The organism is Methylobacterium sp. 88A, assembly GCF_000376345.1.
GTDB classification, from domain to species: domain Bacteria; phylum Pseudomonadota; class Alphaproteobacteria; order Rhizobiales; family Beijerinckiaceae; genus Methylobacterium; species Methylobacterium bullatum.
The window spans coordinates 4218921-4673197 of record NZ_AQVT01000001.1 but is presented as its reverse complement, the minus strand read 5'-3'; the positions used below and the strand labels follow the sequence as shown (position 1 = coordinate 4673197).

Below are 454277 nucleotides of genomic sequence, written 5' to 3'. Positions count from 1 at the left end.
CTCCCCCCACGCGCAGTACCTGCGCGGCGGCCAGAAGATGGGCGACGTGAAGCTCGTCGACACCATGATCAAGGACGGCCTGTGGGACGCCTTCAACGGCTACCACATGGGCACGACCGCCGAGAACGTGGCCCAAGCCTTCCAGCTCACCCGCGAGCAGCAGGACGAGTTCGCGACGAAGTCGCAGAACAAGGCCGAGGCCGCCCGCAAGGAAGGCCGCTTCAAGGACGAGATCGTCCCCGTCACCGTTCCGGGCCGCAAGGGCGACACCATCGTCGACACCGACGAGTACATCCGTGACGGCGCCACCATCGAGGCGATGGCCAAGCTCAAGCCCGCCTTCTCGAAGGACGGCACCGTGACGGCCGCCAACGCGTCCGGCCTCAACGACGGCGCTGCCGCCATCGTGCTCATGTCGGCCTCGGAAGCCGAGCGCCGGGGCATCACGCCGCTGGCCCGGATCGTGTCCTGGGCCACCGCCGGCGTCGATCCGAAGGTGATGGGCACGGGCCCGATCCCGGCCTCGCGCAAGGCGCTGGACAAGGCTGGCTGGAAGCCCTCCGACCTCGACCTGATCGAGGCCAACGAGGCCTTCGCCGCCCAGGCGCTGGCCGTGAACAAGGACATGGGTTGGGACACCGACAAGGTGAACGTCAATGGCGGCGCCATCGCCATCGGCCACCCGATCGGCGCGTCCGGCGCCCGCGTCCTCGTCACGCTGCTGCACGAGCTCAAGCGTCGTGACGCCAAGAAGGGCCTCGCCACCCTCTGCATCGGCGGCGGCATGGGCGTCGCCATGTGCATCGAGCGCGTCTGAAGCCCCATCGGGCTCGATTGAATACAGTATAATTTCTGCGCTCGTGACAGATCTTCAAGGATGCCCGCAAACATTGGGGACATCGTCTTGGAGAATTCTTGAGGACGCAGCAAATTTAAATGGCATGGGCGGGCGGAGCCGATTGAGCTAAGCCCGCCCGCGCCGAGAATCTGCAAGAAATTGCATGACGCACGCCATCGAACATCAAAGAAAATTGGAGGAAGCCATGGCTCAGGAACGCATTGCCCTCGTCACGGGTGGAACGCGCGGCATCGGTGCCGCGATCTCGACGGGTCTCAAGGCCAAGGGCTACAAGGTCGCCGCCAATTACGGCGGTAACGACGAGGCGGCCAACGCCTTCAAGGCCGAGACCGGCATCCCGGTCTTCAAGTTCGACGTCGGCGACGCCGCCGCCTGCGAGGCCGGCATCAAGGCCGTCGAGGCCGAACTCGGCCCGATCGACATCCTGGTGAACAATGCCGGCATCACCCGCGACGGCGCGTTCCACAAGATGACCTTCGAGAAGTGGCAGGCGGTCATCAAGACCAACCTCGACTCGATGTTCACGGTCACCCGCCCGGTGATCGAGGGAATGCGCGCCCGCAACTTCGGCCGCATCATCCTGATCTCGTCGATCAACGGCCAGAAGGGCCAGGCCGGCCAGACCAACTACTCGGCCGCCAAGGCCGGCGTGATCGGCTTCGCCAAGGCGCTGGCCCAGGAGAGCGCCTCGAAGGGCATCACCGTCAACGTGATCGCGCCGGGCTACATCGCCACCGACATGGTGATGGCGGTGCCGGAGGACATCCGCAACAAGATCATCTCGACGATTCCCGTGGGACGCCTCGGCGAGGCCGCCGAAATCGCCCGCGCGGTGGAATACCTCGCGGCGGAAGATTCGGGCTTCATCACCGGTTCGACCCTGACGATCAACGGCGCCCAGTACATCGCCTGACGCCGCCTCGCGTCATCGACAAGAAGAAGGCCTGCCCCGGCGACGGGGCAGGCCTTCTTCGTTTTCGCAGAGCGTCCTGACTCAGGGAGCCGAACGTCAAGGAGCCTTGGGCGCCGCGGCGGGCGTGGCCGCATCGGTGCGCTCGATCTTGGCGCTTTCACGCAGCTTCAGGATGAGGTCCTGCTGCGACTTGCGGGTGAGGTACTGGTCCACCTGCTCCTTCATCTCGGCGAAGGTCGGCACCGGCTTGGTGCGCCGCTCCTCGACCTTGATCACGTGCCAGCCGAACTGCGTCTTGATCGGGTCGGAGACCTGGCCGACCGGCAGCTTGAAGGCGGCCTCCGCGAAGGGGGCGACCATCCGCTCCTTGGTGAACCAGCCGAGATCGCCGCCCTCGGTCTTCGAGCCGGGATCCTTCGAGACCTCCGCCGCGATCTTGGAGAAGTCCTCGCCGCCCTTGATCCGGGCCGAGATTTTCTTGGCCTCCTCCTCGTTGTCGACAAGGATGTGGCGGGCATGCGCCTCTTCCTCGGGCTTCATCGTGGTGAGGGTCTGGTCGTAGAGCGCCTTGGCGGCCTCCGGCGTCACCGCCTTCTTGGCCTCACGCTCCAGGTATTCGTCGAGGAGGAGCTTGCTCTTGAAGTAAGCGAGCTTGCGCTGGAACTCGGGCGAGTCGCCGACCTTGGCCGCCTCGGCCGCCTGCGCGCCGACCTTGAGGTCGACCATGTAATCGATGAGCAGGTTCTTCTTCTGGGCCTCGTCGACACCGGGCAGCGAGAGCGCCGGGTCCTCGGCGGCGATGGCGAGGTCGCCCGCGGTGACCGGCGAGCCGTTCACTTTGGCCACAACCGTCTCGGGCGGCAGCGCCGGGGCGGCAGCCGGGGCAGGCGTCTGCGCCAGTGCCCGCAGCGGCAAGGCCACGGAGGCGAAGGGCAGCGCAACGGCCAGCGCCAGGGCGCCCGAGCGCCGGAGAAGGAGAGGCGACGTCATCAATGGGGATTCCTCGAACAGGTGGATGCCGCGTCCACGAAGCTCTGTCCGGCCAGGTTGGAGACGTGGCAACAGCGAGCGGCGGGACGCCGTAGGCATCTGTGGGCGAGAAGTGGCGCGGGCAAGGGCGGAAGACAAGCGCATATGGGGTTTCGGGCGAATCCGTCCGATCACGATAAAGCGGTCTTAAGCCAGCATGCGCCATCCTTTCCGGGTTTCGTGGGAGAGCGGCATGCGGACCAGCGCCATCATCACCGCCGCTTGCCTCATTCTGTCCGCCTCGATCACGACGGCGCAGGCCCGCTTCAAGGGCGGACGCTCCATCTTCGTCTCCCGCCCGGCTCCCTCCGTCACTCCCGCCCGATCGGCCGCCCTGGGTGCCGGAATCGGCGCGTCGCGGCCCGTCCGCGCCATTGCGGTTGCGCCAGAGAATGATGCCACAGCGGGACACTCCGTGACCTTGCGCCCGGTCCTCCCGGTCCCCGCGCCGGCGGCGAAGGAGATCCGCACGGCCGCGTCATGGTGCGCCGACAAGCGCGTCGTCGGCACCGGCGCCGGTTTCTGCGAGATCAACTGACGCCTGTATGTCCAGCGGCCGGCAGGAAGCTTGACAGGCCCGCGACCGAAGATTTCTTGAGATCGCGCAGCAGGGCGTCGGGCCGCGTCAGCCTTCGCCAGTCATGGGGATACCGGTCCTTGTCTCTGCTCTCCAATCTTTTGGCGGCGCGGCCGGATCGCCGTCGGCCGCTTCGTATCGCCCTGGTGGGCTGGGGAGCCATCGCACGCCGCGTGACACACCTACTCGACGCTCGGGGCAGCGACGTCGTCCTGGCCGGCGTCGGGACGCGGGTGAGGCCCGATGAGGCGGACCTTCCCGCCTGGATCCCCTGGCTACCCGAACCGGCTGCCCTGGCCGGGGCCGAGCCCGACATGGTGATCGAAGCGGCCGGACGGGCGGCGGTCGAGCCCTGGGGCCTCATGGCGCTCCGGCACGCCGAGAGCTTCGCCGTCTCGTCGACCAGCGCCTTCTGCGAGGCCGGTCTTCTCGACAGGCTCGTCGCCGCCGCGGAGGCGCAGGGAAGCCAGATCCTCGTGCCGACCGGCGCACTCGCCGCCGTCGACGCCCTCGCGGCGGCCTCGATCCTGCCGTTGGACTCGGTGACGCATCGCATCGTCAAGCCGCCCGTGGCCTGGATCGGTACCCCGGCGGAAGAATGGATCGATCTCGATGGCCTGACGGAGGCCACGACCTTCTTCGAAGGGACGGCACGGGAGGCAGCCCGGCTGTTCCCGGCCAACGCCAATGTCGCGGTCATCACGGCGCTCGCCGGCATCGGCCTCGACAGGACGCGGATCGCCCTGGTGGCGGATCCCCGCGCCACCGGCAATGGACATCGCCTCCAGGCGACGGGCGCTTTCGGGACCCTCGACATGAGCATCGAGAATCAGGCCCTGCCGGCCAATCCGAAATCCTCGGAGCTCACGGCCCTGGCTCTGGTCCGCATCATCGAGAACCAAAGAGCCGCTTTGGCGCTTTAGCATTTCGACTGCCGTCCAAAGGCGACGACGGCGGACGCGGCCCCCTTGGCTTTCGGAGTTGAAGGCAGTCCGCCCTTTCGGATGCGTCCTACAATATTTACCTCTATAAGCCCGGCCAACTCACGCCTTCTGATATTTCGATCGACCGCAGGTTCACGATGCTCGGCGCCCTCGCTAAGAAGATATTCGGCTCGTCCAACGATCGCCGCGTCAAGGGCTATCGCCCCCGCGTCGCCGAGATCAATGCCCTGGAGCCGGAGATCTCCGCCCTGTCGGACGAGGCCCTGCGTGCCCGGACGGACATGCTGAAGGCTGAGCTCGCTGCCGGGAAGACCCTCGACGATATCCTCGTTCCCGCCTTCGCCACGGTGCGCGAGGGGGCCAAGCGCGCCCTCGGCCAGCGCCATTTCGACGTGCAGCTCATCGGCGGCATGGTCCTTCACGAGAGCGGCATCGCCGAGATGCGCACCGGCGAAGGCAAGACCCTGGTGGCGACGCTGCCGGTCTACCTGAACGCCCTGTCGGGCCTCGGCGTGCACGTGGTCACGGTGAACGACTACCTCGCCTCCCGCGATGCGGAGTGGATGGGCCGGGTCTATCGCTTCCTCGGCCTCACCGTCGGCACCATCGTCCACGGGCTCGACGATGAGCAGCGTCGGGACGCCTATGCCTGCGACATCACCTATGGCACCAACAACGAGTTCGGCTTCGACTACCTGCGCGACAACATGAAGTACGAGCTCTCGCAGCTGTCGCAGCGCGGGCACAATTTCGCGATCGTCGACGAGGTCGATTCGATCCTGATCGACGAGGCGCGCACGCCGCTCATCATCTCCGGTCCCGTGGACGACCGCTCGGAGCTCTACGTCTCCGTCGACGCGCTGATGCCCCATCTCGAGAAGGAGCATTACGACCTCGACGAGAAGCAGCGCTCGGTCTCGCTCACCGAGAGCGGCAACGAGTTCATCGAGGATCTGCTCCGCGGCGCCGACCTGCTGAAGGAGGGCGACCTCTACGACGCCCACAATGTCAGCCTCGTCCACCACGTGAACCAGGCGCTTCGCGCCCACACCCTGTTCACCCTGGACAAGGACTACATCGTCAAGAACGACGAGGTGGTGATCATCGACGAGTTCACCGGCCGCATGATGCAGGGCCGGCGCTACTCGGAGGGCCTGCATCAGGCGCTCGAAGCCAAGGAGCGGGTGACGATCCAGCCCGAGAACCAAACGCTCGCCTCGATCACCTTCCAGAACTACTTCCGGCTCTATTCCAAGCTCGCCGGCATGACCGGCACCGCCTCCACCGAGGCCGATGAATTCGCCGAGATCTACAAGCTCGAAGTCGTCGACATCCCGACCAACAAGGAGGTCGAGCGCGTCGACGAGGACGACGAGGTCTATCGGACGGTGGGCGAGAAGTACGACGGCATCATCGCCGAGATCGAGAAGGCGCATGCGCGCCATCAGCCGATCCTGGTCGGCACCGGCTCCATCGAGAAGTCGCAGCACCTGGCCGAGATGCTGACCAAGGCCGGCTTCCGCCAGCTCGACTATTCCGACCTCAATGCGCTCACCGACGTCTATGCCGCCGCCCGCGAGGGACGCGTGACGAAGACCTTCGCGGTGCTGAACGCCCGCTTCCACGAGCAGGAGGCCTATATCGTCGCCGAAGCCGGCGTGCCGGGCGCCATCACCATCGCCACCAACATGGCCGGGCGCGGCACCGACATCAAACTCGGCGGCAACCTCGAGATGCGCCTGGAGAAGGAGCTCGCCGGCCTGCCCGAAGGCGCCGAGCGGGACGCGAAGGCGGCGGCGATCAAGGCCGAGATCGAAGAGAACCGCGCCAAGGTGCTGGCCTCGGGCGAGCCGGCCGACCCGGAGGCCGGGCGCAAGAAGGCCCTGCCCGGCGGCCTCTACATCATCGGCACCGAGCGTCACGAATCGCGGCGCATCGATAACCAGCTGCGCGGCCGCTCCGGCCGACAGGGCGATCCCGGCCGCTCGAAATTCTACCTGTCGCTTCAGGACGACCTGATGCGGATCTTCGGCTCCGACCGCATGGACGGGATGCTCACCCGCCTCGGCCTGGAGAAGGGCGAGGCGATCATCCACCCCTGGATCAACAAGGCGATCGAGAAGGCGCAGCAGAAGGTCGAGGCGCGCAACTTCGACATGCGCAAGAACGTGCTCAAGTACGACAACGTCATGAACGACCAGCGCAAGGTCGTGTTCGAGCAGCGCCGCGACTTCATGGGCCAGGACAGCGTGCGCGACACCGTGGACGAGATGCGCCACGGCGTCGTCGACGATCTCGTCGCCGTCCACGTGCCCGAGAACGCCTATGCCGAACAATGGGACATCGAAGGCCTGCGCCTGCGCGTCACCGAGGTGTTGAACCTCGACGTGCCGGTGGAAGACTGGGCCAGGGAAGAGGGCATCGCCGACGAGGAGATGCGAGACCGCCTGCGCACCGCCTCCGACGAGGCCTATGCCGCCCGCACCGAGAAGAACACGCCGGAGGTGATGACCTATGTCGAAAAGCAGGTCCTGCTGCAGACCCTCGACCATCTCTGGCGCGAGCATCTCGTCACCCTCGACCACCTGCGCCAGGTGATCGGCTGGCGCGGCTTCGCCCAGCGCGACCCGCTCAACGAGTACAAGTCGGAGGCGTTCGAGCTCTTCAACGGCCTCGTCGGCGCCTTGCGCGAGCAGGTGACCCAGCAGCTCGCCCGCATCGAGATCACGTACCAGGAGCAGGATCCGCAAGGCGCGAACCCGTTCGCGAGCCCGGAACTGCCGTCCATGTTCGCCCAGCACCTCGATCCCGTCACCGGCGAGAACGAGATGGACTTCTCCGATCGCGGCACGGGCAGCGCCGGGGGCGGCGGACCGGCCTACGGCTACGCCGCGCAGGCGATGTCCACGGATGCGGCGGTCATCGAACGCGACCCGAACGACGCCACCACCTGGGGCCGCGTCGGGCGCAACGAGCCTTGCCCCTGCGGCTCGGGCAAGAAGTACAAGCACTGCCACGGCACCCTGACGACCTGAAACGCAGCCATCCGGCCGGACCTGCATCCGGCCATGGGCCATTCGAGGGGAGATCCGAATGCGGCAGACGACCCTCGGGCCGACTGGGCGGCCCGTCTCCGTCATCGGCCAGGGCACGTGGTATCTGGACGAGGCACACCGCCCGGACGCCGTCGCCGCCCTGCAGCGGGGCCTCGATCGCGGGATGAGCCATATCGACACCGCCGAGATGTATGGCGAGGCCGAACTCGTGGTGGCGGAGGCGATCGCTGGGCGGCGCGACGAGGTGTTCCTCGTTTCGAAGGTGCTGCCGAACCATGCCTCGGCACGCTCCGTCGTCACCGCCTGCGAACGTTCGCTGGCGCGCCTGAAGACGGACCGGCTCGACAGCTATCTCCTGCACTGGCGGGGCGCGACCCCGCTGGAAGAGACCATCAGCGCCTTCGAGGGCCTGGTCCGGCAGGGCAAGCTCCTCTCCTGGGGCGTCAGTAATTTCGACGTCCCCGATCTCGAAGACGCTCTCGCCGTAGCCGGCGAGGGCCGCATCGCCTGCAATCAGGTGCTGTATCATCTCGGGGAAAGGGCGATCGAACACGCCGTCCTTCCCTGGTGCGCGGCGCATGGCGTCGCATTGGTCGCCTACAGCCCCTTCGGCCATGACGACTTCCCCAAGCCGGACTCGGCCGGCGGACGCGTGCTCGGAGAGATCGCCGCCGAGACGGGAGCGACGCAGCGGCAGGTCGCCCTCGCGGCGCTGACGCGGTCGCCCTCCGTCCTCGCGATCCCGAAGGCCGCGCGAATCGCGCATGTGGAGGAGAACGCCGCCGCTGGCGAGCTGACGCTGACCGATGGTCAATGGCAGCGCCTCGACGATGCCTTTCCGCGCGGGGCCAAACCCGCGCGCCTGCCGATGCTCTGAGGCACGGATCGGGTTCGCCCTGGCCGGAGAGAGAAAAGCCGGGCGTGACCCTCAAGCCACAGCATCGGGAAGATGAGCGAACCTCCCGGACCGTATCCGAAAAGAAACCACATTTCCCGCCGAGCTAGACCGTCCAGGAAACGGACGGGAGCGAGACGGCATGGGGTATCCCCGATCGGCGACGACGGGACTCTACGGGGTCCTGCTGATGACGACGATGGGCCTCGGTGCCTGTAATTCCCCCACCACGACCGGCTCCCTCGGCGGCCCGGGCCTTGCGGCCAAACCCATGGCGGTGAGCGACCAAGAGCGCGACTGTCTCGGCCGCGCCATGTATTTCGAATCGAACCGCAGCGATTCCGAAGGCCTGCTCGCCGTCGGCACGGTGGTGATGAACCGCCTCGAAGCCGCCGCCTTCCCGAATGGCGGCATCTGCGCCGTCGTCGGCCAGCCCCGCCAGTTCGCCACCGGCGTGCTCACCAAGCCCATGGCGGAGAAGGACCTGACCAAGGTCGCGGACGCGGCCGACGCGGTCCTAGCCGGCCAGCGCCACCCGAAGGTCGGCCGCGCCATGTACTTCCACACGGCGGGCCGCACGTTCCACTACAACAACATGCATTATGTGGCGGTGGCCGGCGGCAACGCCTTCTACGAGAAGCGCAAGCCCGGCGCCGTGGAGCAGGCCCGGCCGCCGGCCGCCCTGGCCTATGCGGCGGCGGCCTCGGAGGCAGCTCCGGCCGCACCGGTCCAGGCCGTCGCGAATCCTGCTCCCGCCGGTGTTCCGGCGACACCTGTGGCCTCCGCCTTACCGGAGGTGACGGGCACGCAGCCCGCCTCGACGGCTCAGGCGGAACCGGATCGCGCGGTCACCGCCTCCCACTCCGCCGTAGGCCAGGGCGCGCACCTCAAAGCCTCATCGAAGCCGGTGGCGAGAACGCGTGTCGCCGCCCATGCCAAGAGCCCGGCGACGCTGGCGGCCCTTGCCCCCGAGGCGCCACTGCCGCCGCCCGTCATCAACCTGCCGAGGCCGTGACCCGGCCGGTTCAGACGGTGACCTGAGTCCCCACTTCCACGACACGGCCGGTGGGGATCTGGAAGAAGTCGGTGGCGTCGTTGGCGTTCTTGGCGAGCGTGATGAAGATCCGGTCCTGCCAGAGCGGCATACCGGAATGCGCGGCGGGGCGGATCGAACGGCGCGACAGGAAGAACGACGTCGCCATGATGTCGAACTTGAAGCCCTGCTTCTTCAGGAGCGTCAGCGTCCGCGGGATGTTGGGCTGCTCCATGTAGCCGAACTTCATCACGATCTTCGAGAAGTGCGGGCCGATCGGCTCCATGCGGATACGGTCCGCCTCGCTTGCACGGGGGGTGTCCACGGTCTCGACCGTGAGAATTACGTTCTTCTCGTGCAGCACCTTGTTGTGCTTGAGGTTGTGCAGCAGGGCCGCCGGGGCGATGGACGGGTCGCTGGTGAGGAACACCGCCGTGCCGCGCACGTGATGGGGTGGGCTCTTCTCCAGCATGCCCACGAGTTCGAGCAGCGGCACGTCGGTCTTGCGGGTCTTGTTGAACAGGATGTTCACGCCCCGCACCCAGGTCCACATCACGATGATGAGCATCCCGGCCAGCACGAGGGGCACGTAGCCGCCCTCGAACACCTTGAGCAGGTTCGAGAGCAAGAACAGGAACTCGATGACGATGAACGGCATGATCGCGGCGGCGGCGGCGATCGGCGACCATTTCCACGACTTCCAGAGCACGATGAAGCCCATGCTCGCGGTCAGCAGCATCGTGCCCGTCACGGCAATGCCGTAGGCGGAGGCCAGGGCCGAGGACGACCGGAACAGGATCGCCAGGACCACGACCCCGATCAGTAACAGGATGTTCACCTGCGGCAGGAAGATCTGGCCGGAATGCGATTCCGAGGTGTGGCGGATCTCGAGGCGCGGAAGCAGGCCGAGCTGGATAGCCTGGCGCGACAGGGAGAACGCCCCGGTGATGACGGCCTGGCTCGCGGTGACGGTGGCGATGGTCGCCAGGATCACCATGGGCAGAAGGCCCCATTCGGGCACGAGCTGGTAGAACGGATCCGTCGTGTCGGGCACGTTGAGGACCAGCGCCGTCTGGCCGAGATAGTTCAGGGTCAGGCACGGCGCCACGAGGCCGAGCCAGGCCACCTGGATCGGCCGGCGTCCGAAATGCCCGAGATCGGCGAACAGCGCCTCGGCGCCGGTCACCGCGAGGAAGACCGCGCCCAGCGCCACCAGGGCCCCGGTGCCGTGACCGAGAAGGTAGTGCACCGCGTACCAGGGATTGAACGCCTGGAAGACCTCCGGCCGCGAGACGATGTGCGGCAGGGCCGCGAGCCCCAGCGCCAGGAACCAGACCACCATGATCGGGCCGAAGAAGGCCGCCACCTTGCTGGTACCCCGGCTCTGGACCATGAACAGGGCGAAGATGATCGCCACCGTGATCGGCAGCACGTAATGCTCGAAGGCCGGGGTGACGAGCTTCAGGCCCTCCACGGCCGAGAGCACGGAGATGGCCGGCGTGATGACGGCGTCGCCGTAGAACAGAGAGGCGCCGAGCAGCCCGAGCATGAACACGATGCGCGACCCGCCCAGCGCCTTGCGGGCCAGGGCCATCAGCGAGAGGATTCCGCCCTCGCCGTTATTGTCCATGCGCAGCAGGATGACGACGTATTTGATTGTGACGATCAGCAGGAGTGCCCAGAGGATCAGCGACGTCGTGCCGAGGACTTCCTCGGTCAGCAGGATGCCGTCCGCCCGCGCCGGGCCGAGCGCCTCACGGAAGGCGTAGAGCGGGCTGGTGCCGATGTCTCCGTAGACGACGCCGACAGAGCCGACGACCAGCGTCCAGAAGTTCGTCTTCCCATGCCCGTGATTGCCCGACCCATGCTCGCCCGACCCCGTCTCGGGATGGGACGCGGGGCCTGGCTGAGCGCCGGGGACGCTCGGGATGGAGGTTTGCGTCATGCGCTGCGATCAGGCTTCTGCGACGGGGAAAGGAATCGAATGGGGAGGCTCGGATTTTTTGGAGCGTGACGTAGCGACGGAGACGGGCGAGCCGTGAGCGCTCCTCTGTCCCGCCTCACACGGACACGTCGCGGCCGAACCGGCGGCCGGCCGCTGAGGTACCGGTGCACGACGGCTCCCAGCGCGAAGCATGCCAAAGTCGTATCATGCGGGTGTGGCGCCGAGAACGACGATCCCGTGATGTCCGGGAAGGCTTCCCCGGGAAGGCGAGCGAAGTCGCCCCGCGTGCCGGAGCAGCGCGGGGCGACGGGCGTCACGACGGACGGGCTCACTCGGCGGCGGTGCGGGCGCCCTGGCCGAAACGGCGCTCGATATAGTCGATCACCACCGTCTCGAAATCCTTGGCCAGCGTGGCGCCGCGCAGGGTCATCGCCTTCTTGCCGTCGATGAAGACCGGTGCGGTGGGGGTCTCGCCGGTGCCGGGCAGCGAGATGCCGATATCGGCATGCTTCGATTCGCCGGGTCCGTTGACGATGCAGCCCATCACCGCAACGTTCAGGCCCTCGACTCCCGGATAGGTCTTCTTCCATTCCGGCATCGAGGTGACGATCCAGTTCTGGATGTCACGGGCGAGTTCCTGGAACGTGGTCGAGGTGGTGCGGCCGCAGCCGGGGCAGGCGGCGACCATCGGCACGAAGGTGCGGAAGCCCATGGTCTGCAGGAGTTCCTGCGAGGCCTTGACCTCCACGGTGCGGTCGCCGCCGGGCATCGGGGTCAACGAATAGCGGATCGTGTCGCCGATGCCTTCCTGGAGCAGCACGCCGATGGCTGCCGAGGCCGCGACCAGACCCTTCGAGCCCATGCCGGCCTCGGTGAGGCCGAGGTGGATCGCGTAGTCCGAGCGCCTGGCGACCTCGCGGTAGACCGCGATCAGATCTTGCACCGCCGAGACCTTGGCCGAGAGGATGATACGGTTCTTGGGAAGGCCGAGTTCCTCGGCGCGCTGAGCCGAGGACAGGGCCGAGCGCACCATGGCCTCGCGCATCACGGCGCGGGCATCGATGGGACGCGCGGACCGGGCGTTCTCGTCCATCAGGTGGGTGAGCAGGGCCTCGTCCAGCGAGCCCCAATTGGCGCCGATGCGGATGGTCTTGCCGTAGCGGATCGCCTGCTCGACGATGGTCGAGAACTGCGTGTCCTTCTTCTCCTTGAAACCGACATTGCCCGGATTGATCCGGTACTTGGCCAGGGCCTCGGCGCAGGCCGGGTGATCGGAGAGGAGCTTGTGGCCGATATAGTGGAAGTCGCCTACCAGGGGCACATGGACGCCGATGCGGGCCAGACGGTCGCGGATCTTCGGGACCGCGGCGGCCGCCTCGTCGCGGTCGACGGTGATGCGCACGAGTTCGGAGCCGGCCCGCGACAGGGCGGCGACCTGCGCCACGGTGGCATCGATGTCGGCCGTGTCGGTGTTGGTCATCGACTGGACGACGACCGGGGCGCCTCCGCCGACGGTGACGGCCCCCTCGCCCTCACCCACCGTGACCCCCACCGTGCGGTGACGCGGCGTCGGACCGGCGATCTCCGGGCCGGTAATCGAAATGCCGGGGCCGAACGGATCGGCGGAAGTGGCTTCCATCATGGCGTCCATCACTGACCTTGCTTATGGCCTGGCCTGCCCTGAAGCGAGCGCCCGGCCATGGTCGTCTGGTATCGAATCCTGCCGATCCTTTGCGAAGATCGGGTGAAGGGTCCGGTTATCGAGACCCCTGCCGGTTAGCTGAGATGGCGCGCCGCATGCGTCAAGCCCGCTTACCGCATGGTGAAACCAGGGGGCAGGACGGACCACGCGCAACACGTTGGCTCAGCGTCGGCTGACATGTCTTATCCCATGGGCGATGTCGAGGGAATTGGCGCAGTGCGACATGTCCGCCACAGGAACGGCCCAAGCGGAACCGATCCATGCAGCCACCGTTTTGCTGCCCTGCGACCTTTGATGCTGCAATGCAGCATGCCCATGCGCACTTTATCGATGCGTCTGTGCAATTCTGCCACGTGGAGCTGACGATGCTCGATTCCCAACAGCCTGCCCCGGTCGATTCGCCCTCTACCGATAGGGAAGTGGCGCCGCCGCGCCCCGCCTCGCGCCCGCCCGTCAGCCTGGCCGGTCCGAATGCCGAGAAGACCGTCGCGCTGGCCCTGCAGGGCGGCGGCGCCCACGGCGCCTTCACCTGGGGCGTGCTCGATGCCCTGATCGAGGATGGCCGCCTCGCCTTCGAGGCCGTCACCGGTGCCAGTGCCGGGGCGATGAACGCGGTCGTGATGGTCGATGGCTGGATCGCCGGAGGGCCTGAGGGCGCCCGCACCGCCCTCGACCGGTTCTGGCGCGAGGCGAGCCTCGACGGCGACCTGTGGCCGGCTCAGCGCGGCGTGTTCGACCGGCTCTTCGATTTCTGGAACGAGAACCCGGTTCTGGACTTCTGGACGCGGGCGCTCAGGACCAGCCCCTACGTCTCCAACCCGCTCAACGTGAACCCACTGCGCAAGGCCCTGGCCAAGCACGTGGATTTCGAACGCCTCCGGACGGCGGAGACCGCCGGGATCTATGTCTCGGCCACCAATGTCTGGACCGGCAAGCTCGCCGTCTTCGAGCGGGATTCCCTCAGCATCGACCATCTGATGGCCTCGGCCTGCCTGCCGACGGTGTTCCAGGCGGTGGAGATCGACGGCGTGCCCTATTGGGACGGTGGCTATCTCGGCAACCCGCCGATCTACCCGCTCTTCCACGGTGCCCGGACCCGTGACGTGGTGCTGGTTCAGATCAATCCGGTGGAACGCCGCGAGACCCCTCGCTCGCGCGAGGAGATCCAAGACCGGCTCAACGAGATCACCTTCAACGCCAACCTGATGCGGGAACTGCGCGCCATCGATTTCGTCGACGGACTGATCGAGGACGGCGTGCTCGGCCGCAACGACTACCACCGTATGCTGGTCCATCGCATCGATGGGACTGGGGCCCTCGACGATTACAAGGCCTCCTCGCGGATGGATGCCCGGATGCGCGTGTTCGAAGGGCTGCGCGACAAGGGCCGCGCGGCGGCGCAGGCTTGGCTCGCCGAGCATTACGAGGGCATCGGACGAACCTGCACGCTCAATCTCAAGGCGACCTATCAATAGGGTTCCGGCCGGCCGGATTAGCCGGCCGGGCTCGCGCGTTAACTGAGCATGACGGCCGAACCCACCCAGACCGCCTCCGCTTCCTCCATCGTCGACCTGCTGGTCCCGCTGCGACGCTATGCGCGTTCGCTGACGCGCGACGCACTGAAGGCCGACGACCTCGTCCACGACACCCTCGTCCGCGCGCTGGAATCCGGTCTCTCCGTGAGGCCGAACACCAACCTGCGGACCTGGATGATGACGGTGCTGCACAACGTCTTCATCGACGACCAGCGCCGCAAGCGGGTGGAAGCCCGCCATGCCGAAGCCCTCGTCCAGATGGGCGACGAGAGCGTGCCGCCCGCCCAGGAGGGACAGGTGCGTCTCGCCCAGATCCGTCAGGCCTTCCTGACCCTGCCGGAGGAGCAGCGCGCCGCGCTCCACCTCGTGACCCTCGAAGGCATGGCCTATGCGGATGCCGCGGCCGTGCTCGGAATTCCCATCGGCACGCTGATGTCCCGCCTCGGTCGCGGTCGCGCCGCCCTGCGCGCCTTCGAGGAAGGCCAGACCGGCCGCGGCCGCTCCGAATCCTCGCCGGGTTCGGGGACGGCCAGACCCGAGCGACCGCACCTGCGCCTCGTCAGCGACTGGAACGGCCAGGATTCCCGGCAGGACGTCCGGCTCACGTCGAAAGCCATTGGCGGCTCTTAACCGCACAGAATTCGAGGGTACTCGGCTCCTCCGAGTACCAGGACTGTATGGAAGCATCGCCGTTTCCGATCGTTGAACTGGATACGACCGTCATGATCGACCCGATCACCGACAGTGACCTCGCCGCCTTCGTCGACGGCCAACTCGACGTCATGCGCCGGCTCGAGGTGGAAGCTCATCTCGCCCGCACGCCGGAGGCGGCGGCGCGGGTGATGGCCGAGATGCATGACAGGGACGCCCTGCGCCAAGCCTTCGCGCAACTGCCGGGACCGGGACCGGAGCGCAACCGCGCGGCGGCCCGCCGCCTCGACCGATCCATGGCCTGGCGGCGCGTGGGCGAGCGGCTCAAGCGGGCGGCGGTGATCGTGCTTCTCGTGGGTGCCGGCTGGATCGCGCATTCGGACACCGGCGTGTTCGGCGTGCCCGACACCTTCGCCGCCCCGGTGGATCCGGCCCTGGTCGCCGATGCGCGCCAGGCGAGAGAGGTGGCCCAGATCCGCGCCCGCCTCGGCTCGCCCGCCTCGCCGAGCTACGACAAGGCCGGCATCTCCGGTGCCACCGGCATCGTCCTGCCGGACCTGCCGGGGGATTGGTCCGTGCGCGACGTCCAGATCGTGCCCGCGCGTCACGGGGCCGGGGTCGAGGTCATGATCGACGCACCCGATCTCGGCGAGATCTCCCTGTTCGCGGCACGGGGCACCAACGAGGCGGCCTTCACCGGAGAGGTGACGAGCCCGGGCGACGGCGAGACCGTCTATTGGACGGCGGGTCGCTCGGTCTATGCGCTCAGCGGCAACGGCCACCAGGACGCGCTGCAAGAGGCGGCGCGGCGCCTCGCCTCGATCGATCCCGCCAAGCGCTGATCCGCCGGATAGCGCGGCCCGGCCGTCGCGCGTCGGATCTCAGCCGATCATCGACGGAACTCGGTCGTTCGCGATGAGCGTGCGCGCCTCGGCCGCATCCACATCCATCCTGGCGATCAACGCCTCGGCGCCGGAGAAACGTTCCTCGCCGCGGATGTAGCCGAGGAACTCCACGGCGATGGTCCGGCCGTAGAGATCGCCCGAGAAACCGAACAGGTTCACCTCGAGCAAGGGAGCGCCGTCGTCGAAGGTCGGACGACGGCCATAGCTCGCCACGCCGTCCCGCACCGTTCCATCGGGCAACCCGGCGCGGACGGCATAGATGCCGTGAGAGAGGGCACAATCGGGCAAAGCCACGTTCGCCGTGGGATAGCCCAGCGTCCGACCGCGCTTGTCGCCGTGCCGGACTTCTCCGCAGACGAACCAGCGGTAGCCGAGAAGCCGGTTCGCGCGAACGACGTCGCCCTGTCGCAGGGCTTCCCGGATCGCGCTCGACGAGACGGGAGCCTCGCCCTCCCCGATCGAGACCGGCGGGATGATCCGGCATGCCAGGGAGGCTTCGGCGCAGAGCCGGGCCAGCACCTCCGGCGTTCCCTCGCGTCCCCGCCCGAAATGGAAGTCGTGGCCGATCACGACCCCGGTGAGGCCGAGATCGCGCACGAGCAGGCCGTGGACGAACTCGGCGGCAGTGGTCCCCGCCATGAGAGCGTCGAAACGGCGCACGATCAGGCCGTCGAGGCCGAGGCGGGCGAAGACGATTTCCTTGGCGGCCGGTCCCGTCAACCGGAACATCGGCAGGTCGGGGGCGAAATAGGCGCGCGGATGCGGTTCGAAGGTCAGCATCACCGCCGGCACGCCGCGCCGGTCGGCCTCCTCGCGGACGGCTTCCACGAGAGCGCCGTGGCCCCGGTGAACGCCATCGAAATTGCCGATCGCCGCGATGGCCCCGGCTAGGGCCGCCGGCACCGCTTCGTCCTCGCGGCAGATCGTGAAGGGCCGCCCCGACGGGGAGGCGGCTCCGGGGCGCACGGAAGGATCGTCGGCTGGCGCCATCGGGTTCAAATGGTCTCGAAGAAGCTGCGGCCGAAGCGGCGACCGTGGGGGATTCCGCGCGGGAACCTGTCGAAAAGCCGGAGGGGGGTCAAGGGAAGCGGCCGCCCGATCGACGGGGGATGCGCGATCCCTTGCGCAGTTAACCGCTTCGCAATGCTGGGCGAGGTACTTTCACGAACGAGAGGCGGCGCGAGGCGGCGCTTCCCCCAATTTTTTGCCCTTTCCCGGTTCGCGGCATGCCGCACCGGCCCTGCACCGACGGAGCACCCCGACCCATGGCCCTCGATCTCGGCATGCCGATCCTCGTCGTGGACGATTATCAGACGATGGTCCGCATCATCCGCAATCTGCTCAAGCAGCTCGGCTTCGAAGAGGTCGACGATGCCTCTGACGGAACCGCCGCCCTCGCCCGGCTGAAGAACCGCAAATACGGCCTCGTGATTTCCGATTGGAACATGGAGCCCATGACCGGTTACGAGTTGCTGCGCCACGTGCGTGCCGACGAGGCCCTGCGCACCACGCCGTTCATCATGGTCACCGCCGAATCGAAGACCGAGAACGTGATCGCGGCCAAGAAGGCCGGCGTGAACAACTATATCGTCAAGCCCTTCAATGCGGCGACGCTGAAGAGCAAGATCGAGGCTGTCTGCGGCGCTTGAGCCGCAGACCCGATCTCTTTCTTCGGCGACTCACAGCATCGTGGAGCAACAAGCGATGGCCATGGCGGAAAAGTCACGGAAGGCCAGCCCTGACCCGGCATCGACGCGACCGTCGCTGATCCGGGAGCTGGTCGAGATCGCCGACTACATCGCGCATGTCCGCAGGGAGATCGCGGCCCTGCGGGCGAACGAGCTCACCCGTGACCGTCTGCCGATGGCGCATGAGGAGCTCGGCAGCGTCGTCGAGGCGACGGCGGGGGCGACGAACTCCATCATGAATGCGGCCGAGGAAATCCTCAGCCTGCCCAACGACAAGAACTACCGCGCCGCCGTCGAGGCACGGATGAACGACATCTTCGAGGCGTGCACGTTCCAGGACATCACGGGCCAGCGGATCGCCAAGGTGAGCGAATCCCTGCGCCAGCTCGAAAGCCGCCTCACGCGTTTTGCCGCCGCGGTGAAGGCGAAGGATGAGGGCGGCGTCGACCCGGCCGAGGTGGAGCGCCGGGTGCGAGCCGAGCTCCTCCTCCTCAACGGACCACAGATCAAAGGGCCCGCCACCGCCCAGGACGAGATCGACGCCCTGTTCTCCTGATCGGCGGGTCTCGCCGCTTGGGGCCGATGAGATCCGGGGCCGATGAGATCCGGGAACGCTACCAGATCAGCCGCTCGATGACGGCATCCGGGCGAACCTCCTGCCGGGCGAGCCATTCGGACACCTCGCCGAGCGTGTCGTGCTCGGCGAGAACGCCGAGTTCCTCTGCGTGGATGCCTCGCGCCACCAGAAGGTTCGGGATGCCGTAGGCCGCCGCCCCTGCGATGTCGGTGCGCAGGGCGTCGCCGACGGCGAGGACGCGGGCGACGTCCGGCGCGGAGCCACCGTCGAGCTCCGCCGCCATGGCGAGCGCCGCCTCGTAGACGGGGCGGTACGGCTTGCCGGCATAGGTCACCGCGCCGCCGATCTCCGCATAGGCCTGCGCGATCAGACCGGCGCAGGGGATGAGCTTCTTCTCGCGCTCGACCACCAGATCGGGATTGGCGCAGATCATCGGCACGTCCCGTGCCCGGAACCCGGCCAGCGTCTCGCGGTAATCGTCCGCCGTTTCGGTCGTGTCGTCGAACAGGCCGGTGCAGACCACGCGATCCGCCTCCCCAGCCGCCACGAGGCGGATGTCGAGGCCATCGAAGATCGTGGCATCGCGTTCCGGCCCGAGATGGTGGATGCGCTCGCCCGGATGCTCGGCGATCAGCCGCCGGGTCAGGTCGCCGGAGGTGAGGATGGCGTCGTAAGCCTCCCGCGGCACGCCGTAGCCGTCGAGGATGGTCCGAACGCCGGCCCAGGGGCGGGGCGCGTTGGAGACGAGGATGACGCGCCGCCGGCGACCGTCCTCGGGCAGGGTGCGGAATCGGATCAGCGCCTCGCCCGCCCCCGCATGGGCCCGCGTCCCGTCATGCAGGACACCCCAGACGTCGCACAGGATGAGATCGTAGCGCTCGGCGACGGCGGAAAGCCCGCCCAGAATCGGCACCGGCGCCGAGGATGCGGCGCGCGCGATCGTTTCGCTCATGAATCTGGCCTGACTGGCAAGGTATCGGGGGCATCGAGAATGGCTGACCGGTTAGGCCGCCCACGCCCTGAAATCAACGCAGCGCTATCGACGCGGCGGGGTCCGGGCGAGTCTGCCTCAGCCGGCGCGGCGCAGGAAATCGCGGAACGGCCGACGCTGCGGCGGCGGTTCCGGATCGTCGCCGCCGGGTTCTCGGGACGGAGGCGGCGCCGGGGATGGCGCGGCCTGTGGCGGAGCGGCGGCGAGAACTTCGGCCCGCACGGCCCGCGCCGGAGCGAAGACGGTGCCTTGCGCCAGCGGCACGTCGAGATCGATGAGATCGGGCACGTCACTCTCGCGTTCCACCGACTCCGCGACGAGCCGGATGCCGGCCCGGGACAGGGAGGCGACGAGATCGTCGAGGGCGATATCGGGCATGGCCTGGCGGGAATCGGGACGCAGCAGGAGATCGGCGGGGACCTTGACCTGGCTGACGCCCCGGTCGGCCAGGGCCAGTGGATCGAGGCGCAGGTCAACGGGACGGTCCAGGGCGAAGCCGACACGGCCGCGCAGTTCCGCCAACGCGCCCGCCTGCTCGGCGTCGAGGCTGCGCCAGCTCGACTGGGGCAGCGCGATCACGAGGCGGCCCGACAGACCGGGCTCGCCGACGAGCAGCCGAGGCAGCGTGCGCAGGAAGCCGGGCTCGAACAGGGAATGCGGCGACAGGGCATAGGTCACGGCGGCCTGACTGCCGCGCCCGCTGAGATGGCGTGCCACGGTGGCGACCAGGGGAAGCATGCGTCGATCGAGTTCGGTCGTCCGCCCATGGCGTTCGAGGACCGGCAGGAACAGTTCCGGCTTGAGGATGTCGGCGCCGAGGCGCAGGCGCGCCAGTGCCTCGTAGGACACGACCTTGCGCTGGGGCAGGGAGACGATGGGCTGGAGATGGACCTCGAGCCCGTCGCCGTCGAAGGCCGCGACCATGACCGCATCGCGGCTCCGGTCCGGTCGCGCCCGGTCCGTGACGGGCTCGGACCGCTCGAGCGGCGGCCAGGCTCGGGGCACCCAGGGGGTCCCGCCCGTCTCGTTGCGGAATGCCGGGGAAGGCGGCGGGACGACGTGGGCATCAAGGACGGCCTGACGAGAGGCCGGGCGCACGACCGGGGTCGGGGCGGGAGCCGCTGGCGGTGTCGCCTTGAGGCGGGCGATCTCACCATCCTGCGTGGCGACCACGGCGGCGAGTTCGCGGACGATGCCGCTGAGCAGGCCGATTTCCGCCGTGACTTCCTCGACGGCGGCCTCCACCGCGGCATTCCCGGCCTGCTTGCCCTGTGCCGGTGCCGGTTCGGCCTCGTCGGCGCGGGCGCGCTCGATCCGCATCTGCTGGTCAGCGATGAGGCGGGCCACGGTCTCCAGGCGCACGAGGCGTTGCGAGAGAATGTCGAATTCCCCCGAGAGCTTCTCGCAGCGCTGGTCGAGCTGACGCGCCCGGCGCGCGGCCAGGATGGCGACGAAGCCGCCCATGGCCGCCAATCCGAAGGCGCCGCCGATAGGGGAGATCACTGCGAGCGGCGCCAGGACCACGAACCCGATGAGACTCAGGAGCCACGGGACCGTGCGTCGGCCGACGATCCGGGCCATCGGAATACTCTTACCCTCACGACGATCGAGCGGAGATGCAGGGTCCCGGTCACGGATTCCGCAAGTCGGGACAGGCTCCGGTTGTCGCCGAGACGATGAGGTCCCACAAGATGGGCACAGGCTGAGTGAACCGGTTTTTTGCCATGTGTTGCATGAGCTTCCAAGCTTGGCTTCAGCCAGTCTGGCATCGGCGCGGAGGCCGCCGGGGCCATTGCCCCTCGCGGCGGTAGGAGATTTGGCTCTACATGGGTGCGGGACATGACCCAGCGACGGGAGCGGGTGGATGGACGCGAGACGGGTGGACCTGCTGATGCAGGTGGACGGCATGACCTGCGACGGGTGCGCCGAGGCCGTGCGCAAGGCGATCCTCCGGATCGATCCGGAGGCGCATATCGCCGTCGACCGCGATCACGGGCGCGTGGCGATCACCACCGATGCCCAGTCCCTGACGATCGCCGAGGCTCTGGACCAGGCCGGCTACACGGCGACGGCGATGTCGGGCTGACGTCGGCCCCATCCACCGTTGCGGGCGATCCATGCGGGATTCCGTGCTTTCAAATGAAATTTTGCAGACGCGTTGAAAAATTCCGACGCGCTTTTGCTTGCTCCATCGCTCACAGTGATGACAACGGTGAAGCATGGTGCCCGCGGCGCCGATGCCCGACGCCCCGAACACACGACGTTCCACAATAAACGCCCGCGCGACACGCCATCGCGACGACAGACCGGGAGAGACTTATGCCCTCAGACATCGAGATCGCCCGCGCGGCAACCCTGAAGCCGATCACGCAGGTGGCCGAGACGATCGGCATTCCGGACGAGGCGCTGCATCATTACGGCCGGCACATCGCCAAGATCGACCACGCCTTCATCAAGTCGCTGGAATCGAAGCCCGAGGGCAAGCTCGTCCTCGTCACCGCCATCAGCCCGACCCCGGCCGGCGAGGGCAAGACCACCACGACGGTGGGTCTCGGCGACGCGCTGAACCGCATCGGCAAGAAGACGGTGATGTGTCTGCGCGAGCCCTCGCTCGGCCCGTGCTTCGGGATGAAGGGGGGTGCCGCCGGCGGCGGCAAGGCCCAGGTCGTGCCGATGGAGCAGATCAACCTGCACTTCACCGGCGATTTCCACGCCATCACTTCGGCGCACAGCCTCGCCGCCGCCCTCATCGACAACCACGTCTACTGGGCCAACGAGCTCAACATCGACGTGCGCCGCATCCATTGGCGCCGGGTCGTCGACATGAACGACCGCGCCCTGCGGTCGATCACCCAGTCGCTGGGTGGCGTCGCCAACGGCTTCCCGCGCGAGGACGGGTTCGACATCACCGTGGCCTCGGAAGTCATGGCGGTGTTCTGCCTCGCCCGTGACCTCGACGACCTCGAGGCCCGCCTCGGCCGCATCGTCATCGCCGAGACCCGCGACCGCAAGCCGGTGACGCTCGCCGACGTGAAGGCCACGGGTGCGATGACCGTGCTCCTCAAGGACGCGCTGCAGCCGAACCTCGTCCAGACCCTGGAGGGCAACCCCGCCCTGATCCATGGCGGCCCCTTCGCCAATATCGCCCATGGCTGCAACTCGGTGATCGCCACCCGCGCCGGCCTCAAGCTCGGCGACTACGTGGTCACCGAAGCCGGCTTCGGAGCCGATCTCGGCGCCGAGAAGTTCATCGACATCAAGTGCCGGCAGGCGGGGCTGAAGCCCTCGGCGGTGGTCATCGTCGCCACGGTGCGCGCCCTCAAGATGCATGGCGGCGTCTCCAAGAAGGAACTCGGCTCCGAGAACCTCGACGCCCTGGAGAAGGGCTTCGCCAACCTCGCCCGCCACGTGGAGAACGTGCGCGGCTTCGGCCTGCCCGTGGTCATCGGCGTCAACCACTTCTATGCCGACACCGATGCCGAGCACGCCAAGCTGAAGGAGCTGTGCCGCGACAAGCTCCAGGTCGAGGCCATCACCTGCAAGCATTGGGCGGAAGGCGGAGCCGGCGCCGAGGAGCTGGCGCAGGCCGTGGTCAAGCTGGCCGAGGGCGAGCAGAAGCCGCTGACCTTCGCCTACGAGACCGAGACCAAGCTCACCGACAAGGTCAAGACCATCGCCACCAAGCTGTACGGCGCGGGCGACATCCAGGTGGAATCCAAGGCCGCCACCAAGCTCGCCCAGTTCGAGAAGGACGGCTACGGCAACCTGCCGGTCTGCATGGCCAAGACGCAGTACTCGTTCTCCACCGACCCGAACCTGATGGGCGCGCCCTCGGGCCACACCATCTCGGTGCGCGACGTGCGGCTCTCGGCCGGCGCCGGCTTCGTCGTGGTGATCTGCGGTGAGATCATGACCATGCCCGGCCTGCCCAAGGTCCCCGCCTCGGAGGGCATCCATCTCGATGCCGACGGGCAGATCGAAGGCCTGTTCTAGCCGGACGCCAGCGGCCCCTCCCCTGTCGGGGGAGGGGTGCCTGCCCGGCCTCGCGTGATCCCTCGCCCCGGTTGTGATAGCCGGGTCGGCATGCAGTCCCGCCGGCCCCGCTCATGATTCCCTGGCTCGTCCTCGACACCGCACCGATCCCCGGGGATGCGGGCCAGTTGCGGCTGCTTCAGCGCGGCACCGAATTCTCGATCCAGCTCGGACATAACGAGTTGATGAACAGCCGCCTCAGCGGCTCGGAGAAGGCGCTGGCGACCCTCGCGGCGGAGCGGGTCGGAGGCCGCGTGGGCGCGCGTTTCCTCATCGGCGGTCTCGGCATGGGCTTCACCCTGCGGGCGGCACTCGATGCCCTGCGGCCGGACGCCGCGATCGTCGTCGCCGAACTCGTGCCGAACGTGGCGGACTGGGTGCGCGGACCGTTGAGCGCCCTGTCGGCGAATGCCCTCGACGATACGCGGGTGGACCTGCGGATCGGCGATGTCGTCGGCGCGATCCGTTCGGCGACCGCCGCCTACGACGCCATCCTCCTCGACGTCGATAACGGCCCCGACGGGCTCACCCGGCCGGCCAATGACAGGCTTTACGACGGGGCGGGATTGGGCGCGGCCATGACGGCCCTGCGGCCCGGCGGCGTGCTCGCCGTATGGTCCGCGCATCCGGACCGGACCTTTACTCAGCGCCTTCGCCGGGGCGGGTTCGCCGTGGAGGAGGTTCCTGTCAGGGCCAATGTCACCAGCGGCGCCCGCCATACGATCTGGCTGGCGATGAAACCGGGGCGTGCGCCGCGCTGAACGCCGCCGGATTCACGCCGAATGCCGATGGCGCTCCAGGCGTCGGTTGAGCCGCGTGACGCCGTAGATTTCCGCCAGATGTCGGCGTGCCGCCTTCACCGGCGCATCCTCCCGCTCGATGCGGGCCGCCTCGATCACCCGCAGCGTATGGGCGACGCAATGCTCCAGGCGCGTCGTGGCATGTCCCTCCCGGGAGCGCCGATCCTGTGCCGAATTCTCGCCGATGGTCATGAGAAGCCCCCTCCCCGATCGTGATCGAAGAAGCCTCGTTAGCGCCGTGGTGCGGCGGCCATCGGGTGAGGACTTGGCTTCAACATGGCAGCTTGGCCGTGGCCTTCTGCCGCGACCGGACTCAGTCGCGCGTGCTGCCCTCGTTGAACTTGTCGCGGCAGACATATCCGACGAAGCATTTGGCCACGTCACGGGTGAGTTCGTAGGCGGGCTTGGGCGCTTCCGGCAGGGGGCAGAAGCCGCCGTCGCGGACGATCCTGTCGTAGGTGATCGGCCCCGTGGTCATCACGATGGCGCCGACGCGGTTCACCAGGGCGGCGGCGTCGGCGCAGAGCATGGCGGGGGTCGCGGGCCGCTCCTGTGCCGAAACAGTGAGCGGAGCCAGAACGATACAGGCGGCGAGCGCGGATCTCATGGCACAGGATCTCATGGCGGAGCGATCGTTTCGAGCGGGGTGCCGGGCGGATGCGCCGCCCGGTGGGAGCGGAGGATAGCGCCGGGCGGCACCGCCGCCAATCCGCCGGGTGACGCCCTCTCTCACGCCGCCCGTTTCAGCGGCTCGGCCGCGGCGGCCACCGCCAGGGTGAAGTCCAGCGCCTCGTCGAGACCCTCCCGCCAAAGGGAGATCGGCGTCGGACAGGCCAGGACGAGAGCCCCCTCCGCATCGCCATCGGCCAGGGTCACGACGGCGCCGAGCTTCGTGGCGAGTCCGCGCATGGGTCCGTTCCGGCTGAGACAACGGACATGCAGGTCGCGGACGCCGCGGTTGCGCGCCGCCGAGACGATCCGCCGGAAGAGGGCGTGGCCGAGGCCGTTGCGGCGGAAACCGCGCTCCACGGCGAAGGCCGCCTCCGCGTCGCGGCCGAGGCTCAGCCCCGGCACGGGGCCGGTGAGCGGGCGCAATTCGCCGAGCGCTCGCAGCGTCCCCTCGACGAAGCCGCCGAAGACCAGCCCCTCGACCGTGAGGGCGCGGGCCGCATACGCGACGGCCGCCGCATCGCTCAGGGCGGCCATGAAGCGGTTGGCTCTGGTATCGGGGTCGAGCCGCAGGAAATAGGCCTCGACCATGGCACGGTCGCTGGGCCAGAGGCGCCGGACATTCGGTCCGGTCGGAATCGTGTCGGGCATCGTGGTGCCGTACTCCGGAATGACAACGCGCAGGCTGCGCGGGCTCCGGGCGTAACCTCCCTCGAGGAGGCCACCAGATGGCATCGGCCTCGATTTTGTGCAATGCAACAAAACGTCATCCCGCCGACGCGCCGCGCTTGATCCCCCCGGCGACGCGCGGCAGACCGGTCTTCGGGCCTACGGTCTTCGGACCTGTCGCCGGACCTGTTCCATCGACGCGCGCGCGGCCATCGCGCCGTCTCGTATCCGAGGTCGCCATCGTCGTGAGTCCCCCCTCAGGTTCCGCCCCGTCCGCCGGTTCGCAGGGCGGCGATTCTCCTCCCGGTCCGGTCGCGGCACGCTACGACATGCTGGTCTCGTCCGGCGCCATCGAGCGCGACCCGGCCCAGATCCATCTGGTGCAGGCCCTCGACAGGCTGGTCCAGGATCTCGACCGGCGCAGACGGGCGAAGAAGGGCAGCGCGCTGGGCTGGCTGTTCGGGCGCAGCGGCGACGGCGAAGGCCCGCCCAAGGGTCTCTACATCTGGGGCTCAGTCGGGCGCGGCAAGACCATGCTGATGGACCTGTTCCACGAGGCGGCGCCGGGCAAGAAACGCCGCGTCCATTTCCACGGCTTCCTGTCGGATGCCCATGAGCGCATCCATGCCCACCGGCAGGCGCTCAAGGCGGGCACGGCCAAGGGTGACGACCCGATCCCGGTGGTGGCGGACGCCCTGGCCGACGAGGCGACGCTGCTCTGCTTCGACGAGTTCACGGTCACCGACATCGCCGATGCGATGATCCTCGGCCGGCTGTTCGGGGCGCTGTTCAAGCGCGGCGTCACCGTGGTGGCGACCTCCAACGTCGAGCCGGACCGGCTCTACGAGGGCGGACTGAACCGCGCCCTTTTCCTGCCCTTCGTCGCGGAGCTGAAGAACCGGGTCGAGATCCTGCGCCTCGATTCCCGCACGGATTTCCGCCTGGAGAAGCTCGGCGGTGCCTCGGTCTATCACGTGCCCGCCGACGAGGCGGCCGAGGCCGCCCTCACTCAGGCCTTCAAGGGCCTCACCGGCAAGGCGAGGGGCAAGCCGGCCACGATCCGGGTGAAGGGCCGCGAGGTGGCCGTGCCGGAGGAGGCCGCCGGCGTCGCCCGGTTCGGCTTCGCCGATCTCTGCGCCCAGCCGCTCGGCGCTTCCGACTACATGGCCATCGCCCAGTCGTTCCAGACGGTGATCGTCTCAAACATCCCGGTGATGGGCGAGGCGAACCGCAACGAGGCCAAGCGCTTCATCACCCTCGTCGATACGTTCTACGACGCCCATGTGAAACTCATCGCCTCGGCGGCGGCCGAGCCGACCGGTCTCTACACGGCGACCGAGGGCCGCGAGGCGTTCGAATTCGACCGCACGGTCTCGCGCCTCATCGAGATGCGCTCGTCGGAATACCTCGCCTTGCCCCATGGGCGGGGGGATTCCGAGGCGAGCGGGTCCAGTTCCGGTCTCGTGGAGACCTGAGCGGGCGTTCGCGGTGGTTCTGAAAGGCTTTGCCTCCTCCTGAGGGGCCGTGTAGCGGCTTTGAGGGAGAGCTCCTTAGGATCGCGCGACGACTGGAGGCCTCCTTCGAGGCCCGCTGACGCGGGCACCTCAGGGTGAGGTGGTCCGCCGGGATGATCGACCTTGGCATCCGCATCCGAGCGGACCGACCGATCGGGCGATGTGACCGCAGCGATATCGGCGTGATTCGAACGGTTTGAGCCACGGCCGGAGCGATGTCGGCAGAGCCGGCATAGACAACGAGCGATCGTCGAAAACGTCGCAGCGCCTCGATACGCGCCGTGCGCAACAGCACATCGAATCCGCAGCCGAGCTTCGCGAAAGCGGCGCCCGCGGCTGCCGGCCGTTGCACTGCAGCACCCCTACCGTTTAATTGGATTCATTATGAGGTACGGGGCGTGGGGGCTTCGTGCACTGCGACGGTTCCCTATGGAGGGGCGCCGGATCCGCTGCCGCACCTCAAATATGTTTCGATGCGGGACGGCGACCATGTCGCGCGCGCCCCGCGCCTGACTGACGACCTCCGAGGTATTCGCGAGCCCGACAGATTGGTGGCCAGCCGATCTCGACCGGTCCGTGGCCTGAGCGATGACAGGATACACCGATGATCAAACTCACCGTGAACGGGGCTGAACGCAGCTTCGACGGCGATCCCGATATGCCGCTGCTGTGGTTCCTGCGCGACGAAGTCGGCCTCACCGGCACCAAGTTCGGCTGCGGCCAGGCCCTCTGCGGCGCCTGCACCATCCATCTCGGCGGCACCGCCGTGCGCGGCTGCGTCACCCCCATCTCCGCAGCCGAAGGCCAGGAGGTGGTGACCATCGAGGGGCTTTCCCCCGACGGCAACCACCCGGTCCAGGCGGCGTGGCGCGACCTCAACGTCTCGCAATGCGGCTACTGCCAGTGCGGGCAGATGATGCAGGCGGCGTCCCTCCTGAAGGATACGCCGAAGCCCAACGACGCCCAGATCGACGAGGCCATGAGCGGCAACCTCTGCCGCTGTGGCACCTATCCCCGCATCCGCGCCGCGATCCATCAGGCCGCCGGAAACGCGCCGGCCGCCAACAAGGGAGAGCGCCTGTGATTCACGACGCACAGATCATGGCCGGCCTCGCCACCGAGACGACCGCCGCCCCCGAAGCGCCGAGCGCTCTCGCCAATGTCAGCCGCCGCGCCATGCTCGGCGGCCTGGGCGCCCTGGTCCTCGCCCTGTCCTGGAAGGATTCCGCCCGGGCGGAAGACAAGAAGGACGAGCCGAAGAAATTCGGCGCCGATGCCATGCCGCATGGCTGGCAGGACGACCCAAAGGTGTTCGTGGCCATCGCGCCGGACGGCACCGTCACCATCACCTGCCACCGCTCGGAGATGGGCCAGGGCGTGCGCACCTCCGTCGCCCTCGTGGTGGCCGACGAGCTCGATGCCGATTGGGCCAAGGTGAAGGTCGCCCAGGCCTGGGGTGACGAAGCCCGGTTCGGCAACCAGGATACCGACGGTTCGCGCAGCTTGCGCCACTTCTTCCCGCATCTGCGCCATGCGGGTGCCGCGGCGAAGGCCATGCTGGTCCAGGCCGCCGCCAAGCAATGGGGCGTGCCGGTAACGGAAGTGAAGGCCGAGAACTCCGTCCTCACCCACGCCAAGTCGAAGCGCGCGCTGGGCTATGGCGATGTCGCGGCGGCCGCCGCCGAACTCGCCGTCCCCGCCCGCGAGAGCGTGATCCTGAAGGACCCCAAGGCCTTCAAGTTCATCGGCAAGGGCAAGATCGGCCTCATCGACAACCGCGACATCACCACCGGCAAGGCGATCTACGGCCTCGATACCCGCCTCGACGGGATGCTCTACGCCCTCGTCGCCCGCCCGCCGGTCTTCGGCGGCAAGGTGGCGAGCTACGACGATGCCGAGACCATGAAGATCCCCGGCGTGGTCAAGGTGTTCAAGATCGACGCGCCCGAAATCCCGTCCGAGTTCCAGCCGATCGGCGGCGTCGCCGTCATCGCCAAGAACACCTGGGCGGCCATGAAGGGCCGTGAGGCCCTGAAGATCACCTGGGACGACGGCCCGAACGCGACCTACGATTCGGTCGCCTTCCGGGGCGAGTTGGAGAAGGCGGCGCGCGCGCCCGGCAAGGTCGTGCGCAACCAGGGCGACGTCGACGGCGCCATGGCCAAGGCCAAGCAGCGGATCGAGGCCGAGTATTTCGTGCCCCATCTCGTCCAGGCCCCGATGGAACCGCCGGCCGCCACCGTGCGGATCAAGGACGGGTTCTGCGAGGCCTGGGCCTGCACCCAGGCACCCCAGGCGACCCATGACCGCTTGGCCAAGAAGCTCAACCTGCCCGCCGACAAGGTGCGGGTGAACGTGACGCTGCTCGGCGGCGGCTTCGGCCGCAAGTCGAAGCCCGATTACGTGCTCGAGGCGGCCCTGTGCTCGCAGGCCGTGGACGGCGCGCCGGTGAAACTCACCTGGACCCGCGAGGACGACCTCCATCACGGCTACTACCACACGATCTCGGTGGAGCGCCTGGAGGCCGGCCTCGACGACAAGGGCATGCCGGTGGCCTGGCTCCACCGCTCGGCCGCCCCGACGATCGGTTCGATCTTCGCGGCCGGCGCCAAGAACGAGCTGCCTTTCGAGCTCGGGATGGGGCTGACCAACACGCCCTTCGACGTGCCCAACATCCGCCTGGAGAACCCGGCGGCGGATGCGCATGTACGGATCGGCTGGTTCCGCTCGGTCTCGAACATCCCGCACGCCTTCGCGATCCAGTCCTTTGTCGCCGAGTTGGCGCATGCGGCGGGCAAGGATCCGAAGGAGTACCTGCTGGCCCTGATCGGCCCCGACCGGGTGATCGACCCGACCAGCATCGGCGATGTCTGGAATTACGGCGAAGATCCCGCCCGCTACCCGATCGAGACCGCGCGCCTGCGCGGGGTCATCGAGGCGGCGGCCAAGGGCATCGGCTGGGGCCGGAAGCTGCCGAAGGGACGGGGCCTCGGCATTGCCGGACACTACAGCTTCGTCACCCACACGGCGGTGGCGGCCGAAGTGGAGGTGGGCGCCAAGGGTGAGGTCTCGGTCAAGCGCATCGACATCGCCGTCGATTGCGGACCGCACGTCAACCCGGAGCGTATCCGCTCGCAGATGGAAGGCGCCGTCGTCATGGGGATGGGCTTGGCCTTGTCGGCCGAGATCACCTTCAAGGACGGGCGCGCGCAGCAGAACAACTTCGACGGCTACGAGATCACCCGTCTCGACGCCGCCCCGAAGGAGCTGCACGTCCACCTGATCCAGAACAACGACTACAGCCGTCCGCTCGGCGGCGTCGGTGAGCCGGGCGTCCCCCCCGTGGCGCCGGCCATCGCCAACGCGGTCTTCGCCGCCACCGGCCGCCGCATCCGGCAGCTGCCGATCCGCGACCAGCTGAGCTCGTAAACACAAAGACCCTCCGGCCCGAAGACTTGGGCTGGAGGGTCACATCGTTCGACACGTGGTCCAGCCCTCCACCTCATCCTGAGGTGCCGCGAAGCGGCCTCGAAGGAGGGGTCCAGAGCCGACTGCGCGACCTAGAGGCCTCCTTCGAGGCCTTCGCTGCGCTCCGGCTCCTCAGGATGAGGGGCCGGGTTGGAAGTGCCGAAGGTAGAATCGCCTTTCGGACCTCACTCAGCTGCCACCGCCCGCGCCTCCCGGCCTCCCTCCCGATACTCGCCCCAGGCCTGTTTCAGGATCTGGACCGAGGAGGTGAGGAAGATGCCGGCCATGAGGGCGGCGACCGCGAGGTCAGGCCAGGCCGACGTGGTGCCCCAGACGGCAAGCGCCGCGCCCATCACCACGATGTTGCCGATGGCGTCGTTGCGCGAGCACAGCCAGACGGAGCGGACATTGGCGTCGCCGTCCTTGTAGCGCATCAGCAGCAGGACCGAGGCGACATTGGCGGCGAGCGCCAGCAGGCCGATGCCGCCCATCCATTCCGCGCTCGGCACGCCGAGGACGAGGGTCTGGTAGATCGTCGAGCCGAAGACCCAGACCGCCATCAGGCTGAGGCTCACCCCCTTGGCCAGGGCCGCCAACGAGCGGGTGCGCAGGCTCGCGCCGATGACCGCGAGGCTGAGGCCGTAGGTGACGGTGTCGGCCAGGAAATCGAGGGCGTCCGCCTTCAGCGCCTGCGATCCGGCCGCCTGGCCCGCCGCCATCTCGGTGACGAACATCGCGCCGTTGAGGGCGATGACGAACCACAGCACCCGCTTGTAGCGCGGATCGACCCCGTCGAAGACCGGAACGCCGCCGCCGCAGCCGCAGGATTCCTTGTGCGCCGAGGCTGTCGGAGCCTGCGCCGCGACGGCATGGTGATGCCCGTCGCCGGGTGCATGAGCATGTGCGTGCGTGTGGATGTCGGGCTGGTTCTGGCTCGTGCCGCAGCAGGATTCGGCCATGGCTCTCTCCTCGTTTCGTCGTTAGACAGGAGCCTACAAGCTCTAGCGACTAGAGGATCAAGCGGAAAATGACGTTCTCGATCGGAATCCTGTCGCGCCGCGCCGGGGTGAAGGTGCCGACGATCCGCTATTACGAGCAGGTCGGGCTGATGCCCTCGCCCCCGCGCACCGACGGACAGCAGCGCCGCTACGGTGACGCCGAGGTGGCGCGGCTCAACTTCATCCGGCACGCGCGCGAGCTCGGCTTCGAGGTCGATGCGATTCGCGAGCTTCTCGCCATGAGCGCGCAGCCGGAGGAATCCTGTGCCGAGGTGGACCGCCTGGCGCGACGCCACCTGGCGGAGGTGGAGCAGCGCATTGCCCGGCTGGTCTCCCTGCGCACGGAATTGCAGCGCATGGTGACGGAATGCGGCCACGGGCGGGTGGGCGAGTGCCGGGTCATCCAGGTTCTGGCCGACCACGGCGAATGCGACCACGACCATGGCGGTGCGCGGCCGGGATTCGCCGAGGCGTAAACTTCCCCGCTCCGGCGGAGCCGAAGGGGCGGGCGGCGGGTTGTCCCGTCACAGCCCCCCGTTGAGGATGCCCCATGTTTCAGAGACCCCGTTCCTTCGCCGCCGTGCTAGCCGCCGGATTCGCCGCCAGCCTCGTGGCCGGCCCGGTCCTCGCCTCCCCGTGTTCGGAGGAGATCGCGCGCCTCGAAGCGAAGGTGAAGGAGGAGGCGACCGGCGCCATCTCGGCCTCGACCTCGGGCAAGGCGGCGGCCGGCGCGCGGGAAGGCCAGGGAGAGACCGGACAGGGAGGCAACGCCTCGACCCCGGCCGCTCCGCCGGAGAAATCCGCCGAGGCCGGCAAGGGCTCCGATGCGGCGATGCAGGCCAAGGTCGCCTTGGACGAGGCCCGCACCGCCGACGGCAAGGGCGACGCCCAGGCCTGCAACGCCGCGCTGGAGCGCGCCAAGAGCCAGCTCGCCACGGCTCCGTGAGCGCGGGCGCACCGGCCGGGGGAGCCCGGCACGGTGCTGTCGCCCGCACGATGGCCCGTTGCGCGATGGCGCGGCGGGTCGTGGGGATGTCCCGGCAAAGCGTAAAAAGAGAAGTTTCTTCTTTTGAGGCCGTCTCGGACATCCGCCCCGACCGGCGTCGTATCGGCACGGACGCGGACTGCGTGCCGGCTCGCCGTCCCTTGTCTTTCAGGCGGCGCGGGAAGGCCGCCGCCGTCGATGGAGGATCCTTTCGGGGGTCCTAGGCGGCGGCGCTGAGGGCGTGTTTGTTGCCCTGAATGCCGGCGCATAGATCATCGATCTCCGCAAGATCTAGACTTTCACCTGAGTGGCTTGCAATTGCATCGATCAGGTGATCTTGCCGAGGATCGAAGGGATGGCCCTGAAGGCGATAGAATTGATAGTAACGCAATGCCGCCAATACGGTGTCGCGCTCTCGCACTGTGATGGTGATGGTCTGCATTCTTTGAAGATCTCCCCTTCGTGCAGTTTTTGCTCTCCGAACACTTGAATCCGACTCAGCGAGCGAGAGCGTTGTAACCCCGCTTCGGTGCAGCCGTCCACAGCCGGAAACCATTCGGTAACCCTGTCGGCGGGTCGGCCGAGGGGTCGGCCGGAGGCAACCCTTTGCAGGCGTGCCATTTCCTCCCGGAGGGACGGGCGGCGGATTTATTTCGCTCTGGAAATGTAAAATGTCATTGACAGGAAAGAGGAAAACTGGCGGCGCCCGGCAAAGCTCGGCCGCATGCGTCTTTCGCGGAATCGATAAAATTGTTCTTAACCAATCCGTGGGAGCCTTCTGGTCACGACCGACTCACTCACCCGTGAGAAAGTCGAGTATGAGCGGAGCCACCCCTCATGACCAAAATGCAGCCGGATGACGGGCAGGACGGTCGAGCACACCGGGCAAGACCGGTGGCGCTCTCCGCGAGCGTACGACGCCATCTCGGGCTGAACCTGCGCACCCATTATGCGGCTTCACTGGTCGAACCAGTGGGCGAGCGGATCGAAACGCTGCTGACGAAGCTCGGCCGCACGAAGGGCTGACTCGTCACGCCGGATGAGCGGGACGACACACGCCGTTCAGAATTGCGGTGCTATGGGTTCCGCCTACGCGCCGGACCTGCCCGGCCCGTCCGCAGCCAACCCGCGAAACCCGATCCCATGACCGTCCTCGTTCTCGTCGTCGCCGGAAACATCCTGCTCGCGACCCTGTTCTCCCTGGTCGCCCTCGCCTCCGACTGAACGGCCCTCGCGAGACGCTTCGGCGTTCCAGCCTGCCTCCACATCACGGCTCTCGACGTAGCGTGAGCCACCCAGCCCGGACGACCGGTCGCGGCATGCCGCAACCGGCGCTTCGTCGTGCCTCCATGGATCGGTCCGACGCCGTCCGGCCCCGCTCTCCGTTTCGCCGATTCGCCGGCCCAGCGGCCCTCGCAATCGGCCGGAACATGGCATGCGGATCGGCGCGTGATCCGGGGCGGAACGTCCTTTCTAAAGAACCAGCCTCCCTGAGCATCTTGTTCCAAATCGCCGGCAACGGAGAGATTTTCGTTCCCCATGCCGCCCAGAGTTCTTCAAGACCTCGTTTTTTGAAGGAGAATTACCTATCTAAGCTCAGTAACGCCAATCCGGCCAAGCTTGACATTGTTCTTTAAAAAGAACGAAACGTAGCATCACCGGGGCATCGGGACGGCAACGTTCCCGCGCCGCGACGTAGCCGGAGACAACCCTGTGAGCTCGACCATGTCCTCGACGCCCAACGCCCGCCGTCTCTCCCAGAGAAGGCGTATCCTCGCCCTGTGCGCCGGTTCGGTCGGCCTGGTCTCGGCGGGGCTCGGCTCCGCACTGTTCGCCGCCGGCAGCGCCCAGGCGCAGACCGAACTCCTCAACGTCTCCTACGATCCGACGCGGGAGCTCTATAAGGAGATCAACGCGGCCTTCATCGAGGAGTGGAAGGCCAAGACCGGCGAGACGGTCACCATTCGCGCGGCCCATGGCGGCTCGGGCTCGCAGGCCCGCACCGTCATCGACGGCATCCCCGCCGATGTGGTGACCCTGGGCATCCCCTCCGACATCGACGCGATCAGCCGCATCTCGAAGAAGATTCCCGCCGATTGGCGCACCAAGCTGCCCAACGAAGGCCTGCCCTATACCTCCACCGTGGTGTTCCTGGTGCGCAAGGGCAACCCGAAGGGCGTGAAGGACTGGGGCGACCTGGTGAAGCCGGACGTGAAGGTGATCACCCCGAACCCGAAGACCTCCGCCGGCGGGCGCTGGAACTTCCTCGCGGCCTGGGGCTACGCCTACGAGAAGGAAGGCAAGAACGCCGACAAGGCCAACGCCTTCGTCGGCCAGCTCTACAAGCAGGTGCCGGTGCTCGATACGGGCGCGCGCGGCTCCACCGTGACCTTCGCCCAGCGCGGTCTCGGCGACGTGCTGCCGACCTGGGAGAACGAGGCCTATCTCGTGTTCGACGAGTTCGGCCGCGACAAGTTCGACGTGGTCGTGCCTCCGACCTCGATCTACGCCGAGCCGCCGGTGGCCCTGGTCGACGCCAATGTGGACAAGAAGGGCACCCGCAAGCAGGCCGAGGCCTACCTGCAGTTCCTCTACACGGACAAGGCACAGGCGATCTTCGCCAAGCACCATTACCGTCCGATCAAGCGCGAGGCCGCCAAGCCCGAGCATCTCGCCCAGCTGCCCGAGCTGAAGCTCTTCAAGATCGAGGATCTTCAGGGCAACTGGGACGATATCCAGAAGAAGAACTTCGACAATGGCGGCCTGTTCGACCAGCTGAGCAAGCCGCCGCAGTAACGCGGACCTCCCCCGTCGCGGCTACGGGATTCCTACATCTGCGGCTGCAGGCAGAGCGCGTCCCTCTCCCCCTTGTGGGGAGAGGTCAGGAGTGGGGGTGGCGCCGCTTGCCTCCACAGCTTGAGGGTTGCCCGACCACCCCCACCTCCAACTCCTCCCCACAAGGGGGAGGAGGGCCGCGAAGCCCGCGACTTGTGTGATTCTTAGCCATCACGGGGAGGATGCCACGGAGCGGAGGGCGACCTTGCGCCGGACACCGCACCCGCTTCCCGACCCGCCGATGCGTGAGCGAGGCGACCCACTTCAGGACCACCCCATGGCAGAGCCCCCTCTGCGTCCGAGACGACGCTTCCGTCAGCCCAGCGTGATTCCGGGCTTCGGCATCACCTTCGGCTACACCCTGACCTGCCTCGGCATCATCGTGCTGCTGCCGCTCGCCGCCCTCGTCGCCCGCGCCTCCGGCCTCGGCCTGTGGGGGATCTGGGAGGTGGCCACCGATCCGCGCGTCGCCAGCGCCCTGCGCGTGAGTTTCGGCGTGTCGCTCCTCGCCGCGCTCACCGCCTCGGTCTTCGGCTTCCTCATCGCCTGGGTGCTGACCCGCTACCGGTTCCCCGGCCGCAAGATCGTGGACGCGGTGGTGGACCTGCCCTTCGCCCTGCCCACCGCCGTCGCCGGCATCGCCCTGGCCTCCCTCTATGCGCCCAACGGTCTCGTCGGCGAGCAGCTCGCCAAGCTCGGGATCGAGGCCGCCTACACGCCGGTGGGCATCTACATCGCCATGGTCTTCATCGGCCTGCCCTTCGCCGTGCGGACGGTGCAGCCCCTCATCGAGGAAATCGACAAGGAGATCGAGGAGGCCTCGGCCACCCTCGGCGCCGATCGCTGGCACACCCTCATCAAGGTGGTGGTGCCGCCGCTGATCCCGGCGGTGCTCACGGGCTTCGCCCTCGCCTTCGCCCGCGGCGTCGGGGAATACGGCTCGATCATCTTCATCGCCGGCAACCTGCCCTACGTCTCCGAGATCGCGCCGCTCCTCATCGTCATCAAGCTCTCCGAGTTCGATTACGGGGGCGCCTGCGCCATCGCGACGATCATGCTCGGCATCTCGTTCGTGACGCTGCTGGCCATCAACCTGATCCAGGCCTGGAGCCGCAGGAGATTCGGATATGTCTAGCGCCCTCGCCACCACTCGGCCCCCCGCCCGCGCCGGGAGCGTGGTCACCGAAGGCTTCGCCGTCCGCGCGCTGCTGATCGGGATCGCGGTGGTCTTCCTCGCCCTGTTCCTGGTGCTGCCCCTGGTGACGGTGTTCATCCAGGCCTTCGCCAAGGGCTGGTCGGCCTATCTCGCCGCCTTCTCCGAAACGGATGCCCGCTCGGCGATCCGCCTCACCCTGCTGACCGCGGCCATCGCCGTGCCGTTCAACCTCGCCTTCGGCGTCATGGCCTCCTGGGCCATCGCCAAGTTCGAATTCCGCGGCAAGAACCTGCTCGTGACCCTCATCGACCTGCCGTTCTCGGTCTCGCCGGTGGTCTCGGGCCTGATCTACGTGCTCGTCTTCGGCGCTCAAGGGGTCCTCGGCCCGTGGCTGCTCGCGCACGACATCCAGATCATCTTCGCCGTTCCCGGCATCGTGCTCGCCACGATCTTCGTCACCTTCCCCTTCGTCGCCCGCCAGCTGATCCCGCTGATGCAGGAGCAGGGGACGGCGGAGGAGGAAGCCGCGCTGACCCTCGGCGCCTCCGGCTGGCACGCCTTCCGGACGGTGACGCTGCCCAACATCCGCTGGGGGCTGCTCTACAGCGTGCTCCTCTGCAACGCCCGGGCGATGGGTGAATTCGGCGCGGTGTCGGTGGTCTCGGGCCATATCCGCGGATTGACAAACACGCTGCCGCTCCACGTGGAGATCCTCTACAATGAGTACAACTTCGTTGCCTCTTTCGCCGTCGCTTCCCTCCTTGCCGGCCTCGCTCTTGTCACCCTCCTCGTCAAATCCCTTCTCGAATGGCGCTTCAGCGCCGAGATCGCAGCCGGCGCACGGGGCCACTGACCCGGTGGGATCGTCCACGGCGATCCGGGTCGAGGGGCTGTCGAAGACCTTCGACACCGCGGCGGTGCTGCACGACCTCTCCCTCGACGTGCGGGCGGGCGAGCTGCTGGCGCTGCTCGGCCCTTCGGGCTCGGGCAAGACCACGCTGCTGCGCATCATCGCCGGGCTCGATTTTCCCGATCGCGGGCGGATCATCTTCGGCGCCGACGATGCCACGCGGGTTCCGGTGCAGGAGCGCGCCGTCGGCTTCGTGTTCCAGCACTACGCCCTGTTCAAGCACATGAGTGTCGCCGAGAACATCGCCTACGGCCTCAACGCCCGCAAGCGCGCGGACCGGCCGGCCAAGGCCGAGATCAAGCGCCGGGTCGGCGATCTCCTCGACCTCATCAAGCTCTCGGGCTTCGCCGACCGCTACCCGTCGCAGCTCTCCGGCGGCCAGCGCCAGCGCATCGCGCTGGCGCGCGCTCTGGCCGTGGAGCCCCGCGTGCTGCTGCTGGACGAGCCCTTCGGCGCCCTCGACGCCCAGGTGAGGAAGGACCTGCGCCGCTGGCTGCGCGAGATCCACGACCGCACCGGCCAGACCACGATCTTCGTGACCCACGACCAGGACGAGGCGCTGGAACTCTCCGACCGCGTCGCCGTCCTGTCCAAGGGCCGCCTCGAACAGATCGGAACCCCGGACGAAGTCCAGGAAAACCCGGTCTCCTCCACCGTGCTGAAGTTCCTCGGCGACACGATCGAGGTGGAGGCCATCGCCCAGGGGAGCGAGGTCCGCGTCAACGGCCGCCTCACCCCGGTGAAGGCACCGCCCGGCCTCGTCGGCCCGGTCAAGCTCTATGCGCGGCCGTGGCAGCTGCAATTCGCCGAGCCCGACCAGGCCCATCTCGAAGGCCATGTCCGCTCCTCCTATCGCAGCCAGGGCCGCCAGCGGATCGAGGTGGACCGCTCCGAGGGCAAGACCGTGGTGGTGGAGGCCTCCGACACCCACCGCCTCGCCGCCGGCCGCAAGGTCGGCCTGACGATCAATGCCGGCTACGTCTTCAAGGATTGACGGGGCGGCACCGGCACCGCGGAGGAAACGGTTGCGCTTCCTCCGCGGATCGGCTGTGACTCCCGCCGTCGAAATCGAGAGGGAGCATCCGGCATGTCGGGTCATGGAGCCATCGAAGGCTCGAACAAGAAGGTCGCGCTGCTGATCTCGGTGCTGGCGCTGTTCCTGGCGCTGGCCGAGACCCTGGCCAAGGGTGCGCAGACGGAAGCGCTCAGCGCCAACGTCGAATCCTCCAACCAATGGGCCTATTACCAGGCCCGCACCATCCGCGGCACCATCCTCAAGACCGCCGACGAGACCCTCGCCCTGATCCCGCCGGAGACGGCCAACGCACCGGCCATCGCGGCCAAGCGCGCCGAATGGGCCAAGACCATGGCCCGCTGGGAATCCGACCCCGCCACCGGCGACGGGCGCAAGGAGCTGCAGGAGAAGGCGCGGGCCTCGCAGGAGCACCGCGACCTCGCGCTCCATCGCTACCACCATTACGAGTTCGGCTCGGCCGCCTTCCAGATCGGCATCGTGCTCGCCTCGGCTCAGGTCATCACCGGCATCGCAGCGCTGACGCTGGCGGGCGGGTTCCTGGGCCTCGCCGGCCTCGTGATGCTGGGCTTCGGCCTCTACGCGCCGCACGTTCTGCCGTTCTTCCACTGACGCACGAATCCCGGCACCGAGCCTGGACTCTCGCCTCCTTCGCGACAGTTGAAGGAAAGGGAGGCGAGACATGGCGCAAGACAGCGAGCAGGAAGGCCGGCTGACCCGGATCTCGGCCTTCGTCTTCCTTCACACCGAACACGCCGTCTATGCCGCCCTCGGCCTGCTCCTCGCCGGGACGGCGATCCTGGCGCTCATCGACGCGACGGGCCTGCTTTTCGGAGCGATTCGCCATCTCGGGGGTTCGGGCGAACTCCTCAAGATCGTCGACAGCCTGCTGTTCCTGCTGATGCTGGTGGAGATCCTGCACACGGTGCGGGTCTCGATGCGCTCGGGGCGGCTCACCTGCGAGCCTTTCCTCATCGTCGGGCTGATCGCCTCGATCCGGCGCGTCCTCGTCATCACCCTGCAATCCTCCGAGGTGATGCACGCGCCGATGACGGCCGAGCGCGAGGCGCTGTTCCGCGCCTCCATGATCGAACTCGCCGTGCTGTCCGGGCTCATCCTCACCATGGTGATCTCGATCTTCTTGCTGCACCGCGCCCGCGACGACAACGAGGTGGCCGGCAAGGAATGATCCCGCCGTCTTGGAACTGGCTTCGCACTTGCGAAGACGAGGCCCGATCTTCAGATCAGGCCGATGAGACGAGCGGTCGCGACGCCGCGCGCTGTTGCGGATGAGACGGACCGGGACCGATGATCAGCGCCTTCGACCTGTTCAAGATCGGGATCGGCCCGTCGAGTTCGCACACGGTGGGGCCGATGGTGGCGGCCTTCGATTTCCGCGAGCGGACGCGGCGGCGTCCCGGCCTCGCCCGCATCCGCGCCGAGATCTTCGGCTCCCTCGCCTGGACCGGGCGCGGGCACGGGACCGATGTCGCCATCCTCCTCGGCCTCCTCGGCCATAGCCCCTCCGCCATCGACCCCGACCGGGTGGACGAGTACGTGGCCGAGGCGAAGAGGACGGGCCGGCTCGGCCTCGGCGGCCCGGCCTTCGCCCTCGAGAGCGATCTCGTCTTCAACTTCACCGAGGTGCTGCCGGTGCACACCAACGGCATGCGCTTCCGCGCCCTCGACAGTCAGGGCACGGTCCTCGACACGGTCACCTGCTATTCCATCGGCGGCGGCTTCGTCGTCGGCGAGGAGGAGGTCCGCGCGGGCGAGGCGGTGGAGTTTCCGCTGCCCTATGCCAGCGCCGCCGATCTCCTGGCCACGTGCCTGCGCACCGGCTTCTCCATCGCCCAGGTCCAGCGCGCCAACGAGGGCGCGAGCCGCAGCCGCGAGGCCATCGACGAGGGGCTGGACGCCATCCGCGACGCGATGTTCGCCTGTATCGACCGGGGGCTTCGCCAGACCGGCGAACTGCCCGGCGGCCTCAAGGTGCGGCGGCGGGCCAAGAAGCTGTTCGAGGACCTGGAAGCCAACCGCCACCTCAACGCCCGGCCGGCCCACGAGATCATGGACTGGATCAGCCTGTTCGCCCTCGCGGTGAACGAGGAGAACGCTGCCGGTGGCCGGGTGGTGACCGCCCCCACCAACGGCGCCGCCGGGATCGTCCCGGCCGTGCTGCGCTACGCCCGCGACTTCTGCCCCGGCTGGTCGGACGAGCGCGGCCGCGAATTCCTGCTGGTGGCCGCTGCCATCGGGGGTCTCATCAAGAGCCGCGCCTCGATCTCCGGCGCCGAGGTCGGCTGCCAGGGGGAGGTCGGCTCGGCGGCGGCCATGGCGGCGGCGGGTCTGGCCGCGCTGCTCGGCGGCTCGACCCTGCAGATCGAGAACGCCGCCGAGATCGCCATGGAGCACCATCTGGGCATGACCTGCGACCCGATCGGCGGCCTCGTCCAGATCCCCTGCATCGAGCGCAACGCCTTCGGGGCCAACAAGGCGGTGGTGGCCGCCTCCCTGGCTTTGCGCGGCGACGGCATCCACCGGGTCAGCCTCGACGAGGTCATCGAGACCATGCGCCAGACCGGCCACGACATGCAGGCGAAATACAAGGAGACCTCGCTCGGCGGCCTCGCGGTGAACGTGGCGGCGTGTTGAGCCGCCGATCCCGTCTCAGCCGTCACGGCCGGTTCTGCAGATTATCCAGACGGTGACGAGCAAAACCCATGGCCGTCCGTGCACTCTGCGAACCCTCAGGTGCCGGGGCTAGCTGGCGAGACGCTGCGCCTGACGCTTAGCCGCATCGAAGGCCTGAAGATCGAGGGCGAGATTGATGACGTGAGCGCTCTTCAGGCGTGTCGGCTCGATCGCGCTTCCGATACCGTGCTGCAGGTAGACTTCTTCCACCTCCGGCGTTCGCATCGCGCCGCCCATGGTCCAGTTGGGGAAGGAGCGGCTCTGAACATTGCGCGCATCCATGATGGTTGCGGTGGCGTGGCGCGGGTCGCGTGCAATCCGAGTATAGGTGGCACTCACCTGGGCTTGCTCACCCTCCAGAATCTGGATGAACCACGTCTTGTCGAAAATGAGGAAGCCGGTGATTCCGTCTCTGCTATTATTGCGCTGAGAAGCGGAAACGATTTCCCGCAGATTCGTAAGCATTGCGCGGTCGTTACCCTGCACGACGTTACGGCTATAATAGACGAGTTGGTGAATCATCGTAGATTTTCACTTCTGTTAAAAAGCGGAGCGTAAGAAAATGATCGTCCCTTACACTCATGCAGCCCACCAACGCCGCACGAACGATATCGGCCTTGACCCGATTGTCTTGTTTGATCGCTAAGTTAATCAAATCCGAATACGCAACGATAAGCAGCTCTTGGAATCCTCTTCACCGCTCGGGCCAGCGACAGGCGGAGGTCTTTACGCGACGTGCCAGATGCCGGGAAACGGTCCCAGCGAAATATTTGGCATGAACGGCGCGATGACCGCTCACCGTCCAGCCGAGAGCCCGATCACGGGATTCAGAGCCTATGCCTGGGTTCGGATCGCGCCCGAGGTACCCGAAATCGTCTCCTGGGAGAGGAGACGCACGCCGCCGTCAGCGGCGTCCCCGGTCCTTGCCCTCCGCCGCCCGGCGCAGGGCCTCGGCGAACGCGCCGTCGGGGGCCGGGCCGCGTGGCGCCGGGGCCGGCGCGGGTCTCTGCTGGGGGCGTGAGGAGGAGCGCTCCTCCTGTCGCCCCGGTCGCGCCGCGCCCGCTTCCTCCGAGCGCATGCTGAGCGCGATGCGCTTGCGGTTGGCATCCACCTCGACGACGCGCACCTGGACCACGTCGCCGGGCTTCACCACCTCGCGCGGATCCTTCACGAACCGGTCGGCCAGGACCGAGATGTGGACGAGGCCGTCCTGGTGGACGCCGATATCCACGAAGGCGCCGAAGGCGGCGACGTTGGTCACGACACCTTCGAGGCGCATGCCGGGTCGGAGGTCCGAGATCTTCTCCACCCCGTCCTGGAAGGTCGCGGTCTTGAAGGCCGGGCGCGGGTCGCGGCCGGGCTTTTCCAATTCCGACAGAATGTCGGTGACCGTGGGCAGGCCGAAGGTCTCGTCGGTGAAGCGCTTCGGGTCGAGGCTCTTCAGGACGGGGCCGTTGCCGATGACGGCCTGGATGGGCTGCCCGGCGGCGGCGAGGATGCGGCGCACCACCGGATAGGCCTCCGGATGCACGCCCGACGCGTCGAGGGGATCGTCGCCGTCGCGGATGCGCAGGAAGCCGGCGGCGAGTTCATAGGCCTTGGGGCCGAGGCCGGCGACCTTCTTGAGGCTGGCGCGGGTGCGGAACGGCCCCTTCTCGTCCCGCGTCGTCACGATGTTGGCCGCCACCCGCTCGGAGAGGCCGGAGACGCGGGCGAGCAGGGGCGCGGAGGCGATGTTCACGTCGACGCCGACGCCGTTCACGCAATCCTCCACCACCGCATCGAGGGCCTTGGAGAGCTGACCCTCGCCGAGATCGTGCTGGTACTGCCCGACGCCGATGGCCTTCGGCTCGATCTTGACCAGTTCGGCGAGCGGGTCCTGCAGGCGCCGGGCGATGGAGACCGCCCCGCGCAGGGTCACGTCGAGGCCCGGCAATTCGGCGCTGGCATAGGCGGAGGCCGAATAGACCGAGGCGCCGGCCTCCGACACCATCACCTTTGTGAGCTTCAACTCCGGCTGCTTGGCGATGAGTTCGGCGGCGAGCTTGTCGGTCTCCCGCGAGGCGGTGCCATTGCCGATGGCGATGAGCTCGACCTTATGGGCGCGGCAGAGTTTGGCCAGGGCGACGAGGGCGCCGTTCCAGTCGCGGCGCGGCTCGTGCGGGTAAATCACGTCGGTCGCCGCGACCTTTCCGGTAGCATCGACCACCGCGACCTTCACCCCGGTCCGGAACCCCGGATCGAGGCCGAGGGTCGGCCGGGCACCGGCGGGGGCGGCGAGCAGCAGGTCGCGCAGGTTTCCGGCAAAGACGCCGACCGCGCCGGTCTCGGCCACCTGTTTCAGGCGTCCGCGCAGGTCGGTGTCGAGGGCGGGTTTCAGCTTGGTGCGCCAGGTCCGGCGCACGGTCTCCATCAGGAAGCGGTCCCCCGGCCGGCCGTGATCGCCGATGCGGAAGGCGCGGGCGATGCGCAGTTCCTGCCAGGAGGGCACGCCCTTCTCGGCCACGTCGCCGGGGGCATCGGTGATGTCGAGGTCGAGGATCTCCTCCTTCTCGCCCCGGTACAGGGCCAGGATGCGGTGCGAGGGCAGGCGCGTGAGCGGTTCGGAGAAGTCGAAATAGTCGGCGAACTTCTCGCCCGCCGCCTCCTTGCCCTTCTTGACGGTGGAGGTCATCCGGCCGCGCTGCCAGACCGTGTCGCGCAAGCTTCCCACCAGTTCCGGGTCTTCGCCGAACCGCTCGATCAGGATGGTGCGCGCGCCCTCCAGCGCGGCCTCGACATCGGCGACGCCCTTGCCCGCATCGACGAAGGCGGCGGCGGCCTGTTCCGGTGCGCGCTCGGGATGGGCGAGCAGCGCCTCGGCGAGGGGGCCGAGACCGGCCTCGCGGGCGGCCTGTGCCTTGGTGCGGCGCTTCACCTTGAACGGGAGGTAGAGGTCTTCGAGGCGCGCCTTGGTGTCGGCGGCGAGGATGCGGGCCTTCAAGGCGGGGTCGAGCTTGCCCTGGCCGTCGATGCTCTCGAGGATGGCGGCGCGGCGCGCCTCGAGGTCGCGCAGATAGGCGAGGCGCTCCTCCAGATCGCGAAGCTGGGAATCGTCGAGGCCGCCGGTGACCTCCTTGCGGTAGCGCGCGATGAACGGCACCGTCGACCCGCCATCGAGAAGCTCGACGGCCGCAGCGACCTGCCGCTCGGCGACCTTGAGCTCCGCCGCGATGGTTGCAGTGATGGCGGCCATGGATTCCTCGCGCGCGTGAAGGGGCCGCGGTGTCTACAGGCCGGGCCGGAGAGCGGTCAAACCGGAGGGGTGATCCGGTGGATTCTCGAAGGCCGATCCTCGTGACAAATGCCGCGTGTCGATACCGATCGGTCAGGTGCGGTTGATGGACAAAGGCCCCGGCCCGGCGGAGACTTACTTCAACAAAAAACGGGTTTGGGAGAGAAATGCCATGAGGCTCAGGCTTGGTCTGGCCGTGCTCGCCGTCGCCTTCGCAGGCGTGGCCGCAGCGGAGCCCCCGACCTTCCAGGTCGATCCCGCATGGCCGAAGCCGCTGCCGAACGACTGGATCATGGGCCAGGCCTCCGGCGTCGCGGTGGATGCCGAGGACCGGATCTGGGTGGTGCAGCGCCCGCGCTCCCTCACCGATGACGAGAAGGCCGCCAGCCTCACGCCGCCGCGCACCAAATGCTGCCACCCCGCTCCGCCCGTGCTCGTCTTCGATCAGGCGGGCACCCTCGTCCGGTCATGGGGCGGGCCGGGCGAAGGCTATGACTGGCCGCAGAACGAGCACGGCATCCATATCGACCACAAGGGCTTCGTCTGGCTCGCCGGCAACGGCGAGCAGGATGGCTTGATCCTGAAATTCACGCCGGAGGGCAAATTCCTCCTGCAGATCGGCAAGCAGGGTCCGCAGACCAACAGCCTCGACACCACCCGCCTCGGGCGCCCCGCCGCCATGCAGGTGGACCCGGAGACCAACGAGCTCTTCGTGGCCGACGGTTACTACAACCACCGGGTCATCGTGTTCGATGCCGAGACCGGAGCGTTCAAGCGGATGTGGGGCGCCTACGGCAAGCCGCCCACCGACGAGACCCTGCCGGCCTACGACCCGGCCGCCGCGCCGGCCCAGCAATTCCGCAACCCGGTCCATTGCGTCCAGATCGCCCGCGACGGGCTGGTCTATGTCTGCGACCGGGCCAATGACCGGGTCCAGGTGTTCCGCCGCGACGGCAGCTTCGTGAAGGAGTTCTTCGTGGAAAAGAACACCCGCGCCAACGGCTCGGTCTGGGAACTGGCGCTCTGGCCCGACCCCGACCAGACCTACCTCCTCAACGCGGACGGCGCCAACAACGAGGTCCGCACCCTCAAGCGCGACACCGGCGAAGTGCTCGGCGCCTTCGGCCGCAACGGCCGCATGGCCGGCGACTTCCACTGGGTCCACAACCTCGCCGTGGACAGCAAGGGCAACGTGTTCACCACGGAGGTGGACACGGGCAAGCGCGCGCAGAAGTTCTTGTTCCGGGGGGAGATGGTGGTGCGGAAGCGGGCCGTGGGGCCATGACGCCGAATCCGACATAAAGGCGGGGGCGAGCCCGCCTCTTCTGGGTGAGCCCCTAACAACCAGCATCCGGCACCTTTTGAGCCAGCCAGATCGTTGCTCCGCCGCAGGTCGGATCGTTTTCGACATGCTTGAGCACCTTAAAGCCGTTGGCTTGCAACAGATGGCGATACTCGGCCGCGTCGAGACTGGCATGATACAGCGGTCGCCCCTCGAAAAGGCCCATAACTTCACCTTGTGCGGGACCGGAGGTGAAAAGCAGGGTCGCGTCAGGATGGCCAAGGCGGCCGAAGGTTTCGAACATCGGCCGCTGGTCGTCGGCTTTCAGGTGGAAGAGGCTGTGCCAAGCGACGAGCCCATGGAATCGCGGCAGCGGCGGCAAGGCGCGCATGTCGGCCGTGAGCCATGTCTGATCAGGAAAGTGCTCGCTCGCGATGTCGATCAATGCCGTGGCACCGTCCACCCCGGTGAGACGACAGTCTTTCTCGATCAGATAGCCCGCAATCGGCTGGCCGGCACCACAGCCGATATCCAGAACGTCACGTCCGTTCCGCGGCATAGCCGTGAGGAACGCATCCAGCCATGATCGTTCGAGATGGTCGTTTCCGCGCCGTTTGATCCAGGCGGTAGCGTGCTCCTGATAGAGCTCCACCACCGAGTCGGCCGCGCTCCGAATCTCCGACGCCTCACCCATTGCACCCCATCATCGGTCTCATCCTCCCCCGGAACCGTTCCTCCACGGTCAGGCGCAAGGACATCGACAGCCGGAGCAGCGTTCTCACGACGGAGGTGGACATGGGAAGACGCGCAGATGTTCTTCTTATGGGAGAGTTGGTGGTACGCAAGCGGGCTGTAGGGCCGTAGAGGTCGGAGTGGGAAGAAGTGGGCTTTGATTCATAGTGTTTGCTCTCTCGGAAATAGGATAAGCCCGAAATTATCCGTCACCGCGAGACTAATTATGTCGCTGACTAACCTTCTGGTACCGACCTATAGGAACATGCTGCAGACGCTGGCCGGGCTGCTGGACAAGGCGGAGCATCAGAGGGTGGATCAGGCCGATGGTCTGCTTTCGGCGCGTCTGGCACCGGACATGTATCCGTTGGCGTCACAAGTATGCTTTGCCGCCTACCAAGCCCAGGAGGCGACGTTCCGCCTTCGTGGTGAGGACATTCCCCCATCGCTCGCCGCCGTGGCAGCCGAAGGGCGCAATGCCGGCGAGGTGCCCGGATCAATGGCGGATGCACGGGCTCGTATCGCCGACGCATTGGCGCATCTGGACGGCTTCCCGGACGATGCTCTCGATGCCGGAGCGACCCTGCAGATCGCAATTGAGCTTCCGGGCAACATCACGTTCGATATGAGCGGCGAACAATACGCTCGGGATTGGGCTCTGCCTCAGTTCTACTTCCACGTCATCACCGCCTACGCCATCTTGCGACATCACGGCATCGCGCTCGGCAAAGCCGACTATGTGCCTCACATGTTCGCGTATTTCCGGCCCGGATCGCTGCCATGAGCATGACCGGAGAGCGGCTTGGCTGCCCACAACCCGCTCCCATTCCTCAAAACCGCCCCGCCACCGTCAACCGCACGGCCATCGGCTCCACTGGATGCAGATGCGTGTCCGCCACCCCGCCCGCCGGCTCTCCCCGCAGCCGCGACTCATAAAAATAATCGATCTGGCTCGCCTTGACGTTGAGCAGGTTGAGGATGTCGAGCTGCACCGTGACGCCGTTGTCGAAATTGTAGCCGATGCGGCCATTCACCAGGGTGGTGGGCTTCGAGCGGACGGAATTGTCCTCGATGAGCGGGCGCGGCCCGAAATAGCGAAGCCGTAGCGTACCGAACCAGCCGAGCGACTCGCCCAGCGTGAAGCCGGCGGCCGCGATGGCGGTGGGGGCGGCGGGAATGCGGCTTCCCGCAGGGTCGCGGTCGGCAAAGCGCGCATGGGTGACGGTGAGGTCGGCATCGAGCGCGAGCCAGGGCGTCACCGCGTAGTGGTTGGTCCACTCGATGCCGGTGCGCCGGCTCGGGCGGCTCGGCTCGGTGGTGCCGGCATCACCCACGAACAGGTTCTCGGAGTCGAAATCGAGCTGGAACAGGGTCACCGTCGATTCGAGGCCGGCGATGGAACGGTTGCGGAGGCCCACTTCCGAGCCCACCGAGCGCACCAGCAGGGGCACCCGGTCGAGGGGGAACAGGGGATTGCCCGGATCGACCGTGATGGTCGCGCCCCGGGCGTCGTTGGAATGGAAGCCCTCGCCGTAATTCACGAACAGCTCGGTCCCGATCCAGGGGCCGAACACGACGCCGAGCTTGGGGCTGACGATGCCGTCCCGCGCATGGCCCGAATTCAACGGATTGTTCGATCTCACGGTGGCGTCGTAGGCGTCGGCGCGCAGGCCGACGCTGGTGCGCAGCCAGTCGGTCCAGCGCAGGCGGTTCTCAAAGTAGAGGGCGGCGCTGCCCTCCTGCACGCGGTCGTCGCGCACGGTGGAGAGGGAGGTGCGCGCCCGCGTGTTGAACAGGCCCACATGGATGTCGTCGAACCGCGCCTGCACGCCGATCTCGTTCTCCATGGCGAGACCGAACAGCTCACCCTTGAACACCCTGGCGATCTCGCCGCCGGCGACGGTGCGGCTGTCGAGCTGGCGGAACTGGTCGCCATTGACCGGATCGTTGAGGAAATAGGTGAAGTTGTTGAACAGGTTGAGGTTCGAGCGGAGGACGTAGGCGCTGGCGCGGGTGACGCCGCCGTCGTCCGACCGGCTCCAGCGGCCCGACAGGGAGAAGCGGCTCGCATCGCCCCCATCGCTGGGGTCGAGGGTGCCGAAGCGGCCGATCAGGCCTTCCGAGATGGCCCGCTGCGGAATCTGGTTCGTCGCCGTCCAGCGGTTGGAATAGGCCATGCCGGTGAGGGAGAACCCGTCGAGGGCGGTGCCCTGGCTGTAGCGCAGCACGCCGTTGAGCTTTCGGATGGCGTCCGGCACCACCCAGGGGCCGTCATAGACCTGAGCCTCGCCGGCGGCGAGGAGCGTCCCCTCCCCGAGGGGTGCGGAGGCGATGGTGAGCGCCCGCTTGTAGCCGAAGCTGCCGATGGAGGTGAGCGCGAGAGGGCGGGGCACCGCGTCGATCGTGTCGATCCGCACCGAGCCGGCGGAGGCGAAATCCCCGTCGCGGGCGAAATACGGGCCCTTGTGGAACTCCACCGCGCCGACGAGCTCGGGAATGAGGAAGTTGATGTCGGCATAGCCCTGGCCGTGGCCATGGGTGCGCATGTTGGCGGGCATGCCGTCGATGGTGATGGCGATGTCGCTGCCGTGGTCGAGGTTGAAGCCGCGCAGGAAGTACTGGTTGGCTTTTCCCTCGCCGGAATGCTGCGTGACGATGAGGCCGGGCACGGCTTCCAGCACCTCGCCGGGGCGGGTGACCGGCCGGTCGTTGAGGGCCTTGCCGGTGATGACGCCGGAACTCGATGTCAGCGCGGGAGCGGACAGGGCGCCGAACGCTTCGGCCCCGCCGGTTCCGCCCGTGGCCCCGCCGAGACCGGGACCGGCAGCGGGCGGCGGACGCATGTCGGCGGCCACGGAAAGTTCGTCGAGGGTCGCCTCGGCGGTGGTCGCCGCGCCGGACTGGGCGAGGACCGGTGACGCGGATGTCAGCATCGCGAGGACGAGGAGGGGATGGAGAGCGCGTGGAGGATGGGCGGACACGGGCGAAACCTCGGGCGACGGCAGTGGCACGTCACCGCGAACGAAGCCGATGCGTTCGCGACATGCGAACGCCCCGACACCCCACCAGGACACCCCGCCCGATGCGTTTCGCGTGTGACCACGACTGACGGCAGGTCTCCTGGCTCGCGGGTCACCGCCCTCTCATCGTCTTCCCAGAGGCCGGAGCCTCCAGTGACGTGTTGATGATGGGCTCGCCGCTTACAGTTGCGGGGGCAGCCGCGGCTTCGGATGCAAGATCCTCACCGCGTTCCCTTTTGATCCTCCGAAGAGGAACCGTCATCGTCAGGCTAGGTCGGCCGCGCCGGGAGGGTCAATGGCGAGATGTTCCCGCATCGACCATCGCCGCCGCCCTGTCGCATCACGGCAACGTCCGGCATCACTCCGGGAGTGAGTCGAGGTTCCTCGGCTCCTCGATGCGGCGGCCGTTTGTCTCGGCCCGGAAGCGCTTGCCCATCTCGTAGGCCGATTTGCGCATGCGCATGATGCCGCCCAGCGGCCGGTGCGCGGCCAGCCCGTGCCACGGGCTGAACGACAGGCCGTCATCGACGAAAGCCGCGCGGGCCTCGCTCCAGCTCGTCTGCGGCGCGGCGGTGAGGGTGGCGATGGTGCGGTAGGGGCTCGCTGCCTCCGACCAGACCACGGAGGCGTCCTCCACCGGCATGTCGTCGAGGTTCAGGCAAAGCTGCGCCCGCAACTCCCAGGTCCCGCCATGGCGGCGGACATGCTCCAGCACCGCCTCGCGGATCGCATTGGGGGCGCTGGTGTCGTCCAGCGGCTTGTCGGTGAGCGCCGTCAGGTCCGGCGAGACCGGGACGAGCGCAATCTTGGCGATGTGATCGCCGAAGCGCAGCGGAACCTGGCTGTAGAAGCTGTCGCCCAGGATATGCGTCTCGGGCTGTCCGCCCAGCGTCGCCAGGGCCGGGCTCGGCGAACCGGTGGCCGCCACGACCGCGCTCTGCACGCCGCGCAACGCCGCCGAGGCGACCTTCTTGAGCCCCTCCGCCCGATCCGTGGTTTTGGCGAGGAGCTTCAGGGTCGCCAGGAACTGCTTCGGTCCGGGTGCGGAGAAGGCCGGGCCGTTGACGAGCACGAAATCCTGCGTGGCATCCCCTTCCGAGCCTTCGAGACGCTCGCCCTCGACACCGATGATCTTGATCGCCACCCCGCGCGGGGTGGAGACGCTGTCGTCCAGGATGTCGCCCGGAATGGTCGAGAAGCGCATCACCACGGGGTAGCGCCCCGGCTTCGCGAACAGGCCCTGCGCCAGTTCGGGGGATAGGCCGGGCGCCACCTCCAACTCGGCCCTCAAGGCGCCATGCGCCTTGGCGTGGACGCTGCGGATGGCATGACCGCCATGGGCGAGGGTCGTCTCGCTGATGGAGCGCATGGTCTCGTTCAGGGACCGGCTGGTCTCGGCCTCGTCGGCGTCAGGGGTCTCGACGGCGGGCGTGTAGCGCAGGTAGGGGGACTCGATCGCCAAGGGTGCTGCTCCGGGGGATGGCGGATGCCGCGCCCCGAGGCGCTTCGATGGCCTTGAGGGAACCGGGCGGCTCCGCAACTTGGTGGTGTTCCAAGTTGAGAATCCCCGACCGGTGCTCCCGTTCCGATCCCTGCGGCAACTCGCCAAGTCGTGAAATCGGCGATCAGGCGGCGTTGTCCCAGGTCTCGCTGATTGGACGCCCGCCGCGCATGAGGCGCGCCCGCAGGATCACGTCGCCGGGCGGCAACGGCGTCGCCGGGCGCCATTCCACGTAGAGGCGCCAGCCCCCGGTCTGGGGCACCCGCTCCACCACCGGATCGACCATGGCGCCGGCGCTGGCCGAGACCTCGGCCGCGATGTCACCGTCCGGGCCGGTGGGCAGGCCCGGTCCTTCGAAATCGATGACGTAGAGGCGCCGCTCCGGACTCGGCGGCGTGGTCGGCCGCAGGCGCTCGGCCGAACCGACACGGGTGGAGACCACCCGGGCGAGCGCGCTCAGTACGGCGGTGTCCGGTTCGGCCCCGATGGTGGCGAGGGTGTAGGCGAGGTCGAGGGCGCTTCCCGCCGTGACGGGTGCGTCCGGCACGAAGGCGGCGACGATATTGTCCATATACTCTTCGCGGGACGGGATCTCGAAGAGCTGCACCGCCCCGGCGCCGAACCCCGCCTGGGGCGTGACCCAGAGGCCGGGCCGCGCCTCGTGTCGGGCCTGAACGTCGAGATAGGCGGCAAAGCTTCGCTCGCGCTGGAGAAGTCCGAACCCATCGAGGGAATCGACCCGGAACGCCGAGATCTGCGGATCGCGCCGTCCGTTACTCAAGGGACGCCATAGGCGGTCGTCCTTGGTCGCCACCACCAGCCCATCGGAATCGTGAACCTGGGGCCTAAAATCGTCGAAGGGCGCGGCTCCGCGCGCGCCCGGACCGTTCTCTCCGTGCAAGAACATGCTGGTGAGCGGCGCGAGGCCGAGACGCGGGATCGCGGCGCGGGGATGCAGCGAGGCGGTGACGACCATCCGCGAGGTCTCGCCGGGTTCGACCACGAAGCGGTAGGCGCCCGCGAGGCTCGGCGAATCGAGGAGCGCCAGGATCGTGACGGCGCGGGCCTCGGCCTTCGGCTCGCAGATCCAGAACGCCGTGAAGTCCGGAAACTCCTCCGCTCCGGGACCGCCGGTCTGGATCGCGGCACCACGCGCCGACAGGCCGTATTCCTGCGTCTTTCCGCGAAGCCGGAAATACGAGGCGCCGAGGAAGACCAGGAATTCCTCCTGGTGAGCCGGCTTTCTATCGTCGAAGGCGTGATGCAGCCGGAAGCCGGCAAAGCCGAGATCGCGGGAAAAGTCCTGCCCGGCAAGGTCGGAGCCGAGATCGAACAGGCCCGACTGGTACAGGATCGGCTGCGGCGGCCCGTCCGGCGGCTGGAGGAACAGGGCGACGCGCTTCTTCTGCAGGAAGCCGCGATGGAACAGTTGCAGCGAGAACGAACCACCGAGGCGAGGGGCCGCGTCAGGGCGGAAGGTGATCGCGCGGTAGCCGTCGTAGCTGAGGGCGGCGAGCGGGGCCGGGAGATCGTCCGGAGCGGGCCGGTAGGGTGAGGCCGCGAGGCGGCGGGCCTGGGCCACGACGCCCTCGAAGGTCATCGGCGCGTCGCGCGGTGGGTCGAGAGTGTCGGCGGCCATCGTTCTGGCGGTATTCAGGTCGACGGCACTAGGCATTATGATGCCTGCTGTCAGACCGAGCGCGGTTCGCAAGGTCTGCCGCCGCGAGAGGGGCTCGCGTCCCGAACGCTCGTCTCCACCGTCGTCCCGTGTCATCGATGCCCTTCGTGTCGTGACGGATGACGGCCCATCTCAGCCTTGATCGAGTGTCCATCGCCCCATGTCCATCACCCGGTTGTCGCACGACGCATCCCAAGCCGGAATCCCGGACCCGGTGATTCCCGCGAGCCGGCCGAGCGAGACGCCCTCGTTCGAGGCGCCGTCGCTCCTGTGGCGGCGGCTCCTGCTGGCGGTGCCGACCCTGGTCACCGCGGCGGCGATCGCGTGGCTTGCCGTGTCCGCCTATGGACGCCCCGACGGCGCCTTGGGCTGGGCTGTGCTGGTCCTGTTCGGCCTCGTGATGGCGTGGCAATCCTTCGTCGCCTGGCAATACGTCTACGGACTCGTGGCGGTCGCGTTCGGCGATGCGGCCAAATCCGCGATCGAGATCCGCTCGGCCACGGTGCCGGCCACCGCCTCGGGCCTGAGCCGCACGGCGGCCGTGGTGGCGATCCATGCCGAAGATGCGGTGGCGGTGTTTGCCGCCCTTCGCGTCATGGCCCGCTCGCTCCAGCGTGGGGGCGGCGACGGGTCCGATATCGACATCTTCGTCCTCTCCGATACGCGCGACGGCGCCATCGCGGCGGTGGAGGAGCATGAATTCGCGCGGATCGAGGCCTGGGCGCGCCTGAACGGCCCCGGCCTGCCGCGCTTCCGCTACCGGCGGCGCCAGGACAATGCGGGCCGCAAGGCCGGCAACATCGCGGAGTTCTGTCGAAGCTACGGCGACGAGTACGATTTCATGATCGTGCTCGATGCCGACAGCCTGATGACCGGCGCCGCCATGCGCCGCCTCGCCCGGCTGATGGAGGAAGCCCCCCGTGTCGGGCTGATCCAGACCGTCTCCTATGCCACCGGCCGGGACACGCTGTTCGCCCGTATCCAGCAATTCGCCGTGCGGCTCTACGCGCCGCTGTCGATCCGCTGCCTCGAGACCTGGCAGGGCGCGGATGGAAGCTATTGGGGCCACAACGCGATCCTGCGGGTCGCGGCCTTCGCCGACAATGCCGAACTGCCGGTGCTGCCCGGCAAGGCGCCGCTGGGCGGCGAGATCCTGTGCCACGACATCGTCGAAGGCGCGCTCCTGCGCCGGGCCGGATGGGAGGTCCGCCTCCTGCCGGAGATGGGCGGCACCTGGGAAGAGATGCCGACGAACCTCGTCGATCTCCTCGGGCGCGAGCGGCGCTGGTGCCAGGGCAACATGCAGCACCTGCGCGTCACCACCCTGCCGGGCCTGCGGGCGGCGAGCCGCTGGCACCTCATCGTCGGCATCCTGTCCTACCTCGCCTGCCCGCTCTGGGTGCTGTTCCTCGCCGCCGCCTCGATCCAGGCCGCCGTCACCGGCGATCTCGGCCTCCTGGCCTATGGGCTCACCGGGACGGGCCTCGCCGCCCATGCGCTGGCCGCCCTCGTCGTCGTCGTGATGGCCCTGCCGAAGCTTCTCAGCCTCGGCCATGTCCTGGCCTCGCCGACCCGCCGCGCGGCCTTCGGCGGCACCGCCTCGTTGCTGAAGAGCGCCGTGCTCGAACAAATCGTCTGGGTGCTGCTCTGGCCGGTCATGACGGTCTTTGCCGCGGGTGCCGTCGCCACCACCTTCATCGGCCGCGTGGTGCGCTGGGATTCGCAGGTGCGCGACGACCGTCGGGTGCCGTGGTCCGAGGCGATTCGCCTGCAGGTGGACGCCCTGGTGGCGGGCGCCCTGCTCGCCGGCCTGCTCGTTTATGCCGGCGATCCCTGGCTCGCCCTGTGGATGGGGCCGGTGGCCCTCGCGCTCCTCACGAGCCCGGCCTTCAGCGTCCTGACCAGCCGCGCCGATCTCGGCCGTGCCTCGCAGAAGAACGGCCTGTTCCTCTCCATCGACGACACGGACCGCGCCCCCGAACTCCTCGACCTGGCCTCGGTCCGCCGGGGCGAGGAGCGGGGCCTGCGCCTCCATCAGGAAGCCTGGGCGAACTGAGGAACCGGCCTCTCCGCGCCACGATGAGGCCGAAGGGGCGACGAAGGGGCGAGAGGCTGGAAGCCAGGTCCGAACCCGATCCGATCTTGCCGTGGATGCGGGCGCGCGGTGTCGCCCGGAGCGGTCATCCGCCCGCTTGCGACCCTTTTACGCTCCACGGACCCCCAACATCCATTTCGGTTGCCTCATCAAGGACTTCATGCCTAACGTCGTGGCTCGGACGGGTCGGGTGACGAAGGATTTGGCTCGTTGGGTGCAGACGACACGACGGCTGAACCGGGCCTGCCGTACTTCTGCCTGACGACGTCGGGCTTGCCTCCCGGAGAGGCTTTCGAGCGATGGCGCACACTCCTGGCGCCGATGTACGAGGTCAGTCCGACGACGCGATCCGCCGTCCTGCCTTTCGGCACCAACATCGCGTACCCGATCGACGACCTCGTCGCTCATCGCACCCTGCTCTCGACCCAGCGGCTCCAGCGCGATCGCCGACGTGTCGATGCCGGTTCCGACCAGTACATCGTCCAACTCTATCGGTCCGGCCGCTTTCAGGGCACCGTCGCCGGCAAAGCGGTCTCGGCCTCGGCCGGCACCGTGACCTTCATCGGCCGCCGTCATCTGCGCGATGGCATGCTCGACCGGGCCGATACGACCGGCATCGTGATCCCCTGCTCCCACCTCCACGGGCTACCGCTCGAGGACCATGACATGCTCTTCGATGCGGCCCGCAACCGGTTGCTCGCCGCACGCATTCTGGACCTCTACCGCCGCTTGCCGACCACGCGCCCCGACGACGCCCCGGCTCTCGCCGTCGAGTTCGTTGGCTTCCTGCGCCGCCTGCTCGATCCCTCGCGGGCCAAGGACGTGCTCGAAGGCCGCGAACTCGACGGCGGCCTGATGGCGCTGGCCAGGATGATCGTGCGGGAAAACCTGTCCCGGTCCGATCTGTCGCCCGCCTTCGTCGCCGGACAGATGCGGGTCTCGCGGGCCACGCTCTACCGGCTGTTCGAGCCGGAAGGAGGCGTGATGCACTTCGTGCAGGGCGAGCGCCTGAAGGCCATGCGCGACGCGCTGGCCGATCCGATGGAGACGCGCACCCTTGCCCGCTTGGCCGAGGTCTTCGGCTTCAGCAGTGCCTCGCAGCTCAGCCGCAGCTTCCGCAACCGCTTCGGCGCGCCACCCCAGGCTTGGCGGGTCGAGCGTCGGGTGGTTCAGCAGATCAGCGGTCAGGGGACGGTGCAGCACGTCTGGAAGTGGCTTCGCGAAACGCGATGACCTCGTCCGGATGGACCCGGTCGATCGACGCCGAGAGACGGCGGCCGCATGTCATGCCACGCCTCAGTGTTCCTGCCCCGTAGGTCAGGCCCACCGAGGTCCGGTGTGAGGCGCACTGATCCGGGCCTGAAGGCCACCACTTCGCTCTGCGACACTCTCAGGACATTCGCCTTGAACCGGAGGGATCTGCGTTCTCACACGGCCTCGGTGGACAGCCGACATGGCATCCCCTCACCCTATGCCGGGACGTATGGCAACGACCCCTGCCGTACGTGCTCGGACCTTTGGTGACGCAACACAGGTCACCACGGCCTCGTAGCCCTGTCCGCCTGGATACGGAACAACGCGAAGCGGCATGCTGTGGTTGGCCGGGCATAGGATGACGGTTTCAGTTGGCTCAAGCGCATCGAGATCGAGGATAGCCGATGAACGCGTCATCAGGATTAGTGCACGCTTGCTCGTACCTCGAAGACGAAGGTGCGCCATCAGGGCCGTCTGCGTCGCTGCGCTCAGTCCTTCCTCCACCATGTCGATCACAAGGATCGTGGACGTAGCAGCTTCCAGGGCAACGACGAGACGGATCAACCCATCCGAGCGCTCCGCCCCTTCCTCGATAAGCCACGTCAATCGGCGTTCCACCTGCTCCGCGAGGGTAGGATCGTCGGCGAGGCGCTGCGAGAGCGTAGGGTCCGACAGGCGGTCAAGGCCGAGGAATACGGCATCGGGCAACGCTGACGCGAGGCTTTGCGCGAAGCGTGTCTTCCCGCTGCCGAGCGGTCCCGTGATGAACGCAAGGCGCGGAACGTGGAGCAGGGCGAACCACTCCCCATCCCACGGCCAGGGTAAGGTAAAACCGACCGTCACCGGAAGGCTTTGAACGACTGCCCGAGCTATCGTCGTAGGCTCGGGAACGCGCCCCTCGGCGAGGTCCACGCGAAGCGTCCTGAGCCGTTCGAGGGCCTCGGCCGTCCGTTGGCGCTGCTCACTGAGACGTGCTTCGTGCGCAGCGAGGCTGGCATCAAGATCGTGCGGCTTCCCATCGAGAACGCGCGCAACCTGCGCGAGGCTCAGGCCAAGGCTACGCAGTGCTACGATCTCGGATGCCCGAGTCATCGCGGCAACGTCATAGACCCGCCACCCAGTTCGTGTGCGGTCAGGGACGAGCAGGCCGTGCTCCTCGTAGAGGCGGAGCGCTTTCGCGGAAACTCCGAGGGTAACGCTTGCTTGCGCGGGTGTGAGGCTGCGGAGCGTCGGGTTCATGACTCACCTTGAATAGTCGAACCCGACATCTATCGGACCGGCCGCAGGGGCCGGGTCAAGGGCTTCCTTCGGCAAGCCTCTCCATTGCCATCGAGCCACCAATCCCTGTCCCGAAGGTCTGAAAGGGAGAAGAAGCCGAACCACCCTTAATCAAAATGATCGTGTTCTGACCCTGGAAGCTAGGGTTTCTCCAGCACCTCGATCGGGTTGGTGCGCTGGCTCGGCCTGGGCTCGGCGGTGGCCGCACCGGCATTGCCGTCCGGCTTCTCGCGCCGGGCGCCGGAGCTGGTATCGGCGCCGGGTCCGGTGCCCTGGGTCGGCACCGTGCCGCTGGCCAGTTCGAGGCAGGTCACCATCTCCACGTAGGACGGGAAGCCGCCGGCCTGGAACTGCTTCTCGCACTGGGTCTTGGCGGCCGGCGAGTAATCGCCCCAGCGGCGCTGGGCTTCCTTGCGCGCCGCCTCCTCCGAACGCAGGCAGCCCTCGACGGTGGCGTTGTCGCTGACGCTGGCCTCCGCACGGACCGAGGATTTGCAGGTCGCCTGAACGTCGAGCTTGGGCGGCCCATCGGCGGCCGGGGCCACATTCGTGAGGGCGACGAGCGCGAGGGCGCCGGTCAGGAGGGGAACAGGGTATCGCATCGGGTCGTCCTCGCTCGCATCGCGGCGACCGCCCGGCGGCGGTCCGTCCCTCGCACAATGCGCGAAGGGCGGGATCGCACCAAGAACCGACGAGGAAATCAGCCCAGCGCCGCGTCGAGATCCGCGAACAGGTCGTCCACATGCTCGATTCCCACGGAGAGCCGCAGGAGATCGGGCGGACACGGCGTGCCCGGCCCCTCCACCGAGGCGCGATGTTCGATCAGGCTCTCGACGCCGCCGAGCGACGTGGCGCGCTTCCACAGGCGCACCCGCGCCGCCGTGGCGATGGCCGCCTCCTCGCCGGCCGCGACCCGGATCGACAGCATGAAGCCGAAGCCGCCCTCCATCTGCCGCGCCGCCACCGCGTGGCCGGGATCGCCCGGCAGGCCGGGATAGAGCACCGAGGCCACGCGCGGATGCGCCGAGAAGCGCCGGGCGAGGTCCGCGGCGGAAGCCGATTGCGCGGCGACGCGAAGCGGCAGGGTCCGCAGCGAGCGCATCAGCAGATAGGCCTCGAACGGCCCGAGGATCGCCCCGCCGCCGGCCCGGATCGCGCCGATGCGCTCCCAGAACGCATCGGCGCGGGCCGAGGCCAGGACACCGGCGACCACGTCGGAATGCCCATTCAGGATCTTGGTGGCCGAGTGCATGACGATGTCGGCCCCGAGCGTCAGGGGCCGCGTGTGGATCGGCGAAGCGGCGGTGGAATCGATGGCCAGGCGCGCCCCCGCCCCATGCGCGATCTCGGCCGCGGCGGCGATGTCGGTGATGGTCCAGAGCGGATTGCCGGGCGTCTCCACCCAGACGAGCTTCGTCGTGCCCGGCCTGATCGCGGCGCGCAGGGCGTCGAGGTCGTCCATGGCGACGAAGTCGAGGCCCCAGCCCCGGCGCGGCGCTTCCTGCTGGAGCCAGCGCTTGAGCGCCCAATACATCACCAAGGGTGCGACGATGTGGTCTCCGGGCTCCAGGGCCGAGAAGACGGCGGTCGCCGCCGCCATGCCGGAGCCGAACAGCATCGCGCCGGCCTCCGCCTCCTCCAGCATGGCGATGACGGCCTCGGCCTCGCGGGTCGTGGCGTTGTCCGGCCGGGCATAGGAGAAGCCCGAACTGTAGCCGTTGTCGGGATCGCGGAGGAACGTCGTCGAGACATGGAGCGGTGCCACCACCGCCCGCGTCACCGGATCGACATGGCCCATGGCCTGCGCGGCCAGGGTGCGCTTGGTGAAGGGGGGGGTGGGATGTGCGGAGGAGGGGCCGTCGGCGGATTCGGACATGGGTTTCGTTCCGGCAGATGGGCCGCTTGACCCTTGGGAGAGACGTGGCGAAACAATAGCGGAATGCTATGTTCGACCGCGATGAGTTTCGCTATCCGCTAACGTCATGATGCAGGTCGCCTACAGCAAGGATGCCGTGAGGGCACTGACCCGCATGCCGGCGAACGTAGCGAGACTCATTCGAACGAAGATCGACGAGTATGCCGGGCATCCGGCCTCTCAGGCCAACAACGTCAAGGCTCTGAAGGGCCAGCTCGGCTTCTACCGCCTGCGGGTCGGCGACTGGCGAATCCTGTTCACCCAGGACGGGCAGATCCTCGCCATCATCAGAATCGCGCCTCGCGGCAGCGCATACGATTGAATCAGGACGGTTCGCCATGGGTGCACAGACGATCGTGACGGCAGGAGGCGAGCGGCTCGTCGTGTTGCCGGAAGCAGAATACGAAGCTCTTCTCGAAGCCGCCGAGAATGCGGAGGATCGCCTCGCCGTCACCGAGTTCCAGCGCAAGCTGGCCCTTGGTGAAGAGGAACTCGTGCCCTCGGCGATCGTCGAACGACTGCTTTCGGGCGAGAATCGCATCCGTGTCTGGCGCGACCATCGTGGAATGACGGCGGCAATTCTCGCGGACAAAGCCGGCATCGCACAGGCCTACCTGTCGCAGATCGAGACGGGGAAACGGGAGGGGACGATCGAGACCCTGCGCAGGCTCGCCTCGGCCCTGGCCATCTCCCTCGACGATCTCGTCGGGTTCGGCCCCCACGTCACCGGAACGGAGGATCGCGATACGGGTAAGACATCGGCATGACCACGTCTCACATTCCGTATCGCTCGCCGCTCTCTCCGATAGCGAGACTCGCGGTCGCCATCCTGCCGGTGGTGGCGACGTCCGTCGTCGGCTCTCTCAGCACCACGCCCAACATCGAGGGCTGGTATGCCGGCCTGACGAAGCCCGGCTTCAACCCGCCCAACTGGCTGTTCCCGGTGGCCTGGACGATCCTCTACGCGATGATCGCGCTGTCGTTCTGGCGCTTGCTCGGGGCGTATCCGGCGACGGGGCCGACGCGGCGGGCCTGGAATCTGGCGGTCGGTGCCTTCGCCGCCCAACTGGCGCTCAACGCGGCGTGGTCGCCGGTCTTCTTCTCGGCCCATGCCCTCGGCTGGGCGGGGATCGTCGCCGCGGCGATGCTGGTGATGATCCTCTGGACCATCCGCCTGTCCTGGCGCTTCGACCGGTTGGCGGCGTGGCTGCTCGTGCCCTACGCCGCCTGGGTCACCTTCGCGACTCTGCTCACCGTCACGCTCTGGCGGCTGAACTGACCGCTTCCTACTCCGCCGCCTCGACGAACACCGTGCCGGCGCGGGGCAGGTCCAGGGTGTCCCAGGTCTCGGTGAGCGCCGCCGTCAGCCTGGCGATGCGGGCCGCGTCGTGGAACGGCGAGGGCGTGATCCGCAGGCGCTCGGTGCCGCGCGGCACGGTGGGGTAGTTGATCGGCTGGATGTAGATGCCGTGCTGCTCGAGGAGATGGTCGGCCGCCGCCTTGCACAGCTCGGCATCGCCCACCATCACCGGCACGATATGGGTCTCGGTGGGGAGCACCGGCAGGCCTGCCTCTTCCAACGCCACCTTGGTCAGGGCGGCCTGGCGCTGGTGCGCCGTCCGCTCCACCTGCGAGCGCTTGAGGTAGCGCACCGAGGCGCGGGCCGCGGCCGCGATGGCCGGCGGCAGAGCGGTGGTGAAGATGAAGCCCGGCGCATGGCTGCGCACGGCGTCGCACAGGACCGTCGAGGCGGTGATGTAGCCGCCGACACAGCCGAAGCCCTTGGCCAGCGTCCCCTCGATCACGTCGACCCGGTGCATCACCCCGTCGCGCTCGGCGATGCCGCCGCCGCGATCCCCGTAGAGGCCCACCGCATGGACCTCGTCGAGATAGGTCATGGCGCCGTATGTGTCGGCCAGATCGCAGATGGCGGCGATGTCGGAGACGTCGCCGTCCATGGAATAGACGCTCTCGAAGGCGATCAGCTTGGGGCGGTCCCCGGCGGCGATCAGCAGTTCCTCGAGATGGGCGAGATCGTTGTGGCGGAAGATGCGCTTCTCGCAGCCCGAATGGCGCACGCCTTCGATCATCGAATTGTGGTTGAACGCATCCGACAGGATCAGACAGTTCGGGATCAGCTTGGCGATGGTGGAGATGCCGGCCTGGTTCGAGACGTAGCCCGAGGTGAAGACGAGGCCTGCCTCCTTACCGTGCAGATCGGCGAGCTCGCGCTCCAGGTCCACCAGCGGCGAATTGTTGCCGGCGATGTTGCGGGTGCCTCCGGCGCCGACGCCGCAGCGGGCGGCGGTCTTGGTCATGGCCGAGACCACGTCCGGATGCTGGCCCATGCCGAGATAGTCGTTGGAACACCAGACGGTGATCTCTCGGGTGCTGCCGTCCGGACGGCGCCAGTTGGCCGTGGGGAAGCGCCCGGCGATCCGCTCGATATCGGCGAACACCCGGTAGCGGCGCTCGTCGTGCAGACGGTCCACGGCCTTGCGGAAGTAGCTCTCGTAATCGGTCCGGCCCTGCCCGAACGACGCGCGGGTGGACGATCCCTGGCTGGAGGAATCGCGGGGCGTCGTCGTATCGCTGATCATCGTCATCGCGGGCATCCGATTCACGGGCATCCGTCCTTCACGCTATGGCCGACCGCATGGCAGCGCCGCTCTCGGCGGCTCCGGCATCCGCTCGTCTGCATTCAGCAGCAGCATCGTTACAAAGGGCTTGTTCCGAAGCACCAAACTCTCCGCTGCGGGTCTCGACGACCATGATTCCCGCTGGCGCAACGATCTCGCTTCGCATGGCGCGGAAGGAATCAGACGGTGCTGATTTCGACGCCACGAGCCCGACGATACAGGCGAACTTGGAATTGGTTCAAGTCGACTCCTGCATTCCAGCTCTGCGCCTGTTGAGACCGGGTGGCAAAGCCGGTATTTCGCCCTGGCGACGAAGGGTCGCGCAGTGATCGCCATGAAGAACGACGCCACGCGCAACGAACGGCTGAAGGCGGCCCTGCGAGACAACCTGAAGCGCCGCAAGGCCCAGACGCGGGTCCGCGGGCAGGCCACGGCCGCGGCGGAAACCGGCGATGCCGGCAAGCGACCGAACGCGAAGCCGGATCGCGACGCAGACGGCTGACGATCCTTTTTCGGACAAAACTCACGTATAGGCGGCTCGATAAGGCCGTGCCGCGAGCGCACCGCCACTGTTTGCAGAACCAGGACGGCACCGCCCTCCCGTCACGGGAACGGGCAGGACGCCGCGCGAAGGACGACGATGGACCGGATCAACATCATCGGCGGAAAGCCGCTCCACGGCGTGATCCCGATCTCGGGCGCCAAGAACGCGGCCCTGCCCCTGATGATCGCGAGCCTGATGACGGGGGAATCCCTCGAACTCATGAACGTGCCGCGCCTCGCCGACATCCACGCCCTGCTGCGCATCCTCGGGAACCACGGCGTCGACCACATGGTGGTGGGCAAGCGCCCCGGTGATACGACGGAGACCGGCCAGACCATCCGGCTCACCGCCTCCAACGTCATCGACACCACCGCCCCCTACGAGCTCGTCTCCACCATGCGGGCGAGTTTCTGGGTCATCGCGCCGCTGCTCGCGCGGTTCGGCGAGGCCCGTGTCTCGATGCCCGGCGGCTGCGCCATCGGCACCCGCCCCATCGACCTCATGCTGATGGCCCTGGAGCGCCTCGGCGCCACCGTCGAGATCGATGGCGGCTACGTGGTGGCGAAGGCCAAGAGCGGCCTGCGCGGCGGCGAGATCCACTTCCCCAAGGTCACGGTGGGCGGCACCCATGTGGCGCTGATGGCGGCGGCGCTCGCCAACGGCTCGACCCTGATCGAGAATGCCGCCCGCGAGCCGGAAGTGGTCGATCTCGCGGATTGCCTCATCAAGATGGGCGCCAGGATTTCGGGAGCCGGCACCCCGCGCATCACCATCGAGGGCGTCTCGCGCCTCAACGGCGCCCGCCACACCGTCCTGCCGGACCGGATCGAGACCGGCACCTACGCCATGGCGGCCGCCATGGTGGGGGGCGACGTGACCCTGGAGAACACCCGGGCCGACCTGCTGCACAGCGCACTCGACGTGCTGACGACGACGGGTGCCGAGATCACCTCCACCGCCGACACGATCCGCATCCGGCGCAATGGCGGCGGCATCGCGGCGGTGGACGTGACCACCGACCCGTTCCCGGGCTTCCCCACCGACCTGCAGGCGCAGTTCATGGCGCTGATGACCCTGGCCAAGGGCCAGTCCCACATCCGCGAGACCATCTTCGAGAACCGTTTCATGCACGTGCAGGAACTGGCGCGTCTCGGCGCCAAGATCCGGCTCGAAGGCGATCTGGCCATCGTCGACGGCGTGGAGCGCCTCAAGGGCGCCCCGGTCATGGCGACCGACCTGCGTGCCTCGGTCTCCCTCGTCATCGCCGGCCTCGCCGCCGAGGGCGAGACCAGCATCAACCGGGTCTACCATCTCGACCGCGGCTTCGAGGCGCTGGAGGCCAAGCTCGGCCGCTGCGGCGCCGAGATCAGCCGGGTCCGCTCCTGACCACCCTGTCCGACCCGGGAGGCGGTTCGCGCCTCCCGGACGAAGGCCCTATTCCAGCACGTTGCCGCGCTTGGGGCCGAAGCCCGGGATGTCGCAGCGGCAGGGCGACTGGATCGGGCTCGGATAGGCGGGGCAATTGCCGCGCGAGGTGACGCAGACGCTGCCCATGCGCTGGCGTCCGTATCGCGGCGGCAGGGGACGGCGCTCGCCATCGTCGTACGGCCGGGCATAGCGATCGTAGCCGCGCGACCGGTCGTCGCCGTAGGGCGACCGGTCGTAGGTCGGCCGGTTGTAGCCGTCGTCGGGATAGTGCGGAACCTGGGCTTGGGCTGACCCCAGGCCGGCCGCCACCGTCAGGACGGTGACGGCAGCAAGGGCGATACGACGTACAGGTCCGGCAGTCATGGCTTTGGATATCCCAATTCGGAAGTCTGCGAAGGCATAGTTCCTTCCGCATGAACGTCGTCTGACGTCGCCGCCGCGAACGGCCCGTATCGCCGGCACGCTGCAATTGTTCCGGGCCGCGCGGTTGCCGCAGGGCGGCCGCCTCGCTACCTACGGCCGACCCACTTCCACACCCGGCGCCCGATCCGGCGGTGTCCGGCCAGATGCGAACCCGACATGGAGCTCCTCAAGCTCGCTGCCCTCGACGCGGAGGATCTCGCCATCCTCTCGGCTCATCTCCAGGATGCGGTCCTGCGCCCGCAGGACCTCGCCTATCTGGCGTCGTCGCACCGCTTCGTGCTGGTCGGGCGGCGTTTCGACTGGTCGACGCCGGATGCCGAGGCCCCGCGCCGGCGCCTCACCGGCCTGCATTTCGAGCGGGTCATGGCCGTGCGCGCACGCGGAATCACGCCCGGCTCCACCTCCAACGAGCCGCTCAGCCTGCTGGCCATCACCTTCGAGCCGAAGGAGGACCCCTCCGGCACCGTCACCCTGGTCTTTGCCGGCAAAGCGGCGATCCAGCTCGATGTGGAATGCATCGAGGCGCGGCTGAAGGATCTCGGTCCGGTCTGGGAGGTGGAAGGCCGCCCCGACCACGAGGCGGCGGAAGCCGGCCGTGCCGCGATCCGGGGACAAGCGGGCACGGTCCCCTCCGCCAAGGACAACGTCTTGAAAGATTCCGCCTGATGATGCGCCTCGACAGCCGCGACGCCGATTTCGCCGCCGCCTTCGCCGGTCTTCTCAGCGTCAAGCGCGAGATTTCCGAGGATGTGGACGAGACCGTGCGCGGGATCATCGCCGGCGTGGTCTCCGGGGGCGACGCGGCCCTGGTGGACTACACCCGCCGCTTCGACCGGCTCGGCGAGGATTTTTCCGCCACCTCTCTTCGGGTGACGCCCGATGAGGTGCGGGCGGCCATCGCCGCCTGTCCGGCCGACGCCCTCGACGCCCTGCGGCTCGCGGCGACCCGCATCGAGGCCTTCCATCGCGGCCAGGTACCCGGCGACCACATGGCCACCGACGCGATCGGCGTGACCTCGGGCTGGCGCTGGACGGCGCTCGAATCGGTCGGCCTCTACGTGCCCGGCGGAACCGCGAGCTACCCCTCCTCCGTCCTGATGAACGCCATTCCCGCCCGCGTCGCGGGGGTGCCGCGCGTCGTCATGGTGGTGCCGATGCCGGAGGGGCAGATGAACCCCCTCGTGCTCGCCGCCGCCGACCTCGCCGGTGTCAGCGAGATCTACCGCGTCGGCGGCGCTCAGGCCGTGGCGGCGCTGGCCTACGGCACCGAGACCATCGCCCCCGTGGCCAAGATCGTCGGACCTGGCAATGCCTGGGTGGCGGCGGCCAAGCGCCGGGTCTTCGGGCAGGTCGGAATCGACATGATTGCCGGCCCGTCCGAGGTGCTGATCCTCGCCGACGGCCACGCCAACCCCGATTGGGTCGCCGCCGACCTCCTCGCCCAGGCCGAGCACGATGTGGCCGCCCAGTCGATCCTCATCACCGATTCGTCCGAGCTCGCCGACGCCGTGGAGAGCGCCGTGGACCGGGCTCTCGCCACCCTGCCCCGGGCCGACATCGCCCGGGCGAGCTGGCGCGATTACGGGGCGATCGTCCGCGTCCGCGATTTCGACGAGGCCGTCCCCCTGGTGGACCGCCTCGCCCCGGAGCATCTAGAGATCGAGACCGCCGACCCGGAGGCCCTGGCCGCCAAGGTCCGCAATGCCGGCGCGATCTTCCTCGGCAGCCATACGCCGGAAGCCATCGGCGATTACGTCGGCGGCCCCAACCACGTGCTGCCCACCGCCCGTTCGGCCCGGTTCTCGTCGGGCCTCGGCGTGCTCGATTTCATGAAGCGGACGACGATCCTGCGCTGCGATCCCGCGGCGCTGAGGGCCTTGGGGCCGGCAGCCATCGCGCTGGGACGGTCGGAGGGCCTCGACGGCCACGCCCGCTCGGTGGCGATCCGCCTGAATTTGTGAGGGGACGATGGCCGGCTCAGGACAACCAGAAACGGGACAATCGGCAGAGAAGGCGTCGTCCATCCACCGCCTCGCGGCGGTGACCTTCGACGAGGATTCCATCGGCCGGGGCAACCCCGACCAGGAGCACGAGCGCGCCATCGCGATCTTTGACATCCTGGAGGAGAACCACTTCTCCATTCCCGGACGCGAGGGACCCTACGCCCTCACCCTCGGTCTCGTGGAGAACAAGCTCTCCTTCGCGATCCGCCGCGAGGACGGCGAGCCGGTGATGACGCACCTCCTGTCGCTGACTCCCTTCCGCCGGGTGATCCGCGACTACGAGATGATCTGCGAGAGCTACTACAACGCGATCAAGACCGCCTCGCCGACCCAGATCGAGGCGATCGACATGGGACGGCGCGGCCTGCACAACGAAGCCTCCGAACTCCTCCGGCAGCGCCTCGAGGGCAAGGTCGATCTCGACCACGACACCGCGCGACGCCTGTTCACCTTGGTCTTCGCCTTGCACTGGAAGGCGTGAGCGCCCTCCCCGTCGTTTGAAGCCCGAGGCAGTCACCGGATGGCGGAAGAGGCCGGCCCGAAGAAGACGCGCGTGCAGTCGGTGCTGTTCATGTGCAACTTCAACGCCGTGCGGTCCCTCGCGGCGGAGGCGGTGGCGCGCCACTATTTCGGCAAGTCCACCTATGTCCAGTCGGCGGGCGTCCGCTCCGGCGAGCCGGCCGACCCGTTCATGGTGGCGGCCCTCGACGAGATCGGCATCAACGCCTCCAAGCACCGGCCCCGGACCCTCCTCGAACTCGAGGAATGGGAGGGGCTGAACTTCGACCTCATCATCACCCTGTCGCCCGAGGCCCACCACGCGGCCCTGGAGGTCACCCGCACCAACGCCGTGGACGTGGAGTACTGGCCGACGCCGGACCCGACGCTGATGCAGGAAGCCTCGCGCGAGCAGCGCCTCGACGCCTACCGCGACGTCCGCGACGGGCTGATCACCCGCATCAAGACCCGGTTGAAGGCGTGATCCGCCGGATCGACGTCACGACGCCGTAGCTCTTCTCGGCGATGCGCTCCACCGCTCCCGCCAGGGGCTCGACCGCCACCGCCATGTGGTGGCCGTTGGCGTGGATGAGGCGGGTCTCGTCCAGCATCATCCCCACATGGCCGCGCCAGAAGACGAGGTCGCCCCGAGCCAAGCCGTCGAGACGCGTGGGCAGCGCCGTGCCGAGACCCGCCTCCTGCTGGTCCGCGTCGCGGGGAGACGGAATGCCCGCCAGGGCGAGGCAGAGCTGGACGAGGCCCGAGCAATCGAGCCCGAGGCTGGTGCGCCCGCCCCACAGATAGGGGGTGCCCACGAGACGCTCGGCGGTGGCGGCAGGATCGGGCTCCACGATGCCGACGGGCGTGCAATGATCGGCGAAGACGTAAGCACTGTCGGCAAAGGCACCATCGTGAAAGGCATGGGCACCGTCGGCGAGGCGCAGGAAATCGCCCTCCCGCCCGGCGATGCCGAGCCCGGCGCCGAGGCTCACATGGCCCAGGGGCGACAGCTTCATGTTGGCGGCCGGATAGAGAAATGTCCGCAGGGCCGTCACCCGGTGGGTCGGGGGCGGAACATCCAGGGCGATGGCGGCCTCCGGCAGGTAGCCGACATAGCCGTCGCTTTCGAGCTGCACGAAGGCGAAGCCCTCTCCCGTGTCGTAGAGGGTGACGGGATCGCCCATCACCGCCTCGGTCTCGATCCCCGCGTCCCCGCTCGGCCTGCGCCGCAACGGGGCCGAGGCGGCGATGAGGCGGGCGCTTTGCCCGGCGACGTAGTGGGCGGCATCCACACGGCCCCGCAGCCGGATATCGGCCAGATCGGGGCGGGCCGGGACCAGCCTGGCGTCGGAGAGATCGGTGATGGGAAACATGGTCCGGCCAGTATCGGCGGCGGCGTGGCCGCATGCAACGGCGCGAGGATCGGGTCGCTCATCGCTTTACGGATGCGACATATCGACACCATATGATGCCCGTTCCATGGGCAATTTGACGACCATGCGGATGCAGGCAGGGCAACTTTCGCCGGATCTGCGGGAAAATCCGGCGGTGATGGGGGGATGCATGGAACGCGTGGGTGCGTCGTCGAAATGGTGCAATGCACTCTCTCCGCCGTCGCGCTATCCTCGGTCGGTGTGGAGCGCGGGCCGAGTCGTGAAGAAGACGCCGAAATCCTTTCAGGATCTGCCGCCGATCCGTGTCCGGCGCGAACCGCCGACGATCCCCGAGGCGATCGCCGCCGCTCAGGATCTCGCCGACGATCTCGAACAGCAGGTCGAGATCGCCGCCGGCCTGATCGGTCTTCCCCTCGACGAGGTGCGCCCGCACGTGCTCGCCGCCGAGAAGCCGAAGCCCGAGCGGATCTCCGAGCGCATCCTCACCGCCGGCGGCCCGAGCCGGGCGCCGCGTACCGTCATCGTCGAGCGCCGCACCCGCCCGCCGGTGGTGGTGGAGCGGCGCGGCCGCCCCCTCGACGGACGGCGCTGAGCGCCTACCAGGCCAGGGTCGCGCCGGTATAGTCGAGATAGGCGATGCCGGTTTTGCCGAGCCGGGCCTCGATGACATCCGTGAGTCCGGTGACGCTCGTCGTCACGTCGATATCCGCCTCCTCTCCGCCCATCTCCGTGCGGACCCAGCCGGGATGGAGGAGGAGGACGCCGAACCCCTCGTCGCGGTGACGGATCTCGAAGCTGATCGCCAGCGTGTTCAACGCCGCCTTGCTCGCGCGGTAGGTCTCCCATCCGCCGCTCTCGTTGAGGGCGACACTGCCGAGGATGGAACTCATGAAGGCGACGAGGCCGTTGCCCGCCAGCCGGTCGCGGAACAGCTCGGCGAAGCGGATCGGGCTGATGGCGTTGGTCAGGTAGACCTGCGCGGCGACATCGCGCGGGACGTCATGGGCGGGGTCGTGCGCCTGGGTCGCCACGCCCGCCACCACGAAGATCAGGTCGTAGCGCTGGTTCGCAAGCCGGCCATGGAGGGCGGCCACCGCCCCGTCATCGTCGATATCGGCGGTCTCGATGGAGAGCGCATCGGAGGCGAGCGCCGCCAATCCGGCGGAGGGCGAGCGCTGCGTGGCGGTGACCGCCCAGCCGCGGGCGAGGAACGTTTCCACCAATCCGAGGCCGAGGCCGCGCGAGGCCCCGACGATCAATGCGTTCTTGCGTGCTTCGGTCATGGCAAGGGCTCTCCACCGCCGGGGCGGAGCCCGGCATCACGGGTCTAGGTTGGTCGTTTCCACGCGGCGGCAATGGCCGCGAGCGCGCTCAATCGGCGGTCTGGACCGACCAGGTCGCATGGCTGATCCGCTCGTCGCGCTCCAACCCGGCCACCACGGCATCGAGTTCGGCGGAGTCCACCGCCGTCGCCACCAGGGTCGCCACCACTTCCACCGTCTCCTCGCCGCGTTCCACCACTTCGGTTCCCCCGACCGGATAATGCGCCGCCTCCAGCCGTTCCACGAGAAGGTCGCGGGCGGGGCCGGCATGTTCGGCCTGCACCGTGACCTGGACCTCGTAGGTGGCCTCGGTCTGGCTCTCGTCGATGGGAACGCGGTTGATGGCGTTGACGAGGGGCCGCAGCAGGGTGTTGCCGGACAGGACCGCCGCCGTGACGAAACAGGCCTCCAGAGGGAAGTCGGCCCCGGCGAAAGCCCCCACCGCCGCCGAACACCAGAGCGTGGCGGCGGTGTTGAGGCCGCGGACGTTCATCCCCTCCTTCATGATGACGCCGGCCCCGAGGAAACCGACGCCCGAGATGACGTAGGCGACGGTGCTCACCGCGCCGCGCGTTCCTTCGAGGCGCATGCCGAGATCGACGAAGGCCGCGGCCCCCACCGCCACCAGCACGTTGGTGCGCAGGCCCGCCGTGCGCTGGCGATACTGCCGCTCGGCCCCGATCATCGTGCCGAGGACGAACGCGACGACGAGGCTGATGGCGGAATTGACGAATTCGGGGAGCGGCGAGGCGAAGAGCGCGGTCATGAGCGCTGCATGTCGTCCGCCGATGACGAAACGGTGACGCTTCGCGCGTCAGCCATCGAGAAAGGCCCGCAGGGCTTTGATGGTTTCGGGAGCGTTCTCCTCCGCCAGGAAATGGCCGGAGGTGATGTCCACGGCCTCGGCCTTCGGCGCGAAGGTGCGCTGCCAGGCCGCCAGGGGGGTCTCGTGCGAATGGTCGAGATAGCCGTCTCCGGTGAGGATCAGGGTCGGGCAGGAGAGGGTCTTGCCCGCCGCGAGGTCGTCGAGATCCGCCTCGCGGTCGCGGGTCGCGCCGGCCCGGTAATCCTCGCAGAAGGCGTGGATGCGCTCGGGAACGGTCCAGTTGTCGCGATAGAGGCGCAAGGCTTCCCGAGCAAAGGGGTCGAGGCTTCGGGCGTTGCTCCATTGCCGGAGGAGCCCCTCGAAATAGGCGACCGGATCGCGGCCGATCTCCTCCTCCGGACCGGGGGCCGGCCGGGCCAGGGATGCCCAATGCGACGACACGTCGGGATCGGCTTCGATCCGCTCCCACTGGACGAGGGTGGGCAGGATATCGAGGAGGGCGAGGCGCTCGATCCGGCCCGGCTCGTCGAGGGCGAGGCGGTAGCCCACCCGCGCGCCGCGATCGTGACCCACGAGTGCGAAGCGGACATGGCCGAGCCGCTCCATGACCGCCACCACGTCGCGTCCCATGCGGCGCTTGGAATAGACGTCGTGGCGGGCGTCACCCTTGGGCGCTTCCGACCAGCCGTAGCCTTTCAGATCCAGGCACACCACGCGATGGGTCTCGGCCAAAGCCGGCGCGATGCGGTGCCAGCAGGCATGGGTCTGCGGAAATCCATGGAGGAGGATCACGGGAGGCGCGTCCTCCCGGCCGCCGCTGCGGACGAAGAAACGCCCCTCCGGAATGTCGATCCAGTCCGCGCTGAAGCCGGGGAAGAGGTCTGTACTCATGGTCTGCTCCAGTCTGCCCGCTGGGTTGAGACGGAAACCGGGAAGCCGTCCCTCGGTTTCCACCGGCGTCGCGCGGGCTGCGACATAACGCCGAATTCCGGCTTGAATCCTACGGATCGGCAGAGAAATCCGCTCTGCATGCATTCGACTTCATGAAATCCCGGTGGTCGGGCATTCTGCCCGATCTCACCCTCGTGCTTCACGGGAAACGTCCCACGGGATTGACGCCGGTGCTCCGCTGCATGCACACCCGATCGACATAGGGATCTCTTAAGAATCCGCTCGAGGAGACGCGCATGGTGCTGTACGCCGGCCCTGCCACGATCATGACCCGCTCATGAGTGATGCGACATTGGCCACGCGTCCCGCCACCTCGACGGTGCCGGTCGCCGACGAGGCCCTGCGTGCCCGCATCCTCGCCCTTCGCGATGGGCTGAGCCATGGGCTCATCGGCGCGGAGACCCTGGTGGAACGCCTGCTCATCGGGCTTCTCACCGGTGGCCATCTCCTCATCGAGGGTGCGCCCGGCCTCGCCAAGACCCGCGCGGTCAAGCGCCTGTCGGACGGGCTCGACGGCAGCTTCGCCCGCATCCAGTGCACGCCCGACCTGATGCCGGCCGATCTCACCGGCACCACCGTCTGGCGCCAGGATGCCGGCGATTTCGAGTTCCTGCCCGGCCCGCTGTTCCATTCGCTGATCCTCGTGGACGAGGTGAACCGCGCGCCGCCCAAGGTCCAGTCGGCGCTACTGGAATCCATGGCCGAGGGTCAGATCACGGTCGCCGGGCACACCCATGTGCTGCCCGACCCGTTCATGGTGGTGGCGACCCAGAACCCCATCGAGCATGCGGGCACCTTCCCCCTGCCGGAAGCCCAGCTCGACCGCTTCCTCCTCCACGTGGTGGTGGAGATGCCCGACGAGGCCTCCGAGCGCCGCATCCTCGACCTCGTCGAGGGCGAACTGAACCACCATGCCGAGGCGATGTCGGTGAAGCTCACCGTGGCGGAGATCCGCGCCGCGCGCGCGGCGGCCCTCAACGTCCACGTCTCGTCGGCCCTCAAGGATTATCTGGTGCGGCTCGTGGCCGGCACCCGCACCGACAAGGCCGCGCCGGATCTCCGCGCCTCGATCGAGCACCCGGCCTCCCCGCGCGGGACGCTGGCGCTGATGCTCGCCGGAAAGGCGCGGGCCTATCTGCGCGGCCGCGACCACGTGATCCCGGAGGATATCTCCGATCTCGCCGCCGACGCCCTGGCGCACCGGATCGGTCTCACCTGGCGCGCCGCCGCCGAGGGACAGACCGCGCGGGGCATCATCACGGGCCTCGTCCAGCGGGTCCGGGCGCTCTGAGACGGAATGGTCGCGTAGACACAGCCATGGCGTCCAATCCCGGCCTCCCGACAGGTTCCGCGCACGGACCCGGCATCCATCTGTCGGGCGAGGCCCTGATGGGCCTGCGCCACCTTGCGCGGCGCGGGATCTCGCCGGCCACCCGCACCCTGGCGGGCCTTCCCGGCGGCATCGTCACGCGGCGGCGCGGACGCGGATCGGAGCCCGACGACGTGCGGCTCTGGTCCGAGGGCGACGACCGCCGCCATATCGACCGCAATGCCACCGCCCGCACCGGCATCCTCCACGTGCGGACCCACCATGACGAGCGCGACCGCGCGGTGGTGCTGCTGGCGGATTTCCGCCCCTCCATGCTGTTCGGCACGCGCCGCGCCCTGCGCTCGGTGGCGGCGGCCGAAGCCCTGGTGCTGCTGGGCTGGCGCATCGTCGGCGATGGCGGCCGGATCGGCCTCGTGGCCGCGTCCTCGGGGGAGCCGGTGGTGGTCCGTCCCGGCGGCGGCGAGCGGGCCATGACGGCGGTGACGGGTGCGCTGGCCATGGCCCACGCCCAGGCGCTCGCGGCCTCGGACAGGACGGACCCTCCCCTCGACCGAAGCCTCACCGTGGCGGCGAGCCTGCTTCCGTCCGGCGGACATCTCGTCATCGGCAGCGCGCTGGACGCGCCGGGACCCGAGTTCGACCACCTGCTCACCGTGCTGGCCGAGCGCCTGTCGATCCGCCTCGTCCTCGTCAGCGATGCGTTCGAGCGCAGGAAGCCGGCGGGGTTCTTTCCGTTCGCCACGCCGGATGGGCAGCGCGGCACGGTCCAGGTCGGGCGTTCCGCCGCCAATACGGACGGCGCACCCGACGACCGACTCATCGCCTATGCCCGACGCGGGATCGAGGGGTTGCGCCTCGACGCCGAGGCCGGCCCCGAGGCCTATGCTCCGCTGATGGAACGTCTCGATGCGGTGCTGTAGCGCGTGACCCCCCTCGCCTCCCCCACCGATCTCAACCAGCTGCGCGGCCTGCACCTGCCGGCCGATGCGGGCAGCGGCGCCCAGGGCGAGGTGGTGCTGGCCATCGCGCTGGGCTTCGTCGCGGCCCTTCTCGTCGGCCTCGTCAGGCTGATGCGGGCGCGCTCGAAAGCCTCGGTGCGGGCTTCGGCCCTGCGCGGCCTCGCCGAGACGCGGGCGCTTCCCCCGGAGGCACGCCTCATCGCGCAGGCCCGCCTGCTGCGGCGCCTCGCCCGGACGCTCGCCGGCGACGAGGCCGCCTCGACCCAGGGACGCGACTGGGCCGCCACCCTCGACCGCCTCTTCGCCACGGATGTCTTCAGCGAGGGCGTCGGCAGGGTCGTGACGGAGGGCCTGTACCGGCGCTCCTCCCCGGCCGACGTCGAGACCCTCGATTCCGAACTCGGCCGCCTCTTCGCGCGGATCAGGGCCTGAGCCGATGCCAGCCTGGTTCACCGCCTTCCTCTCGGCCTTCGATCTCGCCGCACCCCTGGCGCTGCTGCTCCTGCCGCTGCCCTTCCTCGCGGCCCGGCTGCTGCCGCCCGAGCGGATGGGATCGAGCGGCGCCTTGCGCGTTCCGGCCACCGTCGTGATGGGCTCCGCCCGGGGGGACGGCGTGGCGGCGCGCGGGCGCGGTCGCTCGCTCCTGATCTGGACCCTGTGGGCCGCCCTGGTGGCGGCGCTCGCCGGCCCCCGCCTCGTCCTGCCCGCCACCGCGCTTCCGGCCTCGGGCCGTGAGATCATGCTGGTGATGGACCTGTCCGGCAGCATGGAGAGGCGGGACTTCGCCATCGACGGCGAGACCGTGACGCGGCTCACCGCCGTGAAGCGGGTGGGCACCGACTTCATCCGCCGCCGGGCCGGGGACCGGATCGGCCTCGTGATCTTCGCCAACGAATCCTACGTGGCCGCGAGCCCGAGCTTCGACACCAATACCGTGGCGCGCGCCCTCGACGAGGCGACGATCGGATTGGTCGGCCGTTCCACCGGCATCGGCGACGGTCTCGGCCTCGCCCTCAAGCGGCTGGTGCCGGCGACCTCCGGCGAGGCGTCCGACATTCCGCAGGCCACATCGAAGGTGGTGGTGCTGATGACGGACGGGGCCAACAATGCCGGCCAGACCACGCCGCGCGACGTGGCGGCCCTGGCCAAGGAACTCGGCGTCAAGGTCCACACCATCGCGCTCGGCCCCCGCGACATGTCCAATGCCGACGGCGAGCAGGATGTCGTCGATGCCGAGACCCTGCGCGAGATCTCGGCTTCCACCGGCGGCACCTTCTTCCGCGTGAAGACCACCGACGACCTCATCGCCATGGCCGATTCCATCGACGCCATCGAGGGAGGCCGGGCCAAGGCCCCCCCGGTCCCCCTGCGCCAGGACCTCTGGCCCTGGCCGGCCGGCCTCGCTCTCTTGTGCGCGGCGGGCCTGCTGGCGGCGAGGCGCAAGGCATGAGCGCCCTTCTCTCCCTCGCCATCCTGCGGCCATGGTGGCTCCTGGCGATTCCCGTCATCCTCGTCCTCGCCCTGCGCGCGGCCTGGCGCTCGGCCCCGCTGGGGGATTGGGCGAAGGCCGTCGATCCCGGCCTCATGGCCTTCCTCGAGACGCGGGGAGCCGTCCTCGGCGGGCGGCGCCAAGCCAACCTCGCCGCCGCCATCGCGGCCGGGATCGTCGCCGTCGCTCTGACCGGACCGGCCATCGAGCGTCCCGATGCGGCCACCTTCCGCAACCTCGATGCGACGGTGGTCGTCATCGATCTCTCGCGCTCCGTGGCCGAGGGCGGTCATCTCAAGGAGGTCCGCCAGATCGCCGACAGCGTGGCCCAGGCGGCGGGCACCCGCAGCGTCGCCGTGGTGGTCTATGCCGGCGACGCCTATCTCGCCGCCCCGCCGACCACGGACCGCGACGCCCTCAGCCTCGTCCTCTTCGCCCTCGACGGCGACACCGTGCCCGATCGCGGCACCCATCCCGAGCGCGGCCTCGCCATTGCGCGTCGGACCCTGGAAGAAGCTGGGGTCATCGCCGGGGACGTGGTCCTCGTCACCGATGGCGACGGGATCGGCGATGCGGCCCTGCGCGAGGCCACTGCGATCCGGACCAAGGGCTGGCATCTCCATGCGGTGTTCGTGCCGGCCACCAAGGCCCTGCCGGACGGTTCGCCGAAACCCGACCGGACAGCTCTCGACCGCGTCACCGGCGCGGGCAATGGCGTGACCGTCGATCTCGACAGGCCCGCCGCCCTCCTCGACATCGTGGGTGCCAGCACGGCGCAGCATCTGGCGGCGGGCGGCTACACCGTGCTCGCCTTCGCCGATCTCGGACGCTGGCTGATCCTGCTCGCCCTGTTTCCCGCCCTCGTCCTGTTCCGCAGGAGCGCCTGATGAGCACGGCGCGTCTCTCCCTGTCCGATCGTCTTCCTCTCCCCCGGCATTGGACCGGCTGGGCGAGGATCGCCGGCGTCACCCTGGCCGGTGCCGGCATTCTCGGCCTCACCCTGGTCTCCGAGCCGCGCACGACGCTCGGTCGCAGCCTGATGAGCCTCGGCCTGCCCGGTGCCGCCGCCACCATCCTTGCCGATCCGGCCTGGCGCGGCCCCGCGCTCTACGAGGCGGGTCGCTACGAGGAGGCCATCGCCATCTTCCGGAACGGCGGCCGGCGCAACGCCTACAATCTCGCCAATGCGCTCGCGCGTTCCGGCGATTACCAGGGCGCCATCGACGCCTACGACGTCGCCCTGCAATACAACCCGCGCGATGCGGATGCGCAGGCCAACCGCTCCCTCGTCGCGCGTCTCGTCGCCGAGGGGCCGGGCGATCCGGGCAAGGGCGGCGGCCTCGCCAATGCCACGGCGACGGTGGGCTCGCGCTACAACAAGACCTCGAACCAAGACCCGAACGACGACATGAAGGCCTCCTCCGTCGGTGAGGGACTGGCCGGTAACAAGGAGGGGGGCACCTCCTCCTCGACGCCGGGCAACAGCAAGGTGGCGCGGCGCGGCAAGGCCGAGCAGCAATCGGTGGATTCCGGCAAAGGTGAAGCGAGGGGCTCGGCCAGCGACGCGGCTGGCCGCGGTCGGACGGGCGCCGGTTCCGCCATGGTCGCCGCCGCTCCGGAACGTGAGGTGCGGCGCGTGACGAAGAGTTTCGAGGCGCACGAAATCCGCCCCGACCGCCTCTGGCTCCAGACCCTGCCCGACGATCCGGGCCGGTATCTCAAGCTGCGCCTGAAAGCCGAGCAGGCGGTGCGTGTGGAAGCGGGCACGGCGGTCCCGGCGGGAAGCAACCCATGGTGAGCTTTAGCGGAGAGATGCCGGTGTACCCCCCCTCTCCCCGCTCGCGGGGAGAGGGCCGAAGGCACCTCGTCGTGCCTTCGGTAAGCGGAGGCGAAAGCCGGAGCGAGGGTGAGGGGGCTCGTCCGAAAGCGACTCCTTCGGACGAGCCCCCTGACCCTCGGCTGCCGCCTCGCCGCGACGACGACGGGGTCGTCGCGGCCCTCTCCCCGCGTGCGGGGAGAGGGGAACGTCTCACGCTGTCCGATCATGACCTTCCAGCCCACGAAGGGGGGAGGGATCACGCCCGGCGCGGCATCCTCATGCTCGGCGCGTTCCTGTTCCTCGCCGCTCCGGCCCATGCCGAAATCTCCCCCGGTGACCTCACCCTGACGGTGACGCCGGAGCTGAACGGAAACGCGGCGCCGTTCTCGCGAGAGATGGTGCTGCTCCACATTCGCGGCGTCTACCGCCAAGCGATCCTGCTGGAGGAGGTGCTCCAGCCGTCGCTGGCGAATTTCAGCTGGACCCAGCTCGGTCGCGACACCTGGTCGAAGACCCGCCTGCCGGACGGACAGGTGGCGGTGGCCTTCGACCGCACCATCGCGATCTTCCCGCACCATCCAGGCGATTTCACCATCGACCCGTTCATCCACCGCCTCACCATCAACGATGGCGGCACCCGCAAGGTGGTGGACGTTCCCTCAGTACCGGTCTCGCTGCCCGTTGCCACCTGGACGAAACCGGTGGGCGGTCCGGACGTGAAGGAGCCGTGGTGGCTGCCGGCGCGGGACGTGACCATCACCGATTCCTGGAGCCCCGATCCCGAAACGGTGAAGATCGGTGAGACCACGAGACGCATCGTCACCCTGGAGGCGCAGGGGCTGGTGGCCGAAGGGCTGCCACCGCGGCCAGTGATGCGCACACGCGGCATCCTCACCTTCGCCGGTCCCGTGACCCGCGAGACCATCATCACCCCGACGGGGCCGGTGGCGCGGGCGACCTATCAATGGGACGTGCGCCCCGCCGTCACCGAGATCGTCCCGCTCGATGCCATCACCATTTCCTGGTTCGACACCGTCTCGCGGACCCTGCGCGAAGCGGAAATCCCGGCCCGCCAGATCGGTGGCGGCCTGCCCGATCGGGACGAGGACGCCAAACCCGTGACTCCGGCCTCGCCGATGCTGGTCGCGGCTGCGGCCGTGGGCGCTTTCGGGTTCGGCCTCGCCCTCATCGGCTTTGGTGTTCCGAGACGCTCGCGGACCCTGCGCCTCGACCGTGCGACACGCCGCGAGCTCACACGCTACGCGGAGGCCGGCGACGGACCGGGTTTCCGCGCCGCCCTCGACCCGGTCTTCGAGCGCGAACCCGACCTCGCGCGCCTCTGGCGCTCCACTCCCGTCATCGCCGAGGCGCTCTCGGCCCTCGACGCGTCGCTCTATGGCCGAGCCGAGGAAGCGAAGCCGGACCTGGCTCGATTAGCCGGCAACCTGTCGAAGCCGTTCAAGATCGACAGGCCTTCCGACGAGCCGGTCACCCGGTTGTCGGATCTCGATGGTCGGGCTTTGCGGCGGTAACCTTTCGTTCACCCTGTTCTGAGAATTTCAACCCTCGTCCAGGGACGGTGAGTTGGGCGGTGAACGCCCATCGACAGGGCTTCCGGCGACGGGAGCACGCAGCGGGATGACATGAGCCGAGGGCGCGAGACAGCAGGAGGCCATGCCGCGAGGGTGGTGATCGCGGCGAGTTTCGTCGTGACAGGCCTCGTCGCGTCCGTCTTGTGCGGCCCGGCCCGGGCCGCCGACGCGCGGGAGCGCTGGTCCACCCCCTACGGCGTGGAGGCCAACCGCCCTGTCCCGGGAGCCGAGCCGCCGCCGCGTTACTTCCCACGCGCGGATGAGGACAGCACGCCGCGACGGGAGCGTGCGAGACCCCGACGGGTCGCCTGTATCCCGAGAAGCGTGCCCATCCCCACCGACGCGCCGGACGATCCGAGCTATGTCGGATCGACCTACGGGCTCGGGAAACCGAGCTATTACGGCTTCAAGCCGGCGCTGGGCGTGGACGATCCCTTCGGCCGATCCCTGCTGCCCTATTGCAACTGACCTCTGCCGCTCGCGGCATCTGGCTTTCCGGCGCCGAGTTGGGATAGTCGAAGGCCTATCGACGTCCCTCAGAGCCCTGCCGAAGAGCCCCGATGAGCAGCCAAGCCTCGCCCGTCACCCCGGTCCGGTTCGACGCGGTGGATCCCATGCGGGCCTGCATCCGCGCCTGGAAGGCGGCGGGCGACCGTGTCGTCCTCGTGCCCACCATGGGTGCCCTGCACCAGGGTCACCTCTCCCTCGTGAGCCGGGCGCGGGAACTGGGGGAGCGGGTCGTCGTCAGCATCTTCGTCAACCCGACGCAGTTCGGGCCGAGCGAGGATTTCTCGCGCTATCCGCGCGACACCGAGGCCGATCTCGCGCTCCTGTCTGAGGCGGGCGTCGATGCCGCCTACTGTCCCACCGTGGAGACGATGTACCCGGCGGATTTCTCCACCAGCCTCACGGTGGCGGGCATCAGCGAGGGCTTGTGCGGCGCTTTTCGGCCAGGCCATTTCTCCGGCGTCGCCACGGTGGTGACGAAGCTCGTCAATCAGGTCCAGCCCGATACCGCCCTGTTCGGCGAAAAGGACTTCCAGCAATTGCAGGTCATCCGCCGCGCGGTGCGCGACCTCGACATCCCCGTCGCCATCGGCGGCGTGCCGACGCTGCGGGAGGAGGACGGCCTCGCCCTCTCCTCGCGCAACCGCTACCTCGATGCGGACGAGCGGCGGATCGCACCCCTTCTCCACCGCGAGTTGGCGACCATCGCCGAAGGGTTGAGAGCGGGAAACGCGGCCTCGGCGCTCGTCTCGGCCTCGACCGAACGGCTGATCGAGGCCGGGTTCAGCACGGTCCAGTATCTCAGCGTGTGCGATGCGGACACGCTGGCCCCGGTGGAACACGCCACGGGACCGACCCGCATCCTGGTCGCCGCCTATCTCGGCTCGACGCGGCTCATCGACAACGTCGCCGTTTGACGGGACCGGATGGTCAGTGGCGCGGCCGGTCCAGACGGTGAGCCATGAAGAAGTCGACCATCGCCCGTGACGCATCCGGGCCGCGCGGATCGGTGTAGCTGCCCGCCGGGTCGCCGCCCGACCAGGAATGGCCGAGGCCGCGCACCACCCAGCTTTCCACCACGACCCGATCGGACGCGTCGGCATAGCGCGTGCGGATATAGGCCAGGCCGCCGGGGCCGGTTCCATCCGAGACGGACGGCTGCAGGGCCTCGACGCCGGCCTGGATGAGAACCTGATCGCCGTTGCGCGGATGGACGGTGCCGTCACTCTCGCCATGGACCATGATGGTCGGCACCCGCGCGGTCTCCGCCGGCGGGACCACTACGGACCCCGATGGCCCGAGACGCATGGTCGTCAGTGCCGAGGAGATGTCACCGGCGCAACCCGCGGCGAGACCCGAATGCACGCCGACGGCGGCATAGAGGTCGGGATAGGCCAGGGCGATGTTGGCGGCGGCGGCGCCACCGGCCGAGAGGCCTGCAATATACACCCTGCGCACATCGACCTTGTACTGGCTCATCACCGCGCGGGTGAGACCCGCGATGATCTCGGCCTCACCGGAACCGCGTTCCTGGTCCCCGGGCTGGTACCAGTTCCAGCACCGCTGGCCGTGCGCCCTCATGCTCTGGGCAGGATAGACGACGAGGAATCCCTCCGTCTCGGCCAGACGGTTCATGCCGGTGCCGGCCGCGAAATCGTCCGGCGACTGGGTACAGCCGTGGAGCATGACGAGGAGGGGAGGCTGGGCAACCGTCCTGCTCGGAACGTAAAGCTTGTAGTCGCGTGCGCCCGCATCGTTGGCGAACGCATGCTCGGTGAAAGTCCCCTCGCCGGCGGGAGGAGCCGGGACCTTGCCGTCCCGGAACAGGTTGGTGGGATCGAACCCGGAGAATCCCGACGGCGCCGACCCCGGCGCGGCCACGCCCTGACCCGCCTGCCCGGATGGCGACGACAGCCCGAACTTCCGCGCCACCTGATCCAATGCCTCGCGCAGATGGTCCTGCAGGCCCTCCGTCATCGAGCCGGCTTTCGGATGGCCGGGCTTTGCGGCCTCGCCGCCTCCGACCTGGACCATCTGTCCCGACGTCTCGGCATCGTGCCGGCCGAAGAGGCCGCGCTGGATGAGATCGGCCGCTTCCTGCAGGCGTCCTGCCCCCGTCAGTTTGGTCGCTTCGACGAGATCGTCCATACGCGTCCGGTTCGGGTGATCAGCCATCGCATGATCGCTTTCTTGGGTGTTGGGAGAGCGGACGACGGATCCGATCGATGCTGGATACACAGACATCCCGCATCGACGATGGGCTTGATTCGCCTCCGCGCCGACTCGATGTGCAAAGATGTAGGCTGGTTTTATTGCAATGCAATATGTCTTTTATTGCATTGCACCTAACGGGTCTCACTCACCGTCGTTCTCGCTGACGTAGTCGCGCCAGATCGGGCTGGAACCGAGGGTCGCGACGAAAGCCGCGTGCTGACTCACTTCCAAGGGGTCCAAACGGTTGCGCAATCGGCGCGGTTCCACGGCGATGGGTCCGTCGCCCGAGGCGATGGCCCGGGCTGGCTCCGTGGTCTCGACCATGGCGAGGCCGAGGCTCGTCTGCTTGCCGCCGAGGAGTTCGATATAGACCTCGGCCAGGATCTGGGCGTCGAGGAGCGCCCCGTGTTTGGTGCGCCGCGTCGTATCGATCCCGTAGCGGACGCAGAGCGCATCGAGGCTGTTGGAGGCTCCGGTATGCTTGCGCCGCGCCATCTGCAGCGTGTCGACCACCGCCCCCAGGTCGATCTGCGGCGGCCCGCTGTCGCCGAGCCGGGCGAACTCCATGTTGAGGAAGCCCACATCGAAGGGCGCGTTGTGGATCACGAGGGGGGAATCGCCGCAGAAGGCGACGAAATCGTCCACGATCGCCGAGAAGACGGGTTTGTCGGCCAGGAACGCGTCGGAGAGACCGTGGACGCCGAACGCGCCCTGGGAGACCGGCCGTGTCGGATTGACGTAGCGGTGGAAGGTCACCCCCGTCTGGATGTGGTTGATGAGCTCGACGCAGCCGATCTCGATCAGCCGGTCCCCGTTCTTGGCATCCGTCCCGGTGGTCTCGGTGTCGAGGACGATCTCACGGAGCATGGTGCGGTCCATTCGAGGGAATACGAAGCAAGCGGTCAGGCCGTACCTGCGCCGACGAGGCGTTGGATGAGAGCGTCGACCTGATTTTCGGCATCAGCAAGGCCAAGCCCGGTATCGATGAGGAAGTCGGCGCGGGCGCGCTTGTCGGCATCGGGCAACTGCTTGGCGAGGATCGCGGCAAACGCCGCCTCGGACATGCCGGGGCGAGCCAGCACACGCTGCCGCTGAACCTCGGGATCGGCCGTCACCACCAGAACCGCATCGCATCTGTCTTCCCCACCGGTCTCGAACAGGAGGGGGATGTCGAGGATCACCAGGGAGGCGTCGCCGTGCTCCTCGAGGAAGCGCTGTTCCTCCCCTCGGACGAGGGGATGGATCGCGGCTTCCAGCCGGGCGAGAGAGTCCGGCCGGCCGAGCACGTGGTCCCGCAGGCGCGCGCGGTCGACGGAGCCGTCCTCCGCGATGGCGTCGGGGAACAGGCCCGCGATGAGGCGGGCGCCGGCTCCTCCCGCCGCGTAGAGACGCCGCACCGCCGCATCCGCGTCATGGATCGGGACGCCGCACCGGGCGAATAGGGAGGCGGTGGTCGATTTCCCCATGCCGATGGAGCCGGTGAGGCCGAGGATGAACGGCCGGGTCATCGCTTCGCGACCAGATCGGCGACGATGAGGGCACGCAGTTCCGGTGTGACCACCGGACGGGTCCCGAACCAGCGCTCGAAACCCGGCACGGCCTGATGCAGCAGCATGCCGAGTCCGTCGACCACGCGACGCCCCCGCACCGCAGCTGCCGCCAGAAGCGGCGTCTCCAGGGGCGAATAGACGATGTCGGCCACGGCACAGTCAGCCGGCAAACGATCCAACTTGATGTCGAGGGGCGGCTTGCCGGTCATACCGAGGGAGGTGGTGTTGACGAGAAGCCGCGCGCCATGAAGGGCGTCGTCGAGCCCGTCCCAGTCGATGGCCTCGACGCGGGACGGGTCGAGCTCCACAATGGCCTCGGACCGCGAGCGCGTGCGGTTGGCAACCCGGATGCGGTTCGCCGGACCGTCGAGAAGGCCCGCGACGACGGCCCGTGCCGCCCCTCCCGCTCCGAGGATCACGACGTCTCCCGCATCGGCGCCGAGCCAGTCCGCCCCGAGGGTCTCGTCGAGATGAGCGGTGAAGCCGACGGCATCGGTGTTGTCGCCGATAAGACGCCCCTGCCCGTCGAAGGAGAGCGTGTTGACTGCGCCGATCCGCCTGGCCGCCTCCGTCAGCACCTCGGCCCCGGCGAAGGCGGCTTCCTTGTGCGGCAGGGTCACGTTTCCGCCCGCGAACCCGGCAGCCTTCAGGCCGCGCAGGAAGGCCCCGAAATCCTCCGGCGCCACGTCGATCCGCTCATAGGACCCGTCGAGCCCAAGGGTCGAGAGCCAGTGTCCGTGGATCATCGGCGACCGGGAATGGGCGATCGGATGACCGACGACGAAGGCTTTGATCATGAAGGGGTCTCGCGCGGCGTTCGGGATCAGAAAGCAAGGCAGCCATGGCTGCGCAACCGGTCGAGCAATCCGGTCAGCGGGAGGCCGAGGATCGTGGCATGGGCGCCCTCAATGTCCGCGAACAGATGGATGCCGAGGCCTTCCAGCTGGTATCCCCCCACCGTGCCGGTGACACGCTCATGCCCGGCGATCGCCAGATAGGTGTCGATGGCGGACGCACTCAGGTCCCGCATGGTCAGACGGGCCTCGTCGTGGAGGAGATCCGGCTCCCGTCCCGCTACGATGAGGGCGGCGGCGGAATGCAGGGAATGGGTCCTGTTGGATAGCCGGCTCAGCTGATGTTTCGCCGCGTCGAGGGAGGCGGATTTGTGAAACACCTCCCCCTCGCAGGCGAGAACCTGGTCGGCGGCCAGGACGATCCTGTCTTGTGCCTTTTCAGCGACCGCCCGTGCCTTGGCCAGGGCCAGTCGGCGGGCGAGATCGGCGGGAGCGAGGGGGCCTGAATCGGCCTCGATGCCGCGCTCGTCCACATTCGGGACCACGACCTCCACGTCGAGGCCGGCGGCTTCGAGGAGATGCCTGCGCGTCGGCGAGCCGGAGGCGAGGACGAGCGGCCGTTCGGGCAGCCAGAGACGGGTCATGACGGATCTCGCTTCGCGTTTCACGCCACGAGGAACTTGAGCCGGTGCTCGCGATGGAGATCGAGGATCGCGGCGGCGGTCTCCTCGATGGACCGCCTCGTGACGTCGATGGTCGGCCAGCGGTGCCGGTTGCAGAGTTTGCGGCAGGCGGCGATCTCGTCGGCGACGGCGTCGCGATCGACGTAGAGGGAGGTGTCGTCCGCCTTTAGGCTCAGCAGGCGGTTCTGACGAATCTGCACGATTCGCTCCGCAGACGCGAGGAGGCCGACCACGAGGGGCTTGCGTGCATTCTCGAGATTGGGAGGCACCGGCATGCCCGGCACCAGGGGGAAATTCGCGGTCTTCAGCCCGCGATTGGCCAGATAGATCGCCGTCGGGGTCTTCGAGGTGCGGCTGACGCCCACGAGGATCACGTCGGACTCGTCGATGTCGAAGGGCAGGTTGCCGTCGTCATGGGCGAGGGTGAAGTTCATCGCGTCGATGCGCTTGAAATACTCCGCGTTCAGCATGTGCTGCGCCCCCGGCCTGGCCGTCGTCTCCGCGCCGAGATAGGATTGCAGTAGGGCGTGGACCGGCTGGAGCACGGAGAGGCAGGGCGAGCCGGTCTCGCGGCAGGCCGCCTCCAGCCGCTCGGTCAGGTCGTGCCCGACGAGGGTGTAGAGGACGAGGCCCGGCGCCGCCTCGATCTCGGAGATCACCCGTTCGAGCTGGGCCGAGGATCGCACCAGCGGATAGACATGCTCGATGGCCGAGACGCCCTCGTACTGGGCGGCAGCGGCGCGACCCACATTGATGAGGGTCTCGCCGGTGGAATCCGACACGAGATGGAGGTGGAAGTAGCTGCGACTCATCGGAAATTCCCATCCCAGGCCGGCGGACGGGCGTGAGGGATCTCCGGGTTATCCACCACACCTGACGGCCGGAGTCGACAGGTGGGGATAAAGCACCCCTGTCCGGGCCGGGGGCGGAACCTTCCCCCGCGTTGTCGACTCTCGCGTCAACATGCAGACCGACGACCCTCGCCCCGATCCCGATTTGGGAGATTCAGGGAGGGTTCGGGCACGGTGGACCCGTCACGGCGCGCAAGTCGCTGATTAGACTTCCCGTTCTCGAAAGTTAGCGCGAACCCGTTAAAGCCCCGTTAACGGCAGTGGCGCGGGGATGGGGTGTGGACAAGTTCGCGTTCCCGTCATCCCCCGTCTAAAAGAAAAAACAGAGTCTTAGAATCTCTCTTTTCTTATTAGATAGACGGGACGGGGACAGGGATTTTCGGCCACCCCCAGAGGCTCTCGCAGGGAAGAGGGCTTTCGGAAGTGGGCATCGGAGAAGCGGGGACGTCCTGCGGTAAAACAACGTCCCTCGGCAAAACATCTTCCCGAGACGGGGCAGGGAGGTCATAGCTCTGTTCCAAGGGGAGGGTACCTTCCCATCAAGATGGACCGGGCGGATACGCGGATGACTCGACGTGACGGCACCGATCGTGCGCTGCTTCAGGTTCTCGACGGCAAACCGTGCCGGATCCCTCCCGCCTGGATGATGCGGCAGGCCGGGCGCTACCTTCCGGAATATCGCGAGGTCAGGGCCAGGGCCGGCTCCTTCCTCGACCTCTGCTACAATCCGGATTTCGCCACCGAGGTGACCCTGCAGCCGATCCGGCGGTTCGGCTTCGACGCGGCGATCCTCTTCTCCGACATCCTCGTCGTGCCGGACGCCCTCGGGCAGAATGTCCGCTTCGTCGAAGGGGAAGGCCCGCGTCTCGATCCGGTCCATGGCCGAGACGAGTTCGCCCGCCTGAAACAGGCTAACGATCCGAGCATCTTCCAGCACCTGGAGCCGGTCTTCGAGACCGTCCGGCGCCTGCGCTCCGAATTGCCGGCCGAGACGACCCTTCTCGGGTTCTGCGGCGGTCCCTGGACGGTGGCGAGCTACATGATCGGCGGACGCGGCACGCCCGATCTCGCTCCGGCCCGCGCGCTCGCCGATACCGAGACCGCCCTGGTGGAAGCACTCATCGACCGCCTGGTCTCGGTGCAGATCGAGTACCTGTCGCGCCAGCTCGAAGCCGGCGCCGATGCGGTCCAGATCTTCGAATCCCATGCGGGCTCGCTGCCGCGGGCGCCGGGTGCCACGGAGGATGCCCTCCAGCATTGGAGTTTTGCTCCCATCGCCCGCATCGTCGATGGGGTCAGGGCACGTGTGCCGGGCGCGAAGATCATCGTCTTCGCCCGGGGCTCGGGCCTCGAAGGCCATGCCCGCGTGATGGCGGAGACCGGCGCGGACGCCGTCGGGGTCGATTGGAGCGTTGACCTGAAGGCCCTGCGCGGTGCCGTGACGCCGCGCACCGTGACCCAGGGCAACATCCACCCCGAAACGCTGATCGAGGGCGGTGAGGCCCTCGACGCGGCCGTGGACGGGGTGCTCGAGGCGACGGAGGGGCTGCCGCACATCTTCAACCTCGGCCACGGCATCACCCCACAGACGCCGATCGCCCATGTGGAGCGGATGCTCGCCAGATTGCGGCGCTGACCTCGGACCATGGCCGACACGCTCTATCCCTGGATCAAGGCGATCCACGTCATCGCCGTCATCTCCTGGATGGCGGGGCTGCTCTACCTGCCGCGCCTCTTCGTCTACCACGCGTCCCTGCCCGAGGGGCCGGCCTCCTCGGCCCAGTCCGAGACGTTCAAGGTCATGGAACGCCGCCTGATGAAGGCGATCATGAATCCGGCCATGATCGTCACCTGGCTGCTCGGCCTGTTCCTCGTCTGGCAGAGCGGATTCTACGCATCGGGCTGGATGCAGGCGAAGTTCGCCCTGGTGCTCGCCATGAGCGGCTGCCACGGCTGGTTCTCGCGGATGGTCAAGGATTTCGCGGCCGACCGGAACGCGCGGAATCACCGTTTCTACCGAATGGTCAACGAGGTTCCGACGCTCCTCATGGTGGCCATCGTCATCCTCGTCATCGTCAAGCCGGGATTCGGGTCATGATCGCATCGCATCGCTTCCGGGTCTGGTGGGGTGCCGCCGCGATGATGCTGGCCGCATCCGGCGCCGAGGCCGCGAGCTTCCCGTGCGAAAAGGCGGAGACGCCCGACGAGAAGGCGATCTGCGGCCATCTCCCCCTCAACGACCTCGACGTGGAGATGGCGGTCCGGTTCGAGATCCTGCGCGGGCTCCTGCCCATGGGCGGCAACGCCAAGCTGCGCGACGACCAGGAAGCCTGGCTGCAGGAACGGCGCAGCTGCGCGGCGGACGTCACGTGCCTGACCAAGGCCTACGAGGTCCGCCTGAAGACCCTGCGCGGCGTCTTTTCGGAGTTCGCCAAGCAGGGTCCTCTGTAAGGAGGCAGGCCCCACGAGGGCTTCAGCTCAGCCGCGTGAGCAGGCGGTCGATTAGCGGGTTATCCGGGCCGAAGGCGTAGTCGATCCGTCTGACGCTGACCGCGCTCGCTCCCGATTTCACGAGATCGTCCACGAGGTCGAACGTGGCGTCCACCGGGCAGTGCAGCACGATCTCGGCGCTCCGGTTTTCCGGCACGCCGTAGGGCAACTGCGCATCGTGCAGGGCGCTGATCCCGGCGAGATCGAGATCGCCGTCGGCCGGCATCGCCGCACGGATCTCGCGGGTGAGGCGCGCGCGCTCCTCCGCCGCGATCCGACCGAGCACGGTGCGCAACGCCTTCTTCTGGCTTTGGCCCCAGGGCGCCGTCAGCGAGGCGACGAGATTGGCCTCCGAGCGCAGGATGATGCCGTCGTCGAGGATCTTGAGGGCGTTGGCCGCGAGCGTCGCCCCCGTGGTGGTGATGTCGACGATGATCTCCGCCGAGCCCGAGGCGGGCGCACCTTCCGTGGCGCCGAGGCTCTCCACGATGCGGTAATCGGCGACGCCGTGCTCGGCGAAGAACCGCCGGGTCAGGTTCACGTATTTCGTGGCGATGCGCAGGCGGCGCCCGTGGCGGATGCGGAGTTCGGCCGCGACCTCGTCGAGATCGGTCATGGCGCGGACGTCGATCCAGGCCTGCGGCACCGCGACGACGACGGTGGCCTGCCCGAAGCCGAGCGGCGTCAGCAACTCGACCTGGCCCCGCGCATCGGGAAGGCTCTCGCGGATCAGATCCTCGCCGGTGACGCCGAGATGGGCGCTGCCGCTGGCGAGCTGGTTGGCGATCTCGGAAGCCGAGAGGTAGCGCACCTCCACATCCGGCACGCCGACGAGCTTGCCGCGATAGTCGCGCGCGCCCGCCCCTTGGGCGAGTTTCAATCCCGCCCGCGCGAAGAAGGCAGAGGCGTTCTCCTGCAGGCGGCCTTTCGAGGGGACGGCGAGGACGAGAGGGCCGTCGACCGCGCCTTGCGAAGCCTGGGAAGTCGGAACGGTCTCAGCCACGGGACGATCCTTCCGACGTGAGGACACGGGACAGCCAGACGGCGCAGCCCACGGCCGGGATCGGCGTGGGGCTGCCCAGATGCTGGAGCAGGCCGTCGTAGCGGCCGCCGCCGACGAGGGGAGCTGTCCCCTGCCCCCGCGTCACCTCGAAGATGAAGCCGGTATAATAATCGAGGTTGCGGGCGAAGCTCCCTGAAAACCGGAACCGCTCCACGTCGAGACCGCGCGCGGCGATGAAGCCGGTCCGCTCCTCGAACAGGGAGAGGGCGGCGTCCAGCGGCGCGTAGGTGATGCCCGCCGAGGCGGCGAGCTCCCGCATGGAGTTGGCGGCCTGATCCGGATCGCCCGAAATGGCGCGGTAGCGCTCGACGACGGCGCGGTTCTCGGCGTTGAGCCCGGCGCCGCCATTGGTCCGTGCCGAGGCCTTGGCGAGGAAGCGTTCCGCGATCTCGCCGGCGCTGCGTCCGCCTACGCGGGAGATACCGGCGATGGACAACACGTCCTCGACGAAGGCGCGCACGCCCTTGGGATCCTGGCCCTGGATCGCCGCCAGCAACCCGGCATGCGGGTCTTCCACGCTCGCGACGGTGGTGACGTCGTCCAGCGAGCGGCCCGCCGCGAGTGCCCGCAACGTCCGCCGCTTGGCGGCGGGCGGTACGCCGAGCCCGTCGAGCAGGGCGTCGATGACGCCCATGTCGCCGAGCCTCACCGAGACCTCACCGGCTCCGAGCAGGTCGAGGCCTTCGAGGGCGAGGCCGAGCACTTCGGCGTCCGCCACCGGGATGTCGGTGCGGCCGAGGGATTCGATGCCGGCCTGGAGGAACTCCTCCGCCTCGCCGGAACCGAGCCGGAAGACCGGGCCGAGATAGCTGTAATCGGCGGTGGCGCCCACGCCCCGCGCCAGATGCTGGCGGCAGACCGGAATGGTGAATTCCGGCCGCAGGCAGAGTTCCGCGCCCGCCGCGTCCTGCGTCACGAAGATGCGCCGGCGAATGTCCTCGCCGGAGAGTTCGAGGAACGGCTCCACCGGCTGCAGCACGGCGGGCGTCACCGGGCCGTAGCCGCCTTGCGAGAAATGCGCGAGGAGCCGCGTTCCCTCATCCGCTCGCACGGTGTCGATCGGATCGACTGCCTCCGGTCTCGTCATGGTTCACCCGCCGCCTGATGCCGCGTCCTTTATCAACCGCGTCCGGTCTTGGCGACCATCAACCGCATCCGCTCTCGACGAACGGATCCTGCGGCTTTTCAGAGCCAGCCCTGAAGCTCGCGGCGGACCACGTTCTCGATCACCCTCATCCCGAGATCGCTGTCGTTGAGGCAGGGGATGTAGGCGAAGCGCTCGCCGCCATTGTCCTCGAAATAATGGCGGTTCTCGCCGTCGAGCTCCTCCAGGGTCTCGAGGCAGTCGGCGGTGAAGCCCGGTGCCACGATGGCCATGCGCTTCACGCCGGATTTGGCGAGGGTCTGCACGGTCTCGTCGGTATAGGGCTTGAGCCATTCCTCGTTGCCGAAGCGCGACTGGAAGGTCGTGCGCATCCGTTCCGTCGAGAAGCCCAGGGCCTCGCGGATGAGGCGGCCCGTCTTCACGCACTGACAATGGTAGGGATCGCCCTTGAGGAGGTAGCTCTTCGGCACCCCGTGGAACGAGGTGAGGATCACCTCCGGCTCGAAATCGAGCTTGGCGAGGCCCTCGCGGATCGAGGTGGCCATGGCCTCGATATAGACGGGGTCGTCGTGATACGGCGCCGAGACTCGGACGGTCGGCTGCCAGCGCATCTGCATCAGCGCCTTGAAGGCCTGGTCGCAGGCGGTGGCCGAGGTGGCGGCGGCATATTGCGGGTAGAGCGGCACCAGCAGGATGCGGTCGCAGCCCTGGTCGAGCAGCGCCTGGATGCGCAGGGACACTTCCGGCTTGCCGTAGCGCATGGCCCAGTCGACCACCACCGAATCACCCATCGCCGCCTGCAGTCGCTCGGACTGCCCGCGGGTGATGGTCTTGAGCGGACCCTCGTTGCGCTCGTTGTTCCACACGCTGGCATAATCCCGACCCTTCGGGCCGGGACGCTTCGTGAGGATGATGAGGTTGAGGATGGGCCACCAGATCAGACGCGGCACCTCGATGACGCGCCGGTCGGACAGGAACTCCTTGAGATAGCGGCGCATGGGCCAATAGCTCGTGCCCTCCGGCGTGCCGAGGTTCATCAGGAGCACGCCGACCCGGCCCCAGCGCACGGGCGGGTGGTCGGAGGGCAGGCTGGCGGTCGCGGAGGAGCTGGTCTGCAACGGCTTGATGTCCTTGAGGGACGTCGGTTCGACGCGTTCGTTCATCGGGTTCCCGAGCGCCCCGGCAGGGCGCGGTTTGTCAAAGCGGTCTTCGTGGCGCAGTTGTCTGGCGCAGCATATCTATCTAGAGCACGAGACCTGCCAGCGACCATCTCGTCAATGAAGGCGCGACATGCCGTCTCCCCGGTACTTCTTCAACCACTTCATGCCGTTCACCGGCTACCCCTATAAGGGGGGACCGACGGTCTGCAATCTGTGCGGATCGGCCGAGACGGTGACGGTGGCCGAGACCGACCGGCGGCTGAAGACGCTGAAATCCGTCGCCTGCGTGCAGTGCGGCCTGATTCGCACCGACCCGATGCCGACGCCGGACGAACTGGCGCATTATTACGCCCATGCCTACCGGGCCGATTACCAGCTCGCCTTCGCCGGCGGACCGCCGCGCCACCACCTCAACCGCTCGGCCCGCGAGGCGACCTTCCGCGCCGACCTGCTGGCGCCGAAGCTGAAGCCCGGCGCGCGGGTTCTCGATTTCGGCTCGGGCTCCGGCGAGTTCCTGGCCGCGGCCCGCGCCAAGGGCTGCGAGGCCATCGGCATCGAGCCCGGCCGCGACTATGCCGCCTATGCCCGCGAGCATCACAAGGTCGAGGTTCTGGACGACGCCGACGACGGACGCTTCCCCGCCGGACATTTCGACGTGATCTCGACCCATCACGTGTTCGAGCACCTGCGCGATCCGGCCGTGGTGATGGAGCGCCTGTCGCGCTGGCTGAAGCCCGACGGCGTCATCTACGCGGCGGTGCCCAACATGGCCGCCACCGGCAAGCCGCCCCACGAGCGTTTCCACTTCGCCCATGTCCACGGCTTCGTGCGCGAGACCTTCGACCTCAACGCCCGCCGGGCCGGCCTCGTCCCGCATCCCGAATATTGGCGCGAGGACACCACCGTGGTGTACCGCAAGACCGACGCCCCCGTGGGCGAACTCGCCAATCCGGGTCTCGCCGAGCGCCTCGTCGTCGAGCTCAAGGGCACGCCGGCCGCCGCCTATCTCGTCTCCGGCGCCTGGATCTGGCCGATGCTCCGTCGCAACGCCAAGGCGGTGCGCGACGGTTTCGCCTCGCGCTGAGGTCCGCGTTCGGGCCTGACGCCGGAACGCGAAGGCCGATGTTGCATCGGCTTCATCGATCGCGTCCACACTGGCTCTAGCCGGAATCTCGATCGCCCGGCCCTTCGGAGACCTGTCGCGATGCCTCGTCCTACCCGTCGTCAGACCCTGAGCCTCGGTCTCGGGGCGGGGCTCGCGGCAGGTTTGGCCGCGCCCGCCGGTGCCGGGGAGATCGAACCGACTTTCACGCTCCTCCTCGTCAACGACATCTACCTGATGTCCGAGGTCGACGGTCGCGGCGGCTTCGCCCGGCTCAACGCGGTGGTGAAGTCCGAGCGGGCGCGCGGCGTGCCGGTGCTCTACGCCCATGCCGGTGACACCCTCTCCCCCTCGCTGATGTCGGGGTTCGACCGCGGCGCGCATATCGTCGAGCTTCTCAACATCGCACCGCCCGACGTGTTCGTGCCGGGCAACCACGAATTCGATTTCGGCCCCACCATCTTCGCCCAGCGCATGGGCGAGGCGGCCTTCCCGGTCTTCGCCGCCAACCTGCGCGGTGCGGACGGCAAGCCCCTCGCGGGTCTCCGCGACAGGATGGTGGTGACGCTCGGCGGGATCCGGGTCGGCCTCGTCGGCATCACCCTCGCCAGCACGCCGGAAAAATCGCAATCCGGCGATCTCGCCTTCGGTCCCGAGATCGAGACGCTGCGCGCGGCGGCCCAGGCCCTTCGCGACGAGGGGGCCGAACTCATCGTCGGCATCTGCCATACGGCGCGCGTCACCGACGAGGCGATCGTGGCGGCGCGGATCGTCGACATCCTGCTCTCGGGCCACGACCACGACCTCATCGTGCAGTATGACGGCCGCAGCCTGCTGGCGGAATCGAGTTTCGACGCGCGCTACGTCACCGCCATCGACGTCGCCGTGACGGTGAAGGGAACGGGCAAGACCCGGACCCTGTCCTGGCACCCGACCTTCCGCATCCACGACACCGCCGACGTCACGCCCGATCCCGAGACCCTCGCCGTGACGCAGCGGCTCGAGGCTCGGCTGGCGAAGGAACTCGACGTGCCGGTGGGGACGATCAGCGCGCCCCTCGACAGCCGCATCTCGACCGTGCGCCTCCGCGAAGGCAGTTTCGGCAACCTCGTCGGCGATGCGCTGCGCGCGGCCACGGGGGCGGAGATCGCCATCACCAATGGCGGCGGCATTCGCGGCAACCGGCTCTATCCGGCCGGTACCGTGCTGACCCGGCGCGACATCCTCACCGAGCTTCCCTTCGGCAACACCACGGTTCTGGTCTCGCTGACGGGCGCCCAGGTGCGGACCCTGCTGGAATCGGCCCTTGCCGATCTCGGCCGCCCGGCGGGTCGTTTCCCGCAGGTCTCGGGTCTCGTCGTCACCGTCGATCCGGGGGCGAATGCGGGACACCGGATTCAGTCCATCCTCGTGGACGGACAGCCCCTCGACGAGACGCGGACCTATACGGTGGCCTCCAACAATTTCCTCTACGATGGTGGCAACGGCTACGGCCTCCTCGCCGACGGGCGCACCCTCATCGGCGCCACGGACGGCAAGCTCGTCGCCAACGAGGTCATGGCCTATATCGCCCGGCATGACCCGCTCTCCGTCCCCGATGGCGGCCGGATCGTGATCCGGTGACGGCGCGCGGCTCGCTGAGCCTGGCCCTCGACGAGTTCCGCGCCACGGGCTCGTCCTGGCTGACGCTGCCCTTCTTCTCCAATGGGGCGGCGGATGCCGTCTGTGCGCGCGTCGACGAGCGGATTGCGCAAGGGGCGAGCGTCCTGCCCTCCCCCGATGCGGTCTTCCGTGCCCTCACGCTGACGCCGCTGGAAGCGGTGAAGGCCGTCATCCTCGGGCAGGACCCCTACCCGACGACCGGCGATGCCAACGGCCTCGCCTTCTCCTATGTCGGCCCCCGCCGGCTTCCGGCCTCTCTCAAGGTGATCCTCGCCGAACTGCCGGGCACGATGGCGAGCGGCGATCTCACGCCCTGGGCGAGACGGGGCGTGCTGCTCCTGAACTCGGCCCTCACCGTGGAGGCCGGCAAGTCCGGCGCGCATCTGCGCTACGGCTGGTCCGCCCTCACCGACGACGCCGTGAAGGCCGTCTCGGCCCGTCCGACGCCCGCGATCTTCCTGCTCTGGGGGGCGCAGGCCCGCGCGCGGGCGGCCCTCATCGACCGAGAGCGATGCGGGGTGATCGAGACCGGGCATCCCTCTCCCCTCAACCGCCTGCGGGATTTTTCGGGCACGCGGCCCTTCGACGAGGCCAATGCCTGGCTGGCGGGCCGGGGCCTTTCCCCCATCGACTGGTCGCTCGGTTGACGCGGTGAAACGGTCGCTTTGACAGGACGGCCCGGCGGTCTATCTCGGATGGGCAGCATAAGCGGAACGTAAGAATCCGCGCCGCCCCAAGAACGCTTCCGAGGAAACGCCGTCCATGCGCCTGAAACCCGTTCTCAGCCTGTGCCTTGCGGCCGGCCTGCTCGCACCGACCCTTGCACAGGCTCAGATCCGCAACGCGCCTCCGCCCCGTGCCCTGGAATTCGCCGCCTACATCTTCGCCGCGGCCAATGTCTGCGGCTACCAGATCGGCGTCGAACAATTCGATGCCCTGCTCCAGAAGCAGAATGTCAGCGCCGCCGATGTCGGCCCGCGAGGTCCCTTCGGCGGCAAGGTCCAGACGATCTTCGCGCTGATGTCGAATCAGATGCAGCTGAACCGGGAGCAGGCTTGCCTAGCCGTCGCCGGCGAATACGGCCCCGAGGGCAATGTCGTGAAGAACGTGCTGCTTCCCATGGGTGCAGCCTCCCCACCCGCCGAAGCGAAACCTCCGGTCGAGCCCAAACCGGCGCAGTAGACCCCGCCATTCCGTGCACGCATCGGGACACATTCGCGTTCCGGTGCGGGATCGCCTATATCGGACCTATTCCAAGTCCGAAGGTTGAGTGATCCATGGCGACGGCGTCGGTCGACACCGCCGGCCGCGACGAAAGCGTCGTGGCCGCAATCGAAAAGCTTCCCGAGTTCCAGCCGGACGCCGTTCCGCCGGGCCGCTCGTCCCTCATCGGCCTCACCCGCGAGGAGTTGAAGGGGCGTCTGGCCGCCATCGGCGTGTCGGAGCGCGAGCAGCGCATGCGCTCGGGCCAGCTCTGGCACTGGCTCAACGCGCGCGGCGCCACCGACTTCGACCAGATGACCAATGTCGGCAAGGGACTCAAGGCCGATCTGGCGCGGGCCTACACCTTGGAGCGGCCCGAGGTCGTCACCGAGCAGGTTTCCCGCGACGGCACGCGCAAGTGGCTGCTGCGCATGGCGCCCACCGGCAAGCACGACCACAATCGCGGCGCCGAGATCGAGTGCGTCTACATTCCCGGCCGTGGGCGCGGCACCCTCTGCGTCTCGTCCCAGGTCGGCTGCACCCTCACCTGCAGCTTCTGCCACACGGGCACGCAGCGCCTCGTGCGCAACCTGACCGCCGCCGAGATCACCGCGCAGGTGGTGGTGGCCCGCGACCGGCTGAACGATTGGGTCGGCCAGAACCCGGTGGCCGCCGGCGAGGACGAGACCCGCCGCGCCGTCACCAACATCGTCTTCATGGGCATGGGCGAACCCCTCTACAACATCGACAACGTCATCGATTCGGTGGGCGTGATGTCCGACCAGGAGGGCCTCGGCCTCTCCCGTCGGCGCATCACCGTCTCGACCTCCGGCGTCGTCCCGCAGATGCAGCGGCTCGGTGAGGAGGCCCACGCCATGCTGGCGATCTCGCTCCACGCGGTGCGCGACGACCTGCGCGACACCCTGGTGCCGCTGAATCGCAAATATCCCCTGGCCGAACTGCTCGCGGCCTGCCGCCACTATCCCGGCCTCAACAATGCCCGCCGCATCACCTTCGAATATGTGATGCTGAAGGGCGTCAACGATTCCGATGCGGATGCACGCGAACTGGTGCGGCTGCTCAAGGGCATCCCGGCCAAGATCAACCTGATCCCGTTCAACCCCTGGCCCGGCAGCATCTACGAATGCTCCGACTGGGAGCGGATCGAGCAATTCTCCGAGATCGTCTATGAGGCCGGCTACGCCTCGCCGGTGCGGACGCCTCGCGGCCGCGACATCCTCGCCGCCTGCGGCCAGCTCAAGAGCGAGACCGAGAAGCTGCGCGCCCGCGCCCGGATGATGCTGGAAGACGGGATCGGCGCCGAGGGCGTCTATGCCGGGGCCGATGACGACGAAGGCTGAGCGCGTCCCATGCGGCTCATCGGCCGCCTGATCTGGGCGAGCCTCGCCCTGTGCCTCGCCATTCCCTGTGGGGCCCTGGTGCTCGTCCTTGCCATCCTGGTCGATCCGGTCTCCAGCGAGGCGCTGACCCGGCTCGGCCTGTTCGGGTTCCTGCAGGGGATGACCGACCTCGCCTCCGGGATCGGTCCCGACGCCCTGCTTCTCCTGGCCGCCGGCATCGCCCGCGCCGGGTTCGTCCTGCTGGTGCTGCCACCCCTCGCCATGGCGCTCATCGGCGAGGCGATGAACCTGCGCAGCGCTCCGGCCTATGCTGTCGGCACGGGGCTCGCCACCGCCCTCGTGCCGTGGCTGATGCGGGGCGCGCCCGCCTCCCTCGCCGCCCACAACCTCGCCGTCGAGGGACGGGTGACCGCCCTGCTTTTCCTTGCCGGAGCGGCCGCCGGGCTGGTCTATGGCTGGATCGCCATACGCGACCGGCCCGTGGGGGCCTGAACGGGCACCGCTGCCGCTGCGTTGGCTGCGACGGGCATCGGCGCAGGATGCCGTGGGAGAGCCTCGCATGATGGATTGGGCATGACCGGACATCGCTTCAGCCTCGCCCTGGCGCTTCTCACGATGCTGTCTGGACCGGCCCTCGCCCAGGCGGCCCCGGAACTGCCGCCGATCCCCTCCGACGACGCCCGCATCCTCCCCGTCCTCGGGACCCACGGCATGGTCTCATCGCAGGACGCCCTGGCGACCCGCGTCGGTGTCGCGATCCTGAAAGGCGGGGGCAATGCCGTCGATGCCGCCGTGGCGGTGGGCTTCGCCCTCGCGGTGACGCTGCCGCAGGCGGGCAATCTCGGCGGCGGCGGGTTCATGCTCGTTCGCCTCGCCGGCACCGGCGAGACCGTGGCCATCGATTTTCGCGAGACGGCACCCGCCGCGGCGACGGCGGACATGTTTCTCGCCCCCGACGGGCAGCCCGATCGCGGCGCATCCATCCGCACCGGCAAGGCCGTCGGCGTCCCAGGCTCCGTGCGCGGATTGGCCGAGGCTCACCGCCTCTACGGGTCGGGCCGCTTCACCCTCGCCGATCTCATTGCCCCGGCCAGGGCTTTGGCCAGGGATGGGATTCCCGTGGAGGGCGGGCTCGCCGATTCGCTGCCCCGCGCCGCCGACCGCCTCGGGCGCTGGCCTTCGAGCCGGGCCGTGTTCTTCCGCGACGGGCGTCCGCTCCAGCGGGGCGAGACCCTGGTCCAGCCCGATCTCGCCGTGACCCTCGCGGCCATCGCCGAGCATGGACCCGATGCGTTCCATACCGGCCCGATCGCGGAGCGGATCGCGGCGGCGGCGAGACGCGTGGGCGGAGTGCTGACGCCTGCCGATCTCGCCGCCTATCGCCCCGCGATCCGCCAGCCCATTCGCGGCACCTACCGCGGCTACGAGATCGTCTCGATGCCGCCGCCGAGTTCCGGCGGCGTCCATCTCATCGAGATCCTCAACATCCTCGAAGGGTTCGACCTGGCCGCGATGGGCGCGGGCAGCGCCCAGGCCCTCCACATCCTCGCCGAGGCGATGAAGCCGGCCTATGCCGACCGCGCCACCTGGCTCGGCGATCCGTCCCGCTCGGAGGTGCCGGTGCGGGGCCTCACCGCCAAGGCCTATGCCGAGACCCTGCGCGCCGCCATCGACCCCGCTCGCGCCCGCCCGGCCGAGGCGGTGAAGGCCGGCGACCCGCTGCCTTACGAATCCGACCAGACCACCCACTATTCCGTGGTGGACCGCGCCGGGAACGCCGTCTCCACCACCACGACCCTCAACTTCTCCTACGGGCTCGGCCTCGTGGCGGAGGGGACCGGCGTCCTCCTCAACAACGAGATGGACGATTTTTCCGCCAAGACCGGGAGCGTCAACGCCTATGGCCTCGTGGGCGGCCCAGCCAATGCGGTGGCGCCGGGCGCCCGGCCGCTCTCCTCGATGACCCCGGCCATCGTGCTCAAGGACGGGCGCCTCGTCCTCGTCACCGGAAGTCCGGGCGGCAGCCGCATCATCTCCACGGTGCTGCAGGTGATCGTCAACGTCATCGATTTCCGCATGAACCTCGCCGAGGCCGTCACCGCCCCGCGCATCCATCACCAATGGCGGCCCGACGTGCTGTTCGCCGAGGACGGGCTCTCGCCGGACACCCTCGCCCTGCTCCGGGCGAAGGGACACGCGGTGCGGGTGGGGTCGAGTTCGGGCTCGGCCAATTCGGTGATGACGGGTGACGGGCTCGTGGCCGGGGCCGCCGACACGCGCCAGCGCGGAACCCTGGCCGAGGGCGAATAGGGCGGTTCGGGTCGGGCGGATGGTGCGGCGGGACGGCGCGCGCTACAGGAAGGGCATCATTCCGGGTTTCCGATGCATATCCTTCGCTCCATCGCCTTCAACATCGTCTTCTACCTCGCCACCGCCCTCATCGCGATCGGCGGCTTGCCCGCCCTCGTCTCGGAGCGGGCCTGCATCCGTGTCGCCCGGTTCTGGGCCAAGGTGAGCCTGTGGCTGCTGCGCGTGGTCGGGGGCGTGCGCGTGGAGTTCAGGGGGTTGCACCACCGCCCCCCCGGCGCGCTGCTGGTGGCGTCCAAGCACCAATCCGCCCTCGAGACCCTGGCCCTCGTCACCGCCTTCCCGGATTTCGCCTATATCCTCAAGCGCGAGCTGCTCTGGATTCCGCTCTTCGGCTGGTTCCTGTCCCGTTCCGGCATGGTCGCCATCGACCGCTCCAAGGGCACCCGCGCCATGGCGGCGATGAACGAGGCGGCGGCCCGCGCCATCCGCGACGGACGCCAACTCATCATCTTCCCCGAGGGCACCCGCAAGGCGCCGGGTTCGCCCCCCGCCTACAAGCTCGGCATCACCCATCTGTACGCGGCGCTCGGCGTACCCTGCCTGCCCGTCGCCCTCAACAGCGGTCTCTACTGGCCGCGCCGCCAGCTGACCCGCCGCCCCGGCACCACGGTGATCGAGTTCCTCGCCCCCATCGCCCCCGGCCTCGACCGCACGGCGTTCCTGGAGGAGATGCAGACTCGGATCGAAGCCGCCTCCGATGCCCTCCTGGCATCCGGCCGGGCGGATCTGGCGGCACGCGGTCATGCCGTGCCCGGGACCGGTGCCGTCGCAGAACAATCCAGGACCGCGTGAGCGCTCAGTCTATCCACAGGCTGTGGATAAGCCGGTCTAAGGCACCCTGCGGGGAGCGAAAGCGCGACTCTTGACGGAAGGAAATTGTTAAGATTACTATGGAACAAAGGGCGAACGGAAAAGCCGCGTTTGTTCTGCACCGCAAGGCGCGGAACACGGCTTTCACCGAGGCCCATCCTCTGATCAGGAGATCCATCCATGCGCGAAGTACGTCTCAGGACGACGGCCAGCCTGCGTGGAACTCCTGCCCTGGTGCTGAGCGCTTGGCGCGGCCGGTCCGGCCGCCGTTACGTCGTCGGCATCCATGAACTGGCCGAGCTCGAACTCGACGACATGGGCGAGGCGGTGGTGATGGCCGTGCGGCGGGACTCCGCCGGGATCGGCGAACTCATCGCCGTGGCCGCGGCCGGATCGAGCCCGCGCGAGCGGCTCACCCGCAACTGGATCGCCCGTGCGCGCCATGGCGGCGCCACGGAGATGCATGTCCACCGCCTGGCCGAGGATGAGGCCGAGCGGTGCGAGATCGTCGCCGATCTCCATGTGGATCGGCCTATGGACCAGATCACGAGCGTCGCCGCCTGAATCGGCGGGCGGCCATGCTTTCGCCGCGTTGAGACCCGCCAAAGCTCAGTCACGAAGGATACCCCGTCGACGGCGACGGGGCTTCGAGATCGAGGCGAGTGGACGATGGCGCAGGCACCGGATTTGACGGCCAGGAAACGGCCATCGCGGACCGGCCTGTTCCTGCCCTACATTCTCCTCCTCGCCGTTGTCCTGATCTGGAGCGCGGGTTGGTTCTGGATTCGCGGCAAGGCCGGGTCCGAGATGGATGCCTGGATCGCCCGCGAGGCCTCGGCCGGGCGCAACTGGACCTGCGCCGACCGCACCATCACTGGCTATCCCTTCCGGATCGAACTGCGCTGCGCCTCCCTCGCCTTCTCGCGGGCGGACAGCCGCTTCACCCTCGGATCGTTGACCGCGGTGGTTCAGGTCTATCAGCCGCGCCAGGGCATCCTGCAGGCGAGCGGGCCGTTCCACGTGGAACAGGACGGCCTCGTCGCCGACGCCACCTGGACCTCACTGGAGGCGAGTTTCCACGGCACGTCCGACGGGTTCACGCGGGCCTCCCTGGCGGTGGATGGGCCGAAAGTCAGCGTGAAGAATGCCGCGCCGCAGCCCATCGACGTGGCGGCCAAGCACCTCGAATTTCACGCCCGGCCGACCCCCGCCCGTTTCGCCACGGAGGGTGCCGTCGATACCAGCCTGCGGCTGACGCAGGCGAACGTGCCGTCCCTCGATCCTCTCCTCGGCAACACCGCCCCCGTCGATATGGCGTTGGATGCCACGGTGAATCAGGCGGCCGTCATCCGGACGGGACAGGTGGCGCGCGAGCTCGAAGCCTGGCGCCGGGCCGGCGGCAGCCTCGACATCGCCCTGCTCTCCCTGGCCAAGGGCGACCGCCGCCTCCAGGCCCAGGGTAAGATCACCCTCGACGACGAGCACCGTCCCGCCGGACAGATCGATATCCGCGCCGCCGGGGTGGAGGCCCTGGTCGGGCAGGTCATGGGCCAGCGTTTCGGGGCCGAGAAGGGTGCCCTGATCGGAGGACTGGTCGGCAAGCTGCTCGGTGGCGGAAGTCGCCGCCAGGACGCCGAAGCGGCCGCCACGCCGGCGGCAGCGGGAGATCCGTCCCTCAAGGCGATGCCGCCCCTGCGCCTCACGGACGGCCGCCTGATGCTGGGTCCGTTCCCGATCCCCAACGTCCAGGTGCCACCACTGTACTGAGAGGCCGTTCGACCCAAGTACATGAGCCGTGATGGTTCAGCAGGAGACATTCATGCCTGCACGACCTCATCCTGAGGTGCCGGAGCGAAGCGGAGGCCTCGAAGGAGCCCTCCAGTTCGCGCAGTGGCTTCTGGAACCCTCCTTCGAGGCCGCTACGCGGCGCCTCAGGATGAGGTCGTCGGTGAGAGAACGGACGTCTTTGCTCGGGGGCGACGGCAAACCAGCCCACTAGTTCATCTTGCGAGACCCTACCGCCCCGAGACCGGTTCATCCTTCGCAGGCTCCGGCGGGGTGCGGCTGCGGCCGAAATCCGCTTCCGCCGTCTCCTGCCCGAGGGCGACGATGCCCCGGCGGATGGCACGGGTGCGGGTGAACAGTTCGAACAGCGCATCGCCGTCGCCCCAGCGAATGGCGCGGGCGAGGGCCGCCAGATCCTCGTTGAAACGGCCGAGCATCTCCAGCACCGCGTCCTTGTTGGTGAGGAACACGTCCCGCCACATGGTCGGGTCGGAGGCGGCGATGCGGGTGAAGTCGCGAAATCCGCCGGCCGAGAACTTGATGACCTCGGATTGCGTCACCGCTTCGAGATCGGCGGCCGTGCCGACGATGTTGTAGGCGATGAGATGCGGCACGTGGCTGGTGATGGCGAGCACGAGGTCGTGATGCTCCGGCGTCATGCTCTCGACGATGGCGCCGAGCCCCTCCCAGAAGGCCTGGACCTGTGCGGTGGCGGCCTCGTCGGTGCCCTCCGGCGGGGTGAGGATGCACCAGCGGCCCGAGAACAGGGTCGAGAAGCCGGCATCGGGTCCGGAATATTCGGTGCCCGCCACGGGATGAGCCGGCACGAAACGAACGCCCTCGGGTAGATGGGGCGAGACGGCGGCGACCACCGAGGCTTTCACCGAACCGACATCGGACAGGATGGCACCGGGTTTCAGATGCGGCGCCATCGCCTCGGCGACGGCCCCCACCGCCCCCACGGGCACGCACAGGATGACGAGGTCGGCGCCCGCGACGGCCTCGGCCTCGCCCGTCGCCTCGTCGGCGAGGCCGAGGGCCCGCACACGCTCGATCACGGCCGGGTCGCGATCGATGGCGACGATGCTCCGCGCCAGCCCGTATTGCCGCGCGCCCCGCGCGATGGAGGAGCCGATCAGCCCGAGGCCGACGATGGCGAGGCGCTCGCAGACGGGGTTCGCCTCAGGCACGGATGCCGTCCTTCACGAAGGCGGTGAGCGCCGTGACGAAGGCGCGGTTGGCCTCCTCGCCGCCGATGGTGACGCGCAGGGCGTCCGGCAGCCCGTAGGAGATCACCCGCCGCACGATGATTCCGCGCGCGGACAGATAAGCGTCGGCCTCGGCGGCGCTCCGATTCGGCTCGTCGGGAAAATGGACGAGGATGAAATTCGCGACGCTTGGGGTGACCACGAGGCCCAGCGAGGAGACGACCTCGGTCATCCAGGCGAGCCACGTCTCGTTATGGGCGACCGCAGCCGCTACATGGGCCTCGTCGGCGATGGCCGCCGCCCCGGCCGCGATGGCGCTGCCCGACAGGTTGAACGGGCCGCGGATGCGGTTCACCGCATCGATCACCCCCGCCGGGCCCACCATCCAGCCGATCCGCAAGGCCGCGAGGCCGTGGATCTTCGAGAAAGTGCGGGTCATCACCACGTTCTCGGCCTCGAGAACGAGTTCGAGGCCGGCGCTGTAATCGTTCGTCCGCACGTACTCGGCATAGGCTCCGTCGAGGACGAGGAGGACGTTCGGCGGCAGGCCCGCATGCAGGCGTCGGATCTCGGCGAAGGGCAGGTAGGTGCCGGTCGGGTTGTTGGGATTGGCGAGGTAGACGATCCTCGTGCGCGGCGTGACGGCGGCGAGGATCGCGTCGACATCGGCGTGCAGATCGCGCTCGGGCACCACCACGGGCGTGCCGCCAGCGGCCAGGATGGCGATGCGGTAGACCAGGAAGCCGTGCTCGGTGAAGATCCCCTCGTCGCCCTCGGAGAGATAGGCGTAGGCGAGGAAGGACAGGAGCTCGTCCGAGCCGGCGCCGCAGACGATGCGAGCGGGATCGAGCCCGTAGCGGAAGGCGATGGCCTCGCGCAGGCGGGTCGAATTGCCGTCCGGATAGAGGGCGAGGCGGAACGCCTCTTCGCGCATGGCCTCGATGGCCAGCGGGCTCGGGCCGAGGGGCGTCTCGTTGGAGGAGAGCTTATGGACCTTCACCGCGCCGGGGGCGCCGCTCTTGCCGGGCACATAGGCCTCGATGGCGAGGATTCCGGGGCGGGGGACGGGACGGGACACGGAGGGAGCGGAGGACATGAGCGCGGGCCGGCTGGAGTTCAGGCTGCCCGTCTAACGCAGCTTGCCCGCCTTGACGAGTGAACCGCCTCTCTCCCGCCTAAGCAGGTTCGCATTGGCAAGCCAACGCTTCACCTCGCTGAGGCCTCTGACGTGTCGCAGGTTTTGGAACGCAAAACCGATGACCACTTTTGCTAAACCTGCTTCGGCGTCACACCCGGAACCGGGCGGCGTGGCTGCCGATCTCGTCGAGGCTTTGCACCCTCGCGCCGGCCCGTTCCAGGGTCTCCCGCAACTGCCGGCCGCCGACCCCGCCCGGCACGGCGATGAGAAGGCGGTGACCGTCCGTTGCCGTGGCGCGCGCCACCACCTCGCCGTAGAGGTCCTGCAGGGCACGGGCGCTCTCGGGCGTCCAGTTCTCGAGCCGGGCCGCGTGGAGCACCCAGTCGCGCTGGGCGGCGGCCGGATCGTCGAGGGGGTTGGCCACCACGAAGACCGGCGTGCCGGCGGGATGGGTCGGCCGCTCGATGAAGGGCAGCCGCGCGATCACCTTGGGCCGCCCCTCGCCGACGAGACCCTCCCACCAGGGCGCCTCCGGGCTCGGCGGCGCGGAACCTTCGGGGTCGAGGCGGAAGATGCCGAGATCGCCGCGCGAGGCGGCCACGGCCTCGATCACCGCCGCGCAGGTGGGATGCGGCCGGTAGGGCACCGTGAATCCGAAATGGAAGCGCGCCGAGTCGCGCATCGGTGCGTCGCCGCCGGACACGTCCGCATGGACGCTGAACGGGGCCTGGACCCAGGTGAAGGTGGCGATGATGACCCGCCATATCCCCTCCACGGTGTCGAGGGGGAGCAGCCCGCGATGGCGCTCGGCCACGCGCCGCATCATCGAGGCCTCGCGGCCGGGCCGGAAGGCCGAGCCGCTGGCCGAGGTGCGCTTGACCGCGATGAGCCGGTCGATGATCGAGCCGCGCTGGATCAGCAGGGCATGCATCTCCGCGTCGATCCGGTCGATCTCGGCGCGCAGCTCGGCGAGATTGTCGAGGGGCGGTGCGGGTCTCGTGGTGAAGCGCATGCGGGCTGTCGCGTCCGGCGGCGGGTATGGATCGGGTATGGATCTCGCCGACCCCGCATGAGGGAGACGGCCGATCGTGTCTACGTTTCCCGAAGCCCGAGGACCAGAGCACCGGTTGTGACCTTCTCGCGCGCGGCCCCTTTCGTTGACGCCCGTGCATACGCACATTACGCCCACATGTCGTCCGGCTGGGCCGGGCACCGATGGGGATGGACCTTCGCGACGCGTCGATGGGGTGGCGACCGGCCGCCCCCCTCGCATCACCGCGAAAGCGAATCGGCGAACAACGCGCGAAGACGCCTGATGACCATGTCGCTCGACAGTCTCGCAAGGCCCGACGAGGGGAACATCCGCCAGGACGGCATCCCGACGGATGCGCCGCCCTCCCTCGATCCGCGAAGCCCGGTGGCCTCGTTCGCCCTCGACGAACCGCTCGCAATGGATGCCGGCGTCGATCTCGCGCCTTTCCGGATCGCCTACCAGACGGCCGGCACCCTCAACGCCGACCGGTCGAACGCGGTGCTGATCTGCCATGCGCTCACCGGGGACCAGCATTTCGCCCACACCCATCCGGTGACGGGCAAGCGCGGCTGGTGGGAGACCCTGGTGGGACCGGGCAAGCCCATCGATACCGACCGCTATTTTGTCATCTGCTCGAACGTGATCGGGTCCTGCATGGGCTCCACGGGTCCGGCCTCCACCGATCCCGCCACGGGCAAGCCCTACGGCCTCGACTTTCCGCTGGTGACGATCCGCGACATGGTGCGGGGTCAGGCGATGCTCCTCGACCGTCTCGGCATCCGCGACCTGTTCCTCTGCGTCGGCGGATCCATGGGCGGCATGCAGGTGCTGCAATGGGCGGCGCTCTATCCCGACCGGGTCTTCGCCGCGATGCCCATCGCCACCGGCGCCCGGCATTCGGCGCAGAACATCGCCTTCCACGAGGTCGGCCGTCAGGCGATCATGGCCGACCCGGCCTGGGCGGAAGGACGCTACCTGGAGGCCGGCACGCGCCCCGCCAAGGGCCTCGGCGTGGCGCGGATGGGCGCCCACATCACCTATCTCTCCGAGCCGGCCTTGCACCGCAAGTTCGGCCGCCGCTTCCAGGGCGGGTCCGCGCCGACCTTCTCGTTCAACGCCGATTTCCAGATCGAGAGCTACCTGCGCCACCAGGGCCTGAGCTTCGTCGAGCGGTTCGACGCCAACGCCTACCTCTACCTGACCCGCGCCATGGATTATTTCGACCTCGCGGCCGACCATGGCGGCGTGCTCGCCAACGCCTTCCGCAACACCCGGACGCGGTTCTGCGTGATGTCCTTCACCTCCGACTGGCTGTTTCCCACGGCGGATTCCCGCGCCATCGTGCATGCGCTGAACGCGGCCTCGGCCTCGGTCGCCTTCGTCGAGGTCGAGAGCGACAAGGGTCACGACGCCTTCCTCCTCGACGAGCCGGTGATGTTCAACGCCGCCAAGGGCTTCATCGACGCCGCGGCCCGGGCGAGGGGCTTGTGACGTCGGTGAGTCGCGTGGCCCTCGCCCCTTGGAGCACGACCGACACGCTGCCGCGCAGCGACGGCGCCCGCGTCGACCATCTCGTCGTGCTCGGTCTCGTGCCGCCGAGCGCCCGCGTCCTCGATATCGGCTGCGGCGACGGAACCCTGCTCGCGCTGCTGCGCGACCGGCGCGGCGTCGACGGGCGCGGCATCGAGCTCTCCCGCGAGGGCGTCAACGCCTGCCTGGCGCGCGGCCTGCCGGTGATCCAGGGCGACGCCGACACCGATCTCGCCAATTACCCCGACGACGCCTTCGACGTGGTGGTCTTGTCCCAGACCATCCAGGCGACGCGCAACCCGCGCATCGTGCTGGAGCACCTGCTCCGCATCGGCCGGCAGGTGGTGATCTCGTTCCCGAATTTCGGCCATTGGCGGGTCCGCTCGGAACTCGCCTTCCGGGGGCGGATGCCGGTGACCGAGCTGATGCCGGAGGAATGGTACGAGACCCAGAACATCCACCATTGCACCATCCGCGACTTCGTCGGCCTGTGCCGGACCGTGGGGGCCGAGATCGAGAAGGCCACGGCGCTCAACGCGCGCGGCCGGCCGATGCGGATCTCCATGCCGTGGTGGGTCTGGAACCTGTTCGGCGCGCAAGGCGTGTTCCTCCTGCGGCGCGGCGACGGAACGCCGTCCGACGCCAACTGAGGCGATCCGGGCGCATACCCCTCCCGAAAGCCGGTGCCCGGCATGCGGCAATCTCCACCGATGGCCTGCATGGGCCGCATCCGGCATGAGGGGCGGCCGATGGGGCAGGAGGAGACAGCCTATTGAGAACCGGGGATCGAGACCGGGCAAACGGGGAAGAACCGCGTTCGCCGACGATCACGCATCTGCAGCAGGCATCGAGCGGCCGGTCCTTCGCCCTGCAATTGCTCATCGTCCTGGTCCTGCTCGCCACCGCGCAGGCCTATGACGGATCGATCCACGGGCTGGGACACTGGATCGTCCTGTCGGTCTATGCCGGGGCCTCGATCCTCCTGGCGCTGCTCAGCCTGCGAACGGCACCCGGTACCGGCATCCCCGTGGGCCCGAGCCGAGCGTGGCTCGGCTGGGGCTCGACCCTCCTCAATGCCAGCGTCGCGATCTACGTCCTCGTCGAGCACATGTTTCTGGGCGCCGCCGACACGGAGGAGGCAGCCGCCGCGGTCAGCCGGATCCCGGCCTTCCTGATCCTGCTGCAGACCGCGCTCACCATGCGCGTCTGGCACACCTGCCTCTTCGCCGGTCTGGTGACGGCGGGGTGGGGCGGCGCCATCCTGTTCGTCTATCTCTCGCCCGAGAGCCAGCATCTGGGACCCCACGTCACCCTCGACGAGGAGGTGCCGGGGCTTCTCACCTTCATGGTCGCCAGCCTCGTGGTCCTCGACGGCGTGCGGCGGCTGACCTGGGCAGTGGCGGCGACGTTCCGGCTGGAGCGGGAGCGCCTGATCCTCACCCGCTTCGTGCCGGCCGCCGTCGCCGAGGATCTGGCGCAGGGCGGCGGTCCGGGCGAGGTCCAGGAGCGTCATGCCTGCCTGTTCGCCCTCGACATCCGCGGCTTCTCGGCGCTGACGCGGACACGGCCTCCCCAGCAGGTGGTGGAGGTCCTCATGGAGATGCGCGCCCTGACGCATCGGGCCGTGACGGAACGCGGCGGCATCGTCGACAAGTATATCGGCGACGGGGTGCTGGCCCAGTTCCTCGTCGGCCCTCCCCAGGCGCAGGCGCGCGCGGCCTTCACCTGTGCCGAGGCGGTCCAGCTGCGGCTGGCGGCCCTCAACCGGCGCCTCGCGGAGAAAGGCCTTCCCTCCTTGCGCGTCACCATCGCGCTGCATGCCGGCGACGTCCTCGTCGGCGTGTTCGACGACGGTCATCGCGCGGAATTCACCGTGCTCGGCCCGGCGATGAACACCCTCGCCCGCATCGAGGCACGGGCCAAGGCCGTGGACCTCCCGATCGCCATCTCGGAGGATTTTCGCGATCTCCTTGCCGGCTCCGGCGCGAGCGGTCTCAACTGGATCTCGGCCGGGACGGTGAGCGAGGCTTCCGGGCCCCGGCTCTACGCCGTCGCGCGCTGAATCGTATCCGGTCCGATGCCATCGGCAGGCTCGTCACTGAGCGTCTCTCACAAAACTCCCGCTGCACCGTCGTGCCGTGAGCGAGAACCGACGGTGACCGGGAGTTTTGTGAGGCACTCTTAATCCCGCATGGTTCGTGTGGCGTGGCACGTCATGGAGGAAAGAGACTTCCTATATCAGTTTCATACAGAGCGAAGCGGGCCAAACATCTGGTCCGCACTGTAAAGGAATTTGTAAAACGCTATGATGAACCGTATCGCCGCCGTCGCTACCGCTCTTGTGCTTGGCGCTGCTTCGATCTCTTCTGCAACGGCGTTCGAGCGCCCCTCGCGCTACACCGCTTTCTCGCCCTATGACGTCACCGAGACGGGCTCCCTCAGGGAGGTCAGCCGCCCGCCCGCCTATCTCGGCTGCCCGATGAGCTCGGCCGCCGAGGGCAATGCCAACCAGCAGAATTTCCCGGTCCAGCAATACGGTCAGACCTCGGGCGGAAACCGCTGCTGATCGCTTGAGACGAAAGGGACGGACATGGTTTTGAAGGGCTTTTCCTACGCCATGATCGGTGCCTTCGCGGGCGGCCTGATCTGGACGATCGTCGGCACCGCGAGCGTCTTCCTGGCCTCGTAGGTCGGACGTTCACCGAGACCGGAACGCAGTGCGGCGGGGCGAGAGCCCCGCCGTTTCCATTTCAGGGATCGCGTCGGATCTCCAGGGTGGCGACCTCGTACGTGATCGCCGCCCCTCCCCTCTCGAACTGCCTGATCACCGTCCGCAACGCGCCGGGCGACAGGGGACGGACGATGCCCGGCGTTCCCGCCCCGATGGTGCGAAGCGATCGGAGGAAGGCCCGGCCGTCGGCATGTGTCTCGACGACCGGCTCCAGGAACACGTTGCTCGTGCAGCCGGAGAATCGGAGCCGGGCCAGGGCCTCCGCCGTCGGATAGGACGGTGTGGCGGGGCGATGGCCGACGGCCTCATGCGCCTCGTGCCATTCGCGGAAGGTGCCCGAGGCCAAGGTCGTCACCGCGAGGAACCTGCCGGGCGCCAGCAGGCCGGCGAGGCGGCCGAGCGCGCTCTCCAGATCCTCGAACCATTGCGCCGCCAGGCTCGAACAGATCAGGTCGAAGCCCGGCGCCAGGCAGGGCCGCTCGCCGTCCATGACGAGAAAGGCCAAATCCGGCCGATGCTGCATGCGCTCGCGCGCCCGGCGGATCATGGCGGGGGACAGATCCGATGCCACCATCAGGCCGGGCGTCACATGAGCGAGGACGGCCCGCGTGAGGAAGGCGGTGCCGCAGCCGATCTCGAGAATGTGTGGCGACGGGGGAAGGGGCAGGGCGGCGATGCGCTGCGCCAGCCGCCCGGCGACCTCCGCCTGGATGATTCCGGCGGCATCGTAATCGTCCGCCCCGTCGAAGGCCCGGGCCACAGCCTGTTTCCAGGGACGCATCGGTGCCGTCGGCGGGATCATCGGTGAGGCTGCGATAGACCGGGCGCGGGGCGCGCTCAAGCGTCCCGGCGCGACTTGCGCTTCCGGCCGCGCAAGAGGGAAGCCTCGGTCGTCCACACTCATACACAGGTGAGCGATCACTCGGCATCGTTGACGAACGCTTTACGAAAAGCTGCCCATTGTTCCGACATGTGGCGTAGCGTACTCGCGTTTTCCGTTCTCGGACTTATCGGCGCAGGTCTCACCGGCTGTGGACGCAGCCCGTTCGAGAGCCGCGAGGCCTGGCGCGACCAGACCGAACAGGCCTGCAACGCCAAGCGGCTTGTGGAGACCACCGAGTTCGTGACACCGGTGAAGGAGATCGCCGGTCCCGGCGTCTGCGGCATGCTGCAGCCCTACCGGATCACCCGTCTCGGCAAGGGCTCGGTCGCCCTGAAACAGCGGATGACGCTGGCCTGCCCGGCCCTGGCCGAGGCCGAGGCATGGCTGGCGGATACGATCCAGCCCGCCGCCAACCTATATTTCGGCCAGCCCGTGGCCGAGATCAACGCCGGCTCCTATGCCTGCCGCGGCCGCAACAACCAGGCCGGCGCCAAGCTCTCGGAGCATTCGTTCGGCAATGCCGTCGACATCATGTCGTTCAAGCTCGCCGACGGCTACGTCATCACCGTGAAGGGCGGCTGGCGCGGCACCGAGGCCGAGCAGGGTTTTCTGCGCGAGGTGTTCATCGGCGCCTGCGCACGCTTCTCCACCGTGCTCGCTCCCGGCTCCAACGTGTTCCACTACGACCATATCCACGTGGATCTCGCCCGCCACGACCCGCGCGGCCTCAAGCGCATCTGCCAGCCGCTGCTGAAGTTCACGCCGCAGCTCGGCGCCGACGGCGTGCCCCGGCCGGTCTCGCGCCCGCGCCCGGTGGAGCGCCAGCCCGCCCCGCCCCAGGCCCCCCTCGATGTCGAGGAGGACGATCCCTACGGCGTGGCACCGATGTCCTCTAACCGGAGCCCTGCCAGGACGAGCCCGCAGGTCGCCCGTGCGCCCTCCCCCGGTCTTTCCGCTGCCGCCCCGTCAAATCGGGCGCCTTCCGCCTATGCCTCCACGCCAGCGGTCCGGCCGGTACCGCGCCCGCAGACCTCGCGTCTGGCCTCCGCGCCGACCTATGCCGAACCGGCGCCGGGCTTCTCGGACGAGCCGCTCTCCCTCGCCGCCCCGGGCCTGTCGGACCCGATCTACTAAGGGCCGGACTGTGTTCCGGTCGCCCCAGGCCGGAATGAAAGCGATGCCGCCCGGCCTCTTGCGCTTGACACCGCCCGGACAGACGCCATCGTCCCCGGATGAACGGACTCCAGCGAAAAGACGCCGGCATGCGCCCGAATTCCCTCGTCACCGCCCTGGCCCTCGGCCTCGTCCTCGCGGGTAGCCTCCAACCCGCCTTCGCCCGCTCGGGTCGCGAGGAGATCACCCCCGCCGAGGAACGTGAGTTTCCCTTCGACGGGCAGATTCCGGGCTGCCAGGATTCCTCGGTGCTGGAACAGATGTCGAGCCAGTTCGCCGAGAAGGAGGCGAAGTTCTGGAACTCGAGCCTCACCATCGTCGGCTATGACCGGATCGAGCGGACGGCCTGGCGCCCCTGGGGCCTCGACACCTATCCCCGCCGCTTCTGCAGCGCGGTGGCGACCACGTCGGACGGGATCAAGCGCAAGGTCGATTATTCCGTCCGCGAGGGCCTCGGCTTCATCGGCGTGACCTGGGGCGTGGAGTTCTGCGTCCACGGCCTGGACCGCAACCTCGCCTATGCCTACGCCACGGCCTGCCGCGAAGCCCGTCCGTGAGACGAGTCGCCGCGCTCGCCGGACTGGCGCTGACGGCTTTCGCCGGAACCGCGCAGGCGCAGGGCTATGGACGCGGCGGCACGCCCGGCGAGTTCGATTTCTATGTGCTGGCCCTGTCCTGGTCGCCGACCTATTGCGAGACGGCCGGACGGCGTGACGCCGACGGCCAGTGCCGGCCGGGTCGCGGCCTCGGCTTCGTCGTCCATGGGTTGTGGCCGCAATATACGCGGGGCTACCCGTCCGACTGCTCCTCCGTGGAACGCTCTCCCACCCGCCAGGCCATGGATGTTGCCGGCGAGGTCTATCCGAGCGAGGGGCTCGCCCGCCACGAGTGGCGCAAGCACGGCACCTGTTCGGGCCTCGATCCGATGTCGTATTTCAAGGCCGCCGCCCAGGCGCGGGAGGCGGTGACCATCCCGGCCGGCTTCGTGAAGCCCGATTCCGACACGCGCATCGCCCCCGTCGATATCGCCCGCCAGTTCGTGGCCGCCAATCGCGGCCTGCGCCCGGACATGATGTCGGTCACCTGCACCCGGGGAGAGTTGCAGGAGGTGCGGATCTGCTTCACCAAGGATCTGCGCGGCTTCGCGCCCTGCCCCGAAGTGGCGCGGCAGAATTGCCGTGCGGGCGAGATCGCCGTCGACGCGAGCCGGTGAGGCCAGGAACCTGCGCCCATGAACTACAGGCACGCCTTCCACGCCGGTAATTTCGCCGACGTGCTCAAGCACCTCGTGCTGACGCGCGTGCTCCATCATCTCCAGGCCAAGCCCACGGGCTTTCGTGCCATCGATACCCATGCGGGCCTCGGTTTCTACGACCTGACCGGTGACGAGGCGGGGCGGACGGGTGAGTGGCACGATGGCTGGGGCCGCCTCGATACGCCCTTCCCCGACGAGGTGGAGGCGCTGTTCACCCCCTATCGCGAGGCCGTCGCCGCCACCCAGGCGCGCCATGGGGCGACTATCTATCCCGGCTCGCCGGCGATCATCCGCGAATTTCTACGGCCCGGCGACCAGGGCGTCTTCGTCGAATTGCACCCGGCCGATGCCGAGATCCTGCGCGAGCGCTACAACCAGGATCCGCGCACCAAGGTGATGCATCTCGACGGGTGGACCGCCCTCCACGCGCTGATCCCGCCCCCCGAGCGGCGGGGCGTCGTGCTGATCGACCCGCCCTACGAGGAACTCGGCGAAGTCGACCGGCTCGGTGCGGCTCTGGCCAAGGCTGTGGCGAAATGGCCGACGGGCATCTATCTCGGCTGGTATCCGATCAAGGACGTCGCACTCATTGACCGCATGGTGGCGGAACTCGACTGCTCGCTCTCCCGGCCTGCCCTGCGCATCGACCTGATGATCTCGGAGCCCTATCCGAACCGTCTCAACGGCAACGGCCTCATCGTCATCAACCCGCCCTGGCGTCTTGCCGACGAGGCGGCCCTGTTCCTGCCCGCCCTGGCCGAACGGCTGGCGCGGGGAGATTACGGGGCGTTCCGCTGCGACGCGTTCGGCGTCGAGGCTTGAATCCTGTCGTGAAGGTCGTCCCATCGATGAATTCCGCGATTCCCATCGCCAGCGCGGCCATTCCGGGCAGCGTCGAGACGATGCGTCTCGTCCGCTATGACGACGCCTACTCGATCATGGTCGGCACCGCCGAACTGATGAACGACCGCCACCGCGATTCGGAGCGGGCCCTGGCCACGGTCGCCTGCGCGCGGCTGGAGGGAAAACCGGCGCCGAGGATCCTCATCGGCGGGCTCGGAATGGGGTTCACCCTGCGTGCCGCCCTCGACGCCCTCGGCCCGCAGGCGGAGGTCGTCGTGGCCGAATTGATGCCGGCGGTCATCGCCTGGGCGAGCGGACCACTTGCCCATCTCTTCACCGGGAGCCTCGACGATCCGCGCGTGAGCCTGGTCGAGGCCGACGTGAACCGCCTCATCCAGTCGGGACAGGCTCAGTACGATGCCATCCTCCTCGACGTCGACAATGGCCCCAAGGGCCTGACGCGCAGGGAAAACGACCGCCTCTACGATGGCTGGGGCCTCAAGCGGGCGCACTATGCCCTGCGACCGGGTGGCATTCTGGCCGTCTGGTCCGGGGGGCCGGACCGCCGGTTCAAGAAGCGGCTTCGGCGCTTCGGCTTCGATGTCGAGGAACACCGCTATCCCGCCCATCCCGGCGGGCGTCGGCACGTGCTCTGGATCGCCGTGAGGACGAACGTACAAGCCGAGGCGTCCCGCGGAACGGGTAGCTCCGTCGCCGGCCCGCCCCGGCCGGATCGATCTCAGTAATTGTAAGACCGACGCGGATAGGCCTGGTTCGGTGCGTAGCCGGCTCCACGCTGCTGCACCCGCGAGCCGTACTCGATCTCGCGCTGCTGCTTGGCGCGGCGATTGGCGAGATAGCGACCGCCGATGCAGCCCGCCACCGCGCCCACCACGCCGCGCTCGGCGAGGTAATGCCCGGCGAGGCCGCCGATGATCGCGCCCTTGATGCAGCCTTTGGCTTCGGCCGCTCCCGTGCTCGCCACGGTGAGCAGCGCCAGGGCCGAGAGCGTTGCAACGATGCGCATGATCATCCTCCACGATTGTGCTGGGAGGAAACACCGGCCCGGAGCTTAGCGTTCCGGGCACGGTTCGGCGGGATGGCGAGAAACCGCGTTGCGCGGCGCGCTGGCCTCAGGCGGCGACGCGTCCCTCCAGCGGGAACACCTTGGCGGGGTTCATGAGCCATTTCGGGTCGAACACGTTGCGGACCCGCATCTGCTGGTCGAGATCGACCTGCGCGTACTGGAAGCGCATGAGCTCGCGCTTCTCGATGCCGACACCATGCTCGCCGGTGAGGCAGCCGCCGACCTCGACGCAGAGCTTCAGAATCTCGTCGCCCGCGGCCTCCGCCTTCTGCAATTCGCCCGGCGTGTTGATGTCGAACAGGATGAGGGGATGGAGGTTGCCGTCGCCTGCATGGAACACGTTGGCGACGCGAAGGCCCTTGTCGGCGCAGATCGCGCCGATGCGCTCCAGCACCAGCGGCAATTGCCCGGTGGGGATCGTGCCGTCCATGCAGATGTAATCCGAGATGCGGCCCGTGGCGCCGAAGGCGGATTTGCGCCCCTTCCAGATCGCGGCGCTCTCGGCTTCGGATTTCGAGACGCGGATGCTGGTGGGCCGGTAGTCGCGGGCGATGGCCTCGATCCGGGCCAGCATCGCCTCGCACTCCTCGTCCGAGCCTTCGACCTCGATGATCAGCATCGCTTCGGCGTCGCGCGGATATCCGGCTTGGGCAAAATCCTCGGTGATGAGGATCGCCTCACGGTCCATGTACTCCATGGCCACGGGGATGATGCCGGCGGCGATGATGGCGGCGGTGCAGGCGCCCGCATCCTCCACCGAGGAGAAGCCCACCAGGGCCGGGCGCGCGCCCTCGGCGGCGCGCAGGATACGCACCGTCGCCTCGGTGACGATGCCGAGCTGACCCTCCGAGCCGCAGATCAGGCCGAGGAGGTCGTACCCGGCGCTGTCGAGATAGGCGCCGCCGATCTCGGCCACGGTGCCGTCGTTCATCACCAGGGTGACGCCCAGAAGGTTGTTCGTGGTCACCCCGTATTTCAGGCAATGCGCGCCGCCCGAATTCATCGCGATGTTGCCCGCGATGGTGCAGGCGAGCTGGCTCGACGGGTCCGGCGCGTAGAAGAACCCCTCGTGGCTGACGGCGCCCGAAATGGCGAGGTTGGTCAGGCCCGATTCGACCCGAGCGACGCGGTTCTCGAAATCCACGTCGAGGACACGGGTCATCTTGGCGACACCGAGGATGATCGCGTCTTCCTGGGCGATCGCCCCGCCGGCGAGGGATGTGCCGGCGCCGCGCGCCACCACCCGCACGCCGTTGGTGTGGCAATAGGCCATCACGGCGGAGACCTCGGCGGTGGTCGAGGGCAGGACCACGGCCAGCGGCATCTTGCGATAGGCGGTCAGGCCGTCGGTCTCAAAAGCGCGGCGCTCGTCCTCGGTGACGATCAACGCCTCGGCCGCGACGAGCGGCCGCAGGCCGGCGATGATCGTCTCGCGGCGGGCGAGAATGTCGGGGTCGGGCACGGGAAAGGCGATCGACATGGGCGGGCGCTCCTCGACGCATCGACCTGTCTTCAGCCACCGCTCAGCTTGGAAGGACTAAAAACGAGCCGTGAACCGTTCAGGACAATGGAATTGGACGATATCTAAACGATAACCGGTTTCGATGCATCAGGATCGGATGCGTCGACGTTTCCGGAGGGCGGAAAGGCCGGTTTCGGGCTTCGTTTCGCCGCACGGACCCTAGGCGAGTTTGGAACGTTCCCAGTCTCGATCTGTTCTAAAACCAAAAGCTCTGCCATAAGCTCGGCTGGCTCATGCCGCCCAACGGAGGAAAAAATACAATGCGTCACCTCATCCTCGGCGCCGCGCTCGCTCTGATGCTTCCGCTCTCCGCACAGGCCCAGGAAGCCGGCGACGCGGCAGCCGGCGAGAAAGTGTTCTCGGCCTGCAAGGCCTGCCACAACTTCGAGAAGAACGGCGTCGGTCCGAGCCTCAAGGGCGTCTACGGCGAGAAGGCCGGTGAGGGCCATGACGGCTACAGCTTCTCGGCTGCCCTGAAGAATTCCGGGATCACCTGGGATGATGCGAACCTGAAGGAATGGCTCAAGGATCCCAAGGCCAAGGTGCCCGGCACCAAGATGGTCTATCCGGGCCTGAAGGACGACAAGAAGATCGCAGACCTCATCGCCTATCTCAAGTCCAAGTCCTGATCTCAAGTCCACGTCCTGAGGGACCGAAGCCGTAGCCGATCACGGCGGTCGCGGCTTCGAGCCTTTGGAAACGGCAGCGTCCCATCGATGGAGGCCGTCCCTGTTCGCTCAGGGGCGGCCTTTTGCGTGATCAAAGCCGCCGGGTGACGGTTCCCTGGAAACGGTTACTTGGAGGTCGGAGATTCCTCGTTGGCGCCGGCTACGTTGTCGTGGAGCGCTCCCCGCAGCATCACCAGAGAGTCGAGGAGCGCTCGGCGTCCGTCTTCCGACATCCCGGTCAGGGCTCCCGCGAGACCGGGGACGCAATCCATCCGTCCCTCGAGCTCGCGCCCCTTTGGCGTCAGGAAGATGCTGACCTGGCGCTCGTCGGCCCGGTCGCGGGCCCGGCGGACATGGCCCGACGCCTCCAGCCGCTTCAGCAGAGGCGTGAGCGTTCCGGAATCCAGGAACAGCTGGGTTCCGATCTCTTTCACCGTCAGCCCTTCCTGTTCCCAGAGGACGAGAAGGACCAGGTATTGCGGATAGGTGAGGTCGTGGGCGGACAGGAGAGCACGGTAGGCCCGACCGAAGGCGTGGGCCGCCGAATAGACCGCAAAGCACAGCTGACCGTCGACGCCCCGACCCGGGGTCACGACGTCGTCGATGGCATCTGCTTGCGTGATACGTCGGCCTGCCATTCCTGGGGCCTCCCTCATGTTGGTCGCGTCCGGTGTCGGGTCCGGCCCAACCACCCTATCTAATTGATAATGCGGAATGGTCACCAGCGTTCACGGGATTCCCGCATCATGGTTGCGCGCAATCCGGTTTGATGCGATACGGAATATCAGTTGCGCACAATCCGGTTTCGGTCTTCGGCCGGATCTCGTGATGGCGGACGTTTCCCTCCGCTGGACGGGTTTCCCCGTTCTTCTGTGAGACCATCTTTCCTCGACGCGACCCCCTTCGATCTCAAGCAGGATGACCCACCATGAAGGCACTCTACACCGCTCACGCCCATGCCACCGGCGGCCGTGAAGGCTCCGCCTCCACCGACGACAAGGCCGTCGACGTCACCCTGGTGACGCCGAAGGAACTGGGCGGCGGTGGCGGCAACGGCACCAATCCCGAGCAGCTCTTCGCCACGGGTTATGCCGCCTGCTTCCTCGGCGCGATCAAGTTCGTGGCCGCCAAGGACAAGGTGAAGATCCCCGAGGACGCCAAGGTCGAGTCCTCCGTCGGCATCGGCCCGCGTGACGACGGCGAGGGCTTCGGTCTCGTCGTCACCCTGAAGGCCATCCTGCCGGGCATCGAGCGGGACAAGGCCGAGGATCTGGTGAAGCGCGCCGATGTGGTGTGCCCCTATTCCCACGCCACCCGCGGCAACATCCAGGTCGATATCAGCGTCGCCTGAACGCACTCGTCACGAAGCCGGAGGGGCCTCCGCCCCTCCGGTATCCTGCTTCCGTCAGGCCGTCGTCACGGTGAGCACGGTTCCGTCGATCCCGGTGACCCGGATGCGTGTACCGGCCGGTGCATCGGGACCGGAGACGCGCCACAGCGTGTCATTGACCCTGATCCGTCCGAGCCCGTTCGCGATCGCGGCGTCGAGGTGGAATTCCCGGCCGATCAGGCCCTGCGCGCCCCGGTTGAGGCTGTTGGGACGCCCGGTCATCCGCTTCTGCGCGAGCACGACGAGTCCCACCGACAGTACGGCGAACAGGACGATCTGCGCCTGCCACGGCATCGGCACCACGGCGACTTCGAGCCCCGTAACCATGGCCGCCGTGCCGAGCCAGACGAGGAACACGCCCGAGATCGCGAGTTCCGCTCCCATCAGGACCAGCCCGATCAGGATCCAGGTCCAGACCGGCCCCAGCGCCGTCACGCTATCGACGATCACGCGGCCCCTCCCCCGCTCGGGCCGACCTTCGGCGGTAGGCCGGAACTCTTTCTCTGCTGCGTCGCGCCCTCGCCGAACACACCGCGGGTGATCTCGGCGATGCCACCGAGGGTACCGGCGAGGGACGCCGCCTCGATCGGCACCACCACCACCCGCTGGTTGGGCGCGGTGGCCAGCGCCTTGATCGCGTCCACGTATTTCTCGGCCACCAGGAAGTTCGCCGCCGCGAGGTCGCCTTGTGAAATGGCCTCGCTGATGAGGCTCGTGGCGCGGGCCTCGGCCTCGGCGCTGCGCTCACGGCCCTCCGCATCGCGGAACGCGGCCTCGCGCCGCCCTTCGGCTTCGAGGATGGCGGATTGCTTGCGGCCTTCCGCGCGCAGGATATCGGCCTGACGATGGCCCTCGGCTTCGAGGACGGAGGCGCGCTTCTCGCGCTCGGCCTTCATCTGGCGCGCCATGGCGCCGGCGAGATCGGCGGGGGGCAGGATGTCCTTGATCTCGATCCGGGTCATCTTCACTCCCCAGGGCGAGGAGGCCGCGTCCATGACATGGAGCAGGCGTTCGTTGATCTCGTCGCGGTGGGACAGCAGCTGGTCGAGGTCCATCGAGCCGACGACGGTGCGGATGTTGGTCATCGTCAGCGTCATCATCGCGGTTTCGAGATTCGAGATCTCGTAGGAGGCCTTGGCCGCGTCGAGGACTTGGTAGAACACCACCGCGTCGATCTTCACCCCCGCATTGTCGCGGGTGAAGGCCTCCTGGCTCGGCACCTCGATGACCTGTTCCATGACGTTCACGCGCCGGCCGATCCGCTCGATATAGGGGGCGATGAGGCCGAGCCCGGATTCGAGGGTGCGGGAGTACCGGCCGAACCGCTCCACCGTGTAGACGTGGCCCTGCGGGATGATGTTGATGCCGATGGCGAGGGTGACGACCACGAGAACGACGAGCGCCACCGCCACCACGCTCAACCCGATCGAGAGATCCATGCCTGTCCCCACTGCCTTTTCGGAAGGGACATTGAGGCCGAGCGTCTGCCCCTATGCAAGGTGAATCGTCCTCGCGTCAGCGTGCCCAGACCCCCAGACGCTCCGTCCGCGCACGGTCCTCGGCGGCGACGAGATCGGGGGTGGCTTCCGATGAGGCGCGGCCTCCGCCGTTGAAGAGCACGACTTCCGACAGGTCGCGGCCTTCCACCGCGCAGAGAAAGGCGGCACTTCCGGCCACGGGCTGGCAGGTCACCGGGCGCCCCGCGAGGTAGCGCGTCAGTTCCTCCGGCTGTCCGCCGCGGACCCATTCGACCCCGAACAGGCGCACGAGCTTGCCGCCGACGCGCAGGGTCGCGGTGTCGATCACCTCCGTCTTGCCGGTGATGGCGTTGGACGGCTCCGCCGGCTTCGTCCGGCTCTCCTCCGCCGAGGGTGGGCTCGGCTCCTCGGCGGGAATGCCGGGGGGCGCCGTCGGGGACACCGTTTCGCGCGGATTGGCCATGGTGGAGGGCCGGTTCTGCGCCGGCTGGGACTGGGGCGGCGGTGTCGCCTGGGCCGGATCCTGCGCCTTCGCCTCCTGCCGGGGAGCCTCCGCATCGGGGGTAGAGGCCGGCCTGTCGTCCCCGCCGCCATGGGTGAGAAGCAGGACGAGGGCGAGGCCGCCGAGCAGGCCCACGCCTGCGACGAGCGTGCCCGGCCGGGTCAGGATCGTACCGTCATCCCGGCCAAGGCGGCGCAGCCGGTCGCCGGCGCGGGCGACGAGCCCGGGCCAGCGGGCCGGTTGCCCTCCCTGGACCGGCGTTGCCGAGGGAGAGGCCGCGCCATCCCCGGCGGCGAGGCCCGAGAGACGCTCACGGGCGATGGCGACCGTCTCGCGGGCCCTGTCGCCGAACGAGGCACCGATGCGCATGCCGCGTTCGCGCAAGCTCGGTTGCGGGCTCGAGCCTTGCCCGCCGGTGGGGCGATCCGCCAGGGAGTGACGGATGGTGCTCAGCGTGCCCGCCAGACTCGCCGAGACGGTGGCCGCGGCCGACCTTCCCCTGGCGACCGAGCGGGCCATCACCGAGCGGGCTCGTTCCGACTGCGATTCCACGAACCGCGCCGTCGCCGCCTTGATGTCGTCCGACGCCGTGGGCTCGGGCGGCGCCTCCACCACGGGTTTCGGCGGCACCGGCACGAAGAGAGCGCCATGGCGCTCCCGCAACTCGGCGAACAGGTCCTCCAGGGTCAGTGGGCCGGTCTCACCCTGTCGCGGTGCCCCGGTGCGATCGACGACCCTGTAGAAGGGCGGCTCGGCGGCGGGCTCGACCACGGCCTCGGCCAGGAGCTGCAGCGTCCGGCGAGCCACCGGAAACGCGTCCTGGCGGCGGATCTCCGCTTCGATCATCGACCGGACCGATTCCCTTGCCGCACGCGCGGCGACGATGGCCGGAGCTTCGGCCTCGTCGGACACCGTCGTCGGAGATGTCTTGTCGGAGGCGCGTGACGTGTTCGTCGCGCGTGTCTTGGCTGCGGTCGCGATCATCGGTTCGACTGTGTCTCAGGCACCGGGCCGTGTCGATGCGGCGGCGCTCAGTGGTCCCGGCGCGAAGCGGCGCAGGACACGGCTCGACTCGGATACGATCACCGGGCGCGGTCCGGCGAAGGAGATTTCCAAGGTCAGTTCCGCCACGCCCTGCGAGCGGGCACCGTTCCTCGGATTCGCCGCCCGGAAATCGAAGGTGGAGCGCACGATGCAACTGCTCGTGCCGACGCTGCAGGCCGTGCGCGGGGACCCGTCCTGCAGCACGTAGCGGCGGTCCGGCCAGCGTCGGACGAAGCGGCGCTTCTCCGCCATCACCGCGGCCAGCGACAGGGTGCGACCGTGGAAGCGCACGGACTCGGCATAGAAACGCGGTGCGGCGGCGACCATGCCGTCGCCGGGCTGGGAGATCGCGTCGAGATACTCCTCGTTCAGCCTCTGGGCCTTGCGCGCCCATTCGGGAAAGCGGTCCTCGGAGGCCATCGCCATGCTCGGGGACGGTGCGCCCGGGGAGACGGTGAGGGGGAGGGCGTTCGGCGGAACCTGCGAGAGGCGGCGGGGGGAATGCCTGATCCCGGACTCGGCGTGGCGGTTGCCGCGACGGGACCGCCGCGGTGCCTCCGCGCTCCTCTCCGCGACGGAGGCGGCACTCGGCGTGGTCTCGGGTTTCGCCGCCTGGGCCGGGCTCGCCTGGGGTGCCTCCTGCACGACCTGGGGGGAGGCGGGCTTCGCGTCGCCCTTCTGTTCGGGCTTCGTATCGGCCTTGGCAGGAGGATCGACCCAGGCCGGACGGCCCTGTGCCCCGGCGCTACCAGTGGACATCAGAGCCCCGAGGAGGGCCGCCGAGCAAGTGGAGAACAATCCGTAGCGCATGGCATCTCACCGCTGTCGCGAGCGACGTGGAGGGTGGGCACGACCGCATGACAGCGTCCGGCCGGAAGGAAACGTCAAGGTCGGGCGTTCGGTTGCCCGCGTCGAGGCGGGCCGTTCGCGACGGGGTCGCGTCGACGCACGAGACCTGTGCGGGTTCGCGTTGGAACACCAACGCTTCACCTCGCCTAGGCCTTTGGAGTGTTGCAGGTTCTGGGACGCAAAACCGGTGACCACTTTTGCTAGACCTGCTTAGCACACGGCATTGCCAGGCGGTTTCGATCGGGCATCGTTCCCCGCGCTATGCCCGCTGTTCCCAGCCATCTGCGATCGGCGTCCGCCGAGGTTGCGCGTGGCCATCTTACCGCAACCGGCCTACCTCCAGAATATTGCCTCTTGCCATCGGCGTGGAAGCGCCCACCTCTGGAGAGCTTGACGGGTCCGGGCCCCTCTGGCGGCCGAGGCGTCGGCCGCGATGTCGGACTCCTTCTCTGCCTTTGCGCTGACGCGGCGCGAACGCACCGGGGGGTTCTGAAACACGTGGTTGTTGCGATGATCTCATGCGGCATCTCGAGATGCCCCTTTCCGGAGGTCGCCTCGTGAGCGCCGCCTCCGCCCGCCGGGCTCTTCTTCTCGTCAACCCGAACGCCCGGAACGGCTCGTTCTCCCTCGACGCCGTGCGGGATGCCTTACGTGCCGCCGGCATTGAGCCGTTCGAGCCGCCGGGCGATCCCGATTGCACGGCGGTGATCAAGCGCCATGCGACGGAGTGCGATCTCGTCATCCTCGGCGGCGGCGACGGCACCATGAACTCGGCCGCGCCGGCCCTGGTGGAGACCGGCCTGCCGCTGGGCATCCTGCCGCTCGGCACCGCCAACGACCTCGCCCGCTCCCTCGGCCTTCCCACCGACCCGGTGGAGGCGGCCGAGCTCATCGGCACGGCGAAGCCCCAGGCGGTGGATCTCGGCTGGGTCAACGGCCGCTACTATTTCAACGTGGCGAGCATCGGATTTTCGGCCGACCTCGCTGGTGACCTCACCGCGGAATCGAAGAAGAAGTGGGGCACGCTCGGTTATGCCATCGCCGCCCTGCGCGTCCTGCGGCGGGTGCGTCCCTTCACGGTCTATCTCGAACATGACGGGCTGACCGAAACCATCACCACGATCCAGGTCTCGGTGGGCAACGGCCGCCATTACGGCGGCGGGATGACCGTAGAGGAGACCGCCACGGTCGATGACGGCAAGCTCGATTTCTACAGCCTGGAGGTCACGCATTGGTGGCGGCTCATAGCGCTGCTGCCGGCCCTCCGTCGGGGCACCCAGGGCAAGGCCGCCGACGTGCGCGCCTTCAACACCACCGAGATTGTGGTGAAGACGAAGAAGCCTCGGCCGGTGAACACCGACGGGGAGCTCTCCACCTACACGCCGGCCCATTTCAAGGTCGTGCCGAAGGCCATCCGGATCTATGCGCCGGAACCCGCCGACCGCCCCGGCATCATCCCCGCCGCGTCCTGATCTTCCGCCGCTTTCCGACCTGACGACGTTCGAGGTTCTCTCCCCGTGGATTCCCTTCTTCAACTCGCCGCAGACCCGACCGCCTGGGTGGCGCTCGCCACCCTCATCGTGATGGAGGTGGTGCTCGGCATCGACAATCTGATCTTCATCTCGATCCTCACCAACAAGCTGCCGGCCCATCAGCAGACCAAGGCCCGCCGCATCGGCATCGGCCTCGCGCTGGTCCTGCGTCTCGGCCTGCTCGGCACCGTCGCCTACATCGTCCACTTGACGCAGCCGGTCTTCGAGATCTTCGGCAAGGCCTTCTCCTGGCGGGACATGATCCTCATCGGCGGCGGCCTGTTCCTCTTGTGGAAGGCGACGAAGGAGATCCACGAGACCGTCGATCCCGATGACGGCCACGAGGATGCGTCCTCCCCGGTGGTGCTGAGCTTCGCCGCCGCCGTCGGGCAGATCCTGGTCCTCGACCTCGTCTTTTCCATCGACAGCATCATCACGGCGGTGGGCATGACCGATCACGTGCCGATCATGGTGATCGCCGTCATCACCGCCGTCACCGTCATGCTGCTGGCGGCCGACCCGCTGGCGCGCTTCATCGATGCCAACCCCACCGTGGTGATGCTGGCGCTCGGCTTCCTCATCATGATCGGCATGACGCTGATCGCGGAAGGTTTCGGCGCCCACGTGCCGAAGGGCTACATCTACACCGCCATGGCCTTCTCGGCCGGCGTCGAGGCACTCAATCTCCTCGCCCGACGCCGGAGACGGAACAAGACGACGGCGGGGTAAGGGCGTAAGCCCCTTCCCTTCCGTTTCACGGGAAAACGAAGAAAGGCCCGACCGGGATCAACGGTCGGGCCTTTCTTCGTTTTGGCAAGATCGAAGGGGCTTGGTGGGTGTGTCGGGGCGCGCCCGGCGTGACCCGCGCTCAGGGGCTCGGCCGCCGCCGCGCCCCCGTAGCCGGCTACAGGATTGGTTCGCGCAGGGCCGAGGTCTCGCGGGCACAGATCGCCGCGTCCGGCGGCGAGCCTTCCTGCGACAGGTTCTTGCCGATCTCCGCCCGTGCCTTTTCGAGATCCGCGCGGAAGCCCGGATCGCCCTGGAGCGCGCTGACGACGACGCTGGCCGTCGTGCGGCCGGCTTCCACGTCGCTGGCCCAATGCACGCCGCAGACGATGCGGTTCTCGCCGTAGGCCTTGCCGCGGACGAAGAACTGCGTCGCTTTCTCCGGCACCAGTGCGGCGAGGATGGACGCGTAGGCCCACCCTTGCGTCGCGTGGCTGGACGGGAAGCTGAAGGCGTCGCCGAGCTCGCGGGTGCGCGCCACGCAGATCTCGGCCTCGTTGCCGACGAAGGGCCGCAGGCGACGGTAATGTTCCTTGAGCGGGCGGGTGGCCCGGCCGATATCGAGGCGGGTGCGTTCGAGCAGGGTCATTAGTGCCGGGGAGCGGGACTGATCGATTTTGCGGCCGAGCACGCAGGCGAAATCATCGAGGATGGCCGAGGGGCCGTCCGCCACATCCGCCGTGGCGAGTTCCCAGCGCGCGCTGCCCTTCAGGGCGCGGGTCCCTGCGAAGATGGTCTTGTCCGCCGTCTCCGCCGCCGATTGTCCCCGCGGCGGCGGGGGCAGGATCGCGACCGTATCGGGCGCGGTGGCGTCGGACAGATAGGGCGCGCGTGCCGGCATCTCCGGCGTCAACGGCGTCGTGGCGACGGCCGGCGCCGAACGAGGCTTTCCGCTCGTGGCTTTGCTGTCGGCCGTGTTCGGCGCGGGTGCCTGCGCCGAGGCAGGAGCCGCCATCAGGGCGCAGGACGTGAAGGCGAGCGACGCGAGAGCGGGAAACAAAGAATACATGGCGGCGGCTCAGGGTGAAATGCGTCGGGAATGGCAAGCGATAGGGGAGCCATAGGGTTCCTGAACGACACTCGTATGGCACCCTGAGCGCATGACATTTCGCCGATCCGTAACAGGTTTGCCCGCAGGTCCGCGCACGAGACCCCTATCGGATGCCAGCGAGGATCGCGGCGGCGACCTCTCCCGGATATTCCTCATGCGGACTCAAGGCCCCCGGAACCGAAGCCTTGGCCACATGGCCGGCGGCGATGAGAGCGTCCATCTCGGCGCCGGACCGGCGGGGCGCACGCTCCGGACGCAAAACCAGGATCGGCGGAAGTCCGTCCGCCTCGATCAGGGCGAGAAAGTCCTTGCGGACCTTGAACGGATCGAGCCCTCCGGTGACGAAGGCCGCCGTGCCGAAACGGCCCCCCGGCTGGAGTGTCACGGCGTGTTTGTCGGCGATGATGCCGGGCGTGACGTGGTCCGGATCGGCATAGACATGCGCGCGCATCATCCGGCCGATGATCGGAGGACTGATGTTGATGCGGTAGAGCGCCTCGCCCAGCAGCGGAAGTTCGATGGCCTTGCGGATGCCCGAGAGCCAGCCGCGGCGCGAGTCGCCCAGAGCGGTGGGCAGCGGCCCACGCCAGGTGGGTGCAATGAGGACGAGCCGGTCGAACACACCCGGATGCCGCCGTGCGGCCGCCACGAGATAGGGTCCCGCATGACCCGCCGCGATGCCGATGGCGTAGGGGCCGGGCAATGCAGCGAGCAGGGAATCCATGAAGGCGTGGAAGGTCTCCGGCTCCATGGCGATGCGGGACCGCGGATGGTTGCCGAAGCCGGGCCAGTCGGGAATGAGGCAACGGTAGTCGTGGCCCAGAATCTTGGCGAGGGGCCGCATCTCCGCTCGTGCCGAGATCGACGACAGGGCCGGCAGGAGCAGGGCCGCCGGGCCGCTCCCGACGATGTCGCAGGGAGTCGGGACCTTGCGCTCCAGCACGTCGAGCTGAAAGCCACGGGTGGAGTGGGCAGGCTCGATCATCGCTGGCAACGCCTCATCCGGGACGGTCTGTATCGGACGGAAGATCTAACGCGCCGGTCGCTGCCGCACAGGTCGGCCCTGTGTCGCGCCAGGGCCGATGAGGAGCGCTCGCCCCTCCTCTTTCCGCGACGGGAAAGAGGAGAGTGCCGATCCGAATCGCATGCGAGCGCGTCTCAGGTCCGAAGCAGCTCGTTGATGGCGGTCTTGGAGCGGGTGCCGGCATCGACGCGCTTGACGATGACGGCGCAGTAGAGGCCGGGGCCGGGCGTACCGTCGGGCAGGTCCTTGCCGGGCGTCGTGCCCGAGACCACCACCGAATAGGGCGGCACGCGGCCGTACATGACCTCCCCCGTGGACCGGTCGATGATCTTCGTGGAGGCGCCGATATAGACGCCCATGGAGAGCACGCTGCCCTCACCGACGATCACGCCCTCGGCCACCTCGGCGCGGGCGCCGATGAAGCAATTGTCCTCGATGATGACCGGGTTGGCCTGGAGCGGCTCGAGCACTCCGGCGATGCCGGCACCGCCGGAGATGTGGCAGTTCTTCCCCACCTGCGCGCAGGAGCCGATCGTCACCCAGGTATCCACCATCGTGCCCTCACCCACATGGGCGCCGAGATTGATGAAGGAGGGCATCAGCACGGCGCCGGGCGCGATGTAGGAGCCGCGCCGCACGAAGCAGCCGGGCACGGCCCGGAAGCCGGCCTCGCGAAAATGCTTCTTCTTCCAGCCCTCGAACTTCGAGGGCACCTTGTCCCACCAATTGGCGCCATCGGGTCCGCCATGGATGATCTCCATGTCGTTGAGGCGGAAGGACAGCAGCACCGCCTTCTTGAGCCACTGGTTGACCTGCCATTCCTCGCCGACCTTCTCCGCCACGCGGGCCTTGCCGGAATCGAGGAGATCGAGGGCCTCGTCCACAGCGTCGCGCACGGCGCCCTTGGTCGAGACGTCGATGCCGGCACGCTCCTCCCAAGCGGTCTCGATGGTGGTGGAGAGATCGGCGTGGGACATGGTGGCGTTCCGGTCGGTGAGGGGGAAGGGCCGTGCTTACAAAAGGCGGCCCGGCCTGTCACCTCGGGGCTTCAGGCGAGGCGTGGGCTTACTCGCGGCAGCCGTTACGGCTTTCTTCCCGCACGATCTCGCCGACCTTCGCCCGGTCGCGGGCGGAGAGCGGGACGTCGCGGATGTCGGAGAAGCGGCAATTGACGTTGCCGAAGGCCGAGATCGCCCGCTGCGTCTTGAAGCAGTAGCCGGCCTCCGCATAGACCGCGTTGCGCTCGCCCCAGAGTTCCTCGCAGGGGGATGCCGCCAGGGCGGGGGCGGCGGGCAGGAGAGCGAGGCAGAGAACCACGGCGGCGCGCATGAGCACTTCCCGGAAGAGTGTTGAGGGACGGAAGACTTTTGGCCCGTCCCGGCGGGTTTTGCCAGATCGTGCGTCCGGCGAGAGGACGATACGATGTCAGATGGCGTCGATCCTGGCGCGCACGCCGTCGAGATCCTCGATCAACGTGCCGAGGTCGTCATGAAGGGCGGCATGGATCGCCTCGGCCGCATCAGGAAATTCCTCGAGCACCCGGCGCATCAGCGTGGGCGTGATGCGGACGACCTCCGCCTCCGTGACGGCATGGGCATCGGTGGGGCGCTCGCCGCGCAGGAACAGCGCCATCTGCCCGATCAGGGCGGAGCGGCCGACCCTGACGGGCTCGGCACCGGCGCCACGCGGCGCCAGTTCGACCGTTCCGGACATGACGACGTATCCGCCATCGCTGCGCTCGTTGCGGGCGAACAGCACGTCCCCCGGCGTCAGGCTGCGACGCTCCGCGGCAAAGGAGAGGAGCCTCAGGGCGTCCCGCGCCATGAAGCTGAACAGAGGGGCCGCCGCCAGGATCGCGATGTCGTCGTCGAGCCCCAATGCCGTCCGCTCCCTCAAGACGGAGGCGTCCCTCCGGAGGAGCTAGCCTTAGCCGAAGGCGGGCGAGGGGGGAAATCCGGTGCCGCGCCCGCGCAGGGACGGAGCGTCGATCAAACGGATGTCATGAAACCGGTGGATAGACGCGTCTCCCGAGGGCGACGAAGACGGAAATTCCGGTGTCCAATCACTTCTGCCTGGATCCGAACGATCCCTATGCGCAATCCGAGGTCCTCGTCTTCTTCGAGGGCCGATATCCGGATATCCGCCTGCTGTCGGTCATCGATGGGAACGACGACGAAATCTTGTCCGATCTCGTCATCGAGCAGCAACGCGACCTGATTCGGGAAATCGCCGCCTTCCACACATCCGGCGGTGATGCGCCGAATGCGGCCGCCTGATCCTCAGGGCAGCAACTTGTAGCCGCCGCCTTCCGTCACGAGGATGGCGGTGACGGCCGGGTTCGGCTCGATCTTCTGGCGCAGGCGGTAGATGTGGGTCTCCAGCGTATGCGTGGTGACCTGCGCGTTGTAGCCCCAGACCTCGGCCAGCAACGTGTCGCGGCCCACCACCTCGCGGCCGGCGCGGTAGAGGAAGCGCAGGATCGCCGTCTCCTTCTCGGTGAGCTTCAGCTTCGAGCCACGCTCACAGATGAGGAGCTTGGCGCCGGGGCGGAAGGTGTAGGGGCCAATCTGGAAGACGGCGTCCTCGCTGGCCTCGTGGCTGCGCAGATGCGCGCGGATGCGCGCGAGGAGCACCGCGAACTTGAACGGCTTGGCGACATAATCGTTGGCGCCCGCTTCCAGGCCCTCCACAGTGTCTTCTTCCGAATCCTGCGCGCTCAGCATGATGACCGGGCCGCGATAACCGTTGCGGCGCATGGTCCGCACCGCTTCGCGCCCGTCCATGTCCGGCAGGCCGACATCCATGATCGCGAGATCGATCCGGTCCTCGGCCACGCGGGCGAGGGCGGATTTCCCGTCCTCCGCGCTGACGGTGACGAACTCCTCGTACAGGTCGAGTTGTTCGATCAAGGTTTCGCGCAGGGACTCGTCGTCGTCGCAGACGAGAAGGCGATGGGTGGTCGACATCGGCCGGGGATACTTTCACACGCAACAGGGATGTGCCCGAACGGGCCGATCCCGAAAACTTGAGAGACGACCGCTTCGTCGGCCGCGAGCCTACACAGCAGAGTGATGGCGGGTTTATGTCAGAACCTTGAACGAGGTCGCGCCGGAGGCGGAGTATGCACGTCCGTGACGGCTCGACCCCCGAAAAAGTTTCGCATGGGTGCCGTCGTCGCGCATCGCCGCCTCAGGAATGGGCTGGCTCGGGCCGGTCTGTCCGGTCGATAAGGCCGACATGATCCGCTTGACCCTCTCTCGCATCCGCGTCCGCCGGCTGGTGAGTGATCCCACCCGCGGGCAGATTCTCGCCGCCAATGCGGTCATTCCCTGCGCGCTCGGCCGCTCCGGCATCGGTCAGGTCAAGCGCGAAGGAGACGGCCTGTCCCCGCGGGGCGTCTTCCGCCTGCGGGCCGGGGCCTATCGCCCGGACCATTTCGGGGCCCGCCCCCGCACCGCGCTGGCTCTGCGCCGGACGCGACAGAACGACGGCTGGTGCGACGACCCGCGCGACCGGCGCTACAACCGGCCGATCGTCCTGCCCGCCCCCGGTGTCAGCGCGGAACTGATGTGGCGGGAGGACGGTCTCTACGACCTCGTCGTCGATCTCGACTACAACCGCCAGCCGATCCGGCCGGGGCGCGGCTCGGCGATCTTCCTCCATGTGGCTCGGGCGGGATACCTGCCGACGGAGGGCTGCGTCGCGGTGAAGCGAGGCGACCTCGTCCGGCTACTGCGGCGCCTCGGGCCGCACACCCGGCTGCAGATTCTCTGACGCCCGCATCGGTTAACCTTCCGATTGGGCTACGCCCGCGCCGGCAGGGCGGCGGGCGATGCGTCCCGCCGGTCTCCCGGACGGGACAGGGTCAGGACCAGGATGGCGGCGAGGATGCACAGGGCGCCGGCGGCGAAGAAGGCCGGCAGGTAGCTCGACAGGGCGGTGCGCGACAGGCCGGCGCCGTAGGCGATGGTGGCGGCCCCGAGTTGGTGGCCCGCGAACACCCAGCCGAAGACGAGGTTCGCCTTTTCGCGCCCGAACCGGGCGGCGGTGAGCCGCACGGTGGGCGGCACCGTGGCGATCCAGTCGAGCCCATAGAAAGCGGCGAAGACAGACAGGCCGACGAAGGAGAAGTCGGAGAACGGCAGGAACATCAGCGAGAGGCCGCGCAGGCCGTAATACCAGAACAGGAGCCAGCGGTTGTCGTAGCGGTCGGAGAGCCAGCCCGACGCCACCGTGCCGATGAAGTCGAACACGCCCATCGCCGCCAGCACGCTCGCCCCCTGGACCGGGCCGATGCCGTAATCGGCGCAGAGGGGGATGAAGTGGGTCTGGATCAGCCCGTTGGTGCTGGCCCCGCAGATGAAGAACGTGGCGAAGAGCACCCAGAACACACCCGTGCGCGACGCCTCCGCCAGGGCTCCGAGGGCGGAGCCGCTCACGACCGGCGGCGGAGCGTTGCCGGTGACGGCGGTCTCGCCGTAGGGGGCCAGATCCATGTCCTCCGGCCGGTCCCGCAACAGCGCCGTGACGGCGAGCCCCGCCGTGAGCAGCAGCCCGCAGATCACCAGGAGTGCGGCGCGCCAGCCGAGATGTTCGGTGAGGGCGGCGAGGAGCGGCAGCACGATGAGCTGGCCGGTGGCCGAACTGGCGGTGAGGAGACCGACCACGAGGCCGCGCGAGCGCGAGAACCAGCGGGTCGCGATGGTGGCGCCGAGCACCAGGGCGGTGAGCCCCGTGCCGATGCCGACGACGACGCCCCAGAGCATGACCAGCTGCCAGACCTCGCTCATGAACAGGGAGGTGAGGAGCCCCCCGACGATGAGCAGAAGCGCCAGGAGCACGATGCGGCGCGGGCCGTAGCGGTTCATCAGCTGGGCCGCGAAAGGCCCCATCAATCCGAACAGGACGAAGCGCACGGCCAGCGCCGAGGAGATCGTCGCCGTGTCCCAGCCGAACTCCTTCTGCAACGGCAGGATCAGCACGCCCGGTGCGCCAACGGCGCCGGCCGTCACCAGCATGGTGAGGAAGGTGACGCCGGCGACGACCCAGCCGTAATGGACGTTGCGGCGGGCAAGCGGCGCGGCAACGGCGTTCGACAACGACCCGAAGGGAGCGGTGATGGTCATACGGCCTCTTCGGGTTCCGCATGGTGGTTCGGTGGAATCACCGGGCGGGCATGCCCGGCACCGCGACGCGGTCGACCCTTGCTTAGGCGCATATGCACGCTTTACACAAGCGCGTCGCCCGCAGACCCCGTGACCCATTTCTCGAGGACTTTTCGCGATGGACCGTCCGGCACCGGTGTCACCGTGCCACTGCCTCGCCCTTCGCCAGGCGTCGCGCCGGCTGACTCAGCATTACGACCAGCATCTCGCACCGACCGGCCTGCGCACCAGCCAGTACGGTCTGTTGTGCGGTCTCGGCCGTGTCGGGCCGATCTCCATCAACGGCTTTGCCGACATCATGGTGATGGACCGCACCACGATGGGCCGTGCCCTGCATCCGCTCACCCGGGACGGTCTCATCGCCGCCGGTCCGGGACGGGACGGCCGCACACGCTCCCTCACCCTCACGGAGGCCGGCCAAAAACGCATCGAGGAGGCGCGGCCTTATTGGGAGCGGGCGCAACGGACGTTCGAGGAACGCTACGGCGCAGTGTCGGCGGACGACCTGCGCCGGGCGGCCGAGCGGCTCGCCCTGTCGGTCTGATTGGGTTTCGCTGGGACCCCGTGGAGCGTCCGAATCCTACAGGAAATCCGTGGGGCGCCCTGCGGCCACCACCAGCATCTTGCCGTCGGCGAAGGTGCGGGCACCGGCGCGGCGGATGTCCGCCTGGGTCACGTTCGTCACCATCTCGTTACGGCGGGCGAAGTAGTCCATCCCCAGCCCCTCGAAGGAGATCTGCACGAGCTGGTGCGCGATCTTAGTCGAGGTGTCGAAGCCGAGCGCATAGGAGCCGGTGAGGTAATCCTTGGCTTTCTGAAGCTCCTCGTCGGACGGGCCGTCGCTGATGAGCCGGCCGATCTCGTCGCCGATCACCGACAGGGCTTCGCCGACACGCTCGTTCTTGGTGGCGGTGTAGCCCCAGGTCATGGCGCTGGCGCGGTGGCTGACGAGGGAGGTGCCGACCGAATAGGCCAGCCCCCGCTTCTCGCGTACTTCTTGGAACAGGCGCGAGGTGAAGGAGCCGCCGCCGAGGATGTGGTTGAGCACGTAGGCGGGGATGAAATCCGGGTCCTTCCACGGCACGCCGCCCATGCCGAAGCGCAGGACCGATTGCGGCACGTCGATATCGACGACGACGCGGCGCCCGAGCTGGCCGACCTGGGTCTGCGGCACGGCGTTCAGCGGTCCGGCCTCGTCGAGGACACCGAAGGCGCGGTTGAGGGCATCGGCCAGACGGTCGGCATCGATGGCGCCGACGGCCGCCACCTTCAGGCCGCCGCGGCCGATGATCTGCCGGTGCATCGCCACGAGGTCGTCGCGGGTGATGGCCGCGATGCTCTCCGGCGTGCCGGACGAGGGACGGGCATAGGGATGGCCGGCATAGGCTTCGGCGAAGAAGCGGCGTGAGGCCATCACGCCCGGATCGTTCTGCTGGTAGCGCAGGCCGGCCAGCGTCTGGGCGCGCACGCGCTCGATGGCGTCGGGATCGAAGCGCGGCTTGGCGAGCGCCAGGGCGAGGAGGTCGATGGCCTCGTCGGCGTGCTTGACCAGCATCTTGAGGGAGCCGCCCACCGCGTCGGCGCCGGCATGGAACGACAATTCGATGGCCCGCGCGGCCAGACGCTCCTGAAAGGCGTCGGAGGAGAGGTCGCCGGCGCCCTCGTCGAGGAGGCGCGCTAGCATCTGCGCCACGCCGCCCTTGCCTTCGGGATCCTGAGCCGCCCCCCCCTCGAAGGTGAAGGCGAGGGCGATCATCGGCACCACGGGCGATTCCACGTGCCAGGCCTCGATGCCGGCGGCGGCGGCCACCGGAAGCGCCAGCGTGGGAGCGTTCGCGCTGCGGGCGGTGGTATCGACCAGATTGGCTTCGACCGAGTTCATGAGAACCTCATTCTTCTTCTGGGCGCCCGGGCCGGGATCAGCGGGATCGTGCGTGAGGGTCGCCTCACGCAACGGCGGCGTCGGGATCGCGCGTCTTGGTCAGGTATCCGGTGACGGAGCGGGCGGGGATCAGGTAGCGCTCGGCCACGGCGGCGAGGCGATCCCGCGTCACGCCCTCGATGTCGGAGGGCCAGCGGCGGACCTCCTCGATGCTCTCGCCGATGGCGAGCGCCGAGCCGTAGATACGGGCCAGCGACGACTGGCTGTCGGAGGAATAGACCGTCTCGGCGACGAGCCGGGTCTTGGCCCGTTCGATGGCCTCCGGACCCAGGGCCTCGGAGGGGACGCGGCGCAGGACGCGGTCGACCTCGTCCTCCAGGCGCTCCAGGCTCACGCCCTCGGCGGGGATGGCGTAGACCGAGAAGCGCGTGTCGTCGATGGCCGAGCCCATGTACCAGGCGCCGGCATTCACGGCGACGCCGAGCTCCATCACCAGCTTTCGGTAGAGGAAGGACGTGGAGCCGCCGCCCATCACCTCGGCCAGCAGTTCCAGGGCGTGGCACTCGCCGTCGCGGGCGGTCATGCAGGAGGGGGTGAGATAGAGCCGCTGCAGGGTCGGCTGTTCCACCTTCGGATCGACGACGCTGAGCCGGCGGAGCGCGCGGGGCTCGGGCTCCTTGGCGCGCACCCGCACCGGCCGGGCGCCGCGCGGCGTCACGAGCCCGTAGGTGTCGTCGGCGAGCCGCCGGACCTCGTCGGGCGTCACGTCACCGGCCACGACCAGGATGGCGTTCTCAGGGGTGTAGAAGCGGTTGTAATAGTCGAGGGCGTGGGTGCGGTTGAGATCCTCGATTTCGTGCATCCAGCCGATGATCGGCGTGCCGTAGGGGTGATGCACGAACAGCGAGGCGGCCATGGCCTCGGAGAGCTGGGCCGACGGGTCGGTCTCCACCCGCATGCGGCGCTCTTCCAGCACCACGTCGCGCTCCGGCGCCACCACGGCATCCTCGAGGACGAGACCGGTCATGCGGTCGGCCTCGAACTCCATCATCGTCTTGAGATGGTCGCGGGCGACGCGCTGGAAATAGGCGGTGTAATCGTAGGAGGTGAAGGCGTTCTCCTGGCCGCCGAGGCCGGACACGGCCTGCGAGAAGGCGCCGACCGGATGCTTCTCCGTGCCCTTGAACATCAGGTGTTCGAGAAAATGCGCGATGCCGGACTGCCCGATCGGATCGTCGGCCGAACCGTTGCGGTACCACACCATGTGCGTCACCACCGGCGCGCGGTGATCGGGCACCACGACGACATCGAGGCCGTTATCGAGGGCGAAGGCGGAGACTTCGGGGCCACCGGCCTCGGACCGCCCGAACGGCGCGGCCTCGGCCCGGCCGGCATGGCCGTAGCGGCGGTTGAGCGAGAACCCGGGCGTATCCTTCCGCAACAGATGCATCGTCTTTTCCTTGATACGTCGGCCATGCGTGACCGCCCGTCATGAACGCAATGCCCCTGAGCGCACGCCTCGGATGCCACGAATCCGCCGGCCGAGGTCAGGGCAAATCCCGTACCGATACCCTTCGGGCGCCGGGGGTGGGTGCGGGATCCAGCGGGACGGGGCCATCTCCTCTACGAGCGATGGGACCGTCCGCGGGCTCCTCGCGGAACTCGGCTAGCGACCCCGGATGTAGGCACCCGGATCGGCTTCCTCACGCTCGCGCGAGGGATTGTTGATGGGGTCGCTGTTGTTGCGGGCGACCGCCTTCGGGGCCTTGCGGTACCCGTTCGGCGGGTCGGTGAGGGTATCGCGATCGGGCTCGGCGAGAATGGGCTGGGCCTTGTCCTCACGCTTGCCGAAGATGTCGAAGGGGCTCCAGATCGAAGACGAGGCGCCGTCGCTCTCGGGACGGCCCGGCTCGGTGCGCACGCTGGCATCGGCGCGTCGGCCGCCGCGCATCTCGTCGAGCGAAAGCGTCATGTTGTTGTCGTTCATCCGCCCCTGCGCTCCGCGGGAGATCGGCTTCTTCGCGTCGGCGAGTTCACGGTCGCGCTGGACGATCTCGGGATCCTTGGGCCATTGCGGCGTGGCAGTGGCGGCACGCGGCGGCGGCAACGCCTTGCCGTCGAGCTTGGGCGGCATCACCAGGGGCGCCCGCTCACGATAGGTGATGGCCGGCTTCTCGGGCTCGATCAGGCCGATGCTGCTCAGGGTGTCGCGCATGAACACGCCCTGCTGCGCCTGGGCGCCGCTCGCCGCGAGAAGTCCGGTAAAGCCGAGAATGAACCCGCGATGCCCGATCATGCTGCCCCCAAATTGCGCCGGCCCGCAGAGTGCGCCAGCTCGAATGCGTGCCTGCCCGGAACGTGCTGGCGCGTGTCGGTGTCGGTCGATGCCGGTCTTGCCCTCGTGGCCTGACGGCGGTTTCAGGCGAACGTATGGCGCCTTGACCGCAGCGCACCAGCCTCCCGGCCACAACGATCCGCAATGTGGTTTACGGATCACAGCCGCACGAATCTTCAGGGGCCGCCCGGAGGGGCTTCGTCCCGAGGGTGCCGGACCGGGATCAGACTGTCGATGAGGAGGCCGACGACACCGGCGACGATGGCCGCGTCGGCGATGTTGAACACGTACCAGGACCATGCGCCCGCATGGAGGTGGACGAAGTCGAACACCGCACCGTAGGCTGCCCGGTCGATGGCGTTGCCGATCGCCCCGCCCGCGATGAGCCCGAGGGCAGCCGCCAGGAGCGACGACGAGGCGCGACGCATCCAGGCGATCATCCCGATCGATGCCGCCACGGACACCGCCACCAGGATCCAGCGGCCTAGGCCGCCCTCCTGCTGGAACAGGCCGTAGGAGATGCCCCGATTCCAGACGACGACGACATCCGCGAAGCCGGTCAGGTGCCAGGGCTGCGTCAGCACCAGATCGGTGCCGAAATAGAGCCAGAGCTTGGAGGCCTGATCGAGGACGAGGGTGGCGAGGAGGATGACGAGGCCGAGGCGGAAGGGGGGCATGCCGGCGTCCTCCCCTCCCCCCGAGGGGGGGGAGGGGAGGCCCGTGTCGGATCGCGAAGCGTTCACGCCACGCCCGACGCGGCGTGCAGCGCGTCCCATTCCCGCAGCGCCTGGGCGTCGCGGGGTGTCACGTCCGGGTAATCGGGATCGGAGCCGACCGTCTCGGAGACGCGCCACGACCGGGCACATTTGCGGCCCTTGGCCGGTCCGGAGACCACCGCCACGCCGCGCACCTCATCGATGCGGAAGGCCTCGTCCGGCCCCTCCCCGTCGACGATCGTGATGCCGGAGGTGATGCAGACTTCCGAGAAATCGATCCCGTCGAGGGCGGAGAGCAGATCGGAATCGGAGACGAAGACGGTCGGTGCCGCCTCGAGGCTGGCGCCGATGCGCTTGGCCGCGCGCTCGATCTCCAGGGCGCCGGTGACCACGCGGCGCACCCGACGGATATTCTGCCAGCGCTCCGCGAGGGCGGCATTCCGCCAGGAGGCGGGAGTCTCGGGCAGCGTCTCGAGATGGACGGAGCCGACATCCGAGGGGTAACGGTCGAGCCAGGCCTCCTCCGCCGTGAAGGCGAGGACGGGGGCGAGCCAGATCGTCACCCGGCGGAAGGTCTCGTCGATGACCTGCAGCGCGGCGCGTCGCACCTGCGACGAGATCGGGTCGCAGTAGAGCGCGTCCTTCCTCACGTCGAAATAGAAAGCCGAGAGGTCGCCGGTCATGAAGCCGTTGAGGAGCGCCACCACCCGCTTGGTGTCGAAAGTGGCGTAGGCCTCGCGGATCTCGCCGTCGAGTTCGCAGAGGCGATGCAGGATCAGCCGCTCCAGCTCGGGCAAGTCGGCATGGGGCACGGGTTCGCCCGCCTCGAAATGCGCCAGCGAGCCGAGCATCCAGCGCAGCGAATTGCGCAGCTTGCGGTAGGTCTCGGCGAAGGTCTTGATGATCTCCGGGCCGATGCGCAGGTCGTCGGCGTAATCGGAGGCCGCCACCCAGAGGCGCAGGATGTCGGCGCCCGAATCCTTGATGACGCTCTGCGGCGCGACGACGTTGCCCTTCGATTTCGACATCTTCAGACCCTTGGGGTCGAGGACGAACCCGTGGGTGAGCACGATGTCGTAGGGCGCGCGTCCCCGTGTGCCGGCGGATTCCAGCAACGACGACTGGAACCAGCCGCGATGCTGGTCGGAGCCTTCGAGATACATCACCGTGTCCCGGCCGCCGTCGCGTTTGCGCACCACGCCGGAGAGGCCGGGGAACTGGTCCGGGTCGTCGAGAACGAAAGCGTGGGTCGAGCCCGAATCGAACCAGACGTCGAGGACGTCGGTCACCTTCTCGTATTCCGCCGGGTCGTGATCCGGCGCGAGGAAGCGGGCGCCGTCCCGATCGGTGAACCAGGCGTCGGCGCCTTCGGCCAGGAAGGCTTCGGCGATGCGGGCATTCACGGCCTCGTCGCGCAGGATCTCGCTGGTGCCCTTCTTCACGAAGACGGTGATCGGCACGCCCCAGGCGCGCTGGCGCGACACCACCCAGTCGGGCCGATTGGCGACCATGCCGTTGATCCGGTTCTTGCCCTGTGACGGTACCCACCGCGTCTCGTCGATGGATGTGAGCGCCACCTCGCGCAGCGTCCTCTCACCGAGGGACTCCACTGGTTTGTCCAGCGCGATGAACCATTGCGGCGTGTTGCGGAAGATCACCGGCTTCTTCGAGCGCCAGGAGTGCGGGTAGCTGTGCTTGAGCGTGCCGCGCGCCACCAGGGTGCCGGCCTCCGTCAGGGCGGCGATCACCGCCTTGTTGGCGTCGCCCTTGTCGCCCTTCGGCGTCAGGACGAGTTTTCCCGTGAAACCGGGGGCCTCCTCGGTGAGCGCCCCATCGGCATCGACGGTGTAGGGGATGCGGGTGTCGATGCCGCGCTGGGAGAGCGCGCGGCCATTGGCCATCCACACCTCGAAATCTTCGCGGCCATGGCCCGGCGCCGTATGGACGAAGCCGGTGCCGGCCTCGTCGGTGACGTGGTCGCCCTCGAGAAGCGGAACCTGGAAGTCGTAGCCGGCGGTGTGGCCAGCGAGCGGATGCGAGAGGGTCAGGCCGGCAAGCTCTGAGGCCGACACGTCACGGACACGCTCGAACGCCTCCACGCGGGCCGAGGCGAAGACCCCGGCGGCCAGGGTATCGGCGAGGAGGTAGGTGTCGCCGGTCTTGGCCCAATTGTCCTCGGCCGCCGCGGTGACGCGGTAGAGGCCGTAGGCCACCCGCTTCGAATAGGCCACGGCGCGGTTGCCCGGCATGGTCCAGGGCGTGGTCGTCCAGATCACGATGCGCGAAGCGGCTAGATCATCCGGTGCCCCAGCGGTGAGCCGGAACGCCGCGAAGATCGTGTCGCTGACATGATCCTCGTACTCGACCTCGGCTTCCGCCAAAGCGGTCTTCTCCACCACCGACCACATCACCGGCTTCGAGCCGCGATAGAGCTGGCCGGTCATGGAGAAGGTCATGAGTTCGCGCGCGATCGTGGCCTCCGCCGGGAAGGTCATGGTCGCGTAGGGGTGGTCCCAGTCGCCGGTGACGCCGAGGCGCTTGAACTCGGTCCGCTGCGTATCGAGCCACTGGCCGGCGAAGGCCCTGCACTCCTGGCGGAATTCGAGGACCGGTACGTCGTCCTTGTTGCGGCCCTTGGCGCGGTACTGCTCCTCGATCTTCCACTCGATCGGCAGGCCGTGGCAGTCCCAGCCCGGCACGTAATTGGCGTCGTAGCCGAGCGCGCCCTGGGAGCGGACGATGACGTCCTTCAGGATCTTGTTGAGCGCCGTGCCGATATGGATGTTGCCGTTGGCGTAGGGCGGACCATCGTGGAGCACGAATTTCGGGCGTCCGGCGGCCTTCACCCTGATACGGCCGTAGAGGTCGATGGCGGCCCAGCGCTCCAGGAGGAGGGGCTCGCGCACCGGCAGGCCGGCCCGCATGGGGAACTCGGTCTTGGGCAGGAACAGGGTCTGCGAATAGTCGCGGGTGGGCAGGCCGGCGTCGGGGGCTGTCGAATCGGTCATGGGGTCTTCTGCGAAACGGTGCGCTGATCTTCAGGACGGTCGGCGTCTGGCCGATGTCGGCGAACAGTGGCGGCGCGGCCGCCCTCCCGGCTCCCGCTCGGGCCGCCGCAGCGGCCGTCAGGCGGAGGCCGGGCTCGTAATTCGAAGGCGGCTCAGGCCGCGCGGGACGTCGAGAACGCGCATTTCCGGCTTCTAGCAGTGCCGCACGGCAGAAACCAGCAGCCGCGAGGCAATCATCCTCCCGCATCGTCCAGCCGGTCACGTGTCGGCCAGGGCCGATCGGGATTCGATGCCACCTTTTGGAAGCTCGGCCGTTATCAGCCTATGCGTGACGGCGCGCCATCCCGGTCGGGAGCGGTGCAGATCCGGACGCTGAAGGTCGATCCGGCCGCAAGACCGCGGCCGGGATTCGAAAAGACGAAGAGGAAATCCCGTCATGAAGAAGGCATTGCTTGCCGCCACCCTCGTCCTGTCCGCTTTCGCCCTGTCGGGCGCGGCAGAAGCCCAGGGCCTGCCCGGTGGCGTCCGCCGCGGCGCGGCCGAGGGTGACCGGGTCGGCGGACCGATCGGCGGCATCGTGGGCGGCGCCGTCGGCGGCGCGGTCGGGACGGTCAACGGCGCTCTCGGGATCGATCCGGGCCGTCGCGCTTACCGGACGCGCATGAACTCGCGTCGCCATTACCGTCACCGTCACCACCGCTGAGGCGCACCCTGACCGGCCCTCCCGCGACCGGGAGGGCCGGCGGTCCTGCTCGAAACGAATCTCATAAGTTTAAGTTTGTCTTTATGCGGGTGTGACAGCTTCGGTCCTGTGATACCGAAGGGCCGTCCGCGTCATGGCAAAATGGGTTCCCCTGACGGCCCTTTTCGGGCTCGTCTGTCTCATGGTGATCCCGACGCCGGGCGTGATCGGCATCCTGATCGGGAGTGCCTGCGCCCTCGCCATTATCGTCAGCGGCATCCTTATCTTGATCGACCGGCTGGCCGGGCGCCTCGCTCTCCGGCTGGAGCGCCGGAAGCAACGACGCGCGCCCAAACGCAAGCAGGGCGTCCATGCCCATTCGGGTATAGCCCGGAAGATCTGACAGCGGACCTTGCGTCGCGGCGGACATGTCCCCGATTCGCCTGCCGAGGGTAGGAGCCGCCGAGTCTCAGTCGAGGCGATCGCTCTGGATCGGCACGACCAGCGCATCGGGCTCGTCCTCGTCGTTCTCGATATCGGCGTCGCCATCGACTTCGTGGCCGGTCACACCCGAGACGTCGGCGAGGTTGCGGGCGGCCTTGCGCAGGAGCTTGCGCAGGCGGCGTCGCTCCTTGCCGTCGAACCCATCGAGCATCTCCGCTTCGACCTCGTCCCAGAGGCGCTCGATGGCTTCCGCCTTGGCGAGGCCCGCATCGGTGAGTCGCACGCGGACGATGCGGCCATCCCCGGCCTCTGCGCGCCGCTCGACGAAGCCGAGGGCCGCAAGGCGAGAGATCGTCTTCGAGGCCGTGGGCGGCCGGACCCGAAGGGTGGCGGCGAGATCGCCCATGGTCATCGTGCCGGCAACCGCCAAGGCCTGAACCACCTGTTCCTGCCCGGCGAACAGGTCGAGGGCGGCGAGACGATCCCCCACCCGAGAGCGGTGCAGCCGCGCCGCCTGGACCAGGGCCCAGCCGACGCTCTTCGAGCCGGGAGGGCGAATACGTTTGTCGGACTTGCCCATCGTCTGTTCGGTGTCCCTGCCGGCTTTGTCGGTCTTGCCCAACTCGGACTTGGCCAACTCGGACTTGCCCGATGATATGGCCTTGCCGGACGATACCGCCCCTCGCTCTTCAGCCGAAACCATCGCCGCCCGACTCCACACCCGCAGGAGGCCGCGTTCCCGAGCCGCCGTTTGAGATCCCGGCGAAGGAGGCGGACCATGTGCGTGCAGATGGCGTCCGGCTCGTGAAGCTGAGATGACAGTCGGCTCAAATTCGCGCGGAAGCCAACGGCCGGCGAAGAGATGTTCCTCCAGGCAAAGCGATCTTCGCCGGCCGAAACCAGGCCGACGACCGGTTCTGGACTGTCGCCCGGCGTCTCAGCAGGGGATCAGGCTCTGGATCTGCTGGAGGATATCTTCTCCGGTGCAGGGACGGGAAATGAAGCGGGCACCTGCGGGAATCCGCTCCGGGTCGGGGGCGGCACGGCCCGAGACGATGACGATCGGCAGGGTCGGCCGTGCCTCCGACACCGCGTTGGCGAGATCGAACCCGTTGACCTTGCCCGACAGTTCCACGTCCGTGATCAGCCCGCGGATATCCGTGCGGGTCTGGAGGATACCCAGCGCCCGCTCAGCGGATGCGCATTGCACCGTCTCGTAGCCGCCGTCCTCGAGGACATCCCCGAGGTCCATGATCGTCAGGGCTTCATCCTCGACGAGGAGGATCACCGGCCTGTCGTCGTCCGAGCGCGTCGTCTCATTCACCACGATGCCCACCCTTCACCGTTTGACCCAACTTGATCCAACGATAAACATCCGTTCAGGTTGCAGGGCGGGAGCGGACAGATTTCAGGGCCCTGCCTGCGTGTCGGCCGATGTCCGAACCACGTGGGCCACGGCTTCGCATAAACGGTCGAGATCGTCCGGCGCGATGGTCAGGGCCGGCGTCAGGTAGACGATGTCGCCGAAGGGGCGGACCCAGACTCCCTGCTCCACGAAGCGCGCCTTGAGCGCAGCGAGATCGGGTGCGCGCGCGAACTGCATGACTCCGATGGCGCCCAGAACGCGGATGTTGGCGATACCGGCGAGACCGCGCAGGCCGGAGAGTCCCTCTGCCAAGCGGATCTCGATGGCCCGTGCCTGTTCCAGACGCGGCTCGGTCTCGAACAGGTCGAGGCTGGCATTGGCGGCGGCGCAGGCGAGGGGATTGGCCATGAAAGTCGGGCCGTGCATCAGCGCCGCCGAGGGATCGTCGGATAGGAAGGCCTCGAAGACCGGACGCCGCGCGATCGTCGCGGCCAGCGCCATGGTGCCGCCGGTGAGTGCCTTCGACAGGCAGAGGATGTCGGGCACGATTCCGGCCTGCTCGCAGGCGAACAGGGTGCCGGTTCGGCCGAAACCGGTGAAGATCTCGTCGGCGATGAGGGGCAGGCCGTGCCGCTCGGCCGCCCGCGCCACCCGTGCCAGGGTCTCGGGGGCGTGCATCACCATGCCTCCCGCCCCCTGGACCAGGGGTTCGACGATGATCGCCGCGAGGGTAGCGCCATGCTCGGCCAAGGCACGGTCGAGGGCGTCGGCCGTGGCGTCGTCGCGCGGAAGATCGCAGAAGACTTGAGTCGGCAAGTAGGCGCCGAAGCGCCGATGCATGCCCTCCTCCGGGTCGCAGACCGACATCGCTCCCATCGTGTCGCCATGGTAGCCGCCGCGGAACGCGAGGAACCGGCTGCGCCCGGCGATGCCCCGGTTGAGCCACATCTGCGCGGCCATCTTGAGCGCCACTTCCACCGCCACCGATCCGGAATCGGTGAAGAACACGTGGTCGAGGTCGCCCGGCGCCAGGGCGGCGAGGCGGGACGCCAGGCGCTCGGCCGGCGCATGGGTGAGCCCCCCGAACATCACATGGGGCATGGCCTCGAGCTGAGCCGCCACCGCCGCACGGATATGCGGATGGTTGTAGCCATGGACCGCGGTCCACCACGAGGCGATGCCGTCGATGAGTTCGCGCCCGTCGGCGAGCAGGATCCGCGAGCCCGAGGTGCGCACGGCCTCGAGGGGCGGCGCCGCGGTCCGCATCTGCGTATAGGGCCGCCAGAGAGAGTTTTTCGCATCCGTAGGCATTCGTGCGGGATGAGCGTGCGCGGCCGAACGGTCAAGGGAGCGAACTGCAACCCGATCTTAAAGCCGTCGGAGGCATGGTCTGCGACCCTGCCCTCCAGGCCATCGACCGGCCCTCCGGAGGGATCTCGTTGTCCGGGACTGTCCTGTGCCTGCCGAGAGACCCGAACTCATCCCCGGCCGGCTTTGGGGCACGTCGCCGCCGACCGTGGCGCTGTTCGCTCTCCTGTTCGTCATCGCCTTGCTCCCGGTGCTGACGATGCCGATCCCGGCGATGGTGGATTATCCCAACCACCTCGCCCGCATGTACATCCTCGTGCGGGACGGAACCCCGCAGGCGCACCCCTTCTACCGGGTGACCTGGGCGCTCTATCCCAACCTCGCCATGGATCTCGTCGTCCCGCTCGTCGCGCGGATCACGAGCGTCGAACTCGCGACCCGGCTGTTCCTGCTGGCGAGCCAGATCCTCACGATCACAGGGGCCATCGCTATCGAGCTCGCCGTGAAGCGCCGCTTTCAGGTGAGCGGGTTCCTCGCGTTGCTGGTGCTCTACAGCGTTCCCTTCGCCTGGGGTTTCGTGAACTTCCAGTTCGCCCTCGGCATCGCGCTGTGGGGGATCGCCTGCTGGATCGTCCTGCAGGACCGGGCCTGGCCGCTCCGGCTCGCGCTTCACACCCTCTTCGTGGCCCTGCTGTTCGGCGCCCATCTGTTCGCGCTCGGCCTTTACGGTTTCACCCTCGGCATTCACGAGCTCTGGCGTGCCCGGACCCGAAAGCCCGCCCTGCCGACGACGATGGCGCGCTTCCTCACCCTCGCCCTGCCGGCACTCGTCGCCTTCGGGGTCATGAAGGCGACCGGAGGCGCCGTCGGCCAGGAGGGGACCGCCTGGAACGGTCAGACCAAGCTCTTGATGGTGTTCGCCACGCTGAACGGCTACGATCTTTTCCTCTCCACCGGCGGCATGGTGATCCTCGTCGGCCTCATCGGGTCCGCCGCGATGCGAGGCGCGGTCCGGCCGATTCAATCCGGGTGCTGGCTGGCGGCCGGCCTCGCGGCGCTCTTCGTCGTCCTGCCCACGCGCCTGTTCGACACGTCCTTCGTCGATCTCCGGGTGACGGTGGCAGCGCTTCTCATCGTTCCCGGCTTCATCGTGGTGTCGCCACCGAGCCGGGCCTGGGGACGACTTGCCGCTGTGGCCGTCCTGGGCGTGACCCTGGTGAACCTCGCCTCCGCCCTCACCGTCGCGGCGATCTACCGGGGCGAGTATGCGGCGCTCGTCGCGTCCTTCGGGCAGTTGAAGCCGGGTTCCCGCGTGCTCGTGGGCCATAGCGGAAGCGGAGAGGACGCCCCCCTCGGCGACCTCTCCGATTATCCGATCTACAACGCGGCGACGCTGGCCGTCGCCTATGCGGATGCGTTCGTGCCGACGCTGTTCACCTCCATCGGCAAGCAGCCGGTGACGGTGATCGATGGCTACCGCCATCTGGCCGTCCCCTATGGCGGCCCGACGGCGATGGTGATCCTGCGCGACATCGCCGAGGGCCGGTCCCGTCTGGACGCGCCGGACTATACCCGCGCCTGGACCAAGGATTTCGACTACCTCTACGTCGTCGGCCCCTCGGCTCCGAACCCGATGCCGGGCCTCCTCGTGCCGCTGGCCGCATCAGGGCGATTCACGCTCTACCGCATCGAGACGTACCGGCCACGCCAGCGACCATAAGCGCGTGCTTGACATCGCGATGGCGCGGGCTTCCTTCCCGCTCCCATGTCCGACCCCGACCGCACCACCAGCCTCGAAGCGTTCGCCCGAGACCATCTCGCCCGCCTCGACGAGACCTCCCTGCGCCGGCACCTCGTTCCCACCATGCGCGGCCCGCAGGCGGCGGCGACGCGACAGGGGCGCAGCCTCGTCTCGTTCTCCTGCAACGATTATCTCGGCCTGTCGCAGGATCCGCGCGTCATCGCGGCGGCTCAGGCCGCGACCGCCCTTTACGGGACGGGGGCCGGTGCCTCCCGTCTCGTCACCGGCAGCCACCCGCCCCTCGCCGCCCTGGAAGAGCGCCTCGCCACCCATAAGGGGACGGAAGCGGCCCTGGTTTTCGGCAGCGGCTATCTCGCCAATCTCGGCATCGTCTCCGGGCTCGCCGGCCCGCGCGACCTGATCCTCGTGGACGCGCTCGGCCATTCCTGTCTCTGGGCCGGGGCGCGGCTCTCCGGCGCGAAGGTGCTGCGGTTCGCCCATAACGACCTCGGCGATCTCGAAGCGCTCCTGACCAAGCACCGCTCCCGCCACCAGCATGCGCTGATCCTCACGGAACGCGTCTACAGCATGGACGGCGACCGGGGTCCGATCGCCGACATCCTGCATCTCGCCGACGCGCACGATGCCTGGACCCTGGTGGACGACGCCCACGGCCTCGGCGTCATCGGGAAGGACGCGCGGGCGCCCCTCGAAATGGGCACTCTGTCGAAAACGCTCGGCTCCTATGGCGGCTATCTCTGCGCCTCTCGCGCCGTGGTCGATCTGATGACGAGCCGCGCCCGCAGCTTCGTCTACACCACCGGGCTTCCCCCGGCCTCGGCCGCTGCCGCACTGGCCGCCCTCGACATCGTCGAGGCCGAGCCGGATTACGCCGCGCGTCCGCTCGCCCTCGCCCGGCGCTTCACCGCGCAACTCGGCCTACCCGGGGCGCAGAGCCCCATCGTCCCCATCCTCATCGGCGAAGCGGACGCCGCGCTCGGCCTTTCGGCCGCTCTGGAGGAGCAGGGCTATCTCGTGGTCGCCATCCGCCCGCCCACAGTCCCGGCCGGGACGGCGCGGCTGCGTGTGGCGTTCTCCGCCGCGCATACGGAGGCACAGGTGGAGGGGTTGGCCGAGGCGGTGCTGGGACAATGGCCACGAACCCTCCCCCCTTTGCGGGAGAGGGTTCGCGAGACCTACGCCGCAGCGGTGGACTCGCCGCCGGCCCGCTCGCGCGCCAGCTTGACCACGCCGACCTGATCCACCTTACCGGTGCCCAGCATCGGCAGCTTGTCCAGGACCACCACTTCGGCCGGGATGGCGATCTCGGTGGCGCCCTTGGTCTTGGCGAAGGCCTGATAAGCGGGGCGGGTGGCGTCCTTGCGCTCCGTGAACAGGATCAGCCGCTCGCCCTTGCGCGCATCCGGCACCGCCGCCACTGCACTCGGCGTATCCGGCCAGAGTTCGCCCGCGATGGCCTCAATGCCGGCCAGCGACACCATCTCGCCGGCGATCTTGGCGAAGCGCTTGGCGCGGCCCTTGATCGTAACGAACCCTTCCGCGTCGATGGCGACGATGTCGCCGGTATCGTGCCAGCCGTCGGGCGGTGCCTCGAGCACGCCGGGCTTCTCCGCCCTGAGATAGCCGAGCATCACGTTCGGCCCCTTCACCGAGAGACGGCCGCCCTCCTCGATGCCGGGCACCGGTTCGAGGCGGGATTCGATCCCGGGCAGGAGCCGGCCGACCGTACCGAAGCGGTTGAACATCGGCGTGTTGAGGGCGACGACCGGCCCGCATTCGGTAACGCCGTAGCCTTCGAGAATGCGCAGGCCGAACTTCTCGCTCCACGTCTTGCGGGTCGCCTGCTTCACCGCCTCGGCGCCGGCCACCACGTAGCGGAGCGAACGCAGGTCGTAGGAATGGGCCGTCTTGGCGTAGCCGGAGAGGAAGGTGTCGGTGCCGAACAGGACGGTGGCGTTCGAGCCGTAGATGAGTTCCGGCACGATCCGGTAATGCAGCGGCGACGGGTAGAGATAGACCGGCACGCCGGAGACCAGGGGCAGGATCAGGCCCGCCGTCAGTCCGAAGGCGTGGAACACCGGCAGCACGTTGAAGACCTTGTCGGTCGGCCCGAAATCGATGCGGGCCGCGACCTGGGCGGTGTTCGCGAGCATGCAGCGATGGGCGAGTACCACGCCCTTGGGCGTGCCTTCCGAGCCCGACGTGAATAGGATCGCCGCCGGATCGTCGCCGCGTCGCGCCACGAGGGGTTTGCGGGGGCTGAGGAAGCCGCGGATCTTGTCGCCGGTGGTGACGCTGGCGCGCACGTCCTCAAGGTAGACGAGCTTCACCTTGCCCTGGATGGCCTCGATCAGGCCGCCGAGGCGGCCCTTCTCGATGAAGGCGCGAGAGGTGAGGATGGTGCCGACCTCCGCCGCCGAGCAGGCCGAGAGGACGTTGGCGGGGCCGGCGGAGAAGTTGATCATCGCCGGCACGCGCCCTGCGCTCGCCAGGGCGAAGAACGTCACCGCCGCGCCGTTGGCATTGGGCAGCATCAGCCCGATGGCCTTGCCCTCGGCGGCGAGCGGCATCAGCTTCCGGCCCAGGATGTTGGCGCCCATGACGAGGCGCGAATAGCTGAGCGTGCCCGTGACCGGGTCCTCCAGCGCCGTGCGGCGCCAGCCATGGTCGGCCCCCGCCTGGATCAGGGCGCTCATCACGCTGCGGTCGATGAAGGCGGTGTCGAAGACGAGATCGGACATGATGTCGTACAGGGCCGCTCCTGCCGCGCGCCGCCGGTTCTTGCCCTTCAGCGCGGGGTCGACGGTAAGCGCCACCGGCGACATCACCGTGACGATGACCTTCGGCCACCAGCGACGGCGGACCTGATTGCGGGAGAGGCGCGAGAAGGCGGTCTTCTCCAGCCCCTCGATCTTCACCGGAACCACCTTGGCCCCGGATTTCTCGGCGATGAGGCCGGCGCCGTCATAGACCTTCATCAGGCTGCCCGTGACGGTGAGGCGGCCTTCGGGGAAGATGATCAGCGTTTCGCCGTTCTTCACGGCATTGATGAGCGTGCGGGTTGCCAGCGGCCGGGTCGGGTCCAGCGGCATCGCCTTGGTCACCCGCAGGAAGGGCTTCACCCACCAGCGCTGCGCGATGCCGTGGTCGACGGCGAAGACCGGCTCCTTGTCGAGGAGCGAGAGGGCCAGCGGTGCATCCAGAAACGAGACGTGGTTGAGGGCGATGATGGCGTTGGGGCCGGCCTTCTCGACATTCTCGAGACCCCGCACTTCGAGCCGGTAGAAGGCGCGGAACAGGATCGAGAGGAAGTCGCGGAAGGCGCTCGTGGGCATCACCTTCAGCACGATCACGCCGGCGGCGAGGTTGGCGACGCCGATGAGGGTGAGGAGCGAGGCCATCGACCAGCCCGCGCCCTGCAGAGCGGCGAGCCCCAGCGCCCCGGTGACCATGAAGGCGGCGGTGAGGACATTCACCGCGCCGATGACGCGGGCGCGCTTGTCCTTGTCGGTCCAGGCCTGCACGGCTGCGAAGGACGGCACGATGTAGAGGCCGCCCGCGATGGCGAGGCCGGCGAAGGACGCCGCCACGCGAAGGCCCGTCCCGGTGGAGAGGAAGGCGCCGGCCCCCATCACCTCGCCGGAGACCGGCGGCAGGTGCGAGACGGTCCAGGCGAGGTCGAGGGCGAACAAGCCCATGAACAGCGCGCCGATCGGCGTCGGCAGCAGGACGATGCGTCCGCTGGCGAGCCAGGAGGCCAGGGCCGAACCGACGGCGATGCCCACCGAGAAGATCGCGAGCAGCAGGGTGACCACCGTCTCCGAGCCGTTCAGGCTCTCGCGCACCAGCACCGGCAGTAGGGCGAGCACCACGGCACCCACCAGCCAGAACCAGCTGACGATGAGCGAGCCGCGCCACAGCCGCGTATCGGCGTAGAGGTCACGCAGCAGGGCCACGGTGGAGCGGGCGACGTTGGGATCGATTCTGAGCGTCGGCGCTGCCTCGCCGGTGGAGGGGATCTGTCGGGCCGAAAGCCAGCACAGGATCGCGAACACCATGATCAGGGCGCTGAAGGCCAGGGCATCGCCGCCGAGCGCGCTGGCGAAGCCGGCCACGATGGTCCCGAGCAGGATGGCGAGGAAGGTCGCCGCCTCGACCAGCGCGTTGCCCGCCGTCAGCTCGTTGCGCTTCAGGTGGTCGGGCAGGATGCCGTACTTGATCGGGCCGAACAGGGCCGCCACCGTGCCGAACAGGCCGAGCGCCACGAACAGGATCGGCACCGAGTGGAGGAAGAAGCCGATCGCGGCGGCGGCGGCGGCGAAGATCTCCGCGAATTTGAGGCGTTTGGCGATGAGTGCCTTGTCGTAGCGGTCGGCGAGTTCGCCCCCGAGACCCGACAGGATGAAGAACGGGCCGATGAAGACGGCGCCGGCCAGGGTCACCAGGATGCCCGGATGGGCGGCCTCTCCCCCGGCGCCCGCGACCTTGAACAGGATCAGGAAGACCAGGGCGTTCTTCAGGAAATTGTCGTTGAATGCCGAGAAGAATTGGCACCAGAACAGGGGCGCGAACCGGCGGGTCGTCATCAAGGTACGAAACATCAGGGTCTCCTCGGGGCGGACCATGACTGCCCACCCTGTAACGAACCGTCAAATCCGGCACGGCCGCGATTTTTGAACGTTGTGCAAAATAACTGCCGCTCGCAAAGGCGGCAACGTTGATTTTGTACGGCGTGCAATCTATGCGTCGGCGAGGTGCCGGGCGGCACGCGATGGCGGGGATGGCGTGACGAAGGCAACGAAACCGGCACGGCGGGGCACCGGCCCACGAGGCGAGCATAACCGCGAGGAATTCGAGTCTCTGGTGACCAAGGCGGCAGAGGGGTTGGTCCGCAGGGAGGGCCTGCGCGGCCTCGGCATGCGCCGGCTCGCCTCGGTGATCGGCTACGCTCCGAACTCGATCTACAATGGTGTCGGCGATCTCGATGCTGTGGTGATGCGGGTCAACGCCCGGACCCTGGAGCGCCTGCACGCGGCCCTCACCGGCGCGATCCGTCCCGACGCCGGTCCGCGCGACAACGCCCTTGCCCTCGCCGATACCTATCTCGCCTTCGTGGCCTCGGACCCTCAGGTCTGGAGCCTCGTCTTCGAACATTCCCTGGCACCGGACTCGACCTTTCCCGACTGGTACGCTGCCGCCCTCGCCCAGGCGACCGACCTCGTCGACGGGGTGCTCGAACCTCTGATCCCGGATGCGAGCGAGAGACGGCAGGCGGTGGCGACCCTCTGGGCCGGCCTTCACGGGCTCGCCTCCCTGTCCACTTCCAACAAGCTCGCCGTCCTGACCCCCGAGCCGCCGCGCGACCTGGCGCGGCTGCTGGTCGGGCGGTTCCTGCGGCCCTAGGAACCGCGTGTCGCAGCAAGGGAACCCGGCGTTTCCTATACTGAGGGGCGCTGGCAGCGTATATCTGTCTCTCGCGAAACTCCCGCGGAATCACCCTCTCTTCGGCTGCGGAGGCGGGCAGGGGGCTTTCCGGGGACGTGAAGCCCAGGATGAACTTCGATTGGGATCCGAGCAAGCAGGGCAAGGTTCTGGCGGAACGCGGCATCGATTTCGCGGACGCCGTCACGATCTTTGCGGGTCCCGTCCTCGTGAAGACGGACACGCGGCAGGATTACGGAGAAGTTCGTATGATCGCCATCGGACAGATGAACGAGGTTTTCGTCACGGTTGTCGACACTGATCGTGGCGATACGCGATGGATCATCACGGCTTGGCCAGCGAACCGCAAGGAGTGCGCGGAATGGCAAAGATCACACTTGAAGAAGCCTTGAAACGTACCGTCACGGTCGATCGCGCTAGATTGGACGCGACCACCGAAGAGGATATCCGCCGCTATGTGATCGAGGACGGGTTCGACCCGGACGATCCCTCCAACCTCGATGGCGCGGCCATCGTGCTGCCTCCTCGGATGATCCGCGAGCGCCTCGGCATGACGCAGGCGACCTTCGCCGAGGTGATCGGCGCACCTCTGGCGACCCTCAAGAACTGGGAACAGGGCCGCACCATGATCCCGCCCTACGTCCGCACTCTTCTCAACATCCTGGATCGCGAGCCCGAAGCAGCCCTGCGCGCGATCATGGCGGGACGTCCCGAGGCGGCGTAGCGCAGCGAGAAAGACATTCATGGCCAAGCAGTTTCCGGCCCTCGACGAGCGCCATCTCGATTTCATCGCGCGCCAGCACATCGTCTTCACCGCTTCGGCGGCGGAGGGCACGCGGATCAACCTGTCGCCGCGCGGCACCGATACGTTCCGGGTCATCGACCCAACCACCGTCGTCTATCTCGACCGTACCGGAAGCGGCAACGAGACCGCTGCGCATCTGCGCGCGGATGGACGGCTGACGGTGATGTTCTGCGCCTTCGAAGGCGCGCCGACGATCCTGCGGCTCTACGGGCACGGAGAGGTTTTGGCGCGCGGCAGCGAGGCCTATTCCGGCCTCCTCTCCGATGTGTTCGACGGCTGCGAGCCGCCCGGAGCGCGCCAGATGGTGCGCCTCACGATCGATCTCGTGCAGACCTCCTGCGGCTTCGGCGTGCCCGTGTTCGATTACCGCGAGGAGCGTCCCGCCCTCGACCGCTGGGCCGAGGCCAAGACGGAGGCCGAACTCGACGCCTATCGCCGCCAGAAGAACGCCCGCAGCATGGATGGGCTGCCCACGGGGCTGTTCGCCGACGAGGACGTGGCGGGCTGATATCGCGCGGCGTCGGGTAAGCGGCGCGCCGTCAATCCCGGCTCGCGCACCGTCTCCTCGCATTCCCTCCCCTCCCCCGGCCGGCTGGAGCGCCAGCGGAAGGCGAGACGGGGGCGGGCGCAGGAAGACGCAAAGCGTCCGTCGTCTCAGCGGGCGTTGGGCAGGTGGACCTTCACCGCGCCGCGTCCGTCGGCCTTGAGCGGCGCACCCCATTGCGTCGCCTCGATCCCCGCCTGCCCCCAGCCGGTGGCCAGGGAGATCGTGAGCGGCAACAGCATCGCGCCGCCCGGAACGGGGGCGAGCCGTACGCGGATGTCGTCGTTCTCGGCCATGCGGCGCACGCTGCTGCCATTGGGGCGGTGGCCCGAAATCGGCACCCAGCGCGCCCGGCAATCGAGGGCCGGGCCGCGATAGGGGCCTTCCTGGACCGTCACCAGCCCCCCGCGCGAGAGAACGATATCCGCCCGGGCCACCCCGTTGAAGACCGGGATGCGGCGCTCGCAGAGGGCGACGTCGAGGGGCGCCGCGCCGAGGGGGATCGCCAGCATGGTCAGGGGATCGACGACACCCACCTTGTCCTGCGGCGCCACCGGGATCCGGTCGGGCGTCGGAGTCGGAGGCGGCTCCACGCTCTCGTCATGCGCGCGTCCGCCCGACAGAACCATGGAGACCCGGACCGGCTTTCGTCCATAGAGACTCTCGGATCGGAACGTGCCGGTGAGCGCTCCGCTCCGCGACCGTTCCCCCGATGCCGACGCCGTCCCCGATCCCTCGAAGAAGACACCGACAAGGCCGCGCAGGCCCGCCTTCAGATCGTAGGCATAGCGCCCACCCGCCTGATCGACGGCGAGGGTGGCCTCGCCGACGGGAAGGTCGAGGAACGACAGGCGATAGGTGATGGAGAAGCGTTGAGGCTCGGGGGCGGCCGAAGCCGGGGGCGGCACGGCGAGGGCCAGAAGCGCTGCGCCGATCACCGCAATGGAGCGTGTCTCCCAAGCATCATTGGACGAGGCGACCATGCGCTGCCCTCCTGCATGCCGTCATCCCTTAAGAGATGCCGCCACGTGTGCTGGTGCGGACCGGCACCTGCCGGGTGATCGTCGCATTCGAGAACCGGACGGCAGGCGCGCTTTGCGCTTCCCTTCAGTTCTCACCCGTCTCCATCTGCCGATACACCCGCCCATGCTCGCAATAGCCGGCGACGATGCGGGTCATCATCGCGCGCTTGTCCGCGTCGAGGGGGCCGAGGATGCGGGCGGGGCGGCCGCCCCAGAGATGGCCGCTCTCGAGGAGCTGGCCCGGATCGGTGGTGGAGCCGCCGGCGAGCAACACGTCGTCGGCCACCACGGTGCCGGGGGCGAGCACGCAGCCGATGCCGATGAGGCTGCGCGCGCCGATCCGGCAATCGGCCATCCGCACGTTGTGCGCGATCGTGGTGTCGCGACCGATGACGACGCCCTCGGCCCGCGCTCGGATGACGGTGTTGTCCTGGATGTTGGTGTCGGCGCCGACGAGGATGGGGCCGACCTCCGCATGCAGGTCGCAGGAGAACAATACGCTCGACCCAGCGCCGAGGGCGATGCGGCCGCGCAGGCGCGCGGTGCTGGCGACGTAGACACTCGGATCGACGTCGATCTCGTCGCCGGCGACGGGCGACGGGGTATCCCCCGTGGCCTCGCGCACGCGCTCGGCCCGCTCGGCGATCTCGGCTGCGGTGACGGGACGCTGGGGTTTCGCCGGGCTGCCGGCATAGGCGAAGCCCGCGGCGAGGTGCGAGCGCGGGAAGACGGTGGCCCCGGCCTCGATGAGCACTCCGTCCTCCACGGTGGCGCCGTCGAGGACGATGACGTCGTCCTCTATCACCACGTCGGACCCGACCGTGCAGGCATGGACCACGGCGTTGCGGCCCACCGTCACCCGGTCACCGACGAGGGTGGGATGCGAATCGGTGGCGATGTGGAGCGTCGAGCGATGGCCGAGCCAGAAGCGCTCACCGACGGTCACCGCCTCGCCGTCGGCACGGATCACGCTGTCGTCGCCGAGCCAGGCCTGGGCACCGATCGTCGCGGCGCCGATGACCGTGCTTCCGCGCCCGCACCAGACCGGACGGGCCGAGAAGACCGGCAGGACGCCGTCATGGGGCAGGATCAACTCAGGCGTCACGCGAGGGGAATTCCTTCGAAGCCGATGGCGTGGACCGGCTATGGGACCGGCGGGGCATGGAACCCATGCCGGTCGAGTGGTAAGGCCGGACGCCGGAATGGTGTTGCCGGAACGACGCGCGACAGCGTGGAACCACCGCGCGGACTTTGCAATGTCGCGCATCCCTTAAGGGGGATCAAACCCGGTCGCGAGGGCTTTCGCGCCGATGCGTCAAGGAATCGACGGATGTCAGCAGGCGAGACGACGGCGAACGATCGGGGCGCAGCCGCGATCAGCATCCAGAGCGCGCCCTTCGACGTGGCTGCGGAGATGGCCGCGCTGAGCGGTACGCTTCAAGGCAGGACCGGGGCGATCGTCACCTTCACCGGCCTGTGCCGCGACGAGGGCGGGCGCCTGACCGGACTCGAACTCGAACACTATCCCGGCATGGCCGAGGCGGAGATCGGCCGGGTGGTGGAGGCGGCTCAGGACCGCTGGCCGCTCCAGGCGGTGCGGGTGATCCACCGGCACGGCCTCGTCGCGCCGGGCGACGGCATCGTCCTCGTGGTGACGGCGGCAAGTCACCGCGTGGCCGCTTTCGAGGCGGCGAGCTTCCTCATGGACTATCTCAAGACGAAGGCCCCGTTCTGGAAGCGCGAGCATCTGGCCGACGGCACCATGGGGGGCTGGGTCGAAGCCACGGGCGCCGACGACGAGGCCGCGTCACGCTGGGCGTGAGGGCGGACCGGCGGCGATTCGCCTCCGGTCCGTCCACAGAGGAGGGCGCGCCTCAGCCCGTTCGCCCCTTGCCTGTGACGGGTTTCGCGCGCCCGTTCGCATCGCGCTTCGGTAGACCGCGCGAGGGGACGGGCAGATGCAGCAGGGTACGCCGATCAAGGACGAGCTGGGTCCGCACCCCGCCAACTGGTCGCCGGCGGCCTCGGGAATCGCGGTGGTGGCGTTCATCGCCCTGCTGATCGTCGCCTGGACCGCCGCCTCGACCCTGCTCCTGATCTTCGCCGGAATCCTGCTCGGGGTCTTCCTCGATGGGCTGACGCGCCTGCTCGGCCAGGTGATCGGGCTCGGTCGCGGGCTCCGGCTCACCATCGTCAGCCTGGTCCTCGGCGGGCTCACCCTCGGCTTTCTCGCCTTCGGTGGCGCGACGGTGGTGCAGCAGGGCAGGGAGCTCGGCCAGACCGTCACGAAACAGGCCGGGTCTGTCCGTGACCGCCTGAAGGAATACGGGATCGATCTGCCGGCCTTCTCCGCACCGGAGCCGACGTCGGGCGATCAGGGCCCCGACAAAGCCAAGGACACCGAGACCGACAAGGAGAAGAAGGCCGGGGGCCTCGGCGGCCTCGCCTCGGGGGCGATCAAGAGCCCCGGTTCCCTCCTCTCGGATGCCGGCAGCATGCTCGGACCGGCGGCCGCCGTCGTCACCGGGCTGTTCAGCGCGCTGGGCAACGTCCTGGTGATCGTGTTCCTCGGCCTCGCCTGCGCGGCCGATCCCGCCAGCTACCGTGACGGCGCCGTCCGGTTCGTACCGCCCCGTTACCGTCCCCGCGCCACCGCTCTCCTCGACGGCATGGGCGAGACGCTGCGGCATTGGCTGTTCGGCCAGCTCATCACCATGGCGGTGATCTTCGTCTGCATCTGGGCGGGTTTGAGCTTCCTCGGTATCGGAGGTGCCCTCATCCTCGGCCTGCAGGCGGGACTCCTCGCCTTCATCCCCACGATCGGCCCGCTGATCGCCGGCGTCATCATCGTACTGGCGGGCCTCGCCTCCGGCACCAATGCGGCGCTCGGCGCCTTCGGTGTCTACCTCGTGGTGCAATGCCTGGAGAGCTACGGGCTGACGCCCTTCATCCAGAAGCGGGCTCTGGACATCCCGCCGGCCACCATCTTCGCCGGCCAGCTCGTGCTCGGTGTGCTGTTCGGCCTTTGGGGCATCGCCCTCGCGCTGCCGCTGATGGCGGTCATCAAGGTCTTGCTGGAACAGGTCTATATCGAGGACACGCTCGACGAGGAGGCGGATGTGTAAACGCGACGCTGTCCGAACGGCCTGACGACAACAGCCGAGACGTCGACGCGGGGCGGATGGAACAACAGTCCGCCATGGCATTCGCATTGCTGTCTTAAATGGCCATCGTCATTCAAAAGATCGCCCTCGTTCAATAATCGTAAAGCAGCGTCGGAGATCCGTGATCGAGATCGAGGCGTCTCCACCGGGAGGCTTGGAAACACCGATCAATAACACCGACGATCATCCTGCAATCTCACGTTGCGATGAGGATAGTTCTTCGAGAAATATTGCGATCATATCAAAAGTTAGGTATCTGTTGTTTCAGGTCGTCGTTCCCCTCGGCTGGGCCGTAGCTCCGACGATTGTCGTGAGCTCGCGGTTTAACAATGAATGGTGGGATACCGAGAAACCTTTGGTATGACGTTCCAAGCCAGATCAAACATTTTGGCAACGTCGGTCATTGGCACTGGGATTTCGTCGACAACACTCATTTCTGGTCGCCCGGACTCTATCCGATCCTAGGGCTTCCCAATGGCCTCATCAGGCCCGATTACACGCTTCTGTTCCGGCTCATTCATCCGGACGATTGCCCTCCGACCATGGAACCCGACCTGGTCAGGCAATCGGAAACGGTACCGCCCTCGATCTTCCGCATCGTCCGGCCGGATTCCGGAATCTGTACTGTCATGAGCCGCGTGGAGGTAACGACCACGCCCAATGGCCGGCCCTTGAGCGCGCATGGCATCCTCGCCGACATCAGCGATCCTGCCATGCTGGCCCGCGCCGAGGCAGCACAGCGGCAGCGAGACCAGGCGATCTTCCATTCCGTCCGGGCCTTCACGTCGACGGCGTACACATTTCCATTCATAAAATTCTCGCAGAAATGGCTCGACCTCGTCGGCCTTCCCGAGAGCGAGCTCCTGCAGGACCCCACACGACCGTTCGTAAAGGCCGAGGGCGTGCCATGGTCGGCGCGTATCGGGGGGATGTACGCGTCCAATCACGCCTCATACCTCCTGCCGGACCTCAGGTTGGCGAACGGCGACACCGTAAGATACCGCCTTCTCTTGGTTCCCGTGCTGAACGATGCGGGGCATATCGAAAGCTGGACTCAACTGATCGGTCCGATCCAGCTGCGGATCAGACCCTCCGGACGCCTTCGGCTCGGCCTCGAACAGCACCTCGAATCCGGTCATGTCCGTGCGGCGCGCGCATTGCTCGACTGGTCGATGGCGGATCTGAGCGGAGCTTCGGGAGTGTCGCTTTCGACGATCCGGCGGCTCGAAGGCTCCATTGCCTCCGTCTCGGTCGCCAACCGCAATCAGGTGATCGGCGCTCTGCGCAGCGCAGGTATCGTGTTCTCGCTCATGGATGGGGCGATGATCGCGGTCAGCAAGGGGAGGCAGATCGCCGAATGAAACATGGCCGGAACGGCGCGGTGGCCCGTTCAGGCGGGCGCTGTACCGGATTCGGCCGGGTCGTCCATGAGGGGGTGGAGATCGCGGACCATGCTCTTCAGGCGCTCGTCGAGGACATGCGTGTAGATCTGGGTCGTCGAGATGTCGGCATGGCCCAGGAGCTCCTGCACGATCCTGAGATCGGCCCCGTTCTGCAGGAGATGGCTGGCGAAGGCGTGGCGCAACACGTGCGGACTCACGCGGTCCTCGCGGATCCCGGCCGCCGCCGCCGCAATCTTGAGGTCGCGGGCGAAAGCCTGCCGGGTCAGGTGACCGCTCTCGCTGTCGGAGGGGAACAGGAAGGGACCGTCGCCGGTGAGATGGGTCAGGTGCTCGCGCATGGCGGCGCGCGCCAGATCGGTGAGCGGCACCAGCCGTTCGCGCCCGCCCTTGCCCTTCACCACGAGGTAGCGCTGCTTCGTGGTGGCGGCCGCGCGCGGCAGGGCGACGAGTTCCGAGACGCGCAGGCCGGTGGCGTAGAGAGTTTCCAGCAGACACAGCATCCGGACCGCGCGTCGCTGCTCGCCCGGCGTCTCCTCGGCCGGCGTCGCCACGGCCCGCTCGCGGGCGGTGCGCAAGAGGTCGTCGACCTCGGTCACCGACAGCACCTTGGGCAGGGTGCGCCCCCTGCGCGGGCCGCCCACCGGCGCGCTCGGATCGGTCTCGGCGAGGCCTTCGGCGTACAGGAACTTGTGGAAGCCGCGAATGCAGGACAGCCGGCGCGCGGCGGAGGAGGCCTTCAGTCCCTGGGTCTCGAGATCCGCCAGATAGGCGCGGACCTCGCCCGCATCGGTATCGAGCGGATCACGTCCCGAGGCGGACAGGGCCGCGAGGTAATGGTCGAGGTCGCGGCGATAGGCGGCAAGCGTGTTGACGGCAGCGCCACGCTCGGCTGACAGCATTTCGAGATAGGCGACGATGAGGTCCGGACCTTCGGCGCCCGCCACGTCACCAGTCACCTCGTCAGCCTTCTCCGACCCCGTCACCGGCCGGGCGGCTGCAGCTTCGCAGAGGGAATGCTGACGCTCATTTCCCGGGGCGTGGGCTGAACGAAGGTGGCGAGCGAGAACATGCCCGCGAAGACCAGTCCACCGAGGATGGCGAGCGTGGCGAGAAAACGAAACAGGGTCGGCACTCGGACGAACCTCGGTCGGAGGGAACTCTGCGAAAATGAACGGCGTCGGTCGGCCAGCAGATCATTGAGCAGCCAAGCCAAGGGTTTGCACCATGCCGGGCGCGCGATGGCAAGGACTTCGGAGCCACACGGAGCGCCGCAAGGGATTCATGGCCGCCGAGCGGCGATCGGCCTCACCGGTCCGGGAGGCTTCGCGGGAGGAGGAAACCTGCCCGAAAGAAACCCGACCCGGGAAGAATCGCGTCGCGCCTTACGGCCTCGCTTCGCCCGGCGGATGAAACGCGCTAGGATCGCGTGAAGACGTGTATCAAGATTTTAACAATGACCGAGACCGAGACCGAGCCATCGGGAGGCGACATCGCCGCCGATCCCATCGAAGTCAGGCTCCGCCGTGCCCTCGGCGCGCGCTCGATCGTGCTCGTCGGTCTCATGGGCGCCGGCAAGAGCACGGTGGGGCGGCGCCTGGCGACGCGCCTCGGGCTGATGTTCAAGGATGCCGACAACGAGATCGAAGCGGCGGCCCATCTCACGATCCCGGACATCTTCGCCATCTACGGCGAGCCGAGCTTTCGTGAAGGAGAGGAGCGCGTCATCGCCCGGCTCATCCGCGAAGGGCCGCTGGTGCTGGCCACCGGTGGAGGCGCCTTCATGCGCGAGGCGACCCGGGCGCGGATCGCGCAAGGCGGCGTCTCGGTCTGGCTGAAGGCGGAACTCGACGTGCTGATGCGCCGCGTCCGCAAGCGCGGCAATCGCCCCCTGCTCCAGACCGACGACCCGGAGGAGACGATGCGGCAATTGATGGAGATCCGGCATCCCGTCTATGGCAGTGCCGACGTGATGATCCCCTCGCGCGACGTCTCGCACGACCGCGTGGTGGAGGACGTGATGGAAGCTCTTGATGCCTATCTCAACGGCCCCTCGAACCAAGGCGTCGCCGCGCAGTGAGTGACGGACAGACGGTCCACATCCCCCTCGACCAAGGCCGGGACTACGACATCCATATCGGCCGCGGCCTGCTCGCCGAGGCCGGCGTCCGCGTGGCCGCCCTCGGCGCCAAAGCCGCCGCCATCGTCACCGACGAGACGGTGTCGGCGCTCTATGGCGAACGCCTGCGCGAGAGCCTGGAGGCGGCGGGCCTGCGCTCCGGCCTTGTCACCGTCGCGCCGGGCGAGGCCTCGAAGAGCTATGCGGTCTACGCCCAGGTCTGCGACGGGCTCCTCGCCCACCGGATCGAGCGCAACGACCTCGTGGTGGCCCTCGGCGGCGGCGTGGTCGGCGATCTCGCGGGCTTCGCGGCGGCGACGCTCCGGCGTGGCGTCCGCTTCGTCCAGGCGCCCACGACCCTGCTCTCGCAGGTCGATTCCTCGGTGGGCGGCAAGACCGGCATCAACTCGCCCCTCGGCAAGAACCTCATCGGCGCCTTCCATCAGCCGCGCCTGGTCCTGGCCGATACCGCCACCCTCGACACCCTGTCCGAGCGCGAGATGCGCGCCGGCTACGCCGAGGTGGCGAAATACGGCCTCATCGCCGATGCGGGCTTCTTCGACTGGTGCGAGGCCAACTGGGCCGGCATCTTCTCCGGCGGCCCGGAGCGTGACGAGGCGGTGGCGATCTGCTGCCGGGCCAAGGCCGGCGTCGTGGTGCGCGACGAGCGCGAGGATGGCGAGCGCGCCCTGCTCAACCTAGGCCACACCTTCGGCCATGCCCTGGAACGGCTCACCGGCTACGAATCCGCCCGCCTCGTCCATGGCGAGGGCGTCGCCATCGGCCTGGCGCTGGCCTTCCGCTTCTCGGCCCGCCTCGGCCTCTGCCCCGGTCAGGATGCCGGCCGCGTGGCCAACCATCTGGCGCTCTCCGGCCTGCCCACCCGGCTCCAGGCCGTCCCCGGCGGATGCGGGGGCGCCGACGCCATCCTCGACGCCATGGCCCAGGACAAGAAGGTCCGCGACGGCGCGCTGACCTTCATCCTCGCCCGCGGGATCGGGCAGAGCTTCATCGCACCGGGCATCGACCGCGCCGAGGTGAAGGCTTTTCTCCAAGACGAGTTGCGCGGGGCGTGACCGGATCGCCTCCCTTGCCCTGACGTCGCTTCGGGGACACCACCTGTCTCCGGGCGGCCGGGATCGGGAGCGGCCATGCCGACCTTTCGGCTCAGATCCGGCGCTGCAGCATCGCTTCGGTCGTGGGTTGGTATATGAGAGGGGCTCGCCAGGACCGGCACCGTGCCGGTGTGGCACGGCTTGATGCGACGACGGCCTGATGGACACGCATACCGACCTCTGGCTCGCCGCGAGCATCGTGGTGATGTCGCTGCTGCTCTCGGCCTTCTTCGCGGGGGCCGAGACCGCCTTCACCGCGGCGTCGCGGGCGCGGATGCTCGCCCTGGAAGATAGCGGCGACCTGCGGGCACGCGTCGTCAACCGCATCCTCGCCTCGCGCGAGCGGTTCATCGGCGCCATGCTGATCGGCTACAACATCGTCGCCATCGGCGCCTCCGCCTTCACCACCAGCGTGCTGACCACGATCTTCGGCAAGAGCGGGGTGCTCTACGCCACCGGTGTGATGTCGGTCCTCGTCATCGTCTTCGCCGAGGTGCTGCCGAAGACCCTCGCCATCAACAAGCCGGACCAGGCCGCCCTGGTGATGGCGCGGCCCGTCGCCTTCGCGGTGGCGCTCCTCGGCCCGGCCGCCATCGCCATCGAGAAAGTGGTGCGGCTGATGCTCCGCCCCTTCGGCGTCAGTATCGGGCAGCACCAGTCGATCCTCTCGCCCACCGAGGAAATTCGCGGACAGGTCGCCCTGCTCCACCGCGAGGGCGGCGTCGCCAAGGCCGAGCGCGACATGCTCGGCGGCCTGCTCGACCTTCACGAGTTGTCCGTCTCCGAGGTCATGGTGCACCGCACAAAGATGCGCACCATCAATGCCGATCTCCCCTCGGAGGAGATCGTGCGGGAGGTGCTGTCCTCGCCCTACACCCGCATGCCGCTCTGGCGCGGCACGTCCGAGAACATCATCGGCGTGCTCCACGCCAAGGACCTGTTGCGCGCGCTCGACGCCGCCGGAGGCGACGCCTCCGGTCTCAAGGTCGAGGCCCTGGCCCTCGAGACCTGGTTCGTGCCCGACACGACCAGCCTGCGCGACCAGCTCAAGGCCTTCCTCACCAAGAAGACCCATTTCGCCCTCGTCGTCGACGAGTACGGCGAGGTCATGGGGCTCGTGACCCTGGAGGACATCCTGGAGGAGATCGTCGGCGACATCGCCGACGAGCACGACGTCGCGGTCTCCGGGGTGCGTCCCCAGGGGGACGGCTCGGTGAATGCCGACGGCTCCGTCGCCATCCGCGATCTCAACCGCGCCATGGACTGGAACCTGCCCGACGAAGAGGCGACGACCATCGCCGGCCTCGTCATCCACGAGGCGCGGGCGATCCCCGATACCGGCACCGCCTTCAACTTCCACGGCTTCCGGTTTCAGGTCCTGCGCAAGGCGAAGAACCGCATCACCGCCCTGCGGATCACCCCGCTCGTGCCGATGATCGCGAAGAAGGACGAGATCGAGGGCTAGAGCGCTCTCCGCCGAAGTGGATGCCGGTTCGGCGAAAAAGAGCGTGGCACAACAAAGGCCTGGAGATGTGCCCCGACCCAACGTGGTCGGGCGCAGCTCTAGGCCCCCGGCAAGGCGAACGGAGAAACGCGCCTCCCTCAGCCGCGCGGCACCGGCCGCCAGCCCGGAGGCGCCATCTCGAACCCTTCGAACCGGAAGGCCGGGGAGACGGTGCAACTCACCAAGGTCCACGATCCGAGGCTCGTGGCGGTCTGCCAATGCCCCGCCGGCACCACGATCTGCGGCTGCTGGCCATGGGCTAGGTCGGGACCGAGATAGGTGGCGGTCGCATCGTGACCGTTCGGACTCGTGGTGATCACCATCGGTGCGCCGGCATGCCAGAACCAGATCTCGGAGGCATCGACCCGATGCCATTCCGAGGTCTCGCCGAGATCGAGCAGGTAGTAGATCGCGCTGCCCACCGAACGGCCATCGACCTCCGTCGGATCGCGAAACGTTTCGCGATAATGGCCGCCCTCCGGGTGGGGTTGAAGCCCCAGCTTGGCGATCACCTCGGCGGCCTTCATGTCGTCCTCCCTCGTCTCGCGATCGTTATTGGCCGGCCGGAATGGCGCCTTGAGGCATTTGAAGGCCGCGAGGAGCCGCGCCCTCCCCTCGCCCAGCTCCCTCGGCGGCGGAGGCCTTGGGCGGGCGCGGTGATTTGGCGACGGGCTTGGGCTTCGCCTTGGCGACGGGCGCCGCCTTCACTTCCGGGGCATCGCCGCAGCGGCGATGATCGAGGCGCGCCAGGACTTCGCCGGCCTCCGAGACGATGTTGAGGAAATCCGGTAGCACCGTGAGCTGCTCGTCCCAGCGGACCGGGCCGCCTATCGTCGCCTCCAGGGCTGCGGGGCTGCCGCCCCGGCGCAGGGCCAGGAGATCGGGGCCGAAGGCGGTGGCGGCCTTGTTGCCGAGGACGACCTGCAGCACGCGGGTAGCCTCCGGCGTCAGGGGGCGAAGCGGGTTGTCGACGGTGATCGTGCCGCTCCGCGTCACCCAGAGCGAGACGGCGCCTTGGCCCTCGTAGAACGCACCCTGGCCGTTGTCGCAGACCACGATGAGCTCGGGCAGTTTCACGGGAGCGAGATTGGCCGCCGGCGTCGGCAGGGGCGCGGCCTGAGGAGCATCGGACGCCTCGGCTGGCTTGGCGACGGGTTTCGGTTTGGGCTTGGGCTTTGGTTTCGGCTTAGGCTTGGGGGCCGGAGCCTCGGCCTCGCCCAATGGCGCGGCGTCCTCTTGTGTGAAGCCGGGGGAGACTCCCAGCATCACGCATAAAAGAGCAACGCAGGAGACCAGCGCCAAGCGACTCCCAGTCCGCATCCTCCAAGGCCGAAACGCGGAGTTCGGGTTGCCGGAAGGACGGGACGGGATCGAAGAGATCTGCATGGCTGAGAGGGTTACCCCAGCGAGGGCCGGCTTGCATCCACTTGTGGCGCGCCACAGGAGTGCTTTCGCACAGAGGCAGGCATTGCCGCCTGGGTCGCCCTGGCCGGAACGGTCCTTGCGTCTCGTTTCGGCCCCTTGCGCCGAGGGAACGCGGAGCCGAAACCATGCGGACGGATTGGCCTTGCACGGTGGTGGCGCCGGTTCGCAAAGCGATCCATCGGTGGATGACGGGTCGTCATGCACGCATTGTCGCCGGCGCGACGCCCAACCTGTTCTAAGGCGACTCGGCTTCGGGGCCGTCCTCTTTCTTCTGTCCAGACAAGGTCGATCGATGCGCATGCTTGACCGCAGCCCAGCCAATACGGTGCCCGATCCCGGCAAGCTGGAACAGGATCTCATCGCCCTCATCGAGGATTCTCGCGAACGGTCGAGCGAGGATCCGTTCCGTAATCCCGTCCTGGCGGTGACGCTCGCGATCACCCGCCGCTTCGACCGCGACGAGATCGACGAGGACGACCTCGACGGCCTGTTCACCCGGTTACGCACACAATCCCTGGTAGCCCGGGCCGAGCGCCTGCGCGGCTATGTCGGGCTGGACCGGGACGCGCAGGCATCGGCAGACAGCACGATGCCGGCGCGCCTCGTGGCGGCGATCCCGAAAGGCACAGGGGATTTCGAGACCTTCCGCGATCTCGTGGGCCGTACCGGATTCGCCGTGGTGTTCACCGCCCACCCGACCTTCGGCATGCCGAAGGCCGTGGCGGCCCTCATCGCCGAGGCCGCGTCCCAGGACAGCGAGGCGGCGCGCCGGCCCCTGATTGAGAAGGCCGCCGCCCTCTCGACCCGGCCGGATGCGAAGATCAGCCTGGACGACGAGTTCGAGCAGGCCTGCCTCGCGGCCAATCACGGCCGCGCGGCCCTGGACAGCTTCAACGCAGCCCTGCTCGATGCGGCCCGCGCGCGCTGGCCCGACCGCTGGACGGAGCTGGTGCTCAAGCCCTTCGCCCTCGCCTCCTGGGTCGGCTGCGACACGGACGGGCGCACCGATATCGGCTGGTGGGACACCCTGCGCTACCGCCTGGAATCGAAGCGCATGCAGCTCGACCGGGTGATGCGCCACCTGCCGAACGTGCCGGCCACCAATGTGGTGCGGGACCTGACACAGGGCGCGCTGGCGGCCGTGAACCGGCAACTCGCCGTCGCCCCGCGCCTCGGGACCAAGCCTACCCTGGAGGCGGTGCACCGCTTCGCCCTGGCGCTCATCATCGAGCGGGAGCGCGCCCAGACCGATTCCGGGCCGCTCCTGGCGGGCCTCGCCGGAGCCCTGGGCGGCGTCGAGAGCGACGAGGACAAGCGCGCCATCGCTCTCCTGCGCTCCGGCATCGCGACACACGGCCTGTCGAACGCCCTGCCGCATTTCCGGCTCAACGCCAGCCAGATCCACAACGCTGTGCGCCGGGTCATCGACCTCGAAGGGGAGCCGACGGACGCGGCGCAGCGGCGCTCGCATCTCGCCACCATCCATGCCCTTCTCAACGATGTGCAGCCGGTGGCCGTGGATTTCGGAGCGCTCGCCGCCGAGCGTGCCTCGGCCGCGCGCCTGATGATGACCATCGCGCAGATCCTGAAGCACGTGGACGGCACCCATCCGGTGCGCTTCCTCATCGCCGAGACGGAGACCGGCTACACCCTTCTCGCCGCCCTCTGGCTCGCCCGGCATTACGGGATCAGCGACAAGGTCGAGATCACGCCGCTGTTCGAGACGGCGAGTGCCCTGGAACAGGGCATCCGCGTCCTCGACGATGCCCTGCGCAACCCGCATTGGCGCGCCTATCTCAAGCGCATCGGTCGCCTGACGGTGCAGTTCGGCTACTCGGATTCGGGCCGCTATGTCGGCCAGCTCGCCGCGAGTTTCTGGATCGAGCGCCTGCGCCTGCGCATCACCGACCTGATGACGCAGAACGGCCTGTCCGGCATCGAACTCGCGATCTTCGATACCCACGGCGAATCGATCGGCCGCGGCGCCCATCCGACCTCCCTGCGGGACCGCCTCGCCTATCTCGCGCCGGAGGATTCGCGGCACAGGAACCGCAAGGCCGGCATCAAGGTGCGGCTGGAATCCAGCTTCCAAGGCTCGGACGGTTACCTGATGTTCGGCACGCAGGCGCTCGCCCGCGCCACGGTGGAGCGGATCGCCGAGCACCTCTTCGCCTTCGACATCGCCGACGACGATTCCTTCGCCGACTATGTCCTGTCCGACGCGCCGGGCGCCGACGAGACCGACGACCCGATCTATGGCGAGGCGGATTTCGCCGCCGAGTTCTTCACCGTCGCCCGCCAGGACATGGAAGCCCTGGTGGACGACCCTGGCTACGCCGCACTGCTGGGCACGTTCGGCCCTAGCCTCCTCGACCGCACCGGCTCGCGTCCGGTGGCCCGCCAGACCGATAGCGGCGGCCCCAGCATGATCACCCATCCCCGCCAGATGCGGGCGATCCCCAACAACGCGATCCTGCACCAACTGGGGTACCTCGCGAATTCGCTCCACGGCCTCGGCCGGGCGGCGAGCCGCGCGCCGGATCTGTTCCGCGACATGCGCCGCGATTCGGTCCGGTTCTCCCGCGCGTTCCGCCTAGCCCAGCATGCCTCGGCGGTGGGCGACCTCGATGTGCTGCGCGCCTATATCGATACGCTCGACCCGGCCATGTGGCTGGAACGGGCACGGCGCACGCAGCGCGACGACCGGCGCGACGAACTTCTCGTCATCGCCATCGCCCTCGACCGTCTGCGCCTCGCCCCCGACCTGCGCCGCCTGTTCGGTCGCCTCACCAGCGACTGGCTGAGTTTGCAATCCGCCGCCCCGGACCTCGGCAAGATGTCGGTGAGGCTGACGATGCTCCACGCCCTGCGCCTCGCCCTGATCCACCGGATCTGGTTCCTGGCCGTGCACATTCCCGGCTTCCGCCCGCAATCGGGCATCACTCGCGAGCAGCTGATCGAGCGCTTCCTGCGCCTCGACATCGACGGCTGCCTCGCCATGCTCGACGAGATCTTCCCGATCACGCCGGACCCGACCCTCGGCCTCAATTTCGGCGAGCCCGCCGGACCGCGCGATGTCGGCACCTACGAATCGGAGCACAAGACGATCTTCGGCCCGATCCGCCAGTCCTTCGCCCGTGTCCGCGAGCTGTCGGGCATGATCCAGCACGAGGTGGGAGCGTTCGGGTAGGGCACCGTGGATCCCGGGTTCCGCTGCGCGGCCCCGGGACAAGCGGTGTCGCTCAGGCCCCTGCGGCGCGGGGGCGCTCCCCGAAGATCGCTGTGCCGACGCGGATATGGGTGGCGCCCATCTGGATCGCCGCCGGGTAATCCGCGCTCATGCCCATGGAGAGGATGGGCAGGTTGTGGCGCTCGGCGATGCGGGCCAGGAGGGCGAAATGCGCCGATGGCGGGGCTTCGGCCGGCGGGATGCACATGAGCCCGTTGATCGCCAGACCATGGGTCTCACGACACTCGCTGAGGAGGACGTCCACCTGCGAGGGCGAGACCCCGGCCTTCTGCGGCTCGTCACCGGTATTGACCTGGACGAGCAGCTTCGGCGTGCGCCCCGTGCGCTCGATCTCCTTGGCCAGGGCCGCCGCCAGGGACAGCCGGTCGAGGCCATGGATCACATCGAACAATTCCACCGCCTCGCGGGCCTTGTTCGATTGGAGCGGCCCGACGAGATGAAGCTCCACGTCGGGAAAGCGCTCGCGCAAAGCCGGCCACTTCGCCTTCGATTCCTGAACGTAGTTCTCGCCGAAAACCCTATGCCCTGCCTCGAGAGCCGGGACGATGCCGTCCGCATCGATGAGCTTCGAGACCGCCACCAGCGAGATCGTGGCCGGGTCCCGCTCGGAATCCTGAGCCGCCTGGACGATCTTATCGCGCACGGCCTTAAGCCCGGCGACGACGGCGGCGGCGTCAGGATGGGCGTATCTCGGCGCGGTGGAGTCGGGCATGATGTCTCGCGGGCGAAGGAGGGGGGCGGGTTACGCCTGACCTATCATCCGCAACGCCGGCCGCAAGCGCCGGGCTCCACCGGTGACGGCTCTGTTGACCGGCAAACAAGCCGTGTTAGTCCGGCATCCAACCGTTCCGGCGCCGCGTGAGGCGCCTCGCCAGGCCGTCCTGGCCGTAGTCAGAGCCCGCACAATGACTTCCTCCCCCATGCCCGTTCCAGAGCGCTACAACGCCAAGGATGCCGAGCCGCGCTGGCAGGAGGCCTGGGCCGCCCAGGGTATCTACGCCACGAAGAACGACGACCCGCGCCCGAAATACTACGTGCTCGAGATGTTCCCCTACCCGTCGGGGCGCATTCATATGGGCCACGTCCGCAACTACGCCATGGGCGACGTGGTGGCCCGCTACAAGCGCGCCAAGGGCTTCGCGGTGCTGCACCCTATGGGCTGGGACGCCTTCGGCCTGCCGGCCGAGAACGCGGCCATGGAGCGCAAGGTCAACCCGCGCGAATGGACCTACGCCAACATCGCCACCATGCGCGGCCAGTTGCAGAGCATGGGCCTGTCCCTCGACTGGAGCCGGGAGATCGCCACCTGCGATCCCGACTACTACAAGCACCAGCAGCGTATGTTCCTCGACTTCCTCGACAAGGGACTCGTCACCCGCCGCACGGCCAAGGTGAACTGGGACCCGGTGGACCATACCGTGCTGGCCAACGAGCAGGTCATCGACGGGCGCGGCTGGCGCTCGGGCGCGCTGGTGGAGCAGCGCGAGCTGACCCAGTGGTTCTTCAAGATCACCGATTTCGCGCAGGATCTCTACGACGCACTCGACGGTCTGGAGCGTTGGCCGGAGAAGGTCAGGGTCATGCAGAAGAACTGGATCGGCCGCTCGGAAGGGCTTGAGGTCCGCTTCGCCTTCGATTCGCGTGACGGCGAGATCAAGGTCTACACGACCCGTCCCGACACCCTGTTCGGCGCGAAGTTCCTGGCCATTGCCGCCGACCACCCGGTCGCGGCGTCCGTGGCCGCCGCGCGTCCCGAACTCCAGACTTTCATCGAGGAATGCCGTCGCACCGGCACGGCGCAGGCCGCGATCGACACGGCGGAGAAGCTCGGCTTCGACACGGGGTTGCGGGTGCGCCACCCCCTCGACCCGTCCTGGCTGCTGCCCGTCTACGTGGCGAATTTCGTCCTGATGGATTACGGCACCGGCGCCGTGTTCGGCTGCCCCGCCCACGACCAGCGCGACCTCGACTTCTCGAACAAATACGGCCTCGGCAATACGCCCGTCGTCTGTCCGGAAGGGCAGGACGCGGCGAGCTTCGTCGTCACCGACACCGCCTATGACGGCGATGGCCGAATGATCAATTCGCGCTTCCTCGACGACATGACGACGGACGAGGCCTTCCACGCCGTGGCGAACCGGCTTGAGGCCGAGATCCTGGACGGGGAGGCGGTGGCGGCGCGCAAGGTCCAGTTCCGCCTGCGAGACTGGGGCGTCTCGCGCCAGCGCTACTGGGGTTGTCCGATCCCGATCATCCATTGCGATGCCTGCGGGCCGGTCTCCGTCCCGGTCGCCGACCTTCCGGTGAAGCTGCCCGACGAGGTCTCCTTCGATACCCCCGGCAATCCGCTGGAGCGTGATCATGCCTGGCGCAACGTGCCCTGCCCGCGTTGCGGCGCTGCGGCCCGGCGTGAGACCGACACGATGGACACCTTCGTCGATTCGTCCTGGTACTACGCCCGCTTCACCGCTCCCTGGCTGCAGGACGCGCCGACCGACCGTTCGGCGGTGGATCACTGGCTGGCCGTGGACCAGTATATCGGCGGTATCGAACACGCGATCCTGCACCTGCTCTATGCCCGCTTCTTCACGCGAGCGATGCAGGCGACGGGCTGGTCCGGGGTTTCCGAGCCTTTTGCCGGGCTCTTCACGCAGGGGATGGTGGTCCACGAGACCTACAAGGACGCAGCGGGCGCATGGGTTCAGCCCGCCGATATCCGCATCACCGCCGAGGGCGGCGGGCGGCAGGCGTTTCACGTGAAAACAGATGCACCGATCTCGATCGGCTCCATCGAAAAGATGTCGAAGTCCAAGAAGAACGTGGTGGACCCGGACGACATCATCGCGAGCTACGGCGCCGATACGGCTCGCTGGTTCATGCTGTCCGATTCGCCGCCCGAGCGTGACGTGATCTGGACGGAGGATGGCGTCCAGGGCGCGGCCCGCTTCGTTCAGCGGGTCTGGCGCCTGGTCTCTCTCGCTGTGGGCGTGCCGGCAGCGAGCGGAGCGTCGGACGCTGCGCTTCGCAAGGCCGCCCACAAGGCTCTCGCCGCGGTGGAAGAGGATGTGGAGCGCCTGCGATTCAACCGTTGCGTCGCCCATATCTACACGCTGTCGAACGCTCTCGATGAGGCGGTCCGCGCGGCTACGGTTTCGCGCGATGCGGCGACGGAAGCGGCGGGCATCCTCACGCAGCTCGTTGCGCCGATGATGCCGCATCTGGCCGAAGAATGCTGGTCGGCCCTCGGACGGCAGGGATTGGTCGCTCAAGCCGCGTGGCCGGTGGTCGATCGTGCCCTGCTGGTGGAGGACGAGATCACCCTGCCCGTTCAGCTCAACGGCAAGAAGCGTGCGGATGTCACGGTGCCGCGCACGGCCGATACCGCGACAGTGGAAGCTCTCGTCCTCGCCAATGAGGCGGTGCAGAAGGCACTCGAAGGCCGTCTCCCCCGCAAGGTCATCGTGGTGCCCGGGCGAATCGTCAATCTCGTGGTGTGAGAGCATCGAGCCTCTCTTGCCGGCCCGGCGCTTCATCCTCAGGAGGCCCAGCGGCCACCGCATTTCAGGATGCGGGGGAATGGTAGGAGGAGGAGCGACGACCATCGTCCCGCCGCAGAGGAATCGTAAAGCTTGCCGCTTATACAGGTGACGCAAGGGGCGGGATCGCCGTAAAGAGCGAGACCGGACGGAGAGCATTGCTGCGATGATGATGCATGGGCAGAGACAGGTGGTACGGTCCCGCGCGGTGAAGGTCGCGTTGGTCTCCCTCATGGCCGTCAACCTGTCGGCCTGCTTTCGTCCGCTCTATGGACCGACCGCGTCCGGCGAGCCCATGGCCGCCCTCCTTGCCTCGGTACAGGTGGACGACGTCTCCACGGCCGCGGGCCAGGAGCGGCTCGGCCATTACCTGCGCAGCGAACTCATCTTCGATCTCGACGGTTCGGGCCAGCCGTCTCCGAAACGCTACCGCCTGAAGATGCAGGGCAGCGAGTCGGTGAAGACCCCCATCGTGTCATCTCAGACCGGACGCGCCGAAGCAGGCACCCTTGTGGGGACCATCCGCTTCTCCCTCGAATCCCTGGACGGAGCGAAGATCATCACCGAGGGTGTGGCGGTGGCCACGACCACCTACGATCGCTCGATCCAGCGCTTCGCCTCCCTGCGTGCGGCCCGCGATGCTGAGATCCGTCTGGCCAAGACCCTGGCCGATCAGATCAAGACGCGGATCGCTTCCGTTCTGGTGACCAAGCCCTGACCGCCGTCAAGGCTGGCGATATCGAGGCGCTGCTGCGGCGCGGACCGGCGTCGCAGATCGCTGTCATCCTCGTCTACGGGCCGGATACCGGCCTCGTTTTCGAACGAGCCAAGCGTCTGGCCGAGAGTTTCGTCACCGATCCGTCCGACCCCTTCGCCCTGGTCAAGATCGACGGCGATGTCCTCGCGTCCGATGCGGGACGCCTCGTGGACGAAGCCGGCACGGTTGGCCTGTTCGGCGGCCAGCGCAGCATTTGGGTAAGGCCAGGAAGCCGCAACTACGCTCCGGCGGTGGATGCGGCGCTTAAGGCCGAGATCTCCGGTGCACGCATCGTGGTGGAGGCGGGAGACCTCGCCAAGAGCGCGCCCCTACGGACGCTCTGCGAAAAGTCGACTCGGGCGCTTGCCCTGCCCTGCTACGCCGATGACGAACGGGCCTTGGCCGAGCTCATCGACCGCACCCTCCAGGAGAATGGCCAGCGCATCGCCCGTGAGGCACGCGATATCCTGGCGATGAGTCTGGGCGGCGACCGGCGGGCGAGCCTGTCCGAGATCGAGAAACTGGCGCTCTATGCCAGGGGCCAGACCGAAATTACCCTGGACGATGTGGAGGCCGTAATCAGCGACGTCGCTGGCAGCGTCCTCAATACGCTGATCGATGCCGCCTTCGTCGGCCGCGGTGAAGAGGTCGAGCGGGATTATCGCCGCTTCCGCCACGAGGGTATGGACCCGTCGATGATGCTCGGCTCGGCCCTTCGCCATGCCCTCACGCTGCTCTCAACCCGGATCGCGGGGGAGGGGCAGAGTCCGAGCATGATGGTGGGGAATTGGCGCGGCCTGCACTTTCGCCGCAAGGCCATCGTCGAGGCTCAGCTCGGGCGCTGGTCCCCCGTCGCCCTCCGTCATGCGGTACAGCTGCTGCAGGAGGCCGTGCTTGCCTGCCGCCGCTCCCAGCCAGACCTCGCCCATGCTCATGCTTCGGCGACGCTTCTGCGCATCGCGACAGAGGCCGCCCGTCGGCGCGGCTGACAATCTGCCATCCTGCGCGCGCTTGCCCGCCCATGTCCCATCGCTCGTCAGAGGCGGATCCGAGTTTCGGGAGGTCCATCGCGAAAATCGGATGCGATGGAACGTCGATGGTCGTCGCTCTCCTCGTTGACGACTCGCTCCGGTCGCGCCTAATCACCCTATGTCCCAGACGAGCTCCTCTTTCGACGTGGTCGTGGTCGGCGGCGGCCATGCCGGCGTGGAAGCGGCCGCCGCCGCCGCCCGCACCGGAGCCCGCACCGCCCTGGTCACTCACTCGGCCTCTACGATCGGCGCGATGTCGTGCAACCCGGCCATCGGCGGTCTTGGTAAGGGACATCTCGTCCGTGAGGTCGACGCCCTCGACGGATTGATGGGCCGGGTCGCCGATGCGGCCGGTATCCAGTTTCGTCTGCTCAACCGGCGCAAGGGTCCCGCCGTGCGAGGCCCCCGCACACAGGCCGACCGTAAGCTCTACGCTCGGGCGATGCAGGAGGCGGTGGCCGAGACCGCCAATCTCGTGGTGGTGGAGGGGGAGGTCGCGGATATCCTCGTCGACGTCGCACGGGTGGCAGGCGTGATCCTGGCAGACGGCCGAACCCTGGCCTGCCCGGCGGTCGTATTGACCACCGGCACGTTCTTGCGCGGACTGATCCATATGGGCGAGGTGCAGATCCCCGCCGGGCGTGTAGGGGAGGGGCCGTCCGTCGGCCTCGCTCAAACCCTGGACCGGCTGGGCTTTGCCCTGGGGCGGCTCAAGACCGGTACCCCTGCCCGCCTCGATGGCCGCACCATCGACTGGTCCGGGCTCGAGATGCAGTCGGCGGATGACGATCCCGTGCCGTTCTCGACGCTGACGGATCGGATCACCACGCCCCAGATCCAATGCGGAATCACCCGCACCACCCGTGCTGTACACGATCTCATCCGCGCCAATCTCCACCGCTCCCCGATGTATTCGGGTGGGATCAGCAGCCGTGGTCCGCGCTATTGTCCATCCATCGAGGACAAAGTAGTGCGTTTCGGAGATCGTGAGGGGCACCAGATCTTCCTGGAGCCGGAGGGGCTCGACGACTCGACAGTATATCCCAACGGGATTTCGACCGCCTTGCCGGAGAGCGTGCAGCGCGATTTGATCGCCCTGATTCCCGGCCTCGAACATGCAGCGATCGTGCGTCCGGGCTACGCCATCGAGTACGATTACGTCGACCCGCGCGAACTCGACACCGGCCTTCAAGCCAAGCGCCTGCCCGGCCTTTTTCTCGCTGGGCAGATCAACGGCACCACCGGTTACGAAGAAGCGGCGGGGCAGGGGCTGGTGGCCGGCATCAATGCGGCTCGTCTCGCGGGCGGATCGCCCCTCGCCAGTTTCGACCGGGCAGAATCGTATCTCGGCGTGATGATCGACGATCTCGTGACCCATGGGGTCAGTGAGCCCTACCGCATGTTCACGTCGCGCTCGGAATATCGGTTGTCTCTCCGCGTGGACAATGCCGACGAGCGCCTGACCCCACGCGGCGCTGCCCTCGGCTGTGTCGGCTCGGTGAGGGCAGAGCATTTTGCCCACTCCCAGGGCGAACTCGAAGCAGCGAAAGCACGGCTCGACGGCCTCAGCCTGACACCAGCGTCGGCGGCACGGCACGGCATTGCCCTCAATCAGGACGGCATACGCCGCAGCGCCTACCAATTGCTGTCCTATCCCGAGATCGGCTGGGACCGTCTCGCCGAGGTGTGGCCCGAGTTACGGAGCGTGTCCTCCCGCGTGGCGGACCGCCTGCGGACGGATGCGACCTATGCGGTCTATCTCGACCGGCAGAGTGCTGATATCGCGGCTTTTCGGCGAGACGAGGCCGTGGCCCTACCGATCAAGCTCGACTATGCGGCGATCCCCGGGCTGTCCAATGAGATGCAAACCAAGCTCGAAGCCGTCCGACCAGGCACGCTGGGGCAGGCGGCGCGAATCGAGGGGGTGACCCCCGCCGCCCTTACCCTCCTCGCGGCTCATGCCCGCCGTGCCGACCGCTCCAGCCTGGCGACCGTTCATGGCCGCTAAGCAGGGCGACCGGGCTCGGGTGCTCGCCCAGGCAAATGTTTCACGTGAAACAGCCGCGGCTTTGGACATCTATGTCGAGCAATTGCGCCGGTGGCAGAACGTCAAGAATCTCGTCGGACCGGCTACCCTCGCGGAGGTCTGGACCCGCCATATCGCCGATGCACTGCAGCTCCTCGATCTGGCTCCGACCGCCACCACATGGCTCGATCTCGGTTCGGGTGCGGGCATTCCCGGCCTCATCCTCGCCATCGCGGGGCGCGAACGGCCTGGCTTTCAGGTCGATCTGATCGAGAGCAATGCGCGCAAATGTGCCTTCCTCACTGAGGCTGCGCGCCTCACGAAAGCCCCGGCGCGGGTGCGTAACCTTCGCATCGAAGACGCGGTTGCCGACCACGTCGGAATCGATGTCGTCTGCGCCCGCGCCCTGGCCCCGCTTCACCAGCTGCTCGACTGGACCGAACCGCTGTTGACAACCGGCACCACCGCCCTGTTTCCGAAGGGCCGTGATGCACAAGCGGAATTGACCGCTGCAGCGCAACGGTGGAGATTCGTTTACGATCTGGTGACGAGCCGTACTGAGTCGGAAGCGCGGATCGTCCGCGTCACCGCCCTCTCCCGCGTGGATTCATGACCATCGAACCCTCTTCCGCCTCCAGGGCAGTGCCCGAGCGGCCGCTACGCATCCTCGCCTTGGCCAACCAGAAGGGCGGCGTCGGCAAGACGACGACGGCCATCAACCTCGGTACCGCCCTCGCTGCCATTGGCGAGCGCGTGCTGGTGATCGACCTCGATCCGCAGGGCAACGCCTCCACGGGACTCGGCATCGATCGTCGCTCGCGCAAGGTTTCGACCTATCACGTGCTTGCCGGGGACTCGTCCCTGGCTCAGGCCGTGGTGCCCACCGCCGTGCCTCGCCTGCTGCTCGCCCCCTCCACGATGGATCTGCTCGGCCTCGAACTCGAGATGGCGAGCTCATCGGACCGCGCCCATCGCCTCCGCAACGCCATGAGCGATATCGGCAAGGCCGGTGCGACGGAGGGCGTGACCTATGTTCTGATCGATTGCCCGCCGTCGCTGAACTTGCTGACGATCAATGCCCTCGCGGCCGCCGATGCGGTGCTCGTGCCGATGCAGTGCGAGTTCTTCGCCCTCGAAGGATTGAGCCAGCTTCTGCGTACCGTGGAGCAGGTACGCACGGCGCTGAACCCCCGGCTGACGATCCAAGGTGTGGTGCTGACCATGGTGGATCCGCGCAACAACCTTTCGAACCAGGTCGCCGCCGACGTGCGGAGCTTTCTTGGCGATAAGGTCTACGAGACCACGATTCCCCGTAACGTGCGTGTGTCGGAGGCCCCGTCGCATGGCAAGCCGGTATTGCTCTACGACCTGAAATGTGCCGGCTCACAGGCCTATCTGCGCCTGGCTTCGGAGGTGATCCAGCGCGAAGGCCGGCTGCCGGTCGCGGCCTAGGTCTCTCGTTCTTTCCTGTAAATGCGTAGCGTATCGGAGTTGAAGCAGGTGGCGATGGCGGATGATGTGGCGCGGCCCCGGCTCGGGCGTGGGCTTGCGGCCCTGATCGGTGACTTCGGCGACGACAACGGCGATGCGGGCAAACCGCAGGCACAGCGTAAGGTCGCCGTCGAGTTTCTCCGTCCCAACCCACGCAATCCGCGCCGACGCTTCCATGACGCCGAACTGGACGAACTCGCCGCGTCCATCAAGCTGCGCGGCATTATCCAACCCATCGTCGTGCGGGCGCTTGCGGGCGTTCCGGATACTTTCGAGATCGTCGCCGGTGAGCGCCGCTGGCGCGCGGCGCAGCGCGCCGGTTTGCACGAAGCCCCCATCGTCGTCGTCGAAATCGACGACCGGACGTCCCTCGAATACGCCATTCTCGAGAACGTCCAGCGCAGCGACCTCAACGCCATCGAAGAGGCGGCCGGTTACGAGCGGCTGATGAGCGAATTCCGCTATAGCCAGACGGAGCTCGCCGAGATCATCGGCAAGAGCCGCAGCCATCTCGCCAACACCCTTCGGCTATTGCAATTATCCAGCGCGATCCAGGACCGGGTCGTCGCGGGCGAGATCACGGCCGGTCATGCCCGCGCCTTGCTCGCGGTGAGGGACCCGGAAGGGGTCGCCCGGCGCATCGTCACAGAGGGCCTGTCCGTGCGTGAGGTCGAGGCCCTCGCTTCGGCGGAAGTGCCGGAGGGCGACGCACCCCGCCCAGGACGCCCTCGCAAGCCCGAGCGCGATATTCAGGTGCGCAGCCTCGAACAGGCCATGGCTCGCGCGCTCGGCGTCTCGGTCTCCCTGAAGGCCAAGGGTCAGGCCAGTGGCGAGATACGCATCCGCTACGAGACGGCGGAGGAACTCGATGCCTTGTGCAAGCGGTTCGAGGTATCCGATGGAGCGTGAAGCTCATTCGGCACCGTCATCCACACCTTCGCGGAACGCTTGACGCATCGGCACAAGGCGATTTCGGACGGGAAAGGAATCCCGGCTCGGTCTGTCCGCATCCTTATTTGCCGATACAGAATCCTGAGAACAGACGGTCGAGCATGTCCTCGACGCCAACCCGGCCGGCAACCTCGCCCAGGGCGCGAACGGCGAGGCGTAGATCCTCGGCCAGGAGTTCCGGAAGGGCAGGGCCCGACAATACCCTGTCTAGGTGATCGCGGCAGCGGGTCAGCCCGTCGCGGTGGCGTTCGCGGGTGACGAGGGCATCGCCACCGCCGAGGGCGGCCTCCGCCCGTGCCTCGATGAGGTCGAGCAGGCGATCGATGCCCTGCCCGGTCAGCGCCGAGACTGCTATGTCGCCGCCCCCATCGCTTCCGAGATCCGCTTTCGTGCGCACGAGAATGCTGCGATCGGGTAGGGGGAGCGCTTCATCGGTCGAATTGTCGCCGGCGCGGAGAGCGAGGACGAGGTCGGCCTGCTCCATCCGCTTGCGGGTGCGGCGAATGCCTTCGGATTCCACGGGATCGGCGGTGTCACGCAGTCCCGCTGTATCGACGATGATGACTGGCAATCCGCCGAGATCGCAGCGGATCTCGATGAGGTCCCGCGTCGTGCCGGGAATCGCCGAGACGATGGCGGCATCGCGTCGGCTCAGGGCGTTGAGCAGGGTCGATTTGCCAGCATTCGGCGGGCCGGACAGCACCACCACGAAACCTTCCCTCAGGCGCTCTCCCCGCCGGGCATCGGCAAGAGCCACGTCGATCTCGTCGCGGATCGCGCGGGCCTTCACATGCAGCGCAGCGTCGAGCGCCGCTTCATCGACATCGCCCTCATCGGAGAAATCGAGAGCGGCCTCGGCTCCGGCCATGAGATCGATCAGTCGGTCCCGCCAATCGGTGACCTTGCGACCAAGGACGCCGTCGAGTTGGCGCAGGGCCTGGCGCCGTTGGGAATCGGTTTCCGCGTCGATCAGGTCTGCTGCGCCCTCGGCGGCGGTGAGATCCATCCGCCCGTTCTCCACTGCGCGGCGGCTGAAGGCCCCCGGTTCGGCGAGGCGGAATCCGGCCTGTGCGGCGAGGGAGGCCATGACGGCGGACCGAACGGCGAGGCCGCCATGGAGGTGGAGTTCGGCCATGTCCTCGCCGGTGAACGTGGCGGGTCCTGGCATCCAAACGATGAGGGCGGAGTCGAGTACGTCGCCGGTTGCAGGGTCGCGCAGCGTGCGGAGCGACAACCGTCGGGGCGGCGGCAGGCGCCCGGCCATCGCCCCAAGGAGAAACGAGGAAGCCGGACCGCTGATGCGGATCACGGCAACAGCGGCCCGGCCGAAGCCGCTTGCCGGCGCGAAGATCGTAGTGCCGTCGCTCATGGCCGACATGCTGCCAAGTCTCGATGAAGCCGGGCGAGTGCCCCACTCGACAACTACACTAGTCGGCAAATCGAGTGCTTTCCGGCGGAAAACATCATTCGCCGCCCGTGATGTTGTGTTCTCCGCGATCGACCTCTCTCCAAGGTCCCGGCAGGAGATGACACGAGGTCGAGAACAAGCATCCTCCCTCGCCCGGGAACACCCGTCGTCTATCGACGGGCGTCCGAGCTGGAGGGAGGACCGTTCTCAGGTGTTCATGGAATCGAAGAAGTCGTTGTTGCTCTTGGTCTGGCGCAGCTTGTCCATGAGGAACTCGATCGCGTCGGTGACGCCCATCGGGTTGAGGATGCGGCGCAGCACGTAGGTCTTCTTGAGCGAATCCGGCGGGACCAGGAGCTCTTCCTTGCGGGTGCCCGAGCGGGTGATGTCGATGGCCGGGAAGATCCGCTTGTCCGAGACCTTGCGGTCGAGAATGATCTCGGAGTTGCCGGTGCCCTTGAACTCCTCGAAGATCACCTCGTCCATGCGCGAGCCGGTGTCGATGAGGGCGGTGGCGATGATCGAGAGCGAGCCGCCTTCCTCGATGTTGCGCGCCGCGCCGAAGAAGCGCTTGGGGCGCTGGAGCGCGTTGGCGTCGACACCGCCGGTGAGCACCTTGCCGGAAGACGGCACCACGGTGTTGTAGGCGCGGCCGAGGCGGGTGATCGAATCGAGCAGGATGACCACGTCGCGGCCATGCTCCACGAGGCGCTTGGCCTTCTCGATCACCATTTCGGCGACCTGAACGTGGCGGGTGGCGGGCTCGTCGAAGGTAGAGGCGATGACCTCGCCCTTCACCGAGCGGATCATGTCGGTGACTTCCTCGGGGCGCTCGTCGATGAGCAGCACGATGAGGTAGCATTCCGGGTGGTTGATGGTGATGGACTGCGCGATGTTCTGCATCAGCACGGTCTTGCCGGTGCGCGGCGGCGCCACGATCAGGGCGCGCTGGCCCTTACCGATCGGCGCGACGATGTCGATGATGCGCGGGCTGAAATCCTTCTTCGGCGGCGCATCGAGTTCGAGCTTGAAGCGCTGGGTCGGAAACAGCGGCGTCAGATTGTCGAAATGGACCTTGTGCTTGATCTTCTCCGGGTTCTCGAAGTTGATCGTGTTCACCTTGAGCAGGGCGAAGTAGCGTTCACCGTCCTTGGGACCGCGGATCGGTCCCTCGACGGTATCGCCGGTCCGCAGGCCGAAACGGCGGATCTGAGTGGGTGAAATATAGATGTCGTCGGGGCCCGGCAGGTAGTTCGATTCCGAAGAGCGAAGGAAGCCGAACCCATCCTGCAGCACTTCCACCGTGCCGGCGCCGATGATCTCGACCTCCTTGGCAGCGAGCTGCTTCAGGATGGAGAACATCAGCTCCTGCTTGCGCATGGTGGAGGCGTTCTCGACCTCGACTTCCTCGGCGAAGGCGATCAGGTCGGTGGGGGTCTTCGACTTCAGATCCTGAAGCTTGACCTCACGGTGCTGACCGAGATCGGCGGCGACCAATCCGACCTCGGCCGGCGGATCAACGGGATTGAGGGAATCGTTCTGTGACGTCATGGGAGAATGAGAACCGACGATGGACGAGGGTTGATCGGGCGGGACAGTCGGAGAAGCGCCGGATGCCTTGTCGGCACCTATGTCGAAGCGTCGGTAAAGACCGGCTCCGCGCATCGTCTTGAGGGAGCCTGTGGCTCTCGGATGCAACACGGCGTAAAAGGAGGGACTTCCCGCATATCGCGTTTTCGCATCCGGCTCAAGTCCCACTCGCGCGAGCGAATGACGAGCCGACCGGGGCCTTGGCGGGACGCGGTGGGGACCGACGCCTCAGCGACGCCTCAGACGCACATAGAGCGCGCCCGCGCCGCCGTGGTGGCGTGCCGCCTCCTCGAAGCCGATGACGATGCTGCGTAGTTCCGGCGAGCGCAGCCAATGAGGAACCTGACGGCGCAGGACGCCGCGCTCCGAGGACGCCTCGTCATAGCCCGACCCACCCCCCTTGCCGGTGACGACGAGGACATGGGCGTGGCCCGCCGAGCGGCAGCGCATAAGGAAGCCGACCAGGGCGCCGTGAGCCTCGGCCTGATACATTCCGTGAAGGTCGATCCGCGCCTCGACCTTGAGCGATCCGCGCCGCAGGGCGAGGCGCGCCTTGCGTTCGAGACCGGGCAGAGGCGGCGCCGTGACGACGGTCGCCGGGGCCGCGACGGGGGAGGGCGCGGGGATCGGCTTCACGATGCATTTCACCGGGGCCTTCACGCCGCCGGGCAAGGCTGGCCTCTCCGTGACTGGCTTCGTCACGGGTTTGGCGGCGAGCCCCGGCGCTTCCGGCTTTTTTCTCGGAGGAGGGGGATTCCCGGTGGCCGGAGCCTTGGCAATCGGCGTCTTGGCGATCGGCACGGTACGGCCGCGCAGCGGGGTGATCAGCCGCGCGATCTCGCCCCAGAGGAACGCATCCTCGCCCGACAAGCCGCGGGGTCTGCGCGGGAACCTCATGGAACGGGCGCCATACGCGGCTTGGGCAGCAGGACCACGAAACCGACTGCATCGCGCAGGTTGCCGGCGGCGATCCCTGCCGCTTCGCCCGTGCCGAGATAGAGGTCTCCCCGCGCCGGACCGACGATGGCCGAGCCGGTATCGGCGGCGACCACGAGACGCCCCGGCGCATCCTCCCCCGCGATCCGACCTTCGAGCCAGAACGGCGTTCCATAGCGCCACAGGGCGGAATCGACCGCGAGGCTGCGGCCCGGCGTCAGAGGTGTGCCGGCCGCTCCGGGAGGACCGAGGCTGGGATCCTCCACCTCGGCGAGGCGGAAGAAGATGTAGGAAGCGTTGGACTGCATCAACGGCTTGGCGAGGGCCGGATGGGCGCGGAGCCAGCCGGTCCAGCGGGCCAGCGTTAGGCCTTCGAGAGGCAGGTGTCCCGCCTGGACGATGAGCTTGGCCACCGAGGTGTAGGGACGGCCGTTGCGACCGTCATAGAGCACGCGCACGGCTCGCCCATCGGGAAGGCGCACGCGTCCCGAACCCTGGACCTGGAGCACGAAGAGGTCGACCGGGTCGCGCAGGTAGAGGAGCGGCCGGGCCCGCTCCCCGATCCCGCCCGCCTCGATGGACGCACGGTCGGGATAGGGCTCGAACCCGGTCCCCGTCGCCCGTGCCGCCCGCAAGGCCGGGTCGAGGCCGGGCTTCGTCTCGCCGGGGGCGAGGCTCACAAGATCGTCCGGCCGGGCGAGAGCAGGGGTGGTGAAGCCTGGGCCGGCGACGAGGGCGCCGGTGAGTTCAGGCTCGAAATAGCCGGTGAGGAAGCCCGTCCGGCGCGGCGGACCACCCGCCTCGCCCGGCCTCACGATGCGATAGGCATCGAAATTCCGCGTGAAGAAGGCCCCGGCCTCCTGAGGCTCGACCGACGCGGCACGGCTGCAGGCGGCGGCGAGATCTTCCGCCGAGCCGGCGACGGTCGAGGCGATTTCCACCGGGGGGGCGGCGCAGGTCCGGCGGAACGCGTCGAGGGAGGCGACCGGGTCGGGGCCGGGAAATCCCGGCAGCGTCGCGAGGTCCACCGGCTCCAGGATCGCCCCTCCCACGCGAAGCGGCCCGGCCGCGACAGCGACCGGGCCGGGGTGACAGCCAGCGACGAGAGCCAGGGCGACGACGGACGCCCGATTGAAAAACCCACTCACGACAAACCCTGGATCCTCAGGCGCCGGCTTCCGTGGCCACCAGCTGCCAGTTCGGATCGCGGCTGCCCAGCGTACGGGCGAAGGTCCAGACATCCGGCACTTCGGCCACGGCCTCGGCATTGCCGTCGATGACCTGACCTTCGGCGTTGCGGGTGGCGGTGATGAGGTGTGAGAGGAACCGCACCGTCACCTGCGCCACCTTATTGCGGACGTCCACGGCGACGATCTCCGCCTTGTCGAGGGAGACGAAGGTGGTCTCGACCGTCTCACGGCGCGATTCCCGGGCGGTGATCTCGCGCTCGAACCCGTCGCAGACCTCCCGCGAGAGCAGGCTACGGAGGGTCTTGCGGTCGCCCTTGGCGAAGGCGATCACGATGGCTTCATAGGCGCCCTTGGCGCCCTCCACGAAGGCACGGGGGTCGAAGCTCGGCTCCGCCTGGACGATGGCTTCGAGCCCATGGGCGACGGCCGAGCCGGGCTCGGCGATGCCACGCCAGTCACGGACCTCGGCAATCGCGGCGGGGGCCGAATCGGTCTGCGGCTGGCCGCGGTCCGCGCCCGGCAGGCGCACCACGTTGTCGCCGTCCGACCGCACCGGCGGCGGATTGCGGCTCCGGTCCACCGGCTTGAACGGCGAGCGCTCGGTTCCGGTCTTCTGCCCGAGCACCGACCGGAGCCGCCAGATGACGAACACCGCGAGCGCCAAGAAGATCAGGGTCGTCAAATCGAAGGAATCCTGCATCACCGATCCGATCGTGGCCGTCGCACGATATGTGTGTTCGAGGGGGGCTCCCGAAAATCCCACCGCTACGCCCTTTATCGGAGCGCCGCGCAAGGATCGAGCCGGAGAATCCAAGGACCCCGCCCTGGATGAGGAGGACGCGACCCACGATCTCAGCCCGCATATGGGACTCGCCGCGCGCCGTATCCAGCCAAGGAGTGGCCATGCCGGAGGGTTCAGGGTCAAGTGCGGATCGCCGAGTTCGGAGACGGCTTCGTTTCACGGGCCGAACTCCCAGCACTCGCGCCTCGCCTGCTCCCGCCGCTCGTCTTGTCCGAGGTGGCCCATCGTGTTAGCGCGCTGTCGCTCGGACCCGGCCCTGCGACGATCAGACGATACGCCGCGCAGCGGATCGCCGAGGTGCCCCGAAAGACCCCGCGAAAGAGGACGAGAACGCCATGGCCGACACCCCGGCACCGAACGGCAACGGCGCGGCTCCCGCCGAAGACCAGTCGCCCGCCATCAACGCCCTGGCGCAATACGCCAAGGATCTCTCCTTCGAGAACCCGAACGCGCCGCGCTCGCTCCAGCCGCAGGAAAGCGGCCCGCAGATCAACATTCAGGTCAACGTCAATGCCAAGCAGTTGGCCGAGGCCGATTTCGAGGTCGAGCTGACCCTGGAAGGCGATGCCAAGATCAACAACGAAGTGCTGTTCGCCTTCGAGTTGAACTATGCGGGCATCTTCCGCATGCGCAACATCCCGCAGGATCAGCTGCATCCGGCCGTGATGATCGAGTGCCCGCGCTTGCTCTTCCCCTTCGCGCGCCAGATCATCGCCGAGGCCGTGCGCAACGGCGGCTTCCCGCCCCTGTATATCGACCCGATCGATTTCGTCGGCCTCTACCGCCAGAAGGCCTTCGAGGCCCAGAACCAGCAGGCCGGGCAGACCGGACCGCTGGCTTCCTGATTCGGCGAGACATCGTCGATCCCGGAAACGCCTCGGCCGCTCTGCGCGCCGGGGCGTTTTCCGTTTCGGGATGCAAGCTGCGTGTTGCACGTGAAAACAGCCGCGCTTGGACTCCGACGCCGATCGATGCGCACCGCATGCCGGAACCCCGCTCCGGTGGGAGGGTTGCCCGGCGAAGCACAGCGAGAAGCGGTGACGGAATGGGTCGGGACGACAAGCGTACGTTCACCGTGAGCGAACCCCGTGCCGTGCCGTGGCTCGGCATCGTCTTCGGTTACGGCCCGATGCTGCCCTTTACCATCGGCGCGGCACTGGCTTGGTGGCGGCGCGACGATCTCGGGGATGCGATCCTCTACCTCACCATCCTCTGGGGCTGCGCCATCCTGCTGTTCCTGTCGGGCGTGCGGCGCGGCGTCAGCTTCCGCACCGAGGGCGGCCCCACCTTCATCCAGATCGCCACCATGCTCGGACTGTTCGGCCTCGGCTTCGTCGCCCTGGTCTCCGCTTCCCTCGGCCTGACGGTGGTGGCCCTCGCCCTCCTGATTGCCGGCTTCACCACCGTGGCGATCCTCGATCCCATCGCCGCCCGCACCGGGGAGGCGCCGCTCTTCTTCGCACGCCTGCGCCCGACGCAGATCCCCATCGCCATCCTCAGCCTGTGCGCCCTGCTGGCCCTGAAGCTCTGACGACGACATCCCTTGCCACGCCCGACGCGCTTGCCGCTCGGGAGCGCGCGGGATAGAGCCCGGCTGACACCGACAGACCGAACGCAAAGCGAAGACACCATGGCCAAGGCCGATCCCAAGAAGGCCGATTCCACGAAGGCCGACACGCTGAAGGCGCGCCTGCCGCGCGGCTTCGTGGACCGCCGCGCCGACGAGATCGCCGCGCAGCACCGGATGCTGGAGACGATCCGCCAGAGCTTCGAGCTCTACGGGTTCGAGGCGCTGGAGACCCCCTTCGTCGAATACACCGAGTCCCTCGGCAAGTTCCTGCCCGATCTCGACCGCCCGAACGAGGGCGTGTTCTCGTTCCAGGACGACGACGAATCCTGGCTGTCCCTTCGCTACGATCTCACCGCGCCGCTCGCCCGCCACGTGGCCGAGCATTTCGACGCGATCCCCAAACCCTATCGCAGCTTCCGCGCCGGCTACGTCTTCCGCAACGAGAAGCCGGGCCCGGGCCGCTTCCGCCAGTTCATGCAATGCGATGCCGACATCGTCGGCGCGGGCTCCGTCGCGGCGGATGCCGAGATCTGCATGCTGATGGCCGACACGCTCGAAAAACTCGGCCTGTCGGGCCAGTACGTCATCAAGGTCAACAACCGGAAGGTGCTCGACGGCGTCATGGAGGCGATCGGCCTGTCGGGCGAGGACAAGGCCGGGCAGCGCCTCACCGTACTGCGCGCCATCGACAAGCTCGACCGCCTCGGCGTCGAGGGCGTGCGCCAACTCCTCGGCGAGGGCCGCAAGGACGAGAGCGGTGATTTCGCAAAGGGCGCGGGCCTCGCGTCCGACGCCATCGAGCGGATCCTCGCCTACGTCTCGTTCCAGGCCGCTCCCGACGCAGAGGGCGACCGGATGGCGTTCTGGGAGCAGTTCTTCGGCTCCTGGAGCGAGGTGGTCGGCTCGTCCGAGACCGGCCGCGAGGGCATCGCCGAACTGCACGCCATCATGCGGCTCTGTGCGGCGGCGGGCTATGGCCACGACCGCATCCGGGCCGACCCCTCGGTGGTGCGCGGCCTCGAATATTATACCGGCCCGGTCTACGAGGCCGAGCTGACCTTCCCGGTCACCAACGAAGATGGCCAGACCGTGCGCTTCGGGTCGGTGGCGGGCGGCGGCCGCTATGACGGCCTCGTCGGGCGCTTCCGCGCCGAGCCCGTGCCGGCCACCGGCTTCTCCATCGGCGTGTCGCGGCTGTTCTCGGCGCTGCAGCTCACCGGAAGCCCGCTTCTCGAAGGCACCGCGAAGCCCGGCCCGGTGGTGGTGCTGGTCCTCGACCGCGACAGCATCGCCGATTACCAGCGCCTCGTGGCGCGCCTGCGTGAGGCCGGCATCCGCGCCGAACTCTATCTCGGCGGCTCGGGCATGAAGGCGCAGATGAAATACGCCGACAGGCGCGGCAGCCCCTGCGCGATCATCCAGGGCTCCAACGAGCGCGAGGCGGGCGAAGTGCAGGTCAAGGATCTGATCGAGGGCGCCAAGGCGGCGGGTGCCATCGCCAGCAACGCCGAATGGAAGGCGGCGCGCCCGGCCCAGTTCTCGGTGAAGGAAGACGAGATGGTCGAGCGCGTCCGCGAGGTGCTGGCGCGGCATTTCTGAGGACGGCTTCGCCCGATCTTTGCGCTCGTTCCCGGCGACCTTCCGCTTCGCTGCAGGTGGCCGGGAAAGGGGCGGGGTTATCCGCCCCGTCGCTGCGATGGGACAGGGCGTGCCGAGCTCGCTATCCCTCTGTCTTTCCTGGCCGCTTGGACCAAAACGGGAAGCGAGCCGGAACCCACGGAAGAAGGGCCTTGCCATCGTCGGCACGACCGTTGCCAGAACCGGTCACGTCCGGCATTCAGGGCGGGTGACGGCCTCTAGGGCTTCGGGGAGAGCGGGAATGAGAAGCTGCGTTCGAATTCTGCCGGGTCTGGCGCTCGGTCTCATGGCCGGTCCTGCCCTCGCCCATACCGGGCAGGGCGATGCGTCGGGCCTCGCCCATGGGTTCCTGCATCCCCTGACCGGTCTCGACCACATGCTCGCCATGGTGGCGGTGGGCCTCGTCGCCGCGCAGGTCGGCGGCCGGGCGATGGTCCTCGTCCCGCTGTCGTTCATCGGCATGATGATGGTGGGCGGCGCTCTCGGCGCGGCCGGCGTGGCGCTCCCGCATGTGGAGACCGCCATCGCCCTGTCCGTGGCCGTGCTCGGTGCCGCCGTCGCCCTGCGGCTGACGATGCCGGTCGCGGCGGCCATGGCCCTCGTGGGTGTCTTTGCGGTGTTCCACGGCCATGCGCACGGCGCCGAGATGCCGGAGGCGGCCTCCGGTCTCGCCTATGGCGCCGGCTTCGTGGCCGCCACCGCCCTGCTTCACGCCGCGGGCCTCGGTCTCGGCCTCGGCATGGGGCGTCTCGGTGAGGGGAATGGGCGTCCGGCCCTGCGTGTCGCCGGCGCCGCTTTCGCCGCCGCCGGCCTCGGTCTCCTGGCCGGCGCTTTCTGAAGCCGGGGCCCTACAGCGTTCGCGCCAGGGCTCCGGCCTCGGCGCGGGCCTGCTCGCGGGATTGCCGGTCGAGATCGGCTCCCATCAGACCCTTCTCCACCGCGATCTGGTGGATATCGGTGATGCCGACCATGCGCAGCCAGGTCGCCATATAGGTCGATTGGTGATCGTAGATCTCGGCGGGGAAATCCTCGCCGATGGCGACGCCCCGCGCATTGACGACGACCGCCGTCGCCTCCAGCATTCCGTTCTGGCCGCGCTCGTCGAAGGTGAAGAGCAGATCCTTCTGGGAGACCAGATCGAACAGGTGCTTGAGCTTGTAGGGGATGGTGTAGTTCCACATCGGCACCGCGAACAGGATCAGGTCGGCGGCCTGGAACCTTGCCGCCAGGGCGCGGATGGCGACCCAGGCCTCCTCCTGCGCCGGGCTCAGGGTGTCACCCGCCAGCGCCGCGTATTTGCCGGCCAGCGCCTCCCCGTCGAAATCCGGAAGCGGTGTGTTCCAGACGTCGAGCACGTCCACCGTACCCTCCGGATGCGTCTCTCCCCAGGCGTCCAGGAAGGCGCGGGCGACTTCGATCGACGCCGAGCGCTCCTTGCGCGGTGACGCTTCGACGTAGAGCAGATGGGGCATGCGCAGGGCTCCAATGGCGGTGGGCAGAGGGATGTATCGCGCCTCCCGCTCCGGTCCAGCGTCGGGTTGCTTTCCCGGATGATCCGGGCGGCCATCGCATTCCGTGGACGGACGACCCATCTCAGCGGGACATCGTCATTCGCAGGACAGGCCGATGCACCTCACCGGACTTCACCACCTCACCGCCATCACCGCGCGCGCCGCCGACAACGCGGCCTTCTACACGCGGATTCTCGGGCTGAGGCTCGTGAAGAAGACGGTGAACCAGGACGACGTCTCGGCCTACCACCTGTTCTACGCCGACGGCATCGCCGCGTCCGGCACCGACGTGACGTTCTTCGACTGGCCGGCGCCCCCCGAGCGCCGCGGCACCGACAGTATCGTCCGGACGGCGTTCCGCGTCTCGGGAGAGGGCACGATCGCTTGGTGGCATGAGCATCTGGCCCGCGAGGGGGTGAGCCACGAGGAGCCTATCCTGCGCGACGGCCGCCTCACCTTGGATTTCGAGGATGCGGAGGGCCAGCGCCTGATGCTGGTGGATGACGGCGGCGCAGGCGACGCCCATCCATGGCCTGCCGGCCCGGTGCCGGTGGAGCGCCAGATCCGGGGCCTCGGACCGATCCGCCTCAGCCTCGCGCGGATCGGGGCGACGGAGGCCGTGCTCGCCGAGGTGCTCGGCATGAGTCACGCCCGGAGCTATGACATGCCGGAGGGCGAGGTTCGCGTCTGGCAGATGGGCGAGGGGGGCGCGGGGGCCGAGCTCCACCTCTTGGAAGAACCCGGCCTGCCGCCCGCGCGGCAGGGAGCGGGGGCGGTCCACCACGTCGCCTTCCGCATCCCCGATGCGGATTACGGCAGTTGGGCCGACCGGCTGAAGCAGCGCCGCATGCCTTCCAGCGGGCCGGTGGACCGCTATTACTTCCGCAGCCTCTATTTTCGCGAACCCAACGGCATCCTGTTCGAGATCGCAACCGACGGTCCCGGCTTCACCGCCGACGAGCCATTGGAGACTTTGGGCGAGCGCTTGTCCCTGCCGCCCTTCCTCGAAGGTCGTCGCGCCGAGATCGAAGCGGGTCTGAAGCCCCTGTGATCGCAAGGTCACCGGACCAGGCAGGTTTCACGAGATGACGAGCGCCGACCCGGATCGGCTGCGGCGGAGCGGCCGATGGAACGGGAGGCGGGCGCTCGGGCCGCCATCACCTGCCGCCATCACCTGCCTCGTCGGCGCGATGTCGCTCGAACGAAGCCGCGAACGGGCCATTCGACGCGCCCGCTGCATTCCAAAGGAAAGCATCGCCCCGATGGGCGATGATCCCCTCGTATGCATGCAGCCCCTGGCAGGTAGATCGGGCCGGCTCTGCCGGTGATCGTGCCCACCCCCAGACAACTGCACCATGCTAGCGATGCGATCTTACTCCCCTATAGCGGCTGATTCTGAAGATGGTGGAGCCGGGATTCGGACAGGAAGAGAATTGGACTAGAATATAGCTTAAGTCTTGCAGATTACACTATTGAATGTAGTTTTCACTCGAAATCGATTCCAATTAACGAATGTTTAGTTTGTATTCGTGATAATGGACAACGGAGGCGAAACCTCCCGTCGGCAAGAGCAGTAAATAGGCCCCCGACACCCTCCCGTCCTATCGAAATCCAGGCTGAACGATGTCGAAGTTATCGATCGCAAAGAAGTTGGGATTGTTCTCAGGTCTCGGAATTCTACTGGCGGTTGGATTGGTCGCCAACCAGTGGCTGGGCAACCAAAGGATCACTCAATCGATCGAAGCCGTCAGTCGGGAGCAGACGATCCTCGACGGCATCAAGAACGCGCAGCTCGCCTTGTCCCAGATCCAGGTCGCCGTCCGCGACGCGCGCCTCTCCGAAGCGGAGGAGACCTACAAGGAGGCCGTCGGCCGGATCCGGACGAGCTTCGATTCAGCCCATGAGGGACTCAAGGCACCGATCCGTATCGCCCTGAAGCCCGACGTCCTCAAGGACATCGATGCCGGGCTGGCGCAGTTCACGGAACTCGCCCTCAAGTCGGCGGCCACCATCACGTACGACCAGGGTCGCAAGAGGATCGACGAGGCGGCCCTGGCGGTGGCGGGGGAACAGCGGAATGGCGCCCGCAGGAAGGCGCTCCTCGCCATCGAACAATCGCTGTCCAATGCTCAGCGCTTCACGGACGAGGCGCGGCTGTCGTCGATGGGCGCCGTGGAAACCGCCAGCGTGCTGGGCCTCGTGATCGGAGCCGTGGCGATCCTCCTTCAGGGCGGGTCGGCCCTCTTCTCCATGCTGACGGTCGCCCGTCCGATCCGCGGAATGACGGACGCTATGAACCGGCTCGCCGCTGGCGATGTCGAAGTCTCGATCCCGGACCGGACACGCACGGACGAACTCGGTGCCATGGCGGGCGCGGTGCAGGTGTTCAAGGACGGCATGATCCGCAACCGCGCCCTCGAGATCGAAACCGAGCGCCTGCGCCTCGCCGCGGAGGCGGAACGCAAGGTCGGCATGCATACCCTGGCCGACGAGTTCGAGGCGGCGGTCGGTGGGATCGTGAGCATGGTGTCCGCGGCGGCCACCGAGATGCAGGCCACGGCCTCGCAGCTGACGGCCTCCGCCGAGGAGACGTCGGCGCAGTCCAGCGCGGTCCTGACGGCAGCGGAGGAAGCCTCGGCCAACGTCACCGCCGTGGCCGGTTCGGCCGAGGAGCTCGGTGCCTCTGTGGCGGAGATCGGCCGACAGGTCGCACGTTCGGCGGAGATGACGGCCGCCGCCGTCCGCGAGGCGGAGCAGACCGCACTTGCGGTCGCGGAGCTCCGTGAAGTCGCCGCCAGCATCGGCGACGTCGTGAACCTCATCTCCAACCTCGCCGGCCAGACAAACCTCCTCGCTCTCAATGCGACGATCGAGGCGGCGCGGGCCGGAGAGGCGGGCCGGGGCTTCGCGGTGGTCGCCTCGGAGGTGAAGGAACTCGCCAACCAGACCGCCAAGGCGACGACGGAAATCTCCGCGAAGATCGCGGCGATCCAATCCTCGACCCGCCAGGCGACCAGCGCCATCGACGGCATCTCCTCGACGATCCACGGGATCGACGAAACGGCCGCCGTCATCTCCGCATCGGTCTCGCAGCAGGGTGCCGCGACCCGGGAGATCGCGGGCTCGGTGGCGCAAGCCTCCATCGGCACCGGCGAGGTCAGCGCCAACATCACCGGCGTCGCCCGAGCGGCGCAGGAAACCGGCGCCAGCGCCGGCCAGGTGTTCTCCGCCTCGTCGGAACTGGCACGGCAGGCCGAACGCCTGAGCTTGGAGGTGCAGAAGTTCCTCCACACGGTCCGCGCCGCCTGAGCCGAAGCCCATCGCACCTGTCCCGTCCGGAGCCATGAGCGCCGCCCGCCTCGCGTTGAGGCGGGCGGCGTCACCCTGGCCGGCCCCCGACCGTTCCATCCCGGCGGACGCTCGCCGGAATGCGCGCCGAACCCCACATCCTGCGTTTCTTGCCGCATCGTCACGAGCCGGAATCGGCACGAGGTCGCATCCCCAGTGGCGGCGATGCCTCAAGTCAGAGCGATTCCAGACAGTTGGCGGTTTCGCTGCCTGCGCGCCTGCTATGCCTTGACGGGCGCGCCGCAGGTGCGAGAAGACCCGGCTGAAAGCCGAGATTCGCAAGCGAAGTTTGAGACGGACCCGTCAATGAGCAAGTTCAACGAGGAGCGTGTGTTGAGCGTCCACCATTGGACCGACACGCTGTTCTCCTTCCGCACGACCCGCGATCCCGCGTTCCGCTTCCGCAACGGCGAGTTCGTGATGATGGGCATCGAAGTCGAGGGCCGGCCCCTCCTTCGCGCCTACAGCGTGGTCTCGGCCAATTACGAGGAGGAACTCGAGTTCTTCTCGATCAAGGTCGAGAACGGCCCGCTCACCTCGCGGCTGCAGCACCTCAAGGTCGGCGATCCGATCATGGTCGGCAAGAAGCCTACCGGCACTCTGGTGCTCGACAACCTCCTGCCGGGCAAGAACCTCTACCTTCTCGGCACCGGCACGGGCCTGGCGCCGTTCATGTCGATCATCAAGGACCCGGAGACCTACGAGCGTTTCGAGAAGGTCGTCCTCGTCCATGGCTGCCGCCAGGTCTCCGAGCTCGCCTATGGCGAGACGATCACGCAGGACCTGCCGAATCACGAGTTCCTCGGCGAGGTCATCTCTGCCGGCCTGATCTATTACCCCACCGTCACCCGTGAGCCCTTCCGCAACCGAGGCCGGATCACCGACCTGATGACCTCCGGCAAGCTGTTCGAGGATATCGGTCTGCCGCCGATGTCCGTCGAGAACGACCGCTTCATGCTGTGCGGCTCGCCGGACATGATCCGCGACACCCGCCAGCTCCTCACCGATGGGGGCTACGAGGAGGGCAATCACGGCGAGGCCGGCCACTACGTCATCGAGAAGGCCTTCGTCGAGAAGTGAGCACGCGTGCCCGCGCCGTCTTCGTCGCCGGCGCCGGGACCGAGATCGGCAAGACCTACGTCACCGCTTCCCTGACGCGCGCCCTGCGCCGCCGGGGAAACGACGTTTCGACCCTGAAGCCGCTGGCGAGCGGTGTGCCGCCTTTCGGCGAACCGTCGTTTCGCGAGAGCGACACGGCGATCCTTCTGGAAGCCCAGGGATTGCCGGTGACGCCCGAGACGGTGGAGGCCTGCTCGCCCTGGCGCTTTCTCGCACCGCTCGGCCCCGATCTCGCCGCCGCGCGCGAAGGGCGGAGCCTGTACCTCTGCGACCTCGTCGGCTGGTGCGAGGACCGGATCCAGGATGCGGATCCGGAGACGATCCTCGTCTTCGAGGGCGTCGGCGGCCTGATGAGCCCGGTGACGGCGGCAGCGACCGGTCTCGACTGGCTCAGGGCCCTAGCCCTGCCGACGATCCTCGTCTCCGGCAGCTATCTCGGGGCGATCAGCCACGCGCTCACCGCGGCGGAGACCCTGCGCTGTCACGGGCAGACGCTGCTCGGTGTCGTGGTCTGCGAAAGCCTCGGCGCGCCGACGTCGCCAGAGACGGTCGCGGCCGCCATCGCCCGTCATGTGCCGGCTCCGGTCCACTGCATCGCCCGCGACGGCGAATGCCCGGAGGCCTTGGCGCGGCTGGTCTAGGCCTTACGACAGGACGCAGCGAGAGAAACCTCGATGACGAACCCGGCCATCGACGTCTCCTGAAAGTCCGTCATTTCCGCTGATCGTGACGATCGAACAAGGCGTTCATCGCCAAGACGTTGTACGGAGTTCGGTCTCACCTTTGCCGATCTCTGTTGCCGATATGGCAGGCGTCATATGTGCGAGGGGGGCATGGCTTCCTCACCTCTCCGTGACTCATGAAATGCCTCCCTGGACGGTGGAGCCGCCACCGCTAGGTTCGGTCAGGCGGTGACCCGAGCACATCCGGGCTGCCCGTGGAAGGAAACGCCCCTTTGGCCCAACACGTATCCGCCCATGGGGCTTCGGCGGAGCGCGCGGATCCTCCGCGCGCCGGCCTGCCTCTTCTCCTCGGGGCGCTCGGCATCGTCTATGGCGATATCGGCACCAGCCCGCTCTACGCCTTCAAGGAAGCCGTGCGGGCGGCCTCCGGCGGCGGCCCGCCCCAGGCCATCGCCGTGGTCGGTGCGGTGTCGCTGATCTTCTGGGCCCTGATCCTCATCGTCTCGCTGAAATACGCGGTGCTGATCCTGCGTGCCGACAACAGGGGCGAGGGCGGCATCGTCGCCATGCTGGCACTGCTCGGCGCCCGTCATGCCAGGCCCGGCACGCGTCAGGCCGCGCTCCTCGTGGTCGGCCTCGTCGGCGCGGCCCTGCTCTACGGCGACGGCGCGATCACCCCGGCGATCTCGGTCTTGAGCGCGGTGGAGGGGCTCAAGGTGGCGGCCCCCGGCCTCGACCATGCCGTCCTGCCCATCACGATCGCCATCCTGGTCGGGCTGTTTCTGGTGCAGAGCAAGGGGGTCGCCTTTATCGGCCGCATCTTCGGCCCGGTGATGGTGGCGTGGTTCGTCGTCCTGGCGCTCCTGGGCCTCGGTGGCATCTGGCACGCGCCTCAGATCCTGGGTGCCCTCAATCCCTGGCGCGCGGTGGATTTCCTGGTCCATGCCGGCTGGCACGTGAGCTTCGCCATGCTGGGCGCGGCCTTCCTCGCGGTCACCGGCGGCGAGGCTATGTATGCCGATCTCGGCCATTTCGGCGCCAGACCCATCCGCCTCGCTTGGTTCGGCCTCGTCCTGCCGGCCCTCGTCATCCACTATTTCGGCCAGGGCGGCCTGCTGCTGGTGGAGCCCGACGCGATCGAGAACCCGTTCTACCGCCTGAGCCCGGACTGGGCCTATTACCCGCTGATCGCTCTCGCGACGCTGGCCACCGTCATCGCCTCGCAGGCCATCGTGTCGGGCGTGTTCTCGCTCACCCAGCAATCGATCCAGCTCGGATTCCTGCCGCCCATGCGGGTGATCCACACGGCACGCGAGGAGCGCGGGCAGATCTACGTGCCGGTGATCAACTGGCTGATGGCGGCCGCGACTCTTACGGCCGTCCTCACCTTCGGCTCCTCCGACAAGCTGGCCGGCGCCTATGGCATCGCTGTGTCGTCGCTCATGGCGATCACTACCCTGCTCGCCGCCCTGGTGGCGTTGAAATGGGGCTACAACCCCGTCGCGGTCTTCGCGGTCAACGGCTTCTTCCTCGCCATCGATCTCGTCTTCCTCGGCGCCAACAGCGTGAAGCTGTTCGAGGGCGGCTGGTTTCCCCTGGTGCTGGCCGGCTTAGTCGCCTTCCTGATGCTCACCTGGCGCAAGGGCAACCTCCTGGTGGAGGAGGCCCGCGCGTCGTTGCGGCAGCCCGAGGCGGAGTTCATCGAGCAACTGCGCCGCGCGCCGCCGATCACCCTGCCGGGCAACGCCGCCTTCCTGTCCTCGGCGACGAGCGGCATTCCGCTCCACCTGTCGCGCTTCGTCGAGCGCAGCCGTGCCCTGCACAAGCGCATCCTGCTCGTCACCGCGCTCTACGAGGAGGCGCCGAGCGTGCCTCGGACCGAGCGCGCCGAGGTGACCGAGATCACCCCCGATATCTTCCGCCTCGTCCTGCATTACGGCTTCATGGAGGACGGCTCGATTCCCGACGGACTGCGATGCGCCGTCGAATGCGGGACCCTGCCGAAGGAGTTTCTCGACGACCTGACGATCTTCATCGGCCACGAGACCATCATCCCGAAGAGCGACGACCGGGGCATGGCGACATGGCGTGAGACCATCTTCGCCTTCCTCCTGCGCAACGCCGAGACCACCGGAGCGCAGTTCTGCATCCCCACTCGCCAGCTCGTGGAGGTCGGCACCGAGATCGAGATCTGACTATTCGGCGTCCGGGCTGCGCGGCATCCGCGCGGCCACGCATTCGCGCATCGCGTCCTCGATCCTGGCGGCCTTGGCGTTGCCGTAGGCGGCCACGTCATCGATGCATTTCAGGAAGTAGCCGGCGGTGAAGCTCTCACTGACGCCGTTGAACGACTTGCCGAGACGCGAGGCGATCTGCATGCGGTCCATGGCCGTGCCCTTGCTCCATTCCGTGAGCGGGTCGTTCATCGACAGGGCCTGTGCCGGGGCGGATGCCAGGAGCGTCGTCGCCACGAGGACGGCACGGGCAGCTCTCTCGTCGATCATCTCGTATCCTTACCCCGATCACGCCGGCTGATCCGCCGATCCTTCGCCTCCGGCTTGCCGGGGAATAGCGAAAGCTTCGCGATTATGCAATAATCTCAAGTCAATGACGCGTTTTGTAGTGTTTTTCATTATAAGTACTTATTATATAATCTATCGTCCGCCCCTGATATTCTCCTCCCGCGTGGGCTGTTGCTGGAGCGTCGCCGCCGATCCGGTCCGCCCCGCGCCGTCCTCAGGCACGTTGCGCTCGTCACCCTTGCATCCGGCCTCCCGGCACCGCACAGACGCAGACGGCGTCCTTCTCATCTATCCAGCCGGTCGCAGGACCATTTTCCATGACCGACGTCTCACCCGCCCTGGCCTTGCGTCTGCGTCAGCAGGCCCTGCTCTCGGATTTCGGCGTCGAGGCCCTGCGTGCCACCGAGCTGCTGCCCCTGCTGCATCGTGCCGTCGAGCTCTGCGCGGAAGGCATGAAGGCCCAGTTCTGCAAGGCGCTGGAATATTCCAGAGAGCAGGATTGCCTGCTGATCTGCGCCGGTGTGGGCTGGAAGGACGATGTCGTCGGCAAGGCCATCATAGGGGCCGATCTCGCGTCCCCGGCGGGCTTTGCCCTCAAGACCGGCCAGCCGGTGATCTCCAATCACCTTCAGGTGGAAACCCGGTTTCGCACGCCGCAGATCATGGCCGACCACGGCATCAAGCGGGCCATCAACGTGCTCATCGCCAACCGCGACGGGCATTACGGCGTGCTCGAAGTGGACGACACCCGCGAGGGCAAGTTCGAGGAGGCGGACATCGCCTTCATGCAGGGCTTCGCCAATCTCCTCGGCGGCGCCATCGAGCGTCAGCGCGGCGAGGCGCGGCTGAAGGCGGCGCTGGAACGGCAGGACCTCCTCTCCCGCGAGATGAGCCACCGGGTCAAGAACAGCCTCGCGGTGGTCGCCGGGTTCCTGGCCCTCCAGGCTCGCGGCTCTGACGACGAGAAGGTGAGGGAGGCCCTGGTCGATGCGCGCACCCGCGTCGAGGCCGTGGCTGCGGTCCACGATCAGCTCTGGCGCCAGCCGACCCTCGGTGCCATCGATATCTCGGGCTTCCTGGAAGCGCTCTGCGGCAAGCTTCAGGAGAGCGCCCGGCGCAACGTCATTCGCTGCGAGGCGGTCCGTCTCGACATTCCGGCCGATCTCGCGATTCCGCTCGGCCTCTTCGTCAACGAGCTCGTCACCAACGCGATCAAATACGCCTATCCCGACGGCGAGGGTGAAATCCGGGTCACCGCCCGTCCGCATGAGGAGGGGGGCCTCGTCATCGGCGTCGCCGACGATGGCGCAGGCCTGCCGGACGGGTTCGACCCGACCCAGGCCCGGAGTACGAGCCTCGGCATGCGCATCATCAACAATCTCGGCCGCCAGCTCGGCGGCCCGCTCACCGTGGCGCCCGACGTGAAGGGCGCGCATTTCTCGCTGAGGATGCTCCTGCCCTCATAGCGGAACGCGAACGACGCCCGTCCACTCGAAGCGCCGTTACGATCAATGGAAACGGGCCATGTGAGGCAAGGCCGTCCCCGGATCTCCTTTCCGAGGACGTCGTTCCCAGTGTGGGCGGGAATGCCCCCGCTGTCACGCCAGGCCGAGTTTCTGGGCGAGGCCGATGCGCTGGAGCTTGCCGGTGGCGCCCTTCGGGATCTCCTCGAGGAAGATGATCTTGGCCGGCACCTTAAAGGGTGCGAGGCGCTCCGAGGCGAAGCCGCGCAGCTCCTTCTCCGACAGGGCGTCGTGGCCCTCGCGCAGGACGATGGCCGCCACCACGTCCTCGCCGAGTTTGTCGTGCGGCATCGCGAAGGTGATGCACTGGGACACGGCCGGGTGATCCATCAGGATCTCGTCCACCTCGCGCGGGGAGATCTTCTCGCCGCCGCGGTTGATGATCTCCTTCAGGCGGCCGGTGATCGAAAGGTAGCCCTCCGGGGTCAGCGTGCCCTGGTCGCCGGTGCGGAACCAGCCCTGCTTGGTGAAGGCTTCGGCATTGGCCTTCTCGTTGTTCTCGTACCCGGTCATCACGTTGTCGCCGCGGATGACGATCTCACCGGTCTCGCCGGCGGGCAGGGGCTCGCCGTCATGGTCGACGATGGCGATCTCGGGGCCGGCGGCGAGGCCCACCGAGCCGGCATAATGTGGCCGGGGCGGCAGCGGGTTCGAGGCCATCTGGTGGGCGGCCTCGGTCATGCCGTAGGCTTCCAGCAGCGGCGCGCCGAACACCTCCTCGATCTCCTTCATCACCTGCGGCGGCATGGAGGAGGAAGAGGAGCGGATGAAGCGCAGCGGGTTGGCGGCGATGACCTCCTTGTTGCGGGCGGCGCGGCCCAGGATCGCCTGATGCATCGTCGGCACCGCCGTGTACCAGGTCGGGCGGACCTCACTCATCCAGCCGAAGAACTTCAGGGCGTTGAAGCCCGGCGTGCAGCAGACCTGCCCGCCCGCCGAGAGCGGCGCCAGGATGCCGGCGATCAGGCCGTGGATGTGGAACAGCGGCATGATGTTGAGGCCGCGATCCTCGGCCGTGAAGGCGAGGGTGGTGCGGATGTTGCGGGCCGAGGCGCAGACGTTCGACTGTTTCAGCGGGACGATCTTCGGACGCGACGTGGTGCCCGACGTGTGGAGAACGAGGCCGATATCGTCGGGATGAGCCGGGCCGCCCTGGCTTGCCGGCGTGGCGTCGGATGCGGAAAAGGCGAGGGTGAAGCTGCCCGCGCCCTGCTCGGGCGTCGGGGTCAGGCGCACCACCGGCACGCCGAGCTTCTCGGCCACCGCCACCGCCGGGCTCTGCGAGCCCTCTGCCGCCACCAGCAGCTTGGCGTTGAGATCGGTCAGGTAGAATTCGAACTCGTCTGCCTTGTAGGCGGGGTTCAGCGGCGCCGAGGTGGTGCCTGCCGCGATGGCGATGAAGGCGGCGGCCATTTCCGGGCCGTTGTCGAGCACGATGGCGACCCGGTCGCCACGGCCGATGCCCTGCGCGTTGAGGGAAGCGATGGTGCTCTCCGTGAGCGCCCGCAGGGCCCCGAAGGTCAGGGGAACGCCGCCAGGGCTCGACAGGGCGGTGGCCTCGTCGGCGCCCGCCTGGATCAGGGCGTGCAGGGTGGTTGCGGTCTCGGCCATGGTAGCTGTGTCCTCATCGTCAGTTGCCTTCGGGGAGGAGAAGGCGGTCCGCCGCATGGGGAGCGGCACATGTTCATGCGGACCGGCGGTCGCGGGCGACCGCCGGGGAAACGGTGGTCAGGCCGTCGCGATGGACAGGCGCCCCTGCGCCCGTTCGAGGCTCTGGGACAGCAGCCGCATCAGGGCATAGACGGTGCCGATATGCGGGGTCGGGGTGTCGGTGAGGCGACCGAGTTCGATGATCGAGCCGACGAGGGCTTCGAGTTCGATCGGCCGCCCGGCCTCCACGTCCTGCAGCATCGAGGTCTTGTGCGCGCCGACCTTCTCGGCCCCGGCGATGCGCCGCTCGATCCCGAGCTTGAAGGTGATGCCGAGCTTGTTCGCGATGGTCTCCGCCTCGCGCATCATGTCAGTGGCGAGCGCCCGCGTCTCCGGGAACTGGCAGATATCCACCAGGGTGGCGTGCGAGAGCGCCGAGATCGGGTTGAAGCTGAGGTTGCCCCAGAGCTTGAGCCAGATCTCCGCGCGGATGTCGCTGGTGACGGGCGCGCGGAAGCCCGCCTTGATCAGGAGCTGCGCCAGGACCTGGACCCGCGGGCTCATGGAGCCGTCGAGTTCGCCGAGACCGAAACGGTGGCCCTCGATCACCTGGACCACGCCGGGTTCGGTGAGGACGGCCGCCGGATAGACCACCGAGCCGATCACATGCTTCGGGTCCAGATACTCCGCGATGAGCCGGCCCGGATCGGCGGTTTCCAGGTGCGTCCCGGCGAGTTCGCCGCCATGGCCACCCGAAAAATACCACCACGGAATGCCGTTCTGCATGGTCACGACGATGGTGTCGGGGCCGATGAGGTGGTGCAGGTCGTCCGCGATCGGCCCGACCTGATGCGCCTTCACGGTGAGGAGCACCACGTCGTGGACGCCGGCCTCCTCCATGGACTTGGTGGCCGTGAGGTTCTTCACGTGGATCTCGGAGCCGTTCTCCTCGATCAGGCGCATGCCGTTGGCGCGGATGGCATCGAGATTGGCCCCGCGTGCGATGAAGGTGACGTCCTCGCCGATATTCGCGAGGCGAACCCCCAGAAATCCGCCGATGGCGCCTGCGCCGACGATCGCGATGCTCATGCTGGTATCCTCATTGTCCGGATGTCGGGTCGGTCTGGTCTGTACGGCTCAGGAGAAGCGGTTCGACAGGATTCCGATCCCCTCGATCTCCACCTCGACGGTGGCGCCTTTCGGGATCGGGCCGGAACCGTTGGAGGTGCCGCAGGCGATGACGTCGCCGGGCTCCAGCGTCATGCCCCGCGAGATCATGGCGACGATCTCGTGCGGGCGGAAGATCATGTCCGAGAGGGGATAGGTCTGGCGCTCGCGCCCGTTCACCCGCACCTTCACCGAGAGCGCCTCGGGGTCGAGATCGGTGGCGATGGCCGGGCCGAAGGGACCGAACCCGTCCAGTCCCTTGGAGCGCGTCCATTGGGCGAAGCTCGGATCGGCCTTCAGGATCTCCAGCGCGGTCACGTCGTTCACGCATGTATAACCGAAGATGTGGCCGGCCGCCTCGTCCGGTGTGAGGTCGCGCGCGCTCCGGCCCGCGACCTTGCCGATGACGATGCCGAGCTCGCCCTCGAACAGGATACGACCGGCGCAATCCGGCACCGCGATCTCGGCGCCGCTCGGGCGATAGGTGTTGGCCGGCTTCAAGAGGAACAGCGGGGCGACGGGCGGGGTCAGCCCCTGCTTCTCGGCCATGGCGGAGAAGTTGTTCCACAGGGCGATGACCTTGCTCGGCCGGCAGGGCAGGTCGAGGACCACCTCGGCGAGGGGCAGGATCTCTCCCGTGGCCCGGGGCGCGTCGAACAGGTCGCCCTCGTGGACAGTGACCTGCTCTCCGTCGAGGCGGCCGAAACCGGCGCGTCCGTCGTGGGTGTATCCGATCCAGCGGGCCATGGTTCAGATGCTCCGGGCAACGATACGGGCACGCCAGGGCTTCAGCAGCACGATGGCGAGGAGGGATGCGAGGATGTTGGCGCCTGCGGCGACGAGGAAGACGCCGTCCCAGCTGTTTGTGGCCTGCTGGAGGTAGTTGGCGACCGGGACCAGGAGCGCGGCGGTGCCCTTGGCGGTGTAGAGCAGGCCGGCATTGGTGGCGGCGAACTTGGTGCCGAACGTGTCCGTGCAGGTGGAGGGGAAGAGGGAGTAGATCTCGCCCCAGGCGAAGAACACGAACCCTGAGAGCAGGACGAACCACAGGGGATCGTGGCCCCAGAGGTAGAGCATGTAGATGCCGAAGCCTTCCATGGCGAAGGCGATGAACATGGTGTTCTCGCGGCCGATCTTGTCGGAGACCCATCCGAAGAAGGGGCGGGTGAGGCCGTTGAGGACGCGGTCGATGGTGGCCGCGAAGGTGATGGCCACCATGGTGATGCCCATGATGGTGACGGGCACCTTGTCGACGCCGATGTCGGAGGCGATGGGCTTGAGGTTGGCGGTGATCATCAGGCCGCCGGCGCCGACGATGACGAACATGAAGTACATGAGCCAGAAGATCGGCTGGCGGGCGACTTCGCCGGGGGTGTAGTTGCGCCGGGTCTGGATGATGTTGGCGTTGGCGACGACCTCCGGGACCTGGCCTTTCTTGGGCGAGGTGAAGAAGAAGGCGAGCGCGCAGACGACGAGGCCCTGGCCGATGCCGAAGTTGAAGAAGGCGGCCTGGAAGCCGTGGTCGGCGATCATCCACTGGATCGGGGCGACGGTCAGGGCGGAGCCGGCGCCGAAGCCGGCGGCGATGATGCCGGCGGCGAGCCCGCGCTTGTCGGGGAACCACTTCAGGGCCGAGCCGACGCAGGTGCCGTAGACGGCGCCGGCGCCGATGCCGGCCACGACCTGGCCGAGATAGAACATGTTGAGCGAGGCGGCGTAGGAGTTGATGACCCAGCCGATGCCGCACAGCGCGCCGCCGAACAGCACGACCACGCGCGGGCCGTACTTGTCCACGAACCAGCCCTCGATCGGGACCAGCCAGGTCTCGAACAGCACGAACAGGGTGAAGGCCCACTGGATCGCCGCCCGGTCGAAGCCGAACTTCTTCTGGATGTCGGGGACGAAGAACGTCCAGCCGTATTGCAGGTTGGCGATCATCACCATGCAGATCACGCCGATCACCAGCTGACCCCAGCGCCCGAAGGGCGGTGCGGACGCCGTGCCCAGGGTCGGTTGGGCGGTCCCGCCCGAACGTGGGGTGGCGGCGCGAACGGTCATGACCGTCTTCCTCGGTGTCTCGTCTGTTGTTTGCCGAGTTCTAGCCGGGAATATTTTGAATTCAAGAAACTTTGCTGGCAATGGCGCCGCAAGCCGAAACAAAAAATTTGGATCACGCGTATAAAAAATTCAAACTCTTGCTGCCGAGGCCTTTAACTTCACACCAGTGCTGCGATGCGGAGTTCCTCACCCGGATCGGTCGGGAATCGTACAATTCCACGGCCTCGGATCGGAACATTTCAGCAATTGTTATCGTTCGGCTTTCGACTTCGCGGTGCCCGGCGCATGCCGCGTCCCGGCCTCCCCACGCGATCATGAGGACCATTTCGATGAGCAGCACCACCGACAAGATCAAGGGTCTCGCCAACGAAGCCGTCGGCAACATCAAGCAGGGCGTCGGCTCGGTCACGGGCAACGAGAAACTGCAGGCCGAAGGCAAGGCGCAGGAGCTCAAGGGCGAGGCCCAGAAGACCGTGGGTGATGCCAAGGACGGGATCAAGGGCGCGGCTCAGAGCGCAGCCGACGCCGTCAAGAAGATCTGACGATCCGGCCCGAAGGCCAGTCCGGAGAGGGAAGTATCCGTCCACTCACCGTTGGACCGACGTCCAGGCGACGTCCGGCCAAGACAAGATCGAAGACCGAACAACGATTCCGGAGCCTAGACCATGGTTCAGGGCCGAGGCCCGGATCGGTGCGACGGCAGGATGGATCGGGCTTACGCCCTTCCATCGGATCGCGAAAGGAGATGTGTCCATGAACAGAGATCATTTCGACGGTAGCGTCCGCAACCTTCAGGGTCGCGGCAAGACGGCTCTCGGCGCGGTGACCGGCCGCGCGCGTCAGCAGGTCGAAGGCGCGTACGATCAGGCCGCCGGCGCAGCGCAATACGCGTATGGCGAAGCGCGCGACACGGTGAACGACCTGCGTCGCGATGGCGAGCGCTTCATCGACGAGGCGAGTGCGCGTGCCCATGCCCTGGCCGACGAGGCAGAGCAGCGTCGCCAAGCGATCGCCGACCGTGGGTATGCGCTCGCTGACGAAGCTCAGCGCCGCGGCCGTCATTACCGGGGTGAAGCCGTGCGGCACGGCCGGGCCGTGGCGGCTCGGGCGGACGAGAACAAGGCCGTCACGCTCGCCCTCGTGGCGGCGGCGGCCTTCGGGCTTGGATGGCTGCTGCGCCCCTCGCGCTGAGTCCGAGATCCGGACACCCTTCTTGTAGAGCCCCATTCGGCCTAGAAGACCACCCTGGCGGCGCGGGGCCGCGAGGGACACGACGACCATGGCGGTGCGGAACTGGTTCGATCTCACGACCGGCGAGATCGCGTCCGCCATGGACCGCTCGATCGCGGTTCTCCCCGTGGCAGCGGTGGAGCAGCATGGACCGCACCTGCCGCTGTCCACCGACGTCACCATCGCCGAGGGCTATCTCGCCCGGCTGGCCGAACTCGATGCGGGCGATCTCGACATCCTGGTCCTGCCGGTCCAGAGTATCGGCAAATCGGACGAGCACGATGCGTTTCCCGGCACGCTGACCCTCACGGCCGAGACGGCCCTGCGGGCGTGGGGCGAGATCGGCCGCAGCCTCCATCGCGCCGGATGCGGCAAGCTCGTCATCGTCACCTCCCATGGTGGCAATAGCGGGCTCATCGATCTCGTGGCGAGCGACCTGCGCAGTCTCGGCATGCTCGCCGTCACCACGGCCTGGAGCCGGTTCGGCTACCCGCCGGGCCTCTTTCCCGACGACGAAATCAGACATGGCATCCATGCCGGCGCCGTCGAGACGGCGCTGATGCTGGCGCTGAAGCCCGATGCGGTGCGCCGTCCGGCCGTCGCCGATTTCGAGCCCCGCACGGTGGCGATGGAGCGAGACTTCACCCATCTGCGCGCCAGCCGCCCGGCGGCCTTCGCCTGGAAGTCGCAGGACCTTCACCCTTCGGGCGCCATCGGCAACGCGACGCTCGGCACGCGCGAGGCCGGCCTCGCGGCCCTCGACCACGGTGCGAGAGCCTTCCTCGAACTTCTGCGCGACGTGGACCGCTTCCGCCTCGATCCGTGAGGCGCCTTCGCGGCGCCTAATCCTCGTCCTCGGTCTCCGGGGTGCGGCCGGGCCAGGTGACGATCTGGTCGAGGAGTTCGTCGGTGGTGAACTCCTCTTCGTTGCCCGAGATCCGGCCGCGCACCGAGATGCCGGCTTCGTGGACGCTGGCCTGGCGGCCTGAGACGAGGGGATGCCATGGATAGAGATCCTGCCCGTCGCGCACGAGGCGATAGGCGCAGGTCGGCGGCAGCCAGGGGATGGTGCGGACCGCCTCCGGCGTCAGGCGGACGCAATCGGGCACCCGTCTCTGGCGGTTGACGTAATCGCGGCAGTTGCAGGCGAGCCCGTCGAGGAGGGTGCAGCCGACATCGGTGTGGTAGACCTCGCCGGTATCGTCATCCTCGAGCTTGAGCAGGCAGCACCGGCCGCAGCCGTCGCACAGGCTCTCCCACTCGGACGACGACATCTCGTCGAGGGTCTTCTCCCGCCAGAACGGCTTCGATGGCTCGGGCGCCATCGCGTCCGGGGCAAGGAGGGGGGATGTGCGGTCCCTCATCGGGAGCACCTTCGGGGTTCGGAACGGGAGGGCGGAGCGCGCAGGCTCCTTGACGCATGTGGGCCTGATCGGCAAGCCGCGCCACCTCCGCGCCCCATTCCCGGATCAAGGTTGACGAAGGGTTATTCTCGCCGACGTCGCGACGTTTTCGCTTTCCGACGCATTATGATGGGACGCCGGCCGTGCCGCCCCCGCGGAAGGGCGGACGATGTGCTTTGCCGGGCCTCGCGAAGACGCGCGGAGCTTGGTAGTGCTTGACCTGCGGCATCGGTGAGCGGTGCCGGCCGTGCGTTGAGGGACAGAGATCACGTCGTGCGCCTGCCCAAAGCCACCTCGCTCCTGACGCGCCTGAAACGCGCCGCCCTCGGCTTCGACGCCTGGGTGAATGCGAGCCTGTACGACAGCGGCCGCTCCACCGCCGAGATCTACGAGCGTTTCCAGCAGCGTATGCAGGTCTTCTCGGTGCGCGGCTGGAAGCGCGTCGCCCTCGACCTCACCAGCGAGGGGGTGACGCTCGGCACCGGCGGCGCCGTGCTGATGCTGGCCCTCGCGCAGCCCGCCTTCAACCTCACCAGCGAGAATTGGCTGAAGCAGCAGGATCTCGCCGTCACCTTCCTCGACCGCTACGGCGTCGAGGTGGGGCGGCGCGGGATCAAGCACGACGACTCGCTGAAACTCGACGACTTTCCCGACAGCATGATCAAGGCGCTGGTCTCCACCGAGGACCGGCGCTTCTACGAGCATTGGGGCATCGACCCGATCGGCACGGCGCGCGCGCTCGTGTCGAACTCGCGCGGCGGCGGCAACACGCAGGGCGGCTCCTCCATCACCCAGCAGCTCGCCAAGAACCTGTTCCTCACCAACGAACGCTCCCTGGAGCGCAAGATCAACGAGGCGTTCCTGGCGCTGTGGCTCGAGAGCCATCTCAGCAAGAACGAGATTCTCAAGCTCTATCTCGACCGTGCCTATATGGGCGGCGGCACCTTCGGGGCGGTCGCGGCGGCCGATTACTATTTCGGCAAGCCGCTGAAGGACGTGAGCCTCGCCGAAGCCGCGATGCTGGCCGGCCTGTTCAAGGCACCGACGAAATACGCGCCGCATGTGAACCTGCCGGCGGCCCGCGCCCGCGCCGTGGACGTGCTGCACAACATGGTGGAAGCCGGCTTCGTCACCGAAGGCCAGATCCAGACGGCATTGCGCAACCCGGCGACGCCGGTGACCCGCACCCGCGACATCACCGCCGATTACTACCTCGACTGGGCCTTCGGCGAGATCAAGGGCATGGCGGATTCCGGCAAGCTGCGCGGCGACCGCGTGCTGATCGTGAAGACCCCCCTCGATATCGGTATCCAGAAACGTGCCGACCAGGCGGTGGAGAACATCCTGCGCCAGTACGGCGACCAGTACGACGTGGATGAGGCCGCCATGGTCATCCTCGATCCTGACGGGGCGCTGCGCGCCATGGTCGGCGGGGCCGATTACGGCGAGAGCCAGTTCAACCGGGCCACCGATTCCCTGCGCCAGCCGGGCTCCTCGTTCAAACCCTACGTGTATGCGGCGGGCCTCGCCGCCGGCCTTTACCGACCCGACACCCGGGTGGTGGACCGGCCGATCTGCCTCGGGAACTGGTGCCCGCAGAATTATGGCCGCTCGTTCTCCGGCGCCACCAACCTCACCGTGGCGGTGGCGAAATCCATCAATACGATCCCGATCCAGATCTCCATCGCGTTGGGCAAGGCCATTGGCATCAAGGGCGACTTCCCCGCCGCCAAGGCCGGGCGCGCCAAGATCATCGACATGGCCCATCGCATGGGCATCACCACCCCGCTCACCGATTCCGTTTCGCTTCCCATCGGCTCGGCGGAGGTGAACGTCATCGATCAGGCGGCGGCCTATGCGGTGTTCGCCAATGGCGGCCGCAAAGCCAAGCCCTATGCGGCCATGGAGGTGAAGAACTCCTCGGGCGAAGTGATCTACCGCCATGCCGACGAGAAGCCCGAGCAGATCCTCTCGCCCCAGGTCGTGGCCGACATGAACTTCATGTTGAACAAGGTGGTGGAGGAGGGGACCGGCCGTCGCGCGCAGCTCGACGGCATCAAGGTCGCGGGCAAATCCGGGACGACCAACGCCTACAAGGACGCCTGGTTCGTGGCCTATACCGGCAATTACGTGGGCGCCGTCTGGTTCGGAAACGACGATTCCACCTCCACCAACAAGATGACCGGCGGTTCGCTTCCCGCCATGGCCTGGCACGACGTGATGGAGACGGCCCACCAGGGCATCGAGTTGAAGGCGATGCCGGGCCTCAAGGAGAACACCCGTCCGATGGCGCAGGCGGGGTCGTCCTCGCCGCCCAACGCGGCCGCCAGCGCGGCCGGCAAGCTCTCGCGGCGCTCGTTCGAGGTCATCGGCAGCATGAACGGCCTGTTCCGCACCGTGGAGGCGGGGACGCCCGCCGGCGCCCGCGCCGCCGCTGGGGAGACCACGGGCGCCGTCGCCGATGGCGCCCGCCCGGTCGGCCGCATCGGCATTCCGTAGCGACGGTGTCCACACGGCCCCAGGATGTCAGCCGCCGCATGAGCACCACAGATCACCCTGCCCGGTCCGGCGCGATGCCCGGCATCGCGGGCGTCGCCGGCCGGGGAAGCCGGGTCTTTCGCGCCGTCCTGAGTCGGACCTCGCGCGTCGGGCTCGTCTTCTACACCCTCGCCCTCGGCGCGGGCTTGGGGTTGGCGACGGCGGATTACGCCACGCGGGGCGGCTATCCGTTCGGCGGAGTTTCGGTGGGGAGCTGGATCGCGTGGCCGCGCACGGGCTCCCTCGGCGCTGACCCCTATGCCCGCGCGGTGAATGCCCGGCGCGGTGAGATTCCCCTGGCGGTGGGAGAGGGGCTGCTTCTCACCGCCTCCCAGGACGACGAGGGCCGCGCCCTCAATGCGACCTGCACCTACCGGATCGCCGGCGCGACGCCTCCCGCCAGGGCCTGGACCATCACCGTCGCCGGGCGCGGCAAGCGTGACCCCGAGCGGACGGTGCTGCGCGAGGGCTTCACCTCCACGGAGGTTCTGCGCGACGTGGACGGGCGCTTCTCCATCGTGCTCGCTTCGGACGTCCAGCCCGGCAACTGGCTGCCCATGCCGCGCGCCGCCGGGCCGGTGCGGCTCGCGCTCCGTCTCTACGACACGCCGGTGGCGGCCAGCGCCGGCACGGTGGAGCGGTCTGCGGTTCCCACGATCTCCCGCACGGAATGCGCGGAATGAACCCGACCGGGCGTTTCCTCCTCGCGACCCTCGCCGGGCTCGTCCTGGCAGGGCTGGTCCACATCGCCGTGGTGCTGGCGATCCCGAGCCTGTCGGAATCCGACGCCCTGACGAAGGCGCGCACCAGCGAGGCCCTGGACCACGCGATGCCGGTCTATACGCTCTCCACCGGCATCAACCCGGCCCCCACCGAGGCGTGGCTGCCGATCCCCGATCCCTCGGTCGCGGTGGGTATATGCGCCTACAACCTCGCCGATGGCCCGATGCGGGTCTCCGCCCGGACCGGCGCGCTGATGCTGTCCCTGGCCGTCCATGGGCGGCGGGGAGCCTTCTACGCCGTTACCGACCAAGCGGCGGTGCGCGGCGCCCTGGACCTCGTGATCCTCACCCGCGCCCAATACGACGAGGCCCTGGCCAACGAGGACGAGAACGACGTGAGCCGCGACGTGCGCATCGTCGCCACAGAACGGGAGGGTTTCGTGGTGGTGCGCGTGGTCGCGGCCCTTCCGAGCCAGCGGCAGGCGGCGAACGAGGCGGTCCAGGCCGTCTCCTGCACCATCGACAGTCCCACCGAGGACGCCGCGAAATCCGGCGGCTGACGGCCGACCGACGCCCTGTCCGGGCGGGCGGACCGTCTCAGTATTTCGCGACGATGGGTCGGGCGGCCTGGGGGGCGGGTGCCTCCACCAATCCGCAGCGCGCTTCGGCCGCCGCCGGGAGCAGCGGGTCGAGCATCACCCGGCGCCCGTCGAGACCGGCGAGACTGCGCTCGACCGATACGGCCTCGACCGAGGGGACCTCCACGAGGAGATGCTGCAGGGCGTAGCGGTAACGCTCCGCGCGAACCCCCGTCTCCAGCCGGACCCAGGCCACGAGGCAGCGGTTCTCGGCTACCCGCATGGCGGCCTGCCGGATGCTCTCGTCGTCGAGGCTCTTCACGAAGGGCAGGCTGCGCAGGCGCAGGGTATCGGCATTCGCCACCCGCGCCGCCGTGGCCACGAAGAGCGGGATCAGGCGCGCATCCGCCGTGATGTCGTCCGCCAGTCGGCGATAGCGCGAGACGGGCGAGCGAAAGGGTTCCGCGACCAGGGCGGCATGATAGCTGGTGACGTCGTCCTCGCGCCAGCTCGGCGGCAGCACGCGGGTGCGCGTGAGGTTGGCCAGGGCGTCGGTGAAGGTCTCGCTCTCGGCCGCCGGCATCAGGAAGCGCCAGGCCCGGTCGCGCAGGGTGCGCTCGTCGTCGGTGAGGGAAAAATCCGAGGCCGGCTCGTTGCGGTATTGCGCGGCCAAGGTGCCGGTGGTCGCCACGAGGCTGTTCCAGGCGCTCGGGGCCGGGCGGCCGAAATCGCCTTTCTGGGCGCAGCCGCCCATCAGCAGCATCGCGGCAGCGGATGCGGTCTTGATCAAGCGCCCAGTGGGGGGGACGGGGTGGGACGCCGGCATCGCACTTCCTCGGGTTGACGGTGCCTGCTCGGGCCTCACGGTGACCGGAGGCGTGGGGTGTCAGGAGTGCCGGCGCTGCCGGGGAGCGGACATCGCCGGTTCGGGCATGCGCTCGTAGCGGACGCCGGTGAACAGCAGGATCTCGCCGCGCGTGGCTCTGTCGTTCTCGTCATCCCGGCGGAACCGGCGACCGGAGCCCTGGCGGAACGCCACGACGCTGGCCGTATGCAGCGGCAGCGAACGGTCTCCCAGACCGCCCGACGGCTCACCGGGGTGTGTTTTGGCACTCTGGGACTTGCGGTCAGGCGTCATCGCTGGCGATCCCATCGATCCTCGATACGCACCACCCGAACCCGTCGGAAACGTCCCCTCGAACTCTCCCGGGGCGGATCCCGTCGAATTCTCAATCGATCGTGATGCAGAGCGGAGAGCATCACGAGGTGGTTAATGAAAAGTTTCCGCTCTCCATCGAATCGCGGGAGAGAGCCGGGCGGTGGCGGCAGGGACCGAATCTCCGTGGCAATATCGCCGCAGCCGCGACAACCGTCGGAACTGAAGCCACGGAATCTGCTCTGGCTTGCAACTTGCTTTGAATTTTACTGCCCATGGCGGGCGTTTCCTCCCTTGCACTCGGCCCCGCTCCGAAATGAGCGGGGCCTTTTTGTCGAGGGATCTCGAAAAACTGTGACCGGGGCGCCACGCCCATGGTTCCGCTCATATCCAGCCGGAACCGGGACGGTGTCCCGCGCGCTTGCTAAGCCATGGCTGCGCCCGATATGCCGCCACACTCCGATCCGAGCGAAGGACAACGCAGAATGCGCGTGGCGACCACACGATCCTCCAGCCCCTCGAAGGGCCGGTCCCTGGCCCTGAAGGCTGCACCCTTCGCCCTTCTGCTTCTGGCCGCCGGCCCGGCCCAGGCCCAGCGCGAAGACCAGGGCCTGCAACTCGGCTGCGCCAACGATTATTTCCGCCTCTGTGCCGGCGTCGATCCCAACAGCAACGAGGCCGAGAAGTGCATGGAGCGCAACCGTCCCCGCCTGTCGGCCGAATGCCGCAACGCCATCGGCGATTACGACCGTCGCAGCGGTGGCAAGTCCCGGTAAGGGCAGGCCCGGTCCCGACATCTCCCGGCAAGAAGCCTGTCGACGGAAGCCAGGCCATCGAATAGGCCTGCGACTCCGGTGGAAGACCGGGGGGGCGGCCCCCCCGACCTTCGACCATGCTCGATCGTGAATGAGGCTCGTGCGCCATGGCCCTGACCGTCGCGGTTCAGATGGACCCGATCCAGGCGATCAGGATCGCCGGTGACACCACCTTCGCTCTGCTCTTGGAAGCGCAGGCGCGGGGACACGATCTCCTGTTCTATACGCCGGACCGGCTCTCCATGCAGGGTCAGGTGGTGACGGCGCGGGTCGAGCCCCTCCGGGTCCAGGACGTGGAGGGCGCCCACGCGACCCTCGGGGCCATGCAGCGTGTCGATCTCGCCGATGTGGATGTGGTCCTGATGCGCCAGGACCCGCCCTTCGACATGGCCTACATCACCGCGACCCACATGCTGGAGCGGATCCATCCGCGGACCCTGGTGGTGAACAACCCGGCTGAGGTGCGCAACGCGCCCGAGAAGCTGTTCGTCCTCGACTTCCCGCAGCTGATGCCGCCGACTCTGATCACCCGCGACAAGGCGGAGATCGAGGCGTTCCGCGCCGAGCACGGCGCCATCGTCATGAAGCCCCTGCACGGGCATGGCGGCGCGGCGGTGTTCCGGGTGTTGCCGGAGGACGCCAATTTCGGCTCGATGTTCGACCTGTTTTCGGTGACGTTCCGCGAGCCATGGGTGGTCCAGCGTTTCCTGCCGAAGATCACCGAGGGCGACAAGCGCATCATCCTGGTGGACGGCGAGCCCCTGGGCGCCATCAACCGCGTGCCGGCCCTCAACGACATCCGCTCCAACATGGTGCGCGGTGGCGCCGCCTCCGCCTCCGATCTCACCGAGCGCGAGCGGGACATCTGCGCCACGATCGGGCCGGAGCTTCGCCGGCGCGGTCTCATCCTCGTCGGCATCGACGTGATCGACGGCAACCTCACCGAGATTAACGTCACCTCTCCCACCGGCATCCGCGCGATCAAGCGGCTCGGTGGACCGGATCTCGCGGTCTCGGTCTGGGATGCGATCGAAGGGCGGCTCTCCGTCTCGGTTTGACCGGATTAAGCCGCCTTTAAGAGCGGCAGCCTAACGATTGGGGACGGTTTCAAGCCCTCCGGCCCGGTCGATGCACCCCATCACGCAAAGCCATTCTTCCGGCCGGTTCTCCGGTACCGGCCGGTGAGTGGCCGCGCCCTGCCCATACGGCTCGCCCGGATGTTCCTGGTCGGCGGCATCGCGACCCTGCTCTATGCCTGCCTGAGCATAGTGGGGACGACGGTGGTCGGGCTTCCGCTTCCCCTGGCCTCGCCCCTTTCCTACGGCCTCGCCTCGCTCTGGTCCTATGCCGGTCATCGCTGGCTGACCTTCGGCGACAAACGGCCGGCGCCTCGCGCGGCGTTGCGGTTTTTCCTTCTGACGATGGCCGGCTACGGCGCGGCCGCAGCAATCCCCGCCATCGTCGGCGGGATCTTCGAGGGGCCTTCCTGGCTCTCGATCCTCGCCGTCTGTACCGGGATTCCGGCAGCGAATTACATGATTCTGAGCCGGCACATCTTTTCCGAGATGCCACAGGATCCTCGACAGCCGGTAGGGCATACGGGATGAGATCCGATCCGGCCTCCATCCCGGTCTCGACGCAGTCCCCCGGCGCGGTGTCACGACCGTTCGTGCCGGGGGCGTGGGGAGCCTCGTCGATCCTCGTCTTTCTGGTCGTGGTCCTCCTGCTTTCCACGCGCGCCGGTCAGTTGCTCAACGATCCCGACAGCCAGTGGCACATGGCCATCGGCCGCTGGATCATCGCACATCGCACCGTGCCCTGGACGGACCTGTTCTCCCACACCTTTGCCGGATCGCCCTGGATCGCGAAGGAATGGGCCTCGCAGTCGCTGTTTTATGGGGCCTATGCGGTCGCTGGCTGGTGGGGCGTCTGCATGCTCACCATCCTGGTCGTTGCCGGCTCGCTGGCCGGCCTGCACCTGTGGCTGCAACGCCGTGTTTCCGCCACCGCGGCGCTGTTGGCGATCACGGCCGTGTTCGTGGTCCTCGCGCCGCACCTGCTCGCACGCCCGCACATCCTCACGGTGCCGGTCCTCCTCGTCTGGATGACGGGCCTCGTGGCGGCACTGGAGCGGGGGAGGGCGCCGTCGTTCTGGCTCATCCCGGTGATGGTGGCCTGGGCCAATCTACACGGAAGCTACCCGATCGGCCTCGTCATCGCCGGTATCCTCGCAGGCGAGGGCGTGCTCTCCGGCTCCCGCTCCGAATGGATCGGCAGGGCTTTGCGATGGGCACGCTTCCTCGCCCTCGCCACGGTCGCATCCTGCCTGACGCCCTATGGCTACGTGCCGTTTCTCGTGAATCTCGGCCTGTTCAACAGTGGCGAATCCCTGCCCTTCATCGACGAATGGCAACCCCTCGGACTGAACGGCGTGGGCATCGTCGCCGTCGCGATGTTCATCGGCAGTATCGTGGTGCTGCTGACAGCCCCCCGAAAAACCCTGTTCCGGCTCGGCGTGGTCACGCTCCTCGGGGTGATGATGATCCGCCACGCGCGCTTCGCGGACCTGTTCGTCCTGGCAGCGCCGATCCTCGTGGCGGGGCCTGCCATGGCGCGATTCCCTGCGCTGCGTGGCGCTCCGACCATCGCCGCCTCACGGGGGCTCGGCCTCATTATCCTGGCCTGTACCGTCGCGGCGATCACGGTGGCGGCCCTGGTCTCGCCGCGTCCCAGCGAAGCGATGACGCCACAGGCCGCACTCGACGCGGCGCGCGCACGGCGCCTCACCGGCCCGGTCTACAACGACTACGATTTCGGCGGTTTCCTGATCCGCTCCGGCGTGCCGACCTTCATCGACGGGCGCAGCGATCAGCTCTTCCTCGGCGGCTTCATGAACGGCCTCGACCGGGCGCTCGCCGCATCGGAGCCCGACCGCTTCGCCGCCCTGCTGGCGCGTTATCGCGTCACCTGGGCCCTCGTGCGGAGGGAAGGGCGAAGCGCCGATCAGCTGCGCCGCCTGGAGGGCTGGCGCCTCCTCCATGAGGACGAGACCGCTGCGGTGTATCATCAGGCCGGCGACGCGCCCGCCGCGCGGTAACAGCCCGTATGTCCCCGGCCGAAGCGGATGCCGGCCGGGATCCGCCTCGGACGCAGCGGCCTCGTCGCTTCAGCCCTTCGAGGCGTGGACCGCCAGTTCCGGCTTGTGGTTCAGGGTCTGGAACACGACGCAATAGCGCTCGGTCAGCTTCAAGAGCTGGTCGAGCTTCTCCTGCGGCGCATCGGTGTCGAGGGCGAAGTTCAGGCGGATCGCGCGAAAGCCCACCGGCGCTTCCTTGTCGACGCCCAGCGTGCCGCGGAAGTCGAGGTCGCCTTCGGCGCTGACAGTTCCGGCGCGCAGCTCGATCTCGAGGGCGGTCGCCACCGCTTTCATCGTGACCCCGGCGCAGGCGACCAGCGCCTCGAGCAGCATGTCGCCCGAGCAGAGTTCGAGCCCCGACCCGCCGGTGGCCGGGTGAAGTCCGGCGACGGCGAGCGCCCGGCCGGTCTCGACCTTGCAAGCGATGGAGCTGTCGTCCAGCGTGCCCTTGGCTTTCAGCGTGATGACGGCGGATTCCGGCGCGCTGCGGTACTGGTCTTTCAGCGGGGCCTGGAGCGAGCGCAGGGTGGTGGCGTCCATCGGGTGTATCCTCGATCGTCTTGGTGCGATTGTGATCTTTTTCTTTGCTTGGGCATCTAACCTGGGATGGAGGCAGACGCCAGAGAAGCCCTCACCACCATTGCGCCGCCTCGGTGGGCGCCGCCGCCTGGGCCGGCTTCAGCGAGCGGTCCAGGGCGGCGAGGATGCGCCGGGTGGCGGCCTCGCTATGCGGCGAGGCCGGATCGCGCGGGCGGGCCAGCGCCAGGGGGATGGCATCGTCCAGGCGGCCGGGCTTGGGGCGCATCACCACCGCCCGGTCGGCCAGCGCCACCGCCTCTCCCACATCGTGGGTGACGATGAGGATCGTCGGCTTCGTCTCCTGCCAGAGGGCGAGGAGATGGCCGTGCAGGTCCTTTCGGGTGAAGGCGTCCAGCGCCGAGAACGGTTCGTCGAGGAGGAGCACGCTCGGGTTCGCCACGAAGGCACGGGCGATGGACACGCGCTGCTGCTGCCCGCCCGAGAGTTCCCTCGGCCAGCGGCGGGCATGTTCGCCGAGCCCGACCATCTCCAGGGCATGGGCGACGCGAGCCCTGCGCTCGGCCTTGGGGAGATGGCTCAGTCCGAAGCCCACATTGTCGGCGACATCGAGCCAGGGCAGCAGGCGGGGCTCTTGGAAGACGAGGCCGACTCCTGGATGCGGCGCTGCGATCGTCTCCCCGTCGAGGGCGATGCTGCCCTCGCTCGCCCGGTCGAGCCCGGCGACGAGCCGTAGCAAGGTGGTCTTGCCACAGCCCGATCCGCCGATGAGCGCCACGATCTCGCCCTGTGGCACGGCGAGGTCGATGCGCTCCAGCGCCCGCGTGCCGTCGGAATAGGTCTTGGACAGGCTATCGAGGGTGAGCATCGCGGGGCGCCAGCCTTCTTCGAACCGGTGAGGGGACCTACAACGTCTCCCGCGCCGTGTCCTGCCAGCGCGTGAGAGGCCGGGTCACGGCGACGAGAACGGTATCGGCGAGCTTGCCGAGGATGGCGAAGGCGATGATCGCGGCAAGGATCTGGTCGGCCTTGCTGAATTGCTGCCCGTCGATGAGGAGGTAGCCGAGCCCTTCGGAGGCTCCCATCAGCTCGGCGGCGACCACGAACAGGAAGCCGAGGCCGAGGCCTGTGCGGAGCGCAGTGAGGGTCGCCGGAAGCACGGCGGGGAGCAGGATGCGCCGTGCGAGCTGCAGGGTCGAGAGCCGGAAGATGCGGCCCACCTCGATCAGCTTGCGGTCGACGGAGGCGATGGCCCCCGCTACCCCGATATAGACCGGGAAGAACACCCCCACCGCGATCAGCGCCACCTTCGGCGTCTCGAGGATGCCGAGCCAGAGGATGAACAGCGGAACCCAGGCCAGGGACGGCACGGCGCGCAACGCCTGGAGCGTCGGATCGAGGATATGGCGGGCGATGGGAAGCGCGCCGGTGAGGGCACCCGCAGCGATGCCGGCCACCGCGCCGAAGGCGAAGCCGAGGGCGACGCGCACCAGCGTCGCCTGAACGTGCATCCAGAGGTCGCCGGATGCGGCGAGATCGTAGAGGGTCACCGCGATCCGGCTCGGCGGGGGCATCAGCCGCCCCTGGGCGAGGCCGGTATGGACGGCGGTTTCCCAGCCGATCACCAGGGCGAGGGGCAGGATTAGGCCGAGGGCGACGCGGCCGCCCTGGTCCCATACCGTCTCTCGCCGAGGCTTCGGCGCCGCCTTCGCGTCGTCCGCTTCGGGGCCGGCCACGGCTCAGCGGGCGGCAGGTGCGAATTGCGGATCGATCAGCCCGTCCACCGCCGCCTTCACGTCGGTACCTGCAGGGATCACCCCCGCCTGCTGCAGGGCGATGCCGGCGGCGGCGATCGATTCGGCCTGGGCCTTGCCGATGGCGGGCTGGGTCAGGTCGGTGCGCTCGATCTGCCGGGCGATCACCGGTTCGGGCAGCTTCGTCACGGCCACGAGCGCGCTCTTCAGGGCGTCGGGATTCTTGATCGCATAGGTCCGGGCGGTCTCGTAGGCGGCGATCACGGTGCGGACGAGGTCCGGGTTGGCCTTGGCGAAATCCTCGCGCACGTCGAGGACGCCCCAGGTGTTGGCGGCGGCGTCCCGGTGGAACAGCACGTCGTCGTTCTCGATCTCGGAGGCCGCCATCATCGGGTCGAGGCCGGCCCAGGCATCGACGTCGCCCCGGTCGAGGGCGGTGCGCCCGTCGGCATGCTGGAGCAGGACGAGCTTGGCGTCCTTCTCGGTCAGCCCGGCGCCCTGGAGCGCGCGGATGAGGAAGATGTGCGGGTCGGTGCCACGGGTCACCGCGATGCGCTTGCCCTTGAGGTCGGCGGGCTTGGTGATGCCGCTGTCCTTGCGGGTGACCAGCGCCGTCCATTCCGGCCGCGAGAAGACGTAGACCGCCTTGATCGGGTTGCCGTTGATCCGGGCGAGCAGGGCCGCGGCCCCGGCCGAGGACCCGAAATCGATGGCGCCGCCATTGAGGAATTCCAGTGCCTTGTTGGAGCCGAGGGACTGGGTCCAGCGCACCTTAATGCCCTTGTCCTTCAGGGCCTCTTCCAGGAAGCCCTTCTCCTTCAGGATCAGGCTCACCGGGTTGTAGGTCGCCCAATCGAGGCGGATCTCCTTGACCTCCGCCGCCTCACCGGGGCGCGGCATCAGCAGAAGCGACGCGGCGCCGCAGATGACACTCAGGATGGCGCGACGGGACAGAGTCATCGGTCAATCGTCTCCATGGTCCCGGCAGTGACGCGGGGCATCCGAGGTAGCCAGGACCGTTCGTTTCGTCAAACGAATTTTCCGGCAGAGAGAACGATATCCTACGGATTGCCTATCACATCTACGCAGCTGCCTAGCGTTGTCTCTGGTGTCCCTCCGGGAACATGATAACGGGTTTGCGCATGTTCGACGCCGCCGACGCCCTCAAGACGGTCCTCACCACTCTCGACCGCGACGTGCGCGAGGCGACGCAGCTGCGCGCGCTTCTCGTTCCGGAGCTTCGGCGCATCATCGAGCTCGGCCATGCCGATGCCGAAGCCCGGTTGATGGAGGAGCGCGACGGCACCGCCTGCGCCCAGCGGATCAGCAACCTCACCGATGCGGTGATCCGCACGATCCACGATGCGGTGGTGTGGCGGCTCTACCCCAACGACAATCCCTCCACCGGCGAACAGCTCGCCGTGGTGGCCACCGGCGGCTACGGTCGCGGGACGATGGCGCCGGGGTCGGACATCGATCTCCTCTTCCTGCTGCCCTACAAGCAGACCGCCTGGTCCGAGAGCGTCGTCGAGGCGATGCTCTACGTGCTGTGGGACCTCAAGCTGAAGGTCGGCCACGCCACGCGCTCGGTGGAGGAGTGCCTGCGCGAGGGGCGGGCCGACATGACGATCCGCACCTCGCTCCTCGAGGCGCGCTACCTCTTCGGCGCGAGGGCGCTGTACGAGGAGCTGGTGACCCGGTTCGACACCGAACTCGTCATGTGGACGGCGCCGGAATTCGTCGAGGCCAAGCTACGCGAGCGTGACACCCGCGTCACGAAGGCGGGCGCCTCGCGCTACCTCGTCGAGCCCAACGTCAAGGACGGGAAGGGCGGCCTGCGCGACCTCAACACCCTGTTCTGGATCGCGAAATACACCTACCGCGTCCGTGACCAGAGCGAACTCGTCCCCGCCGGCCTGTTCACGCCGGAGGAGTACCGGGTGTTCGAGCGCTGCGAGGAGCTGCTCTGGCGCGTCCGCTGCCACATGCACTTCGTCACCGGCCGGTCCGAGGAGCGCCTGTCCTTCGGCCTGCAGCCGAGGATCGCCGAGCGGTTCGGCTACGAGCCGCGCGGCGGCCTGTCCGGCGTCGAGCGCTTCATGAAGGCGTATTTCCTGATCGCCAAGGAAGTGGGCGATCTCACCGCCATCGTCTGCGCCGCCCTCGAGGCCCGCCACGCCAAGCGCACCCCGGTCCTCGACCGCTGGATCGGCCGCTTCCGCGATCGCTTCCGCGCCACCGCCATCGAAGCGGAGGATTTCATCGACGATCACGGCCGGATCAACCTGCGCACGGCGGATGCGTTCTCGCGCGATCCCGTGAACCTGATCCGCCTGTTCTGGCTCNCCGACCGCCACAACCTGCCGATCCATCCGGATGCGACGCGGGCCGCCACCCGTTCGCTCCGGCTCATCGGGCATTCCCTGCGCTCGGACACGGAAGCCAATGGGCTCTTCCTCGACGTGCTGACGTCGAAGAACTCACCGGAGACGATCCTGCGGCTGATGAACGAGGTCGGCGTGCTCGGCCGGTTCATCCCCGATTTCGGCCGCATCGTCGCGCTGATGCAGTTCAACATGTACCACCACTATACGGTGGACGAGCATCTGCTGCGGTCCGTCGGCGTCCTGGCGGCCATCGATTCCGGCACGGTCTCCGAGGACCACCCCATCGCCACGCGGCTCATCGACACGATCAGCCACCGGCGCGCCCTCTACGTCGCGGTGCTCCTGCACGACATCGCCAAGGGGCGCCCGGAAGACCATTCCATCGCCGGCGCGGCCATCGCCGAGAAGATCGGCCCGCGCTTCGGCCTCACCCAGACCGAGACCGAGATCGTGGCTTGGCTGGTGGAGCACCACCTGTTGATGTCGATGACGGCCCAGAGCCGCGACCTCTCCGACCCGAAGACGATCCAGAAGTTCGCCTGCGTGGTGCAGACCATGGAGCGGCTGAAACTCCTGATGATCCTCACCGTCGCGGACATCAAGGCGGTGGGACCGGGCGTGTGGACGGCCTGGAAGGGGACGCTGCTGCGGACCCTCTACGACGAGACCGAGGTGCTCCTGTCGGGCGGTCATTCCGAGATCGCCCGGACCGATCGGGTCCGCCTCATCCAGATGGGGCTGCGCGAGCAGCTGGCGGATTGGGATCCGGCCTTCTTCGACGCCTATTCCGCCCGGCACAACCAGGCTTACTGGCTGAAGGTCGACGCCGTCCGCCAGTTCAAGAATGCGGGGTTCGTGCGCGGTGTCATGGAAGACGGGCGCACCGTCGCCACCGTCTACGAGACCGATCCGACCCGGGGCGTGACCGAGATCACGATCTACTCGCCCGACCACCCGCGCCTTCTCGCCATCGTCACCGGGGCCTGCGCGGCGCTCGGCGGCAACATCGTCGACGCGCAGATCTTCACCACCACCGACGGCTTCGCCCTCGACTCGATCTTCATCTCCCGTGCCTTCGAGCGGGACGACGACGAATTGCGCCGCGCCAAGCGCATCACCACGGCGATCGAGCGGGCGCTGAGGGGCGAGATCCGCATCGCCGATCTCGTGGCGGACCGGCACCCGCCGAGCAATCGCTCCAACACCTTCCTGATCCCTCCGGACATGGCGATCGACAACGCCCTGTCGAGCCGGGAGACCGTGGTGGAGATCACCGGCCTCGACCGGCCGGGCCTGCTCTACGAGTTGACCACCGCCCTCGGGCGCCTGAGCCTCAACATCACGTCGGCCCATGTGGCGACCTTCGGCGAGCGGGCGGTGGACGTCTTCTACGTCACCGACCTCACCGGGACCCGCGTCACCCAGCCCGACCGGCAGGCCGCGATCCGCAACGCGGTGATGGAGATCTTCGCCAGCGACGTTGCCGCTTTGAGGGCGGAGGGGCTGGAAGCTCTGGTGGAGTCCCCGCCTCCGCGGGAAGCCTGAGCCCCCTGCAGACCTGAATCTCGCGGGGGGCTGAGGCGGAGAAGGGGGGTGGGACGGCGCTCGGCTTGATTTCATCTCGCGCGCGTCTGATATCAGCTGCGATCCCGGAGCATGGTGCCGAACCCCGTCGAGCGGGTTCTCGGCGCCGTGGCCCGGCCCCATTCCGATCGACCGCGTGCCGACGGTCTCCGGCGAACGAGACCGGCGACTGGCGCGGGGCGAGCAACCTTGCGATCGACGAAGAGCGATGATGGCGAACGACATGGAGCATGACGGGCAGCGCGCCGAGACGGCGCCGGAGACCGACGTGAAGCCCGAGGCGCGCGCGGAGGACAACGCCGTCGCCTTGGCGAGCCTGATCACCGAGCGCGATGAGCTGAAGGATCGCGTCCTGCGCACCTTGGCCGAAATGGAGAACCTGCGCCGGCGCACCGAGCGCGAGGTCGCCGATGCGCGGACCTATGCGGTCACGAATTTCGCGCGCGACATGCTGAACGCGGCCGACAACATCCGTCGTGCGCTGGAGAGCGTGCCGGCGGAGGCCGCCTCCACCGCCGAGGGTGCGCTCAAGGCGCTGATCGACGGGATCGAGCTCACCGAGCGCGATCTCGCCAAGACCCTGGAGCGGCACGGGGTGAAGCTCATCGAGCCCCAGGGCCAGCGCTTCGATCCCAACCGGCATCAGGCGATGTTCGAAGTCCCCAATGCCGAGGTTCCGAACGGGACGGTGGTGCAGGTGATGCAGTCCGGCTACGTCATCGGCGACCGGGTCCTGCGCCCGGCCCTCGTGGGTGTCGCCAAGGGCGGACCCAAGGCGGCGGCCAATCCTGCGGATGCCGCCTGAGGCATCCGCCCGAACGAATGGCCTCGTCCCGGATGATGCGTCCGCGACGAGGCGACGAGGCCGTTACTTCACCTCGACGCTGTCGATGACCTCCCGGAACTTCGACAGCATGGCGCTGCGCTGGTCGGCCCGCACCACGCCGAGCGCGCGGAGGTAACCGTCCGGCGCGAACCGGATGGTCTGCGAGACCACCACCGGCGTGTTCGAAGGGCCGTCGACCGCGCGGGCGACGATCTCGTGCCAGTCGACGCCGTTCTGGCGGTAGGTCTGCGAACGCTCGACCGCGAAATCCTTCATCGTCTGGTTCGAATAGAGCGCGGCGCGGGCGAAGGCATCGCGCTGTTCCGGCTGCGGCGGCTGCTGGACGGCCTGGGCCAGGACCAGGATGGGCTGTTCGAGATTCAGCATCTGGTCCTTCGGGCCTTGCGTCATCAGGACCGAATTGCCCGCGAGCACCCGGACGGGCCGGAACCCGGCCGACTCGCGGATGCGGAACGGCAGGGCCGCGACCTGCTCGTCCAGGGTCAGTTCCGGCCGGATCTTCACGCTGGTCAGCATGTTCCGCATGGTTTCCGGCGTCTCGGCATCCGGCACGGTCTGGGCGATGATGATGCCCGTGACCGTGGTGTCGCCGACGAGCAGGAGCCATTTCTTGATGGCCGGGGTGGCCGCGCCCTCAGGCGCTGGCTGCTCTCCGGTGAAGAGCACGGCGTCCACGTCGCCCGCCACCTTGATGGCCTCGCGCGTCGCGACGACGAACCCCTGCGTGCGCAGGTTCTCGTCCGTGAAGCTCTTCTCCAAGTCGACGAAGGCCGTCGGCGGCAGCTCGACGATGGAGAGCGTCGCGCCGCCTTCCAGCCGCTCGAAGCCGGAGAACCGCTTGGACAGCGCCATGTCCGATGCGGGCGAAAAGCCGAAGCGCGAACTCGATGGGAAGACCGTATCGGCGGCCTGAGCCACGGAGATGGCGCCCGACGAGAGCCCGGCGATCAGGGCCAGTGCCACGACCGGACGGACGAGATTGCGCAGACGCATCGGATGGATTCTCCGGGGCGGAGCCGATGATCGCGACTCCGGGTCAGGTGTTCGGACGCGAGACGTCTCCGGTCAAGGCGAAGCGCTCGCGCGGCCTTCGTGAGGAAGGCTCGCTCGACGATGGGTCGGCCCACACCTCTCCACTGTCAAGCGTCCCGGGAGGGCGGCGGCGAGCCCGTGGCGCCGCACCGCCCGGCCGAGCCCGTCCGCCTTGCCGCCTTCAAGGACACAGGCTTTCGACCGGCGGAGGGGGGCGCCGCGATATGCCGTCAGGCGTCGTGGTCGATGTCCCGCTCGAGGACGGCCTTGCTCTCCACCGTGGTGTCGGCCTTGAGCTGGTAGACGAGCGGGATGCCGGTGGCGATCTCGAGGCTGGCGATGGTCTTCGTGGTCATTCCGTCGAGCACCATCACGAGCGCGCGCAGCGAATTGCCGTGGGCGGCCACCAGGACGCGCTCGCCGGCCATCACGCGCGGCAGGATCGTCTGGATGTAATAGGGCAGCACACGCGCCGCAGTGTCCTTCAGGCTTTCCCCGCCGGGGGGCGGAATGTCGTAGGACCGGCGCCACTGGTGGACCTGGGCGTCGCCCCAGCGCTCACGGGCATCGTCCTTGTTGAGGCCCGACAGATCCCCGTAATCCCGCTCGTTGAGCGCCTCTGACCGCACCGTCTCGATCCCGCCCTGGCCCATCTCCTCCAGGATCAGCGCGCAGGTATGCTGCGCCCGCTGCAGATTGGAGGTGAAGGCGACGTCGAACGCATATCCCTGCTGCTTCAGCCAGCGGCCGGCGGTCCGGGCCTCGGTGATGCCGAGCTCGGTGAGTTGCGGATCGCGCCAGCCGGTGAAAAGCTTCTTGAGGTTCCATTCGCTCTGGCCGTGGCGAGCGAGGACGAGCAGGCGCTCCATCGGACGTCCATCCTATTTCTCGGTGAATGGTGCGACGCAACAGAATCTGCGCCTGCGGGGCTGGTGTACCGGCCGACCTGAACAGTCAATGACCGGGCGCTCGTATCAGAGCCCGAGGACGTCGGCCATGCCATAGAGGCCCGGAGGTTTGTCATAGGCCCACAACGCCGCCCGCACGGCGCCACGGGCGAAGATCGCGCGATCCTCGGCATGGTGGCTGATGGTGATGCGCTCGCCGGGGCCGGCGAAGGTCACGCTGTGGTCGCCCACCACCGTGCCGCCGCGCAGGGTGGCAAAGCCGATATCGCCGGGACGCCGCGCGCCGGTATGGCCGTCACGGGTGGAGACGCGGGTCTCGGCGAGGCTGACGCCGCGCCCCTCCGCCGCCGCCTCCCCGAGGAGGAGCGCCGTGCCGGAGGGCGCGTCCACCTTCATGCGGTGATGCATCTCGACGATTTCGATGTCGAAATTCTCGCCCAAAGCCGCGGCGACCTTGCGGACCAGCCCGGCGAGCATGCTCACGCCCAACGACATGTTGCCCGAACGCACGATGCGGGCATGGTGCGCCGCCGCAATGAGCTTGGCGATGTCCGCTTCGGCGAGGCCGGTGGTGCCGACGACGTGGACGATGCGGGCCTGGGCGGCGAGTTCGGCAAAGAACGTCGTGGCCGCCGGCGTGGTGAAGTCGAGGACGCCGTCGGTGGCGGCAAAGACCGTGAGCGGATCGTCGGTGACGGTGACACCGAGGGGCGGCAGGCCGGCCAGCGCACCCGCATCCTGGCCGAGGGCCGGCGAACCCTCGCGCGCGACGACGCCGCTCAGGGTGCATCCCTCGGCTTCCGCCACCGCCCGGATCAGCATCCGCCCCATGCGCCCCCCGGCGCCGACCACTGCGAGCCGCATCCTGTCGCCCTTCCTCGAAACGTCGCGCCTGCGGTACAGCCTCGGCCGGCCTATGCCAAGGCGAGGGGGATGAGGGGTGAAAGCTCAGTGTCTCGTGGCGAGGATCGGTCCGAGCACGTCGCCGACGCCGTTCACGGTGATCTGAGTTCCGATGCAAAGCAGCAAGAAGGCGAAGAGCCGGCCGAGGACCCGCGCTCCCACCGGGCCGATGGCCGTCACCACCCTGTCGGCCGAGCCGTAGGTGAATCTCACCAGGATCGCGATGGCGAGGGCCGCCAGCGACATGCCGAGATAGAAGCCGATGCGGTCGGGGCCGGGAGCGGGCCGGTTCGACCCCAGGGCGATCGCTACCGCGATGGTGCCGGGGCCGGTGGTGAAGGGCAGGGTCAGGGGGAAGAACGCCACGTCGGCGACGCTGTCGGTGGTGTCATGGGTCGCCTCGGCATGTTTCCGGGCCTCGCGGACCTCGGGTGCGCTGAGCAGCGTCCAGGCGGAGGCCGCGACCACGAGGCCGCCGGCGATCCGCAGCGCACCCAGGGACACCCCGAAGAAGTTCAGGATCGGCGCCCCCGCCCATAGAGCCGCGAGCATGATCAAGGCGGAGTAGAAGCCGATGCGCTTGGCGATCTCCACCCGCTCCTGATGCGAGTTCTGGGCGGTGATCTGTGAGAAGATCAGCGCCGAGCCCACCGGGTTGACGATCGAGAACAGGCTGGAGAAGGCGAAGACGAAGCTGTGGAGCGCCGCCTCCGGGTCGATGAGGCTGAACATGGAAGCGAATGCCTTGAAGCGGGTGTTCGGGTTCAACCCGGAGAAGGGGTGGGAACGAGGACCCTCGCCGGAGCGAAGCGGGCGGCCCGTTGCACCTGACGGACCGCCACCGGACGGTAGAGTTGCTTCGTGGCGTCGATGACGTGGAGGCCTGCGAAGGGGAGGGAGAGGCCGGTGCCGACCTTCTCCCAGGCGCCGGCCGTCCTCAGCCAGAGCCGGCTGTTCACCGGAGGCATGTAGAGGGCCTCGGCCCATCCTTCCGGCGAGAACTGGGTGGTCCGCATCAGCCGTCCGAGCTGGGAGCGGCTGTAGGGCTGGCCGTGGCCGAACGGCGTCGTATCGCGGCGGGCCCAGACTCCGCGCCGATTGGGCACGACGAGGATCATCCGCCCGCCGGGCGTCAGCACCCGCCAGACGTCCTGCAGCAATTCGGTGGGGCTCTCCACCGATTCGAGGGCGTGGACCAGGATCACCCTGTCCACCGCCGCTTCCGGCAGGGGCATCATGGTCGGGTCGGCGAGGGCCGAGCAGGATCGTCCGCCGCCGGGCCAGTTCACGACGCCCTGGGTCGCCGGCATGAAGGCGAGGGTGCGCTCGGCGATCACGTGGACCGGCCCGAGATAGGGCGTCGCATAGCCGAGGCCTAGAACCCTCAGGCCGGAGACCGAGCCGAGGAACCCATGGATCGCCCGCCCGACGATGCGATGGGTCACACCGCCCAGCGGACTGGCATAGAAGGCGCGCAGATCGGTCACGTCGAGGCGCATGGGGCGGCTTGCTCCGGCGCGGCCGGACGTTGTCGAGGTTGCAGGGTTCTTTGACGCAGGGTCGGAATCGGATCAATGGGGACGAGACCGCTCGCCCACAAGCCGGCATGACGCGTCAGGGCGGAACTCCGCCCTGACGCGTCGGGTTTCTGCCTCAGGACAGCAGCGCCACAGACAGGAACGCCTCGTGACCGTCTCCCGCCCCGAGATCCGCACCTTCCTCTGCCGCAGCGACAATATCGGCGTTCTGATCCGCGACCCCGCGACGGGCGCCTGCGCCGCCATCGACGTGCCCGAGGCGGCTCCCGTGCTGAAGGCCCTCGACGAGACGGGCTGGACGCTCACGGACATCCTCGTGACCCACCGGCATCTCGACCATGTGGAGGGGATCCCGGAGGTGAAGCGGCGCACGGGCGCGAGGGTGACCGCCCCGCGCAAGGCAGGCCCGCACGTGCCGGAGGTGGACGTCTCCGTCGCCGAGGGGGATCTCGTCCGGGTGGGTGACCTCGAGGCCGAGGTCTGGGAGACGCCGGGCCACTGCCTCGACCACGTCACCTACTGGTTCGCCGAGGCGGGGGTCGTCTGCGCCGGCGATACCCTGTTCACCCTGGGCTGCGGACGGGTGGTGGAGGGCACGCCCGAATCGCTGTGGCGGTCGCTGCAGCGGTTTCTTCCCCTGCCGGACGACACCCTGGTCTTCAGCGGCCACGATTACGTACTCGCCAACGCCCGTTTCGCCCTGGCCGCCGATCCCGACAACCAGCCGTTGAAGGATCGCATGGCTCAGGCGGAGGAGGCCAAGGCCGCGGGCCGTTTCTTGATCCCGACGACCATGAAACACGAGCGCGCGACCAATCCATTCCTCCGTTCCACGGAGCCCGATTTGGCTAAAGCAGTGAATCTTGCTCCTAATTCACCATCGGAGGTAGTGTTCACTGCATTAAGGGCCTGGAAGAACAGCTTCTGACCGGCTATGGCCCTCTGGCTGTCTCGGACTCAGCGAGACAAGCGGGGACGACGCCGACTCCGGATACGGCCCGCCCTCCTTATCAGCGCCGGCTGGAGTATCGATGGAGACGGCAGGTACGTCCTTTGTGGTCGGCTATGATTCGGCCGGCAGCGATGATGCTTCACCCATGATGGGTCTTCGTCCGCCCGACAGGTCCAAGGCTCGAATTGGCCGGACCAGCCCCGCACCGCTCTCGGTGGATGCGCGCCTCCTCGCGATTGCGACGGAACATCTGGCGCGCCTGGGGCACAAACGGGTGACGGTCGTGGCCGTGGCCGCCGAAGCGGGCATGACCCATGCCAACGTCTACCGATATTTTCCTTCCAAGGACGCCCTGCTCGATGCCGTCGCGGGGCGCTGGCTCCGGGATGTGGAGGCGGAACTCGCCCGCATCGCCGATGCGCCCGATCCGGCCGACGACAAGATCGAACGCCTGCTGATGGCCCTGGCGAGCGCCCAGCGCGAGGTGCTGGCGCGGGAGCCTCACCTGTTCGCGGTCCATCTCGACGCGACGGTGGCGGCACGGCCCATCGCCCGGCGTCATCGGGTGCGCCTGCGCAGCCTGGTCGAACGGGTGGTGGAGGAGGGGATCGCGGCGGGCGCCTTCGTCGCCAGGGACCGCGAACGGGCGATCGCCTACATCTTCGACGCGAGCTACCGGTTCACCCATCCGCTGGCGATGCAGCACGATTCCGACCTGCCCGTCGACCTGATTCAGGCACGCTTCGGCGCCGTGATCCAGGCCATCCAGAAAGTGCTACGGATGGGCGCACTTTAGGCAAAGTGACAATTATCTCAGCCTGTCACCGAAGCTTTGCCGTCGAACCGGCGGGAGCTTCGGCCGCCTAAATCCTTCGACCGACAGGATTTTGTCTCGGCCGTCTTCTTTCGGACCGACCCGCCTCTGGCCCGAACTCTGCTTGGCGCCGACCACGTCGGGTTGAAGCATGGGGACTTTTCCGCCACACCGTCGCGGCGAAATCAACGTGCGATCGCGACCTCGACAATGAGCCCGTCCGTTCGGACGGAGCATCGCGGATCGGCACCGATACTGGAGGTTCGTTTTCCATGGCACGCAGCAAGATCGCGCTTATCGGCGCCGGGCAGATCGGCGGAACCCTCGCGCATCTGGCGGGCCTGAAGGAACTCGGCGACGTCGTCCTGTTCGACATCGTCGACGGCGTTCCCCAGGGCAAATCCCTCGACATCGCGGAATCCGCTCCGGTCGACGGGTTCGATGCCACCTATACGGGCGCCAGCGATTATTCGGCCATTGCCGGGGCCGACGTGGTGATCGTCACGGCCGGCGTGCCGCGCAAGCCCGGCATGAGCCGCGACGACCTGATCGGCATCAACCTCAAAGTGATGGAAGCCGTCGGTACCGGCATCAAGGAGCACGCTCCGGACGCGTTCGTGATCTGCATCACCAATCCGCTCGACGCCATGGTCTGGGCCCTGCAGAAGTTCTCCGGCCTGCCCACCAACAAGGTCGTCGGCATGGCCGGCGTGCTCGATTCGGCGCGGTTCCGCCACTTCCTGGCCGACGAGTTCAAGGTCTCGGTGGAGGATGTCACCGCCTTCGTGCTTGGCGGCCACGGCGACGACATGGTGCCGCTGGTTCGCTACTCCACCGTGGCCGGCGTGCCGCTGCCGGACCTCGTCAAGCTCGGCTGGACGACCCAGGAGAAGCTCGACGCCATGGTCGAGCGGACCCGCAAGGGCGGCGGCGAGATCGTGAACCTGCTCAAGACCGGTTCGGCGTTCTACGCCCCGGCCGCCTCCGCCATCGCCATGGCCGAGAGCTACCTGCGCGACAAGCGTCGGGTGCTTCCCTGCGCCGCCTATCTCAGCGGCGAGTACGGCATCGACGGCATGTATGTCGGCGTCCCGATCGTGATCGGTGCCGGCGGTGTCGAGCGCGTCCTCGAGGTGGAATTCAACGCCGACGAGAAGGCCATGTTCGACAAGTCGGTGGGCGCCGTGAAGACCCTGATCGAAGCCTGCAAGACCGTGAACCCGGCGCTGGCCTGAAATCTCACAAGAAGCGTCGCGCGCCGGCGGGTTTCCCGTCGGCGTGAACGAGGCCGGTGTGTCGTGTCTTCCAATCCCGCGCGTTGCCGCGGGACGAGGCGAGGAAATGTCCTAATGAACATCCATGAATATCAGGCGAAGGCGGTGCTCAAGGAGTTCGGCCTGCCCGTCTCCCGCGGCGTGCCGATCTTCAAGCCGGAAGAGGCCGAGGCAGCCGCCAAGGAGCTGGGCGGTCCGGTCTGGGTGGTGAAGTCGCAGATCCATGCGGGTGGACGTGGCAAGGGCACCTTCAAGGGCGCGCCCGCCGGTGCCAAGGGTGGCGTGCGCGTCACCAAGTCCATCGACGAGGTCAAGCAATTCGCCGGCGAAATGCTGGGCCAGACGCTGGTCACGATCCAGACCGGCGAGGCCGGCAAGCAGGTCAACCGCCTCTACATCGAGGAAGGCGCGCAGATCGCCGCCGAGTTCTACCTGTCGATGCTCGTCGACCGCGAGACCGGACGGGTCGCCTTCGTCGTCTCCACGGAAGGCGGCATGGATATCGAGACCGTGGCGCACGACACGCCCGAGAAGATCATCACCTTCTCGGTCGATCCTGCCACCGGGATCATGCCGCATCACGGCCGGGCCGTCGCCAAGGCTCTCGGCCTCACCGGCGCGCAGGCCAAGGAAGCCGGCGACCTCACCACCAAGCTCTACGCGGCGTTCACCGCCAAGGACATGAGCATGCTGGAGATCAACCCGCTGGTGCTCACCGGCGACGGCCATCTCAAATGCCTGGACGCCAAGATCTCGTTCGATTCGAACGCGCTGTACCGTCATCCGGACATCGTGGCGCTCCGCGACGAGACCGAGGAGGACGCCAAGGAGATCGAGGCGTCGAAATACGACCTCGCCTATATCGCGCTGGATGGCACCATCGGCTGCATGGTCAATGGCGCGGGTCTGGCCATGGCGACGCTGGACATCATCAAGCTCTACGGTGAGGAGCCGGCGAACTTCCTCGATGTCGGCGGCGGCGCGAGCGAGGAGAAGGTGACGGCGGCGTTCAAGATCATCACCGCCGATCCGCAGGTGAAGGGCATCCTCGTCAACATCTTCGGCGGGATCATGAAGTGCGACGTGATCGCCAACGGCGTGATCGCCGCGGTGAAGACGGTGGGCCTCGAAGTACCCCTGGTGGTGCGTCTGGAGGGCACCAACGTCGAGAAGGGCAAGGAGATCATCCGGAATTCCGGCCTCAACGTGATCCCCGCCGACGACCTCGACGATGCCGCGCAGAAGATCGTCGCCGCCGTGAAGAAGGGCTGAGAGTACCCATGTCCATCCTGATCGACGCGAACACCAAGGTCATCTGCCAGGGCTTCACCGGCAAGAACGGGACCTTCCACTCCGAGCAGGCCATCGCCTACGGCACCAAGATGGTCGGCGGCACCTCACCGGGTAAGGGCGGCGCGAGCCATCTCGGCCTCCCGGTCTTTGACACCGTGGCCGAAGCCCGCGAGGCGACCGGCGCGACGGCATCGGTCGTCTATGTACCCCCGCCCGGTGCCGCCGATGCCATCTGCGAGGCGATCCAGGCGGAAATCCCGCTCATCGTCTGCATCACGGAGGGGATTCCGGTCCTCGACATGGTGCGGGTGAAGCGGTCGCTGGAGGGCTCGAAGTCGCGCCTCATCGGGCCGAACTGCCCCGGCGTCGTCACCGCCGGCGAGTGCAAGATCGGCATCATGCCCGCCAACATCTTCAAGCCGGGCTCGGTGGGCATCGTCTCGCGCTCCGGCACGCTGACCTACGAGGCCGTGTTCCAGACCACGAATGCCGGTCTCGGCCAGACCACGGCGGTCGGCATCGGCGGCGATCCAGTGAAGGGCACCGAGTTCATCTCGATGCTCGAACTGTTCCTGGCCGACGACAAGACCGAATCGATCGTCATGATCGGCGAGATCGGCGGCTCGGCCGAGGAAGAGGCGGCGCAGTTCATCGCCGACGAGGCCAAGCGCGGCCGTCGCAAGCCGATGGTCGGCTTCATCGCCGGGCGCACGGCCCCTCCGGGCCGCCGCATGGGCCATGCCGGTGCCATCATCTCCGGCGGCAAGGGCGGCGCCGAGGACAAAATCGCGGCGATGGAAGCCGCCGGCATCCGAGTTTCGCCCTCGCCGGCACGCCTCGGCAGCACCCTCGTGGACGTCCTCAAGGGTTGAGGCTGAGGGGAATCTGTCACTTGTGTTGCGGTGCAAAATCTTCCCGCAGCCTGTATCTAGGAAGCGACGCGGCCTGATCGCCGCGTCGACTCGGACATCCCCATCGAAGCGCCCGTCGGCGCCACGGGGGGGAGCAGGGGCGGGCCGCAGGGGCGGCTTCCCCGACAAAAGCGGTAGGATGATCGACGATGGCCCGCCAGGACGCGCTTCTCGAAACCTCGTTCCTCACCGGTGGCAATGCCGCCTATCTCGAGGAATTGCAGGCGGCCTATGCCCGTGATCCGCATTCGGTCGATCAGCAGTGGCAGGATTTCTTCAAATCCCTCGGTGACGAGAGCGGCCTTGCCGAGAAGAACGCCGCGGGTGCCTCCTGGCAGAAGCCGAACTGGCCGGTTCATGCCAATGGCGAGATGGTCTCGGCCCTCGACGGTAATTGGGCCACGGTCGAGAAGGCGGTGGGCGAGAAGATCCGCGCGAAGTCTGACACCGCGAAGCTCGATGGCGCCAAGGCCGCCAACGGCGCGGCCGTCGTCGCCGCCAGCGGTGTCTCGGTCGAGCAGGCGACCAAGGATTCCGTCCGCGCGATCATGTTGATCCGCGCCTACCGCATGCGCGGCCATCTCCACGCCAAGCTCGATCCCCTCGGCCTCGCCCCGCGCGGCGACCACGAGGAGTTGCATCCCCAGCATTACGGGTTCGAGGAGAAGGATTGGGATCGTCCGATCTTTCTCGATAACGTGCTCGGCCTGCAATATTCGACCATCCGCGAGATCGTCGAGATCCTGGAGCGCACCTACTGCCAGACTCTCGGCGTCGAATTCATGCACATCTCCAACCCGGAGGAGAAGGCGTGGATTCAGGAGCGCATCGAGGGCAAGGGCAAGGAGATCTCCTTTACGCCCGAGGGCCGGCGCGCGATCCTGAACAAGCTGGTGGAAGCGGAGGGCTTCGAGAAGTTCCTCGACCTCAAATACACCGGCACCAAGCGCTTCGGTCTCGACGGCTCGGAATCGATGATCCCGGCGCTGGAGCAGATCATCAAGCGCGGCGGCGCGCTGGGCGCCAAGGAGATCGTTCTCGGCATGGCCCATCGCGGCCGGCTCAACGTGCTCTCGAACGTCATGTCGAAGCCGTTCCGCGCGATCTTCAACGAGTTCAAGGGCGGCTCGGCCTCGCCCGCCGAGGTCGAGGGCTCGGGCGACGTGAAGTACCATCTCGGTGCCTCGTCGGACCGCACGTTCGACGACAACAACGTCCACCTCTCGCTGACCGCCAACCCGTCCCATCTCGAGATCGTCGATCCGGTGGTGCTGGGTAAGGTCCGTGCCAAGCAGGACCAGCGGGCGAAGCCGAACGTGCAGCGCACCAGCGTCGTGCCGCTTCTCATCCATGGCGACGCGGCCTTCGCCGGCCAGGGCGTGGTGGCGGAGTGCCTCGGCCTGTCGGGCCTGAAAGGACACCGCACCGGCGGCTCGATCCACTTCATCATCAACAATCAGATCGGCTTCACCACCGATCCGCGCTTCTCGCGTTCGTCGCCCTATCCGTCGGACGTCGCCAAGATGGTGGAGGCGCCGATCTTCCACTGCAACGGCGACGACCCGGAGGCCGTGACCTTCGCGGCCAAGATCGCCATCGAGTACCGCCAGAAGTTCGGCAAGCCCGTCGTCATCGACATGCTGTGCTACCGTCGCTTCGGCCATAACGAGGGCGACGAGCCGGCCTTCACCCAGCCGAAGATGTATCAGCGCATCCGCAAGCACCCGACGGCGCTGGAGACCTATGCCAAGAGGCTCATCGCCGAAGGCGTGCTGACGCAGGAGCAGTTCGACACGCGCAAGGCCGAATTCCGCGCCATGCTCGACGGGGAGCTGGAGGTCGCCGGCAACTACAAGGCCAACAAGGCCGATTGGCTCGACGGTCGCTGGTCCGGCTTCAAGGCGGTGCGCGAAGACGTGGACGATCCGCGCCGTGGCAAGACCGGCGTGCCCGCCGACACCCTGCGTGAGATCGCCCAGCGCATCACCACGCCGCCGCCGGGCTTCCATCTCCACCGCACCATCCAGCGCTTCTTCGACAACCGCGCCAAGGCGGTCGAGACGGGCAAGGGCATCGATTGGGCGACCGCCGAGGCTTTGGCCATCGGATCGCTTCTCATCGACGGTCACCGGGTCCGGCTGTCCGGCCAGGACGTGGAGCGCGGGACCTTCTCGCAGCGCCATGCCGTGGTGATCGATCAGGAGAACGAGCAGCGCTACACCTCGCTGAACTCGATCCGCGAGGGCCAAGCGAATCTCGAGGTCATCAACTCGATGCTCTCCGAGGAGGCCGTGCTCGGCTTCGAATACGGCTACTCCCTGGCCGAGCCCAACGCCCTGGTGCTGTGGGAGGCGCAGTTCGGCGACTTCGCCAACGGCGCGCAGGTGGTCATCGACCAGTTCATCTCATCCGGTGAGCGCAAGTGGCTGCGCATGTCCGGCCTGACGCTGCTGCTGCCGCACGGCTACGAGGGCCAGGGGCCGGAGCATTCCTCCGCGCGCCTCGAGCGCTTCCTGCAGATGTGCGCCGAGGACAACATGCAGGTCGCCAACTGCACCACGCCCTCGAACTACTTCCACATCCTGCGCCGACAGCTGAACCGCGAGTTCCGCAAGCCACTGGTGCTGATGACCCCGAAATCGCTCCTGCGCCACAAGCGTGCGGTGTCGAACCTCGACATGCTGGCCGAAGGGTCGACCTTCCACCGCGTGCTCTGGGACGATGCCGAGCACGAGGAGGACGGCGTCCGGCTGGTGAAGGACGACAAGGTCCGCCGCGTCGTGCTCTGCTCGGGCAAGGTGTATTACGACCTCTACGACGAGCGCGAGAAGCGCGGCGTCAACGACGTCTACCTGATGCGCGTGGAGCAACTCTATCCGTTCCCGCTCAAGGCGCTGGCCAACGAGATGGCGCGGTTCCGCAACGCCGAGGTGGTGTGGTGCCAGGAGGAGCCCAAGAACATGGGCGCCTGGTCCTTCGTCGATCCGTATCTCGAATGGGTGCTCGGCCAGGCCCAGTCCCAGGTGAAGCGGGCCCGCTATGTCGGTCGCCCGGCCTCGGCTTCGACGGCGGTCGGCCTTCTCTCGAAACATCAGGCCCAGCTCCAGGCCTTCCTCAACGAGGCGCTGGCGGCCTGACGCCTCCGGCACTCCCCTTCATCCGACACGACCAATCATTCGGGCGGACTACACACCATGGCAACCGACATCATCGTCCCCACGCTTGGCGAATCCGTGAGCGAGGCCACCATCGGCCGCTGGTTCAAGAAGCCGGGCGACGCGGTGGCGGCGGACGAGCCCCTGGTGGAGCTGGAGACCGACAAGGTCACCCTCGAAGTCAACGCTCCCGCCGCCGGCGAGCTCGGTGAGATCCTTGCGAAGGACGGCGAGACCGTGGAGCCCGGCGCCCTGCTGGGGTCCATCGTCGAGGCCGGTGCCGGCGGTGGCGCGAAGGCCGCCGCTCCGAAGAAGACCGAGACCAAGGCGGAGACCCGCACCGAGGAGCCGGCGAAGTCACAATCCGAAGGGGCAGCGAAGGCGCCGGCTGAAGAATCCTCTGCGGCTTACGGCAATCACGGCGACGCCGCCGCGCCGGCATCCGATCGCCCGGCGGGAGATAACGGCCCGGCTGTCGCCAAGATGGCGCGGGAATCCGGCATCGACCCATCGACGGTGAACGGTTCCGGCAAGGACGGCCGCGTCACCAAGGGCGACATGATCGAGGCGACGTCCAGGGCGCCGTCCGCTCCGCCTGAGGCCCCGGCCCGCCAGGCCAAGGCTCCCTCGCCGCCGCGCCCGGCCTCGAAGCCCGACGATGCCGCGCGCGAAGAACGCGTGAAGATGACGAAGCTGCGCCAGACCATCGCGCGCCGCCTGAAGGACGCCCAGGACACGGCGGCGATGCTGACGACGTTCAACGATGTCGACATGTCCGCCGTCATGGCCCTCCGCTCCCAGTACAAGGACATTTTCGAGAAGAAGCACGGCACCAAGCTCGGCTTCATGGGCTTCTTCACCAAGGCGGTGATCGGCGCCCTAAAGGACGTGCCCGCGGTCAATGCCGAGATCGACGGGACCGACCTCGTCTACAAGAACTACTACCACATCGGCATCGCGGTCGGGACTGATAAGGGCCTCGTCGTGCCGGTGGTGCGCAATGCCGACGACCTCTCCATCGCCGGCATCGAGAAGACGATCGCCGGGTTCGGCAAGAAGGCGCGGGACGGCAAGCTCTCCATCGAGGAGATGCAGGGCGGCACCTTCACCATCACCAATGGCGGCATCTACGGCTCGTTGATGTCGACCCCGATCCTCAACGCGCCGCAATCGGGCATCCTCGGCATGCACCGCATCGAGGAGCGTCCCGTCGTTCGCGCCGGCAAGATCGAGGCGCGGCCGATGATGTATCTCGCGCTCTCCTACGATCACCGCATCGTCGACGGGAAGGAGGCGGTGACCTTCCTCGTGCGCGTCAAGGAGGCGCTCGAGGATCCGGCACGTCTCGTGCTGGATCTCTGATCCGGCTTCCGGCGCAGACGCGATGAATCGGCGCCTCGTGCTCACCGCCGTCCCCGCGTTGGGGTTGGCGGCGCTGGCAGCGGTATGGTGGGGCCGGACGAGGGAGCTGCCGATTTACCCCGTCGACATACCGGCTGGCCCGAACCTCGCGGTCACGGCCCTCTCCGACACCATGCTGGCCGAGCGCGCCATCACACGGTTGCCGCTCGGCGAGGCGGAGTTTCCGACCGGCGCCATCGTCGCCACCGATCCGGCCGTGCAGCCCGAGCGGCCCGCCTTCGCCCGCCGCGTGCCGCCGGGGCGGTACCCGATCACGATCTACAAGGCGCAGGACCGGGTTGCCCTCGCCGAAATCCGCTTCGCACGAGGCACGCCGTCTCACTGGCAGATGGCCCTGCTTCCTGGGCAGGATGCCCGGACGTTGAAGGACGACGAGGTGTACGGCTTTCCTGTCGATGCCGGGCTCGGCGCCCTGATGGACGTTGCGGCGCGGAGCGCTTTTCTGCGCCGCGACGCCCGGGAGCAGAAGCGGCCCGGTTATGGGTCCTCCTACGACGACATCATTCACGCTCCCCTCGAAGCTGCTGGCGGCACCGAGGTGATGCTCAAACCGCTGGCCGACGACCCGGCGACGCTCGCCGTGTTCCAGAGCGGCTGGGGCGACGGCGTCTACGCCTCCTATTGGGGCCTCGACGAGGAGGACCGGCCGGTCCTCCTCGTCACCGACCTGTCCGTCATCGAGGACGGCAACGGGGCTCCGTCCAAACAACCTTCGCTCTCCGGTTCGCCGGAGAGCACCGCATCAGGAACCGACCGCCCATGAGCACCTACGATCTCGTCGTCATCGGCACCGGCCCCGGCGGCTATGTCTGCGCCATTCGCGCCGCCCAGCTCGGCCTCAAGACCGCCGTGGTGGAGAAACGGGCCACCCATGGCGGCACCTGCCTCAATGTCGGCTGCATCCCGTCGAAGGCCCTGCTCCACGCCTCCGAGGCGTTCGAGGAGGCCTCGAAGCATTTCGGCGATATGGGCGTGATCGTCAGCGCACCCGAGCTCGACCTCAAGAAGATGATGTCGTTCAAGCAGGACGGCGTCGACGGCAACACCAAGGGCGTCGAGTTCCTGCTGAAGAAGAACGGGATCGACGCCTATCACGGCCTCGGCCGGGTCGCCGGTGCCGGCCGCGTCGAGGTGTTGTCCGAGGATGGCGGCAACCAGATGCTGGAGACGAAGAACATCGTCATCGCCACGGGCTCCGACGTGACGAAGCTGCCCGGCGTGACCATCGACGAGACGATCGTCGTCTCCTCCACCGGCGCCCTCGAACTTCAGGCCGTGCCGAAGAAGCTCCTCATCATCGGCGCCGGCGTGATCGGCCTCGAACTCGGCTCTGTCTGGCGCCGTCTTGGCTCCGAAGTGACCGTGGTGGAATATCTCGACCGCATTCTGCCGGGCATGGACGGCGAGGTCGGCAAGCAGTTCCAGCGCATCCTCGGCAAGCAGGGCATCGTCTTCAAGCTGTCGTCGAAGGTCACCGGCGTCGAGGTGAAGGACGGCGCCGCCACCGTGTCGGTCGAGCCGGCCGCCGGCGGCGATGCCGAGAAGCTCGAGGCCGACGTGGTGCTCGTGGCCATCGGCCGCGTGCCCTACACCGAGAAGCTGGGTCTCGAAACGGTGGGCGTGCAGCTCGACAACAAGGGCCGCATCCAGACCGACAGCCACTACGCCACCAACGTCACCGGCATCTACGCCATCGGTGACGTGATCGCGGGGCCGATGCTCGCTCACAAGGCCGAGGACGAGGGTGTCGCCGTGGCGGAACTCCTCGCCGGGCAATCGGGCCACGTGAATTACGGGGTGATCCCGAACGTGGTCTACACCTATCCGGAGGTCGCCTCGGTGGGGAAGACCGAGGAGGAACTGAAGAAGGACGGCATTGCCTACAATGCGGGCAAGTTCCCCTTCACCGCGAACGGCCGCGCCAAGGTGAACCACACCACCGACGGCTTCGTGAAGATCCTGGCGGATGCCAAGACCGACCGGGTGCTCGGCGTCCACATCGTCGGCGCGGATGCAGGCAACCTCATCGCGGAACTGGCCGTCGCCATGGAGTTCGGTGCCAGTGCCGAGGACGTGGCCCGGACCTGCCATGCCCACCCGACGCTGACCGAGGCGGTCAAGGAAGCCGCCCTCGCCGTCGGCAAGCGGGCGATCCACATCTGAGAAGCAGGGGCACTTTTTCCACCCCGCGCACCTCATCCTGAGGTGCGGCGACAGCCGCCTCGAAGGAGACCTCCAGGGATCGCTGCGCGAACTGGAGCCCTCCTTCGTGGCATCCGCTTCGCTCCTGCACCTCAGGATGAGGTGGCTGATGGGATGCATGTCGTACTCAGTGGTTTGAAACCTGAGCGAGCCGGATGCCCTACGAACTCTATTATTGGCCGACGATGCAGGGCCGCGGCGAGTTCGTCCGCCTCGCCCTGGAGGATGCCGGCGTCGAGTATGTGGATGTCGCCCGGGGGCGGGAGGAGAACGGACAGGGCCTCGGCGCCATGGCGGCCTTGCTGGAAGATCCGTCGATCGCCCGGCCCGCCTACGCGCCGCCCTTCCTCCGGGATGGCGACGTCGTCATCGGCCAGACCGCAGCGATCCTGCTCTATCTCGGTCCCCGGCTCGGTCTCGCACCCGCCAGCGAAGCCGACCGCCTCTGGACCCACCAGATCCAGCTGACCGTTGCCGATGTGGTGGCGGAAGCTCACGACACCCACCATCCCATCGCGGTGAGCCTCACCTACGAGGACCAGCAGCCCGAAGCGCTTCGGCGGGCGAAGGATTTTCAGGCGAACCGGATTCCGGAGTATCTCGCCTGGTTCGACCATGTGCTCGGCCGTAACGACGGCCTCCATCTCGTCGGAGGGGCCACGACCTACGCCGACCTGTCCCTGTTCCAACTCGTGGACGGGTTGCTCTACGCCTTCCCACGCGCGACGGAACGGACCCTCACCGAGAACTGCCACGTCGCCGCCTTGCACGACGCCGTCCGGCAACGACCGAGGATCGCGGCCTATCTGGCGAGCCCGCGCCGCATTCCCTTCAACCAGCAGGGGATCTTCCGGCACTATCCAGAACTCGATCCGTAGCGCGCGCACCCGCACGGGGATGGGCTTGATCGAACGCATCCATCAGGCGTGCGGCGTCGACCTTGGTGTAGAGCTGCGTCGTCGAGAGCGAGGCGTGGCCGAGCAGTTCCTGGATCGCGCGCATTTCTCCCTGCCGGGCCAGGAGGTGGGTGGCGAAGGAGTGCCGCAAGGCATGGGGGGTGGCGCTGTCCGGCAGGCCGAGCGCGCCGCGCAGGGAGGCCACCGCATATTGGATGATCCGTGGGGACAGCTTGCCGCCTTTCACGCCCACGAAAAGCGGTCCTTCCGGATCGAGCGCATGGGGGCAGGCGGCGAGATAGGCCGCCACCGCCTCGGCCACCACGGGGAGGATCGGCACCATCCGCTCCTTGCCGCCCTTGCCCATCACCGTCACCGACTCCACTCCCGGTACGGGGGCATCGCGGCGGGTGAGCCCGAGGGCTTCGGAAATGCGCAAGCCGGACCCGTAAAGCAGGGAAAGGACGGCGGCGTCCCGCGCGAGAACCCAGGGCTCGCGCGTCTCCCCCGCGCGGATGTCGATATCGGTCAGTGCACGGGCGGCGACGATGGGGATCGGGCGCGGCAGGCGTCGCTCGACCTTGGGCGAGCGGATCGCGCCTAGGGCGGACACGCTGCCGTGGCCGTCCCGTTCGAGATGGCGCGCGAAGGAGCGCAGGCCCGCGAGTGCCCGCATCAGCGATCGACCGCTCACGCCCTCCGCTCTGCGCGCGGCCATGAACCCACGGATGTCGCGCGGCTTGAGGGCGACGAGCCCGGCGATGCGCACGGTACCGGTGCGGCTCTGCAGATGGCAGAGGAACTGCCTCAGGTCGCGGGCATAAGCCTCCACCGTGTTCGCGGCCATCCGGCGCTCGCGCAGCAGAGAGTCCTGCCACGCCATGGCGATGAACCGGACCGCATCGTCGCCGGGGAAGGCGACGGCGCAGGCTTCCGGAAATGGGGGAGGGACATGGAGCATCGCGCGGTGATCCGGAGGCGAAAAGCCCACTCAACGCCACCGAGGTTGACGGAGCGTTGCCGACGGAGCGAGTCCGTTGCGGCGATGGCCGGCCTTTTCGCGGAACGGCATGCAGGCTAGGCGCTTGACCAACGCATCCGAACCCTGTCGTTCCTCCCGATCCGAGCCCGCATGTCCGAGACACGCATCGTCTGCATCCGCCACGGCGAATCCACCTTCAACGCAGCCCATCGCCTCACCGGACGCGATCCCGGCCATATCGACGCCCGGCTGACGGACCGAGGCCTCACTCAGGTCGCGGCGGCCCGGGAGAGGCTGCGGGACATCCCCTTCGATCTGGTGGTGACGTCTCCGCTCACCCGCGCCATCCAGACCACCGCCGGCATCTTCGGCGATCATCCGGCCAAGCCCGAGATCCTGGTGGAAGTGCTCCATCGCGAATGCCAGGAGAGCAGCTGCGACGTGGGGCGCGCCGCCTCCGTGCTGAAGGCGGAATTCCCGCATCTCGATATCGATCACCTACCGGAGATCTGGTGGCATGCCGAGGGCGAGCCGATCGCGGAGGGCGTGCATGTGGAGCCGCGCCACCTGTTCGATCGTCGCGTGGCGACGTTCCGCGACTGGCTGACCGAGCGGCGCGAGCGCACCATCGCCGTCGTCGGCCATGGCACGTTCTTCTTCCACCTCACCGGCATCTGGCTCGACAACTGCCAGACCACCGAGCTCGACCTCGCATCTGGGTCGGTGGCGGGCTAACTCATCTGCCGGAGACGGCAGGCGTTCGCGTCGCGCCCGCCCGCGCCGCATCCAGCCGCTCCCGCGCCTGAACGAGATCGATGTCGGGCGCCTGTCGTCCGATGGCGAGGGCCTCGTGGAGGATGGTTGCGGCGCTGTCCCAGATGCCCTCGGCGAAGGGTGTTGCACCTTCCGCGACCTCGGCGGCGCAACGGGCATCGGTTGCCGATTTCACCGCGGCCGCCGCGCTGCGAGCGACGGAAGAGGCGAGGGCGCCCCGTCTCCAATCCCTCTGCCGCGAGGCGGCCTGCGCGATCGCACCTCCGCGCCACGCGGCGTCATGGGCCGCCGAGACACCGGCATCGAGATCTCGCGCTTCGTCGCAACGGGCGGCGAGATCCGCGAAACCCGCGCGGTCGAGGAGGGGAGGCAGGATGCGGCGGATGCTCTCGAGGGCGAGAAAGCGAACGCGCCGCTCCTCCACCTCCGGGGTATCGGCGGAGCCGGACAGGCGCAGGACGAAGGCCATCAATCGGGGGCGCTGGTCGTCCGGCATCGCATCGTTGAGGCCGAGGGCGTAGGCGGCGAGCGGTGCCGAGAAGCACGTCGGGCAATCCGACGAGGAACGGATCGCCCGGTAGGGCAAGCCTGCGGCGACGATTGCCGCCTCGTTGATGCAGGTGCCGCCATCGGGACCGGGGAAAGGGTGCGAGCCGGCCAGCAGACGCCAATGGAGGATGTGCTCGAAACCCGTTGCCATGCGTGCCGGCTCCCTCTGGTTTCACGGGAAAACCCCAGCGCGAACCGGCGGGGTACCCGGAACCTGCCACGGGATTGCGTGCCGTGACGAGGAAAATCTCAGTCGCCCACGCCCACGGCGAGCCCTGCCAGCATGGCGATGCCCAGCACGAGGAGGAAGGCCCCGGCCAGGAGTTCGAGCCCGCCCACCGCAACGGCGCCGGACGCGCCGCGCCCGCCCGCGAGACGCAGGGCCAGGGCCTTGGCGAAGACCGCCAAGCTCGCCAGCAACCCGGTGGTCAGGGCCGTGCCCAGAGCCATGGCGAAAGTCGCCGCGATGCCCGCCGCCAGGATGCCCTGCGATGCGGAAAAGACGAGGATGAGGATCGCGCCGGCGCAGGGGCGTGAGCCGGCCGCCAGCACCACGCCCGCCCTCTCGCGCCAGGAATCGAGGCGGCCGATGGCGCTGGCGTCGGTGAGGTGGACATGGCCGCAGCCGGGCGCGCAGGCGGCAGCGTCACCGCCGTGGACGAGTCCCGCCAGTCGTCCGGCCTTCCGCCACGTCACCGTGAGCCCGAGGAGGGCGACGAGGGCGAAGCTCACCGTCTCGATCACCGTGCCGGCCCGCGTCATCCCGGCGGCGGTGGCGTTGAGCAGGAGATTGCCGATGGCGACGATGCCGATGGCGACGAGGGCCTGAAGCAAGGCCGCGGCGGCGCTGAGCGAGAAGCCGCGCGCCAGCGCCCGTTCTCCGGCCACGATGTAACCGGCGATCACCGCCTTGCCATGGCCCGGCCCGGCGGCGTGGAACACGCCGTAGCTGAAGCCGATGAGGACCATCGGCCCCCAGCTTCCGCCTTGCTTGATCGCGGCGACGGTGGCCTGCAGGCTGCGTGAGAAGCTCGATTGCATGGCGAGCAGCCCGCCGCCGATCCCGGCGGCTGAGGGCGCGGCCTCGCGAAATCCGACCCCGAATGGGGAGCGGGGCGGCGGCGGAGCTACGCTGGAGCCGAGGAGCCACGACAGCGCCGTGAGGACGAGGGCGACGAGGGCGATGGCCGCGAGGGCCAGAGCGAACTTTAGGGGGAGCCTGCTGCGGGACGTCGCCGGCTCGGTGATGGCGGTGCCTACGGACATGCGACGATGATCCGGTTGGCGAACTGGACGCCGTAGCTGGAGGCGTTGGTGAGGGCTTCGAAGAAGGCCTCCGACATGCCCGGCTTGGCATCGGCGGTCTTCGGCGCCTCCTTCTTGGGGCGGGTCATCGTGGCCGCGCAGCCGGAGGGAGCCCCGACGAGGCGGGCGGTGTCGGCATCCTCCGAGAGGCTGAACGCAACGAAATAGGTCGGGTCGAAGACTTCCAAGGCAGCGACCCCGCGCCCCTGGGCCACCGGCGATTTCAGCGGGAGGAGAAAGCTGAGGGTCAGCTTGTCGCCCTCCATTCTCATGCGCGGCTCCACCGGGTCGCCGAAGGTCTGCTCCTTGCCGCCGACCTTGAGCTTGGTGAAGTAGGCGAATTCCGCGAGATTGGCGGTGTTGTCCGTGGCGAGACCCGCGAGTTCGTCGGGGGAGACCGTGCCATCCCCGTTGGCGTCGAGGCCCTGGATCGCCGAGGCCGAGTAGCTGGCATCGAAGGTCCAGGCGTGACGGATGCCCGTCACCTTGCCGCCCTCGCCGTAATCGATCTCCGCCTTCGACGTGACCCAGACATGCGGATGAGCCGATGCCGGAGCGGCAAGGCCGAGGCTGAGGACAAGCGCCGCCAGAGAGGAGGCGCCGAAGCAGCGGGCGGATTGGGGAGCGATCGGCGAAGCCATGCTGGACGCTCGCGAGTCAAGGTAAACAAAATCTCAACGCGCGGTGCGTCAGCGACCGGCGGCCTTGACGATCTCCTCCGATTTCACTGGGGCGAAAGCGAGGCGCGAGCTTCCGTCAAGCGGCCCGGACGCTGGCGAGAAACCCCGCAATGCTCTCGTCGAGGGCGAGGCTCGCCGCCGCCACGCGGCCGGCGACACTCCTCACCGATTCGGCGGCCCGTGCGCTGGACGCGGCGGCTTCTTCGACCGTGGCGATGCCGCCGGACACGGCGTCGGCGCTGGCCTCGGCATCGGCGACGCTGTCTGCGACGCGTGCGCCCGCGATCCGCTGGGCCTCGAGAGCGAGGGCCACGGCCGCATCCGCGCCCGCCATCTGATCCATCGTTCCGCCGATGGCCTCCACCGCCCGGAGGGTGTCCTGCGCGGCGCCCCGCATCGCTTCGATCTGTCCCTTGATCGCCTCGGTGGCGCCCGCCGTCTGGGCGGCGAGCGCCTTCACCTCGCCGGCGACCACCGCGAAGCCGCGTCCGGCTTCGCCCGCGCGCGCCGCCTCGATCGTGGCATTGAGGGCCAGGAGATTCGTCTGCGCGGCGACGGTGGCGATGGTCTCGACTACGGTGCCGATCTCGCGCCCCGCCTCGGTGAGCAACGCGGCGGCGCGGCGCGTGGCCGTGACCTCGCGGTGCGCCAGTTCGCCCAAGCCATCGCGGATGCGCGACTGCCGGTCGATGGCCTCGCTACCTCCCGCGACATCCGCGCTGGCGGCCGCAGCCCTGCGCACCTGTTGTCCCGCGCCGGCCGCACCTTCCGAAACGATGGTGGCCTGATCCCGCGTGAGCCGCACGGCGTCCGACACCGCCTCCGCCGCGCCCGCCATGGCAGTGGCGGCGCTCGACAGATCCTGCGCCACCTTCTGAGCCTCCTGCTCGAAGGCCTGGGCGGCTGCCTCCAGGCGCGCGGCCCGCTCGGCTTCCAGAGCGGAATGGGCGAGCGCGCGCGCATCGCCTTCGACCTTGTCGACGATGACGGTCCGCAGCACCGCAATGGAGCGGGCCATGGTACCGATCTCGTCTCGGCGTTCCATCAACGGAATGGCCCCGGTGAGATCCATGGCGGCAAGGGCATCGATCGCCGATCCGAGGCGGGCCAGCGGTTGGCGGATCTCCTTGAGGACGAGCCAGTGAGCGAAACCGAAGGTGAAGAGGATCACCGCCCCGGAGGCCACGAGGCTTATGCTACGGGTCTGCTCGATCTCCGCCGCGGCCTCCGAGCGTTCGTCGGCGAGACGCACCAGGGTGTCCTTGCCGATCCGCGTGATCGCGGACACCATTCTGGCGCGGCTCGCCACCGTGGCCTCGTCGGTGCCCTGGATCAGCGCCGCCTTCGGGGAGATGGTGAGGCCGAGCTCCGCCGTATCGGTTTGATAGGCCAGGAACTCCTTCAGCATCAGATCGAGCTTGAGGCGTTCCGTATCGGAGACATGCCCCGTGATCCGGCCCAGGAACACGTCCTTCTGCTGGCCGACCTCGGCGAGGGCGGTCTTCAGGCCGCCGAACTTCCCCTTGGCGTCATCGGTATCGTCCGCCGTGTAGACCGTCGTTGCCGCGACCACGGTGCGTTCGATCGCGAGGGCGAGGCCCTGGGCCGACAGGGTGCGTTCCCATACCGAATCCATCTCGGCCGTCCGCGCCTGCTGATGCAGGACCATCCGATCGTTGAACAGGGACAGGGCGCAGGCACCGAGCGCCAGAACGCCCATCACGGCCGCGAGTTTGTTGCCGAGGGAGAGGCGCATGGACTCGTTCCGTCATCGAGGGCTTTCCGAAGCTGATGACGTCCCGAACCTTGCCGGGAGTTTAAATCGAGGCGGCTAACGAGCTGTAATACCTCATAAAAACGCTTGAGGCCGCCCGTTTCGGGGCGGCCTCCGGTGTTGGTGACTGATGAGGAGTCGCTGAAAAGCGTAGCTCAGTAGGCCGTGGAATCGGCGGAGGCGACGTCGACCCGGTCGCCGCTGCGCGAGAAGGCGATGGTGGTCTCGCGTCCGTCGGAACCGAGGGTTCCGGGCACCGAGAGATGCACCGTCTGCTCGGGGTTGAGGGTGGTCACGAGCCGGATCACCTGCGGCTGGTCGTTGCCGGAATTGACGCTGGCCAGGGTGGCGACGACGCGGTAGCGGCCCTTCTCGACCGTATAATAGGCTGAGCCCCGATAGGCACCGAGGTCGACGCTCTGTGCGCTTGCCGGCGAAAGTTCGGTCGCCAGGGAGGCCGTGGCGGAGGCGAGGGTGAGCGCTACGGCAATGAGGGTTTTGGACGAGATGCGCATGATGAGGGAACCTGTGCGGTTACTGTCCGCCGGGAGTGCCCGTTCGGAGAGCCGGTTGCACCGGGAGACCGACATATGCGGATTTTATGCTGCGCTGCGAAGAGGATAATGTTGCAATGCGTCAATGCATGGATTGCATGACTCGTCAAAAAATATCTTGATACATGTCAATAATACATAGCTCGACAGCATGACAGATAGAAACTGCCGCTCCCAGGACGGGAAATGGACGTTCGATCAAAAGGCGGTTCGATTGGGGATTGGCCTAGGAAGATAACATGCTGCGATGCAGCGCGAGCGTTACGTCACTCGCGCCGGGTCAGCGCGGCGATCTCGGCTTCTTCCGCCGGGCTCAGCTTGGTCTCGTGATCCGCGCGCCGGCGCGACAGACGCCAGAGCCCAAAGACACCAAGGCCGAGGGCCATGAGGGGCGTCAGCCAGAGCAGCAGCGTGTGCAGGGCGAGGACCGGGCGCAGCAGGACGTATTCCCCGTAGCGGCCGACCACGTAATCCTGCACCTGCCGGTCGTCGTCCCCCGCCTTCAAGCGCTCTCGCACGATGAGCCGGAGATCGCGCGCCAGGGGCGCATCGGAATCGTCGATGGACTGGTTCTGGCAAACGAGGCAGCGCAGGCCGGAGGAGATGTCGCGCGCCCGCGCTTCGAGCTTGGCGTCCGGCAGGACCTCGTCCGGCTGGACGGCCAGGGTCGTGCCCGTCGAGCCGGCGAGAAGCGCCAGCGCGACGAGCAGGCGGGGAAGACGGGCCGCGCTCATTCGGCGGGGGCCATGGTGCCGGGCATGGTCTTGGCCTTTTCCTTCGCCCGTGCGGGCGCGCCCACCCGCATCCTACGGTCGGTGAGGGACACCGCCCCGCCCAGCGCCATGACGACGGAACCGAGCCAGATCAACAGCACCAGGGGCTTGTAGTAGAGCCGCAGGCCGATGGCCCCGCCGGGGACCATCTCGCCGAGGCTGGCATAGACCTGGCTGACGCCGACGGTGAGTAGGCCGGATTCCGTCACGTTCATCTTGCGGCTCGGATAGAACCGCTTGCCCGTCTCCACGGTGCCGATGAAGTCACCGGCCGTGTTGCGGATGGTCAGGAAGGCCGTTGTCTCCTCGTAATTCTCGCCCGTGCGCGGGCCGACCCGGTCGAGGGTCGCCACGTAAGGGCCGGAGGCGAGGGACTCGCCCGGCTTCACCGTGCTCAGGGCTTCCGTGGCCCAACCCTGCGCGGCGATGCCGAGAACCACGATTCCGACGCCCGCATGGGCGAGCGCCGTGCCCCAAGCCGAGCGGGGCAGGCCCAGCGCCCGTCGCATGACGCCGCTCACCGTCCGTGCCCGGCTGTTGCCGTAGCCACGGGCCCGCGACACGATCTCCATGGCCGAGCCGACGACGAGATAGGCACCGAGGCCGATGCCGATGGGCGCCATCATCGGGCCGCCCCAGGTCCAGGCGAGCACGGCGAGGCCCACCGCGAGGGCGACACCCATGGCGGCGAACAGGCGCTGCGAGGCCGCGTGCACGTCGCCGCGCTTCCAGGCCAGGGTCTGGCCGAAGGGGACGATGAGGAGGAGCGGGATCGCCAGGGGGATGAAGGTGTAGTTGAAGAAGGGCGGCCCCACCGAGATCTTCTCGGAGGTCAGGGATTCGAGGAGCAGCGGGTAGAGCGTGCCGACGAAGACGGTGGCGCAGGCGGCGGCGAGGAACAGGTTGTTCATCACCAGGGCGCCCTCGCGCGAGATCGGCGCGAACAGGCCGCCCTGCCGCAGCATCGGCGCGCGCCAGGCGAAGAGGCTGAGCGAGCCGCCGATGAACAGGATCAGGATGGCGAGGATGAAGACGCCGCGCGTCGGGTCGGTGGCGAAGGAATGCACCGAGGTGAGAACGCCCGAGCGGACGATGAAGGTGCCGAGCAGCGACAGCGAGAAGGTGAGGATGGCGAGCAGCACCGTCCAGACCTTGAGCGCGTCGCGCTTCTCCATGACCACGGTGGAATGAAGCAGCGCCGTGCCTGCGAGCCACGGCATCAGCGAGGCATTTTCCACCGGATCCCAGAACCACCAGCCGCCCCAGCCGAGTTCGTAATAGGCCCAGTACGAGCCCATCGCGATGCCCAGGGTCAGGAAGCTCCAGGCGATCAGCGTCCAGGGGCGCACTGCGCGCGCCCAGACCGCGTCGATGCGGCCGTCGATCAGCGCCGCGATGGCGAAGGCGAAGGTGATCGAGAAGCCGACATAGCCGACGTAGAGAAGGGGCGGATGGATCGCGAGGCCGAAATCCTGCAGCAGCGGATTGAGGTCGTTGCCCTCGACCGGCGCCGGGCTCACCCGCATGAACGGGTTCGAGGTCGTGATGATGAACAGCACGAAGACGAAGGTGATGAGGCCCTGGACCGCCAGGGTGTTGGCGCGGAGCACCGGCGGAACCGAGTTCCGGGACACGGCGACCAGGGCGCCGAACAGGGCCAGGATGAGGACCCAGAGCAGCATCGAGCCCTCATGGTTCCCCCACACGCCCGAGAGCTTGTAGAGGAAGGGCTTGGCCGTGTGCGAGTTCTCGATCACGTTCTGGACCGAGAAGTCCGAGGTGGCATGGGCGTAGGTGAGCGCCCCGAACGAGAACAGGATGCAGGCGAAGGTGCCGAGCGCCGCCGGAGTGGCTACGGCGCGCAGGGCCGCATCCCCAGAGCGGGCGGCCCAGACCGGCATCACCGCCTGGACCAGGGAAAGCGCCAGCGCCAATGCCAGCGCGAAATGTCCGACTTCGATCAGCACGTCGGATTGTCCTTCCTCAGGGTCATACCGGTCATCGTTCGCTGCGTCGTCCGAGCGTCGGCTCGCCGTCGGCGGTCTTCACGCCCTCGGCGGCTTTCCCGGCGGAGGCTCCCTTGGAGCCGCCCTCCTGCCACCGTCCCTGCGCCTTGAGCGCATCGGCGACCTCGCGGGGCATGTAGGATTCGTCGTGCTTGGCCAGCACCGTGTCGGCGCGGAAGATGCCGCCCGGCTCGAGCCGCCCTTCGGCGACGATGCCCTGGCCTTCGCGGAACAGGTCGGGAAGCAATCCGCGATACTGGACCTGGACCGTCGCGTTGGTGTCGGTCACGGCAAAATCGATGTTCTGGTCCGGGCCGCGCTGGAGCGAGCCTTCCTTCACCAGCCCGCCGAGGCGGAAGCGGGTGCCCGGCGCCACGCCCTGCGCGGTCACCTCGGTGGGCGACCGGAAGAACACGATCGACCCGCTCATGGCGGACAGGATCAGGCCGAGGGCCAGGGCGAGCACGGCACCGCAGGCGGCGATCAGGATCAGGCGGCGGCTCTTGCGAGTCACGAGTTTCGTCCCGTTTCTGTTCCGGCGCCTCATGATGGGCGCTGAGGAGGCCCGGAATGGTGCATCCGGCTGTCCTGTCGTCTGGCGTCTTTTAGGTACTGGCGTATCTTGGGTTTCGGCCCCATGGCACTCCGGGTCAAGGGCCGTGGCCGGGGCGGATTGTCAGGGGGCGTCCTGCGGCGCGGCCCGCATCACGGCTTGTCGTTGCCGCCGCGCAGGCCGAGCTCCTGGGCCAGGATGTCGAGCTTCTCCATGGCGCGGGCATCCGGGCTGAGGGCCATGCGGCCGCGGTCGAGGGCATGGCTCGCCTGCTGGCGCTCACCCAATACGCTGTACGAACGCACGAGACGCAGCCAATCATCCACCGTGCCGCCCTTGGAGGCGAGGCGCCGGTCGAGGCCGGCGACCATGCCGCGGATGGCCGCGTCCCGTTCGGGCGCCGGCATCGCCTTCACGGCGGCCACGGCGGCGTCCGTCCCAGCGCGCTCGGCCGCATCGGCAGCAGTTACCGGCGGTACGGGCGCCGAGGCGAGGCCGAACTCGCGGGCGAGCTCATCGAGCTTGGCTCCGGCTCCATCCTCGCTGCCGACCGCGTTCCGCGCCCGGTCGAGGGCCGCCTTCATCTTTTCGCGATCTCCCAGCACGCCGTAGGATCGGACGAGGCGGACCCACTCGTCGGCAGTGCCTCCCTTTTCCGTCAGGCGCCGGTCGAGCCCGTCGACCATGCCCCGGATCGCCGCGTCGCGATTGGCGGCGGGCATCGCCTGCAGATCCGCCGCAGCACTGGAATCGGGAGCCTGGGCCGATGGGCCGGGCTTGGCGGCCGTGGCCGGCGCCTCGCCTTGCAGGCGGGTCAGGGTCTCGCGCACGAGCGGCAGCCAGGGCGCATCGGCCGGAGCATTCTCCATCAAGGCGGTCAGCCGCCGGACCGCGCCGGGGATGTCGCCTTCGAGCTCGGCGGCGCGCGCGAGGTAGAAGCGCGGCTTGGCGGCGCCGGCATCGAGGCTCGCCGCTCGCTCGAAGATCTCCTTCGCCCGCGGCGTCACGGTCCCGTTGGCACCGGCGACCAGGGCCTCGCCCCAATCGGAGAGGCGCTGCGGCGACTCGCCGAGCACGCGGGTCGCGGCCTCGTAGGCATGGGCCGCATCGTCGAAGCGCCCGAGCCGGACATAGACCGGCGCGAGCACCGACCAGCCGCGGCCGTCGCTCGGATCGCTGGCGAGCCGCGCCTCGATCTGGCCGATGGCCTTCAACATGTCCTGTCCGCCGGACTGAACCGCCTGCCGGTCGGAGGCTGTCTGGGACGGCATGTGCGGCGAGCCGTAGAGCCCGTAGGCGATGAGCGCCACGAGCGGGATCGTCGACAGCGCGAAGGCCGAGGCCGCCCGACGCTGGCGCAGGGCCGGCTCGGCGATCCCGTCGGAGACGGCTTCGGGGTTTTCGCGGCTCGCACGCAGAAGACGGCGGCCTGCCTCGGTGCGGGCGGCCTCGGCCTCACCGGGGGCGATCAGCCCTCGCGTCAGGTCGCGCTCGATTTCGCGGAGCTGATCCTCGTAGAAGCCGGTCTCGGTGACGAGCGTCCCAGCCGGTGGCGGGGAAGCGGCGTCCGCCCGCCGTGTCTTGGACCACAGCGACATCGGCCAGAGCAGGGCCAGCACGGTGCCCCCCGTCATCACCGCCAGTATGAACCAGATCGCCGTCATCTCACCCCGAACTCATGCCATACCATGTAAGCGCCGGACGGGTCCGAGCGCAGGGACCGGTCCGGCGACACGGTGTCACGCGAACCTGTGCCGTTTCAGACGGGCCGGCCTCTGCGGCATCCCCGCCTGAAACACCATTCGGCGCGTTTCGCATAGCCCGACGCTCATCCGGCGCTGGCATTCGGCGCGTCTCCGGGCACCTCGATCACGGCCCGCACACCGCCGAGCGTCGCCTCCTCCAGGCGGAAGCGCCCGCGATAGAGCGCCGCCAGATCGGCGACGATGGAGAGGCCGAGCCCTGAGCCTGGCTTGGTCTCGTCGAGCCGCCGGCCGCGGCCGAGTACCGCCGCGCGGTCTTCCGGCTGCAGGCCCGGCCCGTCATCCTCGATGGAGACGAGAAGGTGGGGATAATGGTGCTCGCTCACCGTCTCCGCCCGGATCGAGACGCGGCTGCGCGCCCATTTCGAGGCGTTGTCGACGAGGTTACCGATCATCTCCTCGAAATCCTGGCGCTCGCCGCGAAAGCGCAGGCCCGGCGGCACGTGGACCTCGTAGGCGATGTCCTTGTCGCGGTAGATCTTGCCGAAGGTGCGCACGAGGCCCGCGAGCGCCGGCTCCACCTCGGTGGAGGTGCCGAGGGTGCCCGCCAGAGCCGCCGCCCGCGCCCGGTCGAGGTGGTAGTTCACCTGGTCGCGCATCACCGCCGCCTGCTCGCGGATCTTCGCGGCGAGGTCGTCCGACGCGTCGCTGGCGCCGACCTCGTTGACGATGATCGACAGCGGCGTCTTCAGGGCATGGGCGAGGTTGCCCACCTGCGTGCGGGCACGCTCCAGGATCTCGCGGTTGGTCTCGATCAGGAGGTTCACCTCGCCGGCGAGGGGGGCGATGTCGCGCGGATACTCGCCGTCGATCCGGTCGGCCTCGCCCCGGCGGATCGCGCCCAGAGCCGTGCGGAGCTTGGCCAGGGGGGCCAGGCCGAAGCGGATCTGCAGCAGGGTCGTGAGCGCCAGGAACAGGCCGAGCAATCCGAACGTCACCATCAGCGAGAAACGGAAGCGGCCGACATCGTTCTCGATCTCGTCGGCGGGGCCGGCGACACGCACGGTGTAGCGTCCCTCCTCGCCGAGATCGACGTCGCGCTCGATGATGCGCAGGGGCCGGTCGTCCTGGGCCTTGCCGTAGCCCTGGCGGATCTGGCCGATCCCGGCATTGTTGTCCGGAGTGCCCGCCGGCTTCAGGGGCACGCCCACGAGGGAGCGCGAGGTGCGCAGGTCGCGCGGGCGCGCATCCGGCCGCCCCACCTGCCAGTACCAGCCCGAGAGGGGCAGGTCGAAGCGCGGGTCGCTCAGGTTGAAGGAGCGGCTCTCGGGGTCGTTGGGCGAGACGAGATCGGTGGCGAGGTTGTTGGCGTAGACGAGGAGCCGGCTGTCGAAGGAGCGCTCGGTGTTCTCGCGGTAGAGGGTGGTGAGGATCCAGGCCGCGATCAGCAGGATCGCCGAACTCGCGATCAGGGCGGAGCCTGCCAGACGCACGGCGATGGAGCGCCGCCGGAACGGCAGCCAGGAGGGAAAGGCGATCATCTGGGCGCGGCTGTCGTGGGGGCTATGCCCTGGTACACGACAGGTGCCGGAAAGGCGCGTCTTGCGAGGCACAGAGATGGTGTAGACGGCCCGTCCATATTATGTACACATCTCTTGGAAGAGGAACGGACCATGGCTCTTCATATTCGCGACGAGGAAGCGGATCGTCTCGTGCGTGCTCTTGCCGAGCGCAAGCACATTTCGCTGACGGACGCCATCAAGCTCGGTGTGGGCAACGAGCTCAAGCGCGAGGACGAGAAGCTGTCCTTGTGGGAGCGTATTCGTCCGATCCGGGAACGCATCGCGTCTCGGCCGGATACCGGACTCAAGGCGGACAAGGCCTTCTATGACGAGATGAGCGGCGACGTCTGATGTTCGTCGATGCGTCGGCACTGGTCGCCATCCTGACGGGAGAATCCGATGCGTCGGACCTCGCTGCCCGCCTCGAAGGCGCGACGACGCTGATCACGTCGCCCATCGCGGTCTACGAATCCGTTCTTGCCATCGCACGGACCAAGCAGGGCGGTATTGGGGAAGCCCGAATCGATGTCGAGATGTTCCTTGCCGCTGTCCCGATCCGCGTCGTTGCAGTGACGCCTCTCGATGCGTCCACCGCTCTCGACGCGTTCGAGACATACGGAAAGGGCAGAGGGCACCCCGCACAGCTCAATATGGGTGATTGCTTCGCCTATGCGGCGGCTAAGAACAACGGCGTCCCGCTCCTCTTCAAGGGCCAGGATTTCATCCACACCGATATCGCGCAGGCTCCAGCCTGAACCCCATCGAAGCTACACCCGCGGCACGGGCTGGTTCGGGTCGACGAGGTAGCCCAGACCGCGCACGGTCTGGATCAGGTCCACCGCGAGCTTCTTGCGCAGGCGGCCGACGAAGACTTCGATCGTGTTGGAATCCCTGTCGAAATCCTGGTCGTAGAGATGCTCGGTCAGCTCGGCGCGGGAGACCACGCGGCCGGTATGGTGCATCAGATAAGCGAGCAGGCGGTATTCGTGGCTCGTGAGCTTGATCGGGTTGCCGTCCACATAGACGCGGCCCGAGCGGGTATCGAGCACGACGGGCCCGCAGGAGATCTGGCTCGTGGCGTGGCCGGTGGCGCGGCGCAGGAGCGCGCGCACGCGGGCCATCAGCTCCTCCATGTGGAAGGGCTTGGTCACGTAATCGTCGGCCCCGGCATCGAACCCGTCGACCTTGTCCGACCAGCGGTCGCGGGCGGTGAGGATGATGACCGGCGTCTTGATGCCGGCGCGGCGCCATTTCTGCAGCACGGTGACGCCGTCCGCCTTCGGCAGGCCCATGTCGAGGATGATCGCGTCGTAAGGTTCGCTCTCGCCGAGATAGGCGCCCTCTTCGCCGTCGAAGGCCTTGTCGGCGACGTAGCCGGCCTCCTCGAGCGCGCTGACCACTTGCCGGTTGATGTCCCGGTCATCCTCGACGACGAGCAGACGCACTGCGATTCACTCCCAAGATGAGGCGGCGCTGAGGCCCCCGTCGCGGAGAACGATAGGCGCCCCCGCCTTTATTTGCCGATAACCCGCCCGGTGGTGGCATCCACCAACACGTGGACGAACTGTCCGTCCCGGCGCAAGGCCGTCAGGAGATAGGCGAGGCCCTCCCCGTGCCGACAGAGCCGGGCGCGCTGGATCTCGGCCCGGGAGATCACCGTCCGGGCGGCGCGGATCGCGGCCACCGGCTCGATCACCCGCTTGTCCGCCACCGCCTCGCGCAGGTCCGCCGGGCTGAGACAGCTCTCGCTCGGCGGGACCGCGTGGATCGGCGCCGAGACCTCGGCCGTTCCGGGCGTCATCGTCTCCTCCGCCAGCGTGCGAATCGGCCCCGTCGCGAAAGCCGCGACGGTCAGGCCGATAAACAGCAGGGCGAGGAGGATACGCATGGATTGAGTCAATGGTCTTCGGGCACTGAATGCGCCCTGAATGCGGGGTCCGTCGCGCCCCGTGTCCGAACGATCGGAACGTGGCGCGACAGGCGGTGAGCGGGCAAGCCGATGGCGCGCCCTCCGGTTCCCGGACGGCGGCGTCACGAGGGGCCGGCGCGCTGCGCGACGAGGCGCTGCAGGGCGAGGCCGAGGAGGTGCTGGCGGTCGATATGGTCGAGGGCCGCCCGGCACAGGTCGGTCATCGAGCGCTCGAAACGGGTCTCGGCGGCCCGGAGGCGGCCAGAGGCGGCGCGCAGCCGCGAGGAGGGCGGGAAGAGACGGGTCATCGGGCGTTCTCCGTTGAATGGGCACGGGGCGTCATCGCCCCTCGTGGCGGGTGTCCGACAGGCGGCGCAGGATCTCGTCGAACTTCTCCCGCGCCCGCTCGTCGCTGCGGTCGACGCCGCGCGAGATCTCGCTCGCGAGACGGGACAGGTCTTCGAGCACCCGCGTCCGGCTTTCGATGGCCAAAGCCACGGCGGAATTCGCCTGGGAGGCCCGTTCCAAAGCCGTCGCGGTGGCGCCGGTATCGCCGATGCGGGCCTCCTGGGAGCGGCCCACTTCCCGGTAGAGGTGCAGGCAGGCGAAGCCGAGAAGGGCGGCGACGATCCAGCCCGCGCCCTCCTCCGAGAACAACAGGCGGGCGGCTTCGAGCGCGATCCTGTCCATGGGAACCTCCCTTCCGCGCTGCCCCGAATGGATTCACCCGTCTGCTCGGCGGCTGCTCCCACTATCCACGAGAGTTCGGCACGAGGCGCGACGTGCTCCATTTCCTTCTAGGAGAGGGCACCCGCGCATCCCGCGAGATGTGTGAATGCCGTAGCCTTCCGGGATAGGGGACCCGTCGTACGCGCGAGATGAGTGAATAGCGTAACCCGCGGCCCGCGGAACGCGGCTCAGGTCGGCGATGGCCGGTCCCGGCCCGTTCGCAGGGTGTCGAGTGCGGGGGGCAGGGTGTTGCCGGTCGTGGCCTCCTCGTCGAGGGGCAGGCTGCGGAAGACCTTTTCGGCGAGGCCCTCCGCCCCGCCCGCCGCTGTCACCAGCCAGGCCGGCGCCTGGTCGAGCGCCCGCTGGACCGCCTGCGCGATCACCGCCGAACCCACCGGCACCGACAAGGTCCGCCCGCGCACCGCGCCGGCCACGGCATTGATCGCGTAATCGCCGACGTTGCGCACGAGGCGCTCCACGAGGGAGGTCGTGATCAGAACCTGCAACGGGCCGGCGATCCGCGCCACTGCGGCGGTCGCTGCGGTGATCGCGAGCGGCACCAGGAAGGCGGTGATCAGATGGGCCAGCGCGATCGCGCCGTCGCCCCAGGGCAGGAGGACGGTGGCATCCGTGGGCGACGCCATGCAGGGCGAGGCGGCGCAGGAGGAGAGGAGGGCGGCAAGGCCGGCAAGGACGAGGGGCGAGGGTCTCATGGCGATCTCCGGGATGCGGCAGGGGAGGGAGAACCGGGTGCTCCGGGCTCAGGCGCGTGCGCCGAACAGCGCCCGGAGCGAGGTCTTGAGGCGCGCCCAGGCACTCACGGGCGCGGTGCTCCGCTGGGGCGGCGCGGCCCGCACCGAGGGCGTGCGGGGGAGGGGGCGGCGCTCGGAACCGATGGCCGGGTTCGGAACGATCCCCGGCCGCTCCATCACCGGGCCGGCCGGGAGCGGTACCGCCTCGGCGGGCCGTGGGATCGCCGTGGGATCGGTGGAGCGGGCGCGCGGCAGGGCCGTCGCGTAGGGCGTGCGGAACTGGTCGTATTCGGCCCTCCGGCGCGGGATCAGCGAGGCGGGCCGGTTCCACATCAGGATCGCCTCGGCGGCGCCCGCCCGGTCACCGGCCTTCAGGCGCCGCACGACGGTCGAGCGGCGGAACGCGCCTTCGCCGATGTTGAAGCAGAGGGAGACCAGGGCATCGAAGGCATGGTCGGGCAGATCGTTTGGCACCACCGCCGCGACGGTGCGCACGAAGCGGCCGACGTCGCGGGCGAAGAGCGCGTCGCATTCCGCCGCCGTCAGGCGCAGGCCCGGTGTCACCACGGGTGGCCCCGCCGCGCTGGTATGGCCGATGCCGATGGTCCAGATGCCGACGGAATCGCGGTAAGCCTCGAGGCGCCGTCCCTCGCGGGCAACGAGCACGGCATGGCCGATGGCGCTGAGATCCATGATTCACTCCGGGATTGGGAACGGGGTGCGCGTCGTGCGGCGACGCGCAATCGGGAGGACACGGCCTCCCGGGCGGCTCAGGGCATTGCGAGGCCCCAGAACGCCGTGTCGGCGGCGAGGATGCCGCCCTCGGCGCCGGTGAATTGTGCGAACACCTCAACGGTGTCGCCCGCCGCCAGGGCGATGGTCGCCGTGAGGGCGAGGGTCGAGACGCCGTCCACGAGACCGGTCACGCCCGCCCGGTGGCGCGGGGAGGCCGCGCCGTTGCGGTAGAACCGGGCCTGGAGCGCGGTGGGCGAGGCGCTGCCGCTCCGGCGGAAGGCGAGGCCCGCGCCGAACGTGTAGGTGCCGGGCTCGGGCGCGACGAACCGGTTCGTCGCGGGCACGAACGCGCCCTGGTCGTTCACCTCGGCAGTGTTGAACGCCACCTTGGTCCAGGCGCCCGCCGGAATCGTCGCGTCCGCGCTCATGGCGGCTGCGAAGCGGGGCAGGTTGGTGAGGCGGGACCAGCGCGTCCCGTTATAGCCCTTGAACGCGGCGGCGGTGCCGTCGAACAGGATCTGTCCGGGCGCGAGACCTGCGCCGGGCGTGCCGGCGCGGGCGACGAGTTCGAGGGCGCCGTTGCCCCTGAACTTGACCACGGACCGGCGCGTGCTCGTGCCGATCTCCGTCGTCTGGAAGTCGACGAGCGTCCCCTGTGCCGTGGCCGTGAAATCCTCCTCGGCGAGGCCGTTGAAGGTGACCATGTTGCCGGAGAACCCGCCCGTCGCCTGGTAGCCCCGGCCGAAGAAACCGAAGAACCGGTCTCCGGCGAGAATGCCGGTGGGGGCGGCCGGGGTGCCGCGGGCGATGCGCGTGGTGATGTTGGCCACCGGCGAGCCGGCGCTGTAGCATTCGAGCTGGAGCAGAGCGGAACTCGACGAGCCCGAGACGAAGAGCGGGGCGGCCGGCACCGGGCCGCCCGGTGCCGCGGACGAGCCGAATCCGACATTGCCGCTATTTCCCAGCGCCCGCCAGGCATGGGACCAGTTGTTGCCGTCCGCCGAGACCTTCGCCGTCAGGCTGTCGTCACCCACGAGGCCGATCTCGGCGCGGCCTGAGAAGCCCGTCTGCATCAGCAGCGACAGGACGTTGCCCGTGGCCGCCTTGTTCAGGGCCAATCGCAGGTCGCCGGTGCCGCCCTCCGCCGTGGCGCATGCGGTCCAGAGGGCCTTGTTGAGCTTGGCCGAAAACGGATTCTCCGCATCCGCCTGGGTGCCGAGGCCGAGGAGGACGAGGTTCTGCAACGCGGAGATCGTCGCGGTGAGACCGGTCCAGGCGATGCCGTCGAAACGGTAGAAGGCGTCCTCGTCGGCCAGATAGGCGAGCCACCCGGCCCTCGGCGCGAGCCCGTTCCAGACGCCGTCATGGAAATGGACGATGTGGCCGGAGAGACCGGTCCAGGCGCCCGTGGGCGTGGCGCCGGCGACGAGGTAGCGGTCTCCCTCGGCGGGCGAGGAGGGCGGGGAGGTCAGGTCCTTGTCGAGGCAGGCGAGCTGCACGAGCCTGTCGAGGACCACCAGGGCCTCGTTGTGGGTGACGTGTTTTCCCGCCTGCGCCGCCGCGATCAGCGGCAAAGCGAGGTTGTCTGTCGTCAGCGACATGGGGGTGACTCCGGGTCGGTCGGGTCGCTCAGGCGGAGCGAACGGGCAGGAGGGCGCGGCGGCTCGGGCCGGGTCCGGCGACGGTCCCGACCTGGGCGACGCTCACGTCGAGGCGGGTCTGCTTCGCGCCGAAATCGGCAGCCTCGTCGGCGGTGGCGTAGAGGAGCGCCGGCTCGTTCGTTCGGGCGGTCCGCAGGGTCGATCCGTCCGCCGCATGGATTTCGACGAGATAGGTCTCGCCCGGCTCGTCCTGCGGGATCTCCACCGGCTCCCAGCCATCCGCGTCCCGCCGCGCCCGACGGAGCCAGGACAGCCTGATCCCGCCGGCCTCGCGCCGCGCGGCCGGATGAACCGGCGCGAGTGGAAGGAGCGGCAGCAGGCCGGCGCTCGCCTGGAGCTCGACATAACTCGGATCGCCGGGGTCGCCGGTGCCCGGCCCGATCCGGTAGCGAAACGGGCGGCCGGCCTCGTCGAGCCGCTCCACCAGGGGCACGACCGCCCCGTCGTCGAGGCGCACCACGAGGCAGCCGGCCGGGTTTGCGCGCCGGCTGAGATCCTCGCTCCCCATCAGGCCGCGCAGCAGGCGGCTGAGGCGATAGGTGCCGGGGCCGATCAGATCGGCGCCGGCCGCCGCGATGATCTCGACCCGGCCGTCGCTTCCCACGAGGGCGAACAGGTTGCCGCCGGAGAGCGCATCGTCCTCCGCGATGGAGGACAGGGCACCGGCATGGCGCAGGCGCACATCGAGCCGGGTTCCCCGGTCGAAGCGCCAGAGCGGTCCCGGCGGCAGCGGCGTCAGCGTCTCGCCGAGGCAGGCCGGATAATCGACGATCCGGTGCAGGCCGAGGGGGCCGCTCTCGCTGGCCGAGCGCCAGACGGCCATCTCGCCGGGCCAGGGATCGGCCGAGACCGCGAGGTATTGCAGGATCGTCGGGCTGCCCCTGTCCACGGGCAGGTCGAGCACGCGGGCGAAGGGCCGCCCGGCCATGGACGGGGGTGGCCGGTATCCCCTGTCGTCGGGGCTTCGGTTCGCGCCGAGGCGAGAGCTGTGGACCGGCACGGCGCGGGTCTCGATCCGCCGCGCGCCGGCGCTGTCGGCGATCCGCACGATCCGATGCGGCAGCGGCGCGCCGGGCAGGTACAGGAGATCGCCGGGCACCAGGTCGATCCGGCGCGGGCTGACCGCGAAACCCGCGCTGTCGCGCCCGGCGATGGCCATGTCGAGGAGCGCCTCGGCCAGCGCTTCGGCGCTCCCCCTGCGGGTGACGATGGGCGCGTCGGCGTTGCTCTCGCGCCGTCTCAGGCCGGTGGGGCGGATCGCCGAGGCGGTGGCGGTCCGGTAATCGGCGCTCTGCCCGTCGCAGAAGGCGAGGGTGAGCCCGCGGGGCAGTTCCGATTCCTCGGCGCGGACGAAGCTCAGCGGCGCCCGGTCCCGCTCGGTGAGCACGAGATCGGCGGCCGCCAGGACGATCGGGCTCTCGCGGCGCGGGCCGCGAATGTCGAGCCTGCCGCCCACCGCCGAGACGTCGAGCCCGTAGACCCGGGCCAGCGGCTCCAGGGCGCCGCGCGCCGACATCGGCCGGTCGATGACGTAGCCGTCGAGAAAGGCATCGGCGGCGATCCGGGCCGGTGCCGTGATGCCGAGATCGGCGAGGATCGCGCCGATCAGGCGGTCGAGCTCCAGCCCCTCGATCCGTCCTGTGATCCAGTGACCCAGGGACCAGTTCTCCGCATCCGCCCAGACCGTGTCGAAATCCGGGAAGGCCGGGAAGGGCCGCGCGTCCCAGCACCAGACGAAGACGGAGCCGGGCGACACCATCGGGCCGCCATAGATGGGCGAAACCGGGTTGTGAGCCGGCTCGAAACCCGGCAGCGCCGCATCGAAGCGGGTCAGGATGGCGGTGAGGCCACGGGCCTGGATCAGGTCGTCGCGCACGTTGGCCGAGAAGGACGGAGCTGCGTTCTCGGAGGATTTCGCGTCGGGAAAGACGTTGGGGCCGTTGGTGCCCCTGTCCACGGCGGGCACGCCGATCTCGGTGAGCCAGATCGGCTTGGATCGGGGAATCCAGGCCGTGGTGCCGGTCTCGACCCCGCCGTCGCGCTCGCGATGCGGGTTCGACCACCAGGAGACGAGGTCCTTGGCCCGGTAGATCCAGGGTTTGGCCGCAGCGCCGTCGGTGATGGGGGTGCGCGCCTGCGCCCGCCGGTCGGCGTCATTGGCATAGTACCAGTCGAACGCCTCCCCGGCCCCGAGGCGGCGCTTGAGATAGGCGGTGTCGTAGACGCTGTCGGTCTCGGCGAGGTCGGCATGGTCCGCGCCGTCGCGCCAGTCGCTGATCGGCGGGTAATAGTCGATGCCCACCGCCGCGATGGCGGGATCGGAAAACAGCGCGTCGAGGGGGAATCGCACCGTCGCCCCGCCGTCGCGGACATGGGCGCCGTACTCGGTCCAGTCGGCCGCGTAGACCAGGGCCACGCCGGCCCCGAGGCGGGCGCGCACCTCCTGCGCCAGGGCCTTGAAGGCCTCCACCGCCGGATAGCGCCCGGCCTCGCCCCGCACGCGGGTGAGGCTCGGAAACTCGCTGCCGATGATGAAGCCGGAGAGCGAAACGCCGTCGGCCGCCCAGCCGGCGGCGAGGTCGGCGTAATGCAGGAGGAAGCGGCGGTATCCGTCCGGGTTCTGGAAGAAGGCCGCCACTTGCGCGGACGCAGCGGCGGTCCCGTCCGGGCTTCCCGGCTGGCCGGGGGCCGGGAAACAGGTGATGCGACCGCGCCAGGGATAGGGCGGTTGATGGAGCGCGCCCGCGTCGCGCGGATCGGGCAGGCCGTTGCCGGCGGGCACGTCCATCATCACGAACGGGTAGAGCACGACCTCGAGACCACGGCGGCGCAGCTCTGCGACGAGGCGGCCGAGCCCCGCATCGGAGGGTGTGCCGCCATAGGCCGCACCTCCCATGGGCGCGGTCGAGACCGTCTTCACCTCATCGCGGGTCAGCCCGGCGACGCTCCATGTGTCGCCGAGCGTCGCCTTGTCCGGCCGGTCGACCTTGGGCGTCACCGTGCATCGGCCCGCGCGCAGGTCGCTGCCGAACCAGCTCGCCACCACCGAGACACGGGCGAGGCGCGGGCACAGGGCCTGGAGCGCGTCGAGGGAGGCGGTGACGTCGCTCGCCTTTTGGAACTGAAAGCGGTTGGCCGCCCGCGTGGCGCCGAAACCCGCATCCTCGGTGACGAGGCGGGGGTCGAGGCCGAACTCCGTCGAGCCGGGAATGAGGCAGACCGCGCGGACCATCCCGGCGAGCCCCTCCACCGGGCGGATCACCTCGAAGGCCAGTTGCGGCACCCGGTTGCCGAACTCGGCCAGCGCCATCCGCTCGAACACCATATAGGCGAGGCCGCGATAGGCCGGGGCTCGTTCCGCGCCCTCCTTGGCGACGATCAACGGATCGGGCGCCTGGTCGGCCCCGCCCCGGTGCAGGCGGTAATTCAGGGTGGTGAGGTCGATCTCGCGGCCGTCGGCCCAGACCCGGCGGACATGGGCGATCTCGCCCTCGCACAGCCCCACCGCGAGATCGGCGAAATAGGCATAGGTGGTCGTCACGGTCTTCTGGCCGGCGCCGCCCTTGCCCCCGGACGCGGCGCGCTGGACGCTGGTATTGGCCACCTCGAGCGGGCGCGTCGCCCAGATCAGGGTGCCCCCTACCTTGGCTCGGCCGTAGACCCGCTTGATCGGCTCGCCCTCCGTGGAGGACAGCCCGGCCACATCGGTCAGGCGCGGGCCTTCGACGACGCGCGGCCCGGCCCGCGACCCGAACAGGGCGCTGTCGATCGCGCCGCCGGCCACGGCGCCGAGCGTGCTCAGCACGGCCCCGCCGATCGGGCCGCCGAGCGCGGTCCCGAGAGCCGCCCCGGCTGTCTGCAGGATGAGCGTGGCCATGCGGGAGGGCTCCGACAAACGTTGGCGGGTCTACCGGGCGGGAATGGCAGCCGGGCAGCAGAAGCAGGTGCTTGAGGGCTCGTATCCAACCGGATACAAGGATCGCATGCCGACGATCCTGCTCTCGGACCGATTCAAAGTCTGGCTGAAAGGCCTGCGCGACGAGCGCGCGAAAGCCCGGATCACCGCACGGCTACGGGCGGCGAGCCTAGGCAGCTTCGGAGATACCAAGCCGGTAGGAAGCGGGATCTCCGAAATGCGGATTCATTACGGTCCTGGCTATCGCCTCTACTATGCGCGACGCGGCGAGACGATTTACCTGCTTCTGAAGGGTGGCGACAAAGCGAGTCAGGCTCGCGATATTCAAGACGCCATCGCCATGCTCTCTTCGCTTGACCGGAGCACGCCATGACAGAGTTCACGCCCTTCGATGCTTCGGAGTATCTCGGCACTGACGAAGCCATCGCCGAGTATCTCGCAGCCGCCCTCGAAGATCCGGATCCACAGGTGTTTCTCGCGGCCCTCGGCGACGTGGCCAAGGCACGGGGCATGACCCAGATCGCCAAGGATTCCGGGCTCGGTCGTGAAAGCCTCTACAAGGCCCTCTCTCCGGGCTCCAAGCTGCGCTACGAAACCGTCCGGAAGGTCATGGATGGGCTCGGCGTGAGGCTCACCGTCCTTCCGCATTCCTGAACCGGGCCATCCTGAAACCGTAGCGCATGCGCTCGATGAGGGCGGCGGTTCAGGGCAGCGAGGTGAATTGTGCTGTCTTCGGCTCGGCCTCGCCCATCGGTGCGCATCGCCTCGCCCCGCTCGCGGGGAGAGGGACGTGCCTCCCCCTCGTCGGGGAGCACGTCGAAGCGGCAGCCGAGGGTAAGGGGGCTTCTTCGGACGAGCCTCACTCGGAGCCGCCCCCTCACCCTCGCTCCGCTCGTCACAGGCACGACGAGGTGCCTGCGACCCTCTCCCCGCGTGCGGGGATGAGGGGAGGCGCGCCTGTCGTCTCGGCTTCCCGATATCAGGCGCCGGGAAACCGGAACACATGCGCCAGGTGACGGCGCCACCATCGCGTGAGGGCGACCTCCGTCACCGCCGCGCCATCATGGGCGTGGATCATCGTCCCGGCCCCGCTCGCGATCGCGCAGTGCTTTGCCGGCAAATGAGAGCGGAAGGCGAAGAGCAGGACGTCGCCGGCCTCGGGTTCGTATCCGGCGTCGGGGCGGGGCAGGGCGACGAGATGGCGCCGGGCCGCCTCCGCCATCGGGTCGGTGCCACCGGCGGCGGATTCCGCCCAGGAGGCCGAATAGGGCGGTGCGATCTCTGGCTCGGGGCCGAGGAGCCCGCGCCAGACCCCCCGGACGAGGCCGAGGCAATCGCAGCCGACACCCTTGAGCGAGGCCTGATGCCGGTAGGGCGTACCGATCCAGGCCCGTGCCTCGGCGACGATCCGGTCGGAGCTTCGCATGAGCAAGTCCTTTGCCGGCTCAACGGAACAGGCTTCCGCCGTCGAGGGTGGTGCTGGAACCGGGGATGGCGCGCATGACGAAGTCGTTGCCGGGCATGTGGGGGAATCCCTGAAAATTCACCGCGTTGGCGAAGGTGCCGGCACAGGTGGAGAGGCGCTTGTCGCAGCCGGCCGTCAGGGTGAACCGGTCTCCGGCGGCCATGGCGCGGGGCGGCTCCTGCCAGAGTTCGATCCGGACGCCGCCCTCGGCCTGCCGGTGCGCCCGGACGTCGTTGGCGAGGCCGGCATTCGCGCCCGAATCCCAGCTGAGCCGTCCGCCCGTGAAGGTGCCCTCGGCGAAAATCCCCGCCAGTGCGGCTGGCAGATCGCCCGGTGTCGCCGGCGCCAGAACGGTCCCGGTGGTGCGGAAGCGCGGGTCGGCGAGATCGACGCGGCAGCGTGCATCGCCGAGATCCGCGCCGCAGGTGGCCCGGAAGGTCCGGCCGCGCTCCGCGTCGAGGCGGTCCATCAACCCGCGCACTTCCGCCACGAAGGCGGTGCCCGCCCGGCGGATCTCGCCGATGGTCCCGACATCCAAGAGGAGCCGCGTTCCCGGATCGGTCCAGTCCACGAGCCAGGTCTCGATGCCGGCCGCGTCGTAGAGCCCGCCCGCCACGTCGGCGTCGGCGATGCCGAGCGAGGTCAGCGCCCCGGCGACCTCGCCGCCGCCCACCGCGAAGCCGAGCTCCGCGCTCGCCTCGGCGGCCTCTAACCCCGAGCGCGCCGCGAAGGTGATGCCGGAGAAGGCGAGGTCGCGGTCATGGTCGGTGAAACCGAGGGTGAGGCCGTCGCGCCGGGTCAGTGACCAGCAATGGCACAGGGTGGTGGCCCCGCCGGCGAGATGCGCGGCGAGGGCGGCGGGGATGTCGCGCATGCTTTCAGGCTCCGGTCAGGGCACGATCTCAATGAGCGGCACGTTCGGGATCTCTCCGGCGCTGAAGGCCTGGAGGTCCACGCTGAGCTCGTCGGTGTCGAAGCGGACGGGCACGTCGAACCAGAACCCCGCCGTCACCGGCGCGCCCGCGGCGGGGGCCGCCGCCAGGGTGACGAGGCCCGTGGTGCCGTCGCAGGTGAAGGAAGAGGCCGGTCGCTCGACACCGGCCACCGCCACCCGCACGGTCTCCGCCACCGGCTTGGCGATGAGGCGGCGATAGGGCAGCGGCCCGGTGCCGTAGGTCTTGGCGAGGGGAAACACCCGCGTCGCGCCGTCCCCGAGTCCGAGAGGCTGGTCGCCCGGCCCCACCGCCTGGGACGGCGGCCCCGAGCGATGGTCGATCCGGTCGCGATAGCGGAAGCCGTAGAGGCGCCCGCGCCGCTCTTCGAAGAAGGCCAGGACCGCGTGCAGGGCGTCGAGGGTGCGGATGCCCAGACCCGCATCGTAGCGCCGCCGCGAATCGGCCCAGCGGCTGTTTCGGTGCTCGCGCCCCGAGGCCAAAGTCACGATCTCGGTGAGGCGGCTCGGCCCCCCGCTGCCGCGCAGCGCCACGTCGAGGGGAAAGCGGACCTCGTGGAAATCACCGGCCATGGCGGGCCTCCCTGGATGATGGTCAGGATGCGCGACGGCCCCGCGTCGTTCTCGCTCAGGACGCGCGCCTTCCGCGCGCTACCGCACGGGCGAGGGCGGCGGCTACCTGGGCCTCCGAGCGGCGGAAGCTCTCCGCATCCGGCGTCGCAATGTGGACGGTGACGGAGACCGGCTGGCCCGAAGCGCCGCCGGCGACCCCGAGCCGGCCGTCGCTGCCCCGCGCGAGGGGCAGGATCGCCTCCGGGCCGGCCTCGCCCATCAGGCCCGTCCCGTCGCGCAGGGGGAAGTAGGTGGGGGCGGCCACCACGCCGCCGCTCGCGAAGGGGCGCACCCGGCCGCCAGCGATCACGCCGCCCTTGGCGAAGGCGGTGCTCGATGCGCCGGAATTGATCAGGCTCCGCACCAGGGATTCGATGCCGCCCTTCACCGGGTCGAGGACGGCCTTGCCGGCCATGCCGGCGAGCTTGGTGACGAGGGATGTGAGCGCCCCGTCGAGCTGCTTGGCCGGGCCGACCGTGCCGGTGAAGGCCTTGCTCAGGCTGTCGCCGAACTTCTGGGCCAGATTGTCCAGGGTGCTCAGTTGCTTCGCCCGCGCGGCGAGGGTGCGGTCGATCTCGGTCTCGGCCATGGGTGCCTCCTGTCATCTGCGTCTCAGGGGCTCGGTTCTCCCCGTCCCCATCCGATCCACCGACCTCATCCTGAGGTGCCGCCGCGCAGCGAAGGCCTCGAAGGAGGGCTCCAGAAGCCGCAGAGTGGGCTGGAGGGCTCCTTCGAGGCGGCTGTCGCCGCACCTCAGGATGAGGTGGTTTTTTGTGACGAGACGTCCCTCGCGGACAGCACGGCGGCTCGCGCGGAAGCCGGGTTTCATCGACGGCCGAACCAAATCACGACGGGTCTGGATAGGCATCCATCAGCCGCCGCAGGTCGGCGGCGCCGGTCGCGTCGCGCCGGCCGCCGCGACCGGCGGCGGCCATCAATTCGCGGGGCGTCGCCGTCCAGAAGTCGCGCGGGCTCCAGCGCAGGGCGTTCAGGCCCAGGGCCATGGCCTCGTCCCACGGGAAGGCGGAGGGAGCCTCCGGCCCGATCCCGCCCGTGGGGCTCAAGGGTCCGGCGTCTCGGCCCCGAAGGCGGCGGCCAGGGCCTCGCCGAGGGCCGTCGCGATGGGCTCGATCCCACCCGAGAGCGGCAGCCGCGCCACCGCCGCGTCGTCGAGATCGTGGCCGCCGCCGCGCAGGGTCGCGCCGAGAAGCGCGATGAGGTCGCGGCTGGCGAGGCGGCCTTCGGCGAAGCGGCCCGCGAGGCCGGTGAGATCGGTGGCGCCGAGCGCCTCCTCCAGTTCGGCCAGGGCTCCCAGGGTGAGGCACAGGGTGTAGCGCCGGTCCCCGATCGCGACGGAGACCTCTCCGCGTCTGCGGTTGGCCATCACAGGCTCGTAAAAGTGAGGGGGCCGGCCGAATCGAGGGCCATGTCGAAGGTCACCTCGCCGGCATGGTCGCCGCGATATTCCAGGCTGGTGATCTGAAACAGGCCCTGGATCGTGCCGAAGGCCGGCACCACGACCTGCAGCGTGTCGATGCTGCCGTCGAAGAACATCTGGCGCAGGCGCGCATCGGAGGCCTCGTCGCGAAAAACGCCCGAGCCGGAGACGGCCGCGCGGCGCACCCCCGCCCCGGCCAGCAGCTCGCGCCAGCGCCCGACGGATTCGGCGCTCGTCACGTCCACGGTCTCGGCGTTGAAGGCGAGCTGCCGGGCGCGCAGGCCGGCCACCGCCGTGAACCCCGTTCCCTCGCTGATCCGGATGAGGAGGTCCTTGCCTTTCTGGGCACTCATGGGGTCGCTCCTTGAAGCGGGTTTCGCAAAGGTGGCCACCGGTTCCGCGGAGCAAAACCGGTTCAGGAGGTCGGCAGCCGCTCTGTGACGGCCTGGAGGGTGAGGATGGCGCGGGTCTCGCCGCTGCGCTCGTCACGGGCGCAGGCGAGGGATTCGACCCGCAGGATCGACAGGGCATGGCCGGCGGGGGAGAGCAGCGCCTCGTGCAGGAGGGCGGCGGCCCGGCCGGCGGCCTCGATGGCGCCGCGGCTCGATCCGGGCCTGGCGAAGAGGATCAGCCCGAGCCGATGGGTATGGCGCAGCGCGCCGTCGACGGAATCGTCCCGCATCTCGGCGGGTCCGAACACCGCGTAGACGGGCGCCGCGCCGCGCGGCGGCTCGTCATGGATGCGGACCTGCCCGCCCATGAGCCGGCCGAGCTCCGCATCAGTGCCGAGGACGGTCAGGATGGCGGCCCGCAGGGCGAGGAGCGGGTTGGCCGGAAGGGACAGGGCGTCGCTCATGTCAGGCCCCCCGTCGCGTCGATCAATTCCTCGACCTCGCAGACGAGGTCGCGCCCGCGCCCGTCGGGATCGCCCGCCGCGCGGATGGCGAAGCGGCGCGAGCCGGAGACGAGCCGCATGGCGGGCGTGACGTCGGCGCGGTAGGCGATGCGAATGCGGTGGGTCGCCACCGCATCGGACCGGCCGCCGCGCGTGCGCTCGGCATGGCCGGTGGATTCCAGCGTGCCCCACAGGAGCGGGCCGGCCACGAACCGGCGAAGGTGCCCGCCGAAACCGTCCGGGTCGTCGACGAAGCGTTCGAGCACGTAGTGGCGTCGCCGCGCGCCGATGGGCGGGTGCGTCATGGCAAAGCTCCGGACGGTACGGTTAGAGGCGCATCCGGCGGTGGGGGGCGATCAGCGCCTCCACCATCGGGGTGAGGGTGACCGGCAGGTCGCCGCGATGCTCGAACCCGTGCGCTGCCACGAGCCGGATCGCCTGGACGAGGGCAGGAGGGACCGGCGGACCCGCTCCGCCATAACCGGCATCGACCTCGATCAGGGCGGCGGCCCGGTACAGCGAGGGAAGGGCGGGCGAGACGATCAGCCCCGGCGCTTCCACCGTATCCGGCGCGAGGCGGACGAGGCCGGGGGCGAAGGCCGTGACGGTCCCGGTCGCACCCACCGAGCCCGCGCTCGCCAGGGCGACGAGGGGGCTCAGGGGCAGGGGCACGAACCCGTTGGCGGGCCAGGCCGTGAGCATCACCCGGTAGCGGCCCGGCGCCAGGATGCGCCGCGTCGCCAGCTCCACCATGGCGCGGGCCGAGGCGATCAGGCCCTCCACCAGACCGTCCTCGGCGGTGTTGTCCGGGTCGAGGCGCAGGTGAGCGCGCATGTCCGCCAGGGTGACCGGCTCGACGATGGCGGCATCGACGCGTATCGGACTCATCGTCGTCTCCGGGTGGGGCGATGAAGGGGATGGGCGGAATGGATCTCGACATGCGGTCTGCGGGTATCGCGCTGCTGCTCGGCCTCGCCGCCGCGCCGGCCGGTGCCGTGATCGGCGGCCGCGAGGCGCCGGAGGCGGCCGGCTCGGCCGTGATGGTGCTGTCCTCGAACGGCGGCGTGTGCACCGGCATCGTCGTGGCGCAGGATGCGGTGCTGACGGCGGGCCATTGCGTGGCGGTGGGCTCCCGCCGGGGCGGCGCGGAGCACCGGGTGCATTTTCGCGACGAGGCGGGCCAGCCGGTGCTGGTCGATCTCGCGGCCCGCGCGGTCCATCCCGGCTACGATGCCGGCGCCATCGCCGGGCGCCGGCGCTCCATCGATCTGGCGCTCGTCCGCACCGCGACACCGCTTCCCGGCCGCTTCCGGCCGACCCCGCTCAGCGCCGCGCTGCCGCGCGCCGGCGAGAGCCTCGTCCTCTCCGGCTACGGTGTGTCGAAACCGGGCGAGGCGCGCACCACCGGCACCTTCCGCAGCGCCGTCCTCCCCGTGGTCGAGCCCTACGGGCAGAGCCGCATCCTGGTCTGGATGAAACCGTCCGGCGGCGCATCCGGCGCCTGCCAGGGCGATTCCGGCGGGCCGATCGCGACTACGCCCGGCGCGCCGCCGCTGGCCGTCTCCGCCTGGGTGGGGGGCGGCGCCTGCGGCGCCATCTCCCAGGGCGTCCTGCTGGGGCCGCAGCGCGACTGGATCGACCGGACCCTCGCCGGCTGGGGCCGTTCCGCCGCCTGGTCCACGCCCTGAGGCCGCCGCGCTCTTGCGGGACGGAACCGGAGCTTGGCCGAAGGATTGCCTTACGCTAGGCTTCATTCCAGGGACGTCCGGGGCTCATGCCGGGCGCGGGAGAGACACGATGTTCGCGACCGCGCTCCGCAGGGCCGTCGTAACGGCGCTGGTCGGGCTGATTCCGGCTCCGGCCTTTGCCGTGATCAACGGCGAAGTCTCCCGTGATCCCAACGGGTTGCGCGCCTCTGTAGTGCGCATCGAGAGCACCCAGGGCGAGATCTGCTCGGGCACCCTCATCGGTCCCGATCTCGTGCTGACCGCCGCGCATTGTGTCATGCACCAGGCCGGCTACAGCGTCGTCGCCGTCGACCGGTCGTTCCGCCAGCGCCGCATCCCCGCCATCGCGGCGTCGATGCACCCCGATTTCGTGCCCGGCACCACGCCGGAGGACCAGCCGGGCATCGACTTGGCCCTGATCAAACTGTCCGAGCCCCTGGGGGCCGATTTCCAGCCCCTCGATCCGCGTGGCGGCGGGGCCATCGGCACCGGCGAGTCGGTGGACATCGCCGGCTTCGGCGTGGTGGCGGAGAACCGCCGCAACACCGCCCGTACCTTGCGGCAGGCGCATCTCGTCTCGATCGGTTCGCTCCAGGTCGCCAACACGGTCACGGTGGTGACCGACCGGCGCAAGCTCGCCGAGACAGCGGGAGCCGGCGCCTGCCTCGGCGATTCCGGCGGGCCGATCCTGCGCGGCGGTCCGGGCGGCTACCAGATCGTCGGCGTGGTCAGCTGGTCGAGCGGCGCCATGCGCCAGGACAAGCGCGCCCGCACCGCCTGCGGCGGCTTCACGGCGGTGACCCCCATCGGCCAGCATGCCGGCTGGATCACGTCGCGCGCCGCCGAGATGGCACAGCTCACCGCCAGCGAGGCACCCGCGAGCTTCCGCCGCTCCAACCGCTCGGACTGGATGGCGCGGCCGGGACGGCGGTAGGGCGCTACAAGGATTGCCCCTGGGCTGTCTCGACCGGGGGCAGCCAGATTCACGCGAACTTCAGCAGCTTGATCGCGTCGAAATCCTGCACGCCGCCGCCCACGCGCTTGGTGGTGTAGAACAGCACGTAGGGCTTGGCCGAGTAGGGATCGCGCAGGACGCGCAGGCCGGCGCGGTCCACCACGAGGTAGCCGCGCTTGAAGTCGCCGAAGGCGATGGACAGGCTGCTGGCCGCCACATCCGGCATCGCCTCGGCCTCGGCCACGGGGAAGCCGAGCAGGGTCGCGATCCTGTCGGCCGAGACCGGCGGCTGCCACAGGTAGTTTCCGTCGGCATCCTTCATCTTGCGGATCGTGCTCTGGACCTTGCGGTTCATCACGAAGCTGGCGTTCTGGCGGTAGCCGGCCCGCAGGGCGTAGACGAGGTCGAACAGCACGTCGGACGGGTTGGCGGTGGGGAAGGCCCCGGCCGCGCCGGTGGCGACGAAGCCGAGCTTGCCTGGGCTCCAGGCAGAATTCGCCACGTTGTCCACGCTGAGGAAGCCGCGCGGGCGGCTGACCCCGTTGCCGGTGACGAAGGCGACGCTTTCCTGTTCGGCGAAGGCGGTCTCCACCTCGTCGGCGAGCCAGGCGTCGATATCGACGATGGCATCGTCGAGGAGCGTCTGGGTCGCCGCCGGCATGGCATAGAGCTCCATGGCCGGGAAGCTCAGTTCCGAGAGAGACGGAGCGTCGGTCTGGGGCCGCGCCGCGGTCTCGGCGACCCAGCCCGAGACCGCATCGGTGGTGGAGACGGCGCGCTTGTAGAGCCCGCCGGAGATGGTGCGCACCGTGGCGAGCGACCGGATCGGCGAGAGATTGGCGAGCCGCCGCAACACGTCCCGTTCGATGGCCTGCGGCACTAGATAGCCGCCATCGGGGCCGGAGCCGGCCGAGAGCGCCTTCTCCTCCAGCCGCTTCAGCCCGCCGCTCTCGCCCGCCCGGACATAGAGGTCGAAGGCGGCCTTGTGCTCGACGGAAGCCGGGTCCGGACGGCTCGGCCCGTCCCCGCCCAGGGGCGGACGGCGGCCGTCCAGGGTCAGGCGGTCGAGGCGGGTCCGCGCCGAGTCGAGGGCCGCGTCGATGCGGGCGAGCTTCTCCTCGGTGAGGATATCGCCGGAGCGGCGCCCCTCGAGTTCGGCGAGCCGGCCGTCATTGGTCTCCTTGAAGGCCTCGAAGGCGCGGGAGAGTTCGCCCATGGCGGCGCCGACTTCGGCGTCGGAGGCGGGGCGCGCCGCTTTGTTTTCCAGAAAGCCGTGCGGATCGGCCTTGGTCTCCGGGGCGCTCGGCGAAACGTGAACACTCATGCGAACCTCGTCTGCTGGGTGAAGGGGGAGGGGGCGGAGGCCGTCCGGGGGGACGGCGCACCACGCGGCGCGAGCCGGTGTGCGAAGGCGCGCAACTCGCGGGCGAGGGGCGTCACCGTCCCGTCCGGCACGGCGGCGCGGGCGCCGGGCAGGAGCGGGAAGGTGACGAGGGAGATCTCCCAGAGGTCGACCGCCAGCAGGCGGCGCAGGCCGCCGCGCTGTGGGCTCGACCGCAGGGTGCGAAAGCCGATGGACAGACCGTCGAGGCCGCCCTCGCGCATCAGCGCGTCGACCTCGCGCCCGCGCTGGACGGCGAGGTTGATCAGCCCCTCCACGCGCAGGCCGCGCGCATCCTCGCGCAGGGAGAGCCAGCGCCCGATCGGCTCGGCCGGATCGTGCTGGAACAGCATCCGCACGCCTGCGGCCCCGCGCTCGCCAAGGCTCGCCGCGAAGGCCCCGGCGGACACGACATCGTTGCCGAGATCGGGCACGCCGAACAGGCTGGCATAGCCGGTGAAATGGCCGTCCATGGCGGGCTCCCGAAGGGTGGGGTGACAATGGGGAGAGGGCGGGATATCCTCCTCATGTCGAGGATATCCCGGAGATGTGCATGCCGCTCTACATCAAGGACGACGAGACGGCGGGCCTGGTGGCGATGCTCGCGAAAGCATCCGGCGTCACCAAGTCCGAGGCCGTGCGCCGGGCCGTCACGGCCGAACTGAGCCGCCTGACCCCTCCGGTGCCGCTGCGCGAACGCCTCGCCGCCCTAAGGGCCCGTCATCAGCTGCCGAAGCCCACGGGGCAGGCTGCCGACAAGGCCTTCTTCGACGACCTGAGCGGAGAATGACGCTCTTCGTCGATGCCTCCGCGCTGATCGCGATCATCGCCGGCGAGGCGGAGGCCGACGCATTCGCGGACATCCTCGACACCGATCCCGACAGGCTGTGTTCGGCGCTCTCGCTCTGGGAAACCATCGCGGGCCTCGTGCGCAGCTACGCCTTCACGGTCGAGGCGGCCCGCGAACGGGTTCGCCTGACCTGCGAGGAGGCGGATATCCGCCTCGTTCCGATTGCCGGGCGGGAGTTCGAACTCGCCGTCGAAGCCTATGAGCGATTCGGCAAGGGCCGGCATCCGGCGTCCCTCAACATGGGCGATTGCCACGCCTATGCCTGCGCGAGAGCCCATCAGGCGGTCCTGCTGTTCAAGGGCGAGGATTTCACCCTCACGGATATCGTTCGGGCCGGACCTTCTGGATAAGCCACCGGCTCGATCGGCATGACACCTGACGTGTCGCGCCCCGATCAAGACGATGGTCCGGGTTGGCAATATCCGCCCGAATACATCAAGATTTCGCTTTCCTCATCGAAGATCAGTGGCATTATTCGACTTCGTTCGTCTGCGAGTCGGAAATGGAGGGATCATCATGAGCTTGAGCGTAAAGCTATGCATCACATCCGTTCTGCTGTGCCTGCTTGGTCCGATCCCGGCCTCGGCCGCGGATCCCACCGCCGATGCCCAGGCCGCGGCGGCCCGCTGGGACAAGACCTACAATTCCGGCGACATGGACGGCCTCAAGGCCCTCTACGCCACCGATGCCATGGTGATTCCGAAGGGCGCTGCCGTGTCCGGCGCCGACAAGATCGGCGCCTTCTTCGCCGGGTTGAAGGCGAAGGGGTTCGAGGAGCACGCGATCAAGGTCAACTCGGCGCAGATGAAGGGGGACGTTCTCCTCGTCACCGGGCGCTGGTCCATGTCCGGCCCCGGCGAGGGGGGCGCGAAGAAGACGTTCGAGGGCAACTGGGTCAACGTCCTGGAGCGCGAGGGCAAGGACTGGCGCACGGTGCTGCACACCTGGAACTGACGAACCTATAACGCCGTCCCGTAGCCCACGGCCTCGCGTTTCTCCGCCTCGGTGAGGAAGTCCGCCGCCTGGACCCGGCGCCAGAGCGATTCCCGCTCCGGCGCCAGGGCCTCGATGGCGTCGAGGTCGGGCTCCAGGCGGGCGGGGCCGAAGGCGGGTTCCAGCCATTGGGCGAGGCTCTCGGCGGTGCGGCGTGCCAGCGGGATCACCGTCTGCCGGTAGAAGGCGCGGTTGGCCTCGGCGTAATTGGCGTGGGTGTTGTCGCCCGCGAGGCCGAGCAGCAGGGGCGGCACGCCGAAGGCCAGCGCGATCTCGCGGGCGGCGGCGGCCTTGGCTTCCACGAAATCCATGTCCTTCGGCGAGAGCGAGAGCGGCTTCCAGTCGAGGCCGCCCTCCAGCAGCAGCGGCCGGCCGGCATTGGCGGCGCCCTGGTAATTCGCCTCTAGCTCGCCCTTGAGGCGGGTGAACTGCGCGTCGCTCAAGGTCGCGCCGGTGGAGGTAGCATAGACCAGTGCCCCGGAGGGCCGGGCGGCATTGTCGAGGAGCGCCTTGTTCCAGGCCCCGGCGGCGTTGTGGATGTCGAGCGCCACTGCCGCCGCCTCCATCGGCGACAGGCCGTAATGGTCGTCGGCCGGGTGGAACAGGGTGAGGTGCAGGATCGGCGGCACGCCCTCGCGGGTCTGGTCGTGCCGCAGAATCCGCCCGCCCACGGTATGGTCGTAGGCGATGGGCCATCCGTCGGGGCCGGGCACCACCCGCATCCGGTCCGGACGCAGAGCGTGGAGTTCGCGCGGGGTGCCGTCGAGGCTCACCGCTTCGAGATACGCGTTCCCCGAGACCATGAGGTGGCCATACAGCGTCTCCAGCAGGCGCGCGCCGCCCTCGCGGGCATTCGGCCGGGCGAGGAGGGCGAGGAGCGGATGCGGCCCCGCCCGGTCCGTCAGAACCAGGGGCAGGGAGGCTGCGGCCTCCGCCACCAGCCGCACCGCCCGGTGGACGATGGCGTTGCGCTGGAACCCCTCCCGCGCCAGCGCCTCGTAATCCCGCGCGGTCCAGACCGCCCGGCCCTCGCCATAGAAGGCGATGCCGAGGCCGGAAACCAGCGCCGCCTTGGTCTCGGCAATGGGAAAGGCGGCCCGCGCGAGGCGGGCGAGGAGGTTCGGCATGAGAATGTCCTGACTCGATCAGTTCTGGTCCGAAAGGCCTGTGCGCAGTCCCCTCTCCCCGCATGCGGGGAGAGGGCCGCGTCTCCCCCTCGTTGGGGAGCGCGGCGAGGCGGCAGCCGAGGGTGAGGGGGCTTGGCCGAAGGAGCCACACCCGGAGAGACCCCCTCACCCTCGCCCTAGCGGGCTCACGTCGCCTCCCGGCAAGAGGAGGACGACGTCCTCTCCCCGCCCGGCGGGGAGAGGGGGACCAGCCTCTTTTGAATAGGGACGTGCCCTCAGGCTGTTGGACCCGAAGGCCGGCGCTCATTCCCGTCCCCCCGCCCGGCGGGGAGACGGGAATGCCCTCACATCCGCCGGATCCGCGGCTCGGCCCTCTGGCCCAGCATCAGGTGGGTCAGGGCCCAGACGAGGGCGTCGAGGCGGTCGGGGGAGGCGCCGCTGGAGAGGCCGCCCGGCCCGAAATCGCAGAGCTCGTCCTCGAGCGCCGGGAGACTCCCCACATGGTGGACGCGGCCCTGCGCGTAGAGCACCGAGACCGGCTCGGCCCGCAGATACTTGCCGCGCGTCGCCCGCACCGGGATCACCGGCACCGAGGCGTCCACCTCGGCGATGACCGCGATGGCCATCTCGCCGCCCTGGTTGACCTCGACCACGAGGCTGTCCGCTTCCAGGCGATGGTAGAGCGCCAGGGCCGCGCCGGCCCAGGCCTGCGGGCTCGCCCGGCCCAACGTGGCGTCGGCGACCACATAGGCATGCCCGTCCGGCCCGAGCCCGGCGGCGACGATCCCGCAGGCATCGGCCCCGGCCTTCGAGGAGGCGGGCGGGTCCACCGCCACGACGATCCGCCGAAGCTCCGGCATCCCGTCCCGGCGCGCGGCCTCGATCCCCTCCCGCGTCCAGAGCGCGTCCGGCCGGTCCTCGATCAGCTCGCCGTCGAGCTCCTGCCGCCCGAGCCGCGTGCCGGCATAGCGCCCCACCACGGCGTCGAGGAAGGAGGGCGCGAGGTTGGCGGCGTTGTCGGCGGTGCGCGAGCGGCTCACCACCGTGAGCGGGTCGGCGAGGATGCGGCGGATCAGCGGGATCGGCCGGGGCGTGGTGGTGACGAGGTTGCGGGGCCGGTCGCCGAGGCGCAGGCCGAACTGGATCATGTCGTAGGTGGCGTCCGGCCGGCGCCATTTGGCGATCTCGTCGGACCAGGCGGCTCCGAATTGCGGCCCGCGCAGGGAATCTGGCTCCTCGGCGGAGAAGGCCATCGCCACCGCGCCGTTGGCCCATTCGAGCCGCCGCCGCGAGGGCGACCAGAGCGGCCGCGCCCCGGAGAGCGCCAGCAGGCCGGACGGCCCCTCGATCATCACGTCGCGCACGTCGGCATAGGTCTCGCCGACGAGGGCGATGCGGCCCACCGCCCGGGCGCAGAAGGCGGGGTCGCCCGTGGCCAGGGCCCGCACCCATTCGGCCCCCGTGCGGGTCTTGCCCGAGCCGCGCCCGCCGATCACCGCCCAGGTGGTCCAATCGTCCCGCGAGGGGCAGGGCGGCAGCTGGTCGGTCCGGGCGTTATGGAGCCAATCCGAGGCCAGCGCCCGGATCAGGTGCGGCGGCAGGCTCGCCAGGAAGCCCGGCATCCGGCCGCTCGCCGAGGCATGCCGCATAGCGCGCCGCGATTGCCGCGCGCAGGGCGGGCAGGTCGCCGTCATCGGCCGGGGGGTGGGACGTCGCGCGGGTCCCTTCTGCGAAAGGCCCGTCCGCAAGGTTGCGCTGCGCATCGCTTCGCTCCCGGTCTTCGCTGGAGAGGTCGTCGAGCAGCCGTTTCAGGCCGCCGAGGTCGCGCAGCACCTTCGCGGAATCGAGCGCGGGCGGCGTCTCGCCGCTCAGGGCCGCGTCGAACCGCGCGATCTGGCGGCCGATATGGGCGCGCAGGGCCTCGCCCAGATTGTCCATCACCCGCGCCGCCGGAAGGGGCGCGCTGGCCTTCGGCGGGCGCGGCGCCGGGCGGGCGCGCGGCCTGCGCTCGAAGCCGCAGGCGCGGAACAGGGCCGGCGCGCCGGCGACGGTGCCGCCCAGCGCCAGAGCCAGCGTCGCGGGCTCGACCTCCATCATCCCGTAGAGCGTCTCCACGGCGCGTCGCCGCGCGGGCGCCCAGGCTCCGGGGTCGAGCCGACGCTGCGCGTCGCTCACCCCCTCGCGCCAGCCATGCTGGCGGTTCCATGTGCTGACCGTCTGGGCGCGGACCCCCGTCCGCTCGGCGATCTCGCGGCTCGTCATGCTCGTCGTCCGCATCAGTTGCTCGACGAGCCGGCGTGTCTCCAGGGGAAGCTCCATCTCGCTGCCCCTCTCGTCACACTTCTTGAGCGTTCCTCATTGATACAGAAGGAGCGTTACGCTGTCAATCATAAATTCCTATTTTAGGATTTTTAGGAGGAGACTAAGAGGAAAAGCAGAGGGGGTGGGAAGCTTGACGCTTGGTCGCGCCTGATCCTGGGCCAAACTTGTCTTACAAATCGCTGCCGGATCTGCCCGGAACCGGATGTGGCCTAGGTTACTAATCGGCGTCAAAAAATCAGATCATTCGAGCTTCTTAATCTTCTTTCCTTGACGGTTCGGCCCAAACTGACGGGCGGTACAGGTGGTGCTCGGTAGCGGAAGCAACAAATCGCCGCAATAACATATTGAAAACATTGGTATATTTTCAATATTTTTCATAATTATCGCCGAATGAGGTCTGTGAGGATCTCAGCGAACCAGAGACATAATACCACGGGGCATAAACGGGCGCAGAAATTGTGTGGACCGCGATAGTCTGCCACTTCAAATTGTGTCGGATGTGTGCTGTTTTGGTACAAAATGCGACGTCCAAAGAATCAAACGAGCATTGAGCGCACAGGAAGAATATGCCTTATCTGCACCAATATAGGCTTTTTATTAGTCACAAATGGAAGTATAGCGAGGGTTATGATAGGATTATACAATTTCTTACTGCTGCGCCAAATTTTGAATACAGAAACTATTCGGTACCAGAGCACAAGGCGTTTGTCGGACTAAGTACCCCTCGACTGGCGGAGCAGCTGAAAAATCAAATCCGGCCAGTACAGTGCGTAATTATATTAGGCGGTATGTACGTTTCATACAGTGATTGGATTCAATATGAAATCAATTATGCGAAAGAGCTTGGAAAGCCTATTCTCGGTATCTATCCATGGGGAGCGCAGAAAATGCCCCTTGCTGTGACTGTAGCTGCAGATGAGATCGTCGGATGGAATACGAACTCAATCCTAACTGCTATTCGCCGCCTAGTGCCATAAGGAGCTATAATGGCGTTGCCTGAGATCAAATATCCTGCTCTCTACGTAGCTGCGGGCAATGCTTCTGATTCGTCACAGCGTTTCTACCTCTGGCTTATTCGGAGTGAGTATCTTCTGCTCATGATTGCTGCTGTATTGGCTCTGGATTTATCAAAAGAACCTATTTATTTTGCATCTTATGCTGGCGTATTTTTCGCGTCACTAATGGTACTTTTATGCCGTTCTCTGCTCAAGCCAGAGCAGAGCTGGTATAAGAGTAGAGCGCTTGCGGAAAGCATAAAAACGTCGACATGGCGATACGTAATGCGTGCTGGTCCATTCGATGACGCTGACAGTGTGAAAGTACCTCGCGGAAATTTCCGCAATACTCTAACAAGTATTCTAGATGCGAATAAGCATATTGGTGAGCGCATGGTTGGATCCTCCAGCTTGGAGCATCAAATATCGCTGGAAATGGAAACGATACGCGCAGCGACTTTGTCGGACCGGATCGCTTACTATGATAAATGCCGAGTGCGCGAGCAGCGGGCTTGGTATACTCTCAAGGCCGGTGCCAATAAGAGGTCATTCAATATTTGGCTTGGCATGAGTATCCTCACCTATGTCGTAGCGGCGGGACTTGCTCTAGCTCGTATCTCTTATCCCAACTGGAATCTCTGGCCCATTGATTTTTTCATTGTAGCTGCGTCTGCGACCATCGGTTGGATACAAGTGAAAAAGTTCAGTGAGCTTGCTGCTTCCTACACTCTTACAGCCCATGAAATTGGTATCATCCAAGGTCGAATCGCGGAAATCGAAGGAGAGATTCACTTTTCGGAGTTTGTAAATGAAGCAGAACTGGCTTTCTCGCGCGAGCACACCCAGTGGGTGGCCCGACAGCAACAGTGACCTCTCGGTCGATTGAAGGTCCCGAAGGGGTGGAGCCAATACTTGGCTCACTAATAAATGTCCAGGATATTTATATACCATACTACCATGGCAACGCTCTTTGAATGAACTGCGAGGCAGGTCTTAACCTGCGGGCGAGCCTTGTTGCATCCTAACTTTAACTTAAGGGAGAAGCATTCGATGGCTAGATGCACGGCACCAGTAAGAGGCCACACAGGGGGCGGAGAAGCAAACTGTCCCGCATGCAGCGGTCGATGGGGCCGTAGTAGCTATGGCAGTTACGGCTCCAGTTACGGCTCCTCAACCTCGTCGTCGCGTTCATACTCGTCGTCTGGCGGGGGCGGTGGGAGCCGGGGCGGTGGTGGATCAAGCAAAACTTCCAGACCTAGGTGGGCGCGAGCCGGTTCAGCCGTTTGGTATACAACCGCCGAGGTGCAAGAACTCGAACCTGTGCGCGAGCAAGTCGAGAGGCGCGCGCCGGCACCAGACCTTCGGGACGTATTCCTCTGTCATGCATGGGACGACCGGCAGGGAGCTGCAAAAGAATTGCATGATCTGCTTGAGGCGCGTGGAGTAAAGGTTTGGTTCAGTGAGAAAGATATCGCGCTCGGTGAACCATTCCTTCGCGAGATCGACAGGGGACTGGCGAAATCACGGGTCGGTATAGTGTTAGTGACTGCTAATTTTTTAAAACGTATCCATGGCCACAGCATCGCCGACAAAGAGCTCTCAGTACTTCTCCATGGAGGTAAGCTGGTACCGATCATTCACGGTACTACATTTGCGGAATTAAACGAGGAGAGTCCCATGCTTGCTTCGCGAAATGGACTTAACACCGCGGAAAACAGTATGGCAGATGTCGCGACCAAGCTCGCTGATCTAGTTTCCGTAAGAATTAGCGACGAAAAGTGAGAAGCTGCAGCGCGGCAGCAAAAGGGGCGGCGTCAACATTGGGTGATCGGGTCTATCGACTGAACTGATGTCCGAAACGGTTCGAGAGCGGGCGAGACGGCCGTGTCTGCTTCTGCCAACTCTCGACCGAAAGCGGACCGCCGCAAATCCACCATAGCCGACCTCTTACGCTGGCGCCTAACCTGGAAAACCACTCGCTTCGGTCGGTAAGGGAATGGTGGTGAGGGCCCTAATAGGCGCGGGCTTGACTGCGTGCCCCGCCACCGCCGCCCTTCGGCGGCGGCGCGCGTCAACCTTCCCCGCTCAGGCCGGGATCGCATCCGCGCTGGGCGGCGTCCGGGGGCGGGGCATGATCGTCGCCGGGCAGGGCGGCGGCTCGTCGTCGTCGTTGCGGCGGCGCGGGCGGAGATAGCGGTGCAGGTTCGCGAGGCGCGGTCGGCGGCGCGGCGCGGGGCGAGGGGCCCCGGCGGCCGTCTCCGGGGCGGCGCCGCCATCGAGTTCGGCGAGCGCCGTGAGCAGGGCCTCGACGGTGACCGGCTCGGCCCTGGCCCCGGTGAGGCAGCGCAGGCCCGGTGCGTTCTCGAGGGCGCAGGCGTCCGAGACCCAGGAGGCCAGGATCGTCCGCTTCTCTTCGCGGGAGAGGAGCGGGTGCGCCAGCACCTCGCGCGGATGACGGAACACGTCCCCGGGGGCGACCACGGCCTGCCACGCCTCGAACGAGGCGGACTGGGTCGCGGCTGGGTTCATGGGGCCGTTCATGAGGCCGGACGTTCCGAGGCCGGAACGGGACAAGTGCGTCTCCCTCATCGACATGATCGATCCTCCCTGATGGCTGTGAGGCAGGACTAAAACGATGCGGCCCTCGCGGGCCCGAAGGCCCCCGAGGTTCGGCTGTCATGGCTCAAGGCGGGTTCAGGCCGCCTCGGCGTGGTCCTCGACCTGCGCGTGCGCGTTGTCCTGAACCTGCGCGTTGTCCTGGCCGATGGGGCTCGTCGCGCCGGCGATGGCGATGCGGCGGGGCTTGAGGGCCTCCGGCACCTCGCGCTTGAGGTCCACGGTCAGCAGTCCGTTGTCGAGGCTGGCGCCCGTGACCCTCACGTGGTCGGCTAGGTTGAACGTCTGCCGGAAGGGCCGCGTCGCGATTCCGCGATGCAGATAGGCGCGCTCCCCGTCCCGGTCGGTAGTCCGGTCGCCTCTCCGGCCGGTCCTTTGGCCCGTGACCTGGAGGACCGTGTCGTGCTGCGTCAGGTCGATCTCATCCGGGGTGAAGCCGGCGACCGCCATGGTGATGCGATAAGCGTCGTCGGCCACCTTCTCGATGTCGTAGGGCGGCCAAGTCGTCGACGGCTCGACGCGGGCTGCCTGGTCGAGCAGCGAGATCATGCGGTCGAAACCGACGGTCGAGCGATAGAGCGGTGCGAAATCCAAGGTCCTCATGACCACATCCTCCTGAAGAGCAACGTGATGACAAAGGCCGCCGGACACCGTGTCCGGCGCCAAGGTGCGAGCCGTTCGTGGCCTCGCACGCGTGAAACGCAGAGGTCGGCGTGCGGTTCCGGGGCGATGTGGATTTTTTTCAGCGTGAGGGGCCGGGCTTCTTCGCTTATCCGGTGGTGGCGGCGGACTCGTTCGTTGAGCGAAAAGGCGAGGAAGCCCGTCGCGCCTCATGTCGAACTCTCTTGGACAGGGCGAACAAGCGTCGAGCGGATGTATGAATCCAGTCGCCCCCGGGCGGAGATCCTTCGGCCTTCGGTAGCGCGGGCGTGTCGGGACGGGAAACCGGAAGCGGAAATGTGCGCGTTCGCACGCTCCTTCTCCCGGCGCCCCGGGTTGGGCCTGACGATTGTTGACATTCATCAGGCGTAACGTAGGTTCTGGTCATGGCCGGAGCGGGCGCCGCTCAACGGAAACACCGCCCCCTCGTTTCTTTTGAGTGGCGTACCGCTCCGGTCCTTTTTCTGAAGCTGATCCTCCCCGAGAAGACAGCCGTCACGCCCTCTCGGCGTGGCGGCTTTCTCGCGTTCTGCTTGTGCTGCGATGGTCTTCCGGGGTAGCGACCTCGCATCGGATCACGAGGACGCCCCCGTTGAGCACCCGCGCATGTTGCGCTCTCGCCCTCCTCATCGCCCTGGCGGGGGCTGGATTGCGCCTCGTCGTGCCGGTGACACCGACGGATGCGGCCTATCACGCGGTGGTCGAGGCCTACCCGTCGAAGCCGCTGCCCTGAGGGCTTCGAACGGCCCGCCGCCCGCACCCTGGAAACAGCCCGGAAACTTCCGCGCCGCACTGGCGTCGCAATAGTCCTGCATCTCTGGCGGCGATGCTGAGCGAACGATCGACGGGCAAGGCCACCCGGCAAACGTGCACGATTTCTTGCGCGGCCCTGGATCGTCGCCCCGCTGCGTGGTGGTCGCGCCCCCTGTTCCGTCGGGACTCCCGTCTCCATTTCGGTCAGACTGCGTGGTGCCGGTCGGAAACGAGCGGCCGGATTGTCGAGGCATGAACGAACAATCGCCCATCCGGACCGAGACGGCCCGGCACATCGGACCCGAGGCACCGGCGCCCACGCGCCGGCGAAGCCGCGCGGGGACGTGGCTCCTCCTGCTCCTCCTTCTCGCGGGGGGCGGCGCGGCCGGCTACCGGTACTATCTCGCGCCCAAACCTGCGACGGAGACCGCCGCCGACGGCGCGCCCGTGCGCGGCAAGGGCGCCCGTGGACGACCCGGCGACATGGCCCAGGCTGTGGGCGTCGCCACGGTCTCGGCCGGCGAGATCCCGGTGGTGCTGTCGGGCCTCGGCACGGTGACGCCGCTCGCCACCGTGACGATCCAGTCGCAGATCAGCGGCTACCTCATGGAGATCGGCTTCCGCGAGGGCCAGACCGTCAGACGAGGCGATTTCCTGGCCCAGATCGACCCGCGTATCTACGAGGCGCAGCTCGCCCAGTATCAGGGCCAGCTCGCCCGCGATCAGGCGCTGCTGCAGAATTCGAAGCTCGACCTCGCCCGCTTCCAGCGCCTCAGCCTGCAGGATTCGATCTCCAAGCAGAACGTGGACACGCAAGCGGCCCTGGTGAAGCAGAACGAGGGCACCGTCGCCATCGACCAGGCCCAGGTCGACCAGCAGAAGCTCAACATCGCCTATACGCGCATCGTCTCCCCGGTGGAGGGCCGCGTCGGCCTGCGCCAGATCGACCAGGGCAATTACGTCACCGCCGCCTCCACCAACATCGTGGTGGTGACGCAGCTGCATCCGATCTCGGTGGTCTTCACCCTGCCCGAGGACGACGTGGCGCGCGTCATGCGCCGCCTGCGCTCGGGCGCGAAGCTCACGGTGACCGCCTACGATCGGGGCGATGCCAACGTGCTCGCCACCGGCACCCTCGACACGGTGGACAACCAAATCGACACCACCACCGGCACGGTGAAGCTGCGCGCCCTGTTCGACAACAAGGACGAGAGCCTGTTCCCTAACCAGTTCGTCAACGCCAAGCTCACCGTGGACATCGTGCGGGACACGCCCATCATCCCCACCGCTGCGATCCTGCGCGGCACGCCCGGCGCCTATGTCTACCTGCTCGACAGCGACGACAAGGTCGTGGTCCGGCCGATCACCGTCGGCGAGGCCGATGGTGCGCGCAGTGCCGTCACCAAGGGGCTGGCGGTGGGCGACCGGGTCGTGGTCGACGGGACCGACCGCTTGCGCGACGGCGCCAAGGTCCGCGTCACCGAGGGCGGCAAAGGCCAGCCGGCGCCCCCCGGTGAACCCGCCGCGCCCGGCCAGCCGGCGGCATCCGGCCAAGCGGCACCTGCAACCGACGCCACGGCCACGACGTCGACCCCCGCCGCCGGGACACCTCCCGAAAATCCGTCGCAGAAGCGCGAGCGCCGCAGAGAGCGGCCGGCGGCGCAGCCGTGATGGTCACTCTCGACGCCGTTTCTCCCTCCCCCCTCTGCGGGGGAGGGTGCCTGCGGAGCAGGCGGGAGAGGGGACGACCTCTCCGCATAGGGCGCTCCCCTCTCCCGATCCACTTCGTGGGCCACCCTCCCCCGCAGGGGGGGGAGGGGAGGGGCGGCGCGCCCGTCGTGGCCCTTACCCCATGAACCCGTCCCGCATCTTCATCCTGCGGCCCGTGGCCACCACGCTGTTCATGCTGGCGATCCTGCTCGTCGGCATGGTGTCGTACCTGAACCTGCCGGTCTCGGCCCTTCCGTCGGTGGATTACCCGACGATCCAGGTTCAGACCTTCTATCCCGGCGCGAGCCCGGAGGTGATGACCTCGGCGGTGACGGCGCCGCTGGAGCGGCAGTTCGGTCAGCTCGCCAACCTCAACCAGATGACCTCGCAGAGTTCCGCGGGCGCGTCGGTGATCACGCTTCAGTTCAGCCTCGATCTCGGCCTCGACATCGCCGAGCAGCAGGTCCAGGCGGCGATCAACGCGGCGGGCAACCTCTTGCCCTCCGACCTGCCGGCGCCGCCGGTCTACGCCAAGGTCAACCCGGCCGACGCGCCGATTTTGACGCTGGCCCTCACCTCCACGACGATGCCGCTCACCGAGGTGAGGGATCTCGCCGAGACGCGGCTCGCCCAGAAGATCAGCCAGGTTTCCGGCGTCGGCCTCGTCAGCATGGGCGGCGGCCAGCGCCCGGCCGTGCGCGTGCGCTTCAATTCGCGGGCGCTGGCCGCCTACGGCCTCAACATCGACGACCTGCGCACCACCATCACCAACCTCAACGTCAATACGCCCAAGGGCACGATCGACGGGCCGACCCAGTCCTACGCCATCAACGCCAACGACCAGATCCGCGACCCGAAGGCCTACGAGCAGGCGATCATCGCCTACAAGAACGGCTCGGCGGTGCGGCTGTCGGACGTCGCCGACGTGGTCAACGGCCCGGAGAACACCAAGCTCGGCGCCTGGATGGACGAGACGCCCGCCGTCATCCTCAACATCCAGCGCCAGCCCGGCGCCAACGTCATCGCCACCGTCGACAAGATCAAGGCGCTGCTGCCCCAGCTGCAGGGGACGCTTCCCGCGGCGATCACGGTGACGCCGCTCACCGATCGCACCACCACCATCCGCGCCTCCGTGCACGACGTGCAGGTGGAGCTGGCGCTCGCCATCGGCCTCGTGGTCCTAGTGATCTTCCTCTTCCTGCGCAGCCTGTCCGCGACCCTGATCCCGAGCCTGTCGGTGCCGCTCTCACTGATCGGCGCGCTCTCGATCATGGACCTCTACGGGTTCTCCCTCGACAACCTGTCCCTGATGGCGCTGACGATCGCGACGGGCTTCGTCGTCGACGACGCCATCGTGGTCATCGAGAACATCGCCCGCCACGTGGAGGAGGGCGATTCGCCGATGGAGGCGGCCCTGAAGGGCAGCCGCGAGATCGGCTTCACCATCATCTCGCTCACCGTCTCGCTCATCGCGGTGCTGATCCCGCTCCTGTTCATGGGCGACGTGGTGGGGCGCCTGTTCCACGAATTCGCGATCACGCTCGCCGCCACCATCGTGATCTCGGCGGTGGTCTCGCTCACCCTCGTGCCGATGCTGTGCGCGCGCCTGCTCAAGCACGCGCCGGAGGCCAAGCGCCGCGAAGGATTTATCGCGCGGACCGGCCGGCGGGCCATGGACGGGGTGATCTCCGGCTACGGGCGGATGCTGCGCGTGGTGCTCAACCACCAGGGCCTGACCCTCGTCGTCACCCTCGCCACCATCGCGCTCACCGCCTACCTGTTCGTGGTCATCCCCAAGGGCTTCTTCCCGGTCCAGGACACGGGCGTGATCCAGGGCGTGACCCAGGCCGACCAGACCGTCTCCTATGCCGAGATGGCCGACCGCCAGCAGCAACTCGCGCGGATCGTCCTGCAGGACCCGGATGTGGCGAGCCTGTCCTCGTTCATCGGCGTCGACGGGCAGAACGTGACGCTCAATTCCGGCCGCTTCCTCATCAACCTGAAGCCGCACGAGGGCCGCGCCACCGATGCCAGCGCGATCATCCGCCGCCTGAAGGAAGCGACGCGCGGGGTCGCCGGCATCCGGCTCTACATGCAGCCGGTGCAGGACCTCACCATCGACACGGCGGTGAGCGCGACGCAGTATCAGGTGATCCTCGAGAACCCGAACCTCTCGGAGTTCGAGACCTGGGTGCCGCGCTTCGTCCAGGCGCTGCAGCGCTCGCCGCTGCTGTCGGACGTGGCGAGCGACCTGCAGGGCAACGGGCTGGCGGCCTACGTCACCATCGACCGGCCCACCGCCGGCCGCTACGGCATCACCCCCGCCACCGTGGACAACGCGCTCTACGACGCCTTCGGCCAGCGCATCGTCTCGACGATCTTCACCCAGTCGAACCAGTACCGGGTGATCCTCGAGGCCGACCCGGACCTGCACAAGACCCTCGACAGCCTCAACGGCATCTTCCTGCCCTCCTCCACGGCGGCCTCGGGGCAGGTGCCGCTCTCGGCGGTGGCGCGGATCAGCGAGCGCCGGGCACCGCTCCTCATCAGCCATCTCGGCCAGTTCCCGGCCACCACCGTCTCGTTCAACCTCGCCGAGGGGGTGGCGCTGGGCGATGCGGTGAAGACGATCGAGGCGGCGCGGACAGAGATCGACCTTCCCCCGAGCTTCCGCGTAGTGCCGCAGGGCTCGGTCTTCGCCTTCCAATCGGCGCTCTCGAACCAGCTCTTCCTGGTGATCGCCGCCATCGTCACCGTCTATATCGTGCTCGGCGTGCTCTATGAGAGCTTCGTCCACCCGATCACGATCCTCTCGACCCTGCCCTCGGCGGGGATCGGCGCGCTGGTCGGCCTGATGCTCTACGGGCTGCCGCTGGACATCATCGGCGTCATCGGCATCGTGCTGCTCATCGGCATCGTGAAGAAGAACGCGATCATGATGATCGACTTCGCGCTCCAGGCCGAGCGCGAGGAGGGCATGGCCCCGCGCGACGCGATCTACGAGGCCTGCCTGCTGCGCTTCCGCCCGATTCTCATGACGACGCTGGCCGCCCTGTTCGCGGCCGTGCCCCTCATCCTCGGCACCGGTGTCGGTTCCGAACTGCGCCAGCCGCTCGGCATCGTCATCGCCGGCGGCCTCATCGTCTCCCAGGTCCTGACCCTGTTCACCACCCCGGTGATCTACCTCGCCTTCGACCGCCTGGAGCGGCGGTTCAAGCGCGGCGGCGGTACCAAGGCGGCGGGGGTGACGCCGTGAGCCGGGAGTTCGCCGTTACTCTCCCTCCCCCCTCTGCGGGGGAGGGTGGCCCCCGAAGGGGGGCGGGAGAGGGGAACCCGGTTTCCGGATCGGACGCGCAGAGCGACGCGGGGCGCAACCTCGTCAGACCCACTCCGCATCTGCGCGCGTTTGCCCGCGGACAACGTCGGCTCCGTACGCTTGCCGAGGATGCGTTCTGGCAGCAGGTGCGCGGTAGCCGCTTCCGTGGGCTCAAATTCAGACGCCAGGTTCCCCTGCCGCCCTACATCGCCGATTTCCTTTGCGCGTCCGCCCGTCTCATCGTCGAACTCGACGGCGCCCCCCATGTCGAGACCGCGCGCCGTGATCGCGATGCCGCGCGTGATGCCTGGCTGCGGGAGCAGGGATTCGAGGTTCTGCGCTTCCCGAATGACCGTGTCCTGAGCGATCTCTCTTCGGTCCTCGACACGGTCGGCGCGACCGTCGCGGCGCGGCTGGCTCGCGCCACCTCCGGCCACGTCGCTCCCCTCTCCCGACCCGGCCTGACGGCCGGGCCACCCTCCCCCGCAGAGGGGGGAGGGAGCATGCGCCCGGCTCTCCGCCCATGAACGTCTCCGAACCGTTCATCCGCCGCCCGGTCGCCACCACGCTGCTCACCATCGGGGTGTTGCTGGCGGGGATCTTCGCGTTCTTCAAGCTGCCGGTGGCGCCGCTGCCGCAGGTGGATTTCCCCGTCATCCTGGTCCAGGCGCAGATGGCCGGGGCCTCGCCCGAGACCATGGCGACGACGGTGGCGGCGCCCCTGGAGCGGCGGCTCGGCATCATCGCCGATGTGGGCGAGATGACCTCCACCAGTTCCGTCGGGACGGTGCGGATCGTCCTGATGTTCAACCTGAACCGCGACATCGACGGGGCCGCCCGCGACGTGCAGGCGGCGATCAATGCCGCGCGGGCCGACCTGCCCACCGCGCTCCGCTCGAACCCCACCTACCGCAAGTTCAACCCGGCCGACGCGCCGATCCTGATCCTCGGCCTGACCTCGAACACCCTGTCGCCGGGTCAGCTCTACGATTCCGCCGCCACGGTGGTGCAGCAGAAGATGTCCCAGCTCCCCGGGGTGGGGAATGTCGATATCGGCGGATCGTCGTTGCCGGCGGTGCGGGTCGAGCTCGATCCCACCGCCCTCTACAATTACGGGATCGGGCTCGAAGGGGTGCGCGCCGCGATCGCCTCGGCCAATGCCAATTCCCCGAAGGGGGCGATCGAGACCGACACCCGCCACTACCAGCTCTACGCCAACGACCAGGGCCGGGTGGCGGCGGATTACCGCGACATCGTCGTGGCCTACCGCAACGGGGCCGGCGTGCGCCTCACCGATGTAGGCAAGGTCGAGGATTCGGTGGAGGACAAGCGCAACCTCGGCCTCGTCAACGGCCGGCCGGGCGTGATCCTGTTCATCTACAAGCAGCCCGGCTCCAACGTGGTCGATACGATCAAGGCGGTGGAGGCGGCGCTGCCGCAGGTGAAGGCCGCGCTGCCCGGCGACATCGACCTCACCGTCACCGGCGACCGCAGCGCCACCATCCGCGCCTCCCTCGCCGAGACCGAGGAGACCCTGGTCATCGCGGTCGTCCTCGTCATCGGCGTGGTCTTCGCCTTCCTGCGCTCCGGCCGGGCGACCCTGATCCCGGCGGTGGCCGTGCCGATCTCGATCATCGGCACCTTCTCGGCCATGTACCTGCTGGATTACAGCCTCGACATCCTGTCGCTGATGGCCCTCATCATCGCCACCGGCTTCGTGGTGGACGACGCCATCGTGGTCCTGGAGAACATCCAGCGGCATATCGAACTCGGCAAGCCGAGGCTGGAGGCCGCCCTCATCGGGGCGAAGGAGGTCGGCTTCACCGTCATCTCCATGAGCCTGTCGCTGATCGCGGTGTTCATCCCGATCCTGCTGATGGGCGGCATCGTCGGGCGGCTGTTCGAGGAATTCGCCGTCACCCTGTCCCTGGCGATCCTGATCTCCCTGGTGCTCTCGCTCACCACCACGCCGATGATGTGCGCGCTGCTGCTCAAGCGCGAAAGCGTGCCGGAGGGAGATGCGCCGCGCCGCCCCAACCTGCTGATCCGGGGGCTGGAAGGCGCCTTCGAGGGAACGCTGCGCGCCTATGAGCGAACCCTGCGGATCGCCCTCAATCATCGCCGCCTGGTGCTGCTCACGCTGTTCGCGACGATCGGGCTCAACGTCTATCTCTACATCATCGTCCCCAAGGGCTTCTTCCCCGAGCAGGATACGGGTCAGATGATGGGCGGCATCCAGGCCGACCAGCGCATCTCCTTCCAGGCGATGAAGCAGAAGCTGGAACAGGCCACCGCCATCGTGCAGGCCGATCCGGCGGTGGACAGCGTCGTCGGCTTCACGGGCGGGCGCGCCACCAACTCGGCCAACGTCTTCGTCGGCCTGAAGCCGCGGGGCGAGCGCGCCTCGATCACCGAGGTGATGACCCGCCTGCGCCCCAAACTCGCGCAGGTGGCGGGCGCCCGGCTGTTCCTGTTCCCGCGCCAGGACCTGCGCATGGGCGGGCGCCAAAGCTTCGCGCAGTACCAGTACACCCTCCAGGGCGACACGGCCGACGAGCTCTATGCGGCGGCCCCCCGGCTCGTGGAGGCGCTGCAGAAGAACCCGGTCTTCGCCGACGTCACCTCCGACCAGCAGGAGGGGGGGCTGGAAAGCCGCCTCGTCATCGACCGGGCCACGGCCTACCGCTACGGCATCACGCCCGACAAGATCGACAACACCCTCTACGACGCCTTCGGCCAGCGGCAGGTCTCGACGATCTACAACCCGCTCAACCAGTACCACGTCGTGATGGAGATCGCGCCGCGCTACCTGCAGAACCCGGAGACGTTGAAGACCGTCTTCGTCTCGACCTCGGGCGGCAAGGCGCGCGGCTCGGCCATCACCAACGCGGTGGCCGGGACCGTGGCGGGGGCCGCGGCGACGGGGACGACGGCCTCCACCATCGCCGCCGATTCCGCCCGCAACGCCGCCTCCAACGCCATCGCCGGCGGGGCGGGGGCCTCGTCCAGCGCTCCGGTTTCCAGTGCCAAGGAGACGATGATTCCGCTCTCCGCCTTCGCCCGGGTGGAGACCGGCAACGCGCCCGTGCAGGTGAGCCACCAGGGCCTGTTCGTGGCCACCACGCTCTCGTTCAACCTGGCGCCGGGCAAGAGCCTGTCGGACGCCACCGCCGCCATCGAGGAGGCGGAGGCGCAATTGCGCCTGCCGGCCACGATCCACGGCGAGTTCGCGGGTGCCGCCAAGACCTTCCAGGCCTCGTCCTCGCGCCAGCCCCTGCTGATCCTGGCGGCCCTGCTGGCCGTCTACACGATCCTCGGAATCCTCTACGAGAGCTTCGTCCATCCGGTGACGATCCTCTCGACGCTGCCCTCGGCCGGCATCGGCGCGCTGTTGGCGCTCCTCGTCTCGGGCACGGAATTCACCATCATCGCGCTCATCGCGGTGTTCCTGCTCATCGGCATCGTCAAGAAGAACGCCATCATGATGATCGACGTGGCGCTGGACGCCGAGCGCACGCGCGGGGCCACACCGAAGGACGCGATCTTCGAGGCCTGCCTCTTGCGCTTCCGGCCGATCATGATGACAACGCTGGCGGCCCTGCTCGGCGCCCTGCCTCTCATCCTCGCCGGGGGCGAAGGCTCGGAAATGCGCCGCCCCCTGGGCATCGCCATCGTCGGCGGCCTGATCGTGAGCCAGATCCTGACCCTCTACACCACGCCCGTCGTCTACCTCTATCTCGACCGCCTCCGCCGGCGTCGCCCGGCCATGGGCGTGGTTCCGGGCGCGGCCGAATGAGCGTGGGCGGTTTGAAGGACGGTCGCCTGCGCGGGCTCGTGGCTTCCCTGTGGAGCGGAGGGACATCGCGTTCCGATAAAGGCGTGGGTTCCCTCTCCTGGAAGGAGAGGGGCAGGGTGAGGTGTGCGACCTTTTCGGGGAGTCCACGCACCTCACCCCAACGCTCTCCTTCCAGGAGAGGGAGCCCGTCGCGCTCGCTCGTTACCATCCTCGCCCTCGCAACAACCCTCTCCGGCTGCATGGTCGGACCCGATTACTCCCGGCCCTCCGTGGAGACGCCCCTGGCGTTCAAGCAGGGCGGGATGCGCGAGGACAGCGTGGCCCATGTCGCCACGCGGAAGGGATGGCGCGCGGCGCAGCCCAACGACGGGGCCGAGCGCGGCGATTGGTGGCGCGTGTTCCGCGATCCCGCCCTGGACCGGCTGATCCGCCTCGTCGACGTGGACAACCAGAACCTGCGCGTCTCCCTGGCCTCCTACGACCAGGCGCGCGGCCTCGTCGCCCAGGCGCGCTCGGCGCTCTACCCCACCGTCATCGGCGCGCCGACGATCACGCGCTCGCGGACGCTCGGCACCGAGCGCACCTCGGTCTCGCTCCAGGCCCAGGCCTCGTGGGAACTCGACCTGTTCGGCCGCATCCGGCGCAACATCGAGAGTGAGGTCGCCAACGCCCAGGCGAGCGCGGCGGATCTGGCGGCCGTGCGCCTGGCGATCCAGTCCGAGGTCGCCACCAACTATTACAGCCTGCGCTACCAGGATTCGCTGCAGCGCCTGCTCGACGAGACGGTGGAGGCCTACAAGAAGAGCCTCGCCATCACCGAGAACCAGTACAATGCAGGCGTGGCGGCCCGCTCCGACGTGATCACGGCGCAGACGCAGGTGCAGTCGACCCAGGCCCAGGCCATCGCGGTGGGCCTGCAGCGCGCGACCTTCGAACACGCCATCGCGACGCTGATCGGGCGCCCGCCCTCCGAATTGTCCCTGCCGAAGGGGAGCCTGCCGAAGTCGCCGCCGGCGGTTCCGGTGGGCATCCCCTCCGCCCTGCTGGAGCGGCGGCCGGACATTGCGCAGGCCGAGCGCAGCGTCCAGTCCCAGAGCGAGCAGATCGGCGTCGCCGTGGCGGCCTTCTACCCGACCCTGGTCCTCTCGGGCTCGGGCGGCGTCTCGGGGCTGACCAGCAACGGCGTCTTCTCGGCCGCGAACCAGGTCTGGTCGGTGGCAGCGGCCGGCAGCGAGACCCTGCTCGATGGCGGCGCCCGCACCGCCGCCGTGCAGATCGCGAGAGCCGCCTACGACGCCACGGTGGCGACCTACCGCCAGACCGTGCTCACCGCCTTCGCCGAGGTGGAGAACGGGCTCGCCGGCGTCCGCATCCTCGCCCGCCAGCAGGCGGCGCAGGAGGAGGCGGTGGCCTCCGCCCGCCGTGCCGTGGAGATCACCCTCAACGAGTACCGCGCGGGCACGCAGAACTTCACCACGGTCATCACCGCCCAGGCGCTGGAACTCAACAACGAGGTGACCGCGCTGCAGGTGCGGCTCAACCGCTTCACCACGGTGGTGACCCTCATCCGGGCGCTCGGCGGCGGCTGGGACGTGCGCAGCCTGCCGACCCCCGACGAACTCAAGGGCGACCGCCTGCCGATCGACCGGGGCCAGGCCGTCCGCACGGACGAATAAGGCCGTCCGCACGGACGAGTGATCGCTGCCTTGCACCATCCGTCGGAACGGCGCAGGGCATCGGCGGTTTGACCGGCGTCGCCGCCGTCGATGCCCGGAGTGTCCCGTCCCATGATCCATCCCGATGCCACAGTGAACGACGGCAAGCAGCCCCGCGCCAACGACGAGGTCAGGACGGCGCCGGCATGCACCCTCGTCATCTTCGGGGCGGCCGGCGACTTGACGAAGCGCCTGCTGATGCCGGCCCTCTACAACCTCGCCTCGGACGGCCTGCTGGCGGATGGGCTCAAGATCGTCGGGGTCGACCATAACGACCGCACGAGCGAGCAATGGCGCGACGACCTCTCGCAGACGATGCAGTCCTTCACCGAGGACCACACCTCCGAATTCCACCCGGACTCCATCGATCCTGCCCATTGGGGCTTCATCCGTGAGCGCCTGACCTTCACCAAGGGGGATTTCGAGGCGGCGGAGACGTATCAGCGGCTCGCCCGGGACATCGGCGGCAACGCGATCTTCTATCTCGCCGTCTCCGCCCGCTTCTTCGGCCCGGTGGTGGACCAGCTCGGCGCCGCCGGCCTGCTGAAGGAGGGGGAGGGCGCCTTCCGCCGCGTGGTGATCGAGAAGCCCTTCGGCACCGATCTCGCCTCGGCGCGCGCCCTCAACGCCCGCATCCTGAACCAGGCCGACGAGAGTCAGGTGTTCCGCATCGACCACTTCCTCGGCAAGGAGACGGTGCAGAGCATCCTGGCGCTGCGCTTCGCCAACGCCATGCTGGAGCCGATCTGGAACGCCGGCCATATCGACCACGTGCAGATCACCGCCGCCGAGACCATCGGCGTGGAGCAGCGCGGCGGCTTCTACGAGCCCACCGGTGCGCTGCGCGACATGGTGCCGAACCACCTGTTCCAGCTCCTGTCCATGGTGGCGATGGAGCCGCCCGGCAGTTTCGATGCGGAGGACATCCGCAACGAGAAGGCGCGGATTCTGGAGGCCGTGCGGCCGGCGACGCCGGACCGGGCGGTGCGCGGCCAGTATGCGCCCGGCGAAGAGCAGGGGCATGCCGTGCGGGGCTACCGCGAGGAGGCCGACGTCTCGGCCGATTCCCGCACCGAGACCTACGCGGCCCTGACGCTCACCATCGACAACCCGCGCTGGGCCGGCGTGCCGTTCTACCTGCGCACCGGCAAGCGCCTGACGGGGCGCCTCACCGAGATCGCCGTGCATTTCAAGCCGCCGAGCCACGGCCTGTTCGCGGGCACCGCTCTCGCGCCGAACGTCATGCACCTCCACATCGACCCGGACCAGGGGCTGAGCACCCAGTGGAACGCCAAGCGGCCGGGGCCGGACATGCGCCTCGGCGCGGTCATCTCCTCCGTGCGGTTCGGCGATTTCTTCGCCGAGGCGCCGAGCGTCGGCTACGAGACCCTGATCTACGATTGCATGGTCGGCGACCCGACCTTGTTTCAGCGGGCCGACGCCATCGAGGCGGGCTGGGCCGCCGTCGATCCCCTCATCCAGGCCTGGAGGGATGCTCCGGTGGAGACCTATGCGGCGGGCAGCGACGGACCGGCGGGGGCGGATGCCCTGCTCGCCCGCGACGGGCGGGCCTGGCTTCCCCTCGCGGAGGGGTGAGGCTCGCGCGTCAGGGCCAGTTTGAGATGTTCTTCCAAGGCTTCCCCTCAGCATGAGCGCGGCGTAACGACCTCGAAGGAGGCTTCCAGGGATCGCGCGAAGACTTGAGGGCTCCTTCGAAGCCCTTTGCTCAAGCAAAGGGTACTTCAGGATGAGGGGGTCGGCTTGGGAAAATGGACCTTGGCGGATGACCGACTTTGGTATGCGCCGCCGCCGAGAGGTCCCATCGAAGGGCTCTCAGGCGGGCTCGGCGTCGAGCCGCCGCGATCTGCGGATGGGCGCGAGGTCGCGCAGGGCGTCGTGGTGGAGGAGAAGGACGCCGGTGGCGCCCGACAGCCTGCGCGCGGCGGGGGTGAAGCCGGCATTGGAGACGACGGCCGCCATGTCCGCCTGCCAGTAGCGCGCCGCCGCCGAGGCCTCCTGCACCGCCGCGTTGCCCACGGGCTTCGTGTAGCGCTTGCACTGGAGCACGAGGCGGATGCCTGAGCGCTCGGCGACCACGTCGGCCCCCTGGTCGCCGCTGGCCTTCGTCGGGCGCGCCGACCAGCCCGCCTCGCGCAGGGCCTCGGCGCAGAAGCGCTCATAGGCGATGCCGTCCTCCGGCGCCTCGTCCTCGTCCGGCAGATCGACGGAGAGAGCGACCTCGTCCACGATGTCGAGGACCGTCTGCCAGCGGGTATCGGCGAGATCGGTGAACCCCATGGCGTCGAGATGCGGCAGGATCGTCCGCTCGGCGAAGTAATCCCGCTCCCGCAGCCAGCCGTCGTCGATCCGGTTGCCGTAGGCGTCTTCGAAACATTCCTGGCGGCGGCGCAGAGCAAGGGTCTCGGCATGGGTGCGCGCGAGCCGGCGGACCGTCCGCCTGAAACGCGCGGGCCTGTCGAGGCGATGCAGCAGGATCAGGCCGAGGCAGAGGCCGGTGGCGGCCAGGGCGGGTAGTCCGAACCAGAAGGCGAAGCCGCCGCCGCCGATCGTGGTCCAGAACAGGCGCGCGACGAGGCTCGATCGACCGGACATGCGCATCCCTTCCCGCCTTCGAGGCGGCCGCACCGGCCGCCTGTTTTCCGAGAATGCAGGGAGGGCCTTGCGACAGGCCTAACGGCACGGCGGCGAAAGACCGCCGGATGGACCACGATCGTCTCGCGGCATGACCAGGGACGGCGCGTCCTCAGTCTCTCTCAAAGAGATCCGGTGTGATTCCCGGTCCTATCGGGCACAGATCTTGTCGTCCCGCCGGCGTTTGACAGATATCATGTCCCGATCTCGGGATCTCTTATTATATAGGATAGATAGGAATGAGTTTCATTCAAATTTATCGCGAAAGTAGGCTCGGTTTTTTCGATAAGCCGAACAACGGGCGGGGGTATGGTCGGTTGTCGTGACGAGCCGGACAGTCACCGGCCCCACAACTCTCCTGTGGATAGGTTCGCGGCTGCGGCTGTTTCGCCCCGAAGGTGCTTCGGGCACCTTGGTTCGATGCTTGTCCGAGGAGGTCCCGATCGTCGCGAGACATGTCGAGCGGCTTGGGATCGTTGATCCAGCGAGAATGGGTCATTCCATCCGCTCGTCACACGCACGGCTGCTTCACTTGCCTTGGACGAAGCGCTCCGGAAACCGAACCGCGTCCTGGTGGCTCCGTCGTGGCCGTTGCCTCGCACCCGGAAGTCTTTCACCCGGAAGTCTTGCTCCTCGGGGTGAGGTTGTGCCTCGGTGAGGCGAGCCACAGATTCGTCGGGCTCAGGAGGCGTTGGTGGCCGTGCGAGGGCGACGACCGCGCGGCGCGGGTGTCGGCGGTGCCTCGACGACGGGTGCCTTCACGCGGGATTTCCTGCGCTGCTGGCCGAGCCCCATGTTCTTCGCCAGTTCCGACCGTGCGGCCGCATAGTTCGGAGCAACCATCGGATAGTCGCTCGGAAGGTTCCATTTCGCCCGATATTCTTCCGGCGTCATGGAATAGCGCGTCCGAAGGTGGCGCTTCAGCGATTTGAACTTCTTGCCGTCTTCGAGACAGATGACGAAATCCGGCGTGATCGAGCGTTTGATCGACACGGCCGGGGTCAGCGGCTCGGCCTTTTCCGGCGTCTTCGCCGTCGTCAGGCTGCCCAAGGTCGCATGAACCGATGCGATGAGGGCCGGGATGTCCGAAACCGGCACGGAATTGTTGCTGACGAATGCCGAGACGATATCCGCCGTAAGCTCAATATAATCCGCCATGAAGTCGTTTTCGATTTCCACGCGCACCCCCGAAAGTAGGACAGCCTTAGACCGCTGCCAGGCGCCGATGGAGCCTGGCCGAAAGGTCTTGTCTTCAGATTGAATTGACTAGGCAGTTAGTATGATAGCCATTAACAAAGCGCAAGAGGCTTTGGCAAGACCAGGGTAACCGCAACAATTTGAAGGAAGCTTCTGGTGTGCTGCGGGAGCTTTCGGCATCTGAGGAATGGCCGACGATCTTTGCGTGAGGGGAGACTTTTTTAACTCCCTAGGCTGGAAAAAAAATCGAACTGAACAGAGATTTCAAAAGTTATTTGTGAAACTGGAACCTTTATGCTAGTTGGTGAGCTCTTTTAGCTCACGTTCGCAACTTCAGATGCGCGATGCGGTAAAAAACTACACGGGGCATCGGCTCGCACATGTGGTGCCCGACGCGGCCGGCGGGGCGGCCGAATGACCGCGCCGGGAAGAAAATTTTCTGGAAAACCCGATGTCGGGAGGCCGGTCACGGCCTCCGAGGGCGCGTGCCGAGCAACCTCTACGTAATCATCGCGGCCCGAGCCCTTGGACGTAAGGGCGAACTCAAGGCGTTTCTGTGCGGCTCCGTGGCCCATAGTTTTCGAAGCGCCTGATCGTTCGCGCGATCTCGGCGTCGGACAGTATGACCGGCTTCCCGACCTGGAGGGCGACGGCGTATTGGCGGCACAGGGCCTCCATCTCTACCGCCAGCCACAAGGCCTTGCCGAGATTACGGCCGATCGCGATCATGCCATGGTTGGCCAGGAGGCAACCGAGGCGGTCGTCGAGGGCGGCGACCGCCGCGATCGACAGGTCCTCGGTTCCATAGGGAGCATAGGGCGCGCAGCGTATCGTCGGGCCGCCGGCGGCCGCGATCATGTAATGGACGGCGGGAATCTCGGCGCCGCACATGGCGAAGGCGGTGCAATAGGTCGGATGGGCGTGCACGACGGCATCGATCTCGGGCCGCCGCCGCAGGATGTCGCGATGGAAGCGCCATTCGGAGGAGGGGGCGAGGGCATGGCCGTGCTCCCCCTCCATGCTCATCGGCACGATGTCCTCCGGGCGCAGCGCATCGGCCGGGATGCCCGAGGGTGTCATGAGAAAGCCGTCACCGTGGCGTACCGAGACGTTCCCGGCGGTGCCCTGGCTCAGGCCCAGGGTGATGAGGGAGCGCATCGCCTCGACGATCGCGCAGGAAATCTCGTAAGCTGTGGGTTCTGACATGTGGTTCCCCCGGTCGAGAGTGATCCGCGCCCTATACCTTGCCGTTCGGCGCGATGTCGCACGCCGTCGCCCCGGTCTGATCGAAGGTCACGCCAGTCCATGAGCACCTATCGCTTCGAGGCGTTGCTCGCCCCGCGGGCGATCGCGGTCGTCGGCCTCGGCCAAGGCGCGGTTGGCCAAGGCGCGGTCGGTCAAGGCGCGCTCGGCCAGGCCGTGGTCGGCAACCTGGGGAAGGCCGGGTTCGCCGGCCCCGTCCATCTCATCGGCGAGGCGGGCCTTCCCACCCTCGACGACCTGCCCGAAACGCCGGATCTCGTGGTGATCGTGGCCCAGGCCGCGGAGGTGGAGGGCTGGGTGGAGAAGGCGGGGCTGCGGGGTGCCGCCGTGGCCGTCATCCTCACCTCCGATCTGCCGGAGGATCTCTGCGAGGCGGTGCGCAACCGGGCCCGGCAATGGGGCATGCGTCTCCTCGGCCCCAACAGCATGGGCCTGACCGTGCCGCGCGCGCAGCTCGATGCCAGCCTGTTCGCGGCGGCGCCCAAGGCGGGCGATCTCGCCCTCATCTCGCAATCGGGCACGGTGGCGGCGGGCATCGTCGCCTGGGCCGCGCATCGCGATGTGGGATTCTCGGCCATCCTGTCCCTCGGCACCGCCTGCGACATCGATATCGCCGATTGCCTCGACCATTTCGCCGCCGACATCCACACCCGCGCGATCCTGCTGTCGCTGAACGTGATTCCCAACGCGCGCAAGTTCATGTCGGCGGCCCGCGCCGCCGCCCGCGCCAAGCCGGTCCTGGTGCTGCGCACGGGGCGCCACGCGGCTCCCCTGCGCCACACCGTCACCCATACCGGCGCCCTTGCCCGGCCGGATGCGGTCTACGAGGCGGCGTTCCGGCGGGCTGGGTTGCTGAGCGTCGACGGGCTCGACGCCATGTTCTCGGCGGTGGAGACGCTGGGCCGGCAGCGCCCCTTTCCCGGCCAGCGCCTCGCCATCCTGGGGAACGGCGAAGGCATCGGGGCGCTCGCCGCCGACAGGCTCGCGGACCGGGGCGGCACGCTGGCCGCGGCGGGGCTCGGCGGCAACCCCACCGATCTCGGCGTCGAGGCCGATGCGAAAGCCTATGCCGACGCCCTCAGGCCCCTTCTCGCCGATCCCGCCAACGACGCCGTGCTGGCCATCCACGTTCCCACCGCCCGCTCCGACAGCGCCGGCGTCGCCGCGGCCATCGCCGACACGGTGAGCGCGGCCCGGCGCAAGGGCGGGCGGCGCAAGCCCGTCTTCGCGGTGACGGTGGGCGATGACGGAGAGGCCGGCGCGGTGCTCGCCGCCGCCGGCATCCCGCGCTTCGCCACGGACGCCGACGCCGTGGAGGGTTTCATGCACCTCGTCCGCTACCGCGAGGCGCAGGACGACCTGATGCGCACGCCGGATTCCCTGCCGCGCGAATTCTCCCCCGACGTGGAGGCCGCCCGCGCCATCGTGGTGGCCGCCATTGAGGCGGGGGAGACCTGGCTCGATCCCCATGCCGTGGCGAGCCTCCTGGCCGCCTACCGCATCGACAGCGTGCCGCTGACGCTCGCCCCCGACATCGATGCCGCCGCGGCGGCGGCCTGGCCCATCATCGCCGAGGGCGGCGCGGTGGCGCTGAAGGTGGTCTCACCGGACATCGTCCACAAATCCGATGTCGGCGGGGTTCGCCTGGACCTCACCAGCGAGGCCGATGTGCGCGCCGCCGCCGCCGACATCCTCACCCGTGCCCGGCGCCAGCGGCCGGATGCGCGGATCATGGGGTTCGCGGTCCAACCCATGGTGCGCAAGGGCAAGCGCCGCGAGCTCATCGCCGGCCTCGCCGAGGATCCCGTCTTCGGTCCCGTGGTGGTGTTCGGCCGGGGCGGCGTCGCCGTGGAGGTCATCGACGACCGGGCGCTGAGCCTGCCTCCCCTCGACCTCCGGCTCGCCAGCGAACTCATCGACCGCACCCGCGTGGCGCGGCGGCTGGCCGCTTATCGCGACGTCCCGGCGGTGGACCGGAGGGCGCTCGGCCTCGTCCTCGTCAAGCTCGCCCAGCTCTCCGCCGACCTGCCGGAGGTGCGCGAGCTCGACATCAATCCCCTGCTCGCCGATGCCAACGGCGTGCTGGCCCTGGACGCCCGCGTGCTGGTCGGCCCGGCCCCGGAGCGGCGCGGCGGAACCCGCAATCCGCGCTTCGCCATCCGCCCCTACCCGGTGGAATGGGAGCGCAACCTCGTCCTGAAACGCGAGAAGGTCACCGTGCGCCCGGTGCGGCCGGAGGACGAGGGGCTGTTCAAGAGCTTCTTCGAGCAGGTCAGCGCCGAGGATCTGCGCCTGCGCTTCTTCATGCCGGTCCGCGATTTCAACCACGCCTTCCTGGCGCGGCTGACGCAGCTCGACTACGCCCGCGCCATCGCCTTCGTCGCCATCGACGCGCAGACGGCGTCGATGCTCGGCGCGGTTCGCCTCCATGCCGATGCCAACCACGAGAGCGGCGAATACGCCATCCTCATCCGCAGCGATCGCAAGGGCACCGGCCTCGGCTTCGCCCTGATGCAGCTGATGATCGACTGGGCGAGGGCGGAGGGGCTCCAGCGCATCGAGGGCACGGTCCTCCGGGAGAACCGCCCCATGCTGGCCGTGTGCCGCAGCCTCGGCTTCGCGGTCCATCCGGACAAGGAGGACGGCGCGGTGATGAAGGTCGGGCTGACGCTCGGTGAGCCGTAGGTGGAGAGGGGTCCGATTTAGTCTTTGGCTTTATTGTTGTAGAACAGGATTCCGACGAAAATCATGCCGACGCACCATTTGGTGAGATAGATGGCATCGAAGCTGGCATGGGGATAATTGGGGTAGAATCCCACGCGGAACAGCTCGATCACATGCGAGAGCGGATTCCAAGAATAGATCGTCCGCACGGGCTCCGGTGTCAGGTCGACCGTCTTGAACGCGCCGCTGAACATCATCATCGGACGGCTCAGGAAGCCATAGATTCTACCCCAGCCCGGAAAATACGACTGGATGGTCGAATTGACGAGCGCCATTCCGAAGGCCAGGCAGCCGACTGCGGTCAGGCTCAGAAGGCAGTTTTCGGGAGCCCAGGGCATGGCCTCTCGTATCCCGTATACATAGAGCGACGAGAAGAACAGGGCCATCAGCATGAAGTTTTGAATCTGATGGATGAAGAATCTCGATAATAGGAAATCGAACGGCTTGACGAAGTAATACTCCTTCGCTCGCGACTTCTGTGCACGAACACCGCGCGCGCAACGGCGAAAGATGTAGAACGGGAAGACGCCGGTCCCCATGAACAGGAGAACCGAGGGGCCGAAGGGAGGCTCCTTTCCGAAGAGATAGATTCGCAATCCCGCAATCATCACAACGAGGATGACGGGCTCGATGAATAGAATGACGCCCAGGGCCGGATGATAATTGCGGAAGCGGACCCAGAAATCACGGACAATCAACGCCGTCATGATCGTCAGCCATGGCCGTGCCCTCTGCTTGGAGGGGGCGACCGGAAGGACGATCGAGGAATGTGCCATCGTTCAGTCGCGATCCAAGGATGCCGGGTGACGCGGAGTGGCGGGTTGCGAGACCGGCACCTCGTGCCGGGTGTTGCCTCGTCACGAGGCCGGAATTCTGGCCGAGGCCGCGCCGACGGTCATGACGACCGAAGGCCGACCCCGCTCAGGCGCGGCTGTTCACGATCGAGCGCACGGCGAGCAGGCCGATGAACCAGATCGCCGCCAGGATGAAGGCTCCGAGCACCATCGACAGGAAGACGCGCGGGCCGCCCGCGCTTTCGGGCAGGGCCGGGCGAACGTAGGGGGTGAGATAGAGATGCTGGGCCGCCGCGCTGGCCCGAGCGCGGTCGAGGGATTGCAGCGAGGTGAGCAGGATCGCCTGCGCGTATTGCCGGTCCATGTCGAGGGCCTCGAATCGGGCGACGACGCCGGCCAGGACGTTGCGGCCGGAGCGGCTGCCCGAAACCTCGCGCTCGACGGAAGCCAGCTGCTCGCGTGCGGCCTGGACGCGGGACTTCAGTGCCACGACCGATGGTGCCGACTCGCTGAGATTCTGCCTCCGGATCGTGTCGTAATCGGCCTCCAGCTGCGACACCGATCCGCGCAGGGTGCCGATGAGCTGGGTGTTGCCCGAGACGACGCTGGGTATCGGATCGATCACGCCTTCCTTCTCACGGAACTCGGCCATGGCGGCGCGGGCCTTGTCGAGGCCGGCTTTGGCCCGGACGACCTCCTGCTCGGCGAACTTGACGGCATCCTCCTCGGCGCGTTTGGCGATCTTGTTGACGAGGTTTTCCGACAAGGTGACCAGCTGGTTGGCGATGGTCAGGGCATCGTCGGGCCGGAACGCCTTGATCTCCACGGAGGCGAGCCCGGTGAGCGGGTCGAAATTCGCCCAGACCATCTTGTTCCAGTATCGCACCAAGTGCTCCGTCGACCGGCTCCTGTCGAACCGGTTCGGCCAATCGATCTCGGGACGGCTGTAGATCTCTCGGACATTGACGGTTTGGGACAGCTCGTCGACCACCTGACGGCTCTTGAGATAGTCGATTACGACGAAGTTCTGCGCGGTGCCGCCGCCGGCTGCCGCGCTGTGGCCACCCATGGCGCTGGCGACCGCCGCCGCGGTCGTGCCCCCGCTGCCCCCTCCGCCGAGGGGACCGGCGGACGGGGTCACCTCGGTGACGGAGAAGCGAAATTCGGCGAAGTATTGCGGCGTGGCGAGGAACAGGAAGTACAGACCGAGCAGGCACAGCGGCAGGATCACGACGATGCCGAAGCTGAGCAGCGTGTGGCTCCAGTTATGTTCGGGCTGCGGCAGGGGGACGAGGGAAAACGTCTCGTCTTCGCCGGCATCGAGCGCCAGTTCCCGCCTCGCGTCGTCGTCCCGCCGGGGAACCATCTCGCGGTCGTCGTTCACCGCCAGTTCGCTGGACCGGGCCCGCTCTTCCTTGGTCACCGCCTCCTTGGACTCGAGTGCCGTGGCCCTGGCGGTCGGCAGGCGCGTGATGTTGTTGGGCGCTGAGCTCATGCGTCGCGGGGCCTGTCACCGAAATTTTGTCGCCCCCGACACTAGGAGATTTCCCGGCCCTTTTATGGCAGCGCAGCGAGGATGTGGCGGGTGTGGCTTTCCAGTCGCCGACCGAAGCCTCGCCAATGGTCGTCGAGAAGGCGGGGGCATGGCTGCAATCCTCCGAGAGGATTCGTGAGATAAACCGGATCTCGCCTGCGTTCTTTGCCGTCGCACGACCCGGCCCCATTCGCCGCGAGGCAGGGTCACACTTTCGCGAGGGGGGCGATTGCTTCGGCGTCGCCCGCGCCGTGGGGCCGGGTCGGGTCACCTGCTGCGTGAGGGGCGGCGATCCCGAACGAATGCCCGAGCCTACGGATAGCCGTAGCGTGACTTGGCGGCGGCGAGCAGGCCGATCGCCTCACGCTCGCGCCCGGCGGCGCAGGCTTCCGCGGCGCGCGCGAGGTCGGAGGAGAACCGTGCGCCCACCGGCGCGTTGAGGTTGCCGGTGGCCACATCGCTGTCCACCACGGCCTGTGTGCGGGCGATGCTCGGACCGCAGCCGGAGCCTGCCGGCAACGGGGCCGAGGCGACAGCGACCGGGGCGGCGGCCGGCGCCACCGCCGCCTTCGGAGAGGGGCCGGACGAGGTGCAGGCTCCGAGCCCCGCGGCGAGGCCGATGGCCAGCATCAGGCTGGCCGGTTGCGGCGGCACGATGTTCCTGGTCACGGCGGCTCTCCTTCACGCTCCGGCGCGATGGCCGGCACGGCATGGACGCCGCGCCGGGTTCTTGCCTTCACGCGAGGGGCGGGTCAATCACCGCAGCCGGGGCTCCGGCGACGATCCCGGACCCCGTGTCGGACCGTCACGTCAGCCCGTCACGCGAGCGCGTCATTTGGCCTTCTCGGCGATGGCCGCGAGGCCGGACTCGTAGATCCCCGTGATGGCATCGGTCGCCACCGTGTCCGGGACACCCTTGGCCTTGAAGGTCCCCGTCCACGTCACCGTCGATCCTGAGCCTTTCGGGCTCACCGCGAGGGTGGAGGAATAGTCGGAGACCGGCAGCGGGCTCTCGACGATGGCGTAGGTGTAGCTCATCGCCTTGTCGTCGCGCGCCGTCTGCGATTCGACGATGGCGCCGCCGCCCTTGAGGCTGAGTTTGCGCAGCATCGTGCCGCCCTTGGTGGAGGGCTCGCATTTGGCGATGGCCGGGTGCCAATTGCCGATACCGCAGAAATCGCCGATCGTCGCCCAGACCTTGGCCGGGGGAGCCGCGATATCGATGGTCTTGGTCAGGTCGATGGCAAAGCCGGGGGCGGTGCCGGCAAGCAGAACGAGGCCGGGCAGCACGATTCGACGCAGGAAAGTGCGCGACATGGACGGGTGTTTCCTTCCGATATTGTTTTGTCGGCGCGGTACGAGGCGCACGCCGTGCCGTTGAACGGACGAACGTCAAGCTAGTCGCGAACCGGCACGCGACAATGGCCGGATCCCTGCCCACGAAGATGTGATGGACGGCGGCGCGTGCGGGGCGATCCTTGTCAACGGGGGCGTCGAGGGGTACGAAGCCGTTCGGTCGCATCGTTCGCGCGCCCGCTACGCCATTCGGGAGAGACGAGCCTTGGCCAGCGCCGGCTCCACGCAGGGAACCGCAGACACCGCCTTCGCGGCGGTGCGCGGTCATGCGCGTCCCCGAGCGCTCCTCGTCGGCCTTCTCCTCCTTATCCGCCCCTGAGGGCCGTCCGGGCGCGTGCGCCTGGGCTCTCAGGGGATCGTTTCGCGACCGGGGCCCGCGAGGGCTTCGTCGAGCCGATCGATGGATCAAGGCGCCGCGTCCCTCAGCGACCGCGCCTCCGACAGGACGACACGCCATGACCGACATCACCGCCCAGCCCAACGCCTCCCCGAAGGACAGGGTCCTCATCTTCGACACGACCCTGCGCGACGGCGAGCAATGCCCGGGCGCCACCATGACCCTCGACGAGAAGCTGGCGGTGGCCGAACTCCTCGACACGATGGGCGTCGACATCATCGAGGCGGGCTTCCCCATCGCCTCGATCGGTGATTTCGAGGCCGTCTCCGAGATCGCCCGCCGCTCGAAGCGCGCCACCATCGCCGGCCTCGCCCGCGCCATCCCCGCCGACATCGCGCGGGCCGGCGAAGCCGTCCGCCTCGCCCGGCGGGGGCGCATCCACACTTTCGTCTCGACCTCGCCGATCCACCTCGCCCACCAGATGCGCAAGTCCCAGGACGAGGTGGTCGAGATCATCCTCAAGACCGTGGCCCAGGCCCGCGACCTCGTGGAGGACGTGGAATGGTCGGCCATGGACGCGACGCGCACGCCGATCGACTATCTGTGCCGCTGCGTCGAGGCCGCGATCCGGGCCGGTGCGACGACGATCAACCTGCCCGACACGGTGGGCTACGCCACGCCCGACGAATACCGCAGCATGTTCCGCCAGGTGCGCGAACGGGTGCCGAATGCCGACAAGGCGATCTTCTCGGTGCATTGCCACGACGATCTCGGTCTGGCCATCGCCAACTCCCTGGCCGGCGTGGAAGGCGGCGCCCGGCAGGTGGAGTGCACGGTGAACGGCATCGGCGAGCGCGCCGGCAACGCGGCCCTGGAGGAGATCGTCATGGCGATCCGCACCCGCGGCGACGTGATGCCCTACGAGACCGGCATCGAGACCACGATGCTCACCCGCGCCTCGAAGCTCGTCTCCCACGCGACGAACTTCCCCGTGCAGTACAACAAGGCCATCGTCGGCCGGAACGCCTTCGCGCATGAAAGCGGCATCCACCAGGACGGTATGCTCAAGCATACCGAGACCTACGAGATCATGACCCCGGCCTCCGTCGGCGTCGCCAAGACCTCCCTGGTGATGGGCAAGCATTCGGGCCGCGCGGCCTTCCGCTCGAAGCTGGAAGAGCTCGGCCTGCATCTCGCCGACAATCAGCTGCAGGACGTGTTCGACCGGTTCAAGGCGCTCGCCGACCGCAAGAAGCACGTCTACGACGAGGATATCGAGGCCCTGGTCGACCAGGGCCTCGCCACGGCGCATGACCGCATCCGCCTCGTCTCGCTCTCGGTCATCGCCGGCACGCGCGGTCCGCAGCGCGCCACGATGAAACTCGCCATCGACGACCGCATCGTCACCGAGGAGGCCGACGGCAACGGCCCCGTGGACGCCGTGTTCAATGCGATCCAGGCCCTGGTCCCGCACGAGGCGCAGCTCGAACTCTACAAGGTCGACGCCGTGACGCAGGGGACCGATGCCCAGGCCGAGGTCTCCGTCCGATTGAAGGCCGGCGACCGCAGCGTGACGGCGCGGGGCGCCGATCCCGACACGCTGGTGGCCTCGGCCCGCGCCTATCTCTCGGCATTGAACAAGCTCTCGGCCACGGCCGTGCGCCTGCACGCCCAGCACGCTGCATCGGTTTAGCCGGAAAAATGACGCCCCGGGGGTGGACACCCCCCGGGGCCTTTGCTATCAGCCCCCTCGTCGCAGCGGGTTTGGTGGCTGCCGCGACTGCCGCAAGGCAATGGGTGCATAGCTCAGTTGGTAGAGCAGCTGACTCTTAATCAGCGGGTCCAAGGTTCGAACCCTTGTGCACCCACCAATCAAATCAATGACTTAGCGGCTGGTTGCTAGCTTCCTAAAAACCTCTAGCAACCACATAGCTACCAGTTCATTGTAGCCTCCCCCCTATGTTTCGAAGTTGGTATTGAATGAGCTGAACCGCGTGAGCGCGGTGAGTTCGTCGCGCCCTACGATTTTTCGACTCGGGTCGATCCAAGCTGAGTCGGATGAGTTTGAATGGCAGGCCGCTGCCTGGAGCATGCGGCGCCGTCGGATTCGCATGGCTACCTTCTTCACCTCAGACACCCATTTCGGGGATGCTCACATCTTGCGTCAGCGTGGAGTGGCGTTCGGATCACTCGGTGATCACGACGCGGCTCTGATCGAGGGCTGGAACGACGTTGTCGGCTCCGACGATGACGTCTGGCATCTCGGCGATTTCGCAGCTGGTGCGAGCCGGGCGCGCTGCGCGGAGATCTTTCAGGCCCTAAGAGGCCGAAAGCGTCTGATCCGCGGCAATCACGACACCAATCGCATCCTCGAATTACCGTGGTTCAAGCCGCCGCAGGAGAGTGCACGGATCACTGTCAGCGATGCCGCTGGTGGGGAATGGCGCCTGTTTCTTGCTCACTACGCGCATCGAGCCTGGCCCGGCCTGTGGCGCGGGACGCGGCACCTTTATGGCCACACGCATGGATCACTGCCTGACACCCGCTTCTCGTGCGATGTTGGCGTTGATGCCTGGGGCTACCGACCCGTAGGTGTTGCCGAGCTCATAATCCGCCAAAATCATGCTCACGCTGTCCCGGAAGAGCTTCAACGGCAGAACGATACTCGGACAGCCTGATGAGTGCCGACGCTTGGTATCGCGCGTGCGTAGCGGCCAGATGGATCGGCCCAAGGATAGGAAGGGGCTTTGCGAATGCCGATCAGCAGGAAGGATCTGGCGGACGCCGGCTCGCCGGAGGCGCTTGTCAAACGCATCCTAAAGGCCGAGCCGAACCTTCCGGTGCCCGTGCCGATCCAGGAGCTATGCGTCAGCCTCGGTATCGTAAAAACCGCGGACTTCGACACCGAAGAGTTCGAGGGCGGCCTCGTCACCGATGCCAAACGGTCCGAAGGAACCATCCTCGTCAAGCGCGGGGGCGAACCGCGTCGCCGCTTCACCATCGCGCACGAACTCGGCCACTTCCTGATGGCGCACCACGTCCCGGATCAGCCCGGCGGGTTCCTATGCAAGAGTTCCGACCTACTGCGCGTGCAAGCGAAGGAGGGCGACCAGCGGCAGCGCAGGGAGGTCGAGGCCAACCGCTTCGCCGCTCTCGTGCTGATGCCCCCGCACCTGCTGCGAGGGGCCATGGCAGCCTTTCGCGAGCCCAATCTGCAGCACGTTCTTACGCTCGCACGCGACTTCGCGGTCGGTAGGGAGACGGCGGCTCGGGCCTACGTGCAGTACCACCCCGAGCGGATCGCCATCGTCGTGGCGGGCAACGGTCGGGTGCAGCGGTGCTACCGCAGCCTCTCCTTTCCTGCCATCGTCTGCGCGGTCGGCAGCCCGGTCCCGACAGGCTCGCTTTATCACCGCAGTTCGCATCGGCCGAACATCGCGAGCGACATCGCCGTGTGTAGTCCCGACCTATGGATCGATGTGAAGCGCGACCTCCGCGCGCCGGCCCTTTACGAGCAGATCTACTGCCAGCAGAACGGCTTCTCGATGATCCTGCTGTGTCTGGAACCCGTCCCGGAGGATAGCGCGGAGGAGCGCAAGTTAGAGGAGGGCTGGCGCTATCGCTTCCATTCGGGCCGTCGGTAGCTGAGACTCATGCAGGGCCGGATTGGGCGGGGCGCTGGTTTCTGGCGATCCCGCGTGGCTTAAGCGGCCTCTGGTGGATGTGCGTCTATTTGGGCCACATCCGGTGCGAGAAGGTCTTCCAGACAAGTCTCTTCGGTCGCCCCGCGTAATGTTCTCGATGCTGCCCATGAGTTCGCCCGCTGCGGCGACACGCTAGCGGTCACCAAGCTCGACAGGCGCGCCCGCTCCGTCACCCATCTCGGCAACATTATCGCCATGCTTGAGGACAAGGGCGTGGCGTTGCGCATCGTGAACCTCGGGGTGGATACCGCCACGCCCATCGGTAAGCTCATGTTTAACGTCCTGGGAGGCGTGGCGCAGTTCGAGCGGGAAATGATGCTGGAGAGGCAGCGGGAGGGCATCGCCATGGCCAAGGCCGAAGGTGCCTACACGGGCCGCAAGCCCACCGCACGGGCCAAAGCGGAGGAGGTGAAGGCGCTGGCGGCGGAGGGTCTAAGCATGATCGCCATCGCCACCAAGCTGGGGATCGGCAAGGGGTCGGTGCATCGGGCACTCAGCGTGAAGGCGGCCTGAAGGCCTCCCCTACGAAACTTAAGGCCGTCCCCAAGACTTGTCGGGTATGTTCTTTTTCTTCTCCAACCGCCTCGGCTGCCTCGGATCAATCGTCGTTTCGGTGGTGCTTACCCTCATCGTCATTGCGGTCCTCCGAGGACTGTAGGCCCGTAAGGCGGCTCTACTCCCCCGATCCCTCCGCCCGTTCCCGCATCGCCTCATCATACCCGGCGGTCCATTGAGCGTGCGCCTCTGTGCCTTCCGCATAGGGGCAGTCCTGGCGCCTCAGCCCCTTGCCCGGAGCGTAGTAGCCGAGGGCGTGATGGTCGAGGTTGTCGTCTGGCGGTTGGGTCATGGCTGCAACGTAGGGCGCCGAGAAGCCCGTCCAAGAGGCTCTTGGGCCGGGGCAGCGGCTCGATAGCATCACCGAAGGGCATCCCGCGCCATGCGGCTACAGGGATCGTGCGAAGGCAGCCACCGAGGGAGTACAAGCCGCTCCGGGGAGCCATTCAAAGGCCACGGGCAATGCCACGGTACTTCATCGACATTCACGACGGAGCCACGCACGTCAGAGATACGGTTGGTTTCGATCTCCCAGACCCCGACGCAGCTCGGGCAAAGCTTGTGCAAATCATGCGTAGGGTGGCCGAAGGGTTCGATCCTGCCAATGACCGCCACGACTACCTCGGAGTGGTGCGAGACGATGCCCGGAGGGTGGTCTTCCGTTCTCACCTCTCGCTCGACATCGAGGCCGTTGGCGCACCTTGAGCCCCAAGGCCGAAAGCGGTTGATTCGAAATAATCACGACACCAATCGCATCCTCGAATTACCGTGGCGCAAGCCGCCGCAGGAGAGTGCGCGGATCACTGTGAGCGATGCCGCTGGCACGGAATGGCGGCTGTTCCTCGCTCATTATGCTCATCGAGCCTGGCCCGGCCTGCTGCCCGGATCGTAGCACCTTTATGGCTGCCGTTTATTTTTAAAGCGACGTGTAATCCTCGATTTAGAACCTATGTCTGTTACTATTCCCCTATAATCGGGGCGTCCGGCACCTATCGCCACACTACTTAGTCTGGTAGGCAACCTTTGACAGGCTCAGACGTGCTGCTCTTTGACGCCGGCCTCCGTTAGGGCCTGGAAGATTTCAGCGATCTTAACGTTGCGGTCATACCTGTAGCGGGTCATTAGCAACTGATCACGTGCACGGGACGCCGCAACAAAGAACACCGACCGGCCCTCAGAAGGGTTCTTCGAGAAGCTCCACCATTGGTCGTCATTCAAGCCCAGCATGAATACTAGGCTGTACTCTAGGCCTTTACTCTTAGTGATGGTAAGAAGCGGTGTTTGACCAGTCCCCCGAAATCGCTCGATTATTTGAGCCCACGTCCCAGACAGCGCCGTGCCTTCGAGCAGAAATGTCTTAGTGGCAGTACGGATACGATCGAAAAAGTCGCCCGTGGCGTATTGGGGCGAAATGGACTTCAGACGATCCAGTTGCAGGAAGGACTCTATCTCGGCGACCTTTTGCTCAATAGCCGCTGGCGTGGCGATGCCCTTGACCCGATGAGCGTTGTGGAAGGACGCCAGAGACAATGCCAGGGCGCGGTCGGTCTCGTGGTCGTCGTCTTGGATCGTACCTAACACCGTTGCCAGATGGCCCATGACAGTGGCCCATAGCACCCCACCGTGTCGGCGGGTTAGGAGCTCGAGCAGGTCTATCACGACCCGGGAATAGGCCTCGGTCATCAGGTCCTGAATGGCCGCGCCGCCGACATCCCGATCCTCGTTGCGAAAGGCCAAGCCCGCGACGGCGAATGCCCGCCCCAAGCGCAACTCCCAGTCATTCGCCTTCTGCCGCACCAAGAGGCCGATCTGACGTGGATCGATACCCGCGGCAATTGTCTTTGCAACCCGGCTGGCGACGGCTGAGGCTTCAGCGTCCTGGTCGCGGGCGACTAGGATCGCGCAGATCTCCTCGTCTGGCAGGGCCGGCGCTGGCCTGACCGCGATGAAGTCAGGTTCGGCTGGGGCCAAGCGGCGCTTCAGCCCATTGAGTATTGTCACGATGCGCTGATTGCTGCGGAAATTCTGGGTTAGGACGATCCGCGCCATGTCCTTAGGTCCACCTAGGAAATCGGTCGAGAACGCGGTGAATACGTCCTCCCGTGCGCCGGCCCAGCCCATAATGCGCTGCTTATCGTCACCCACAGCTACCAGAGAGGTCGGAGACCCTTTGAATATCGTGGCAATCAGATCGTACTGGACCGAGGTTGTATCCTGAAATTCGTCGAGAAAAACGTGCCCATAGGTGGCGCAGAGTGCACGACGGATCAGCGGATTGCTGGCGACGATGGCCTGGGCCAAGCGTCCAATCATTGCAAATCCTAGCTGTGGCGTGGGGCTGCTTAGGGTCGCGCGTAATTGCACCAGTTGCAGGAGCTGAGCGTGGTTGGCAATAACCAGCGGCTCCAGCGTCAATGCCTGAATAGCCGTGTTAAAGGCGTCGAGGTTGACGCTGTAGATGCCGCTTTCGGTCGGGTTCTTGCCAATCAGCGTCTTAGCCCAGTGGGCCGGATGACCTTCGGCCTCTAATCCAGAGGCCGCTGAGCGCTGAAGCTCAGAAAATGCATCCTTTCCAAGGAATGGCGCGATGCCGTAGGTACCCCCGAAGGCCAAGTGACTGGGCAGAGCACGCCAGAACCGGTCCAGAATCTGTTTTGCGAATGCATCAAACGTCATCGAGTCCAGACGGCACGCCAGGTCTGGGCCGCAACGACTTTCGACCCGATTGCGTAGGTTGCTGGCCGCGTCGCGCTTGAAGCTGATGGCCAGGATCCGCCGGGGAAAGAGACAGGTCTCTGTCTGCAACAGATAAGCCGCACGCTGCCCGAGAAGCTCCGTCTTCCCGGTACCTGGTCCGGCGACAACTAGTATGCTGCCGCCGACCTTCACGGCCTCCAGCGCTGCGGCCTCCATGGTGGCGACACCGATCGGCCTCCAGGTCTGGCGCTTTATCATGCGACCGACGCCTCGAGTGAGGCGCGGATGTGAGCTATCAATCGGCTCAGAACAGCCGGGCACGACAATTCAAGATCGGTGTCAGAAAGTTCACCCAGAGCGGCTAAGTGAACGGCCGGCTTGCCTCTGTCGCCCAGAAACAGGTAGGCGTACCAGGGAAAGAGGGACATTTCTGGCGTGCCGTCATAGGCGCCCCCACCAAGACCATCCTCGCCTAGCACCCGCTCGGCCGCCTTAAGCTGTCGCGCCGCATCGTTAGGCATGCGTGGTCCCGTGGCACCGGGCGGAAGAGTTTTATAGGCTTTTGGAAACGCTTTCAGCATCAGCATGTCCAAATCGAGCAAGGACGATATGAAGATGCCCTGAGACTCGAAAGCTGTCGTCCAGCTTTCGATGACCGAAAAATTGATTGCCTCACCCTTCTTGGGGGTGGGCCGCTTATTGGATAGGGCGGTCATTATATTGTTCTGGTCTTCTGTAGAAAGCACTCGCTTGGAATCACGAAGTGCAGTCGCCGCAGCCCTAAATTGCTGGAAGTCGCCACTGCTGCGGCCCAGGTCTAGGTCAAGAAGCGTAGTGCTGGGGATGCCTAGCTGCTCGACCAACCGCCAGAAGTGCTGAATGTGACGCCCACCGATCGGGACGATCGCTACAAACGACCGATCGATGGGCACGCCTAGGGCTTCGGCCAGGCGCGGGATGACGATTTCCTCGGAGGGTCCTTCACCGAAGACCGCGTGGCGAGCGAAGTAGATCTCTGGATGAGCCCGCACAGCCTCACGCACGAACTTCGCCGCCTCGGCATCGCCTTCTGGAAGGGCCAGTCGTTTGATAGTTGATGCGCCACTGGCATGGACGCGGCGGACGTGCCGAATCGCTGTCGGCTCGATCCGGCCCACAATGGCAGGCGCATGACTTGTAACGACGCCCTGGACACGCCCGGTCTTGGTCAGCACCTCCAGCTGGGTCAAGAGCCGCGACAAGAAATAGGGCGCCAAATGGTTTTCGGGCTCTTCAAAGGCGAAGATTGTCAACGCCGGAGCGCGAGCGAACTCGGTCTGGAAGGCGATGTCGTCGCCCCCCGCGGCAGCTTTCTCCAAATCAAGCTTAAGGTCCAAAAGGGCCTTGACGAGGGCGAAATGGAACAGCGAACGCTGACCATCGCTTAGGTCCTCCACCCCCATGACGCGGCCGGTAGAAGACGGGGTTAGCGTCATGGTTGCCGCCCTGACGATTTGCTGCAAATCTGGGGCGAGGATGGAAAGGGAGGCGATCGTACCAGTCTCAGCCGCATTTAACTGCGACCAGCAAGCGTTAATTGCGGTATTGACTTGTATGATCGCGGTTTCCTGATCGAGTTCTTCAGAAGCTTTTGCGATCAGAGCATCAATTTGTGCTTTCTTTTCCCACTTAACAGCCTTCATTAAACTTCGGCCCAGGCTGCGCACAGTCAACTGAGTTAGTGCGGTCACGTCGCGCGAGGCAGGGATGTAGCGTACCAGGACCTGACCACGATCTCCCGGCACGACCTTCCTTTTTCGCAAAGGATCGATATCACCGAACTCCACACCCTCTGAGCCGAGGATCCAATAAAGAGCTTCCTCAACGACGCCGTCGAGAGTTCCGGCAACCTGCCAGGTAGCTTCAAGGCGCACCCGCGCGAACGGCGGCTCGCCCGCATTGTCAACGATCATGTGCCGAAACGTCGGGGGCACAGTCTTCTCAGCGTCACCGCCGCCTTCGGCCAGTTCAGGAAACTGAAAGGTCGCCTCGATGAATAGGCGCCGTTCGGCCACGCTATCTAGACCCTGTCCCGGTGGCACAAAAAAGTCCGCCGGTTGCACGCTGCGCTCATCGCGAGTCTCGCCAAATAGCCGCAGCAAGGCCAGAATCACCGAGCTCTTGCCCGCACCATTGCGACCGATGAAGACGTTCGTAGCAGCCTCAAGATCGACCTCGACTGCATGCGGACCTAATATGTCCTCGAGGTCAGGCGCAGTGGACGCGAAACCGCGAAAGTTCCACAGCTTCAGCGTGGCGATGTGCATGTATCCTCCCAAGCGCGCCATAATGCCTCACACGCTGCGCTAACGTCGAGAGCAGGCGTTCCAACCTATCCGTGCCGTGGTACGGCTTCAAACAATGGCAAGGACGCTTTGCAGGCGCATCTCTATGGACACCTGACGCCTTTGAATCTGTTTGGTACGCATCACTCTGCCGAACTTTCGCAAGAGGCATCCTGATGACGGCGATGACTCATACATGATGGCGGCCTAAGGATGCCTTCAAACCTCAAAGACAAGATTCACAACTTACTCCACCCCCTAACTCATACCTCGTTAGACACCGAGCCCAATCGAATCGCTGGGCTTGAGATTCCCCGGGGGGAGGGGCTGTCGAAGAGCCAGCGTATCAACATAGCCCTTGATGGTCTTTCCGAGCGACAACTTGCTGAGTTGGCGATCAGGTTCGCCAATGAACACGGCGACATGGATCTCAACGAGGCCGGGCGCAAGGTTCTCGATGCCGATGCCCCCCCGCTGACGCGGATTACCCGACGGGACGTTGCCCGTGTATTCGAAGCTGACCTCGCGGGCGATGCTGATTTGCTCGAAATGGTCGAGCGCAATTTCGCGCTTTCTCACCCACTTGACGGGATTTTCTCCGCCGGCGTCAAAAGCCTCCGCGACCAGATCAACGAAAACATGGTGCGGAACCCCGGCATATGGTCTGTGGAGGATCTTTTCCGAGAAATCGGTGCGCTTGACTGCTCCCGGACGAGATTTGCTGGGCTACTGCAGGATGCGATTCATCCCCTGGCACGCTCCGGCGAAATGCAGCAGCGAACGGTATCGGCCCTAAACAGAGTTCTCGTGCGCGACGGCTACGAGTTGTCGCCCGATGGTCAGGAATCCGGGCATCCGATCTACGCTTTACGCCAGGTCGCGCGCGGCGTCAGTGGACGACCGAAAAACCTGATCTTTGCCTCTCGCGGCCCTAAGCCCGAGCTCGGCTTCGCTGACGCCATCAACAACGACATAGTCGTCTTGTCTGGCCAGGATAGCTGTCTGATCTTCGACAGACCGATTTCCCCCGACGGCTTGCGGTGGTCTGAGCTAACTGCCTGGTGGTCGGGCCAGGTTCCGGGCGGCGACGCTCTGAGCCTTGGCAGGCGGCTTCAGGAGTCGCTGGCGTCAGACGCCGAAAAGAATGTCTTTTCTACTTACTTCAAGGCGTACCGCAGGGGCCTTGGCGACCGATTGCCAGCACTTTTGCCCCAGGTATACCTACATTACGATCCAGCAATCGTGAAAACACTGCGTAACCGCCTGCCTCTGCCGCGGCAGCGTATGGACTTCCTGCTTCTCATGCCCGCTCGGCAGCGTGTAGTGATTGAGGTGGACGGGAAGCATCACTTCGCTGAAGGCAATCAAGCGTCCTTAAAGGTCTATAGCGAGATGGTTTCTGCAGACCGGGAGTTAAGGCTGGCCGGCTATGAAATCTACCGCTTCGGCGCGAACGAGCTAGTCGGAAGCAGAGCCAAAATGGTCATCATCGATTTTTTTGATAAGTTATTCCGCATCCACGGATTGACTAACGACTGATGGCATGGCGAGTGCGATATTCTTGTGGCGGGCGACGGGCCTCCAAGGGCACCTTCGTAAAAATTGTACAAGACCTGCCTTTGTCCCCAGTTACAAACCAAGGTACGTCATATCAGGGTATACCCTGGCGTAACGTAACATAGCCGGCGCCGGTCATCGTAACATCTGGGTTGACACCGGCTATTTGTGACAAGGTAGCCTCGGGCTTACACCCTGAGGTTACAAACCATGGCCCGCATCGGTTACGCCCGCGTCAGCACCCTCGATCAGGATCTCGATGGGCAAGTCGCCCGGCTGAAGGCCGAAGGCTGCGGGGTCATCCGTTCTGAGAAAGTCTCGGGCGGCAGCCGCGATGGCCGGGCCGAACTGGCGACCGTGCTTGAGTTCCTACGGCCGGGTGACGAACTGATGGTCACGCGACTCGACCGGCTCGGCCGCGATACCCGGGACGTCCTGAACCTTATTCACGAGGCCGAGCAACACGGCGCCTACGTCACCGTGCTCGATCCGCACGTCTCGACCCGAGGCGAAATGGGCCACGTGGTCCTCACCGTGCTCGGCATGGTGGCGCAAATGGAACGGCGGTTCATCAAGGAGCGCCAGCGCGAGGGCATTGAGCGAGCGAAAGGCAGCGGCGTTTACGCCGGCGGCAAGCGCCGCCTCGACCGCGAACGAATCAAAGCGATGTCTTCAGCAGGCGATGGGGCTGCGGCGATTGCTTCGGCTTTGGGCTGCTCCCGCATGCAGGTGTACCGCGTCCTTCGCGGGTGCTGATGGCCGCTGGCGTGTCGAATCTGCTTTGGAGCATGGAAGACGTGGTGGTGATGGTAGAGGTCGCTGCGCCCGCGCCGGAGCTGCCATTTTCAAACTGAAACACTATCCGATATCCAGATTGTTTTAAGCGGGCAGGGCGGGAGTGCTACAGCGTCCTAGCCGGCACGCAACCGTGCGCATCCTACCGGAGAATGCGAGCCTCATGCTTCGCAGAACGACCGCTCACGCCGCTCTCGCCGGCTATTCGATGCCCTCTGCTGCACGTCGGGCCAGCCGCCCAATCGGCCGCATCAATGGATTTAGTATCGTGCCGGGACGCCTGCCAGATCGGAGCTCGTCCATCGCAGCACCAAGGTCAGCACGGGCGGTAGCTTCTACGGGGCGTTTCAGCTCCCTGCAAAAGGCGAGGTGGCCTACGTGCGGTTCACCATCGAAGGGTACAACTACACCGCTTTCACCGACGAAAATTCACGACCGCATACCTCTGGCATCGTCGTGAAGAAGGAAGGGGAGGCAGGTTGCTCGGATCAAGTGCTCCGCCGGGGAAGACAATGCGGTGCCGAGCGGTGCGTCCAAGATGCCCTAGGACATGATCATGGCGATTCCGTTCGATGTGGATCAGCGAAAATAGCTCGTTACGAGTGAGCATCCGCGTAGATAATTTGTAATCTTACTTATCGTTCCTCGCCCTGCGCAGGGCTAATTTGGGTGCTAAAGATGTCCATGATGCGTGTGACGGCCGTTTTGCTGACCATTATAACCTTCGGGGGGCCGGTACTGGCGGAGCCGCGCGCTGACTTTGAGGGTGTTTGGGCTACGACCAACTCGGAATGCGCCGACGAGGAGGGACCGAACACTCGTACGCTGATAGACATGAGCAATAAGGTCGGACCGCTCTATGACAGCTACGAGCATCATTGCCGGATCCTTGGCGTATCTGGGCCTGGAAACGCGCGAACGCTATCTCTCTCATGCCATGAATTCTGGGAGGAGTTCACGAAGAAAACTTCGCCGCAGCGTGAGACAGTCAAGCTACAGATGAAAGGACCTCAGTCCCTTATAATCGACGGCAAACCCTACGTGCGCTGTTTGCGCTGAAACGTACGCACCCTCTCACCCTTCGTGTGAAGGGTTGGCATCGTAAGGCCTAGTTCTTCGGAGTTCTAAATGCTTGGACTGGCAATGCTTGCACTCGCAAGCGCGTTGATTCTCGGTAACGATGCGGTCAGGGCAGACGAGATGATATCAGGCGAATGCCTTATCTCGGTCCGCGGGCGCACCTATAGGGATGGCCCCTGTCGAATTCGGCTCTACCCAGGCGGGGGCTTCCAGGCGGGAGGTGGCCGCAGGGGCGAGTACTACGCAACCGTAGACATCGACGCGACATCCGGTGGCGCCCAGGCATTCTGGAACGGGACTGAAGCCGAAAGTCATGCCCACGACCCGCTCGGAGATGTTGTGCGTCAAGGCGGCTGCTGGGTGAACGCGAAGGCCCGCGTTTGCGCCTGGCGGCCCGGCACCCGGCCCCTCGCGGAAGCCCCAGCATTAAAGGAGGCGCCCCAGGTGGCCTGGACAGCAGGCGCCAGCCGGATCGACGTCCCCATCGTGATCGGAGGAAGCGAGAATTTCGACGCCTGTACGGGGGGCGGACACGTCGCAGGGCTCGACCCCCAGGGCGACGGGTTCCTCTCCGTGCGTAGCGGACCGGGCGGCAAGCCGTATTCCGAGTTGGACCGCCTCTACAACGGATCAGAGGTCTCGATCTGCGACGAGAAGGGATCTTGGATGGGTGTCGTTTACGGGCCGCGTTCGATGGACTGCAACACGGGAACACCTTGGCCAACCCGCATGCCCTATACCGGGCCCTGCAAGGCCGGCTGGATACATTCCCGCTACGTCAAAGTGACGGCCGGCTAGGGCGGGATGTCTAGCCTGAACCCGGCCCACTGCCGCCTCTCGATGTGATTCGAACGCAATACGGCAGGGCGAAGGCCTTATCGCCCTGGTGTGATTGCTCCCCGATATCGAGAGACGTGAGGTCGATTCAGCTGGCCGATGCGTTTGCCACTATGCGCCAAGCTGCGACAGGCCCGCGCCTTCATTTCCTCGAACTCGGCCTCCGACAAGCTGCCGCCGGCGCGAAGCTGCGCCAGCCGCTCGATCTCGGCAATCACGTCACGTAGCGGCAGCGCGACAGGGTGTGCCGGCGCGGGGTCTGCGGGGGCAGCGCCAATTGAGGCTGGCACGGCACCGGCCACCGGGGGCTGCCCGAACCGGTTCGCCCCCGGCGTCCCGGCAAAGCAGGCGAAGACCAGCGCCACGGGGCTGAGCAACAACCACCAGCCCGAATGGTCGGTGTCGTGCATCCGACGAATGCAAGCTGCTACCTGCGGCAGGAGGTGAACGAGGTACGCCTTCGGTGAAGGCCGCGTTCGTGGCCCCGGCGGAGTTTCAGGCAGCGATCTGCTGGGACTGCGGCCGGGTCCAGTTCCACGGCAGCAGATCGTCGATACGCCGGGCGGGATGGTCCGGGAACCGCGCGAGCATGTCGGCGAGCCACGCCTGTGGGTCAATGCCGTTGAGCTTGGCGGTCTCGATTAGCGTGTAAAGGGCAGCAGTGCGATGGCCGCCCGCATCCGACCCGGCGAAGGTCCAGTTGCGGCGGCCCACCGCGATGGGGCGGATCGCGCGTTCGGCGGTATTGTTCGAGAGGCAGACGCGCCCGTCATCGAGGAAGCGGGTGAAGGCGGTCCAGCGCTTGAGCAGGTAGTCGATTGCCGCGGCTGTGGGAGCCTTGGCCGAGAGCCTGGCGCGGTTCTCCCGCAGCCACGCCGCCAAGTCGGTGACGAGGGCAGCCGAGCGAGAGCGGCGGTGTGTCGTCGAGCCAAGGAGGGATAAATGGGCTTCGCAGTGCAGCCCTGGCGTTGGGTGAACGAGCGGAGCTTGGGCTGGATCGCCCGATGCTGCAGGCCGCCGCGTCCTATGCGCTCGCATTCATCGTCCTCGCCGCAACCATGATCCTTGTCACCCGAATGGCCCGACTCTTATGACATAGCTTCTAAGCACGAAAGGTTTTCCCAAGAACCTTGGCCGCTTCAATCGCTTCCTTAGGATCATGGTTTGCCATTACCTGGAAACGGAATCTTGCACGGCCGGGAGGTACCGCGGGATACTCAACTAGGTTTGTGAGAACGCCATGATTGGCGAGATCGCGGCTCATTACTCTAGCCTGATCCTCGCGACCCACAACTACTGGCACAATAGGGGAATCTGTACCCAGACATTGAAGGCCTTCGGCCTCTACGCTTGACCGGAGTGTTCGGATGTTCTTGAATAGTGATCTTCTACGATCACTACCCTCATTTCCAAAAACAATACGGCAAGTCTCTGCAATTGTCGCTGCTTGTGCTGGAGAAAGGGCATTAGAAAAAGTGTGCGGACTAGCGAAACATTTCAAGTACTCGAATATAGATCTTGACCTGCATGCAACGAATCCCCCATTTGAAGCAAAAGTTTTTGAAAAGCTCCCCATTACAATATCTACCTGACCAAGCATCTCTTGTGTCCCAAGGGATCCGTATCCCGAAGGTCCCATAGCCCCGAAATCATGGGCAACGTCCAACATCAGGCAAGCTTCGTACTCGTGACAGAGTCCCTGAATTGCTGCTATATCTGGTATGTCACTATCCATCGAAAATAGCCCTTCGGTTATGACAAGTATTGCATTGCTACTGTCCTTAGACCGAATTGACTTAAGCTGTGACTCCAAGTGACTAACACTATTATGGGAGAATCTGAATACATTTGGGGTTGCAGCAGACGCACCGTTCTGGAGGCAGGCGTGCGACAAAACGTCAAGCAAAATATGATCATTCTGCCGAACTAATCCGGTAATAGCACCGAACCCCGCCCCCCATCCAGTTGGGAAAAGCAGCACATGTTCCATTTGAAGATGTTCTGCAAGCAACGCTTCTAGTTTTAAAGAGTAACGGGTGTTTCCTAATAAGACCGCGGATCCCGCAGAATGAACACCAAATTCTCGGATTGCTTTAATGGCTGCCTCAGCAACGGCAGGGTGACTGGACAACGAAAGATAGTCCTGAGAGGCAAAATTAATACCTTCGCGCTTTTTCCCATTGGCATCTTGCAATGAGCAGTGGGTGCCAGGAGCGCTATCGAGCGAGCGTGAGTAAGGCCAAGTCTCGACCGAACTACGTGCCTGTTGCCAGTCAAAGAACGCATCCGTCCGATCAATCAATCCAGATCCACGAACATCCCGAAAATCTGCGAGGCTCTTGATTACGCCTAACATATCTAAAGATGCGTCTTTCTTCGAAATATCAGCAGTCAAAGCTAACTCCCATAGTAGAAAGTAACCGTGCTATTTATTAGCACGATTGGTGAACCAGCTGGCTATTTTTGATAAAGTGTTGTTCATGAGAAGAGTTTCGATTGGCATAGAAACGCCGATCTTTTGCTCAAGCTCAAAACTAATCTCAGTTGCGCCGAGTGAGTCAACCCCTAAAGCTTCTAACTCAAGATCGTCAGGAATAAAGTCTTTTTGATATCCGGCGTTAGCACGAGCCCACGCCAATATGACATTGTGAATGAGCGTCTTCATCTTTGGGTCGGCGGACTGGGGTATGGAATTCGGCTCCAAATCATTTAAAATTTGCCGTATGTGTGGCGACTTAAATTGAAGCAGATCATCACTTTTCCACTCTTCACCCGCAGATTCGATGTTGATATCACCGATAGCATGAACATAACCTTCAATAGTAGATAATAATAATTGAGGTGTTATTGTGTTGCCGCCTGCGCCACGTCTATCAAAAGCTGCCATTGCTTCTTCAAAACGATCTTTTGCCCACTCAATCGTTACAGGTGCTAATGGAGACGAGTTGGAACTTCCATACGCGCTAGCATATAGGGCTGCGCTTGCAGCAAGCATACCAAGGCGGTGATGTACCCACTGGCTACGGGTCAAGCCTGAGGCAGCGACATAAGGTTGGCTAGATGAACGAAGACGTTCAACCGCCTCCATGAATATTTTACTAATTCCTGGTGCACGTAAGTCATTACTCAAGAAATCACAAAACTTTTCCGTCTCTCTAAGTGCCATTGTGCCGAGGTGAAAAGCCAATGTCTCAGTGGCACCCTCGAAAATTCGAAGGAGTCTTACATCGCGGAATAGCTGTGCTGCGGGATTAGTCTCTTCATAGCCACGAGCGCCCAATAGCTGAACAAGATCGTCTGCCGCTGCGAATGCTAACTCTGGTGCAATGATTTTACAGCACAAGTATGCAAACTCAGGAACTGAGCTACCAGAATCGAGTGTTTTTGCTACCGAGTGAGTGAGAGCACCAACAGCTTCGACTGCGCATGCAATCTCGACTAACCGTGCTCGCGTTACGGCATTATCGATCAACTTACCAGTGGAAATTTTCCTTGACGTTGCGTATCGGGCCATGAGCTGAGCGCATCGCTTCATTACGCCTGTCGCCACCGCGGCTAAGCAGAAGCGTGAAAACATCATCGCATCTTGCGCAACTTGTAACCCATTTCCAACACTGCCCAAAACCGCGTCGTCGGGTACGTTTACATTAACAAATATGATTCTATTTTGGACTATTGATCTGACCCCAAGTGTACGAGCTTCAGGGCCTTGTTTTACTCCTGCTGACGTCATCGGTACGGCAAGCGCAATTGTTCCAAGCGAACTTCCATCGGTATCCACGGCTTTCGCAATTACGGTAACAATGGATGCCCAGGCAGCTAAGCCGATCCATCGTTTTTCTCCCTCAAGGGTCCAACCACCCGGAACTCGATGGGCTCTTGTTTTTATAGCAGACGGATTGGATCCGGCATCGGACTCAGTAAGAGCAAATGAAGCAATCTGTCGCCCTTTTGCCAAGCCTGGCAGCCACGCTTCTTTCAGCGATGACGTTCCGTAGTTTAAAATTGTTCGGACAGCGAGACAGTTATGAATCCCGACCATTAAACCGAGACTGACATCGACTGCGGCCATTTGTTCCGCAATGCGAATGAGGTCTTGGTGGCTTAGATTTAAGCCTCCATACTCAGAAGGAATCTGCCAACCGAAAAAACCTTTATTTCCAAGATCCAGCACGACGTGTGGGGATATTGTTCGCCGTTCGTCCATAAGTTGAAGATCGATGCGGTGTTGCGAATATGTTCGGAACCAATCAATTAGCTCGCTTGTCGCTATCGCACTGTAAGCTTTGCGGTCGTTCTTTGCACCGGCCTCATTCACAGTCGAACTAAATATGTCGTGGAGTTCACCGGTCTGGTATAAAACCTTGCACTTCGTTCTTTGGACTTTTCCACTAGATGTCCTCGGGAACGTTCCTGGTCTTATAAATATGACATCGTCAACTCTAACTGACAGCTCGTTTACCACCGCCATCCGAATAGCAGATGTCATACTGCTGCCCATATTCTTAATAAAAGATACCTTTTTCTCTATATTCTTTTGGGCTGATCTCACCATACTGCGATCTGCTTCAATTACAACAATCAGGCGTTCTACTCCGTCTGTGCTGACTCCGAAAGCCGCACAGCTATTTGGACGTTTCAAATCAACTTCGTGTTCGACGAGAAACTCGACGTCTTGAGGATAAATATTGCGGCCGCGGATGATGATCATATCCTTTATCCGGCCAGTTATAAATAGTTGTTCTTTAGACATAAAGCCTAAATCGCCTGTGCGTAAGAATGTCTTGTCTATTTCTCCATCAATATTATTGCCAAATGTATCAACAGTATCCGTATTGTGACCAAAATAACCTGGTGAGACATTGTGGCCGCTAACCCATACCTCGCCTACCGTACCGTCTAAGCACGGATGATGACTGACGGGATTGACTATCTTGAGCGAAACTCCGGGTGCAGCAGTGCCGCAACTAATTAGTGCAGTACCTAGAGCTTCATCAGGCGTTTCCTCAATGATACCCTCACCAAGTTTGGTCGTACTGACCTGTATTCGCGAGTGCTGCCATGCCAAGCGCGTGCTTGATACAAAAAGTGTTGCCTCAGCCAAGCCATAGCATGAGTAAAACGAGTCTCGGTCAAAACCAGAGGGAATGTACGCTTTTGCAAACTGGTCTAAGGTGTCCGTTCGGATCGGCTCAGCACCGACGTAAGCAATTTTGAGCGACTTCAGGTTTAGATTCGTTGAAGCTGAGAAAGCATGTTTTACGCATAGTTGCCAGCCGAAATTAGGGCATCCTGCGATAGTTCCTTTGTAATCTGAGATCGCTTCTAGCCATTTCATTGGCCGAACTAAAAATGCAGATGGCGACATGAATACATGACGGCCACCCGCGTAGAGTACTGATAGTAAATTACCAACTAGTCCCATATCATGGAACAGTGGAAGCCAGCCGACCATTACAGTGGCATGCGATAAATCGAAGCCGTCTACAAGCTGGTTAAGATTAGTCGAGAGCATTCGGTGCGTTACTACGACACCTTTAGGTTTCGAGGTTGATCCTGACGTGTACTGAATGAATGCGGCACTGTCTATTTCAGGCGGTATGTGCTTGATTATAGATTCTCGATAAATCTCATTTGTTGAAATTAGCGGTATATTAAGACCGCTTTGATTTAAATGGTTCACGACCGTGTTTTTTACTGTAGAATTCGTAAGTACTGCGTGTGGTTGCACATCCGTCATTACACTTTCAAGTCGGCCACCTTTTCTCGGCTTTGTAGGAATATTTATTGGTACAGCGGTGATACGGGCTTCCAGTGAAGCCAAAAACGAAACCACGAAGTCGATCCCGGCCGGATACAGCAGCAAAGCTCGCGACCCAGTTGAAATTTGTTCCTGAAGCGCCTGAGCGAGTTCGTCAACGCGATTACCTAGTTCGCCGTATGTCAGCTCGTTGATGCCTCCATCGTCACGTAAGAAGGTTAAAGCTATGCGTTCAGGATTATCGCGGTAGTGCTCACGTAGTCGCGTCGATAGCAGCACTAATTCCACTTTTCATTCCTATCTACTGCCGAGCTTGGCACGGGAAGAAATGCCCGGCCAAGGAACCGTTGATGACGCCTTTATAGAACGCCCTTCGAACAGGTTTTTGGCGGCTTTGTGATGCATGGAAAAGTTTATCTCAATGTTGCAAAGTTGCACCGGATGCGACCTCCACGTGTTCAAAACCCTCTCCTTTTTGCGCACAGATCGAGCAAAGCGTTCAATATTTCATCGAAGTTTGTGCCGCTCCCATGCACGTAGTGACAACGGCGTCAGCGTCGTATTCAGTCATCCTTGTTGCTGGTGGCGATGGCTTCATCAAGCATAGGCCCGGTCAACGCGATGCCGAGGTACCGAAGAATGAAGTGCTTGTAGTCACCCCGCGAGTACCGGCCGAAAAAGTCGCGATAGATCCGCATCGCACTGAGGTACGAGTTCATGGTCGAAATCCTGATGTAGGGGTGGTGACAAGGGCGGCGGCGTGGCCAGGGGCAGGCACAACGCCGTTCGGGCGGGTGAGCCTACTGGGCAGCCGGCAGGCACGGTTATCGGTGTCGAGGGCTCAGTATTCCTGAGCCAGCATGATGGTGAGGATGCGCACAGTAACCGCAGGGTCGGCCGGGTCAGGCGAGTGACCGACCATGGCGTGGTCGTAGGTATCGATCTTCCAAAAGCACCGCTGCCCGGCGAGATCGAAGGCGCCAAAATCATGCTCGCGATGTGGGTCGTCGGCGACGCTGAAGGCCGCGAACGATTGCACCGCTGCCTCTGCCTCGCGCCGGTGCTCCTCTGGCAGGGTGGCGATCCCGCGCGACAGCATCACATGGCCGCCGACAAAGCTCCGGCGGAAGGCATCGTTGAGGGCACGCACCCGGTTGGTGTGGGTGGTCGAGGCGGGATTCGCCTCGACGCTGATGGGGGCCGGGCGGCTCATGCCCCTGGCTTCGCGCCCTGAACCGCGCCGGGCGGCAGCAAGCCAAGCTCGCTGCGGTGCCGGGTGATCAGCGGATCGTCGGGCCAGTCGCGCCACTGAAGCTCGAAGGCGTCGTCGGCCTTGGTGTACATGATGATCGCTTCGAACCAGCCCTCTTGGGGGCCGGCGCAGGCGAGCACGAGGCAGCCCCGTTCAATGCCGGGCCAATCGGCGGGCGCCTTGAAGCGGCCGCCATGGCCTCCGGCGCCCGAAGCGTCACCGGCACTGCCGCCTGAGGCCGGAGGGGCGCCGGTGGCCTTGGCTGAGGCCCTGACGGGCATGGTGACATCGGGCAGGCCCGCCGCCGCGACGAGCCGGTCGAACACCTCGGCTTTGACGAACGGTACGAAGGCTTTGCCACTCCCGAACAGGCGTCCCTGCGGCAGGCCGGCCGCGAGGCTGTGGTGGGTGTCGTCGCTGATCTCAAGCACATGCATGCCCATCAGGCCGGCGGCGCGCTCGGCCTCGGCCTTGTCGTCGGCGGCAAAGCGCGAAGCGTGGGGGCGGTGTCGTTCGTCGCGGCCGAACAGGATCAGGCCGGGCGGTATGGTGGCAGCTGGGCTGATTGCGGTGTTCAGCGTCATGAGCAGGCTCCAGAAACGACGAAGGCGGCCTGGAGGCCGCCTTGCGTTGAGTGTGAGGGGAAGGATGCACCCGCCTGCTGCCGGGTAGGCTCGGGTGGTGGCAGGCGTCGCAACAGCAGCGGCATTGGGGGCATCCGGTTAGCTGCGAAACAGCCCGCAGCGAACCTCACATTATAAGACTATCATCCTAATGTCAAGCTTAGGTTGGTTTTCAGCTGGCGCAGCTACCTATGAATTATGCCGCCAGGTCTCTTTGATAATAGCGGAGCAGTCACAGCAATGAGCAAACTCTTGTCGTCTTGCTTTTGCGTCAGGCGTTGTCAGGTAATCCACTTGGTCGGATGAGGCCCGCGGCAATTGCCAGCCAGACGAGGTGCGCGTCATTGCGGGCACCCAGCTTCGCCTTGATGCCATAGTGGTAGTTTTGAATGGTTTTGGGGCTTAGGTTGAGCGCCTTGGCGATGGCCTCCGTGGCCATGCCGGATGCCACGAGTTGAAGTACCTCGACTTCCCGGGGGCCGAGCTCGTCGAGCGGCGAGCGCTTGCCGCTGAGACGTTCCGCTGCAAGCTCCTGTGCGATGTCGGCGCTGACTGCCTGTCCGCCACGTGCCACGATGGCCACCGATCTAACCAGTTCCTCGGGGACGCTGCTTTTGGTGACGTAACCCGAGGCTCCCGCCTCAAAGGCTTTCAGGGCGTAGGCCGCCCCCTGATGCATGGTGAACACTAGGATGCGGGCGCGCGAGTCCCATTGCCTGATGTGACGGACTCCCTCGAGGCCGCTAGGACCCGGCAGCGACAGATCCATGATCACCAATGTCGGTTTCATGGCCTTATATGCCCGGTAGGCATCGGATGCCGTCTCTGCCTCGGCCACAACGCGGTATCCAGGTTGACGCTCCAGTAGCCGACGATACCCTTCCCGAACGACAGGATGGTCATCGACGAGGAGGATGCCAATCTCGCTCACGCGGCAAGCCCCTCTAGCTTCATTTCGGGAGGGATCTTCCTATCGTTCCGTGGGCTAGAATGATCGGCCTCCGACGGACATGGAATCGTCGCTTCGATCCGTACGCCGCCTTGGGCGGGGATGATGGCCAAAGTCCCGCCGAGAGCCCCGATCCGCTCACGAATGCCGAGAACGCCGTGGCCGCTGGCGGTCTCCACCAGCGTCGCGTCGCCACCGCCGTCATCCACGATGCCGAGCGTTACCATGTCCGGCGTCCGAACAAGGCTGACATTCACCTGAGTCGGCTTTCCGTGACGAACTGCATTGGTGAGGCACTCCTGCACGATCCGGTAGATGCTGAGCGCAACCGGTGCGCTCAGTGTCGAGAAGTCACCGGCAAAGCTCAGGCTGAAAGCGGCGGGCTTCGCACTTCGTCCCTCCCATGTAGAGACCAGGCGGCGGAGGCTATGTTCCAAGCCGAACTCTTCGAGGTCGGGAGGCCGCAGGCGTGCCAGCGCCCCTTTCAGCGTACCCATCATATGACGGGTGATCCGGCTGATCGAGCGAGCGTCGTCACGCAACTCCGAACGTTCGCCGGCCTCGGCCTCGATTGCGCTCGCCAGGGCTCCCGTGGCGGTCAGACATTGTCCGAACTCATCATGAAGCTCACGTGCGAGTGCACGGCGCTCTTCTTCCTGAACGGCAAAAAGGCGCCGGGTCAGCGCCGTCCGCTCGGCCGTGGTGTGCTGGAGACGCTCGCTCAGGGCGTTCACGGCACGCGCGATGCGGTCGAATTCCCCGGCTCGAAACGGGGGTAGGCGGGTGGAATGATCGCCCCTCTCCATCTTGCCGAGGCCACGGGTAATCACCCGCGCCGGCTGTAGTGCGATACCGATCACGAAGGTGGCCAGGATGGCGATACCGCCAGCCATGGCGGCAGCGGCGGCCATCAGCACCCGCACCTGTCGCCAGACCTGGCGCACGGCCGCGCCCCGGTCGGGCGTAGTGACCACGATCCCCGCTTCCCTGCGATTCAGGATCACCGCGCGGCGCATCGGCGGGATCACTCCGAAAGCCTCGCGATACAACGTTTCGAACCACGCCGGAGCTGGCCTACCCGCTGTCTCCAGGCCACTGCATTGCTGAAGCGTGGCCTCGCCCTCCCATGTCAGGGCGACGCAGTTCCCGGGGCTGATGAATCGCAGGGTGTGCGAGCTGCGCCAATCCGGAAAGGCATATTTGGCGGAGCGACCGGCGCTGCCGCGCCAGGTCAGTTCCCGCCAGGCGAGTTCCTGCGCTTCCCGGACGACCCGGTCGGCCGAGGCCGCGGTCTCCTCCCGGATGCCTTGGTGTACCTCGGCGACGACCCAGGCTGTGGCACAGGCCAGGCAAAGCAGCACTACGCTCAGGACGCGCAGGATCAATCCGATGAGCAGACCCATGCCGTGGTGTTCCCCGCATCCAGCGAGGGAGAGGGACGCAACGGCCGGATGCTGGCAAGTGGGCAAGGCTGCGATCAGGCAAAATGCCCGACTGACGACGGGGATCCTGCCCTACCAGGGGACCGGGCGGGCCAATAGCGTTTCCGTCGTCGGGCTGCTCCGCGAGACAGTCGAAGAAGGCAGCCGGCGACGGGAGGAATTCCATGAAACATGCTTGCCTTCTCGGCTTGGGCCTCGCGGTTGCGGGTGCCACCGCCGGGCTCGCCAATGACGACGTGCTCAAGCGCAGCCAAGACCCCAACCAGCAAGTGCTGCAGACGCTCGACTACGCCAACACCCGCTACTCGAAGCTCGACCAGATCAACGCCGGGAACGTGAAGAACCTGCAGGTCGCATGGAATTTCTCAACCGGCGTCCTGCGCGGCCACGAGGGTTCACCGCTCGTCGTCGGTGAAATGATGTTCGTCCACACTCCCTTTCCCAATATCGTCTATGCCCTCGACCTCAACAACGAGGGCAAGATCCTCTGGAAGTACGAGCCGAGGCAGGATTCGTCCGTGATCCCGGTAATGTGCTGCGACACGGTCTATCGCGGCCTGGCCTATGCGGATGGCGCCATCATCCTGCATCAGGCCGACACCACCCTGGTCTCATTGGACGCCAAGTCCGGCAAGGTGAACTGGTCGGTCAAAAACGGGGATTCGAAAATCGGCGAGACCAACACCGCCACGGTGCTGCCGGTGAAGGACAAGATCATCGTCGGCATCTCCGGTGCCGAGTATGGCATTCGCGGCCATATCACCGCCTACGATGCGAAGACCGGTAATCGCGTCTGGCGCGGCTACAGCGTCGGATCCGATGACGACATGATCGTCGATCCAGCGAAGACGACGTCGCTCGGCAAACCGATTGGTCGGGATTCCTCCCTGAAGTCCTGGGAGGGCGATCAGTGGAAGACCGGCGGTGGCGCGACCTGGGGCTGGTATTCTTACGATCCGAAGCTCGACCTCGTCTATTACGGCACCGCCAACCCCTCGACTTGGAACCCCAAGCAGCGTCCGGGCGACAACAAGTGGACCATGGCGATCTTCGCTCGCAATCCCGATACGGGCATGACCAAGTGGGTCTACCAGATGACCCCGCACGACGAGTGGGACTACGACGGCATCAACGAGATGATCCTCACGGATCAGAAGATCGACGGCAAGGAGCGCCCTCTCCTAACCCACTTCGACCGTAATGGCTTCGCTTACACCCTGGACCGCGCCACGGGTGAGGTATTAGTGGCCGAGAAGTTCGATCCCGTAGTGAACTGGGCCTCGAAGATCGACCTGGACAAGGCGTCGCCTACCTATGGCCGCCCCCTCGTCCAGGCCAAGTTCTCCACCGACCAGAACGGCGAGGACACCAATACGAAGGGCGTTTGCCCAGCCGCGCTCGGCACCAAGGATCAGCAGCCCGCTGCATTCTCGCCGAAGACCCAGCTGTTCTACGTGCCCACCAACCATGTCTGCATGGACTATGAGCCATTCCGGGTGAGCTACACGCCGGGCCAGCCCTATGTTGGTGCGACCGTCTCGATGTACCCGGCTCCCAACAGCCACGGCGGCATGGGCAACTTCATTGCCTGGGATAACCTGAAGGGCCAGATCAAGTGGTCGAACCAGGAGCAGTTCTCGGTATGGTCGGGTGCTCTCGCCACCGCCGGTGACGTGGTGTTCTATGGGACGCTCGAAGGCTATCTGAAGGCCGTCGATTCGAAGACCGGCAAGGAACTCTACAAGTTCAAGACGGCCTCCGGCATCATCGGCAACGTGATGACCTACACCCACAAGGGCAAGCAGCACCTCGCCATCCTGTCAGGTGTCGGTGGCTGGGCCGGCATCGGCCTCGCAGCCGGTCTCACGGACCCGAATGCCGGGCTCGGCGCGGTGGGTGGCTACGCTGCCCTGTCGAGCTACACCAACCTCGGCGGTCAGCTGACGGTCATCACGCTGCCGAACTGACCGACCTCAACTCGATGCATCCGCTCTGTCGGGGCGGATGCAAGCACTGTTCTCCTGCGCAGTGACCGCTGTCCGGAGGAATGGCGTATCGCCCTCGCGCCAACGACGAAGAGGGCTGTTTGCGACAGTAACTGATCCGAACCTGCGTGGGGCGTATGTCCTTCACTTTGTTGTCGTACGGTAATGGATCGGCGGGCTTTCGGGCCCGCCATTTTTTTGGCTGAAGCCAGACGCCTAAACGGGCAGCGGGGCGCAAAGGCACATAGCAGACACCGCCTACCGTTTGCATAAGCGAACTCTATCACGCGTCTCCGCCAACCGATCTGCGGATCGCTGTCATATGAGCCGAGGGATGGCTTTCCTCAGCCGGGAGTAGCCGCCGGTGGCCAACGGCCACGCCTGTTCGTCCCAGGCCCGGCGAAGGCGCAAACACCCCTGTGGCAGCACCATCGCCGATGGTCCGACCGGAGCCCATGCGGTCACAATCGGCAGGCTGCCAGCCCAGTCCTTTTCGATCAGGGATGCCGGGCATCCTAAATAGGCTTCGGCTCGCACCAGGGCGTCGGCCATCGCAGCCTCGTCCGCAGCCTTGACCAGGTCAGACGCGCCGTCCGCATGGGCAATGAAGCCGCCGACGCGGGCGACCCGCGCGGTGCCAAGGGGTAGGCTCTCCGGGTGCAGATCGTCGAGGTGCAGGAGGAGCGCAACCTCGCCCTCCGGCTCGACATCGCCCGGCGGCAAAGGCACTTCTCGCGGCGGCACCGGCTCGTCGAGGGCGTCGGGGTACTCATCGAGGCCGACCGGGTCGAAGCGCCCATCGGTGTAGCGACGGATGTTCTCGGCGCGGGCGACATAGTGCTTGCCCCGAGTGTGCAGGCCGGCGACCCAGCGCCAGGACAGCGTATTGCTGGCTGGATCGCCATCGACGAGGTGGCGCATGAAGAAGTCCGCACCGAGGGCCCACGGCAGGCGAAGGGTGAAGATCCAGATCGAGGCGAACCACATGCGCGCATGGTTGTGGAGCCAGCCGGTCTCGACGAGTTCGAGGGCCCACGCATCAAAGCAATCGATGCCGGTCCGCCCCTCAGTCGCAGCCTCGTAGGTCCGCCGCAGGCCCGGCTCGATGGCAAGGCGCTCATGGCCCTCAGCCGCCAGCGTGAGGAAGCGTGTCCAGGCAGCGGGATGGGTTTCCAAATGCCCTTTGAAGTAGGTCCGCCAGAACACCTCGCTGACAAACTTCTCGGCCCCCTCATCACCGAAGGCAGCGACGGCCGCAGCGACGACCTCGGCCTCGGTGATCAGGCGCCGGCGCAGGTAGGGTGAGAGGGCCGAGGTCGTGGACCTCCCTTCGGGCCCAAGGTCGAAGTTGCGGGACCCGGCATACTCCGCTCCTTCCTTCGCGATGAAGGCAGCGAGGCGGTCGAGCCCGGCGGCACGGGTCATAGGGAAAATGCGATCCATGACCGTGAGCTAGCGCGCGACGAGGAGAAGCCGATGCGACCGATTTTCGAGGGTAACGGGCGCCCGTATCGAAGCGATACCCCTGAAAGCGTCACAGGCGGCCCAGGCCGGCCATCTCGAGTTACGCGCAAGGTTTGCGCCGTTAGAGGCTTTCAGCGTCTGCAGCCCCTGCTGGGCGCGCGGGGCGGTGATGCCCGGCACGGCCGGCTTCGGCGCACAGCGAACGTGGTCCACGCGATCCGATATGCGCTCGCCGGGGTACACGACCCGGATGGCTGACCGGTCCCCGGAATACGCTTGTTCGCTGGCGCGATCGCTCATAGCTCACGATTATGACCGCGATTCCTTTCGACAACAGCTACGTCCGCTTGCCGGACCGCTTCTTCGCCCGCCGCGCCCCGACACCTGTCGCAGCCCCGCGCCTGATCCGCTTGAACCGCGCGCTTGCAGCGAACCTCGGCATGAACCCGGATTGGCTCGCCGGCCCCGCCGGGGTGGGGACGCTCGCGGGGAACAGCGTCCCTGAAGGTGCCGATCCGATCGCGACGGCTTACGCCGGCCACCAATTCGGCAACTTCGTACCGCAGCTCGGTGACGGGCGCGCCGTTCTGCTCGGCGAGGTCGTCGATCGTATTGGACAGCGCCGCGACATCCAGCTCAAGGGCGCGGGCCCGACCCCGTTCTCACGCCGCGGCGACGGCCGGGCGGCGCTCGGGCCGGTGCTGCGCGAGTACCTCGTGAGCGAGGCAATGGCGGCGCTCGGCATCCCGACCACACGGGCGCTAGCGGCGGTTGCCACCGGCGAGTTGGTGGTGCGTGAGACCCGGCTGCCTGGGGCGGTGCTCGCCCGCGTGGCGGCCAGCCATATCCGGGTCGGTACCTTCCAATACTTCGCCGCCCGGGGCGATACAGAGGCGGTGCGGGCGCTCGCCGACCACGCCCTCGCCCGGCACTATCCCGAGGCATCCTCGACAGGGCACCCTTACCGGGAGCTGCTCGACGGCGTCGTCGCCCGCCAAGCCGACCTCGTGGCGGCCTGGCTCCTCGTCGGATTCGTCCACGGGGTGATGAACACCGACAACATGTCGGTGACCGGCGAGACGATCGATTACGGCCCCTGCGCCTTCCTGGACGCCTACGACCCGCGCACGAGCTTCAGCTCGATCGATGCGCACGGGCGTTACGCCTACGGCCAACAGCCGGGGATCGCCCTGTGGAACCTGACCCGCCTCGCCGAGACCTTGCTGCCGCTGCTGGGCGAGGACGAGGCGGCGGCGGTCGAAGCGGCCGAGGCGGCGCTCGCCGGGTTCGGTCCGCGCTTCGAGGCGGCGTATCGTGGTGGTCTCGCGCAGAAGCTCGGGTTGTCCGGAGACCAGGACGGCGCCGGGGTGCTTGCGGACGACCTGTTGGCGTGCATGGCGGAGAACCGGGCCGATTTTACCCTGACCTTCCGCCGCCTGTGCGACGCGGCCGAGCGGCCGAAGGCGGACGCTGGGGTGCGCGACCTGTTCGTGGACCCAACCGCGTACGACGCCTGGGCCGTGCGCTGGCGGGAGAAGTTGACCGAGGGGGTACGGAACCCCGCGGCGACGGCGGTGGCGATGCGCGCCGTCAATCCTGCCTTCACCCCGCGCAACCACCACGTTGAGGCGATGATCGCGGCGGCGGTCGAACGAGGCGATTTCGGCCCGTTCGAGGAGCTGTTGGCGGTGCTGTCGCGGCCCTACGACGACCAGCCTACCTACGCTCGCTACGCCGAGGCGCCGGAGGGCGGCGGGGCGGACTACCGGACGTTCTGCGGCACGTGACCGCGCGCCGGCGTTCAAGCCACACCACGATCGTCATTAGGCCCTATGATTCGGAAACCAGTTCCCGTGGAAGCCCGGCGGGATCCGGTGTCCAAGACGGACCGTGGCGACGGGGGGCGCCTCGAACGCGCGTGCGTCGAGGATTGTGAAGTCGGTCGTGTCGCTCACCGTGTCGATAACGAGCCCGACAAGCCACCCCTCGTCCTCGCCGCTCTCCGGTCCCGTCGGCACGAACACGAACTCCCCCGGGACACGGTCGGGGCCGAACTCGTGCATGCGCCGCTCCCCCGTCGCCAGGTCGTGCTTGTAGATCTGTGTCGCCCCGACGAGTTGCGTGTTGCCGTCAGCGGGGACCGAGCCCGTGTAGACGTAGCGGTGGGGGCGCCCGAAGCGGCGCTCGTCGATCCGGGGAAACTCCTGTGCCGCGGGGTCGATCACCCGCCGCTCGACCCGCCCCGTCGCTGGGTCGGCGGTCCAGCGCTCCAGCCGGCCCGGCGTATCGAGGCCGCCACCGGCCGAGGCGAACACCCTCTCGTAGGCGACGATGTCGAGGACCACCCGCCCGTCCGCGTCGTCGTAGGCGTTGGCGACGTGGAAGACGAAGCACGGCTCGACCGCGCACCACACGATGTCGGCGGCCGTGCCGTGCCGGGGAAGCAGGCCGACGCGGGCACGGTGGGCCGGGTTCCAGCGGAACGGGAAGCGGTGGCCTGCCAGCACCGCCCGCATCGAGAAGGTGACCGGCAGGTCCAGCACGACGACGAAACGCGCTGTGATCGCGCAGTCGTGGATGCAGGGACCGTGCTCGACCGGGATCGACACGTCGCGCACGACCCGGCCCGCGGCTGAGAGGACGACATGGCGTACGCTGTCCCAGACGCGGCCGTCATAGGCGATGGCATGTGTCTCGCCGCTCGCCGGGTCGCGGTGCGGGTGCCCGCTGAAGGAGCCAGCGAGCGTGCCGCCGAACGGATCGTAGCGTTGCGTCTCTAGGTCCTCGGACAGCGTGACGGGGTAGCTCCCAGCCTCGACCACGGCGAAGGCGCGGTCGCCGATCTCGACTACGTTGGTGTTGACGGTATCGTCGCCCCGGCGCGGCCCCGGGGCGGCGGGTCGGCCGAGCGTTGCGGACGCCGCGCGCGAGCCAATCCAGCGGTTGCGGTACCACAGGGCCTTTCCGCCTTCGATGCGGAGACCGTGCACCATGCCGTCGCCCAGGAACCAGTCGTGGCCGCGCGTCGTCGGACGGGCGGGGTTGGCGCCCATCTTGAGATAGCGGCCGTCGAGCCCCGCCGGGATCGTCCCGGTGACGGGCAGATCTCGCAGCGTCAGCTCCTCGCGCATCGGCGCATGCACGCCGACCACGAAGGGGTGCGGCGTCCGCGGCAGGCGTAGCCGGTTGCAGGCAGCCACCAGCGCGACGAGGCCTTCCGCAGCAGTACGCAGGGTGGATTTGAAAGGGTTCGGCATCGGTCGCATTCTCGGGACGGTGCGGTGGCGAAGGCCGTCTTCGCGGAGCATCCCCGTCACCAGACGAGGACGACGACTCTGCCTACATGAGATGATTCTGTCGCGGATCTGCACACAAGACCCAACCTCGGACCCGCGCGCCACGTGTCGGCTTGACCGGGTGCAAATGTCCGCTTCGAGCGTTGTCGCCCAAGGGCATTTCTAAAAAAAAGTCTCAATTTAAGTGCCTGGGACCCCACACGTGAGCCCCAGGGTTCTTCAAGATAGTTTGGGGGACTTAGCCATCGGCACGTGCGGCGTCTTCGCGCAGGCGATGCGCCAAGCGCTCAAGGTAGATCGCCATGTCGTACTCTGACTCGACATCGAGAACTATCCAGCTCACCACCGCGTCGAGCAGCACCTTCAGCGTTTCCTCCGCAGTTGAGGACGCCTTGTGCTTTTTGATCAGCCTACCAATCTGCTTCGAGGCATGGACATGGAGGCGATGCCGACCTTTGACCCACACGCAGCGCTTTTCAACGTAGCTCATAACAAACCTCACTGATGGAGGGTGCCTGATTGAGCACCCGTTGATCTTTACGCGAGGTGACGAGTCATTTCGGATTTTGCGATTTTCGATTGCTGGGGAGGCAAGTACGCGGGGTGGCGGCGATATGCTGTATACCCACCCTCAACCAGCACCCCGCGTTCAAACAGGCCCCAGCAGCCCCACATCACCATCAGAGCCTAGCCCCGCTGCACAACAGCCGAGCCAGGCCCTGTTTCGTGATGTCACCGCAGATGCCGCCTACCGCAGCAACACCAGTCGGTCGTGCACCCGCCTGAAGCCACGCAGGATCAACCGCTCGGTTGGCTGAAGGCCGAGTAACCACGTGTCGTGCTCCAGCCCGGCCTGCCAGTTCACAGGCCGCTTGTCGCGATCCTGCGTGCCGCGCGAACCGACAATGGCGATGCGTTCGGCCGGCGCGCGCTTGTTTGAGTAGCTGAGGGCGTTTCCGAGATTGGTTACCTGCTTCAGCACCACAGGACGCGCGCCTGCGGGCAGTGCCCCCGCTGGCATGAACGCGGCTTTTAAAGCCGCACGCGGACACCGTGTTGCGATCGCAAAGTGAGTGTGCGGTCCCCAATACGAAGCGCCGTCGCGTTCGATCTCCAAGCTGACCTCACAGGCGCCGAAGGCATGCGTTGGCCCCCAAGTCCCCTCGACCCGCCGAAGGCGTCTACGAAGGCCTTGCTGCATTCCATCAAGCGAGAGGCTCTTCAGTGCGCCGATTGGCGTTGCGTAGCGCGGGTCGATGACCGTGGCGAACCACAGCGGCAACTCCGTCTCTTCGAGCAGATCATGCGCCTGCGCGACCAGCTTGAGGACCGCTACGGGCTCACCAAACCAGCATGCTGCGGAACACACTCGGTTCGGACAGCCGCGACCGTTGCAGGCCTCCAGGTGCCGCCAGTGGCGTCGTGGAACGCCACCGCGCTGGAAACCGGCGAGCATCCTCGTTTGCTTCAGCTGAAGCGTTTCGACCGTCGGCAGGTAGCGGACCTCCTGCCGCTCAAGTTCGGCCAACAGTTCGGGCGACAAATCGTTGGGAAGCGGGCCGCTCATCGGGCGCCCCCCTGATCGCTCGTGCTGCTGCGGAGGCAGCCCTGTTCCCATGCGACGACATCGCTGAGGCGATACCGCACCAGTCGGCCGAGCTTGAGGTAGGGGATGCCGTCGCCAGCGACTCGCTGGTTGCGCAGGGTTTTGACCGATCGCCCCTGTCGCTCGGCGACGGCGTGTTCGTCGAGCAGGTGATCGAGAACCGAGTTCGTGTGCTTGTCGTCGTTCATTACGCAGCGCTCCTGGTGCTGTGACGACGAGCCTTTACGGAAGATGTTACGCGGCCTCGGGCAAACCGTTTTTCAGCCGGCTTCCCTTGGACCAACGGCTGCTCCGCTCCCAAAAAGGAATGTGGGACAAGCGCCCGCTTGGTCTGTTACACAGACGAAAAGCAGCATGACATCGAACTTAAAATGGAAGGTACGCGATGCCCCAGAAGCCCAAGCTCCACCGTCGAGCACTTCCTCCAAAAAAACAGCCTATCGGCCGCTTTGCTGCGGACGCAATTGCGTTGCGCCAGAAGTCGCAGACGAAACCACGAGCACCAAGGAAGCCGACGATCGCCGCACGCGGTCCCGACATCCCTGAGGCCATTGCACTCGACGCCGCGCGATATCTTCTCAAGAGGGGCGATGTGCCAGCATTCGGTGGATCTGAGCCCGATGCGATGGCCACTTGGTTCGCCGAGCGAATGGTCAAGTTCAACCGCGAAAATAAAAAGCAGCACTACGAGACGATTACTGCTGCCTACGCAATGTTTGTGGCATCACAAACCGACTCCACGTTGCAACGAGCAGTCGCAGAGGCAGCGCATCAGCAAAACCTTGTCGTTGACGGTCGAAAATCCCAACTCCGAATCATTCTTGAGCTGCATATCTCCTATGGAAGCAGCTGCGATCCGCAAAGCATGCGTCAGGCTGGAAAGAACTACAGTCGCGATGTTGCGGCGATTACAAGCCTTATCGAGCGTGGTATTGCACCCAGCGGAGTTATTGCCTTGGCTAGTCAAAAAGGTGAAGGATTGGACCAGTGGGCCCGATGGAAGCCTGAAGGCAATCCTGAAAAGCCGACCGCACAGAAAAAGCTGAAAAAGTCATTGATCAGCAAGAATGATAGATCACCCAGGAAATCACCCTTCGGCCGCGATCAAAGCCATCTCAATTATGCCGACAGTGCTGACCATTATTTGGTGCTGATGGAAAGAAATCAACTGGGAGATGAAACGTGTATAGCCGAAGTGGCAATCGACGAAACCAACCATGAGGATCTCAACAAGTTTTTCAAATTTGTTTGATTTAAATAGTGAATGTTTCAATTCACCGACGTAATGGACCTTACTTGACGATGGTCCGAGCAATCAGTGACGCAATCTGGCGTCCGATAAGTTCGTTGGCTGCTCTCAGCGGATCGACGGCAAGGTGGGCATACCTTGCCGTCGTCGCCGCCTGAGTATGCCCGAGCAGGGCGCCAATCATCGGCAGGCCAAGCCCAGCGCCGGCGCCTATCGAGGCAAAGGAATGCCGGAGGTCGTGAAGCCGGACATCGTCTAGGCCTGCTCGCGCCCGAACCCGTTGCCAGGGCTTTTCGAGGTTGACGAGGTGGGCGCCCGACCGCTGGCCAATTATCACATACGGGTTGTCGAGTTCGCGCGGCACGGCCTCGAGAACCGCGAACGCTGCCTCGTTAAGGTGGATTTCCTTTGCACCGGTTTTGCTGTCCGGCAGAGCCAGGCAGCCGCGCTCGCGGTCTACGTATTCCCAGCGCAGCGTGAGGATCTCGCCGAGTCGGGCGCCGGTCAGCAGCAGCAAACGGATAGCTGCGATCGGATGAGGGGAGACGCCGCCTTCGGTTTCGAATGCTGCGAGGGCTTCGCCCAGGCGACCGAGTTCAGCCGTCGAAAGGTAGCGGCGGCGCTTCTTTTCGCCGAATCGTTCGATGCCTGTGCAGGGATTGCTTTCGCCCCGGCGGCCCGACCAGCTGAACATCTTTGATAGCAGGGCGATCAAGCGGTTGGCCTGATAGGGGGTGGCTCGCAGCTTAACATGGAGCCTGCGCACTTCCTCGTGCGTGACCTCGTCAGCCCGCTTGTTGCCAAGCTGCGGTTTCACGAGCCGTTCGACGAGTCGGGCATACTCGGCGTGGGTACTGCCCTTGTTCTTCGCTTCCACGTGCTCGCTCAGAAAAAGGTCTGCGAGTTCGGCAACGGTCGGTGCGGTTCGAGCGACGGCCTTCTTTGTTGCGGGATCTTGGCCGGTGGCGACCAGCCCCAGCAAGCGCTTGGCCTCACGGCGGGCTAGGTCGGCCGTCCAGGGCGATCCGTGCTTGCCGATCGTGAACCACCGCTGCCGCCCGTCGAGGCGGTACTTCAACACGTAGACGTGGTCACGGCGCTGACAGCGAGCCGCGAAGCCCTTCAGTTCGGCATCCCATAAGGTCTGCCCTGGAGTAAGGGCTTCGACGGCTGCTTTCGTAAGACGTTTTGGCTGATTCATGATTGGTCGCTAGGGGCTCAACTAGCGACCATCGTAGCGTGATTGCAATGCCCCAGCAAGGTAATCACGGGAAACAGACCCAACGAAAACAGTAACTTAGGGGCATAAAGGGTACCCCCGATACAACGCTACCGCAAACTCTTAATCAGCGGGTCCAAGGTTCGAACCCTTGTGCACCCACCAAATAAACCGCTGATTCGATCGCGGTTTTTCAAAACACTTCAGAGCAGTCAGCCTCGGTCGGGAATGCGATCGGGGCTTTTTGCTGTCTCTTCCGGCATCTCTGGTGCGACCCGTCGAAGGGGCGGTCTCCGCTTCCTTGCAGTTCACCAGCGTTGGGAGCAACGAGGCGTTCGAGCCTTCCGCGCGGGCGCTCTCGTTTGCGGCTGTCCTCCACCTCCACAGCCACCTCGGCGCGCAGGGTATCGAGAGTGTGGGCAGTCCTACGTACCTCCGCCGGGGGCGCTCGGCGACGCGCCGGGGAGGGGGGGCGGCCGTTCCCGGCGACCGATGACCGATTTCCGCCCTGGGGCCTCAGTCGCGGTGGCGTGGCGGGGTGGGCCTCACCGATCCCGTCGTGACTGCGCCGTCCCCATCGATCCGGGTGCGAATGGGGCGGGAGAAGCGGCTGTCGTATTCGCCGACGTTCCGGGCGGCGGCCTGTCCGTCGAGACCGCCGGGGGCGGTCGCGGCCGGGATGCCGGCCGGTGCGGTGTAGCTCTGCGCGAAAGCGGTGCCGGACAAGGCGAGACCGAGGGCGGCTCCTAGAATGAGGCGTGTCGTCATGGATGTCGTCCCAGGTTCGGGCCGGACTGCCTGAGGAGACGCGGCAGTCCCGGCCAATAACCTAGAATTTGTGCACCAAAGCCTCGTAAAGCAACACGGAATGGTCAGTGCGTGTGCATCATGTTCATGCACCGAGCGTGCGAGCCATATCCTGAGGATCGATGGCCACAGGAATAAGCCGTTTCATCCCATGGGTTTGGTTCGGGCTGCGACATTTTTTGCCAGTCATGGCCGGCATGGCATGCCTCTTCCGCCGCCCGCGCGTCCTCGCTCCATCGACGCGCTTGCCGGACGTTCGGGGATTACGGGGCACCGGGCCGGGCGCCCGTGGTCGCGGCCTCGCGGAAGGCCGTTCGGAAGGCGGGACTCCCCCTCTTCCGAAGGGCCGGGATCGTGCGGGGCTCAGCCTCGCCCGATCGTCGCCTCGATCTGACCGTGGGGCTCGTCGGTGGGCAGGAACACGGTGTTGGGGTTCTCCAGCCCGAACGGTGTCAGGTTGATCGGGATGTAGTGCTTGTTCGGCATGGCGAACCCGATCTCGGCGATCTCGGGAATGGCCGCCAGGACCGCCTCGCCCATGCGGTACATGCTGTCCTGCACGCTGGCGCTGTAGGTCGTGCCGAAGACCTCGATCAGGATGTCGAGCACCCGGGCATTGGTCGCGGTGTAGTCGGCGGGCGCGCTGGCCCAGGTCCAGGTGGCGTCCATGGCGGTCGCGGCGATGCGGTCGGTGGCGTCGGCCAGGGTGCGGTACGCGTCATCGACAAAGTCGGCCCAGCCCGATTGCGTGGTCTTCATGAAGGTGAAGCCCCGCAGCCCCGACTGCATCACGGCGCCGTCGCGGCTCGCCACGAGCTTGACGTAGCCCGTCCCGTTGCCGTCGAGGGTGAAGACGTGGCCGTGCGGCCGGCCGCCGATGGTCTGGCGCAGCCAGCGCGTCTCCTTGCCCTCGATCCCGATCTCCTCGACCTGCGGATACGTGTCGAGGAAGGTCGCGGCGACGGCCTCGGCGAAGGCTTCCTTGTCGAGGGACAGGTTCTTGGCCGCCACCACGTTGACGATGTTCTTCACGCTGTCGGTGGCGACGCAGGCCCGGTTGTCGCCGTCGGTCCAGGCGGCATCGAAGGCGCCCTTCATCAGGACCGCGAGGGACAGTTCGCGCGGGGTGTGGTCGTCGCCGTCGCGGGTGAGGCGCATCACCCGCACGCGGCCCTTGCCGTATTTGGAGGCGATCAGGGGCATGCTTGTCTCCCAGGAGGGGCGGTGAAGGACGACGGCCGTCCTCAATGTTCGGAGGATGCCGCCTGATGCCGGGCGGCGGCGCGGGCGGCCTCGTCGCCGGTCAGGCCGTTGAAGAACAGGTTCAGGCTCACCGCCGCGATCGCGCAGAGCAGGATTCCGGATTCGAGGAGCGGGTGCAGCGCGTGCGGCATCTGCTTGAAGAAGGCCGGGGCGACGAGGGGGATCATGCCGAAACCGACGGAGACCGCAACGACGAACAGGTTGTTGCGATTGCGGGCGAAGTCCACCGCGCCGAGGATGCGCACGCCCGTCGCGCCGACCATCCCGAACATCACGAGCCCGGCCCCGCCGAGCACGCATTGCGGCACCGCCTCGACCAGGGCCGCGAGCTTCGGGATGAGCCCGAGCCCGAGCATGATGAACCCGCCGACCACCGCGACGTAGCGGGTGCGCACCCCGGTGACGCCGACGAGTCCGATATTCTGCGAGAACGAGGTGTAGGGGAACGTGTTGAAGATGCCGCCGATGACGGTGCCGAGGCCGTCGCCGCGCAGTCCCCTGGTCAGGCGCTTCTCGTCGACGGGATCGGCGCAGATCTCGGCGAGCGCCAGGAACATGCCGGTCGATTCGATCATCACCACGATCATCACGATGCAGAGGGTGACGATCGAGACGGGATCGAAGGTCGGGGCGCCGAAGGCGAAGGGCCGCACCACGTCGAACCAGGACGCGGTGGCCACATGGCCGAGATCGACCAGCCCGAAGGCGGCGGCCACGAGCATCCCGGCGACGATGCCGATGAGCACCGAGGCCGAATTGACGAAGCCGGTGCCGTAGCGGGTGATCGCCAGGATCACGCAGAGCACGAAGGCGGCGATGGCGAGATGGAGCGGTGCCCCGTAATCCGGGTTGCCGATTCCTCCGGCGGCCCAGTTCACGCCCACCTTCATCAGCGAGACGCCGATGACCAGGATGATCGTTCCGGTCACCACGGGCGGGAACAGCGGCAGCAGCCGTCCGATGAGCGGCGCCACGAGAAACGCGAACAGGCCGGCCGCGATCACGGCGCCGTAGATGCCGGTCAGCCCGATTTCGGGATTGGTCCCCATGGCGACCATGGGCGTGACGGCGGCGAAGGTGACGCCCATCATCACCGGCATGCGCACGCCGATCCCCGGCAGGCCCCAGCTCTGCAGAAGAGTCGCGAGGCCGCATGCGAACAGGTCGGCGCTCACCAGCATCGCCACCTGATCCGGCGGGAGCTTCAGGGCGCGCCCGACGATCAGCGGCACCGCCACGGCGCCGGCATACATCACCAGGACGTGCTGCAGCCCGAGCAGAGCGAGGGCGACGGGAGGCACCGTCGTCACGGGCGCCGTGGCCGGTTCGGCGGCGGCGATGGTGTCGGGATGGGCGGCGATGGTCGTGGCACTGGTCATGGGGTCGACGCCTCCGCCGCTCCGGGCAGATCCCTCACCGGGGATGCGGTGTCCGTGGGCGCAAGGCGTGTGCCACCGGGGCGGGACCCGGCGGTGGCGCGCATGGCCCGTTGCCTGCACCGGCGGGGCCTGCGATGGGTCGTCATCGCCTGCCTTCAACGGAGAGCCCGCCGCCATGGCGTCGACACTCGCAGCTCTGAACGAGGCCTCCGACGCGGACTTCGTGGCCACGCTCGGTGCCGTGTTCGAACACGCGCCCTGGGTGGCCGAGGCGGCCCTGCCGCAGCGGCCCTTCGCCACCGTGGAGGCGCTGTTCTCGGCCATGCGCGATGCGGTCCAGGGCGCGCCGGAGGGGCGGCGCCTCGCGCTGCTCACCGGTCATCCCGAACTCGCCGGGCGCGCCGCCCGATCCGGGGCAATCGCCCCCGATTCCATCGCGGAGCAGGCCGCGGCCGGCCTCGACCGGATGTCGGAGGCGGAATACGCCCGGTTCGAGGCGCTCAACGCGGCCTACCGCGACAAATTCGGCATCCCCTTCATCCTGTGCGTCAAGCGGCACGGCCGTGCCTCGCTGCTCGGGACCTTCGAGGCGCGGCTGGCCTCCGCTCCCGATGTGGAGCGGCGCACGGCCGAGGCCGAGGTGATGCGGATCGCCGCGATCCGCCTGAACGCCCTGGTGAGCGGCCCCGGTCCGCTCGCCACGACGGGCCGGATCTCGACCCATGTCCTCGACACCGTCCGGGGGAAGCCGGCCGCCGGGGTGGCCGTCGACCTCGTCGAGTTCGTCTCCGCGACGGAGGCGGTGCTGGTGGCCCGCGCGGTGACCAACGCGGACGGCCGCACCGACATGCCCCTGATCCACGGGCGCCCCGTGCCGATCGCCACCTACGAACTGCGCTTCGGGCTCGGCGACCACTTCCGGCGGGTCGGAGCGGGTCCTGGCTCCGCCCTTTCCGAACCGCCCTTCCTCGACATCGTGCCCCTGCGCTTCGGCGTGGGCGACCCGGAAGGCCATTATCATGTGCCGCTGGTCGCGACCCCCTGGAGCTATCAGACCTATCGCGGAAGCTGATGCGGAACCTCTCCGGCCCGGCTTCGATTTTCTTCGAGCGGCCAAAGACTTGCTTCTCGTTTTACGGTTCTCTCGCTCTTCGCTTCTCTTGAAAGGTCATCGACCATGCGTATCACGATGTCGGCCCTCGCTCTGTGCGGACTCTTCGGGTTGACCGGCGCGGCCCTCGCCCAGGGGACCGGTGCGCCCGCCGGCCGCGACCCCGCGACGGCTCCCGGCGGGACCGAGGGGATCGCCGGCCCGCGGAACGAGCGCGAGGCGATCCGGAGCGGCGATGCCGTCGCCGCGCCGAGCGGAGTCGGCGTGCCGGTTCCCCCGCCCTCCGACGAGCCGAAGGCCGACCGGCCGGCGCGCCACCACAATCACTGATCGCAGGGGCGCTCTCATGAACGAAGAAGCCCCGCCGGGACGCTCCGGCGGGGCTTCTTTTCCATGCGATGGTGTAGAGCCCGGGGTTATTGGGTCAGCTTGTCGTCGATCCCCTTCACGTACCAGTTCATGCCGAGGATCATCGGGTCGGGCGCGGTCTCGCCCTCCTTCACGGCGACGCTCCCGTCCTGCTTCAGCACCGGCCCGGCGAAGGGGTGGATCTTGCCGTCGGCGATGGCCTGCTTGGTCTCCTCGGCCATGGCCTTCACGTCGTCGGGCATGTTGGTGAAGGGGGCCAGCACGACCATGCCCTCCTTGATGCCGCCCCAGGTGTCGTGGCTCTTCCAGGTGCCGTCGAGGACCGCCTTGGCCTCCGCGATCACGTAGCCGTTCCAATCGTCGGTAATCGAGGTGAGCTGGGCCTTGGGGGCGAAGCGGTACTGGTCGGAGGACTGGCCGAAGGCGAGCTTGCCCTGCTTCTCGGCCTCCTGGAGGGGAGCGGCCGAGTCGGTGTGCTGGGTCAGGATGTCGGCGCCCTGCGCCAGGAGCGCCTTGGCCGCCTCCGCCTCCTTGCCCGGATCGAACCAGGTGTTCACCCAGACCACCTTGATCTTGATGTTCGGGTTGACCGCCTGCGCCCCGAGCATGAAAGCGTTGATGCCGCTGACGACTTCCGGGATCGGGAAGGACGCGATGTAGCCCACCGTGCCGGATTTCGAGAGTTTGCCGGCGATCTTCCCGCAGACGTAGCGACCTTCGTAGAAGCGGGCGGAATAGGTCGAGACGTTGTCGGAGCGCTTGTAGCCGGTGGCGTGCTCGAACTTCACCTTGGGAAACTTCCGCGCCACCTTCAGGGTCGGCTCCATGAAGCCGAAGGAGGTGGTGAAGATCAGGCCGGCGCCGGAGCGGGCGAGTTTCTCGATGGAGCGCTCGCTGTCGGCCTCGGGCACGTTCTCGAGGAAGGTGGTCTCGACCTTGTCGGGCAAGGCCTCGGCCAGGGCCTTGCGGCTGAGGTCGTGCTGGTAGGAATACCCGAAATCGGCGACCGGCCCGACATAGACGAAGCCGACCTTCAGCTTGTCGGCCGCGAGCGCCGGCCCTGCGGCGAGCATCGCGCACAGAACCGCAGCGCCGAGCCTCATCGACCTACCGAGCCTCATTTTCTTGCCGTGCATCATGGACCTGCCCCGCATCGTGTCGTCCCTCCCGATCCATTGCCGTTCGCCGGCCCGGCGTGTCATCGGCTCGGCGTGAAGACCCGCCCGAGCGAGGCGGGCGCCAGCGAGCCGCCGTGGCGCTGCCCGAGAGAGAGCAAGACCAGGGCCAGGATGGTGGCGAGATAGGGCAGGGCGGAGAGGAGCTGGCCCGGCAGGCCGAGGCCGGCGGCCTGGGCGTGGAGCTGCAGCACCGTCGCCCCGCCGAACAGCAGGGCACCGGCCGCGACCCGCAGGGGCCGCCACGAGGCGAAGACCACCAGGGCGAGGGCGATCCAGCCGCGGCCCGCCGTCATCCCCGGCGACCAGAACGGGGTGTAGGCCAGCGCGAGATAGGCCCCGCCGAGCCCGGCGCAGGCGCCCCCGAACAGCACCGAGAGGAAGCGGACCTTGCGAACCTTCAGCCCGAAGGCGTGGGTCGCTACGTGGTCGTCGCCGATGGCGCGCAGGGTCAGGCCCGCCCGCGTCCGCCACAGGAACCACGACACGGCGACCACGAGGGCGACCGCCGTATAGACGAAGGCGTCCTGGCCGAAGACGAGCCGGCCGAGTCCGGGCAGGTCCGTGAGGCCGGGGAGGGACAGGTGCGGCGCCGGATCGCGCTTCATCCCGACGTAGTTCGCGCCCACCAGCCCCGACAGGCCGAGCCCCAGGATGGTCAGCGAGAGGCCGGAGGCGACCTGGTTCGCCGCGAGCCCGACGGTGAGGATGCCGAACAGGGCGGCCAGGAGCAGGCCGGCCCCGGCCCCGCCCAGCGCCCCGAGGAAGGTTGAGCCGGTCTGCACCGCCACGGCGAAACTGACGGCGGCGCCGAAGATCATCATCCCCTCCACCCCGAGGTTGAGCACGCCGGAGCGCTCGGCCACGAGCTCTCCGATGCCGGCGAGGATCAGGGGGGTCGCGGCCGCCAGGACCGTGACGAGGACCATCTGGACGATGTCGAGGGTCATGATCGGCTCCGATATCCCTCGAAATGGCTCACGACGCCGTGCGGCCGGACGGGCCGCCCGGCACGAGCCGCACGTGATAGCCGGCGAACACGTCGGCCCCGAGGACGAGGCCGAGGAGCAGGCCCTGGAAGGCGCGGGTCAGGTCGAGGGGCAGCTTCAGATCGATCTGCGCGCCCTCGCCGCCGATGGTGGTCAGCGCGATGACGATGGCGGCGATCAGGATGCCCGGCGGCGAGAGCCGCCCGAGGAAGGCGACGATGATCGCGGTGAAGCCGTAGCCCGGCGAGATCTCCGGCTGGAGCTGCCCGATCTTTCCCGCCACCTCGACGATGCCGGCAAGGCCCGCCGCGCCGCCGGAGATGGCGAAGACGGCCAGCGTCAGGCGGGCGTCCGAGAAGCCGGCGAAGCGCGCCGCCCTCGGGCTCGCGCCGACGACCCGGACCTCGAACCCGAACAGGGTGCGGGCCAGTACGACGGTCGCCAGCACCACGGCGAGGAAGGCGATCACCACGCCCGCATGCAGCGTCTCGCCCTCCATGAGGTAGGGCAGCCGCGCCGCGGGATCGAAGCCGACGCTCTGGGGAAAGTTGTAGCCGGCCGGATCGCGCAGGGGGCCGCGGACCATGTAGTCGAGGAGGAGCTGGGCGACGTAGACGAGCATCAGGCTCGTGAGGATCTCGGAGACGCCGAGGCGGACCTTCAGGACGGCCGGGATCATCGCGTAGGCGGCCCCGGCGAGCGTTCCGGCGACCAGCATCGCGGGCAGGATCCAGAGCGTGAACCCGCCCATGCCGTGGGTGGCGACGCCGACCCAGCCGCCGGCCAGGCCGCCGATGACGAACTGGCCCTCGGCCCCGATGTTCCAGAGGTTGGCGCGGTAGCAGAACGCCAGACCGGTGGCGATCAGCGCCAGGGGCGCGGCCTTCAGGGCGATCTCCTGGAGCGACCAGACCTCGCTCAGGGGCGTGACGAAATAGGTGACGAAGGCCTCCCCCGGCGAGACGCCCAGGGCCGCGACGGCAAGGCCGCCGATCAGCACCGCCGCCACGAAGGCCAGCGCCGGAGAGAGGATGTCGAGCACCGGCGAGCGGCGGGTGCGGGGAACGAGGTCAAGACGCATGATGCGCTCCGCATGTCGTCGGACCCGCCGCGCGATCCCGCTGCCGCCCGAGCGGGGCCGTCCGGCGATGGATTTCGGGAAAGGCGCTGGTCCGCTCTGCCCGCGCGCGGGGAGAGGCCCGGTCGCACCTCGTCGTGCGGCCGGGGAGCGCAGGCGAAGCCGGAGCGGTGGTGAGGGGGCGGTTACGGATGAGGCTTCTTCGGACGAGCCCCCTCACCGTCGGCTGCCGCCTCGCTTCGGCGACGACGAGGTCGCCGAAGCCCTCTCCCCGCGTGCGGGGAGAGGGGATGCGCGGGCACCGGTCAGTGAGCATGGGTCACCGCCCTCGATGCGTCCCGGGGTTCGGCCGGCGCGTCTCCCGATCCGCCCATGAGCAGGCCGATGGCCTCGCGGGTCGTTTCGCCCGAGGGCACCGCCGTCGAGAGCGTCCCGTCGTGCAGCACGGCGATGGAGCCGGCGATCTCGAACAGCTCGTCGAGGTCCTGGCTGATGACGAGGATCGCGGCGCCGCGCGCGGAGAGATCGATCACCGCCTGCCGGATATGCGCCGCCGCCGCCGCGTCGACGCCCCAGGTCGGCTGGTTGATGACGAGCACGCCGGGCTCCGCCAGGATCTCGCGGCCGACCACGAATTTCTGGAGGTTGCCGCCCGACAGGGTGCCGGCGGCGGGGTCTGGCCCCGCCTTGCGCACGTCGAAGGCTTCGATCACCCGCTTCGCGAGATCGCGCGCGGCCCCGAGACGAAGCAGGCCGAAGCGGGTCAGCGGCGCGGTCGGGTAGCGTGAGAGCAGGGCGTTCTCGGACAGGCTCATGAGAGGCGCCGCCGCGTGGCCGTTGCGCTCCTCCGGCACGAACGCCGCGCCGAGGCGCCGGCGCGCGTTGATGCCGAGTGCCCCCACGGCGGCGCCGTCGATGCGCACGGCATCGGGGTCCGGCGCGCGGGTCTCGCCCGACAGGGCGGCGAAGAGTTCGGCCTGGCCGTTGCCGGCGATGCCCGCGATGCCGAGGATCTCGCCGCCGGAGACGCCGAGGGAGACGTCGCGCAGCGAGGTGGCGTGCAGGCCCGGAGCGGGGAGGGTGAGGTGGTCGAGACGCAGGCGTTCCGTGCCTACTTTCCCGCCAGCGCGCCCCGTGACCTCGCGGACCGCGCTGCCCACCATCATGGCGGCGAGCGAGCGGGCCGTCTCCTCCTGGGGGTTGCAGGCCCCCACCACCTTGCCGCCGCGCAGGATGGTGGCGCGCACGCAGAGGCGGCGCACCTCGTCCAGGCGGTGGGAGATGTAGAGCAGCGCCCGGCCCTCCGCGCGCAGGCGCTCCAGCACGGAAAACAGCACCTCCGCCTCGCCGGGGGTGAGCACCGAGGTGGGTTCGTCGAGGATGACGAGGCTCGGGTCCTGGAGCAGGCAGCGGACGATCTCGATGCGCTGGCGCTCGCCCGCCGAGAGCGACCAGACCGGACGATCCGGTTCGAGGTGAAGGCCGTAATCGATGCCGAGCTTGGCGATGCGGTCGGCCAGCGCCCGGCCGGACAGGTCCTTGGGCATGACGAGGGCGATGTTCTCGGCCACCGTCAGGTTCTCGCAGAGGGAGAAATGCTGGAAGACCATGCCGATCCCCAGCCGACGGGCGGCTTCCGGATTGGGCAGCTGCACGATGTCGCCCTTGTGGGTGACGACGCCCTCCGTCGGCTCCAGCAGGCCGTAGAGGATCTTCATCAGGGTCGATTTGCCGGCGCCGTTCTCGCCCAGGAGGGCGTGGATCTCGCCGGCGCGGATCTCGAGATCGACGCCGTCATTCGCCGTGAAGCTGCCGAAGCGCTTGACGATGCCGTAGGCGCCGAAGAGCGGGGTCGGTCCCTGCCTCGGGCGGGGCGGAGGGGCGTAGAGAGCGGTCGCCATCGTCAAACCGTGCCGAACAGGTGCCGGGCCAAGTGCGTGTGCTCCTCGCGAAGCCGGCGCGTGTCGAGGCCCACCGGGTGCCCGTCGATCACCCGCCATTGCCCGGCCACCATCACCCGGTCGGCCCGGTGCGCCCCGCACAGGACCAAAGCGGCGAGGGGATCGTGGCTGCCGGAGAAGCGCAGCTCGTCGAGGGTGAACAGGGCGAGGTCGGCTTCGCGACCCTCCTCGATCCGTCCGATGTCGCTGCGCCCGAGGCAGGCGGCGGAGCCCTCGGTGGCCCAGCGCAGGGCGTCGAGATGGGTGACCCTCTCCGCGCCGTAGGTCAGGCGGTTCAGCATCAGGGCGTGGCGGACGCCTTCCATCAGGTTCGAGTTGTCGTTCGAGGCCGAGCCGTCGACGCCGAGGCCCACGGGGCTGCCCGCCGCTTCGAGCTCGCAGGTCCGGCAGCAGCCCGAGGCCAGGGTCATGTTCGAGGTCGGGCAATGGCAGATTCCGACCCCCGCCTTGCCGAGGCGGGCGATCTCCGCGTCGTTGAAATGGATGCCGTGGGCGAGCCACGCGCGCGAGCTCATCCAGCCGACCTCCTCCAGGTAGTCGACCGGGCGCAGCCCGAAGCTCGACAGGCAATAGGCCTCCTCGTCGAGGGTTTCCCCGAGATGGGTGTGGAGGCGGCAATCGTGGCGTTCGGCCAGCGCCGCGCTCTCCCGCATCAGGCGCTTCGACACGGCGAAGGGCGAGCACGGCGCCAGCCCGATCTGCACCATCGCGCCGGGCGCGGTGTCGTGGAACAGGCCGAGCACCCGTTCGCTGTCGGACAGGATGGTGTCGTCGTCCTGGACCAGGGTGTCCGGCGGCAGGCCGCCGTCCCGCACCGACACGCTCATCGAGCCACGGGTGACGACGGCGCGGATGCCGAGGCTGCGCGCCTCCTCGACCTGGATGTCGACGGACGCCTCGAGCCCCTTGGGAAACAGGTAGTGGTGGTCGCCCGCCGTGGTGCAGCCCGACAGCAGGAGTTCGGCATAGGCGAGCCGGGTGGCGAGGCGGAATGCGTCCGGGGTGAGCTTGTCCCAGACCGTGTAGAGCGCCTTCAGCCAGGGAAACAGCGGCTTGTTGATCGCCAGGGGATGGGCGCGCGTCAGGGTCTGGAAGAAGTGGTGATGGGTGTTGACGAGGCCGGGAACGACCACGTGGCGCGAGGCGTCGAAGGTCTCGTGCACGGCCGCCGCCGGTGTCCCGCCCGACGCCACGCGCTCCACGATGCGCGATCCCTCGACGACGATGCCGCCTGCGGATTCCGCCGCGAGGATCGCCAGCGGGTTCCTGATCCAGAGGCGGCGGGCTCCGGCGTCTCGTTCGCTCATCCTGGCTCCCGATGTCAGGCGCCCCGGAGCGGAGCACATTTCAGGCCGTTCGGGTATCGGTGCGTTCAGAAGATGTGAAAGGCGAGGCCGGCGAGGAAGCTCTTCTCTTCGTTCCCCTTGAAGTTCGCGCGATCGACGTTGCCGAACTTGTTCAGCCAGTACTGAAACCCGATGAAGGCATCGAGCTTGTTGGGCTGGTTCCAGACCAGCTTGCCGACATCGAGGACGAGGTTCGTCCGCGACAGGAACTCGACGCCCGTCCCCGGATAATAGCCGCCCGGATAGTTGAACGGGTCGCGGATGCCCTTGCCCTTCGGCGTCACGATGTTGTTGAAGCCGGCGATGCTCAGCGGAAGGTTCGGGATGAAGGTCAGCGGGAAATTGTAGACGATCTCGAACTCGGGAACGGTGTCGAAGCTGACGTCACGGTCGGGCTGGAAGTTGAAGCCGTTGCGGTTCCATTCCTTGTAGGCATGGGCGCTGATGTTGAGGAAGCCCGCCGGCACGTCGACCGAGAATGTCAGGCCCCCGACGACGTCGCGCTTCTTGGGGCCAAAGGCGGTGTTCTTCGCGTTCGCATCGAAACCGAAGGAGAGCGAGACGTCCTTGACGATGCCCGGAATGGCGAAGGCCTTGGTTCCGGTGAGGGCGTTCAGGCTGAGGGTGCCGCGATAGAGGCCGTAGGCTTCCGTGGCGCCGTGATCGTATTGGGCGAAGCCGCCCGGGACGTTGGTGGTCCCCGCCGGGTCCTGGGACGTCGATTGCAGGATGTCGAGGGAGAAGAAGTTCGTGCCGTAGGCCCAGGCGTCGGCGTGGGAAATGTTGGTGATGTATTTCGGGATGTCGCGATTGCGGAAGCTGCCATCCGCCTTCTGGATCTGCACGCCCGGCTCCGCGGCCGGGAACTGGTAGCGAAAGCTGACCTGCGTATCGGAGAAGAGGAAGAAGGACGGCGCCTTCACCGGCGCCGGCTCGGCGACCTTGAGCGTCTTCACCGGATCGAGATCGGCCGCCATGCTGCATTCGATCATGCCGCATCCGATCATGCCGAGTGACAGAGCCGCGGCCGTGAGCCCCCTTGCGACCATCGTTCTTCTCCTCATTCGCAACGTCTGAGGGGATCTCCGCAACCGATGTGCCATGGCGGGCCGCCGGCCGATCGCCGATGGGAGGAGTCATAAAATTGCAACGAATTCCCGGCCCCGTGCCGCGACGTCCTCACGTTGCGGCGCGGGGGAAACTCGTCGTACTCATGGCGCGCGCAGGCTGATGGCGCGCGCAGGCCGACCCTGCGCCGATCGCGTGTCGTGAACCGAGACCACAGTGCCTGCGTCCCTGACCCGCTCCGAAAGCCTGTCCGACAGAATCGCCGACGCCATCCTGTCGGGGGAATTCCCGCCGGGCGCCCGGCTGGACGAACAGGTCCTGGCCACGCGCTTCGGCGTCTCGCGCACGCCGGTGCGCGATGCCCTTCGCCTCCTCAACGGCACCGGCCTGATCGACCTGCGCCCTCGCTTTGGCGCCACCGTGCGGACGATCACGCCGGACCAGCTCGACATGCTGTTCATCGCCATGGGCGAGATCGAGGCGACCTGCGCCCGCCTCTCGACCCTGAGCATGACGCCCGCGGAGCGCGCCCAGCTCCGGCTGCTGCATGAGCGCATGGGCGTCCTCGCCGAGGCCGGGGACCACGACAGCTACGTCGTCGCCAACCAGGACTTTCACGGGCTCCTCTACGAGGGCGCCCACAATACGGTGGTGGACGAGATCGCCCGCAATCTGCGGCGGCGGCTGACGCCGTACCGCCGCGTCCAGTTCCAGGCACCGGGGCGGCTCGCCCGCTCGCATGCCGAGCACGGCCTCGTGGTCCGCGCCGTCCTCGCGCGGGACGCCGCGGCCGCGAATTCCGCGATGCTCGTCCACATGAGCGTCGTCGAGGACGCCTTCGAGACCCTCGACGCCCAGAGCGCCGCCGCGCGCGAGGCGGCCGGCGAACGGGCGCGGGACCGCCTGGAACGGCCGGCCGCTCCGCTCCGCGCGGGCAAGGCGCGCCTGCAGCGCTGACGGCACCGGCTCGTCCACCGGAGATCATGCATAGAAGCTCGCCAGGGCGAGGCGAATCTTCGGGCATCGAAGTGTATGGTTTGGGCAAGGATTTCCCCATCCTTGCATACATGATGAGGCGCAGTCAGCCCGATTCGCGATTGGGAGAGGCCCCACATGCCCAACCTCCTCGACGCCCAGCCATCCCCGCTCCCCTTCGATGCGTCGAGTACGGCCCTTCTCATCATCGACATGCAGCGCGACTTCCTCGAGCCCGGCGGCTTCGGGGAGAGCCTCGGCAACGACGTCTCGCTCCTCGCCTCCGCCGTGCCGCCGACGAGGGCCCTCCTCGACGTGGCCCGCGCGTCCGGACTCCTGGTCGTGCATACACGGGAGGGCCACCGCCCGGACCTCTCCGATGCGCCGCCGGCCAAGCTGGAGCGCGGCGAGCCCACGGCCCGGATCGGTCAGCCCGGACCGATGGGCCGCATCCTGATCCGGGGCGAACCCGGTCACGACATCATTCCCGCCCTGGCGCCGCAGGACGGCGAGCCGGTGATCGACAAGCCCGGCAAGGGCGCCTTCTACGCCACCGACCTCGCCGACGTGCTCGCGGCCCGCGGCATCGCGACCCTTCTCGTCTGCGGCGTGACCACCGAGGTCTGCGTGCACACGACGGTGCGCGAGGCCAACGACCGCGGCTATCGCTGCGTCGTCGTCGGCGATGCCTGCGCGTCGTACATCCCCGAGTTCCACGCCGCCGGCCTCGCGATGATTAAGGCGCAGGGCGGCATCTTCGGCTGGGTCTCGGATTCGGACAGCGTCATCGCTGCCCTCGGCCGGCACGGCTGAACCCCTTTTCCCGGCGCGGCGCACTCGCCCCGCCTTGGCACGATGGAGGGCACCATGGCGAGCGGCATGACGAACACGGCCGGCGCATCCCGCCGCCCGGCCCTCTGGGTGCCCGGCGACTGGAACGCGTTCTTCGGCTTCGGCACCAACATCCTCGTCAACATGCTGGTGCTCACGGGCCTGCTGCGCTTCGTCCTCGGCATGCCCGACGCGATCACCTTCGGGCGCATCCTACCCGCCGTCGGCCTGATGCTCTTCCTCTCCACCGCCTATTACGGCTGGCTCGGCTACCGGCTCGCCAAGACCAGCGGCCGCGACGACGTCTGCGCGCTGCCATCCGGCATCAGCGTGCCGCACATGTTCATCGTGGTCTTCGTCATCATGCTGCCGATCAAGCTCTCCACCGGCGATCCGGTGAAGGCCTGGGAGGCGGGGCTCGCCTGGGTGTTCATCCAGAGCTTCATGCTGATGATCGGCGGGTTCATCGCCCCGGTCATCCGGCGCATCACGCCGCGCGCGGCGCTCCTCGGAACCCTCGCCGGCGTCTCCGTCACCTTCATCGCCATGCGCCCGGCGCTGGAGATGATCCAGACCCCGGTGATCGGCGTCGTCGCCTTCGCCATCATCCTGCTCGCGTGGTTCGGCGGCGTGCGCTATCCGGGCCGGCTTCCGGCCGGCCTCGTGGCCATCCTGTTCGGCATGGCCGTCGCCTGGGGCGCCAAGCTCGTCGGGATCGACATCGGCGGGGTCAGCGGCCCCGGCCTCGCGAGCGCGCTCTCCGGCATCGGCTTCTCGGTGCCGCTGCCGGCCATCGGCCATGTCTTCGGCGGCTTCGAGTTCATCGGGATCATCCTGGTGACGGCGATCCCCTTCGGCATCTACGACCTCGTGGAGGCGATGGACAATGTCGAGAGCGCGGAAGTGGCGGGCGACGCCTACCCGACCACGCGGGTGCTCACCGCCGACGGGATCGTCAGCCTGATCGGCTGCCTCATGGGCAACCCCTTCATCAACGCCGTCTATATCGGTCATCCAGGGTGGAAGGCGATGGGCGGGCGGATCGGCTATTCCTTCGCCACCGGCATCGTCGTGCTGCTTCTCGCCTGGCTGAACCTGATCTCGCTGATCTCCAGCGTGGTGCCGATCGTCGCGATCTCGCCGATCCTGCTCTATATCGGCATGCTGATCGGGGCGCAGGCCTTCCAGGAGACGCCGCATTCGCACGCGCCCGCCATCGTGCTGGCTTTCGCGCCGCATCTCGCGGCCTGGGCCAAGACGCTGATCGACGGGGCGCTGGGGGCGGCCGGCACCAGCGCCGCTGCGGTGGGCATGGACAAGCTCGGACAGGTCGGGGTGCTCTATCACGGGCTCGCCGTGCTCGGCGAAGGCGCGATCCTCGGCGGGCTGATCCTCGGCGCCATCGCGACCTTCATCATCGAGCGCGACTTCCCGAGGGCCTCGGCCTTCGCGGCGGCCGGGGGCGTCCTGACCTTCTTCGGCTTCATGCACGGCCCTGCCGTGGGCTTTGCGGTGACCCCGACCCTGGCGCTCGCCTACATGCTGGTGGCCGGCCTGCTCTTCGTCGCGGCCCGGGGCGCGGTCCCGGTCCCGGCGATGGCGCCGACCGCGCACGCGCCGGCGGAGTAGGTTTCGCGTCGCTCGCGGGCATCGACGAATCCGTCCGGTCCGGGGCTCGGCCTTCGGTCTCGATGTCCAGGCCGGGGTGAGGCCGGAAGAAAGGGGTCGCCTCATCGGCAACCCCTTCGCATTCCGGCCCGACGCGTCGCGCTATTCCGCGGTGCCCCATTCGTCCTTGGCCTGGGCGGAGGTCCGGTTCAGCTTGACCTTGCCGTCCTCCACCGCATCGATCGAGTCGACGTGGAGGAAGTGGTGCCGACCCTCGGCTTCGGGGTCGGTCCGGGTGAGCTTGATGCGCTGCCCGTCGAGGTGGTCCACCGTGCCCACATGCCCGTCATCCGACCCGACTACCGGCATGTGCTCTCGGATCTTGCTGGTATCGACCATGGTTCGATCTCCCTACTCGGCCTTGGACTTGGGCTTGGACCCGGACTCGGCTTTGGCGCCCTTCTTCCGGGGAGCCGGCTCGTCCTCCGTCCCGGCCTCGTCTTCGGTCCCGGCCTCCTCGGAGCCCTCCACGTTGAGGCCCAGGGCGATCTGCGTGAGGAGTTCGTCGGTCTTCTTCTCCTCCTGAAGGGTCTCGTCGAGGAGCTTGGCGGCGTCCTCGTAGCCGAGCTGGCTCGCCCAGGTCTTGAGGGTGCCGTAGCGGGCGATCTCGTAATGCTCGACGGCCTGTGCGCAGCCGATCAGGACGGCGTCCGCCGCCGGGCTGTCGCCGAAATCCTCGAGATCCTCTTCCATCTCGGCGGTCAGGCCCTGCATGGCCTCGCAGGTCTTGGCCCGCGCCGACTTGCCGATGATCTCGAACACCTGCTGGAGGCGCTCGACCTGGACGGCGCTCTCCTCGGCATGGGTCTCGAACGCCTGACGCAGCTCGTCGTGCTCGGCGGATTTGGCCGATTTCTTCAACGCGCGAACGGATTGCTTTTCGGCGTAATAGACGTCCTTGAGGGTCTCATAGAAAGCATCATTCAAGGTTTTCTGTTTGGCGGCCATAGACATCATCCCACTTAAACGAGTGTATTATTTCGTACCGACGCGTTATGGCGCTGTCAGTCATCCAAGGAACGCTCGCTTTGCCTTGAGGCTCCCAAAAATGAGAGATCTATATTTGGGGGAAAACTATGGGGATTGCGCTCGGCCGTGGAACCTTTCGCCGTCAGGCTGCCATGCTTGGCGGTCGCGCCGAGGTCAGGACGCGGCGGGGGGATGGAGCCGCAGGCGCCCGGCCTCGCCGCAGGCCGTGAACCAGTCCCGCTCGGCGTCCCAGGGGTGGCCCGACCAGCCGGCGAAGCCGAACCCATAGACGTCGATCGGGGGCAGGGACGGGCTCCGCCCCTCGATGATGGCGAGCGCCACCAGGAAGCCCGTGCTCGGATTCGGGGTGCCGGAGACGCGGGGGGCGAGCTGCTGGCGGGCGCGGTCATGCAGGGCGGAGGGCAGGACATGGACCGGGCGGTGGGCGAGCTTGTCCCGCAGGGGCGCCGTCCAGCAGACGCGCTCATGCGCTCCCTCCTCGTCCGGCGAGAGTTCGGGGAAGGCCAGCAGGTAAGTGCGGGCCTGCCGGATCACGGGGCGATCGAGGAACCCGTCATCCTCCACCCAGGCGCGGGCCTGGCCTCCGCGATTGACGAGGGCGAGGAGGGTCACGCGCGATCCCGCCGGGCCGCCGAAACCCGCGGCGTTGTTGAAGCGCACCACGCAGGACGCCCCATCGATGGCCCGGCCGTGATCGCCGATCTCCGGCGCGTTGCCGACGAGGGCGAGGTGGGGATCGTCGAGGTCCGGCCATGACGACATGGGTCGAGTTCCTTGGAACAGGCCACCGGTGCGGGGACTCGCGGATGGGGCGTCGGGTCCTGAGCAGGTTTCGCAGAAGTGGCCCCCGGTTCTGCGATCGAAAACCTGCGACACAGCAAAGAGCTAAGCCGGGTGATGCGTTGGCTTGCCAACGCGAACCCGCTTAGGCCGGTCCGTCCGGCCGGGCCAGGGACGATCCGGGCGCCGTCCGCTCCATGGCGTTGAGGGCGTCCGCCATCGCATGCGCGGCTTCCCGACCCAGGCCGACCTGCCGGACGCTCTTCACCAGCGCCGGCTCCAGCGTCTTGGTGTCGTAGACCGTCCATCCTCCGAGTTCCGGAGCGATGGCGTAGACGGCATGCTCGTTGTCGTTCATGGCGTGCCTCGCATTCGAGGAGAGCGACTGTTCGGGGTCGATGGAACGGCCGGTGACGATCCGAGCTCCCCTGCGGGCTCTGCGACCCTTGGTAACAACGGTCTTTCGCCCGCCACCGCACCGGAAAGTTTACCGGATGCGGCACTATTCACGGTACGAGGTCGCCCGTCGCGTCTCCTGTCGGACCCTCTCGGATAAAGGGAGCGGCCGGCCGGCGAATGAGCTGATCCGATGGCCTCCTTGGGTGTGGCACGGACGCACCTGCCGCAGCCGGCGTGAGCCGCCGCTGCTTGTCAGCCACCCTGGCAGGGGATAGAGCCGTGCGGAAATGACGGGCGGGGCGGTCGACGCGCCGTCCGCGAGGCGCGTGACACGCGGACGCGTTAACGGAGCCGTGCGGGAGGCCGGTCTAGGATCGGGGCCGAGCGGGCTCGGGTCTCGCGATCCACCCCACCACGGATAGGGCTGAAGGGCACATGACCTACGTCGTCACCGACAATTGCATCAAGTGCAAGTACATGGACTGCGTGGAAGTCTGCCCCGTGGATTGCTTCTACGAGGGCGAGAACATGCTCGTCATCCACCCCGACGAGTGCATCGATTGCGGCGTCTGCGAGCCGGAATGCCCCGCCGAGGCGATCAAGCCCGACACCGAGCCGAGCCTGGAAACCTGGCTGAAGCTCAACGCCGATTACGCGCGGAGCTGGCCCAACATCACCCAGAAGAAGGACGCCCCGTCCGACGCCAAGGACTGGGACGGCGTCGCCGGCAAGCTCGAGGCGCATTTCTCGGCCTCCCCCGGCACCGGCGACTGACCCCTCGGCCGGGCCGGTGGCCCGGAACTCCCGGTTCGCCTCGAGGTCACGGACACGTGATCCCCGGCCTGCCGACGGACACGGGCGCTTCACGACGCCGCGGATGGCGGGCCGGCCTGCGGAAGCGTCGACCCGGCAGGTCTTCGGAGATTCCCTCCCCGCGTGCATCGGGCGCCGTGTGGAGCCCGGCCCGACCGGTCGCTCACGCATGCCCTGCGTCGGCAATCCTTTGATTCGGCGCCCGGTTTGTGGTATGTAGACCGCCTGCCGTCGTTCGTGCCTGACGTGCTGCCTTTGGCTACCTCACCGGTGGTTTTCAAACTTTTCGACAGAGTCGGCTTCCCATCTTCCTGGGACGCTACCTCGGCGAGACGAGGCGGCATGTGATCGACCGCTGGAGGCGCATGCGCCTTCCGCGACCCCGATCGCATGGTGTGGATGATCGGTTAGCCTGGGACCCGCTCGGCCGGTGCATGACGCATCGATGGCCGGCGGACAAGGGGCTCAAGCCGGGTCACCCACCCCGGGAATGAAGGTTCAGCGCGACTCGACCCGCGCGATGTTCTGGAGGCGCTTCTCGCATGACGACAGCCAAGAAGACGACGGCAGGCCGCCAAGGCTTCAAGACCGGCGAAGCGGTGGTGTACCCAGCTCATGGCGTCGGCCGCATCACGGCGATCGAAGAGCAGGAGATCGCCGGCTACAAGCTCGAGTTGTTCGTCGTCTCGTTCGAGAAGGACAAGATGGTCCTGCGCGTGCCCACCGCCAAGGCCAACAGCGTCGGCATGCGCAAGCTCGCCGAGCCGGAACTCGTCAAGAAGGCCCTCGACGTGCTCACCGGCCGCGCCCGGATCAAGCGCACCATGTGGTCGCGCCGTGCCCAGGAATACGAGGCCAAGATCAATTCCGGCGACCTGCTGTCGGTGACCGAGGTAGTCCGCGACCTCTACCGTTCGGAGGCCCAGCCCGAGCAATCCTACAGCGAGCGCCAGCTCTACGAGGCCGCCCTCGACCGCGTGCTGCGCGAAATCTCCTCGGTGAACAAGATCACCGAGACGGAGGCGCTCAAGCTCATCGAGCAGAGCCTCGCCAAGTCGCCCCGCCGCGCCAAGGGTGAGGCGGAAGCCGAGGGCGATGCCGAGGCGGAAGGCGACAGCGACGAGATCCGGGAAGAGGCCGCCTGAGCGGACCGCCGATCTCAAACGGATCCATTCGACGATCGGGCCCGGCGCACCAGCGCCGGGCCTTTTTCTTTGTCGGCACCGCATCGGCGGTCGCGCCAACGACCGTCGCCCGGATGCTCCGATGCGCCGCAGGGTCACGGCCCCCTGTCAGCCCGAGCCGGCGGAACTATCCACGTAACGGCTCCGTTGTCCGGTGCCTGGGCGATGCCCCCGGGCTGGTGCCCTCGCTTTCCGGACCATTCGGGTCGACCGACCCGGAACGTCCGTCGCGGTGCGCGCACGCAACGGACAAAAGGCGGAGGCGGGAATGGCGGACATCGCGGGGATACGGCGACAGTTCATTCGTACGGCCATGGAGGCGCCCTTCCTGGCGCGAGACGAGGAACGTGGTCTCGCCGTCCGCTGGAAGGACGAGCGCGACGAGCACGCGCTCCACCGCCTGATCTCCGCCCATATGCGCCTCGTCATCGCCATCGCGGGACGCTTCCGGCATTACGGCCTGCCCATGGCCGATCTCGTCCAGGAAGGTCATGTGGGCCTGATGGAAGCGGCGGCCCGGTTCGAACCGGAGCGGGAAGTCCGTTTCTCCACCTATGCCACGTGGTGGATCAGGGCCTCGATCCAGGATTACATCCTGCGCAACTGGTCCATCGTCCGCGGCGGCACGAGTTCGGCCCAGAAGGCCCTATTCTTCAATTTGCGTCGCCTTCGCGCCAAGCTGATGCAATCCACCGAGGAGCATGTGGGCGACGAGATCCATCGCCGCATCGCCACCGCCATCGGCGTCTCGCGCGAGGACGTGGCTCTGATGGATGCGCGCCTGTCCGGACCGGACATGTCCCTGAACGCCCCCGTGGGCGAGGAGAGCGAGGCCTCCTCCGAGCGGATGGATTTTCTCGTGGACGGGTCCGACCTGCCCGACGAGACGGTCTCGGCCTCGGTGGACGGCGAGCGCCGGCTCACCTGGCTCAACGAGGCGCTCACCGTGCTCTCCGAGCGCGAATTGCGCATCCTGCGCGAGCGGAGACTCACGGAGGATCAGGCGACCCTGGAGGCGCTCGGCCGACGCCTCGGCATCTCGAAGGAGCGGGTCCGGCAGATCGAGAACCGCGCCCTGGAAAAGCTCCGGCGCGCCCTGGCCGAGCGTTTTCCACAGACCGCCGGTAACGTGTACGTCTAATCGGACGGTACTTGCCGCCCGCGCCCGGCCCCGGCACATTAACGCTTCGGCATCCCACGTGTGAGATGACGGACGTCGATGGCGTCGAGGTGCGTTGTGCGGGAAGTCCATGACGAGACCGGTGGGGCGCATAGGCCGCTGATGGCCCTCGCGGTGATTCTTGCCGCGAGCGTGACGATCACTGCCGCCGTCGCCGTCGAGCACGGTCTCGCGTGGCCCGCGACCGTCGGCACGTTCTACGGCTTGGCCGCCCTCTGTCAGATCGCCTATCTCGGCCTCGTCGTCGCTCGCGAGTGGGACGGCACCTCCGGCCCGTCGATCTGACGGGTGACCGCCGCTTGTCCGAGCGAGCCGATGGGCACCGGGACGCCGGACCGCGCGGGGACGAATCCTGACGTCACGGTCTGGGACGTCGATCTCACCCAGGCCATCGACCATCGGGCGAAGTGCCGGGATCTTCTCTCCGACGACGAGATCGCGCGCGCCGCCCGATTCGTCCGCGACGTGGATCGCTGGCGGTTCGAGGCGAGCCACGCGGCCCTGCGCCTCGTGCTCGGGGAACGGCTCGGATCGGACCCGCGCGGCCTCGTCTTCGGCGCGGCGCCCTCCGGCAAACCATATCTCGCGGGGGAGCAGGCCGGGTCGTGCCGCTTCAGCCTGTCCCATTCCGGCAGCCGCGCCCTGATCGGGCTTTCCTCCTCGGCGGAGATCGGCGTCGACGTGGAAGAAATACGCCCGATGCCCGATCTGCTGCGCATCGCGCGGGCGCATTTCGCCAGACGGGAAATCGCCGCCCTCGAAACCCTCCCGCCACGCGACCTCACGGCGGCGTTCTTCGCCTGCTGGACCCGCAAGGAGGCCGTCGCGAAGGCCACAGGCCAGGGCCTCTCCCTGCCCCTCGACAGCTTTGCCGTCTCGGTCACGCCGGAGAGGGCGGAGTTGCTGACGATGCCGGACGGGACGAAGGCCTGGAGCCTGCACGCCCTCTCCACGGCACCGGGCCATGCCGCCGCCCTCGCGGTCCTGGCGGCCAATGTCGGCTGCATCCGCCGCACCCTTGCCCCCGATTGGGCCGCCCGTCCCGCCGCCATATCGCAACAAGGGCCATGATGGCGCTTGCGGCCCCGCGCCGGCCTCGCTATACGTCCGCTCGCCGGTGGAGACGCCGGCCGTCGGAGTGTAGCGCAGTCTGGTAGCGCACCACGTTCGGGACGTGGGGGTCGCAGGTTCAAATCCTGCCACTCCGACCAAATTTCCCGAGAGTTCGCAGTCTCTTAACTGCTTCCCCACAAATCTTGGCCGCACGGCGTGGACCGCCTGACGAGCCTCTGTCTCCGCATGATGGTGTCCGCCGCCTTCGCGAAAGGCGTGCCGTTGGCGACGAGCCGCGTCGCTGCACTACGGCTCGGCTCGCTCGCAGTGCCTCAGGCCGGTCCCGGCGGCGGGCCGCGCATCAGATCAGATGCGCGAAGTGGTGTCCCAGCCGTCTCGCTTCCGCCTGAAGGTCGTCCTCGTTCGGGGCGGCCTGCCCGGACAGGCGGGCGACGATCATGGGCAGCCGCCAGGCGTCGATGTCCCGCCTGTCGATGCCGCTCAACCGGCAATACGTCCAGACATAGAAATCGGCCAATCTCGCGCGGATCTGCGCATCGGCCGCCTTCGCCCAGGCGTTGACGAAGCGGGTGCGTCCGGATCGAAGGATGAGCTCGGTGCGGGCGACGTCCGCTGTGGGATGCCCAGCCGTCGATTTTTCCCAGTCGATGACGACCAGACCGTCCGGCGTGTAGAGCGCGTTCTCGGGGTGGAGATCTCCGTGGCAGAGATTGTCCCCATCGGGCAGGCGATCGAGCACGGCGAGCGTCGTTTGCTTCAGCCAGGCAGGCACTCTCGCTCTGGAGACTTGAACACGCAGTGCGTCCTGCTGGTTGGGAAGCGGAGCATTGTGGATTGTGTGGATGCCGATTTGAATATGCGCAAGTTGCCTCAGGGCGCCCAGCATGCCGACCGGGTTCCTCCTGAAGTGTTCGAGAACCGTCTTGCCGTCGATATGCTCGAACAGCACGCCGGATCGTCCGTGCCGCTCGATGATTCCCAAGGGGGCCGGGACGCGGAGGCCTTGGGAATGGGCGAACGACGTCGCGACGAACTCCTTTTCGGCCAGGGACTTTCCCCATTTCGCCTTGTAGAGCTTCAGTATCCGGCCCGATTTGTCGACAAAGACTTCGGCACTTCTTCCCTCACCAATGCGATGCGCCCGATCAAGAACGATCTCTTGTGTCGATACCATATCGATCCAACGTCATGGCCCCCTCCATGCCATGCGCGAGAGTATCGTCGATGAAGATCAGCCGGCAATCCATTCCGGGACGGGAACGGTGCCGACACGGGGACGAGGTGCCGCTGCGCACACCTGGCGCAGCAAAAACCCCGCTCCGGCTTTCGCCGGGCGGGGTTCGAATGCGAGGGCTCTTCGCCTTGAAGTCTGCGGCCCGTCAGTATCCGTAGCGGCGAGCGCGACGATAGTTCTGGTCCTGGCGGCGCAGATGCGCCCCATACCGGCGATCATGGAGCATCTGTCGGCGAATGTGCTTCCGATAGCGGTACTGGGGCGAATGGCCGTAACCGGACCGGTACCCGTACCCGTACTGGACGGTTTCGACGGCCGCTGGCTGTCCGAGCGCGGTAGCGTCCACGGCCAGGGGAGCGGCCTGGGCCGTTGACGTCAAGCCGGCACATACGAGCGCCGCGGCGAGCGCGAGGGAGCGCAGGTCTTTCATCGGATATCCTTCCTTGTGGGTAGGCCGAGGGCATCTAGGGCGGCGAAGCTTGGCTTCAACCCAAAAATTCGCCGCAGCGCGAGCCCGGCGGGTCGGGGTCGTGCAGAAGCGAGGCTGTTGGGAAGAACCATGCCCCCTTCATACCCACCCGAAAACCGCGCATTCATGCCGATGATGCCAGGCAGGTTCGGCACAAGTGGTCGCCGGTTTTGCGTCCTGAAACCCGGGAACCCGCTCAGGCGCGGCGAGGCCGGGCGCGATGAGGGAGAGCCATGCGACGCTGTTTCGTCTGTGAGGCCGATAGCCTCGAGCCGACTGACCGGCACATCGTCCATGAGGATGGGCGGCGGCGGGCGTTTCCCATCGCCTGTGCCTCGTGCGGCGTGCTCGTCCAGGACGGGGCGGACCCGGCCGCATGCTGGGCCGATCTCGCGCGGGCTCTGGCCGGGCGCGTGTTCCGCCTCGATCCGCAAGCGCCCTACGGTCTCGACATCTACACCCTGCGCCTTGCCGCCACCCGGCTGCGCCGTGGCGTCAGGCCGGTCGGCGGGGCCGACCGGGAAGCCCTGCTGCACCCGCATTCCGAGCGGGCCGCCGCCGGCGATCTGTTCGATCTCGATGCCGCGCTGCCGGCCACGGTCTCGCTCGGCCTCCTCTGCCGGCCGCAGGATCTGGATGCGGTGCTGGCCCGCCTTTCCGCCCATGCGGCCTGGACCGGCGACGTGGTGGTCCTCGTCGACGCCCCCGACAGCCCGCCGGTTTCCGCCGCCATCGCCGGCTATCCCTCCGGCGCCGTGCGGGTCGCCGCCCGCCCCCTCGCCGGCGATTTCGCGGCCCAGCGCAACGCGCTGCAGGACCTGTCGCGCTGTGCCTGGATGCTCCAGCTCGACGCCGACGAGGAGCTGGCAGCCGCCTTGGGTGAGCTGCTTCCGGCCCTTGCCGCCCTGGCCGAGGAGGGAGACGTTCTCTCCATCGGCCTGCCCCGGCGCAACCGCGTCGACGGGGTGTTGTCGGATGTCTATCCGGACGTTCAGTACCGCCTGAACCGCGCGGATGTCCGTTTCGGGGGGCGTGTTCACGAGCGGCCCGATCTCGGCGGCGCGTGGCGGCGGGGCTTCATCTCCCTCCACGGCGCCATCGAGCACCGGCTCTCGCGCGCCCATGTCGAGGCGCGGTCCCGGCGCTACGAGGCGATGGACCCCGGCCGGGGGCGGCCGGAGGAGGAGACGGCGCTGCTGCGCCCCTACCGGCCCTGACGCGCTGCCGCGATGGCCCGTTCGTAGAGCGCCAGGGTCTCGGCCCCGAGCCGCGCCCGGTCGAAGGCGCCGCTCGCCGAAAGGGCGCGGTCCCGCAGGCGCAGGCGCAGGGCGGAATCCAGGAGCAGCGGACGGATGGCCTCGGCCAGGGCCGCCCCCGTCGCTTCCCGCGCGAGAAGGCCTGCGCCCGGCCCACCGATGAAGGCGCGGGCGCTGGCATCCTGAGCGCAGGCCACCACCGGGCGGCCATGGGCCAGGGCCTCCTGGTAGACGAGGCCGAAACTCTCGTAGCGCGAGGGGGCGAGCACGGCATGGGCTCGCGCATAGGCGGCCTCCAGGGCCACGGCGTCGATCCGGCCCAAGGGGCGCAGGCACCGTCGCGCGGCGGCGGGACAATCCGGCGGAAGGTCGGCCTCGGGCACGCCGACGAGGGCGATCTCGAAGGGGGGAAGCGTTCCGGCCTCGCAATCGGCACCGAGGATCGCGGCGGCGGCGAGCAGGAGATCGAACCCTTTGCGCGGCTCGGCCCGGCCGACGAACAGCAGGCGGACCGGGCCGTCCGTGGCCTCCGGATAGGGAGCGGCGCGAGCGCGTTCCTGCATCTCCGGGGGCAGGCTCAGGCCGATCACCGCATGGGGCCGGGCGGTATGGGGCCGGACGGTATGGGGCCGGGCCGGCTGAAGGCCGTAGAGCGCCGTCATCCGCGCCGCATGCTCGCCGGTATTCGAGATCAGCCCGGCGCTCGCCCTCGCCTGCCGGCGTTCCAGCCGGTCGGCGGCGAGACCGTCCAGGCGGTCGCGCAGGGAGGCGGCCGGTTCGCGCGAGAAGGCGGCGGGCGTGGAGTTGCGGGTCACCAGGGGCGGGGCCGCGCCGCCTCCGAGCAGGGCGGCCGGCCCGTACCAGTTCGTGGCCTCGATGCAAGCGAAGGGATGCCGGGCATGGGCCCGCAGCACCGCCCGGCGGAAGGCGATGGGCGCGGCGAGGTGCCCGGCCGATCCCCACAGGCGCAGCCGCGCGAGCCGCGAGCCCGGCGGGAGGCCGATCCCCTCGATCCCGACGCCCGCATGGTCGCCGGACCCGGTGCGGTCGAGGGTGAACACCGTGACGGCGATGCCGAGCGCGCTCAGGCTCTCGGCGATCTCGCGCGCGGCGGTGGAAAGCCCGCTCGGGGCGGGGGGATAGTCCCAGGCGAGGAGCGCCGTGCGCATGCGCCCGCTCACCGGCCGAGCAGGCGCCGGTAGATCGCGAGGTAGTCGGCGGCCATGCGCTCGGCGGTGAAGCGCGCCTCGAAGCGGCGGCGCACCTGCGCCCGGTCGAGCTCGCCCACCCGCGCCAGGGCCGCCACCGCCTCGGCCTCGGAGGAGACGACGAAGCCCGTGACCCCGTCCTCGACGATCTCGGGAACGGAGCCCCGGTTCCAGGCGATCACCGGGGTGCCGCAGGCCATGGCCTCGATCATCACGAGGCCGAAGGGTTCGGGCCAGTCGATGGGAAACAAGAGGGCGCGCGCGCCGCCCAGGAGCCGGCCCTTGGCCGCATCGTCCACCGGGCCGACATAGACGGCGTCGTCACCGAGCAGCGGACGGACCGCCCGGTCGAAATAATCCGGGTTCCCCACATCCACGGTCCCGGCGAGGCGGATCGGCAGGCCCGCCGCGCGGGCGACGCGGATGGCGACGTCGGGCCGCTTCTGGTCGGTCATCCGGCCGATGAAGGCGAGATGGTCCTCCGGCTCGCTCCGCAGGGCGTAACGGTCGCGGGCGATGCCGTGATGGACGATGCCGGCGCGGTTCGCCACCGGGATGCCGGCTTCCTGCGCCGCCGAGATCGCCGCCACGGGCAGGTCGGGGAAGCCGGCGAAGAACAGCGCCCGGTCGCGCTCGTCCACGCGCCAATGCACGGTCGTCAGGCTGCGGCATCGCCGCGCGCCGAGCACGGGCGCATGCGCGAACTCGCCGTGGCAATGGACGATGTCGAACGCGTCGAGGCGGCGGGCAAGCGCTTCCATCTGGAGCGCTTCCAGGGCCGCCGGCACCCCCGGAGCCACCCGGCCCTCACGGGCCTCCAGGGCGGCGAGACTGAGATGATCTCCGACCCTTGGTATATCTGTCACACTGTCCGCCGGGGCGAAGAGCGTTACCTCAACCTCCAAGTTTCGCAGTGCTATGCTGAGATCATGGATGACGCGCTCCGTCCCGCCATGATGCGTCGGAGGGGTCGGAAAGATGTTGGGTGCGACCTGCGCGATACGGATCACGGGTTGTTCTTGTGTTTTAGGTATGAAAGTCGACATTTTATCCGTGGTTGACGCGCCGGCACCCCGCCGCTGATGTTCGTTCTTCATATCGCGCTTCAAGGATGTCTTCGCGGTGACGACGTCGCCTACGGCCTCACCGCCGATACGGGCGGCCATATCCGTTACCTGCTCGATCTCGTCCGGGCCTGTGACCGGGACCCGGCCTCGGACCGGATCGTCATCGCCACCCGTCTGTTCGAGAGTGCGCTCGGAGCCGACTACGCCGTGCCCGAGGAAGCCGTATCGGACAAGGTGACGATCGTGCGACTCGCCAGCGCGTCGGCGGATTACCTGCCCAAGGAAGCGCTGCACGGGGAGGTGGCGAGCTTCTCCGAAGCCCTCGTCGCCTGGATCGCCGCGCAGCCCGTGCGCCCCGCCATCATCCACGCGCATTATGCCGACGCCGCCGCCGTCGCCGCCCTGGTCGAGGACCGGCTCGGCATCCCCTTCGTGTTCACCGCGCATTCCCTCGGACGGGTGAAGGCCCGCGCCATGGGCCGGCCGCCGACGGATACCCCGTCCCTGGCCCACCGGATCGCGGCCGAGGAGACGGCCCTGGCCCGCGCCGCCCTGGTCATCGCCTCCTCGCGCGACGAGGCCGAGGTGCAATACGCGACCTATGCCGCCTACGATCCCGGCCGCATCCGCGTGCTGCCGCCGGGCAGCGACCTGGCACGCTTCCACGCGGCCCGGTCCTGCCCGAGGGTGGACGCCTCCATCGACCGTTTCCTGCGCGAGCCCGGAAAACCCGCGCTGCTCGCGCTGGCCCGGCCCGTGGCGAGGAAGAACCTCGCCGCCCTGGTCACCGCCTATGGCGAGAGCCCGGAGCTGCAGGCGCGCGCCAACCTGGTCCTCGTGGCCGGCACCCGCGACGACCTCGCCGACCTCGACGGCGGCATGGCCGAGACCATGCGCGACCTCCTCGTGCTCATCGACCGCCACGATCTCTACGGGCTTGTGGCCTATCCGAAGACCCACCGCCCCGACGACGTGCCGGCCCTCTACGCCTATGCCCGCGAGCGCGGCGGGGTGTTCGTCAACCCGGCCCTCAACGAGCCCTTCGGCCTGACCCTGCTCGAGGCCTCCGCCGCCGGCCTGCCCCTGGTCGCCACCGACAGCGGCGGTCCCAACGACATCGTCGAGACCTGCGGCAACGGCCTCCTCGTCGATCCGCGCGATCCGGCCGGGATCGCGCGGGCCTGCCTGCGCATCCTCACCGAGCCCGGCCTGCGCGACCGCTACGTCGCCGGCGGCGAGCGGGCGGCGGCGGCCTACGATTGGGACCGGCACGCCCTGCGCTACCACGCCCTGCTGCGCGCCCTCGGGGCGGCCGAGGCGCCGTCGACCCATCCGCGCCAGCTCCTGATCTGCGACATCGACAACACCCTGGTCGGGTGCGACGCCGGCCTCACCGCGTTCCGCCAATGGCGCAGCGAGCAGGAGGGCCTCGCCTTCGGCGTCGCCACCGGGCGGTCGTTCCACAGCGCCATGGCGATCCTGGAGCAGCAGGCGAGCCCGCGCCCCCAGGTGATGATCACGTCGGTGGGCTCGGAGATCTACCATCTCGACGCCAACGGGGTGAGCTACACCGCCGACCGGGCGTGGCGGGACGCGGTCTCCCGTGGCTGGAACCGCGAGGACGTGCGGGCCGTGCTCGGGCAGGTTCCCGATCTCGTTCCGCAAGGCCCCCTGGAGCAGCGCCCGCACAAGCTCAGCTATTTCGGCGATGCCGCCACCGCCCGGCGCGTGCGGGGCAGGCTCGACGCCGCGGGCCTCGCCGCCTCCATCATCCACAGCCACGGCCGCTACCTCGACGTGCTGCCGCCCGCGGCCTCGAAGGGGACGGCGGTCGATCATGTCCGCGCGCTCTACGGCCTTACCGAGGGCAACGTGTTCGTGGCGGGCGATTCCGGCAACGACGTGGAGATGCTGCGGGTGCGGCGACAGGCGATCATCGTCGCCAACTTCTCCGACGACCTCGCCACCCATGCGGCGCTCGGCCATTCCTACGTCGCCCGCGCCTCGCATGCCCGCGGCGTCATCGAGGGCGTGGCGCATTTCCGGAAGAGGCCCGTCCATGCCGGCTAGCACGGTCTCGGTGAGCGTTCTCACCCTGGTCCGCCACCGCGAGGCGCATCTGCGCAACCTGATGCGCGGGCTCGCCCGGCAGACGGTGGCGCCCCTGGAACTCGTGATCGCCTGGATGCAGCCGGAGCCGGCCCACGACCTGCCGGATCCCGGCTGCCCCGTCCGGCACCTGCATGTACCGGGGGAGCCGATGCCGCTGGCCGCCGCCCGCAACCGCGCCGCCGAGGCGGCGCAGGGCGCGCGCCTGATCTTCCTCGACGTGGATTGCATCCCCGGGCCGGGGCTGGTGGCGGCCTATGCCGGAGCCGAGGCCGAGGCGCTGCTGCTCGGCGAAGTGCTCTACCTGCCCGAGGGCGCCGTGGGGCCTCGCCTCGACTGCGAGGCCCTCGACCGTGCCGGGCGCGTGCATCCGGCCAAGCCCTCGATCCCGGAGACCGGGCTGCGCCCGGAGCCCGAGGCGCGGGAGCTCTGGGGCCTGTCCTTCGCCCTCCCGGCCTCGGCCTACCGCAGCGTCGGCGGCATGGACGAGGGCTTCTCGGGCTATGGCGGCGAGGAAACCGATTTCGCCCTGCGCCTCGCGGCCTCCGGCCTGCCGACCTTCTGGATCGCGGGCGCGCGGGCCTACCACCAGCATCACCCGGTCCACGTGCCGCCCCTGCCGCATTTCGAGTCGATACTGCGCAACGCCACCCGCTTCCATGCCCGGCACGGCAGTTGGTGCATGGAATACTGGCTCGGCCAGTTCCGCGAGGCCGGCCTCATCGCCTGGGACGCGCGGGCCACCTCCATCCGGCGCCTGCGCACCCCCGACCCCGCCGAGATCGCCGCCGCCCGGCAGCCCGGCACGCGCCTGTTCTCCTGACCCCACCTCGAGTCCCATGACGAAACCCATCGCCTTCTTCGTCCACCACCAGGGGCGCGGACACGCCAACCGCACCCGCGCCGTGGTGGCCGAGTTCTCCGCCACGCGGCCGGTCTCCGTCCTCACCGCCGATCCGAGCCTGTTCGACGGGTTCTCCCGCGACATCGAGATCGTCGCCCTGCCCGACATGATCGGCGCCCGGGTGCCCACCGCGCGCCTGTTCGCCGAGCCGACGCCCCGCGTGATGCATTGCGTGCCGCTGGGCGTGAGCGAGACGCGCCGGACCATGCGCACCATCCTCGACCATCTCGACGACCGGGAGGTCGGCCTGTTCGTGGTGGACGTCTCGGCCGAGATCGCCCTGCTGGCGCGCGCGGCCAGCGTGCCGGCGGTCCAGATCCGCATGCACGGCGACCGCTCCGACATCGGCCATGTGGGCGCCTACGAGGCCTGTATCGGCATGCTCGCCCCCTTCGACGAGCGCTTGGAGCAGGACGATTACCCGGATTCTCTGCGCGCCAGGACCTTCTACAGCGGCGGCCTCTGCACCAGCGTCGATCCGGTGCTCCCCCGCGCCGAGGCCCGCGCCCGCCTGCGGCTCGATCCCCACCGGGAGATCGTCGTCGCCGTGACCGGCGGCGGGGGCAGCGGCACGCCCTACGCCCCCCTCACCGTGGCGGCGCGTGCCGTGCCGGACGCCCTCTGGCTGACCCTTGGGCCGACCCACCGCGAGGGCCACGAGACCGATTTCGGCAACCTGCGCGAACTCGGCTGGGTGCCGTCCGTGACCGATTACCTCGCGGCCGCCGACATCGTCATCGCGTCCGCCGGCGACAACACGGTCCACGAGGTCGCGCGGGTGGGCGGGCGCCTCGTGGTGATGCCCGAATGGCGCTATTTCGGCGAGCAGACCCGCAAGGCCGAGGCCCTGGTGCGCCTCGGCGTCGCCGTGCAGGCCCCGCACTGGCCCGGCGACCTCCAGGGCTGGCGCGACCTCCTCGACCGGGCGCGCCGGCTCGACGGCGAGACCCTGCGCCCGCTCCACGCCCCGGACGCCGCCGCCCGCGCCGCCGGCTGGCTCGAAGACCTCACCGACGAACTCTGGGCCGGCGCGCCCGCCGCTTGAACCCTTCCGCTCCCCAAAACCGGACCTCGAGAATGTCGACCGTTTCCGTCGTGACGCTGGCCAAGGGACGGCCCGCGCATCTCACCAACCTCGTCCTCGGCCTGATGCGTCAGACGCGGGCACCCGCCGAACTCGTCGTCGCCCGCATGCAGGACCAGCCCTACGACCTGCCGGAGGCGCCGTTCCCGATCCGCCAGATCCCGGTGGCGGGCGACCCGCTGCCGCTGGCCGCCGCACGCAACCGCGCCGTGGCGGCCGCGTCGGGGGAGGCTGTGGTCTTCCTCGACGTGGACTGCATCCCCGCGCCCACCCTGGTGGCGGATTATGCCCGCCGCCTCGGCGAATGCGACGGATTGCTGATGGGCGAGGTGCTCTATCTCCCCGGCGGGGCCACCGCCGGCGCGTGGACTGCGGACGAGTTCGCGGATGTCGCCGTCCGGCATTCGGACCGGCGCGGCCCGCCGGCCGAGGGCATCGAGATCTGCGACGATTATCGCTGCTTCTGGTCCCTGAACTTCGCCATGCGGAAGGCGACCTTCCTCGGCGTCGGCGGCTTCGACGAGCGCTATGCGGGCTATGGCGGCGAGGATACCGATTTCGGCAAGCTCCTCGACCAGCGCGGCATCGCCATCGCCTGGCTCGAAGGCGCGCGCGTCTATCACCAGTACCACCCGCACCACATGCCGCCGATCCACCATCTCGACAGCGTGGTGCGCAACGCCGAACTGTTCGAGGCGAAATGGGGCTACCGGACCATGGGCCACTGGCTCCATGCGTTCCGCCTCATGGGCCTGATCGACGACACGCCCGGCCGGCCGATCCGCATCCTGCGCCGCCCGGACGCGGACGACCTGGCGCTCACGGGCCAGCAGAGCCACCAGCCCTATTCCAACACCGCCTCGGTCATCCGCATCCTCGATGCGCGCAACGCCGCCGCCCTCACCGAGCGGGCCGGAACCCTCGCGGCGGAGCCCGAGCCCGCATGACAATCATCCGATGAGGATCGCGCTCCTCGCCCATGTGCGCCAGCCCATCGCCCAGCCCTTCAAGGGCGGCATGGAGGCCCATAGCTGGCACCTCGCCCGGGGGCTGCAGGCCCGCGGCCACGAGGTCGTGCTGTTCGCCTCCGGCGACAGCGACCCGCGCTTCACCCTCGACCCGGTCCTGCCCGAGCACCAGGAGCGGACGTTCCCCGGGCAGGAGCATACCGGCAACCCGGCGCTGATCGCCCATCTCGATGCCGGCTACGCCGCCGCCTGCGACCGGATCGCCGCCGGGGGCTTCGACGTGCTCCACAACAACAGCCTCAGCCGCCTGCCCCTGGCGCGCGGGCGAACGGAGGCCGTGCCCACCGTCACCTCCCTCCACGTGCCGCCCTACGATGCCCTGCGCTGGTTCGTTCACGACGGTGTCGCCCCCTCGCACCGGATCACGGTGACGTCGCAAGGGCAGCTGCGTGCCTGGTTCCCGGAAGGGGCACCGCCCGAAGTGTCGGTGCTCCACAACGGCATCGACCCGGCCGATTGGCCCTACCGCGACCGTGGCGACGGCAGCGCCGTCTGGTGCGGCCGGATCACGCCCTACAAGGGGACGCACCTCGCCATTGAGGCGGCGCGGAAGGCGGGCATCGCCCTCACGCTCTTCGGCTCGACGGAGGACGCCGAATACTGGGAACAGGCGGTCAGGCCCCTCCTCGGCGGCGCGATCCGCTATGGCGGCCATCTCGACGGGGCCTCCCTCGCGGCGGAAGTCGGACGGGCCTCGGTCTTCCTGTTCACCCCCTGCTGGGACGAGCCGTTCGGCCTCGTCGCCATCGAGGCCATGGCCTGCGGCCTGCCCGTGGCCGGCATCGACAGGGGAGCGGCCCGCGAGGTCATCGGCGAGGCGGGCGCCTTCGCCCCGCCCGGAGACGACGAAGCCCTCGCCGACGCGATCGGGCGAGCGCTGGCCATCCCGCGCCGCAGCGCGCATGAGCGCGTCCTCCGCCACTTCACGCACGACGTCTGGTTGAACGCGTGCGAGGCGCTGTACGCCGACGTCCGACATTCGCACCCCGGCGGCCGGGACCGATAGGGAGAGCGGGACACGCCTCCGGCCGGGATCCCTTGTCCGGCAGCCGCCGCGCGGTCGCGCTGGCAGGCCCGATCGGGCGATCCGAAACGGATCGAAACCGAAGGTTTTAGCCTCCGCTGTTCATCGAATGCTGCACGGCACAAAACGATAACACGCTGCAGCAAAATGAATACAGTTCATGAAGCATACGAAAACAATCGTTAAGTATTGAATCGTACCCAACCGCCAATGCGGCGGCAACAACGCCAGTGCTCCGGAACCGATCGAGTAGGCTGGGTCTTTGAAGCTCGGGCCTCAAGTGCCCGCCATGCCATGTAAGCCGGCATGATCTTCAATCTATCCCGTCGTTCTCGATTTGTGGGTTTGGAGAAAACAATGGCCACTGTCTCGATCCTGACCAATGCTGGCTTCGACGTTCGCGATTTCTTCGTTCCCAACCTGGATGGAGCCGACCTCACATTCACCGGCCTCGTCGACAGCGTCGGCGACCTCCTTCTCGACGGCAGCCGAACGGATACGTTCGAGGTTCTCACCATTGAGGCGAACGGCCTCACCTACAACTACAGCGGCAATTGGGAGATCGAGGCCTCGACCGGCCTGTTGACCGGAACGGTCTCGGCCAGCGGCGGCTACGACGGGGTCGAGGTCAAGCTCGGCGATACGGTCCTGGCGACGCTCGACCTGCCGTTCCAGCCGGTCGACCTCGGATCGGAAACCAGCCCCGGCATTCTGGGGAGCATCGGAACGCTCGTGACGGATCTCGTCGGCGGCACCGTGGACATCCTCCTCGGAACCCTCGATGACACGGTCTCGCTGGTGGGCCTCAATCTCGACGCCACCCCCGACCTCATCGACATCGTCATCGATGCCGGCGGCACCCAGACCGGCGGCGATGGCGACGATACCCTGCGCGGCGGCATCGGCGACGACACCCTCGACGGCGGCGCCGGCAACGACACCATGATCGGCGGGGCGGGCGACGACACCTACATCGTCGATTCGGCGGGCGACAAAGTGGTGGAGGATGCCGGCGAAGGTGACGACACCGTCCGCTCGTCGGTGACCTACACCCTTCCCGACAACGTGGAAAACCTCGTCCTCACCGGCACCGGCGACATCGACGGAACCGGCAACGCCCTCGACAACAGCATCGTCGGCAACGGTGGTGACAACCGCCTCGACGGCGGGGCCGGCAACGACCGCCTCACCGGGCGTGGCGGCGACGATGTCCTCGTTGGCGGTACCGGCAACGACGTCATGCGCGGCGGAGCCGGCGACGACGTCTACGTGGTGGATTCGGCGGGCGATCAGGTCATCGAGGCCGCTGACGAAGGCAACGACACCGTCCGTTCGTCGGTGACCTACAGCCTCGGCACCAATGTCGAGAACGTCGTTCTCACCGGAACCGCCGCCATCGACGCCACCGGCAACGAGGGCGCCAACAGTCTGACCGGCAACAACGGCGACAACCGCCTCGACGGGGGCGCCGGTAACGACACGCTCTCCGGACGCGGGGGAAATGACGTCCTTGTCGGCGGCACCGGTGCGGACACGATGCGCGGGGGCACCGGCAACGACATATACGTGGTCGACGATGCCGGCGATCGGGTCATCGAGTTGTCCCGCGAGGGCAACGATACCGTGCGCTCCTCGATCGACTACACCCTCGGGGCCAATGTCGAGCGCCTCGTGCTGACTGGAGCCGGAGATCTCGACGGGACGGGCAATGCCCTGAGCAACGCCCTCTATGGAAACGGCGGGGACAACACCCTCCGCGGCGAGGGCGGCAACGACATCCTGTTCGGCAAGGGCGGAAACGACAGGCTCGACGGCGGAACCGGCAACGACACCCTGCATGGCGGTCTCGGCGACGACACCTACTTCGTCGACAGGGTCGGCGATAAGATCGTGGAACTCCCGGGCGAGGGCAACGACACGGTCTATGCCTCGGTGAGCTACAGCCTCTCCGCCAATGTCGAGAACCTCGTCCTGAGGGGGACTGGCAACCTGAGCGGCTTCGGCAACGACCTCGACAACGCCATCACCGGCAACGACGGCAACAACCGTCTGAGCGGGGGTGCCGGCGACGATGTCATGACGGGCCGCGGCGGCAACGACACCCTGCTCGGCGGCACCGGGGCCGACACCATGCGCGGGGGAACCGGCAACGACACCTATGTCATCGACAATGCCGGGGATCGCGCCATCGAACAGCCGGGCGAGGGCTTCGATACGATCCGCTCGACCGTCAGCCACACGATGGAAGCCAATACGGAGAAGATGGTTCTCAGTGGAACCGCGAATCTCGTCGCCAACGGCAATGCCGGCAACAACGAGATCTACGGCAATGCCGGCGACAACACGATCTACGGCGGCGACGGCCGCGACCTCCTCTACGGCCGCGCCGGGGCCGACACCTTCGTGTTCAAGAACGTCACCGACAGCGACGTCGCCATCGGCGGGCGCGACATCGTCAAGGACTTCGATTTCGCCGCGGGCGACCGCATCGACCTCAGCGCGATCGATGCGAATTCCGGGCTAGCCGGCGACCAGGGCTTCCAGTTCGTCGGAACCCAGGCGTTCTCCGGCGAGGCCGGCGAGTTGCGGATGAAGTTCGGCGGCGGCAACACCCTCCTGCAGGGTGACACCAACGGCGACGGAGCGGTCGACTTCGCCGTCCTCCTCCAGGGCCATCATGTCCTCGACAGCGGGTCGTTCATCGTCTGACGCGGGCCTCCCCGGCGGTCGGTCGCCCTCCGGCACCGGATGGCCCGACACGCCGACAAAGACCACATGACGAGCGGGGGGCCGACGGCTCCCCGCTCTTTTCCGGGGATCTCGGCGCAGCAATGACGCGACGATTCTCTCGGAGAGGCGCTGGAGCCGACGAGATGGCGGTTTCCGCCGACCCGGTGACCTTCCGGGCTTGACGCTGGTATACCAGAAGGGCCAAGATGCTGGCGCTCCTCTCGGGGAGCCTTCCTATGAGCAAAACTTCACCCGCCCGGCTTCGGCCGAGGCGGGCTTTTACGTGTTTGGGCAAAGGCGTCGAGACCGCCCCCCTCGACGCGGCCGTGATCGCCCGCTTCACGCAAGCCACGAAACCGGCCGTCCGCCCAAAAGCTCTCACCCTCCTCAACGCCATCTTGCGGAGCAGCACGCCATGGCAGCCCCAAGGCGCCCGACCGATAGGACAGTCGCTCTCCCGCAAGGAGCGAGGTAACCTCATAAGCGGGGATCGGCGTAGTGCTTGATCACCGCGAGGGGGGCGACAGGGGCCGGCCACAGGACAAGGCGGTAATGGTCCTCGCCGTCCAGGCGATCGTCGGTGAGGGTATCGAGGCCGCCGAAACAGGCGCGGACGCGATAGGTGCCGGGTGCCACCGACAGGATGTCGATGGACCCGCCCGTGCATTCATGGATTTCGAGCCGGCCCGAGGGCAGGTCGAGGCTCGCCTCCACCACATGGTCCCAGAGGTCGAGGGCCTCGTCGGGCGGTGCGTCGAGGAGGTCGAGTTCCACCGGCACGGACATGTTGCGCTCGGGCTGGATCACCACGAGGAACGGCGCCGTCTTGACCCTCCGCCGGAGGTCGTCCTCGCTGTAATCCAGCGCCGTGTCGGGCATCTCAGCCTGATCCCAGAGATAGAACTGGTGGTAGTCGGCGAAAATCTCGTAGCGCTTCTGCATGGCATCGCTCCCGCTGGCGCGACCGGAATAGGACGTTCGCTCAGGTTTCGCGATGACCCCGTCCGATGGCGGTGCGAAGGCCGGTCGCGTGGCGGTCGGCCCCGCGTCATTCCGCCGGGGCGAGGGGCCGGGAGCGGTCGTTTCCCGTGAGGCCGAAAAAGCCGACCGCCGAGGCGACGATGACGCCGCCGCAGGCCGCCGCGATCCCGAGCACGAGCCCGAACCCGCCCCTCTCGTGCAGCAGGGCGATCAGCGGCACCGCGAACCCGCTCACGGTGAAACCGAGGAAATAGCGCACGCTGTAGGCCCGCGCGCGGTAGAGCGGCGGCACGTAGCGGGCCACCATCGCGTCGTTGATCACCACCTGCCCGTAGAGCGCGGCCATGGTCAGGACGAGCCCGGCGAGGAGCGGGACGCCGGTGCTCAGCGCGGCGATTCCCAGGCCCAGGGGCTGCGGTACCGACAGGCTCAGGAACAGCGCCGGCAGGCTGTAACGGTCGATCAGGCGTCCCATGACGAGCTGGGTCAGGGCACCGATCATGAAGACCAGGGTGGCCACGGAGCCGATCAGCGCGAGGGGCAGCCCGTCGCCGACCCGCTCGTCCACCACCTTCGGCAGGGCGATGGTGGTGATGTTGAAGGTCATCCCGCCGGCCACGATGGCGCAGGCGAAAACCACGAGCAGGGGGATGGGCCGGGACACCGCGAGGACCGCCTTGCCCCCTTCCTTGCCCTGCGCGCCCTCGCCGTCGCCGGGGACCATGGCGAGAAACGCAATCCCACAGGCGAGGCAGACCAGGCCCGGCACCAAGAAGGCTGCCTGCCAGCCGAACCCCGTCGCCAGCAGCGCCGTGACACCCGAGGCCGTCGCGGCGCCGACATTGCCCCAGACGCCGTTCACGCCGAGGTCCCGCCCGAGGCGGCGCGAGTGGGACACCAGCATCGTCGAGCCGACCGGATGATAGATCGCCGAAGCCAGCCCGAGCACGCAGAGCCACAGGGCGAAAGCCGTCGGGCTCGCGGCACTCGCGACCCCGAGGCACGACAGGCCGTAGCCGAAGAAGAACACCGCCAGGAGGTTTCGCCGTCCGAACCGGTCGGCGAGCCAGCCCATCGGCAGCGCGCAGAGCCCGAAGGCCACGAAGGCGCCGGTGGCGAGCGCGATCAGCTCTCCATAGGACAGCCCTGTCTGCGCCGCGATGGCGAGCACGGCCGTCGGGTAGATCAGCAGGACGAAGTGATCGAGGGCATGCGCCACGTTGACGAAGCGCAGGGTGCGGCGGGACAGGGTTTCGGCGTCCATCGATAGAGGATCTCCGCAGGCAGACCCCGCTCTACCTGACCCGTTGAACGCCGTCGGGCCGAAGGTGTACGCGTTCGGGCCAAGGCAGACCGTGCCGACGGGGAAACCATGCGCTCCATCAGGGCCGAGGATTATCAGGACGTGCCGCGCGTCGTCGCGGTGATGCCCAAATCCTTCGCGGCCGGCAGCCGCACGGAACGGCACTCCCACAAGCGGGCGCAACTGCTCTACGCCACCGCCGGATTGATGATGGCGACCGCCGAGGACGGGACCTGGGTGGTGCCGGAGGGCCATGCCCTGTGGATCCCTCCACGCCTCCCCCACGCGGTCGTCATGCATGGCGACGTCGCCATGTGCTCGGCCTATCTCGCCGTCGAGGCCATCGCCGGCTTCTCCGAACGGGCGCGCGTCATCGAAGTCTCGCCCCTCCTCGCCGCCGCCCTTGTCGCCCTGACAGGCGAGCCCATTCTGTATGACGAGACGGGGCGGGGCGGGCATCTGGCCGCCCTGGTGCTCGACGAGACCAGACGCGCGCCCGAAACCCGGCTGACCCTGCCCTTGCCCCGCGATGCCCGCCTACGACGGATCTGCCTCGGGTTGATCGACGATCCCGCCTTGGCGCTCGGTCTCGACGCCTGGGCCGATCAGGCCGGCGTGAGCCGCCGGACACTGACGCGCGGGTTTCGCCGGGAAACGGGCCTCAGCTTCGGGCAGTGGCGCGCGAGGGCCAGGATCGTGCGGGCCCTGGCCCTTGCGGCCGATGGCCGGGCGGCACGCCACGTCGCCGCCTCGGTGGGCTATCGCAGCATCCAGGCCCTGAGGGGCAGGATCGAAGCGCTGATCGGACGGGAGGGGGACACCCGACCGGGCTCGGCGACCGTCGCTCCGCCGGGTTGAAGAGCGTCGCCCGTCCCGGCAGGATCGGTCATGCCTTAAGCCCGAGGAGAAGGCAGAATGCGTCGATATCCACGACGTCCCCGGCATCGCGATCGGAACCGTCCGGGGTGGACCGGGATGCCGATGCGCCTGCTCGCCGTGTCGCTGGCGGTCTCCTCGCCCGCCCGCGCCTTGGACGAACTCATCGTCCGGCCGCCGACGGGTCTGGCGGACGAATGCGTGAACGGCCTCGTCGAGCATCGAACCGGCGAGTGGAAGCGGCGGGACCGGCCGCCCGCCTCCGGCGCGTTCGGAAGCGTCGAGGAGATCGTGCGGGACGTCGACCCGCCGGCCCTGCGCGCCCTGGCGGAGCGCGGGTGCAGCCGGCGCTTTCGGCATCTCTTCCTGTCCTGCACACGGGTCGATTGGCCCGAGAATGCCAGTCCCGCCCTCCGGCCCATGGGCGTTTCGGCCGAAACGGAGGCCGAGATGATACGGGTCATGGGCGGATGCCTCGCCGATCTGAAGAAGGCGGGCGTGCCACCGGTGGGCACGCGATGAGCGCGGGGCCGGACGACTGGAAGCGCCTGCCGTTCGGGGAGACGGCTTCCATTCCCTACCGGGCCTCTTTCAGCGACACGGATTTCGAGAGGATCGCGCGGGGCCTGGTTCCGAAGGCGATGGAGGACAAATGGTTCGCCTATCTCGATGGCCCGGTTCTCTGTTTCCATCGAAGCTGGACGGGGCAGGCGGCTTATCGCGTCACCTTCCGAAGGTCGGACGGACGCCACATCGTGGCCGAGGCACTGTGCGCGGTGGAGCTGATCGAAAAAGGTGAGGCCGCCTATCAGGCCGAGCTGCTCGACTTCCTGATCCGTACTCTCCTGTTGGGCGCGCCGCGTCCATTCCCGCTTCCCAGTGACCTGAAGGAACCGGCGCCGGGCATCTATCAGCATAGGGTCGCGGGAACCGGCTATCGGGAGGTCGCGGTCCCCCGAAAGCCATGGTGGAAATTCTGGGGCTGACGCCCGGTCGCCGGTCTTCCTATCCTTCGGGCTCGATGAGGAACGCGACGCGGCGGTTCCGCTGCCGGCCGGCGGGGTTGTCGCGTCCATCGGGATGGGCGTTGGGCGCGACCGGCATGGTCTCGCCCAACGCCCGCCGCCGCCAGGCGGCGATGCCGCGCCCCACCAGCCAAGCACGGACGGAGGCCCCACGCCGCAGCCGATTCCCTCACACGATGCCGCTGGCTTCGAACGGCCACGGCTTGCCGAGCCGTTCGGCGACCTTCGCCGGATCGTGGCCGACCTCCGCCACGGCGGCCTCGACCTCCTCGCTCGGGGTCTGGAAATAGCGGGCCCAGTAGGCTTTGTCCCGGGGCTCCTTCAGCGTCACCGTGGCGGGCGCCTCGGGCGTGGATCCATTCATGCTCATCGGGCGGCTTCCTCTGCTTCGGTGCCGGGCCGGTCGCTCGGATCGTCCGGCGTTTCCCGAACGGTTCCGCTCACGGTATCCTTCGGGCCGGTCGCTGCGCCGTTCTGCTCGGGCTCGCCGGAGCCGCCGCCGCGCGATCGGTCGTAGGAGGATGCGGCCAGATCCTCGTTCACCTTGGTCGGTTCGGGCGGTTTCGTCGTCTCGGACATGCGTCGCTCCCTGATCTGACGGGCCAACGCTCGAAGCGCGATGCGGGTTCGGGCCGGCCTCAGTCGAGGTAGCTCAGGGCCATGCCCGTCCGGGGATGGGGGATGACCCCCATGCGCACCCCGTAGATCGCCTCCAGCCCCTCCGGCGTCACGATCTCGGCGGGCGTGCCGCGCGCGATGAGGCGGCCGCCATGGAGCGCGATGAGGTCGTCGCAGGTGCGGGCCGCCATGTTCACGTCGTGCAGGACCACGATGACGGTGAGGCCGCGCTCCCGCGACAGCTGGCGCACGAGGGAGAGCACCTCGATCTGGTGGGCGACGTCGAGGGCGGCGATGGGCTCGTCGAGAAGCAGGCAGCCGGCGTTCTGCGCCACCAGCATGGCGAGCCAGACGCGCTGGCGCTCGCCACCGGAGAGGCTGTCCACCATGCGCTCGGCGAAGGGCGTCACCGTGGTGAGCCGCATCGCCTCGGCGACGGCCTCGCGGTCGGCCGCGCCCATCCGGCCCAGCGCCCCGTGCCAGGGATAGCGGCCCATGGCGACGAGTTCCCTGACCAGCATGCCGGGCGCCTGCGGCGTCGTCTGCGGAAGATAGGCGACCTCGCGGGCGAAGGCGCGGTCCCCGAGCTGTTCGATCGGGGCGCCCTTGAACAGGACGCGTCCGGCGCTCGGAGCCTGCTGGCGGCCGAGCAGCTTGATCAGCGTCGACTTGCCCGACCCGTTATGGCCGATGAGGCCGATGACCCGGCCGGCGGGGATGGTCAGGGTCAGCGGCTGCAGCAGCACGCGCCCGGGCACCGAGAACGTGACGCGGTCGAGGCTGTAGACCGCATCGTCCGGGCCGGAATCTCCCCTTGGTCCCGCATCGGCTCGGATCATGGATTTCGTTCGCCCGTTCGACGCTGCAACGCACGCCATGCTGGTGGACCGAGGGCCGCGTCAGGCCCGCGCGGCCGTCGTCTGCCGGTCGGCCAGTAGCGATTGGGCGATCTCATGCCCCCGCATGACCAGGATGGACAAGAGGGTATCGCTCAGGCCGTGGGTGGGTTCGCTGAAACCCTGGAGATAGATGCCCGGCTCGAAACCGGGGCGGGTGGCGAGACGGTAATCGCGGCCGATGGTGCCGTCGGTGAGATGCGGTGCGAGCGACGGCATGATGGTCTCGAGGCGGTCGCGGCGATAGCCCGTGGCCAGGATCACGACGTCGTAGGCTTCCTGCGCGGTGAGCCCCGTGGCGGCGTCCAGGGTTTCGAGGACGATCTCGCCGGCCTGCTCTACGGCCCCGACCACGGTGGTCCTCGGCCGCAGGGCATGGCGATGCTCGCCGCAGACCTTCTGCTGATAGAGGATGTCGAAGATGCGCGTCAGAAGGTCGGTGTCGATCACCGAGTAATTGGTGCCGCGGAACTCGTCGATGATGGCCCGGCGCTGGGTCTCGGGCTGGCCGTAGACGAAGTCGGTGAAGTCCGGGTTGAAGATTTCGTTGACGAAGGGGCTGTCATCGGCGGGCTTCAGCGCTTGCCCGCGGAAGATCATGGAGATGTCCGCGGTGGGAATGCGGCTCTGCAGGTCGAGGAAGAGCTCGGCCGCCGTCTGGCCCGCGCCGATGACGGCGATGCGCGGCCGGCGTGTGGCGCCGTCCGGCAGGGGAACGCCGTCGATCCGCGACAGGTAGCGCGACGAGTGGAAGATCCGGGCGCTCCCCTGCAGCTCCTCGAAGACCGGCAGGATTCGCGGCTCGCCTCCGGTGGCGAGGATGACGGCGCGGGTGCGCCGTCTCCGCTCGCGGCCATCGGCCTTGCGCGAATGGACGAGCAGATGGCGGATCGTGTCGCCGCGCCCCTCCGGCTCGACGGCCAGCACGGTATCGCCATAGTCGCAGCGATCGGCGAAATGCCCGGCGACCCAGCGCAGATAGGCGTTGAACTCGATCCGGCTCGGAAAGAACGACTTGCGGTTGATGTAGTCGATCAGCCGGCCGTGGACATGGAGGTAGTTGATGAAGGTGTAGGGGCTCGTTGGGTCACGCAGGGTGACGAGATCCTTCAGGAAGGAGATCTGCATCCCGCTGTCAGGCAGGAGCATCCCGCCGTGCCAGACGAACTCGTCCTGGCGCTCGAGGAAGCGCACCCGGGGCTGGCGGCCCCGCCGCCGTCCCGCCTCGTCGAGGGCGATGGCCAGCGACAGGTTCGACGGGCCGAAGCCGATGCCGAGCGCATCGTAGACCGGCGCGTCGTCATCGTCCCCGCGCCTCAGCCCCTCGTCCCGGAATACCCCGCGCAGGGGGAGGGACGTATCCGAGTGGTCGTAGGATTCCGTCATCACCGAACCTCCATTCCTGCGCCGAGCGACACGGATCACCGCGGCGATCCGCCGGCGGTCGTCAGGCAAAGGGACGTTCGGGCAGGGGAGGGATTTAGGAGCCGGCCGGAAAAATTGTGCGCCGCCGCTTAAATTTCGGCGATCCGCCACCGTCTCTGGCTGCAAGACCGACCAATTTCGCGGAGCGCGACGCCATGGCCACCGACGACAGCGAAGCGACGTTCCTCGTCGTGATCAACGGGGAAGAGCAATATTCCGTCTGGCCCGCCCATCGCCCGGTGCCGGCCGGATGGAGAGCCACCGGCTTCTCCGGGCCCCGCGCCGCGTGCCTCGATCATATCGACACGGTCTGGACCGACATGCGGCCCCTGAGCCTGCGCCGCGCCCTTGCCGGCGACGCCCGCGCCTGAACCCCGGCGCCCGGTTTCGATGACATCCCCGTTCTAGACTTACCAGGACACATGATGACCGACGGTTTCCCGCGCGCGTCGTTGGCGGTCCCGCCCGCCACGGACTTCGTCAGTCACCTGCGCTGGCTGGCCGAGGCCCATGGCGAGGTCTCCGCCCTTCATTTCCTCGACGACCCGCAGCGGGGCGAGGTCACGGTCACCTATGCGGAGCTCCACCGTCGGGCGCGCGCCATCGCCGCGCGGCTTCGGCAATCGGCGAAGCCCGGCGACCGGGTCTGCCTCCTGCTCGATACCGGGCTCGACTACGTGGCGGGCTTTTTCGGTTGCCTGCAGGCCGGCCTCATCGCCGTCCCGGTGTTCCCGCCCGAGCCGCGCCGGGCGCAGCATCAGGCGCGCATCGCCGCGATCATCGATGACGCCGAGCCGGCGCTGATCCTCGTCCATCGCGACGACGCGGACTCCGTTCACGCCATGCTCGCCACGGCGGGAATCCGCAGCGCGGTCCTGCCGGTGGAGGACATCTCGGCGGACGAATCCGGCGACGCGGAGCCCGCCGGTCGGCTCGAGGCGGCGCCGTTGCCGGAGGACGTCGCCTTCCTGCAATACACGTCGGGCTCCACGGCCGTGCCCAAGGGCGTGGTCGTCAGTCACGCCAACCTCGTCGCCAACGAGCGGCTGATCCGGGTCGGGTTCGACTTCCGTCCCGACGACGTCATGGTGAGCTGGCTTCCGCTCTATCACGACATGGGTCTGATCGGCGGCATGCTGCAGCCGATCTACGCGGGCATCCTGGGCGTTCTCATGTCGCCCAAGCATTTCCTCGGCCGACCGGCGCGCTGGCTGGAGGCCATCCACCATCATCGCGGCACGGTGAGCGGCGGTCCCGATTTCGCGTTCCGCCTATGCCAGGACAGGGTCGACGACGAGACCGTCGCGCGGCTCGACCTGTCCAGCTGGCAGATCGCCTTCTCGGGCTCGGAAATGGTCCGGGCCTCCACCATGGCCGATTTCGCCCAGCGCTTCGCTCCCGCCGGTTTCGACGCCCGCGCGCTGAGGCCGTCCTACGGCCTGGCGGAAGCGACGCTCTTCCTCACCGCCGGGACGCGCGGCGAGGGCATGCGGTCCCTCGACCTCGATCCCGCCACCCTCGCGGAAGGCCGCGCCGTCGCTGCGGCGGACGGCACCCGGCTGGTGGATTGCGGCTTCGAGCAGCCCGGGCATCCGATCCACATCGCCGGTTCCGATGGGGAATCGCTGCCGGACGGGACCATCGGCGAGGTCGTCGTCTCCGGTCCGAGCCTCGCCCAGGGCTATTGGCGCAACCCGGACGCGACGGCGGCCGCCTTCGTCGAACGGCACGGCGTGCGCTGCCTGAGGACGGGCGATCTCGGCTTCCTGCACCGTGGCCGGCTCTTCCTCGTCGGGCGCGAGAAGGACCTCATCATCCTGCGTGGCCAGAACGTCTATCCGCAGGACGTGGAGCGGGTGGTGGAGCAGGGCGTCGACATCCTGCGCCGAGGCCGGATCGCCGCCTTCGCCATCGAGCGCGACGGCCGCGAGGGCATCGGCGTGGCGGTGGAGGTGTCGCGCACCGTCCAGAAGCTCGCCGCGCCCGAGGCGATCGCCTCGCTGGTATCGGAGGCCGTCGCCGATGCCTTCCTCGAGACCGCGCGCGTCGTGGTCCTGCTCAATCCCGGCGGCCTGCCGCGCACATCCAGCGGGAAGATTCAGCGCGGCGCCACGCGGCGCGGGTGGGAGACGGGCGCCCTCGACGCCTACGCGGTGGTGGAGGGCGGTCGGCGCATCGATGCGGAAAGCGCGCCGGAATCCGGTGAGACCATGGCCCTGGCCGGGCTGGACGCGCGCCTCGCCGCGATCTGGTCCGTCATCCTCGACCGGCGCGACCTCACCCGCGACAGTCATTTCTTCGCCCTCGGCGGCAATTCCATCGCGGCCATCGGGATGCTCACCGAGCTGCGCGCGGCCATCGGCATCGCGATCCCGCCGCAGACCCTGTTCGCGCATCCCCGGCTCGGGGCTTTCGCCGATGCGGTCGGGGCGGAGATCGCGACCGGCACCACGGCTCTCGTGATCGCTCCGGCCCCCCGTGACGGAGCGCTTCCCCTGTCGCTGGCGCAGGAGCGGCTCTGGTTCGAGGCCGAATTCGGCGATGACGAGCGCCATCATATCGCCGGCGGAATTCACCTCCACGGCGCCCTCGACCGGAGCGCCCTGGACCGCAGCCTCGCTGCCCTCGTGGCACGGCACGAGGCCTTCCGCACCCGTCTGCACCGCCGCCCCGACGGCCGGGCCGAGCAGGTGATCGTGGCCGGCTGCGAGGTCGCGTTGCCCGAGACCGATCTGACCGGGTTCGACGCGCATGAGCGCGAGGAGCGGTTCGCGGCCCTCTGCCGTGAGGCGGCGGAACGCCCCTTCACCCTCGCCGGCGGCCCGCTCGCGCGCTTTGCCCTGGTCCGCCTCGGCGGGGCCCATCACGTTCTCCTGGTGACCCTGCACCACATCGTGTCCGATGGCTGGTCCATGGGCGTGATCCTGCGGGAATGGCCGGCGCTCTATCGGGCTGAGGCGGAGGGCCTGCCCACCGGTCTGCCCCCCCTTACGATCCAGCCGGCCGATATCGCCGCCTGGCAGGCGAGCGAACCACGCGCCGATGCCATGGAGTCCGACCTCGCCTGGTGGCGCGAACGCCTCGGCGGGCCCGAACCCGATCTGTCGCTCTCCGATCGCCAGAGGCGGGTCGGAATACCCGACCGCGTCCTCCGTCACGGTTTCACGATCGGCGAGGGGGTGAGCCGTCGGGTCGCGGCCCTGGCGGGTGAGACGGGCACCTCGCCCTTCACGGTCCTGCTCGGCGCCTTCGCCCTCTTCCTGCATCGCTATGGCGACACCCGGAGCCTGCGCATCGCCATGCCCGTGGCGGGTCGCCATCTGCCGGGCGTCGAACACCTCGTCGGGGTGTTCGTGAACACACTGGTCCTGCCTGTGTCGATCGACCCGGCATCGCCGGGACGCAACGTCATTAGTCAGCTATGGACCTTGCTGACCGACGCCTTGGCGCATCAGGATCTGCCCTTCGAGCGACTGGTGGAGGCGCTGCAGCCGGAACGCATTCCCGGCCGGGCACCCCTTGCCCGCGTGATGATCAGCCAACAGCCGGCGACCCTGGGCGATCTCGGTACCGTCGCCGGCCTTAAGCTCGAAGCATTCGGGCAGGATACCGGCACGCCCGCCTACGATTTCGTCCTGGAAGTATCGGAGAAGGACGGCGGCCTGTCCGCGACCTTCGCCTATTCCAAAGTCCTTTTCGACCCTGCCACCATCGCCCGGTTCGAGGAGGGCTATCGCGCCTTGCTCGACGGCCTGACCGGCACCCCGGCCCATCGCATCGACACGCTCGAACTGGTCCCGGCCTCGTCCCTCGCTTCGCTGTCCTCGCCCTACGCGGATGGGATGCCGCTGTCGGATTCGCTGGTGCCGGCGCTGATCGGCGCTGCGGCCCAGGCCGATCCCGACGCTCCGGCGGTGATCTGCGGGCCGCGCATCACCACGTTCGGCGAGCTCGACCGGGCCGCCAACCGCCTCGCCCACCGGTTGATCCGGGTCGGCATCGGCCCCGAGACCGTGGTCGCCGTGGCCCTGCCGCGCGGGCCGGACCAGATCGCCGCCTTCCTCGCCATCCTGCGGGCCGGGGGCGCGTTCCTGCCCCTCGATCCGGCCCAGCCGAGGGCGCGCCTCTCCGCCCTCCTGCGCGATGCCGGCGCCCGCCTGCTGCTGGTTCAGGGTCCGGCCCTCGACGGGCTGGCGCAAGAGTCCGGAATGGGAGAGGCCGGTAGCCTGGACCCGTCCCGCATCGACCTCTTGTCAGAGCCCGGGACCGCGCCGTCCCGCACGGCCCATCCGGAGCAGCTCGCCTACGTGATCTATACCTCCGGCTCCACCGGGACCCCCAAGGGCGTCGCCGTGGCGCATGGACCCCTGGCCCGGCACGTGCGGGCCACGGGGGCCGTCTACGGCACGAACCGGGAGACGCGCGAACTCCACGTCCTGTCGATGAGCTTCGACGGGGCGCAGGAGCGCTGGATGGTGCCGCTGGCCTTCGGTGGCTGCGTCGTGCTCAAGCCGGACGGATTGTGGACCCCGCGCGAGGCGCTGGACGCCATGGAGCGTCACGGCGTCACCCATGCGGGGTTCCCCACCGCCTACATGCACCAATTGGCGATCGAGGCCGCCAGCGGCCCGCGCCCGAGCCGGCGCTCCTACGCGTTCGGCGGCGAGGCCCTGTCGCGGGAGAGCTTCGCGCTGATCGGCCGGGCGCTCGACCCGACACTGCTGATCAACGGCTACGGCCCCACCGAGACGGTGATCTCGCCCCTGGTGTGGCGGGCCCGGGCCGGGGACGCGGTGGAGGGGGCCTACGCGCCCATCGGCCGGGCAGTGGGGGACCGGCGGGCCTACATCCTCGACGCGGCGTTGCAGCCGGTGCCGGTGGGCGTAACTGGGGAACTGCATCTGGGCGGCGACGGTCTGGCGCGGGGCTATCTCGGCCGGGCCGGGCAGACGGCGGACCGGTTCATCCCCGATCCGTTCCCGGACCTGTCGGGCCGGGACGGCGGCCGGCTCTACCGCACCGGGGATCTGGCGCGCTGGCGGGCGGACGGGACGGTGGAGTATCTCGGCCGGGCCGACGCGCAGGTGAAGCTGCGCGGGTTCCGGATCGAACTCGGCGAGGTGGAAGCGGCGCTGCTGGCGCAGGAGACCGTGGCGGGCGCGGCGGCGGCGTTGCGCCAGGGGCCGGCGGGTCCGCTGCTGATGGCCTACGTTGTCAATGCGGCCGGGGCGGATTTCGACGCCGCAGCGCTTCGGGCGGATCTGGCCCGGCGGTTGCCGGACTACATGGTGCCGAGCCGGATCGTGGCGCTGGATCGCTTGCCGCTGACGCCCAACGGCAAGCTCGACCGCGCGGCCCTGCCAGAGCCCGCGCCCCTGGTCGAGGCGACGGGCGGCCCCTCGCGCCCGCTCACCGCCACCGAGACGGTAGTGGCCGAGATCTGGGCCAAGGCCCTCGGCCTCCCCGCCATCCCGCCCGACCGGAACTTCTTCGAGGCCGGCGGCGATTCCATCCTCAGCCTGCAGATCGTCGCCCGCCTGCGCGAAGCGGGCTTTGCCGTGACGCCGCGCCAGATCTTCGAGCATCAGACCGTCACCGCCCTGGCCCGCGTCATCGCCCGGCCCGATGGGGCGGAGACGACGGTGTCCGTCCCGGAAGGCCCTGCGCCGCTCACGCCCATCCAGCATTGGTTCTTCGAACAGCCAATGGCCCGCCGGGACCATTGGAATCAATCCCTCGAACTCGATGCCCGCGTGAGGCTCGACGCCGATCGCCTCGGCGACGCGCTTGCGGCCCTGGTGGCCCATCACGAAGCGTTGCGCTACGCCTTCGGCCGCGATGCGACCGGAGCCTGGATCCAGGAGCCGGTATCGGCCGAGATGCTCGCCAAGCCCCTGTCCATCGTCGAAGTGGAGAGCGACGACGAGGCACGGGTCTGCTTCCTCGCCGCCGAGCGCAGCCTCAACCTCGCCGATGGCCGCGTCTTCGCCGCCATCCTGGCGAACTTCCCCGATGGGCGTCAGCGCCTGCTTCTCACGGCCCATCACCTCGTCGTGGATGCCGTGTCGTGGCGCATCCTCGTCTCCGACCTCGACCTGCTCTACCGGGGAGACGCATCGGCGCCCGCCGTCGCGACGCCCTTCCGGGCCTGGGCTTACCGTCTGCGAGATCACGCGGCGGAGATCGCCGGTCGCAGCGAGGCTTGGGCGTCCGCGCCTTCGGCCGCGCGCCTTCCCGTCGACCGACCCGAAGGCGCGCGTGACCAGCATCACGCCGCGACGAGGACCCTCGTCCTCGACCCCTCCCTCATGGCTGGGCTCGATCGCCTGCGCACGGCCTACGGGATGCGGCTCGACGAAGTCCTCCTCGCCGGCCTGTCCCGCGCCGTCGCCGCCTGGTCGGGGCACTCGACGCTGGGCGTCACCCTGGAGCGCCACGGCCGGGACGGGGACGCCACGAACCTTCCCCTCGATCGGACGGTCGGCTGGTTCACCACCCTGGTTCCGATCACCCTGTCGGTATCAGGCGATGTCGGGCGCGATGCGAAGTCGACTAAGGAAGCGGTGCGAACCCTCCCCGGGGACAGCTCCGGCTACTCGGTCCTGCGCTACCTCGGCCCGGAATCATTGCGTGCGAAACTCTCGGCCCAGCCCTGGCCGGAGGTGACGTTCAATCACCTCGGCACCGTCGCCGAGATCGATGCCGGTGCCCTGTTCTCCATCGATGCCGGATCGATGCGGCTGTCGGCGGATCCCGCCGCACCTCTCGGCGCCGAGCTGATCGTCGACAGCTTCCTGCGGGACGGCGCGGTCACCCTGCGCCTCGGCTACAGCGCCGCCCGTTTCGACGGGGCCACTATCGACCGCCTCGCCGAAAGGCTCGGTGCCGCGTTCTCCGCCCTCGCCGAGCACGGCCTCGACCCCATGGCCGGCGGTGCGACACCGTCCGATTTCCCCCTGGCCGCCCTGACGCAGGACCGGATCGACGGCCTCGATCTGCGGGACGTGACGGACATCTATCCGTTGACACCGACGCAGGGCGGAATCCTGTTCCACGCGCTGGCCGCGCCGGAAGCGGGTCTCTACGTGAACCAACTCGGCGTCACGATCCGCAACCTCGACCCCGACCGGTTCGCGGCGGCCTGGCGTGCGGGCGTCGCACGCCATCCGATCCTGCGTACGAGCTTCCTCTGGACCGGCGACCTCGCCGCTCCGCTCCAGCTCGTGCATGCCTCCGCCGAGCTGCCGATTACTCGGCTCGACCTGAGCGACCGCGCCGACGCCGATCTCGACGCGCTGGCGCGGGCCGAGCGCGCCCGCGGCTTCGACCTCGCGCAGGCACCGCTCATGCGCCTCCTTTTGGTCGATCTCGGCCAAGACCGGCACCGGCTGATCTGGACCTGCCACCATCTTCTCCTCGATGGATGGAGCAATGCGCGCCTGATCTCCGAGGTGCTGCGCCACTATGCCGGAGAGGTGGTCGAGGCACCGACCCGCCTGTTCCGCGAGCACCTGACCCGGCTGTCGCAAGGCGACCGCGGCGCCGACGAGGCATTCTGGCGCGAGGCCCTGGCCGGGCTGGACGAGCCGAGCCTCCTCGCCCCGGCTCTGTCCGGCGAGACGGGGGCGAGCGGGCACATCGCCATCGACACCGCCCTCGGCGAGGCGCGGACCGACCGCCTCCAGGCTTTCGCCCGGCGCGAGACGGTGACGTTGAACACGGTGTTCGAGGCGGCCTGGGCGCTCACCTTGAGCCGCTTCACCGGGCGCTCCACCGTGGCCTTCGGCACCACAGGATCGGGCCGCCCGCCGGATGACGGCGGAATGCACGGGGTGCTCGGCCTGTTCATCAACACGGTGCCGCGTTGCGTCGGCCTGCCCGGACATCTGAACGTGGGGGACTGGCTGCGTCGGCTGCAAGGCGAGGCGGCGGCCCTGCGCGAGCACGATCTCGCTTCGCTGGCCGACATCCAGGCCTGGGTCGGGCGCGGCGGGCAGCCGCTGTTCGACAGCCTCCTCGTCGTCGAGAACTACCCCCTCGACGCCGTGGTCCGCGACCGCAGCCTCGGCGGCCTGGAATTCGGCCCGGTCGCGACCCTCGAAGCGACCGACGTTCCCCTCACCCTGTCGCTTCTCCTCGACGGCGCGCCGCGCCTGAACTGGAGCATCGACCAGGCCCGCATCTCCTCCGCCGAGGTCCGGCGCCTGAACGCGCAGGTGCTTCACATCCTCGATGCCCTGATGGATGCGGCCGACACGCCCCTCGATGCCCTCACCCTCGTCCCGCCCGACGAAATCGAGGCGGCACGGCATCGGGCCGCCGTCCTCCGGCCATCGCCGGCCGAGCCCGCGATCCATCTCCGAATCGCTTGGCAGGCGGGTCGGCGACCGCAGGCCGTGGCCGTCACTTGCGAGGGTGAGCAGGCGACCTATGCCGACCTCGAGACCAGAGCGGCCCGTCTCGCGCGGCGTCTCGTCCGCGAAGGGGTGCGGCCGGGCGATCTCGTCGGTCTCTGCGCCGAGCGCTCGATATCGCTCGTCGTCGGCATCCTGGCGATCCTGAAGAGCGGAGCCGGCTATGTTCCCCTCGACCCGGCCTATCCGGCCGACCGCCTCGCCTTCATGCTCGCCGATTGCGGGGCCCGGCACGTGCTCGCCACGGCCGGCCTCGTCGACAGCCTGCCGGAGGGCGGCCCCAGCCCGATCCTGATGGACGGTCCTGCGGCGTCCGAGGACCGAGGCACGCCGCTGCCTCCGGCACCCCATCCGGATCAGCCGGCCTACGTGATCTATACGTCCGGCTCCACCGGCCGGCCGAAGGGCGTCGTGGTCACCCATGCCAACGCGGCGCGACTGCTGACCACCACGCAGGAGGATTTCGCCTTCGCCGAGGACGACGTCTGGACGCTGTTCCATTCCTACGGGTTCGATTTCTCGGTCTGGGAGACTTTTGGCGCGCTCTGTCATGGCGGGCGGCTCGTGGTGGTGCCGCGCGAGGTGGCGCGGGCGGCGGACGCGTTCCTCGACCTTCTCGTCCGCGAGGGCGTGACGGTGCTGAACCAGACCCCGTCCGCTTTCCGGCCGCTGATGCAGGCCGCCCTCGCGCGGCCCCGGGGACTGGCGCTACGCCACGTCGTCTTCGGTGGGGAGGCGCTCGACGTATCCGCCCTGCGGCCGTGGTTCGAGCGGTTCGGCGATGCCTCGCCCCGTCTGGTGAACATGTACGGCATCACCGAGACCACGGTTCACGTGACCTATCGACCGCTCGTAGCCGACGACGCGAATCGGGCCGACAGCCCCATCGGCGAGGCCCTGCCGGATCTCACCCTGCATCTCCTCGACGCCGCCCTCGACCCCGTGCCCGATGGGGTCGCAGGCGAGTTGCATGTGGGCGGCGCCGGTCTGGCGCAGGGCTATCTCGGGCGGGCCGCGCTGACGGCCGAGCGCTTCGTGCCGGACCCGTTCGGGCCACCGGGGGCGCGCCTCTATCGCAGCGGCGATCTCGCCGTGCGGCGGCCGGACGGCACGCTGGCCTATCTCGGACGGGCCGACGGGCAGGTGAAGCTGCGCGGGTTCCGGATCGAGACGGGGGAGATCGCAGCGGCCCTGCGGGCGGAACCCGGCGTCATCGATGCCGCCGTCATCCTGCGCGACGCCGCCGGGGACAGGCACCTCGTCGCCTATGTGGTCGGCGAGGGGATCGACGCGGATGCCCTCCGTAGCGGGATCGTTCGCCGGCTACCCGCACATATGGTGCCGGCTCATATCCTGGTCGTCGCGTCTCTGCCGCTGACCCCGAACGGCAAGCTCGATCTGCGCGCCCTTCCGGCGCCGCTCGCGACCTCGCGAGGCTCGGACACGCCCGAAGGGGCCATGGAGATCGCCCTGGCGGAGATCTGGCGCGAGATCCTGGACGTCGAGAATGTGGGCCGGGACGACGACTTCTTCGCCCTCGGCGGCCATTCCCTCACCGCCGCGCAACTCGCCATGCGGGTGAAGCAGCGCCTCGGTCTCACCGTGCCGATCCGTGCCCTGTTCGAGGCCCCGACCCTGCGCGGCTACGCCCTGGCCGCGACGTCGAGCGAGGGAGCCGGGGACGGACGGGACGAGGCCGCCGACCTGTCCGACATGGACGCTCTCCTCGCCGATCTGGAGGCCTAAATGTCTGGCCAAGCCGCCGATCTCAGCCGCCGCTTCGCCCGGCTTGCCCCCGACAAGCGCAGGGTCTTCCTCGACGCCCTGGCCGCACGCGGCATCGACTTCTCGCGCCTGCCGATCGTGGCGGGGGACGAGGATGCCGGCGGCGAGAGGGTCGCTCCCCTGTCCTACGCGCAGGAGCGGCTGTGGCTGATCGGGCGGATGGGGGGGGACGCGGCCCTGCTCCATATCGCCGGGGGGCTCGATCTTTCCGGGCCGCTCGACCGGGATGCGCTGGCGCGGGCGCTCGACGCTCTAGTGGCGCGGCACCCGGCGCTGAGGACGGGGTTCCGGGCCGGGGAGACCGACGAGGTCGAGGCGGTCACCGCTTCATTCGTCGCGGCGAGCCTGCGGGAGGTCTCGCTGGAGGCCGAGGACCGGGCCTTAGCCGAGGAACGCCTCGCGTCCCTGTCGCGGGAGGAGGCACGACGGCCCTTCGATCTGGCGGCACCGCCCCTGTTCAGGGCCGTGCTGGTGCGGATGGAGGCCGAGCGCCACGTCCTCCTCCTCACGATGCACCATCTCGTCTCCGACGGCCGCTCGGTGGAGATCCTGCTCGCCGACCTGATGCGCCTCTATGTGGCGGGGGAGAGCTCGGGCCTGCCGCCGCTGCCGATCGCCTATGCCGATTACGCGCGTTGGCAGCGCGACTGGCTGGAGGCGGGCGAACTCGAGCGCCAGCTCGGCTGGTGGCGGGACCGCCTCGGGGCGACGGAGTCCGTGATCCCCCTGCCGGCCGACCGCCCGCGCCCGGCGGTCCAGAGCTTTCGCGGGGCGGCGGTGGATTTCGCGGTCGATGCCGATATCGCCGCCCGCCTCGAATCCCTGGCACGGCAGGCCGGCGCTACGACGGCGATGGTCCTGCTGGCCATCCTGTCCCTGGTGCTCCGGCGCTATACCGGCGAAGCGGACCTGCGCATCGGCGTGCCGGTGGCCAACCGAAACCGGCCGGAGACGGAGGCGCTGGTCGGCCTGTTCGTCAACACCCTGGCGATCCGGCTCGTCGTCGATCCGGCGGCCGGCGTCCTCGACCACGTGCGGGCCGTGCGCGACGCCATGGTGGATGCGCAAGGACACCAGGACCTGCCCTTCGAGCGTCTGGTGGAGGCGCTCCAGACCCGCCGGACCGTGAGCCATACTCCCGTCGTCCAGGTCATGCACAGCCACCGGGTCGAGGGGCCGTCCCGGTTCAATGTGGGCGATCTCGTCGTGTCGCCCTTCGGGCGGGGAACCGGCAACGTCCAGTTCGATGTCGTTCTGGAAACGGTGGCCGAGGCCGGCGGGGCCTTGCGCGGGGCGTTCGGCTATGCCCGCGACCTGTTCCAGCGGGACACCATGGAGCGGATGCGCGACGGCTTCCTCACCCTGCTGCGCGGCGCGGTGGAGGAGACCGGCCGCCGCGTCGATACCCTGCCGCTGGTCCCGGCCTCCTCTCTCGCTTCGCTGTCCTCGCCCTACGCGGATGGGATGCCGCTGTCGGATTCGCTGGTGCCGGCGCTGATCGGCGCGGCGGCCCAGGCCGATCCCGAGGCGCCGGCGGTGATCTGCGGTCCGCGCACCACCACGTTCGGCGAGCTCGACCGGGCCGCCAACCGCCTCGCCCACCGGTTGATCCGGGAGGGAATCGGCCCCGAGGCCGTGGTCGCCGTGGCCCTGCCGCGTGGGCCGGACCAGATCGCCGCCTTCCTGGCCATCCTGCGGGCCGGGGGCGCCTTCCTGCCCCTCGATCCGACCCAGCCGAGGGCGCGTCTGGCCGCCCTCCTGCGCGATGCCGGCGCCCGCCTGCTGCTGGTGCAGGGCAGCGCCCTCGACGGGCTGGCGCAAGAGTCCGGAATGGGAGAGGCCGGTAGCCTGGACCCCTCCGCCCTCGATCTCGCCTCCGAGCCCGAGACCGCGCCGTCCCGCACGGCCCATCCGGAGCAGCTCGCCTACGTGATCTACACCTCCGGCTCCACAGGGACCCCCAAGGGCGTCGCCGTGGCGCACGGGCCCCTGGCCCGGCACGTGCGGGCCACGGGGGCGGTCTACGGCACGAACCGGCAGACCCGCGAACTCCACGTCCTGTCGATGAGCTTCGACGGGGCGCAGGAGCGCTGGATGGTGCCACTGGCCTTCGGCGGCTGCGTCGTGCTCAAGCCCGACGGGCTGTGGACCCCGCGCGAGGCGCTCGATGCCATGGAGCGTCACGGCGTCACCCATGCGGGCTTCCCTACCGCCTACATGCACCAGCTCGCGCTCGAGGCCGCCAGCGGCCCTCGCCCGAGCCGGCGCTCCTACGCGTTCGGCGGCGAGGCCCTGTCGCGGGAGAGCTTCGCCCTGATCGGCCGGGCGCTCGACCCGACGCTGCTGATCAACGGCTACGGACCCACCGAGACGGTGATCTCGCCCCTCGTGTGGCGGGCGCGGGCCGGGGATGCGGTGGAGGGGGCCTACGCCCCGATCGGCCGGGCGGTGGGAGACCGGCGGGCCTACATTCTTGACGCGGCGTTGCAGCCGGTGCCGGTGGGGGTGACCGGGGAGCTGCATCTGGGCGGTGACGGTCTGGCGCGGGGCTATCTCGGCCGGGCCGGGCAGACGGCGGACCGGTTCATCCCCGATCCGTTCCCGGACCTGTCGGGTCGGGAAGGGGGCCGGCTCTACCGCACCGGGGATCTGGCGCGCTGGCGGGCGGACGGGACGGTGGAGTATCTCGGGCGGGCCGACGCGCAGGTGAAGCTGCGCGGGTTCCGGATCGAGCTCGGCGAGGTCGAGGCGGCGCTGCTGGCGCAGGAGATTGTGGCGGGCGCGGCGGCGGCGTTGCGACAGGGTCCGGCGGGTCCGCTGCTGGTGGCCTACGTTGTCAATGCGGCCGGGGCGGATTTCGACCCCGCGGCACTCCGGGCGGAGCTCGCCCGACGCTTGCCGGACTACATGGTGCCGAGCCGGATCGTGGCGCTGGATCGGTTACCGCTGACGCCCAACGCCAAGCTCGACCGCGCGGCCCTGCCGGAGCCCGCGCCCCTGGTCGAGGCGACGGGCGGCCCCTCGCGCCCGCTCACCGCCACCGAGACCGTGGTGGCCGAGATCTGGGCCAAGGCGCTCGGCCTCCCCGCCATCCCACCCGACCAGAACTTCTTCGAGGCCGGCGCGAACTCGCTCACCGCCCTGCGCGTGCTCACCGCCCTCGGCGCGGCCTTCCCGGAGCGCAGGCCGACCATCGCCGACATCTTCAACAACCAGAGCGTCGAGACCCTGGCTGCGGCGCTCACCGCCGACGTCGTCGGCACCGCGCAGGTGGTGCGCCTGCGGGCGACGGGCGACCGCCCGGTGCTCTATTGCTTCCCCGGCCTGATGGTGAACACCCGCGAATACGCGCCCCTGGTCCGCCGCCTCGGGCCGGACCAGCCGGTCACCGGCTTCGTCTGCTACTCGCTGACCGATGCGCGCAAGAGCGTGGTCTCTGTGGAGGACATCGCCGCGCGCTATGCGGAGATCATCGAGAAGGAGAGCGCCGGACGCCCCTGCACCATGCTCGGCTGGTCCTGGGGCGGCGTCCTCGCCTACGAGGCGGCGCGGATGCTGGGCTCGCGCATCGACCTCGGCTTCGTCGGCATGCTCGACGTCTGCGACATCGATGTGAGTTTCGCCGTCGGCGCCCTGCCGGTGCTGACGCCGGAGCATCGTCGTCGCCTCCAGGAAAATGTCGCGTCCTGGCTGGAGCGCTCGCCGATGCGGGCCGACTGGGAGGACCTGTTCCGGCGCATGGACCCGGAACTCCACGAGCAGTTCCTCGCCTATGTGGCGGCCGCCCCCGATCCGCTGCCCCTTGATGGCCCAGGCGTCGGCAGCAAGGAATACGAACTCTGGACCTTCGTCGACAACACGCTGCTCTATCGCCGCTACCGGGCGGACAGGTTCGATTGTCCGATTCGGGTCTGGCTCGCCGGCAAGTCGGTGGAGCGCGGCCTGAACCACGTGGATTGGGGCCGCTACTCCAACCGGGTGGAACAGGTGACCGTGATCCCCGACGTCACCCACCGGGAGATCGTGGATTCCACGATGTTCCACGACAGTTTCGCGGCCTCGCTGTGAGGGGCGAGACCGCTATCGCGTCATCCTGCGGACGCGTCGCCATCCGAGAACACCATCAGCGTCGGGCTCGCCGCCACGGTGAAGCCGAGGCCGGCATAGAGCCGTTCCACATGGCCGCCGGCCACGCATTGGAGCATCACCGTCTCCGCGCCGGCCTGTCGGGCGCTCGCCATCGCCGCCCGCGTGACCAGGGCGCCGAGGCCGTGCCCGCGCCGCGTCGCGAGGCTGCCGACATTGTAGAGCCCGGCAAGCCAGCCTGCCCGGTAGACCGAGGCGCAGGCCACCGGAACCCCATCCGCGCTCACGGTGAGGTGGCGCGTCTCGACCCCCTCGACGGGCCGGGCATCGCGCAGCACCGGCAGGAAGACCGCCTCGGCGATCGCGTTCACGCCCACATCGTCGTAGAGGCCGCCGCAGACCGACAGGTAGCCCTCGCCGGGAGCCGCCGCCGCCTCCGTCGCGAGGGTCAGCCCCTCCGGCATGACCGGCGCCTGCACGTCCCGGCAATCGCCCAGCATCCAGCGGGTCGGGAAGGCGGCCTGCAAGTCCGGATGGGCGCTGAGCGCGTCCCCGTCCCCGTCCCCGTCTCTGTTCTGGTTGACGAGGAGGGCCGCGAGCCGGCCGCGCCGCGCGGAGGTCGCGCGGACCCAGGCCAGGTCGGTGGTCTCGACGCCGACGTTGAAACCCGGCTCCGGAATCGCGTTCGACCAGAGATAGCGCCCGCCATCAGGCGCGGTTTCGATGTCCGAGACGTAGCAGCCCGCCTGCATCAGGCAATGGGCATTGAGCATCTTGCGAAAATCGACATCGTTCATGCATTCTCCCGTTTCGGCTCGATGGCGGCAAGACTTGGCCCGTCCTGTTTCTGGCCAGAGTCAGGTTCCGGGCGAGTACCGATATGGGAGATCGCCCAGTTTTGTCGATGTTTCGTCGATCAATATTTTGTCTTTGACAATGTAGCGATAAAAGGTGGGGTCGAATGTCTCTTTAGACGGAGCGTGTTCGCGCCTGTGCTGACGGCGGGTAAAATTCTTAGCCTGCCTGTTGCGGGCGTCGCGATCACGGAGGCGGGATCGCAAAATCGAATCGGTTCTTTGCCGGGTTGCAAAGACACGGCGACAAAAGCGCGGAAAGCATTCTTGATGATGGTCGTTTTTCTATCAACTATAAATAATCGATCCGGTGCGCTTCGATGAAATCAGTCGCCTTGTTTTGCGTTGTGTGTCCGTCCGTCCTCGTTTACAGCCACCAGCCGATCCGCGGCCAGACTTCGCGCCGTCCCGCCATCGTGGAGAACACCCCGTGACAGCCATGGCTTCCGAAGCCCAGGTGCGCCTCGCCGATGCCGGGCGATACATCGCGGACCTGTGCGAGCATTTCCTCGAACACGACATCCCCGTGCTCCACGAGCCGGGACGCGGGCGGGTCGAGTTCGATGTCGGCACCGGCACTCTCGTGGCCGCCGAGGGCCTGCTCGCCCTGAAGGCGGAGGCGACCGACGAGACCTCCCTCGCCGTCGTCAAGTTCATGCTCGCCTCGCATCTCCAGGAGCTTCCCGGCGCCACGGACGCCTCCATCGTCTGGACCGGCGACGGCTGCGCCGACGAGACCATTCCGAGCCTGCGCGAGGTGACGGTTCGGCGCGTGGTCGATCTCACGCCGCATATGCGCCGGATCACCTTCGTCGGCACGGATCTGGCGCGCTACGACGCGTTCGACATGCATGTGCACGTCATCATCCCGCCCGAGGGCCACGCGCCGCAATGGCCCGTGCCGGGAATCGACGGCATCCCGGTCTGGCCGCAGGGGGAGGGCGCGCCCTCCATGCGGACCTACACGATCCGCCGTATCGATGTGGCTGCGGGCGAGATCGACATCGACTTCGTCATGCACCACGACGCCGGACCCGGCGCCTCCTTCGCCAAGCGCGCCAAGGCCGGGGACGTGGTCGGCCTGCTCGGCCCCGGCGGCCGCAGCGCCGGCGCGGCGGAGTGGTATTGTCTCGCCGCCGACGAGACCGGCCTGCCGGCCATCGGCCGCATCCTCGGGCGGCTGCCCCGCCATGTCGGCGGGGTCGCGGTGATCGAGGTCGATGGGCCGGCCGACGAACAGGCGCTCGACCGGCCGGAGGGGGTGGAGCTGCGCTGGCTCCACCGCAACGGCGCAGCGCCCGGCACGACCACGCTCCTGGCGGATGCGGTCCGGGCGATCCCGTTCCCGGAGGATCGCACGGTCTTCGCCTGGGCCGGCTCGGAATTCGACGCGTTCAAGGCCCTGCGGGCGCATTGGCGCAAGACCTGTGGCCTCACCCGTGACCAGCATCTCGCCGTGGCCTATTGGCGGCGCGGCGCCGACGAAGACGCCAAGGACGAGGACTGAAGCGTGATGTCAAAGAGCGTCATCCGAGGCGGCATGGCACCATGATGCTCGACCTGTCTCCCCTGCGGGCGAGCCGCGGGTTCCAGCTGCTCTATGCGGCGCGGGCCGCCTCGTTCCTCGCCTTCGGGGTGCTCGGCGTCGCCGTGAGCCTGCAGATGTACGCCCTCACCGCCTCGTCGCTGCAGGTGGCGTTCCTCAACGCCGCCGTCGCGGGATCGATGGCGCTGGCGCTCATCGTCGGCGGCTGGCTCGCCGACAGCTACGACCGCCGCGCGGTCATGGTCTGGTCGCGCACGGCCCATCTCCTCACCATCCTGATCCTCATGGCCAACGCCGCCCTCGCGGCCCCGATGGTCTGGCCGATCTACGCCGCGGCCGTGGTCGGCGGCTCGACCTTCGGCTTCGGCATGCCGGCGATCATGGCCGCCACCCCGGCGCTGGTCGGGCGCGAGCACCTGTCGGGGGCCGCCGCACTCACGGCCGTCGCGGCGCAGGCGGGCGCCATCGCCGGGCCGTTCCTGGCCGGGGCGATCACCGCCGGCGCGGGGCTCGTCGCGTGCTACGGAGTCGTCGCGCTCATCTCCGGCATCACGCCGATCGTGCTCGGGTTCCTGCCCCCCTTGCCGCCGCTCGCCGGCCCCTCCGCCGGAGCGCCCCTTCCCGTGCTCGCCGCCGATGAGGCCGGCTTCATGGGGGGGCTGCGCTATATCGCCCGCTCGCCCCTGGTGCTGAGCCTGCTCCTCGTCGATCTCGTCGCCCTGGTCTTCGCCGTGCCCTACGTGCTGCTGCCCGAACTCGCGACGCACGGGCTCGGCGGAGGGCCCGACAGCATCGGCCTGCTCTATGCCGCCCCTTCGGTCGGCGCGCTCTTCGGCGCCCTGGCCTCGGGCCGGGCCGGCGCGAGCCCGTTCGCCGGGCGCTGGCTCGTGGCCTGCGTGGCGATCTGGGCCTGTGCCTGCATCGCGCTGGGCTTCAGCGAGGGCATGGCTCCCGCCCTGTTCTGCCTTGCCACCCTCGGCGCGGCCGCGAGCCTCGCCGGCATCCTGCGCGCGGCCCTGATCCAGCGCGCGACGCCGGACGCGATGCTCGGCCGGGTGTCGAGCCTGTGGGTGCTGGAGGAGACGATCGGCCCGGCGCTCGGCGGCATGCAGGCGGGCACCACGGCCCATCTCGCCTCGGCGCGGATCGCCATGGCGGCGGGGGGCGGCCTGTGCCTCGCCGCCACCGCCGCCATCGCGGCGCTGACGCCCGCCCTGCGGGATGCGAGCCTCGCTCCTGAGGCCAAGGGCAAGGTCGAGGATCTCGCCCTGGCTGCCGTCGATGTCCGCTAGACGGGCCGTTGTCGGTCTGGCGGCCTGCCTCCTCGTGCTGGCCTGTCTGCCCGCGCGCGCGGAGAAAAAGATGCCCGCCCAGCCGCGCGTCGCGGCCCTCGACTGGAGCGCCGTGGAACTGCTCCTCGGCCTCGGCATCGTGCCGGTCGCGGTGACGCAGCCCGAGAACTACAACCGGACCGTGGTGGCGCCGGCGCTCCCCGACGGCGTGGTCGATCTCGGCCTCGTGGTGGAGCCCAACCTCGAAGTGCTGGCGAGCCTGAAGCCGGACCTCATCCTCGCCAACCCGATCCAGGTGGCGACGCAGGGGGGCTTTCTGTCGCGCATCGCCCCGACGGAGGCGGTCTCCATCGCCAATGCCGGGGGCGATCCCTACGAGCGGGCGAAGGCGGAGACGATGCGCATCGCCCTGCGTCTCGGCCGCGTCGATGAGGCTAAGGCCCTGGAGGCACGGACCGAGGCGATCCTCACCGAGGCGGCGGCGAGCGCCTGCCCGGCCGAGAGGCACCCCACCTACCTCGTCTGGATCGTCGACCACCGCAACATCGTGGTCTACGGCCGCACCAGCCTGTTCCAGACCGTGCTCGACCGCCTCCGGATCGCGAATGCCTGGACCGGCGCCAGCAACGCCTCCGGCTTCACGGCGGTGGGGATCGAGCAGCTCGCCATCGGCCCGGCCGATGCCCGCATCGTCCATATCGGGCCGATTCAATCCGACGCGGCCAGGGCGCTGGCCGGCAGCCGGCTCTGGCAGACGTTGCCGCCGGTGCGCGAGCATCATGTCGACGTGGTGGCCCCGGTCTGGTTCTATGGCGGCCTGCCGGCCATCGCGCGTTTCGCCGAACTGATGACCGGTCTCGCCAAGCGGGATTGCCCCCGTGGCTGAGGTGGATCTGGCCGAGCCCCGCCTCGATGCCCTCGCGCCGCCCCGGTCGCGGATCGGCGGGACGATGCTCCTCATCGGCGCGGTGGCACTCGTGGCCGGGCTCCTCACCCTGCGCACGCTCACCGCCGACATGGCCCTCGGCCCGGCGCTGAAGGCCCTGTGGAGTCCCGACTGGACCGACATCGCCCAGGTGATCCTGCACGAGAGCGTGCTGCCGCGGATCGTCACCGCCTGGCTCGCCGGCGGCGCCCTCGCTCTGTCGGGGGTGGTGCTGCAGCAGGTGCTGCGCAATCCCCTCGCCTCGCCCTCGACGCTGGGCATCTCGGCCGGGGCGCAGCTCGCTCTGGCCCTGGCCTCCCTGTTCGCGCCCGGCCTCTTCTCGCAAGGGCGGGAGGCGGTGGCGCTCTCGGGCTCCGCCCTGGCGGTGCTCGCGGTCTTCGCCCTCGGCCGCGCCAAGGGCTTCGCCCCCCTCGCGCTGCTGCTGGCCGGCCTCGTGATCGAGCTCTATTGCGGGGCGATCCAGACCCTCCTCGTGATCCTGCATCAGGAGCGGCTGTTCGGCCTGTTCGTCTGGGGCGCGGGCTCCCTCGCCATGAACGACTGGAGCGCCCCGGCCTATCTCGCGCCCCGCCTCGCGGTGGCCGCCATGCTGGTCGCGCTGATGGTGCGGCCCCTCGCGGTGCTGGATCTCGACGAGGCGAACGCCAGGAGCCTCGGGCTCTCCCTCGGCCGGGTCCGGTTCCTCGCCGTGGCCGTGGCGGTGGCGCTGGGCGGCTTCGTGGTGGCGGGGGTGGGCGTCATCGGCTTCGTGGGTTTCGCCGCGCCGATCCTCGTTCGGCTCACCGGCACGCGCACCTTGCGCGACCGCCTCGTCGCCGCGCCCCTGCTCGGGGCGGCCCTGATCTGGCTCACCGATTCCGTGGTCCTGGCGCTCGCCCCCGTCGCGCAGTTGCCGACGGGGGCGCTGGCCTCCCTCGTCGGCGTGCCGATGCTGCTCTGGCTGCTGCCGCGTCTGCGTGGCGTCGGCGCACTGCATCGCCCGGAGGGCGGCGCCTCGGCCCGGCTCGCGCGACCCTGGCGCCTGGTCCTCGTGGGAGCGGCGTCGCTGGTCCTCCTCGTCTTCGTCGCGCTGACCCTCGGCCGCGACCCCGCCGGCTGGCACTGGAGCCTCGGGGCCGGGCTCGACGCGCTGCTGCCCTGGCGCCTGCCCCGGATCGCCGCCTCGCTCGCGGCCGGCGCGATGCTGGCCATCGCCGGCACCCTGCTGCAGCGGCTCACCGGCAATCCCCTGGCGAGCCCCGAAGTGCTCGGAATCAGCTCCGGGGCCGCCCTCGGTCTCGTCGCGGTCACGATCGTCCTCGGCACGCCGGACCGGACGGCGCTGCTGGGCGCCGGCAGCCTCGGGGCGCTCGCGACCCTCCTGGCGATCCTGAGCCTCGGCCGCCGTGCAGACACCGCGCCCGAGCAGATGCTGCTGGCCGGCATCGGCCTCACCACCGGGTTCGGCGCGCTGCTCACCATCCTGATGATCAGCGGCGATCCTTCCGTGGTCATGCTGCTCGGGTGGACGGCGGGCTCCACGGCGCGGGTGGCGCCGGAGGATGCCGTGGCCGCCCTCGCCATCCTCGCCCTCGGGGCAGCATGCCTTCCCGGTCTGACCCGATGGCTCGATCTGCTACCCCTCGGCGCTCCCACCGGCCGCTCGCTCGGGCTCGACCTTCGCCGCAGCCGCCTCGCCATCCTCGTCCTGGCGGCGATCCTCACCACCGCGGCGACCCTGGTGGCGGGGCCGTTGAGCTTCGTCGGCCTCGTGGCGCCTCAGATGGCGCGGTTGACCGGCCTCACCCGCGCGGCGCCGCAACTCGCCGGTGCGGCGATCGTGGGCGCGCTCATCATGGTCGCGGCGGATTTCGTCGGGCGGATGGCGTTCTTCCCCTACCAGCTGCCCGCCGGATTGGTGGCGACCCTCGTCGGCGGGCCGTTCCTGATGTGGCTCCTGGCCCGCCGTTGATCGTCTTTCGGCAAGTTTTTTGCGACGCTTGAATTGAATTGTTCCAAAGAAGGATTGTGTTTCTTAGGCAACGCCGCCGCAACTTTTGTCATTAAATCTCAACTTTGACTTGCTGACAAAGACGCCGTGTGGATTCGTCTTGTCGAGACCCGAGCTTGTTTTTGAATCGTTCTACGCGATGCATCGGCAAGGAAATCTCGTTCTTCACCAATCAGGTCTGCGCCGTATTTCCGACGATCAAGGTCTTCCCTATGTCCGATGGCATGTTGTCCACCTCCGGCCAGTTGTCTCACAAATCCGTGAGTGGCCTGCGCTGTCTGGCCGGCGTCTCCACCGTGGCGATGCTCGCCATGGCCCCCGCCCTGTGGAGCGGAGAGGCCTTCGCCCAGGCCGCGTCGGGCGGCACGGCGGCGGTGCAGCTCGACACCTTGTCGGTGCAGGGCGCCGGTGTCGGCAGCGGCAGCACCAACGACAGCATCGTCGCGGCGAATTCCTATGTCCTGTCCCGGAGTTCCACGGGCACGAAATCCAACGCCAACCTGCGTGAGATCCCGCAATCGATCTCGGTGGTGACGCAGAAGCAGCTCGAGGATCGTGGCGCGCAGAACCTCGCCGATGCGCTCGCCTACACGGCCGGCGTCTACGCCTCGCCCCAGGGCGATGATGGGCGCTTCGACCAGCTCATCATCCGCGGCTTCGACCAGACCATCCGCGGCGTCTACCGCGACGGTCTGCGCCTGCCGCTCACGAGCTTCTCCGGCTTCCCGCAGGAGCCCTACGGGATCGAGCGCATCGACGTCCTGCGCGGTCCGACCTCGGGTCTCTACGGCCTGAACGATCCGGGCGGACTCGTGAACTTCGTCAGCAAGAAGCCCCTCGACGTGCCGTTGCGCGAGATCTACGGCTCTTACGGCACTTACAACCGCAAGCAGTTCGGCTTCGACCTGAGCGGCCCGGCCAATCCCGAAAAGACCATCCTCTACCGGATCACCGGCTTCCTGCGGAACGGCGGCACCCAGGCCGATTACGTCGATCTCGACCGGGTCTACATCGCGCCGGCCGTCACGTTCCGGCCCTCCGCCGATACCAGCCTGACGCTCCTGGGCAGTTACCAGAAGGACATCGCGGGCGATAAGTACCGCCTGATCCCGCAATACTACACCAACGGGTCGAACCCGCTGAAGGCCAACCTGCGCGACCGCTTCCTCGGCGAGCCCGATTTCAGCCGCTTCAAGGCCGAGCGAGCGATGGCGGGCTACGAGTTCTCGCATCGGTTCGATGACGCCTGGACGGTGCGGCAGAACCTGCGCTACGCCCATGCCAGCACGAACTACAACAGCGTCTACCCGACGGGGCTGGCCGATGCCTCGCCCTCGAACCTCGCCCGGTCCGCACAGACCTGGATCGAGGATTACGGAGTCTTCACTGTCGACACGCAGATCCAGCACGAGCATGTGTTCGATTGGTTCAAGAACACCGCCCTGCTCGGCATCGATTACAGCAACATCCAGAATAAAAGCGACCAGAGGGGCGGCCCGACCCAGTCGTTCTTCGATCCGAACTTCCTCTTTACCGGCATCGCCCCGCCGCTGGTCGGCCCGATCGATGTCCTCAACCCGAGCTATGGTTCTGGCGTTGCACCTCTCCAGAGAACGTTGCTGAGCCGTCTGTCGCAGGAGCAGACCGGTATCTACGCCCAGGATCAGGTGAAGTTCGGCAACGGCTTCCTGTTCAGCGCCAACGCCCGCTACGATTGGGTGAAGACGAAGACCGACGTGCAGAACCCTGCCCTGGATGCCGTGCGTGCGACGCTGAACAGTTTCGGCGTCCCCAACGCGATCCCGACCAATTTCGGGGTCACCCAGAATGCGGAGTCCTATAGCGGCCGCGTCGGACTGTCGTATCTCTTCGACAACGGCCTGACGCCCTACGTCGCCGCCGCGCGCTCGTTCAACGTGCTGCCGTTCTACATCCAGTCGAGCACTCGGAGCCAATTCGTCCCGGCCGTGCCGGATACGTATTCGATCGGCCCCGCCAAGCCCGAGATCGGCGAGACCATCGAGGGCGGCATCAAGTTCCAGCCTCCGGGATCGAACAGCACCTTCCTGCTGACCTACTTCAATACCAAGAAGACCAACGCCCTGACCTTCGACGGGACCGATCCACTGCAGCAGGCCTATTACCAGACCGGCGAGATCACGGTGAACGGCATCGAGGCCGAGGCGACCCTTGAACTCGCCGAAGGGTTCCGCCTGCTCAGTTCGCTCACCGCCCTCAACGCCCGGGTGACCAGGGACATCCCGCCGTTCCCCTTGCCCGACGCGACCGGAAACCGGCCGATCCAGGTTCCGAACATCGTGATCTCGAACTGGGCCGACTACACCGTACAGACCGGCCTGTTCCGCGGCCTCGGCTTCGGCTTCGGTGTCCGCTACATCGGCGACACCTTCGGCGATACGGCCAACACGATCCGCGTGCCGGATTACTTCCTGATGGATGCGTCGATCCGCTATTCCTTCGACAACTGGCGCTTCCAGGTGGCCGCCAACAACCTCGCCGACAAAGTTTATGTTGGCACCTGCGCCCAGCTCGGCGGATATGTCGGCTGCAATTACGGCGACGGCCGCCGCATCACGGGCTCCGTCACCTACCGCTGGTAGGCGACGCGCATCCGATGAGATCGGCCCCGGATCGCAAGATCCGGGGCTTTTCTTTTGGGCTGTTGCCGTGACGTCGTTGACGCGGTCTCCCGGCCTCGACTAGCTTGAGCATGACGGTTCCTCTTCGGGGGATCAAAAGGGAACGCGGTGAGGACCTTGTGTCCGATGCCGCGGCTGCCCCCGCAACTGTAAGCGGCGAGTCCTTCATCAACACGTCACTGGGTGATCACCTGGGAAGACGATGAGAGGGCAGCGACCCGCGAGCCAGGAGACCTGCCGTCAGTCGTGGTCACACGCGAAACGCATCGGGCGGGGTGTCCTGGTGGGGTGTCGGGGCGTTCGCATGTCGCGAATGCATCGGCTTCGTTCGCGGTGACGTGCCACTGCGCTGAGCCGCGCCTGCCGTCTGCCTGCGATGCCCGATCGTTCCCGTTCCTTCCGTTACAGAATCGCTCCTCAGGATGCCTTCGGCGAGACCGTCCGGTCCCGCACGCAGGCATTTTGCCCGGTTCGCTGTATTGTAACGTTATAACATACGATTTAGCAGAGGGGGCGCGGCATTCGGCCAGCGATCACTTCGGTTTGCCAAAACGAACATGCCCAGACAGGTCACCCACCGCGCGCCCGGGCGGACATCCCCGGCCCGCGCCACCGCTCTCCTCGCGTCGCTCCTCGGCTCGACCCTGCTCGCCGGTCAGGTCCGGGCACAGGATTCCGTCAACCAGAATGCCGTCATCCTCGACCAACTCACCGTGGAGGGGAGCGGGGTCGGCCTCACCCGCGCCAACCCGGTCGGGCTCAACCTCTCGACCCCCTCCCGCAGCGCCAGTCGGCTCGGCCTGACGCCGCTGGAGACGCCCGCCAGCATCGATGTCATCAGCGGCGAGACCGCCCGTATCCGGGGCCAGAACACGGTGGTCGAGGCGGTGACGCAGAACGCCACCGGCATCACCACCATCGCCTCACCCGGCAATGGCAACGGCGCCTTCTCCAGCCGGGGCTTCGCCGGGCCGAACTCGATCCAGCAACTCTATGACGGCACGCGGCTGTTCGTGGGAGCCGGTACCGTGACCTTCCCATTCGATACCTGGAACGTGGAGCGGATCGAGGTGCTGCGCGGCCCGGCCTCCGTGCTCTACGGCGACGGCGCCATTGGCGGCGTGGTCAACGTGGTCTCGAAGAAGCCGAGCTTCACGCCGATCCATGCCGCCCGCGCCGCAACCGGGTCGGATGGGCTCGCGCGCCTCGCCGTCGATCTCGGCGGTCCCATCGGCGATGCGGTCGCCTACCGCCTCAATGTCAGCGGCAACCGCGACGGCGGCTGGACCAGCCCGAACGGGGATTTCCGCAACCTCGCGGTCTCGGGCGCGCTGCTGTTCCAGCTGAACCCCGATCTCGCCGTCACCCTCAGCCACGATCTCGGCTACCAGGAGCCCGCCCGCTACTGGGGCACGCCGCTGGTCGATGGCCGGATCGTCCAGTCCCTGCGCAACAACAACTACAATGTCGACGGCGCGAAGATCGTCTGGTCCGACAACTGGACCCAGCTCAAGACCGAGTGGACGCCGAGCGCCGACATCACCATCCGCAACACCGCCTACCGCCTGCAGAGCCGCCGCCACTGGCTCGATGTCGAGCAATACAGCTTCAATCGCGGCACGGGCCTCATCGACCGGTCCAGCTATACCGAAATCTACCACCAACAGGAGCAGGTCGGGAACCGCTTCGACGCGGCCTTCAAGGGCAACGTGTTCGGCTTCCGCAACGAGTTCGCCATCGGATTCGACGTGAACCACGTGGATTTCCGCCACACCAACAATTTCTCCAGCGCGGGCGGCGTCCTCGTCACCAGCGTCGACCCGTTCAATTACGATCCGGGCTTGTTCCCGGCCAATGGCCGCGCCAGCCCGGCCTATGCCACCAGCACCAACCAGGCCTCGGTCTTCGCCGAGAACCGGCTGATCCTCAGCGACCAACTCTCCTTCCTCACCGGCGTGCGTTTCGACGCGCCGACCCTGCACCGGCGCAACCTGCAGACCGGCGACACCTTCGCGCGCTCGTTCGAGGCCCTGAGTTACCGGTTCGGCCTCGTCTACAACCCGACGCCGGATTCGGCCCTCTACGTGCAATACGCCACCGCTACCGATCCGGTGGGGAGCCTCATCAGCCTGTCGCAATCGAACGCCAATTTCGACCTCTCCACCGGCGAGCAGATCGAGGTCGGTGCCAAGGGCCTCGCGCTGAACGGCGCCCTCGAATGGACGCTCGCCGGCTATCGCATCGTCAAGGACAAGCTGATCTCGGCGGTGCCGGGCCAGCCCAATGTCTCGACCCAGGTCGGCCGGCAATCCTCGCACGGGGTGGAGGGGGCGCTCGCCCTGCGCCTGCCCGATGGCTGGCGCATCGACGCCAACCTCGCTCTGCTCCACGCGCAATACGACGAGTTCCGGGAGGGGGCGGTGTCCTATGCGGGTAACCAGCCCATCGACGTGCCCGAGCGCGTCGCCAATGTCTGGCTCAATTGGGCCTTCGCCCGTGACTGGGAGGCCAGGATCGGGCTCCAGAATGTCGGCCGGGTCTTCAGCGACTTCTCCAACACCGCGCCGCGGCCCGACTACACCCTCGCCCATCTCGGCCTCGACCATCAGGTCACCCCGGCCTCGCGCCTGAGCCTTCGCGTCTACAACCTGTTCGACACGACCTACGCCATCAGCGGCAACGCCGTGGACGGGATCGGCACCAACTGGATCCTCGGGCGACCACGCTCGTTCGAGGTCGCCTACAGCGTCGCGTGGTGAGCCTGCTGAAACGAGGAAAGCGGTGGCTGGTCCTCGGCCACCGCTGGCTCGGCATCGCCACCGGGCTGCTCTTCGCCCTCTGGATCGGCTCCGGGCTGGTGATGCTCTATGTGCCGTTCCCGAGCCTCACGGAGACGGAGCGTCTCGCGCATCTTCGCCCGATGGCGTGGGAGGCCGTCGCGGTCTCGCCGGACGAGGCCCTGGCCGCCGCCGGGCTGCAGGGCATGCCCCGCAGCCTCGATCTGGAGATGCGCGGGGACGAGCCTTTCTACCGGATGTCGGCCAGCGACGGCCGCCGCATCACCCTCTCGGCGCGAACCGGCGCACCGGCCGGGCCGGTCGATGGCGAGGCGGCCCGGCGCCTCACCGGGGCCGGTCCCGGCGCGTCCGTGGAGGAGGTCGAGCGCGACCAATGGACGGTGACGGCGCGCTACGATCCCCTGCGACCCTTCCACAAGGTCGCCTTGAACGACGCGGCCGGCACGGAGCTCTACGTCTCGGAAAGGACGGGCGAGATCGTGCTCGACACGACGCGGTTCGAGCGCGGCTGGAACTGGGTCGGCGCCGTCACCCACTGGGTCTATCTCACGCCGCTGCGCGCCCGCGCCGACCTCTGGCGCGATGTAGTGCTGTGGCTCTCCGGCATCGCCGCGTTCACGGCGCTCAGCGGCCTCGTCCTCGGGATCTGGCGCCTGCGCCTGAGGCGGCGCTACGCGCGAGGACGCGTCACGCCCTATCGCGGGATGGCGCGCTGGCACCACCTCGCCGGGCTCATCGGCGGGATCGGGCTCACCACCTTCATCCTCAGCGGCTGGCTCTCCATGAACCCGAACCGCTGGTTCACCTCCCTCGCGCCGCCCGCCGACCTGCGCGAGGCTTATGCCGGGGCGGACAGCCCCGTCGGCCTCACGATCGAAAGCCTCCGCGAGATCGGCGCGCGTGCTCCTCTCGGCCTGCATCTCGCGCGGATCGGCGGGCATTGGGTCGCGACGGGGCTCGACCGCACCGGCGGCCGGGTGATCGGAGACGCACCCTCGACCGCCCGGATCGCGGCGGCGGCCGGTCTCGCCATGGCGGGTGCGAGGCTGGAAGGCGTCGAGCGCCTCGACACCCACGATCTCTACTGGTCGCCGCTCACGAGCGGGACGCTCCCCATCCTGCGCCTGCGCTTCGCCGACCCGGCCGCCACCTGGCTTCACGTCGATCCGCAGAGCGGCGAGATCTTGAACCGGCTCGACCGTTCGGGCCGTGTCAACCGCTGGCTGTTCACGGCGCTCCACCGCCTCGACCTGCCGGTCCTCGTCGGCCACCCGCCGGCGAGAGATGCGGTGCAATGGCTGCTGAACCTGCTCGCCGGAGCCCTCGTGACGACGGGGCTCGTCATCGGATGGCGGCGGCTCGGCCCGAAGGCCGGCGCGCATTCCCCTCTCCCCGCACGCGGGGAGAGGGCCGCGTCTCCCCCTCGTTGGGGAGCGCGGCAAGGCGGCAGCCGAGGGTGAGGGGGCGCGTCCGAAGGAGACACTTCCGAAAACACCCCCTCACCCTCGCCCTGGCGGGCTCACGTCGCCTCCCGACGAGGGGAGGACGACGTCCTCTCCCCGCCCGGCGGGGAGAGGGGAAGGGCGTGTGCCTTACTGCTGCTGGGCCTGCTGCGATTGGCGCATGAAGGTGTCGGGCGTGCCGGTGCCGTCCGAGACGAAGCGGATGTCGCGCGGTTCGCGGCGGGGTGTGTCGACGGAGAGGAACACCATCGGCTCCTCCAGGATCTCCGGCACCGAATGCACCACGCCGCGCTGGAACACCACCAGCTTGCCCGGCCCGACCTCGACGGCGGGCTCGTCGGCGAACTTCATCATGCAGCGGCCCGAGAGCACGTAGAGATACTCGTCGCAGGAGGCGTGGCTGTGCGGCGGGGTCGGCGAATAGACCCGGAACACCCGCGCGCTCGCCGCCGGCTGATCGACGAACCGATGGTCGGCCACCATGGTGGAACAAGCCTCGGGCAGGGCCGCCACGGCGGCGGCGACGTCGAACACCGCGTGGGCGGCGGTGCTGGTGGGGGAAGGGTCCTGGCTCATCGCTCGTCCTGGCTCGGGGGCTCTGCCTCTGATGCCCCATCGTAACCGGTTTTCCGGCCGCCCTCAAAAACGGTGGCGGAGGGAGGCCCGCGTCGGCGGCCTTTTCCGTGTCGGCGAAGCATCGAGCGTCGAACGCGGATGACCGGCCGATCCGGTCGCCGGACACGGCCGTTCGTCACCGGCCGACGGCACGGTCTCAGGCCACCGGCTCTTTCGCGGCACGGGCGAACCGGAGCGCATCCGGCGCCGAGAGCGGTCGGCCCAGCAGATAGCCCTGAGCTTCCGTGAAGCCCTCCCGGCGCACATGGGCGAGCTGTGCCTCGTCCTCCACACCCTCGGCGGTGATGCGCGCGCCGAGCCTCTCGGCGAGGCCCACGACGGCGCGCACGATCGCGGCCGTATCGGAGTCGCCGATCTCGTGGATGAAGGAGCGATCGATCTTGATCTTGTCGAACGGGAATCGCCGCAGGTAGCTCAAGGACGAGAAGCCGGTGCCGAAATCGTCGAGGGCGATGTGCACGCCGAGCCGGCGCAGCCGATGCAGGCACGCGATCGCGCTCTCCGTGTCACCCATCAGCACGCTCTCGGTGATCTCCAGTTCGAGCCGATGCGGCGGCAGGCCGGACGCCGTCAGCGCCATCACGATGGCATGTTCCAGGCCGAGTTCGGCGAATTGCACGGTGGAGGCGTTGACGGCGACCTTGAGCTCGCCCGGCCATTCCATCGCTTCGCAACAGGCTTCCTTCAGAGCCCAGGCGCCCAACGGCACCACCAGGCCGATTTCCTCGGCCAAGGGAATGAATTCGCTGGGGGAGACGAAGCCCCGCGTGGGATTTTTCCAGCGCATGAGCGCCTCGAAGCCGCTGAGCACGTCATTTTCGAGCGCGATGATCGGCTGGTAGAACAGCTCGAATTCCCCCAGCCGGACGGCTTCGCGCAGGTCCAGTTCCAGTGCGTTGCGCTCGGCTATCGCCGCATCCATGTCGGGCTCGTAGTAGCGGTACGTGCTCCGACCGGCGGCCTTGGCGCGGTAGAGCGCGATGTCGGCATTCTTGAACAGCTGATCGGGGTTGCGGCCGTCCTGGGGCCCGACCGCGATGCCGATGCTGATCCCGACGCTGACCGTGCGGCCCTCGAGATCGAAGGGCAGCTTCACCGCGTCGATGACATGCTGGGCCGTGGTGCTGGCGTTCTGCGGACGGTCGAGTCCCCTCAGGACGATGGCGAATTCGTCACCGCCGAGCCGCGCGACAGTGTCTCCCTCCCGGATCGACGCCTTGAGCCGATCGGCGACCTTGCGCAGGAGGCTGTCGCCCGCCGGGTGGCCCATACTGTCGTTCACGGACTTGAATCGGTCGAGATCGCAAGCCAGCACCGCGAAGAAATGTCCGCGCCGTTCCGCGCTCACCATCTCGCGGTCCAGGCGGTCCCAGAACAGGGTCCGGTTGGGCAATCCGGTGAGCGCGTCGTACAGCGCCAGATACTCGATCTGCTGCTCCGCCTGCTTGCGCGCGGCGATGTCGATATGCGTGCCGACGATGCGCAGCGGAGCCCCCGTGGCATCGCGCGTGACGACTTTGCCGCGCGACAGGACCCAGGTGTAGGCACCGCTCTTGGTACGGACGCGCTGCTCGCATTCGTAGATCGGCGTCTTCCCGTCGATGTGGTCGGTCAGCAGCCGGCGCGCGCGCTCGACGTCGTCGGGGTGCGTGAGACGCCGCCACGAGCGCAGATGACCCTCGATCTCGCCCGGCTCGTAGCCGATCATCGTCTGCCAGCGATCGGAGAACCAGACCTTTCCCGTCGCGACCTCCCAGTCCCAAAGACCGTCGCTGCCGCTGTCGAGGGCGAGCGCGAGGCGCTCTTCGCTGATCCGCAGCGCGGTCTCGGCTGCCATTCGGTCGGTGACGTCACGCAGGGACGCGACATAGCCCGTTGGAGCGGCCCCGTCCGCCGATCGGGTGAGCTTGAACGACGCTTCGATCCACACCCAGCGTCCGTCCTTGTGACGGTAGCGCTGCCTCGTGACGGGCCTGTCGATCCGACCTTGAACCAGGTCGGCGAGCACCTGCTCATAGGCCGGACGATCGTCCGGATGGACGGTGTCCAGAGGCTGCGTTCCGATGAGTTCCTCCGGATCGCGCCCCAGAACCTGAAAGGCGGCGGGCGATACATAGCGGCGCGTGGTGTCGAGATCTGACCGGACGATCACGTCGGTCGTGTTCTCGGCGAGCAGACGATAGGCGGCCTCGCTGGTGCGCAAGGCCCGATTGGCCAGGCGCATGCGATCGGCGAACAGGGCGAGCACGGCAAAGCCCAGGATCGCGAGCATGATCGCGGCGATGCCGGAGGCGAGCGCGAGACGCGGCAGGCTCGACGCCGAAGTCGGTTGCGTCTGGTCGGGGGTGATCTGCAGCGCGCCCATCGCGGTGAAATGCAGTCCTGCGATCGCGGCGGTCAGAAGTGTCGCGGCGATGGCGTTCGGGTATCTCAGCTCCCGATGCCGGAAGGCGACGAGCGCGGCCGCGGACAGGCCACAGCCGATCAGCACCGATACGACGACGAGCGTGCGGTCCCAGGTAAAGGTCCCGGGGACTTCGATGCTCGCCATGCCGAGAAAGTGCATGGCCGCCACGCCCAGCCCGAGAACGATCCCGGCGCCTGCCGCCATGGCCGAACTCGTCGCCCGGCGTTCGAGCGTCAGGGCGATCCCGGATGCCAGGATCGCCACGACCAGGGACAGCAGCGTCAGGCGGGTATTGTAGCCGACGACGATTCCGGGGTCGTAACCGAGCATGCCGATGAAATGCGTGCTCCACACCCCGGCTCCCGCAGAAAAGCCCGCCGCTAGCAGCCACGCCCAAGGTTCCAAATCCCGGCTCTTAGTCGATTGGCGGGCGAGCCGTAGGGCGGTATGGCTCGATACCCAGCAAACGATAGCAGCAAGGGGCAAGACCCAGCCGTCATGCTGCTCGCCGAGGCAGACAAGGGCGCGGTACATCAACGAATACCTTGTGGCTTTTCGATTTCTACGTTGCAGACATGTGGCTTAATAAAGCTGAACCTTTTTCGGAAAACTTGATTCGGTTGGTGTCGTGCCATGAACGACCGCTTTTCCGGGTTCGGACACGCGCTCGCGGCGATGTGGAATGAGCCGTGCCTCGATTCCGGGCCGATCGTGAACCGGACTGCGCCGATGTGCCGGGAGACGAAGACGTAGGGACGAGGGCCGCCGAACCGGTCACCGGCTCCGGACCGCCGGGATCCCCGTTCGATGCGGTATCGCAAGCAGCCGGTCCGCGGAGTTTTGCCGATGAACGGCCCCTGGCCCGCTAGCCCCTATGCCGCAACGCCTCCGCCATCCGCATTAACGCCGGTGCGACGGCGCGCTCGGGGACGCAGGCATAGCCGAGGAGAAGCCCCTGCTCGGCGCGCGCCGGATCGGCGAAATGCGGCGAGAGCGCCGTGGTGGCGATGCCGGCGCGCGCGCAGGCTTCAACGGCGAGGCAATCGTCGAAGTCCGTTCCGGGGACGGGGCGGGCCACCAGATGCATGCCGCCGTCGCGGGGCGGCACCTCCAGCACATCGCCGAGATGGTCGCGCGCCGCCGCCACGAGGGCCGCCTGTCGCTGCCCGTAGAGACGGCGCGTCCGGCGCAGATGGGCGGCGAAATGGCCCTCCGCGATGAAGCGGGCGAGTGCACCCTGCCCGAGGATCGAGGCGAAGCCGCCGCTACCCGTGAGGGCGCGGCGCACGGGCTCCACCAGGGCCTCCGGCAGGACGAGGTAGCTCATCTGCAGGGCGGGCAGGAGCACCTTGGAGACGCTGCCGACATAGAGAACGCGCCCGGCCCGGTCGAGGGCGTGGAGCGGCGCCAGCGGCCGCCCGGCATAGCGGTACTCGCCGTCGTAATCGTCCTCGACGATCCAGCCATCCTCCGCCTCGGCCCAGGCGAGGAGGGCGAGACGGTTCTCCAGGCTCATTGTGGCGCCGAGGGGATGGCCCTGGGCCGGTGTCACCACCGCGAGCCGGGCGCCGGGATCGATGGACCGCGCCCGCGCGATCGAGAAGCCGGCCGCGTCGCACGGCACCGGGACCGTGCGCAGGCCCGCCGCCCGCAGGGCATGGGCGAGGCCGGGAAAGCCCGGCTCCTCCAGATAGGCCGCCTCGCCGGGCTCCAGCAGAAGCTCCGCCAGGAGGCGCAGGCTCTGCCGGATGCTGGCTGTGACGATCACCGCCTCCTCGCTGCAGGCGACCCCGCGCCCGGCCGAGAGATAGGCCGCCAGGGCGCGGCGCAGGCGCGGATCGCCGAGGGGATGACGATGGGCGGGCGGGCCGGCGCGCCACTCGGCCTGGAGCAGGCGCGCCCAGGTTTCACGTGGAAACGCATCGAGGGCGGGTCGGCCGAGGGCGAAGGCGTCGGGGATCGGGGCGTCGCCGGCCTCGCCCCGCGACGCTGCCAGCGACGCCCCGCGCCGCGACAGGACCGGCGCCGCGGGGGAGGGGGCCGTGCGGCCCGCCGCGCCCCGTGGGACGAGGAGATCGTCGGGCAGGGTGTCGGCCACGCTTGTGCCGGAACCGGGGCGGGTGGTGAGGTAGCCTTCGGCCACGAGTTGTTCGATGGCGAGCAGGATCGTCCCCCGCGCGCAGCCGAGATCCCCGGCGAGGGTGCGGGACGAGGGCAGGCGCATTCCGGGCGGCAGGCGTCCGGCCAGGATCGCGTCGCGCAGGGCCTCCCGCACGCGCCCGTGCAGGCTCGCATCCCCGCCACGAAGCGGACCGGCGGTCGGCGGGTCGAGATCGAGCTGAAGCGGCAGGGGAGGGCGGCGCCGGGTCTTCGTCGAACTGGTCCAGTCATCGGGCGAAAACTGGATCTTCCGCATGATCCGCTTCTCGTCAACAGTGACGGCGAACACCGCGCCACGCCGAGGATGCGTCATGTACGAGCCGCCCCATTTCCGCACCGACGATGCCGCGGCCCAGGCCGCCCTCATCCGCGCCTGCCCGCTCGGCCTGCTGGTGAGCGCGGGCGCCGGCGGGCTGATGGCCAACCCCGTTCCCTTCCTCCTCGACGAGGGCGCTGGCGGAGAGCGCGTGCTGCGCGCCCATCTCGCCCGCGCCAACCCGCACTGGCGCGACCTCGACGGGCTTCCCGAATGCCTCGTCGTGTTCCAGGGGCCGGACCGCTACGTCACGCCCTCCTGGTACGCGACGAAGCGTGAGACGGGGAAGGTGGTGCCCACCTGGAATTACGCCACCGTCCAGGCGCGGGGCCGCCCGCTTGTGATCGAGGATCCGGCCTGGCTGCGCCGGCAGATCGACGACCTGACGCGGATGCAGGAGTCGGGGCGGGACGCGCCCTGGTCGGTGGCGGACGCGCCGCCGGCCTTCACCGCCGCGCAGATCAGGGGGATCGTCGGCATCGAGATTCCGATTGCGCGGCTCACCGGCAAATGGAAGGTCAGCCAGAATCGCACGGAGGCGGACCGGGCCGGCGTCGCGGCCGGATTGCGCCGGGACGCGGGCGGCAACGACGCGATGGCGGACCTCGTCGACAGGTTGGGAGTTCGGGCATGAGCGAGCGCGTGAATTCCTATGGCCAGCCGGTCGGCCCCGCCCTCGCGGGGTGGACCGCGCCGCCGTTCCCGCCACGCGAGGCGATGCAGGGCCGGTTCTGCCGGATCGAGCCCCTCGATGCCGAGCGCCATGCGGGCGACCTCTTCTCCGCTCTGGCGCACGACCCGGCGCGCTGGACCTACCTGCCCGTGGAGCCGCCGGCGGACGAGGCCGAGTATCGCGCGCGACTGGCGGAGATCGCCCGCAGCCGCGACCCGATGCATCACGCCATCCTCGACGCCGCCACCGGCCGGGCCCTCGGTCTGGCGGCCTATCTCAGGATCGAGCCCGCCCATGGCTGTATCGAGGTCGGCCATATCCAGTTCGGCCCCGGTCTCGCCCGCAACCCCGCCGCCACCGAGGCGATGGCCCTGATGATGGCCCGCGCCTTCGCCCTCGGATATCGCCGCTACGAGTGGAAATGCGACAGCCTCAACGCGCCCTCCCGCGCGGCGGCCCTGCGCTACGGCTTCACCTTCGAGGGCATCTTCCGCAACGCCATCGTCACCAAGGGGCGCTCGCGCGACACGGCGTGGTTCGCGGTGACCGATGCGGACTGGCCCCGCCTGCGGGACGCCTTTGCCGCCTGGCTCGCGCCGGAGAATTTCGACGATGCGGGCCGCCAGAGGCGGAGCCTCGCGGCCCTGCGGGGCTGAAGGCCGTCCGGCGATGGGAGCACCGCCCTCCGAAAGCCGGAGGTCGTCTCGGCCACCTCTCACGTTTCATCCGGTGCGATCATCCCCTGCATCATGAATACTCTCGTCCTGTTGCAGGGACGGCGCAGCGTCTCGGGGTGCGGCCGGCTAGGGTGTCGACGGGACCGGGGGACATCGGTGCCTCGGGCCGAAGGAAACACCGCGCCATGACGCCCGTGAGGATCGCCGTCGCGCTTCTTCTCGCCGCCTGTTCCTGCGCGCCGGCGCTGGCCGGCTCCGAGGACGGCAAGGACGGCAAGAGCGACGGTCCGGCGCGCTCGTCGAAGGCCAAGTCGCCGTCGCCTGAGACGAAAGCCAAGCCGTCGTCGCCCGAGAAGGAAGATGTCGACACCGAGCACCTGTTCGGCTTCACCGAAGGATCGGATGCCGGCGAGAAGGGTCAGCAGGAGGTCGTCTTCGACAGCGTCTCGCGCATCGGCAAGCGCCGCGCCGGCCCCGGCCCGTCGCATTACCGGGCCTTCGACGCACGCCTCGGCTACCAGTTCGATCCGATCGACCGCCTGAGCATCGAGTTCAGCGCGTTCGGCACCCTGCACCGGGTCCGCACCATCGCCGATCTCGACGACAAGGCCTTCGGCACGTTCGACGGGGCCTCGATCGACGTGAAGTACCAGTTCCTGAAGGGCTCGGCCGAGCAGCCCGTGGGCTTCGCCCTGGAGGTGAGGCCGCGCTTCACCCGGATCCTGCCGGTGGAGGGCAACGGCGCCGACGTCTTCGACATCGAGACCCTGGCCCAGGTCGATGTCCAGATCGTGCCGAACACACTCTGGTACGGCGGCAACGTCAGTTTCGAACCGGCGGTGGGGCGCCAGCGCGGCTCGGGCGAGGGCTACCGCTCCTCGACCTTCGTCTGGTCGAACGCCCTCGTCGGCGAGGTGGCGGACAAGACCTATCTCGGGCCGGAGCTGCGCTACCTGCGCGGCTATGACGGGGCTTTCCTGAACCGGTTGGAGAGCCAGGCCCTGACCCTCGGCCCGGCCCTGCACCACCGCTTCACCGAGAAGGCCTGGATCACCCTGGCCTATGCCGGCCAGATCTGGGGGCGCGATGCCGATCCCGCCTTCGCACGGCGCGCCCTCGGCCTCGGCCAGTTCGAGCGCCACGCCGTCCGCCTCAAGCTCGGCCTCGAATTCTGACGTCGCGGGCCATGCGATGAGGGCGGGGGCGCCGTGCCCAGTCCGGTTCCGGCCTTGCCCGCCAGCGAGATGATGGTGCTTTGGCGAATCGCGGGTCGCGTTTTGGGTGATTTCACCCAGATTTCCATCATGGAACGAGTTGATCTCTGCTGCGAGGTGAGAAAGAAGAGCACTTATCGTTCCCAAGTGCGGGGTCAGGATATTCTCATGAAATACTTATTAGTATCGAATGACAGCTTCGTCCTCACCGTCATCCGGCTGGTCTGATCATGGGCGAACATCACAAGCACGCTTCGGTGGGGGTCGCGCAGGCGATCTTCGACGGGATGCCGTCCGCCGACCGGGCGAAGGTCGAGGTGGAGGCCGCGAGCAAGGGCGTCAGCGCCCTGGAGATCGTGCGCCAATCCCTCGACATCCTGATCGCCGATGCCAAGCCGGCGACCAACGGGGGCGGCGGAGCGGGTTCGGCGCGGTGAGGGCCGTCGCCTCATGGCTCGGCCATTCACGATGACGGGCCACTCCCGTGGCCTCGCGGGGGCGCTCCTCCTGCTCTCGGCCCTGTCCGGCCCGGCGCAGGCGCAGCGGGTCGAGGACGGGTCCGATGCCGTCATCGGCAAGTCCGCGGCGGAAGCGATCCTCGTCATGGTGGGGGAGCGTTTCGGCGCGCTCGACCCGAAGGTGACGGCGTTGCGCAAGGCCGAAGGGTCGTGGGTCTGCGGCTCGGTCAACGTGAAGAACCGGGACGGGCTCTATATCGGCGAGCGCGGCTTCGTGGCCGATCCGTCGAGCGCGTTCTTCGGCCGTGTCCCGGAGGGGCCGGAACTCCTCAACCCGCGCGCCGAGGGGTTCCAGGCCCTGGAGCGGATCAGGCAGCTGTATTTCGCCATGTGCCTGGACTGAGAGACATTTCAAGGCGTTTTTCCAAAGCCTTACCTCATCCTGAGGTGGTCGGCTTGGATAAGCGACTCCGGCAAGTGACCGACATCAGCGTGTGCATCCGCTGAGGCATCCGCTCACACCGGCTCGGTCACGGGACATCCCGAAACCGCCCGATCCGGCGACACCAAAGCCGGGCGACGCCGTTATCCCCCCATGATGATGGACACGCCCCGCCTCGGTTTCTGCTGCACCTTCGTGCTCGACGACGATCCTGCCAGCTTCAAGACCCTGAAGGCCGCCCGCGAGGCGACGCTTCACATGAACCTGTCGCACACCACCATAAGCCATCTCGACACGCTCGCGCCCGCGGCGCGGCGGGCGAAGCTCGAGGGTCTCGTCCGGCACAATCTCGGCGCGCTCGAACGGCAGATCGCCTGGGTCGCGGCCCGGCCGCCCCTGGAGCGCCTGCTGCGGATGGCGAGCAATGTCCTGCCCGGCTACACCCACGCGGTGGCACGCGCGATCTATGCCGAGCCCGAGATGGTCGATCTCGTGGAGACCGGTCTCGCGCGGGTCGGCGAGCGGGCGCGGGCGGGGGGCGTGCGCCTCAGCTTCCACCCCGGGCCGTTCTGCGTCATCGCCTCGCGCAACCCCAATGCCGAGCGCAACGGCATCTCCGAGCTCGAATACCATGCCGAGCTGATGGCGATGATGGGCTATGGCGGTGGCTGGCACCCGCAGGGCGCCCATATCAACATCCATGTCGGCGCCCGCGATCCGGGAATCGACGGGTTTCGCGCCAGCCTGCCCAAGCTCTCGCAGACCGCGCGCGACCTGCTGACGGTGGAGAACGACGAGAACGCCTTCGGCCTCGACACGGTGCTGGACCTGGCGGAAGACGTGCCGGTGGTCCTCGACCTGCACCACCACTGGGTCCAGAGCGGCGGCATCTATATCGAGCCCGACGATTCGCGGATCGCCCGCATCCGCGACTCCTGGCGCGGCGTGCGCCCGATCGCCCATATCAGCCTCTCGCGCGAGACCCTGCTGGAGGGGCACGACCCGGACACGCTGCCCGATTACGCCGCCCTGATAGGGGCCGGGCACAAGTGGCGCGACATCGCGGCCCATTCGCACCTGATGGGCAACCGGGCGCTCAACGCCCTCGTGGCCCGGCACCTCGCCTGGGCCGATTTCGAGATCGAGGCGAAGGGCAAGAACCTGGCCTCCACCGGCATCGCCGCCGCGATCGGTGAGGTGCGGGCGGCCGAGCCGCTACGCGGCACCGCCTCCGCTGCGTGAGCGGAGCGGCAGTGGGTCGCCGCTCATGTCACAGAATCGGGAGTGGGCCGGTTCGGAATCTGACGGGTTTGATCTGTGTTCGGGACGGTTGCGCTGGCAGAGGCTGCAGATCGGAAATCGAGCAAGCACAAACTATGCGGAAAACTTAGGAGCCAATCTCCCCGCGTGGCAGAAATATACCTTTGATGCATGTGTCGTTTCTGACTGCTATCTGTGTGTGGGTCCTGGAATAAAATCCACCCTGCGGATAAGCTGGGCTTCCTTCAACGAAAAGACCTCTTACTGTATCGAACGGCTCTATGTAGTCTTCGCTTTCGGGGTCATTATAATGTTTGTCTTCAATGATTTCGTGCAAGTGTCGGATGACGGAACAGTCGCGAAATCGCAGGAGTTTGTCTCCTTGATTAATTGTTTTTGGGTCTTTGTTCTTCGGCATTTCTGTGCCGGCTTGTTCGTTCAGCAGCTTCAGACTATCGTATGCGTCAGTCAGCAGCTCAATATTTTCTCGCTGCAATAAATCGAGACAATTTCCCAGATCGATGATCGCGCCTATGACAAATGGATCGTCATATGCGCCGGACGCCGCCTTCGCCTGCGCCCACTCATAGGCCCGTAGCGCATCGTTTTCCCAAAAATAGACTCCCGGGCCGAGCCAATCGTAATCTTTATTGGAAGAGGCCAAAGGAAGACCGTGAGTCAAAGCTTTGCGGCCTACCTTTCTGCTACACCCGTGGTAGCCAAAAACGAAAGACGGCAAATTTCTAGACATTAAAGCCCAGCAGTGGCTTTTTTCTTTCGTTCGCCACCATAGGCAGCAGTGATTTCGCCTTTTTTATTGTGCGTCCCCTCTTTGACCAGGGCGCCCAACGCTAAGGCCTTCGTCGCTTTCTTTGCAGTTGTATAGCGCTTGATCGCCAACTTGAGCGCAGCACGCTTTTCGGCCTTCATTCTATGGTTCCTTATGGCCTCTCTTCAAATTGGCGCGTCGGCCCGCTTAAATCAAGGCAGCAATGCGGCGCTGGAACCGGCATCGACTTCATCACGGAGCACCACCTCCGCCTCATGAAGGGAGCGAGGCGGGCCAGGTCACGTGAAGCCTGCCCGCCGCCCTCCCGCACCGTGGTGCGTCGCGCGAACTGACTATCCCGTCGGTCAGCGCGTGGCGAACTTGATGCTGATCGCGGCCTTTGCCGTCAGGCCTGGGCTCTGCAACAGGTTGAGGTACTGGGTGTAGCGCTTGTCGAAGGCGTTCTGCAGGGTGAAGTCGGCGCGGATCCGGTCGTTGACCCGGTAGGACGCGAAGACATCCACGAGGCCATAGGCCTTGGTCGCCAGGATCGTCGCACTGTCGGGAACGACGTTGCTTTTGTCCACGAAGGTGAGGCGGCTTCCCACCGTGAGGCTGTCGTCGAGGAAGCGCAGGCCGAGCGTGGCGCTGATGCGGTCCGGGGGGATGCTCAGAAGGGCCTCGCGCGTGGCCTTGTCGCGCCCCTCGGTATGGGTGGCCGCCACCGAGACGAAGCCGCCGCCCCAATCGTAGGCGCCCTCCAGTTCGACGCCGGAGATTTCGGCCTGCGCCACGTTGAGGTACTGGAACGACTGCACCGGGATGAAGCACGGGAAACGTCCGGGCCGGCCGACGCAGACCGAGGCCGGAATGCCGGGAATCACGGGTACGAAATAGGTCGGGCCGACCTGGGCGGTGTTGATGTAGTCGTCGATCTCGTTCTGGAAGACGTTGGCCTTGGCGCGGAAGACGTCGCCGGGCCTCAGGACATCGCCGTATTTGAGGTTGATGCCCCCTTCGATATTGTGCGCCACTTCGGGCTTCAGGGACGCATTCGGCAGGATGTTGAAGGCCGGGAAGGGATGGATGCCCTGGACCAGGGTCTCGGTGATCGACGGCGCCCGATAGCCTTCCGCATAGGTGCCGTAGAACTCGATCCCGGCAAAGGGCGAGACCCCCACCGTGATCTTGGGAGAGAGGCGGTCGCCGCTCGAGCTCGCGTTGCCGCCGGACATTTCGTAATGGTCGTAGCGCAGCGCTCCGATGACCCGCAACCAGGAGGCGTAGCGCACCTCGTCCTGGATGAAGGCGCCCGCCAGGGTCCGCTCCCCGGAGGGCGTGAAAGCGGAGCCGAAGCCCCCGGCATTGTCCGTAGTCTTGACCCGGTCGAACACCGCGTCGCCGCCGATGGTCAGGGCGTGACTCAAGGCCCAGGTGTCGAAACGGGCCGTGTTGTGGACGTCGACGCCCAGCGTCTCGATGTCGTAGTCGATCCTGTCGCCGGCCCGCACGCCGAGATTGCCGTAGAGACCGCTCGTGGTGTCGTCGAGGAAGGTCAGCGTGTTGTGCGTGCTGGCGTAGTAGCCCTTCACGCTCAGATCGATCAGCGGCACGTCGGGCCGGGCGAAGCGGTAGCCGAGGGTGTAGGTGTTGGCCTGGACCGCGTTGTTGAAGCGGGCTCCGGCGTTGCTGCTGCCGTTATTGGCGAAGTCGAAGTTCTGCAGAAGGGCCGTGCCGCTGATCTCGTGGCCGTCGGCGGGCCGGAGGTTGAACTTGGCCAGGCCGGAGGTCAGTTCGTTGCCGGTGTCGCGCACGAGCGTGCCGAACCCGTCGCGATAGGCGTCGTTGTTGCGGTAGACGAACTGACCGAACACATCCGCCGCGGTGCCGATGCGGGCGCCCAGCGCCGTCGAGTTCAGGAATCTCTGTCCGTTCGAGCCGAAGCCGAATTTCTGGACCGCGCCCGCCTTCTCGTCCGGAGCCAGGATGTCGTCGATGGAGCGCGTGCGGAAGGCGACCACGCCGCCGATCGCGCCGGAGCCGTAGATGGTGGAGGTGGGGCCGCGCGTGATGTCGACGCCGCCGACGAGTTCGGGATCGAGATAGAAGACGCCGTTGGCGCTGTGGCCCGAGGTCTGGAAGTTCTGGCGGGCGCCGTCCACCAGGACGTTGACGCGCCCGAAATCCTGCAGCCCGCGGATGTTGATGGCCTGGGCCGGGTCGTTCTGGTTCTCCTGCGTGGTGACGCCGGGGACGTCGCGCAGGACGTCGGAGAGGCGGCTCGGCTGCAGGCGGTCCATCTGCGCGCGGGTGACGACGCTGCTCCCGGACAGGGCGTCGATGGCGGGCTCCTCGGTCTTCGTCCCGGTGACCGAGAGAGTGTCGAGGCTCACCGCCGTGTGCGGCGGTTGCGCCGCGGGGAGGGCGGGCGCCGTCTGCGCTTGAGCGGCGCTCATCGCGATGAGCGAGACGCCGACGAGGGCGCCGGCGCGATGGGGGGTGAGGAGGCGACGGGGAGGCATGACCGGTTCCGCGAGACAGAAAGGCAGCGCTGGGAGGTTGGCTGGCTCCCAGCGCTGATGCTGCTTCGTGACTGTGCGGTCAACGCAGTTTAGTCTTGGCTAGATTAGGGTAGGTCCAAGGACCGTCTGAATATTTCTGGACCTGTTCCAGTTCAATATTGTAATACCGTGGTCTGTTGCCGCCCGGTCACAGGCGGCGCGGGAGGATGAAGGGCCGCCCGCCCTCGGGCACCCGCCCGACGGGCCAGCTCACCTGGAAGATGTTGGCGATCAGGTCGTCGCGCAGGATCGCCGCCGGGGTGCCGCTTGCCACGAGGCGGCCCTTGGAGAGCACCAGCAGGGTGTCGGCATAGGCGGCCGCGAGATTGAGGTCGTGCAGGATCGCCACCACGCCGACGCCCCGGTCCCGCAGCCCATCCACGGCTTCCAGGATCGCGCTCTGATGGCGCAGGTCGAGGCTCGCGGTGGGTTCGTCGAGGAACAGGACCTGTCCGGTGGCGATGGTGCGGCCGGCGGCGAGCTGGCACAGCACGCGCGCGAACTGGACCCGGGCCTGCTCGCCGCCCGAGAGACTCTGATAGGCACGGCCCGCGAGATGCAGGATGTCGGCCCGGCCGAGGGCGTCGGCGAGGATCGCCTCGCGGTCGCGCCGGGTGAGGCCCCGGCCGATGCCGTCGAGCCCGATGCGGGCGACGTCCGAGACCGAGAAGGGAAAGGCGAGCCGCGTGGTCTGCGGCATCACCGCCCGCAGGGCCGCGAGCCGCCAGGGCGGGATCGTCGGAACCGGCGTTCCGCCATAGGCCACCGTGCCCGCGGTGGGGGCGAGCTCGCCGCACAGGAGGCGCAGCAGGGTGGATTTGCCCGCGCCGTTCGGGCCGATGATGACCTGCAGCGATCCCGGCGCCACGTCGAGCGACACGCCCTCCACGAGGGTGCGCCCGCCCGTGGCGAAGGCGAGGCCGGACGCGGTGAGCAGGGGCGCCGCCTCAGACATCGAGGGTCCGGGTCCGCGCCAGGAGGAGCCACAGGAAGACGGGGGCGCCCACCAGCGCCGTGACGATCCCGATGGGCAGTTCGGCCGGCGCCACCACGAGACGCGCCGCCACATCCGCCAGGACGAGGAGCGCGCCCCCGAGGAGGGCCGAGGCCGGCAGGAGCCGCCGGTGCTCGGGGCCGATCATCAGCCGCAGGGTATGGGGCACCACGAGGCCGACGAAGCCGATCACCCCCGCCGCCGCCACGCCGGCGCCGACGGCGATGGCGACGAGGAGGATCGCCGCCCGCTTGAGCCGCTCCACCGGGATGCCGAGATGGAACGCCTCCGCCTCCCCGAGGACCAGGGCGTTGAGCCCGCGCCCGAGGAACGGCACGGCGATCAGCACCGGCAGGATCGCCGGAGCGGTGGCCGCCACCTTGGTCCAGGTCGATCCCCCGAGGCTGCCCAGGGACCAGAAGGTGAGGTCGCGCAGCTGCCGGTCGTCGCTGGCATAGACGAGGAGCCCCGTCATCGCGCCGCTCAGCGCTCCGAGCGCGATGCCGGCGAGCAGCATCGTCGCCACGGAGGTCCGGCCCGAGCGCGTAGCGACGAGGTAGAGGCCGAGCGTCGCCACGAGCCCCCCGCAGAAGGCCGCCGCCGGCAGCACCGCATAGGGGAGCGGCCCCGGCAGGCCAAAGGCCACGAGGAGCCGGTCGCCGAGGACGATGATACAGGCCGCCGCGAGACCCGCCCCGGCGGAGACGCCGACCAGAGCCGGATCGGCCAGGGGATTGCGGAAGAGCCCCTGCATCAGCGCCCCGGAGACCGCCAGGCCCGCGCCGACCATCAGGCCCAGGAGGGTGCGCGGCAGGCGGATGTTGAGGATGACGAGGCTGTCGCGCGCGAGGCCCGGATCCGCCCCGCCCTGCATCATCACGTCGAGGATCCGCGCCGGCGCGATGGGGATCGCCCCGATTCCAACGGAGAGGAGGCTGACGGCGAGGACGAGGATTGCCAGGCCGGCGAAGACCGCGACGTCCCGGCGGCGCGGATCGGCGAGCCTGTCCCCGTGGACAGGATCAGCCACGGATGAGGTCGGGGTAGATCGCCCGTATCAGGTCGCGTGCGGCATCCGGGGTGCGCGGGCCGAAGCCGAGGAGGTAGAGGCCGTCCATGGCCACGAGGGCGTGTTTGGCGGCCGCCGGCACCTGGCCGAGGGCGGTGCCGGGGGCGAAGGTCGTCTCCGGGTTCGGGGCCTCGGCGCCGTTCTGCATCATCACCACGGCGTCGGGGGCGGCGGCGATGATGGCCTCGTCCGTCATCGGCTTGAACCCCTCGATGCCGGACGCCGCGTTCTCCACCCCCGCCAGGGCCAGGATGCCGTCCGCCGTGCTGTTGCGGCCCCCGACCATGACGCGGCCGTTGGCCACCGACAGCACGACGAGCGCCCTGGCCGGACGGGTGATGCGGGCGCGCTGCTCGCTCAGCCCGGCGAATTGCGCGCGCACCTCCGCGGCGAGGGCGGCGGCCTCCCGTTCGAGGCCGGCGAGGCGTCCCACCGTGGCGATCTTGTCCAGGACACCCTCGGGAGTCGGCGGCTCCTTGACGAGGGAGACCGGCACCCCGGCCTCGCGCACCAGGGTCAGCACGTCGGCTGGGCCGGCGCCCTCGGCCGCGATGACGAGGTCCGGGCCGGCCGCGAGCAGCCCCTCCGCCGACAGGGCGCGCAGATAGCCGACATTCGGCTTCTCGCGCAGGGCCTGCGCCGGGTAGATGCTCGTGGTGTCGACCACCACGATCCGGCTCGCGGCCCCGAGCCGGTAGAGGATCTCGGTGACGGCCCCGCCCAGCGAGGCGATGCGCGCGGCCGGCCCCGCCGCCCGCGCCGGGCCCCCGAGGGCGGCGAGGCCGAGCCCGCCGGCCAGGATCGCGCGGCGGGACGGGCGGGGAGGGGAACGGCGGTGCGTCATCTGGTCGGGATCACCCTGTCGCTGGCGGTCGCCCTGAGCCGGTCGCGCGCCGGCATGGACGGGGACCGCCTCCCGGCGACCGTCCGTCGGCGTCACCCGTCTCATGCCGCCATCATGCTATAGGTCGAAGAGTGTGCCTGCCGGCGCAGTCCAAGGCAAGATTTAAAAAAATCTCTACTTTTGAATTGATACAGTCTGTTCTTGCCGTTGCTGCGCCGGAGTCTCTGTCGACCACCGCGTTCGGCTCTACCGACGCGGCCGCTGCATCTTCACCACGGTGCTCTTCGGGCGGCCGATCGGCTTCAGGGGCGCCTTGGCCTCCAGGGCGGCGCGGGCGAGGTCCTGGGGGCGCGGCGCCCCGTTCGCGATCCGCATCAGGGCCTCGGCCATCTCCTCGATGGTCTGGGCCGCCTCGCCCTCCAGCGTCTCCTCCGCTCGGATGCCGGGAAGTTCGGGCGCGATCTCTTCGGCGGCCTCCCGCAACTGCTCGATGAGTTCGGAGGGGGAGTAGCGGGAGGGGGGTGACTGTGCCATCGGGCGACCATGGCAGCCGCCGGCGGCCTCGACAACCGGGCCGATGGAGTATGGCTCTGGACGCCGGGCGATGCGGTCTGGCGCGCCTCGGTCGTTCCGGGGCCGCGCAGCGGAGCCCGGATCCGAAGGGCGCGCGAGGGTGAAATCTCGTGGTCAAACGCCGACGCTGAAGGGCGGTTGCGAGATGGGCGTTGATCAATCGGTTATGGTCGATAGCCTATTTTTGAAAGTTCTGGGAAAGGTCTCATTGGCGATCTGTCACATCCCATGCCTGTTGAAATAATGGGCCAAGCCAATGGTTTCTCCGAAAGAATAGATTGGACTTCGACTGACACTGTTTTATGAAACGCGCTATCTGCTGACAGCAGTGGGTTCCTAAGTTTTGCCTTAACGCAATAAACATTTTCGATTGGCTCGCTGCTAAAAATATTTCTTTTAGAATATGGCCCTGTAACGGAAGGGTCTAATATTTCGCGACCTATTACTGAAAACTGTGCAAATTCTACAGTGTTAAGAGCTCTTCTCGCAACATTTGATTCAATTGTGTCCGAGGTTGGAACTCCATCGACGTATTTCACACCTGATAACGTGCACCCTGCAATATTTACGCTGAAAAATGCCAAAAGGATCGATTTTATGGTTTTTCTATTCATAGATCGAACTCCGTATCTGTAAAATTGTACAACGATCATAATTGCGGCTTCTAGAGGCGAAGCATAAATATCAATTAATTCTGAAAATAGTTACCCAAATGCATCAGATTGGTAGGGTCTAACGCATCAGCCAATGCGCTGCGTTTGAGCGCGACGTAGGATAACCCTTACGGCGGGGGCGGGTCGAAACGGGCTGTGCCTGCGTCAGATTGAGACTGTTGGAGTTGTATGACCTGGAAAAATTCGGTTCGATGCGGCTCCTTTAAGCGAACCTTTCCCTTGTTCTGGCTTCTCGGTGATAGGAGATGGCGCACTGCGGGGGGGCGATCACCGGTGACCATGCGGCCTCAATCATTCCACGACGGCTCCGCGACGGACGCGTCCCGCCCCGAGGGCGATTCCGGCCACGGGCGGCTGAGCCTGAAGGGGCAGGGCGTCGTGAACCTCGCTCTGGCCAAGGGAGAGGGCGCCCCCGTCGACGATCTCCTCGCCGCCTCCGAGGCCCCGGCGAGCCAGATAGCGCTTCCGCTCTGGCTGCTGCTGGTGGGGCGGGAGGCGGTCCACAGGCGCTGGGGCCTCGTCACCGGGGCGGGCCTCGTCTGGACGGGGTTCGGCGCCGCCCTCGTGATCGATGCCCTCGACGGGGCCACGCATATTCCCGACCGCTGGTTCGGCCTCCTCCTCGTGGTCGAGGCTTTGGGCTCGTTCCTGCGCGGCCTCGTCGCCACCGGCGCCGCGCGCCGGTTGCGCCTCCTCAAGGCGGCGCTCCTCCTCGTGGTGGCGGTGCTGACGATGCTGGCCTCGTCCTCGAGCACGTTCCTCCTCGCCATGCTGTTCGGGACGGCCTTCCTGTTCGACGGCCTGTCGCGCTTCGCGCTCTCCTATGTGCTCCGCTTTCCGGGCTGGCGCCTGTCGGCGGCGCATGGGGCGCTGGGCGTGGCCCTGGGCATCATCACCCTGCAGCCCTGGCCCACATGGTACGCCGGCACGGTGGGGTTCTGCATCGGCGCCTTCCTGATGCTGGCGGGGATCAAGGTGGCGATCCTCGGGCTGCGGTTGCGGCGCCCTCCGGCGGCAGCCGGACCGCGCGCCGACGGGGCCGGCACGGACACGCTCACCGTCTATGTCTGGACGCCAACGGGAACGGCCTCGATCCCGGCCCGGCAGCGCCTGGTCCATCGCTACGTCATCTCCGTGAACGGGTCCGGCCACGTCTCCACCGGGCACGCGGCCCTGGAACTGGGCGACGGCAGCGGGACGCACGGGAGCCCGCTCTATGTGAGCCATTACCCCGCGGTGGAGATCGACCGGTCCCCCGACAACCTGCGCGCCACCCTGCGGGCCGGCCCGGAGAACAACGTGCCGGGCCGCTTCCTGCCGAGCTACCGCGAGGAGGCGGACGATTGGTGCGAGGCCACCGTCACGGTCACCCTCCACGGCATCGACGGGGCGGGCTTGACGCGCTTCTGGGCCGGTTATCGCCGCGACGCGACCTACAATCTCGTGGGCCGGAACTGCTCGACGGCGGTCGCCCGCGCCCTCGACGCCGCCGTGGAGGGCGCGTTCAGCCGGGCCGGCAAGCCGTGGCGCAGGCTCGCCCAGGCCGCCCTGAGCCCGGAATTCTGGGCGGCCGCCCTCCTGCGGAACGGGGCCGGCGCGATGACCTGGACGCCCGGTCTCGTGCTCGACTACTCGCGGGCGCTCAGCGCCCTCATCGATCCCGTCTCGCCGGTCCCGGCCATCAGCTGGGACAACGTGAGGCGGCGGCTCCTGCGCAACTGGCGGGCCGAGGCGGTGGCGCGGATGCGCAGCCTCGCCCGGCGGCGGTCCCCGGCCGCGTAGGCGGCGGGGCGGGAGTGGGCCGGTCTGGGATCCGATGGGGTCGCCCCGACATCGGAGCGTTCGGGCGACCATGCCATGATGGGGATAGGCAGATCCCCACCTTGCCCAACCACAGCGTCGCCGTGTCGGCGTGCCGGAGCGACAAGACCCGCTTCCGCTGGTCGGTGACGACGGCCGGGTTCCATTCCTGCAGTTCGACGACCTCCTCTTCTTCCGCCGCCATGGCATTGGCCGCCGGCATGTCTCACGCCCACGTCCTGGCGGAGCCGTATCGGATCAGGGCGCGGATCAACGATGGCGGGTGGATCTAGCGCCGTGCCCGCTCAGCTTGGATCATAGGCATCGTATCCAGCGGCGGTGAGATAGTTGCGGCACTCGTTCGGCCGGAAGGCGGAGAAAGCCTCTCGAATGGCGATGGTCAGGTCGTCGGCGGTTCGCGCTGCGGCGGTCCGAAGGAGGGCTTTGACCTTGGCAAAGACTTGCTCGATGGGATTGAAATCGGGTGAGTAGGGCGGGAGGTAGAGCACCCGTGCACCGACCGCCTCGATGGCTTCGCGCACCCCGGCGACCTTGTGGGCGTTCAGATTGTCGAGGATGACGGTGTCGCCGGCCCTGAGCACAGGAGCCAGGGTGTCGGTGACGTAGGCACGGAAGCGCATGCCATTGGTTGCTCCATCGAAGACGCTCCTGGCGATCAGTCCCGTGGCCCGCAGGGCGGCGGTGATGGTGGTGGTCTTGTAATGCCCATGCGGCACGGCGATCCGACAGCGTTCGCCGCGGGGAGCACGACCATAGCGGCGGGCCATCTTCGTCGTGGCGGCCGTCTCGTCGAGGAAGACCAGGCGATCCGGATCGAGGTCGGGTTGGCGCTCGAACCAGTCCTCGCGTGCGGCCTTCACATCCGGCCGCTCCTGCTCGGCCGCGTGGACAGCCCCTTTTTACGGGTGATGCGGTGCCGGGCGAAGAAGCGTGACAGGCTGCTCGTGCTCGCTTGGACACCGCGTTCCGAGAGAACGTCGCGGAGCTCGCGCAGGAAGGATTGCGGGTGTTCTTCGTTGGCCCGAAGGATCAGGGCGGCCTGCGCTTCCAGGCGCTGCGAGTTGCGGTCGCCGCCCATGGGCTTGGGCGCGATCCGCCCTTCTTGCCGAAAGCAGTCGTGCCAGCGGATCGCGCTGGCCGCTCCGACACCGAAGCGTTTGGCTGCCTGACGCCGCGATGTGCCCGCTTCAATCGCGGCGACCACACGCTCGCGCAGATCGACCGATAGAGCTGAAGGCATGGTGATCCTCCCTCATAAGCCCGTCCAGTGAATCACAACCGATCCAAATCGCCTACCCCCAACGATTCAAACCGCCAGGGCACGGCTCTAGACGGCGCTCCTGCGTGTTTTTGGGATGTCGTTGATCGCGTGGTCGCCATCTGACGGATGGTCCCCGCGCCTTGAGCGTCCGAAATGGGTGCAGGCTGTGTAAAAACGTCGGCGCTTCGCCATGCCGAAGTGCAGTCTTCCATGATAGACTGAGAAACATCAGCTCAGATGGCTGCGAAGGCGACCTTCGAGTGTTTTCGCAGGAAATTCTTCTGCCTGCGTCAGCCCGAGACGCGTTTCCACACAACCTCGGTGGGGAGCGGGTCCTCGCCTTTAGCACCGATGCGGACGTCCCGCCTCCCGCCCAACCTGGACGCTCGTCTGAATGCGATAAAATTTCGCAAGCAGGCAATTTTTTGCTGCGAACGACCATTCGCGTAAGTTTATCTCATAGAGTGCAAAAAGGATGTTGGGGTTGCCGGTGCCAGGACTGTGCGCAAGCGGAAATAGATGATCGCCATATCGTTATGGGCATCCCATTGCGGACAAATCAGCATAACGAGACCTTAGAAGGCCTAGTTTTGACTGTTTCCGGGTTTACGTCAGGCTCGCTTGGCGGGAGATACGATGAGCGGAAACGAGGTGGATGGACAGCGCGTTCCAGGAGTCAGTGACCGCGGCGTCCGGCGCCACCGCATCTTCAATTTCGACTTCGACTCACGGCCGAGTCATCTCGTGGCAACGCCGGGCGAAAACTGGAGCGAGGAAGCGCGGGCGCAATGGGATGCTCAGTACAATCAAATCATCGCAAGTCTTAATGCGGAGTTTGGCAGCCTAAACATTGATCGTAAAATTGATGATTTTGCTGCTTTCGGCGTCAAGCCTTTTTCGATTGTTGCCCACCACAATTCAATGTTCAACCATGTCCGTACTGCGTTTGTCAGCGGCGCCTACTATGCGGCGTTAACTGGGGCCTGCGCATTGGGTGAGCGCATTCTCAATCACCTCATCCTTGACCTGCGAGAGAAATTTAAATCAACACCGCAATACAAGATCGTATACCGAAAGAAATCTTTTGATTGCTGGTCGATTGCCATTGATACGCTTAAAGCGTGGCAGGTGCTGCTCCCCGAGGTAATCGTTTCGTTTCGCGATCTGGAGAAGCTTCGAAACCGGTCGATCCACTTCAATCTGGAAACTGCTTCTCAACTTCGAGAAGATGCCCTGACGGCAGCAAAATTGCTGAGTCGGATTATCGAGCAGCAATTCTGTGCCTTTGGGCAACAGCCCTGGTTTATTGAGGGCACGTTGGGAGCCGGCTTCATCAAGCGCGAATGGGAGAGCAATCCTTTCGTGGCTCACTACTACTGCGCCAAGAACTTCTGCTTAGGGCCGTTTCACTCCGTTGACTTTAGTGACGCTCTAGGTTGGCGCCTCGTCGATCATCCCGATTATGGCGAGTTCGGCATCGACAGCCTAAGTGACGAGCAGTTTAAGGATCTATTTAACAACCATGATCCAGCGCTTTCTGCGCGGGCCAACGATTAGATTGACGACATATAATATAAAATGCTCTGCTTTGCAGCATTTTATATATACTAGCTAACTTTATGCGATTTAGGCGTCATTATTGAGGTCTCTGCCATATAGCCACAAAAATCCTACATCCGTTTTTCGATGGCCCAATCGAGAGCAGATGGTCCGAAATACACCCATTCCAGTTTAATTTTCTGTTCAAACCAGCCGCTTGAAAGCGGCCCTTCCCAGAGCCTGCTGAGGGTCTAAAGCAGCCCCGGCAGCGGGTACCAAACGTCAGATTTTCACTACTATATAGACGGAGGCCTGTTTACGTTGTTTTCCAAGGCTTTACCTCATCCTGAGGCGCCCGCGTCAGCGGGCCTCGAAGGAGCCCTCCAGACACCAAAGCGATCCCTGGATGCCTCCTTCGAGGCCGCTACGCGGCACCTCAGGATGAGGTAAGACCTTGGACTAGCAAATGAAAATAGGCCCTCGGCACATGCATCGAGGCTGAAGATGCCTATGTGCAACTTCAGACGGAACGGCTGAGATTGCGCATCATCGGCCGATACCCTCGGCTCCGATGACGGAGAGCGCCGCGTGGTCCCGCCGCCCGGTCCTTCGCCTCAACGCGCCGGGCGCGCCGCCGCCAGCGCCCGGGAGATCGCCAACATCACCGCCAACGTGTCGGCCTCGTCCTGCTCGGCGCCGTGATCGCTGAGCTTGACGATGACCGTGCCGGTGTCGCGGTTGATGTAGATGTACTGGCCGTAGACGCCGATGGCGGAGATGTCGTCGTCCCCTTCCGGCACGTGCCACCATTGCGCCGAGTAGGGCCAGCCGTCGACATCCCGGCGCGCCGGGGTCTCGATCCGCTCGATCCAGCGTGCCGGAACGATGTGCGTGCCGCCGACGCGGCCATGATCGGCCACCATCAGCCCCAGGCGGGCGAAATCCCGCGCCACGGCATTGATGCAGCAGAAGGCCTTCTCCGTCCCCCCCGGCCGGTCGAGATTCCAGGTCGCCTTCGCCTCCGCGCCCATGGGCTTCCAGATCGCGTCCGAGAGGAGGTGGGCCAGGGGCTTCTTCTGGACCTCCGCGAGGATCAGGCCGAGGATCTCGGTGTCGATGCTGCGGTATTGCCCCGTGCTGCCGGGCTTCGACGACAGGGTGGCGTGGTCGCGCACGAAGTCGCGGATGTCGCGGGTGAGGTACATGCCGGCGGTGCCCGTGAGCGGGTCCCACGGGTCGTAATTCTCCGGCACCGCGAGTCCGCTCGTCATGTCGAGGAGGTCGCGGACGGTGATGCGGCCGAAGGCCGGCTCGTCCCGCAGATACGGCAGCAGGGCCGCCACGTGGTCCGTCTCGGCGAGCTTGCCCTCGGCGATCGTCTGTCCGACCAGCAGCGAGACCACCGATTTCGCCACCGACCAGGACGGGAACAGCGTCGCCGGCCCCGAACCGGGGCGGTACCATTCGTGGACGAGAACGCCGTCCTGGGTCACCAGCAGGGCGTTGGTATGGGTCGCCCGCAGCATCTCCGCCAGGGGAACGCTCCGTCCCTTCCAGGGAACCCGGTCGGGAATCGCGTGGAGCCGGACGGGCAGGGGGCGGGACGAGGGTGGGGCCGCCACCACCCGGCTCGCGAACCAGGTGCCCACGGCGGAGGGCTCGACGATGGCGAGGGCGGCGAGCGTGATCGGGTTCGGCACGCCGAGCAGCGGCCCGATGGCGGCCGCCAGCCCGCCCAGCGCCAAGGCGCAGATCAGCGCCCCGGCGAGCCGGGGGCGGCGAAAGCGGGGCCGGAGGCGGGCAAATCGCGACATCACCCCTCAGTGATGCGCGGTCTGGCCCGAGGCGAGGATCGTCACGCCGACGGCGATCACCGCGATCCCGATCATCATCGGCAGGGTGATCGGCTCCTGAAACAGCAGCGCGCCGCCGACCGCCGCGCCGACCATGCCGACCCCGGCCCAGATCGCGTAGACGATCCCGATCGGCAGCATGTTCATGCTGTTCGACATCAGCCAGAACGCCGTGCCGTAGCCCAGCACCACGATGATCGTCGGCACCGGCTTGGTGAGACCGTCGGCCGCCTTGAGGGCGAGGGTCGCCGTCACTTCGGCGCCGATGGCCAGGGCGAGGAGGAGATAGGGGTTCATCCGTGGGTCGTCCGTGCGGTCGGCGGGCTGAAGGCGGGTCGGGCGGCCATCCGCATGGCGATGGCCGCGTCATGGCCGATACCGGGGGGAAATCCACCGGTACGGCTCCGGATTTCCAAGAGCACGCCGGCCGTTAATGTCCCGTGTGGATGGCGCATGAAAGGCCGCCCGATGGCGGTCGAAACAGGGTGCGCGTGGCGGTGGCGATCCGGCTCGGGCGGCGCGCACCGGATTCGAAGTCCGCCCGTCGATGGCGTCTTGCCCCGGTCGGGGTCTCACGGCACAGATCGGGGATGGACCGCGCGAGATTCTCTTTCGTCTTGCCAGAGCCGGCGAGTCCGCAGGGGGAGGGGGCTCCCGGCACGATCCTCGTCACCACCGAGACCCTTCCCCTCCCTATGTCCCTCTCCCCGCGACGGAATTCGACACCATGCGCACGACTCTGACCGCCTTTCTCCTCATCGCTCTCACGGGGGCCGCCCTCGCGCAGCAGGTGAACGAGCCGCCGATCCAGAGCCCGCAGGACGCCGCCTGTCGCGAACAGGCCAGGGCGCAGGTGTTCAGCGCCGCCAACCCGAACAACCTCAGCCTCTACGACCTCGGCTCGCAGATCTATCACGCCTGCATGGCCAGCTATCACACCACCGGCCCGAACCCGGACCGCAAGGATCGCCGCTTCTGAGGAGAGCCAAGCCCTTCCGTCTCAACGATAATCGGTGGGCGTCAGGCCGTGCCGGGCGATCTTGTCGTAGAGGGTCTTGCGCGGTGTGCCGAGGGATTCGGCGGCGATGCGGACGTCGCCGCCGGCCATGATCAGCTCCTCGCGGATCAGGCCGCGCTCGAACCGGTCGACCTGTTCGGCCAGGGTTCCGGCGGTGGCGGCCTCGGGCGGCGACACCTCGTTCTGCCCGAGGCCCAGGGCGTGACGCTCGGCGAAATGGCCGAGTTCGCGCACGTTGCCGGGCCAGTCGTGCCGGCGCAGGTGCTCCCGCACGGCCGGCGTGATCGGCGCGGGCTCGCGGCCGAAGCGCGTCGCCGCGCGGGTCAGGAACTCCTGGAACAGCAGCATCACGTCCTCGCGCCGGTCGCGCAGGGGCGGGATCGCGATCGTGATGACGTTGAGCCGGTGGTAGAGGTCGTCGCGGAAGGTGCCCTGCGCCGCCGCCTGGCCGAGATCGACCTTGGTCGCCGCCACCACGCGCATGTCGATGGGGCGGATCTCGTTGGTGCCCAGCGGCTCCACCGCCCGTTCCTGCAGCACGCGCAAGAGCTTGACCTGGAGACCGAGCGGCATGCTCTCGATCTCGTCGAGGAACAGCGTACCCCCCTGCGCGTGCTCGATCCGGCCGACGCGGCGCTTGAGCGCCCCGGTGAAGGCGCCCGCTTCGTGGCCGAAGAGCTCGCTCTCGACGACGCTGTCGGGCAGCGCCCCGCAATTCATGGCGACGAAATTCCGGCCGGCCCGCCGGCTCCAGCGATGCAGGGCGCTCGCCACCACCTCCTTGCCCGATCCGGTCTCGCCGAAGACGAGAACGTCCACATCGGCCTGGGCGACCTCGCGCACGAGGCGGCGCAGGCGCACCATCTCGGGTGAGATGCCGAGGAAGGCCGGGTCCTCCTCCACCGCCGCGTCCAGCCGGGCGCGCAGGGTACGGTTCTCGAGGACGAGCCGGCGCCGCTCCAGGGCGCGGCGCGCCGAGGCGACGAGGGATTCGGCCGGATAAGGCTTGGCCAGGAAATCGTAGGCCCCGTCGCGCATGGCGCCCACCGCCATGCGGATGTCGCCATGCCCGGTGATCAGGATGACCGGCAGCTCCGGATCGATCGCCTTGATCCGCCCGAACAGGGCGATGCCGTCGAGATCGGGCAGGCGCACGTCGGTGACCACGAGGCCGGGCGGATCGGCGAGGATGGCGGCCAGCGCCGGCCCGGCGGCCCCGAATGTCTCCACCGTGAACCCGTCGAGCTCCAGGCTCTGGCGGTTGGCGCGGCAGACATCCGCCTCGTCGTCGATGAAGACGACCCGTTCGGCCGACCCGCCCGCCCCCTCTTCAACGCTCACGGTGTCGTCTCCACGGGGGCTTTGGCCAGTTCCATCCGAAACACCGCGCCGCCGGCCGGATCGTCCATGGCGTTCAGGCTGCCGCCGCAATCCTCGACGATTCCGCGCGCGATGGCGAGCCCGAGACCGAGCCCATCGGATTTGGTGGTGAAGAAGGCATCGAAGACCTGCGCCCGGATGGTCTCGGGGAGGCCCGGCCCGGTATCGCGGACCTCGATGACCACGCGATTATCGGGCACGTCCCGCACCAGGAGGGAGACCCGTGGATCGGTGCTCCCCGCCGCCGCGTCGAGGGCGTTCTGGAGCAGGTTCACCACGACCTGTTCGAGGCGCGGCCCGTCGCCGAGGACGTAGAGGCCGGGAGCCGGCCTCTCCGCCGAGACCGCAATCCGGGCCGCCTGCGCCCGTGCTTCCACCAGTTCCAGGCTGTTGGCGAGGATATCGGCGAGCGCCACGGGCTCGCGACGGGGCGACGAGCGCCGGGCGAACCCCTTGAGCTGCCGCGTCAGCCCGCCGATGCGGTCGGTGAGGCGGCCGATGGCGAAGGCGTTCTCCGCCGCCTCCTCGCCCCGGCCCCGCCGCACCAGGATCGCCGCATTGTCGGCGTAGGAGCGGATGGCGGCCAGCGGCTGGTTGATCTCATGCGCCATGCTGGCGGCGAACTGCCCCAACGCTGCGAGCCGTCCGGCCTGGGCGAGTTCGCGGCCCAGGCGCTCCCGCTCGGCTTCCGCCTGCCGTCGTTCCTCCTCCGCCCTCCGCCGCTCCTCGATCTCCAGCCGGAGCATCCTGTTGGCGTCGGTGAGCTCCAGCGTCCGCTCGCGTACGCTCCTCTCCAATTCTTCCCGGCGCGCCGCAGCCTGAGCGAGGTGCTGGCGGGTCCGCCGCCGACGGCCCGCTAGGGTCGCGATCCCGATACAGGCCAAGCCGGTGCCGAGGGCGGCGATGATCCAGGCCTGCACCCGTTCGCGGTCCACGGCAGGGCCCACGGGCGTCAGGGTATGGAGCCGCCAGTCGGTGCCCGGAATGGGGGCGTCCAGGGCGAGGGCCGTCCGCGCCGGCCGTGAGCCCCGGCCGACGCGGACGAGATCCTGCATCCCCCCGACCGGATGGAGCGGGAGCGCCGAGAGCGGCGCTTCGCCGAATTCCAGCGCCGCGCGGATGCGCTTCCGCTCGTCGTCGCCGACCTCGCGCAGGGTGGCGAAGCTCCAGGCGGGATCGCTCGCCACGAGGACGATGCCCCGCGCATCGGCCACGAACACCCCGTCTCCCGATTGCCGCCACGCGGCCTCGACCCCATCGAACTCGATCTTCACCACGACGACGCCGCCAGCCTCGCCGATCCGCCGCGACAGGTAGAGCCCCGCCCGGCCGCTCACCGTGCCCAAGGCGAATTGCGACCCGGCGCCATCGGCCATGGCCTGCCGGAAGTAGGGTCTGAACGCGTAGTCCCGGCCGACGAAGCTGCGCTCGGCCTCCGCGTTGCTCGCGGCCACGGTGATGCCGTCGGGGCGAATGACGTAGATCACCGCCGAGCCCGTGGCGGCCGCCACCTGGGCAAGGCGCTTGCTCACCTGCTCGACCATGGCCGGCGTCGGATCCGGCCCCGCCACGGCGGCGATTTCCGGGTCCGCCGCGAGGGCGAGGGGGAGCGAGGCCTGCTTCTGCATCTCGGCCCGCAAGGCGCCGACCTGCAGCGCCAGGGTCGACTGTGCCGTGCGGCGCAGGTCGGACAGCGCCCAGCGTTCGGCGGCCTGCCCGGCCAGCCACGCCGCGACCCATACGAGGACGAGGCTGGCGGCGAGGGCGAGGCTCCGGCGTGATCGTTTCAGAAGTCCGCGATCGGTTCCCTCGCGAGGCGGGACATTCGAATTCAACGGGCTCGCTCCAGTGCGAAATCCCGGACGGAATTTCGGGACGGGGTGCGGATAACCGCATTCGACGTGAGGAGGAGATTGGCGACCATCTGAAAAATATGTCTCAAATCAATGTTTTAACGAATTATTTCAGGAGTTCCCGACTTGGCACGGCGGTTGCCATTCTCAGACCGAAACGCAGCCCTGCGTTCATCGCAGGGCTGCGCGCCGAAGGGGGCCAGCCCCGGACGCCAAGACCAAAAGACGACGAGCCCCGGACACCCCGGCGCTTCGATCCGAACCGATCTATTCCCAAGGGAGAAGCCCGCCATGGCCACCATACCGTCACCGCTCACCGCGCCGCACGCGGCGGCAAAGCCCAAGCCCCTCTATCGCACGCTGTATTTCCAAGTGCTCCTCGCCGTGGCGATCGGCATCACCCTCGGCCACTTCTACCCGCAGGTCGGCGCGGACATGAAGCCGCTCGGCGACGCCTTCATCAAGCTCGTCAAGATGATCATCGCGCCGGTGATCTTCCTCACGGTCGTTTCCGGCATCGCCGGCATGACCAATCTCGAGAAGGTCGGGCGCGTCGGCGGCAAGGCGCTCATCTACTTCATCACCTTCTCGACCCTGGCCCTCATCGTCGGCCTGATCGTGGCGAACCTCGTCCAGCCGGGCGCGGGCATGCACATCGATCCGAAGTCCCTCGATCCGAAGTCGATCGCGATGTACGCCGACAAGGCGAAGACGCAGTCGATCACCGACTTCCTCATGAACATCATCCCGACCACGGCGGTGGGTGCGTTCTCGGGCGGCGAGATCCTTCAGGTCCTGTTCTTCTCCGTGCTGTTCGGCTTCGGCCTCGCCTTCCTGGGCGATCGCGGCAAGCCGGTTCTCGACATCATCAAGGTGCTGTCGGAAGCCATCTTCGGCGTCGTCAACATCATCATGAAGGTCGCCCCCATCGGCGCCTTCGGCGCCATGGCCTTCACCATCGGCAAGTACGGCATCGCCTCGCTCGCCAACCTCGCCTACCTCGTCGGCGCCTTCTACCTGACCTCGGCGATCTTCGTGCTCGGCGTGCTCGGCCTCGTCGCCCGCTACAACGGCTTCTCGATCATCAAGCTCATCCGCTACATCAAGGAGGAGCTCATGCTCGTCCTCGGTACCTCGTCCTCAGAGTCGGCCCTGCCTTCGCTGCTCGAGAAGATGGAGCGCGCCGGCTGCTCGAAGCCCGTCGTCGGCCTCGTGGTCCCCACCGGCTACTCGTTCAACCTCGACGGCACCAACATCTACATGACCATGGCGGCGCTCTTCATCGCGCAGGCCACGGACACGCCGCTCACCTACGGCGAGCAGGGCCTCCTGCTCCTCGTGGCCATGCTCTCCTCCAAGGGCGCGGCCGGCGTCACCGGTTCGGGCTTCATCACTCTGGCGGCGACCCTCGCGGTGGTCCCCTCCGTGCCCGTCGTCGGCATGGCGCTGATCCTCGGCGTGGATCGCTTCATGTCCGAGTGCCGCGCGCTCACCAACTTCATTGGCAACGCCGTGGCCTGCATCGTGGTCGCCCGCTGGGAAGGTGAAGTGGACGAGGTCAGACTCGCGGCGGCACTGGGCGGCAACCCGATGCCTCTGGCAGCCGAGATGCCGGTTCTCCAGGCTGCGGAGTAACGCCCGTCCCACTTCGAGCCGGGTGGCGGTCCAGCCGGCTCGAAGACGATCCGAAAGGGGCTGCCGGACCGCAATGGCCCGGTAGCCCCTTTCGCGTTCAGCACGGCCTCGGCTCCTCGACGCGATGGGTCACCCGAGGCCATTCCAGACGAGACACGTGCCCGAGATCGCCAGAAGCCCGTCCATCATGAACCGGAACGTCTCCGGGGCGAGGCGAAGCACGAAGGGCTTTGCCACGAACGCCCCCACCATGAGCGCCGCGCCCACGGCGAGGCCTCTGACCAAATCCTCGGCCGGCAATGCGCCGGTTCCCTGAAAGGTCAGGGTCTTGGTCAGGTAGATTGCCAGCGACGCAGCCGCCTCCGTGCCGATGAAAGCACCCTTGGTGAGGCCGTAGCCGATGAAGACCGGAACCGAGGCCGGGCCGGTCGAGGCGACGATGCCCGTCAGGAAGCCGATTGCCGCTCCGGCAACCGCCAGATGGGGGACCCGCACTCTGACGAGGCTGTTGGCCAGCCAGCGGCGTCCAGGGATCATCGCCAGAAGGAACGCGCCGATCGCCAGATCGACAGCACGCGGCGGCAGGACCAGCATCGTGCGAGCGCTGAGCATTGCTGCCGGAATTCCGGTCGCCGCATAGGCGGCGACGGCCCGCCAGTCGACCTCTCGCCACCATGCCAGGATGCGCGAGAGGTTCGCCATCACGGCCGCGACCGCCATGATCGGGATGGCCTCCTTGGGCCCGTAGACATAAGCGAGAACCGGCACCAGCATGATCGAGGAGCCGGTGCCGATGATGCCGCTGACGACGCCCGCCACGAGGCCGATGGAGAGGATGAGAAGCAGGCCCATCGGCCGATTGTGCCCGGTCGAACCGGAAGTCCCTAGGGACAATGCCTGACGTTGGATAACCTCGGCCTGCGAGCCTGTGCTGACGGAGGCCGGCTCGGATCACTTTCCCGCCAGCGGACGTTCCCCTGCCTCATGCTGACCAGTCGGACCGATCTTGCCGATCTCGGCACCTTCCTCGCCATCGCTCGCCACCTGAGTTTCCGGCGTGCGGGGCTGGAACTCGGTGTCAGTGCCTCCGCGCTGAGCCATGCCCTCAAGGCGATGGAGGCTCGCCTCGGCGTGCGGCTGATCAATCGCACCAGCCGGAGCGTCACCCTGACCGCAACGGGCGAAGAGCTTCTGGCGTCGCTCGATGCGCCCTTCGCGGCGATCGGTTCGGCGCTCGATGGGCTCAACCGCCACCGGGAGCCAGGGAACGCCGCGGGGCGCATTCGTCTCAATGTGCTCGAACATGCCAGCACGCTGCTGCTCGCGCCAGTGCTGCCCGCCTTCAGCGAGCGCCATCCGCAGATTGAGATCGACGTCCGGGTCTCCAACGAGTTGCTCGACATCGTGGATGCCGGGGCCGATGCGGGCATCCGATATGGCGGCACCGTCGCTCAGGACATGATCGCCCAGCGCCTGTCGGCCGACCTTCGCTGGGTGGTTGTCGGCGCACCCTGTTATCTCGATCGGCATGGAACGCCGGCGCATCCACACGACCTGTTGGCGCATCGGTGCCTGCGCATCCGCCTCGGCGACGAACGGCTCTACGGTTGGGAGTTCGAACGGGCCGGTGAGTCGCTCGCGCTCGACGTGCCCGGCGCCGTGACGATCGACAACACGCACTTCGCACTGTCCCTCGCGATGGCAGGCGGGGGGCTGGCCTACCTCCCCGAACCATGCGTCAGGTCGCCGGTCGGTCGCGGTGAACTGCGCGTCGTTCTGACGGATTGGGCACCCGAGGGAGCCGGCTTTCACATCTACTATCCGGGACGCCGCCAGTTGCCGACAGGCCTGCGGCTCCTCATCGATCTGGTTCGCGAGCTTCGCCCGCTCGGTCTGTAGGCGCGATGTCGCCCGGCGATGAGCCATGCTCATCGGTCCGTTGAAGCAATGGCGGGTCATCGGAGTGACGCCGTGAGCCTACTTGTCGCTGATCGGTGAGCGATAAGGCTCGCCATCACGGCCAGCCGGAGGCTTCCGACATGCTCACCACGCACCGTTTCACCGAAAAGGTCGTTTTCGTCACAGGTGCCGCCAGCGGCATCGGACGTGCCGCCGCCCTCGCTTTCGCGGCCGAGGGGGCTCGCGTGGCGATTGCCGACCGGACTGAGGCGACCCTGGAACACTTGCGGGCCGAGATCGAAGCGGCCGGCGGAGAAGTCCTGGCGATCCGTTGCGACGTGTCTCTGCCGGAAGAGGTGGAAGCGGCGATTGCCGGAACCGTCGAACGCTTCGGACGCCTCGACTGTGCCTTCAACAATGCCGGAGTCGAGAACAGGGCCACGCCGGTCCACGAGATCGAACTCGACGAATGGGACCGCATCCTCGACATCAACCTGAGGGGGACCTTCCTCTGCATGAAGTATGAGTTGGCGCAGATGGTGCGCCAGGGTGGCGGCGTGGTGGTCAACACCTCTTCCGGTGCCGGCATCCGCGGTGTCGCGGGTGGCGCGGCTTATGCCGCTTCCAAACATGCCATCATCGGTCTGACCCGCTCGGCGGCGCTGGACTATGCCAGGAAGAACATTCGGGTGAACGCCATCCTGCCCGGCAATATCGAAACACCGATGATGGACCGTTTCACGGGAGGCGACGTTCAAAAGGCAATCGACCTCGAACCGGTAGGGCGCCTCGGCAAGCCGGAGGAGATCGCAGAAGCGGTGCTCTGGATGTGCTCGGACGTCGGTGGGTTCGTGACCGGAGCCGCCACGGTGATCGATGGTGGCTGGTCGCTTTGACGGTCGATCCGGCGAAAACGGAGGAGCAGGCGAATGGACATCACACGCAGCGGGTCGCGACCGTCCGGCAGGGGACCGTCCGAATGGTTCACCGGGACCGTGCGGATCGACCCTCTTTTCTCCGCGCCCGAACCGGCGCGGGTCGCCGGAGCGAGCGTGACGTTCGAGCCGGGCGCCCGCACCGCGTGGCATACGCATCCGCTCGGCCAGACGCTCATCGTCACCTTCGGGGCCGGCTGGGTTCAGCGGGAGGGCGGCCCTAAGGAGGCTATCGCGCCGGGCGACGTCGTCTGGTTCGAGCCGGGTGAAAAACACTGGCACGGGGCAACGGCAACGACGGCCCTGACGCATATCGCGATCCAGGAGCAGCTCGAAGGCCGGGCGGTGACGTGGTTAGAACAGGTCACCGACGAACACTATCGCGGCGTCTGACGCTCGCCCCAGGGTGGCCCCTCGACGGGCGGGCACGCAGGCTCTCGTCCCAACAGGGCCTCATGTGGAGGGCGTCAGGGTGAAGACGTGGTCCGCTCCGGCAATGGTGGCCGGGCGGTGGGCGACGATGATGCGGGACATGCGCAGATCGCGCAAAGCCTCGGCGATGACAGCTTCCGTCGCTTCGTCGAGATGGCTCGTCGCCTCGTCGAGGAACAGGATCTCCGGTTTGCGGTAGAGGGCGCGGGCCAGGATGACCCGCTGCTTCTGGCCGCCCGAGAGCGTCGAGCCCATATCGCCCACGAGGGTCTCAAACCCCATCGGGGTGCGCTTGATGTCGGCGAGAATCGCGGCGCGCGCGGCGCATTCCTCGATCCAGCCGGCATCCGGCCGTTCGTCGAAACTGGCGATGTTCTCGGCGATGGAGCCGGCGAAGAGGCCGTCATTCTGCATCACGCCCGCGATCCGGCGGCGATAGCTGGCCGCCCCGAGGGTGCGGATCTCTTGCCCGTCGACGAGGACGCGCCCCTCGCTCGCCGGCAGCAGGCCCATCATGATCTTCATCAGCGAGGTCTTGCCCGAGCCCGAGGTGCCGGTGATGGCGAAGCTCGTCCCCGCCGGCACGTCGAGGCTGAGGTCGCGGAAGATCCAGGGCTCGTCCGCGCCGTAGCGCAGGGCGAGCTCCTTTGCGGCGACACTCCCCGTCCCCTCCGTCGCCCGGATCACCGCCGGGGCGGCCGGTTCCAGGGTGGAGCCGGAACCCTCCTCGGGCTCGCTCATGACGATGTCCGACAGCCGGTCGGTCTGGACGTTGAGCATGCGCAGCTGGAAGCCCGACTGGATCAGGTTGGCGATCCGCTGCGAGAACTGGTCGCGATAGGCGAGGAAGGCCACCAGCATGCCGAGCGTCATCGACTGGTCGATGACCGCCCGCGCGCCGAGCACGAGCAGGAGCAGCCTGTCGACGCCGAACAGCAGCTCGTTGGCCCGGCCGAAGACGAGGTCGAGGCGTTGGAGCCGCAGCCGGGCGTTCAGCGAGGTGACGAAGTGGTTCATCCAGGTGCCGCGCCGGCGCTCGCGCAGGTCGAGGAGCTTCACGCTCGCCATGCCGCGCACGGTCTCGATGAAATGGCTCTGCTGGCGCGCCTCGGCGACGATCGCCTCCTCGGTGCCCTCGCGGTAGGAGGCGTAGGCGGCGATCCGCAGCGCCGCGGCGAGCGCCGTTGAGGCGACGACGACGAGGGATAGCCAGCCGCCATAGACCACCAGCATGGCGAGCATGCCGATGGACATGATCCCGTCAAGCACGGCTTGGACGAGATCGGTGGTGAGCCCCTTCTGGATCGTCGCCAGGGAGCCGAAGCGCGAGATCACGTCGCCGACGTGCCGCTTCTCGAAATAGTCCAGTGGCAGGCGCGAGAGGTGGTCGAACAAGCTCCCCGACCATTGGTAGTTCAGCTTGGTCCCGGTGAGCATGATCGCCCAGGTCCGCGCCACCGAGAGGACGAGCTGGACGACGAGCAGAAGGGCGAGCCCCACCGCCACCACCAGCAACAGGTCGAGATCGGCGTTGACGATGACCTCGTCGATGACGATCTGCGATGCGATCGGCATCAGGATCGCGACGAGCTCGATGCCGAGGGACAGGGCCAGGATCTGGGCGAGCGCCGGGCGGATGCCGCCGATCGTCCGGAACAGGTCGCCCAGCGCCAGTCCGCGCTGCCGCTTCTCGCGCACGAAGCTGGTGGTCGGGCTCGCTTCCAGGGCGACGCCCGTGAACTCGCGCGACGCCTCCGCGAAGGTGAGCTTGCGCCGCCCCCGGGCGGGATCGTGGATGACGATCCCCCTGCCGTTCACGGCGGTGAGCACGACGAAGTGGTTGAGCCCCCAATGCAGGATGCAGGGCGTCTTGAGCTTGGGCAAGTCCTTCAGTTCCGCCCGCAAGGCCCGGGTTGCGAGGCCCATCGAGCCCGCGAGATCGACGAGATTGCGCAGGGTCATGCCCTTGAGCGACAGAGCGTGCCGGCGGCGCAGGGCGCCGAGATCGACATGGCGGCCGTGATAGCCGAGCACCATGCCGAGGCAGGCCATGCCGCATTCGGCGGCCTCCGCCTGAAGCAGGACGGGCACGCGCCGGCCGAAGCCGAACTGAAGGGTGCTGAGCAGGCTCACGCTTTCATCCGCCGCGGGTCACGAGATCGACGCTGCGCTTGACCCGATAGAGCGGGTCGAGAAGCCAGCGGTAGAGGGGGCGCTTCTCCAGTGCGATGTCGGCCTCGACCCGCATCCCGGCTTCCAGACGGCGGCTCTCGCCATAGGCGACCACACTGCTCTCGTCCGGCCGCACGATGATGCGGTAGATGCCGTCGCCATTCTTCGCCTTGGCGCCGGCGGCTTCCGGCAGGTCGGCGGCCTCCAGGGGCGCGCGGGTGACCTCCGTGACGGTGCCGCGGTAGAGGCCGAAGCGCTGGAAGGGAAAGGCCGCGTAGCGCAGCATCACGGCCTCCCCCGTATCGATGAAGCCGATGGCGGAGGATTCCACGAACAGGTTCGCTTGGAGCCGGCCCTCGCTCGGTAGCAGGGTGAGCAGCGTGGCGCCCGCCGCCACGCCTTGGCCGGCCTGGACCCGGATGGAGGTGAGGATGCCCTTCTCCGGCGCCCGCACCTCGATGGCCCGGCGTGCCTCGCTCTCGGCCCGCTGCTGCTCCAACTGGGCGGCGGTGCGGTCCATCTCGGCGAGGTCGCGGGCGAGCTTGTCGTCGAAGGTGGCGAGCGTCGCCTGCAACTCGCCGACCTTGCCCATGAGCTGCAGGCGCGAATTGCGGAACTGGGCAAGCTGGGAACTCGCCTGCAGGTAGAGGTAATTCTGGTTCTGGAGGTCTGCCGAGCGGGCAAAGCCGTCGCTCACCGCCTTGGCGAGGACATCGACCCGCTCTTTCAGCGGGGGCACCAGCTTCTCCTGCAACTGGACCTGCTCCTCCAATTGCCGCGACTGGGATTGGAGGTTGTCGATCTGCTCGGCGAGCGAGCGCTTCTCGGTGGCCGCCATGGCCGACCGCAACCGAGATTGCGCCTCGATCGTCTCCTTCTGCCGGGCCAGCTGATCGATGATGCGCTGCTGGGTCGGGCCGTTGGCTGAGACGGCGTCGAGGTCGAGCGTGTAGAGAAGCTGGCCCTGCACGACCCGGTCCCCCTCCTTCACCCCCGAGGCGCTGACGCGTCCGGCCACCGGGCTCGCCACGGTGATGAGACCCACATCCGGTGTGAGCATGCCGAAGGCGTGGATACGGCGGGTGTAGGTGCCGAAGACCACGTACAGGATTGCCGCGATGGTGATCAGGATCGTGATCGTGGTCATCAGCCGGATTGAGAGCGGCTGCACGATCTGGGCTTCGCCCAACCAGGAATCCTGGCGCGCTCGGGCGACCTCTGCGCGAAAAAGCGGCGACGTCATCGGGTTCGGCGGTCCTCCTAGCCCAAGGGCGGCGTAGTTCGATGTTGAGGCGTGTTATGCACGAGAAACGCGGCGGGCCTACCGGCCCGCCGCGCTTATTCACCGATCAGGATTGATGCGGATCAGTGCTCAGTGGCCGCCGAGGAGGCCACCGACCGCGCCGAGAAGACCGCCGACGAGGCCACTCACCAAGCCACCCACCTGACCGACCACCCCGGAAACGGCGCCGAGTTCGCTGGACAGGTCAAGGTCCAGACCGAGGGACAGGCCGCCGCCGACGGCGTCGAGTTCGGTGGCATCGAGTTCGCGGATGGTGTCGAGGTTCTGGGTCATGTCACATCTCCGGAATTAGGCGGCGCGTTCGCTTCGCGCCACGCCGAGAAATCGGGTTGGCGGGCCGGGCTACTTGCCGCCCAGGAGGCCACCAACGGCGCCGAGCAGGCCACCGACGAGACCGCCGACCAAACCGCCGACTTGGTCGATCGTGCCCGAAACGGCACCGAGTTCACTCGAAAGGTCGAGGTCGAGACCCAGGGAGAGGCCGCCGCCGACCGCATCGAGCTCGGATGCATCGAGGGTGCGGATGGTGTCATTCGTCTTAGACATTCATTCTCTCCAGAGTGTATTCGGTATATCGATCTTTTTCTCTAGTCTAAGTTTGAAAGCATTCGGTCTTGCTTTCTGTTATCCAGACTACACGCTCAGAATCGTCCATCAACCCTCAATTTCGACCTTCATGCCTGAGGTCGCCCCTCGGTGAGCTTTGTTGTCGATTGATGACGGCGTGGCTGTTCCTTCGGCTACGGTCGGCGAAGGTCTGATTTTCCTCACCAAGTTTGCTGGAATTTGGCGATTCTTGCTGAGGATGAGGCAAGGATTGGAATTCTGTATTTTCCTAATCAAAGCACTGATAAACATCATGTTTTTTGAATTATTTGACAATTTGTCGCAGGTAAGTCAATCGACAAAGCGAGGCTTGACTGTGTGGAATTTGCTTCCCCTCCTATCGGCTTAGGCGACAACAATGATCTGCGCCCCCCGCAGTGAGGTGGTCCGAGGGCGGCAAGTTTTATTATAGATTTGACAAAGGGCAGTCGCATTGCCCGAGGAGGCCGTGGCAGTCACCGTCAGCGGGCTAGGCTGAGCGACAAAGGCAAGACATCTCACAATAGGCCTTGTCGCGTCGGATGCAGGTTCATTGGATCTCACCCTTGCGTGCTGCATCGCTTTGCAAGAAAGTGCAGAACGAACGGCTTGCGGTGGCGGTTGTTCGTCAAGGAGGCTCATTGCCGATCGAATGCCCAAACTGGGCGCTCGAGGACGGGGCCTTTCGAGACGAGTTTCTTGCGACCGTCCGGGAGACGGGCCGCCAATGGGAGTTTTCGCATGCATCATGATCGCGTGAATGCGGATTGATCAGAGCGAATGCGGTTGCACGATCGAACTCCACGGTGAGATCGAGGCTGTGCTCCAGACCAGCGCGGGCCTCGGGTGGTCCGGCATCGGCTTCAGCGACATCATGCTCGGCAGCCAGGGGACGGTGTCCATCGTCCAGCAAGGCATCCACTTCGCCCTGTCGCTGGCGCCGCCGAGTCAGCGCTTTCTCTGGTCGGGCCAGACTTACGATTTCTCGGAGGACAACATCATCGTCCTCGAGCCGGGGGCTGCCGTGGTCGAGAGTTGGACCGGGCCGTTCCGTACGCTGACACTGAGACTGGCCCCGGAGGCCGTCGAGCGCATCACCGACGCCTCCCTCACCAAGACACAGATCCGGACCCAGTTCGTTCCGTCGCGCTCGCAGATCGCGGTGAGCCATCTGCTGCAAGCCGTGTCGGCCGACCTGGAGACGGGATGCTCCACCGGGCCATTGTTGGTGGAAAGCGTATCGGCGACGCTGCTGCAGTTGTTCTCAGGCGGTGAAACGATGCCCCGCCGCACTGGCCCCACGCTGACGTCGCCACAGGCCGCGACCCTTCGCGAACTGATCCTCTCCCGCCTCGCTGAACCGCTGAGCCTGCAACACTTGGCGGACGCCGTCGGCACCAGCGTCGGCCATCTCGTTCGCGCCTTCAAGACATCCTTCGGCGTGACACCCTATCAGTTCATCCTGCGGGAGCGGGTGAACCGGGCGCAGGACCTGATTGCCAGCGGGACGTTGAGCCTGAGCGAGATCGTGCCCCTGGCGGGGTTCAACGATGCGAGCCAGATGTCGAAGACCTTCCGCCGTCTCACGGGACAGCCGCCACGCGCCTTCCTGCGCCGCGCGCGCGAGACCCGGCCCCTCGGCCCATCGAACGGTTAAGTCCCCCCGCGAGGAGTTCCGGCTGTGCCCCCGATTCTTCAGCGGTCGGGGCGATCAGCATCGCTCTTGAATGCCTCCGACCCCCAGGCCGTCATTACCGGATGTGATCGTTATCGACGAGGCGACGAGTTCCCGCGACGGCGAAACCGATGCGGCGGAGATGGCGGCCCTGTCCGGCACGCGCACGCTCATGCTGACCGCGCGCCGGCTGACGAATCTGAACGGAACGGATGTTGTCCATGCCCTGGACGAAGTCCGGCCGATCGCTTCGGGACCACCCGATATTGTCCTGCCGACGACCGCAGTGGAACCAGTCCGTTCGATTGTGGGACTCCGATAAGGGATGGTGCGGTCGCAATGCAGGACCGCATGGCCTATCCGGCCTGCCGTTCCGGATCCCCGCCCGTCAGCACTGCGTCGCGGTACATCGGTCCATGCTCCTGGCCCGCAGAACCGTAGCGCTCACCGGGCCTTCAGCACCACCCGGCAGGCGGCAGGAAGGGCCGCCATGGTCATCGGCGGCTTGGGCCTCACCGGCTTCGTCGATTTCGGCGGGTTCAGCACCGCGTCGCTGAACCAATAGGCGAGTTCCTCGCCACAGCCGTCGCCGGGGGGCGGCGGGGCCTGGTCCCCGCACTGATCGTCGCCGGCCGGGCAAGAGAGGCGAATATGGTAGTGGTAATTGTGCCCGTACATCGGGCGAACCTTGTTGAGCCAGGAGCGGTCGCCACCCGCTCCCCGACACAGGGCCTTCTTGATCGCCGGGTTGACGAAGAGGCGCGCGACTTCTGGCTGCTGTGCCGTGAGGCGGATCAGCTTGAGATGTTCCGGTGTCCAGACCTGCGGATCGATGTCGAGGCGGTCCGTGCGCACCACGTTGGTGGCCGAGGTCTCCTCGCGCTCCGCGCGTGTCATGCGGTGGTTTGGCATCGGTGTCAGCCAGATATCCGCGTCGAGGCCGAGCTGGTGGGAGGCATGGCCGGTGAGCATCGGTCCGCCGCGAGGCTGGGACATGTCGCCGACGAGAAGGCCGTTCCAACCGACGCTGGGCGCCTTGGCCGCCAGTCGCTCGATGAAATCCACGAGATTCGGCGTGCCCCACATCCGGTTGCGTGAGAGGCGCATCACCTGCCAGTTCTGTCCGTCCTGGGCCAGCGCCTCGCCGCCGGAGAAGCATCCCTTGGCATAGGATCCGTAGGGTCTTGCAGGGCCGGGAGCCGGCGTCGTTGCCCGCCCGAACAGGGCTTTGGCCGGTGTCGAGGGCGCGTCGGGATTGTCCAGTGGCGGTAGTGGCTTGGGGTTCACACTGCCCCTGTCCTGGGCCTGTGCGGCCCCTCCGCAGGCGAGGAAGGCGAGGGCCGCGAGGCGGAACGAGCGTAAGGTCAGGTGCATGGCGCCAACCTAGTCCATCGGCCATCGGGCCGTCGAGAGCTCTCGGCTATTCCGCTGGCGAGACCGAGATCTTGATCGAGTCCGATTTCGCGCCGCTGACGACGATGAGAATGGGCGTGGTGCCGAACTGGAACCGGACGCTCTTCGAAACGCCCGGACATCCGGGCCGCATCGTGCTCGCCACGGGTTTGCGCGTCGTCGTGCCGTCCTGGCTCACGTCGATCCAGGCATTGTCCGACAGGGTCACCTGATACAGGCCGGGCATAACGACGGGCGGTATTCGCAAGCTGCCGCCGAATGTGCCGGGATTCGGTTGCCGCGAGGGCACGAAGGGGAGATCGGCCTCGGCGATCGGCTTGAGTGCCAGGACGGCGCCCGGCATCTCTGCAGAGAGGGTCGCGCCGGAATCGAGCCGGGGGAGAGAAGGAGCTTCGAACCAGGCCTGCTCACGCAGGAGCGGCCAGTCGAACGAGGTGCAGGCGGCCGGATCGGCGACCTGTTGCGCCGACGCCCTATCGGCGTCGAGACCCGCGCCGGATGCGAGCACCAGGCCGGCGATGATCGGGAGCATTCTGCGCATGGCCACTGTCCTATGAACGGTCGCGGCCCCCTCGACGGTGAGAACGGTGCCGTGACCGGAAAGGTTTCCCGCGGTTGTCCGCTTCGGGGGGGCAGTGCGGACCCGGTGATCACTCGTCGTCCGGTTGCTCGACGTCCTCGGACACCGTTCGGCGTACGCCCCAGCCGCGCAACGTCTCGTTGAGCTCGTCGAGGACGAAATGGCGGGCACTGTCGCGGTCGTAGCCTTCGTCGAGATAGGAATCGTATTCGGTGAAGACGTGGCGGGCAAAGGCGACGAGGGCGAGCCAAGCCGCGTTCTCGGGGCTCGCATTCCGCAGCCCCGGACTTGTCAGCGCCCGGGAGAGGACGGAGTCCGTCTCGAAAGCGGGCAGGCGCGGAGCGAGGATACGAAGCGCTTCGCCGACGGCGTCCGCGCGGGTCATCGCGGCGTCTTTACTTGTCGTGGTGGCCGGCGGCGATCCGATCCGTGAGGGCCATGAGGATTCCGGACACGACGAAGACCATGTGGAGACCGACGAGCCAGTACAATTCGCGGTCCGGCGTCGCCTTGATGTCCATGAAGGCTTTCAGCAGCGAGATCGCCGAAATGGCGACGATCGACGACATCAGCTTCAGCTTCAGCCCGGTGAAGTCGATCGTCCCCATCCATTCGGGCCAGTCCTTGTGGTCCGTATGATCGATCTTCGAGACGAAGTTCTCGTAGCCCGAGAACATCACGATGATGAGCAGCGACGCGGTGAAGGACAGATCCACCAGGGTCAGCACGCCGAGAATGATCTGCGACTCGGTGGCGCTCCACATGTGCAGGACGAAATGAGCGAGTTCCTGCAACAGCTTGACCAGAAGCACGACGATGCCGATGCCGAGCGCCGCGTAGAACGGCGCCAGTAGCCAGCGGCACGCGAAGAGTACGCGTTCGAAAACCTGTTCGATCATCCGTCTCGAATCCCCCGCCCGACCGGGCGGGGTTTGGCATGTGCGGCAAAGCTCGACAAGCGGTGAGCTCGGCGGGCGAGGCGCCTCAGGCGGCGACGCCGGTACCGATCGGACAGGTCACGCCGGTGCCACCGACACCGCAATAACCCGCAGGGTTCTTGGCGAGATATTGCTGATGGTAACCCTCGGCGAAGTAGAACGTATCGAGGGGGACGATCTCCGTGGTGATCTCGCCGAACCCGCGTGCCTTCAAAGCTTCCCCGTAGGTCTCCCGTACGCGTCGGGCGGTCTCGGCCTGCGCCTCGTTCGCCGTGTAGATGCCCGAACGGTACTGCGTGCCGACATCGTTGCCCTGGCGCATGCCCTGGGTCGGGTCATGGTTCTCGAAGAACGTCTTGAGTACCGCCTCCAGGGGGCGAACGGCCGGATCGTAGACGACGAGAACCACCTCGTTATGCCCGGTCATGCCCGAGCAGACCTCTTCGTAGGTCGGGTTGGGCGTGAAGCCACCGGCATAGCCCACCGCCGTCACGACGATTCCGTCCGGCAATTGCCAGAACTTGCGCTCGGTGCCCCAGAAGCAGCCGAGCCCGAGGACGATCTGCTCGCTTCCCTCCGGATAGGGGCCCTTCAGCGGATGGCCGTTGACGAAATGGGTCTCGGTGGTGGGGGTCGGCGTCGACCGGCCGGGCAGCGCGTCGGCGGCGCTCGGCATTTCGGGACGTTTGCGGAAGAACTGGAGCATCGGGGCCTCCGTGAGAGGGCGGGATATTCCCTATATGGGGTGCCGGACCCTCTTCCTGAATGCCCCGTGTCGAAACGGCCATGCCTTACGGTCGAGGCGTCAGGGCCGGCTGAGAAAGCCGATCGGCTCTCGGGGCGGCTGGCCGAGCCAGAGCAGGAAGGCCCCGAGACCGAGGCCGAGGAGGCAGGCGGGGGCCAGAGTGAGCGGCAGGACGAGGGCCTGCCACAGCCATGGGGCCACGCTCTCCACCGAGCCCTGGAGCGCACTCCCGCGCTCCTTGAACAGCGTCATCAGAAGGTCGCTCAGGCTGGTGAAGCGAACGCCGTTATTGGCGATCGAGCGCGCGCCATCGTAGACGAGGCCGACGAAGCCCGCCGCGAGGACGATATATCCGAGAAGGCGGCTTAGGAAGCGGAGCATCGCGGCTTGCACACACGCCGGCTCCCATGCCGGCCCTGCGGGATTAGGGGGCGCCGTCGCGAGGCGCAAGGTCTCCGAGTCACACGCCGTCCCGACAGCGCGCGCGCATCGGCCGCCATTGCGCGCCGTGACGGCTCCGTGGCACAGCCCGTCCCAGCCATTTCCAGCGGACCATCGCCTTGCCGACCGAACCCGAAACTCCCACCGGACTGGTGATCTTCGATTGCGACGGCGTCCTGGTCGACAGCGAGCCGCTGAGCCTCGGGACACTGACGGTGGGGCTCAACCGGATCGGCGTCGCCATCGATGTGGATACGGTGAGGGAGCGCTTCGCCGGCACGTCGATGACGTCGATCATGGGACATATCGAGCGCGATTACGGGATCGCCGCGCCCGACGGCTTCGTCGAGACGGTAAAGGCCGAAACTCTTCGTGCCTTCGACCGCGACCTGCGTGCCATGGAGGGAATCGCCCTGGCGGTGCGGGCGCTGGAGCTTCCGAGCTGCGTTGCATCGAGCAGCGATCCGGCGCGGCTCGCCCATTCCCTCGGCCTCACCGGCCTTCTGCCCCTGTTCGAGGGCCGCATCTTCTCGGCGACCATGGTCTCTCGCGGCAAGCCGGCGCCCGATCTCTTCCTCCTGGCCGCCGCCGAGATGGGATTCGCCCCCGGCCACTGCCTCGTTGTCGAGGACAGCGTGCCCGGCGTCACGGCGGCGCGCGCTGCCGGAATGCGCGTCCTCGGCTTCACCGGCGGCGGTCATTGGCTGCACGACGCCACGGGGGCGGACCTGATCGCGGCCGGGGCCGAACGGGTCTATGCGCATCATCGCGACCTTGCCGGCCTGATCGGGCGCGCCGCCGCATCCGTCTGACCTCGGTTCTTCCCGAAGAAATCGCCTGTGCTTCGTCGGTCTGCACGTCATTCATGCCATGAAGGCGCATGCATTCGGAAGATGCATCCGTTGACGAGGCGGAGGACTGCTATCATTCTATAGGTGCGGTTGTGGTCCGTATGGGCCGATCCGCCGCGGTGATTTGAAGTGTGTAGCTTGCGCCGCGTCATCAAACGCTAAAGCACTGCGGAGCGCTCGCGCCTCGTGGTCCTTCATCGAAAGGATGACTTGCCGTGATTGATCGAACCTCCTTCCAAGCTCTTCTGCATGCCTGCTCCGGCTGTCGATGCTGACCGACCCGTCAGATCGAGCCGCTTTCAGCAGATGGCCCTCGGGCCGCGTCAGGAGTTCACGACACCATGCCCCATCTCCACCAGGACGACGCTCATCGGGCGTTGAATCGATTGCACACGCCTGATGCCCGGGCGGATCATCTTCAGGCCCGTGCCCGCAACCGCCTTCATGCCGCCCCGCCGCCGCGGGTGATCGAAATTGGCGAAGTGACGGCCGGAATCGCCGTGCCCGAACGGGGCGGCGTGCGGTTCTTCTCGTCAGAACGCGATTTCGACCCCCTCGACGGGCTCGTCTTCCGCAGCGTCGAGCAGGCGGCAAAGGCGGCGCGGGACCGTTTCGCGGCCCGTCGTGCGCCGCGCCGGCACGCCGTCCCAACCCGGCTCGATCTCGTGCGTCCCGAGGCGGATCTCGACCTTCATCGGACGGCGTACGGGCGCTGAGCGTTCGTTACCCTTCGACAGTGGGCGTTCCGACAGGGACGCCCACTGCGGGGACAGGCCCTTTACGCTTCGACGACGGTGCTCGACCGACGCGTGGCCCTCAGGCTTCGCCGGCGCTCGGCACGGGCGAGTTCGGCCGCATTGGCAAATCCCGTCGCCATGGCGATATCGGCCGAACTCAGCGCGCTTTCGCGACGAAGCTGATGGGCCCGGTCGAGACGCAGGGCGAGATAATGCTGGTGAAGACTGATACCGATCCGGTTTCTGAAGAGTAGCTCGAGCTGACGGATCGACACGCGGGCGAGATCGGCCAGTCCCTGCCGCGAGAGCGGCGTTTCCAGATTGGTTTCCATTGCGGCGAGGACCCGCAGAAGGCGCGGGTCACGCACTCCGATCCGCAGGCGCAGGTCCATCCTCTGCGGGCTCAGGCCCTCCCGGATCTGGTTGTGCAGGAACCAGTCGCTGACACCGTTGGCGAGGCCCGGACCGTGGTCGCGCTCGATCAGGTTGAGCATCAGGTCGAGGGCGGCGATGCCGCCCGAGCAGGTGATCCGATCGTCCTGGATCTCGAACAGGGAGCGCACGACCTCGATATCCGGGTAGCGTTCCTCGAAGGCGGGAACATGCTCCCAGTGGAGCGTGCAACGGCGCCCCGTCAGCAGACCCGCGCGGGCGAGCAGGTAAGGCCCTCCGGAAATACCGCCGAGCGTGATCCCACGCCGGGCGAGATGGCGAAGCCAGGCGGTCAGGGCTGGGTCGTCGAAGGCGGCAGGATTTCCGCCCGCACAGACGAAGACCCGATCGGCGTCGAGTTTGGTGTCTCCGACATCGACATCCGGCAGGATCGCGATTCCGTTCGAAGCCTGTACGGCGCCTCCCCCCGGTGCCGCATGCCACCAGCGGTAGACTTCGCTGTCCAAGAGGGTGTTGGCCGCCCGCATGGGTTCGACCGCGGCCGCGTAGGACATGAGCGGAAAGCCGGGCAGCAGGATGAAGCCGACGGTCAGCGGCTTCGGCTTTTCCGGCGCAGCGGTGTTCCGATCCAAACGTGAAGGAGTGGGAGCTGGGGGGCGGATGCTCATTTCTGCGCGAATTGTCCGAATGACGTCGCAAAATGCAAGGGGCGCTGGCTCGCGATCAGCTACCGATGAGGCTCACACGCCGCATTCAGCCCCGGAGCATGTCCCGCCATGCGCTATTCCCTTCTCAGCGTCCTGGGTCAGGCCCTGCGTGGCCAACGCGATTGGAAGCCCCAATGGCGCGATGCTGCGCCCAAGGCCGAGTATGACGCCGTCATCGTCGGCGGCGGCGGCCACGGTCTCGCGACCGCCTATTACCTCGCCAAGGAGCACGGCATCACCAACGTGGCCGTGCTGGAGAAGAGCCATGTCGGCTCCGGCAACGTCGGGCGCAACACCACCATCGTCCGCTCGAATTACGGGCTCGCCGGCAACATCCCGTTCTACGAACGGTCGATGAAGCTCTGGGAGGGGCTGGAGCAGGACATCAACTACAACGCCATGGTGAGCCAGCGCGGCGTGCTGAATCTCTACCATTCGGATGCGCAACGCGATGCCTATGCCCGGCGCGGCAACGCCATGCGGATGGCGGGCATCGATGCCGAACTTCTCGACCGAGAGGGGGTTCGGGGAATGGTGCCGTTCATCGATTTCGACAATGCGCGCTTTCCCGTGAAGGGCGGTCTCCTCCAGCGCCGGGGCGGCACCGTGCGCCACGACGCGGTGGCCTGGGGCTACGCCCGCGCAGCCAGCGACCGGGGCGTCGATATCGTCCAGAACTGCGCCGTCACCGGCATCCGCCGCGAGAATGGGCGGGTGGTCGGGGTCGA

418 protein-coding genes, 3 tRNA genes, 4 pseudogenes and 2 riboswitches (2 of these 427 cut by a window edge) are annotated in these 454277 nt (G+C 67.7%); of the genes and pseudogenes, 221 read left to right on the top strand and 204 right to left on the bottom strand.

All coding sequences use genetic code 11. The features are described 5' to 3' along the window. Positions 1-817, top strand: the 3' portion of a protein-coding gene (locus tag A3OM_RS0122285) for an acetyl-CoA C-acetyltransferase (RefSeq protein ID WP_018046015.1). It extends 365 nt beyond the left edge of the window; the window shows 817 of its 1182 coding nt (coding positions 366-1182); its start codon lies beyond the left edge, outside the window; its stop codon occupies positions 815-817. 226 nt (positions 818-1043) lie between these two features. Next, complete coding sequence (gene phbB, locus A3OM_RS0122280) at positions 1044-1772, top strand: acetoacetyl-CoA reductase (protein WP_026176322.1); 729 nt, start codon at positions 1044-1046, stop codon at positions 1770-1772. Between the two features lie 96 nt (positions 1773-1868). Here the strand turns inward: phbB and A3OM_RS0122275 are convergent, their stop codons facing one another. After that, complete coding sequence (locus A3OM_RS0122275; protein WP_018046013.1) at positions 1869-2762, bottom strand: peptidylprolyl isomerase; 894 nt, start codon at positions 2760-2762, stop codon at positions 1869-1871. Positions 2763-2994: 232 nt separating this feature from the next. Between A3OM_RS0122275 and A3OM_RS0122270 the strand changes: the two genes are divergently transcribed. The 5 genes from A3OM_RS0122270 (at position 2995) to A3OM_RS0122250 (ending at position 9288) form a co-directional block, all read left to right on the top strand. Continuing rightward, positions 2995-3339 carry a hypothetical protein gene (locus A3OM_RS0122270; RefSeq protein ID WP_157196526.1) on the top strand — a complete coding sequence of 115 codons (345 nt, stop codon included), beginning with the start codon at positions 2995-2997 and terminating at the stop codon, positions 3337-3339. Between the two features lie 119 nt (positions 3340-3458). Further along, complete coding sequence (locus A3OM_RS0122265) at positions 3459-4301, top strand: aspartate dehydrogenase (RefSeq protein WP_244478947.1); 843 nt, start codon at positions 3459-3461, stop codon at positions 4299-4301. 158 nt (positions 4302-4459) lie between these two features. Continuing rightward, the gene (gene secA, locus A3OM_RS0122260; protein ID WP_018046010.1) at positions 4460-7357 is read left to right on the top strand and encodes a preprotein translocase subunit SecA; all 2898 of its coding nucleotides are present in this window, start codon (positions 4460-4462) and stop codon (positions 7355-7357) included. A gap of 58 nt (positions 7358-7415) precedes the next feature. After that, entirely contained in the window at positions 7416-8255 is an 840-nt protein-coding gene (locus A3OM_RS0122255; RefSeq protein WP_018046009.1) for an aldo/keto reductase, read from the top strand. Positions 8256-8544: 289 nt separating this feature from the next. Continuing rightward, positions 8545-9288, top strand: a complete 744-nt coding sequence (locus A3OM_RS0122250; RefSeq protein WP_244478965.1) for a cell wall hydrolase — start codon at positions 8545-8547, stop codon at positions 9286-9288. A gap of 10 nt (positions 9289-9298) precedes the next feature. On the opposite strand, the gene A3OM_RS0122245 is transcribed toward A3OM_RS0122250, so the two are convergent. Together A3OM_RS0122245 and ispG are read right to left on the bottom strand one after the other, a co-directional pair. Next, the gene (locus tag A3OM_RS0122245; protein ID WP_018046007.1) at positions 9299-11251 is read right to left on the bottom strand and encodes a potassium transporter Kup; all 1953 of its coding nucleotides are present in this window, start codon (positions 11249-11251) and stop codon (positions 9299-9301) included. Positions 11252-11579: 328 nt separating this feature from the next. Then, the gene (gene ispG / locus A3OM_RS0122240; protein WP_187273356.1) at positions 11580-12893 is read right to left on the bottom strand and encodes a flavodoxin-dependent (E)-4-hydroxy-3-methylbut-2-enyl-diphosphate synthase; all 1314 of its coding nucleotides are present in this window, start codon (positions 12891-12893) and stop codon (positions 11580-11582) included. 425 nt (positions 12894-13318) lie between these two features. Between ispG and A3OM_RS0122235 the strand changes: the two genes are divergently transcribed. From A3OM_RS0122235 to A3OM_RS0122225, 3 genes are all read left to right on the top strand, one after another. Further along, positions 13319-14428: a patatin-like phospholipase family protein gene (locus tag A3OM_RS0122235; protein ID WP_244478946.1), complete on the top strand. Its 1110-nt coding sequence runs from the start codon at positions 13319-13321 to the stop codon at positions 14426-14428. Between the two features lie 48 nt (positions 14429-14476). Next, positions 14477-15118: a sigma-70 family RNA polymerase sigma factor gene (locus tag A3OM_RS0122230; RefSeq protein ID WP_018046004.1), complete on the top strand. Its 642-nt coding sequence runs from the start codon at positions 14477-14479 to the stop codon at positions 15116-15118. A 92-nt stretch (positions 15119-15210) separates the two neighbouring features. Continuing rightward, positions 15211-15981: an anti-sigma factor gene (locus A3OM_RS0122225; RefSeq protein WP_043765038.1), complete on the top strand. Its 771-nt coding sequence runs from the start codon at positions 15211-15213 to the stop codon at positions 15979-15981. A gap of 39 nt (positions 15982-16020) precedes the next feature. Here A3OM_RS0122225 and A3OM_RS0122220 read toward each other — a convergent pair whose 3' ends face one another. Next, complete coding sequence (locus tag A3OM_RS0122220) at positions 16021-17034, bottom strand: bifunctional riboflavin kinase/FAD synthetase (RefSeq protein ID WP_018046002.1); 1014 nt, start codon at positions 17032-17034, stop codon at positions 16021-16023. 275 nt (positions 17035-17309) lie between these two features. On the opposite strand from A3OM_RS0122220, the gene A3OM_RS0122215 reads away from it, so the two are divergent. Then, complete coding sequence (locus A3OM_RS0122215) at positions 17310-17693, top strand: response regulator (RefSeq protein WP_018046001.1); 384 nt, start codon at positions 17310-17312, stop codon at positions 17691-17693. Between the two features lie 61 nt (positions 17694-17754). Next, positions 17755-18288: a protein phosphatase CheZ gene (locus tag A3OM_RS0122210; protein ID WP_051074447.1), complete on the top strand. Its 534-nt coding sequence runs from the start codon at positions 17755-17757 to the stop codon at positions 18286-18288. A gap of 58 nt (positions 18289-18346) precedes the next feature. Here the strand turns inward: A3OM_RS0122210 and A3OM_RS0122205 are convergent, their stop codons facing one another. Both A3OM_RS0122205 and A3OM_RS0122200 read right to left on the bottom strand, forming a co-directional pair. Continuing rightward, complete coding sequence (locus A3OM_RS0122205; RefSeq protein WP_018045999.1) at positions 18347-19261, bottom strand: TIGR01459 family HAD-type hydrolase; 915 nt, start codon at positions 19259-19261, stop codon at positions 18347-18349. Between the two features lie 117 nt (positions 19262-19378). Next, positions 19379-20881 (bottom strand): EAL domain-containing protein, encoded by a 1503-nt coding sequence (locus A3OM_RS0122200; protein WP_018045998.1) that lies wholly within the window; start codon positions 20879-20881, stop codon positions 19379-19381. A 283-nt stretch (positions 20882-21164) separates the two neighbouring features. On the opposite strand from A3OM_RS0122200, the gene A3OM_RS0122195 reads away from it, so the two are divergent. From A3OM_RS0122195 to A3OM_RS0122185, 3 genes are all read left to right on the top strand, one after another. Continuing rightward, a complete protein-coding gene (locus A3OM_RS0122195; RefSeq protein ID WP_018045997.1) occupies positions 21165-21386 on the top strand; it encodes a heavy-metal-associated domain-containing protein in 222 nt (73 codons plus the stop codon). Between the two features lie 233 nt (positions 21387-21619). Then, positions 21620-23293, top strand: a complete 1674-nt coding sequence (locus A3OM_RS0122190) for a formate--tetrahydrofolate ligase (RefSeq protein WP_018045996.1) — start codon at positions 21620-21622, stop codon at positions 23291-23293. Between the two features lie 113 nt (positions 23294-23406). Further along, positions 23407-24093 carry a hypothetical protein gene (locus tag A3OM_RS0122185; protein ID WP_018045995.1) on the top strand — a complete coding sequence of 229 codons (687 nt, stop codon included), beginning with the start codon at positions 23407-23409 and terminating at the stop codon, positions 24091-24093. A gap of 12 nt (positions 24094-24105) precedes the next feature. Here the strand turns inward: A3OM_RS0122185 and A3OM_RS0122180 are convergent, their stop codons facing one another. From A3OM_RS0122180 to A3OM_RS0122170, 3 genes are all read right to left on the bottom strand, one after another. Beyond that, complete coding sequence (locus tag A3OM_RS0122180) at positions 24106-24324, bottom strand: hypothetical protein (protein ID WP_018045994.1); 219 nt, start codon at positions 24322-24324, stop codon at positions 24106-24108. A gap of 121 nt (positions 24325-24445) precedes the next feature. Further along, positions 24446-24739 (bottom strand): hypothetical protein, encoded by a 294-nt coding sequence (locus tag A3OM_RS0122175; protein WP_026176318.1) that lies wholly within the window; start codon positions 24737-24739, stop codon positions 24446-24448. A 122-nt stretch (positions 24740-24861) separates the two neighbouring features. Further along, positions 24862-25452, bottom strand: a complete 591-nt coding sequence (locus A3OM_RS0122170) for a GNAT family N-acetyltransferase (protein ID WP_026176317.1) — start codon at positions 25450-25452, stop codon at positions 24862-24864. 347 nt (positions 25453-25799) lie between these two features. On the opposite strand from A3OM_RS0122170, the gene zapE reads away from it, so the two are divergent. The 3 genes from zapE to A3OM_RS0122155 all read left to right on the top strand — a co-directional run bounded on the left by zapE (position 25800) and on the right by A3OM_RS0122155 (position 30413). Continuing rightward, entirely contained in the window at positions 25800-26945 is a 1146-nt protein-coding gene (gene zapE / locus A3OM_RS0122165) for a cell division protein ZapE (RefSeq protein WP_018045991.1), read from the top strand. 643 nt (positions 26946-27588) lie between these two features. After that, the gene (locus A3OM_RS0122160; protein WP_018045990.1) at positions 27589-28068 is read left to right on the top strand and encodes a (2Fe-2S)-binding protein; all 480 of its coding nucleotides are present in this window, start codon (positions 27589-27591) and stop codon (positions 28066-28068) included. Further along, positions 28065-30413, top strand: coding sequence for a xanthine dehydrogenase family protein molybdopterin-binding subunit (locus A3OM_RS0122155; RefSeq protein ID WP_018045989.1), 2349 nt, complete (start codon positions 28065-28067; stop codon positions 30411-30413). Before A3OM_RS0122160 ends, A3OM_RS0122155 begins: the two co-directional genes overlap by 4 nt. A 224-nt stretch (positions 30414-30637) precedes the next feature. Here A3OM_RS0122155 and A3OM_RS0122150 read toward each other — a convergent pair whose 3' ends face one another. Beyond that, positions 30638-31411 carry a cation transporter gene (locus A3OM_RS0122150; RefSeq protein ID WP_018045988.1) on the bottom strand — a complete coding sequence of 258 codons (774 nt, stop codon included), beginning with the start codon at positions 31409-31411 and terminating at the stop codon, positions 30638-30640. Positions 31412-31479: 68 nt separating this feature from the next. On the opposite strand from A3OM_RS0122150, the gene A3OM_RS0122145 reads away from it, so the two are divergent. Both A3OM_RS0122145 and A3OM_RS0122140 read left to right on the top strand, forming a co-directional pair. After that, positions 31480-31926: a helix-turn-helix domain-containing protein gene (locus A3OM_RS0122145; RefSeq protein ID WP_018045987.1), complete on the top strand. Its 447-nt coding sequence runs from the start codon at positions 31480-31482 to the stop codon at positions 31924-31926. 74 nt (positions 31927-32000) lie between these two features. Then, positions 32001-32396, top strand: a complete 396-nt coding sequence (locus A3OM_RS0122140; protein ID WP_018045986.1) for a hypothetical protein — start codon at positions 32001-32003, stop codon at positions 32394-32396. A 259-nt stretch (positions 32397-32655) separates the two neighbouring features. Here the strand turns inward: A3OM_RS0122140 and A3OM_RS0122135 are convergent, their stop codons facing one another. Continuing rightward, complete coding sequence (locus A3OM_RS0122135) at positions 32656-32877, bottom strand: hypothetical protein (protein ID WP_018045985.1); 222 nt, start codon at positions 32875-32877, stop codon at positions 32656-32658. Between the two features lie 395 nt (positions 32878-33272). Between A3OM_RS0122135 and A3OM_RS0122130 the strand changes: the two genes are divergently transcribed. From A3OM_RS0122130 to A3OM_RS0122090, 8 genes are all read left to right on the top strand, one after another. Then, a complete protein-coding gene (locus tag A3OM_RS0122130; RefSeq protein WP_026176314.1) occupies positions 33273-33461 on the top strand; it encodes a hypothetical protein in 189 nt (62 codons plus the stop codon). A gap of 687 nt (positions 33462-34148) precedes the next feature. Continuing rightward, entirely contained in the window at positions 34149-35231 is a 1083-nt protein-coding gene (locus A3OM_RS0122120; protein ID WP_280136341.1) for a sulfate ABC transporter substrate-binding protein, read from the top strand. A gap of 316 nt (positions 35232-35547) precedes the next feature. Next, positions 35548-36405: a sulfate ABC transporter permease subunit CysT gene (cysT, locus tag A3OM_RS0122115; protein WP_026176312.1), complete on the top strand. Its 858-nt coding sequence runs from the start codon at positions 35548-35550 to the stop codon at positions 36403-36405. Continuing rightward, the gene (gene cysW, locus A3OM_RS0122110) at positions 36398-37279 is read left to right on the top strand and encodes a sulfate ABC transporter permease subunit CysW (protein WP_026176311.1); all 882 of its coding nucleotides are present in this window, start codon (positions 36398-36400) and stop codon (positions 37277-37279) included. The genes cysT and cysW overlap by 8 nt, the downstream gene beginning before the upstream one ends. A gap of 4 nt (positions 37280-37283) precedes the next feature. Further along, the gene (locus A3OM_RS0122105; protein WP_018045980.1) at positions 37284-38330 is read left to right on the top strand and encodes a sulfate/molybdate ABC transporter ATP-binding protein; all 1047 of its coding nucleotides are present in this window, start codon (positions 37284-37286) and stop codon (positions 38328-38330) included. Between the two features lie 93 nt (positions 38331-38423). Beyond that, positions 38424-38981: a DUF4337 domain-containing protein gene (locus A3OM_RS0122100; RefSeq protein WP_018045979.1), complete on the top strand. Its 558-nt coding sequence runs from the start codon at positions 38424-38426 to the stop codon at positions 38979-38981. 70 nt (positions 38982-39051) lie between these two features. Then, the gene (locus A3OM_RS0122095) at positions 39052-39558 is read left to right on the top strand and encodes a phosphate-starvation-inducible PsiE family protein (RefSeq protein WP_018045978.1); all 507 of its coding nucleotides are present in this window, start codon (positions 39052-39054) and stop codon (positions 39556-39558) included. A gap of 119 nt (positions 39559-39677) precedes the next feature. Then, complete coding sequence (locus A3OM_RS0122090) at positions 39678-41024, top strand: L-serine ammonia-lyase (RefSeq protein WP_018045977.1); 1347 nt, start codon at positions 39678-39680, stop codon at positions 41022-41024. 108 nt (positions 41025-41132) lie between these two features. Here the strand turns inward: A3OM_RS0122090 and A3OM_RS0122085 are convergent, their stop codons facing one another. Both A3OM_RS0122085 and A3OM_RS0122080 read right to left on the bottom strand, forming a co-directional pair. Beyond that, positions 41133-41585 (bottom strand): BLUF domain-containing protein, encoded by a 453-nt coding sequence (locus A3OM_RS0122085; protein ID WP_018045976.1) that lies wholly within the window; start codon positions 41583-41585, stop codon positions 41133-41135. A gap of 382 nt (positions 41586-41967) precedes the next feature. Beyond that, entirely contained in the window at positions 41968-44298 is a 2331-nt protein-coding gene (locus A3OM_RS0122080; RefSeq protein ID WP_018045975.1) for a Tex family protein, read from the bottom strand. 211 nt (positions 44299-44509) lie between these two features. Here A3OM_RS0122080 and A3OM_RS0122075 point away from each other — a divergent pair, with 211 nt between their 5' ends. Then, on the top strand, positions 44510-45622 hold the full coding sequence (locus tag A3OM_RS0122075; protein ID WP_018045974.1) for a hypothetical protein: 1113 nt from the start codon (positions 44510-44512) through the stop codon (positions 45620-45622). A 52-nt stretch (positions 45623-45674) separates the two neighbouring features. Here A3OM_RS0122075 and A3OM_RS0122070 read toward each other — a convergent pair whose 3' ends face one another. Next, entirely contained in the window at positions 45675-46313 is a 639-nt protein-coding gene (locus tag A3OM_RS0122070) for a class I SAM-dependent methyltransferase (RefSeq protein ID WP_018045973.1), read from the bottom strand. A gap of 264 nt (positions 46314-46577) precedes the next feature. On the opposite strand from A3OM_RS0122070, the gene A3OM_RS0122065 reads away from it, so the two are divergent. Then, positions 46578-47135 (top strand): DUF1993 domain-containing protein, encoded by a 558-nt coding sequence (locus A3OM_RS0122065; protein ID WP_018045972.1) that lies wholly within the window; start codon positions 46578-46580, stop codon positions 47133-47135. Between the two features lie 46 nt (positions 47136-47181). Here the strand turns inward: A3OM_RS0122065 and A3OM_RS0122060 are convergent, their stop codons facing one another. From A3OM_RS0122060 to A3OM_RS0122050, 3 genes are all read right to left on the bottom strand, one after another. Then, positions 47182-49284, bottom strand: a complete 2103-nt coding sequence (locus A3OM_RS0122060; RefSeq protein WP_051074445.1) for a TonB-dependent receptor — start codon at positions 49282-49284, stop codon at positions 47182-47184. Between the two features lie 159 nt (positions 49285-49443). Then, a riboswitch (cobalamin riboswitch) is annotated at positions 49444-49646 on the bottom strand. Between the two features lie 83 nt (positions 49647-49729). Beyond that, on the bottom strand, positions 49730-50833 hold the full coding sequence (locus A3OM_RS0122055) for a catalase family protein (RefSeq protein WP_018045970.1): 1104 nt from the start codon (positions 50831-50833) through the stop codon (positions 49730-49732). A 163-nt stretch (positions 50834-50996) separates the two neighbouring features. Next, positions 50997-52511, bottom strand: a complete 1515-nt coding sequence (locus tag A3OM_RS0122050; RefSeq protein WP_018045969.1) for a glucan biosynthesis protein — start codon at positions 52509-52511, stop codon at positions 50997-50999. 199 nt (positions 52512-52710) lie between these two features. Here A3OM_RS0122050 and mdoH point away from each other — a divergent pair, with 199 nt between their 5' ends. Next, the gene (mdoH, locus tag A3OM_RS0122045) at positions 52711-54606 is read left to right on the top strand and encodes a glucans biosynthesis glucosyltransferase MdoH (RefSeq protein ID WP_018045968.1); all 1896 of its coding nucleotides are present in this window, start codon (positions 52711-52713) and stop codon (positions 54604-54606) included. A gap of 249 nt (positions 54607-54855) precedes the next feature. Then, entirely contained in the window at positions 54856-55878 is a 1023-nt protein-coding gene (locus A3OM_RS0122040; RefSeq protein ID WP_026176308.1) for a helix-turn-helix domain-containing protein, read from the top strand. 231 nt (positions 55879-56109) lie between these two features. Here A3OM_RS0122040 and A3OM_RS0122035 read toward each other — a convergent pair whose 3' ends face one another. The 3 genes from A3OM_RS0122035 to A3OM_RS0122025 all read right to left on the bottom strand — a co-directional run bounded on the left by A3OM_RS0122035 (position 56110) and on the right by A3OM_RS0122025 (position 59053). Further along, complete coding sequence (locus A3OM_RS0122035) at positions 56110-57138, bottom strand: MerR family transcriptional regulator (protein WP_018045966.1); 1029 nt, start codon at positions 57136-57138, stop codon at positions 56110-56112. Between the two features lie 179 nt (positions 57139-57317). Beyond that, positions 57318-57779, bottom strand: a complete 462-nt coding sequence (locus A3OM_RS0122030; RefSeq protein WP_018045965.1) for a hypothetical protein — start codon at positions 57777-57779, stop codon at positions 57318-57320. A gap of 98 nt (positions 57780-57877) precedes the next feature. Continuing rightward, positions 57878-59053, bottom strand: coding sequence for an aminotransferase class V-fold PLP-dependent enzyme (locus A3OM_RS0122025; protein ID WP_018045964.1), 1176 nt, complete (start codon positions 59051-59053; stop codon positions 57878-57880). Between the two features lie 106 nt (positions 59054-59159). On the opposite strand from A3OM_RS0122025, the gene A3OM_RS0122020 reads away from it, so the two are divergent. From A3OM_RS0122020 to A3OM_RS0122010, 3 genes are read left to right on the top strand one after another with little or no spacing between them, the layout of a single operon-like run. After that, positions 59160-59414 (top strand): type II toxin-antitoxin system RelE/ParE family toxin, encoded by a 255-nt coding sequence (locus A3OM_RS0122020; RefSeq protein WP_018045963.1) that lies wholly within the window; start codon positions 59160-59162, stop codon positions 59412-59414. 16 nt (positions 59415-59430) lie between these two features. Next, positions 59431-59859, top strand: coding sequence for a helix-turn-helix transcriptional regulator (locus A3OM_RS0122015; protein ID WP_018045962.1), 429 nt, complete (start codon positions 59431-59433; stop codon positions 59857-59859). Then, positions 59856-60371: a TspO/MBR family protein gene (locus tag A3OM_RS0122010; protein WP_018045961.1), complete on the top strand. Its 516-nt coding sequence runs from the start codon at positions 59856-59858 to the stop codon at positions 60369-60371. Before A3OM_RS0122015 ends, A3OM_RS0122010 begins: the two co-directional genes overlap by 4 nt. A 7-nt stretch (positions 60372-60378) precedes the next feature. Here A3OM_RS0122010 and hemA read toward each other — a convergent pair whose 3' ends face one another. Further along, positions 60379-61722 carry a 5-aminolevulinate synthase gene (gene hemA / locus A3OM_RS0122005; RefSeq protein WP_018045960.1) on the bottom strand — a complete coding sequence of 448 codons (1344 nt, stop codon included), beginning with the start codon at positions 61720-61722 and terminating at the stop codon, positions 60379-60381. Positions 61723-62065: 343 nt separating this feature from the next. Between hemA and A3OM_RS26225 the strand changes: the two genes are divergently transcribed. Both A3OM_RS26225 and murA read left to right on the top strand, forming a co-directional pair. Continuing rightward, on the top strand, positions 62066-62233 hold the full coding sequence (locus tag A3OM_RS26225; RefSeq protein ID WP_198290838.1) for a hypothetical protein: 168 nt from the start codon (positions 62066-62068) through the stop codon (positions 62231-62233). A 138-nt stretch (positions 62234-62371) separates the two neighbouring features. Then, positions 62372-63661: a UDP-N-acetylglucosamine 1-carboxyvinyltransferase gene (gene murA, locus A3OM_RS0121995; RefSeq protein ID WP_018045958.1), complete on the top strand. Its 1290-nt coding sequence runs from the start codon at positions 62372-62374 to the stop codon at positions 63659-63661. A gap of 48 nt (positions 63662-63709) precedes the next feature. On the opposite strand, the gene A3OM_RS0121990 is transcribed toward murA, so the two are convergent. Continuing rightward, on the bottom strand, positions 63710-64066 hold the full coding sequence (locus A3OM_RS0121990; protein ID WP_018045957.1) for a hypothetical protein: 357 nt from the start codon (positions 64064-64066) through the stop codon (positions 63710-63712). Between the two features lie 216 nt (positions 64067-64282). Between A3OM_RS0121990 and A3OM_RS0121985 the strand changes: the two genes are divergently transcribed. From A3OM_RS0121985 to A3OM_RS0121970, 4 genes are read left to right on the top strand one after another with little or no spacing between them, the layout of a single operon-like run. After that, a complete protein-coding gene (locus A3OM_RS0121985; protein WP_018045956.1) occupies positions 64283-64792 on the top strand; it encodes a DUF2948 family protein in 510 nt (169 codons plus the stop codon). Further along, on the top strand, positions 64792-66087 hold the full coding sequence (gene hisD / locus A3OM_RS0121980; protein WP_018045955.1) for a histidinol dehydrogenase: 1296 nt from the start codon (positions 64792-64794) through the stop codon (positions 66085-66087). The genes A3OM_RS0121985 and hisD overlap by 1 nt, the downstream gene beginning before the upstream one ends. A 7-nt stretch (positions 66088-66094) precedes the next feature. Next, a complete protein-coding gene (locus A3OM_RS0121975; protein WP_018045954.1) occupies positions 66095-66610 on the top strand; it encodes a UPF0262 family protein in 516 nt (171 codons plus the stop codon). A 39-nt stretch (positions 66611-66649) separates the two neighbouring features. Beyond that, positions 66650-67111 (top strand): low molecular weight phosphatase family protein, encoded by a 462-nt coding sequence (locus A3OM_RS0121970; RefSeq protein WP_018045953.1) that lies wholly within the window; start codon positions 66650-66652, stop codon positions 67109-67111. Here A3OM_RS0121970 and A3OM_RS0121965 read toward each other — a convergent pair. Next, the gene (locus A3OM_RS0121965; RefSeq protein WP_026176306.1) at positions 67089-67991 is read right to left on the bottom strand and encodes a C40 family peptidase; all 903 of its coding nucleotides are present in this window, start codon (positions 67989-67991) and stop codon (positions 67089-67091) included. The genes A3OM_RS0121970 and A3OM_RS0121965 overlap by 23 nt on opposite strands. Before the next feature lie 289 nt (positions 67992-68280). On the opposite strand from A3OM_RS0121965, the gene A3OM_RS0121960 reads away from it, so the two are divergent. Next, positions 68281-68613 carry a hypothetical protein gene (locus A3OM_RS0121960; protein WP_018045951.1) on the top strand — a complete coding sequence of 111 codons (333 nt, stop codon included), beginning with the start codon at positions 68281-68283 and terminating at the stop codon, positions 68611-68613. Between the two features lie 4 nt (positions 68614-68617). Here the strand turns inward: A3OM_RS0121960 and A3OM_RS0121955 are convergent, their stop codons facing one another. The 3 genes from A3OM_RS0121955 to A3OM_RS0121945 all read right to left on the bottom strand — a co-directional run bounded on the left by A3OM_RS0121955 (position 68618) and on the right by A3OM_RS0121945 (position 71060). Next, positions 68618-69304 carry an SDR family oxidoreductase gene (locus tag A3OM_RS0121955; protein WP_018045950.1) on the bottom strand — a complete coding sequence of 229 codons (687 nt, stop codon included), beginning with the start codon at positions 69302-69304 and terminating at the stop codon, positions 68618-68620. Positions 69305-69392: 88 nt separating this feature from the next. Next, complete coding sequence (locus A3OM_RS0121950) at positions 69393-70109, bottom strand: MgtC/SapB family protein (protein WP_018045949.1); 717 nt, start codon at positions 70107-70109, stop codon at positions 69393-69395. A 48-nt stretch (positions 70110-70157) separates the two neighbouring features. Beyond that, the gene (locus tag A3OM_RS0121945) at positions 70158-71060 is read right to left on the bottom strand and encodes an alpha/beta hydrolase (RefSeq protein WP_018045948.1); all 903 of its coding nucleotides are present in this window, start codon (positions 71058-71060) and stop codon (positions 70158-70160) included. Between the two features lie 337 nt (positions 71061-71397). Between A3OM_RS0121945 and A3OM_RS0121940 the strand changes: the two genes are divergently transcribed. From A3OM_RS0121940 to panC, 9 genes are all read left to right on the top strand, one after another. Continuing rightward, complete coding sequence (locus A3OM_RS0121940; protein WP_026176305.1) at positions 71398-72411, top strand: MoxR family ATPase; 1014 nt, start codon at positions 71398-71400, stop codon at positions 72409-72411. 98 nt (positions 72412-72509) lie between these two features. Next, on the top strand, positions 72510-73370 hold the full coding sequence (locus A3OM_RS0121935) for a DUF58 domain-containing protein (RefSeq protein ID WP_238254231.1): 861 nt from the start codon (positions 72510-72512) through the stop codon (positions 73368-73370). A 3-nt stretch (positions 73371-73373) separates the two neighbouring features. Continuing rightward, positions 73374-73841, top strand: coding sequence for a DUF4381 family protein (locus tag A3OM_RS0121930; RefSeq protein WP_018045945.1), 468 nt, complete (start codon positions 73374-73376; stop codon positions 73839-73841). A 4-nt stretch (positions 73842-73845) separates the two neighbouring features. After that, complete coding sequence (locus A3OM_RS0121925; protein WP_018045944.1) at positions 73846-74859, top strand: VWA domain-containing protein; 1014 nt, start codon at positions 73846-73848, stop codon at positions 74857-74859. Beyond that, positions 74856-75785, top strand: a complete 930-nt coding sequence (locus tag A3OM_RS0121920) for a vWA domain-containing protein (RefSeq protein ID WP_018045943.1) — start codon at positions 74856-74858, stop codon at positions 75783-75785. Before A3OM_RS0121925 ends, A3OM_RS0121920 begins: the two co-directional genes overlap by 4 nt. After that, positions 75785-76696, top strand: a complete 912-nt coding sequence (locus A3OM_RS0121915; protein ID WP_018045942.1) for a tetratricopeptide repeat protein — start codon at positions 75785-75787, stop codon at positions 76694-76696. Before A3OM_RS0121920 ends, A3OM_RS0121915 begins: the two co-directional genes overlap by 1 nt. Positions 76697-76995: 299 nt before the next feature. Next, positions 76996-78249, top strand: coding sequence for a BatD family protein (locus A3OM_RS0121910; RefSeq protein WP_018045941.1), 1254 nt, complete (start codon positions 76996-76998; stop codon positions 78247-78249). 111 nt (positions 78250-78360) lie between these two features. Further along, the gene (locus tag A3OM_RS0121905) at positions 78361-78777 is read left to right on the top strand and encodes a hypothetical protein (protein WP_043764381.1); all 417 of its coding nucleotides are present in this window, start codon (positions 78361-78363) and stop codon (positions 78775-78777) included. Between the two features lie 92 nt (positions 78778-78869). Beyond that, on the top strand, positions 78870-79733 hold the full coding sequence (panC, locus tag A3OM_RS0121900) for a pantoate--beta-alanine ligase (protein WP_018045939.1): 864 nt from the start codon (positions 78870-78872) through the stop codon (positions 79731-79733). 13 nt (positions 79734-79746) lie between these two features. Here panC and A3OM_RS0121895 read toward each other — a convergent pair whose 3' ends face one another. The 6 genes from A3OM_RS0121895 to A3OM_RS0121870 form a co-directional block, all read right to left on the bottom strand. Beyond that, entirely contained in the window at positions 79747-80991 is a 1245-nt protein-coding gene (locus A3OM_RS0121895; RefSeq protein ID WP_026176303.1) for a PHB depolymerase family esterase, read from the bottom strand. Between the two features lie 180 nt (positions 80992-81171). Continuing rightward, a complete protein-coding gene (gene dnaQ / locus A3OM_RS0121890; RefSeq protein WP_026176302.1) occupies positions 81172-81897 on the bottom strand; it encodes a DNA polymerase III subunit epsilon in 726 nt (241 codons plus the stop codon). Positions 81898-81932: 35 nt separating this feature from the next. Further along, positions 81933-82538, bottom strand: coding sequence for a dephospho-CoA kinase (gene coaE / locus A3OM_RS0121885; protein WP_018045936.1), 606 nt, complete (start codon positions 82536-82538; stop codon positions 81933-81935). Next, positions 82535-83377, bottom strand: coding sequence for a shikimate dehydrogenase (locus A3OM_RS0121880; RefSeq protein WP_018045935.1), 843 nt, complete (start codon positions 83375-83377; stop codon positions 82535-82537). The genes coaE and A3OM_RS0121880 overlap by 4 nt, the downstream gene beginning before the upstream one ends. Before the next feature lie 26 nt (positions 83378-83403). Beyond that, positions 83404-84018: a nucleoside triphosphate pyrophosphatase gene (locus tag A3OM_RS0121875; protein WP_018045934.1), complete on the bottom strand. Its 615-nt coding sequence runs from the start codon at positions 84016-84018 to the stop codon at positions 83404-83406. Positions 84019-84038: 20 nt separating this feature from the next. Then, positions 84039-84869, bottom strand: coding sequence for a pyruvate, water dikinase regulatory protein (locus A3OM_RS0121870; RefSeq protein WP_018045933.1), 831 nt, complete (start codon positions 84867-84869; stop codon positions 84039-84041). 604 nt (positions 84870-85473) lie between these two features. On the opposite strand from A3OM_RS0121870, the gene hemE reads away from it, so the two are divergent. From hemE to A3OM_RS0121855, 3 genes are read left to right on the top strand one after another with little or no spacing between them, the layout of a single operon-like run. Further along, positions 85474-86544 carry a uroporphyrinogen decarboxylase gene (gene hemE, locus A3OM_RS0121865; protein WP_018045932.1) on the top strand — a complete coding sequence of 357 codons (1071 nt, stop codon included), beginning with the start codon at positions 85474-85476 and terminating at the stop codon, positions 86542-86544. Positions 86545-86553: 9 nt separating this feature from the next. Further along, a complete protein-coding gene (gene hemJ / locus A3OM_RS0121860) occupies positions 86554-87006 on the top strand; it encodes a protoporphyrinogen oxidase HemJ (RefSeq protein WP_018045931.1) in 453 nt (150 codons plus the stop codon). Beyond that, a complete protein-coding gene (locus A3OM_RS0121855) occupies positions 87003-87359 on the top strand; it encodes a hypothetical protein (protein ID WP_018045930.1) in 357 nt (118 codons plus the stop codon). The genes hemJ and A3OM_RS0121855 overlap by 4 nt, the downstream gene beginning before the upstream one ends. Positions 87360-87381: 22 nt before the next feature. Here A3OM_RS0121855 and hisG read toward each other — a convergent pair whose 3' ends face one another. The 3 genes from hisG to hemH all read right to left on the bottom strand — a co-directional run bounded on the left by hisG (position 87382) and on the right by hemH (position 90729). Then, positions 87382-88401 (bottom strand): ATP phosphoribosyltransferase, encoded by a 1020-nt coding sequence (gene hisG, locus A3OM_RS0121850; protein ID WP_018045929.1) that lies wholly within the window; start codon positions 88399-88401, stop codon positions 87382-87384. Then, positions 88394-89548 carry an ATP phosphoribosyltransferase regulatory subunit gene (locus tag A3OM_RS0121845; RefSeq protein WP_018045928.1) on the bottom strand — a complete coding sequence of 385 codons (1155 nt, stop codon included), beginning with the start codon at positions 89546-89548 and terminating at the stop codon, positions 88394-88396. The genes hisG and A3OM_RS0121845 overlap by 8 nt, the downstream gene beginning before the upstream one ends. Before the next feature lie 98 nt (positions 89549-89646). After that, complete coding sequence (gene hemH / locus A3OM_RS0121840; RefSeq protein ID WP_018045927.1) at positions 89647-90729, bottom strand: ferrochelatase; 1083 nt, start codon at positions 90727-90729, stop codon at positions 89647-89649. Positions 90730-90856: 127 nt separating this feature from the next. On the opposite strand from hemH, the gene A3OM_RS0121835 reads away from it, so the two are divergent. The 10 genes from A3OM_RS0121835 (at position 90857) to A3OM_RS0121790 (ending at position 101001) form a co-directional block, all read left to right on the top strand. Beyond that, positions 90857-91810, top strand: a complete 954-nt coding sequence (locus tag A3OM_RS0121835; protein ID WP_018045926.1) for a class I SAM-dependent methyltransferase — start codon at positions 90857-90859, stop codon at positions 91808-91810. A gap of 120 nt (positions 91811-91930) precedes the next feature. Next, on the top strand, positions 91931-93451 hold the full coding sequence (locus A3OM_RS0121830; protein WP_026176300.1) for a bifunctional UDP-sugar hydrolase/5'-nucleotidase: 1521 nt from the start codon (positions 91931-91933) through the stop codon (positions 93449-93451). Continuing rightward, positions 93448-94137: a uracil-DNA glycosylase gene (locus tag A3OM_RS0121825; protein ID WP_018045924.1), complete on the top strand. Its 690-nt coding sequence runs from the start codon at positions 93448-93450 to the stop codon at positions 94135-94137. Before A3OM_RS0121830 ends, A3OM_RS0121825 begins: the two co-directional genes overlap by 4 nt. Before the next feature lie 115 nt (positions 94138-94252). Next, complete coding sequence (locus A3OM_RS0121820) at positions 94253-94672, top strand: hypothetical protein (RefSeq protein ID WP_018045923.1); 420 nt, start codon at positions 94253-94255, stop codon at positions 94670-94672. A gap of 95 nt (positions 94673-94767) precedes the next feature. After that, positions 94768-96054, top strand: a complete 1287-nt coding sequence (gene rlmN, locus A3OM_RS0121815) for a 23S rRNA (adenine(2503)-C(2))-methyltransferase RlmN (RefSeq protein WP_018045922.1) — start codon at positions 94768-94770, stop codon at positions 96052-96054. Positions 96055-96063: 9 nt separating this feature from the next. Continuing rightward, complete coding sequence (locus A3OM_RS0121810; protein ID WP_018045921.1) at positions 96064-96546, top strand: hypothetical protein; 483 nt, start codon at positions 96064-96066, stop codon at positions 96544-96546. Positions 96547-96627: 81 nt separating this feature from the next. After that, entirely contained in the window at positions 96628-98364 is a 1737-nt protein-coding gene (gene ggt / locus A3OM_RS0121805; RefSeq protein WP_018045920.1) for a gamma-glutamyltransferase, read from the top strand. Between the two features lie 72 nt (positions 98365-98436). Beyond that, positions 98437-99216 carry a lysophospholipid acyltransferase family protein gene (locus A3OM_RS0121800; protein WP_018045919.1) on the top strand — a complete coding sequence of 260 codons (780 nt, stop codon included), beginning with the start codon at positions 98437-98439 and terminating at the stop codon, positions 99214-99216. Positions 99217-99414: 198 nt separating this feature from the next. After that, positions 99415-99798 (top strand): hypothetical protein, encoded by a 384-nt coding sequence (locus A3OM_RS24510; RefSeq protein WP_051074345.1) that lies wholly within the window; start codon positions 99415-99417, stop codon positions 99796-99798. 105 nt (positions 99799-99903) lie between these two features. After that, positions 99904-101001 (top strand): DUF2125 domain-containing protein, encoded by a 1098-nt coding sequence (locus A3OM_RS0121790; protein WP_018045917.1) that lies wholly within the window; start codon positions 99904-99906, stop codon positions 100999-101001. Positions 101002-101249: 248 nt separating this feature from the next. Here A3OM_RS0121790 and A3OM_RS0121785 read toward each other — a convergent pair whose 3' ends face one another. From A3OM_RS0121785 to A3OM_RS0121775, 3 genes are all read right to left on the bottom strand, one after another. Further along, positions 101250-102209 carry a prephenate/arogenate dehydrogenase family protein gene (locus A3OM_RS0121785; RefSeq protein WP_018045916.1) on the bottom strand — a complete coding sequence of 320 codons (960 nt, stop codon included), beginning with the start codon at positions 102207-102209 and terminating at the stop codon, positions 101250-101252. Then, positions 102202-103323, bottom strand: coding sequence for a histidinol-phosphate transaminase (locus A3OM_RS0121780; RefSeq protein WP_018045915.1), 1122 nt, complete (start codon positions 103321-103323; stop codon positions 102202-102204). Before A3OM_RS0121780 ends, A3OM_RS0121785 begins: the two co-directional genes overlap by 8 nt. Before the next feature lie 190 nt (positions 103324-103513). Continuing rightward, entirely contained in the window at positions 103514-104377 is an 864-nt protein-coding gene (locus A3OM_RS0121775) for a chorismate mutase (protein WP_018045914.1), read from the bottom strand. A 303-nt stretch (positions 104378-104680) separates the two neighbouring features. Here A3OM_RS0121775 and A3OM_RS0121770 point away from each other — a divergent pair, with 303 nt between their 5' ends. From A3OM_RS0121770 to A3OM_RS0121755, 4 genes are all read left to right on the top strand, one after another. Then, positions 104681-105889, top strand: coding sequence for a homoserine O-acetyltransferase (locus A3OM_RS0121770; RefSeq protein ID WP_018045913.1), 1209 nt, complete (start codon positions 104681-104683; stop codon positions 105887-105889). A gap of 14 nt (positions 105890-105903) precedes the next feature. Then, positions 105904-106578, top strand: a complete 675-nt coding sequence (metW, locus tag A3OM_RS0121765) for a methionine biosynthesis protein MetW (RefSeq protein WP_244474586.1) — start codon at positions 105904-105906, stop codon at positions 106576-106578. Positions 106579-106700: 122 nt separating this feature from the next. After that, the gene (locus tag A3OM_RS0121760; RefSeq protein ID WP_081612712.1) at positions 106701-107990 is read left to right on the top strand and encodes an adenylate/guanylate cyclase domain-containing protein; all 1290 of its coding nucleotides are present in this window, start codon (positions 106701-106703) and stop codon (positions 107988-107990) included. Positions 107991-108233: 243 nt separating this feature from the next. Next, positions 108234-108494, top strand: coding sequence for a hypothetical protein (locus A3OM_RS0121755; protein WP_018045910.1), 261 nt, complete (start codon positions 108234-108236; stop codon positions 108492-108494). A 184-nt stretch (positions 108495-108678) separates the two neighbouring features. On the opposite strand, the gene A3OM_RS0121745 is transcribed toward A3OM_RS0121755, so the two are convergent. Next, on the bottom strand, positions 108679-109440 hold the full coding sequence (locus A3OM_RS0121745) for a methyltransferase domain-containing protein (protein ID WP_026176298.1): 762 nt from the start codon (positions 109438-109440) through the stop codon (positions 108679-108681). Between the two features lie 189 nt (positions 109441-109629). Here A3OM_RS0121745 and A3OM_RS0121740 point away from each other — a divergent pair, with 189 nt between their 5' ends. The 5 genes from A3OM_RS0121740 to A3OM_RS0121720 all read left to right on the top strand — a co-directional run bounded on the left by A3OM_RS0121740 (position 109630) and on the right by A3OM_RS0121720 (position 113559). Next, complete coding sequence (locus tag A3OM_RS0121740) at positions 109630-110676, top strand: extensin family protein (RefSeq protein ID WP_018045907.1); 1047 nt, start codon at positions 109630-109632, stop codon at positions 110674-110676. 128 nt (positions 110677-110804) lie between these two features. Then, the gene (locus A3OM_RS0121735) at positions 110805-111272 is read left to right on the top strand and encodes a hypothetical protein (protein ID WP_018045906.1); all 468 of its coding nucleotides are present in this window, start codon (positions 110805-110807) and stop codon (positions 111270-111272) included. Beyond that, positions 111269-111928 (top strand): ribonuclease T2, encoded by a 660-nt coding sequence (locus A3OM_RS0121730; RefSeq protein WP_018045905.1) that lies wholly within the window; start codon positions 111269-111271, stop codon positions 111926-111928. Before A3OM_RS0121735 ends, A3OM_RS0121730 begins: the two co-directional genes overlap by 4 nt. A gap of 18 nt (positions 111929-111946) precedes the next feature. After that, positions 111947-112792 carry a 23S rRNA (adenine(2030)-N(6))-methyltransferase RlmJ gene (gene rlmJ, locus A3OM_RS0121725; RefSeq protein ID WP_018045904.1) on the top strand — a complete coding sequence of 282 codons (846 nt, stop codon included), beginning with the start codon at positions 111947-111949 and terminating at the stop codon, positions 112790-112792. Positions 112793-112818: 26 nt separating this feature from the next. Continuing rightward, entirely contained in the window at positions 112819-113559 is a 741-nt protein-coding gene (locus A3OM_RS0121720; RefSeq protein ID WP_018045903.1) for a hypothetical protein, read from the top strand. On the opposite strand, the gene A3OM_RS0121715 is transcribed toward A3OM_RS0121720, so the two are convergent. Together A3OM_RS0121715 and A3OM_RS0121710 are read right to left on the bottom strand one after the other, a co-directional pair. Continuing rightward, the gene (locus A3OM_RS0121715) at positions 113553-113840 is read right to left on the bottom strand and encodes a hypothetical protein (protein ID WP_026176297.1); all 288 of its coding nucleotides are present in this window, start codon (positions 113838-113840) and stop codon (positions 113553-113555) included. The genes A3OM_RS0121720 and A3OM_RS0121715 overlap by 7 nt on opposite strands. 106 nt (positions 113841-113946) lie before the next feature. Then, positions 113947-115380 (bottom strand): FAD-linked oxidase C-terminal domain-containing protein, encoded by a 1434-nt coding sequence (locus A3OM_RS0121710; RefSeq protein WP_018045901.1) that lies wholly within the window; start codon positions 115378-115380, stop codon positions 113947-113949. 302 nt (positions 115381-115682) lie between these two features. Here A3OM_RS0121710 and A3OM_RS0121705 point away from each other — a divergent pair, with 302 nt between their 5' ends. After that, complete coding sequence (locus A3OM_RS0121705) at positions 115683-116051, top strand: cytochrome c family protein (protein WP_018045900.1); 369 nt, start codon at positions 115683-115685, stop codon at positions 116049-116051. A 164-nt stretch (positions 116052-116215) separates the two neighbouring features. Here the strand turns inward: A3OM_RS0121705 and A3OM_RS0121700 are convergent, their stop codons facing one another. Continuing rightward, positions 116216-116728 (bottom strand): MarR family transcriptional regulator, encoded by a 513-nt coding sequence (locus A3OM_RS0121700; protein WP_018045899.1) that lies wholly within the window; start codon positions 116726-116728, stop codon positions 116216-116218. Between the two features lie 290 nt (positions 116729-117018). Here A3OM_RS0121700 and A3OM_RS0121695 point away from each other — a divergent pair, with 290 nt between their 5' ends. After that, the gene (locus tag A3OM_RS0121695) at positions 117019-117441 is read left to right on the top strand and encodes an organic hydroperoxide resistance protein (protein ID WP_018045898.1); all 423 of its coding nucleotides are present in this window, start codon (positions 117019-117021) and stop codon (positions 117439-117441) included. 54 nt (positions 117442-117495) lie between these two features. On the opposite strand, the gene A3OM_RS24505 is transcribed toward A3OM_RS0121695, so the two are convergent. From A3OM_RS24505 to A3OM_RS0121675, 4 genes are all read right to left on the bottom strand, one after another. After that, a complete protein-coding gene (locus A3OM_RS24505) occupies positions 117496-117930 on the bottom strand; it encodes an NfeD family protein (protein WP_018045897.1) in 435 nt (144 codons plus the stop codon). Continuing rightward, on the bottom strand, positions 117927-118919 hold the full coding sequence (locus A3OM_RS0121685) for an SPFH domain-containing protein (protein ID WP_018045896.1): 993 nt from the start codon (positions 118917-118919) through the stop codon (positions 117927-117929). The genes A3OM_RS24505 and A3OM_RS0121685 overlap by 4 nt, the downstream gene beginning before the upstream one ends. A gap of 76 nt (positions 118920-118995) precedes the next feature. Continuing rightward, entirely contained in the window at positions 118996-120444 is a 1449-nt protein-coding gene (locus A3OM_RS0121680) for a hypothetical protein (RefSeq protein ID WP_018045895.1), read from the bottom strand. Between the two features lie 15 nt (positions 120445-120459). Further along, on the bottom strand, positions 120460-121314 hold the full coding sequence (locus tag A3OM_RS0121675) for a hypothetical protein (protein WP_018045894.1): 855 nt from the start codon (positions 121312-121314) through the stop codon (positions 120460-120462). Positions 121315-121886: 572 nt separating this feature from the next. On the opposite strand from A3OM_RS0121675, the gene A3OM_RS0121670 reads away from it, so the two are divergent. After that, positions 121887-122825, top strand: coding sequence for a lipid kinase (locus A3OM_RS0121670; protein WP_085984286.1), 939 nt, complete (start codon positions 121887-121889; stop codon positions 122823-122825). 45 nt (positions 122826-122870) lie between these two features. Next, complete coding sequence (locus A3OM_RS0121665; RefSeq protein WP_018045892.1) at positions 122871-123614, top strand: TerC family protein; 744 nt, start codon at positions 122871-122873, stop codon at positions 123612-123614. Between the two features lie 175 nt (positions 123615-123789). On the opposite strand, the gene A3OM_RS0121660 is transcribed toward A3OM_RS0121665, so the two are convergent. The 5 genes from A3OM_RS0121660 to A3OM_RS0121640 form a co-directional block, all read right to left on the bottom strand. Next, positions 123790-124680, bottom strand: coding sequence for a phosphatase PAP2 family protein (locus A3OM_RS0121660; protein ID WP_018045891.1), 891 nt, complete (start codon positions 124678-124680; stop codon positions 123790-123792). Between the two features lie 145 nt (positions 124681-124825). Further along, positions 124826-125707 carry an alpha/beta hydrolase gene (locus tag A3OM_RS0121655; protein WP_018045890.1) on the bottom strand — a complete coding sequence of 294 codons (882 nt, stop codon included), beginning with the start codon at positions 125705-125707 and terminating at the stop codon, positions 124826-124828. 173 nt (positions 125708-125880) lie between these two features. Further along, positions 125881-126723: a 2,3,4,5-tetrahydropyridine-2,6-dicarboxylate N-succinyltransferase gene (dapD, locus tag A3OM_RS0121650; RefSeq protein ID WP_018045889.1), complete on the bottom strand. Its 843-nt coding sequence runs from the start codon at positions 126721-126723 to the stop codon at positions 125881-125883. Between the two features lie 88 nt (positions 126724-126811). Beyond that, the gene (locus A3OM_RS0121645; RefSeq protein ID WP_018045888.1) at positions 126812-127075 is read right to left on the bottom strand and encodes a YARHG domain-containing protein; all 264 of its coding nucleotides are present in this window, start codon (positions 127073-127075) and stop codon (positions 126812-126814) included. Positions 127076-127171: 96 nt separating this feature from the next. Further along, a complete protein-coding gene (locus tag A3OM_RS0121640; protein ID WP_018045887.1) occupies positions 127172-127624 on the bottom strand; it encodes a cyclic nucleotide-binding domain-containing protein in 453 nt (150 codons plus the stop codon). A 176-nt stretch (positions 127625-127800) separates the two neighbouring features. On the opposite strand from A3OM_RS0121640, the gene A3OM_RS0121635 reads away from it, so the two are divergent. Next, positions 127801-128022, top strand: coding sequence for a hypothetical protein (locus A3OM_RS0121635; protein WP_018045886.1), 222 nt, complete (start codon positions 127801-127803; stop codon positions 128020-128022). 3 nt (positions 128023-128025) lie between these two features. On the opposite strand, the gene A3OM_RS0121630 is transcribed toward A3OM_RS0121635, so the two are convergent. Next, positions 128026-128712, bottom strand: a complete 687-nt coding sequence (locus A3OM_RS0121630) for a response regulator transcription factor (protein WP_018045885.1) — start codon at positions 128710-128712, stop codon at positions 128026-128028. Between the two features lie 271 nt (positions 128713-128983). On the opposite strand from A3OM_RS0121630, the gene A3OM_RS0121625 reads away from it, so the two are divergent. After that, positions 128984-129520: a L,D-transpeptidase family protein gene (locus A3OM_RS0121625; RefSeq protein WP_026176293.1), complete on the top strand. Its 537-nt coding sequence runs from the start codon at positions 128984-128986 to the stop codon at positions 129518-129520. A 29-nt stretch (positions 129521-129549) separates the two neighbouring features. Here A3OM_RS0121625 and A3OM_RS0121620 read toward each other — a convergent pair whose 3' ends face one another. Continuing rightward, the gene (locus A3OM_RS0121620; RefSeq protein ID WP_018045883.1) at positions 129550-130872 is read right to left on the bottom strand and encodes an MFS transporter; all 1323 of its coding nucleotides are present in this window, start codon (positions 130870-130872) and stop codon (positions 129550-129552) included. A gap of 157 nt (positions 130873-131029) precedes the next feature. Here A3OM_RS0121620 and A3OM_RS0121615 point away from each other — a divergent pair, with 157 nt between their 5' ends. Continuing rightward, a complete protein-coding gene (locus A3OM_RS0121615; RefSeq protein WP_018045882.1) occupies positions 131030-131455 on the top strand; it encodes a hypothetical protein in 426 nt (141 codons plus the stop codon). 36 nt (positions 131456-131491) lie between these two features. On the opposite strand, the gene A3OM_RS0121610 is transcribed toward A3OM_RS0121615, so the two are convergent. The 5 genes from A3OM_RS0121610 to ileS all read right to left on the bottom strand — a co-directional run bounded on the left by A3OM_RS0121610 (position 131492) and on the right by ileS (position 138852). Continuing rightward, positions 131492-132793 carry a pitrilysin family protein gene (locus A3OM_RS0121610; protein WP_043765012.1) on the bottom strand — a complete coding sequence of 434 codons (1302 nt, stop codon included), beginning with the start codon at positions 132791-132793 and terminating at the stop codon, positions 131492-131494. A 64-nt stretch (positions 132794-132857) separates the two neighbouring features. Next, positions 132858-134243 (bottom strand): pitrilysin family protein, encoded by a 1386-nt coding sequence (locus tag A3OM_RS0121605; RefSeq protein ID WP_018045880.1) that lies wholly within the window; start codon positions 134241-134243, stop codon positions 132858-132860. A gap of 216 nt (positions 134244-134459) precedes the next feature. Further along, complete coding sequence (locus A3OM_RS0121600; RefSeq protein ID WP_018045879.1) at positions 134460-135089, bottom strand: hypothetical protein; 630 nt, start codon at positions 135087-135089, stop codon at positions 134460-134462. Between the two features lie 215 nt (positions 135090-135304). Then, on the bottom strand, positions 135305-135805 hold the full coding sequence (gene lspA / locus A3OM_RS0121595) for a signal peptidase II (protein WP_018045878.1): 501 nt from the start codon (positions 135803-135805) through the stop codon (positions 135305-135307). Between the two features lie 62 nt (positions 135806-135867). Then, a complete protein-coding gene (gene ileS, locus A3OM_RS0121590; RefSeq protein ID WP_018045877.1) occupies positions 135868-138852 on the bottom strand; it encodes an isoleucine--tRNA ligase in 2985 nt (994 codons plus the stop codon). A 436-nt stretch (positions 138853-139288) separates the two neighbouring features. Here ileS and A3OM_RS0121585 point away from each other — a divergent pair, with 436 nt between their 5' ends. Both A3OM_RS0121585 and A3OM_RS0121580 read left to right on the top strand, forming a co-directional pair. Continuing rightward, positions 139289-139555: a hypothetical protein gene (locus A3OM_RS0121585; protein ID WP_018045876.1), complete on the top strand. Its 267-nt coding sequence runs from the start codon at positions 139289-139291 to the stop codon at positions 139553-139555. A 133-nt stretch (positions 139556-139688) separates the two neighbouring features. After that, complete coding sequence (locus A3OM_RS0121580; RefSeq protein WP_018045875.1) at positions 139689-139937, top strand: hypothetical protein; 249 nt, start codon at positions 139689-139691, stop codon at positions 139935-139937. Between the two features lie 66 nt (positions 139938-140003). Here the strand turns inward: A3OM_RS0121580 and A3OM_RS0121575 are convergent, their stop codons facing one another. The 3 genes from A3OM_RS0121575 to A3OM_RS0121565 form a co-directional block, all read right to left on the bottom strand. Then, positions 140004-140558, bottom strand: coding sequence for a MarR family winged helix-turn-helix transcriptional regulator (locus A3OM_RS0121575; RefSeq protein WP_051074442.1), 555 nt, complete (start codon positions 140556-140558; stop codon positions 140004-140006). A gap of 357 nt (positions 140559-140915) precedes the next feature. Next, positions 140916-141305 carry a response regulator gene (locus A3OM_RS0121570; protein ID WP_026176290.1) on the bottom strand — a complete coding sequence of 130 codons (390 nt, stop codon included), beginning with the start codon at positions 141303-141305 and terminating at the stop codon, positions 140916-140918. A gap of 81 nt (positions 141306-141386) precedes the next feature. After that, complete coding sequence (locus A3OM_RS0121565) at positions 141387-142655, bottom strand: adenosylmethionine--8-amino-7-oxononanoate transaminase (protein WP_026176289.1); 1269 nt, start codon at positions 142653-142655, stop codon at positions 141387-141389. 145 nt (positions 142656-142800) lie between these two features. On the opposite strand from A3OM_RS0121565, the gene A3OM_RS0121560 reads away from it, so the two are divergent. Both A3OM_RS0121560 and A3OM_RS0121555 read left to right on the top strand, forming a co-directional pair. Continuing rightward, positions 142801-144372, top strand: coding sequence for a hypothetical protein (locus tag A3OM_RS0121560; protein ID WP_245257816.1), 1572 nt, complete (start codon positions 142801-142803; stop codon positions 144370-144372). 45 nt (positions 144373-144417) lie between these two features. Beyond that, positions 144418-145653 carry an aminotransferase class I/II-fold pyridoxal phosphate-dependent enzyme gene (locus A3OM_RS0121555; protein ID WP_018045870.1) on the top strand — a complete coding sequence of 412 codons (1236 nt, stop codon included), beginning with the start codon at positions 144418-144420 and terminating at the stop codon, positions 145651-145653. On the opposite strand, the gene A3OM_RS0121550 is transcribed toward A3OM_RS0121555, so the two are convergent. Continuing rightward, entirely contained in the window at positions 145590-149015 is a 3426-nt protein-coding gene (locus A3OM_RS0121550; protein ID WP_026176288.1) for an acyl-[ACP]--phospholipid O-acyltransferase, read from the bottom strand. The two genes, A3OM_RS0121555 and A3OM_RS0121550, sit on opposite strands and share 64 nt — an antisense overlap. A 184-nt stretch (positions 149016-149199) precedes the next feature. On the opposite strand from A3OM_RS0121550, the gene A3OM_RS0121545 reads away from it, so the two are divergent. From A3OM_RS0121545 to A3OM_RS0121530, 4 genes are all read left to right on the top strand, one after another. After that, the gene (locus A3OM_RS0121545; protein WP_026176287.1) at positions 149200-149817 is read left to right on the top strand and encodes a TetR-like C-terminal domain-containing protein; all 618 of its coding nucleotides are present in this window, start codon (positions 149200-149202) and stop codon (positions 149815-149817) included. Between the two features lie 149 nt (positions 149818-149966). Next, a complete protein-coding gene (locus A3OM_RS0121540) occupies positions 149967-150248 on the top strand; it encodes a BrnT family toxin (protein WP_018045867.1) in 282 nt (93 codons plus the stop codon). Continuing rightward, entirely contained in the window at positions 150218-150580 is a 363-nt protein-coding gene (locus tag A3OM_RS0121535) for a helix-turn-helix domain-containing protein (RefSeq protein WP_051074344.1), read from the top strand. The genes A3OM_RS0121540 and A3OM_RS0121535 overlap by 31 nt, the downstream gene beginning before the upstream one ends. 19 nt (positions 150581-150599) lie before the next feature. Then, on the top strand, positions 150600-151169 hold the full coding sequence (locus A3OM_RS0121530; protein WP_018045865.1) for a pyridoxamine 5'-phosphate oxidase family protein: 570 nt from the start codon (positions 150600-150602) through the stop codon (positions 151167-151169). Positions 151170-151315: 146 nt separating this feature from the next. Here A3OM_RS0121530 and A3OM_RS0121525 read toward each other — a convergent pair whose 3' ends face one another. Together A3OM_RS0121525 and A3OM_RS0121520 are read right to left on the bottom strand one after the other, a co-directional pair. Next, positions 151316-152188 (bottom strand): DUF3108 domain-containing protein, encoded by an 873-nt coding sequence (locus A3OM_RS0121525; RefSeq protein WP_018045864.1) that lies wholly within the window; start codon positions 152186-152188, stop codon positions 151316-151318. A 124-nt stretch (positions 152189-152312) separates the two neighbouring features. Continuing rightward, positions 152313-153332 carry a gamma carbonic anhydrase family protein gene (locus A3OM_RS0121520; protein WP_026176285.1) on the bottom strand — a complete coding sequence of 340 codons (1020 nt, stop codon included), beginning with the start codon at positions 153330-153332 and terminating at the stop codon, positions 152313-152315. Positions 153333-153557: 225 nt separating this feature from the next. Here A3OM_RS0121520 and A3OM_RS0121515 point away from each other — a divergent pair, with 225 nt between their 5' ends. From A3OM_RS0121515 to A3OM_RS0121505, 3 genes are all read left to right on the top strand, one after another. Then, positions 153558-154049, top strand: a complete 492-nt coding sequence (locus tag A3OM_RS0121515; protein WP_018045862.1) for a molybdenum cofactor biosynthesis protein MoaE — start codon at positions 153558-153560, stop codon at positions 154047-154049. A 136-nt stretch (positions 154050-154185) separates the two neighbouring features. After that, positions 154186-155352 (top strand): AI-2E family transporter, encoded by a 1167-nt coding sequence (locus A3OM_RS0121510; protein ID WP_018045861.1) that lies wholly within the window; start codon positions 154186-154188, stop codon positions 155350-155352. A gap of 368 nt (positions 155353-155720) precedes the next feature. Then, a complete protein-coding gene (locus A3OM_RS0121505; RefSeq protein ID WP_018045860.1) occupies positions 155721-156752 on the top strand; it encodes a helix-turn-helix transcriptional regulator in 1032 nt (343 codons plus the stop codon). Between the two features lie 29 nt (positions 156753-156781). On the opposite strand, the gene A3OM_RS0121500 is transcribed toward A3OM_RS0121505, so the two are convergent. Beyond that, positions 156782-157750 (bottom strand): site-specific tyrosine recombinase XerD, encoded by a 969-nt coding sequence (locus tag A3OM_RS0121500; protein WP_280790501.1) that lies wholly within the window; start codon positions 157748-157750, stop codon positions 156782-156784. 23 nt (positions 157751-157773) lie between these two features. Next, positions 157774-157926 (bottom strand): hypothetical protein, encoded by a 153-nt coding sequence (locus A3OM_RS0121495; protein ID WP_018045858.1) that lies wholly within the window; start codon positions 157924-157926, stop codon positions 157774-157776. Between the two features lie 321 nt (positions 157927-158247). Here A3OM_RS0121495 and A3OM_RS0121490 point away from each other — a divergent pair, with 321 nt between their 5' ends. From A3OM_RS0121490 to A3OM_RS0121480, 3 genes are all read left to right on the top strand, one after another. After that, positions 158248-158871: a shikimate kinase gene (locus A3OM_RS0121490; RefSeq protein WP_018045857.1), complete on the top strand. Its 624-nt coding sequence runs from the start codon at positions 158248-158250 to the stop codon at positions 158869-158871. Then, positions 158868-159986 (top strand): 3-dehydroquinate synthase, encoded by a 1119-nt coding sequence (gene aroB / locus A3OM_RS0121485; RefSeq protein WP_018045856.1) that lies wholly within the window; start codon positions 158868-158870, stop codon positions 159984-159986. Before A3OM_RS0121490 ends, aroB begins: the two co-directional genes overlap by 4 nt. Before the next feature lie 199 nt (positions 159987-160185). Beyond that, positions 160186-161490 (top strand): HlyC/CorC family transporter, encoded by a 1305-nt coding sequence (locus A3OM_RS0121480; RefSeq protein WP_018045855.1) that lies wholly within the window; start codon positions 160186-160188, stop codon positions 161488-161490. A 137-nt stretch (positions 161491-161627) separates the two neighbouring features. On the opposite strand, the gene A3OM_RS0121475 is transcribed toward A3OM_RS0121480, so the two are convergent. Further along, a complete protein-coding gene (locus A3OM_RS0121475) occupies positions 161628-162056 on the bottom strand; it encodes a cupin domain-containing protein (protein ID WP_018045854.1) in 429 nt (142 codons plus the stop codon). 25 nt (positions 162057-162081) lie between these two features. Continuing rightward, positions 162082-162750, bottom strand: coding sequence for a hypothetical protein (locus A3OM_RS0121470; RefSeq protein ID WP_018045853.1), 669 nt, complete (start codon positions 162748-162750; stop codon positions 162082-162084). A gap of 502 nt (positions 162751-163252) precedes the next feature. Here A3OM_RS0121470 and A3OM_RS0121465 point away from each other — a divergent pair. Next, the gene (locus A3OM_RS0121465; RefSeq protein WP_026176281.1) at positions 163253-166144 is read left to right on the top strand and encodes a phosphoenolpyruvate carboxylase; all 2892 of its coding nucleotides are present in this window, start codon (positions 163253-163255) and stop codon (positions 166142-166144) included. Between the two features lie 52 nt (positions 166145-166196). On the opposite strand, the gene A3OM_RS0121460 is transcribed toward A3OM_RS0121465, so the two are convergent. Continuing rightward, positions 166197-166916 (bottom strand): YggS family pyridoxal phosphate-dependent enzyme, encoded by a 720-nt coding sequence (locus A3OM_RS0121460; RefSeq protein WP_018045851.1) that lies wholly within the window; start codon positions 166914-166916, stop codon positions 166197-166199. 193 nt (positions 166917-167109) lie between these two features. On the opposite strand from A3OM_RS0121460, the gene leuS reads away from it, so the two are divergent. From leuS to A3OM_RS0121425, 7 genes are all read left to right on the top strand, one after another. After that, positions 167110-169701 carry a leucine--tRNA ligase gene (leuS, locus tag A3OM_RS0121455; protein ID WP_026176280.1) on the top strand — a complete coding sequence of 864 codons (2592 nt, stop codon included), beginning with the start codon at positions 167110-167112 and terminating at the stop codon, positions 169699-169701. Between the two features lie 205 nt (positions 169702-169906). Further along, entirely contained in the window at positions 169907-170458 is a 552-nt protein-coding gene (lptE, locus tag A3OM_RS0121450) for an LPS assembly lipoprotein LptE (protein WP_018045849.1), read from the top strand. Continuing rightward, positions 170455-171486 (top strand): DNA polymerase III subunit delta, encoded by a 1032-nt coding sequence (gene holA, locus A3OM_RS0121445; protein ID WP_026176278.1) that lies wholly within the window; start codon positions 170455-170457, stop codon positions 171484-171486. Before lptE ends, holA begins: the two co-directional genes overlap by 4 nt. A gap of 160 nt (positions 171487-171646) precedes the next feature. Then, positions 171647-173536 (top strand): tRNA uridine-5-carboxymethylaminomethyl(34) synthesis enzyme MnmG, encoded by a 1890-nt coding sequence (gene mnmG / locus A3OM_RS0121440; RefSeq protein ID WP_018045847.1) that lies wholly within the window; start codon positions 171647-171649, stop codon positions 173534-173536. After that, complete coding sequence (gene rsmG / locus A3OM_RS0121435; RefSeq protein ID WP_043764376.1) at positions 173526-174167, top strand: 16S rRNA (guanine(527)-N(7))-methyltransferase RsmG; 642 nt, start codon at positions 173526-173528, stop codon at positions 174165-174167. The genes mnmG and rsmG overlap by 11 nt, the downstream gene beginning before the upstream one ends. Continuing rightward, on the top strand, positions 174164-175006 hold the full coding sequence (locus A3OM_RS0121430) for a ParA family protein (RefSeq protein WP_018045845.1): 843 nt from the start codon (positions 174164-174166) through the stop codon (positions 175004-175006). Before rsmG ends, A3OM_RS0121430 begins: the two co-directional genes overlap by 4 nt. Before the next feature lie 54 nt (positions 175007-175060). Next, a complete protein-coding gene (locus A3OM_RS0121425; protein ID WP_018045844.1) occupies positions 175061-175954 on the top strand; it encodes a ParB/RepB/Spo0J family partition protein in 894 nt (297 codons plus the stop codon). Positions 175955-176057: 103 nt separating this feature from the next. Here the strand turns inward: A3OM_RS0121425 and mnmE are convergent, their stop codons facing one another. The 5 genes from mnmE to A3OM_RS0121400 form a co-directional block, all read right to left on the bottom strand. Beyond that, positions 176058-177365: a tRNA uridine-5-carboxymethylaminomethyl(34) synthesis GTPase MnmE gene (gene mnmE, locus A3OM_RS0121420; protein WP_026176276.1), complete on the bottom strand. Its 1308-nt coding sequence runs from the start codon at positions 177363-177365 to the stop codon at positions 176058-176060. 246 nt (positions 177366-177611) lie between these two features. After that, positions 177612-178955 (bottom strand): transcription termination factor Rho, encoded by a 1344-nt coding sequence (rho, locus tag A3OM_RS0121415; RefSeq protein ID WP_018045842.1) that lies wholly within the window; start codon positions 178953-178955, stop codon positions 177612-177614. Between the two features lie 267 nt (positions 178956-179222). Next, positions 179223-179891, bottom strand: a complete 669-nt coding sequence (locus A3OM_RS0121410; protein ID WP_026176275.1) for a Smr/MutS family protein — start codon at positions 179889-179891, stop codon at positions 179223-179225. Beyond that, positions 179888-181042, bottom strand: a complete 1155-nt coding sequence (locus A3OM_RS0121405; protein WP_051074441.1) for a murein transglycosylase A — start codon at positions 181040-181042, stop codon at positions 179888-179890. The genes A3OM_RS0121410 and A3OM_RS0121405 overlap by 4 nt, the downstream gene beginning before the upstream one ends. A 52-nt stretch (positions 181043-181094) precedes the next feature. Then, a complete protein-coding gene (locus A3OM_RS0121400) occupies positions 181095-181820 on the bottom strand; it encodes a Tim44/TimA family putative adaptor protein (protein ID WP_018045839.1) in 726 nt (241 codons plus the stop codon). 437 nt (positions 181821-182257) lie between these two features. Between A3OM_RS0121400 and secB the strand changes: the two genes are divergently transcribed. The 4 genes from secB to A3OM_RS0121380 all read left to right on the top strand — a co-directional run bounded on the left by secB (position 182258) and on the right by A3OM_RS0121380 (position 185968). Continuing rightward, entirely contained in the window at positions 182258-182767 is a 510-nt protein-coding gene (gene secB, locus A3OM_RS0121395; RefSeq protein ID WP_018045838.1) for a protein-export chaperone SecB, read from the top strand. Positions 182768-182967: 200 nt separating this feature from the next. Next, positions 182968-183453, top strand: a complete 486-nt coding sequence (locus A3OM_RS0121390; RefSeq protein ID WP_018045837.1) for a DUF3429 domain-containing protein — start codon at positions 182968-182970, stop codon at positions 183451-183453. Between the two features lie 99 nt (positions 183454-183552). After that, entirely contained in the window at positions 183553-185091 is a 1539-nt protein-coding gene (gene hisS, locus A3OM_RS0121385) for a histidine--tRNA ligase (RefSeq protein ID WP_018045836.1), read from the top strand. A gap of 280 nt (positions 185092-185371) precedes the next feature. Continuing rightward, positions 185372-185968: a HupE/UreJ family protein gene (locus A3OM_RS0121380; RefSeq protein WP_026176273.1), complete on the top strand. Its 597-nt coding sequence runs from the start codon at positions 185372-185374 to the stop codon at positions 185966-185968. Positions 185969-185978: 10 nt separating this feature from the next. On the opposite strand, the gene A3OM_RS0121375 is transcribed toward A3OM_RS0121380, so the two are convergent. Next, positions 185979-186602 (bottom strand): NAD(P)H-dependent oxidoreductase, encoded by a 624-nt coding sequence (locus tag A3OM_RS0121375; protein WP_018045834.1) that lies wholly within the window; start codon positions 186600-186602, stop codon positions 185979-185981. Positions 186603-186756: 154 nt separating this feature from the next. On the opposite strand from A3OM_RS0121375, the gene A3OM_RS0121370 reads away from it, so the two are divergent. The 5 genes from A3OM_RS0121370 (at position 186757) to A3OM_RS0121350 (ending at position 193986) form a co-directional block, all read left to right on the top strand. Beyond that, a complete protein-coding gene (locus A3OM_RS0121370; RefSeq protein ID WP_018045833.1) occupies positions 186757-187692 on the top strand; it encodes a ring-cleaving dioxygenase in 936 nt (311 codons plus the stop codon). Between the two features lie 605 nt (positions 187693-188297). Next, a complete protein-coding gene (locus A3OM_RS0121365; RefSeq protein ID WP_245257815.1) occupies positions 188298-189950 on the top strand; it encodes a methyl-accepting chemotaxis protein in 1653 nt (550 codons plus the stop codon). 345 nt (positions 189951-190295) lie between these two features. Further along, on the top strand, positions 190296-191069 hold the full coding sequence (locus A3OM_RS0121360; protein ID WP_018045831.1) for a ferredoxin--NADP reductase: 774 nt from the start codon (positions 190296-190298) through the stop codon (positions 191067-191069). Further along, on the top strand, positions 191066-191749 hold the full coding sequence (gene bioD / locus A3OM_RS0121355; RefSeq protein ID WP_018045830.1) for a dethiobiotin synthase: 684 nt from the start codon (positions 191066-191068) through the stop codon (positions 191747-191749). Before A3OM_RS0121360 ends, bioD begins: the two co-directional genes overlap by 4 nt. 377 nt (positions 191750-192126) lie before the next feature. Continuing rightward, positions 192127-193986 carry a KUP/HAK/KT family potassium transporter gene (locus A3OM_RS0121350; RefSeq protein WP_157196578.1) on the top strand — a complete coding sequence of 620 codons (1860 nt, stop codon included), beginning with the start codon at positions 192127-192129 and terminating at the stop codon, positions 193984-193986. Here A3OM_RS0121350 and A3OM_RS0121345 read toward each other — a convergent pair whose 3' ends face one another. Then, positions 193987-194295 carry a hypothetical protein gene (locus tag A3OM_RS0121345; protein ID WP_018045828.1) on the bottom strand — a complete coding sequence of 103 codons (309 nt, stop codon included), beginning with the start codon at positions 194293-194295 and terminating at the stop codon, positions 193987-193989. A 335-nt stretch (positions 194296-194630) separates the two neighbouring features. Here A3OM_RS0121345 and A3OM_RS0121340 point away from each other — a divergent pair, with 335 nt between their 5' ends. Next, complete coding sequence (locus tag A3OM_RS0121340; protein WP_018045827.1) at positions 194631-195779, top strand: histidine kinase dimerization/phosphoacceptor domain -containing protein; 1149 nt, start codon at positions 194631-194633, stop codon at positions 195777-195779. Positions 195780-195911: 132 nt separating this feature from the next. Here A3OM_RS0121340 and A3OM_RS0121335 read toward each other — a convergent pair whose 3' ends face one another. The 4 genes from A3OM_RS0121335 to oxlT all read right to left on the bottom strand — a co-directional run bounded on the left by A3OM_RS0121335 (position 195912) and on the right by oxlT (position 200711). Further along, a complete protein-coding gene (locus A3OM_RS0121335) occupies positions 195912-197447 on the bottom strand; it encodes an acyl--CoA ligase (protein WP_018045826.1) in 1536 nt (511 codons plus the stop codon). Between the two features lie 117 nt (positions 197448-197564). Next, positions 197565-198575: a 2-dehydropantoate 2-reductase gene (locus A3OM_RS0121330; protein WP_018045825.1), complete on the bottom strand. Its 1011-nt coding sequence runs from the start codon at positions 198573-198575 to the stop codon at positions 197565-197567. Between the two features lie 48 nt (positions 198576-198623). Continuing rightward, positions 198624-199400 (bottom strand): fumarylacetoacetate hydrolase family protein, encoded by a 777-nt coding sequence (locus A3OM_RS0121325; RefSeq protein WP_018045824.1) that lies wholly within the window; start codon positions 199398-199400, stop codon positions 198624-198626. A gap of 3 nt (positions 199401-199403) precedes the next feature. Beyond that, a complete protein-coding gene (oxlT, locus tag A3OM_RS0121320) occupies positions 199404-200711 on the bottom strand; it encodes an oxalate/formate MFS antiporter (protein WP_018045823.1) in 1308 nt (435 codons plus the stop codon). A gap of 329 nt (positions 200712-201040) precedes the next feature. Here oxlT and A3OM_RS0121315 point away from each other — a divergent pair, with 329 nt between their 5' ends. The 3 genes from A3OM_RS0121315 to A3OM_RS0121305 all read left to right on the top strand — a co-directional run bounded on the left by A3OM_RS0121315 (position 201041) and on the right by A3OM_RS0121305 (position 202767). Then, positions 201041-201253, top strand: a complete 213-nt coding sequence (locus tag A3OM_RS0121315; RefSeq protein ID WP_018045822.1) for a CsbD family protein — start codon at positions 201041-201043, stop codon at positions 201251-201253. A gap of 211 nt (positions 201254-201464) precedes the next feature. Next, positions 201465-201902 carry a CsbD family protein gene (locus A3OM_RS0121310; protein WP_018045821.1) on the top strand — a complete coding sequence of 146 codons (438 nt, stop codon included), beginning with the start codon at positions 201465-201467 and terminating at the stop codon, positions 201900-201902. Between the two features lie 88 nt (positions 201903-201990). Further along, entirely contained in the window at positions 201991-202767 is a 777-nt protein-coding gene (locus tag A3OM_RS0121305) for a creatininase family protein (RefSeq protein WP_018045820.1), read from the top strand. 16 nt (positions 202768-202783) lie between these two features. On the opposite strand, the gene A3OM_RS0121300 is transcribed toward A3OM_RS0121305, so the two are convergent. After that, on the bottom strand, positions 202784-203305 hold the full coding sequence (locus A3OM_RS0121300) for a YcgN family cysteine cluster protein (protein WP_156462902.1): 522 nt from the start codon (positions 203303-203305) through the stop codon (positions 202784-202786). A 312-nt stretch (positions 203306-203617) separates the two neighbouring features. On the opposite strand from A3OM_RS0121300, the gene A3OM_RS0121295 reads away from it, so the two are divergent. The 3 genes from A3OM_RS0121295 to A3OM_RS0121285 all read left to right on the top strand — a co-directional run bounded on the left by A3OM_RS0121295 (position 203618) and on the right by A3OM_RS0121285 (position 207164). Further along, entirely contained in the window at positions 203618-205843 is a 2226-nt protein-coding gene (locus A3OM_RS0121295; protein ID WP_018045818.1) for a PBP1A family penicillin-binding protein, read from the top strand. A 74-nt stretch (positions 205844-205917) separates the two neighbouring features. Then, positions 205918-206565 carry a DUF1214 domain-containing protein gene (locus A3OM_RS0121290; RefSeq protein WP_018045817.1) on the top strand — a complete coding sequence of 216 codons (648 nt, stop codon included), beginning with the start codon at positions 205918-205920 and terminating at the stop codon, positions 206563-206565. Further along, entirely contained in the window at positions 206562-207164 is a 603-nt protein-coding gene (locus A3OM_RS0121285) for a hypothetical protein (RefSeq protein WP_026176270.1), read from the top strand. Before A3OM_RS0121290 ends, A3OM_RS0121285 begins: the two co-directional genes overlap by 4 nt. A 37-nt stretch (positions 207165-207201) precedes the next feature. Here the strand turns inward: A3OM_RS0121285 and A3OM_RS0121280 are convergent, their stop codons facing one another. Next, entirely contained in the window at positions 207202-207945 is a 744-nt protein-coding gene (locus A3OM_RS0121280; protein WP_051074440.1) for a hypothetical protein, read from the bottom strand. A gap of 123 nt (positions 207946-208068) precedes the next feature. Next, positions 208069-208320 (bottom strand): hypothetical protein, encoded by a 252-nt coding sequence (locus A3OM_RS24500; RefSeq protein WP_018045814.1) that lies wholly within the window; start codon positions 208318-208320, stop codon positions 208069-208071. A gap of 503 nt (positions 208321-208823) precedes the next feature. Here A3OM_RS24500 and A3OM_RS0121270 point away from each other — a divergent pair. The 4 genes from A3OM_RS0121270 to A3OM_RS0121255 all read left to right on the top strand — a co-directional run bounded on the left by A3OM_RS0121270 (position 208824) and on the right by A3OM_RS0121255 (position 212250). Beyond that, positions 208824-209114, top strand: a complete 291-nt coding sequence (locus A3OM_RS0121270; RefSeq protein ID WP_018045813.1) for a hypothetical protein — start codon at positions 208824-208826, stop codon at positions 209112-209114. A gap of 146 nt (positions 209115-209260) precedes the next feature. Then, positions 209261-210211, top strand: a complete 951-nt coding sequence (gene gshB / locus A3OM_RS0121265) for a glutathione synthase (protein ID WP_018045812.1) — start codon at positions 209261-209263, stop codon at positions 210209-210211. A gap of 123 nt (positions 210212-210334) precedes the next feature. Then, positions 210335-210760 carry a GtrA family protein gene (locus A3OM_RS0121260; RefSeq protein ID WP_043764374.1) on the top strand — a complete coding sequence of 142 codons (426 nt, stop codon included), beginning with the start codon at positions 210335-210337 and terminating at the stop codon, positions 210758-210760. Next, the gene (locus tag A3OM_RS0121255) at positions 210757-212250 is read left to right on the top strand and encodes a hypothetical protein (protein ID WP_018045810.1); all 1494 of its coding nucleotides are present in this window, start codon (positions 210757-210759) and stop codon (positions 212248-212250) included. Before A3OM_RS0121260 ends, A3OM_RS0121255 begins: the two co-directional genes overlap by 4 nt. A 69-nt stretch (positions 212251-212319) precedes the next feature. Here the strand turns inward: A3OM_RS0121255 and A3OM_RS0121250 are convergent, their stop codons facing one another. The 4 genes from A3OM_RS0121250 to A3OM_RS0121235 form a co-directional block, all read right to left on the bottom strand. Next, positions 212320-212829: an OsmC family protein gene (locus A3OM_RS0121250; protein ID WP_018045809.1), complete on the bottom strand. Its 510-nt coding sequence runs from the start codon at positions 212827-212829 to the stop codon at positions 212320-212322. A 91-nt stretch (positions 212830-212920) separates the two neighbouring features. Next, complete coding sequence (locus tag A3OM_RS0121245; protein ID WP_018045808.1) at positions 212921-213694, bottom strand: ABC transporter ATP-binding protein; 774 nt, start codon at positions 213692-213694, stop codon at positions 212921-212923. A gap of 37 nt (positions 213695-213731) precedes the next feature. Beyond that, positions 213732-214469 carry an ABC transporter permease gene (locus A3OM_RS0121240; protein ID WP_157196577.1) on the bottom strand — a complete coding sequence of 246 codons (738 nt, stop codon included), beginning with the start codon at positions 214467-214469 and terminating at the stop codon, positions 213732-213734. 96 nt (positions 214470-214565) lie between these two features. After that, a complete protein-coding gene (locus tag A3OM_RS0121235) occupies positions 214566-215480 on the bottom strand; it encodes an aliphatic sulfonate ABC transporter substrate-binding protein (protein ID WP_051074439.1) in 915 nt (304 codons plus the stop codon). A gap of 242 nt (positions 215481-215722) precedes the next feature. Here A3OM_RS0121235 and A3OM_RS0121230 point away from each other — a divergent pair, with 242 nt between their 5' ends. Together A3OM_RS0121230 and grpE are read left to right on the top strand one after the other, a co-directional pair. Next, on the top strand, positions 215723-218512 hold the full coding sequence (locus tag A3OM_RS0121230; protein ID WP_018045805.1) for a [protein-PII] uridylyltransferase: 2790 nt from the start codon (positions 215723-215725) through the stop codon (positions 218510-218512). Positions 218513-218759: 247 nt separating this feature from the next. After that, positions 218760-219356 (top strand): nucleotide exchange factor GrpE, encoded by a 597-nt coding sequence (gene grpE, locus A3OM_RS0121225; RefSeq protein ID WP_018045804.1) that lies wholly within the window; start codon positions 218760-218762, stop codon positions 219354-219356. A gap of 63 nt (positions 219357-219419) precedes the next feature. On the opposite strand, the gene A3OM_RS0121220 is transcribed toward grpE, so the two are convergent. From A3OM_RS0121220 to A3OM_RS0121200, 5 genes are all read right to left on the bottom strand, one after another. Next, on the bottom strand, positions 219420-220391 hold the full coding sequence (locus A3OM_RS0121220) for a hypothetical protein (RefSeq protein WP_018045803.1): 972 nt from the start codon (positions 220389-220391) through the stop codon (positions 219420-219422). A 269-nt stretch (positions 220392-220660) separates the two neighbouring features. Continuing rightward, complete coding sequence (locus A3OM_RS0121215; protein WP_018045802.1) at positions 220661-221299, bottom strand: 2,3-bisphosphoglycerate-dependent phosphoglycerate mutase; 639 nt, start codon at positions 221297-221299, stop codon at positions 220661-220663. Between the two features lie 105 nt (positions 221300-221404). After that, positions 221405-222202, bottom strand: a complete 798-nt coding sequence (dapB, locus tag A3OM_RS0121210) for a 4-hydroxy-tetrahydrodipicolinate reductase (protein ID WP_026176269.1) — start codon at positions 222200-222202, stop codon at positions 221405-221407. A gap of 84 nt (positions 222203-222286) precedes the next feature. Then, entirely contained in the window at positions 222287-222973 is a 687-nt protein-coding gene (locus A3OM_RS0121205) for a MarC family protein (RefSeq protein WP_026176268.1), read from the bottom strand. A gap of 32 nt (positions 222974-223005) precedes the next feature. After that, on the bottom strand, positions 223006-223740 hold the full coding sequence (locus A3OM_RS0121200; protein WP_018045799.1) for a class I SAM-dependent methyltransferase: 735 nt from the start codon (positions 223738-223740) through the stop codon (positions 223006-223008). 187 nt (positions 223741-223927) lie between these two features. Here A3OM_RS0121200 and gloB point away from each other — a divergent pair, with 187 nt between their 5' ends. The 10 genes from gloB (at position 223928) to A3OM_RS0121150 (ending at position 236680) form a co-directional block, all read left to right on the top strand. Beyond that, entirely contained in the window at positions 223928-224707 is a 780-nt protein-coding gene (gene gloB, locus A3OM_RS0121195) for a hydroxyacylglutathione hydrolase (protein WP_018045798.1), read from the top strand. 169 nt (positions 224708-224876) lie between these two features. Beyond that, positions 224877-225527: a TetR family transcriptional regulator gene (locus A3OM_RS0121190; RefSeq protein WP_244475858.1), complete on the top strand. Its 651-nt coding sequence runs from the start codon at positions 224877-224879 to the stop codon at positions 225525-225527. Positions 225528-225817: 290 nt separating this feature from the next. Continuing rightward, positions 225818-226780 carry a malate dehydrogenase gene (gene mdh, locus A3OM_RS0121185; protein ID WP_018045796.1) on the top strand — a complete coding sequence of 321 codons (963 nt, stop codon included), beginning with the start codon at positions 225818-225820 and terminating at the stop codon, positions 226778-226780. Positions 226781-226894: 114 nt separating this feature from the next. After that, positions 226895-228091 carry an ADP-forming succinate--CoA ligase subunit beta gene (gene sucC, locus A3OM_RS0121180; RefSeq protein ID WP_018045795.1) on the top strand — a complete coding sequence of 399 codons (1197 nt, stop codon included), beginning with the start codon at positions 226895-226897 and terminating at the stop codon, positions 228089-228091. An 8-nt stretch (positions 228092-228099) separates the two neighbouring features. Beyond that, a complete protein-coding gene (gene sucD / locus A3OM_RS0121175; protein ID WP_018045794.1) occupies positions 228100-228984 on the top strand; it encodes a succinate--CoA ligase subunit alpha in 885 nt (294 codons plus the stop codon). Between the two features lie 188 nt (positions 228985-229172). Further along, entirely contained in the window at positions 229173-232160 is a 2988-nt protein-coding gene (locus tag A3OM_RS0121170) for a 2-oxoglutarate dehydrogenase E1 component (RefSeq protein WP_018045793.1), read from the top strand. Positions 232161-232217: 57 nt separating this feature from the next. Further along, on the top strand, positions 232218-233540 hold the full coding sequence (odhB, locus tag A3OM_RS0121165; RefSeq protein ID WP_018045792.1) for a 2-oxoglutarate dehydrogenase complex dihydrolipoyllysine-residue succinyltransferase: 1323 nt from the start codon (positions 232218-232220) through the stop codon (positions 233538-233540). 22 nt (positions 233541-233562) lie between these two features. Next, the gene (locus A3OM_RS24495; RefSeq protein WP_018045791.1) at positions 233563-234363 is read left to right on the top strand and encodes a DUF4241 domain-containing protein; all 801 of its coding nucleotides are present in this window, start codon (positions 233563-233565) and stop codon (positions 234361-234363) included. Beyond that, positions 234360-235763 (top strand): dihydrolipoyl dehydrogenase, encoded by a 1404-nt coding sequence (lpdA, locus tag A3OM_RS0121155; RefSeq protein ID WP_018045790.1) that lies wholly within the window; start codon positions 234360-234362, stop codon positions 235761-235763. The genes A3OM_RS24495 and lpdA overlap by 4 nt, the downstream gene beginning before the upstream one ends. A 194-nt stretch (positions 235764-235957) precedes the next feature. Further along, the gene (locus tag A3OM_RS0121150; RefSeq protein WP_018045789.1) at positions 235958-236680 is read left to right on the top strand and encodes a glutathione S-transferase; all 723 of its coding nucleotides are present in this window, start codon (positions 235958-235960) and stop codon (positions 236678-236680) included. On the opposite strand, the gene A3OM_RS0121145 is transcribed toward A3OM_RS0121150, so the two are convergent. Next, entirely contained in the window at positions 236634-237581 is a 948-nt protein-coding gene (locus A3OM_RS0121145; RefSeq protein ID WP_245257856.1) for a tyrosine recombinase XerC, read from the bottom strand. The genes A3OM_RS0121150 and A3OM_RS0121145 overlap by 47 nt on opposite strands. A gap of 249 nt (positions 237582-237830) precedes the next feature. Here A3OM_RS0121145 and A3OM_RS0121140 point away from each other — a divergent pair, with 249 nt between their 5' ends. Beyond that, the gene (locus A3OM_RS0121140) at positions 237831-238415 is read left to right on the top strand and encodes a histidine phosphatase family protein (RefSeq protein WP_018045787.1); all 585 of its coding nucleotides are present in this window, start codon (positions 237831-237833) and stop codon (positions 238413-238415) included. A gap of 1 nt (position 238416) precedes the next feature. Here A3OM_RS0121140 and A3OM_RS0121135 read toward each other — a convergent pair whose 3' ends face one another. From A3OM_RS0121135 to A3OM_RS0121090, 10 genes are all read right to left on the bottom strand, one after another. After that, positions 238417-239154 carry a hypothetical protein gene (locus tag A3OM_RS0121135; RefSeq protein WP_018045786.1) on the bottom strand — a complete coding sequence of 246 codons (738 nt, stop codon included), beginning with the start codon at positions 239152-239154 and terminating at the stop codon, positions 238417-238419. 98 nt (positions 239155-239252) lie between these two features. After that, complete coding sequence (locus A3OM_RS0121130; protein ID WP_018045785.1) at positions 239253-240269, bottom strand: hypothetical protein; 1017 nt, start codon at positions 240267-240269, stop codon at positions 239253-239255. Next, positions 240260-240949 (bottom strand): DUF1007 family protein, encoded by a 690-nt coding sequence (locus A3OM_RS0121125; RefSeq protein ID WP_018045784.1) that lies wholly within the window; start codon positions 240947-240949, stop codon positions 240260-240262. Before A3OM_RS0121125 ends, A3OM_RS0121130 begins: the two co-directional genes overlap by 10 nt. A 115-nt stretch (positions 240950-241064) precedes the next feature. Then, positions 241065-242744 (bottom strand): methyl-accepting chemotaxis protein, encoded by a 1680-nt coding sequence (locus A3OM_RS0121120; protein ID WP_018045783.1) that lies wholly within the window; start codon positions 242742-242744, stop codon positions 241065-241067. Between the two features lie 173 nt (positions 242745-242917). Next, positions 242918-243277, bottom strand: coding sequence for a hypothetical protein (locus tag A3OM_RS0121115; RefSeq protein ID WP_018045782.1), 360 nt, complete (start codon positions 243275-243277; stop codon positions 242918-242920). 305 nt (positions 243278-243582) lie between these two features. Continuing rightward, entirely contained in the window at positions 243583-244050 is a 468-nt protein-coding gene (locus A3OM_RS0121110) for a cytochrome c-type biogenesis protein (RefSeq protein WP_018045781.1), read from the bottom strand. Beyond that, the gene (locus tag A3OM_RS0121105; protein ID WP_018045780.1) at positions 244047-246056 is read right to left on the bottom strand and encodes a heme lyase CcmF/NrfE family subunit; all 2010 of its coding nucleotides are present in this window, start codon (positions 246054-246056) and stop codon (positions 244047-244049) included. The genes A3OM_RS0121110 and A3OM_RS0121105 overlap by 4 nt, the downstream gene beginning before the upstream one ends. Before the next feature lie 31 nt (positions 246057-246087). Beyond that, the gene (gene ccmE, locus A3OM_RS0121100; protein WP_018045779.1) at positions 246088-246609 is read right to left on the bottom strand and encodes a cytochrome c maturation protein CcmE; all 522 of its coding nucleotides are present in this window, start codon (positions 246607-246609) and stop codon (positions 246088-246090) included. Positions 246610-246800: 191 nt separating this feature from the next. Next, positions 246801-248312: a c-type cytochrome biogenesis protein CcmI gene (gene ccmI / locus A3OM_RS0121095; RefSeq protein WP_018045778.1), complete on the bottom strand. Its 1512-nt coding sequence runs from the start codon at positions 248310-248312 to the stop codon at positions 246801-246803. A gap of 164 nt (positions 248313-248476) precedes the next feature. Next, complete coding sequence (locus A3OM_RS0121090; protein ID WP_018045777.1) at positions 248477-249892, bottom strand: sensor histidine kinase; 1416 nt, start codon at positions 249890-249892, stop codon at positions 248477-248479. A gap of 132 nt (positions 249893-250024) precedes the next feature. Between A3OM_RS0121090 and A3OM_RS0121085 the strand changes: the two genes are divergently transcribed. Then, positions 250025-250264 carry a type II toxin-antitoxin system VapB family antitoxin gene (locus tag A3OM_RS0121085; protein WP_018045776.1) on the top strand — a complete coding sequence of 80 codons (240 nt, stop codon included), beginning with the start codon at positions 250025-250027 and terminating at the stop codon, positions 250262-250264. Then, complete coding sequence (locus tag A3OM_RS0121080; RefSeq protein ID WP_018045775.1) at positions 250264-250668, top strand: type II toxin-antitoxin system VapC family toxin; 405 nt, start codon at positions 250264-250266, stop codon at positions 250666-250668. The genes A3OM_RS0121085 and A3OM_RS0121080 overlap by 1 nt, the downstream gene beginning before the upstream one ends. A 12-nt stretch (positions 250669-250680) precedes the next feature. Here A3OM_RS0121080 and A3OM_RS0121075 read toward each other — a convergent pair whose 3' ends face one another. The 8 genes from A3OM_RS0121075 to A3OM_RS0121040 form a co-directional block, all read right to left on the bottom strand. After that, positions 250681-251358 (bottom strand): response regulator transcription factor, encoded by a 678-nt coding sequence (locus tag A3OM_RS0121075; protein WP_018045774.1) that lies wholly within the window; start codon positions 251356-251358, stop codon positions 250681-250683. Positions 251359-251426: 68 nt separating this feature from the next. Then, positions 251427-251801 (bottom strand): PepSY domain-containing protein, encoded by a 375-nt coding sequence (locus A3OM_RS0121070; RefSeq protein ID WP_018045773.1) that lies wholly within the window; start codon positions 251799-251801, stop codon positions 251427-251429. 143 nt (positions 251802-251944) lie between these two features. Then, positions 251945-252130, bottom strand: a complete 186-nt coding sequence (locus tag A3OM_RS0121065; protein WP_018045772.1) for a hypothetical protein — start codon at positions 252128-252130, stop codon at positions 251945-251947. 31 nt (positions 252131-252161) lie between these two features. Continuing rightward, the gene (locus tag A3OM_RS0121060; protein ID WP_018045771.1) at positions 252162-252512 is read right to left on the bottom strand and encodes a hypothetical protein; all 351 of its coding nucleotides are present in this window, start codon (positions 252510-252512) and stop codon (positions 252162-252164) included. 227 nt (positions 252513-252739) lie between these two features. Next, the gene (locus A3OM_RS0121055; RefSeq protein WP_018045770.1) at positions 252740-253264 is read right to left on the bottom strand and encodes a hypothetical protein; all 525 of its coding nucleotides are present in this window, start codon (positions 253262-253264) and stop codon (positions 252740-252742) included. Positions 253265-253312: 48 nt separating this feature from the next. Beyond that, complete coding sequence (locus tag A3OM_RS0121050; RefSeq protein ID WP_018045769.1) at positions 253313-253996, bottom strand: lysozyme; 684 nt, start codon at positions 253994-253996, stop codon at positions 253313-253315. A 77-nt stretch (positions 253997-254073) separates the two neighbouring features. Continuing rightward, complete coding sequence (locus A3OM_RS0121045; protein ID WP_018045768.1) at positions 254074-255639, bottom strand: DUF2793 domain-containing protein; 1566 nt, start codon at positions 255637-255639, stop codon at positions 254074-254076. A gap of 28 nt (positions 255640-255667) precedes the next feature. Next, positions 255668-259576: a glycoside hydrolase/phage tail family protein gene (locus tag A3OM_RS0121040; RefSeq protein WP_018045767.1), complete on the bottom strand. Its 3909-nt coding sequence runs from the start codon at positions 259574-259576 to the stop codon at positions 255668-255670. On the opposite strand from A3OM_RS0121040, the gene A3OM_RS0121035 reads away from it, so the two are divergent. Together A3OM_RS0121035 and A3OM_RS0121030 are read left to right on the top strand one after the other, a co-directional pair. Beyond that, the gene (locus tag A3OM_RS0121035) at positions 259575-259988 is read left to right on the top strand and encodes a type II toxin-antitoxin system RelE/ParE family toxin (RefSeq protein WP_018045766.1); all 414 of its coding nucleotides are present in this window, start codon (positions 259575-259577) and stop codon (positions 259986-259988) included. The genes A3OM_RS0121040 and A3OM_RS0121035 overlap by 2 nt on opposite strands. Continuing rightward, positions 259985-260269 carry an addiction module antidote protein gene (locus tag A3OM_RS0121030; RefSeq protein ID WP_018045765.1) on the top strand — a complete coding sequence of 95 codons (285 nt, stop codon included), beginning with the start codon at positions 259985-259987 and terminating at the stop codon, positions 260267-260269. Before A3OM_RS0121035 ends, A3OM_RS0121030 begins: the two co-directional genes overlap by 4 nt. Before the next feature lie 325 nt (positions 260270-260594). Here A3OM_RS0121030 and A3OM_RS0121025 read toward each other — a convergent pair whose 3' ends face one another. From A3OM_RS0121025 to A3OM_RS0120980, 10 genes are all read right to left on the bottom strand, one after another. Beyond that, entirely contained in the window at positions 260595-261041 is a 447-nt protein-coding gene (locus tag A3OM_RS0121025) for an NlpC/P60 family protein (protein ID WP_018045764.1), read from the bottom strand. A gap of 19 nt (positions 261042-261060) precedes the next feature. Then, the gene (locus A3OM_RS0121020; RefSeq protein WP_018045763.1) at positions 261061-261954 is read right to left on the bottom strand and encodes a DUF2163 domain-containing protein; all 894 of its coding nucleotides are present in this window, start codon (positions 261952-261954) and stop codon (positions 261061-261063) included. 15 nt (positions 261955-261969) lie between these two features. Continuing rightward, positions 261970-262605: a DUF2460 domain-containing protein gene (locus tag A3OM_RS0121015; protein ID WP_018045762.1), complete on the bottom strand. Its 636-nt coding sequence runs from the start codon at positions 262603-262605 to the stop codon at positions 261970-261972. 55 nt (positions 262606-262660) lie between these two features. Further along, positions 262661-263233, bottom strand: a complete 573-nt coding sequence (locus A3OM_RS0121010; RefSeq protein WP_018045761.1) for a phage tail tape measure protein — start codon at positions 263231-263233, stop codon at positions 262661-262663. A 256-nt stretch (positions 263234-263489) separates the two neighbouring features. Then, on the bottom strand, positions 263490-263708 hold the full coding sequence (locus tag A3OM_RS0121005; RefSeq protein WP_018045760.1) for a phage tail assembly chaperone: 219 nt from the start codon (positions 263706-263708) through the stop codon (positions 263490-263492). Then, positions 263705-264028 carry a gene transfer agent family protein gene (locus A3OM_RS0121000; RefSeq protein ID WP_018045759.1) on the bottom strand — a complete coding sequence of 108 codons (324 nt, stop codon included), beginning with the start codon at positions 264026-264028 and terminating at the stop codon, positions 263705-263707. Before A3OM_RS0121000 ends, A3OM_RS0121005 begins: the two co-directional genes overlap by 4 nt. Then, a complete protein-coding gene (locus tag A3OM_RS0120995; RefSeq protein ID WP_018045758.1) occupies positions 264028-264435 on the bottom strand; it encodes a phage major tail protein, TP901-1 family in 408 nt (135 codons plus the stop codon). Before A3OM_RS0120995 ends, A3OM_RS0121000 begins: the two co-directional genes overlap by 1 nt. A 62-nt stretch (positions 264436-264497) precedes the next feature. Next, positions 264498-264938, bottom strand: coding sequence for a DUF3168 domain-containing protein (locus tag A3OM_RS0120990; RefSeq protein WP_018045757.1), 441 nt, complete (start codon positions 264936-264938; stop codon positions 264498-264500). Continuing rightward, positions 264935-265282, bottom strand: a complete 348-nt coding sequence (locus A3OM_RS0120985) for a phage head closure protein (RefSeq protein ID WP_018045756.1) — start codon at positions 265280-265282, stop codon at positions 264935-264937. Before A3OM_RS0120985 ends, A3OM_RS0120990 begins: the two co-directional genes overlap by 4 nt. Positions 265283-265304: 22 nt before the next feature. Beyond that, complete coding sequence (locus tag A3OM_RS0120980; RefSeq protein WP_018045755.1) at positions 265305-265865, bottom strand: phage head-tail connector protein; 561 nt, start codon at positions 265863-265865, stop codon at positions 265305-265307. A gap of 50 nt (positions 265866-265915) precedes the next feature. Between A3OM_RS0120980 and A3OM_RS0120975 the strand changes: the two genes are divergently transcribed. Then, positions 265916-266665 carry a S1 family peptidase gene (locus A3OM_RS0120975; protein WP_245257814.1) on the top strand — a complete coding sequence of 250 codons (750 nt, stop codon included), beginning with the start codon at positions 265916-265918 and terminating at the stop codon, positions 266663-266665. Positions 266666-266774: 109 nt separating this feature from the next. Continuing rightward, on the top strand, positions 266775-267638 hold the full coding sequence (locus tag A3OM_RS0120970; protein WP_018045753.1) for a trypsin-like serine protease: 864 nt from the start codon (positions 266775-266777) through the stop codon (positions 267636-267638). Positions 267639-267687: 49 nt separating this feature from the next. Here A3OM_RS0120970 and A3OM_RS0120965 read toward each other — a convergent pair whose 3' ends face one another. After that, positions 267688-268983, bottom strand: coding sequence for a phage major capsid protein (locus tag A3OM_RS0120965; RefSeq protein ID WP_018045752.1), 1296 nt, complete (start codon positions 268981-268983; stop codon positions 267688-267690). Further along, positions 268980-269513 (bottom strand): HK97 family phage prohead protease, encoded by a 534-nt coding sequence (locus A3OM_RS0120960; protein WP_018045751.1) that lies wholly within the window; start codon positions 269511-269513, stop codon positions 268980-268982. Before A3OM_RS0120960 ends, A3OM_RS0120965 begins: the two co-directional genes overlap by 4 nt. A gap of 80 nt (positions 269514-269593) precedes the next feature. On the opposite strand from A3OM_RS0120960, the gene A3OM_RS0120955 reads away from it, so the two are divergent. The 3 genes from A3OM_RS0120955 (at position 269594) to A3OM_RS0120945 (ending at position 270844) form a co-directional block, all read left to right on the top strand. Next, positions 269594-269830 (top strand): type II toxin-antitoxin system VapB family antitoxin, encoded by a 237-nt coding sequence (locus tag A3OM_RS0120955; protein ID WP_026176264.1) that lies wholly within the window; start codon positions 269594-269596, stop codon positions 269828-269830. Then, the gene (locus A3OM_RS0120950; RefSeq protein WP_018045749.1) at positions 269827-270240 is read left to right on the top strand and encodes a type II toxin-antitoxin system VapC family toxin; all 414 of its coding nucleotides are present in this window, start codon (positions 269827-269829) and stop codon (positions 270238-270240) included. Before A3OM_RS0120955 ends, A3OM_RS0120950 begins: the two co-directional genes overlap by 4 nt. Positions 270241-270406: 166 nt before the next feature. Further along, entirely contained in the window at positions 270407-270844 is a 438-nt protein-coding gene (locus A3OM_RS0120945; protein WP_018045748.1) for a nuclear transport factor 2 family protein, read from the top strand. Between the two features lie 5 nt (positions 270845-270849). Here A3OM_RS0120945 and A3OM_RS0120940 read toward each other — a convergent pair whose 3' ends face one another. From A3OM_RS0120940 to A3OM_RS0120930, 3 genes are all read right to left on the bottom strand, one after another. Beyond that, positions 270850-272010 (bottom strand): phage portal protein, encoded by a 1161-nt coding sequence (locus tag A3OM_RS0120940; protein WP_018045747.1) that lies wholly within the window; start codon positions 272008-272010, stop codon positions 270850-270852. 344 nt (positions 272011-272354) lie between these two features. Then, positions 272355-273632 carry a terminase family protein gene (locus tag A3OM_RS0120935; protein WP_018045746.1) on the bottom strand — a complete coding sequence of 426 codons (1278 nt, stop codon included), beginning with the start codon at positions 273630-273632 and terminating at the stop codon, positions 272355-272357. After that, a complete protein-coding gene (locus A3OM_RS0120930; RefSeq protein ID WP_018045745.1) occupies positions 273565-274329 on the bottom strand; it encodes a putative DNA-binding transcriptional regulator in 765 nt (254 codons plus the stop codon). Before A3OM_RS0120930 ends, A3OM_RS0120935 begins: the two co-directional genes overlap by 68 nt. Positions 274330-274898: 569 nt before the next feature. Here A3OM_RS0120930 and A3OM_RS25510 point away from each other — a divergent pair. The 3 genes from A3OM_RS25510 (at position 274899) to A3OM_RS26680 (ending at position 277109) form a co-directional block, all read left to right on the top strand. Further along, on the top strand, positions 274899-275309 hold the full coding sequence (locus tag A3OM_RS25510; RefSeq protein ID WP_081612710.1) for a TIR domain-containing protein: 411 nt from the start codon (positions 274899-274901) through the stop codon (positions 275307-275309). A gap of 9 nt (positions 275310-275318) precedes the next feature. Next, on the top strand, positions 275319-276197 hold the full coding sequence (locus tag A3OM_RS25505; RefSeq protein ID WP_081612709.1) for a DUF4231 domain-containing protein: 879 nt from the start codon (positions 275319-275321) through the stop codon (positions 276195-276197). Positions 276198-276647: 450 nt separating this feature from the next. Then, positions 276648-277109, top strand: a complete 462-nt coding sequence (locus tag A3OM_RS26680) for a toll/interleukin-1 receptor domain-containing protein (protein ID WP_348625456.1) — start codon at positions 276648-276650, stop codon at positions 277107-277109. Positions 277110-277412: 303 nt separating this feature from the next. Here A3OM_RS26680 and A3OM_RS0120925 read toward each other — a convergent pair whose 3' ends face one another. Then, positions 277413-277916 carry a hypothetical protein gene (locus tag A3OM_RS0120925; protein WP_348625455.1) on the bottom strand — a complete coding sequence of 168 codons (504 nt, stop codon included), beginning with the start codon at positions 277914-277916 and terminating at the stop codon, positions 277413-277415. A 105-nt stretch (positions 277917-278021) separates the two neighbouring features. Further along, positions 278022-278546 (bottom strand): Hsp20 family protein, encoded by a 525-nt coding sequence (locus A3OM_RS0120920; protein WP_018045743.1) that lies wholly within the window; start codon positions 278544-278546, stop codon positions 278022-278024. A 649-nt stretch (positions 278547-279195) separates the two neighbouring features. Here A3OM_RS0120920 and A3OM_RS26220 point away from each other — a divergent pair. The 7 genes from A3OM_RS26220 to zwf all read left to right on the top strand — a co-directional run bounded on the left by A3OM_RS26220 (position 279196) and on the right by zwf (position 291489). Beyond that, complete coding sequence (locus A3OM_RS26220; RefSeq protein WP_018045742.1) at positions 279196-279336, top strand: hypothetical protein; 141 nt, start codon at positions 279196-279198, stop codon at positions 279334-279336. A gap of 272 nt (positions 279337-279608) precedes the next feature. Then, the gene (locus A3OM_RS0120910; RefSeq protein ID WP_018045741.1) at positions 279609-281027 is read left to right on the top strand and encodes an MdtA/MuxA family multidrug efflux RND transporter periplasmic adaptor subunit; all 1419 of its coding nucleotides are present in this window, start codon (positions 279609-279611) and stop codon (positions 281025-281027) included. 181 nt (positions 281028-281208) lie between these two features. Then, positions 281209-284322 carry an MdtB/MuxB family multidrug efflux RND transporter permease subunit gene (locus A3OM_RS0120905; protein WP_018045740.1) on the top strand — a complete coding sequence of 1038 codons (3114 nt, stop codon included), beginning with the start codon at positions 281209-281211 and terminating at the stop codon, positions 284320-284322. A gap of 140 nt (positions 284323-284462) precedes the next feature. Next, on the top strand, positions 284463-284909 hold the full coding sequence (locus tag A3OM_RS24860; RefSeq protein ID WP_081612759.1) for a DUF559 domain-containing protein: 447 nt from the start codon (positions 284463-284465) through the stop codon (positions 284907-284909). Then, entirely contained in the window at positions 284906-288178 is a 3273-nt protein-coding gene (locus tag A3OM_RS0120895; protein WP_018045738.1) for an efflux RND transporter permease subunit, read from the top strand. Before A3OM_RS24860 ends, A3OM_RS0120895 begins: the two co-directional genes overlap by 4 nt. A 206-nt stretch (positions 288179-288384) precedes the next feature. Beyond that, positions 288385-289854, top strand: coding sequence for an efflux transporter outer membrane subunit (locus A3OM_RS0120890; RefSeq protein WP_026176262.1), 1470 nt, complete (start codon positions 288385-288387; stop codon positions 289852-289854). A gap of 111 nt (positions 289855-289965) precedes the next feature. After that, a complete protein-coding gene (gene zwf / locus A3OM_RS0120885) occupies positions 289966-291489 on the top strand; it encodes a glucose-6-phosphate dehydrogenase (RefSeq protein WP_018045736.1) in 1524 nt (507 codons plus the stop codon). A gap of 237 nt (positions 291490-291726) precedes the next feature. On the opposite strand, the gene A3OM_RS0120880 is transcribed toward zwf, so the two are convergent. The 3 genes from A3OM_RS0120880 to A3OM_RS0120870 form a co-directional block, all read right to left on the bottom strand. Beyond that, positions 291727-292506 (bottom strand): restriction endonuclease, encoded by a 780-nt coding sequence (locus tag A3OM_RS0120880; RefSeq protein WP_026176261.1) that lies wholly within the window; start codon positions 292504-292506, stop codon positions 291727-291729. A gap of 720 nt (positions 292507-293226) precedes the next feature. Continuing rightward, positions 293227-293703 (bottom strand): MucR family transcriptional regulator, encoded by a 477-nt coding sequence (locus A3OM_RS0120875; RefSeq protein ID WP_018045734.1) that lies wholly within the window; start codon positions 293701-293703, stop codon positions 293227-293229. A gap of 582 nt (positions 293704-294285) precedes the next feature. Further along, positions 294286-294948, bottom strand: a complete 663-nt coding sequence (locus A3OM_RS0120870; RefSeq protein WP_018045733.1) for a class II aldolase/adducin family protein — start codon at positions 294946-294948, stop codon at positions 294286-294288. Positions 294949-295047: 99 nt separating this feature from the next. Here A3OM_RS0120870 and A3OM_RS0120865 point away from each other — a divergent pair, with 99 nt between their 5' ends. Next, the gene (locus tag A3OM_RS0120865) at positions 295048-297690 is read left to right on the top strand and encodes a bifunctional acetate--CoA ligase family protein/GNAT family N-acetyltransferase (RefSeq protein ID WP_018045732.1); all 2643 of its coding nucleotides are present in this window, start codon (positions 295048-295050) and stop codon (positions 297688-297690) included. Positions 297691-297707: 17 nt separating this feature from the next. Here A3OM_RS0120865 and A3OM_RS0120860 read toward each other — a convergent pair whose 3' ends face one another. The 4 genes from A3OM_RS0120860 to A3OM_RS0120845 form a co-directional block, all read right to left on the bottom strand. Next, positions 297708-298505, bottom strand: coding sequence for an ABC transporter permease (locus tag A3OM_RS0120860; protein WP_018045731.1), 798 nt, complete (start codon positions 298503-298505; stop codon positions 297708-297710). Between the two features lie 145 nt (positions 298506-298650). After that, a complete protein-coding gene (locus A3OM_RS0120855) occupies positions 298651-300018 on the bottom strand; it encodes a hypothetical protein (RefSeq protein ID WP_018045730.1) in 1368 nt (455 codons plus the stop codon). A gap of 351 nt (positions 300019-300369) precedes the next feature. Further along, on the bottom strand, positions 300370-300687 hold the full coding sequence (locus A3OM_RS0120850; protein ID WP_043764995.1) for a hypothetical protein: 318 nt from the start codon (positions 300685-300687) through the stop codon (positions 300370-300372). A gap of 201 nt (positions 300688-300888) precedes the next feature. Then, on the bottom strand, positions 300889-301374 hold the full coding sequence (locus tag A3OM_RS0120845; protein ID WP_018045728.1) for an SRPBCC family protein: 486 nt from the start codon (positions 301372-301374) through the stop codon (positions 300889-300891). 494 nt (positions 301375-301868) lie between these two features. Here A3OM_RS0120845 and A3OM_RS0120835 point away from each other — a divergent pair, with 494 nt between their 5' ends. The 5 genes from A3OM_RS0120835 (at position 301869) to A3OM_RS24480 (ending at position 305967) form a co-directional block, all read left to right on the top strand. Then, positions 301869-303443, top strand: a complete 1575-nt coding sequence (locus A3OM_RS0120835) for a 2-isopropylmalate synthase (RefSeq protein WP_018045726.1) — start codon at positions 301869-301871, stop codon at positions 303441-303443. 102 nt (positions 303444-303545) lie between these two features. After that, positions 303546-303621 (top strand) — tRNA-Lys (locus A3OM_RS0120830). Between the two features lie 240 nt (positions 303622-303861). Then, positions 303862-304428 (top strand): metallophosphoesterase, encoded by a 567-nt coding sequence (locus A3OM_RS0120825; protein ID WP_026176260.1) that lies wholly within the window; start codon positions 303862-303864, stop codon positions 304426-304428. Between the two features lie 75 nt (positions 304429-304503). Continuing rightward, positions 304504-305394 carry an ImmA/IrrE family metallo-endopeptidase gene (locus tag A3OM_RS0120820; RefSeq protein ID WP_018045725.1) on the top strand — a complete coding sequence of 297 codons (891 nt, stop codon included), beginning with the start codon at positions 304504-304506 and terminating at the stop codon, positions 305392-305394. Positions 305395-305481: 87 nt separating this feature from the next. Beyond that, a complete protein-coding gene (locus A3OM_RS24480) occupies positions 305482-305967 on the top strand; it encodes a recombinase family protein (RefSeq protein ID WP_081612707.1) in 486 nt (161 codons plus the stop codon). A 160-nt stretch (positions 305968-306127) separates the two neighbouring features. Here A3OM_RS24480 and A3OM_RS24475 read toward each other — a convergent pair whose 3' ends face one another. After that, positions 306128-306301 carry a hypothetical protein gene (locus tag A3OM_RS24475; RefSeq protein ID WP_018045722.1) on the bottom strand — a complete coding sequence of 58 codons (174 nt, stop codon included), beginning with the start codon at positions 306299-306301 and terminating at the stop codon, positions 306128-306130. A gap of 420 nt (positions 306302-306721) precedes the next feature. On the opposite strand from A3OM_RS24475, the pseudogene A3OM_RS26455 reads away from it, so the two are divergent. Next, a pseudogene (locus tag A3OM_RS26455) lies at positions 306722-306898 on the top strand (metallophosphoesterase); the annotation flags it as partial. Between the two features lie 143 nt (positions 306899-307041). On the opposite strand, the gene A3OM_RS0120795 reads toward A3OM_RS26455, so the two are convergent. Continuing rightward, positions 307042-308964: an ATP-dependent helicase gene (locus A3OM_RS0120795; RefSeq protein WP_018045720.1), complete on the bottom strand. Its 1923-nt coding sequence runs from the start codon at positions 308962-308964 to the stop codon at positions 307042-307044. Then, positions 308961-311012, bottom strand: a complete 2052-nt coding sequence (locus A3OM_RS24470; RefSeq protein ID WP_018045719.1) for a TOPRIM nucleotidyl transferase/hydrolase domain-containing protein — start codon at positions 311010-311012, stop codon at positions 308961-308963. The genes A3OM_RS0120795 and A3OM_RS24470 overlap by 4 nt, the downstream gene beginning before the upstream one ends. A gap of 231 nt (positions 311013-311243) precedes the next feature. Here A3OM_RS24470 and A3OM_RS0120785 point away from each other — a divergent pair, with 231 nt between their 5' ends. The 3 genes from A3OM_RS0120785 to A3OM_RS25635 all read left to right on the top strand — a co-directional run bounded on the left by A3OM_RS0120785 (position 311244) and on the right by A3OM_RS25635 (position 315260). Next, on the top strand, positions 311244-312569 hold the full coding sequence (locus tag A3OM_RS0120785) for a hypothetical protein (protein WP_018045718.1): 1326 nt from the start codon (positions 311244-311246) through the stop codon (positions 312567-312569). Positions 312570-312797: 228 nt separating this feature from the next. Next, positions 312798-313343, top strand: a complete 546-nt coding sequence (locus tag A3OM_RS0120780; protein WP_018045717.1) for a recombinase family protein — start codon at positions 312798-312800, stop codon at positions 313341-313343. Between the two features lie 1563 nt (positions 313344-314906). After that, positions 314907-315260, top strand: a complete 354-nt coding sequence (locus A3OM_RS25635) for a hypothetical protein (RefSeq protein ID WP_018045716.1) — start codon at positions 314907-314909, stop codon at positions 315258-315260. Between the two features lie 534 nt (positions 315261-315794). On the opposite strand, the pseudogene A3OM_RS0120765 reads toward A3OM_RS25635, so the two are convergent. Further along, positions 315795-316214 (bottom strand): annotated as a pseudogene (locus tag A3OM_RS0120765) (transposase); the annotation flags it as partial. 18 nt (positions 316215-316232) lie between these two features. On the opposite strand from A3OM_RS0120765, the pseudogene A3OM_RS26445 reads away from it, so the two are divergent. Then, positions 316233-316393 (top strand): annotated as a pseudogene (locus tag A3OM_RS26445) (IS5/IS1182 family transposase); the annotation flags it as partial. Positions 316394-316401: 8 nt separating this feature from the next. Here the strand turns inward: A3OM_RS26445 and A3OM_RS24465 are convergent. The 7 genes from A3OM_RS24465 to A3OM_RS0120730 all read right to left on the bottom strand — a co-directional run bounded on the left by A3OM_RS24465 (position 316402) and on the right by A3OM_RS0120730 (position 325287). After that, positions 316402-317694, bottom strand: coding sequence for a pyridoxal phosphate-dependent aminotransferase family protein (locus A3OM_RS24465; RefSeq protein ID WP_157196524.1), 1293 nt, complete (start codon positions 317692-317694; stop codon positions 316402-316404). Positions 317695-317724: 30 nt separating this feature from the next. Then, positions 317725-321348 carry an AMP-binding protein gene (locus tag A3OM_RS25970; protein WP_157196523.1) on the bottom strand — a complete coding sequence of 1208 codons (3624 nt, stop codon included), beginning with the start codon at positions 321346-321348 and terminating at the stop codon, positions 317725-317727. A 275-nt stretch (positions 321349-321623) separates the two neighbouring features. Further along, positions 321624-321779, bottom strand: coding sequence for a hypothetical protein (locus A3OM_RS25965; RefSeq protein ID WP_018045711.1), 156 nt, complete (start codon positions 321777-321779; stop codon positions 321624-321626). A gap of 122 nt (positions 321780-321901) precedes the next feature. Continuing rightward, positions 321902-322273, bottom strand: coding sequence for a DUF3768 domain-containing protein (locus A3OM_RS0120745; protein ID WP_018045710.1), 372 nt, complete (start codon positions 322271-322273; stop codon positions 321902-321904). Beyond that, the gene (locus tag A3OM_RS0120740) at positions 322270-322896 is read right to left on the bottom strand and encodes a hypothetical protein (RefSeq protein WP_018045709.1); all 627 of its coding nucleotides are present in this window, start codon (positions 322894-322896) and stop codon (positions 322270-322272) included. The genes A3OM_RS0120745 and A3OM_RS0120740 overlap by 4 nt, the downstream gene beginning before the upstream one ends. Positions 322897-323206: 310 nt before the next feature. After that, positions 323207-323866, bottom strand: a complete 660-nt coding sequence (locus A3OM_RS0120735) for a response regulator transcription factor (protein ID WP_018045708.1) — start codon at positions 323864-323866, stop codon at positions 323207-323209. Continuing rightward, positions 323863-325287, bottom strand: coding sequence for a histidine kinase (locus A3OM_RS0120730; protein ID WP_018045707.1), 1425 nt, complete (start codon positions 325285-325287; stop codon positions 323863-323865). Before A3OM_RS0120730 ends, A3OM_RS0120735 begins: the two co-directional genes overlap by 4 nt. A 203-nt stretch (positions 325288-325490) precedes the next feature. Between A3OM_RS0120730 and A3OM_RS0120725 the strand changes: the two genes are divergently transcribed. Further along, positions 325491-327293: a methanol/ethanol family PQQ-dependent dehydrogenase gene (locus tag A3OM_RS0120725; RefSeq protein ID WP_018045706.1), complete on the top strand. Its 1803-nt coding sequence runs from the start codon at positions 325491-325493 to the stop codon at positions 327291-327293. Between the two features lie 336 nt (positions 327294-327629). On the opposite strand, the gene A3OM_RS0120720 is transcribed toward A3OM_RS0120725, so the two are convergent. Then, a complete protein-coding gene (locus tag A3OM_RS0120720; RefSeq protein WP_018045705.1) occupies positions 327630-328736 on the bottom strand; it encodes an FAD-binding domain-containing protein in 1107 nt (368 codons plus the stop codon). Between the two features lie 208 nt (positions 328737-328944). On the opposite strand from A3OM_RS0120720, the pseudogene A3OM_RS26625 reads away from it, so the two are divergent. Together A3OM_RS26625 and A3OM_RS0120715 are read left to right on the top strand one after the other, a co-directional pair. After that, positions 328945-329022: pseudogene (locus A3OM_RS26625) on the top strand (DUF4113 domain-containing protein); the annotation flags it as partial. A gap of 64 nt (positions 329023-329086) precedes the next feature. Further along, a complete protein-coding gene (locus tag A3OM_RS0120715; RefSeq protein WP_018045703.1) occupies positions 329087-330562 on the top strand; it encodes a protein adenylyltransferase SelO in 1476 nt (491 codons plus the stop codon). Between the two features lie 36 nt (positions 330563-330598). Here the strand turns inward: A3OM_RS0120715 and A3OM_RS0120710 are convergent, their stop codons facing one another. The 4 genes from A3OM_RS0120710 to A3OM_RS0120695 form a co-directional block, all read right to left on the bottom strand. Then, positions 330599-332032, bottom strand: a complete 1434-nt coding sequence (locus tag A3OM_RS0120710; RefSeq protein ID WP_018045702.1) for a carotenoid oxygenase family protein — start codon at positions 332030-332032, stop codon at positions 330599-330601. Positions 332033-332309: 277 nt separating this feature from the next. Next, entirely contained in the window at positions 332310-332561 is a 252-nt protein-coding gene (locus tag A3OM_RS0120705; protein WP_018045701.1) for a hypothetical protein, read from the bottom strand. 258 nt (positions 332562-332819) lie between these two features. After that, the gene (locus tag A3OM_RS0120700; RefSeq protein WP_018045700.1) at positions 332820-333638 is read right to left on the bottom strand and encodes a hypothetical protein; all 819 of its coding nucleotides are present in this window, start codon (positions 333636-333638) and stop codon (positions 332820-332822) included. Continuing rightward, positions 333635-333865, bottom strand: coding sequence for a helix-turn-helix domain-containing protein (locus A3OM_RS0120695; RefSeq protein WP_018045699.1), 231 nt, complete (start codon positions 333863-333865; stop codon positions 333635-333637). The genes A3OM_RS0120700 and A3OM_RS0120695 overlap by 4 nt, the downstream gene beginning before the upstream one ends. Before the next feature lie 197 nt (positions 333866-334062). Here A3OM_RS0120695 and A3OM_RS25955 point away from each other — a divergent pair, with 197 nt between their 5' ends. Beyond that, positions 334063-334929, top strand: coding sequence for a hypothetical protein (locus tag A3OM_RS25955; RefSeq protein ID WP_157196522.1), 867 nt, complete (start codon positions 334063-334065; stop codon positions 334927-334929). Positions 334930-334969: 40 nt separating this feature from the next. Here A3OM_RS25955 and A3OM_RS24450 read toward each other — a convergent pair whose 3' ends face one another. Beyond that, positions 334970-336127 carry a site-specific integrase gene (locus tag A3OM_RS24450; protein ID WP_018045697.1) on the bottom strand — a complete coding sequence of 386 codons (1158 nt, stop codon included), beginning with the start codon at positions 336125-336127 and terminating at the stop codon, positions 334970-334972. A gap of 99 nt (positions 336128-336226) precedes the next feature. Between A3OM_RS24450 and A3OM_RS25950 the strand changes: the two genes are divergently transcribed. Then, a tRNA-Ser gene (locus A3OM_RS25950) sits at positions 336227-336310 on the top strand. A 351-nt stretch (positions 336311-336661) separates the two neighbouring features. On the opposite strand, the gene A3OM_RS0120675 is transcribed toward A3OM_RS25950, so the two are convergent. From A3OM_RS0120675 to A3OM_RS0120665, 3 genes are all read right to left on the bottom strand, one after another. After that, positions 336662-336913, bottom strand: a complete 252-nt coding sequence (locus tag A3OM_RS0120675) for a hypothetical protein (RefSeq protein WP_018045695.1) — start codon at positions 336911-336913, stop codon at positions 336662-336664. Between the two features lie 402 nt (positions 336914-337315). Next, positions 337316-338155, bottom strand: a complete 840-nt coding sequence (gene pucL, locus A3OM_RS0120670) for a factor-independent urate hydroxylase (RefSeq protein WP_018045694.1) — start codon at positions 338153-338155, stop codon at positions 337316-337318. Positions 338156-338196: 41 nt separating this feature from the next. Beyond that, on the bottom strand, positions 338197-339594 hold the full coding sequence (locus A3OM_RS0120665) for a nucleobase:cation symporter-2 family protein (protein ID WP_018045693.1): 1398 nt from the start codon (positions 339592-339594) through the stop codon (positions 338197-338199). A 175-nt stretch (positions 339595-339769) separates the two neighbouring features. On the opposite strand from A3OM_RS0120665, the gene uraD reads away from it, so the two are divergent. Together uraD and A3OM_RS0120655 are read left to right on the top strand one after the other, a co-directional pair. Next, positions 339770-340666 (top strand): 2-oxo-4-hydroxy-4-carboxy-5-ureidoimidazoline decarboxylase, encoded by an 897-nt coding sequence (gene uraD / locus A3OM_RS0120660; protein WP_018045692.1) that lies wholly within the window; start codon positions 339770-339772, stop codon positions 340664-340666. A 105-nt stretch (positions 340667-340771) separates the two neighbouring features. Further along, complete coding sequence (locus A3OM_RS0120655; RefSeq protein WP_018045691.1) at positions 340772-341035, top strand: hypothetical protein; 264 nt, start codon at positions 340772-340774, stop codon at positions 341033-341035. Between the two features lie 86 nt (positions 341036-341121). On the opposite strand, the gene A3OM_RS0120650 is transcribed toward A3OM_RS0120655, so the two are convergent. The 6 genes from A3OM_RS0120650 to A3OM_RS0120625 form a co-directional block, all read right to left on the bottom strand. Next, the gene (locus tag A3OM_RS0120650) at positions 341122-342177 is read right to left on the bottom strand and encodes a BMP family ABC transporter substrate-binding protein (protein ID WP_026176256.1); all 1056 of its coding nucleotides are present in this window, start codon (positions 342175-342177) and stop codon (positions 341122-341124) included. Between the two features lie 95 nt (positions 342178-342272). Further along, positions 342273-343199 (bottom strand): ABC transporter permease, encoded by a 927-nt coding sequence (locus A3OM_RS0120645; protein WP_018045688.1) that lies wholly within the window; start codon positions 343197-343199, stop codon positions 342273-342275. Between the two features lie 28 nt (positions 343200-343227). Continuing rightward, a complete protein-coding gene (locus A3OM_RS0120640; RefSeq protein ID WP_018045687.1) occupies positions 343228-344319 on the bottom strand; it encodes an ABC transporter permease in 1092 nt (363 codons plus the stop codon). Between the two features lie 302 nt (positions 344320-344621). Then, a complete protein-coding gene (locus A3OM_RS0120635) occupies positions 344622-346217 on the bottom strand; it encodes an ABC transporter ATP-binding protein (RefSeq protein ID WP_043764372.1) in 1596 nt (531 codons plus the stop codon). 2 nt (positions 346218-346219) lie between these two features. Continuing rightward, on the bottom strand, positions 346220-347584 hold the full coding sequence (locus A3OM_RS0120630; protein ID WP_018045685.1) for an 8-oxoguanine deaminase: 1365 nt from the start codon (positions 347582-347584) through the stop codon (positions 346220-346222). Between the two features lie 65 nt (positions 347585-347649). After that, positions 347650-348672, bottom strand: a complete 1023-nt coding sequence (locus A3OM_RS0120625; RefSeq protein WP_026176255.1) for a hypothetical protein — start codon at positions 348670-348672, stop codon at positions 347650-347652. 235 nt (positions 348673-348907) lie between these two features. Between A3OM_RS0120625 and A3OM_RS0120620 the strand changes: the two genes are divergently transcribed. The 3 genes from A3OM_RS0120620 (at position 348908) to A3OM_RS0120610 (ending at position 352126) form a co-directional block, all read left to right on the top strand. Then, positions 348908-349648 (top strand): GntR family transcriptional regulator, encoded by a 741-nt coding sequence (locus tag A3OM_RS0120620; protein ID WP_018045682.1) that lies wholly within the window; start codon positions 348908-348910, stop codon positions 349646-349648. Positions 349649-349804: 156 nt separating this feature from the next. Continuing rightward, positions 349805-350479, top strand: coding sequence for an isochorismatase family cysteine hydrolase (locus A3OM_RS0120615; protein WP_018045681.1), 675 nt, complete (start codon positions 349805-349807; stop codon positions 350477-350479). A gap of 54 nt (positions 350480-350533) precedes the next feature. Further along, complete coding sequence (locus tag A3OM_RS0120610) at positions 350534-352126, top strand: xanthine/uracil/vitamin C permease (protein ID WP_018045680.1); 1593 nt, start codon at positions 350534-350536, stop codon at positions 352124-352126. Positions 352127-352267: 141 nt separating this feature from the next. On the opposite strand, the gene A3OM_RS0120605 is transcribed toward A3OM_RS0120610, so the two are convergent. The 4 genes from A3OM_RS0120605 to A3OM_RS0120590 form a co-directional block, all read right to left on the bottom strand. Next, positions 352268-352504, bottom strand: a complete 237-nt coding sequence (locus tag A3OM_RS0120605) for a DUF2171 domain-containing protein (protein WP_018045679.1) — start codon at positions 352502-352504, stop codon at positions 352268-352270. 12 nt (positions 352505-352516) lie between these two features. Continuing rightward, a complete protein-coding gene (locus A3OM_RS0120600; RefSeq protein ID WP_018045678.1) occupies positions 352517-353113 on the bottom strand; it encodes a ferritin-like domain-containing protein in 597 nt (198 codons plus the stop codon). Positions 353114-353308: 195 nt separating this feature from the next. Then, on the bottom strand, positions 353309-353917 hold the full coding sequence (locus A3OM_RS0120595) for a hypothetical protein (RefSeq protein ID WP_018045677.1): 609 nt from the start codon (positions 353915-353917) through the stop codon (positions 353309-353311). 163 nt (positions 353918-354080) lie between these two features. Next, positions 354081-354293, bottom strand: coding sequence for a hypothetical protein (locus A3OM_RS0120590; protein WP_018045676.1), 213 nt, complete (start codon positions 354291-354293; stop codon positions 354081-354083). 476 nt (positions 354294-354769) lie between these two features. On the opposite strand from A3OM_RS0120590, the gene fdxA reads away from it, so the two are divergent. The 6 genes from fdxA (at position 354770) to A3OM_RS0120560 (ending at position 358722) form a co-directional block, all read left to right on the top strand. Continuing rightward, a complete protein-coding gene (gene fdxA / locus A3OM_RS0120585; protein ID WP_018045675.1) occupies positions 354770-355108 on the top strand; it encodes a ferredoxin FdxA in 339 nt (112 codons plus the stop codon). Positions 355109-355689: 581 nt separating this feature from the next. Then, positions 355690-356292 carry a CarD family transcriptional regulator gene (locus tag A3OM_RS0120580; RefSeq protein WP_018045674.1) on the top strand — a complete coding sequence of 201 codons (603 nt, stop codon included), beginning with the start codon at positions 355690-355692 and terminating at the stop codon, positions 356290-356292. A 307-nt stretch (positions 356293-356599) separates the two neighbouring features. Next, the gene (locus A3OM_RS0120575; protein ID WP_026176254.1) at positions 356600-357472 is read left to right on the top strand and encodes an RNA polymerase factor sigma-32; all 873 of its coding nucleotides are present in this window, start codon (positions 356600-356602) and stop codon (positions 357470-357472) included. 78 nt (positions 357473-357550) lie between these two features. Next, entirely contained in the window at positions 357551-357796 is a 246-nt protein-coding gene (locus A3OM_RS0120570) for a hypothetical protein (RefSeq protein ID WP_157196521.1), read from the top strand. Between the two features lie 30 nt (positions 357797-357826). After that, positions 357827-358582: a 4'-phosphopantetheinyl transferase superfamily protein gene (locus A3OM_RS0120565; RefSeq protein WP_018045671.1), complete on the top strand. Its 756-nt coding sequence runs from the start codon at positions 357827-357829 to the stop codon at positions 358580-358582. Positions 358583-358645: 63 nt separating this feature from the next. After that, a tRNA-Pro gene (locus A3OM_RS0120560) sits at positions 358646-358722 on the top strand. Between the two features lie 203 nt (positions 358723-358925). On the opposite strand, the gene A3OM_RS24445 is transcribed toward A3OM_RS0120560, so the two are convergent. Both A3OM_RS24445 and A3OM_RS0120550 read right to left on the bottom strand, forming a co-directional pair. Beyond that, a complete protein-coding gene (locus A3OM_RS24445; protein WP_018045670.1) occupies positions 358926-359759 on the bottom strand; it encodes an aminoglycoside phosphotransferase family protein in 834 nt (277 codons plus the stop codon). Positions 359760-359964: 205 nt separating this feature from the next. Further along, positions 359965-360249 carry a hypothetical protein gene (locus tag A3OM_RS0120550; RefSeq protein ID WP_018045669.1) on the bottom strand — a complete coding sequence of 95 codons (285 nt, stop codon included), beginning with the start codon at positions 360247-360249 and terminating at the stop codon, positions 359965-359967. Between the two features lie 272 nt (positions 360250-360521). Between A3OM_RS0120550 and A3OM_RS0120545 the strand changes: the two genes are divergently transcribed. Further along, positions 360522-361505: a hypothetical protein gene (locus A3OM_RS0120545; RefSeq protein WP_018045668.1), complete on the top strand. Its 984-nt coding sequence runs from the start codon at positions 360522-360524 to the stop codon at positions 361503-361505. Here A3OM_RS0120545 and A3OM_RS0120540 read toward each other — a convergent pair. Both A3OM_RS0120540 and A3OM_RS0120535 read right to left on the bottom strand, forming a co-directional pair. Further along, positions 361493-362713 (bottom strand): glycosyltransferase family 4 protein, encoded by a 1221-nt coding sequence (locus A3OM_RS0120540; RefSeq protein ID WP_018045667.1) that lies wholly within the window; start codon positions 362711-362713, stop codon positions 361493-361495. The genes A3OM_RS0120545 and A3OM_RS0120540 overlap by 13 nt on opposite strands. A gap of 8 nt (positions 362714-362721) precedes the next feature. Beyond that, positions 362722-363762, bottom strand: a complete 1041-nt coding sequence (locus A3OM_RS0120535) for a glycosyltransferase family 4 protein (RefSeq protein ID WP_026176253.1) — start codon at positions 363760-363762, stop codon at positions 362722-362724. Positions 363763-363834: 72 nt separating this feature from the next. Here A3OM_RS0120535 and A3OM_RS0120530 point away from each other — a divergent pair, with 72 nt between their 5' ends. The 6 genes from A3OM_RS0120530 (at position 363835) to A3OM_RS24440 (ending at position 372677) form a co-directional block, all read left to right on the top strand. After that, positions 363835-365889 (top strand): HAD-IIB family hydrolase, encoded by a 2055-nt coding sequence (locus A3OM_RS0120530; RefSeq protein WP_018045665.1) that lies wholly within the window; start codon positions 363835-363837, stop codon positions 365887-365889. Then, a complete protein-coding gene (locus tag A3OM_RS0120525) occupies positions 365879-366751 on the top strand; it encodes a galactosyltransferase-related protein (RefSeq protein WP_018045664.1) in 873 nt (290 codons plus the stop codon). Before A3OM_RS0120530 ends, A3OM_RS0120525 begins: the two co-directional genes overlap by 11 nt. Before the next feature lie 16 nt (positions 366752-366767). After that, entirely contained in the window at positions 366768-367877 is a 1110-nt protein-coding gene (locus A3OM_RS0120520; RefSeq protein WP_018045663.1) for a glycosyl transferase, read from the top strand. Between the two features lie 32 nt (positions 367878-367909). Further along, positions 367910-368863, top strand: a complete 954-nt coding sequence (locus A3OM_RS0120515) for a galactosyltransferase-related protein (protein ID WP_018045662.1) — start codon at positions 367910-367912, stop codon at positions 368861-368863. Positions 368864-368873: 10 nt separating this feature from the next. Then, positions 368874-369950: a glycosyltransferase gene (locus A3OM_RS0120510; protein ID WP_018045661.1), complete on the top strand. Its 1077-nt coding sequence runs from the start codon at positions 368874-368876 to the stop codon at positions 369948-369950. Positions 369951-370325: 375 nt separating this feature from the next. After that, positions 370326-372677, top strand: coding sequence for a calcium-binding protein (locus A3OM_RS24440; protein WP_018045660.1), 2352 nt, complete (start codon positions 370326-370328; stop codon positions 372675-372677). A gap of 498 nt (positions 372678-373175) precedes the next feature. Here A3OM_RS24440 and A3OM_RS0120500 read toward each other — a convergent pair whose 3' ends face one another. Then, positions 373176-373640 carry a hypothetical protein gene (locus A3OM_RS0120500; RefSeq protein ID WP_018045659.1) on the bottom strand — a complete coding sequence of 155 codons (465 nt, stop codon included), beginning with the start codon at positions 373638-373640 and terminating at the stop codon, positions 373176-373178. Between the two features lie 106 nt (positions 373641-373746). Then, positions 373747-374943 (bottom strand): MFS transporter, encoded by a 1197-nt coding sequence (locus A3OM_RS0120495; protein WP_018045658.1) that lies wholly within the window; start codon positions 374941-374943, stop codon positions 373747-373749. 108 nt (positions 374944-375051) lie between these two features. Here A3OM_RS0120495 and A3OM_RS0120490 point away from each other — a divergent pair, with 108 nt between their 5' ends. The 3 genes from A3OM_RS0120490 (at position 375052) to A3OM_RS24855 (ending at position 376844) form a co-directional block, all read left to right on the top strand. Then, positions 375052-375840 carry a helix-turn-helix transcriptional regulator gene (locus tag A3OM_RS0120490; RefSeq protein WP_018045657.1) on the top strand — a complete coding sequence of 263 codons (789 nt, stop codon included), beginning with the start codon at positions 375052-375054 and terminating at the stop codon, positions 375838-375840. A 117-nt stretch (positions 375841-375957) separates the two neighbouring features. Continuing rightward, on the top strand, positions 375958-376380 hold the full coding sequence (locus tag A3OM_RS0120485) for a hypothetical protein (RefSeq protein ID WP_018045656.1): 423 nt from the start codon (positions 375958-375960) through the stop codon (positions 376378-376380). Then, positions 376377-376844: a hypothetical protein gene (locus A3OM_RS24855; RefSeq protein ID WP_018045655.1), complete on the top strand. Its 468-nt coding sequence runs from the start codon at positions 376377-376379 to the stop codon at positions 376842-376844. The genes A3OM_RS0120485 and A3OM_RS24855 overlap by 4 nt, the downstream gene beginning before the upstream one ends. A gap of 208 nt (positions 376845-377052) precedes the next feature. On the opposite strand, the gene A3OM_RS0120470 is transcribed toward A3OM_RS24855, so the two are convergent. The 4 genes from A3OM_RS0120470 to A3OM_RS0120455 are packed head-to-tail and all read right to left on the bottom strand — an operon-like array spanning position 377053 to position 379783. Further along, positions 377053-377253, bottom strand: coding sequence for a DUF3606 domain-containing protein (locus tag A3OM_RS0120470; protein WP_018045653.1), 201 nt, complete (start codon positions 377251-377253; stop codon positions 377053-377055). Beyond that, complete coding sequence (locus A3OM_RS0120465) at positions 377250-377462, bottom strand: hypothetical protein (protein ID WP_018045652.1); 213 nt, start codon at positions 377460-377462, stop codon at positions 377250-377252. The genes A3OM_RS0120470 and A3OM_RS0120465 overlap by 4 nt, the downstream gene beginning before the upstream one ends. 59 nt (positions 377463-377521) lie before the next feature. Continuing rightward, positions 377522-378340, bottom strand: a complete 819-nt coding sequence (locus A3OM_RS0120460; RefSeq protein WP_018045651.1) for an ATP-binding cassette domain-containing protein — start codon at positions 378338-378340, stop codon at positions 377522-377524. Positions 378341-378400: 60 nt separating this feature from the next. Further along, positions 378401-379783 (bottom strand): lysine N(6)-hydroxylase/L-ornithine N(5)-oxygenase family protein, encoded by a 1383-nt coding sequence (locus A3OM_RS0120455; protein ID WP_018045650.1) that lies wholly within the window; start codon positions 379781-379783, stop codon positions 378401-378403. Between the two features lie 194 nt (positions 379784-379977). Between A3OM_RS0120455 and A3OM_RS0120450 the strand changes: the two genes are divergently transcribed. From A3OM_RS0120450 to A3OM_RS24430, 3 genes are read left to right on the top strand one after another with little or no spacing between them, the layout of a single operon-like run. After that, the gene (locus A3OM_RS0120450) at positions 379978-380193 is read left to right on the top strand and encodes an MbtH family NRPS accessory protein (protein WP_018045649.1); all 216 of its coding nucleotides are present in this window, start codon (positions 379978-379980) and stop codon (positions 380191-380193) included. Positions 380194-380244: 51 nt separating this feature from the next. Further along, complete coding sequence (locus tag A3OM_RS0120445; RefSeq protein ID WP_018045648.1) at positions 380245-389982, top strand: non-ribosomal peptide synthetase; 9738 nt, start codon at positions 380245-380247, stop codon at positions 389980-389982. Next, positions 389983-394089: a non-ribosomal peptide synthetase gene (locus A3OM_RS24430; protein WP_018045647.1), complete on the top strand. Its 4107-nt coding sequence runs from the start codon at positions 389983-389985 to the stop codon at positions 394087-394089. It abuts the gene before it with no gap. A 20-nt stretch (positions 394090-394109) separates the two neighbouring features. Here the strand turns inward: A3OM_RS24430 and A3OM_RS0120435 are convergent, their stop codons facing one another. Further along, positions 394110-394904, bottom strand: a complete 795-nt coding sequence (locus A3OM_RS0120435) for a GNAT family N-acetyltransferase (RefSeq protein ID WP_018045646.1) — start codon at positions 394902-394904, stop codon at positions 394110-394112. Positions 394905-395400: 496 nt separating this feature from the next. Between A3OM_RS0120435 and A3OM_RS0120430 the strand changes: the two genes are divergently transcribed. The 7 genes from A3OM_RS0120430 to A3OM_RS0120400 all read left to right on the top strand — a co-directional run bounded on the left by A3OM_RS0120430 (position 395401) and on the right by A3OM_RS0120400 (position 407653). Continuing rightward, the gene (locus A3OM_RS0120430; RefSeq protein ID WP_018045645.1) at positions 395401-396468 is read left to right on the top strand and encodes a siderophore-interacting protein; all 1068 of its coding nucleotides are present in this window, start codon (positions 395401-395403) and stop codon (positions 396466-396468) included. Between the two features lie 41 nt (positions 396469-396509). Then, a complete protein-coding gene (locus A3OM_RS0120425; RefSeq protein WP_018045644.1) occupies positions 396510-397799 on the top strand; it encodes an MFS transporter in 1290 nt (429 codons plus the stop codon). Positions 397800-397869: 70 nt separating this feature from the next. Further along, entirely contained in the window at positions 397870-398685 is an 816-nt protein-coding gene (locus A3OM_RS0120420) for an ABC transporter substrate-binding protein (RefSeq protein ID WP_245257812.1), read from the top strand. After that, complete coding sequence (gene fhuB, locus A3OM_RS0120415) at positions 398678-400696, top strand: Fe(3+)-hydroxamate ABC transporter permease FhuB (RefSeq protein WP_018045642.1); 2019 nt, start codon at positions 398678-398680, stop codon at positions 400694-400696. Before A3OM_RS0120420 ends, fhuB begins: the two co-directional genes overlap by 8 nt. Positions 400697-400959: 263 nt before the next feature. Further along, positions 400960-403356 carry a TonB-dependent siderophore receptor gene (locus A3OM_RS0120410; protein WP_157196519.1) on the top strand — a complete coding sequence of 799 codons (2397 nt, stop codon included), beginning with the start codon at positions 400960-400962 and terminating at the stop codon, positions 403354-403356. Positions 403357-403453: 97 nt separating this feature from the next. Beyond that, a riboswitch (cobalamin riboswitch) is annotated at positions 403454-403652 on the top strand. A gap of 300 nt (positions 403653-403952) precedes the next feature. Continuing rightward, positions 403953-406154 carry a TonB-dependent receptor gene (locus A3OM_RS0120405; protein ID WP_018045640.1) on the top strand — a complete coding sequence of 734 codons (2202 nt, stop codon included), beginning with the start codon at positions 403953-403955 and terminating at the stop codon, positions 406152-406154. Then, the gene (locus tag A3OM_RS0120400) at positions 406148-407653 is read left to right on the top strand and encodes a PepSY domain-containing protein (protein WP_018045639.1); all 1506 of its coding nucleotides are present in this window, start codon (positions 406148-406150) and stop codon (positions 407651-407653) included. The genes A3OM_RS0120405 and A3OM_RS0120400 overlap by 7 nt, the downstream gene beginning before the upstream one ends. Positions 407654-407785: 132 nt before the next feature. Here A3OM_RS0120400 and A3OM_RS0120395 read toward each other — a convergent pair whose 3' ends face one another. The 3 genes from A3OM_RS0120395 to A3OM_RS0120380 all read right to left on the bottom strand — a co-directional run bounded on the left by A3OM_RS0120395 (position 407786) and on the right by A3OM_RS0120380 (position 413115). Next, positions 407786-408232: a cupin domain-containing protein gene (locus A3OM_RS0120395; RefSeq protein ID WP_018045638.1), complete on the bottom strand. Its 447-nt coding sequence runs from the start codon at positions 408230-408232 to the stop codon at positions 407786-407788. 196 nt (positions 408233-408428) lie between these two features. Then, positions 408429-411053: an EAL domain-containing protein gene (locus tag A3OM_RS0120390; RefSeq protein ID WP_018045637.1), complete on the bottom strand. Its 2625-nt coding sequence runs from the start codon at positions 411051-411053 to the stop codon at positions 408429-408431. Positions 411054-411564: 511 nt separating this feature from the next. Beyond that, positions 411565-413115, bottom strand: coding sequence for a PLP-dependent aminotransferase family protein (locus A3OM_RS0120380; RefSeq protein WP_157196518.1), 1551 nt, complete (start codon positions 413113-413115; stop codon positions 411565-411567). A gap of 55 nt (positions 413116-413170) precedes the next feature. Here A3OM_RS0120380 and A3OM_RS0120375 point away from each other — a divergent pair, with 55 nt between their 5' ends. The 7 genes from A3OM_RS0120375 (at position 413171) to A3OM_RS0120345 (ending at position 417881) form a co-directional block, all read left to right on the top strand. Continuing rightward, positions 413171-413809 (top strand): FMN-binding negative transcriptional regulator, encoded by a 639-nt coding sequence (locus A3OM_RS0120375; protein WP_018045634.1) that lies wholly within the window; start codon positions 413171-413173, stop codon positions 413807-413809. After that, positions 413806-414504, top strand: coding sequence for a GNAT family protein (locus A3OM_RS0120370; protein ID WP_018045633.1), 699 nt, complete (start codon positions 413806-413808; stop codon positions 414502-414504). Before A3OM_RS0120375 ends, A3OM_RS0120370 begins: the two co-directional genes overlap by 4 nt. 206 nt (positions 414505-414710) lie before the next feature. After that, positions 414711-415700 carry a hypothetical protein gene (locus tag A3OM_RS0120365; RefSeq protein WP_018045632.1) on the top strand — a complete coding sequence of 330 codons (990 nt, stop codon included), beginning with the start codon at positions 414711-414713 and terminating at the stop codon, positions 415698-415700. 33 nt (positions 415701-415733) lie between these two features. Next, positions 415734-415967, top strand: a complete 234-nt coding sequence (locus tag A3OM_RS0120360; RefSeq protein WP_157196517.1) for a hypothetical protein — start codon at positions 415734-415736, stop codon at positions 415965-415967. A 2-nt stretch (positions 415968-415969) separates the two neighbouring features. After that, positions 415970-416176, top strand: coding sequence for a hypothetical protein (locus A3OM_RS0120355; RefSeq protein ID WP_018045630.1), 207 nt, complete (start codon positions 415970-415972; stop codon positions 416174-416176). A gap of 13 nt (positions 416177-416189) precedes the next feature. Beyond that, on the top strand, positions 416190-416600 hold the full coding sequence (locus tag A3OM_RS0120350; RefSeq protein ID WP_245257811.1) for a hypothetical protein: 411 nt from the start codon (positions 416190-416192) through the stop codon (positions 416598-416600). Positions 416601-416795: 195 nt separating this feature from the next. After that, positions 416796-417881 carry a UV damage endonuclease UvsE gene (locus A3OM_RS0120345; RefSeq protein ID WP_026176249.1) on the top strand — a complete coding sequence of 362 codons (1086 nt, stop codon included), beginning with the start codon at positions 416796-416798 and terminating at the stop codon, positions 417879-417881. A gap of 145 nt (positions 417882-418026) precedes the next feature. On the opposite strand, the gene A3OM_RS25460 is transcribed toward A3OM_RS0120345, so the two are convergent. The 8 genes from A3OM_RS25460 to A3OM_RS25940 all read right to left on the bottom strand — a co-directional run bounded on the left by A3OM_RS25460 (position 418027) and on the right by A3OM_RS25940 (position 425323). Next, entirely contained in the window at positions 418027-418581 is a 555-nt protein-coding gene (locus A3OM_RS25460) for a hypothetical protein (RefSeq protein ID WP_245257810.1), read from the bottom strand. Between the two features lie 68 nt (positions 418582-418649). Further along, the gene (locus A3OM_RS25945; protein WP_157196516.1) at positions 418650-418829 is read right to left on the bottom strand and encodes a hypothetical protein; all 180 of its coding nucleotides are present in this window, start codon (positions 418827-418829) and stop codon (positions 418650-418652) included. 204 nt (positions 418830-419033) lie between these two features. Next, complete coding sequence (locus A3OM_RS0120335) at positions 419034-421190, bottom strand: TonB-dependent hemoglobin/transferrin/lactoferrin family receptor (protein ID WP_018045626.1); 2157 nt, start codon at positions 421188-421190, stop codon at positions 419034-419036. Between the two features lie 187 nt (positions 421191-421377). After that, entirely contained in the window at positions 421378-422184 is an 807-nt protein-coding gene (locus A3OM_RS0120330; RefSeq protein ID WP_018045625.1) for a heme ABC transporter ATP-binding protein, read from the bottom strand. After that, positions 422177-423184 (bottom strand): iron ABC transporter permease, encoded by a 1008-nt coding sequence (locus A3OM_RS0120325; protein ID WP_245257854.1) that lies wholly within the window; start codon positions 423182-423184, stop codon positions 422177-422179. The genes A3OM_RS0120330 and A3OM_RS0120325 overlap by 8 nt, the downstream gene beginning before the upstream one ends. Before the next feature lie 61 nt (positions 423185-423245). Next, positions 423246-424241 (bottom strand): ABC transporter substrate-binding protein, encoded by a 996-nt coding sequence (locus A3OM_RS0120320; RefSeq protein ID WP_018045623.1) that lies wholly within the window; start codon positions 424239-424241, stop codon positions 423246-423248. 141 nt (positions 424242-424382) lie between these two features. Beyond that, complete coding sequence (locus tag A3OM_RS0120315) at positions 424383-424670, bottom strand: hypothetical protein (RefSeq protein WP_018045622.1); 288 nt, start codon at positions 424668-424670, stop codon at positions 424383-424385. A 203-nt stretch (positions 424671-424873) separates the two neighbouring features. Then, positions 424874-425323: a hypothetical protein gene (locus A3OM_RS25940; protein WP_157196515.1), complete on the bottom strand. Its 450-nt coding sequence runs from the start codon at positions 425321-425323 to the stop codon at positions 424874-424876. Between the two features lie 339 nt (positions 425324-425662). On the opposite strand from A3OM_RS25940, the gene A3OM_RS24425 reads away from it, so the two are divergent. Continuing rightward, positions 425663-427165 (top strand): hypothetical protein, encoded by a 1503-nt coding sequence (locus A3OM_RS24425; RefSeq protein WP_018045621.1) that lies wholly within the window; start codon positions 425663-425665, stop codon positions 427163-427165. 101 nt (positions 427166-427266) lie between these two features. Next, positions 427267-427476, top strand: a complete 210-nt coding sequence (locus A3OM_RS0120305; protein WP_018045620.1) for a hypothetical protein — start codon at positions 427267-427269, stop codon at positions 427474-427476. A gap of 12 nt (positions 427477-427488) precedes the next feature. Here A3OM_RS0120305 and A3OM_RS25455 read toward each other — a convergent pair. Next, positions 427489-428444 (bottom strand): IS630 family transposase gene (locus A3OM_RS25455; protein ID WP_085984232.1). Its coding sequence is split into 2 segments (ribosomal slippage): positions 427489-428093 and positions 428093-428444, totalling 957 coding nucleotides; the frame shifts between segments, so codons are not numbered across the junction. A gap of 657 nt (positions 428445-429101) precedes the next feature. Here A3OM_RS25455 and A3OM_RS24420 point away from each other — a divergent pair. After that, the gene (locus A3OM_RS24420; RefSeq protein ID WP_157196514.1) at positions 429102-430022 is read left to right on the top strand and encodes a hypothetical protein; all 921 of its coding nucleotides are present in this window, start codon (positions 429102-429104) and stop codon (positions 430020-430022) included. A gap of 596 nt (positions 430023-430618) precedes the next feature. Here the strand turns inward: A3OM_RS24420 and A3OM_RS0120285 are convergent. Then, positions 430619-431818 carry a serine hydrolase gene (locus A3OM_RS0120285; protein ID WP_018045617.1) on the bottom strand — a complete coding sequence of 400 codons (1200 nt, stop codon included), beginning with the start codon at positions 431816-431818 and terminating at the stop codon, positions 430619-430621. A 6-nt stretch (positions 431819-431824) separates the two neighbouring features. Beyond that, positions 431825-432154, bottom strand: a complete 330-nt coding sequence (locus tag A3OM_RS0120280) for a multidrug efflux SMR transporter (protein ID WP_018045616.1) — start codon at positions 432152-432154, stop codon at positions 431825-431827. A 430-nt stretch (positions 432155-432584) separates the two neighbouring features. Here A3OM_RS0120280 and A3OM_RS0120275 point away from each other — a divergent pair, with 430 nt between their 5' ends. Beyond that, positions 432585-432836 carry a hypothetical protein gene (locus A3OM_RS0120275; RefSeq protein ID WP_018045615.1) on the top strand — a complete coding sequence of 84 codons (252 nt, stop codon included), beginning with the start codon at positions 432585-432587 and terminating at the stop codon, positions 432834-432836. A gap of 21 nt (positions 432837-432857) precedes the next feature. Here A3OM_RS0120275 and A3OM_RS0120270 read toward each other — a convergent pair whose 3' ends face one another. Both A3OM_RS0120270 and A3OM_RS0120265 read right to left on the bottom strand, forming a co-directional pair. Beyond that, positions 432858-434216, bottom strand: coding sequence for a sigma-54 dependent transcriptional regulator (locus A3OM_RS0120270; protein WP_018045614.1), 1359 nt, complete (start codon positions 434214-434216; stop codon positions 432858-432860). Further along, the gene (locus A3OM_RS0120265) at positions 434213-436090 is read right to left on the bottom strand and encodes an ATP-binding protein (protein WP_018045613.1); all 1878 of its coding nucleotides are present in this window, start codon (positions 436088-436090) and stop codon (positions 434213-434215) included. Before A3OM_RS0120265 ends, A3OM_RS0120270 begins: the two co-directional genes overlap by 4 nt. A 309-nt stretch (positions 436091-436399) precedes the next feature. On the opposite strand from A3OM_RS0120265, the gene A3OM_RS0120260 reads away from it, so the two are divergent. Further along, entirely contained in the window at positions 436400-437743 is a 1344-nt protein-coding gene (locus tag A3OM_RS0120260) for a dicarboxylate/amino acid:cation symporter (RefSeq protein WP_018045612.1), read from the top strand. 129 nt (positions 437744-437872) lie between these two features. Here the strand turns inward: A3OM_RS0120260 and A3OM_RS0120255 are convergent, their stop codons facing one another. After that, the gene (locus A3OM_RS0120255) at positions 437873-438595 is read right to left on the bottom strand and encodes a sulfite exporter TauE/SafE family protein (protein WP_018045611.1); all 723 of its coding nucleotides are present in this window, start codon (positions 438593-438595) and stop codon (positions 437873-437875) included. Positions 438596-438727: 132 nt separating this feature from the next. Here A3OM_RS0120255 and A3OM_RS0120250 point away from each other — a divergent pair, with 132 nt between their 5' ends. From A3OM_RS0120250 to A3OM_RS0120240, 3 genes are all read left to right on the top strand, one after another. Next, positions 438728-439642 carry a LysR family transcriptional regulator gene (locus A3OM_RS0120250; protein WP_018045610.1) on the top strand — a complete coding sequence of 305 codons (915 nt, stop codon included), beginning with the start codon at positions 438728-438730 and terminating at the stop codon, positions 439640-439642. A 140-nt stretch (positions 439643-439782) separates the two neighbouring features. Then, on the top strand, positions 439783-440538 hold the full coding sequence (locus A3OM_RS0120245; protein ID WP_018045609.1) for a glucose 1-dehydrogenase: 756 nt from the start codon (positions 439783-439785) through the stop codon (positions 440536-440538). Between the two features lie 33 nt (positions 440539-440571). Then, on the top strand, positions 440572-440970 hold the full coding sequence (locus tag A3OM_RS0120240; protein WP_018045608.1) for a cupin domain-containing protein: 399 nt from the start codon (positions 440572-440574) through the stop codon (positions 440968-440970). Between the two features lie 60 nt (positions 440971-441030). Here A3OM_RS0120240 and A3OM_RS0120235 read toward each other — a convergent pair whose 3' ends face one another. The 4 genes from A3OM_RS0120235 to A3OM_RS0120220 form a co-directional block, all read right to left on the bottom strand. Further along, positions 441031-443142 carry a peptidase domain-containing ABC transporter gene (locus A3OM_RS0120235; RefSeq protein WP_018045607.1) on the bottom strand — a complete coding sequence of 704 codons (2112 nt, stop codon included), beginning with the start codon at positions 443140-443142 and terminating at the stop codon, positions 441031-441033. A gap of 4 nt (positions 443143-443146) precedes the next feature. Beyond that, positions 443147-444424, bottom strand: coding sequence for an HlyD family efflux transporter periplasmic adaptor subunit (locus A3OM_RS0120230; RefSeq protein WP_018045606.1), 1278 nt, complete (start codon positions 444422-444424; stop codon positions 443147-443149). A 129-nt stretch (positions 444425-444553) separates the two neighbouring features. Then, positions 444554-444757, bottom strand: a complete 204-nt coding sequence (locus A3OM_RS0120225) for a hypothetical protein (RefSeq protein WP_018045605.1) — start codon at positions 444755-444757, stop codon at positions 444554-444556. Between the two features lie 69 nt (positions 444758-444826). Beyond that, positions 444827-445030 carry a hypothetical protein gene (locus A3OM_RS0120220; RefSeq protein ID WP_018045604.1) on the bottom strand — a complete coding sequence of 68 codons (204 nt, stop codon included), beginning with the start codon at positions 445028-445030 and terminating at the stop codon, positions 444827-444829. A 799-nt stretch (positions 445031-445829) separates the two neighbouring features. Between A3OM_RS0120220 and A3OM_RS0120215 the strand changes: the two genes are divergently transcribed. Together A3OM_RS0120215 and A3OM_RS0120210 are read left to right on the top strand one after the other, a co-directional pair. Next, positions 445830-446726, top strand: a complete 897-nt coding sequence (locus A3OM_RS0120215; protein WP_018045603.1) for an AraC family transcriptional regulator — start codon at positions 445830-445832, stop codon at positions 446724-446726. A gap of 103 nt (positions 446727-446829) precedes the next feature. Next, positions 446830-447066 carry a hypothetical protein gene (locus tag A3OM_RS0120210; RefSeq protein ID WP_018045602.1) on the top strand — a complete coding sequence of 79 codons (237 nt, stop codon included), beginning with the start codon at positions 446830-446832 and terminating at the stop codon, positions 447064-447066. A 122-nt stretch (positions 447067-447188) separates the two neighbouring features. Here A3OM_RS0120210 and mepA read toward each other — a convergent pair whose 3' ends face one another. The 6 genes from mepA to A3OM_RS0120180 all read right to left on the bottom strand — a co-directional run bounded on the left by mepA (position 447189) and on the right by A3OM_RS0120180 (position 450801). Next, positions 447189-448118: a penicillin-insensitive murein endopeptidase gene (gene mepA / locus A3OM_RS0120205; RefSeq protein ID WP_018045601.1), complete on the bottom strand. Its 930-nt coding sequence runs from the start codon at positions 448116-448118 to the stop codon at positions 447189-447191. Between the two features lie 46 nt (positions 448119-448164). After that, positions 448165-448698: a hypothetical protein gene (locus tag A3OM_RS0120200; RefSeq protein ID WP_157196513.1), complete on the bottom strand. Its 534-nt coding sequence runs from the start codon at positions 448696-448698 to the stop codon at positions 448165-448167. Positions 448699-448807: 109 nt separating this feature from the next. Continuing rightward, positions 448808-449122, bottom strand: a complete 315-nt coding sequence (locus A3OM_RS0120195; RefSeq protein WP_018045599.1) for a DUF2293 domain-containing protein — start codon at positions 449120-449122, stop codon at positions 448808-448810. Positions 449123-449132: 10 nt separating this feature from the next. Then, positions 449133-449636 (bottom strand): TIGR00645 family protein, encoded by a 504-nt coding sequence (locus A3OM_RS0120190; RefSeq protein WP_018045598.1) that lies wholly within the window; start codon positions 449634-449636, stop codon positions 449133-449135. An 85-nt stretch (positions 449637-449721) separates the two neighbouring features. Beyond that, positions 449722-450381: a peptide-methionine (S)-S-oxide reductase MsrA gene (gene msrA, locus A3OM_RS0120185; RefSeq protein WP_018045597.1), complete on the bottom strand. Its 660-nt coding sequence runs from the start codon at positions 450379-450381 to the stop codon at positions 449722-449724. Positions 450382-450480: 99 nt separating this feature from the next. Further along, positions 450481-450801 (bottom strand): hypothetical protein, encoded by a 321-nt coding sequence (locus A3OM_RS0120180; RefSeq protein ID WP_018045596.1) that lies wholly within the window; start codon positions 450799-450801, stop codon positions 450481-450483. Positions 450802-450980: 179 nt separating this feature from the next. Between A3OM_RS0120180 and A3OM_RS0120175 the strand changes: the two genes are divergently transcribed. Next, a complete protein-coding gene (locus A3OM_RS0120175) occupies positions 450981-451673 on the top strand; it encodes an HAD family hydrolase (RefSeq protein ID WP_026176248.1) in 693 nt (230 codons plus the stop codon). 425 nt (positions 451674-452098) lie between these two features. After that, the gene (locus A3OM_RS25450; protein ID WP_238253983.1) at positions 452099-452428 is read left to right on the top strand and encodes a hypothetical protein; all 330 of its coding nucleotides are present in this window, start codon (positions 452099-452101) and stop codon (positions 452426-452428) included. Positions 452429-452490: 62 nt separating this feature from the next. Here the strand turns inward: A3OM_RS25450 and A3OM_RS0120160 are convergent, their stop codons facing one another. Beyond that, positions 452491-453396 (bottom strand): GlxA family transcriptional regulator, encoded by a 906-nt coding sequence (locus A3OM_RS0120160; RefSeq protein WP_157196574.1) that lies wholly within the window; start codon positions 453394-453396, stop codon positions 452491-452493. 222 nt (positions 453397-453618) lie between these two features. Here A3OM_RS0120160 and A3OM_RS0120155 point away from each other — a divergent pair, with 222 nt between their 5' ends. After that, on the top strand, positions 453619-454277 hold the 5' portion of the coding sequence (locus A3OM_RS0120155; protein WP_018045591.1) for a sarcosine oxidase subunit beta family protein. It continues 592 nt past the right edge of the window; the window shows 659 of its 1251 coding nt (coding positions 1-659); it begins with the start codon at positions 453619-453621; the stop codon falls past the right edge of the window.

Coding starts and splice junctions, on each gene's coding strand:
- A3OM_RS24450 (WP_018045697.1), bottom strand. CDS start 336,127: ATGAATCAGCCAAAACGTCTTACGAAAGCAGCCGTCGAAGCCCTTACT.
- A3OM_RS0121935 (WP_238254231.1), top strand. CDS start 72,510: ATGGGCCTGCGCCACCTTGCGCGGCGCGGGATCTCGCCGGCCACCCGC.
- A3OM_RS0120260 (WP_018045612.1), top strand. CDS start 436,400: ATGGCCACCATACCGTCACCGCTCACCGCGCCGCACGCGGCGGCAAAG.
- A3OM_RS0121215 (WP_018045802.1), bottom strand. CDS start 221,299: ATGGAGCGCCTGCTCGTCCTCGCTCGCCACGGCCAGAGCGAATGGAAC.
- A3OM_RS24475 (WP_018045722.1), bottom strand. CDS start 306,301: ATGACCCAACCGCCAGACGACAACCTCGACCATCACGCCCTCGGCTAC.
- A3OM_RS0120860 (WP_018045731.1), bottom strand. CDS start 298,505: ATGGCACATTCCTCGATCGTCCTTCCGGTCGCCCCCTCCAAGCAGAGG.
- A3OM_RS0121515 (WP_018045862.1), top strand. CDS start 153,558: ATGTCAGCAGGCGAGACGACGGCGAACGATCGGGGCGCAGCCGCGATC.
- fdxA (WP_018045675.1), top strand. CDS start 354,770: ATGACCTACGTCGTCACCGACAATTGCATCAAGTGCAAGTACATGGAC.
- A3OM_RS0121670 (WP_085984286.1), top strand. CDS start 121,887: ATGCCCCTTTCCGGAGGTCGCCTCGTGAGCGCCGCCTCCGCCCGCCGG.
- A3OM_RS0121410 (WP_026176275.1), bottom strand. CDS start 179,891: ATGAGGTTCCCGCGCAGACCCCGCGGCTTGTCGGGCGAGGATGCGTTC.
- A3OM_RS0121830 (WP_026176300.1), top strand. CDS start 91,931: ATGCCTCGTCCTACCCGTCGTCAGACCCTGAGCCTCGGTCTCGGGGCG.
- A3OM_RS0120605 (WP_018045679.1), bottom strand. CDS start 352,504: ATGGTCGATACCAGCAAGATCCGAGAGCACATGCCGGTAGTCGGGTCG.
- A3OM_RS0120795 (WP_018045720.1), bottom strand. CDS start 308,964: ATGATAAAGCGCCAGACCTGGAGGCCGATCGGTGTCGCCACCATGGAG.
- A3OM_RS0121390 (WP_018045837.1), top strand. CDS start 182,968: ATGGGTCGGGACGACAAGCGTACGTTCACCGTGAGCGAACCCCGTGCC.
- A3OM_RS0121630 (WP_018045885.1), bottom strand. CDS start 128,712: ATGTCGACCACCCATCGCCTTCTCGTCTGCGACGACGACGAGTCCCTG.
- A3OM_RS0121710 (WP_018045901.1), bottom strand. CDS start 115,380: ATGTCGATCGCCTTTCCCGTGCCCGACCCCGACATTCTCGCCCGCCGC.
- A3OM_RS0120950 (WP_018045749.1), top strand. CDS start 269,827: ATGACGCTCTTCGTCGATGCCTCCGCGCTGATCGCGATCATCGCCGGC.
- A3OM_RS0121140 (WP_018045787.1), top strand. CDS start 237,831: ATGTCCGAGACACGCATCGTCTGCATCCGCCACGGCGAATCCACCTTC.
- A3OM_RS0121145 (WP_245257856.1), bottom strand. CDS start 237,581: ATGGCGTGGCAGGACTCTCTGCTGCGCGAGCGCCGGATGGCCGCGAAC.
- A3OM_RS0122025 (WP_018045964.1), bottom strand. CDS start 59,053: ATGTCCGAATCCGCCGACGGCCCCTCCTCCGCACATCCCACCCCCCCC.
- A3OM_RS0120635 (WP_043764372.1), bottom strand. CDS start 346,217: ATGGCGACCGCTCTCTACGCCCCTCCGCCCCGCCCGAGGCAGGGACCG.
- A3OM_RS0120825 (WP_026176260.1), top strand. CDS start 303,862: ATGGCTACCTTCTTCACCTCAGACACCCATTTCGGGGATGCTCACATC.
- A3OM_RS0121505 (WP_018045860.1), top strand. CDS start 155,721: ATGAATGGTGGGATACCGAGAAACCTTTGGTATGACGTTCCAAGCCAG.
- A3OM_RS0121895 (WP_026176303.1), bottom strand. CDS start 80,991: ATGGCTGATCACCCGAACCGGACGCGTATGGACGATCTCGTCGAAGCG.
- panC (WP_018045939.1), top strand. CDS start 78,870: ATGAGCAGCCAAGCCTCGCCCGTCACCCCGGTCCGGTTCGACGCGGTG.
- A3OM_RS0121530 (WP_018045865.1), top strand. CDS start 150,600: ATGGCCAAGCAGTTTCCGGCCCTCGACGAGCGCCATCTCGATTTCATC.
- A3OM_RS0120835 (WP_018045726.1), top strand. CDS start 301,869: ATGACCGACATCACCGCCCAGCCCAACGCCTCCCCGAAGGACAGGGTC.
- A3OM_RS0120540 (WP_018045667.1), bottom strand. CDS start 362,713: ATGCGCACGGCGCTCCTCGCCTGGGACTATCCCCCCGCCCCGAGCGGG.
- A3OM_RS0120470 (WP_018045653.1), bottom strand. CDS start 377,253: ATGAGCATGAATGGATCCACGCCCGAGGCGCCCGCCACGGTGACGCTG.
- A3OM_RS0121360 (WP_018045831.1), top strand. CDS start 190,296: ATGAGCAAGTTCAACGAGGAGCGTGTGTTGAGCGTCCACCATTGGACC.
- A3OM_RS0121940 (WP_026176305.1), top strand. CDS start 71,398: ATGAGTGATGCGACATTGGCCACGCGTCCCGCCACCTCGACGGTGCCG.
- A3OM_RS0121810 (WP_018045921.1), top strand. CDS start 96,064: ATGCGGCTCATCGGCCGCCTGATCTGGGCGAGCCTCGCCCTGTGCCTC.
- A3OM_RS0121340 (WP_018045827.1), top strand. CDS start 194,631: ATGACCGACGTCTCACCCGCCCTGGCCTTGCGTCTGCGTCAGCAGGCC.
- rho (WP_018045842.1), bottom strand. CDS start 178,955: ATGACGTCACAGAACGATTCCCTCAATCCCGTTGATCCGCCGGCCGAG.
- A3OM_RS0121190 (WP_244475858.1), top strand. CDS start 224,877: ATGATGGGTCTTCGTCCGCCCGACAGGTCCAAGGCTCGAATTGGCCGG.
- A3OM_RS0121200 (WP_018045799.1), bottom strand. CDS start 223,740: ATGCGCCTCGACGTGACCGATCTGCGCGCCTTCTATGCCAGTCCGCTG.
- A3OM_RS0120730 (WP_018045707.1), bottom strand. CDS start 325,287: ATGGGTCTGCTCATCGGATTGATCCTGCGCGTCCTGAGCGTAGTGCTG.
- A3OM_RS0120485 (WP_018045656.1), top strand. CDS start 375,958: ATGCCGATGCGCCTGCTCGCCGTGTCGCTGGCGGTCTCCTCGCCCGCC.
- A3OM_RS0120520 (WP_018045663.1), top strand. CDS start 366,768: ATGACGAAACCCATCGCCTTCTTCGTCCACCACCAGGGGCGCGGACAC.
- A3OM_RS0120375 (WP_018045634.1), top strand. CDS start 413,171: ATGTACGAGCCGCCCCATTTCCGCACCGACGATGCCGCGGCCCAGGCC.
- A3OM_RS0121375 (WP_018045834.1), bottom strand. CDS start 186,602: ATGCCCCATCTGCTCTACGTCGAAGCGTCACCGCGCAAGGAGCGCTCG.
- A3OM_RS0122035 (WP_018045966.1), bottom strand. CDS start 57,138: ATGAACCCGACGCTCCGCAGCCTCACACCCGCGCAAGCAAGCGTTACC.
- A3OM_RS0120850 (WP_043764995.1), bottom strand. CDS start 300,687: ATGCTGGCCATCGGCCTCGCCGCGGGGCTCGGAGCCTGCACCTCGTCC.
- A3OM_RS0121080 (WP_018045775.1), top strand. CDS start 250,264: ATGTTCGTCGATGCGTCGGCACTGGTCGCCATCCTGACGGGAGAATCC.
- gshB (WP_018045812.1), top strand. CDS start 209,261: ATGGCCCTGACCGTCGCGGTTCAGATGGACCCGATCCAGGCGATCAGG.
- A3OM_RS0120965 (WP_018045752.1), bottom strand. CDS start 268,983: ATGAGTGTTCACGTTTCGCCGAGCGCCCCGGAGACCAAGGCCGATCCG.
- A3OM_RS0120255 (WP_018045611.1), bottom strand. CDS start 438,595: ATGGGCCTGCTTCTCATCCTCTCCATCGGCCTCGTGGCGGGCGTCGTC.
- A3OM_RS0120935 (WP_018045746.1), bottom strand. CDS start 273,632: ATGCCGGGCTTCCTGGCGAGCCTGCCGCCGCACCTGATCCGGGCGCTG.
- A3OM_RS0120515 (WP_018045662.1), top strand. CDS start 367,910: ATGTCGACCGTTTCCGTCGTGACGCTGGCCAAGGGACGGCCCGCGCAT.
- A3OM_RS0120870 (WP_018045733.1), bottom strand. CDS start 294,948: ATGTCAGAACCCACAGCTTACGAGATTTCCTGCGCGATCGTCGAGGCG.
- A3OM_RS0121040 (WP_018045767.1), bottom strand. CDS start 259,576: ATGGCCACGCTCATCCTGCAGACAGCCGGGGCGGCTCTCGGGACCGCG.
- A3OM_RS0121575 (WP_051074442.1), bottom strand. CDS start 140,558: ATGGGCAAGTCCGACAAACGTATTCGCCCTCCCGGCTCGAAGAGCGTC.
- hisD (WP_018045955.1), top strand. CDS start 64,792: ATGATGCGCCTCGACAGCCGCGACGCCGATTTCGCCGCCGCCTTCGCC.
- rlmJ (WP_018045904.1), top strand. CDS start 111,947: ATGAACTACAGGCACGCCTTCCACGCCGGTAATTTCGCCGACGTGCTC.
- A3OM_RS0120490 (WP_018045657.1), top strand. CDS start 375,052: ATGCGCTCCATCAGGGCCGAGGATTATCAGGACGTGCCGCGCGTCGTC.
- A3OM_RS0121855 (WP_018045930.1), top strand. CDS start 87,003: ATGATCGCATCGCATCGCTTCCGGGTCTGGTGGGGTGCCGCCGCGATG.
- A3OM_RS0120565 (WP_018045671.1), top strand. CDS start 357,827: ATGGGCACCGGGACGCCGGACCGCGCGGGGACGAATCCTGACGTCACG.
- A3OM_RS0120700 (WP_018045700.1), bottom strand. CDS start 333,638: ATGAGCGGCCCGCTTCCCAACGATTTGTCGCCCGAACTGTTGGCCGAA.
- A3OM_RS0120720 (WP_018045705.1), bottom strand. CDS start 328,736: ATGACCCGTGCCGCCGGGCTCGACCGCCTCGCTGCCTTCATCGCGAAG.
- A3OM_RS0120570 (WP_157196521.1), top strand. CDS start 357,551: ATGGCGTCGAGGTGCGTTGTGCGGGAAGTCCATGACGAGACCGGTGGG.
- A3OM_RS0121000 (WP_018045759.1), bottom strand. CDS start 264,028: ATGGCCAACCGCAGACGCGGAGAGGTCTCCGTCGCGATCGGGGACCGG.
- A3OM_RS0120705 (WP_018045701.1), bottom strand. CDS start 332,561: ATGAGCTACGTTGAAAAGCGCTGCGTGTGGGTCAAAGGTCGGCATCGC.
- A3OM_RS25510 (WP_081612710.1), top strand. CDS start 274,899: ATGCCTTATCTGCACCAATATAGGCTTTTTATTAGTCACAAATGGAAG.
- A3OM_RS0121800 (WP_018045919.1), top strand. CDS start 98,437: ATGCATATCCTTCGCTCCATCGCCTTCAACATCGTCTTCTACCTCGCC.
- A3OM_RS0120445 (WP_018045648.1), top strand. CDS start 380,245: ATGATGACCGACGGTTTCCCGCGCGCGTCGTTGGCGGTCCCGCCCGCC.
- A3OM_RS0120725 (WP_018045706.1), top strand. CDS start 325,491: ATGAAACATGCTTGCCTTCTCGGCTTGGGCCTCGCGGTTGCGGGTGCC.
- A3OM_RS0120845 (WP_018045728.1), bottom strand. CDS start 301,374: ATGTCGCGCACTTTCCTGCGTCGAATCGTGCTGCCCGGCCTCGTTCTG.
- A3OM_RS0121235 (WP_051074439.1), bottom strand. CDS start 215,480: ATGCCGCGCCCCGGTGAGGCGGCGGAGGTCAAGGAGATCCGCCTCGAT.
- A3OM_RS0121715 (WP_026176297.1), bottom strand. CDS start 113,840: ATGCGCATCGTTGCAACGCTCTCGGCCCTGGCGCTGCTCACCGTGGCG.
- A3OM_RS0121585 (WP_018045876.1), top strand. CDS start 139,289: ATGAAGAAGGCATTGCTTGCCGCCACCCTCGTCCTGTCCGCTTTCGCC.
- A3OM_RS0122050 (WP_018045969.1), bottom strand. CDS start 52,511: ATGGCCGCCGACACTCTCGACCCACCGCGCGACGCGCCGATGACCTTC.
- lptE (WP_018045849.1), top strand. CDS start 169,907: ATGATGATGCATGGGCAGAGACAGGTGGTACGGTCCCGCGCGGTGAAG.
- A3OM_RS0121660 (WP_018045891.1), bottom strand. CDS start 124,680: ATGTATTCTTTGTTTCCCGCTCTCGCGTCGCTCGCCTTCACGTCCTGC.
- A3OM_RS0120420 (WP_245257812.1), top strand. CDS start 397,870: ATGCCCGCCCAGCCGCGCGTCGCGGCCCTCGACTGGAGCGCCGTGGAA.
- A3OM_RS0121055 (WP_018045770.1), bottom strand. CDS start 253,264: ATGAGACCCTCGCCCCTCGTCCTTGCCGGCCTTGCCGCCCTCCTCTCC.
- oxlT (WP_018045823.1), bottom strand. CDS start 200,711: ATGACCGTTCGCGCCGCCACCCCACGTTCGGGCGGGACCGCCCAACCG.
- A3OM_RS0122090 (WP_018045977.1), top strand. CDS start 39,678: ATGATCAGCGCCTTCGACCTGTTCAAGATCGGGATCGGCCCGTCGAGT.
- murA (WP_018045958.1), top strand. CDS start 62,372: ATGGACCGGATCAACATCATCGGCGGAAAGCCGCTCCACGGCGTGATC.
- A3OM_RS0122100 (WP_018045979.1), top strand. CDS start 38,424: ATGTCGGGTCATGGAGCCATCGAAGGCTCGAACAAGAAGGTCGCGCTG.
- A3OM_RS0122185 (WP_018045995.1), top strand. CDS start 23,407: ATGATTCCCTGGCTCGTCCTCGACACCGCACCGATCCCCGGGGATGCG.
- A3OM_RS0121735 (WP_018045906.1), top strand. CDS start 110,805: ATGCGCCCGAATTCCCTCGTCACCGCCCTGGCCCTCGGCCTCGTCCTC.
- A3OM_RS0121370 (WP_018045833.1), top strand. CDS start 186,757: ATGCACCTCACCGGACTTCACCACCTCACCGCCATCACCGCGCGCGCC.
- A3OM_RS0120285 (WP_018045617.1), bottom strand. CDS start 431,818: ATGTCGCGATTTGCCCGCCTCCGGCCCCGCTTTCGCCGCCCCCGGCTC.
- A3OM_RS0122200 (WP_018045998.1), bottom strand. CDS start 20,881: ATGGCCCGGATCGTCGGCCGACGCACGGTCCCGTGGCTCCTGAGTCTC.
- A3OM_RS0122085 (WP_018045976.1), bottom strand. CDS start 41,585: ATGATTCACCAACTCGTCTATTATAGCCGTAACGTCGTGCAGGGTAAC.
- A3OM_RS0121510 (WP_018045861.1), top strand. CDS start 154,186: ATGCAGCAGGGTACGCCGATCAAGGACGAGCTGGGTCCGCACCCCGCC.
- A3OM_RS0120450 (WP_018045649.1), top strand. CDS start 379,978: ATGGCCACCGACGACAGCGAAGCGACGTTCCTCGTCGTGATCAACGGG.
- A3OM_RS0122215 (WP_018046001.1), top strand. CDS start 17,310: ATGGCCCTCGATCTCGGCATGCCGATCCTCGTCGTGGACGATTATCAG.
- A3OM_RS0120380 (WP_157196518.1), bottom strand. CDS start 413,115: ATGCGGAAGATCCAGTTTTCGCCCGATGACTGGACCAGTTCGACGAAG.
- A3OM_RS0120715 (WP_018045703.1), top strand. CDS start 329,087: ATGACCGCGATTCCTTTCGACAACAGCTACGTCCGCTTGCCGGACCGC.
- A3OM_RS0121090 (WP_018045777.1), bottom strand. CDS start 249,892: ATGATCGCCTTTCCCTCCTGGCTGCCGTTCCGGCGGCGCTCCATCGCC.
- A3OM_RS24510 (WP_051074345.1), top strand. CDS start 99,415: ATGCGCGAAGTACGTCTCAGGACGACGGCCAGCCTGCGTGGAACTCCT.
- A3OM_RS0121775 (WP_018045914.1), bottom strand. CDS start 104,377: ATGCGCTTCACCACGAGACCCGCACCGCCCCTCGACAATCTCGCCGAG.
- A3OM_RS0121070 (WP_018045773.1), bottom strand. CDS start 251,801: ATGCGTATCCTCCTCGCCCTGCTGTTTATCGGCCTGACCGTCGCGGCT.
- A3OM_RS0120510 (WP_018045661.1), top strand. CDS start 368,874: ATGAGGATCGCGCTCCTCGCCCATGTGCGCCAGCCCATCGCCCAGCCC.
- coaE (WP_018045936.1), bottom strand. CDS start 82,538: ATGACCCGGCCGTTCATCCTCGGCCTCACCGGCTCCATCGGCATGGGG.
- A3OM_RS0122080 (WP_018045975.1), bottom strand. CDS start 44,298: ATGGCCGCCATCACTGCAACCATCGCGGCGGAGCTCAAGGTCGCCGAG.
- A3OM_RS24425 (WP_018045621.1), top strand. CDS start 425,663: ATGCGGCCTCAATCATTCCACGACGGCTCCGCGACGGACGCGTCCCGC.
- A3OM_RS0120695 (WP_018045699.1), bottom strand. CDS start 333,865: ATGAACGACGACAAGCACACGAACTCGGTTCTCGATCACCTGCTCGAC.
- mnmE (WP_026176276.1), bottom strand. CDS start 177,365: ATGAGCGACGGCACTACGATCTTCGCGCCGGCAAGCGGCTTCGGCCGG.
- A3OM_RS0120530 (WP_018045665.1), top strand. CDS start 363,835: ATGTTCGTTCTTCATATCGCGCTTCAAGGATGTCTTCGCGGTGACGAC.
- A3OM_RS0122010 (WP_018045961.1), top strand. CDS start 59,856: ATGACCACGTCTCACATTCCGTATCGCTCGCCGCTCTCTCCGATAGCG.
- uraD (WP_018045692.1), top strand. CDS start 339,770: ATGGCGTCGACACTCGCAGCTCTGAACGAGGCCTCCGACGCGGACTTC.
- A3OM_RS0122130 (WP_026176314.1), top strand. CDS start 33,273: ATGACCAAAATGCAGCCGGATGACGGGCAGGACGGTCGAGCACACCGG.
- A3OM_RS0121280 (WP_051074440.1), bottom strand. CDS start 207,945: ATGCTGCTGATGGGCGGCTGCGCCCAGAAAGGCGATTTCGGCCGCCCG.
- grpE (WP_018045804.1), top strand. CDS start 218,760: ATGATGGCGAACGACATGGAGCATGACGGGCAGCGCGCCGAGACGGCG.
- A3OM_RS0121285 (WP_026176270.1), top strand. CDS start 206,562: ATGAACCCGACCGGGCGTTTCCTCCTCGCGACCCTCGCCGGGCTCGTC.
- A3OM_RS0121025 (WP_018045764.1), bottom strand. CDS start 261,041: ATGCGAAGCTCCGACCGGATCGTCGCCGAGGCACGGGCCTGGATCGGT.
- sucD (WP_018045794.1), top strand. CDS start 228,100: ATGTCCATCCTGATCGACGCGAACACCAAGGTCATCTGCCAGGGCTTC.
- A3OM_RS0121620 (WP_018045883.1), bottom strand. CDS start 130,872: ATGACCATCACCGCTCCCTTCGGGTCGTTGTCGAACGCCGTTGCCGCG.
- A3OM_RS0121490 (WP_018045857.1), top strand. CDS start 158,248: ATGACCGAGACCGAGACCGAGCCATCGGGAGGCGACATCGCCGCCGAT.
- A3OM_RS0122095 (WP_018045978.1), top strand. CDS start 39,052: ATGGCGCAAGACAGCGAGCAGGAAGGCCGGCTGACCCGGATCTCGGCC.
- A3OM_RS0121130 (WP_018045785.1), bottom strand. CDS start 240,269: ATGTCCGTAGGCACCGCCATCACCGAGCCGGCGACGTCCCGCAGCAGG.
- A3OM_RS0120985 (WP_018045756.1), bottom strand. CDS start 265,282: ATGACGCACCCGCCCATCGGCGCGCGGCGACGCCACTACGTGCTCGAA.
- A3OM_RS0121290 (WP_018045817.1), top strand. CDS start 205,918: ATGCCCGGCATCGCGGGCGTCGCCGGCCGGGGAAGCCGGGTCTTTCGC.
- A3OM_RS0121125 (WP_018045784.1), bottom strand. CDS start 240,949: ATGGCTTCGCCGATCGCTCCCCAATCCGCCCGCTGCTTCGGCGCCTCC.
- A3OM_RS0120975 (WP_245257814.1), top strand. CDS start 265,916: ATGCGGTCTGCGGGTATCGCGCTGCTGCTCGGCCTCGCCGCCGCGCCG.
- A3OM_RS0120625 (WP_026176255.1), bottom strand. CDS start 348,672: ATGGTCGCAAGGGGGCTCACGGCCGCGGCTCTGTCACTCGGCATGATC.
- A3OM_RS0121400 (WP_018045839.1), bottom strand. CDS start 181,820: ATGCAGGATTCCTTCGATTTGACGACCCTGATCTTCTTGGCGCTCGCG.
- A3OM_RS0121050 (WP_018045769.1), bottom strand. CDS start 253,996: ATGGATCTCAGCGCCATCGGCCATGCCGTGCTCGTTGCCCGCGAGGGA.
- secB (WP_018045838.1), top strand. CDS start 182,258: ATGGCCGACACCCCGGCACCGAACGGCAACGGCGCGGCTCCCGCCGAA.
- rsmG (WP_043764376.1), top strand. CDS start 173,526: ATGGCCGCTAAGCAGGGCGACCGGGCTCGGGTGCTCGCCCAGGCAAAT.
- A3OM_RS0120550 (WP_018045669.1), bottom strand. CDS start 360,249: ATGAAAGACCTGCGCTCCCTCGCGCTCGCCGCGGCGCTCGTATGTGCC.
- A3OM_RS0120220 (WP_018045604.1), bottom strand. CDS start 445,030: ATGTCTAAGACGAATGACACCATCCGCACCCTCGATGCATCCGAGCTC.
- A3OM_RS0121115 (WP_018045782.1), bottom strand. CDS start 243,277: ATGCGCATCTCGTCCAAAACCCTCATTGCCGTAGCGCTCACCCTCGCC.
- hemJ (WP_018045931.1), top strand. CDS start 86,554: ATGGCCGACACGCTCTATCCCTGGATCAAGGCGATCCACGTCATCGCC.
- rlmN (WP_018045922.1), top strand. CDS start 94,768: ATGGCGACGGCGTCGGTCGACACCGCCGGCCGCGACGAAAGCGTCGTG.
- A3OM_RS0120820 (WP_018045725.1), top strand. CDS start 304,504: ATGCCGATCAGCAGGAAGGATCTGGCGGACGCCGGCTCGCCGGAGGCG.
- A3OM_RS0120630 (WP_018045685.1), bottom strand. CDS start 347,584: ATGAGCGAACGAGACGCCGGAGCCCGCCGCCTCTGGATCAGGAACCCG.
- A3OM_RS0120460 (WP_018045651.1), bottom strand. CDS start 378,340: ATGATCCGAGCCGATGCGGGACCAAGGGGAGATTCCGGCCCGGACGAT.
- A3OM_RS0120425 (WP_018045644.1), top strand. CDS start 396,510: ATGATGCTCGACCTGTCTCCCCTGCGGGCGAGCCGCGGGTTCCAGCTG.
- mdh (WP_018045796.1), top strand. CDS start 225,818: ATGGCACGCAGCAAGATCGCGCTTATCGGCGCCGGGCAGATCGGCGGA.
- A3OM_RS0120345 (WP_026176249.1), top strand. CDS start 416,796: ATGATGGACACGCCCCGCCTCGGTTTCTGCTGCACCTTCGTGCTCGAC.
- A3OM_RS0122190 (WP_018045996.1), top strand. CDS start 21,620: ATGCCCTCAGACATCGAGATCGCCCGCGCGGCAACCCTGAAGCCGATC.
- A3OM_RS0122220 (WP_018046002.1), bottom strand. CDS start 17,034: ATGGCGCCAGCCGACGATCCTTCCGTGCGCCCCGGAGCCGCCTCCCCG.
- A3OM_RS0121720 (WP_018045903.1), top strand. CDS start 112,819: ATGAATTCCGCGATTCCCATCGCCAGCGCGGCCATTCCGGGCAGCGTC.
- A3OM_RS0120200 (WP_157196513.1), bottom strand. CDS start 448,698: ATGCGCAGAATGCTCCCGATCATCGCCGGCCTGGTGCTCGCATCCGGC.
- A3OM_RS0121875 (WP_018045934.1), bottom strand. CDS start 84,018: ATGACCCGTCTCTGGCTGCCCGAACGGCCGCTCGTCCTCGCCTCCGGC.
- zapE (WP_018045991.1), top strand. CDS start 25,800: ATGCTGGTCTCGTCCGGCGCCATCGAGCGCGACCCGGCCCAGATCCAT.
- A3OM_RS0122175 (WP_026176318.1), bottom strand. CDS start 24,739: ATGAGATCCGCGCTCGCCGCCTGTATCGTTCTGGCTCCGCTCACTGTT.
- A3OM_RS0121205 (WP_026176268.1), bottom strand. CDS start 222,973: ATGTTCAGCCTCATCGACCCGGAGGCGGCGCTCCACAGCTTCGTCTTC.
- A3OM_RS0120970 (WP_018045753.1), top strand. CDS start 266,775: ATGTTCGCGACCGCGCTCCGCAGGGCCGTCGTAACGGCGCTGGTCGGG.
- A3OM_RS24440 (WP_018045660.1), top strand. CDS start 370,326: ATGGCCACTGTCTCGATCCTGACCAATGCTGGCTTCGACGTTCGCGAT.
- A3OM_RS0120160 (WP_157196574.1), bottom strand. CDS start 453,396: ATGTCCTACGCGGCCGCGGTCGAACCCATGCGGGCGGCCAACACCCTC.
- A3OM_RS0121945 (WP_018045948.1), bottom strand. CDS start 71,060: ATGAGTACAGACCTCTTCCCCGGCTTCAGCGCGGACTGGATCGACATT.
- A3OM_RS0120925 (WP_348625455.1), bottom strand. CDS start 277,916: ATGAGGGAGACGCACTTGTCCCGTTCCGGCCTCGGAACGTCCGGCCTC.
- mdoH (WP_018045968.1), top strand. CDS start 52,711: ATGTCCATCACCCGGTTGTCGCACGACGCATCCCAAGCCGGAATCCCG.
- A3OM_RS25940 (WP_157196515.1), bottom strand. CDS start 425,323: ATGAATAGAAAAACCATAAAATCGATCCTTTTGGCATTTTTCAGCGTA.
- A3OM_RS0121655 (WP_018045890.1), bottom strand. CDS start 125,707: ATGATCGAGCCTGCCCACTCCACCCGTGGCTTTCAGCTCGACGTGCTG.
- ccmI (WP_018045778.1), bottom strand. CDS start 248,312: ATGACGGCGATCTGGTTCATACTGGCGGTGATGACGGGGGGCACCGTG.
- A3OM_RS0120545 (WP_018045668.1), top strand. CDS start 360,522: ATGCGACGCTGTTTCGTCTGTGAGGCCGATAGCCTCGAGCCGACTGAC.
- A3OM_RS0121460 (WP_018045851.1), bottom strand. CDS start 166,916: ATGCCCGACTCCACCGCGCCGAGATACGCCCATCCTGACGCCGCCGCC.
- hemA (WP_018045960.1), bottom strand. CDS start 61,722: ATGCCCGTGAATCGGATGCCCGCGATGACGATGATCAGCGATACGACG.
- A3OM_RS0121700 (WP_018045899.1), bottom strand. CDS start 116,728: ATGGCAGGCCGACGTATCACGCAAGCAGATGCCATCGACGACGTCGTG.
- A3OM_RS0122230 (WP_018046004.1), top strand. CDS start 14,477: ATGACGGCCGAACCCACCCAGACCGCCTCCGCTTCCTCCATCGTCGAC.
- msrA (WP_018045597.1), bottom strand. CDS start 450,381: ATGCTCCAGTTCTTCCGCAAACGTCCCGAAATGCCGAGCGCCGCCGAC.
- A3OM_RS26225 (WP_198290838.1), top strand. CDS start 62,066: ATGAAGAACGACGCCACGCGCAACGAACGGCTGAAGGCGGCCCTGCGA.
- A3OM_RS0121615 (WP_018045882.1), top strand. CDS start 131,030: ATGGACCGTCCGGCACCGGTGTCACCGTGCCACTGCCTCGCCCTTCGC.
- A3OM_RS0120455 (WP_018045650.1), bottom strand. CDS start 379,783: ATGACGGAATCCTACGACCACTCGGATACGTCCCTCCCCCTGCGCGGG.
- A3OM_RS0120645 (WP_018045688.1), bottom strand. CDS start 343,199: ATGACCCTCGACATCGTCCAGATGGTCCTCGTCACGGTCCTGGCGGCC.
- A3OM_RS0121345 (WP_018045828.1), bottom strand. CDS start 194,295: ATGATCGACGAGAGAGCTGCCCGTGCCGTCCTCGTGGCGACGACGCTC.
- A3OM_RS0121300 (WP_156462902.1), bottom strand. CDS start 203,305: ATGAGGGACCGCACATCCCCCCTCCTTGCCCCGGACGCGATGGCGCCC.
- A3OM_RS0121310 (WP_018045821.1), top strand. CDS start 201,465: ATGAACAGAGATCATTTCGACGGTAGCGTCCGCAACCTTCAGGGTCGC.
- A3OM_RS0120250 (WP_018045610.1), top strand. CDS start 438,728: ATGCTGACCAGTCGGACCGATCTTGCCGATCTCGGCACCTTCCTCGCC.
- A3OM_RS0122270 (WP_157196526.1), top strand. CDS start 2,995: ATGCGGACCAGCGCCATCATCACCGCCGCTTGCCTCATTCTGTCCGCC.
- A3OM_RS0120600 (WP_018045678.1), bottom strand. CDS start 353,113: ATGGCCGCCAAACAGAAAACCTTGAATGATGCTTTCTATGAGACCCTC.
- A3OM_RS0121465 (WP_026176281.1), top strand. CDS start 163,253: ATGCTTGACCGCAGCCCAGCCAATACGGTGCCCGATCCCGGCAAGCTG.
- ileS (WP_018045877.1), bottom strand. CDS start 138,852: ATGACCGATTCGACAGCCCCCGACGCCGGCCTGCCCACCCGCGACTAT.
- A3OM_RS0121600 (WP_018045879.1), bottom strand. CDS start 135,089: ATGATCGGGCATCGCGGGTTCATTCTCGGCTTTACCGGACTTCTCGCG.
- A3OM_RS0120910 (WP_018045741.1), top strand. CDS start 279,609: ATGAACGAACAATCGCCCATCCGGACCGAGACGGCCCGGCACATCGGA.
- A3OM_RS0121695 (WP_018045898.1), top strand. CDS start 117,019: ATGAAGGCACTCTACACCGCTCACGCCCATGCCACCGGCGGCCGTGAA.
- A3OM_RS25955 (WP_157196522.1), top strand. CDS start 334,063: ATGCCCCAGAAGCCCAAGCTCCACCGTCGAGCACTTCCTCCAAAAAAA.
- A3OM_RS0120215 (WP_018045603.1), top strand. CDS start 445,830: ATGCGGATTGATCAGAGCGAATGCGGTTGCACGATCGAACTCCACGGT.
- A3OM_RS0121220 (WP_018045803.1), bottom strand. CDS start 220,391: ATGCGTCTGCGCAATCTCGTCCGTCCGGTCGTGGCACTGGCCCTGATC.
- A3OM_RS0120665 (WP_018045693.1), bottom strand. CDS start 339,594: ATGACCAGTGCCACGACCATCGCCGCCCATCCCGACACCATCGCCGCC.
- A3OM_RS0120710 (WP_018045702.1), bottom strand. CDS start 332,032: ATGCCGAACCCTTTCAAATCCACCCTGCGTACTGCTGCGGAAGGCCTC.
- A3OM_RS0121305 (WP_018045820.1), top strand. CDS start 201,991: ATGGCGGTGCGGAACTGGTTCGATCTCACGACCGGCGAGATCGCGTCC.
- A3OM_RS0121790 (WP_018045917.1), top strand. CDS start 99,904: ATGGCGCAGGCACCGGATTTGACGGCCAGGAAACGGCCATCGCGGACC.
- A3OM_RS0121745 (WP_026176298.1), bottom strand. CDS start 109,440: ATGCGTCCCTGGAAACAGGCTGTGGCCCGGGCCTTCGACGGGGCGGAC.
- secA (WP_018046010.1), top strand. CDS start 4,460: ATGCTCGGCGCCCTCGCTAAGAAGATATTCGGCTCGTCCAACGATCGC.
- hisS (WP_018045836.1), top strand. CDS start 183,553: ATGGCCAAGGCCGATCCCAAGAAGGCCGATTCCACGAAGGCCGACACG.
- A3OM_RS0120435 (WP_018045646.1), bottom strand. CDS start 394,904: ATGAACGATGTCGATTTTCGCAAGATGCTCAATGCCCATTGCCTGATG.
- A3OM_RS24855 (WP_018045655.1), top strand. CDS start 376,377: ATGAGCGCGGGGCCGGACGACTGGAAGCGCCTGCCGTTCGGGGAGACG.
- A3OM_RS0121315 (WP_018045822.1), top strand. CDS start 201,041: ATGAGCAGCACCACCGACAAGATCAAGGGTCTCGCCAACGAAGCCGTC.
- A3OM_RS0120315 (WP_018045622.1), bottom strand. CDS start 424,670: ATGGCACAGTCACCCCCCTCCCGCTACTCCCCCTCCGAACTCATCGAG.
- A3OM_RS0121325 (WP_018045824.1), bottom strand. CDS start 199,400: ATGGCCCGCTGGATCGGATACACCCACGACGGACGCGCCGGTTTCGGC.
- A3OM_RS0120180 (WP_018045596.1), bottom strand. CDS start 450,801: ATGCTCCGCTTCCTAAGCCGCCTTCTCGGATATATCGTCCTCGCGGCG.
- A3OM_RS0121480 (WP_018045855.1), top strand. CDS start 160,186: ATGGACACGCATACCGACCTCTGGCTCGCCGCGAGCATCGTGGTGATG.
- A3OM_RS0122150 (WP_018045988.1), bottom strand. CDS start 31,411: ATGGCCGAATCCTGCTGCGGCACGAGCCAGAACCAGCCCGACATCCAC.
- A3OM_RS0120500 (WP_018045659.1), bottom strand. CDS start 373,640: ATGCAGAAGCGCTACGAGATTTTCGCCGACTACCACCAGTTCTATCTC.
- A3OM_RS0122070 (WP_018045973.1), bottom strand. CDS start 46,313: ATGGGTGAGGCGTCGGAGATTCGGAGCGCGGCCGACTCGGTGGTGGAG.
- A3OM_RS0121425 (WP_018045844.1), top strand. CDS start 175,061: ATGGCGGATGATGTGGCGCGGCCCCGGCTCGGGCGTGGGCTTGCGGCC.
- A3OM_RS0121045 (WP_018045768.1), bottom strand. CDS start 255,639: ATGTCGCTGACGACAGACAACCTCGCTTTGCCGCTGATCGCGGCGGCG.
- A3OM_RS0122060 (WP_051074445.1), bottom strand. CDS start 49,284: ATGCTGACATCCGCGTCACCGGTCCTCGCCCAGTCCGGCGCGGCGACC.
- A3OM_RS0120610 (WP_018045680.1), top strand. CDS start 350,534: ATGGCGAGCGGCATGACGAACACGGCCGGCGCATCCCGCCGCCCGGCC.
- A3OM_RS0122180 (WP_018045994.1), bottom strand. CDS start 24,324: ATGACCATCGGCGAGAATTCGGCACAGGATCGGCGCTCCCGGGAGGGA.
- A3OM_RS0120575 (WP_026176254.1), top strand. CDS start 356,600: ATGGCGGACATCGCGGGGATACGGCGACAGTTCATTCGTACGGCCATG.
- A3OM_RS0121150 (WP_018045789.1), top strand. CDS start 235,958: ATGCCCTACGAACTCTATTATTGGCCGACGATGCAGGGCCGCGGCGAG.
- A3OM_RS0121610 (WP_043765012.1), bottom strand. CDS start 132,793: ATGAACTCGGTCGAAGCCAATCTGGTCGATACCACCGCCCGCAGCGCG.
- A3OM_RS0122250 (WP_244478965.1), top strand. CDS start 8,545: ATGGCGGTGAGCGACCAAGAGCGCGACTGTCTCGGCCGCGCCATGTAT.
- A3OM_RS0122225 (WP_043765038.1), top strand. CDS start 15,211: ATGATCGACCCGATCACCGACAGTGACCTCGCCGCCTTCGTCGACGGC.
- A3OM_RS0120335 (WP_018045626.1), bottom strand. CDS start 421,190: ATGCCTCCCCGTCGCCTCCTCACCCCCCATCGCGCCGGCGCCCTCGTC.
- A3OM_RS0121110 (WP_018045781.1), bottom strand. CDS start 244,050: ATGAGCGCGGCCCGTCTTCCCCGCCTGCTCGTCGCGCTGGCGCTTCTC.
- A3OM_RS0122195 (WP_018045997.1), top strand. CDS start 21,165: ATGGACGCGAGACGGGTGGACCTGCTGATGCAGGTGGACGGCATGACC.
- hemH (WP_018045927.1), bottom strand. CDS start 90,729: ATGAACGAACGCGTCGAACCGACGTCCCTCAAGGACATCAAGCCGTTG.
- A3OM_RS0120365 (WP_018045632.1), top strand. CDS start 414,711: ATGACGCCCGTGAGGATCGCCGTCGCGCTTCTTCTCGCCGCCTGTTCC.
- A3OM_RS0121905 (WP_043764381.1), top strand. CDS start 78,361: ATGAGCCGAGGGCGCGAGACAGCAGGAGGCCATGCCGCGAGGGTGGTG.
- A3OM_RS0121120 (WP_018045783.1), bottom strand. CDS start 242,744: ATGCGCCTCTCCCTCGGCAACAAACTCGCGGCCGTGATGGGCGTTCTG.
- A3OM_RS0121950 (WP_018045949.1), bottom strand. CDS start 70,109: ATGACCGCGCTCTTCGCCTCGCCGCTCCCCGAATTCGTCAATTCCGCC.
- A3OM_RS0121525 (WP_018045864.1), bottom strand. CDS start 152,188: ATGGTCGCCTCGTCCAATGATGCTTGGGAGACACGCTCCATTGCGGTG.
- A3OM_RS0121010 (WP_018045761.1), bottom strand. CDS start 263,233: ATGGCCGAGACCGAGATCGACCGCACCCTCGCCGCGCGGGCGAAGCAA.
- A3OM_RS0122065 (WP_018045972.1), top strand. CDS start 46,578: ATGTCGCTGACTAACCTTCTGGTACCGACCTATAGGAACATGCTGCAG.
- A3OM_RS0121705 (WP_018045900.1), top strand. CDS start 115,683: ATGCGTCACCTCATCCTCGGCGCCGCGCTCGCTCTGATGCTTCCGCTC.
- A3OM_RS0120230 (WP_018045606.1), bottom strand. CDS start 444,424: ATGACGTCGCCGCTTTTTCGCGCAGAGGTCGCCCGAGCGCGCCAGGAT.
- A3OM_RS0120785 (WP_018045718.1), top strand. CDS start 311,244: ATGCCTTCAAACCTCAAAGACAAGATTCACAACTTACTCCACCCCCTA.
- A3OM_RS0120195 (WP_018045599.1), bottom strand. CDS start 449,122: ATGACCCGCGCGGACGCCGTCGGCGAAGCGCTTCGTATCCTCGCTCCG.
- A3OM_RS0120240 (WP_018045608.1), top strand. CDS start 440,572: ATGGACATCACACGCAGCGGGTCGCGACCGTCCGGCAGGGGACCGTCC.
- A3OM_RS0120930 (WP_018045745.1), bottom strand. CDS start 274,329: ATGGAGCTTCCCCTGGAGACACGCCGGCTCGTCGAGCAACTGATGCGG.
- A3OM_RS0121740 (WP_018045907.1), top strand. CDS start 109,630: ATGTGGCGTAGCGTACTCGCGTTTTCCGTTCTCGGACTTATCGGCGCA.
- A3OM_RS0121645 (WP_018045888.1), bottom strand. CDS start 127,075: ATGCGCGCCGCCGTGGTTCTCTGCCTCGCTCTCCTGCCCGCCGCCCCC.
- A3OM_RS0121880 (WP_018045935.1), bottom strand. CDS start 83,377: ATGATCAAAGCCTTCGTCGTCGGTCATCCGATCGCCCATTCCCGGTCG.
- A3OM_RS0121335 (WP_018045826.1), bottom strand. CDS start 197,447: ATGGCCGAGACCGCAACCACCCTGCACGCCCTGATCCAGGCGGGCGCC.
- A3OM_RS0121020 (WP_018045763.1), bottom strand. CDS start 261,954: ATGCGCGACATCCCCGCCGCCCTCGCCGCGCATCTCGCCGGCGGGGCC.
- A3OM_RS0121925 (WP_018045944.1), top strand. CDS start 73,846: ATGCCAGCCTGGTTCACCGCCTTCCTCTCGGCCTTCGATCTCGCCGCA.
- A3OM_RS0121565 (WP_026176289.1), bottom strand. CDS start 142,655: ATGCCTACGGATGCGAAAAACTCTCTCTGGCGGCCCTATACGCAGATG.
- A3OM_RS0120395 (WP_018045638.1), bottom strand. CDS start 408,232: ATGAGCCAGGACCCTTCCCCCACCAGCACCGCCGCCCACGCGGTGTTC.
- A3OM_RS0122140 (WP_018045986.1), top strand. CDS start 32,001: ATGTTTCAGAGACCCCGTTCCTTCGCCGCCGTGCTAGCCGCCGGATTC.
- A3OM_RS0122075 (WP_018045974.1), top strand. CDS start 44,510: ATGAGGCTCAGGCTTGGTCTGGCCGTGCTCGCCGTCGCCTTCGCAGGC.
- A3OM_RS0120190 (WP_018045598.1), bottom strand. CDS start 449,636: ATGATCGAACAGGTTTTCGAACGCGTACTCTTCGCGTGCCGCTGGCTA.
- A3OM_RS0120615 (WP_018045681.1), top strand. CDS start 349,805: ATGCCCAACCTCCTCGACGCCCAGCCATCCCCGCTCCCCTTCGATGCG.
- dapB (WP_026176269.1), bottom strand. CDS start 222,202: ATGCGGCTCGCAGTGGTCGGCGCCGGGGGGCGCATGGGGCGGATGCTG.
- A3OM_RS0120650 (WP_026176256.1), bottom strand. CDS start 342,177: ATGAGGCTCGGCGCTGCGGTTCTGTGCGCGATGCTCGCCGCAGGGCCG.
- A3OM_RS0121915 (WP_018045942.1), top strand. CDS start 75,785: ATGAGCACGGCGCGTCTCTCCCTGTCCGATCGTCTTCCTCTCCCCCGG.
- A3OM_RS0120740 (WP_018045709.1), bottom strand. CDS start 322,896: ATGACGCTGAACACCGCAATCAGCCCAGCTGCCACCATACCGCCCGGC.
- A3OM_RS0120330 (WP_018045625.1), bottom strand. CDS start 422,184: ATGTCTGAGGCGGCGCCCCTGCTCACCGCGTCCGGCCTCGCCTTCGCC.
- A3OM_RS0120245 (WP_018045609.1), top strand. CDS start 439,783: ATGCTCACCACGCACCGTTTCACCGAAAAGGTCGTTTTCGTCACAGGT.
- A3OM_RS0120875 (WP_018045734.1), bottom strand. CDS start 293,703: ATGGCGGATTATATTGAGCTTACGGCGGATATCGTCTCGGCATTCGTC.
- A3OM_RS0120225 (WP_018045605.1), bottom strand. CDS start 444,757: ATGACCCAGAACCTCGACACCATCCGCGAACTCGATGCCACCGAACTC.
- A3OM_RS0121835 (WP_018045926.1), top strand. CDS start 90,857: ATGCCGTCTCCCCGGTACTTCTTCAACCACTTCATGCCGTTCACCGGC.
- A3OM_RS0120430 (WP_018045645.1), top strand. CDS start 395,401: ATGGCTTCCGAAGCCCAGGTGCGCCTCGCCGATGCCGGGCGATACATC.
- A3OM_RS0120895 (WP_018045738.1), top strand. CDS start 284,906: ATGAACGTCTCCGAACCGTTCATCCGCCGCCCGGTCGCCACCACGCTG.
- A3OM_RS0121780 (WP_018045915.1), bottom strand. CDS start 103,323: ATGTCCTCCGCTCCCTCCGTGTCCCGTCCCGTCCCCCGCCCCGGAATC.
- A3OM_RS0120865 (WP_018045732.1), top strand. CDS start 295,048: ATGAGCACCTATCGCTTCGAGGCGTTGCTCGCCCCGCGGGCGATCGCG.
- A3OM_RS0122160 (WP_018045990.1), top strand. CDS start 27,589: ATGATCAAACTCACCGTGAACGGGGCTGAACGCAGCTTCGACGGCGAT.
- dnaQ (WP_026176302.1), bottom strand. CDS start 81,897: ATGCTCCGTGAGATCGTCCTCGACACCGAGACCACCGGGACGGATGCC.
- A3OM_RS24445 (WP_018045670.1), bottom strand. CDS start 359,759: ATGGTATCGACACAAGAGATCGTTCTTGATCGGGCGCATCGCATTGGT.
- mepA (WP_018045601.1), bottom strand. CDS start 448,118: ATGCACCTGACCTTACGCTCGTTCCGCCTCGCGGCCCTCGCCTTCCTC.
- A3OM_RS0121255 (WP_018045810.1), top strand. CDS start 210,757: ATGAGATCCGATCCGGCCTCCATCCCGGTCTCGACGCAGTCCCCCGGC.
- lspA (WP_018045878.1), bottom strand. CDS start 135,805: ATGCCCCCCTTCCGCCTCGGCCTCGTCATCCTCCTCGCCACCCTCGTC.
- A3OM_RS0121920 (WP_018045943.1), top strand. CDS start 74,856: ATGAGCGCCCTTCTCTCCCTCGCCATCCTGCGGCCATGGTGGCTCCTG.
- phbB (WP_026176322.1), top strand. CDS start 1,044: ATGGCTCAGGAACGCATTGCCCTCGTCACGGGTGGAACGCGCGGCATC.
- A3OM_RS0121430 (WP_018045845.1), top strand. CDS start 174,164: ATGACCATCGAACCCTCTTCCGCCTCCAGGGCAGTGCCCGAGCGGCCG.
- A3OM_RS24500 (WP_018045814.1), bottom strand. CDS start 208,320: ATGACGCCTGACCGCAAGTCCCAGAGTGCCAAAACACACCCCGGTGAG.
- A3OM_RS0121955 (WP_018045950.1), bottom strand. CDS start 69,304: ATGACCGAAGCACGCAAGAACGCATTGATCGTCGGGGCCTCGCGCGGC.
- A3OM_RS0120495 (WP_018045658.1), bottom strand. CDS start 374,943: ATGGACGCCGAAACCCTGTCCCGCCGCACCCTGCGCTTCGTCAACGTG.
- A3OM_RS0120370 (WP_018045633.1), top strand. CDS start 413,806: ATGAGCGAGCGCGTGAATTCCTATGGCCAGCCGGTCGGCCCCGCCCTC.
- A3OM_RS0121030 (WP_018045765.1), top strand. CDS start 259,985: ATGACAGAGTTCACGCCCTTCGATGCTTCGGAGTATCTCGGCACTGAC.
- A3OM_RS24470 (WP_018045719.1), bottom strand. CDS start 311,012: ATGCACATCGCCACGCTGAAGCTGTGGAACTTTCGCGGTTTCGCGTCC.
- A3OM_RS0121675 (WP_018045894.1), bottom strand. CDS start 121,314: ATGCGCTACGGATTGTTCTCCACTTGCTCGGCGGCCCTCCTCGGGGCT.
- cysW (WP_026176311.1), top strand. CDS start 36,398: ATGTCTAGCGCCCTCGCCACCACTCGGCCCCCCGCCCGCGCCGGGAGC.
- A3OM_RS0121680 (WP_018045895.1), bottom strand. CDS start 120,444: ATGATCGCGACCGCAGCCAAGACACGCGCGACGAACACGTCACGCGCC.
- ggt (WP_018045920.1), top strand. CDS start 96,628: ATGACCGGACATCGCTTCAGCCTCGCCCTGGCGCTTCTCACGATGCTG.
- A3OM_RS0120525 (WP_018045664.1), top strand. CDS start 365,879: ATGCCGGCTAGCACGGTCTCGGTGAGCGTTCTCACCCTGGTCCGCCAC.
- A3OM_RS0120940 (WP_018045747.1), bottom strand. CDS start 272,010: ATGCCGAACCTCCTCGCCCGCCTCGCGCGGGCCGCCTTTCCCATTGCC.
- A3OM_RS0121870 (WP_018045933.1), bottom strand. CDS start 84,869: ATGAGTCGCAGCTACTTCCACCTCCATCTCGTGTCGGATTCCACCGGC.
- A3OM_RS0120580 (WP_018045674.1), top strand. CDS start 355,690: ATGACGACAGCCAAGAAGACGACGGCAGGCCGCCAAGGCTTCAAGACC.
- A3OM_RS0120960 (WP_018045751.1), bottom strand. CDS start 269,513: ATGGACGGCCATTTCACCGGCTATGCCAGCCTGTTCGGCGTGCCCGAT.
- A3OM_RS0120275 (WP_018045615.1), top strand. CDS start 432,585: ATGCGCACGACTCTGACCGCCTTTCTCCTCATCGCTCTCACGGGGGCC.
- A3OM_RS0120995 (WP_018045758.1), bottom strand. CDS start 264,435: ATGAGTGCCCAGAAAGGCAAGGACCTCCTCATCCGGATCAGCGAGGGA.
- hemE (WP_018045932.1), top strand. CDS start 85,474: ATGACTCGACGTGACGGCACCGATCGTGCGCTGCTTCAGGTTCTCGAC.
- A3OM_RS0120410 (WP_157196519.1), top strand. CDS start 400,960: ATGTTGTCCACCTCCGGCCAGTTGTCTCACAAATCCGTGAGTGGCCTG.
- A3OM_RS0121540 (WP_018045867.1), top strand. CDS start 149,967: ATGAACTTCGATTGGGATCCGAGCAAGCAGGGCAAGGTTCTGGCGGAA.
- mnmG (WP_018045847.1), top strand. CDS start 171,647: ATGTCCCAGACGAGCTCCTCTTTCGACGTGGTCGTGGTCGGCGGCGGC.
- A3OM_RS0121250 (WP_018045809.1), bottom strand. CDS start 212,829: ATGGACGCCACCACCCTGCGCTCGCTCCAGGCCCCGCTGAAAGACCAG.
- A3OM_RS0121060 (WP_018045771.1), bottom strand. CDS start 252,512: ATGGACAGGATCGCGCTCGAAGCCGCCCGCCTGTTGTTCTCGGAGGAG.
- A3OM_RS0122275 (WP_018046013.1), bottom strand. CDS start 2,762: ATGACGTCGCCTCTCCTTCTCCGGCGCTCGGGCGCCCTGGCGCTGGCC.
- A3OM_RS0120955 (WP_026176264.1), top strand. CDS start 269,594: ATGCCGCTCTACATCAAGGACGACGAGACGGCGGGCCTGGTGGCGATG.
- A3OM_RS0122255 (WP_018046009.1), top strand. CDS start 7,416: ATGCGGCAGACGACCCTCGGGCCGACTGGGCGGCCCGTCTCCGTCATC.
- A3OM_RS0121135 (WP_018045786.1), bottom strand. CDS start 239,154: ATGGCAACGGGTTTCGAGCACATCCTCCATTGGCGTCTGCTGGCCGGC.
- A3OM_RS0121245 (WP_018045808.1), bottom strand. CDS start 213,694: ATGCTCACCCTCGATAGCCTGTCCAAGACCTATTCCGACGGCACGCGG.
- odhB (WP_018045792.1), top strand. CDS start 232,218: ATGGCAACCGACATCATCGTCCCCACGCTTGGCGAATCCGTGAGCGAG.
- A3OM_RS0121085 (WP_018045776.1), top strand. CDS start 250,025: ATGGCTCTTCATATTCGCGACGAGGAAGCGGATCGTCTCGTGCGTGCT.
- A3OM_RS25945 (WP_157196516.1), bottom strand. CDS start 418,829: ATGAAGGCCGAAAAGCGTGCTGCGCTCAAGTTGGCGATCAAGCGCTAT.
- A3OM_RS0122145 (WP_018045987.1), top strand. CDS start 31,480: ATGACGTTCTCGATCGGAATCCTGTCGCGCCGCGCCGGGGTGAAGGTG.
- A3OM_RS0120465 (WP_018045652.1), bottom strand. CDS start 377,462: ATGTCCGAGACGACGAAACCGCCCGAACCGACCAAGGTGAACGAGGAT.
- A3OM_RS0122245 (WP_018046007.1), bottom strand. CDS start 11,251: ATGACGCAAACCTCCATCCCGAGCGTCCCCGGCGCTCAGCCAGGCCCC.
- A3OM_RS0120320 (WP_018045623.1), bottom strand. CDS start 424,241: ATGAGACGGGTGACGCCGACGGACGGTCGCCGGGAGGCGGTCCCCGTC.
- zwf (WP_018045736.1), top strand. CDS start 289,966: ATGATCCATCCCGATGCCACAGTGAACGACGGCAAGCAGCCCCGCGCC.
- A3OM_RS0120590 (WP_018045676.1), bottom strand. CDS start 354,293: ATGAACGACAACGAGCATGCCGTCTACGCCATCGCTCCGGAACTCGGA.
- A3OM_RS0122170 (WP_026176317.1), bottom strand. CDS start 25,452: ATGCCCGACACGATTCCGACCGGACCGAATGTCCGGCGCCTCTGGCCC.
- A3OM_RS0121685 (WP_018045896.1), bottom strand. CDS start 118,919: ATGGATCTCTCGATCGGGTTGAGCGTGGTGGCGGTGGCGCTCGTCGTT.
- A3OM_RS0120745 (WP_018045710.1), bottom strand. CDS start 322,273: ATGAGCCGCCCGGCCCCCATCAGCGTCGAGGCGAATCCCGCCTCGACC.
- A3OM_RS0120640 (WP_018045687.1), bottom strand. CDS start 344,319: ATGCGTCTTGACCTCGTTCCCCGCACCCGCCGCTCGCCGGTGCTCGAC.
- A3OM_RS0121270 (WP_018045813.1), top strand. CDS start 208,824: ATGCGCGTGGCGACCACACGATCCTCCAGCCCCTCGAAGGGCCGGTCC.
- A3OM_RS0120980 (WP_018045755.1), bottom strand. CDS start 265,865: ATGAGTCCGATACGCGTCGATGCCGCCATCGTCGAGCCGGTCACCCTG.
- A3OM_RS0121035 (WP_018045766.1), top strand. CDS start 259,575: ATGCGGGAGGGCTCCGACAAACGTTGGCGGGTCTACCGGGCGGGAATG.
- A3OM_RS0121330 (WP_018045825.1), bottom strand. CDS start 198,575: ATGAGCATCGCGATCGTCGGCGCAGGCGCCATCGGCGGATTTCTGGGG.
- A3OM_RS0121380 (WP_026176273.1), top strand. CDS start 185,372: ATGAGAAGCTGCGTTCGAATTCTGCCGGGTCTGGCGCTCGGTCTCATG.
- A3OM_RS0120350 (WP_245257811.1), top strand. CDS start 416,190: ATGGCTCGGCCATTCACGATGACGGGCCACTCCCGTGGCCTCGCGGGG.
- A3OM_RS24430 (WP_018045647.1), top strand. CDS start 389,983: ATGTCTGGCCAAGCCGCCGATCTCAGCCGCCGCTTCGCCCGGCTTGCC.
- A3OM_RS0120405 (WP_018045640.1), top strand. CDS start 403,953: ATGCCCAGACAGGTCACCCACCGCGCGCCCGGGCGGACATCCCCGGCC.
- A3OM_RS0121985 (WP_018045956.1), top strand. CDS start 64,283: ATGGAGCTCCTCAAGCTCGCTGCCCTCGACGCGGAGGATCTCGCCATC.
- A3OM_RS0122020 (WP_018045963.1), top strand. CDS start 59,160: ATGATGCAGGTCGCCTACAGCAAGGATGCCGTGAGGGCACTGACCCGC.
- sucC (WP_018045795.1), top strand. CDS start 226,895: ATGAACATCCATGAATATCAGGCGAAGGCGGTGCTCAAGGAGTTCGGC.
- leuS (WP_026176280.1), top strand. CDS start 167,110: ATGACTTCCTCCCCCATGCCCGTTCCAGAGCGCTACAACGCCAAGGAT.
- A3OM_RS0121015 (WP_018045762.1), bottom strand. CDS start 262,605: ATGGCCGGTGATTTCCACGAGGTCCGCTTTCCCCTCGACGTGGCGCTG.
- A3OM_RS0121605 (WP_018045880.1), bottom strand. CDS start 134,243: ATGCATCTGTTGCGGAAGGATACGCCCGGGTTCTCGCTCAACCGCCGC.
- A3OM_RS0122205 (WP_018045999.1), bottom strand. CDS start 19,261: ATGAGCGAAACGATCGCGCGCGCCGCATCCTCGGCGCCGGTGCCGATT.
- A3OM_RS0121580 (WP_018045875.1), top strand. CDS start 139,689: ATGGCAAAATGGGTTCCCCTGACGGCCCTTTTCGGGCTCGTCTGTCTC.
- A3OM_RS0120780 (WP_018045717.1), top strand. CDS start 312,798: ATGGCCCGCATCGGTTACGCCCGCGTCAGCACCCTCGATCAGGATCTC.
- A3OM_RS0122210 (WP_051074447.1), top strand. CDS start 17,755: ATGGCGGAAAAGTCACGGAAGGCCAGCCCTGACCCGGCATCGACGCGA.
- A3OM_RS0120945 (WP_018045748.1), top strand. CDS start 270,407: ATGAGCTTGAGCGTAAAGCTATGCATCACATCCGTTCTGCTGTGCCTG.
- A3OM_RS0121065 (WP_018045772.1), bottom strand. CDS start 252,130: ATGACCCGTCTCTTCCCGCCCTCCTCGCGGCTGCGCGCCGCCTCTGGC.
- A3OM_RS0120920 (WP_018045743.1), bottom strand. CDS start 278,546: ATGAGGACCTTGGATTTCGCACCGCTCTATCGCTCGACCGTCGGTTTC.
- A3OM_RS0120355 (WP_018045630.1), top strand. CDS start 415,970: ATGGGCGAACATCACAAGCACGCTTCGGTGGGGGTCGCGCAGGCGATC.
- cysT (WP_026176312.1), top strand. CDS start 35,548: ATGGCAGAGCCCCCTCTGCGTCCGAGACGACGCTTCCGTCAGCCCAGC.
- dapD (WP_018045889.1), bottom strand. CDS start 126,723: ATGTCCCACGCCGATCTCTCCACCACCATCGAGACCGCTTGGGAGGAG.
- A3OM_RS0121555 (WP_018045870.1), top strand. CDS start 144,418: ATGTCCGACCCCGACCGCACCACCAGCCTCGAAGCGTTCGCCCGAGAC.
- A3OM_RS0121475 (WP_018045854.1), bottom strand. CDS start 162,056: ATGAAGGCCGCCGAGGTGATCGCCAAGCTGGGGCTTCAACCCCACCCG.
- A3OM_RS0122235 (WP_244478946.1), top strand. CDS start 13,319: ATGCTCGATTCCCAACAGCCTGCCCCGGTCGATTCGCCCTCTACCGAT.
- A3OM_RS0121910 (WP_018045941.1), top strand. CDS start 76,996: ATGCTCGGCGCGTTCCTGTTCCTCGCCGCTCCGGCCCATGCCGAAATC.
- A3OM_RS24420 (WP_157196514.1), top strand. CDS start 429,102: ATGAGCGGAAACGAGGTGGATGGACAGCGCGTTCCAGGAGTCAGTGAC.
- A3OM_RS0121550 (WP_026176288.1), bottom strand. CDS start 149,015: ATGTTTCGTACCTTGATGACGACCCGCCGGTTCGCGCCCCTGTTCTGG.
- A3OM_RS0122030 (WP_018045965.1), bottom strand. CDS start 57,779: ATGCGATACCCTGTTCCCCTCCTGACCGGCGCCCTCGCGCTCGTCGCC.
- A3OM_RS0120905 (WP_018045740.1), top strand. CDS start 281,209: ATGAACCCGTCCCGCATCTTCATCCTGCGGCCCGTGGCCACCACGCTG.
- lpdA (WP_018045790.1), top strand. CDS start 234,360: ATGAGCACCTACGATCTCGTCGTCATCGGCACCGGCCCCGGCGGCTAT.
- A3OM_RS0121820 (WP_018045923.1), top strand. CDS start 94,253: ATGCGCCTGAAACCCGTTCTCAGCCTGTGCCTTGCGGCCGGCCTGCTC.
- A3OM_RS0122015 (WP_018045962.1), top strand. CDS start 59,431: ATGGGTGCACAGACGATCGTGACGGCAGGAGGCGAGCGGCTCGTCGTG.
- A3OM_RS0120595 (WP_018045677.1), bottom strand. CDS start 353,917: ATGTCGTCATGGCCGGACCTCGACGATCCCCACCTCGCCCTCGTCGGC.
- A3OM_RS0121755 (WP_018045910.1), top strand. CDS start 108,234: ATGATGAACCGTATCGCCGCCGTCGCTACCGCTCTTGTGCTTGGCGCT.
- A3OM_RS0121975 (WP_018045954.1), top strand. CDS start 66,095: ATGGCCGGCTCAGGACAACCAGAAACGGGACAATCGGCAGAGAAGGCG.
- A3OM_RS0121990 (WP_018045957.1), bottom strand. CDS start 64,066: ATGACTGCCGGACCTGTACGTCGTATCGCCCTTGCTGCCGTCACCGTC.
- A3OM_RS0120655 (WP_018045691.1), top strand. CDS start 340,772: ATGCGTATCACGATGTCGGCCCTCGCTCTGTGCGGACTCTTCGGGTTG.
- A3OM_RS0120990 (WP_018045757.1), bottom strand. CDS start 264,938: ATGAGCGACGCCCTGTCCCTTCCGGCCAACCCGCTCCTCGCCCTGCGG.
- A3OM_RS24495 (WP_018045791.1), top strand. CDS start 233,563: ATGAATCGGCGCCTCGTGCTCACCGCCGTCCCCGCGTTGGGGTTGGCG.
- A3OM_RS0121970 (WP_018045953.1), top strand. CDS start 66,650: ATGGCGGAAGAGGCCGGCCCGAAGAAGACGCGCGTGCAGTCGGTGCTG.
- A3OM_RS0121770 (WP_018045913.1), top strand. CDS start 104,681: ATGACCATGTCGCTCGACAGTCTCGCAAGGCCCGACGAGGGGAACATC.
- A3OM_RS0120880 (WP_026176261.1), bottom strand. CDS start 292,506: ATGTCCGGTCGATCGAGCCTCGTCGCGCGCCTGTTCTGGACCACGATC.
- A3OM_RS25505 (WP_081612709.1), top strand. CDS start 275,319: ATGGCGTTGCCTGAGATCAAATATCCTGCTCTCTACGTAGCTGCGGGC.
- A3OM_RS0121170 (WP_018045793.1), top strand. CDS start 229,173: ATGGCCCGCCAGGACGCGCTTCTCGAAACCTCGTTCCTCACCGGTGGC.
- A3OM_RS0121535 (WP_051074344.1), top strand. CDS start 150,218: ATGGCAAAGATCACACTTGAAGAAGCCTTGAAACGTACCGTCACGGTC.
- A3OM_RS0120855 (WP_018045730.1), bottom strand. CDS start 300,018: ATGAGCTCAGCGCCCAACAACATCACGCGCCTGCCGACCGCCAGGGCC.
- A3OM_RS0121845 (WP_018045928.1), bottom strand. CDS start 89,548: ATGACGAGACCGGAGGCAGTCGATCCGATCGACACCGTGCGAGCGGAT.
- pucL (WP_018045694.1), bottom strand. CDS start 338,155: ATGCCCCTGATCGCCTCCAAATACGGCAAGGGCCGCGTGCGGGTGATG.
- A3OM_RS0122135 (WP_018045985.1), bottom strand. CDS start 32,877: ATGCAGACCATCACCATCACAGTGCGAGAGCGCGACACCGTATTGGCG.
- A3OM_RS25965 (WP_018045711.1), bottom strand. CDS start 321,779: ATGAACTCGTACCTCAGTGCGATGCGGATCTATCGCGACTTTTTCGGC.
- A3OM_RS0120675 (WP_018045695.1), bottom strand. CDS start 336,913: ATGACGACACGCCTCATTCTAGGAGCCGCCCTCGGTCTCGCCTTGTCC.
- ispG (WP_187273356.1), bottom strand. CDS start 12,893: ATGATGGAAGCCACTTCCGCCGATCCGTTCGGCCCCGGCATTTCGATT.
- A3OM_RS0120280 (WP_018045616.1), bottom strand. CDS start 432,154: ATGAACCCCTATCTCCTCCTCGCCCTGGCCATCGGCGCCGAAGTGACG.
- A3OM_RS0121625 (WP_026176293.1), top strand. CDS start 128,984: ATGATCCGCTTGACCCTCTCTCGCATCCGCGTCCGCCGGCTGGTGAGT.